The organism is Paenibacillus durus ATCC 35681 (assembly GCF_000993825.1).
Classification (GTDB): domain Bacteria; phylum Bacillota; class Bacilli; order Paenibacillales; family Paenibacillaceae; genus Paenibacillus_AQ; species Paenibacillus_AQ durus_B.
On the sequence record NZ_CP011114.1, the window covers coordinates 1,037,290 to 1,498,662 of the forward strand.

Below are 461,373 nucleotides of genomic sequence, written 5' to 3' on the forward strand. Positions count from 1 at the left end.
TGCTTACCACGCATGAGGAAGGACTCGTGATGCAGCCGATCAGCCAAGTGTTAGAGGAATATCCTGAAATGCATGAGGCTTACAGCAAAGTTCATAGAGAATATGCGAAGGCGGGTGAAACGATCCAGTTCCTGGTGCGCTTAGGCAAACCGACACAAGATACCCCGCTTAGCATGAGGCAGGGGGTTATGGATTTGATCTCGGAATAAGAGAGCTTGAAGCTTGAAGTACAGATAAACGCGGGCAGTGAACAGGGGACAGATACTCCTCTGTTCACTGTTCATTTTAAGGAGTGGAAAGACCAAAATGGTTGAGGTCCTAATGACAAATGTATTTATAGTTAAACAGTGAAACTTACTTCCTTTTTAAGTTCTTCGTTTGCACGCATATTATTGATGGAAAATGGAGTGTGATTTGACATATTCGAGCCTTCTGATCACGATTTGAAATCGAAATTAATTTGTCCTGGTTTTAAAATTTATATAAATTCCATTTAAAGGAACAAAATTAGATATTTATCGAATCAGTGAAGCCTTAAAAATTGCCAAACAAAAAAAACTTATATATCAAGGGTTCTGTCATTTAAGTATGGTCGAGACGACAGGATTTGAGCCTGCGACCTCTTGCTCCCGCATTAAGGGCGGCATTCCTTGTTAATCCGAAATAACCGGGACTTGAACTGTTATTAAATAAAATTTTTCACCTGAGGAAGGGTATACGAATGAGAATCAAGATGGCTCTGATGGTTACCATATTAGCTTTGCTCTCCGCTTGTGTTAATAGCGTTGATAAGGAGAACTTAGCCATTCATGTGAATAATGATACGACTACTTCTTCACCAAATTCATCTTCAATGGCTACGGAAGCAAAGAGAGAGGATAACTCGATTAGGGCAATTGGAACAAATCAAGACGGGCGCCTACTCGTCAAGCCTGCTAGTCAAGCTAACGTAGCTACTTTAGGGGCTTCTAGTTGTCTCGGAGTAGATTCTGACCTCAGATGGTTAGGAGACTATGAAATGTTATGGGAACCCACATCTGGTGGGGCTTCTAGAAAGGTAATGACATTTCCAATCGATTTCGAAATCGTGCAACCAAGCGATGTACCAGTCAAGATGCAGAAGTTTACCTTGGGAACAACAGATTTATTCGCATACGTTCCACGTTATACGGATTGTCACGCTCTCGAAACTTATCTATTTGGAATAAATGGTGGGAAGGCTTTCCCAATAACGTTTGAAATGAAACCTGGACAGATTTGGACGAATATAGGTCAGCTTCCGCATCATCCTTTTCAGGTATCAAATGGTGAACTCACCATTACTGGCGGTTATGCAGCTGGTCAGGATTTCATTGATGTGTATCATTTCTATTATGATTCCAAGAAACATTCAATGATCCTGAAAAAGACAGATCAAGTTAAGCCAAATGATTTAACGGGCAGTTTACCTACTCCTTGATCTTATTAAAATTATGATAGGTTACTGTCAAGTATAATCCCCACTTGTTTTTCCATGACTCAAGGCGGATATGGCATTCCATTAGTTGACCGTTTAAAGAGATAATATGTTGTCAAGACTAATTAGCACTTAAGCGGAGGAGAGGTGCCGACATGTCTGAGCAAATTCATCAATTGCTGGAGAACGTATTGCCTAATCTGAAAGGCATTATCGATGCAGAGTCCGTTATCGGAGAACCGATCCAGACACCGGATGGTACCGTTGTGATCCCCATTTGCCGAACGAACTTTGGATTAGTGGCCGGGGGCACCGAATTCAGAGGCTCTGGTTCTTCAGTGCTGCCGTTTGGAGGAGGTATCGGAGCGGGCGTGTCCGTCACTCCCGTCGCGTTTCTCATTATCGGTCCTTCCGGAGTCCAGACGGTATCGCTTGATTCCCCCAAAGACATATACAGCCGCATTCTTGATCTGAGTCCGCAGCTGCTCGATAAGTTGAAAAGCTTGTTGGACCGGCAACCCTGAAGGATATCGATATACAAAAATTCCAGCAAATAATCAGCGATTCTGCGAAGGGCATCCTCGTCCCGTTGATAATAAGTAAACTTACCCATTCATTTTATCTTGATCAGTCCGGCTCGCTGAAGGATCGAAAGGTACTGGGAAGCCGTCGATTACGTCATGTTCAGCTTATTTGTTATTTGGCTCACGCATACCCCAATTTCTCTCATATCAATCCCTTCATGGGGCGTAAAGTGGAGTTCCGGTTCCATTATCACCCCTTGATCGAACCGACCAAAGCACCTTTGACGAAAAAGCGTTGAAGGAACGGATACACGAACAGCACAGGCACGGTGGCGATGATGATCGTCGCGTATTTGATCGTTTCGCCGATTTTTTGCGCTTCCCCCACGCCGGTGCCGGAGGAGATCGTATCCGTCTGATTGTTAATGAGAATTTCGCGGAGCACGAGCTGGAGCGGATACAGCGTACGATCCTGGATGAACATCGATGGGAAAAACCACATGTTCCATTTGTCGACAGCCGTATAAAGCAGGATGACGGCAATCACAGGCATGGAGAGTGGCACGACAATCCTCGTCAACATCGTAAGGTGGCCGGCACCGTCGATCTGGGCGGATTCCTCCAGGCTGGGAGGCAGTGCTAGAAAGGCCGTTCTCATAATGATGAGGTGGAACGTGTTCACTGCGAACGGAAGAAGAAGCGCCCATAACGTGTTCATCAGGCCAAGCTGCTTTACGACCAGATAGAACGGAATCATGCCTCCGCTGAAGAACATCGTCACGACCACGAAAATCATCAGAACCTTATTCCACAGCACGTTGCGCCTTGACAGGACGTAAGCCCCTAAAATGGTCATCGTCAAATTTAGGACGACCCCGCCGGCGACCAGCCGGATTGTGTTCCAGTAACCCGTCCAGACGGCCGGGTTGGATAAAGCACGCTCGTACGCAAATGTGACGAATCCGAGAGGCTTCCAGAGAAGCCCCCGGTGGGCAAGCAGCCGATCCCCGTCGCTGAGTGAAGCGAAGAGCACATAGAGAAGCGGATATAAGGTGACCGCGATAAGTACCGCCAGCAGCGTATAGACGACAACGTCCAACAAACGATCGGATAAGCGCATAAGTTCCTCCTTACCATAAACTGTTTCGGCTCACTCTGCGGCTCAAGGCATTCGCAAACAGGAGTATGGCCAAATTAATCACGGAATTAAAGAGACCGACCGCGGAGCTGAAGCTCCAGTCGAAATCGATCAGCCCTTTTCGATACACGAAGGTGGAGATCACATCCGCCGTCTCGTAGGTAACGGGGTTGTAGAGCAGGATGATTTTCTCGTAGCCGACCTCGAGCATGTTCCCGAGCCGCAGGATCAGCATGATGATAATCGTCGGTGCAAGACCGGGCAGCGTGATGCTCCACATCTGACGCAGCCGACTTGCGCCGTCGATGCGGGCGGCCTCGTATTGCTTCGGATCAATCGCGGTTAGCGCCGCCATGTAAATAATCGATTCCCACCCTGCCCGCTGCCAAATTTCCGACAGTACATAGACGCCCCGGAAAAGGCCGGGCTGCTGAAGCATATCCTGGCCGTCCGTTCCGCTTATAAACGTGTAGACGAGATTCACGAGCCCGTCGCTTCTGGTCAGATCCTTCACAATGCCGCAGACGACGATCAATGAAACAAAATAGGGCATGTACGCGACTGTCTGGACAACATTCCTGAAGAGGCGGCTGCGCACCTCATTGATGAGCAAGGCGAGTAAGAGAGGTGCCGTAAACTCGAACAAAAGAGAGTAAGCGCTCAGCAGCAGCGTATTACGCAGCAACCGCCAGAAATAATGACCATTGACGAACGCGTAAAAGTGGTCCAGGCCGACCCATTCGCTGCCCCATATGCCTTTCATCGGCGAGAAATTCTGAAAGGCAATGACCGCTCCAACCATCGGCCAATAGAAAAATACGATGTAGTAACCCACGATGGGAAGCGCCATCAGGTAAAGCAGCTTGTTGCGTTGGAAATCCGAGGCGATACCGGGCCACCGTATCCGACCCTGAACTTTCTTTTGACGGGTGTCTGATGCCGATCTTCGTTCCACGGATGAGACCCTACCTTTGCTGGAAGCGGTCATACGCGGCTTGCTGGATTTCGATGGCCCGTTTGATATGAAGCGACTCGAGCTCCTTCACGAAGTCTTCATAGGCATTGATCGGTTCCACTCCGAGAATAATCTTCAGCGTGGTCTCGTCGACCAGCGTATTCACATCGCTCATGATGCGCGCATACTCGCTCGAATTCTCCGCTGTGATCGTCACTGGCGGGAGGACGTGCTTCAGGTTGTCGGTCTTCCAGATGTCATAGTTGTGATCCTCATTCGTCACGGCCAGGTTGTCGATCAACTCCCGGGATTCTACATAGGGACCCGGGTTGACCGTGTGGGTATAGAGAGCGAGCGCTTCGACGTAGGACAGCTTGTCCGGGTTGTTTGTGATCAGATTCGTCAGCTTCGGCTTGCCGTTCTCCAGTGTATAGGTCTCGCCTTCCGTACCATAGTTGAAAAAGCGGTAGCCCTCTTCCCCGTATGCATAATCAAGCACCTGTACAGCGAGTTCAGGGTTTTTGCTCTTGGCGGATATTGCCGCACTGGCTTCCGCCCCGTAAGGCCATGCCAGCTGCCCGAACTTCGGCGTATCGCCTTTCTTCAGAACCGGATAGGGCGCGAAAACGAACTTGGCATTCGGATCCTGACCGGCAAGGGCTTTCTCCCATCGATCGATGCTCGCGCCGGAAGATACCGTGGCCCCGGAACCCGAGGACGTCATATTGGCGTCGAGCGCCTTGCGGTCGGTTTGGGTAAAGTTTCGGTCCAGCAGCCCTTCCTTGTACCACTGGCTGATCGTCGTCAGGAACTGCTTGTATCCTGGCTGAAGCGGACCATACTGCACTTGGCCGGCGTCGTCGACATAGAAATCGCGGATGACGCCGAATGCTCCGATGAACGCGCCGTCGAGAAATCCCTGCAGCGGATTCGTCTGGCTGCCGAGGGAAAGCGGTGCGGCCGATCCTTTTTTCTCCTTGAAGGCTGTCAGCACGGTATGCCATTCATCGATTGTCGCGGGCACGTCCAGCTTCAATTCCGCCAGCCAATCCTTGCGCAGCACGGGTCCCGCCCACTGCTGGGTCATTCCTCCTTCCTTGAGAAAAGGAAACGCATAGTAATCGCCGTTGTCTGTTTTCACCATCTTGTCAAGTTCCGGGTGATCCTTCAGATATTTCTTCAGGTTGGGGGCGTACTGGTCTATCAAGTCGTTCAGTCTCAAAATGTAACCGTCGTTCAGCACTTTCTCCGGACCTCCCGGCGCATTCAGCCAGTTATATTCGATAATGTCGGGCAGGTTGCCGGAAGAGAGCAGCGTGCTGAACGACTCCTTCGCCTGCGCGCTCGATACCTCGGCGAATTGAATCTTCACACCGGTCCGTTTCTGCCATGTCTGATAAAAGGGGACATCCTGGACGCTCGGTTTTAGCGTGGTTGGCGACTGCAGCCAATAGCTTAACGTCTTATCGGTCCGGATCGGATAGATGGCAGCGCCGCTGCTCGCCCCGGTTTCCGTTGGATTGGACGTCGACGGGTTGGAGTCGGAGCGTTCATTGCGCTGAGAACAAGCAGACAAGAACAACAGGATGGATAGAGTCAGCAGCAGCGGGACGGATCGAATTGAATTTCTCATAGCCTGGGGTAGTCTCCTTTATAATAAAAATTAATGTTTTCAGGGTTGAAAAGTCGGAAATAATGCAAACGTTCTTGTTGATTTCGATTCTGTTTTGCTATAATTCAATGTAACACTAGTTTAATAGTCAGTTTAATGAAATGGGGATACACCATGATCAAATTCAGAAACCAGGAGTACGCGTGCACATCTGAAATTACGCTCGGGCTCATCAGCGGGAAATGGAAAATTTTGATCCTGAGTTATTTGTCACACAAGACCTGCCGTTTCAACGAATTGCAGAAGCTGATGCCCGAGACAACGCAAAAAATGCTGACCCTGCAATTGCGGGAGCTTGAGAAAGACGGGCTTATTATCCGAAAAGTGTACGCCGTTGCGCCGCCCAAGGTTGAATACATGCTCTCCGAGCTGGGCCGGCAGCTGATTCCGATTTTGACCCAATTATGCAAATTCGGTGCGGATTACGTTGACAGCTTTCCGTTCGACGATTCCGTTGCTCGCGATCAGCACGCCTGAGAGGGGCCGATGTCAGTCGGTCCCCCGCACCGCCCCGTCAAGCAGAAACTTTGCACCGAATCCTTTGCCCGATTCGCGGGCTGATCCGAGCGCCGATCCCGCAGCACCTTCGCTGGCGACGACATTTTCCGGATACAACTTACCCAACAGAGCCCACTGCACCAGCGGATTTCCATACGCGGCAACCGAATGAACGCCTGCCCCGACCGTTACGAGTCCCGGCAAGACCAGGATCGAATCGGCCTCATAAACAGGCAGGTCCGGTTCTCCGCCTGAAGAATCCGGCTGCTCCGCATCGGGATTCTCCCGCCGCGGCCGGTACAGGTAGCGGTGACCTCTCAGTGCCTGCCCGAGATCCACGGCGTATTGCCTCTCGGGAGTCAGCAATATCAGCTGCAGTTGCACACGGCCGGAATCGGTTGAGACGGGGACGAGTCCGGCTTCGCGAATGGCTGCAAGAGACGGAGGCGAACTTGACGAACCGGTCCGCTCCGAAGGAGCGGATTCCAGCGCACTTCGCTGCGCGGCATAATAATCGTCCAAAGCATAGTCGAATGTCGCCGGCTCCGGAAAATCGGTCATGCCCGCCTTGTACGTCCAGACGGGATGCCAGCGGAGAAGGGCCTTCGAAGCGGTAGCGATCGGCCTCCCGATGGAGGCGGGGAGGATCGTGCCGAGACGATATTGGAACCCGTATCCGGCGGCGGAGAGTTCAGGACTCAGCACTCGCTGGGCATAGCGAACGATCGCCTTATGCGGAATTTTTCGGGTTAATAGCACGGCCAGAAATTCATTGCGAGCTTCTTCCAGCCACCGCAAACCTCTTTCCCGATCGGTTCCCTTGCGCTCTATGGGAACTTCTTCCCAATTTTCGAACGGAAGGAGCGCATCCCTGAGAAGGATGAGCTGATGAAGATACTCATTGAACAATTGCATCACAGCAGGACTACCGGAAGGCCCGGTCAGCAAATGGACGACGTCCGGAGTCCATAAGTGCTGGTCGCATCGGCTCCTCATAGTGAGGCGGCGGAGGGTGCGTTCTCCGTAACGCTTAAGCGCCGACGCTTGTCTTTCTTCTTCCCTTGCCCAATTCGCGATAGTTTCTCCGATGCGTTTGGCCTGGTCAGACAACTCGGAACGGGAATCGTCCTCGTGTTCCGTCTTCAGCTGTTCCAGCGGCAGGACCGCCTCCCTTCCGGCCGTCGCCAAGCTTGACTGAAGATTATCCAACAGTGCTTTTGAGTTGGCTGCGTCGCCGAGTTGGATGCCGATTGCGGCGAGAATGATCCCGGCCTCGTGCACGATGTCCTTTGCCCTGTAAACTCCTTCGGGGAGTTCCCATTCCCACAGGTCCGGCAATTCTTCGACTGCATGCAAGTATTCGTTATTACGATGCGGCAAAGGGTTGCTTATACGCGCTTTAAGATCAAGGGGAGTTCCCCATGCGATACTCCAGTTTCCCGAAGTCAGTCGATATGGAATCATGCTGCACCTCGCTTTCCTTTTGCTCATTATAAAAGCAGAGGCGGGCATTTGAACAGAACGCACATTTTTGTTTCAATGGATCCGTTTGGTGCGTTAGGAACAAAATTGAAACCTCGAAAATTTACATGCATGCTTCTCCTTTTAAAAAAATTTCACAAAGCAAAACACCCTTGCTTCAGTATCACAATCATACTCAAAAGCAAGGGTGTTATTTATCCGCAGCGTGTCACGGAAAACGGATTCTTTTATACGGAATTTCTTACGATTTTCTCACTCACAATAATTCCTCACTAAAATTAAGAGAATTCGGCAATATATTAGATATTTATCAAATTAGCTTGTGCAAAACTAAAAATTCCCAAACAAAAAAACCCTTGTATATCAAGGGTTCTGTCATTTAAGTATGGTCGAGACGACAGGATTTGAACCTGCGACCTCTTGCTCCCGAAGCAAGCGCTCTACCAAGCTGAGCCACGTCTCGTTAACGGAAATGATCGGTGATATTTCGCTCGAACAATTAGTGATTATACGCCTGTTCGCGATTCTTGTAAAGGAGAGTTTTTACGGAAAAAGAGTTGGAAATATGAACATTGACCGCAGTAGGTTTAACGGGCGCCAGTATGTATAATGTCCTTATGAGAATTTTTAACAGGCGGTATCGTCCGCCGCATAAGGGGGAGTTAGCATGGACCTGAGTTTAAAGGGGAAAAAAGCAATAGTGACCGGCGGCAGCAAGGGAATCGGCCTGGCTACGGCGATCGTTCTGGCCGGTGAAGGTGCGGATGTGGCGATCATCGCCCGAACGCTGGAGGCGCTTCAGGCAGCCGCACGCCATATATATGAAGCAACTGGAAAGGAACCGCTGGTCATTCAGGCAGATATCTCGTCGGAGGAGGGCGCCCGGCGGGCGGTTGAGACGGCCGGAGCGCATTTTGGAGGCGTCGACATCCTGATCAATAATGCCGGAACCTCAGCGGCCAAGCCGTTCGAGGAAGTGGACGCCGATTCCTGGGACGCCGACCTTGACCTGAAGCTGCTGGGCGCGGTGCACTGCGCGCGGGCGGCGATACCGTATATGCGGAAGGCTGGAGGCGGAGCTATCGTCAATGTCACCGCCGTTAAAGGCAAGGCTCCATCCGCCGCTTCTCTGCCAACGTCGGTCAGCCGCGCCGCCGGCCTCGCGTTGACCAAAGCGATGAGCAAGGATTTGGCCGGGGCGGGCATTCGCGTCAACGCGGTATGTATCGGCCTCATCCGAAGCGACCAAATCGAGCGGAAATGGAAGCAGGCCGCTCCTAACTTAAGCTGGGAGGAATTCTCGGCCGACCCGCGCCACGGCATTCCTCTTGGGAGAATCGGCGATGCGGAAGAGGCGGCTAAGGTGATCGCGTTCCTGGTATCTGATGCGGCGTCATATGTTACCGGAACGTCCGTCAATATCGACGGAGGCTCTTCAGCGGTGCTGTAAGCTGGATCGGATGAAGCCAAGAAGGAACTATGCTAGCCGCAGATAGAATGAAGAAGAGCGGCTGAGACAGCTGATTAATGCCGATTAATATAGCATATCTTTATAAGATGAACTTGAAAAAACAACATCAGGGGAAGAAGGAGCGAAGGGGAAGTTTGGAACTGTAGGAGCGATAGCGATCGCCTTTGTCTCCGGATTTCAATCCGCGAAGAGCGGTATAAATCAAGAAATCTGGAGATGGGCAGCGGCCGGAAGTCCAAACATTCCTCGTAGTTACGACTAATATCTGATGGAAAATCTTAAGTTCATCTTATATAGTAAGGCAATTGACAGGAACGAAGGGCATGGATATACTTTACCTAATGTTAAAATGCGTTAACCTCATAGCTATGAATACAGTGATGAAATGAAGTACGCCGGAAACTAGGCTTCACCAGAGAACGGATTCCCTTGCGAGTGACGCAGGCGGCTGCGAGAATCCGGAAGACGGGCCGGCGGAAAGCTGATTTCGGAGTGCGGGTATAAGCCCGCCGGATGGCCCCGTTAACGGCCGTAACAAGGCGATCGCTCGGCTGCGGCGTGTCTGAAGCATCTTTACAAGATGCCAAGGACGCTAATGGGCGATAACCAGGGTGGTACCGCGATATCAATCGTCCCTGAATCATTCAGGGGCGTTTTTTTCGTTCTAATTTAAATTGACGGGAGCTGTATTTAGATGAAAGCAAGTGACATCCGTTCCAAATGGCTGGAATTTTTTGCAGGCAAAGGCCATAAAATCGAGCCAAGCGCCTCGCTCGTCCCTCACAACGACCCATCGCTCTTGTGGATCAACGCGGGCATGGCGCCGCTTAAAGCTTATTTCGACGGACGCGTGAAGCCGGAGAATCCGCGGCTCGCCAACTCGCAGAAATGTATCCGAACGAACGACATTGAGAACGTAGGCAAGACTCGCCGCCACCATACTTTTTTTGAAATGCTGGGCAACTTCTCCATCGGCGACTATTTCAAGGAAGAAGCGATTACTTGGGCCTGGGAATTCCTGACGGACAAGGAGTGGATCGGCTTCGACCCGGACCGCCTGGCGGTTACCGTCTATCCCGAAGATGAAGAAGCTTTCAAGTTCTGGAATGAAAAAATCGGGCTGCCCGCAGAACGCATCATCAAGCTGGAGGACAACTTTTGGGATATCGGTGAAGGGCCGTGCGGACCTTGTACGGAAATTTTCTATGATCGCGGCGAAGCCTACGGCAGCGACATGTCCGACCCGGAAATGTATCCGGGCGGCGAGAACGAACGCTATCTGGAAGTGTGGAACCTCGTCTTCTCACAGTTCAACCATAACAAGGACGGCAGCTACACGCCGCTTCCGAATAAGAACATCGATACCGGCGCGGGTCTGGAGCGTTTCGCTTCCATCCTTCAGGACGTGGATTCGAACTTCGACACCGACCTGTTCCAGCCGATCATTCAAGCGACGGCCAAGCTTGCAGGTGTAAACTACAAGGATAATCTGGAGCAGGATATTGCGCTGAAAGTCATCGCTGACCATATCCGTACCGTAACTTTCGCGGTAGGCGACGGCGTACTGCCTTCCAATGAAGGACGCGGCTATATTATCCGCCGTCTGCTGCGCCGTGCGGTGCGCTACGGCAAGACGCTGGGTCTGGACCGTCCGTTCATGTATGAGCTGACGAGCGTTGTGGGCGACATTATGGGCGTCTACTATCCGACTGTGGTGGAGAACCGCGAATATATTGCCAAAATCATCCGTACGGAAGAAGAACGCTTCCATGAAACGCTATCCGACGGCCTGGCGATCCTGGGCGAAATCAGCGACCGGGCGAAGGCGGACGGTGTTGACGTGATCAGCGGAGCAGATGCGTTCAAGCTGTATGACACCTATGGCTTCCCGTTCGACCTGACGGAAGACTACGCTGCCGAGCAGGGGCTGAAGGTCGACCGTGAAGGGTTCGACGCGGCGATGCAGGAGCAGCGCGACCGGGCAAGAGCGGCCCGTCACGACAGCGGCAGCATGAAGGTACAGGGCGGGGCGTTGTCCGAGCTGACGGTTAAAAGCCAGTTTGTTGGATATAATGACCTCGTAGCCGAAACGAAAATCGCTGCCATTCTGGTCGGCGACGAGCTGGTGGACACCGCAGGCGAAGGCGCGGAAGCGCAGGTTATTCTCGAGTCGACGCCGTTCTATGCCGAAAGCGGCGGTCAAGTAAGCGATCATGGCGTGCTGACGGGCAGCTCTGTTACCGCGAAGGTGAACGGACTGTTTAAAGCGCCGCGCGGCCAGCATGTTCATCTGGTGACGGTGGAATCCGGTGAGCTGAAAGTGGGCGATACGATCCGCGCAGAAGTGAACCGTTCGGAGCGCGAGGATGTCGTGAAGAACCACACGGCTACCCACCTGCTGCACAAAGCGCTGAAAGAAGTGCTTGGCAGCCACGTTAACCAGGCGGGTTCGCTTGTGGAGGGGCAGCGGCTTCGCTTCGACTTCTCGCATTTCGGCGCGATTACGCCGGAGGAGCTGACGGAAATCGAGCATAAGGTCAATGAGCAAATTTGGCGCGGACTAGACGTCGTGATCGAAAACAAACCGATCGACGAAGCCAAAGCGATGGGCGCGATGGCGCTCTTCGGCGAGAAATACGGCGACATCGTCCGCGTCGTGCAGGTCGGCGATTACAGCCTTGAGCTGTGCGGCGGCTGTCATGTGAGCAACACATCGCAGATCGGCATTTTCAAGCTGGTCAGCGAGAGCGGCATCGGCTCCGGCGTGCGCCGGATCGAAGCGGTGACCGGCCGTTACGCTTACCAATACACGGAGAGCCAGCTCGACGTGCTGAAGCAGGCGGCGGCGCTGCTGAAATCGTCGCTGCCGGACGTGCCGAAGCGCATCGAGGCGCTGAGCGGCCAAGTTCGCGAGCTTGCGCGCGAGAATGAATCGTTGCAATCGAAGCTCAGCGCAGCAGCCGCAGCCGAGCTGACGAGCAGCGTGAAGACAGTCGGCAGCGGCGTGCAGGTGCTGACGGCTTCCGTGCAGGCCGGCAGCATGGATGCGCTGCGGTCGATGACCGACGAGCTGAAGGTGAAGCTGCCGGAGGCGGTCATCGTGCTGGGCGCCGCCATGGATGACAAAGTGAACTTTGTCGTTGCGGTTCCGCAGGCGCTGGTGAAGCAGGGCTATCATGCCGGCAAGCTGGTGAAGGAAGTCGCAGCGGTATGCGGCGGCGGCGGGGGCGGCCGTCCGGATATGGCGCAGGCCGGCGGCAAGGACGCCTCGAAGCTGGCCGCAGCGCTGGCGAAGGCCGAAGAGCTGGTAGCTGCTCAGGGCTGATTAACCCGTTAAGCAGAACGGGCCCCCAGCGGTTTCAGCCTGCGAATCCGCCGCGAAGAGGAATATCTCTTCGCGAGCGTTTAGCCGGCAGCTGGCTGCCGCTTGCGTTCCGGCAGGCGGCAGCCCAAGGCTCCAGCCATGGGTCAAGGATAGGAGCTTGCCTGCATAGTGGCGCTTCTATCCTTGGCCTAATCGGCTGTGCAAGGGGTTACCCCTGGGACTTTGCGCCCTTAAGCGGACAGGCCCTGCGTTTTTTCGCGTCTTCTCTGCATACAATCCTTTATTTTTGCGTTATTCATGAGCATAAGCTCAAAAAAGCGCTATATTCCGGCAGGATTTTCTTGTTCGACCGTGAATATGTTATGATGGGGTGAGATACAAATATATAGTAATGCAGCAACTTTGCGAAGGCCCCGTCAAGCATTGACTGCGCAGAAGGAAGGTGTCACAAATGGACTCCATGGACAAAACGGTCAAATTCAATGTGAAGGGCGACGAGAAAGAGGCATCTCCCCGCGAGATCCTGCTTACCGTTCACAACGCCCTGGTGGAGAAGGATTATAATCCGATCAACCAGATTGTAGGCTACCTTCTTTCCGGTGATCCGGCTTACATCCCGCGCCACAACAATGCGAGAAGTTTGGTCCGGAGGAAAGAACGTGACGAGCTGATTGAGGAACTGGTCCGGTTCTACCTTGCCAATCAGCCGGCGGATAAGGTCAAATGAGGAAACTTGGTCTGGATTACGGGGATCGCCGGATCGGCGCAGCCGTAAGCGATGCTTTTGGCTGGACCGCTCAAGGACTGGAGACCATCGAGCGCCGCCGGGACGGAAGTGAGATGGAGCGAATCCGTCGCTTGATCGCGGAATACGAAGTATCCGAGATTGTAGTCGGCCTGCCCAAGAATATGAACGGCACAGTGGGCCCCCGCGGCGAGATTTGCATTGAATTTGCGAACCAGCTGCGGGAGACGCTGAGTTTGCCCGTACACCTTTGGGATGAACGCCTGACGACGGTATCTGCTGAGCGGGTGCTGATCGAGGGCGACGTCAGCCGCAAGAAGCGCAAAGGAATTGTGGATAAGATGGCCGCAGTTCTGATTTTGCAAAATTTTTTGGATGCTAACAGTAAAAGGTGAGGGGTGCGCACACATGGCAAACGAGCAGATCGGCATGGATGAGGAACCGGAGATTATTTATATTCCCGATGATGAAGGCAACGAAGAGGAATTCGAGGTTATCATGAAGTTCGAGGTTGACGGCTCCGATTCCAAGTATATGATGGTGGTGCCGCTTGATTCCGAGGACGAAGAAGCCGATGAGGTATACGCATTCCGCTACGAAGAAGACGGAGAAGATCTGCAGCTGTTCATGATTGAAGATGATGAAGAATGGGCGATTGTCGAGGAGACCTTCAACACTCTGGTTGACGAGCTTGATGGAGGAGCCGGGAATGACTGAGTTTTCTACCGACCAAGCGATATGGACCTCCCGGCTGAAAGACGCCTATGGAGAGACCGTGGAACTGGAAGACGAGAACGGTAAGGCTTCCGTGCATCAAATCATCGCCGAATTTGAAGTGCAGGGCCGCAGCTACGCGGTACTGGAAGATTCGGAGAAGGACGGGGAGCGGGAAATCCTGCGCATCGTTGTTTCCCCTGACGGTCCGCCAGAACTCGAGAGTATTGAAGACGACGACGAATGGGAAGATGTCTCGGAGCTGTATGACGAGCTGACCTTTCCAGGCGACGAAGTGTAAGCATATACGGCTAGCCGCTTCGGCCCTCGGGCCGGTTGAACGCAGCCACAAGCAGGGGAGGGCGGAGCATTCCGCGCTCTTTTTGCTTGAAAATAAGCGATTTTTAAAATATCTATTGAATTTAAATGAATACAATTTTATATTTATAGTCGGAAAGTGAGGAGAATGTTTGAAGTCCGTCATCCGCAATTTCTTGATTGTCCTGCTGCTGCTTATCGCTGTGGCGGGTGCAGGAATCTGGTATATATGGAACGGTATGAAACCGGTGAAACCGTCAGGGCCTGCTGTAAACATTACCATTGAAAAAGGCATGGGCAGCTCGGAAATTGCCGATCTTTTGGAGCAGAAAGGGATTATCCGCAGCGCTCTTCTGTTTAAAGGCTATTTGAAGTGGACGAACGAAGGGTCGCAGTTCAAGGCCGGAACTTACAGCGCCGCTCCCGGCGCAACATATGACAATCTGATTACCCGCTTGAACGCGGGAGATGTGGTGAAGAAGGAAACCGTCGTCTTTACCATTCCGGAAGGGTATACGGCGAAGCAGATTGCGGACAGGCTGGCTCAGGCTTGGGGGAAGGACGCCTCTATTTTTTTGTCGCTGATGGATACGGGGGCGGAGCTGAAGGAGACAGACGTCTTAGGCATCCCGCAGGAAAAGGATATTCGTCACCGGCTGGAGGGCTACATGTTCCCGGAGACGTATGAGGTGGTCAAAGACAGCACGCCGCAGCAAATTGTCGAGAAGATGATGGAGGAGCTGCAGAAGAGGCTGGACAGCATCCCCGATTGGCAGACCCGTCTTAACGATCGCGGACTAACCTTGCATGAACTGCTGACCGTCGCTTCCCTAGTGGAACGTGAAGTCGTTGTGGACAGCGAACGTCCGCTTGTGGCCGGAGTCATCTACAACAGGCTCAATAAAGGACAAAAGCTTGAGATAGACGCTACCGTCCAGTATTTGCTTGATCAGCCGAAGGAAAGACTGCTGTATAAGGATCTTGAAGTCGATAGCCCATATAATACGTACCGGAATACCGGCCTACCGCCTGGACCGATCTGCAGCCCGGGTCTAGCCTCCATTAAGGCGGCGCTGGAGCCGGAGGCTTCGGATTATTATTATTACGTCACGAAGAAGGACGGAAGCCATGCCCATTTATTCGCCAAGACGTACAAGGAACATTTAGCGAATATCAGAAAAAGTCAGGAAGCAGCGAAATAAGCTGTCCTTATCTGTTCTTATTTTGAGCAATGACGCGGTGATTCGTTATAATTGAGATGCCGTCCGGTGCCTGATTGTGCCGGATGCGCCCACAGGAGGATACATGATGAAGAGCAAACCGGAGCTGCTGGCGACGGCCGCTTCCCTTGCGGAAGCGGCCGCGCTGCTGGATGCCGGAGCCGACGCGCTGCTCATCGGTGACGACCGGTTCGGCATGCGGCTGGCCGGACATTTCAGTCTGGACGATACGGCGGCGGTAGCGGCAATGGCCCATGAACGCGGCGGCAAAATATATGCCGGGCTCGGAGGGCTGATGCCGAACCGGCTGCTGGATGAGCTTCCGGCCTATATCAAGGCCATTGCGGAGATCGGCGTCGATGCCGCCGAGTTCGGCGATCCGGCCGTACTGGCCACGGCCCGGCGCGAAGCGCCCGGCCTTAAGCTTCACTGGAACGCGGAGATGACGTCCACCAATTTCGCAACAGCCAATTATTGGGGACGCAAGGGCGCTTCCCGCGCAGTTCTGGCCCGGGAATTGAATATGGACGAGATCACGGAAATGGTGCCAAGCCTCGAAGTGGAGGCCCAGGTTCAAGTGCATGGGATGACTAATATTTATCACTCCAAGCGCAAGCTGGTGGAGAGTTATATGGCTCACCAGGGGCGGCCGGTAGATGGAGGAAGCAAGGGCAAAGAACGCGGCCTGTTCTTGGTCGAAGCGGAGCGTCCGGATGAGAAGTTCCCGATCTATGAAGATGTGAACGGCACCCATATTATGAGCTCGGATGATCTTTGCATTCTGGAAGACCTGCATGTACTGATGGAGGCGGGGGTTCACAGCTTCAAAATTGAAGGGCTGCTCAAGCCGACCGCCTATAACGTTGCGGCAGTCAAGGCTTACCGCCGGGCGATCGACGCATATGCCGCAGACCCTGCGGGTTACGAGTTTCAAGAGGAATGGCTGGATACTGTGCGGGCGCTGCAGGACCCGGAGCGGGAGCTGACTTTTGGCTTCTTTTATAAAGAGCAGGTATATTAATTTGGAATAAATTCTTTCTTATATGAAGAGGAGGGGAGAAGAGGTATGAACACTGTGGCCAAGCCGCAATACAAAGGCAAGCGTTACCGCTTGGACAAACCGGAGCTCCTGGCTCCGGCGGGCAATCTGGAAAAATTGAAATTCGCCGTGCATTATGGCGCGGATGCGGTATATATCGGCGGGCAGAAATATGGCCTGCGCTCGAATGCGGACAATTTCAGCTTTGAGGAAATGCGCGAAGGCGTGGAATTCGCCAAGAAATACGGCGCTAAAGTATTTGTGGCGACCAATATTTACGCCCATAATGAAGATATCGCCGGGATCGAGGAGTACCTCCGCAATCTGTACGAGGTCGGCATCGCTGCAATCATTGTGGCGGACCCTGCGATTGTGGATATCGCCCTGCGGACCGTCCCGGGTCTTGAGGTGCACCTCAGCACCCAGCAGTCAACGCTGAACTGGCAGGCCGTAGCCTTCTGGAAGGAGGAGGGGCTGCCGCGCGTCGTCCTGGGCCGCGAAACGAGTCTTCAGGAGATCGCCGAGATCAAGGAGCATGTCGATATCGAGATCGAGGCTTTTATCCATGGAGCGATGTGCTCGTCGTATTCCGGCCGCTGTGTGCTGTCCAACCACTTTACGGACCGTGACTCGAACCGCGGGGGATGCTGCCAGTCATGCCGTTGGAAGTATGATTTGTTCGAGGATGCCCGTCCAGGGGAAGTCTGGGTCTCCGAGGAGCAAAGCGCCGGACAGTCTCCGCAGCGTCTGCAGCCTGGCGTTACGCAGCTGCCGCTGCATCAGCCGGAGGATAATCCGTTCTCCATGGGCGCCAAGGATCTCTGTATGCTGGAGAGTATTCCCGACTTGATCGAGGCCGGCATAGACAGCTTTAAAATCGAGGGACGGATGAAGTCGATCCACTATGTTGCTACTGTGGTTAATGCTTACCGCAAGGCAATTGACGCCTACATGGCCGATCCCGAGCATTACGAGCTGAAGCAGGAATGGCTGGACGAACTGAACAAAGCGGCCAACCGTCCGCTGAACACGGGCTTTTTCTACGACACGCCGGATCATGAGGATCATATTTACGAGCCGGAAGAAAAAGCCGCGCCGTATGATTTTGCCGGCCTCGTGCTGGATTATGATGCGGAGACGGGTATGGCGCTCATTCAGCAGCGCAATCACTTCAAACCCGGCCAAGAGGTGGAGTTCTTCGGACCGGACCGCCTTCCGTTCAAGCAGATCGTGGGCGAGCTTCAGGATGAACAGGGCGTTCCGCTCGATGCGGCCCGCCATCCCTTGCAGCATATTCGGATGAAGGTTGACCAGCCGGTAGCTTATTTTGATATGATGCGGAAAAAGAAGTAAGCTTTGGCCGCGTTGATACGGGTGAATCGGGCGTGTTCCTGGGATCAGGAGCATGGCCCGTTTTTTTTGCCGCAATATAGGTATTAGGACTAAAGACATAAAAAAATTGGAACAGGTATAAGATATTTCCGGCAGTCTGCCGATATAAAAGATATCGCTTACATAACGTTTTGCAAATTCATCAGGCAGGTGATCTGAATGGCAGCTCCTAATCGGGAGAGAAAGAGAAATGGGCGTAAAGAACGGTTAAAATTAGGTCAGACGGGCAGCAGCGAATCCGTACGGCACCGGACGGAGTTAGCGAAGACAGACTTGAAAGAATGGCTGCAGAGAACCTTGCGGCAATTAAAAAAAGTAAATCCCGCCAAATCGGTCGGGGTAAAGCTGTTTCTGATTTTTTTATCGTCCATCGTCGTCGTGGTGCTGGGTCTGGGACTGATGTCTTATACCAAGGCCAGAGAGACCATTAAGGATAACGTATCCGAAGCCAACCGCCAGACGATTATTCAAAATGCCGAGAAGCTTGATATTATTTTGAACCAGTATGAGACGCTCGCGTTGCAGGTGTTCTTCGATCCGCAAATTCAGGAGCGGCTTACCACTATTGAAAACGCTTCATCTAATTATGAGCAGTTTGTGGCCAATGATGATATCGGCAAAAAGCTAAGCAACCAGACGACCTCGGACTCCAATATTGTAAGCTTTTCCCTGATTCCGGAGAATGAAAAACTGCAGATTATCTCAAGCGGAAATCGCGATCTGGTGAAGAACGACATACGGGCAGCGGACTGGTATAAGAAAGCGGTTGCCAATACCGACAGCTATCAACCGTGGTTTGCCAAAGAATCTGCTAGCCAGCAGTTTTACTGGTTCCCGATGAGTGTCGGCGTGAAGGGCAGCACCAATGTCGCTGTCGTCCGAAGAATCAAGGATATGAACGGCCAGGCGGGTTACGTTATTCTGATCGAGCTTAAAAAGGATTTGTTTGAAGACGCTTTCCAAAGCGTCAAGCTGGGAGAAGGCTCGCATGTTCAGCTTGTTTCTCCGGAGGGGACCGTTATTGCTTCCTCGGTCAAAGAGGAGGACGGAAAAGCGTCGCAGTACGCTTTTATCAAGGACAGCAAAGCCAATAACAACAGCATAGAGGCCAGAGACGCTTCCAGTAATGATCTGTTAGCCGTCTTCAGCCCGCTTGCGAAGGCCGACTGGAAGCTTGCAGGCATCATTCCGACCAACGAGCTTATACAGGACGCGAAGCCGATTCTCTTCACTACTTACCTCGCTGCCGGTGCGGCCGCTCTGCTGGCGCTGCTGCTTGGCGTGTGGATGGTACGCATGATTGCCCGCCCGCTCGCGCGGCTTAAGGATCTAATGGGCGTAGGCGCCAAGGGAGACTTGACGGTGCGGACACCCTATACTTCCTCGGATGAGATCGGCCAGTTGTCGGTTTCTTTTAATCTGATGATGGAACGCATTACGGAGTTGGTCTCCCAGACAACGGAAACGGCCCGTGAGGTGCTGGAGACGGCAGGCGAGCTGGGGGAAGCCTCACGCAAGACGGCGGATTCGGCCAAGGATATTGCGGTCGCTACCGAAGAAATCGCGGAAGGCGCCGGCAGCTTGGCTATAGAAGCCGAAAAAGGCAATGATCTCACCGCCGTATTGTCGCGCCAGATGGAGCACGTCATCCTAGCGAACAATGAAATGGATAAAGCGGCCCGGATCGTGGGCGAGTCGAGCGGCAGGGGCGCAGAGCAGCTTGAAGAGCTGATGAAGCAGACCGGCCGCACCGGCGAAATGACCAAAGCGCTCGTAGGGAAAGTGGACAATCTGAAGGAAACCGCCTTGTCCGTGTTGAAGGTGCTCGACGTGATGAAAAATATTACGCAGCAGACGAATATTTTATCGCTCAACGCAACGATTGAAGCGGCGCGGGCGGGAGAGGCCGGACGGGGCTTCATGGTGGTAGCTGACGAGATTCGCGGACTGGCGGATCAGACTCGGGAATCCATCGCTTTGGTAGCGGGCATCACCGACAAAATCATGAACGAAATGAATGAGACGGTGAACGTGCTTTCCGAGGTGACGCCGCTATTCGCCGAGCAGATGAGCTCCGTGAAGAGCACTGGGGAAATCTTTGTATCGGTTCGCGGGCAGATGGACAGCTTTGTGTCCAGTCTGCAATCGGTTACAGAGTCGATCGACAGCCTGAAGGATGCGCAGATTGAGCTGTCGGAGGCGATGGGCAATGTCAGCGCCGTAGCGGAGGAATCGTCTGCGACTTCGGAAGAGGTGGCTTCGCTCAGCAGCGAGCAGCAGAACGTGAGCGATCAGCTCGTAACACTGTCGGCCAACCTGGAAAGCGTTTCCGGAAATCTGAAGGACAAGCTGGCGCTGTTCAAGATATAAATAGTCGATCAGGAGGAGCCTTTCGCCGCCGCGAAGGGCTCTTTTGCGTATATCATCCGCAAATTAAGCATCTTATTTCGCATACTGGGCATAATAGGGAAAATTTCGGTCCGGAGGCAGAAGGATGCAGAAAAAACGTCATCAGCGTAACAAACGAATGATTGCCGCCATCTATTTTCTAGCCGCCGCTTTTACTCTGCTTGCGCTGCGCCTCGCCTGGCTGCAGTTCGTTATGAGCGGGCGTCAGGTTCCGGGAGGGCAGTACCCGCTTGCCAAAATGTCGCAGATTCAGAGCGAACGGGAGATTGTGCTTGATACCGGGCGGGGGCGTCTGTATGACCGCCATGGTCTGCCGCTGGCCGGAGAAACGGTCTGGACGGTGGCTTTTTTTCCGCAGGAGGGCGGAAAGCCTCGGGCGGACGGAGGCGGGGACACCGCTTCCCTTCGCCGGCTGGCGGCGGTCCTCGGCGTACCTTATGAACAGCTTAAGGCAAAAAGAGAGAAGCTGGCACAGCCTTTCCTATGGCCCGTAAAGTCCGACGGGGGGCCGCTTGCGCTTTCGCAGCAGCAGGCGGACGAAATCAGCAGGCTTGGCGTTGACGGCGTGCGGGTTATGCCGTTTGCCCGCAGGCCGGGCGGCAGCCTTACGGGGCGGCAGTGGCTCGGCCATTTGTCCGAAGCTGTACCGAAGAAACCGGAAGGAGAGGAAGGAGTCAAGGGAGCATTCGTTCAAAAGAGTAACCCTTCGGATCTCCGGGTACCGCTGGAAGGAACGACTGGACTTGAGAAGACGCTGGAGCCCCTGCTGCACGGGATCGGACATACCGAGGTATATGCTAGAGTCGATGCGCAGGGGAAGCGTCTTCCAGGCACCGGACTGACGGTGCGGACGCCGTCCAATCCTTATTATCCGCTGTCGATCCGCACGACCATCGACCGCCGTCTTCAGGAAGGCATCGAGAAGCTGGCACAGGGGGACGGGGTGAAGGAAGGCGCGGTCGTCGTGCTGGACGCGGAATCCGCCGATGTAACGGCGATGGTGTCGCTGCCGTTCTACGACCCGGAGGACATTTCTCCGCAGGGCGGAGAATGGAATAACCGGGCGCTTCAGGCTGTGGCCCCCGGTTCGATCTTCAAAATCGTCACCGCCGCTGCCGCGCTGGAGGCCGGCGTGACTTCGCCAGGCGAAGTGTTCCACTGCCACGGAGCCTACGGCAGATACGGACTGTCCTGCCATAAGGAGGACGGGCATGGCGCGCTGACGCTGGAACAGGGCTTCGCCTTGTCCTGCAACACGGTGTTCGCCTCGCTTGCGGAGAGGCTGACCGCCGGTCAGCTTCAGGCGGCGGCGCTCTCGCTGGGGATGGGCAGGGACATCGGCTGGCGGCAGGAGCAGATTCTCGGCCTGCCGCTATTGCAGCCGCTCCAAGGCGAACAGCGCGGAACCGTCTTTCGGACGCTGCTCCCGGGCGACGGGGGAGCCCGGGTGCAGACGGCCATCGGCCAGCGCGACGCCAGAGTGACGCCGCTGCAGGCTGCGAACCTGATCGTCACGCTGCTGCACGGCGGCGAGGTTCGCGCGCCGCGCATTCTGCGTGAGGTCGATTTCGCCAATGGGCAGAAGCTGATGGACCTGCCCCCGCATCTGGCGCCCGCCGCCGAGGGGCGCATCTCGGAGCGCACCGCGAAGCTGCTGCGGTCCTGGATGCGCCGGGTAGTGACGGAAGGCACCGGCCAGTCCCTGCGCGGCGCACGCTGGGCGCTTGCGGGCAAGTCCGGCACGGCGCAGACTATGGTCAAGGGCGCTTTGCGCAACCATCAATGGTTCATCGGCTTCGGTCCGGCCGAGCTGCCCAAATATGCGGTTGCCGTGCTGGTCAAGAACGCGGCTCCTGATAGCCCGCACACCGCGACCCGATTGTTCGGCGAGGTCATGAACCTTCTGGCCGAGTCCCCTCATGCTTGATGCCTGCATCGCCTTCTGTGGCAGAACCGTCTCTCGCAGCCTCGTTCCCGTCGTTATAAGCGAACGGAGACACGATGAATTCCTCCTGCGGGAGGGAAATCCACTGCTGAAGATAGCCCTGCTGCAGCAGCTCTTTGATCAGAATCAGCAGGATCGGCGACAGAATCAGTCCCGCCATGCCGAAGGCCGACGTCGACAGGATGACAAAGGACAGCATGAGGAACGCCGAGGAGACGCCGATGGAGTTGCCGGTAATTTTCGGCTCAAGCAGCTGGCGGACGATCAGGACGACGGCCAGCAGGATGATCAGCCCGACCGCAAGCGGAGTGTTGCCGATGATGAAGAGATAGATGATCCAGGGGATTAGAATCGTCGACACGCCCAGCAGCGGCAGCACGTCGAACACCGCGCAGACGAGTGCCATCGTCAGTTCATTTCCGGACCTCAGGATGAACAGGCCAGCCAGCACAATGACGAATGTAATCGAAATCAGGATCAGCTGTGCTTTCAAATAGGAGCCGATGGCTTTAAAGACGTTGCCCTGCAGGAAACGGTAGGCCGTCTTGAACGTCTTCGGCATTTTGTCATGCGCGATTCGCCGCCAATCCTTGATCTCCATGCTGAGAAAAAATGCGAGAATAATGGCGACCCCGAAATTGGCCATAAATGACGAGAACGTGCCGAGAACGCCGATCATATATCTGAAGAAGATAATAAGCCAGCTTGACAGAAGATCGGTGGCGCTTTTGAAATAACCGTTCAGCTTCTCGGTCATATTGGGCGGGAGATTCTCGATTTTCTGCTGAAGCCAAGTGGTAAGCTCCATAAAATGCTGCTGCACTACATATGTATAATGGGGGAGGGTATCCTGAAACTGCAGCGCCTGCGATGCGATCAGCAGCCCCGCGCCGAACAGCGTCCCAAGCAGCAGGATCAGGAACAGCAGCACGGAGACCGCGGAGGCGAACGACTTGGGCAGCCCCTTGCGGTTCAAGAAACGCGCCAGCGGCTCAATGAGCAAGAACACGAAGAAGGAGAGGAACACGGGAGCGGCCAGCTGGTACAGCTTGCTGAAGGCGAGCATGACCAGGTAGACGGTTAGAACGAGCAGCCCGATATCGAAAAAGGTACGCCAGTATTTTTTATAGAGAGGCAGCATGGATTAACGACTCCTTTACAGTTTGAATTCATTCTTTCACCAGCCTGTATTCCATTGTACACGATTTTACCAAAAAACCGTCTTTTTCTTTGACAGCTGTGGTAATATAGGGGGTGATGTTTTGATTTCACGTCCGCACATAGGCGGAAGATACTCACTTTGGCCGCATTCCGCCTGGCAGCTGGCAGACGTAAGAGCGGCTCTAAAGTCTACTCTGGAGAAAAGCGGGGAAGAAAAATGCAGACTTTGCTGCTCTGGTTGTTCTACATCTCAACATTTTATGCTTTTGTTCCCGGCATTATCAGCCGGATCTTCGGTTACCGCGTCTTCCGAAGAGGGATCGGGGTACAGGAGTTTGCCCTCACATTCGATGATGGGCCTGATCCGAAGTATACGCCAATGCTGCTTGATCTGCTCAGCAAGTACAATGCCAAGGCTACGTTCTTTGTAATCGGTTCTCATGCGGAGCAGCACCCCGAGCTGATTCGGCGCATGCATGCCGAAGGCCATCTCGTCGGTATTCATAACTACGTGCACAAGAGCAACTGGCTGATGCGTCCCAGCACGGTCCGTAAGCAAATTCAGCGCACCAACGATATTATTTACGGAATTACCGGCGAGCGCAGCACGTACTACCGTCCGCCATGGGGTATCGTCAATTTGTTCGACTTCTCGAAGCGCCATCATGTCAAAATTGTACTGTGGTCTGCGATGTTCGGCGATTGGCGTAAGAATCTTGGAGTGGAGCGGCTGACGGAAAAAATGCTGGCCCGCCTGGGTCCCGGTGAAGTCATGCTGCTGCATGACTGCGGCTTGACGCTGGGGGCCGATCCCGAGGCGCCGGAGCAAATGTTGTCTGCACTCGAACGCACTCTGGAAGAAGCCAAGAATCAGGGTCTGCGCAGCATCCGGATCGACGATATGATTAAGGCTGCGGAGAAATCGCCGATCTCCCGGATGTCTTTTGGCAAGCGGCTGCTCGTCGGGATATGGCTAACTTGGGAGCGGTGCTTCCGGCTCATGCTCCGCCTGCGGACCGTAACGCCAAATCTGCCGTTTCTGCATTACCGTCTCCGCGAATACCAGGGCCAGACGATTTCGCTGGACCGCGGGATGACGCTGAGCAAGGGCGACAGCATCATTGAGATTCATGTCGATAACCGGCAACTCTTCGAGCTCGGCATACAGTCCCGTTCCGCAGCCCAACTTGCGATCCGGATGATCCGGCGGATGGATAAGGATCTGCCGGTTCTCGCCGAGATTATCGCCGGTGACGAATCGCTCGCGGAAGCGAAGGCATTGTATGGTGTCACCATGATTAACCGGGGGCCGGAGAAATTCGGTTTTACCGTCAAAGATCTGCCTGAGGGACTGTTTACCAGCCTTACAAAGTTCTATCTCAGCATCCTTCTCAGCGTCATTCACCCGGCTGGCGGAGCCCGGCTGAAAGAACGCAGCGAGGCGCTCGTCCCTAAGATGATCCTGATGCCAGTGTCGCAGCTGCTTGATCATTATGGAAAAAAGTGTACCGGAACGAAGCTGCGCAAGCCGCAGGAGACCGTTACGGTACTTGAGGATGGTATGGCGGCGGAGGAATTTCCTGGCGCTCATGCCCACTAATTCTTCTGACGACTGAGCAGGCTCTTTTTCTTGCAGACGTTGATCCGGTTCGCTGCGGCGGTACCTGGTGCGTCTTGCCGGAAGAAGGGCCTTCTTTTATCCCGAACCAAGCTGCGTCCGCCGTCATTTTATTGCTTTGTACGGCTGATTTATGGACATCTTTCAAAAAACCAATAAATAGCATTCTCATTGAGTCTCCAAAAATGTAATATAGAAGTGTCGGCGTATTATTTGTCAGCCTAATTCCAATAGGAGGTCATACCAATGAGAACCGTACAGTTTCCACAAGATTTTGTCTGGGGTGCGGCAACCGCTGCATATCAAATTGAAGGGGCTTACAATGAAGATGGCAGAGGGATGTCGATTTGGGATACGTTTTCCCGCATTCCGGGCAAGGTAGACAGCATGGACAATGGGGATGTCGCCTGCGACAGCTATCATCGTTATCTTGAGGATATCGCCCTGATGAAGGAACTCGGAATCACATCTTACCGGTTCTCCGTCGCATGGCCGCGTATTTTTCCGGCAGGCACGGGAGAGCTTAACGCCAAAGGACTTGAATTCTATAATACTTTCGTTGACGCTCTGCTTGAGAATGGAATCGAACCTGTGTGCACGCTGTATCATTGGGATCTGCCGCAATCTCTCCAGGATTCGGGAGGATGGGAGAACAGGGATACGGTGGATGCATTTGCCGCCTATGCCGATACGCTGTTCCGCAGCCTGGGTGGCAAAATCAAGAAATGGCTGACGATTAACGAGCCTTGGTGTGTGTCGTTTCTTTCCAACTACCAGGGAACCCACGCACCAGGCAATACGGATTTGCAGACCGCCGTTACCGTCGCCCATCATCTGCTGCTTGCCCACGGCAGCGCGGTACGGAAATTTCGTGAATCGGGCCTAACGGGAGAGATCGGCTATGCGCCCAATGTGACCTGGATGGAGCCTTACAGCAGCCGAAAGAAGGATGTCGAAGCCTGCAAACGGGAGAACGGCTTGTATGTGGAGTGGTTCATGGACCCGGTGTTTAAGGGCGAGTACCCGTCTTTTCTGGTAAAATGGTTCCGTGAGAAGGGGGCGGAGGTGCCGATTCAAAAAGGGGATATGGAGCTTATTCACGAGAAGATCGATATCCTGGGCATCAACTATTATTCCGGATCATTGGCAAGGTACGATGAAAGCGCTGGCCTTACGGCGTGCGAGCCGGTGGAGATGGGCTATGACCGAACGGATATCGGCTGGCCGATTTATCCGGAAGGCTTTTACAAAGTGCTAAGCTATATTCAGAGCCGGTACGGCGACATTCCAATCTATATTACCGAGAATGGGGCCTGCTACAACGACGAGCCGGACAACGGAATCGTAGCGGACACGAAGCGGGTCAATTATCTGCACAAGCATTTGCTCCAGCTTCACCGCTGCATCTCGAATGGCATTCCGGTCAAAGGATATTTTGCCTGGTCGCTGCTTGACAATTTCGAATGGGCCTATGGGTACAGCATGCGGTTCGGTCTCGTTCATACGGATTATGCTACGCTTGCCCGTACGCCGAAAGACAGCTTTTATTGGTACCAGGATATAATCGCAACCGGCGAGGTTGAGAGCTGATCACGTAAATCTGCGAAAAAAAGCCCGGAAGGCATCGTCAGTCGACGAATCACCCTCCGGGCTTATTGTTGTTATTGCACGACCTTTGGTTTCGGCTGTTCGGAACTAGATTTTCAGCACGCCGCCTTTGCTGGCGTTCGTTACAAGCTTGGAGTACCGGGCCAGGTAGCCCGTCTTCACCTTTGGTTCGAACTCTTTCCAGTCTTTGCGGCGTTCTTCCAGCTCCTCATCGCTGACATGCAGCTCGATCTTGCGGTTATTCAGATCCAGCTCGATGATGTCGCCGTCACGGACAAAAGCGATCGGTCCGCCTTCCGCCGCCTCCGGCGAGATATGGCCGATGCTGATGCCGCGGGAAGCGCCCGAGAAGCGGCCGTCGGTGATCAGTCCGACCTTGGCGCCAAGGCCCATGCCGACGATCTGCGAGGTCGGGGCGAGCATTTCCGGCATGCCCGGTCCGCCTTTCGGACCTTCATAGCGGATAACGACGACGTGGCCTTCCTTGACCTTGCCGCCGGCAATGCCTTCCAGCGCCTGCTCCTGGGAGTCGAAGCAGATGGCCGGCCCTTTATGGTAGCCGCCCACGGACGGGTCAACCGCGCCAACCTTGATAATCGAGCCTTCCGGAGCGAGGTTGCCGTACAGGACGGACAATCCGCCGACCTGGGAATACGGATTGTCCAGCTTATGAATAACGCTCGTATCCTGGATTTCATGTCCGCTGACATTCTCGGCCAGCGTCTTTCCGGTAACGGTCATGCACTCACCGAACAGTGTGCCCGGCTTCTTCAGCAGCTCGTTCAGCACGGCGCTGACGCCGCCCGCACGGTCCACATCCTCGATGAAGATGTCCGAAGCGGGGGCCAGCTTGGCCAGGTACGGTACGCGATTGGCCACTTCGTTGATCCGCTCCAGTGGGTATTCGATGCCGGCTTCTTGCGCCAGTGCCAGCGTGTGCAGCACGGTGTTGGTGGAACCGCCCATTGCCATATCGAGTGCGAACGCATTGTCGATCGATTCCTTCGTCACGATGTCGCGCGGTTTCAGATCAAGCTTGATCAGTTCCATGAGCTGCTTGGCGGACTGCCGCACGAATTCCTTGCGTTCTTCCGCCACGGCCAGGATTGTGCCGTTGCCCGGCAGGGCGAGGCCCAGCGCTTCGGCCAGACAGTTCATGGAATTGGCGGTGAACATGCCGGAACAGGAACCGCAGGTCGGACAGCCGTATTGTTCGAGTTCGAGCAGCTCCGCGTCGTTGATTTTGCCGACCTGGTGGGCGCCTACGCCTTCAAATACGGAAGTCAGCGACAGCTTGCGACCTTTGCTGTCCACGCCGGCCTTCATCGGCCCGCCGCTGACGAAGATGGTCGGGATGTTGACGCGCAGCGCGCCCATCATCATGCCCGGCGTAATTTTGTCGCAGTTCGGGATGCAGACCATGCCGTCGAACCAGTGCGCGGATACGACCGTTTCCAGGGAGTCGGCGATAATCTCGCGGCTGGGCAGCGAGTAGCGCATGCCGATATGTCCCATCGCAATGCCGTCGTCCACGCCGATCGTATTGAATTCGAAAGGAACGCCGCCCGCTTCGCGGATTGCTTCCTTGACGATTTTGCCAAATTCCTGGAGATGCACATGACCTGGCACGATATCGATATAGGAATTACAGACCGCGATAAACGGTTTGCCGAAATCCTCATCTTTAACGCCGGCTGCCCGCAGCAGACTGCGGTGCGGAGCCCGGTCGAAGCCTTTTGTGATCATGTCTGAACGCATTTTCTTGGCTGCCATACTTAAAAGTTCCCCCTTATTATTCAATTGCAATTCCAATATTTTGCCGCATTAACGCACTGCTCTCTGAAGAGCCGCGAAGCCGCGGTTTATAGAAAGAACAGGGTCCAGCTCTATGAGAAAGAGGGTGGCCGGCGCCGTTTCTATAATAATAGCGGTTTTTCCTATTAGTAGAGTCTATCACAAAGAGCCGGGTTTTTCTACCGGGCGATGTTAAGTTTATCACCAATAAATGCATGAAAGCACTACCCATAAGACCCTGCTGCGTCAAGGGCTGAAGGTTGTTTGCGTGTATCGATTCCTCTATAATTTTCCTTAAGAATTAAAGGACGTATGCGGTATACCTGGGAGTGGACATCTTGAATAAAAAACGTACGAAGCGCGGTCTCATTATATTGTTGGCATTTGGCGCGGCTGCGGTGGGGGCTCTCTGGTTCTATTTGAAGCCTTACACCCCGGAAGGCCAGGCCGAAGGCGCCCTCGTCTCCGGCAGGGGAATCCTCGTTGAGCGGAATGACAACTGGATTTCTTTCGAGCCTTCCACTGCGAGAATGACAGGCATTATATTCTATCCGGGCGACCTGGTCGAGGCCGAAGCCTATGCGCCGCTGGCCAGACGGCTGGCAGCAGCCGGACATCCGGTCTATATCGCCCGCATGCCGCTCAATCTCGCGGTAACCCGGAGCGACGCGGCCGAGGATATTATCCGCGTGCATCCCAAGCTGTCCTTTATCCTTGGCGGTCATGCGCTGGGGGGCGTTATGGCTTCGCGGTTTGCCGCGAGCCACCCGGACGAATTGGAAGGCGTGTTCTTTCTGGCCTCCTATCCGGATGAGAAAGGGAGCCTGAAGACGACGACATTGGCGGCGCTGTCGGTACTTGGCACCGAGGACAAGGTTCTGGACCGCAAGAAATATCTTGAGGGCAGAGCCTATCTGCCGGACAACACCGTGTACTACTCGCTTGAAGGAGGCAATCACGCCCAGTTCGGCAGCTATGGCTCGCAAAAGGGGGACGGAGAGGCGTCGATTTCCGAGAATCAGCAGCAGGCTGAAACGGTGCGGATGCTGCTTGATTGGATGAGTAATCTGCGTTAGTCCCTAGACGGGTCAAGGCAGCTTCGGCTGCGGCATCCGGGACAGACGCGAGGTTGAACTACATAAGGACAGAAGGGAGAAGCGAAGGTGCCTCTACTGCATGTGAACGGCATTTCGGTGCCCTGCAAAGCCATCCTGTTTGACAAGGACGGCACACTGCTTGATCTGATGGAAATGTGGGGAACATGGGCGGAGTCCGTGCTTCGGGATATGGAGACCCAAATGGCGCTGATTGGCGCGGACTTTACAGGGGATAAGAACCTGCTGCTGGGCACCGTGCAGGATGCGAAAGGCCGGATCACCGGGTACGATCCCGGCGGACCGCTCCCGATGGCCACGGTGGAGCAGACCTACGGGATTCTGGCCTGGCAGCTCTACGCCGCAGGCGTTCCCTGGAATGACGCGATAGTGCGGGTGATGGGCATTGCCAAGGATGCGATGAACGAGCTGCGCGAGCGCCGCGCAGCAAGGCCCCTGCCCGGGCTGCTGCCCTTTCTTGCGCAGTGCGCGCAGGCTTCGCTTCGGCTGGGAGTGGTAACGTCGGATGAATCGCATACGACGGCCGAGCATCTGGAATGGCTCGGCATTTCCGGTTATTTCGGCGCGGTGGTGACAAGGGACAAAGTGGTCAAAGGCAAACCGGCTCCGGAAATGGCCGAAGCCGCCTGCCGGGAGCTAGGGACGCTCCCTGAAGAGACCGTCGTCATTGGCGACAGCAACGCCGATATGCAGATGGGCAGGGGAGCGGGCCTGCGCCTAGCGATCGGGATATCATCGGCGGCGGGAACGGCGGAGCATTTGGCGGACGCCGATACCGTCGTCCGCGACTTTACCGAGCTTACCGTTTCAATGTGACTTAACACCAGAAAGGATGATTACAAGTTATGGATTCATTGCAAACCTTAGCTTCCTGGATACGGGAAAGCAGCCGTATCGTCTTTTTCGGAGGAGCCGGAACATCGACGGAAAGCGGCATTCCTGATTTCCGTTCCGCGGCGGGACTGTATCTGTCGGAGAAATCTTCGCCATATCCGCCCGAGCAAATGCTGAGCCACAGCTTCTTCATATCTAAGCCGGACATTTTTTTTGATTTTTACCGGGGCAAAATGCTTCATCCGGATGCTCAACCGAACGGCGCTCACCAGCTTCTTGCCCGCCTCGAGCAGCAGGGTCGTCTTAGTGCGGTCGTGACGCAGAATATCGACGGGCTTCATCAGAAAGCGGGCAGCCGGCGCGTGCTGGAGCTTCACGGGTCCGTACACCGCAACCACTGTATGAGCTGCTCCCGTTATTACGGGCTGGATGCGATTACCGGCAGTGAAGAGACCGTTCCCCGCTGCCTTGAATGCGGCGGCATCATTAAGCCGGACGTTGTGCTTTACGAGGAAGAGCTGGACCATAAGGTGCTGACCGATTCCGTCCAGGCGATTGCAAATGCCGATCTGCTCATCATCGGAGGCACTTCGCTGACCGTGCAGCCCGCAGCCAGTCTTATTCAATATTTTCAAGGCAATCATACAGCGCTGCTCAACGGCGAACCGACGTCCTATGATACGCGTGCGGACCTGATCATTACCGATCGGATCGGGTGGGCGATGGACCGAATAAGCGAGATGCTGGGCTGACGGCTTCCACGTCTTCGTGTATGCGGTGATTATAATAACCTGCGGCAGTTTAAGAATAAAATATTCGGACTGCTCCGAACATTAAAAGTCATTGAGCAAGGGATACCAGACCGAGAGGCAGGGATACGCATGGTATATGTGGCAAGCGACGAGCGGTATGAGGTGATGCGGTACAACCGCTGCGGGAAGTCGGGATTAAAGCTTCCGGCCATCTCGCTTGGGCTGTGGCACAATTTCGGCGGTATTGACTCCTATGAGAACGGAAGGAAAATGATAACCCGGGCGTTTGATCTAGGGATCACCCATTTCGATTTGGCCAATAATTACGGTCCGCCCCCCGGTTCAGCCGAAGAATTGTTCGGCAGCGTGCTTGCCAAGGATCTGGCGCCGTACCGTGACGAAATGGTAATTTCGACCAAGGCCGGATACTATATGTGGCCGGGGCCGTATGGCGAATGGGGCTCGCGAAAGTATGTACTGTCAAGTCTGGACCAAAGTCTGAAGCGGCTCGGGGTGGATTATGTGGACATTTTTTATTCGCATCGGCCCGATCCCGAGACGCCGCTGGAAGAGACGATGGGGGCGCTGCACCAGGCTGTCCGCTCAGGCAAGGCTCTGTATGCCGGATTATCCAACTACTCCGCCGAACAGACGGAAGCCGCTATTGCCATACTCAGGGATCTCGGCACCCCGCTGCTGATTCACCAGCCAAGGTATTCGCTGCTGGACCGCTGGATAGAGAATGGGCTGCAGGATGTGCTGGAGCGGCATGGAGCCGGAAGCATCGCTTTTACGCCGCTCGCGCAAGGCTTGCTGACGAATAAATATCTGAACGGCATTCCGGGCGATTCCAGAGCGGTCAAGCCTTCGGCCGCGTTTAACGAAAGCCGGATTACGCCGGAGGCGCTGCGGAAGGTCCGGCTGCTGAACCAGATGGCCGCGGCTCGCGGCCAGAGCCTGGCGCAGTTCGCGCTGGCCTGGGTGCTGCGGAGCGGCAGGGTCACTTCCGCGCTGATCGGCGCGAGCCGTGTAAGCCAGATCGAAGAGAACGTGGCGGCGCTGTCCAATCTCGAATTCACGGATGAAGAGCTGGACCGGATCGAGATTATTTTGAAGACCGAGAACGACGGTTAGCAGGTAAGGCTCGGCTAGTGATCCTGCTGCCGCGCCGTGACGGCGCGGTAAGCTGTCGGCGACTGGCCGCAGAAGCGCTTGAACTGGCGGGAGAAGTATAAAGCGTCCGTTAATCCGACCGATGCCGCTACCTGCTCCACCGACAGTTCGGGCCGCTCGCGCAGCAGCTGGCGAGACTTGTCGATCCTCAGCTTGAGCAGATAGGTAACAGGTGACAGCCCCGTTTCCTCTTTGAAAATGCGCGACAGATAAGCCCGGTTATAGCCAAGGCTGGCGCACATCTGTTCAATTGAGACCGGATGAGCGTACTGGGAGGACATATAGTGAATCATCTGCTTGACGGTCCGCTTCACCTGCGAATCTTTTCCCGGCAGGCGCGAATGGTCCTTCAGCATCTCTGACGCTTCCCCCAGTGTCAGATAGAGAAACCCAAGCGAGGTCAAGTGACCGCTCTCCCGCCCTGCGTAGAAAGTCTTCATAATTCCGGCAAGCGCTTCTGGAATGACGCTTCTGTTGCCGCACGCCGCCACCGGCTGTTCGGGCGAGAAGCCGGCTTCGCGTACAAGCCTGCCCGCATCCGTCCCGGAAAAGGCCGCCCATCTATATCTCCACGGCCGCTCAAGGTCGGATACATAGCTGACCAGCTGGCCGGGCTGAATGAGAAAGCAGTCGCCGGGTCCAAGCTCATAGGTGCGCTGCTCCGTGCGGAATGCGCCTGCTCCCGTTTCAATGCAGTGCAGCAGGAAATAATCGTAGATTTTCGGTCCGACTTGGTGCAGCGGCGGCGTCTGGCTTTCTCCGGCGAACAGTACATGAAGGCTCTGCTCCTCGTAATAGACCGGGTTGGAGGCCACGGAATAGGTTTGTTCCATCCGCAAATCCCTTTCTTTCTGATGCTAGGGTAAAGTCACATTTATCCATACATTACACACATGATTGCATTACAGGCAAAGCACCATTTTATTATACTATAAGCATGAAGCATCTGAATATTCAGTCCAGTCAGGATAAGCGGCGAAAGGGTGGAGCGAACCAATGAGTATACAAGAGCTTAATGCAGCATTCATTGAAAAATACGGAACAAGCGGCCTGGAGGAAAAAGTATTCTATGCGCCGGGCAGGGTCAATCTGATCGGAGAGCATCTCGATTATAACGGGGGTTATGTTCTGCCAGCGGCGCTGGAATTTGGCACGACACTGATCGTACGGCCGCGTGCCGACGGTAAAGTAACGTTCGCTTCAACTAATTTTCCATATGAATTATCCATTGATTATACCGAAATCGGCAGAGAAAAGACCGGCGAATGGGTGGACTATCCGATTGGCGTAATGGTCGAGCTGAAGAAAAAAGGACACCCCGTATCGCAGGGGTACGACCTGCTCTTCCATGGAGATATCCCTAACGGTGCGGGCTTGTCGTCTTCGGCTTCCATCGAGGTCGTTACAGCTTTTGCTTTCCTGACGCTGGAGGGCGGCGATACCGATACGGTGGAAATCGCGCTGCTGTCCCAGCGCGCCGAGAATCAATACGTCGGCGTAAACTCCGGCATCATGGATCAGTTCGCTGTCGCCAACGGCAGAAAGGATCATGCCATTCTGCTTATGTGCGATACGCTGGAATATGATCTGGTGCCTTTCCTAACCGGTTCTTATAAACTCGTTATCGGCAATACGAACAAGCGCCGGGGGCTGGTGGATTCCAAATACAATGAACGCCGCCAGCAGTGCGACGAGGCGCTCGCCGCGCTGCGTGAAGAAATCCCTTCCCTGGGATTCCTGGCGCAATTGAAGCCGGACGAATTCGAACGGCATGCAGGGAAAATCGCCGATGAAACAGTCAGACGGCGCGCGCGCCATGTTGTTGAAGAGAACCAGCGCGTGCTTGACTCTGTACAGGTGCTTAAAAATAATGATCTGAAGCAGTTCGGACAGTTCATGAACGACTCTCACGTTTCACTGCGCGATTTGTATGAAGTAAGCTGCACCGAGCTGGACGTTATGGTCGAGGAGGCGCAGCGCATTCCCGGTACGCTCGGCTCGCGGATGACGGGCGCGGGCTTCGGCGGCTGCACCGTTTCGCTGGTGCATGAAGACGATATCGATCGCTTTATTGCCGAAGTGGGCAAAGCCTATAAGGAAAGAACGGGCCTTACGGGCGAATTTTACGTATGCGGCATCGGCAACGGGGTTAGAGAACTGGAAGGAGTGAAGTGATATGGCTATATTGGTGACGGGCGGAGCGGGCTATATTGGCTCCCACACGGTAGCGGAGCTGCTTGACCTCGGTGAAGAGGTTGTGGTGCTGGATAATCTGGTAACAGGGCACCGGGAATCCCTTCTCGGAGGCAAGCTGTACGTAGGTGATCTGCGAGACAAGGAGCTGCTGGCCAAGCTGTTTGCCGAGAACGAGATTGAAGCAGTCATTCATTTTGCCGCAAGCTCGCTCGTAGGCGAGAGCATGAAAGACCCGGTAAAATACTACGATAACAACGTATATGGCACGCAGTGTCTGCTGGAAGGCATGCAAAAGGCGGGCGTGAACAAAATCGTGTTCTCCTCCACCGCGGCAACTTACGGCGAACCGGAGAAGGTACCGATCGAAGAGACGGACCGGACCCAGCCTTCCAATGTCTACGGTGAGACGAAGCTGACGATGGAGCGGATGATGTCGTGGTTCGATAAAGTGCTTGGGATCAAATACGTGGCGCTCCGCTACTTCAATGCCGCCGGGGCGCATGCCAGCGGTAAAATCGGCGAGGATCATCGTCCCGAGAGCCATCTGATTCCGCTCGTTCTCCAGACCGCACTGAAGCAGCGGGAGAGTATCGCGGTCTTCGGCGACGACTATCCGACTGGGGACGGCACCTGCATACGCGACTATATCCATGTCAGCGATCTGGCGGACGCCCATGTCCGGGCTGTAACTTATCTGCGCAGCGGAAGCGAAAGCAGCGTGTTCAACCTCGGCAACGGCCTGGGATTTTCCGTCAAGGAAGTGATCGAGACGGCCAAGGAAGTGACCGGCCTTGACATTCCGGTTGTCATTCAGGAGCGCCGCGCGGGCGACCCCGCCGTGCTTGTGGCCTCCTCCGATAAAGCCCGCAGCGTGCTGGGCTGGAATCCGTCGCGCGCCGATCTGAAGGAAATCATCCGCAGCGCCTGGAATTGGCATTCGTCTCATCCGCAAGGGTACGGAGAAGCCTGATGAAGCCGATGGAGATGACACCTGGTATAAAGGAGAACAACATCATGGTTATCGAAAAAAATACAACGGCTTCCGGGGCCGACCAGGCGCTGCACGCCATTGAACAACTCGTGCTGTTCGCATCGCGCCGGCGTCTAATCGAACCCGCCGATATCGATTACAGCCGCAATCTGCTGCTGGAGCAGTTCAGATTCAGCGAGCCTTATACCGGGAAAGTCGATGATACGGAATTGCAGGGCCCGCAGGCTCCGCTGGATGTTCTGATCGATTACGGCTTTGAAATCGGGCTGATTCCGGAGAACAGCGACACTTACCGGGATCTGCTGGATGCCAAGATCATGGGCCTTCTGCTGGCCCGTCCATCGGAAGTGAACGCGGAGTTTTACCGGCTGAGCGGCGAGCAAGGTGTTGCTGCCGCAACCGGCCGGTTCTATCAGCTCAGCATTGATTCCAACTATATCCGCATGGACCGCATTTCGAAGAACGTCTACTGGCTGCAGCCTACGCCATACGGGAACTTGGAGATGACGATCAATCTGTCCAAGCCGGAGAAAAATCCGAAGGAAATTGCCATGGCGCGGCTGCTTCCGCCGCCCATATACCCGAAATGCCTGCTCTGCCGGGAGAATGTCGGCTATGCCGGACGGCTTAACCATCCGGCCCGCCAGAACCTGCGGGCGATCCCGATTGAACTGAATAGCGAGAAATGGTTCTTTCAATATTCGCCATATGTGTATTACAACGAGCACTGCATCGTATTCCATCACGATCATGTGCCGATGAAGCTGACGAAGGATACGCTGAAGCGGCTGCTGGGATTCGTTAGCGAATTCCCGCATTATTTTATCGGCTCCAATGCGGATCTTCCGATTGTGGGCGGCTCTATTTTGACACATGACCATTTTCAGGGAGGCCGCCATACCTTTGCGCTGCAAAAGGCTCCTATTGAACAAAGCTTTAACCATCCGAAGTATCCGGGGGTTGACCTGGGACTGGTCAAATGGCCGATGTCGGTTATCCGTCTGAATGGGGAGAATCCGGATATCCTGCTGGAATGCGCTGACGATCTTTACGAAGCGTGGAAAAGCTACAGCGACCCTGCGGCCGATATTCTGGCCTTCTCGGAAGCCGGCGGCGAGCGGCAGCCCCATAATACGATCACCCCCATTGTCCGCCGCAGCGAAGACGGCGGCTATGAGATGGATATGGTGCTGCGCAACAACCGAACCAGCGAGGAGCATCCCGAGGGTATTTTCCACCCGCACCGGGAGATGCATCATATCAAGAAAGAAAATATCGGTCTCATCGAAGTCATGGGCTTGGCGATTTTACCGGGGCGGCTGAAGAATGAGCTGGATAGAGTCGCAGATATTCTCGCCGGCAACGCGGCGGAGCTCGAAGCGTTGGGCAGCGGCGCGGATCATCCCCTTGCCCAGCATGCGGACTGGATCGCGGAGCTGACCGGACGATTCGGCACAGTAATGGATCGCGAGGAGGCCGTCCGGACGGTCCGGAACGAGGTCGGCATCAAATTCACGCAAATTCTGGAGCATGCGGGCGTGTTTAAATGCTCGTCTGAAGGCCGGGAAGCTTTCCGGAACTTCATCATTAGCTTTGGCGCGGTCTGAATGCGCGGCAGGCTTTTGAAATAGCCGGTTTCTCTTTAGGGGGAAGCCGGCTTTTTTCTTGGAATCAGGCACGTACTCTCCGCTAATTTGTATGGTAAAAGTTAGGGGCTTATAATATAGAGATGCAGCACTAATCCTAAATTATGGAGGCATAACCAATGCGTAATTTCCAATTTTATAATCCAACCCGGCTGATCTTTGGGAAAGGAACCCTAGAAGCACTGACTACCGAAATCCCTAAATACGGAAAAAATGTACTCCTTATCTATGGAGGAGGCAGCATTAAACGCAGCGGTTTATACGATAAGATAACCGCGCTGCTTCAAGGCATCGGCGCGAATGTAACGGAGCTCCCTGGAGTTGAGCCGAATCCGCGCCTGTCTACCGTACATAGAGGGGTCGATCTATGCCGGAGTCAAGGGATCGAGCTGGTTCTGGCGGTTGGCGGGGGGAGCGTGCTGGATTGCGCCAAGGCAATCGCCGTGGGCGCGAAATACGAAGGCGACATGTGGGATTTCGCAGTGCGTAAGGCGGCTCCGCAGGGGGCGCTGCCGCTCGGCACCGTCCTGACAATGGCGGCGACAGGCTCGGAGATGAACAGCAACTCGGTAATCACGAATGAAGCCACAATGGAAAAAATAGGCTGGAGCAGCCCTTACGCATACCCGGCATTCTCCATTCTCGATCCCGAGCTGACCTTCTCTCTGCCCCGAGATCAGACCGTGTACGGCGTTGTAGATATGATGGTGCATGTCCTGGAGCATTATTTCCACACGGATGGCAACACGCCTGTTCAGGACGGCTTCTGTGAAGCGCTGCTGCGGACCATGATGGATGCCGGCTCTAAACTGGTAAACGACCTTGAGAATTATGAGCTGCGTGAGACGATTCTGTACAGCGGCACAATGGCTCTGAACGGTATGGTGAGCATGGGCTTTGCCGGAGACTGGGCTACACATAATATTGAGCATGCCGTCTCGGCTGTGTACGATATCCCGCATGGCGGCGGCTTGGCGATTCTGTTCCCGCAGTGGATGAAGTACAACCTGGATGCAGGCCCTGAGCGGTTCCGCCAGCTTGCAGTGAACGTGTTCGGCGTCGATCCTTCCGGCAAAAGCGACCGCGAGGTTGGCCTTGAAGGCATCGAAGCCCTGCGGCGCTTCTGGGATTCCATCGGCGCTCCGAGCCGTTTGGCGGATTACGATATTGACGCAAGCCATATCGATGCAATGGCGGACAAGGCGATCCGTTTCGGTCCGTTCGGGAACTTCCGCAAGCTTAAGCGGGAAGATACGGTTGAAATCTACACCATGTCGTTGTAACAGAGTATGAAGCTAAGCAAGACAGCAAGGAAGCAGGCAAAAAGGGCAGCGGCTAAGCCGCTGCCCTTTTTTAGGATGTAAATCTTACCTGGCATACACCAATAGCGCCCCAGCATGCGACAAAGCCAAGAGAATGCGCTGTTAAGATATTTTGAGTAAGCTGCTCCTGAAGCATTGCAATATGGAGGAAAATCCAGATTTTTGAAACTAAACGGCCTTTTATCACGTTTAACCTAATATGGATAGCCTGGGCGGGAGGAGAAGGATATGCACACACTGTACTTAAGCTGTCTGGCGCTGGGAATTTTGTTTGCCATAGTCAGTTTGCTGGCAGGTGATTTGATCGGGCATGCGCTTGGAGGAATGCTGGATTTTCTGTCCTTCGATGTGCTGAGCCCCTCGGTTTTGGCCGGTGGAATAACCGTTTTTGGCGGGGCGGGGATTCTGCTGAGCAGATACAGCGGGCTTGAGGACGGGGCGGTTCTGATCCTGTCTCTTTTGATATCCTTCTTTATGAGCATGCTGCTGTATATGGGCTTCGTGAAGCCGATGGACAAAAGCGAAGTGTCGACCGGCTTCTCCATGAGCGAGCTTCCCGGCAAAATCGGCGAAATCACCGTTCCCGTTCCCGCGCAGGGCTTTGGGGAGGTTATGGTGAAATTCGGCGCCGCGAACACGCTGCATACGGCCTCAAGCTTTGACCGCTGCCCGTTGTCTGTCGGAACCAAAGTGGTTGTCGTAGAGGTCAGCGAAGGCGTCGCGTTCGTATCCGAACTAGAATAACGAAGAGGAGAGGATTTGTATTGTTTGGTTTGCCTGATTTTTTATTAATCCCTGTGGTAGTTATTGCTGTCTTGATTGTTCTTGGCCTGGCCTTTTGGGCGCGCTACAGAACGGTCGGCCCTGACGAGGCGATGATTGTGACCGGCTCCTTTCTGGGCAGCAACCATATTTCCGACGACGGCTCCGGCAGGAAAATTAAGATTGTGCGCGGCGGAGGCGCTTTTATTTTGCCGGTATTCCAAAAGGCCGAATTCATGTCGCTGCTGTCGCATAAGCTCGATGTGACGACCCCGGAGGTCTATACCGAGCAGGGAGTCCCCGTAATCGCAGACGGCGTGGCCATCATAAAAGTGGGGAGTTCGGTGGAGGATGTCGCAACGGCGGCCGAGCAATTTATGGGCAAGCCGATTGAATCGCTGAAGGCGGAGGCTCAGGAGGTGCTGGAAGGCCATCTGCGCGCCATTCTGGGAACGATGACAGTTGAGGAAGTATACCGTAACCGCGACCGCTTTGCTCAAGAGGTGCAGGGTGTGGCGGCGCGCGATCTGAAGAAGATGGGACTCCAGATCGTCTCGTTCACGATCAAGGACGTGCGGGATAAGCACGGCTATCTGGAAGCGCTCGGCAAGCCGCGGATCGCCGCCGTTAAGCGGGATGCGGAGATCGCCGAAGCGGAAGCGCTTCGTGATGCGAGGATTCAAAAGGCCAGCGCCGAGGAGCAGGGACAGAAAGCGGAGCTCTTACGCGATACGAATATAGCAGAGGCTTCCCGCGACAATCAGCTGAAGATCGCTGCTTTCAAGCGGGACCAGGACACGGCCAAGGCGGATGCCGATCAGGCCTATCATATTCAGGAGGCTCGCGCCAAGCAGACGGCGGTGGAGGAGCAGATGAAGGTCGAACTCGTCCGCAAGATGCGGGAAATCGATCTGCAGGAGAAGGAAATTCAGATCCGCGAGAAGCAGTACGATGCGGAAGTGAAAAAGAAAGCCGAAGCGGACCGCTATGCGGTGGAGCAGGCGGCGGAAGCCGAGAAGGCGCGGAAGATGCGGGAAGCCGATGCGGAGCAGTACAGCATCGAGACACAGGCCAGAGCGACCGCGGAACAGAAGCGGCTCGAAGGCCAGGCCATCGCGGACGCGGAGCGAGCCAAAGGTACGGCGGACGCCGAGGTTATCCGTCTGCGGGGTCTGGCCGAAGCGGAAGCGAAGGAGAAGCTGGCCGAGGCCTTCCAGAAATTCGGCGAAGCGGCTGTTCTCGACATTATCGTCAAGATGCTGCCGGAACTGGCGGGCCGTATTGCGGAGCCGCTGTCGTCCATCGATAAGTTGACGGTGGTCGATACGGGAAATGGCGAGGGCGCGGCCCGTGTCAGCAATTATGTGACCGGGCTGATGGCGACGGCGCCGGAAATGCTAAAGAGCGTCTCGGGTATCGATGTGGAAGGGCTGATTAAGGGGCTGACGAAGATCGGCACACAACCCTCTGGAGGAGTGCCGACGGCTGTTCCGGCCCAGGCCACGCCCGCCCCGGTGAAACCGCAAGAGGATTAAGCAGTTATTTAATATCAGAGCTGTTCCGCAAGGTCCGCAATTGGATTTTTCCGGAACAGCTCTTTTTTTACCCCCATGTGCTCCGAATTTAGATCAGCAGCTGGCAAAAGCTTATTTTGAGCATCTAGACAAGCTGTAGACCGGCGTTTTTTAGACGGAGGCAATCGGGGTGCCTGCCGGCGTTTCCGGGTTCGATGATGAATGGACACATCTGCTTCATAATTTGCTCTCTTTAACTATAGATTTCTTGATGTTGGGGGACAGCGCAAGTATAATTTAACCGTGCCGTTTCCATTTTGGCTGCTGTCAGAAATAAGGATATGGATAATAAAGAGGTGTAACACGTGAGCAGCATAACTGTGGCCAAGGTGCTGAATAATAATGTTATCATCGCCGACCATCCCCAATATGCCGAAGTGGTCGTGATTGGCAAGGGAATCGGGTTTAATCGTAAGAGCCGCGATCAGATCAATTTATCTGCCGTGGAAAAGATGTTCATTCTCCGAAACCAACAAGAGCAGGAACAATATAAAGAGCTTGTGCCGCAGGTCGATGAGAAGCTGATTGAAATCATTCAGGAAATCGTGCTATACATTATGCAGCGCAGCCGGCAGCCGGTCAACGAGCATATTCATATTGCGCTTACAGATCATATCTCCTTCGCCATTCGGCGGTACGAGCAGGATGTAGCCCTTCATAATCCTTTTTTATATGAGACCAAAGAGATTTATCCCGAGGAATATGCCATGGCCGAGTACGCTATCGCTAAAATCAACAAGGCTATGGGCGTAACGATGCCTGTCGACGAGATCGGGTTTGTCGCTCTGCACATTCATAGCGCGCTTAGCAACAGCAGTGTAGCGGAGCTCCAGCAGCATTCCCAGCTGATCGGAGATTTGGTCAATCTTGTCGAGATTAGTCTCGAGTACCGTGTTCCCAGAGATTCCTTGGATTACTCCAGGCTTGTTACCCACCTGCGGTTTGTGCTGGAACGGCTGCGCCGAGGCGAGGCAGTCAAGGAGACCTCTTCGCTTGACAGCTTGATGAAACGCGAATATCCGGAAATGTATGCGCTCGCTTGGAAGCTGACGAAGGTGATGGAGCGGCGTATGCACCTGACCGTATATCCGGCGGAAGTCAGTTACCTGACCGTTCATTTACAGCGTCTTGCCCAGAAAAAAGAGGATGAAGCCGGATGAACTAGAGCTGCGCCCGTCCCGGCATCCTTCACACGTTTGGCCGATTGTGGCATTTTTAAGGCATATATTGCAAGATGAAATAATTGGTGCTAGAATAAACATTGTTAATAAGCAAAACAGAATACTAACGTGTAACTGATTCGATCAGGCATGAGTGATTTACAGTATCTTGGTTGTATTCCCCTTAGTTGGGGTAATCTAACTTTAGAGTTAGAGAACAACGGGTGTGCTGTATACGCTCATGCCTTTTTTGTTCTCTGTTTTGCTTGTAGCCATAATCGTCCAAAGGAAGTGAAACTTTATGTTTAAAAAGCTTTTCGGCGTCTTACAAAGAGTCGGTAAAGCGCTAATGCTTCCGGTTGCCATTCTTCCGGCGGCAGGTCTGCTGCTGGGTATCGGCAACATGTTGGTCAACCCGGACTTCCTGCAATACGTTCCCGCTCTGGAGAACCATACGGTTCAAGCCATCGCCAACGTATTGATGAACTCGGGCCAAATCGTGTTCAGCAACTTGTCACTGCTGTTCGCCGTAGGTGTAGCCATCGGGCTTGCCGGAGGCGAGGGCGTTGCGGGCCTTGCGGCCATCATCGGTTTTCTCGTCATGAACGTGACGATGGGAACGGTGCTCGGAATCAACAGCTACGTGCTGAGTAAGGGGGATTTCGCCTACTCCAGCGTGCTCGGGATTCCAACGCTGCAAACCGGGGTGTTCGGCGGTATTCTCGTCGGTATACTGGCATCATCCATGTACAAACGTTTCTTCAAAATCGAGCTTCCTTCCTATCTTGGCTTCTTCGCCGGCAAACGCTTCGTACCGATTATGACAGCCGTAACTTCCCTGATTCTGGGCTTGGCGTTGACTGTGATCTGGCCTCCAATCCAGCACGGACTGAACTACTTGTCCCAGAATATGATCAATACAAACCTGACATTGTCGGCGTTTATCTTCGGTCTGATCGAACGCTCGCTGATTCCGTTCGGCCTGCATCACATCTTCTATTCACCGTTCTGGTACGAGTTCGGAAGCTATGTCGATAAGGCAGGCGACCTGGTCCGGGGCGACCAACGCATCTTTATGCAGCAGCTCCGTGACGGCGTACCCTTTACAGCCGGTACTTTTACAACCGGTAAATATCCATTCATGATGTTCGGTCTCCCTGCCGCGGCTCTGGCTATTTATCATGAGTCCAGACCAGAGAACAGAAAACTCGTGGGCAGCTTGATGGTATCTGCGGCCCTGACTTCGTTCCTTACAGGGATTACCGAGCCGCTGGAATTCTCATTCTTATTCGTTGCTCCGATGCTGTTCGCCGTACATGCCGTGTTCGCCGGTCTGTCCTTCATGACTATGCAGATTCTGGGCGTCAAGATCGGCATGACCTTCTCCGGCGGATTTATCGACTATGTGCTGTTCGGCATCATTCCGAACCGTACCTCTTGGTGGCTCGTTGTTCCGGTCGGTCTTGCCATCGCTGTCATCTACTACTTCGGATTCCGTTTCGTTATCCGTAAGTTCAATCTGAAGACGCCGGGACGCGAAGATGTAGTTGAGGATGACGCCGATGGAGCGGATTCAAATGCGGCGGCGATATCCACCGCAGGGGACGATCTTCCGCGTAATATTCTTGCCGCTCTTGGCGGCCAGCAGAACATCGTTCATCTCGACGCCTGCATTACCCGCTTGCGGGTAGAGGTCAAGGAGAAAACGAATGTCGACAAGAACCGGCTGAAGAAGCTGGGCGCTTCCGGCGTACTGGAAGTGGGGAATAATGTACAGGCCATTTTCGGCACCCGATCCGATACGATCAAATCGCAAATTCAGGATGTTATCGCCGGCAGAACTCCGGCGGCCGCTCCAGTGGATGCAACTCCGCAGCCTGAGTTAGAGCAGCAGGCGGGTGAAGCGGGCGAGGCGATTATTCCCGAAGATATCGTATCACCGGTAAACGGGGATTTGCTGGATATCACAGAGGTTCCGGATGCGGTATTCTCGCAGAAGATGACTGGTGACGGATTCGCGTTCCTATCCTCTGACGGCAAGATCGCTTCTCCAGTCAATGGTAAAGTATTTAATGTATTCCCGAGCAAGCATGCAATCGGCATTATGTCCGACGGCGGCAAGGAAGTACTGGTGCATATCGGCGTCAACACGGTTAAGCTGAAAGGCCAAGGCTTCACCGTATTGGTGGAAGAAGGCGATCTCGTCGCCGCCGGACAGCCGATTATGGAGGTTGACCTGGAGTATGTGAAGGCCCATGCGCCTTCGGTGATTTCGCCGGTTATTTTCTCGAATCTGCCTGAAGGCTCTGCGGTCACCCTGAAGAAGCCGGGAAAGGTATCCATCGGCGACAAAGATATTGTTAGTATTAAGTAAAAGTGCAAACTGGCTACGCTTCCTTTATAATAAATGGGAGCGAAAGCTGTTAAACTAAACCTACAAATTTTAGAAAGCGAGATGGATTAATTATGCAAAAAACATTCAGAATTATCGATGAAGATGGAATTCACGCACGCCCGGCTACGGCCCTGGTAAACACGGCAACTAAATTCAAAGGCACTGAAGCATTTGCAGAAGCTAAAGGTAAAAAAGTAACCTTGAAATCCATCCTCGGCGTTCTGTCCCTGGGACTGGAACCTGGCGACACGCTGACATTGATTACAGACGGCAGCGAAGAAACTGAAGCGCTGAGCGCGCTTCAGGATGTGATGATTAAGGAAGGGCTGGGAGAACTGAATGACTAAAATTTCAGGAATCGCGGCTTCGGCAGGGATTGCGATAGCACGAGCCTTTATCCTGGAACACCCCGACTACACCATCAAGAAGAATGCGGTAACGGATGTAGAAGCGGAAGTTGTTAAGCTGGAAGAAGCGCTCGATAAATCGAAAGCGGAACTGCTGAAGATTAAAGAACGCACTTTGGCGGAACTGGGTGAGAAGAAAGCGGAGATTTTCGAATCCCATTTGCTCATTCTGGACGATCCGGAGCTGATTAATCCTGTTAAGGATAAAATCCGTGAGGATGCCGTAAATGCGGATTATGCATTGAATGAAGTGGCGACACAGTTCATCGCCATGTTTGAGAATATGAAGAGCGCCTATCTTCAAGAGCGCGCAGCCGATATGCGCGACGTAACTAAGCGCGTGCTGAACCATCTGCTCGGCATTCACTATGTGAGCCCTGCTGAAATCAGTGAAGAGGTTGTGGTTATTGCGGAAGACCTGACGCCGTCCGATACGGCTCAGCTCAACCGGCAGTTTGTCAAAGGCTTTACAACCAACATCGGCGGCCGTACGTCCCACTCGGCAATCATGGCCCGCTCTCTGGAAATTCCAGCGGTTGTCGGCACCAAGGATGTGCTCTCCCAAGTCAAATCGGGCGATTTCGTCATTGTCGACGGCTTGAGCGGAGATGTGCTCATTAATCCGAGCGACGCCGAAGTGGCGGAATACAGCGCCAAGCGCGAAGCCTATGCTCTGCAAATTGCAGAGTGGAGAAAGCTTCGTGACGAGCCGACGGTATCCGTGGACGGCAAGCATGTGGAACTGGCAGCCAACATCGGTACGCCTAACGACGTTACGGGCGTAATCGAGAACGGGGGCGAGGGTGTCGGCCTGTACCGCACCGAGTTCCTGTACATGGGCAGAGACAAACTGCCTTCCGAGGAAATCCAGTACAATGCGTACCGGACCGTTTTGGAAAATATGAATGGCAAGCCGGTCGTCGTCCGTACGCTGGACATTGGCGGCGATAAAGAACTGCCTTACCTGGATTTGCCGAAGGAAATGAACCCATTCTTAGGCTTCCGCGCCATTCGCCTCTGTTTGGAGCGCCAGGACATTTTCCGCACGCAGCTGCGCGCTCTGCTGAGAGCAAGCGTTCATGGCAACCTGCGCATCATGTTCCCAATGATCGCGACGCTTACGGAATTCCGCGCTGCCCGCGATCTGCTGCTTGAAGAGAAAGCCAAGCTGCAGGCGGAAGGCCAGGAAGTATCGGACAGTATCCAACTCGGCATTATGGTGGAGATTCCATCCACGGCCGTACTTGCGGATCAGTTCGCCAAAGAAGTTGATTTCTTCAGTATCGGTACGAATGACCTTATTCAATATACAATGGCTGCCGACCGTATGAATGAGCGGGTATCTTATCTGTATCAGCCGTACAATCCCGCTATCCTGCGCCTGATCAAGAACGTTATCGACGCTGCCCATGCGCAGGGTAAATGGACAGGCATGTGCGGTGAGATGGCCGGGGATGCAACAGCCATTCCGCTGCTGCTTGGTCTTGGGCTAGACGAGTTCAGCATGAGCGCAACTTCGATTTTGCCGGCTCGCAGCCAAATCTCCAAGCTGTCGGCTGAAGAAATGAAGACTCTGGCTGCAAAAGCTCTGAATCTAGGCACGGCGGAAGAGGTAGTCGCTTTGGTGCGCGCCATCGGCAACTAAACCTGTTTTTTTGCAGGGAAACTCCTTCGTTTTAACTTCGACCACTTTTCCAAATAATTGCTTAGCCGGTCCTTTTAGGATCGGCTTTTTACTTTAATTCACGAAATTCGTGGCAAAATGGCGACGATATTCATAAAAATCCCATAAAGTAGTGTCATTTGTATATAATTGTTAGTGAAATACGCAGCAATGCGGGTTATAATCTTTAAAATTAAAAGTAATTTGATTATTCATATTTAGGAAAAGCTATCTTCAGCCGATAATAAGTAAGTGGTTTTGTGAAACCGAAAATAACCCAAGCCTGTGAACATATTGTTACATATTATATATTAGCAATGAGCCTTATCCTTGTTCATTGCCAATGTATAAGACATCTAAGAAGAGGGCATATATGGATCTAAAAACTTCCGGCGGAGCTTATGTACGGAAGCGTTAGGATGGTGGATTTTATGAAAAGCAACTATATAAATGCGGAACCCGCATCGGAAATATACAATGGCATGGATTTAGGATTAAGCTACTCTCCAGAACGCAGCATATTTAAGGTTTGGGCGCCAACGGCCTTTGCCGTATCGCTCGTCTTGTATAGTTCTGGAGGGGAAGAGATTGGAAATGCGGAAGGCTCGGAGGACGCCCGCTTGACGTATATGCTTCGCCGGGACGGAGGCGTTTGGCAGGTGAAAGTCGAGGGTGACCTGAAAGGTAAATTTTACATGTACCGGGTCGTTTATGAGGATGGGATGATCCGTGAGTCCGCCGATCCGTATTCGACGGCCGTTTCCGCGAACGGACTTCGTTCGGCCATTATTGATATGCAGGATACCGATCCCGATGGCTGGGACCAGGATGTTTCTCCGCCCTTGCAGCATGCTGTGGATGCAGTGCTCTACGAACTCCATGTTCGCGATTTCTCGATTCACGAAAGCTCGGGCATTAGCGAAAAAGGAAAATATAAAGCGTTCACCGAGGCGGACCTGCGCGATCCTGAAGGCCATACACTCGGAATCGATCATTTAAGCGAGCTGGGTATCACGCATGTCCATTTGCTGCCTGTTTTCGATTTTCAGACGGTGGATGAGCTGCAGGTAAAGGATAGATTCTCGGGAGAAAGCAACTATAACTGGGGGTACGACCCTCAGCATTATAACGCGCCGGAAGGTTCTTACAGTACGAATGCCGCCGATCCCGCAGCACGCATCCGGGAGTTTAAAGAGATGGTTCAGGCGCTGCATCGACGGGGAATTTCTGTCGTGATGGATGTAGTATACAATCATACGTACTCTGTGGACGGGGGGCCCTTTGAAGCCTTTGTCCCCGGGTACTTCTATAGACATGATTATGCCGGCCGCCTCTCCAACGGTTCGGGTGTCGGCAATGAGCTGGCCACAGAACGGCCGATGGTGCGCAAGTTTATCAAGGATTCGCTCCGCCATTGGGCGACAGAGTACCATATCGACGGATTCCGGTTTGATCTGATGGGTCTTATCGATACGGTAACGATGCGCGAAGTTGTCGAGGAATTGCGCCTGGAGGTCAATCGCAACCTGATCTTCTACGGTGAGCCGTGGACCGGCGGCGATTCACCACTGGTTTCCAAGACGCTGAAAGGCGCACAGCGCGGAAAAGGCTATGCCGTCTTCAACGATAACTTCCGAGCCGCCATCAAAGGAGACAGCGACGGATGGGGCAGAGGCTTTGTTACAGGAGAACTCGGCAAGGAAGGGGCGGTCGCGGCCGGCATTATAGGCGCGGTTCACGATTTCACGGACTCTCCGGCGGAGACGGTTAATTATGTGACGGCTCATGACAATCTGAATCTATGGGATAAGCTCCTCGCGACGCAGGGTCTTCGCCGGGATGCGCGGTTTCCGGATCTGGATAATGGAAGGCCGAAACATGGAGGCAGCCTGGAAGAGGCTGTAGCGAACGCCGATCCGTATGTCGGCATTACGGAAGATATCCTTTTGGAAAATGAAACGGTGCGGCGATCACTGCTGGCGGCTGGGATTGTGCTGACCTCTCAGGGCATCCCTTTCATGCATGCGGGAGATGAGCTGCTTCGCAGTAAATATGGTGATCATAACAGCTATCGGAGCGGCGATGCCATCAACGCGATCCGCTGGAGCAACAAGGCCAGATTCCTTCCAGTGTTCCAGTATTATAAGAATTTGATCGCACTGCGCAGAAATCACCCGGCCTTTCGGCTGCGCGGACGTCAGGAAATTGAGCGCTCGCTGGAGATTTACCGTTGTGATGGCGGCGTAGTATCCTATGTGCTGAAAAATCATGCCGGCGGCGACTCCTGGAAGAATATCGTCGTTCTGTTTAACGCTAATCCTTGGGAGGTCACGACAGGCCTGCCTGCCTCTTCCGAACAATGGAATGTGGTTGTCGATCATACCCGGGCGGAAATAGCCCCTTTTCGCAAAGTGGAAGGTACAGAGGTCCAGTTGGAAGGACTGTCGATGATGGTGCTTTACGATGAATGCGGAACCCCGCCTCAGCGGGCCAAGACAGTCGAGGTGCATTATGAGCGCTCCGACAGGGACTACAGAGGCTGGAATTTATGGGTATGGGATACCGGGATACAGGATGGCCAATGTGATTTCCGGTACATGGAAGACGGCAGAGCCGTTGCCACGGTTGAGGTGCTGCCGGAGACCCGTTCCTTCGGTTATATTCTGCGGGTGAACGATTGGGAGGCCAGGGACGGAAGCACAGACCGCTTTATCGATTGTTCGGTAAGTGAAGAAGTGATCAAGGTGTTGATTAGGGACAGTGATGACAACACCGTTGTTGAACAGAAATTCTCGATGACAAGTTAACTGGTTCAATAAAAACCGTACAAAAAAGGCTGCTCCATCCGCTTTATTCCGCGGCGTGAGCAGCCTTTTGTTCGTCCACTTCAATTTCTGGAGTGTTCTTGTTCCGGATATTCCTCATCCATTTCCTCGTCATACAGATTGGATTCATTTCCGCCATGGCTTTTGGAACGGTACATGGCCAAATCGGCTGCGCGTAAAAGTTCATTAATCGTGCTTCCATGCTGGGGATACAGCGCTACTCCAATACTGGCTGAAGTGCAGAAGCTTGATCCGTTGTTTGCCGACCACTGCTTGTTGAACAGCTGAAGCAGCCGGTTCAGAATATCATGGAGTGCTTCGTGAGCAAAGCCAAGGTGAAGGATGACGGCGAATTCATCGCCTCCGATTCGAAATGCCTGTCCATAGCCTTTAACGCTCTGCTGAAGCTCACGGGACAGCAGCTGCAGAAATTCATCACCGGCCAGATGGCCCAATGTGTCGTTAAGTTGCTTGAATCTATCGCAATCCAGCAGGGCGAGTGCAAACTTTTGTCTGCGGTCATCGGGATGGGTGAGGAGGTTTTCCATGTACATTTTAAAATGCGCACGATTGGGTATCGAGGTCAAATGGTCGTAGAACGCCAGTTTATGCAGCCGCTCCTCATACTGCTTACGCTGCGTTATTTCCCGGGAAACAAGCATGAACTGCGCTGGAAAAGACAGGTTGCCTTTTACGGGTGACACCCTTGTCTCAAGCCAAATCCAGTGGCCGTCAGCGCTTCTCATTCTAAGTTCCGCCATTCGCGGCGTCGCTTGGACAACGCTCTTCAGCTTGGCCCAGGCAATTTCTGATTCTCTGATGTAATTCGAGAGAGGCTCGCCTTTCTTGGGGATGTAGCCAAGCGCTGATGAATGTGACGGAGATGCGTATAAAATCTGGCCGTTCGTATCGGTTAACAGAATAAAATCGGACATGGTCTCCCCGATGAGCTGGTATAGCGCCTGATCCTCCTGCATCTCGCTTTGGAGCCGGACAATTCTTTGGATGAGATAAATGATAACCAGAATAAGCATGAACAGTAGAAGAGAATAGAGTGCGAATAACGTGCTTTTCTGGTTTTGAAAATCGGCGGTTACCCGTTCTGCATAGATGCCGATCAATTTCTCCGCCTGATCCAGACTCCGGTGAGCATCGTTCAACTGTTCGCTTGAAATTGCGGGAGAGGAAAGGCCTGGATTTCCGCCACTGTTCAGCGAATCTGCCGAGAGAGCCACTCCCGCAGCTTCCCCCCATTGACCGAAGGGACCGTCAAAATTGGCAAGCTCCTGCCGGATTTTGCCCAACAGCTCCTTGCTGCTGCCGAAGTTTTGATAAGCTTCCATGGCGGCCAGATTTTGCACAATGGTATTAATGCTCTTCTCGGTCTCGGCCAAGCTGTTCCCGAATTCCTGCCGGAAATGAGAGCGCTGCAATCCGGTTAAAGAAGGGTTAAGGGCGTTCTGAAGGAGCAGCGAGGAATGATACAAATTGCGGTCAGCTCTCAAAATAAGATTCGTATTCCGGTAAATGTCCTTGTACAAAGTATCCGAGAACCGGTTGATGGAATGGTTCAAATACAGCAGGGAACCGATACTTACGGTAATCAAGAGAACTGTAATAGCAGCGAATAATACAAGTAATTTGCGAGTCTTTTTCGCTTCGGTAAACCCAGCCACTGTCTTCCTCTCCTCGCCAAAAACATATTGGAAATAACCCTATATATTTGCCAAAAGCCGTGCGGTAGTATGTGTTTAAGTAAAGCTGAATCCGTGGAATCAAGCTATTGATTATGTATTAAGACTATGAGCTTTTACTTATACCGGAACAAACCGTTGAGACTTATTACCCAGCTTATGCCCATTCGATACATTTTTGGCCTAATCCGGCTTTATTCTCAAATACGATCGGGACTTGTCTCGCCAGTGATATTCAGACTGCCCCGACTAAGGCTTAGGGCCGATATCTCAAACTATGTATCTGCGGAAGCTCCATCCTTGCCGTCATCTTACAGCTTGCCAAAGCTGCGCGCATTGCCTATAATAAATAGATGTTACTTTGTTGACTATAAACAACGCGACGATGGAGAAGAGTACGCAGCTTCTGACCCACAGGGAGGAAACGCCGGAGATTGAGAGCGTGACCGGGAAGCAGGGCTGTCGAAGTTCGCTCCGGAGCAGTTCCTTGAACTTTGCCCGCATGGAAGGCGGGACAGTCAGTAGAGGATACCGGCCGCAGACCGTTATTTCTGTATAAAGTGAGGCAGTCTATAGGGCGGTTTCCCCGTTTGGGGAGCAGCTGGATTATAGCGCCTAACAAGGGTGGTACCACGGTCTTTTCGTCCCTTACCGGGAGAAAAGGCTTTTTTTGTGCATTGATACCTGAAGTGAAGGAGGCTGCTTAAGGCGATGAAGGAAAAGTTGGAAGCATTGAAGATTGAAGCGTTGGCGAAGCTGCAGGAGGTGCAGGACGCCCAGACGCTGAATGACCTGCGGGTAAAATATCTCGGTAAAAAAGGTGAGCTTACGGAGGTCCTGCGCGGCATGGGTTCATTAAGCGCGGAGGAGCGTCCGGTCATCGGACAGGTGGCGAACGCGGTGAGAAGCGCGATTGAGGAGATTATTAGCGCGAAGCAGGAAGCTTTTCAAGAGCAGGAAACGCTGCAGCGCCTGCAGGCGGAGAAGGTGGACGTTACGCTGCCGGGACGCCGTCTGCCCCAAGGCGGTATTCATCCGCTGAACAGAGTGATTCAGGAAATTGAGGATATCTTCATTGGTATGGGGTACCGTGTGGCTGAAGGTCCAGAGGTGGAGACGGATTATTTCAATTTCGAGGCGCTGAATTTGCCCAAGAATCATCCGGCCCGCGATATGCAGGACTCTTTCTATCTGACCGAGGAGCTGCTGATGCGCACCCAGACGTCTCCAGTGCAGGTTCGTACTATGCAGTCGATGGAAGGCGAGGTTCCGGTTAAAATCATCTGCCCGGGCAAAGTATTCCGGCGTGACGACGACGACGCGACCCACTCTTTCCAGTTCCATCAAATTGAAGGACTGGTTATCGGGCCGAACATCCGCATGAGCGATTTGAAAGGCACGCTTCAGCAGTTCGTTAAGGAAATGTTCGGACCGAACACACGCATGCGTCTTCGTCCGAGCTTCTTCCCGTTCACCGAACCGAGCGTAGAGGTAGACATAAGCTGCTTCAAATGCGGGGGACATGGCTGCAGATTGTGCAAGCAAACGGGCTGGCTGGAAATTCTGGGCTCCGGTATGGTGCATCCGAAGGTGCTGGAAATGGGCGGTTACGACCCTGAAAAATACAGCGGATTTGCCTTTGGCATGGGCGCTGAGCGGATCGCGATGCTGAAATACGGCATTGATGACATCCGTAATTTCTATTTCAACGATATGGGCTTTGTCAAACAGTTCAGAGGCGTGTAGCCCCCCACAAAGTGAAGCTTGACTTCGAAGTATAATCAGGTACTTTGCGGGGACCCCGAAAGGATGGAAATTCTTCATATCGTAAGAGAAACGGCTTCGCCGTGCGGAAATCAACATTAAATAAGGAAGTGAGCGGACATGAAAGTATCAACCGGCTGGCTGGCTGATTATATATCGCTGGAGGGCGTGACCGCCGAGGAACTGGCGGATAAAATTACGGATGCGGGCATCGAAATCGACGGTGTGGAGCGCCGCAATAAAGGGCTGTCCGGGATCGTCACCGGATTTGTTAAATCCAAGGAAAAGCATCCTGACGCCGACAAGCTGAATGTGTGCATTGTCGACGCCGGTCAGGAGGAGGACCTGCAGATCGTCTGCGGCGCGAAGAACGTGGCCGCCGGCCAAAAGGTTCCTGTGGCGCTTGTTGGCGCGAAGCTTCCGGGTCTTGAGATCAAGAAAGCGAAGCTGCGCGGCGTATTGTCCCAGGGCATGATTTGCTCCGCCAAAGAGCTGGGGCTGAATGACAAGCTGCTGCCGAAAGAGCTTCAGGAAGGCATCCTGGTGCTGCCTGAAGATACGGAAATCGGACAAGACATTACGAAGGTGCTCGGCCTGAACGACGAAATTCTGGAATTCGATCTGACTCCGAACCGGTCCGACTGTCTGAGCATGATCGGCGCGGCTTACGAGACTGGCGCCATTCTGGGACGCGAGCTGTCGCTGCCGAACCCCGGCCGGGATATTATTGAAATCGCCGTTCCCGCATCGGACGCCATATCCGTCAGTATTGAGAACGAAGAGCACTGCAAGCATTACGCGGTCCGCTATATTGCCGGCGTGAAGCCCGCTCCTTCTCCGCTGTGGATGCAGAACCGTCTTATGGCGGCGGGTGTGCGTCCAATCAACAATATTGTGGACATCACCAACTACGTCATGCTGGAGTATGGCCAGCCGCTGCATGCATTTGATGCCGACCGGCTGGAGGGCGGCACACTTGGCGTCCGCCTTGCCCGTGAAGGTGAGATCCTGACCACGCTGGACGGCCAGGAGCGCAAGCTGGAGCCGCACATGCTGGTGATTGCGGACGCCGCAAAAGCGGTGGCGCTCGCCGGAGTGATGGGCGGTCTGAATTCGGAAGTGACCGATCAGACGGTGAATATCGTGCTGGAGTCGGCCAGATTCGACGGCGGAACGATCCGCAAGACGTCACGCCAGCTCGGTCTCCGCTCGGAAGCTTCGCTGCGATTCGAGAAGGAAGTGGACCCGCGTTCCGTCATTCCCGCGCTGAACCGTGCGGCTTCGCTTCTTAGCACCTATGCTGGAGGCTCTGTGCATGAAGGAATTATTCAAGCCGGGACCGCCGAAGTGCAGGAAAGAGTAATTAAGCTGTCGCTCGATAAGCTGAACCGGCGGCTCGGCACGGACCTTTCGATGCTGGAAGTGAAGACGCTGTTTGCACGGCTGCATTTTTCCTGCGGGGATGTGGAACAGGGAATGCTCGAGGTTAGCGTTCCTACCAGACGCGGTGATATCAGCTGGGACGTGGATCTCTTTGAGGAGATCGCCCGCCTGTACGGTTATGACAACATTCCGACTACGCCGATTGAAGGGCCGACTACACCGGGAGGATTGACCGGGCCGCAGGTGCTTCGCCGTGCGCTGCGCAAATTGCTGGCAGATGGCGGCTATCAGGAGGTGCTCGGTTATTCCTTCATTCAGCCCGAGCAAACTACGCTGTTCCCCGCACTGACCGAGGGTGGGCTTGCGGTCAAGCTGGCTCTGCCGATGAGCGAGGAGCGCAGCGTGCTGCGGACAAGTCTCCTGCCGCAGCTGCTGGATATCGCTCAGTACAACACGAACCGCCGGCAGAGCGACCTGGCGCTGTTCGAAATCGGTACCGTGTTCGTAACGGATGAGGAACACTTGACCCGCCAGCCGCGCGAGTTCCAGACGCTGGGTCTGTTGCTGACGGGCAGCAAGGCGGCGAAGCAGTGGAATGTCGCTGCCGAGCCCGTGGACTTCTTCGATCTCAAGGGAGCGCTGGAATCCGTATTTGCCTACCTCGGATTGGAGAACGCCGTTGTCTTCGAAGGCGATTCTCCGCAAGGCTATCATCCCGGCCGCTCGGCTTCCGTGTACCTGAACGGAGAAAGAGGACGGGTAAAGCTCGGCACCATAGGGCAGATTCATCCCGACTTGCAGCGTAAGCAGGATCTGGAGGATACGTATGCCGCTGAGATTTTGCTGTCGCCGCTCTATGAAGCGGCGCGGACATTGCTGCAGTACAGCGAGCTTCCCCGTTTCCCGGGCATGGAACGGGATATTGCGCTCGTCGTGGACTCGGAAGTTCCGGCGAGCCGGCTGTTGGATGCCATTCGTGAGCAGGGAGGAAGCCTGCTGCAATCGGCGCAGGTATTTGACGTATATACCGGAGGCAAGCTGGAGAGCGGCAAGAAGAGTATCGCTATCTCGCTGCTGTACCGCCATACGGAGCATACGCTGACCGACGAGGAAGTCTCGGAGGTTCACGATAAGGTGCTGGCCGCGCTTCAGCAAAGTTTTGGCGCGAACTTAAGAAAATAGCAGGAATTTGTAAAGCCGCAGCGAATCCATTTAGAAACCTGGAATCGCTGCGGCTTTTCCTTTATTGGAGAATGCGGCCTGAGGTTGAAGTTTAGGGAAGAGAGCTTTTTGCCAAACGCTTGTGGGTAAAGTTACAATAGAAAGAGAACAAGAATAGAGAAACAGCTTAGAATCCGCATACACACAAAGGAGGGCACAACTGTGGCAATGGACCGGACCCGTGTCGCCGTGGAGATTTATGGTACTTCCTATAGACTGGTTGGAAGCAGTATTGAATATATGAAGCAGGTCGCCCAATATGTGGACGAGCATATGCACGCGATTTCCAAATCCCATAACCGGCTGGATACACCGCGCATAGCGGTGCTGGCCGCTGTCCATATGGCAGAGCAGGCAATACAGGCACAGGATCTCAAGAATGAATTGAATGTGCTGACCGGAGAGCGCAGCTCGCTGCGCAGCGAAGTCGCCCGGCTGCTGGAAACGCAGCGGCAGCAGCAGGAAGAACTCGAAAGGGTTGCTGCAAGCGCCCGGGAGGAATCGAATCGGCTGATTACCGAGGCTGCGGAGGAGCGCAAGCGGCATCAGGAGGCCGAGGAGCAAGAGCGCAGGAAGCATGAAGAGCTGCTGCAGCAGGCGGAGGAGGCGGCCGAGGCGGTTCGCCAGGGACTTGAGGAGGAGCTGAACCGGCGGGACCTGGAGCAGCAGGAGCTGCGAGACAGTCATGAACGCGAGCTGGCGGAGAGTCGGGAAAGCAAGCTGCGGGAGCTGGGACAGGCCGAGGGGCTTCGCCTGAAGCAGGTGGATGAATTGGCGGCGGCGCACCGTCTGGAGCTTGATGAACTTCGGGCTTCACACTTGGCGGAGTTGACGGAAGTCAAGACCCGTCTGGAACAGGAGCTTGCGGAGACGAAAGCCGCGCTAAAGAGAGAACTCTCGGAAACGAAAAGCATGATGACCGGTGAGCGGGAGGAGGCCGTTTCGGCGCTGAATAAGGAACTTAGCCGGGAACGGGAACAGCTGCAGCGCGAGCTGGCGAAGAACAAGGATCTGCGGCAGACCTTAGGCAACCAGGAGCATCGGCATAAGCAGAGCGCGCATGAGTTCGAGAAGCAGATTGGCGAGCTGCGCGGCACAATCAGCCAGCTGCAGGCCAAGCTGCGCGCCGAGGAGGCGGGCCTGAAGACGGAGCGGGAAGCCCGGTTCGCTCTGCAGAACCAGCATAATGAGGCTCTTATGCGTGAACAGCAGCTTGAAGATGAACTGCAGGCCGCCGGAAGTCTTGGCGATCTGTTGCAGCAGGAGCTTACGGAGCTGCGCGAGGCCCATGAACTGTCGAAGGGCCAGGCAGAAGAGCTTCGGAAGTCTCTTGGCGAGACTGCCAAAGACCTTGCCTGTACCCGGGATGAGCTTGCCCGGATAACGGCTGAGCATGGGGAGTGGAAGGCAGCGGCAGACAAGCGGCAGGAGGAAATCGGCGAGCTGGAGATCAGTTTGCTGGAAGCCGAAGAGAAGCTCGAAGCCGTGAAAGGAGAGCTTCACGGACTTCGAGGCGAAACCGAAGGGCTGTCGGCGTCACTGGAGCGGGAACGGGCTCTCCGGCAGGAAGCCGAAAGCGCCGGAGATGCGCTGAAGGCCAAAGAAACGGAACGGGAGACTGCTCTTGCCGGTTTGCGGGAACGGTATGAGGAATTGATTGTGCAGTACGATGAAGTGCTGCAGGAGGGAGAACGGCAGCAGGAGCGCTGCCGTCTGCTCGAAGAAGAAGCCGAACAGACCTCGCTTCGCCTGGAAGAGTTGTCCGAAGCGGGCAGAGAGGCCGCGGCTTCCGCAGAACTCCAGCGTGAGCAATTGAGCGAAGCGCAGAGTTACGGCGAATCGTGGAGAGCGAGGTATGAAGAGCTGAAGCAGGCGCAGCAGCAGTGGGCCGAGACGGAAGCGAAGCTGCGCGAGGAGATCGACCTGTGGCAGCAGGAGGCCGCGGAGGGCGAGCGGGTGCGCGATTCGCTGAGCCAGGAGCGCAGCGACGCTCTCCAGAAGCTTGGCGAGGTTGGAGACAGCTACGAGCTGGTGCAGGGTCAACTCCGGCTGCTCCAAGCCGAATTCGAACTGCGGCATAGCGAGCTGGAACGCGTTACGCAGGAACACCAGAAGTTGCAGGCGGAATATGCCAAGCTGCAAAATGAATATAATGAATGGATTCAACTTATCGAACAGGATAGTTGAATGGCGGCGCATGATGAAAGGGCAGGCTCACGGAGAAATCCGGAGGCTGCCCTTTTAAACGGGTGAATATGAGAATATCATTCAACGATGATGTCGGCGCTCATTTGGCTGTGGCCAGAGCCGCAAAATATGGCGCAGGTCATTCGGAACGTGCCTGTTTGTTCAGGGACAATGACTTGGGAATTATTTTTTTCGTCCAATTGAAGATTAAGCTCGGGGACCAGTATACCATGATGGCCGCTCTCGTTCTCAAATGTAATTTGAACGGGAACCCCTTTTTTCAAATGGTATTCTTTTTTGTCAAAGCTGAAATTGCTTGCCTTGATGACAACCTTCTCTTCCGCCGCTGCCGGGCTAACCGCACTCTCCTTCCCGCTGTCCGCGGCATTTCCGCCGTTCCCCGAATTGCCGCCGCAAGCGGCAAGCATGAGCAATAAGGCGATGGATAACAACAACAAAGGCATGTTCTTCATTTTTTCCTCCTTAAGTTTAAGGATGCAAAAGCCTTTCAAATTTATTATAATGAAAATCGGTTTATGTGTTCAAATCCGAACGTATGTGCTATCATGAAAGGAAATTTCAGTAATCTGAAATTTCCTGCCTTGCAGGTGCGGTGTGTTCAAAATACATAGGTTAAAAGTAGGGGATTTTCATTAGTAGAGCTGCTGTTTTACTGAATACCGAAGTCTGGCACCGAAGAATATTGAATGTATACTGGACATTGGCCGCCATTGCTCTAATCGGGCAGGCTTTCTTTACGCTGAGCGGCTATAATCCGGAGCCTTATCGCGCCATTTCATCACAGATCGGATATTTATTATTCTTCTGCTATCTGCTCATTTTCCTGAGCGTAATTTTGGCTGAGATCTGGCTGCGCTCCGACTTCAGATTTCAAAAGCAAATGGTGGTCGGCTGCGGGTTCGTCATGTCTTGCCTGCTGTATTTTGTTAGTGTGCCTTATGTCGACGGCGCGCAGATGGCGCTGATGATGCCGGCAATGACTTCACTCGTTTACTTTGACCGCCGCATGCTTTATGTTCTCGGACTGCTCGGTATCTTCGATTACGCCGGTATTTATTTCATGCTGGAGCGGGAACTGCTGAATAAACCGCTGTCTGAGTTTTTAATGATGGAATGTATTTTTATCGTATTTGTGGTCTTGGCGCATGGGGTTATCGTGCGTGCGCATGAAGCGAGCGAATATTTAGAGCAGCTGACCCAATCAGAGCAAGGTCTGCTGGTTGAACGGGCGATTGCCGACAAACTGCTGAAGATTGATGCGCTTACCGGACTTTACAACCACAAGACCTTCCACGAATATTTGGATTCGCTGCTGGAGCAGTGTGAGACGAACGGGCTGCGGCTTCAGCTTGCCTTATTTGATATTGACAATTTTAAGCAGGTGAACGATACATACGGCCATTGGATTGGAGACATTGTACTGAAGGAGGTCGCGGGAAAAATCGGCGGAATGATCGGCCCGAATGATTTTGCCGCAAGGTATGGAGGAGAGGAGTTCGCGATTATTTTTACGGATAAAGATCCGGAGGAAGCGTATGCGCTGGTCGAAGAGCTCCGGTCCGATATAGCCGGAATGGAGCATCCTTATGCGGGAGGAAGACGGATTACTGTTAGCATCGGCTTATGCCGCTACTGCATGGGCGACGGAAAGGAACTGTTGTTCCGTAAAACGGACGAAGCTCTATACCTGGCTAAACACAGCGGTAAAAACCGGGTCGTAACTTCTAGAAATAAGAAGCTCGTGCCGGTCTAATCCGCAAAAGAAGCCGCCCTGTCACTCATCGTGTTAGGGACGGCTTCTTTTTGGGCTTCGAACGTCCGGTTATTTGCCGGCTTCAAACGGGGTAGAGACGGGCAGGAACAGGTCAATGATCCCGATGACCAGAGCTGCGAGGAGGGCGCCAATAATAGACACACTAACGCCCGCGACAATGAACTGTGCTAGCCAGATGACCAGTGCGCTTACCAGAAACCCTACGATACCGCGTCCGAACGGCGTTGTTTTGCGGCCGAAAATGCCTTCGGCGATCCAGCCCAGCAGTGCGATCACCAGAGCAAGCATAAGGGCGCTCCAGAAGCCGCCGATGCTGAAGTTCGGAACAATCCAGCCAACTACAAGAAGGACAAGCGCGGACACGATGAAACGTACAACATGACCCAAAAATCTCACTGTACAAGCCTCCTTTGCTTTTAGCCTTAAGGATACGTGCAAGGGTTATTGTACACAGAAACATTCCCCGTTATGTTGGTAAAACGTACCCAAATAGCGAAAATGAGCCACATTCGGTATAATGATTTTTATATGAAGGGAGCTGTGACCGTAATTGGACGACAAGATTTTGCATACGCTTGAGTATCAAAAAATTATAAATAAATTGAAGCAATATATACAAACTCCAATGGGACTGATGATGGCCGAGAACCTGAAGCCCTCCGGCGATTTCGAAGGCGTCAAGCTGCTGCTGCAGGCGACGGACGAGGCGGCCACGGTTGACCGTCTGAAAGGAATACCGTCCTTCGGCGGGATAACCGACATCAAATCTTCGCTGAAGCGGGCCGCCATCGGCGGAATGCTCGGCCCGCACGAACTGCTGGCCGTAGGCAACACCATTGGCGGCGGGCGCCGGGTCAAACGTTTTTTGGCCGCTATGCATGAAGAAGAACCGATCCAGATGCTCTTCGACTTGAGCGATTTGGTCTCGGAGCAGAAGCCCGTTGAGGACGCCATCCGCTCTGCCATCGACGAGAATGCGGAGGTGCTGGATACCGCCAGCGCCGAGCTGTCCTCCATCCGCAGGGAGCTTAGGAACGGCGAGACAAGAATCCGCGAGAAGCTGGACTCGATGATCCGTTCCTCTTCGGTCGCAAAGATGCTGCAGGATCAGCTGGTAACTATTCGCGGCGACCGGTTTGTGATTCCGGTGAAGGCGGAGTACCGCTCTCACTTCGGCGGCATCGTTCACGACCAGTCAGGTTCGGGAGCAACGCTGTTCATCGAGCCCGAATCGATTGTCGCAATGAACAATAAGCTCCGGGAGACGCGGCTGCGCGAAGAGCGGGAAATTGAGATCATCCTGCGGAAGCTGACCGCGCTTGTCGGTGAAATTGCCGAGGAGACGGGGTATGACGTTGACCTTCTCGGCCAGCTTGATTTTATATTCGCGAAGGCCCGGCTGGCACGGGAAATGAAAGCTGCCCGTCCGCGGATGAACGATCGCGGCTATCTGAAAATTCGCAAGGGACGACATCCGCTGATTGCTGCGGAGTCCGTCGTTCCGCTGGATGTGGAGCTCGGCAACCAGTACAGCTCCATTATCGTGACAGGCCCGAATACGGGGGGAAAGACCGTTACGCTGAAGACCATCGGGCTGCTCAGCCTGATGTCGATGTCCGGTCTTTTTATTCCTGCCGAGGAAGGAAGCCAAATGTGCGTGTTCGACGCCATCTATGCTGATATCGGAGACGAGCAGAGCATCGAGCAGAGCCTGAGCACATTTTCCAGCCATATGACCAATATTATCTCCATTCTGAAGCGGATGACTCCCAAAAGCCTGGTCCTGCTCGACGAAGTTGGAGCGGGAACGGACCCTGCCGAAGGCTCGGCGCTTGCAATCGCCATCCTGGAGCATATTCACCGGACGGGATGCCGGATGGTGGCAACGACGCATTACAGCGAGCTTAAGGCTTATGCCTATGAACGCAAGGGAGTAATCAATGCCAGCATGGAATTCGATGTACAGAGCCTGCGGCCGACATACCGTCTGCTGGTCGGCGTTCCGGGCCGAAGCAACGCCTTCGCGATCGCCGAGCGGCTGGGACTGCCGGCGGCCGTTCTGGAACATGCGCGCGGCGAGGTGAAGGAAGAGGATTTGCGCGTCGAGCATATGATCGCTTCGCTGGAGGAGAACCGTCTCGGCGCGGAGAACGAACGCGAGCGGGCCGAGAATCTGCGGCGCGAGGCGGAGGAACTGCGCGGCAAGCAGCGCCAGGAACTGGAGAAGCTGGAGAGCCAGCGCGACAGATGGCTTGAGAAGGCGGAGAAGGATGCCGCCGCGATTGTCGACAAGGCCCGCAAGGAAGCCGAGCAGATTATCAGCGATCTGCGGCGGCTGGCTCTGGAGGAAGGGGCGTCGGTCAAGGAGCATAAGCTGATCGAGGCCCGCAGGCGGCTCGATGAAGCGCAGCCTTCGCCCCGCAAGAAGGAGCCAACGCGAGGGGCGAAGAACAAGCAGGCCCGCCAAATCGGGCCCGGTGATGAAGTGGCTGTACACAGCCTGAATCAGAAGGGTCATGTCGTCGAGCTGAGCGGAGCCAAGGAAGCCGTCGTACAGCTCGGCATTATGAAGATGAAGGTGCGGCTGGACGATCTGGAGCTGCTGTCGCCTGGCGTACCGGCTGCCCCGCAGCCACTGCGCCAGGCTACCACAGTCAAGCGCACGCGGGACGAGAATATCCGCAGCGAACTGGATTTACGAGGAGCAAATTTGGAAGAGGCGCTGATTGAGACGGACCGTTTTCTTGATGAGGCGTTTCTCGGAAATCTTGGCCAGATTTACATTATCCACGGCAAGGGAACCGGTGTCCTGCGCTCGGGGATTCAGGAATATTTGCGCAAGCATAAGCATGTCAAGAACTACCGTCTGGGCAACTACAACGAAGGCGGCGCGGGCGTAACGGTTGCGGAGCTGAAATAACGGGCTTTCCCGGCGGAAAGAAGGAGAAAACCTATGGAACACGTAATCGATGCTTGGCTGAGCCATCCGCTGGGGAGCCTGCTCGGCTACTTTGCGGTTGCCATTTTGGAGCTGGTTGTTTTTCTGTCCATATTTGAAATGGTAACAAAGTACAACTGCTGGGATGAAATCCGCAGGGGTAACGTGGCGGCTTCAATGGCGACCGGCGGCAAAATATTCGGCATCTGCAACGTGCTGCGCTTCAGTATCCAGGCGGAGGCTTCGATTTACGAAACCATGAAATGGTCCGTAATCGGTTTTGTTCTGCTGCTAATTGCTTACTTTATGTTTGAATTTCTGACGCCCGTCTTTTCGATCGACAAGGAGATTGCGGCGGATAACCGGGCGGTCGGACTGACGGCGATGCTCATTTCCGTATCATTATCCTATGTAATCGGGGCTTCCATTCTGTAGAAAAAATCGAACGGCGCAAAAGGAGACGCTGAAGCCGAATGAAAATTCTGGTGCGTGTGCTGTTTGTTGCGGCGGTCTTGTTTATGGCGGCCGGAATTATCTATCTAATGATGAATTGACGAAGGAGACTGAAAAAATGGATACGACCATCTGCCCTTGGTGCCATACGGAAATTGTATGGGACGAAGAACTCGGACCGGAGGAAGCCTGTCCGCATTGCGGCAACGAACTTAGCGCTTACCGTACGGTAAATATCAGCAAGGAAGATCTGGATGACGACGAATTGGAAGACGATGACGAGCATGAGCATGAACATGGCGGCGATTTATGGGGAGAAGACGAGCAAGAGGGAGTTGTTCCCATATTCAACACACTCGACGCTTACCGGGACACTTACGATCTGGAGCGTTATGACAGCTCTGCAGCCGCCGTTCTTGATGAGCAGACCGAAGTGCCTGAATGTCCACAGTGTCATGAATATATGCTGCTTGCCGGTACGGTAGGGGTGAGTGATTTCAAATCCGCCGTTCCCGCCTTTCTTGGCGTACCGCTGCTGAACGCACCGTTCTCCTTAAATATGTATGTCTGTCCGTCATGCTTTCAGGTTCAGCACAGCCTGGCCGAAGAAGACCGGGAGCAGTGGGTGCGCAATATCGGGGGCCTTCGCAAATAAATAAGTTCCTCCGCTAAGATCCTCCGGTTTGGGGCATGTTATACAGGTGCATGTCTCAAAGGTTAAGGAGGAATACGATGAAGGTCTCGCTGCGGGGACAGGCGGCGCTGCTGCTGGCGGTTAACGGGTTATTCGTGCTTTCGGGCGCGCTCGCGGGAACTTTTCTGAATGTCTACTTGTGGAAAAACCGTCAGGATTACGCCATGATCGGCTGGTTTACTGTAGCCCAGCAGCTTGCTCTGGGTCTCAGCTTTTGGCTGGGCGGCAAGTGGGTGAAGGAACATAATAAAATGAACGCCCTGCGGCTTGGCATCGCCGTTTCGGGCCTTTTTTATCTTCTGGTGCTGTGGCTGGGAAGCAAGGTGGCTCTGTACGTCTGGCCGCTTGGCATTGTGCTTGGTATTGCTTCGGGCCTGTTTTGGCTGGCCTTCAACATCGTTTATTTTGAAATTACGGAACGTGAGAACCGCGATGCATTTAACGGCTGGGTAGGGCTCCTTGGTTCGCTGACCGGCATCGTTGGGCCGTGGCTTTCCGGTTGGCTGATCTCCACGCTGCATGGAAACCGGGGCTACCGGCTTGTTTTTATGATTTCGCTTTGTATTTACGGTGCGGCGGCGGTGCTGAGCTTTTTTCTGAAAAAGCGCAAAACCTCCGGCAGCTACGAATGGCTGGAGCCTTGGCATCAGCTGCGTTCCGGAGACGCGGATTGGCGCGTAACGGGGGCTGCGCTATTTTTTCAGGGCCTGCGTGAAGGCGTATTTTCCTTTCTGATCGGTCTCCTGGTATACATAGCGGCGAAGGAGGAGAGCAAGCTGGGGCAGTTCACGCTGATTACCTCTGCGGTGTCGCTCGTCAGCTACTGGGCGGCCGGCAAATGGCTGAAGCCCAAATTCCGGTCGGCTGGCATGCTCTGCGGAGCGCTCCTGCTGGTAGGGGTGATCGTGCCTATGCTGTGGGCGGTAAGCTACGGCATGCTGCTCGTTATGGGCATCGGGACATCGCTGTTCATCCCGCTGTATATGCTGCCGATGGTTTCCACCAGCTTTGATCTGATGGGGGAAAGCGAGGAGAGCGCCGGCAAGCGCGTCGAATTGGTTGTGCTGCGCGAGCTATGCCTGATGACCGGACGGCTGGCGGGAACCTTTATTTTTATCGCCATTCTGTCGGTCAGCGCCGCACCGCGCACCGTTACTCTGCTGCTGCTGGGGCTTGGAGCCGCGCCGGTTGGAAGCTGGCTGTTTCTGCGCCGGATGCTGCGTAGGGAATCTTTGCCGGAACGTTCATGACGGAAGCCGGCCAGTACCATACCCGATTCATCAGCATGAACGAACAGCCGTCTCCCTGGGCAATGCGGCAGGAGAGACGGCTGTTTGATTTTTCACTTTAGCTTTTCACAGAGTCTTTTTACAGAGTAAGTGCCTATCTGTCCTTCAGAAGATCGCGGATTTCGGTCAGAAGCAGCTCCTCGCGCGTCGGTGCGGGATCTGCTTTAACCTCTTCCTCCCGTTTACGTTGAAACTTTCCGGCAAGCTTGACGATCACAAATAGCGAAAAGGCGATGATAAAAAAGTCGACCACGCTTTGGAGAAAAACACCGTATTTCAGCACCGCATCGCCATATGTATATTGCAGGCTTTTTAAATCAATACCGCCGATCAGCAGTCCAACTACCGGCATGATAACGTCCTCTACCAGCGAAGACACAATTTTACCAAAGGCAGCCCCGATCACAACGGCGAGAGCGAGATCTAGCACATTTCCTTTCAGCGCAAAGCTTTTGAACTCTTTCCACATTGCAGACAATCTCTCCTTCTTGGTTGGATAACTGTTTGCTCCATTATGACAAACATAGGGGGAAGCATCAATACCAAAGGTTCGGGAACCGCTTGCGAAATTTAGCACATAAACTGCAGGCGAAGCGGCATACTAAATTTGGTTAAACTATTCCAAGAAAGGAATGAACATGATGCAATCTACGCAAATGCAACCTTTGAGCAGTAAAGAACTGGAGTACATTTCCGACTCCATTTCCAATGAAGACCTGCTGATCAAGCAGTATGCGGCCACTGCCGGAACTACGCAAAATCAAACGGTCCGCCAAATTTGTCAGCAGCAAATCCAAAACCACAGCCAACATATGGGGGCGCTGATTCAACTGCTTCAGCAGCATCAGCAGTACGCACCCAACCAGCCGCAATAAAGGAACCGCTCCGCACAAGCTTAAGCGCAAGCTTCCAAGGCCGATCATCACAAAACTTTTAGGGTAGGCTTCCGGAGCCAGTTTTACCAAAGTCTATCTGTAAGCGAATCATCACAAAACTTTTAGGAGGTCAATTGACGTGTACGCACAAACTGGAAATGCTTTTATGCAGGACGAGGATTTGCTGAATATTATCCTGGCAGATTTGAAACGGACGGTCGGAGAATATACGACAGCCACGACCGAATCCGCATGTCCGTCCGTTCGCCGCACATTCAGTGATCTGACCATGGATACGCTCCGTCTTCATGGCGAGCTGTTCACGCAGATGTCGCAGATGAATATGTACCAGGCTCCTTCCAAAGCGCTGCGCCAGGAGCTGGATAAAGAAATTCAGAACGCGCAACAGACTCAGCAAAAATCGCAGCAGTTCGTTCAGCAAAAAATCGGCGGTCAAGGCGCATATGCCCAAGCCCCGAATGTATCGCAGCACCAAGCTAACGTGCATAACCCTTACTATATGTAACTCTGCCGCGCACGGTTTGAAGCCGGGCGGCGGCTGTTAGGCATGTCTGTTTTGGCCGCAGACAACGTTTATTCTTTGCGGCTTTCGGCGAGAGAACAATGCGTCCTTGCTATGTGAGAGATAAGAGGCTTTCCGTTTAGCCCATATCCGAATAACCCATTACTCCCCGCTGATTGGCGGGGTTATTTTTGTTTGCAGATATGACCTTTTCATGTCATATTAATAATAAACTCTTTATGAAACCAATTCCTTCGCCGGAGCGCCGGCAGCAGAGGGCGCGTTCCCGGCGAAGATCCCGGAGGGAAGTTATGGAACAAGTGAATGAGCTGAAGAGAAAAGTGCTGGAACTGCTCAAAGAGGATGCCAGAAGAACCCCGGAGCTTTTGGCGACGCTGCTTGGAGCGGAAGAAGAAGAAGTGAAGACTGCGATCGAGCAGATGGAGAAGGAACATGTTATTGTTAAATACGCGACCGTGGTCAATTGGGATAAAGTGGATGACGAGCGGGTTACAGCTCTGATTGAGGTGCAGATTACCCCTGAGCGCGGACGCGGCTTTGAGGGTATCGCCGAAAGGATTTATCTGTATCCCCAGGTGAAGTCTGTCTATCTGATGTCCGGCGCCTATGACCTGCTGGTGGAAGTGGAGGGCCGCAACCTGCGCGAGGTCGCGAACTTCGTCTCCGAGAAGCTGTCGCCGATTGACTCCGTACTGTCGACCAAGACGAATTTCACCCTTAAAAAATATAAACAGGACGGGATTATTTTCGAAGATCACGAAGAAGACAACCGTCTGATGATCTCCCCGTAAAGGAAGAGATGAGAATATATGTTTACGAATAAAAACCAGCCGTCCGGAGAACAGAGCAAATCGATGTCATCCTATCTGTCCCCGCTGGTTCAGCAGATTCAGCCGTCGGGCATTCGCAGATTTTTCGACTTGGCCGCAGGGAGCAAGGATATCATCTCTTTAGGGGTGGGCGAGCCGGATTTTAAGACGCCGTGGCATGTCAGGGAAGCCTGTGTCTATTCGCTGGAACGGGGATTTACCGGATATACCTCCAACGCGGGAATGCCGGAACTGCGCGAGGGAATTGCAAATTACCTGCATGCCCGCTTTAACCTGGACTACGATCCTGCGAACCAGATTATCACGACCGTCGGCGGCAGTGAGGCAATCGATCTGGCGCTTCGGGCGCTGATATCCCCAGGAGACGAAATTCTGATTCCTGAGCCCTGCTATATTTCGTACTCCCCGATTACTGCGATCGGCGGCGGTGTTCCCGTCGGCATCGAGACGTTCGGCAAAGATCGGTTCAAGCTGACGGCCGAAGGGCTGGAAGCCAAAATTACGCCGCGGTCCAAAATTCTGATTCTGTGCTACCCGAGCAATCCGACGGGAGCGATCATGAGCCGGGAAGACTGGGAGCCTATCGCCAAAGTGGTGGAGAAGCATGATCTGATCGTCATTTCCGATGAAATTTACGCCGAGCTGACCTACGGCAGCAATCATGTCAGCTTCGCCTCCCTGCCCGGGATGATGGACCGTACGATTCTCGTCAGCGGCTTTTCCAAGGCGTTCGCGATGACGGGCTGGCGGATGGGCTATGCCTGCGGGCATCCCGAGCTGATCTCGGCCATGCTCAAAATTCACCAGTACACGGTAATGTGCGCGCCTTCCATGGGCCAGGTAGCGGCGCTTGAGGCGTTGACGAACGGCATGGAGGAAAAAGACCGGATGGTCGATTCCTATAACCAGCGGCGCAGACTAATCGTCAAAGGCTTGCGCGAGGCCGGACTGGAATGCCATGAGCCGCAGGGTGCATTCTATGCATTTCCGAGCATCGCCGGAACCGGACTGACTTCAGACGAATTCGCAAAGCGCCTGCTCCGGGAATTCAGGGTGGCGGCCGTGCCGGGAAGCGTATTCGGGCTTGGCGGCGAAGGCTATTTGCGCTGCTCCTACGCCACCTCCGTAAGCCAATTGAACGAAGCGCTCGAGCGGATCGGCGCGTTGGTGGCGCTTTTGAAGAAAGAAAGAGAAAATAAGGCCTGATTAATTGGAAAAAATATGAAAGTATTGTTATTGAATGAAAATATTAATGAAAACACTAATGAATACGATAGCTAATATTTTTGTCATATGGTATAATATTACTCTCAATACAGTTTATTTATATAATTTAGGAGCGATATTGCCAGGGCGGAAATATTAGTGAAGCTGCGCTCCATATAACTTTTTGGGGGGATGATGGTGCTTTGTACCGATTACTATATGTGGTTTGGCGCGAAGCGTTTCCCGGAAAGCGGAAAAGCTTCCGCCAGAGATGATGCTGTCTCGTGCAGCCTCTCCCTCGAAGAGGAGATCCACATACTCCGGAAACGAATGGAGCAGTTGTTTATGCAGGAGAAGTCACTTACCTCGGATAATGTAGTGGAGATCAGCAGCAAGCTGGATTTGAAGATTAACGAATATATGAAGAGACATTCCCGCAATAAATAACGGGAGTCGGCAGCGAGGGTCCTTTGGACCCTCTTTTGTTTTTAGCCGCAGTATGATGAATTCAGGGCATGAAGGAACACACGACCCTTACAAGCCGTACCGAATATGGTAAAGTAGTAATACATGCAATGTTAGAAGCCGGGAGGGACGATAGGTTGAGCGGAGGACGGAAGATGCGAGGTTATACCGTACTGGCGGCGCTGATTGCGCTGGTCATGCTGCTTTCGGGCTGCGGCGGGAAAGACGAGAGTACGGTAACGGTCTTTTTGATGGGGCAGAATGGAGCGCCGGACGGCATGGCCGAACAGCTAAAGGAGAAGCTGGAAGCGAGTTTGGGACAGGACCTGAAGGTGGAATTTAATGTGTCGTCTATCTACAATAATCAGAAACTGCTGCTGGAATATGCGGGGGCAATGAATGATCTTATTATTTTGCCCAAACAGGATATGCTGGATTACGGGAAACAGGGCTCCAATGTTCCGCTCGATGACTATTTTAACAAGAGTGATTACGCTGAAGGAGTGTTTGAGGGCGGCGTGGAGCGCAAATCCGGGGATGAGCAGACAGAGCTGAAGCAGGAGACGCATTTATACGGCATCCCTGTCTCGGACCTGAAGCTGTTCAAGGACGCCGGGTACACGCCGGAGGGCCTGTTCGTTACCATCCCGGCTTCCGCCGGAAATGTGGAGCGGAGCGTCCAAGTTATCCATGCAATGATGAATTAAAGCGGAGGGATGCGATAGTGGCGATTTATACGCGAACGGGCGACCGGGGTGAGACCTCGGTCATCGGCGGGCGGGTCTTCAAGGATGATCTCCGGATCGAAGCTTACGGAACGATTGATGAGCTGAACGGCTTTGTCGGGCAGGCGCGCAGCATGATGGATGACGAACGATTTGCCGATGTGCGGGAGCAGCTGCTGGAGATTCAGCATGAGCTGTTCGATTGCGGCTCCGATCTGGCTTATGTAAAGCAGGACGAAGGAAAATACAAGGTAACAGGCGAAATGGCGGAGCGGCTGGAGCGGTGGATCGATTCTTTGCAGGCGGAGAATCCGCCGATTGAGCGGTTTATTTTGCCGGGCGGCAGCGGTCTTGCCTCTGTATTGCATATCTGCCGGACCGTGTGTCGCCGCGCTGAGCGCCGGACCGTCACGCTTGGACGCAGCACGGATATCAACTGGGAGACGGTGGCTTACTTGAACAGGCTTTCGGATTATTTCTTCGCACTGGCACGCACGGCCAATACGCGGCTTGGGGTAGCCGATGTGGAATATATCCGCGGCGCCAAGGTGTTCAGGGACTGAGATGACAACGTACTATCCGCCCATCGCCTACACGGTTCCTGCTGAAGAAGAGGGCATGCTGCTCAAAACCATTCTGCAAAAGCGGATGGACGTGTCGCGCAAGCTGCTGTCCCGCCTTAAACTGACCGAGCGTGGAATTACCCTGAACGGAGAAAGAGTCTATATCAGCGTGCATGTCCGCGCCGGCGATCTCGTCGAGATTCGGATGGAGACGGAGACCTCGGAGGATATTTTGCCGCAGCCGATTCCGTTCGATATCCTTTATGAAGACGAGCATCTGCTCGTGGTCAATAAGCCGGCAGGGATGATCGTTCATCCCACCCATGGCCACTATACCGGGACGCTGGCTAACGGAGTCGTACATTATTGGGCGCACAAAAAAGAGCGCTACCGCTTCCGGCCCGTCCACCGGTTGGACCAGGAAACGTCCGGCGTGCTCGCAATCGCGAAAAATCCGTACAGCCATCAGCATATTTCAGAGCAGATGCTAAACGGCGCCGTGGACAAGCGTTATATCGCGCTCGTTCACGGCGTGCCCGTGCCGGAGCGCGGAGACATCGACGGCCCGATCGACCGCGATCCGCTTGAGCCGCATCGGCGGATCGTAACGCCGGACGGTTATCCGTCGCTGACCCGGTACGAGGTGAAGGAGCGGTATCCTTCCGCTTCAAAGGTCGAGCTGAAGCTGCTTACCGGCCGCACGCATCAGATCCGCGTGCATATGACGTCCATTGGCTCGCCGTTGATCGGGGACCGGATGTATCGGCATCCGGTATACGATGCGGCAGGGCCCGCCGCGGCAGCGGAGCTTGAGGCCGTATCGGCGCTGGACGCCGCGATCGGCCGCCAGGCGCTGCACGCGGCGCGGTTGATCTTCGCTCATCCGATCCATCGCCGCGAGATGACATTTGAGGCGCCGCTTCCTCCGGATATGGAAGAACTGGAAGCGCGGCTCAGGAAGCCGCAAGAGACGAAGCAAATCCCCAATAATCAGACTTGATCTAAGGAGAATCAATTCATGAGTCAATTGATCGTATATCATTATCCGAAATGCGGCACCTGCCGGAATGCGTTGAAATGGCTGAAAGAGCAGGGACATGACCTGGAGCTTCGCCATATCGTGGAGCAGACTCCGAGTGTTGATGAACTAGGTGAACTGGTCGCCGCAAGCGGACTTCCGCTCAAAAAGTTCTTCAATACGAGCGGCGAGGTCTACAAGCGGGAGAATCTGAAAGAGAAGCTGTCGAACCTCAGCGAGCGCGAACAGCTGGAGCTGCTGGCCGGGAACGGGATGCTGATCAAGCGCCCCATTGTCAAATTGGGAGGTAAGGTATCGGTTGGATTCAAGGAAGAGGATTTCCGCCGGATCTGGGGAACCGAATAAGTTCTTGAAATGGAGGTAAAACGCGCATGAGTACAGAAGCTAGAGACCGCGTGATGATTGTGGATGGCATGGCGCTCTTGTTCCGGGCTTACTACGCCACCGCCTACGGAGGCTATATCCGCAAGACGGCAAGCGGTCTGCCAACCAATGCCGTGTACGGCTTTTTACAGTATTTCTTCGACGCCGTCGCGGCCTTTGAGCCTTCCCACGTCGTATGCTGCTGGGATATGGGCAAGAGCACGTTCCGTACCGAAAAATTTGACGGCTACAAATCGAATCGCGCGGAGCCTCCGCTGGAGCTGATTCCGCAGTTCGATCTCGTTAAAGAGGTAGTCGCGGAGCTGGGCGTACCGAACGTGGGCATTCCGGGCTATGAGGCGGACGACTGCATCGGCACGCTGGCTTCCTGCTTCAGCGAGGAGTCTGAGGTGCGCATATTGACCGGAGACCACGATATGCTTCAATTGGTGAGCGACCGGGTCAGTGTCATTATTATGAAAAAAGGCCGGTCCAACTACATGGTGTACGATCCGGCAACTCTGCTGGAGGAGAAAGGACTGACCTCTTCCCAGGTCATCGACCTGAAAGGATTTATGGGCGATACAAGCGACAACTATCCCGGCGTCCGGGGAATCGGCGAGAAGACGGCGCTAAAGCTGCTGGCCGAATACCGGACCGTGGAGGGCGTAATTGAAAATCTGCACCTTCTGCCCAAGGGAGTGCGGACCAAGATCGAAGCCGATCTCGATATGCTGCACCTGTCTAGGGAGCTGGCGGAGATCCGCTGCGACGTCCCGCTGGACTGTACCCTGGCCGAGTGTCTATGGGAAGTGCGGCGGGAACCGGCGGCGCGAAAGTTCAAGGAACTGGAGTTCGGAAGCCTGATGTATCTCATATCGGCGCCAAAGGAAGAGGAGCGGGAAGACGGAATTGTGGAGATTGAGCTTCCCGAATGGCAGGGCAGCCGATCCGGAGCGGGCTCCATTAAGGCCGATCCGTTTGCATAATCGGATTTATGAGCAAAGAAGACTGTTCCAGACGGCGCAAGCGTCTTAGGAACAGTCTTCTTTTTGGATGGACAGGGGTAATCGTCCTGATCATTTTGTCAGTCAGTCAGACAGGCGGACATGTTGATGCGGCGCCACAACGCTTCATATGTCCGCCCCAGGCCAATCGGCAGAGCATGAGGCCGGTCCCGGTCAGCTCGTCGTCATCATTCCGCCGTTGACGTGGATCGTCTGGCCTGTAATGTAGGAGCCGTCGTCCGAAGCGAGCAGAACATAGACCGGAGCCAGCTCGTAGGGCTGGCCTGCGCGCTTCATCGGCGTATCGGCTCCGAGCGTTTTGACGGCCTCCGGCGGCTGTGTCGCCACATTGAGCGGCGTCCAGAACGGACCGGGAGCAACGGCGTTGACCCGGATGCCCTTATCCGCCAAATTATTGGCAAGGGCGCGGGTGAAGCTGACGATGGCGCCTTTGGTGGAGGAATAGTCGATCAGATTTTTTCTGCCGATATAGGCGTTGACCGAGGCAGTATTCACAATGCTGCTTCCTGTGGGCATATGCGGGAGAGCAGCCGTTGTCATATGAAAAAAAGAGATGATATTCGTATCGAACGTCATGCGAAGCTGCTCTTCTGTAATATCCAAATAATTTTCCCGGACAAACTGGACGCCTAAATTGTTCACCAGAATATCAAGCCGCCCATAGCATTCGAGCGTCAGACTAACGGCTCTTTGGCAGGATTCCTTCCGCCTTAAATCCCCGGGAATCAGCAGACAGCGGCGGTCCAGCCTTTGTACAGCTTCTCTTGTCTCCACGGCATCCTGATGCTCGCAGAGATAAGCGATGGCCACATCAGCGCCCTCTTTGGCGAAGGCTACCGCGACCGCACGGCCGATGCCGCTGTCTCCTCCGCTGATCAGCGCCGCTTTGCCCTGGAGCTTGCCGCTGCCTACGTAGTTCGGATTATCGTAAATGGGCCTTGGCACCATCAAAAATTCGAGTCCTGGCTGCCTGTATTGATGCTGCGGCGGGAACGTCAGGGGAACCTGCTTACACTGCACCTCTGACCCGAAATATGGAATTTGCGGATTCATAATAGTCCTCTCTGAGACAGTTTTGCACCCAGTATATTCCGCCCATGTGCAAGAGGTGCCTAGATACGGCATGTCAGCGGGAGTTTAAGCAGGTCCGAGGGTCCGCCTAATCCTTCGCCATAAAGTGCGTAATGGTAGAATAGAGAAGAAGAATCCATTAATTGGGCGGGATTGGCAGGCTGCTAGCTGACTATTATCTATGCCATTCGCTTGTCATTCATTCGGCGGACAAAGTATAATAGGTAGCGAATATTGTTTACGCCTGTAAGCGTATGCATTAATAAAGGGGGAAACGCGCAAGTGAAATTATTGGGTGCGATTGAAGCGGGAGGAACGAAGTTTGTATGTGGAATCGGGCATGAGGACGGAAGCATTATCGACCGAGTGAGCTTTCCTACGACCCATCCGGAAGAGACGATGGCGCAAGTATTCCAATATTTTGAAGGTAAAAATGTCGAAGCGATCGGCATTGGCTCGTTCGGGCCGATTGATCCGGTGCTTGGAAGTCCGACATACGGTTATGTTACGACCACGCCGAAGCCTTTTTGGAGCCAATATAATCTGGTAGGTGCGGTCCGTGAAAAAATAGATGTGCCGATCGGCTTTGATACCGATGTCAACGGCGCGGCTCTTGGCGAGTATAAATGGGGCGCGGCGCAGGGCTTGGACAGCTGTCTGTACATAACCGTGGGAACGGGAATCGGAGCCGGAGCCGTTGTGGGCGGCACGCTGATTCATGGTCTGTCCCATCCGGAAATGGGGCATATCTATGTCCGCCGCCATGAGCAGGATACCTTCGCGGGAACCTGTCCTTTTCACGGAGATTGCTTAGAAGGACTCGCCGCAGGTCCTGCCATCGGAAGCCGGTGGGGCCGTCCGGCGGTTGAGCTTGCACCGGATCATCTGGCATGGGAGATAGAGGCTCATTATCTAGCTCATGCTCTGATGAGCTATGTTCTGATTCTGTCTCCACAGAAAATTGTCATGGGCGGCGGCGTCATGAAGCAGAGCCATCTCTTCCCGATGATTCGCACGAAGCTGCAGGAGCTGCTTAAGGGCTACGTGCAGCATGCTTCATTGGCTGCTGATATCGACAGCTATATTGTCTCTCCGCAGCTTGGCGATAATGCCGGGCTGGCCGGCTCGATCGCTTTGGCAAGCATGGCCCTTAACAGGGAGTAATCGCTCGGGGTTCAGGCGATAAGCTGCCTTTTGCGCAAAGGGGATTGACTGTTCGTAAAAATATGGTATCGTATGGATTAACAGTATAGCCGTTTGGTAGAGGAAGCGCCTCTTTCACGTTAGCCGTGAGGGAGGCGCTTTTTTGCGTGGAATCTACCGGAAGCTTCTTACTTGGGCCGGCATACTGAACATTACCAAATGTAAAGGCAGGGAAAGAACATGCAAATTGTATTCATGAACCGATTGTCCAAAAATTCCGGCGAGTCCCCGGGGGATTTCGCCCAGCTGTGGATCGGCGAGGAGGAGGGCGTGTGGCACCTGGGCTGGCGCGATTTTGGCGAAAATCCGGAATCTGCCGATTCTACATGGTATGAAGGAAGCTCATGGAATGAGATGCTGGGGGTATATAGGCATGAGCTGGCGGTCAAAATGGGAGAAGGCTACCGCCCGCTGATTGATGGCGTCTTTCATGAAGAGGCGGCTATGACCGGACGAAATCAGGAGCAGATGAAGCTTCAATATTACAGCGAGCAGTACGGGAACGAGGCGGTATATGAAGAGCTGTGCGCATGGAGGCGGAAAAGAGCCTCTTTGGAGCATAAAGCGCCATATCTGCTTGCGAGCAACCGGCTGCTGCGACTCTTGAGCGCCTATCTGCCGCAGTCGTTGGAAGAACTGCTGCAAATTCCAGGCGTGGGGGAAGCCAAGGCTGAACAGTACGGTCCGGAAATATTGGCCGTTACTTCCGCTGCCCCGCGCAGCCATTTCTTCCCGCTAAGCTGGGTTGGCAAGGAGATCGAAGAGGAATCATTCACCTCCTGGCTGTATAAGCAGAAGGAGATCAAATATAAGAAGCAACTGGGCCGCCTTCGTCTGCGGCGGCAGCTTCTAGAGGGGATCGCGGACGGCTGTGGACTGGAGGAGCTTACAGCGCGCAGCCAATACTCCCGCAGGGAGATCCTGGAGGCTGTGGAGGAACTGGAGAAGGACGGCTATACTGTCGATCCGCTGATTCAGCGGGAGCTCATGGAAATGCCGCTCGCCGAGCAGGAAGCGGTCTGGAACGCTTACAGGGAGCTTGGAGACTTATTTCTGAAGCCGGTGCTGCACAAAGTATACGGAGAAGATGCCGCGCCCGAAGGCGGTCTGGAAATGTATTACGAACGGCTGAGGCTGATCCGGATTCGCTTCCGGAGAGAGAATGCGGGAGCGGCCGTAGCAGTAGAGAATTCGTAGAAGCAATTGTAAGCCCAGCAAAATAAATGAAGGTCTCCCTTGCGCAGTAGCCTGCGCGTAAGGAGACCTTCGTTTATGGGAAGCTTGGTCTGCTGTCATAGCCAATCTTTTTTACGGAATAGATACAGCATGCTGCAGCCTAGCGTCACCATGGCGCCAATGACGCCGTAGTAGCCGTATTTCGTGTGAAGTTCAGGAATATTATCAAAGTTCATCCCGTATATGCCGGTAATCACGGTCAGCGGCATGAATATGGTCGTAATCGCCGTAAACACCCGCATGATTTCATTGGCGCGGTTCGCGATACTGGATTGATAAGCTTCTCGCAAGTTGCCCATCAGGTCGCGGTATGTCTCGAATGTCTCGGAGATTTTGACCGCGTTCTCGTAGATGTCGCTGAAATATTTCTGCAGCTGGTCGTCGATCAGCCGTAAATCTTTTTTGTTGAGAGTGTTAACGACTTCCTTCTGCGGACCGAGCATTTTCTTCAGCCACAGAATTTCGCTTCGCAGACCGATAATTTCACTTAAGTGCGATTTCTTGGTATGCATTAGAATATCCTCTTCCAGCTTTTCGATCCGCACCTCGATCCGGTCGCCGACGGCGAAATAATTGTCCACAACAAGGTCGATCAGCAGATAGAGGAACCGGTCGGGCGCGCCGACCTCCTGCTCCCACAACATGGGCTTCAGTACGCGCAATTCGTTAATCTTCTGCTTCGTGACGGTAATGATAAAGTGCCGCCCAAGAAAAATATTAAGGGCGCGCAGGAAAATTTCCTCGTCGTCAAAACGGATGCTGTTTACCACAATAAAATAATGGCTCTCGTAAATTTCGATTTTGGGACGCTGTTCCTCATCGCTGAGGCAGTCTTCCACAGCCAGATCGTGCAGATTGAACAGAGGCTGCAGCAGCTCCAAATCCTCCACGTCGGCGTCAATCCAATAGAACCCTTCTGTCGGAGGGTTAAGGGTCAGTTTAATATCATCCACAGGGGTAAAAATGCCTGCATTAACCAGCCGGATCTTCATCTGATTCACTCCTTCTCTCCCTAGCTTGCCCAGGGATATGCTTATGAAAGCACAGGGAAAAATCAGCTTGACCGGCGGTTGCAACTATGGACCGCTTTATATTCCGAAGGCATGAAGAAGAAGCGCTCCCGCCGCCGGCAAGCTGATATTCATCCTGTACGGTTGTTCCTGATCAGCGCTGTGCTGCGTACTCGGGTCGCCTTCCATTCTTCATCTCACCTCTTTTATTAATAAAATTTATTATTTCAGGGTCTCCGCAAAGTACCGGATAGTCTTCTTAGCCAAGGCTTCACTTTGTGGAGCGATCTCTGAAACCCTTGTCTAGTATAACGCCGGGTAATGCCTCTTTCAAGAAAAATTGTTGTCATCTTAAAGACTCTACGAACAGTGTATGGACTTGACGAAAGCCGGGTTCATGATTTAAAGTGATTTATAAGAATTTTAATTGAATATGTCCAAATCTTATCAAGAGCAGGTGGAGGGACTGGCCCGATGAAACCCGGCAACCGGCGTGAAACGCACGGTGCTAATTCTTGCAGAGACGCAGGCCGATTGTAGGCAGTTTTGTTGCGTTGTCTGACAGATGAGAGAGTATCATATGTGTATACCTATGACCTTTCTCGTCTATTTCGGGAAAGGTTTTTATTTGTTTCTTGATATAACCGCTTCCTGCGGTTTCCAATTAATAGAAGGAGTGAGCTTGCAATGCCGATCAAGATTCCCGACAGTCTACCCGCTAAGGAGATCCTATCCGGGGAAAATATTTTCGTTATGGATGAAAGCCAGGCCTTTCACCAGGATATCCGTCCTCTGCGGATCGCCATCTTAAACCTAATGCCCACTAAAGAAACTACCGAAACGCAGCTGCTGCGTCTGGTCGGCAACTCGCCTCTGCAGGTGGATGTCACGCTGCTTCATCCAAGCTCCCATACCTCGAAAAACACATCGGCGGAGCACTTGGAGAGCTTCTATAAGACGTTTAACGAGATTAAGCACCGCCGTTTTGACGGTCTGATCGTGACGGGCGCCCCTGTGGAGCAGATGGATTTTGAGGATGTGAACTACTGGGAAGAGCTGAAAGAGATTTTCGAATGGAGCAAGGACAACGTGACTTCGACGTTGCATATTTGTTGGGCGGCTCAGGCGGGACTTCACTATCATTATGGCGTCCGTAAGGTCGGTCTGTCTGAGAAATGCTTCGGCGTGTTCCCGCACTGGACCACTGCACCGAATACCAAGCTGCTGCGCGGCTTCGACGAGCTGTTCTATGTGCCCCATTCCCGGCATACGGACATCTCACGCGAGGATGTGTTGAATACGCCGGATTTGCAGATATTGGCGGAGTCGGAGGAGGCCGGCGTTTATATCGTCGCTACCCATGACGGCCGGCAGATTTTTGTGACCGGGCACTCCGAGTACGATCCGTTCTCCCTGAAAGGGGAGTACGATCGCGATATCGCGAAGGGGATGAATATAGCGCTGCCGAAGCATTATTTCCCGAACGATGATCCGGAGCGTACGCCGCCCGCCGTATGGCGCGCCCACGCGAACCTGTTGTTCTCCAACTGGCTTAACTATTACGTCTACCAGGAAACGCCATACGATATCGGGCCTGTAATATGAATGCTGTACCTTTAAGACAAGCCATATTATATTGAAGATAATAGGTACTAATTTTGGGGGGTTAATCATGAACGACAAACTTAGAATTGAAAGCAGACTGGCCCAAATCGGCTCACAGGAAGACCCGGCGACGGGCGCAGTGAATTATCCGATATACCAATCCACCGCATTCCGGCATCCAAGGCTTGGACAAAGCACAGGCTTCGACTACATCCGGACCAAGAATCCGACACGCTCTGTGCTGGAACAAGCGGCTGCTGAACTGGAGTCCGGCGACGCCGGATTCGCGTGCAGCTCCGGCATGGCCGCTCTGCAAACCATTTTCACCTTATTCGGGCAAGGCGACCACCTGATCGTCTCGCTGGATTTGTACGGGGGCACGTACCGGATGCTGGAACGGATTATGTCCAAATTCGGCGTCTTCGCTTCCTATGTGGACACGAATGATTTTGACGCGCTGGAATCGGCCCGCCGGGATAACACGAAAGCGGTCTTCATCGAGACGCCGACCAACCCGCTGATGATGATTACTGATATCGAGGCGGTGTGTACCTGGGCCCGCCGCCACGGAATGCTGACCATCGTGGACAACACGCTGTTGACGCCATATTTCCAGCGGCCGCTTGAGCTGGGCGCGGATATTGTCATCCACAGCGCGACCAAATATTTGGGCGGGCATAACGACGTGCTGGCTGGGCTGATTGTAACAAAGGGCAAAGAGCTGTCGGAGGAGATGGCGATCCTGCATAACTCAATCGGCGCCGTTCTCAGCCCGAGCGACAGCTACCAGCTAATGAAAGGCATGAAGACGCTGGCGCTTCGCATGGAGCGGCATGAGAGCAACTCCCTGGCTATCGCTCGTTTTCTAAAAGAACATCCGGCGATTGCGGAAGTGTTCCATCCGGGTCTTCAAGGGCATCCGGGGTTTGATATTCAACAGCGCCAGTCGAGTGGCAACACCGGCATTTTCTCCTTCAAAGTCAAGGACGCCAGATATGTGGAGCCTATTTTACGCCATATCAAGCTGATTGCGTTCGCCGAAAGTCTCGGCGGAGTCGAGTCGCTGATGACTTACCCCACAATTCAGACACATGCCGATATTCCCGCTGAAATCCGCGATGCGGTGGGCGTGGATGACCGGCTGCTGCGTTTCTCGGTCGGCATCGAGCATGTTGACGATCTTATTGCCGATCTGCGGCAAGCGCTGGAAGCGGCGCGAACGGAGCTTGAGGCGGATAGCGCCCAGGCCGGCCAGTCGGTACATTAATCGGCGGATTCGCTGCAGGAGCAAGAGCATAGTGTCAATTGAACTAGACGGTATCGCCAAACGCTGGCGGCGCCGTCTTTTTGTAAATATAAGCTATAAGCTATACGCTTATAGAGGATCTTATATTTCTACGAGAAACGGTACCGTCCCTAAAAGGACGGCGCAGCCGTTTCTTCTTGATTCGTGCAAATACGCCTTACTATGCTGCAAATTCAACCCGTTTTGCGGGTTTTTTGTGCCTTTTACAGGGCATAGGACGAAAAAGACGGTTTTTAACCGCAGCGGATTGTGATACGATGAATTAACGGACATATTCCTTTGTCATACAAATTTTATGGATTTATTATGCATGGTTGTAAAAGGAGGGTGCAAACGATGGGCGCGATCGATCAAATTTTGAATAAAGCGCTGCAGGGCGAACGCCTTGGAGTTGAAGATACGGTCAGACTGTTTGAGAGCAACGAGATTGAGAAAATGGGCGCTGCGGCGGATATCATAATGAAAAGATGGCATCCCGAGCCGGTGACGACGTTCGTTATCGGCCGCAATATAAACTATACGAATGTATGTGATGTGTACTGCCGATTCTGCGCTTTTTACCGCAGACCTGGCTCAGAGGAAGGCTACGTCCTGCCGGATGAGACGATTTTTGAAAAAATCAGAGAGACCATCGCCGTGGACGGAACGGAGATCCTGATGCAAGGAGGCACGAATCCCGATCTTCCTTTCAGTTATTATACGAATCTGCTGCGCAACATCAAGGAGCGATTCCCCGGCATCACGATGCATTCCTTCTCCCCGGCGGAGATTATGAAAATGAAGGAGATTTCCGGCCTGACGCTGGAAGAGACGCTGCGCCAGATTCATGCGGCGGGTCTGGATTCACTTCCCGGAGGCGGAGCGGAAATCCTGGATAACCGGACACGGAAAAGAATCAGCCGGCTCAAGGGCCCGTGGCGCGACTGGATGGAGGTTATGCAGACGGCGCACCGAATCGGCATGAATACGACGGCAACGATGGTGATCGGACTCGGGGAGAGCATGGAGGAGCGGGCACTGCATCTTCTGCGCATCCGTGAAGCCCAGGACGAATGCATTGCGAAGAACTACAATTCGGAGGGCTTCCTGGCCTTTATCTCTTGGACATTCCAGCCGGATAATACGAATCTGAAGCTGGAGCGTCAGAGTCCGGAAGAATACCTGAAGACGGTGGCAATCAGCCGGCTTGTGCTCGACAATATCGAGAACTTCCAATCCTCTTGGGTAACGATGGGGCCAGAGGTTGGCAAGCTGTCGCTGCAATACGGCTGCAACGATTTCGGCAGCACAATGATTGAGGAGAACGTTGTTTCCTCGGCGGGCGCGACGTACAAGGTTAACATCGAGTCGATTTTGCAAATCATCCGTGAGGCTGGCAAAATCCCGGCGCAGCGCAACACGCAGTACGATATTCTGAAAGTATTCAACGACGCTTCCTCGGGAGTGCGGCGCGATTTTGTGATGCAGAATTAAATGGCTGCGGCTTTAATAAAGAACCTTCAGCTCCACTTTTATAGTGGCTCTGAAGGTTCTTTTGCATATTGATGGGATTCGTTCACTCGGATCTGCCCATTGGGACGGCTATTGAGTCGAGGCATGTCCAGGTAATTGCGCCCCAAGGAGTATCATCGTAAAGGGTATCCGGACGGATTTCCAGCGGATTCCATGATTCTATTCAGCGGCTTCCCATTTGCAGCGGACCGGGGAAACGATCGCGTTTTCTTTTTTAAGCTCGTTAAAGGCCTTGTCGATCTCCTTGCGGTCCAGTCCGGAGAGTTTCTCCACTTCCCCCGCGCTAACGGGTTTGCCGGCGGATTTAATCGTTTCCAACACCTGTTCCTTCACGCTCATTGCTTTATCCACCTCCTCACGTGTAAACGCTTAATTAAAGAATTCTCTATCAAATCTATAGTATAGGAAGATTCGGGAAGACATCTGTGATTTTTTTCGTAACCTTCAGTTGGATGGAATTAAAGATTTACAACGATATCCAATAGTGATATCATTTAAGTATCAAATACATATCTTTTTTGGAGGTGCCTTATGCAAGAAAAAATGCTTCGTCCCATTAACGGCTTCTGGATTATCGCTATAATTGTCATCTGCTTGGGTGGTGGGGTTTACGGAGCAGCCCGTGGCTATGATGTAGTGCCTGTCATTTTATTCGTGGCTGCGGGGGTGCTCGCGACAAGCATTACGGTGGTGCAGCCCAATAAGTCGGTCGTGGTCACTTTTTTCGGCAGATACGTTGGGACGATTTCGGCCAGCGGTATGTGGGCCGTTATTCCGCTCAGCAAGCGTAAGACGGTTTCCCTTAGAGTCCGCAATTTCAACAGCGTTAAGCTGAAGGTAAACGATATAGAGGGCAACCCGATCGAGATCGCCGCTGTCGTCGTGTTTAAGGTCATCAATTCGGCAAAAGCGCTGTTCGATGTTGATAAATACATGGAATTTGTTGAAATTCAGAGTGAGACGGCGCTTCGCCATGTGGCGAGCAAATATCCTTACGACAGCTTCAGCGGAAGCGGCATGTCTCTGCGCGCCAATGCAGAGGAAATCGCCAAGGAACTGGCCTTGGAGCTGCAGGACCGGCTGTCCCTGTCGGGGGTCGAAGTTCTGGAGGCGCGCCTGACGCATCTTGCGTATTCCACTGAAATCGCCAGCACCATGCTTCAGCGCCAGCAGGCTTCGGCCATTCTGTCGGCGCGGCAGATCATTGTGGAGGGTGCGGTCGGCATGGTGGATATGGCGATCAAGCAGCTTAAGGAGAACGGTGTTGTAGAGCTGGACGAAGAACGGAAGGCGGCTATGATCAACAATCTGATGGTGGCCATTGTATCCGAGCGCGGAGCGAACCCGGTTATTAACGCCGGCTCGTTGTATTAAGGCGGTCTTATCATGGCGGCCAAGAAGAACTTTCCGCTGCGCATTGATCCCAGGCTCTATGAAGCGCTGGAGCGTTGGGCGGGGGAGGAGTTCCGCAGTGTAAACGGACACATCGAGTATTTGCTGCGGGAGAGCCTGAAGCGCGCTGGCCGCTTGCCTGATCGAAAGCCGCATGATGAACAGCTCTGAGCAGAGCTGCTGTTGACCCGGCGGCTTGACGGGAACGGCCGTTAGGATTTATAATTACACATTATTCACGCGAATAGCATTGACAAAGACATGAATCGACTTCCAGGTCCGTCCAGAGAGAGGAAAGATCGCTGCAATTTCCTTCGGAATCCGGTGTTCGGTTTACCCCTTTGTAGCTGCGGTTATGAACTTTCTTGGCGAAGCGCCCCGGCTGATCCGGGTTGTCTCTTCCGCATAAGAAACAGTAAGAACCGCCGGTTCATGGCCGTTATTCCCATGCTGAATAAGGATTCCGCTGGCGGAATTGAATTTGGGTGGAACCACGGGTGCAGACGCTCGTCCCTATGCGGGACGGGTGTTTTTTGTATGCGTGGATATATCCGTTCCGTAAAGCTTTGCGCGGCTGACTGCGCTGAGATAGGCTTACCACGATTTCGAGGAGGAAATGACAATGGCAGTAAGCATTAAGTTACCGGACGGCTCGGTCCGGGAATATCCGGAAGGCAGCAGCATCGACGATGTGGCGGCTTCCATCAGCAGCGGGCTGCGCAAGAATGCCGCCGCCGGCAAGCTGAACGGGGCAATCGTTGATTTGTCCGCCAAGCTGAGTGAAGGAGATCTGGTGGAGATCGTGACGCTTGATTCTCCGGATGGACTTGAGGTTATGCGGCACAGCGCCGCCCACCTGATGGCCCAGGCCGTCAAGCGGCTGTTCGGCGCCAAAGAGGTTAAGCTCGGCGTAGGTCCGACAATTGAGGATGGATTTTACTATGACATGGATCTGGAGCATCCGCTCAATCCGGAAGATCTGCAGAAGATCGAGAAGGAAATGGAGCGTATCGTGTCGGAGAATCTGCCGATTGTCCGCAAGGAAGTCAGCCGCAAGGAGGCGCTTGAAATTTTCGGGGAGCTTGGCGACCCGTACAAGCTTGAGCTTATTGAGGCTTTGCCTGAGGATAGTGTGATCACCCTGTACGAGCAGGGCGAATTTTTCGACCTGTGCCGCGGGCCACATGTTCCTTCGACCGGCAAAATCAAAGTCTTCAAGCTCATGAACGTTGCAGGGGCGTACTGGCGCGGCGACAGCAAGAACAAAATGCTGCAGCGCGTATACGGCACCGCCTGGGTCAAGAAAGCGCAGCTTGATGAGCATCTCCGCCTGCTCGAAGAGGCGAAGAAGCGCGATCATCGCAAGCTCGGCAAGGAGCTGGAGATATTTACGTTCAATAACCTGGTAGGTCAGGGCCTGCCGATTTGGCTGCCGAAGGGCGCCAAGCTGCGCAGCATTCTGGAACGCTATATCGTTGATCTGGAAGCGAACCTTGGCTATCAGCATGTCTACACCCCGGTGTTAGGTAATGTCGAGCTGTACAAGACCTCCGGCCACTGGGAGCATTATCAGGAAGATATGTTCCCGAAGATGACGATCGACACCGAGGAATTCGTGCTGCGCCCGATGAACTGCCCGCACCATATGATGGTGTACAAGAGCTCGATGCACAGCTACCGTGACCTGCCGATCCGGATTGCCGAGCTTGGCATTCAGCACCGCTACGAAATGTCCGGCGCGCTGACCGGTCTGCACCGCGTCCGTTCCATGACGTTGAATGACTCGCATATTTTCTGCCGCCTGGATCAGATTAAGAGCGAGTTTACCCGTGTGCTTGAACTGGTGAAACAGGTGTACAGCGACTTTGGCATCAACGATTACCGCTTCCGGCTGTCCTATCGTGATCCGGCAGATACTGAGAAATACTACCCGAACGACCAGATGTGGGAAACCGCTCAGCGGATGCTGCGCGAGGTAGTCGAAGAAGCCGGGCTGCCGTTCTATGAAGCGGAGGGCGAAGCCGCGTTCTACGGTCCGAAGCTGGACGTGCAGATCAAGACGGCGCTCGGCAAGGAAGAGACGCTCTCGACCGTACAGATCGACTTCCTGCTGCCGGAGCGCTTTGAGCTGGAATATGTCGGCGATGACGGACAGAAGCACCGTCCGGTCGTGCTGCATCGCGGCATTCTGGGAACAATGGAACGTTTCGTAGCCTTCCTGCTGGAGAACTTTGCGGGTTCGCTGCCGCTGTGGCTGTCTCCGCAGCAGGTAAAGGTTATTCCGGTGTCGAGCGCTTTTGATGACTATGCGAACGAGGTAATCGACAAGCTGCGCCGCCGCGGCATTAGAGCCGAAGCCGATCTGCGGAATGAAAAGCTTGGTTACAAGATCCGCGAAGCCCAGCTTGAGAAGCTGCCGTACATGTTCATCGTCGGAGAGAACGAGAAGAACAGCGGCGCCGTTTCCGTCCGCAGACGCGGCGAAGGCGATATTGGGGCAAAGCCGCTTGACGAGATGATCGAGAGCCTGGCTTCTGAAGCTTCGACCAAGGCCATTTTTTAACCTAACAAATTAAGACAAATCAAGACAAAACAAGACCTCTGTCAACATCCTGTGAGGCGGCCAATGCCGCTTCATGTATAAATTTTTGGGAAACGGGAAACCTTCGCTAATAAGGGGGAGGTTTCATGATGAACAAAATGGGTGTTTGGCAGAGGTCTTGGTGTATTTTCGTTACCTTTGCGCTTTTGGTTGCACTATCCTTCATATATACGAAGGCGGGACGCGAAGCGGACCGGGGGCCGGCATTACCATCCATTCAGCCAGCGGCTGCGGCTGTGCCTGTCTCGCAGACGTATCCGCGTAACCCTTCCGAAGAACTTAACAACCAGTCTTCCTTTCCCGTAGCCGCTCCGGCACCGGAGCAAATCATCCGCAGCTTCAAGATGACGGCGACCGGGTATACGGCGGGCTTCGAATCGACCGGTAAACGCCCCAGTCACCCGGAATACGGCATCACCTACTCGGGCGTCAAGGTACGAAGAGACAAGCATGCCGTTTCGACCATTGCCGCAGATCCCAAGGTGCTGCCGCTGGGAAGCATTTTATATGTGCCAGGGTACGGCTATGCGATAGTCGCGGACACCGGATCGGCGATCAAAGGGCATAAGATTGATCTTTATTTTTCAACAACTAAACAGGTATACAGGGAATGGGGAAAACAACTGGTGGAGGTCCAGCTGATCAAGCGCGGCAGCGGTAAATGTACGGAAGCTATGCTGGAGAATGTAGGAAAAGTCATTCGGGCTTACGGTACTTTACCGCAGGAAATGCTGGAAGAAATCGTCTGATTTGGGCGGTTCATGAACTTTGTTTCACATGGGCTAGTATAATCTTCAGCCTGCCTTGCCATAATACGAACTGGGGCACAGAAATCAGCCTCTGATTCGTCTCCGATTGGCGCTTTTAACGCCATGGATGAGAGCAAAGGGAGGTGACCAACGTGGCTAAACAACAACCGAAGGTTCAAGAAAACTACAAGACACCGAATGAAAAATACAACACCGAGTTTGCAACTGAGAATGACGCAGCAACGAAGCAAGCTGGCATCGCCAAGCCGGTTCAAAAACCGCAAGCTTAAGCCTCACTCACCTGAAGCATCATGGGCCGCTTAGGCCGAACCGTGTCCCGTCTCGTTAGAGGCGGGGCATTTTTGTTTTTGCCTCGTACCGGGTAATGACTTCTCAGCCCCTCCGTCTGAAGACCGAGAAGGTTTTCATTCCCTCGCCGCTGTTAACCGGGTGGAGCCTGTTGTAAACTAAGGCCATAAGGCAATACAGCTACAATAAGCTAAAGGGGAAATGACAAATGAGAAGACATATAGCCAGCCAGGTGTTCGGCGGCCTGATTCTAATCGGAATCGGTGTGCTGTTTTTGCTCCGGCAGATGGGATATGCGGACATAGATATCGGTTACCTTTTCTCCAATTTCTGGCCGGTTGTGCTGATTATTATAGGCTGTCAGCGGCTGCTGGGAGGCGGCGGCAGAGGGTTTTCATCTATCGGTACGCTGTTTTTTCTAGCCTTGGGCGTGTATTTTTTGGGACGGAATCTGGGCTGGTTCGACCTTTCCGCCGGTGATTTCTTCACCATGCTCGTTCCAGTCGCACTGATCGTCGGCGGACTAATGGTCATCTTTAGACCGCGCCGGTCCGGACCGCCGGAACCGCCGCCAGCCCCTCCGAAGTTTTATCCGGGGGACAAGTCGGGGGAGAACATTGAGCCGCCACGGCCGCTGGAATCGACATTCGATGAAGAATTTGATCGTAAATTCGGCGGACCCAGGGAAGAGAGCGGCTCGATCGGAAGTTCTGCAGGGAAAGCCGGAGCGACCGACTGGGACCGTCATCCGCTCAAGGATGATGAGAGTCGCGAGGCCGACCCGCGCTGGAAAGAACACAGGGATCGTCATGAACGCAGACGCCAGGAGCGGGAGGAACGCCACGAACGCAGAAATAGCGAGCGCTGGGAACGGTTTGAACGCAAACGCGGACATTTTGATGGGCATGAATGGAGCCATAGCGACAGCAAAGAAACGACGAACCGTTCCACTTTTATCGGTGATATCCACATGGGACGCGAGCATTTTCAGCTCAAAAATACAAATATTTCCCAATTTATCGGTGATACGGTGCTTGACCTGACCAATGCGCAAATCCCGTACGGCGAGACGAAGATCAATCTTTCCGCCTTTATAGGTGATCTCAAAGTCTATATACCAGATGACATGGATCTCGGTATTACCGTCAACAGCAGCTCCTTCATCGGCGATATGGAAGTGCTGGACCACTCGCGCAGCGGGTTTATGAGCTCCGTTCACTGCAAGACGCCTTATTATAAGGAAGCGGGCAAAAAAATCCGCATCAATGTCAGCGCTTTTATCGGAGATATCAAGGTTAAGACGGTGGGCTAGCGGATGGGGACGATTTTTAAAAATACAAAATGGGTGCTGCTGCTTTATTTCCTGCTCTGCGGAAGTGTGACGGCCCTGCTGATGTACGCCGGAAGCTGCTTGGGCTATATCGAAGTCGAGGATTACCGGATGTGGGTGTACCTGTGTCTTGGCATCGTGCTGTTTACCGCCGTTATCGGCTATATGGCCGTGCAGCGGATTCAGCGGCGGATTGATCATCTGGATCTCAATATGCTGAAGGTAGCCAAAGGCAATCTTTCCGTTCGGATGCCGGAGAGCGATGATCCTTCTTTTGCCAGAGTTTATCATGAGTTCAATCTTATGATGGATGCGGTCGAGAACAAAATGAAGCTGCTTCAGCGTCTGGGCGAGCAGGAGGTTGTTGAAAAGGAGAAGGCGGCGGAGAGCGCGGTTCTTGAGGAACGGCGGCGGATGGCCCGGGATTTGCATGATACGGTGAGCCAGCAGTTGTTCGCCATTCATATGTCCGCCTCTTCGCTGCCGAAGGTGCTTGAGCGGAATGAAGAACAGGGGCGGACGGTGATGGACCAGCTGATCACCATGTCGCAGATGGCTCAGAAGCAGATGCGTGCGCTGATCGCCCAGCTTCGTCCGGTGGAGCTTGAAGGCAGGGACCTGTTCGAAGCGCTGGAGAAATGGTTCCCGGATTACTGCCGGCAGAATGGACTGAAGGGTATTAAGGAGCTTGAACTGCAGGGCGAGCTGTCCGGGGCGATCGAGCATCAGCTGTTCCTGATTATCCAGGAAGCGATGGCGAACATCGTGAAGCACTCGGGAGCGCGCCTGGTCAGCCTGTCTCTGCGCGAGGGTCCGAGGCAGGTTGCGCTTAGCGTCAGCGACGATGGCCAGGGGTTCGAGCTTGCGCATGGCAAACAGGGATCGTACGGCCTGACGACGATGCGGGAACGCGCGGAGAAGCTTGGCGGCCAGGTTGAAATTATCAGCCGCAGGGGAGCGGGCACGACGATCCGCGTACATATCCCGAAGTTTATTCAGGGGAACGGCGGAGAGATATCCGCTGCAAGCGGTCTTGCGGCCAGTAAAGAAGAAGGGGAAGAGGAGGCAAGCGGCGAATGAGCGCGATTAAAATACTGCTGGTGGATGACCATGATATGGTGCGTATGGGGCTCAAAACCTATCTGATGCTGGAGCCGATGTTTGAGGTGGTGTCTGAGGCGTCAAACGGACAGGAGGCGCTCGAACTGCTGCGTTCCTGGGGCGAGGAAGGGCTGCCCGATCTGATCCTGATGGATCTGATGATGCCGGTCATGAACGGCGTGGAGACGACCCGTGCGGTGCTGTCCGAGTTTCCGGGGCTGAAAATCGTAATATTGACCAGCTTCCTTGAGGATGATCTTGTAGTGGACGCCATTGAGGCGGGCGCGGTCAGCTACGTTCTCAAGACCGTGTCGGCGGAAGAACTGATTTATGCGCTGCAGGGGGCGTACCGCGGCATGCCGGTGATGACCGGCGATGTGTCGCAGGCGCTGACGCGCGGCATCCGCCAGCGTACGGTGCAGGATGATTCATCCGGCCTGACCGAGCGGGAGAGGGAGGTACTGCTGCTGATTGCGGAAGGCAAGAGCAACAAGGATATCGGCGAGGAACTGCATATCAGCATCAAGACGGTCAAGACGCATGTCAGCAATCTGCTGATGAAATGCGAACTGGAGGACCGCACGCAGCTTGCCATCTATGCGCACCGCAAGGGATGGGTTACACAGGGATAGGTCGTCAGTCGATTTCAAACACAGATGGCTTTTGCAATCTTAAACTCTATGATTCCGCAGTTTTGCAAGAATAGGCTTGTCCAATGAAGTCCGGCGCTAAGTTAAAGGCGCGCAGGGCTTTTTTTGTATATCTATCTCGTTAATGTTTTATCTTCGCTTAAATTGTTTTTAATGTCGGTTTAAGGTTTGAAGTACAAAATATACCCAAGAAAGCAAAATGACTCCTTGTCCGTAAGGACAGGGCGCGGGAGGGTAAAACAATGGACGAGAACAAGAACAGATATAACGGCGATGGCGGCGATCGTTTTGAGAAACAATCGCCGGACCGGGAGTGGAACAAGGACGGACAGTCTCCCGAATCGAATTCATCCTACTATTATTCGTACGGCCCTTTTAAATCCCTTAATCATAATGAGCAGAATACGGACGGCGTGGAGCATTATAGCCGGAGGGAGCCGGAACGGGTAGAAGTCACTACTCCCCAACCGGTCAAGCCGGTTCCTTATCATTCGTTTCGCTCCACGGGTCACGGCGGAGGCTATGGAGGAGGCAACGGTAATGGCGGCGGAAGCGGTTCGGACGGAGGAAACGGCTGGCAGTTCAATCAGAAGCCAAAGAAGCCTGTAAGAACCGCAGTCCTTTCCTTCCTTGCAGGCATGCTTGTGCTCTCAGGCTCCATGTTCATGGCTGACCGTGGGAACTGGTTCACAGGAGATCAAGCGGCAACAGTGGCCTTGAGTTCACAGGGCAAGGCGGCCAACGAGAGCGCCTCAGTGGCAGCGTCGGCTTCAACGACGGGGCTTGTGACCGGATCACAAGGCGTCTCCAGTGTCGTAGACGAAGCGGGACCGGCGGTTGTCAAAATTGAGACGCTCGTAAAATCGGCTTCCCGCGGAGGCCAAAGTAATCCGAACTTGAATGATCCATTCTCTCAATTCTTCTTTGGTGACCAATTCGGTGGCAATTCGTCCGGACAGTCCCAGCAGAACAACGGCAGCGGCTCTGGCTCGGATTCGCAGCTGACGCCTTACGGCATCGGCACCGGATTTATATACGATAAAGCGGGTTACATTCTGACCAACCAGCACGTAATTGAGAATGCCGACGTTATCCAGGTTACCGTCGATGGCAACTCCAAGCCGTATGAAGCAAAGCTGCTTGGGTCCAGCGCGGACTTGGACCTCGCGGTGCTGAAGATCGAAGGGGACAACAATTTCCCGACCGTGCCGCTCGGCGACTCGAACGCCATCAAGGTAGGCTCGGAGGTCGTGGCAATCGGCAACCCGCAGGGCTTTGACCATACGGTTACTGCGGGGGTGCTGAGCGCGAAAGGCCGGAGCATTGACATCAACGAAGAACAAGGCAACGGTACGCGCAATTATACGGATCTGCTGCAGACGGACGCTTCCATCAATCCCGGCAACTCCGGCGGACCGCTGCTTAACGCAAGCGGCCAGGTCATCGGCATGAACGTTGCCGTCAGCACGGATTCGCAAGGTATTGGCTTCGCCATACCGGTCAATAAAATTAAGGAAGTTGTCGACAAGCTTGAGGCGAATCAAGCCATCCCTAAAGATCCGGTTCCATTTATCGGCGCTTCGCTGATGACGATTACCGATGAAGTGGCGAAGCAAATGGGCACTAATATCAAGGAAGGCTCCGTTGTAGCCGAGATTATTTACAAATCGCCGGCTTATGCTGCCGACCTGCGTCCGTACGATATTATTACCGGCGCTAATGGAACGAAATATGCGACTAGCCAGGACTTGATCGACTTCATCAAGACCAAAAAGGTCGGAGACAAAATTACGCTTAATGTCGTCAGAGACGGCAAAAGTCTGGATCTGTCGGTAACGATCGGCAACAAGAACGACTTCAATACAGCACAGACCCAGCAGTAATCAGGCGGTACACGAAAAGCGGGAGGGGCGGCCCTTCCGCTTTTGTCGTAGATGTGCGCGGCAAAGCATTCACTGCTAAAATAGAGATATATAGAACATTGACAAAGGGGCGGCTTCATGCGACCGAATATTTTGATTATTGACGATGATGAAAAAATCATTTCCATGCTGCGTAGGGGACTGGCGTTTGAGGGTTATGACGTAAAGACGGCGTCCAACGGGGCGGACGGCCTGCGGGCCGTGCTGAACAGCGATCCGGATGTTGTTGTTCTCGATGTCATGATGCCTCAGGTGGATGGCTTTGAGGTGTGCCGGAGGCTTAGAGAGGGCGGCAGCACCGTTCCCGTACTGATGCTCACGGCCAAGGATGAGGTGGAGCACAGGGTCAAAGGTCTGGACCTCGGAGCGGATGATTATCTGGTGAAGCCGTTCGCGCTGGAAGAACTGCTGGCGCGGGTGAGAGCGCTGCTGCGGCGCAAAAGTGAACAAATTGGGGGCAGCGAGCAGGCGGTTGTCTACGAGGACGTTGTGCTGGATGTCGATTCCCGGGAAGTAACGCGCGGCGGCAAACGGCTGGAGCTGACGGCAAAAGAATTCGAGCTGCTGCATTTGTTTATGCAGAATCCGAAGCGGGTGCTGTCCCGCGACCTGATTATGGACAAGATTTGGGGCTATGATTACAGCGGCGAATCCAATGTGCTGGAGGTTTATATCGCCATGCTGCGCCAAAAGACCGAAGAACACGGGGGCAAACGCCTCATTCAGACGATCCGTGGAGCCGGTTATATCCTAAGAGGTGACAACTAAGATGTCGATCAAGCTGCGGCTGACCGCATGGTATTCGGGCATATTGGCCGTCATGCTGCTGGCCTTTTCAGCATCCATTTTCGGTTTTTTCTATATTAATACGTACGGGGATCTACAAGACAGGCTCCGGGATCAGGCGAAAGGCGAATCGCTGGACGTTGTCTTCGATAAACGCCTGGACGCCCAGAATTTGTACGGGCAAATGTACTTCTATGATAGCGGAGATTTTATCCAGAGTTTGAGTTTGAAAAATATTGATCTGCGGTTCGATATTCCGGCCCGGCAGAACCTCAAGGTTGAAGAATTTAAAGATGCCTATTACAGAGGCTACCATTTTTTGATTTATCAAAAGGCGGTCAATGTCCAGGGCTACGATAACAATCCAGCGGCCGTTCTGCAAATGGCGGCATATACCGGGGAACAGGACAAACTGCTGGACCGGCTGAAGACGATCCTGATCACAGGCTCCTTTGCCACGTTGATTGCAGCCTTTACCTTCGGCTTATTCTTGGCCCGCAAAGCGATGAGCCCGATCGGCAAGGTAATTGAAGCCGCCGAAGGCATTCAGACAGGCAACGACCTCAGTGTACGGATCGAATACAACGGGCCGCCAGATGAAATCGGAAGGCTGATCCGGACGGTGAACAGTATGTTGGGCCGTATGGAAGGGTTTTACAAAAATCTGGAGGATTCGTACGCGGCCCAGCGCCGTTTCGTGTCGGATGCTTCGCATGAGCTTCGCACGCCGCTGACGACTATTCGAGGCAACATCGAACTGCTTCAAAAGGTATGGGAGCTTGAGCCTGGAGAAAATCCTTCGCTGGATGAAGCGGCAATACGACAAATTTCGGTGGAGTCCGTACATGATATCGCGGACGAGGCGAAGCGCATGAGCCGGCTGGTCGCCGATATGCTGTCTTTGGCCAGAGCCGATACGGGCCGTACCTTCGAGAAGGAGCCGATAGCGCTAGAACCGATGATGAACGAGGTGGCTCGCCGCGCCGCTTTCCTCCCCCGGGATGCGGAGTGGATTACGGGAGACCTGTCGGGCCTTAATGGCAAATATGTGCTGGGCAACAAGGATTATTTGCAGCAGATGCTGTTCATTTTCATTGACAATGCCTTCAAATATACGCCGTCCGGAGAAGTGACGTTCGACGCGGTGGTGTATCAGCATCAAGTAGGCATCCGGGTTAAGGATACCGGCATCGGGATGGAAAAAGACGAGGTACCGCATATTTTCGACCGGTTCTACCGGGCGGATGAATCTCGCGGCATTACCGAAGGCATCGGACTCGGGTTGTCCATCGCCAAATGGATCATTGATGAGCACGGAGGATCGGTTGAGGTAGTCACCCGCCAGGGCGAAGGCACAACGTTCGTGATTTGGCTACCCTTGCTCTTTGCCGCTCCGCTTGAGTAGGATATAATGGAACAGAAGGTTGGTGAAGCAATGGAAGTTATCAAAATTTCTCCCCGGGGATACTGCTACGGTGTGGTTGATGCCATGGTCATGGCCCGTCAGGCCGCTAAAAATCTCGATCTCCCCCGGCCGATCTATATCCTGGGCATGATTGTCCATAACAGCCACGTTACCCACGCTTTCGAGGATGAGGGTATAATTACGGTCGACGGCAGCAACCGCCTGGAAATATTGGACAAGATTGACAGCGGAACCGTCATCTTCACCGCGCATGGCGTTTCACCGGAGGTACGCAGGAGAGCGCGTGAGAAAGGGCTGACGACCGTCGACGCCACCTGTCCGGATGTAACCAAGACGTATGATCTTATTCACGAAAAGGTCGCGGAAGGCTGCGAAATTATCTACATCGGCAAGAAAGGCCACCCTGAGCCGGAAGGCGCCATGGGTATCGCTCCCGGGCATGTGCATCTGATCGAAAAGGAAGAGGAGATATCCTCTCTGACCCTGCCGGCTGATTCCCAGATTGTCATTACAAACCAGACGACGATGAGCCAGTGGGATATCAAGCATATTATGAAAAAACTGCTGGAGACTTTCCCCGGCGCCGAGGTGCATAACGAGATTTGTTTGGCAACGCAGATCCGGCAGGAGGCCGTAGCGGAACAGGCTGGTCAGGCCGATCTTGTCATTGTTGTCGGCGACCCGCGCAGCAACAATTCCAACCGGCTGGCCCAGGTGTCCGAGGAGATAGCAGGTGTTCCGGCCCACCGGATTGCTGACGTATCGGAGCTGAAGGCTGAGTGGCTGAAGGGGATCTCGAAAGTGGCTGTCACTTCGGGCGCGTCGACACCGACGCCAATCACGAAGGAAGTCATAGCGTACTTGGAGCAGTATGATCCGGCAAATCCAGACACATGGGAGATTAAGCGTACAGTCAACATGGCAAAGCTGCTGCCGCCGGTCAAAGCCAAAGCCGGTCAGTCCTCCCAATCATAAGTTTTTCGATTTTTCAGTGTCAGCGCCTTATGTCGCTAGCGGCTTAGGGCGTTTACATATTTATTTTTTGTAATTGCCATGATAAACTTCTTGCTATTGGAATAATTATTTTGCAGAAGGGGTTGACGGGAAACAGATTATCGCATAGAATTGCTTTAGTGATTAAAAGCATAAAAGCTTAAAAGCGTCGTAGTAAAATAGCGAATGCAAACAATCAAACATTAAACTATACAGGATTGGAAAGGAAGGAATCAGATGATCGTTATTACATCGAATCAAACTCCGGAGGAACAAATTAACGATATTATCGCAGCGATCGAGAAGGAGGGCCTGCAGGTGCATTTGTCCAAAGGATCGGACCGCACGGTTATCGGTCTGGTGGGCAGCGTGAACCCGAAGCTTGCCGAGCATCTTCGCCAAATGAAGGGCGTGGAGAATGTGGTTAAAATCTCCAAGTCCTACAAGCTGGCGAGCAGAGACTTTCATCCGGACGACACGGTCATCGAGGTTAAGGGAGTCAAGATCGGCGGAGAGCATCTGGCGATCATGGGCGGTCCGTGCGCAGTGGAATCTCCTGAGCAGATCGACGAAATCGCAAAACTGGTAAAAGCGGCGGGAGCGCAGATTCTTCGCGGCGGAGCATTCAAGCCGCGCACCGGACCTTACAGCTTCCAAGGGATCGGCGTGGAAGGTCTGAAGATGATGGCGGAAGCGGGAGAGCGCCACGGCCTGTTGACCATCACCGAGGTCATGACGCCGGAGTATGTTGACGTGTGCGCGGAATACGCCGACATTCTCCAAGTGGGCACGCGGAATATGCAGAACTTTGATCTGCTCCGCGCGCTTGGAACATGCGGCCGTCCCGTGCTGCTGAAACGCGGTTTCAGCGCGACATACGACGAACTGCTGAATGCGGCTGAGTACATCCTGGCTGGCGGCAACCGTGATGTTATGCTCTGCGAGCGCGGTATCCGCACTTTCGAGACTTACACCCGCAATACGCTAGATCTGTCGGCTATTCCGGTGCTTCAGGGCCTCAGCCACCTTCCTGTCATTTCCGACCCGAGCCACGGAACGGGACGCCGCGAACTGGTAGAGCCTATGGCTAAGGCGTCCGTTGCCGCAGGAGCCAACGGCCTGATTATCGAAATGCATACCGATCCGGACAACTCCATGACGGGTGACGGCGTTCAGTCCCTGTTCCCGGATCAGTTCAGCAATCTGCTCAAGGATCTGGAGAAGCTGGCACCGCTTGTCGGCAAGAAATTCTCCACCCAGGAAGCAATTTCCGTTAAATAAACGCCTCTTAATACAGGCAGCCTTTTTTCCAGCTTTAACTAGTGGAAGAAGGGCTGTTTGCTGTATTTTTAAAGTGGAATTTATCGCTTGTGGGTCCTGAATAAATAATTCACGAAAGCGTAAGAATATCTTACATTGGCATAAAAAATACCTTACATAAGCATTGACGATGTAAGGTTTGAGTTTTATAATGACGACAGTTAAAATTAAACCGAGAACATTTGCATGGTGGGTACGGCTTAATGTTCGGAACTTAGGGAGGAAAATTTAATGTCGGTTGAAAAAGTGCTGCAAACGATTAAAGAGAACAACATTGAATGGGTGGATTTCCGCTTTGTTGATTTGGGTGGACGGGCCCATCATATTGCTTTGCCGGCTGCTGCTGTTGACGAGGAGACTTTTGTGAATGGCGTAGCTTTTGACGGTTCTTCCATTACCGGTTTCCGCGGAATTGAAGAGTCTGATATGGTTATGATGCCGGATCCAAGCACTACATATATTGATCCTTTCACCGCGCACCCTACGCTCAACATTATGTGCGACATTTTCACTCCTGACGGCGAGCGTTATGAGCGTGACCCGCGCGGTATCGCTGTTAAAGCGGAAGAATACCTGCAAAAAAGCGGCGTAGGAACCGCGGCATTCTTCGCACCTGAATCCGAGTTCTTCATCTTTGACGACGTTCGTTACGAGAGCGGAATGAACAGCTCCTCTTACTTCGTGGATTCCGAAGAAGCGGCCTGGAACACGAACCGTAAGGATGAAGGCGGCAACCTCGGCTTCAAAGTTGGCATCAAAGGCGGTTATGTACCGGTTGCTCCGGTTGATACTCAGCAAGATATCCGTAGCGAAATGTGTCGTCTGCTTGCTGAAGCCGGTCTGGTAATCGAGCGCCATCACCATGAAGTTGCTACAGCTGGACAAGCTGAGATCAACTTCCGCTTCGATACACTGAAGAAGACAGCCGATAACCTGTTGACTTACAAATACATCGTGCAAAACACTGCCCGTCAATACGGCAAAGTGGCAACTTTCATGCCTAAACCGCTCTTCGGCGATAACGGAAGCGGCATGCACGTTCACCAATCGATCTTTAACGGCGACAGCCCGCTGTTCTATGAAAAAGGCGGATATGCTAACCTGAGCGAAATGGCTCTGAATTATATCGGCGGTATCCTGTATCATGCTCCGGCGCTGATCGCATTGACCAACCCGAGCACGAACTCCTTCAAACGTCTGGTTCCTGGTTACGAAGCACCGGTTAACCTGGTGTTCTCCAAAGGTAACCGTTCCGCAGCTGTTCGTATCCCGGTAGCTGCTGTAACTCCTAAAGGCTGTCGCATCGAGTTCCGTACTCCGGACACCACGGCTAACCCTTACCTTGCCTTCTCCGCAATGCTGCTGGCTGGTCTGGACGGCATCAAGAAGAAGATCAATCCGGTTGAGCTTGGCTATGGCCCGCTCGACAAGAACATTTACGAACTGCCTGATGAGGAAAAAGCAAAAATCCGCAGTGTTCCAGGCAGCCTGAACGAAGCGCTGGACGCTCTGGAAGCTGACTATGAGTTCCTGACAGAAGGCGGAGTCTTCACAAAAGACTTCATCGACAACTACATCGAACTGAAACGCGGCGAAGCTCAACAAGTAGCCATCCGTGTTCATCCGCATGAATACTCCCTGTATTTCGATGTATAAGAATTAATAATAAGCATTCCGTGCAGACGGAACGCTTGCTCTCCACAAGAAGCCATTCTCACAGATAATGTGAGATGGCTTCTTTTTTATGATATTTTTACAACTTGCCGTTTCCGAATTCAAAATAGGACGTCCTAAGTGCGACTAGTGCATAAGTCCCTGCTGTTCTGGCAATAATGCGATTGATTCGTATATCATCTATTGGTGCGTAGTGTTGTGAATCCAACAAATTTGGTTAATTATTTTGTAATTCATGCATTAAAGTGGCAAATTTCGGAGTTCTTGCCCATTTGGGATGTAAATACGCGAATATGTGAATAATTATACTTGCTGCCATGTTAGATTATTGCTATCATAACCATATTGATAGAAGAGAAAGGGTGGGAGTATTTTGAGCAAGAGAGCTTATAATTTTAACGCCGGCCCGGCAGCATTACCTCTTGAGGTGCTGGAGCGCGCACAAGCCGAATTCGTCGATTTCCGGGAGACCGGGATGTCAATTATGGAAATGTCGCACCGTGGAGCCGTATACGAATCCGTACACAATGAGGCGCAGGAACGTCTGCTTTCACTTCTGGGCAATCCGGCAGGATACAAAGTATTGTTCATTCAAGGCGGAGCCACCACTCAGTTCGCGATGATTCCACTGAACTTCCTTTCCGAGGGTAAGGTCGGCAGCTACGTAATGACAGGCAGCTGGGCTGACAAAGCGTTCAAGGAAGCGAAGATCGCAGGCGGAGCTCATGTTGCGGCAACGTCCGAAGACAAGAAGTTCCTGGCTATTCCGGAGCTTGGATCGATCAAGCCTGCCGATAACGCCGCGTACTTGCATCTTACTTCCAACGAGACGATTGAAGGCACCCAATATCAGGAATTCCCGGATACCGGAGCTCTTCCGCTGATCGCGGATATGTCCAGCGATATCTTGAGCCGCAGCTTCGATATTAACAAGTTCGGACTGATTTATGCCGGAGCACAGAAGAATCTTGGACCTTCGGGTGTAACCGTCGTGATCGCTAAGGAGGAGCTGATTGCCGAGTCTCCTTCCAACATTCCGACAATCTTGCGTTACAGCACCCATTATAAGAATAACTCTCTATACAATACACCGCCATCTTATTCGATCTATATGGTTAATCAAGTGCTTAAATGGATTGAAGAGCAGGGAGGCTTGGCCGGAATCGAAGTGAAGAACCGCGATAAGGCCGGACTGTTGTATGACACGATCGACGCCAGCGGCGGATTCTACCGCGGTGTAGCGGAGCAGGGCAGCCGTTCGATCATGAACGTGACCTTCCGGATGGAATCCGAAGAGCTGGAGAAGAAATTCATTAAGGCTTCGGAGCAGGAAGGCTTCGTCGGTCTCAAGGGACACCGCAGCGTTGGCGGATTACGCGCCTCCATCTATAACGCCGTTCCTTATGAGAGCATCAAAGCGCTGACCGATTTCATGAATCACTTCCAGAAGACTCAAGGTTAATCTAACCATTTAGCAGGAATTTAAAGACCTTCCGCCGCCGGCGGGAGGTCTTCTAAACGAATGAACACATCTTTCGAAATCCCCCGCAAAGTAACAGGAGCAATCGCTTATGCGCAGGCTTCGCTTTGGGGGGTTCTTATTGTGCGGAGAACTTGGAACAGGAGGAGATACTTTCATGGCACTTCATATTGTACTAGTAGAGCCGGAGATTCCAGCCAACACGGGGAATATCTCACGCACCTGCGCGGCTACAGGCGTCCATCTGCACTTGGTGCGGCCCCTTGGCTTTCGTACCGATGATGCTACCCTGAAACGGGCAGGGCTGGATTATTGGCATGCCGTTCACATTGAATATCACGATTCCTTCGGAGAAGTACTGGAGATGTACCCGGAGGGCCGTTTCTTTTATGCAACGACCAAGGCGGATAAGCGGTATAGCGACTATACTTTTCAAGACGGCGACTTTTTTGTATTTGGGAAAGAGACGAAAGGTTTGCCTGAGGATATTCTTAAGGCCGGATGGGAAACAACGATGCGTATGCCGATGACCGGAGATGTAAGATCGCTGAACTTGTCTAATTCTGCCGCAATTATTGTATACGAAGCGCTCCGTCAGCTGAACTTTCCGGGTCTGACCTAAAGAAGTTACAGAAATTTATTTATATCAGCAGGATTCGACAATTTTATATCGAAATAGTCATATGGAATGGAAATATCATGGTATTTTCTAAATCAGTTGAATAGGAAAGGTGTGCGTTAGATGAAGCCTGCTGGTGTAGTGCGCAAAGTGGATCAGCTCGGCAGAATTGTTCTGCCTAAATCCCTTCGTAAAAGGTATCAAATGAATGAGGGGGACCCTGTTGAAATTTTGGTTCAGGGCGATCATATTATTTTGGAGCGTTATCGTCCCAAATGCGTATTTTGCGGTTCCATGGACGAGGTTAGCGAATATAAGGAACGTTATATTTGCGGCCAGTGTCTGAGCGAAATGACCCAACTGCAAAGACACGCTTAAGCAAAATATAGAATCTTCCCGGAACGCTTCATGCCGCAAGCGTACTCGCCGGAAGCAGAGCGCCGCATCCTTGCGGCGTTTTTCTTTTGGCTGATGTGGATTTAATGGTGATGAGAATTCCCCCTCTGCTGTTTCCAAAATTAAAAAAGCTCCCTTCGTTATCCGAAGGAAGCTCAGCCTTTAGAGGCCCTTAGTCTTGTCGTCATTATATGAGGCGGTGAGAATACCGGTCAGAAACAGCAGAAATACAAGGAGGATAATCCAAAAGGTCAGTGAGAACGACATGCGCACACCTCCGAATGGAAATATTGTCATTACCATTATTATATCCGGGCTGTGAATAAAAATAAATGATATTGTGATCTGCCGCATAGATATCAATATTGGTTCAGTTATTTGAAAAATAAAAAGCTTGTCGGCACCCGCCGAAGAGTGCCGTCTGACGGCTGGTTTACGACTTTTCCGTCAAATACGAGCGACGAAGAACCTCCGCCATCCAGATTAAACGCATCTGTTACACCCATTTGGTACAGCTTATCTTGAAGCTCCTCCAGTGTGGCTCCGGAACTGCCGCTCTCATTGTAGCCCTCGGCAACGATGATAAGCAGCTGATCGTCTTTGTATCTGCCGATCGCAGTGCGCGGCGCCCGCTTTGGGGACATTTCCCATTTTACGGGTATCTCCGTCTTGAGGCCATCCCGCAGCAGCACAGGCACAAAGGAAGCCCCGAACGCCGGTTCCAGCTTGTCAAGCTGCTCACGGCTGTAAAACTTCCCGCCAATCAACCGTCCTTCTTTGCTCAGCCCTACAAAGCTTAAGTCTTTAAAACTGGATTCAAAGCCGGTTACATACTGACCTTCCACGATCGTGGTACTGAGCGGGTATCTTCTGCCGCCCTTATCGGCAAAGCCCCCTGCGTTAATGCCGGCGACGGCCCCGTACCGGTTGACCGCTTGAAGGGTCGTTTCCGAGCTTCCAAGGCCTTCCTGCCCAAGGCTCATGGTCATCGCCGCCTTGTCCCTGAGCTTGATCTTCATTGCATAGCCTGTATAGTCACCGGGATTCACCCGGTACAACTCGATTCGTATCCGGCTGCTGTTGATGACATCGAATGGGAAGCCGAGTTTGGCCGTAATTCGCCGGTTGTATATCAATGCTGGACGGCTCGCCTGAGTCACAGCTTTATCCACAAGCGCGTTCATTGTAGCAGTCGTTTCCCTATACAGCTTCGCACTGGCGCTCACCGATTTCATCGTGTGGGCGGCGGAGGCCTGCGCGGTGTCGAGCTGGCCTTTGATCCCGGATGTCAGCTGTACTGGACCTGCGGAAGGCAAGAACCGCTGCGTTCCCAGATCCAGTGTAAGCGACGTCCTGTACAGCGACAGGCACAGCAGAAGGCCGATGAACGGCGCGGTAACGAGCATAAAGAAACGGTTCACTCTTTTGACCGGTGTTATCATTTCAACAGATCCATCTCTTTCTGTAAGGCGTCAAGCTGCTTGCGGACTTCGCTTAATTGAGTATACAGCTTATTGCTGTTGTCTGTCTTGGTGCTGGCGTTATCCTTGGTAAAAGTAAGGAGTTCATTAAACGACTGTACTTTGTCCTGCAGCTCGCTGATTTCCTTCGATAATACCGATAGTTTCTTCTCGTAATCCGACTGAAGCAGGGTTAGCTGCTGCTGATTCTGTGCGGACAGCTGCCGCAGCATCTGGTCCTTCAAATGATTCATGTAGCTGTACACGGTGAAGCCGCAGGCTGCAATCACGGCTAGCCAGAACAACAGAAACCATTTAACGGAGGAGCCGTTTCTCGTCGCGGCGCGTCGTTTATACGCGTCTGGCGATTCCATTGACGGCTGCATTCATAATCACCTCGAACCTTTTTGTGAGTCCTTATTCTACCAGAATTATGCTAGTTTCGCAAAACGGAGAGAGGAAGAATCAGGAAAAAAATAATTGCATCCTTAGAAGGGGGGCGTTACAATTTCACTAGATTCGCAATGCATCCATTGTATGTAGCGTATAGGAAAAAAGGCGGAGTACATCACGAGATCGCTTCCCATCTTACATTATCCGGAAAGTGCCGACATACGTATTGTTCTGGGTAAATTACATAGTATCAGGAGGTTTGGGCTTTAATGATGAAGGTTTGGCAGGTAGTGATTATGGGCTGTCATCCCACGAGTATGCTGGGAACGAAATTGATTTTGGAAGAAGCGGGAAATCTGATTGTTCTAGGAACTTACAGTAATTGGACGGAAGGAGCCGCGATAGTGCGGGGAAATCGGCCGGAACTGGTGCTTCTTGACTACTGCATGTCGGATGATCTGATTGAGACGATACTGCCCGAGATGAAAAAGAGTGCTCCTGCTTCCCATTTTGTCGTGATGACCGACAGAGAGGGCAGAGAGCTGTTTCAGCCGCTCTTAAAGCTGGGTGCCAGCGGACTCCTATCCAAAGGGGCGTCGCCGAGCCAACTGCTGCAGCTGATTGCAGGATTACGCGAGGGGTTTCTGTCCATGCCGCTCGGATGGCTGGGGACAATGGTTTCACCGATTTGCCCGCCCGATGAGAGCGGCGCCGTATTGAAGCTGACTGCGACCGAGCGTTTTATTATGGAACAAATTGTTCAAGGGGTCACCTACGATAAAATCGCGCTGGAAATCGATGTAAGCCGCCGATCCATTGACAATTATCTGCGGAAGATTTATGTTAAACTCGAAGTTTCCACCCGGGCGCAGGCGATCGAGAAATATGCGCTGTTTTCACATCAGATGAGACCCATGTATGCATAATATCCGGCGGGACGGCATAATGCGGCGTCTTTCGGAATATTCATTCATGTAAGCATGAAGGGGGGCGCCGCATGAAATACGATTTTTCCGCTCGTACGCATACGCTGATGACTTCGCCGCTGCTGAGCATCCGGACACAGACGCGCAGAGGTTCCATCATTTCGCTGGCTGAAGAGCTGCCTGCGGAGGAATTGTTTCCGCTGTCCCTGCTGGCCGAAGCGGCTTCAACTGTAATTTCGGCCGACGCGCAGGCGCTCCAGTACGGAGATCCTGAAGGGTATGGGCCGCTGCGGGAGTGGCTGGAAAATGACTGGCTGAGAGGCAAGGGAGTACATATTCCACCGGGAGGCGTCCTGCTGACGACAGGCAGCCAGCAGGCGGTAGACCTGCTGTCCCGGGTATATATCGATCCGGGCGACCGCGTGCTTGTGGAGAATCCTACATCCCCCGGCTTCCTGCAGGTGCTGCGGATGCAGGGAGCGGTCATTATACCGGTCGAGAGCGACCGTGACGGACTGCTGCCGGAGCATTTACGGGAGCTCATCGTGGCCCATCGGCCCAAGGCGCTGTTCGCCGCACCGAGCTTCACGAATCCGAGCGGCATTCTCTGGAGCCTGGAAAGACGGAGAGAAGTGCTGGAGCTGTGCATTTCGCATAATGTGCTTATTGTAGAAGACGATTCCTACGGAGACCTTCATTTTCAGCGTCAGAATCGGATCGCGTCCAAATATCCTTCTCTATATGCGCTCGAGAACGCGGGTGAGGGAGGGCATGTGCTCTATATCGGTTCCTTCAGCAAGACGGTTGCGCCTGCCCTTCGGACGGGCTGGGCGGCGGGCAGCCGGGAGCTGATCGGCGTGATGGCGGCAGCCAAGGGAATGGCGGATTGGCAGTCAAGCTCGCTGAATCAGCGTCTGCTGTACCATCTGCTGCATGTATCCGCGTTCGACTTACGGGAGCATATTGCAATGTTGAACCGCGAATACGATACGAGGCTGAAGCTGATGGTGGAGCTGCTCAAGCGTCCCGCCTGGAAGGACTGTACCTATCATCTGCCCTCTGGCGGCATGTTCCTGTGGGTATCGCTGCCGGACGGACTGGATGCTTTAGTCCTGCTGAAGAATGCGCTGCGCAAGGGGGTGGCTTACCTGCCGGGGCCGCTCTGCACGGCGGACGGCAGCGGCAGCCGCTATATCCGCCTAAATTTCAGCCACCCTGGCCGCGATGAGCTGCTGCTCGGAATGAATCTGATGAGTGAAGCCATTTCGGAATTTACAGCCCGCAGTTAAGTAGGGGGACCATGCGCTATAGGCTTAACGGAAGAACCCATTCTCCATTTTGTCACTGGAGAATGGGTTCTTTCAAATTACATGTTGGGTTTCTCCGCTGCCGATCTGCGGTCTGCCACCGATTGCGAGACCGATACGGCGGCGTACTCCAGCAGCGCAGCGTTTCCCGCCGCCGCAAGGATATACCGGCCGCGAGCGATGCGCTGGAACCAGCCGTAGTAGTTGTTCTGCAGGATGGCGGCTGCGCTCGGCACCCCGCTGCGGCGGCGCAGCTCCGCCGGCGTCACGCCCTTTGGAAGCGCGCCCGCAGCAGGCGCGCGGGCAGGCCCGGCGGCCCCGCCTTGGCCGCCGCCATCCGCCGTCGCCGCGCCCTCGGCAGCAGCCAGGGCGGCCTCGCGCTCCGCCGCCTCCAGCGCGGCGGCTACGCGCAGCGCTTTCTCGCGGTAGGCGGTGACGAGCTTCACGCGCGCGCTGCCGCCCGTGTTGTAGTCCCCGCTGCGCTCGCGGAACTCATAGAGCAGCCGCTCCCGCCGCCGCCCGCCGCTCCGGGCTGAACCCGCTGGCGCTTCAGGCTCCGCCAGCACCTCTACAAGCGGCGCCTTCGTCTTGTAGAAGACAACGGTGACAAGACCGAGTCCTAGACGGCGACATAAATGGCTTAAGCTCCCCCAGCGCTGGCTCGCGGAGCCTTTTTTCTCCCGGCATCTCTCAACCGCCAAATACACCGCCGGACTAAGCTTCAGCCGCTCCACCCCTTGCAGCAGCAGGGAGAGGTTGAAGGTCTTCTTCATCTCCACAATGAGCGGCGGTTCTTCATCTCCCCGGACGCCGACGAGGTCGCATGAACGCACTTCACCTTTGATCTCATAGCCTTGCTGTTCAAAAAAATTTTTTAAAGGAGCATACAGCTCTGTTTCGTGTCTTACCGCCATAGTTTGTCTCCTTTGTCACATTTGCAGCTGATTCTCTATTATAGCACACCAAAAAAGAGGTCAGTATTTCAGGCTTCCCGCATAGGTATGTATTACACTTTTCGAATGCAAACTCCGCTGGGCGGCGGAAGCGTCGGAAGGGACGGCGGGAGGCAGGCAGATATTTAGGCGAGGGCAACCGGGCGAAGCCCGGACAGACATCACGCGCGGGTCACAAGAGCGTAAGGTGAGGAGGCAGCGAGCAATGGACATTTTTGAACGTATAGCATCGTACCGGGCAGAGAACGAGCGTATGGCGTGGAGCGGAACCTTCAAAGATTATATAGAACTGCTAAAAAAAGATCCCACTCCCGCCAAAACGGCCCATTCCCGGGTGTATGACATGATTAAATCGCATGGTGTCGAGGAAATTAACGGCCGCAAGCGTTATAAGTTTTTCGAGCAGGAGATTTTCGGACTGGACCGGGCCATCGAAAAGCTGGTGGAGGAGTATTTCCATTCGGCCGCGCGGCGGCTCGATGTGCGCAAACGGATTCTGCTGCTGATGGGTCCCGTAAGCGGCGGCAAATCGACGCTGGTTACGCTGCTGAAGCGCGGGCTGGAACAGTACTCCCGTACGATACAAGGGGCCGTATATGCAATCGAAGGCTGCCCGATGCACGAGGAGCCGCTGCATTTGATTCCGGGTGAGCTTCGTCCGGAGATCGAGAAGGAGCTGAATGTGCGCATCGAGGGCAATCTGTGCCCTTCCTGCCAGATGAGGCTGAAGAATGAATACGGCAGCGATATAGAGAAGGTGCGGGTTGTGCGGGTGCTGTTGTCGGAAGAGGAGCGCGTCGGCATCGGAACCTTCAGTCCATCCGATCCGAAATCGCAGGATATCGCCGATCTGACGGGCAGCATCGACTTCTCAACCATTACCGAATACGGGTCGGAATCCGACCCCCGGGCTTACCGGTTCGACGGCGAGCTGAACAAGGCCAACCGCGGACTGATGGAGTTCCAGGAAATGCTCAAGTGCGACGAGAAGTTTTTGTGGAACCTGCTGTCGCTGACGCAGGAGGGTAATTTCAAGGCCGGGCGGTTCGCCCTGATCAGCGCCGACGAGCTCATTGTGGCCCATACGAATGAAACGGAGTACAAGGCGTTCATTTCCAATAAAAAGAATGAGGCGCTCCAGTCCCGGATGATCGTCATGCCGGTGCCTTATAACCTGAAGGTGGCGGAAGAGGAGAAGATCTACGCCAAGCTGATCGCCCAGAGCGACATGAAGCATGTGCATATTGCCCCCCATGCGCTGCGCGCAGCCGCGATTTTCTCCGTCTTGACCAGGCTCAAGGAGAGCAAGAAGCAGGGCATGGATCTGATCAAGAAGCTGCGGATGTACGACGGCGAAGAAGTCGAGGGCTACAAGGAAGCCGACCTGAAGGAGATGCAGAACGAATATCTGGACGAAGGCATGTCCGGCATCGATCCCCGGTACGTCATTAACCGCATCTCCAGCGCGCTGATCAAGGGCGATCTGGAGTGCATGAATGCGCTTGACGTGCTGCGGGCGATCAAGGACGGCCTGGATCAGCATCCTTCGATTACGAAGGAGGAGCGGGAGCGGTATTTGAACTTTATTTCCATTGCCCGGAAGGAATACGATACTTTAGCCAAGAACGAGGTGCAGAAGGCGTTCGTCTATTCTTTTGAGGAATCGGCCAAGACGCTGTTCGAGAACTATCTCGACAACATCGAGGCGTTCTGCAACTGGACCAAAATCCGCGACCCGCTGACCGATGAAGAAATGGAGCCGGATGAGCGGCTGATGCGGTCCATCGAGGAGCAAATCGGCATCTCGGAGAATGCCAAGAAGGCTTTCCGGGAGGAGATTCTGATCCGGATTTCCGCTTATTCCCGCAAAGGTAAAAAGTTCGAATACAGCAACCACGACCGTCTCCGCGAGGCGATTGAGAAGAAGCTGTTCGCGGATCTCAAGGATATCGTCAAAATCACGACCTCGTCCAAAACCCCGGATGAGAGCCAGCTGAAGCGGATCAACGAGGTGTCCCGCCGTCTGATTGAGGAGCATGACTACTGCCCGATTTGCGCCAATGAACTGCTCCGGTACGTGGGCAGCCTGCTGAACCGCTGAGTGTACCACCCCCCCGTAAAATAGTAAAAAGGGCCGCTGCCGCCAGCGGTCCTTTTTTGGATAAGATAAGCATTTCATTCTATGAAAAATTCCGCTCCGCAGCCGTAATATCATATATAATAGATTCATTGTACTGTTGACAGGGGCGAACACGATGAAAAAGCTGTTTTACGCCATACCCTCCATTCTTTTTTTACTCCTCTATTCTTATGGGCGTATCCTCTTGTATCGGCAGAAGGAAATCGATGTGCAATTTAACGCGCTGTATGCTATAGCTCTGAAAGACATTGGCATCGGGATTTTAATTCTGCTTGTTTTATATGCGCTTTCAAGAGTAAATCTTATCGCTTCGTATCTTGCCGCGCTGGTGCTCGGTATTTTCCACTTGGCTAATGTCGAATATATTTATGCGCTGGATCATGTGCTTAATCTTAACGATATTACGATGGCGTCGGACAAAGAGTTTATTACAGGCACGCTGTTTCACATCAGTTTCCCGGTGTATTCCATCCTCCTGATGGCCTTGCTGACCGCTTCGATTTATTTTCTGCGGAGGCTGCCGCTGCTCCCGTTTAACAGAAGAAGGCACTGTTTGCTGGCCTTTGCCGGACTGTCGATTCTTTATCTTGCCATTGCCATTCATTCGAGCGGGGATTGGAAGAACGGCAATTTTGTATCCGCTTCGATCCGCAATTCAGTTGCTCTGCTGACCTTTAATGAAAAAGCGCTGACGGACTATCCCGCGGATATCGAGCGGCAGATCAATACGTCGCAGCAGCTCAAAGACGGCGAATATTTGCTGAACAGCCATACAGGGGGCAAAAATATTCTGATGGTCGTCATGGAAGGCATTCCGGGGGCTTATTCACCTGGCAATCAGGAGGTTCTGGGCATCCCTAACGATATCAAGCTGACAAGTCTAGACAAAATCAAAGACCACAGCCTCATTCTCCCAAACTACATCACTCACAATAACCAGACGATAAGAGGAATGTATTCGCTCGTCAGCGGCGACTATCCCAAATTGGACGCGTCCACACCCAAGGCATACGAATATTTGCAAAAAGACCCTAGCTACCGGGAAGAGCTCCTTCCGAAGCTGCTGAAGCACCGGGGCTATAATACGGCCTTTATCCAGGCGGCGGAACTGGAGTATATGTCCAAGGGCGATTTCATGACGGCTGCGGGCTTCGATACGGTGATCGGAGGGGAGAGCTTCAAGAATCCATACGTTCCTTTTGGATGGGGGCCGGATGACAAAGCCTTTTTCGAGCAATCGGAGAAGTACATTAACGAACTGAACGGTAAGGGCAAGCCGTGGTTTGCCACGCTGCTGACGGTCGGAACGCATCATCCCTACGCGGTGACGGACGATTACGCCAAGCTGTATCCGAGCCGCAAGGCGGCGGCGGTGGTGTATCTGAATGAGGCGCTGTCCGGGTTCATTGATTATATCGACCATTCCAGCTTCGCCAAAGACACGCTGGTGCTGTTCGTCTCGGACGAATCGCATGGGGTGAACGACCAGCCTTACGGCTCGAATTGGGGGATTTTCGCGGCGTATTCACCCGATATTGACGGTCAAGTCATCAATGACGGCGTTTACGGGCAGAAGGATATTCTGCTCTCGCTGCTGGATTATGCGGACCCTAACCTGGATGCCTATACGACGGGCCGAAGCGTGTTCCGGAAATATACCGAGGATTCGCCGATCCTGTTTGCCTCCCATTATAATGGCGATATCTTTTATTCGACGGTAAAAGGGACCGTGTACCAGGTGGATAACAGCGGACAGCTGTACAGCCTGACCTCCCGGAACGGGGAGCTGTTCAGCAGCAAGTATGAGAGAACTTCTCTGTCGGACAGTACGCTGAAAAAGAAAATACTAACCTATAAAAATTACATCGACAAGTCCACGGCGGGGGATCAAACGATCATGATTGCGAAAAATAAAAAAATCCCGCTTGCGGACGGCCGGGAAACCATCGTTACCGACGGACAGTTCATCACGCTGCCTGAGGAATCGGTTGTCGACATCCAGGTGGACTATGATGCATCATCGATGGCCGCCGCCGATTGGCTTGTTCTTAAATTCGAGGATTACAGCGGCCACCAAAGCGTACGCATGATGGACAAGCAGACCAGCAGCGGAAGAATGACATTCAGGTTCTACAATAAGAAGGTTGCCTACGGCTACGCCTTCAATCTGAAGACCGCCCTACATTCCAATGATTACTCAGGCGCCGAAAAATCGATCAAAATCAGCAATATCAGCGTCGGATTCTCGAAAACCGTGCCGGAGGCCAGCCCATCCCCGGCTGCAAGTCCCGGACCAACGCCGGGAATCACGCCAGGCACAAGCTTCGGGGCGGCAGCCAGTCCGTCACCGGCTGCAAGCTCCGGGCCGAAGCACGTGGAGGTTATTGATATGGATGCTGGAAATGAGTAAAGCAGTGGCCCCGCTTCTATATAGCAAGGAGGGTATCCCAAAATGCCATGTAATGGCTGCTTGGGACACCCCTTGTTTTGGAGTAGTATCAACTTGAGCACTCGGTATGGACGCTGCGCGAACGGATCGTTGTTCCAATCGCTGTTGTGTCCGGATTTTTCGAATCTCTCTTTGCAGTTAAAATCCGGACACAAAGGCGACCGCTGCCGCTTTTCCACAATCGCTCCGTCCTCTCCGCTGCTCGTAACGAAATCTTCTACGATATCAAACGCAAAATTCTTCCCGCCAAATCGCCAAGGCCGTACGGGAAACCATTCCGTTCATGTGGCTGGCCGGACGCCAGCGCCCAGACTTCCGCACCATTAACCGGTTCCGCGCGAGCGAATGAAAGACGTATTGGAATCCCTGTTTACCGCCCTGCTGGAACTCTTAACCCAGGGCGGCTATGTCAAACTGGATCACTATTTGTTGGACGGTACCATTTGGTCTTTTTTTCGCGGCGCATACGCATGATCTTTAGACGAACTTTCGCAGCACCTTTTTGCCGTCATAGGAGAAACACGCCTTTTTATCTTCGATAACGGTCTCCAGATGGACGGTCTTGCCCCACAGGGTGTAAATATGAGGCAGCGTGCGTTCCAGATACTTCAGATCCAGCTCGATGCCCTCATAGCGGTGGACGATGTACAGCTCGCCGTTTCGCTCGAAGTTGCCGTCCTGCACGACCAGATAAGGCGAACCGCCGTTAATGCGCGCCTGTACCAGCTGCTCCCTGACATTTTCCCAGGCCTTGTCGGTGATTTTCCATTCCGGCCCTTTCTTCTCAAAGATGTACAAGTCGAGATCCTCGACCAATTCTTTAGTCAGGTAGCTGCGGATAAAGGAAATGTCGGAATCCAGCTCGCGCACCTCGAATATTTTATCCCGGTCCCAACGCCGCTCGATATCCTCCAAGATCTTCAGGCCCAGATAATACGGATTCAAGCTTTGGCGGGAGGGCTGCACAACTGCGGAATTGAGCTTGGCGTACTCCACCGTCTCCTCCGGCGTCAGGTCCATCTCCCGCATGATGCGCTGATGCCAGTAGGAAGCCCAGCCTTCGTTCATGATCTTCGTCTCCATCTGCGGCCAGAAGTAGAGCATCTCATCGTGAAGCATCGTCATAATGTCGCGCTGCCAATCCTCAAGCGCTGTGGAGTAATGCTGAATGAACCAGACCATATCCTTCTCCGGCTCCGGCGGGAAGGGCTTATACCCGGCTCCGGATTTTTCGGCGGACGCTTCGGTCTTCTCGAGCTGCCAAAGCTCCTCATAAGGACTAGCATTGACCAAGTTCTCTTTCGACTCGCGGCGCTCCCCGGGCCGCTTCTCCGGCTTCTCCAGGTACTGGGCGCTGCCCCGTTTGCTCTGCCGAATCAGGCTCGGATCGATATGCTCCTGGATGGCCAGAACCGCGTCGATGAAGCTCTCGACCGTGTCCGTTCCATATTTGACGGTGTACTCGGCGATCCGGTCGGCAGTGGCCGACATGCTCTCGACCATATTGCGGTTAGACTGGGAGAAGCGCATATTATTTTTGAAAAAATCACAGTGCGCCAGCACATGGGCGACAATCAGCTTGTTCTGGACCAGAGAGTTGCCGTCGAGCAGGAAGGCGTAGCACGGATTGGAGTTGATGACCAATTCGTATATTTTGCTCAGCCCGAAATCGTACTGGGATTTCATCTTGTGAAACGTCTTTCCGAAGCTCCAATGACCGAAACGGGTCGGCATTCCGTAAGCCCCGAACGTGTAGATAATATCAGCGGGGCAAATTTCGTAGCGCATGGGGTAGAAATCCAGGCCGAAACCGGAGGCGATTTCCGTAATCTCGGCTATAGCCTTCTCAAGCGCCTGTATCTCATCGCTGGGCATGTACCCATCTCCTTTCCACCTGTGAATCCTGTTAGCGGCAGAGCCGTTCACAAGATGTATATGGAGAGATCCCCGCAAATATGACCCAGCCTTACCATGAAAGTTAACAAAATATCCGGTAAATATTCTGTAATTTTTGATATAATGTTCTCAACTCTACTCGGATTCTACATTATTAGACGATTCTCGCCTGTCGGATCGGCGGCAGCGCTTACGAATTGGATGATGGGTGTAGTGACGCACAGGGTTCCCTGGCAAAGTGCCCGCCTTAATGCCCTTAGCGGAGGCGTTTTGTTAGTTAAGAGAGGAAGTGGACCGTGCATAAGGATAAGGCTTCTGTCTTAAAGCAATTAATAGCCGAAGAAGGCGTGTATAGAGAATTGTACGAGCAGCATCCGGACTGCATCTACGTTCTGGATCTTCAGGGCCGCTGCATCGGCGCCAATCGCTCCGCTGAACGACTGACCGGCTACACCTTCAGGGAGGTTACGGGGATTCAGAACAAAGCGCTTTTGTTCGGAAGCCGGACCGAAGCCGGGCGCCATTTTTCTCTTGCCTGCGCGGGCGACACGTCTTCATGTCAATTAAAGTTTATCAAAAAATCCGGCGTCGTCGCTTCAGCGGAACTGACTTATATTCCAGTCAGAGCGGAGGGCGAAGTGGTCGGCATATTTGCCGTTATCCGGAATATTACGGACGTGAACGGTTCGGCAGTATATGACGAGGCCGGGGCGGGATCTGCTCATTCAGAGCGGGCTTCCGGGCTCAGGGACTCACGAAGCTTGATTTTGAACTCGGTTACAGAAGGCATCTTCGGAATCGACAGAAGCGGCAAGATCATCTTCATTAATAGAACCGCCATGCTTATGCTCGGATACTCCAGCGAAGAGATCATCGGCATTCACAGCCTTACGCATATTCACCACACCCGGCCCGACGGCTCCAGCTACTACACGAAGGAATGCCCGATTACGATGACGATCGAGGATGGGACTCCCCGTAGTATGAATGAGGAGATTTTTTGGCGTAAGGACGGCACCAGCTTTTGGGTGAATTATAGAGTATCCCCGATCATGGAACATGACCATATTGAAGGTGTGGTGGTGGCCTTCAGCGATATTACGAACGAGCGGGAAATTATCCGGGCAAAAGAATCGGCCGAGCAGGCATCCCGGGCAAAATCGGAGTTTCTGGCCATGATCAGCCATGAAATCCGGACGCCGATGAACGGCATGATCGGGATGGCCGATCTGCTGCTGGAGAGCGAACTGGGGGAAGAGCAGCGGACGTATGCGGAGATTCTGCGCAGCAGCAGCTACAGTCTGCTGAATATTTTGAATGATATTCTCGATTTCAGCAAGATTGAAGCCGGCAAGATGCCGCTGGAGCCCGAACAGTTCGACCTCAGAGAGATGCTCGGCGCCGTCATTGACCTGTTTACTCCGAAGGCGGAGGAGAAGGGGCTGGCGCTTCGCTGGTGGGCGGATACAAGTGTGCCAGAGACGATCAAGGCCGACCCAAGCCGTCTTCGGCAGATTATCGTCAATCTGGTCGGCAATGGGCTGAAGTTCACCGAGAAAGGCAGCGTGACGCTGTCTGTCAAGAACATTCTGCTTCCGGAATCACCGACTTATCTGCTTGAATTCTCCGTCAGGGATACCGGCGTCGGCATTGCCGAGGATAAGCTCGGTCTGCTGTTCCAGTCATTTTCTCAATTACATCCATCGATTAACCGCAAATACGGGGGCACGGGCTTAGGATTGGCAATCTGCAAACAGCTCGTGGAACTGATGGGCGGGACGATCTTTGTGGAGAGCGAGGAAGCGCGCGGTTCCATCTTCAGATTCATGCTGCCCTTCGTGAAAGAAGAGGCGGAAGTACCCGGCTTATTATACAAACAAGAAGAAACGGCTTCGCAGTCCTTTCAGGGACGGTACCGTTTCTCGTAGAAATATAAAGCCATTTATTAGCGTGAAACTTATAAAGTCTTATATTTTGATGAAGAAACCTCCGGTCCTTTGATTAAGGCTGCGGAGGTTTCTGGCATTAGTGCAGGGCATTATTTTGTATCGCGGCTGCCGTTCGTGAGGTACATCATCCCGACGGTATTCGGCCCGCAGTGGCTGCCAATCACGCAGCCCGCCTCGATCACGGCAACTTCCTCTGCTCTGGTAGCCTCCTTAAGGGCGTCAACCAGAAACTTGGCGTCTTTCTCCGCTTGCGTATGCGCGACGATTAGCAGTTCCTTGTCCATCCGGTCAATATCCGACAGGGCGTGAGAGAGCATCTGCTCCACCGCTTTTTCCTTTTTGCCGCGGACTTTGCTCACGGGGATGATGCTGCCGTTAACCAATCGAAGCACCGGACGAATCTTGAGCAGGCTGCCGATAAAGTTCTGCATGCCCGAACAGCGGCCGCCCATATGTAAGTAATCGAGCGTGTCAATAACGAACTCGGTGCTGAGCCGTCCGCGGCTCTGCTCCAGCATGGAGATAATCTCGCCTGAGCTGCGGCCTTTAAGAGCCGCCTTCGCCGCCTTCACGGCCAGCAGGGCGATTCCTCCGCATAATGTGCCGGAATCCACTACCTTAACGCGTCCGGGCGGAAATTCCTCTGCGGCAAGACGAGCATTCTGATAGGTGGAGGACAGGGCTGAAGAAAGGCTAAGATAGACGATATCGCGGCCTTCCTCAACCGCAGGAGCAAAGGCGTTCATAAAGTCGGCAGGCGAAGGGGCCGCCGTCTTGGGCAGCGCGCCTGCTGCCGCCACCTTCCGGTAGACCTCAGCAGGCGTGATATCTACACCATCCCTGTACGTGGCGTCCTCAAACACGACATAAAGCGGAACGACGCCGATATCATAGGATTCTTTCCAGCCTTGCGGCATATCGGATGTGCTGTCTGTAAAAATCTTTACGTTAGGCATGAAACTCTCCTTCACAGGGTGATCGGATAATCTTGAATCTATATACATCCCTTGTTTCTTTTCAATTATAGCAAGGTTAATCGCAATCATAAACCTTAAAGCCTCTGACTGTCTCTATCAGTATTCCGGTAATAATGGTGCAAGCGAAAGAACCGGCCGGACACATAGATGGCTTGTGCCTGGTCGGTTCCTCGTTCATTATATGGTCGAGTCTGTTAAGATTTTGTCATGACCGGAATCCATATCTCGCAGCGGTAATCTTCCGAAGCAGGATCTCCCGGCGGGTACAGCTCGAATTCGGGTCCGCCCGAATGCTCGTAGCCGGTGCCGGGGAACCATTCCTGGAAGATCCGCGCCCATACACTCTGAATCGCACTCGGCATAGGGCCGACGGAGGTGAAGACCGCCCAGGTTGCAGCCGGAATGACGGTGGAGGAGTAACCTTCCGGGGCGGGCGCGCCGCTCTCTACGGCGATCCAATAAGTGAGCGTCTCCTGCTCGTGATTCATTTCGGCGCATATTCCCAGCAGATCATGGACGCCCTCTCCCAGCTCAAGCAGTTTGTCATACGTGCCGTCCTCGTTGCATTCCAGCCAGAATTGCGGGATTCTCCGCAAATTCTCTCCATCGCGGCAGGAGGTCTCCATCGTTTTACCGACCACGGTAAACGCTTCTTTGTTCACGATACGGTAATCCATTTCTTTGTCTCCCTTCAAGGATAGGTGGAAGGAGAGGCGGGGAAAAGCCTTCAGGACGGCCCCGGGCTCGCGCGCCGCCGAGGGCGTAATGCCATGCGCCTTGCGGAACGCCTTGGCGAATGCCTCCGGCGAGTCGTAGCCGTATTTGAGTGCGACATCCAGCACCCTGGCCGGTGTCATCGCCAATTCCTGCGCGGCGAGCGTCAGCCGGCGTTTGCGGATGTACTCGGCGACGGTCACTCCGGTCAGCAGATTGAACATCCGCTGAAAGTGGAATGGCGAAGAGCAGGCCGTTTTGGCGATCTCATCCATATTTATCGGCTCCGTCATATGCTGTTCCATATATTCGAGCGCGTCCTTCATGCGGTTCAGCCATTCCATCGTCTGCCATCTCCTCTGCAACTATCGTATCACGGTGCCAAACAAGGGTCCTGTTCTTCCGTGCTGCCTTTGGACAGTATACATCATTTCCAACCACACAAGTATAGCTCACAGGTGAAAGCCGGGGACAGAAAAAACCGCTCAAGAAGGAGCATGAACTCCTTCCCGAGACGGTTCGGTTCGGTGGTTATGAAGCTGCGGAATTCCGAAGAGGCTTGTGCTTGAACGCAACACTCCTAGATAATTGCAGGTACGCCCTGCGAGGTTACTGTGCCAAGTCCGCCCACGGTGTATTCCTTGTCATAGATCGTGATCGCAGCGGGGATTTCGGTTTCGTTGGCAACCGTAATTTCCTGGTCCGTTACCGTAACCTTGAGACGAGAGCCGCGGAACATGATTTTAAAAGAATACGAGGTCCAATGTCCCGGATTGGACGGTTTCAGCACAAGCCGGCCGTCCAGCACCCGGAGTCCCCCGAAACCATGCACAATCGACATCCAGGTACCCGCCATGCTGGTAGTGTGGCAGCCGTCCTCGGTATCATTGTTATAGTTATCGAGATCGAGCCTCGAGGTCCGCAAGTACATTTCGTAAGCTTTTTCCTTGTATCCCAATTCACATGCGAGAATCGCATGGATGCAGGGAGAGAGGGAGGACTCGTGTACGGTGATTGGCTCGTAAAAGTCGTAGTTCCGTTTTTTCGTCGCCAGGTCGTAGCGGTCGTTCAGGAAGTACAGCCCTTGCAGCACATCGGCCTGCTTGATATAGCAGGAGCGCAAAATGCGGTCCCAGGACCATTTCTGGTTCAGGGGCAGATGCTCAGGCGCAAGCTCCTTGACCGGAATGATCTGCTTGTCGAGGAAGCCGTCCTGCTGCAGGAAGATGCCTTTTTCCTCGTCCAACGGGTAGTGCATTTTAGCGATAATGTCCTGCCATTTATCTGTTTCACTTTCCAGAAGACCCAGCTTGTCGGTTAGCTCGGCATAACGCGTGTCTTCGTGTTCCCGCAAATAAGCGAGCGCTTCCAGCGTATACTCCATGGTCCAAGCGGCGATCCGGTTCGTGTACCAGTTGTTATTCACATTGTTCTCATACTCGTTCGGTCCGGTAACGCCGAGCATGACGTATTTGTCTTTATGCGGCACGTAGTGCACGCGCTCTTCCCAGAAACGGGAGATTTCTACCAGCACCTCCAGGCCGTATTGCCCCAGATACGACTTGTCGCCGGTGTAATTCACATAGTTGTAGATGGCGTGGGCGATAGCCCCGTTCCGGTGGATTTCCTCAAAAGTAATTTCCCATTCATTATGGCATTCCTCGCCGTTCATCGTCACCATCGGATACAGCGCGCCTTTGGCGAAGCCGAGTTTACGGGCATTCTCCTTGGCCTTCTCCAGATGCTTGTAGCGGTAAATCAGCAGGTTGCGGGCAATGGAGGAATCCGCGGTGCTGAGATAGAAAGGCACGCAGTAGGCTTCCGTGTCCCAGTAGGTGCTGCCGCCGTATTTTTCACCGGTGAAGCCTTTGGGCCCGATGTTCAGCCGGTCGTCCTCGCCGGTATAGGTCTGGTTCAATTGAAAAATATTAAAGCGGATCGCCTGCTGGGCAGAGGGGTCGCCCTCAATAATGATGTCGCTTTCTTTCCATTTATCCTTCCATGCTTCCGACTGCTCGGTCAGCAGGGCTACAAAACCAGCTTCTCTGGCAGACTGGAGAGCATTTTGGGCCGCATCCACAAGCTGACCCAGCCCGTAATTGCGGGAAGTTACGCTTGCGGCGTATTTATAGATGACGACCTGCTCGCCTTCCTTGACAGGAACCTGAACGATGTTTCCCACATATTTTTCGTGAAGTACCGGCTCGGCCTCAGCTTCCAGTTGCTTACCGGATACGGCGATATCATAGGCCATGGCGGTAGTCACATGGAAATCTAGCTTTTTCGTCTTCAGCGTCAGATAGCCGCCCCCGGGGAAGTAGTTCTTCTCGACCTCGTTCCAGAACTTCTCGTCATAGTTGGAATCCTTGTTCTTGATATCTCCGTCCAGATAAGGGGCCACGGTAATCGTTCCCGAGAAATTCAGCGGTGTAACGGAATAGCGGATCGCGCCGATCTCCCGCCGGGTCATGCTGACAAAGCGGATGCTCTCCACTTTAACCTCTTTGCCGTCCTCAAGGGCGGCGGTGAAGCTGCGTGACAGCGTGCCTTCCTTCATGTTCAGCACCCGCCGGAATTCCGATACGGTTGAAGCGGCCAGATCCAGCGGTGCTCCGTCAATTTCGATATCGATGCCGATCCAGTTGGTGCTGTTCAATACTTTGGCAAAATATTCAGGGTAGCCGTTCTTCCACCATCCAACCCGGGTCTTGTCGGGATAGTATACGCCGGCCATATAGCTGCCTTGCAGGCTGGGACCACTGTACTTTTCCTCAAAATTCGCGCGTTCGCCCATGTAGCCGTTGCCTAAACTGAATACGCTTTCGGAAATCTCTTGCGTCTGCGGATCGAAGGATTCCTCAATGATTGACCATTCATCAATCTTCAAGTATTGTTTCATGCTTATCGGCTCCTTTTATCTAAATTATTAGGCAAAAGCTTCTTTTAGCCGCGCAACGCTCATCTCCATCAGGGAAGGAACGACAAGGGCTGCTGCACCGAGCGTCTCCGGCGACCCGATGCCTACACTCGCCATGCCAGCGCGGCTGGCCGCCTCGATCCCGGCTTCGGCGTCTTCAAAGACGACACAGTTCACCGGGGGGATGCCGAGCGCTTCGGCTCCAAGCAGAAATACTTCCGGATCGGGCTTGGCGGCGGATGTCTTGGTTCCGTCAATAATCGCATCGAAATATGGTGTGAGTCCGGTGTTATTCAGAATGGTCATCGCGTTCTTGCTTGCGGAGCCCACCGCGATTTTAATACCCTGGTTTCGGCAGTCCTCCAGAAAAGCCAGAGCCCCTGGCAGAATCTCCGAGCTGTTCATCGCCGAGATATATTCCACGTAACGGTTGTTTTTACTCTCGGCCAGCTTGGCTTTTTCGGCATCGTCCAGATTCAGTCCGCCGATCTCCAGCAGAATATTCAGCGATACGGCGCGGCTGACGCCTTTCAGGCGTTCGTTATCCTTCTCTGTAAATTCAAATCCGAGACGATCCGCAAGCTCCTTCCAGGCGATGTAATGATACTTGGCGGTGTCAACCAGCACGCCGTCGAGATCGAACAGACAAGCCTTAATCTCGGTCATGATCATTCTCCTTTAAGTCAATTTGGTATATTCAATGGAGAGTGCAAACGTTTGTACAACGCTTAAAAAATAAATGAAGCTCCGAAGTAATGCTTCATTTACTTATTCACTTCTTGCGGGAGAGAGCATGGAAGACTCGCGTACAATCAAGCGATGGGGAATAATGAACCGTTTGGTTAAGCCCGGCTCCGTATTCTGCTTCTGAATGGCCTGAATCAAGACCTGGGAAGCCGTATACCCCAGATGGTAAATCCCAATATCGATGCTGCTGATCGGCGGGGTGGACAGTTCCGCCAGCGGGATGTTGTTGAAGCTGACCAGCGCCAAATCTGCAGGAACACTGTAATTCAGCTCGTTCAACCCCCGGAGAACCCCGAAGGAAACGATATCGTCTACAACGACAAGCGCCGTGGGGCGGCTCGGCAGATTCATGAAGAAGGACATAGCGCGATAGCCGCTGTCCTGCAGAAACTCTCCTTCCACAATCCATTCGGATTTCAGTTCCAGACCGTTATGCTCCATAGCTTTCCGGTAGCCTTCAAGCCGGTCTCGTGACACAATCAGGTTCGGAGGACCGCTGACGAAGCCGATCCGCTTATGCCCCATGGAGATCAGGTGATTCGTAGCATCATAGGCCGCCAGCAGATTGTCGGTATCTACTGACAGAATATCGTCATACTTGTCGCTGCGTCCCACCAGTACGAAGGGATACCCATTATTTTTCAAAAAATCGATCACAGCGTCGTCCTTCCGCGAGTAGAGCAGAATCGCTCCATCGACGCGCCGTCCCTTGAGCAGCCGGGAGACCGCCTCAAGTTCTTCTTTCTCCGTCGCGCCGGAACTGATCAGGACATCGTAGCCCGAACGGCTTGCCTGTGTGACAATCCCGCGGATTAATTCCATAAAGAACAGATTGGTGAACAATTCTTCAGCCGGTTTTGGCAGGATGATGCAAATGCTGTTCGTCGTTTTCGACACAAGGCTCTTGGCCATGATATTCGGATGGTAGCCCATTTCCTCCATAATGCTCTTGACCTTGCGGGAGGTTTCCACGCTGATCCTCGGATGGCCCGACAATACCCGGGAAACCGTGGAGGGCGAAACGCCCGCTCTTCTGGCCACGTCCTTGATGGTAACTGTCATAGAGAACCTCCTTGTGAAAACGCTTGCTTAGACTTATCATAATCGAAGTGCATGCAATTGTAAATAGGATAACCGAGCCGCTAACGCTGATAAATACAAGCGGTTATCAGTGAGCGGCCGCGCATAAACGCGCATAAATCTGTAGTCCGGGAGCTGAAGACCTGTCCGGTTCGTAATCAGCACGACATCACAAAAGAGCCCCCCTGCGTATGCACGGGAAGCTAATTAGGTGTGAGCGATCTAAAATCGCCGTTATGGTTCATGTCAGAAGAGGACTTGCTTAACGCCCCGCTGCTTCCTTTTTACCGAAAAAGGTCCTTAGCGCCTGATACACTTCCTTTTTATCCTTGATGACATAGTACATGAATTGCGGCTGCTTAATGTGTTTGTACGCGGACATGAGGGTGCTGCTGCGGTTGTACTGGTTGACCTCGCCGTAACCGAAAATGTTGCTCCGTTTCAGCAGCTCCCCAATCAGCTTGACGCAGCGCTCGTTATCGGAGCTTAAGTTGTCACCGTCCGAGAAGTGGAAGGGATAGATATTATATTTGGAAGGCGGATAGCGCTTATCGATGATTTCCAGTGCTTTTTGATATGCCGACGAACAGATCGTGCCGCCGCTCTCGCCGCGGGTGAAGAAATCATGCTCGCTGACCTCTTTCGCCTCTGTGTGGTGGGCCAGAAAGACGATTTCGACCTTCTCATACTGGCGGCGCAGGAAGCGGGTCATCCAGAAAAAGAAGCTGCGGGCGCAGTATTTTTCAAACGTTCCCATACTGCCCGAAGTATCCATCATCGCGATAATGACCGCGTTGGAATGCGGAATCGTCGTTTCATCCCAGGTCTTATAGCGCAGATCGTCGGGGCTGATACCGTGGATTCCCGGCATGCCTCTTCTGCCATTACGGCGCAGGTTCTCAAGCAGTGTGCGTTTTTTGTCGATGTTGGACATCATGCCCTTTTTGCGGATGTCATTAAAGACGATGGACTGGACCTCGATTTCTTCCTTATCCTTGGGCTTCAAATGCGGCAGCTCGAATTCCTGAAACAAAATGTCCTCCAAATCCTCCAAATCGACCTCCGCCTCCACCAAATCCTGGCCGGGCTGGTCGCCCGCTTTATCCCCTTTGCCAGGACCGGTCTGGACCGGCTCCCTGCCAAGCACATCGCCGATTTGACTGTCTCCGTCACCCTGACCGACATGCTTCTGCTTGCGGTAATTATAAATGATCCGGTACTCATCCAGACTGCGGATCGGCACCTTGACGATTTGTTTTCCGTCAGACATGATAATGTTCTCTTCCGTAACGAGATCGGGCAAATTGCCTTTAATCGCTTCCTTGACCTTCTGCTGGTGACGCTCCTGATCCTGATGGCCTTTGCGGTGCAGGGACCAGTCTTCTTTCGAGACAACAAACGAAAAAGGCTGTGACGATTGTGACAAAGATGACCACCTCCTATGGAATGTAAGAAACGAAATTCACTCGCGGGCTGCGGCGGTAACCGATGTTTTACTAGGGTGAGATAACAGCCGGACGACGGTAGCTTAGCAGTTGTACCTAAAGTATATTCACGGACGCAAGGGATATGTGCGCTCAGCTGAGCGGAGATGGAGGCTTAGAAAAATGCAAAATGACAGGCTTGCGGTGAAGTTATGGTTTGCGTTATGTTAGCCTATATTCGAGAAATTGCGAACATTCAGGCAGGTAGAGGGCAATGAGGGGGGGATAACGATGCCAGGCATTTTATTCACGAACGGAAGAGGAATCCAAGACGCTCGTGCCGGAGCCAATTCCATATATACCGAGAACGGAATCATAGCGGCGATCGGGACGAAGCGCGAGTTGCAGCTTCAACTGGCGGGGCGGGATTATAGGACCGTCGATTGGGACGGGGGCTATGTGCTGCCGGGACTTGCAGACTCCCATCTGCATCTTGGAATGCAGGGCATGAAGCTGGATATGCTGGACTTTACGGGCATCACCTCTAAGGAAGAAATGTTGAGATTGATCGCGGAACACGCGAGAACGACTCCACCGGGCGGCTGGATTCTCGGGCTTAACTGGAATGAAAATGAGTTCAGACCGGCGGAAGCTCCGCACAAGCGTGAGCTCGATGAAATTACGGACAGGCATCCGGTATTTCTTACAAGAACCTGCTTTCACGCCTACCTTGGCAACAGCGAGGCGTTCCGTCTGGCCGGCGTGACGGAGTCGACTCCAGATTCCCCTTCCGGCGCATACGGCCGCGGTGCGGACGGCGGCCTGAACGGATGGATCTATGAAGACGCCTCGCTTCCGTTTGCGGCTGTCCAGCCTGCGCCGAGCTATGACGCATTGAAAGGAGCTATGCGCCGGGCCTGTCAGCACGCGCTGTCGCTGGGACTGACCGGAGCGCATACCGAGGACCTGCGCCTGCTCGGCAGCATGGATACGATGCTGCGCATCCACCGGGAGCTGCGCGAAGAGGGAGTATATTTCCGTACACATCAGCTGCTGTACTATCCGTTCCTCCAGGAGGCGGAGGAGCTTGGGCTTCGCCCCGGCGATGGCGATGAATGGCTGCGCATCGGCGCGGTCAAGCTCTTTTCCGACGGCGCGATTGGAGGACGGACGGCGCTGCTTGCCAGGCCCTACAGTGATGCGCCGCATACCTCCGGTATTGCCATTCATACCCAGGCGAGGCTGAATGAGATCGTCGCTGCGGCACGCCGGAGTGCCTTCCCGGTTGCCGTTCACGCTATCGGCGATGCGGCGGCCGATTTGACGCTGACCGCAATGGAAAGCGCGCCGCTGCCGAAGGATGCGCCGCTGCCGGACCGTTTCATCCATGCCCAAGTATTGAACGCGGCGCTCGTGGAACGAATGCGGGCATTGCGGCTGATTGCCGATATTCAGCCCCGGTTTGTCGCCAGCGATTTTCCGTGGGTGCTTGATCGGGTCGGCGAAGAGAGGAAGAAATATTTATACGCTTGGAGGAAGCTGCTGGCCGCAGGCATTACCTGTGCGGGCGGAAGCGACGCGCCGATTGAGCCCTTGAATCCTTTTCTCGGCCTGCATGCGGCTGTGACGCGACGCAAACCGGATGAGACCCATTCCGGCTATTTGCCGGAAGAAAAGCTCACGGCGGCGGAAGCGCTCCGGCTGTTCACCGAAGGAAGCGCCGCTGCCGCCGGAGAAGCGCATGAACGCGGACGCATCGCCGTAGGCATGCGCGCCGACTTCACTGTAATTGACCGGGACATTTCGGCCAGCGCGGAGGAAATGCTTGCTGCTGAAGCCCGGATGACGGTAGTTAACGGCAAAATCGCGTACAGCGCCTCCCGCTAGAAGCGCCGCAGCTCCATAAATTCATTTGCAACCTTGGCGCGGGATGGAACGTTTAGAAGGTAGAATGTGTGCAGTACGAGAATCTTAAGGAGGCATGAGAACATGAAACCTCATTATTCCATATCAGTCGCGGCAGCTATTGCCGCATTCATGCTCGCCCTAACCGGTTGCGGGGGAAATGGGCCGGCCGCTGTTCCAACTGATGCGCCTGCTACGGCCTCACAGGCAACTGCGACAAGTCCGGAGCCGAGCGCGCCTGAACCGTCCCCTTCACCAAGTGAGCCCGCAGGCGGGGAAACGCAACCGATAAAGGGAACCGGCGTCTATAATGGACAAATCGACAACCATTCGATCGAAATTCAGACGGAGGAGGGGCCGGTTGCCTTTGAGCTCGGAGCCGGAATGGAGAATATACCGGAAACGCTGAATGAAGAAGACCAAGTCGTCTTTGAATACGTGGAAAAAGCAGTGAATGGCGACGCTTCCCTCAAGCAGCGGGTGCTCACCAAGCTGGCCGCCTCGGGCGGAGTGACGGGAAAGGGAACCGGACTGCCGCAGACGAAGCAGCTGGAGCTTATGCTTGAAGGCAGCCGTGAAGTAAAGAATGCGACACTCGCATCAGGCAACGGATACTCGCTCTATGTATTCGACATTCTTGCCTTCGACTCGGCAAAGGGAAGACTTTACTTGAAGGCGGACCCCGGCTATTATGCCGACATTGAGAAACTTCCTTCGGACTTTAATCTTGATGCTCTGCTGGCTGAAGGGCGTGAAGAACTGTCCAAGACCGGAGAAGTCAAGGAGCTGAAGGGTCAAGAGCGAGCAAGTCAGCTGCCAGATGCGCGGCTGCTTCTAACCGCTTCCGGCGATGGCGGAACGAGAAAATATATCGTAACCGAAACGGACGGACAGGGATACATCATTAGAATGAATATTCCGTATGGCGATGCTACGGAAGGTTTTCCGCCGCATGCCTTTGCTTCGCTGAGTACGCTTGTGAACCGGTAATCGATTGTGTAAATTCGCCGCTATAGGCACAAAAAAGGTCTCTTCGATCTTGCCGCTGAGCTTCAAGGGCAAGCGAAGGGACCTTGTGTATTCGTTACGTCCCGTATTCCTGCAAGGAGGGCAGCGGCCCTCCCCCTATTGCAGGGAGCCTGCATGAAATAGAACCACCGTGAACAGCAGCAGGAACAGAAGCAGAATTAACCCGTTGATGATCGTGCCGATGATCCCGAATACTTTGCGCCTTCCCCGCAGGGCAAGACCGATGATGCCCACCACTACGCCGATGACATTGAGCGCCGCAAGCGCAAGTATGGCCAGGCCGAGAAACAGGAAGGCTCCGCTTGTTTCGCCTTTCAGCACACCCGTTTCATCTAACACTGGCGCGATTAAGGTTCCGGCGACTATGAAAGAGACGATGTATCCCGCCAGCGCAACCATGGCAATGACAAAAGAAGCGATGCCTGGGCCGGAATGCTTGATGACCCGTGGTTCCTCCTGATAGGGTGCGTAGCCGGAATTGTCGCCGCCGGGAATGGCTGCATTTTGCGGCGCGTGATTAGATCGATAATCTTGTTCATTCATAAATATTGGTGCACTCCTTTTCGATCATTATGTATATATCCAATTGTTCACAAAGCGGCGTTAAATGCAAGCAAAAGGAACAAATATGAGGATACTGGATTTGGAGCCTTCCCATCCGTTATGATGGAAATATACAGTACAAAATAAGGAGTTGTCTTATTTGCAGCGTACATTTATAGGCTTAGGGGCTTTACTCGCCATGCTGGGGGTAGCGGTAGGCGCTTTTGGCGCTCATATCCTGAAATCCTCGCTTGGGGAGAGCGCTATGGCGGTGTATGAAACGGGTGTGCATTATCATCTGGTGCATGCGCTGGGACTTCTGATTGTCGGCATTGCCGCAGGGCAATGGGGGGAGAGTTCACGGCTGAGATGGTCGGGCTGGCTGCTGCTTGCTGGAATCATTCTATTCTCGGGCAGTCTGTACGTGCTGAGTATTTCCGGAATTAAAGTGCTGGGGGCAATAACCCCTCTGGGCGGAGTGTGCTTCATTGCAGGCTGGCTGCTGCTTGCTCTGGAGGCTTTTTCCCGTAACAATAAGTCATAAGACCCAAAGGGCGCCTTTAGACTATTTGGTCTAGGCGCCCTTTGGGATTTTACAAAAACTCGTCGATTTCATTCAGCCTGAACGTGTAAACCTGTTTCTCGTCAACGTGGTAGACGTTAAGCGTGGCGGACGCTTCGTCGAAATTCAGAATACGGCATGGCATGGATATCTGCTTGCCTTGACGGTTGGCTCTTAACCGGACGAGCCGATTGTCCCGGATAAAAGCGCGAATCTGGCCGAGAGGGTCGGCGTGACTTTCAATCGGCTTACCATTACCTGGTTCATTGCCGGGATTTGCCGGCGAAACGGGATTTTGCGGCGGTACGGCAGACTTCGGAAGTACAGCAGGGCGAATGCCAGACTGTGTTCCAGAATGAGTTTGTTCCTGCCCCGATATCGTTTGCAGGGGATCGAGAAGGCTGGCAATGGTTTTTCCCAGGGGCAGTTCCGATTGAATTCTGAAGTCGCCGACAACATCGCTGCTGTTCATTAATTCAAGCAAATATTGCAGTGCAAGCCGGTTGGTACGGGCATTTATCAAGATGTCGACATTAAACAAGTAATGCTCGTCTGCACTCAGCGATTTATTATCCATATATCCCCCAGCTTTATTCATAGGAATGGTTCTTTGTATATAAACTATAACATTAAACATGAAATAGTTATAGAGTAGAGTTTGAAAAAAATAGGTCTTATGTCTCCGGTATCTTTTGAAAATTTGGGACCATCGTCCACACACTGGCTTCCCCTTAGGCATAAACATACAGCGGGGTATGACAACGAGGGAGGTGCCAATAAATGGTGACAATGGTTCCAGTTGCAGTCGGCGGTCACATTATGCTTGGAGTTGAGGTGAAGCTGCCCAAAACGACGCTGCTGACAATCAGCAATGATAGAGGTTATATTATGTGCGGCGCGCTTGATGTCGGGCTGCTTAACGAACGTTTGGCAGACCGGGGCATCATTGCAGGCAGAGCGGTAGGGGTTCGGACGCTGGAGCAGCTGCTTGAAGCTCCTCTGGAGTCGGTTACGGTAGAAGCGGAAAAGCTTGGAATAGTTCCCGGGATGAAAGGGTCCGAAGCTCTGCTTAAGATGATTTAGTTCAATACTGCGGAATGAATGGGGCCAAGCGGGCCCTTTTTTTTATATAGATGTAGAATAAGTTGCATATTTATGAAAGAAGTGAACGGTGTTAAAAAGAGGATGAGGCGGATAAGCAAGGTCTTCTCCGAGCATTCTACATAAGAAAGGAACATATCCTGTGTTTTGACAAAATTTTGGATATTCAATTTTTTAGGGTTTCGCCAAGCCGAGTATCAGGGTAATTGGACAGTAGAACAGCGGTGCAGGGGCCGGATATTAATAACAAGCCGGCTAAAATTTTGGATAAAGGAAGGGATAAGCTATGGCTAAAGCAACGAACAAAGTGAGTTCTACCTCTATCGAGCAAGTACTAAACCGGCAGGTCGCTAACTTGAACGTATTATACGTCAAATTACACAATTTCCACTGGTTTGTAAAAGGCGAGCAATTCTTCACCCTTCATGTTAAGTTCGAAAAGCTATACGATGAAGTTACTGAGAAAATGGACGAGGTAGCCGAACGCCTGCTGAGTATTAAAGGAACCCCTGCGGCGACAATGAAGGAATATCTTGAGATTGCGACGATTCAGGAAGCAACCGGCAAGGAAGACAGCCGCGCCATGCTTCAATCGTTGATTGAAGACTTTACGACTATAGCTGAAGAGTTAACTGAAGGCATTGAGCTTGCAGAGGAAGCTAGCGATCAGCCTACGGCAGACCTGTTCATCAAAATACGCAGTGATTTCGAGAAGCATTCCTGGATGCTGCGCTCTTTCCTCGGCTGAGATCAAGCTTAGCCGGTGTTATTCACTGCGGAAATTCTTTTGCAACTATAGAGAAGCCTCCCTCACGGAGGCTTTTTCTGTTATTTTTCAGACAACTTTCTTGACTTCAGGGCTAGCTTCGGCATATCCAGGATTTGACGGAAGGTTCTTTAACATCAGCCTGTCGAAATGGAGCGAATGACGCTATAATAGATACATAAGCAGCTAGAAATCAAGGATAGGAAGGAGATAAGGGGATGAATCTTAACCCTGTCGCTTTGAAAGAATGGGCCTCAGCTATTGATGTTCTTTCCAGGGGAGAGCAGATTATGCTTCTGCGAAAAGGAGGCATTAAGGAAGAAACCCGGCGATTCGAACTCAAGAGCCATTCCTTTTATTTGTTTCCGACCTACGAGCATCAACGAACCCATCTGGTCAAGGAGCCGTACCGGACTTCAGTGGAACGTTCAATTTCGGAATTTGATGCCAGGGCCACCCATGTGAGGATCACCGCTTATGCCGAGGCCGTCGATGATCTTGAGGTACGCGATTTTGAACAACTTGAACGGCTTAATCCCTATCATATGTGGACCGGGAATTTGGCCGAAGAACGGCTGAAATGGAAGGCGAAGGAACCTTTGCACGTACTGCTGCTCAAAGTATACAAGCTGGAAAAGCCTGCCGAAATCGAGATGCTTCCGGAATACGGCGGGTGCCGTTCCTGGATCGAGCTTGCTGTTCCTCCGGATAATACTTCGCTAAAACCTGTTTTGAGCGATGAAGCCTTTGAAGAAAAGCGAAGAAGTATTAAATTCATATTAGGGCAATAATATGACAATTATCATGAGCAATTCCTGAAAAACCCATGAAAATGAAAATTTCAGTTTGAAAATACGGGTTTATTATAATAAAATGGGTGAAAATCATTGATAATCACTGAGAATCAATTTATAATTATTATAATTTGATAAGCACTATAATACACGGTGTAGGGATCAGGGCAACCTGTTGCAATATTTCTGATTTCGCAAATCGATCAATGGAGGGAATGAACGTTATGGCAGCAGAATTTGTCATTGAGGGTTTGAAAGCGACGATTGAGGGGAAAGAGATCTTGAAGGGATTTAACCTTCAGATGAAGGGCGGCGAGGTTCATGCCATCATGGGCCCGAACGGCACTGGTAAAAGTACTCTGGCGTCTTCGCTGATGGGTCATCCGAAATATGAAGTGACGGAAGGAACCGTAACCCTTGAGGGTGAAGATGTGCTGGAGATGTCCGTTGACGAGCGCGCCCGCGCCGGATTGTTCCTTGCTATGCAGTATCCAAGCGAAATCGCCGGTGTAACGAACTCCGACTTTCTGCGCAGTGCGATCAACGCGCGCCGCGAAGAGGGAAGTGAAATTTCGCTGATCAAGTTTATCCGCCAAATGGAAGGTAAGATGAAAGATTTGGAAATGAATCCGGAGTTCATGCACCGCTATTTGAATGAAGGCTTCTCCGGCGGCGAGAAGAAACGCAACGAAATTTTGCAAATGCTGCTGCTTGAACCGAAAATTGTGATTTTGGATGAAATCGATTCGGGTCTGGATATCGACGCGCTGAGGGTTGTCGCGCAGGGTGTAAACTCCATGCGAAGCGAAGACCGCGGTTTCCTGGTTATCACTCACTACCAACGTCTGCTTAACTACATCAAACCCGACTTTGTTCATATTATGATGCAAGGCAGAATCGTAAAATCCGGAGGCCCTGAGCTTGCCGAGCGATTGGAAGCCGATGGTTATGAATGGGTGAAGGAAGAACTGGGGATCGAAGATGAAACTGTAGGGCAGGAAGCTTAAGAACGCCTGGAAGGAGGAGACCATAATGACTACGCAAACCATTCTTCCGGTGGACGCCGGCCGATTGAGCGAACTGTCGCTGAGAAGCGGCGAGCCGGAATGGCTGAAGGAAAGCCGTCTTAAGGCGCTGGAGCTGGCCGCGGAACTGGAATTGCCGAAGCTGGAGAAGACTCGGATTGACCGCTGGAATATTAACAATTACGGCAGTTATAAAGAAAGCGCGGCGATCGCCGCATTGAACGAAGCGCCCACCGCCATTGCCGCGCTAGTAGGCAGCTCGGAGGAAGGAAGCCTTATTATCCAGCGGAATTCTGGAGCGGTCTATACACGGCTCGCACCGGAGCTGGCGGATCAGGGGGTAATCTTCACGGATCTGCAAACTGCGGTTAAGGAGCACGGAGAGCTGGTGCGGCGGTACCTGCATACTGCGGTCAAACCGGAGGAGCATTCGGTTGCGGCTCTGCACGCGGCGCTATGGAACGGTGGCGTATTCCTGTACATTCCGAAAAATGTAGTGGTCGACACACCGGTTCAGGCTGTATTCCTGACAGATGACGCGGAGGCTTCATTTGCTCCCCATGTTCTGATCGTTGCGGACAGCAACAGTTCGGTAACTTATGTTGACAACTATGTATCGGGCAAGAGCGAAGCAGGACTTCACAACGGCGCGGTGGAAGTGTTCGCCTGCGCCGGAGCGAAGGTTCGCTACGCGACAGTGCATCAATTCGGCGCGGATACTACGGATGTAACGTACCGCCGCGCGATCGTGGAGAATGACGGATCGGTCGAGTGGATTATCGGCGAAATGAACGACGGCGATACCGCCAGCGACACGAAGTCGGTGCTTAAGGGCAACGGGGCAAGCTCCGACGCAAAAGTCATCGCGGTGGGCTCAGGCTCGCAGAAGCTCAACTACACGACGCAGGCGCAGCATTTCGGCAAGAACACGCCAAGCAATATGATTACCCGTGCGGTTATGCGTGAGAACGCCACGTCGATTATCAACGGCATTACCAAAATCGAGAAAGGCGCAACGCGCGCTGACGGCCAGCAAACGGAAAAAGTGCTGATGCTTAGCCCTAAGGCGCGCGGCGACGCCAATCCGATTCTGCTTATAGATGAGGACGATGTGACCGCAGGTCATGCCGCTTCCGTAGGGCAGGTTAATCCGGAACAAATCTATTATCTGATGTCCCGCGGTATTTCGCGTTCGGATGCAGAGAAACTGGTTATTTACGGCTTCCTTGCGCCGGTTGTGTCGCAAATTCCACTTGAGGGACTGCGTAATCAGCTTAAGTCTCTTGTGGAAAGGAAGTTGGGCCAATGAACAGCTCGATCCGGGAACTATTCCCTATCCTAAACCAGAATGTTAACGGCCACCCGCTCGTTTATCTGGACAGTGCGGCGACATCGCAGAAGCCGCGGCAGGTAATTGAAGCGGTCAAGGCTTACTACGAGCATGATAATTCCAACGTTCACCGCGGCGTCCATACGCTGGGCAGCCGCGCAACCGATGCTTATGAAGGAGCCAGAGAGAAGGTTGCCAGATTTATTAACGCCCATAGTACCAAAGAAATCGTATTTACCCGTGGTACGACGACGGCTCTTAATCTGGTAGCTTCCTCTTACGGTCCTTCCGCCGTCGGCGAGGGCGATGAGATCGTGATTACCCTAATGGAGCACCACAGCAACCTGATTCCGTGGCAGCAGCTCGCCAAGAAGACGGGAGCGACTCTTAAGTTCATTCCGCTGCAGAAGGACGGAACTATTCTGCTGGAGGACGCCGAGAAGACAATTACGGACAACACCAAGATCGTCTCCGTTGCCTATGTCTCCAATGTAATGGGCGTCACCAGCCCGGTAAAAGAAATTGCGGCCATCGCTCACCGCCACGGCGCGGTCATGGTCGTTGACGGCGCGCAGAGCACTCCGCATATGAAGGTTGATGTTCAGGATCTGGACTGCGACTTCTATGCTTTGTCCGGCCACAAAATGTGCGGGCCAACCGGCATCGGCGCCCTTTATGGCAAGAGAGCGCTGCTTGAAGCCATGGAACCGATTGAGTTTGGCGGGGAAATGATTGATGATGTCGGACTGTACGATTCGACCTGGAAGGAGCTTCCCTGGAAGTTCGAGGGCGGTACCCCGATCATCGCGGGCGCAGTCGGCCTGGGAGCGGCAATCGACTTCCTTCAAGAGGTCGGTCTGGATGAGATTCACCGGCATGAGATTAAACTCGCAGCCTATGCGGAGCAGCGTCTGGCCGAAATTGAAGGAATATCGATCTACGGACCGCGGGGCCGGGAAGTGGGCGTCATAACCTTCAATTTGGGGGATGTTCATCCGCATGACGTAGCCACTGTGCTTGATGCGGAAGGAATAGCGGTCCGGGCGGGCCACCACTGCTGTCAGCCGCTGATGCGTTGGCTGGAAGTTAGTTCTACTGCAAGGGCTAGCCTATACTTGTATAACACCGAAGAAGATATTGATCGGCTGGCCTCGGCATTAATCCGGACAAAGGAGTATTTCGCCGATGCAATTAGATGATTTGTACAGACGTGTAATCATGGATCATTATAAGAATCCCCGGAACCGCGGCTTGTTCGAAGACGATGCTATGAAGGTGGAGCTGAACAATCCTACCTGCGGCGACCGCATTACACTGCAGCTTAAAGTGGAAGACGGAATTGTAAAGGAAGCCCGGTATATCGGTGAAGGCTGCTCGATCAGCATGTCCTCCGCTTCGATGATGACCGAAGTGGTTAAAGGGAAGACAGTAGAGAAGGCGCTGGATTTAGCCAGCCGATTCTCTGCACTGATGAAAGGCGAGGACGTGACGTTCGACGATTACGAAGATTTAGAGGCCCTTTCCGGCGTTAATAAATTTCCGGCGCGGATCAAGTGTGCGACACTGGCCTGGAACGCGCTGCGCAAAGGCATCGATGAGGAAGAGCGGCAACACCACTAAATAAACTGAAGGAGGCGTACCCCATGGCCAAAAAAGCGCCTGAAATTGAAGAGTACAAATATGGTTTTCGGGACGAGCACAAGGCGGTATTTCAAACGGGTAAAGGGCTGACTCCGGAAATTGTCAAGGAAATCTCGGCGATTAAGAATGAGCCGCAGTGGATGCTGGACTTCCGTCTGAAATCGCTTGAGCAATTCGGTAAAATGCCACTGCCGCGTTGGGGCGGAAACCTTGACGAGCTGGATTTCAACGACATTCAGTACTATGTAAGACCATCCGAGAAGCAGGGCAAGACCTGGGAAGAAGTTCCTTCCGAAATCAAGGAAACATTCGATAAGCTCGGCATTCCCGAAGCGGAACAAAAGTTCCTTGCAGGTGTATCCGCACAGTACGAATCCGAGGTCGTCTACCATAGCATGCAGCATGATCTTGAAGAGCAGGGCGTAATATTTACGGATACGGACACGGCTTTGCGTGAGCATCCCGAGATCTTCAAGCAGTATTTCGGCACTGTAATCCCTCCGACCGACAACAAGTTCGCAGCGCTCAACAGCGCCGTTTGGTCGGGCGGAAGCTTTATCTACGTTCCAAAAGGCGTTAAATGCGAGATACCGCTGCAGGCTTACTTCCGGATCAACTCCGAGAATATGGGACAATTCGAAAGAACGCTGATCATTGCCGATGAGGACAGCTTCGTGCATTACGTGGAAGGCTGCACCGCTCCGGTCTACAGCACGAATTCGCTGCACAGCGCGGTCGTTGAAATCATCTGTAAAAAGAACGCGCGCGTCCGCTATACAACCATTCAGAACTGGGCGCCGAACATCTACAACCTCGTTACCAAACGCGCGGTTGCTGAAGAAAACGCGACGATGGAATGGGTTGACGGCAACATCGGTTCCAAACTGACGATGAAATACCCGGCGGTCGTCCTGAAAGGACGCGGAGCCAAGGGTTCCGTGCTCTCTATCGCGGTTGCCGGTAAAGGCCAGCACCAGGATGCCGGCGCCAAGATGATCCATCTGGCACCGGACACGACGTCTACCATCATTTCCAAGTCGATCAGTAAGCACGGCGGGAAAGTTACTTACCGCGGACTCGCTTCCTTTGGCCGTCAGGCGGAAGGCGCGAAGTCAAATATTAAATGCGATACGCTCATTATGGATAACGAATCTACTTCGGATACGATTCCTTATAATGAGATTATGAACGACAATATTACGCTGGAGCATGAAGCGACCGTCTCCAAGGTATCCGAGGAGCAACTCTTCTACCTGATGAGCCGTGGTCTTACGGAAGCCGAAGCGACCCAGATGATCGTAATGGGCTTCATTGAGCCGTTCACCAAGGAACTGCCGATGGAATACGCCGTCGAGATGAACCGTCTTATCAAGTTCGAAATGGAAGGAAGCATCGGCTAACCTTTAGGTGATCAAGGGTTTCCGGCTTGTGTAACATGCAAATACGTGTCCGCAGTGATCTTGACGCACTTTTGCCCAAGGCGCTCGGACACGTATTTTTTTACATAAATGAATGACTACATATCCAAGATTAGGAGGAATACGATGAGCTTTGTATCTGTTTTGGGCAGAAAGGATTTTTTATGCGTAATGAGCGATGGAACGTTAATAGGGGATAATAAAGAAATCTTGCAAGAAGATTATCAGAGATTTATCAATATCGGGAATCAAGCGTTTATTGCTTTTGCGGGCAGCCAAGGGCCGTGTGAAGAGCTGTCGGTGCAGATGCTGCCGTACTTTGATGTAAAGACGGATTTCTCTGTAATTCATAATGCGCTAGTCGATTTTTTCAATAGCGATGATTTGAATCAACGCGGAGTTAAGGTCATGATTGCTTTTGGCGGTATAAATCTTGACGGCAATATTGAATTTTTTACAGTGGATTCAGAAACGAACAAGAGCGAGAGGTACTTCCCGGAGGGGGAAGACCTTAAATTTTGCTTCTTACGCGGTGGGGATGCTCTAACCGATCTAAACGTTAAGGGAAAAATGATAGAGCTGCTGCAAACAACGGGCGCGAATACACCTACCGAATGTGTTTCCGCTCAAAAATTGCTGAATGATTATATTGCTGATCATGATGCTGAGGTAAATAAGAAAACTTCAAGAATGGTCATCAAAAAATGATAAGTGAATGCCTTACCTTTGCGGTGAGGCTTTTATTTTTGCTTAAACAGCTAGACAGGAACATATGTTCTGTGATAAGCTGTGAGTGGAAATTCAAACTCAGGAAGGAAAGGATGTTGAAGGCATGGCAAAGCTAACCCCCTACATTTTTTCGGAGGATGCAAGATCGCAGGCTGCGTTTTACACCGAGGCGCTTGGCGGAGAGGTTCTGGATGTTATGACATTCGCGGATGGTCCTGATCCGAATCCGGAGTACAAGGATAAGGTTATGCACCTGAGTTTTAAGGCGGCCGATATTCTATTCTATATGTGCGATTCCTTGTGGACGATTGAGCGGGGAAATGGGATGGCTCTTTTGCTGGAATTTTCGACCGAAGAAGAGGCTTATGCGGCTTTTGGCAAGCTGTCCGAAGGCGGCAAAGTAATCGACGCGCTGAAGCAGCAATTTTGGGGAGCGCACTTCGGCCAGCTTGAGGACAAGTATGGGGTGACGTGGCAAGTTATGACGGAGATGAAGGTACCTGAACCATCGTGATTAATCTGAAGCCGTTAAAGCCAGAAAATTTATAGTAGCAGGATAACGATGAGCGTTTCCGACAATGGGGACGCTTTTATTTATTTCTGATTTTTCTTTATACGCCAGTATTTGTGAGAAAAAGGAAGCATTTTATGAATCCGGGGGCGCATTTAGCTGGGTTAAGCGGTGTTTTCGCGTGGTTGGCGTTAAATATGGGCGTTTTTCCACTTTGCTCCATTATATTAGGAGTGATAAACTCCTTAAAGTCTCTAGAAATTGAAAGCGTTAAAGTTCGGAAACTTGTGAAAAAAAGGAGGAGAGACATGGATGTTCTTAGGCAACTGCGGGTTTTCTACCGGGAGAGGCTGCATTTTCTGATTCTATCGATTATTTGCTTGGCTGCCGCTACGGCCGTGGGGCTAATTACCCCTAACCTGTTAAGAAAGCTGATTGACGATGTTATCTTGCCCATGAAATTTAGTGAAGTTCCCCTGCTGGCGCTGACGGTATTAGCTGTTGTATGTTTGAAGGCATGTTTGCAGTTTGCACATGGATTTTTCGGAGGAAGGCTCGGGAATTACTTGGCTTACCGTCTTCGGAACGCGTGTTATGAGAAGCTGCAATTTTTATCGTTCCGTTATTATGACACTGCCAAGACCGGTGATCTCATGTCCCGGCTGACCGGCGATCTGGAAGCAATCCGTCATTTTATCGGCTTCGGATTTGCGCAGCTATTAAATGTCTTCTTCATGGTAGCGTTTGGATCGATGATGATGTTCTCACTGAATTGGCAGCTCACACTGGTTACGCTGGTTACGATGCCGTTCCTGGCCGCGGTTGCTTTTAAATTCGAAGGTCGTATCCACCCTGCTTTTCAGGAGATGCGGCAAGCGCTCAGCGAGCTGACGACAACGGTTCAGGAGAACGTTACCGGTGTGCGGACGGTCAAATCTTTTGCCAGAGAGCCGTATGAGGTCGATAAATTCTCCGGACGCAATGAGCGCTACAAGAATAATCAAATATACGCCGCCGAACTGTGGAGCAAGTTCTTCCCGGCTATGGAGTTTCTGGCCTGCGTTTGTGTAGCGATTCTGCTTGGAGTGGGGGGAACCCTTGTTATTAACAAGCAAATGACGCTCGGCGAGCTTGTCGCTTTTTTCAGTCTAATCTGGTATATTATTGCGCCTGTATGGGGTCTCGGGTTTCATATTAACAACTATACGCAGTCAAAGGCTTCCGGAGAGAGAGTGCTGGAGGTGTTGAATCATTGGATTGATGTACAGGACAAACCGGATGCGGTAGAGCTGAATTCGGCCGAAGTTAAGGGTCATATCGTCTTTGACCATGTTACCTTTGCTTACGGGAATAAGGTGCCGGCGGTTACGGATATTCATTTTGAAGCCAAACCGGGATCGGTCATCGGCTTTCTGGGCGGAACCGGATCGGGCAAATCGACGATTATTCAACTGCTGATGCGTGCTTATGATGTAGATGAGGGAAGCATTAGGCTTGACGGAACTGATATCAGGGAGCTGGGAGTGCGGAGTCTCAGATCGCAGATCGCCGCCGTGTTCCAGGAGACCTTTTTGTTCTCGTCCTCCATTCGGGGAAATATCGCTTACGGGCTGAAAGAGGTAACGATGGAGGAGGTCATCCGGGCGGCAAAATTAGCCAAGGCGCATGATTTTATTATGGAAATGCCGGAAGGCTATGACACCGTTGTAGGTGAGCGCGGCATGGGTCTATCGGGAGGCCAGAAGCAGCGGATCGCCATCGCGAGAGCCCTGCTGATGAACCCGCGGATCTTGATTCTTGACGACGCCACCAGCGCGGTCGATATGGAAACAGAACATGAAATACAAACCGGCTTCCAGGAGGTTATGCGCGGCCGGACGACGCTCATCATTGCTCACCGGATCTCATCTCTCCGCCACGCCGATCAGATTATCATTATGGACGAAGGGCGAATTGTGCAGCAGGGGACCCATGAGGAACTGATTGGCATGCCCGGGGCATACCGGGATGTATACCGGATTCAATACGCCGATTATTTGGCGAAGGCCGCCGGAGGTGAACACCAGTGAATAATGTAACGGCGAGTAGAACGAATAAAGCTCCGGATTCTCTAAAATCAGGAACAAACGTACCGGTACAGGAGAGATTTATTTACAAGGATGACGATGTCATCGATAAAGCTTTTGACTGGAAACAATTTACACGGTTGTTCGGCTACATGAAGCCGTATGCCAGACAAATGCTGCCGCTTGTCATGCTGATGATGGTGCTTGGGACGATCACGAAGCTGATGGTTCCGTTTCTGACCAGTCTGGCGATCGACAAGGCGATTGTCCCTAAGAACGGGAGCCCGAATCCGGCATTGCTATATATGCTGACGGCAGGCGTCATCGTACTATATATCGTGCAGTGGATCGCGGGTGTGTTCCGTATTAAATATACAAATGTGATCGGTCAAAAAGTGATTTATGATCTTCGTTCCGATCTGTTCAAGCATATTCAGAAGCTGTCGTTCAACTTCTTCGACAAGCGTCCGGCCGGTTCGGTACTGGTGAGAGTCACTAATGATATTAACTCTCTTCAGGATCTATTCACGAACGGGGTTGTGAACTCAATTATCGACTGCGTGCAGCTTGCCGGTATTGTCGTTATATTATTGGTGCTGAACTGGAAGCTGGGACTTGCGGTCATGGTCACCGTTCCGATTATGTTCCTTGTCTCGACCAAGTACCGCCGGACGATTCGGATAGCCTGGCAGGCGGTACGGATCAAAAACTCGCGAATCAACTCCCATTTGAACGAGTCGATTCAGGGCATCCGGGTAACCCAGGCGTATACCCAGGAGCTTGAGAACATGAATTACTTCGATACAATGAACAGGGACAGCAAGAAGTCCTGGGATAAGGCGTCGGCAATGAACCAAGGATTCGGGCCGATTATTGAGGTGACAGGCGGGCTCGGAACGCTGGTTCTGTTCTGGTTAGGCGCCTATATGATACAGACAGGCAATCTGACCGTCGGCGTGCTCGTTGCATTCAGCACATACGTGAGCAATTTCTGGGACCCGATCAATCGGCTCGGGCAGACCTACAATCAGCTGCTCGTAGCGATGGCTTCCTCGGAACGGATCTTTGAGTATTTGGATGAAGAGCCGCTTGTTCAGGACAAACCGGAGGCCAAGCCGCTGCCTACCATTCACGGAGATATTTCCTTTGAACGGGTCTATTTCGAATATGAAAAAGGGCGTGCGGCGCTGAAGGGAATTGATCTCGAAGTCTCAGCCGGGCAGTCGATTGCGCTTGTCGGCCATACCGGTTCGGGCAAGAGTACCATTATTAATTTGATTGGACGCTTCTACGATATTACAGGGGGCAGAATTGCAATAGACGGCCAAGACATTCGTGATGTCACGCTAAATAGTCTCCGAAGCCAGATTGGAATCGTGCTTCAGGACACATTCATCTTCTCCGGAACGATCAGGGACAACATCCGGTTTGGAAGACTGGACGCAAGCGACCTGGAAGTAGAGGAAGCGGCCAAAGCGGTAGACGCCCATGATTTTATTATGAAGCTGCCGGACGGCTACGAAACCCAGGTAGAGGAGCGCGGCAGCGCACTGTCGATGGGCCAGCGTCAGCTGTTGTCTTTTGCCCGGGCGCTACTGGCCAATCCGCGCATTCTGATTCTGGATGAAGCGACAGCGAGCATCGATACCGAAACGGAGCTGAAAATCCAGGAGGCGCTGAAGGTGCTGCTCAAAGGCCGTACTTCGTTTATCGTCGCCCACCGATTGTCCACAATCCGCCATGCGGATCAAATCGTCGTCCTCGACCATGGGGAAATCAAAGAAATGGGAAATCATCAAGAATTGACAGAACAACAAGGCATTTATAACGGTCTGATCGAAGCGCAGTTCCGCTTTCTGTAATATCTGGCTTGGCTGCCGCAACTGCCACCTTCGAAAAGTCCCTAGTTTAAAGAAGGAGTTGAAAGCTTTGAAGGAAGTGTTCAAGCAAGTCCCTTTATACAGATTTCTGTACTTTTGCAATGAAGTTAATCTTGATCGGGTGGTACTGGATTGCGGTGCGGGAGGCGAAACTCCGCCTTTAAGTTTATTCTCGGAATTCGGATATTCGACGTTCGGCATTGAGTACGATATCAAACAAATGAAACTGGCCGGGGAATACGCCAAAGCCAAAAATCAAGAATTAAATATAACGCAAGGCGACATGAGGAAATTGCCCTTTGGAGATAAAACGATGAGTTTTGTTTACTCCTACAACTCCGTATTCCATATGACAAAAGCGGAGGTTGAGCTTTCCATAGCCGAAATGAAGCGGGTTCTAAAGCCTGGGGGCCTGCTGTTTGTTAATTTTCTCACAACCCATGATTTTCGATGCGGGCAGGGCGTTAAGGTGGGGGATAATCAATATGAGCAATTCGATGATGATCTTCCCGTTATTCATTCTTATTACAAGGAAGGTGAACCTGACCCATTATTCAGCGAAATGGATACGTTATATAAAGAGGACAGGGTATTGGAGAGGATATATAACGGGGAAAAGATTCGTCAGGGGTTCGTCGATTATATTCTACAAAAGAATTGAAACAGCAAAAGAGACTGCGTCTTTTCTTTTTCGACAGACGCAGTCTCTTAATTAAATTGTGAACAATCGTCACAGCTTTTGAATCTTGAACACAAAGCGCCATGTTGCCGTATTTCCGGAATATCGTCCGCGGTTCTCTACCACGGTAACATTTAAGGTCTTGTTAATAGAGGATTTGATGGAAGCGACTTTGACCGTGGCATTGGCTGTTCCGTCTTCGGGATATTTATCTTGTTCCTGCGCTTCCACGCGAAGCTTGATCGAGCCCGAAGAGCTTACGTTTACCGTTACGGATGATCCTTCCTCAAGCTCCTTGCCGTTTACATAACCGCCCCACCACCACTCGTTGCCTACATGCTCATTGTGAACCAGTTCAGCGCTTACCAAGGTCACTTTTACCTTTACCGTCTTGCCCGCCGCAAAAAGTGACTGGGAGGAGAGGATAAAGGCCAACATCAACAAAAAACCTGCTCTTACCGCCTGCTTAAGCATAATACATCTCCCTTTAGTATCTATTTTCTTCCAATTATACACCCAATATTTACTAGGAACATAGAACTATATGGAAAAAATATGTACAAGCTGTATCCATTTTTTGACTGATCGCAAAGTAACAGCTTGAACAGGACTGATAAATTATAATACATTCGACTAATCTATCCGCCGTAAAATTCGGTTCATTCGAGTTTTCTGGATAGGAGCAGTATGCGCTTTTAATATGTGCGGAAGCAGATGCGCCTTCATTAAAGTAAGTGCATGTCTGCTTGTTATACAACTGCGCCTCCTATCCAGGTTAGCGGACAGGGGGCTTTGTATTTTGGAGAGGAGATAAGATTTTGCCCGAGTATAGGAGTGAGGGACTTATATGACAAGCTATCGATATGAGATTATCGAACGGCTTCCAACGGTTACGGAGCATAACTTCTTATGGCAATCCGTCGGATGGGGAGAAATCGATGCGGAAATGACGAAACGCTCCATTGCAGGCTCCGTGCATGGAGTGGTCGCGGTCTGCAATTGCCCATGGGCGGAGCCTGCCGAAATCCTTAATCCATATAAATCTCAACAATTGCTAAATTCCGTTCACGGGAAAGATCAATGAAGCGTCCTCCGCTTTGTACGAGGGGGCGAAACACGTCGGTTGTATTATTCAAAATAATAACGCCCATATCGCCGGTGCTGAGCAGCACTCTTTTACCAATAAAGTTCGGCATAAGATGCTGGATAAAAGCTTGTACGGACTTGCCGTTCAGCTTGCCGAAGCCGAGATTATGCAGCTCCCGCAATACGCCGATGAGTTCCTGTTTCGATTGATACACCCGGGAAGTCGTCATAGCGCTGTAAACGTCCGCAACCGCGGCGATTTTGGCGTACGGATGAATCTCGTCTTTTACCAGATTGGAGGGATAGCCGGAGCCGTCCTCGCGTTCATGATGCTGAAGAGCAACGAGTGCCGTGCTGTGGTCGCTCATGGAGTTGCGGATGATCTCGTAACCATATGTAGTATGCCGCTGGATTTCCTGAAATTCCTCCGGAGAGAGCTTACCGGGCTTCTTCAGAATGTCTGCCGGAATGCGGCATTTGCCGATATCGAGCAAATAGCCTGCCCGCGAAATTTCGTAGCATTCCTTCTTGGAATAGCCAAGCCATAAAGCAATATAATAAGTTAGCATACCGACCTGAAGAGAATGGATGTAAGTATAATCGTCATCACGATCCAGCAGAAGGAGCAGAGAAACGACATCTTTATTCTGATCGAGCGAATTCAGCAGAGGGTTCAGGATATCGTCAACCATGGTCTGGTTGAAGCTTCCTTTGGTCAGCGCCTCCAGATAGAGGGATTCAAAGCCTTCTATGGTTTGGTCGAATTGCGTAGTTACCGACTGAATAACAGACGGGGCCGAGGGGGTCAACTGTGCGGGACCTTCAATGTCAACATAGTCCACGCCATGCAGCAAAAGCTTATTAATGTCATCTTCCCGGAGCTGAGCTCCTTTGGACAATATAAGAATGCCCCGGTTGCTAAAGGTATCTTCCTTCAGGAGATCACCGGGCTTTAAATCCGTGATGTGCACTTTCAAATCCTATGCCACCTCTACCTGTTATTATTTAAAAATATAAGAATGTATTAGCAGCACGCTTATACATGTTCTTCTATTTCTGCGAGAAACGGATACAGCCTCTAAATGAAGTTGCAGCCGTTCTTTCTTGAGCATAACAAGAAAAGGTGAATTTCACAATGAAAATCATTGGGAAATTATAGGCCAATTGTCACGATAAGCCTTGTCGGCGCCCTTCCATTCCTCAGACGAAGCGCCTATGTCTTTTTTCCATATTGGAACCATACGTTTCAGCTCTTCGATCGCGAAGCGGCTTGCTTCATAGCAGGCGTCGCGATGCGGGGTGGAAACGGCGATGACAACACTGGCTTCCTTCAATCCAACATGTCCGATCCGATGAGAAATGGCGCAGCGCGCCTGCCAGCGTTCCATAACCTCACGGCCGATTTCCTCAAACTTGGAGAGAGCCATCGGAACATAAGCCTCGTAGTGAAGAGCCTCTGTCCGCTCGTCTCCGGTTATTTCCCGTGTTGTCCCGACAAAGACAAGCGAAGCGCCATGATCTTTGTCCAGCACTTTATCCAGGATGTCCTCCGTACGGAGCGGCTGCTCCGTTACGGTATACAATCCATTCTCGCTGCTGCCCTCCTCAGGGGCAGGCTCCCCCCCGGAAACCGGAGGGATAAGCGCCACTTCAGAGGAACCAGAGATAACCGTGTCTTCCGGAGCATATTCGCGATCAATGGCAACCATGGAAACGCTGATCTGACCGGCGGCTTCGGGATAGGAAGCGGACAGCAGCTCCTTGAGTGTACCGGCAGTTACCTGAGGCTCGGCTACGTGGAAATCCAGGACCTGGGAGCCGATCGCTTCGGCCAGCCCCGCGAAAAGACGAATTGAAATTTGCATGTTGGGTTCACCTCGTAAATGATCGTAATGACTACAATATACCATATTGGCATTGAAAATGTTATGCTAGGCTCTAAAGACATACTGCCTGCCGCCTCTTATGAGGGCGGCTATAAAGCCGGAAGGAGCTTGGACGATGAGGCCTGAAACAGAGCGACTTACGATTCTTCATACCAACGATATTCACAGCCACTTCGAAATGATGAGCCCGCTCGCAGCCGCTATCACTAGGCAGAGAACAGAAGCTCAAGACGGCATCGTACTGCTCTTTGATATTGGCGATCATATGGACAGGGCCGACGCGGCAACCGAAGGAACGATGGGCCAGGCGAATATCGATATGATCAACCTTACAGGCTATGACGCCGTTACGATCGGGAACAATGAAGGCCTGACGTTTTCAAAAGAGATTCTGACAGGCGTCTTTGCCGGCATCCAGTGTCCGGTCGTATGCTGCAATTTGGTAGAGACGGCAACCGGCAATCCCCCGCTTTGGATGAAGCGCCACACGATTCTGGAAAGAGAGGGGGTTAGGATCGGAGTTACGGGAGCAACCGCGCCCTTTGCCCCGTTCTATTCGCTGCTCGGTTGGGATGCGCTGGAGCCGGAAGAATGTCTCCGGGAAGAGTGCCGGCTGCTCACGCCTCAGGTGGATGTTCTAATTATCCTTTCCCATCTGGGCCTGCCGGTTGACAAGCTGCTTGCGGAGCGATTGGACGGCGTCCACGCCATTCTGGGCGGACATACCCATCATGTGCTGGAGCAGCCGCTGATCATTGGCGGTACGGCCGTATGCGGCGCAGGTAAATTCGGGCGATACCTGGGACGGCTAGTATTCGAACGCGGCGAAGAGAATGGGCTTTTCCGGTATGTAACGGGTGAGAGCTTCCCCGTCAATCCCTCGCTCTCCGAATCCGCGGTTTCCGATGCGGCCATGCTCCATTTGGAACGCGGAAATGAAGCATTGAGCGAGACGGTCGCCATTACCGACCGGAGCCTCGCGCTTGATATCAGTGGAGAATCGCCCTTTGCCAATCTGCTGGCGCAGTCGGTGAGACGTTTCACGGGGACTGCGTTCTCGCTGGTAAATGCCGGTCAACTGCTCGGACCGCTTCCTAAGGGGGAGATTACGGCAGGTATGCTGCATGCGCTTTGTCCTTCCCCGATTAATCCGTGCGTTATGCGGCTGTCCGGCAGAGATATCCGCATCGCGCTGAAGCAGAGTCTGGCCGCCGAGTTCCGTGAGAAGGTCATTTACGGTTACGGCTTCCGGGGAGAACGGCTCGGCGGTCTGGCGGTGGACGGAATAAAAATACTGTACGATCCCCGAGCGATGCCGTATGATAAAAATATTGCAGTTTTTGTCGACGGACAGCCGCTTGAGGACACCAGGGAGTATTCCGTCGGAACGATCGATATGTTCACTTTTCGTACGGGATATGAGTCAATAGGCAATGGACAGGACGTTCTGTTCCTGCTGCCTCATTTCCTGCGGGACCTGCTGCGGATGGAATTGCAGCGTCCGGGAAGTCTGGACGAGTGCGCGCAAGCCCGCTGGGAACCGATAATTCTCTAGCGGAGCGCCAGGTTTTTTTCAAAATATAAGAAAGTATAAGCTTCGCGCTTATCATTTGCCTTATATTTCTACGAGAAACGATACCTAAAAGCGATACTCGTATCGCTACTTCGGAAGCTTAAGCTGCTAACAGGACGGCGCAGCCGTTTCTTCTTGTTTACTCAAAATCGCAGAACTGTTTAGGAGGCCAATATGGACACGATTACAGCCATTATTCTAGCCATTGTTGAAGGGATTACCGAATTTATTCCTGTTTCCTCTACCGGCCACATGATTCTGACCTCACGGCTGCTTCAATTTAACGAACAGAGTGATTTGATGAAGACGTTTGAAATTGTCATTCAACTGGGGGCGATTCTCGCCATCGCGCTCGTCTACCGTCGCCGCATACTCGATCTGCTGGGAATCGGCCGCAAAAGGGATGGAGGGGGCGTTATGCCCCGCTCGCGGCTTAACCTCATCCATGTCATTTTAGGCATCGTTCCTGCGCTGGCCGTGGCTTTTTTCGCCCGAGATTTTATCAAGAGCCTGTTTGGAGCCAGTACGGTGCTGTGGGCGCTTGTCGCAGGCGGGATTCTGATGATCATTGCCGAATGGGTCAACAAGCGCAAAATTCGGGTCACCGCGGAAGAAATGGACGACATATCCTACGGACAGGCCCTGGCGATCGGACTGTATCAGATTATTTCCGTGCTGTGGCCTGGCTTCTCGCGGTCCGGCTCGACGATCTCTGGCGGTATGCTGACCGGCGTCAGCTATAAGGCTTCGGCCGACTTCTCTTTTTTGATCGCCATTCCAATCATGTGCGCTGCTTCAGGGTATGAACTGCTCGATTCGTATAAGGAGATTACCGGCGATATGATTGGAATCTTTGCGATCGGATTTCTGGTTTCGTTCGTTGTAGCTTACGTCGTCGTTATTTTGTTCATGCGTCTGATTCAAAAAATCCGGCTCACCCATTTTGCCATCTACCGCTTTGTACTGGCCGCCTGTTTCTGGCTGTTCGTAATGCGCTGATATCTACTGCCGCGGCGACGTTATAACAATGGATAATTGACTCGCTTGCTGTATGCAGCAGTAACGGTATAGATATTGGAATGATCATAAATTTATAGCAAGGCACCCAATTACCGTTTAAGGCAGGAGTGAGCCAAGTTGCGTTTGGTACCGATCAACCGGCTTCAAGAGGGGATGAGGCTGGGCAGAAAAATATACAACGATGAAGGACTGGTGCTGCTCTCGGACGGTGTGGTGCTGAACAGTTCGCTCATTAGCCGCTTGTCCAAGATAGATATCGGCTATGTATATATTCATGATGCGCTGACGGAAGATGTGGAAATTCCGAATATGCTTCAGGACGATACTCGTAATCAGGCGCTGAAGACAATACGCACTCAGTTTCAGGAAATGTCGAGCTCTTCCGGCATTACGAAAGGCTTTTATCATCTGGATAAAAAATTCTCGAAAATTATGGATTCCATTCTTGACGATATGTCCGGACAGGAAGATCCGATGATTATGCTGCACGACATGCACACTACCGACAATTACCTGTATACCCACTCACTGAACGTATGCCTTTATACCCTGGTGCTCGGAATTGCTCACGGCTACAGCCGCAGCGAATTAACAATGCTCGGCCTGGGCTCTCTGCTCCATGATATTGGCAAGACGCAGATCCCGGTCAAAATCGTCCAAAAACCGGGCATGCTAAACGATGAGGAATTTCGGCACATGCAGGCGCACACCGAGATCGGATTCAAGATTCTAAAGGACGAGCCGAACATTCCCCTGATTGTCGCCCATTGCGCATTGCAGCATCATGAGCGGATTAACGGGTCCGGCTATCCGCGCGGCCTTCTCGGCCCTGAGATTCACGAATACGCCAAATGGATCGGCGTGGCCGATTCCTATGACGCCATGACCTCCAGCCGTGTCTATAAAAAGGCCATGCTGCCGCACCAGGCGGTAGAGGCGCTTTATGTCGGTTCGGGTACGCTATACGAGCAGCCGCAGCTGGAGATTTTTCGTGACCGTGTGGCGATTTACCCGATTGGCTTGGGTGTCAAACTCAGCACCGGGGAGTCCGGAGTGGTCGTCAAGATCGACCCGAGTCTTCCCCACAGACCCGTTGTAAGGGTCGTTGAAGGCCCGGAGAGAGAGAAGATCGCTCCTTATGAACTCGATCTGCGCCAGACCCTGTCCGTAATCATTTCCAGCGTGGTGGAATAGTGACGGATACTTGAAAAAGCAGTCGCCGAGAGTCTTATGTGGAGCCGGGCCGCCATGCAGCGGGAACGGGGAAGAAGGCGCCTCCAGCCGGAGAGGCTTTCGCTCTCGTCTTTCGCTGCATTCTGTTTTTTGACCGGTCCGGCCTCTGCGAAACGGGCTCAAAGTTGCGGGGAGATGCGGTTTTTTTTAGAGTTCATGGTATGATATAGGGTAAGACGGAATTTCTGAAGGAGTTACTATACATGAATAGGTTTCAACCGCCAGCCTCAATTACCAAGGAATTATCGCCCAGTTACGATCCCTGGGATCCGATCTCCTCTCTGCAAAGGTACGGTAAGCATATGCTCACCAGTGTGGAAATGACGGTGACGAATCTGTGCAATATGCGCTGCGAGCACTGTGCGGTCGGCGACAGTCTGACGACACGGGAAGGCGAGATGCTGCCGCTTGAGAACATGCTGAACCGCCTGGAGCAAGTGGAGCATTTGGAGACGATCAGCATTACCGGCGGAGAACCGATGTTCCGCGCGGATACGGTGGACAATATCATCGTGCCGCTGCTCAAATATGCGAAGGAGCGGGGGCTGCGTTCACAGATTAATTCGAATCTGACGATGCCGTATTTCCGGTATGAGAAGCTGCTTCCTTATCTTGACGTTATGCATATCTCGTTCAACTATGTGAACGGCGACGATTTTCATGAGGTAGGTTTCGCGGGGAGCGACCATTCCGTGGCAAAAGAGACCGCTTATCGCCTATATGACACAATGCTGGAGAATGCGCAGCGGCTTAGCCGGGAGGGCATGTTCATTTCGGCGGAATCCATGATCAACTACCGGACACACGGCAAGCTGCCGGAAATTCACCGGCTGATCGGAGAAATGGGCTGCTGCAGGCATGAAGTTCATCCGATGTACGCCTCCAATTTCGCGTCTTCGCTTCCGGTTCTGCCGCTGAAGGAGACTGGCGCCGCCATCCATTCCCTGCTTGACCGCCGGAATCCTGAGATGTGGATGCTGTTTGGGACACTGCCTTTTTTTGCATGCAGCATCTTGGAGGAGGACCACGAGCTGCTGCGTCGGCTGAAGTCCGAGAAGAACGTAACGGTACGAAATGATCCGGACGGCCGCAATCGAGTCAATGTCAACATGTTTTCCGGTGACGTGTTCGTTACGGATTTTGCCGACATACCCGCATTCGGGAATATCGCCGAGAGTAGACTGGATGATATTTTTGCAAAATGGCAAAATGAGCATCCGCTTAATCAAATGGTTAACTGCCACTGCGCCAATGCCGGCTGCTGCGGCCCCAATCTGTTGGTGAAAGAAATGTACTACCCGGATATTAATTTTAAATCGAGGAAAGCGATCAATTTGTAGAAATGGGGCGTTGTTATCGTGCATACGGAATTTGAGATAGGAAGTTTAGTACTTAACCTTCTGCTAGTTCTGGTGCTCGTCTTTTTTAACGGTGTCTTTGTGGCAGCGGAATTCTCGCTCGTGAAGGTTCGCCAATCCCGGCTGACGCAGCTTCAAACCGAGGGCAACAAACTGGCGGGTTATGCGCTTAAAGTCAACCGTCAGCTTGACGCTTATCTGTCCGCTACCCAGCTTGGCATTACATTGGCCTCGCTTGGTCTTGGCTGGGTAGGGGAGCCGGCCATTTCGGAGCTGCTTGTGGAGCCGCTGATGTTCAAGCTGGGGGTCACGGACCATACCTTTATTTCGACCGTATCGGTTGTCATCGGCTTCTGCATCATCACCTTCTTACATATAGTGCTGGGCGAGCTTGCGCCCAAATCCCTCGCGATCCAGAAGACAGAGGGCTCCGCGCTGCTGCTTTCAGCTCCATTGATTTTCTTTTACAAGCTGTTCTTCCCGGTTATCTGGGTACTGAACGCGTCGGCGAACTGGCTGCTGCGGCTTGTCGGCGTAGAGCCGGTCAGCGAAGCGGAGGCCGCTCACTCCGAGGAGGAGATCCGCATTCTGATGAATCAGAGCGCGAAGAGCGGCGTGATCGATAAAGACGAAATGAAGCTGATGGACAATTTATTTGAGTTCTCCGACCGTCTGGCCCGCGAGGTGATGCTTCCCCGGACAGACATGGACTGCCTATACACGAACCTGTCCGTGGATGATAACATGCGGATCGTCTCGGAGACCAAGCATTCCCGCTATCCCGTGGCATTTGAGGACAAGGACCGGATTATCGGCTTTGTGCATATTACCGATTTTCTGCTTGCTTCCCGGGAGCAGCAGGGCGATCTGGCGACTCTGGTCCGTCCGATCCTGAATGTGCCGGAATCGATCGAAATCAGCCATGCGCTGAGGCTGATGCAGAAGAATCATTCCCAGATGACGCTTGTCGTGGACGAATACGGCGGTACCGCAGGTCTGCTTACTGCGGAGGAAATAATCGAAGAAATCGTCGGCGATCTGCATGACGAGTTCGAAGATGAGCGTCCCGACGTGGAATATAAGGAAGAAGGCTACATCTCGGTCGACGGCCGGATGCTGATAGAGGATGTTAATGACCTCATAGGCATCCAGATCGAGGATGACGAAGTCGATTCGATTGGCGGCTGGCTGTTCAAGGAACTCGAAGGAAACCCGGCCAAAGGAAAACGCAAAGTTGTTGATCATGTTATCTTCGAGGTCGAGGAATCCACCCGGCTCAGGATTACCCGGATCAATATTCACCGGGAGGCTGCGCCTCTTGAAGAAGAGCCGGCCGAAGCTCAGACTGAGAACGAATAATGAAATGAAGCGCATCCTGCATATTCATACTCCCGCAAGACTCGCCCCGCGCTAAAATGGCGCTTTTTACGGGGCGGGTTTTTTAATTTTCCAGAAAAACGTCTTATTGGCGCACGGACCTCATAAATTAGTTACGAAGATATTCCCGTGTGGCTTAGCTTTACAAGCCAGGAAGAAAGCGAAGGAGGAATAACCGTTGAGCACTCAACCGTTGAATTCTCAAGCGTTGAATCCCCAGGCGTTCAATCCCCAGGCATTATATCCCCAAGCGCCGAATCCATTGGTGTCAAATCTCCAAGCGCCGAATCCATTGGTGTCCAATCTCCAGGCGCCGAACCCTCTGGTCTCCAATCTCCAGGCGTCGAATCCCCAGCCGTTAAATGCCCAACCGTTGAATCCCCAGGTATCTCAAGAACGCTTCTATACGCCGTTTAGAGGGCCGTTCGACCCTTGCCCGCCGATTCCTTACAAGACCTATGTTGTTCCGCCTCATCTGTTTCTTGGCTTTCAACCGCCCAATCTGCCGCAGTTCAGTCTTCCGGAGGCGCTGAGATTCGGTACGCTCTGGCCTGCACTGTTTAGTCCGTATTCACCTCAAATCAGAGGGGGGAATTAAGAGATGGATACGAATCCCTACGATCGCCGTTACTATGAGCTGCTGGAGCAGCTGCAGACGCTTGATTTTGCGCTGGTGGAGCTGAATCTGTATCTGGATACTCATCCGACCGATCTGAAGAGCATCCAGCAGTTTAACCAGCTTACCCAGGAGCGCACCCGGTTGGCAAAACAGTTCCAGGAGCTGTACGGTCCGCTGCAAAACTTTGGGCGCGCTTATTCGAAATGCCCTTGGGAATGGAATCAGAGCCCCTGGCCCTGGCAGGTCTAGGCAAGCCTAAACGAAGCGAAAAGGGAGGTTATGCGTGTGTGGATATATGAAAAAAAGCTGCAGTATCCGGTAAGAGTGAGCAAGTGCGACATCCGGATGGCAAAATATCTGACCGAGCAGTATGGGGGCGCGGATGGGGAGCTGGCCGCCGCTCTACGCTATATGAATCAAAGATATTCCATCCCGGATAAGATTATCGGGTTACTTACCGACATTTCAACGGAAGAGCTGGCCCATTTGGAAATGATTGCAACCATGGTCTACAAGCTGACCAAAGACGCGACCGTAGAGCAGCTGAAGGAGGCTGGACTCGGCGCCCATTATGCCAACCATGACTCGGCTCTTTTTTACGAGAATGCTGGAGGCATGCCGTGGACGGCCACCTATATTCAGGCCAAAGGGGACCCGATTGCCGATCTGTACGAAGACATTGCCGCAGAGGAAAAAGCACGGGCTACATACCAGTGGCTGATCAACATGACCGATGATGTGGATCTGCAGGACAGTCTCAAATTCCTTAGGGAGCGGGAAGTTGTACATTCGCAGCGGTTTAGAGAAGCCGTCGAGATTCTCAAGGAAGATCAGGAGTGCAAGAAGATGTTCTGAATCGGAAACAACAGTCTCATATTCCACTTTGATGTGGATTATGGGACTGTTTTTGGGTCCTTTCTTCCAGCACTTTAATAGAATGGTTCGATATAGTAGAATAGGATAGGTGTTGGGATTGTCTGCATGAAGAGCGATAGATAATAGAGAGGGGATCCATTTGCGAAAAATTTCAGCAATCATCATTGTGATAATGCTGGTCCTAAATACGAAGGCAGGGATTGGAGCGGCGGCATCCGCTTCCACTAAAGCAGCAGCTTCGGACGGCGTCAAGCTGGTGTTCGCCGGTGACATTCTGCTTGACGGTTATGTCGGCGATCAGATTGCAAAATACGGGGTAAACTACCCCTTCCTCAAAGTGGCGCCTGTGTTGAAGCAAGCGGATGTAGCCTTCGCCAATCTGGAAACGCCCGTTTCGACAAGAGGCCAGGCGTCGGATAAAACATTCGTGTTCCGGTCCAAGCCGGGTACGCTCGCTGGGTTAAATTATGCCGGAATTGACGGGGTGACCGTGGCGAATAACCATATCCTTGATTACGGGCAGACGGCGATGCTGGACACTTTGTCCTATCTGGACAGTTATGGGATAGGCCGCACGGGAGCGGGCCGGAATATAGAGGAAGCGTTCAAGCCTTACACCAAGACTGTGAACGGCAAGAAGATCGCCGTGCTGGGCGTAAGCCATGTGCTGTCCGGCCCTTCGTGGTATGCGGGCAAGAACAAACCGGGAGCGGCCTCAGCCTACACCGCGGAGCCGCTGCTGAGCATGATCAAGCAAGCGGCCAAAGACAGTGATTTTACAGTCGTATACATTCACTGGAATCAGGAATTCAAGGATTATCCGCTGCAAGAATCCCGTAAGCTTGCCAGACAGATGATCGACAGCGGAGCGGATCTCATTATCGGATCGCACAGCCACTGCTTGATGGGTATTGAGTACTACAAGCACAAGCCCATCTATTATTCGCTGGGAAACTTTGTATTCAACCGCTCCACGCGGGGCGGAGAGAAGACGCTGGATTCAATGCTGGCCAATTTTCAAATTGCCGGGGACAAGCTGTCTGCGAGTATAACGCCGGTCAAAATCACGCGCGGCCAGCCGGTATTTATGGATGCAAATTATAACAAGAAGATTATTCAGACGCTGAACAAGCTGTCATATAACGCTTCCGTTGATTTAAAGGGCAATGTGTCCGAGAAAAATACAAGCGTAAAGTGACAGCTAGGAGTGGTGGCCTCATGGCCGCTGCTCTTTTTTATTTGGGAATTATGCTATAAATATTACTTATTTTAGGTTAAGTTTTAGTAATCTACTGGAAATTTGTCGAATTTGAGCAAAAATATTTTATCCATTTTGTCGATATGTATCAAAAAATGTAGAAATATGATTTGACAGGAAAGATTCAGCACCTTACAATTCAAATTAGAGTGAAAACACTTCTAACTCTTAATGGGACTTAAGCGTTTCCATATGTAAATGATTATAAAAAGTGTTATATCGAGGGGGATACTGGGATGAAGGCAACAGGAATTGTAAGAAAAGTGGATGAGTTGGGACGTATCGTTATTCCGATTGAGCTGCGCCGCACAATGGGGATCGATATCAAGGACCCGCTTGAAATTTTTGTCGATGGTGAGAAGATCATTCTCAGAAAATATGAACCGACTTGCATTTTCTCCGGAAGCTCGGAGAACCTGATTAACTTCAAAGGCAAGATGGTCAGCCGGGACATTCTCGACGAGTTGATTGAGAGCTTTAATCAGGCAAAATGAGAGGAACCGGGAAGATTGGGCGTCTGACGCGCCGGGGAACAATCTTTCATAAGAGGCTGCCCGTGCACCGGGCTAACCGCATAAAGTTAACGAACGGCAGGATGGCAAGCTCCGGATGGAACAGGCCGCCTGCCGTTTTTGATTTGGGAAATCACTTGCGTTTGAAGTGGATGACGCTCTACCGAATAGACCCCAACATGGAACCGTCTACCACGCCCAAGGCGTTGGAGAGGGGTTCGCTTGTTGGGGTCTTGTGCCGCCGGCACTTTCGCTCGGCTGTTACTCCTCGATTTTCTTCGAGGATGAAGGCGTCAGCTTCGTGCGGTACACCCAAAGCGCATATTCCAGCGGCTGCTGAAGCGCTTTGTGGTAGGTGTCCCTTTCGCCGGCTCTTGAGAACACCTCGCGGGCCGGTTTGGGGTTGACCTCCAGCACGAAGACTCTGCCTTCCCGGTCGATGGCAAGATCAAGCGCCAGCTCGCATAAAGTGCCGAAGCTGTCTTCCAGAAATGAAGCGGCATCCAGTCCGAGCTGCTCGGCTGTTTGCAAGGTTTTTGCCGCTTTTTCGCTGCTGCCCAGCCATTCTTTGAGCAGCGTCTCCGCTTTTACAGCGTGCCCGCCGCCGTGCAGGTTGGAGGTCACGCTTTTAGCCGCCCCTACACGGCCCGCTATTCCGGTCAGCTCCCAATTGCCTTCGCTGTTCTTCTGAACGAGCATCCGGTAATCGTGGAATCGGCCGTTCGGAAGGCGCAGTGGAATCCCCTGCTGGATCAGGAAACGACCGCCGATGCACCATTGGCGTACGATGGACTCGAGCCGAGGCAGCGACACCTTGCGCGGCGGGATAATCCGGCGATTCTGGCGGCGGCCCTGGATATCGAACATTCCGCGAGCCTCTTTGAGCCGCTCGATGCGCAGAATGCCTCTTCCGCCGGTGCCGTTTATCGGCTTGATATAAATTACAGGGCTGGCCTTAAGCATTTGATGCAGATCCGAGGAAGAATGGTACAGCAGTGTAACCGGCATATGCGGCCGGAACCGGCCTTTTTGCGAGAATGTCTGATGAATCGTCCATTTGTTGCGCAGCGGACGGTTCAGGAAGGTAAGATGACTGTAACGCGAGCGGAAGCGCAGCAGCTGCTGGAACCGCTCGCTGCGCTGAATGCGACAGCGGTCGTAGATCATGTCGGGAAAGGTCCGCCATTTACGGCTCCATCTGCCCGTTCCGGGATCGAATACCATTGCATTAATCCGCTGCTTTCCGCTATCGACATCCATCGGCGTGAACACGAAGACATCAAGGCCGATCCGTTTGCCCTGGGTGATCATTTTGCTGTATACGCTTTTCTCTTCGAGCTGCTTAGCGTTGTTCAGGTATAGGGTAAGAATACCTAAGACGGGCTCTGGCACAGGAGTTCACCTCCTTGCATGAAAATGGATGCCCGGCTCGGCTCCGCCGCCTGCACTGCTGCTCCGTCATCTCCGAACGGCGGCTCTATAGATTGCAGGCAAAGGGCTGACGCGCCTGAGGGTCCGGGAGTAAGCGCCACGCCGGCGGCAAATATGGGGGATATCCGCATCTGGTTTGTCACGTCCTTTACGGGATGATTGCGGTTTGGCGGGCCAGGTGCTGGCTGTAATAGAAGATTCGTTCCAGCGAGAGCTTCCGGATGTCCGGTTCGTCGAATTTCATCGGCCGGGAATTGGCTTCGAAGAACCACAGTCCGCCTTTGTCGTCGGCTCCAAGGTCCATGGACATTTCGCCCAGCGTATAGCCGGAAGCGCGCTCGATCTGCCGTGCGATCAGCAGGGCGGTGGAAGAGAGATTCTTCAGGATGGATGCGGTCCGTTCGGGGCCGAACGTCGCTTCCAGCATCTTGGACGGGTCTTCGACGCTGCCGCCGCGCGGGACATGGGTCGTAATGCTGCGGGAACCCGCCAGTCTTGCGCCGATGCCCGTTACCGCCCATCCGCCTCTGCCGTTTTTCTGCAGAAGCACGCGCAGGTCGAACGGTCTCCCCTTACAGGTCGCAAGCTCAATCGCCTGCTGGACAATATAAAGGGAGCCGCTGCGTTCCTTTCCGATGCGGGTCCACAGGCGTTCCAACGACGCCGCTTTATACGTTACGTTCTTTTTCCCGGTTTGGATTTGCAGGCGGTACGGCAGAACGCCATCGGCATAGTATTTAAGCCGCATGATCCCTTTTCCGGCTTTGCCGCTCTCCGGCTTGAGATACAGGCTGGTGTGGGTCTTCAGCATCGAAGACAGTGTTCGTGAGCTTCTCAGCCGTCTCGTAGCCGGCACATGACGGGAAGTGGCGTTCGAGCCTTTGAGCCATTCGAATAGACTCCATTTATTAAAAAAGTACGGATTGTACAGCCGAATGCCCGGGTGTTCCAGACATTCGGCGATTTTACGGGCCACCGCGGGCTTGGCTTCATCCTCACGGGTTGGGATGCGGTTGTAAATGATCTGCGGGAAAGGCAGCTGGACGGCGGTCCACGACCTGCCCGGACCCGGAACGTATCCGGTAACAGTGGAGCTCTCCAGCTTCAGGTCGCGAACGGTAACGACATAGGCGAGATAGCCGAGCTCTCTGCCGGTGCGAATGATATCACGAAAATTCTGATGATTGCCTCGGAACAGTCTGGTCTTGTCGCTGGTCGTCAGAATGGCGATGACCGGTTTGTCATCTGTCCGGATGTTCACATATCATCCCTCCTGCGGAACTTGCTGAGGTATAGGCAGTGCTCCAGAATGTGCTCGATGGAGGCCTTGCCTTCAGCGCGCAGGGACGGATGGCGAAAGATAGACCGTCCGGGTTTGGCATTGGCCTCGAACATCCAGATATCTTCATCCTGGTCGATGCCGAGATCGAAGCCGATCTCGCCAATCAGATGACGGTGTTGGATTTCCAGTGATTCCGCCAGCCGGATGGCCGTCTGCTTCGCCCGCTGCAGCACCTCGTCCGCTTTGGCTCCGAATACGCGGCCGAGGGCCTGTTGCGGCGTAAGAAGGGAGCCGCCGTTCTTCAGATGGGTGGTTACGCTGCCTCGCCCGGCTTTTTTCGCTCCGATCCCGACCACGACCCACTGGTTATTGCCGTTCTTATGCATATGGAACCGGAAGTCGATCGGGCAGCCGTCGATTTCGATCAGCCGGATGCCCTGCTGAACGACGTAGCTGTTCAGGCTGCGTCCATTTCGGGACCGCAGCTGCCGCATCAGACTCTCGAAGGTGGAGAAGCGAAGCAGCACATTTTTGCCTCCCTGGCGGTAACGGGCGAAATAGCCTCGTTTGGGCAGATAGGTCAAGCGGTAAATGCCGTGGCCTAGACTGCCGGCCGAGGGCTTGTAGTAGACAAAATGATGGCGCTCAAGCATATCCTTAATCAAGTCGGGTTCCGGGCTGCTGTGCGTTTCGGGGATGTGTTGGCTCGCGAAGCTGTCACCCTCAAGCAGCCGGTAAATATCGGATTTGTCGAAAAAGCTCCAGTTGAAAAAAGGGATTTTCTTGCGGGTAAACCGTTCCCGAAGCTGGTTGATTGCCGTGGAGGTTTCCGCCCGCCTGCTGGGCAGGCGGTTGTAGACGACATCGGGCAGAGGCACCATCTTGCGTTCGAACTTGCCGCTCTCCGTCAGAAAGTAACCATACACGCGCTCCTGCTGCCAATTAATATCACGGGGCATGAACGCGAAGATGTAGCACATATTGCTGCCTTGGCGCAGCAGCTGCTTGATGAAGCCCGTTCGTGAACCGAACGGCTGACCCGGAGCAGCCGGACCGTCAGACAGGACTCCAACGAGCGGGCCGAGCTGAACCTCGTCGTTCTGAAGGTTCCGTAAGTAGACGCTGCCCGATTTAGGCACTTTGATAGCATCTTGAACGCCCGAAGCCAGAAAAAGATGCTTGCCTGCGCGCTTAATCGGTTTAATCACCGCCGGAATGGCGTCTTTGCCGAGCCGCAGCCGGATGTTCTTCTTCCCGGACAACTTCAGGCTTTTCATCAGCGACCCCGAGATGTATACGACCCTTTGGGGCTGCTTGGTGAAATGGACATTGCAAAATGTGAGACCCATTTATGAATCCTCCTTAGGCACCATAGATATCAATTTTCCGGATAATCCGTACCCGCCTGCGGCTGTGCGGAGAGGTCGCCGCCGTGTCAGCAGCAGATACCTTGCGTAAGAAAGCGGGTTTTCGGCCGAGCGCCGTGCTGCGTCTTGATCGCCAGTTAGCGTAAAGGCCGAACGGCCCGGCTTGGAGTTCGCTTCCAGCAGCCAGATTCGGCCGCCGGGATCGATGCCGAAATCAAGCCCAAGCTCGCCGAGCCGCCCGCAGCCAGCTTCCAGCAGCGGCGGAAGGTAAGCGGCCGCAAGCGTAAGCTCTCTTAAAATTTCTTCCGCCGCCCCGCCGTATTGCTTCCGCAAAAAGGAGGAGGGATGCACTGCGGTTCCTCCGCCGTGAAGGTTCGAGGTGAGCGACCCGCGCAGGCCAAGGCGGACCGCCATGCCGGCGAGCGTCCAGCGTCCGCCGCCGTCCTTCTGCATGAGCACGCGGAGATCGAACGGCTGTCCGCCGCTGCCGCTCAATTGCAGGAACGGCTGCATGATAAAGCCTTGGCCGCCGATAAAGCGGTCAATCCATTCGAGCCCCCTGCGGCGCTCCTCAAAGCCTCGGATGATCTCGCGGTTCTGACCGTCCCGGCCTCTTACAAGAAGTCCTCCGGGCGACGCTGCGCAGGGCGCCGCATGCAGGGTACGCCTTCCGTGTGTGCCTGCCCGGGGTTTCAAGAAGACCCCGTCTTCTCTTTCCGCGAGCATATGCTCCAGGCTGCGGCTGCCGTCATACCGTTTAGTCTCGGGCAGCAGTGCGGATGCTCTGCGGTTTCGCTGCAATATTTCATACACCTTCCATTTGTCCGGCAGCCCCCGTGACCATGCCAGGCTGCCCGTCAGCGCATTCAGGGCACGGGAGGTGCTGCGTCTTTCTTCCGGACTTCGGCAGAACATCCGGTTATATACAATGTCTGGCGCCGCCGATGTCGCTGCGCGCCATTCTTGGCCGCTCCGGATGAACCCGCTCACCGTCCGTCCATCCTCCGACACGCCATCCGGCGTGAATAGGATAACGCGCAGACCGTATTTAGGGGCGGCCCGGCAGAGCAGGCTGCAGAAGACGGGTTCGGCCACCGGTGAATCCTTGCTGCCCCCTCCGTTTAGGACGCCGAGACAGCCCAGTTCGCTCACAGGCATAGCGTCCTCCTTTATAAGCCGGCAAGGTAGCGGCAGTATTGGATCATCTGTTTGACGGATGGCCTGATCTTTGTTTCGTGCAGCGGAGTGTTGTCGTTCTTCGATGGTTTGGAATTGACTTCCAGAAGCCAGATTCGGCCCGATTGATCCATTCCGAGATCGATGCCCAGTTCGCCAAAATGGGCGGGGATGTGGGCCTCAACTCCTTTGGCTATAGCCAGCGCCGCCCGGGGCAGCTGAAGATTCGCGCTTTCCTTGGCGCCGGGCGGGATAGTGCTTTTGCCAACCGCCTCGCGGACAGTACTGAGGCTGCCGCCCCGGGCCAGGTTCGAGACGAAGTGGTTGTTCCCGGCGGTGCGGGCGACAATCGAGGTGACATGCCATTTTCCAGCGCCGTTCTTTTGCACAAGCGCGCGGAAATCGACCGGCCTGCGTCCGATTTCCATCAGCGGCAGGCCCTGCTGGATCTGAAAGCGGGTGGTCTTCATCTTTGGGGCGATGGCTTGATACAATTTGGCAAGACTCGGATAGTTCTGCTTACGGGTGCCCAGCGGAGTCGTGGACAGCAGCCTGTAGCCGCCGCTTTCTTCACGGGAAATCCGCAGAATGCCTTTGCCGAGGCTGCCGCGGACCGGTTTGAGGAACACCACGGGATAATGCCCGCACATTTTCTTAAGGATCGCAAATCCGCTGAACGAGTGGGACTCCGGCAAGTACCGCTGAAGGGTGGGGTCATGCCGCAGAGCTTCGAACACCTCGGTCTTGTCGAGAAATTTCTCATTGAAGAAATGGGTGCCGTACCGTGATTTTACTTCCGCCAAAAAATGCTGTACGCTAGGTTTATTCTCCGCTTTACGCGTCGTTAGCCTGTTATTGATGACGTCGGCGATGGGCAGCTTCGATCTTTTCCAGCCCTCGTCATACACCCAGCCTGAAATAGTAGAACCGGCGCCTTCCAGCGCTTCAGGCGTAAAGAAATAGACAAAAGCTCCTTGCGCACGGCAGGCGTTCGTCAATTCACGGCAGAACAGGGTGATCGGACCGAACAGCCTCTCGGGATGCTCGGGATTCTCCCGGCTGACGAGCACACCGATCATCGGCCCGAGCCGGAGCAGCCGGCTTCCGGCAATGTAGGAGACGTTCAGAACATTCCGGGCCCTCCACCCGGTCTTTCGCGCCAAGCCTTCGCTGACGCGCAGGCTGTCGGATTTAGGGGCCGGAATGACAGTAACCTCTTGACGGAAAGAACCGAAGGCCAGATGGACCGGTCCGTGCGCGGGGATTTTTAGTTTTTTGATGAGCCGGTCGCCGAGCATAACAGCGTTCTCCTGCAGAATGCCCGAGTGCACCGTATGGACCGGGATCTTTAGCTTTGACATCGTGGATCTCCTTCCGGTAGCAGCGTGATGCGGGCTGTTTGACAGCTGAGGTCTACATATCATTCATCATATGGAGTCATACGCCCCTTGGTGATTGCCGCATCGTCCGAGAGTCCCCTTATTCACAAGGCAGGCATAGATTTAAGGCGCGAAGCGAAAGGCTTTCGAAGCCGGTTTTGCGAAGATACATGGGAGGTTATGCTGACACAACTTTTAGGAGGGAAAGCCATGAACATCTATGATAAGGCGCATGAATTGGCGCGGGCAATCAAGGAGAGCAGCGAGGTGGCGGACATTACCGCCGCGCTTAAACTGGTGGAGGCCGACCCGGAGAGCAGCAGGATGTTGAACCATTTTCGCAGCAGCCAGCAGGAGCTTCAAGAGCGGATGATGGCCGGGGAAATGCCGGCTCCGGAAGAGATGGAGAAGATGGAGAAGCTGTTCGAGGTGCTGAACCTGAACCTTGGCATCCGCCGTCTGTTCGAAGCGGAACGCCGCCTAAGCGTCGTCATCGAGGACGTGAACAAGATTATTTCCGGAAGCCTGGAGCATTTGTACGGAGCGGACGTCTAGGGCGTCTATTGGGAAAATGGCGGCGGACTTCCGAATTGCGGCATTTTGCTACGACTTGTCTCATAATCTGGACGGTGCGCTCATAGAGTAGAGTATAGATTCTTTACGAAGGAGCTGTCTAAGAAATGAGAAAAAGAAACAAGTTCAAGCATGTGCTCTACCTGATCCTGGCGCTGGTCATGCTGCTGTATGCGCTGCCGAGATTGTCGCCGGACGGGCCGGCGCCGGTGTTCGTGTTTGGGGCGTTGTGGGTCGCTTTTGCCCTGCTCGTGATTGCCGCCCATCTGCATTTTATTATCGGGGTGGACGAGGAGAAGGCGAAGCGTCTGGAAACGGTGCGCAAGGCGAAGCTTGAGATGTGGCAGGGAAAATGGGACGAAGAAGGCAGAGCGGCCCAAAGACTATAGCCCTTTAGGCGCACGGCCTGTCCGGTAATGATCCGGCGGGCCGTTTTGAGTTGATCCGAAGCCGCAGGCGGCAAGAGACTCACGAATCATTTGACGTTCGCACCCGATTGCGACTACAATACAGATACAGTGTAGTACAGTTTTGGGGTCGGGGGTGTAACAGTTGGAAAATCAAGGCGATGCAGTCACAAAGCACGAACAATTGCTGCAGCATATTGAAAACTTAAAGGTGGGCGCTAAAATATCGGTTCGCAAGCTGGCGAGGGAAATGGCTGTCAGCGAGGGAACGGCTTACCGGGCGGTTAAGGAAGCGGAGAACTTGGGGATTGTCATTACCAAGGAGCGTATTGGAACCGTCCGGGTGGAGAAGAAGCCCCGGGGCATCTCAGAACAGCTTACGTTCGGCGATGTGGTTGACATTGTCGAGGGACATGTGCTCGGAGGCGCGAACGGACTGGACAAGCCTCTGCATAAATATGTAATCGGCGCAATGAAGATCGACGCCATGATCCGCTATATTGACGCGGACAGCCTGCTGATCGTCGGCAACCGCGACGATGTGCATTCGCTCGCGCTGGAGCAGGGCGCGGGGGTGCTTGTTACCGGCGGCTTCGGGACGAGCCGCGAGGTGAAGGAATTGGCGGACAAGCTAGATCTTCCGGTAATCTCTTCGCGCCACGATACCTTTACCGTGGCTTATATGATCAACCGCGCGATTTTTGATAGATTGATCAAGAAAAAGATTATGCTTGTCGAGGATATTGTCGACCGCAAGCCGCGAATCAACACGCTCAAGATATCCAGCACAGCCGGTGAGCTGCTCCGTCTCTCCAAAGAGAGCGGGGAACAGCGGTTTCCCGTCACGGATGAATGGAACCGCGTCATCGGGATTATCGGCCGCCGAGATGTGGAGGATGTTCCGGAGGACCAGACCATCGAGAAGGTGATGGTCCGCGGTCCGATTACGGCGGGCCTGCAGACATCGCTGGCCTCGGCGGCCCAAATCATGATGTGGGAGGGCATTGATTTCCTGCCCATTATTGACCGCAACCGCAAGCTGGTCGGCTCGCTTACCCGCAAAGAAGTGCTCCGGAGCCTGAGGGATGTGCGCAATCAGCCGCAGCTCGGGGAGACCTTCGACCATCTCATTTGGAACGGGTTTGCCGAGGAGCGCAGCGAGGAGGGCAAGCTGTTCTTTCATGGCTTTATTACCCCGCAGATGGCGACGGATTTAGGCACGATATCCGAAGGGGTTATTTCCACGCTGATGATGCATTCCGCATTCAAGGCGGCCAAGGATATAACCGGCAGCGATCATGTGCTCGACAATATGTCCACCTATTTTGTGCGGCCGGTCCAGATTGAGGACTCCGTTATCGTGACGCCAAGGCTGCTCGAGAGCAGCCGCCGGACCTGCAAGCTGGAAATCGAGATCACCCACCACGACACTCTGGTCGCCAAATCCGTTCTGATGCTGCAATCGATCGATCATGGATAGCCCTGCTGCGGAATTCCTCCGCCGGACCGGGACATTTAAGGACTTCGTCTTACTTAAGACGGAGTCCTTTTTTTGAAATATAAGACTTGATAAGCTTCGCGCCTATCGTTTGGCCTTATATTTCTGCGAATCCTTCCACAACCCTCCAAAGGATTAGTAGCAAGGTGTCTCTTGGGAGGATACCGTTGCTCCGAAAGTTGTCATTTTCTGCATTATTATTGCCAACGTAAGAAAGTTTATCTTAGAATTGGAACAAGCTAAAACGGTTTTCAGAAATTTTCCGATCAGCTTTCCCTTCTCCATGAGAACAACCTATTCGTTGCCGATTTCGGTTATCCGAAAACGTAAGATATGGAACGGCCCATATTTAATTAACGGAAGGGATGAAGAAATGAAAAGAATCATGATTCACGCTTACACGAAGTTAAATTTGGGCGATGATCTCTTTATCAAGGTGCTCTGCGAGAGATATCCGGATACCCGCTTTATTCTACCCGCCCGGAAGGAGTACAAGCAGTGCCTGGCCTCGCTGCCCAACCTTTCCGTGTACCCGATTGAATCGGTTTGGGTTCGCGGTGTCCGAAAGCTTTTGAAGAAATTGGATGATGTTGATCTTCAAAAAATCCTTCTGAAGAGGCTTGCCGGACGCTGTGACGGAGTCGTCCAGGTTGGCGGTTCCATGTATATGCAGGGGGAAAGCTGGAAAAGAGATTACTCATGGAAGCTGGATGTTTTTGATACGAAAAAACCGTTTTACGTCCTTGGTGCCAATTTTGGCCCCTATAAGGATGACCTGTTCTACGAAAAGTACAGAGAGCTGTTCTCCACATATACCGATATCTGCTTCCGGGACCAATACTCTCACGAACTGTATAAGGATCTGGGCAATGTGAGACTGGCGCCGGATATTATCTTTCAGCATCCGCAAGAGGCTCATCCGGAGAGCGGGAAGCATATCGTCATTTCCGTCATCAAACCCTCGGCCCGCGATAGCCTTAAAGATCTGGACTCAATGTACTACAACAAAATCAAAGATATCGCCGTTGCCTTTATTCAGGAAGGGCATGAGGTGAAGCTAATGTCTTTTTGCAAACATGAAGGGGACGAGGACGCGGCGAGCGCCATCCTTTCCTTAATTCCGCAGCCTTATGCGGATCACGCTTCCCTGTATTTTTACAAGACGAATCTGGAAGAAGCCATTGGCATATTAGCCTCCTCCAGTATGATTATCGCGACACGTTTCCATGCCATGATTCTCGGCTGGGTATTCGGCAAACCGGTGTTTCCAGTCGCCTACAGCGATAAGACCATCAATGTCATGAACGACGCCCATTTTACGGGAGCCTATGCCGATCTCAAAACAATGGAATCGCTGGAGCCTGAATCGGTCGTCCGCAGCTTTGACACGAACCGGCTGAATGTTTCCGTTCTCGCCAGACAGGCAGAGAAGCATTTTGAAAAGTTGGATCACTATTTGGGGAAAAGCAAAAATGCGGAAGAAGCGGCGGCTATTACCCCAGCCGTTTTCGCAAGGAGGGGCCATGAAAGCTAAACGGAGCATTCTTAACCTCGTCTTCGGCTTGGGCAGCCAGCTGATCACCATCGTGCTGAGCATCTTCATTCCCCGGCTGATTATGATCAATTACGGGTCGGAGGCTAACGGTCTTGTGTCATCCGTCGTCCAGATCATTGCCTACCTGGCACTGCTGGAAGCGGGAGTAGGCGCGGCTTCGCTTCAGGCGCTGTACAAGCCGATCGCGCAGAACAACCGGGAAAGCGTCAATTCCATCCTGTCCGCCACCGCGATGTATTACAAAAAAACGGGCTTTTACTATCTGCTCTCCGTCATCGCCATTGCGGCGATTTATCCGTTCGCAGTGAAGTCGGAGCTAGGCATGTGGCAGGTCATGGGCATTGTCCTGTTCAACGGCCTCGGCGGCGCCATCAATTATTACTATCAGGGAAAATTCAGGGTGTACCTGCAGGCTGAAGGCAAAAGCTATGTGGATACCTCCGTCGTCACGATCGGGAATATCATCAACAACCTGGTGCGAATTGTGCTGCTGCTGCAAAGCGTGGATATCGTGCTCGTGCAGGCCTCCTATTTTGCCGTGACGCTGCTTCAGATGGTTGCCTTCCATATCTACAAGAACCGGCATTATAAATGGCTGGATTTTAATAAGGAGCCCGATCTTGCGGCCATTAACCAGAAAAATTTCGTGCTCGTCCATGAGCTGTCCTATATGATATTCCGGAACACCGATGTGCTGGTGCTGACCTTTTTCACCAATCTGAAAATCGTCAGCGTATACGTGATGTACAACATGATCTTTACCATCATCGACAATATCGTCAATACGGTCAATACGAGCGTCCGGTTCGCTCTGGGACACAGCTATCATGAGGGCCGGGCGAAATTCATCAAGCTGTACGACGCGTACGAGCTGTATTTCATGGCCTTTGTCTTTTCGCTGATGACCGTCGCTTATATTCTGATTCTGCCGTTTATCACTCTATACACATCCGGCGTCAACGACGTCGATTATGTGCTCTACTGGATCCCGGTCCTGTTCGTGGTACAAAAGCTGCTGATCAACGCGCGTTCATCCGCGAACAATGTCATCAATATCGCCGGACATTTCAAAAATACGCTGACCCGTACGCTGCTCGAATCCGGGATCAATCTGGCCGCTTCGCTGATTCTGGTGCAGTTCCTGGGCATTTACGGCGTGCTGCTGGGTACGGTGGCCGCGCTGCTGTACCGCTCCACGGATATTATTTTGTATGCCAACCGGAGGCTGCTGGAGCGAAGCCCCTGGATTACGTTCCGCAGATGGCTTACGAATATCGCCGTATTTATAGGAATCATTTATCTGAACAATCTTGTAGGCTATTCATTCGACTCCTATCTTTCGGTTATTTTGGGGGCCTTCGTGCTTGGAATCATCATTTTACCGGTCTATATCGCCGTGGCGTCCATTCTGGAACGCGAGGTATTTATGCATAGTCTCAGCCTGTTTAGAGGTCTCGGTGTAAAAATGAGGGCCAAGTTCGTTCCCGGGAAAGTCAAGGTTAGCGGCTGACACTCGGAAAAGAGAATATAGCGGCATTTCAAGTGCGACTGGAGGGATGGAAATGGAACAAGAAGAATACATGAGGCAGGCCAGCCGCAGGTTAATGGACCGGGTGAGTCTGAAGCTTGAGGGAGGTCCGGTTGCGGAAGAGGACTTGCTTGAGAAATGCGCGGCCTATATTCAGCAGGAGCAGCCGGAAGCGAGGGAAGCCTTGACGTCGCTGTCGCAGGTTATCGCCCGCCAGGCTGCGGGTAAGGATGCCTTGGAGGTTCTGCGATTCTACCTGGACAGCCAGTTCGGACTCGGCGATTCGAAAGAAGCCGTCCTGCTGGAGACCAAGCTCGCGGCATTAAGGGACCGCTCGAAGAGCGAAGCCCAGTCCGGCGTGGTTCCCAAAATCAGCGTCATCATTACAACGTATAACCGCAAGGATTTTCTGCGCCAGGCGGTGGAAAGCATACTGGCCCAGGATTATCCGAACAAAGAGATCGTCGTGATTGACGACGCCTCGACGGACGGCACTGAGGTTCTGATGAAGGAGCACTTCGGAGACGAGCCGCGTGTTATTTACATGCGGAATGAGACTAACCGGGGCCCGGGAGCGAACCGGCTTGCGGCATTCACCGCGCACGGGGACGGAGAATACGTTCTCTTCCTGGACGACGACGATTACTTGATCGACAGCGGATATTTCAGCAGGGCTGCGGCCTTTCACGAAAGCCGTCCCGGTCTTTCCTTCGTCGCCGCCAACGTCTTTCTGGAATATTCCGCCTCGCAGCGGCTGAAGCTTCAGGAAATCGGGCTGTCCGAGGTGACCGACCGGCGAACTTATTTTCTGAATTTCGAACGTCCGGGCTATGGGAAGCCGGCTTCTACGCTCACCACCCTCTTTAGACGCGAAGCTCTGATTAATATGGATATTCTGCAAATGAATATGGTGAACGACGCGTCCATCTATCTTCGCTCCCTGCTGGTCGGCGACGCGGGATTCATTGATGCGGTAGTGGGCGTGTACCGGATTCACGGCAATAACATTACGTTCAATCTATCCCGGGATTTTCTGGTGCGGAATCTGGAAGAGAAGCGCAGCATCCGCAACCTGGCGATCGAGCGGTACAGCTATCAGAAGAACGAGATGAACCGCTGGTTCAACAATACCGCTTACGATACGATCGTGTATTACCTATGGAACTCGGCTAAAACGAAAGATGACTTTATGTACATGTACCAATGGATACGCAGCAACTGCCCGGATATCTACGGCAAAATAAAGCAGGAGTTCCGCGTGCGGCTGATTAAAAAGCAGATTCTGCAGGTTCCCTTTATCCGAAAGCTGATTCGCCGGTAACGGAGGAGTAGGGGGAAATAAACAGCCTTCCCGTCCCGAAAGGGAGGAAGGCTGTTTGAGCGTCTTCAAAGCCGGGTACGCCGCTTCAGCATGACCGCCTCACCGCTGCGGCCGGGACTTGCCCAGACCGCTGTAATAGCCGTAGCTGCGCAGTCCGGAAAAGACGTTGAAGGCGCCGAGCACAAGAAACACCGCTTCGACAATGACGCTGACGGTGGAACCCCGAAACAGAAACATCGACATGAGCGCAAGCAGTACGAGCATCGAACCAAGCAAAATATTCATGACCGCCCGCTTCAGTCCCCGTTCTTCGGAGCTTGCGGCGCGGCGGGAAGCGGCGCTGAAATAAGCGGCGCCAAGAACGGAGAGGGTCAGCAGGAGAAACAGCAGATATTTGATAAACAGAATCATGGACGCCTCCTTGCACTCTTCGTCTGCCGCCGGTATGCAGCTGCCTGAAAGACGGCGGTGAAGCGGTTTCTTAAGTTTATTGTAGCACGGTTTTAGGGGCCTGCCCATTCGGTTTTCGAAGATCAGAGCTGCTTGCCCGGCACGATCTCGATCCAAATCTGCAGGACGCCTTCCATGACAAGCATCGTCCTGATGCGGACCGCATACTCCTTGTCGCGTACGAGGTACACCTTGCCGCTGAGCAGAAGACGGGCCATTTTGCTGTCCTCGTCGATCTCGAAGACGCTGCGGCCCCTCATCGGCGCGAGGTCGCCGCTCATTTTGAGGATTATCTCCTTTACGGTTGCCGGTTCCAGCCCGTTTGCGGTTTCCCTTGATCCGCCGCTTTCGGACCGGATTTTGATTTCCTTGATGACCGTCGAGCTGTTTTTGTATTTTTTCAGGGTCAGAATATCATTCTTATACTGCTCCAGCTGTACGCGCAGATCCTGATTATCCAGCCAGAGCGCGTTGAATCCCATATGAAAAATCGTATTGTACACCACGCTGCCGACGATCATCCCCAGCACAAAAATGGCCGACACCTTGGAGAACCGGCGAAACTGCTGAAAGGGCGGAACTCTCATAGCATTACCCCTCGCCGCATACCCATTTGACAAGCTCGCTGCCCATATGCGCTCCGAGGAAAGCAAAGACCAGATATAAAATCTGCTTAATGGCCGGAGACAGATTGCCGCCCAGCATATTGCTCTCGATGACCCGCATCGGATCGATGGTGCCGCCCACGGCGGCGGCCAGCGCCCAGATTTTGATCCGGTCGGCCACATCCAGCATGGTCATCGTCGGCGGCTGGAGCGATACGACCGCCCCGATGCCCCCCAGCATGGCGCCGCCCAGCACGATGCCGAAGGCGATAAAGAAATCGAGGACGGCCTTGCTTAAAAATACGTTCATATTAGTCCTCCTTTGCCGGGACGCGGCCCATATCATGCGCTGTTCGCCTGTCCCTGTGCTCTCCCTTCATTCTATGGGCCTTTCTCCCTTCAATATGATAAAATAGTTGTATTACCGGACAATTTGTCCGGAAGCGGGAAAGGAAGTGGGATCATGAGTCCTTTCGTGCATCTGCATGTGCACAGCGAATACAGTTTATTGGACGGGGCGGCGCGCATTGCCGATCTGGTGCGCCGGGCCGGCGAACACGGCATGAAGTCGCTGGCGCTGACCGATCACGGAGTGATGTACGGGGCGATCCCTTTTTATAAAGCGTGCAAGGAGAACGGCATCAAGCCGATCATCGGCTGCGAGGCCTACCTGACGGCGGGCTCGCGCCGCGAGCGCGGCAGCCGCAAGGATCCGCCGATTTACCATCTTATCCTGCTCGCGAGGAACGAAGAAGGATACCGCAATCTGATGAGACTCGTCTCCATCGGCCAACTGGAAGGCTATCACTACAAGCCAAGAATTGACATGGAAGCCCTTGCCGCGCACGCGGAGGGCCTTATTTGTCTAAGCTCCTGCCTTGGCGGAGAGGTGCCCCAGCATCTGCTTCACGGACGGGACGGCGAGGCGAAGAAGGCGGCGCTGCGGTACAAGGAGATCTTCGGCGAATATTTCTATCTGGAGCTTCAGGATCACGGAATGCCCGAACAAAAAAGAGTGAATCCTAAGCTGATCGCTCTGGCCGAAGAGACGGGCATCCCCCTGGTCGCCACCAATGACGTGCATTACCTGTCCCGGGAGGATTCCGAGGTGCAGGATGTGCTGATCTGCATCGGTACGGGCAAGACGGTGGACGATGAGGAACGGCTGCAAATCGGAACGGACCAGCTCTATTTAAAAAGCGGCGAGGAAATGGCCGCGCTGTTTCCGCATGTGCCGGAGGCGATAGCCAATACCGCTGTCATCGCTGACAAATGCAATCTGGAGCTGGAATTTGGCAGGCATATTCTTCCAGCCTATTCTCCGCTGCCAGGAGGACTGGACGCCGCCGCCTATTTGCGCCGGCTGTGCGAAGCGGGCCTTCAGGAGCGCTACGGGGACACTCCCCGGTGGAGCTCGGATCAGGAGCGCGGACGCGCGGAGGAGCGGCTGGCCTATGAGCTTGGCGTTATTGAGACGATGGGTTTCTCCGATTATTTTCTGATCGTCTGGGATTTTATCGCCTTCTGCCACAAGCAGGGCATTGCGACAGGACCCGGAAGGGGCTCGTCCGCAGGCAGCCTCACTGCTTACTGCCTGCGCATTACCGATGTTGATCCACTGAAGTACAACCTGCTGTTCGAGCGCTTTCTGAATCCCGAGCGGATCACGATGCCCGATATCGACATTGATTTCAGCGACGAGCGGCGCGACGAGGTCATATCCTATGTAGCGGAGAAATACGGCGAAGAGCATGTCGCCCAGATTATTACGTTCGGAACCTTGGCGGCGCGGGCTGCGGTGCGCGATGTGGGACGGGCGCTGAACCTGCCCTACGGAGAGGTGGACAAAGCGGCGAAGCTGATCCCTGGGACACTCGGCATCAGCATCGCGCGGGCGCTTGAGAGCAGTCCGGATCTCAAGGCGCTGTACCAAGGCAATCCGAAGACCCGGGATCTGCTGGACATGGCGATGAAGGTGGAGGGCATGCCAAGACATGCCTCGACGCATGCCGCCGGGGTCGTCATTTCCCGGGGGCCGCTTACCGATGCCGTCCCGCTGCAGGAGGGCAATGAGGGAACGGCCTTGACCCAATATTCGATGGAGCACTTGGAGAGCATAGGGCTGCTGAAGATGGATTTTCTGGGCCTCAGAACGCTATCGATTATCGAGCGGTGCATGAACTGGATCGGACAGATGACCGGCAGCACGCCGGATTTCCGGGAGATCCCCGATGACGACGAAGCGACGTATGCGATGCTGGGCCACGGTGAGACGACGGGCGTGTTCCAACTGGAGTCGGCGGGCATTCGCCGGGTACTCAAGGATCTGAAGCCGACCGTGTTCGAAGATATCATTTCGGTGCTGGCGCTGTACCGGCCGGGTCCGATGGAATTTATTCCGAAATATATTCAGGGCAAGCACGGGCTTGCCGAAGTGGAATATCCCCACCCCGATCTAATCCCGATCCTGTCCGATACTTACGGCATTATCGTCTATCAGGAGCAGATCATGCAGATCGCATCGGCGATGGCCGGATTTTCGCTTGGCGAAGCGGATTTGCTGCGCAGAGCCGTATCCAAGAAGAAGCGCGAGACGCTGGACCGCGAGCGCGGCCATTTTGTGAAGGGAAGCCTGAAGCATGGCTACGGGGAGGCCGACGCGAACGCGGTCTACGACATGATCGTGCGCTTTGCCGATTACGGCTTCCCCCGCGCCCATGCCGCAGCTTACGGCGTGCTGGCCTTCCAGACGGCGTACCTCAAGGCCCATTATCCGGTGCAGTTCATGGCCTCGATGCTGACGGCGGTGACGGGCGTTCACCGCAAGGTGGCGGAGTATGTGCTGGAATGCTGGCGCATGGGGATTGGCGTACTGCCGCCGGATGTGAACTTGAGCGGCGTGCTGTTCACGCCGGTGGACGGCGGCAGCGGCTCGGGCGGACATATCCGCTTCGGGCTGGCAGCGATTAAGAATGTCGGTACGCTGGCCGTGGAGAGCATACTGGAAGCCCGGAAGGAGCGGCCCTTTGACAGCCTGCTCGATTTCTGCCGCCGCGTTGATCTGAGGGTCTGCAACAAGCGCGTCGTGGAATCGCTGATCCAGGCGGGGGCTTTTGACAGCCTGCCCGGGCACCGGGCGCAGCTGCTGGCGATGCTGGACGAGACGGTGGATGCTGCCGCCAAATGGCGCAAGGAGCGCGAGGAGCTGCAAATCCAGCTGTTCGACGACCTCGTCGAAATGCCGAACTGGGATATCCGGTATCCCGATATTCCGCAGTTTACGGCGGGACAGCAGCTTGAGCTGGAGCGCGAACTGCTCGGCCTGTATCTATCGGGCCACCCGCTCGACGACTTCGCGGAGCTGCTGGAGGAACCGGGGATTTCGCGGTTGATGGATCTCGGCGAAGCTCCCGATGAGAGCGTGACGGTTACGGCGGGAATGGTCGTATCTGTCAAGGAAATTATGACAAAGGCCGGCAAGGCGATGGCCTTTGTCGAATGGGAAGACCAGATCGAGCGCTGTGAGGTCGTGCTCTTCCCCGAGGTGTGGAAGCGCAGCCGAGCGCTTGTCGCCAAGGGCGCGCTGCTTGCTCTGCGCGCCAAGGTGCAGCAGCAGGACGAAGGCTTCAAGCTGCTGGCCGACGAGGTAGCGCAGCTGTCGCCGGAGACGCTGCGCGGCCTGCTGCAGCGGCGCGCGGCCATGGCTGCGCGGCCGCAAGGGCACGGCCGGGCCGCGCCGGGTGGCCCCGGCGCGCCGGGCGCGGCGGCTGCTGCGCCTGCCGCGGCCAATGGCCCGGCCGCAGGCCGCAGCCGCCCCGCCGGGCCGCAGGGCGGCCCGCAGGCTCCCGCGCGGGCTGCGCGCCCGGCGGCGGCGCAGCCGGCGGACAGACCCGCCGGCCAGCGCGCCTACATCAAAATCACGGCCGCCTCGGAGGACGGCGGCCTGCTGCCGCAGCTGAAAGAGCTGCTGCAGCGTCATCCCGGAGCGGTTCCCACGCTCCTGTTCTACGAGCGGGAGCAGAAGCTGATCGCGCTTAGCGACAGCTTCCGGATCAAACCGTCGCCGGAGCTGTTTGCTCTTGTCGAACTGGTCTTAGGACCAGGCACAATAAGAATAAAATAAGAACATTTCGGCCTTTTTTCGCATACATTAGGGAACCACAGGCTTCACTTGCGGAAAGGGGAATGATGATGTCCTATGAGCTGGCGGTGGATTTGTTGGAGCGCAGAGGCGTTTCCATTGATTCGATTGCCGAGATCGTATACACGCTGCAATCGTCCTATTATCCGGGTTTAAGCGGGGAGGAGTGCGTAGCGAGCGTCAAGGCCGTCCTGGGCAAAAGAGAGGTGCAGTACACGCTGATGACGGGCATTACGCTGGATGAGCTGGCGGAGAAGAAGCAGCTGCCGCAGCCGTTTCAGGCGATCATGGAAGCCGATGAGTCGCTTTACGGGGCGGATGAGACATTGGCCCTGGGCATCACCGGCGTATACGGCATGATCGGTCTGACCGGTTTCGGTTATTTGGACAAGATCAAGCTGGGCGTCATCGGGGCCCTGAACGGCCGGAAGGACGGAATTCATGTCTTTCTCGACGATCTGGTCGCCGGCATAGCCGCCGCTGCTTCCGCAAGAATCGCGCATCGCCACGAAGGGGCCAGGGTGTATCCCGCCCGCGTAAATCCGGAGGAAATTGAGCCGTAAAGCATAAATCGGACGCGGTCTTTCCCGCGTTCCTCTCTTCCCTCTTCTGTTGCAGGAAAAAAGAAAACTGTGTTATCATGATTCCAATATACGGGATACGGCTTTGGAATCGAGATGGGGAGGCCTCGTCAGGACATGTGGACGGTAATTTATATTGCGCCTACCGCCAAAGTGGCGGATATGATTAAGAGCAAGTTGACAGATGAAGGATTTCTGGTAAAATGCCGTCCTGTCAATATGTCCAAGCAGCAGTTTGAGATTCTGGTTCCTTCCGGTGAGCTTGATGAAGTGCAGGAAGTGCTTAACCTGATTCTGCATCCCTAGATTGACATCATGAGAGCAGTGATTACAATGTAGATGCTGCCTTACGCAAATAAACGGCTGAAGAGGTGCGACTCTTGTTCAAAGATTTGTTTCAGAAAAAACGGAAATATGCGACGGTTCCTTCGCAGCGTCTGGAGCAAGCGAACATACCGGCGGAAGGGGAACGCCCTAAGCGGGAAATTCCCGAAGGGCTGATGAGCAAGTGTCCCAAATGCGGATCGATCCAGTACAGCAAAGAGCTGGAGAAGAATCTCAAGGTATGTACGGCCTGCGGCCATCATATGCGGCTGAACGCTCCCGAAAGAATTGCCATAACGCTTGATCCGGGGAGTTTTATCGAGTTCGACGCAGGGATGGTATCTGTGGACCCGCTTCAATTCCCGGGATACAGCACGAAGCTCGAGCAGCAGAAGCTGAAATCGGGCCAACTTGACGCCGTCATTACGGGACAGGGAAGCATTGAAGGGCATATGGTTATTGTGGCGGTTATGAATTTTGAATTTTTTACAGGCAGCATGGGCTCGGTGGTCGGGGAGAAAATTACCCGTGCCATCGAGGAAGCGACTGAAAGAAAGCTGCCCATGGTTATATTCTCGACTTCCGGCGGAGCCCGGATGCAGGAGAGCATCCTAAGCCTGATGCAAATGGCGAAGACCAGCGCGGCGCTGGCGCGTTTCGGCGAGTCCGGAGGATTATACATATCCGTAATTACGGACCCGACGACGGGCGGCGTGTCCGCAAGCTTTGCGACGCTGGGGGATATTAACATCGCGGAGCCGGGAGCCGTATTCGGGTTTGCCGGACGAATCGTCATCGAACAGACGATCCGCCAGAAGCTGCCGGATGATTTCCAGACGGCGGAGTTCAATTTACAGCACGGCCAGCTCGATCTGGTGGTGCACCGGAAGGAAATGCGTTCTAAGCTCGGCAAAATTCTGGAGCTTCATGACGTGAAGGGGGGATTCTAGAATGGCGGGGGACTTGCCTTTTGAAAAACCTCTCGTTGATATGCGCAAGAAAATTACGGAGTTAAAACAGTTTGGGGAAGAAAAAGGGATTGATTTCACCGACGAAATCGCCCGGCTGGAAGAACGCTACAAGCTGCTGGAAGAGGAGATCTATTCGAATATCTCCCCCTCGCAGAAAATGCACCTGGCCCGGCACCACGGCCGTCCGACCTCGCTGGATTTGATCGGGCTTATCTTTACCGATTTTATCGAACTGCACGGGGACCGGCTGTTCGGCGACGACCTTGCGGTTGTCGGCGGCATCGCGAAGCTGGAGGGAATACCGGTTACCGTGATTGGACAGCAGCGCGGCAAGGATACGAAGGACAATATCGCCAGATTTTTCGGCAGTGCGCATCCCGAAGGCTTCCGAAAGGCGCTTCGGCTGATGCAGCAGGCGGACAAGTTCCGGCGGCCGATCATTACGTTCATCGATACGAAGGGCGCTTATCCCGGCAACACTGCGGAGGAGCGGGGCCAATCGGAGGCGATTGCCCGCAATCTGCGCGAAATGTCCGGGCTCGGCGTGCCTGTCGTCTGCGTCGTTATCGGTGAAGGCGGCAGCGGCGGTGCGCTGGCGATGGCCGTGGGCAACCGCGTGCTGATGCTGGAGCATGCCATTTACTCCGTCATTTCACCGAATGGCGCCGCGTCGATATTGTGGAAGGACGCCGCGAAGGCCGATCAGGCGGCGGAGGCGATGAAGATTACCGCCGACGATTTGCTAGCGATGGAAGTCATCGAGGAGATGATCCCCGAGCCCAAGGGCGGCGCACACCGCGATTACGGGACTACTGCGGCGTCCATCAAGGATGCCCTCGTCCGGCATTTGCATGATTTAGCCAGTCTGGATGCGGACGAGCTTAGGGAAGACCGTTACCGGAAATTCCGTAAGATCGGGGAGTTCGCGGAATCGCAGGCGGCGGAAGAGGTCTTTACCGAGGAACCGGCGCTCAGTCCGGAGTAACCGCATTTTCTTTGCCCAAGGCCATCTATAAGTTTTTTACGCTTATAGATGGCCTTATATTTCTACGAGAAACGGGTGCCCTCCTCCTGCGAGGACGGCGCAGCCGTTTTCTTCTTGTTTGGCTGCACCGCCGCTAATTTGTACGAAAAAGCCGCAGAAACATTGATTTTAATGTCCGGTTGAAGTAATATTCATAAGGGCGCAGTCAATACTGCATTATGACATAGTTCCTATTCATTTGGACAACTTTGTAGTAGATTTTGTAGTTGGAAAAAGTGTAGACAGAGAAACGAAAAAACGGAGGAAAACTAATGCGGAAAAGTAAAATTGTATGTACGATTGGTCCTGCAAGTGAATCGTTGGAGAACATCAAGAAATTGATCCTGGCCGGAATGAATGTGGCACGTCTGAACTTCTCCCACGGTGATTTTGAAGAGCATGGAGCACGGATTACGAACATCCGTCAAGCATGTAAGGAACTGAACAAGACGGTTGCCATCCTGCTCGATACGAAAGGACCTGAGATTCGTACAGGCAAGCTCGAAGTGGAACCAATTGAACTGGTGCAGGACGAGTATCTGACCCTGACTACGGAAGAGATTCTTGGCGATAAAAATCGTATTTCCATAACTTATTCCGATCTTCCTAAAGATGTTCAAGTAGGCTCCACAATTCTTATTGACGACGGCCTCATCGGGCTCACTGTTGTCGACGTTCAAGGTACAGAAATCAAGACCCGTATTGTCAATGGCGGCACAATCAAGAGCAAGAAGGGCGTTAACGTGCCTGGAGTTGCTATTTCCCTGCCTGGTATTACGGAAAAAGACACCAACGATATCATTTTCGGGATCGAACAGGACATCGATTTTATCGCCGCTTCCTTCGTTCGCAAAGCTAGCGATGTTAAGGAAATTCGCGATCTTCTCGAGAAGCATAACGCGAGCCACATTCAAATCATCTCCAAAATTGAAAATCAGCAAGGTGTCGATAACCTTGATGAAATTCTGGCGGCTTCCGACGGCCTGATGGTTGCCCGCGGCGACCTTGGCGTGGAAATTCCGGCGGAAGAAGTACCGCTAGCACAGAAACTGATGATTCAAAAATGTAACATTGCAGGCAAACCGGTAATCACCGCTACGCAAATGCTCGATTCCATGCAGCGCAACCCGCGTCCAACCCGCGCAGAAGCGAGTGACGTGGCTAACGCTATCTTCGACGGAACCGACGCTATCATGCTGTCCGGTGAAACGGCTGCAGGTAAATATCCGGTAGAATCGGTACTGACAATGTCCCGTATCGCCGAAAAAGCGGAATCCGCACTGAACCACCGTGATATCTTCCTGAAGCAGCAAATTGCCCAGAAGACGACAGTAACGGAAGCGATCAGCCAATCCGTAGCCATCTCGGCGCTGGATCTGAATGCCAAAGCGATCATTTCCTCCACGGTCAGCGGACATACCGCCCGCGTGGTTTCGAAGTACCGTCCGGTATCTCCGATCATCGCGGTAACGACTCAAGATAGAACAATGCGTCAGCTTGCTCTCGTATGGGGCGTAACTCCGGTTAAAGGATCGCCGGCATCGTCCACCGATGAGCTTCTGGAAACGGCTGTTCAAGGCGGCAAAGATTCCGGTCTTGTCCAAGCCGGCGACCTTGTCGTGATTACGGCAGGTATTCCGCTCGGACATTCCGGTTCCACGAACCTGGTAAAAGTTGAGCAAATTGCCGACTAATTTGCCGATAACGCATATTGAAATTTAGCAATATTGCAAGCTATAAGATTCGAAATAAAAGCAATGGCATCTTTTGCCATTGCTTTTTGCTTGGTAATGATTCAATACCATTTCCATCTATGGGAGTATCCGGATGATGCTTGGCTTCGGTGCTCCCGCAGAAAGCAGCCAGCGGCGGCTGAAGGACTTAGCGCGCAACTTGAAATATAAGACTGAATAAGCTATTTTAGATCAAGGGAAAGGAGGAGATCATGCGTGGAAACCCAAGATTTTTTGCCGGGCCTCTGGCATGCCGCCTTCTTGAGGGTTCGTTACCAAGAGAGCGATCAGATGGGCGTAGTATACCATTCCAATTATTTGAACTGGTTTGAAATCGGACGGACCGAAATGCTGCGCGGACTCGGCTTTTCTTATCTTGAACTGGAGAACCGGGGGTTGCTGCTTCCGGTCACCTCGGCAGAACTGCAATTCAAGCGGTCCGCAAAATATGACGATACAATCGCCGTCTATGCCCGCATGTCGTCGTTTACGCCTCTTCGGCTAACTTTCGAATATGAGGTACGGCGGGCATCCGGCCCGGAACTGACCGGCGCAGGCTTGTATGGATCGGATGCCGCTGTTCCGCATAACAATAATGGGCTTTCATTTGCTTCTGGCTTCCAAGCCTCGGCAGCCGGAGAACTGCTCGTTACCGGCTCCACCGGCCATGCCTGGGTAAACCGGGAGCTGAGGCCCGTACGGCTGGACAGAGCATTGCCTGAAGTTTATGGCGCAATCGTGACGGCGCTGCGTACAGAAAAGAGGACGATATGATTAAAAGAAATTGGCTGTGGGCGGCGTTATTCATTATTCCCGCCACAGAACTCTTCGGCTTTATCCTGGTATCGTCCTGGTTTGGAGCGTCCAAGACGCTGCTGCTGCTGATCTCGACTTCTCTTATCGGTCTTCTGATGATGCGTTTTGAGGGCAGCAAGGTGCTGCAGGACAGCAGGCAGCAAATGCAGGAGGGCAGGATTCCGGGCCGGACGATGCTGGACGGGTTATGCATCTTTTTCGGGGGATTGCTGCTGATTATACCGGGATTTATCACGGACATTATCGGCTTTACCTTGGTTTTTCCCCTGACCCGGCCCCTGTACCGCGGATTTCTGCTGAAGTGGATTGAGAAAAAAATGAAGAATGGCACGTTTACCTATTATAAGAGATAACCCGGGCTTAAACCTGTTGCCAAAAGAGCGAAGACCGCCTGATAATGATGCGGCCTTCGCTCTTTTTATCGTTTCATGCGGCGAGTAGGCGGCATCTGCAGATCCGGAGGCGTTATGCCGGCTGTGGCGGCAGCTTTTGCGAAGCCGTCACCTTAGTGCAGTCTGCCGTTAAGGATATAGGAATGGAGACTGCGGAAGACGCCCGCCCGCCAGAAGGCGCCAAGGATTACGAGCGCAACCGGTCCGAGAATCAGGCCGGCTGCGCCGAGCAGCTTCAGGCCGGCGAACATGCCGATCAGCATAGCAAGCGGGTCGAGACCTGTGCTGCTGGCCACGAGCTTCGGCTCCAGCACCTGGCGGGTAATCAAAGTGATGCCATACAACACGGAAAGACCGATGCCAAGCGGCATATCACCTGTCATATAGGAATAGAGAGCCCACGGAATCATTACGATTCCGACGCCAAGATAGGGCATCAGATCGACAAGGCCGATGATCAGTCCAAGAACGAAGGCCGATTTGACGCCCAGAAGAATCAGCCCGGTAATAACAATGGCGCCAGTAATCGAGATTAAGACAAGCTGCGCAAGCAGATAACCGAAGAACGCTCTCCGCAGATCGCTGAAGATTTTCGCCGCTGCGCTGCGAAATCCGTCCGGCAGCCAATCTGACAGCATTCGGCTCCGCCGCTCCCATCCTGTGGCGAGAAAGAAGGCGGCAAGAACGACGACAATGAGCACCGTTCCGAGCGATGGGAGGGAAGCGATTATTTTCAGAATCAGATTGAAGATGCCGGTAACGAGATTGGTCGCCGCAACCCCGATCGATTCCGTCGTTTTGCTGATATGGCTGTCGATAGTGGCGTGATAATCCGGATTGCTGTTGTAGAACTGATTAATTTGGTTAATGATATTTTGAAGGCGGTCGCTGCGGCTCCAGGATTGAAGCAGTTCATGCCACTGCGGCGCGTGCAGATTGAAGGTTTGGGCAAGAACGGCCAGTTCTTTGACCAGCCGGGTAACAAGCGCGGTAAGCACAAGCCCGGCGGAGCCGATATAAAGCGCAAGCGAGAGGATCACCGCAAGCCATGACGGCAGTCGCAGCCGCTTTAGGCTTTCTACCACTGGGCGTATGCTGTAAGCGAGCAGCCAGGCGAGGCACAGCGGATAAAGCAGCGGAAGCAGAACATAAAGGCAGAAGAGAGCAAGAAAGGCGGCTAACACGACCCATAGGCCCCTTAGCAGTCTTTTCAGCGTCAGGCTGTCCATGCGGATTCTCCTTTCCATATGCGGTAATGAACGGCTCATTTAATGCTCGTCCTCGTCCTAATGTATATTCCGGTTAGAGGGAAATCATCCCTTTTTTCAGCCCGTGTAAACTGAAGGCGCTTACATGAAACATTCGCAAGGAAGCAATTTTCTATCTCTCCGATAAAATCATTTGATGCGCCGTAAAGCTTCCACATAGTTCACGTAATCTACAATTTCCGGTATGATAATTAAAGGCTCTATTTTTTAGATTGAATCATTTATTCATCAACCTTCTGGGCAGCAGACTTAATTTATACGCAATCATTTTTTAACTACTTTGAATTGTAAATGTTTTCACGGATTTACACCTCTAATTACCCCAGTTGGCAAAAGGAGAGATATAACATGACAGTGATAAAGGGACTGGAAGGCATTATTGCGGCTGCTTCCTCCATTAGTTCAATTGTTGACGGCGTGCTCACTTACCGTGGATATAATATCGATGATCTTGCCGAAAATGCCAGCTTCGAAGAGACGGCCTTCTTGCTTTGGTTCGGCAGCTTGCCGACCACCGCTGAGCTGGAGAAGCTGAAGCGCGACCTAAGCGATTTTGCGGCGATTCCGGAGCAGGTTATCGCGCAGATGAAGCTGTATCCGAAGGATGCCAATACGATGGCCGCTTTGCGCTCCGCCATATCGAGTCTGGCGCTGTACGATGAGGCTGCCGATGATATGAGCCGCAGCGCCAATGAAATCAAGGCAGTGAAGCTGCAGGCGCAGATTCCGACGATTGTGGCGGCGCTGGCGCGCATCCGCAAAGGGCTGGAGCCTATCGCTCCCAAGCCTGGCGCTTCCATTGCCGAGAACTTTTTGTATATGCTCCGGGGCGAGCAGCCCGATATGGTATCGGTCAAGGCTCTCGACACAGGGCTTGTGCTGCATGCCGACCATGAGCTGAACGCCTCGACCTTTACCGCAAGGGTAACGGTTGCGACGCTGTCTGACATTTATTCCGGAGTCACCTCGGCAATCGGCGCGCTTAAAGGTCCGCTGCACGGCGGAGCGAACGAAGCTGTAATGAAAATGCTGGAGGAAATCGGCAGCTTTGAGAATGTAGAGCCTTATATTCGCGTCAAGCTGGAGCGCAGGGAGAAAATTATGGGCTTCGGGCATCGCGTCTACAAGAACGGCGATCCGCGCGCGAAGCACCTGATGAAAATGTCGCGCGAATTGGGCGTAATCAAGGGCGATACGAGGCTGTACGACATGTCCGTAAAGATCGAAGAGATGGTAACCGGGCAGAAAGGCCTCAAGCCCAATGTCGATTTTTATTCCGCGTCCGTGTATACTCAATTAGGCATAGACCGCGAGCTGTTTACGCCGATCTTCGCCATCAGCCGGGTATCGGGATGGACCGCTCACATTCTCGAACAGTACGAAGATAACCGCATTATCCGTCCGCGTGCGGAATACACGGGTCTTGTGGAGCAGAAATACGTTCCGGTCAACGAAAGATAAGCAGCCTTTTCCTGCATGCCTGTCCTGAGCGGAAGGATGCAGGCTGCAAATGATCAGCCGCTAAAATGGCATACTCTTCTTAAAGCCTTGGTCCACCCTTAAAGCTAAGAGAAGCGTATGCCGCACACCAACTTTTAAGGAGGAATTATACACTAATGCTGAAACTCGAAAAGTATGAACTGCCGACAGAAGGCGAACAAATCACAATTGATAATGGCAAGCTGCAGGTTCCCAATCATCCGATTATCCCTTTCATTGAAGGCGACGGAACGGGCCGCGACATATGGAAAGCCTCCAAGCGGGTGCTGGATGCGGCGGTAGATAAGGCTTACGGCGGAACCAAGAAGATTGCCTGGTATGAAGTGTTTGCCGGAGAAAAGGCGTATAATACATACGGAGAATGGCTTCCGAACGATACGCTCGAAGCGATCCGCGAGTATATCGTTGCGATCAAAGGGCCGCTGACGACGCCGATCGGCGGAGGCATCCGTTCCCTGAATGTGGCGCTGCGCCAGGAGCTGGATCTTTACGTATGTTTGCGTCCGGTGCGGTATTTTGACGGCGTGCCTTCCCCGGTGAAGCATCCGGAGCTGGTCGATATGGTCATTTTCCGGGAGAACACGGAAGATATCTATGCCGGCATTGAATACCAAGAAGGTACAGAGCAGGTTAAGAAAGTGATCGAGTTCCTACAAAAAGAAATGGGCGTGAGCAAGATCCGTTTCCCGGAAACGTCGGGCATCGGCATCAAGCCGGTATCGTCCGAAGGCTCGAAGCGTCTCGTTCGCGCCGCTGTGGAATACGCGGTTAAGCATGGACGGGGGAGCGTTACGCTTGTGCACAAAGGCAATATCATGAAGTTCACCGAGGGCGCGTTCAAGAACTGGGGCTACGAGGTGGCTGAGCAGGAGTTCGGCGACAAGGTGTTCACCTGGAATCAGTACGATGTAATCAAGGAGCGCGAAGGCGTTGACGCGGCAAATGCCGCTCAGAAGCAGGCGGAGCAGGATGGCAAAATCATTATCAAGGACGCTATCGCCGATATCGCGCTGCAGCAGGTGCTGACGCGTCCGACCGATTTCGACGTCATCGCCACGCTGAACCTTAACGGCGACTATCTGTCTGACGCGCTGGCGGCACAAATCGGCGGCATCGGCATCGCTCCGGGTGCGAACATCAACTACGTGACCGGGCATGCCATTTTTGAAGCAACCCACGGTACGGCGCCGAAGTACGCGGACAAGGACGTTGTGAATCCCGGTTCGGTCATTCTGTCCGGCGTCATGATGCTGGAGCATTTGGGCTGGCAGGAAGCCGCCGATCTGATCTACAAAGGCATGGGAACTGCCATCAACAACAAAACAGTAACTTATGATTTCGCAAGGCTGATGGAAGGAGCGACAGAGCTGAAATGCTCCGAATTCGCTGACCAAGTGATCCAACATATGTAGAAGGTTGACATATTGGCCATCCATCGTTACAAGATTACCGGCGCCCGCACGGCTCTGATGCTCGCTCAGAATGAATGAGGTAAGCGGAGCCGGTAATTGACAAAAGTATGAACGAATCCTCATTTTATTTAAGATAAAATGGGGATTTTTCTTTTGAGATTAAGCAATTAGTGTTTATAATATTTATTGATATAACTTATGTCACAGATTTATCGGGAGGGATATGATATGGACTGGAGCGTTTTAATGTTCTTACATATGATTGGCACGCTGACGCTCGGTTTTTACCTGGTGCTGCCTTTCATTCTAGGACGGACAGAGAAGCTTTCTTCTGCAGCCAAGGAGGGTACGCTGAGCGCAATCGGCGCGTTTAATCGCTTTGCCCAATATGGCTTGGTCATTCAACTGCTTACCGGCGGCTACATGATGACCAAAGGCGAGTATTCGGTCCCGTGGATGATTATAGTTACACTGCTGCTGCTCGCCATGTTTGCTTTGGGCGGCATTATGAGCAAGCCGCTGCGGCTTGCGGCCGCAGGCATGAAGCAGAGTAGAGACGTTTCGGGTGAAACGGGCAAAATCCGCACGTTGAGCGCGCTGCTGGCGGTGTGCTTGCTGGTCATGGTCTTCTTTATGGTTTTTAATGAGATTATTTGAACAAAAAGCATAGCCCGGCCCAGGTCGCCCGTCTCCATTTGGAGGCGGTTTTTTTGTCGTTGTGAGCAGGAATGAATAATTGTACATCCCTAAGACATCCTAAGGAAAGTCTGTATTTTACAACTTTTCGAGAGGAGAATGAAAGATGTCTGAGAGCAATCAGCAAACCCAAAAGACGTTGCCGCCGCAGCATCAGGATCGTATGCCCGGTCTGGAATCGGAGATGACACCACGGCCTAAATACGAACCGGCGGCATACAAAGCGGCGGGCAAGCTTCTCGGTAAAGCGGCCTTGATTACAGGTGGAGACAGCGGCATCGGCCGCGCGGTAGCCGTGGCTTTTGCCAAGGAGGGGGCCGATGTAGTCATTTCATATCTCAATGAGCACACTGATGCAGAGGAAACGAAGCGCCAGGTTGAAGAGGAAGGACGCAAATGTGTTCTCATATCCGGCGATATCGGCGTCGAAGTATTCTGTCAGGATCTTATCAACAAAACAGTGGCAGGTCTGGGCAAGCTGGATACTCTTATTAATAATGCGGCGGAGCAGCATCCGCAAGAAAGAATCGAAGATATCAGCTCCGAGCAGCTGGAGAGGACCTTCCGCACTAATATTTTCTCGATGTTCTATTTGACAAAAGCGGCCATGCCCCACTTGAAACAGGGCTCGACCATCGTCAATACGACGTCGATTACCGCTTACAGAGGAAACCCTCAACTGCTGGACTACTCGTCCACCAAAGGCGCGATTCTCAGCTTTACACGCTCACTGGCCATGAATTTGGTGGATAAAGGCATCCGCGTCAACGCGGTCGCGCCAGGTCCAATCTGGACGCCGCTCATTCCTTCCACCTTTGATGAGAAGAAGGTCAGCGAGTTCGGCGGAACACAGCCAATGAAGCGCCCGGGACAACCTGAAGAACTGGCTCCGGCTTTTATCTACCTGGCTTCCGACGATTCATCGTATGTAACCGGCCAAGTCATTCATGTGAATGGCGGCGAAATCGTTAACGGCTGATAACTCTTAACGTAATAAGCGGATTTTCCGCTGAATACGCAAGCCCCGATCCAAATCACGCGGATTGGGGCTTTTTCATGAAAAGGTGGTATGAAAAGGAAATTTATGATACGCTGTGAAAGATCAATAGCTGCATAGCGTGAACACTAGGGGTGCCGCAAGGCTGAGACGAACGCAAGGTTCGGACCCTTTGAACCTGATCTGGTTTATACCAGCGTAGGGAAGTGGAGAGTGAATATCTGCATCCGGGCCTGCCAAGGCTCGATCCATTTGCAGTTTCCAGCCGCCTTCCTTCGGGATGGCGGTTTTTTGTGCTGCTTATGAGAAATGAACACAGGAGGCGAATAGGGCTATGTGTCCGCCAAAGTCAAAGGAACCCGAAATTCATCTGATATCCGGCGGCGGGACGTTAATGGACAGCTTTATTCTTATCGCTGCGGCAGTAAGACCCTTTGTAGACTACATTCATTTGCGGGAAAAAACGCGTACAGCGGAAGAATTGTATAAAGCGGTAGAGAAGATGCGCAGCCTTGGGATTCCGCTGGAACAAATCGTTGTGAACGACCGGCTGGACGTCGCGCTGGCCTCCGGCGCAGGAGGCGTTCAGCTTGCAGGGCACAGCCTCCCGACCCCCGCAGCTCGCAAGCTGTCACAGAGCCTGCGCATCGGCCGTTCCGTCCATTCCCCGGATGAAGCAGCCGCCGCTGCAGGAGAGGGGGCGGATTACTGCTTGTTCGGGCATGTATACGCCTCGGCCAGCAAGCCGGGTCTTCCAGGGCGGGGGCTGGATAGGCTGGCGGAAACCGTGCGTGCCTGCCCGGTTCCGGTCATTGCGATTGGCGGCATTGAACCGGGCAATGCAGGACAGGTGATTTCACGCGGCGCGGCGGGCATTGCCGTGCTCTCGGGCATCTGCGGCGCGTCCGATCCTGTCGCTTCCGCAAAGTCTTACCGTGCTGCCGTCCGGGCTGCCGCTCAAGAAGCTGGATATGAAAGGAGGTGAGGGCAATGAAACTCTATATCAACGGGAACGAGACCGAGCTGGACGAAGCTTGCGCTACGCTTACGGATCTGCTGAGCCGCCCCGAATGGAAGGAACGGCGGATGATCGTTGAACTGAACGGCATGATCGTAGGCAGGGATGATTTCGGAATGGTCCTCCTTGCCGACGGGGACCGTATTGAGCTTGTGCATTTTGTGGGAGGAGGCTGAGGCCGGTGAAATTCGCCGGAGAGGACAGATACAGCAGGCAGGAACGGTTTTACGGAATCGGAGCCGAAGGCCAGAAGAAGCTGGCGCAGGCGAAGGTTCTGATTATTGGCGCAGGGGCGCTTGGCTCCGCATGCGCGGAGACGATGGTGCGCTCGGGTGTGGGCAAGGTGACCCTCGTCGACCGGGATTATGTAGAGTGGAGCAACCTGCAGCGTCAAAATTTGTTCAGCGAGCAGGATGCGGCTGAGCGGATTCCCAAAGCGGCGGCTGCCGCCCGTAGGCTTCGCAGCGTCAACTCCTCTGTGGAGGTGGAAGGTATCGTTGCGGATATTACAGCGGAGGAGATTGGCCTCTATACCCAGGGTATCGACCTAATTCTTGATGCGGCGGACAATTTCGAGGTTCGGATGATCGTGAACGATATTAGCGCGCGGGACGGTATCCCCTGGATCTATGGCGCCTGCACCGGCAGCTACGGTATTTCAATGACGATTGTTCCGGGGCAGAGCGCCTGTCTTCACTGTCTGCTGGACAGTATCCCAGCCGGAGGGGACACCTGCGACACGGCGGGGATAATCGGCCCCGCCGTCCAGATGACGGCTGCCTACCAGACGGCCGAAGCGCTGAAGTGGCTGTCAGGGAACGTTAGCGCGCTGCGCGGGACACTGGTCTCTTTCGATCTGTGGACGAACCGTCACTCGTCGGTGGATACGGCCAAGCTGAAGCGCGCCGATTGCCCGTCCTGCGGCGCCAAACGCACTTATCCGTATTTATCGCCGGGCAGCCATTCCAGAACGGCCGTGCTCTGCGGACGGGATACGGTACAGATTCGCCCGCCAAGCCCTACGAGGCTTGATCTGGAGGAGTGGGAGCGGCGGCTGTCCGCCTATGGCCGGGCGGAGCGAAATCCCTTTATGCTGTCTTTGACACTGGACCGGCACCGCATGGCGATCTTTCCTGACGGCCGGGTGCTCGTTCACGGAACGGGCGATCCCGCCGAAGCCCGGTCGCTGTATCACCGTTATTTTGGCTGACCTATCAAGCTATTCTATAAACCGAAAAGGGGAGGATTAATATTATGCAGGATGCATTACATATCGGGGGCAAGGCTCTGTCCAGCCGCCTGTTCATCGGGACAGGCAAATACAGCCGCAACACGCTGATTCCGGAGGTAATCGCCCGTTCGGGCTCCGAAGTCATTACGGTGGCGCTGCGAAGAGTCGATCCCTCTTCGCAGAAAGAGAACATTTTGAGCCATATTCCGCCGCAGATGACCCTTTTGCCCAATACTTCCGGCGCGCGAACCGCAGAAGAAGCCGTGCGCATCGCCCGCTTGGCCAGAGCGGCAGGGATGGGGAACTGGGTGAAGATCGAAGTCATTAACGACCAGAGATATTTACTGCCGGACAATCTGGAGACGATCCGTGCAACGGAAATTCTGGCTGCCGAAGGCTTCGTCGTTCTTCCCTATATGAGTCCGGACCTGTCTGCGGCGCTCCGGCTGAGAGACGCGGGCGCGGCGGCGGTGATGCCGCTGGGCGCGCCTATCGGAAGCAACCGGGGCCTCCGGACGAAGGAACTGATCGGCATCCTGATTGAAGAGGCCGGTCTGCCGGTCATTGTGGATGCGGGAATCGGCCGTCCGTCGGAGGCGGCGGAAGCGATGGAGATGGGCGCGGCCGCCGTGCTGCTGAACACGGCGATTGCTACAGCCCGCGATCCGCTTGGCATGGCGGAAGCTTTTCGCGGCGCGGTAGCTGCCGGAAGGCAGGCGTATCTGGCCGGGCTGGGTCCGGTTCAGCAGGAGGCGGAAGCTTCTTCGCCTTTGACCGGTTTCTTGAACGTATAGGAAGGGGGACTGAGACTGTTGAGCTTTTATGAGTCGCTGACGATCCTGGAGCGTATTCCCTTTAGGGAATTGTGGCAGAAGTATACGAAGGACGATGTTATGCGGGCGCTGGCCAAGGAGAAGCTGGACAAGGAAGATCTGCTTGCTCTGCTGTCACCTGCGGCCAGCTGGCATCTGGAAGAAATGGCGCAAAAAGCGCAGCGCATCACCCGCTCGCATTTCGGCTATGCCGTTCAGCTGTTCACGCCAATGTATGTGGCGGATTATTGCGTCAACCACTGTACGTACTGCAGCTTTAGCGCCATTCATGATTTTCCGCGCAAGAAGCTGTCGCTGGAACAAGTTGAAGCGGAAGCGGCGGCAATTGCCTCTAGCGGACTTCGCCATATCCTGCTGCTTACGGGGGAATCGCGCAAGGACTCTCCGGTCGGTTATGTTAAAGATTGCGTGAAGGTGCTCCGCAAATATTTCTCCTCCATCAGCATCGAGGTTAATCCGCTGTCCACGGAGGAATACCAGGAATTGGCCGATACGGGCGTGGACGGATTGACTCTATTCCAGGAGGTGTACCACCAGGAGACGTACCGCAAGCTGCATGTCAAAGGGCCGAAGCGGAATTTCCGGGCCCGGCTGGATGCTCCGGAGCGCGGCTGTCAGGCGGGTTTCCGCTCCGTCAACATCGGCGCGCTGCTCGGCTTGTACGATTGGCGGCAGGAAGCGTTCATGACGGCGATGCACGCACGTTATCTTCAGGACCGCTATCCCGGCTGTGAGATCAGCCTGTCTCCGCCGCGTTTCCGTCCCTATCTCGGCAGCTTCAACCCTGAATCGGACGTAACCGACCGCGCGCTGGTACAGATTATACTGGCCTACCGGCTGTTCCTGCCCCGTTCCGGCATTACGTTGTCCACAAGAGAACCCGCTGAATTGCGGGACCGCCTTGTGCATCTGGGGGTAACCAAAATGTCGGCAGGCGTCTCGACCGAGGTGGGCGGGCATACCAGTGACGGGGGGACGCCGCAGTTTGAAATATCCGACAGCCGAAGCGTGCCGGAAATCAGGGATATGCTCTACGGCAGCGGACTTCAGCCGGTATTTAAGGATTGGGATATTCTTGCCGAAGGTTCCGTGCGCTGACGGAGGAGTTCAAAAGTTTAAGAGTTTAAGATTTCAAGCCAGCCTTCCTCTTTGCGGAGGGTTGGTTTTTTTTATTGGATTGCACCGGTATGATATGATAGATACAAAATGAAAGCCATCTAAACCCTGGACTTAAGAGGAGTGTATTGATGATGCGGAAGTTCGAAGACAGTGTGTATGATCTGATCGTTGAGACCTCTACCAACTTGCCCGGTGACGTGCGTCGGGCGATAGCTGCGGGACGGGCGCTCGAAGACAAAGATACACGCTCGGGACTGGCCCTGGCTACAATTGCGCAAAATATCGGCATGGCCGAGCATCAGATCTCGCCCATTTGCCAGGATACGGGCATGCCGACTTTTGTCATACATACGCCTGTAGGCGTGAATCAGCTCGAAATGAAGCGCGATATCCGCAAAGCCGTTGTGCGGGCGACCCGTGACGGCAAGCTGCGGCCCAACTCCGTCGATTCGCTAACAGGCGGGAATAGCGGCGATAATCTGGGCGAAGGCACACCGGTCATTCATTTCGAGCAGTGGGAAGAAGAGTATATTGATGTGCGGCTCATCCTCAAAGGAGGCGGCTGCGAGAACAAGAATATTCAGTACAGTCTTCCCGCCGATCTGGAAGGACTGGGCAGGGCCGGACGCGATCTTGACGGTATCCGCAAGTGCATTCTTCATGCCATCTATCAGGCCCAGGGGCAGGGGTGCAGCGCGGGATTTATCGGAGTAGGCATCGGCGGCGACCGGACTTCAGGCTATGAACTGGCGAAGAAGCAGCTGTTTCGCAAAGTGGATGATATGAATCCGATCCCGGAGCTGCGTGAGCTGGAAAATTATATGATGGAGAATGCCAATAAGCTCGGCATCGGCACCATGGGCTTCGGGGGAGAAGTAACCCTGCTCGGCTGCAAGGTTGGAGTGATGAATCGGCTTCCTGCGAGCTTCTTCGTTTCTGTCGCCTATAACTGCTGGGCGTTCCGCCGCCAAGGCGTGCTGATCGACACGGCTACCGGCGATATCCGGGAGTGGCTGTATGAGCGGGGCTCGGGCATTTCCGTAGGAGCGGTTACAGCGGAAACGCCGCCGGATGTGAATGCTGCGGGAACCGAAGGCTCCGGTGACTCAGCCGTCCGTCCCGCAGCTGCCGAAAGATCCGCTGCGATTAGCGCAGATACGGCAGGCGGTGCAAGGGAGATCCGGCTGACGACGCCGATTAGCGTGGAAGATATACGCCGCCTGCGTGTTGGCGATGTGGTCATCCTGTCGGGCGAAATGCATACGGGACGCGACGCTCTGCATAAGTACTTAATCGACCATGAGTCTCCGGTTGACCTAAGCGGAGCGGTCATTTACCACTGCGGTCCCGTCATGCTTAAAGACGAAGAGGGATGGCATGTGAAGGCGGCCGGTCCGACGACGAGCATCCGCGAGGAGCCGTACCAGGGTGACATCATCAGGAAATTCGGCATCCGGGCCGTCATCGGCAAGGGCGGCATGGGGGCTAAGACGCTTCAGGCGCTCCATGATCATGGCGGCGTCTATCTGAATGCGATAGGCGGAGCGGCGCAGTATTACGCCGAATGTATCAAGAAAGTGAACGGCGTCGATTTTCTCGAATTCGGTATTCCCGAGGCGATGTGGCATCTGACGATAGACGGATTTGCGGCGATTGTGACCATGGATTCCCACGGCAATAGCCTGCATGCCGACGTTGAGAAAGACTCCGCCAGTAAATTGGCGTTATTCCGTGAAGCGGTGTTTAAGTAAAGTGTCATATGGACGATGATCCGTGTCTAGAAGTGCTTTTTCGCGAAAGCTTGGCTATTTTGGTGTGTAGCCTGGACGGCAGCTTTTAGCAATGATAGTGATCATATGAAGCGGATCGGAGCACAGATGTATACGTCTGGAGCTCCGATTTTTGGTTTTGCATGGTATGCTTTTGCACTGGCAATTTCACTGAAATCGGGCTACGATAGAGTAAAGCAGTATAGTAAAGCATAGAAAGAGGCATGTGCCGCATGAAACCATTTCGAGTCCGTCTTTCGTTAATACTAATGACCTTGATCGGAATTTCCATGATTGGAGCGGGCTTCACGATGGCGCATCTGTTCAAGAATTCCCATGTTGCGGCGCTTGAAGATCATATGTCCCGGGAAATAAATCTGCTGTTGGGTACGATGGAATTCCCTGATATGAACGCTCCGGATGCGATTAATTATTATACCGGGCAGGCGAAAAGTATTGGTAAACTCACCAATTCAAGGGTTACCTTTATTACACAAGAGGGAAAAGTAATTGGCGATTCGGAGAGAAATCCGCTTTTAATGGACAACCACTCCAATCGTCAAGAAGAGATTATTGCGGCAAAAGACGGGATTGGCCGGGCAATCCGCTACAGTGACACGTTGAAGAAAAATATGCTTTATGTTGCCCAGAAGGTATCCTCACAGAACGGAAACTTTAACGGATATATCCGCCTGTCCCTGACCCTTGACAATGTCGAACAAGGAGTGAACAGGGCTTGGACGATTATGGCGGGCGGACTTGTGCTGCTGTTCATAGCGGCTGCTGTTGTCAGCTATCGTGTCTCGCTCAGCCTCACTTCACCACTGGAGCAGATTACCCGTGTGGCCCGCCGGATTACCGATCTTGATTACGACGCTCGGGTATCCCTGAACCGAAGGGATGAGATCGGCCAACTCGCGACCGCGATCAATGCGATGGCGGACAGTCTGCAGACCCAGCTTCGCACGATACGCGACAATGAGAACCTGCTGCAGAGCGTGCTTGATAATATGACCGGCGGCATCCTGCTGGTGAATGAGCGGGGAGAAATCGCCCTGCTCAACAAGGCGGCTGAGAAGATGCTGGACGTGAACGCGGAAGACTTGGTCGGCCGTTCCTTCCGTGAACTGAAGCGTCACTACGAGCTGACCCGGATTTTGGAAGATGGATTGTTCCGCCGGGAGCCGGTGCATGAGGAGCGGAGCTTCTACAATTCGGGAGAGCGGATCATGCGCCTGGACGGGGTGCCGATGACGCAGGATGACTCCTACCATGGCATGCTGTTCCTGCTGCAAGAGGTAACGGAAATCCGGAGGCTGGAGAGAATGCGCAGCGAGTTCGTAGCCAATGTCTCGCATGAGCTGAAGACGCCGGTTGCGGCAGTCAAGGGATTCGCGGAGACGCTGCTTGGGGGTGGGGTGAAGGACGAGAAGACGGCTAAATCTTTTTTGCAAATCATTTATGATGAGAACGAAAGGCTGAACCGCTTGATCGGCGATATTCTGGAATTGTCCAAAATCGAGTCCAAACGAGTCCAATTGGAATGCTCTCCGGTCCATCTGGCTGCCTTCTTCGATTCGCTGCTTGAAACGATGAGTAAGGTAGCGGAGAAAAAAAACATCAGCCTAAGTGCGGAGGTGCCGGAAGAACTATTCATTGAAGCCGATGAGGACAAGCTACGGCAGATTTTCCTCAACCTGCTGTCGAATGCGATCAATTACACACATGAGGGCGGCAACGTCAAGGTGAGGGCCATGAACCGGCTGAAAAAAGACGGAACGGAAACGGTTGTATTCACCGTTACGGACACGGGGATAGGAATTCCCCGCAAGGACCTGCCGCGTATTTTTGAACGATTTTACCGGGTGGACAAAGCGAGATCGCGGAGCTCGGGCGGAACCGGACTCGGATTGTCGATTGTCAAGCATCTGATGGACCTGCACCGCGGCGTTATTTCCGTAGAAAGCGATCTCGGTATCGGAACCACATTCACTCTGGAGCTGCCGCTGCTGCAGGAGGATGAAATCTGACTTTTATTTAAGTATTTCCGGTGTTTTGTGAAGCCAGAAGTTAAACTTAGGGTTAGACAGAGCGATTTGCGCAAATGTTTTACACTGGGATAACATTCCGATGATATGATTGGCTTGTCAAAAATTATGAAGACGGGGGAAACTATGGCACAACGATTGCTTGTCATCGAAGACGAACCGACTTTGGCCCGGCTGTTGTCATACAATTTGACGCAGGAAGGGTATGAGGTGGCACATGAGGATCACGGAACGGCGGGCTATGACCGGGCGGTCAGGGAGCATTTTGATTTGATTGTGCTGGATCTCATGCTGCCGGGGATGAACGGGATTGATATTCTGGATAAACTGCGCGGCCAAGGGATTACAACCCCCATTATCGTACTGACGGCAAAGAATACCGAAGAGGATGTCGTTCGCGGGTTGAAATCGGGAGCGGATGATTACATGACGAAGCCTTTCGGCGTATCCGAGCTGCTCGCCAGAGTCAGCGCCGTGCTCCGCCGCATCACGGGCATATCGGAAGAGCCGCAGCCTAGAACCGGAGAGAATGATTCCACCATTATTTTGGGCCAGCTTGAAATTTATCCTGAACGATACGAAGTGACATTGGGCGGGCAGAGCATTAATCTTCGTCCCAAGGAATTTGAGGTTCTGCTGTATTTGGCCCGCAAGCCGGGCGTTGTATTGACAAGAGACGATTTGATGAACGCCGTTTGGGGGTTCGATTACATCGGCGGGCAGCGTACGGTGGATGTTCATGTCAGTTCGCTGCGCAAGAAGCTGGAGCTGGACCCCGAGTCGGTACATATCGACTCCATCCGCGGAGTCGGCTACAAACTGGTCGTCAACAAACAAAGAACTCCGGTCATTTAACTGAGACCCGGGGTTCTTTTTTTATTAGAAGCCGTTTTCTTTTACCCTTGTGATAGACGTGCGTTTTCAGTCACATTTCATTAACGGTAAGAAAATATTCCTATGACATTTGATTGATACGCTATGAACATAATAGTCATGCAGGAGGAATGTGCATTGGGTTCACTCACAACGGTTGAGGAAGAGCGGGGCAAGCTGAGTGGAGGAGGGACGGACAGAAGTACCGATGCGGCGGCAAAAGACAAACTTACATTAAAACGCCAGGAAATCGGACGGAATGAACATCTGCTCAGGCAAAAAAGAATGGCGGCGCAGACGGGTGCCTTGTCATTAGACGCAGTACATCCCGATGCAGCGCGGACGGCTGCTTCACGGACCCAAGCCCTACCGATAGCGGCAACGGCAGAGTTTGTAGGGGAGGCGGGAGATGAAATGGGAATTGAGACTTACGTAATAACGAAAGATCGTGAGACTGTCTTGCCATTGGATACGAACAGCAAGGAGGAGACGTCAGCCCGGCCTTCCGCCATATCGCTGGCGGATTACTGCATCAGTGTTCCGGAGATCGACCTGCAGCTCGAGTGCCTGGAGGCGCTGGCGGTATTTCGTGACAACTTGAACGCTCCATGCCTGGTCGTCAGGGACGAAGAGGAACGACCAGCCGGTCTTCTCATGCGGGATTACTTTCACCGCCAGCTGTCAGGCAGATTCTCGGCGGAGCTGTTCTATTCACGTCCGGCATCCCGTTTTGCCGATAAAGATGCGCTTGTGGTGGAGTCTTCAGCTTCGCCTTCCGAACTGATCGCTAAGGCTTTGCAGCGGAAAGAAGAACAATTCTACGACTGCGTCATCGTCACGGAGAATGGAAAGCTGAAGGGCGTATTGACGGTGAGGGATCTGATGGCGCTCTCCGGAAGGCTTCAGGAGCGGGCGGAGCAGGAACGCCGCCTTGCTGTAGAAGGAAGCTGCGACCATGTCGGCGAGATGGAGTCGGCGCTGCAGGAAGCTGCGGCTGCCGCTGAAACGGCCCGTGCGGAGTGCAGCCGTATGGAGCAGTGGATTGACGCCGGCTCCGGGAAACTGGGTCATGTACATACTTCATATTTACGGGTTGAGGAGCGAATCACCGAGCAGCGCAGCCAAGTTGATGAGCTGCTGAAGAATGTGACGGAGATCGCTTCTTTGACAGGAGAGATTGACGGTATTGCCGCAACCAGCGAATTACTTGCGCTGAACGCCTCCATTGAGGCCGCCCACGCAGGCGAACATGGACGGGGCTTTCAAGTTGTGGCTGATGAGGTGCGAAATCTTGCCCGTCATACCCGGCTGTTGACGGCAAGCATTTCTTCGCTGCTTGGAACCATTGGGGATCAGGCCGCCCGCACCGCAGAGCTTACTGGAGCCGCTGCGGGCGATATCGGCGGCAGTGCGGAAGAAATAGCGGCCGCGAAGCGGCTCTTCGCAAGCCTTCAAACGGCAGTTTCTACCGTTGAGAGGGCGGACGAAGCCGCTTGCCTGCTCGTTCAACAAAGTGCGGACCGGGCTCAGGAGGTCAAGGGACGGCTGCTTGCAATGAGTGATTTTACAGAGCGTTAACATTTATCTGGAGCGGTATTTACAATCATGGCTTATTATTGTACGGAAGATGATGAGAAGGAGACGCGCACATAATGAAGTCCGTCATTGACATAGAGCAGAAGACCATCATTAATATAGAAAAGCTGGATCTCTACTACGAGTCCTTTCATGCGCTTAAAGGCATGGACTTGCAAATTCCGGAGAAGGCGGTTACCGCGTTCATCGGACCGTCCGGCTGCGGTAAATCGACGCTGCTGCGCACCTTGAACCGGATGAACGATATGATTCCGGGAACGCGGATCGAAGGTAAGGTTCTGATCGGCGACAAGGATATTTATGGCGGCGATGTAGAGGTAGAAAGCTTGCGCAAGCAAGTGGGGATGGTTTTTCAGCAGCCGAATCCTTTTCCAAAATCGATATACGATAATGTTGCTTACGGACCGAGACTGCACGGCAAGCCTCCCAAGGCCGAACTCGACGAGCTGGTGGAGCAAAGTCTGCGCCAAGCGGCCCTATGGGACGAAGTTAAGGACTTCCTGAAGAAATCGGCGCTTAGTCTGTCCGGCGGACAGCAGCAGCGGCTCTGTATTGCCAGAGCCCTTGCCGTACAGCCTGATATTCTGCTGATGGACGAAGCGACTTCCGCGCTTGATCCGGTCTCGACACAGAAGATCGAAGAGCTTGTTCAGGAACTGCGGGACCGGTATACGATTGTCATGGTTACGCATAATATGCATCAAGCTGCGCGAGTATCGGGCAGAACGGTGTTCTTCCTGAACGGCGTGATCGTCGAAGCGGCGGACACGGAGCAGCTATTCTCGAATCCTAAAGATTCGCGCACCGAAGATTACATTTCCGGCAGATTCGGTTAAAGTATGGCTTCTCGTAGGGGAAGTACCCGCTTGGCCTACCCGGATTGACCTATTGATTCGAGGAGGATCGCTCTAATTATGATTCGAAGAGTGGAATTGGACAAAAATCTTGACGAACTGCGGAATCTGCTGCGGCAGATGGCTGAGCATGTCATCGACGCGCTCGAAGGAGCCGTCCTTTCCTTGCAGAAGCTTGATACGTCCAGGGCGCAAGAAATTGTGCAGGCAGACGTTCATCTAAATGAATTGGAAGAAAAGATTATGGATATCGGCTCGCGTCTTATCGTCACACAGCAGCCGGTAGCCAAGGATTTACGCAGAATAATCGTTGCTTTTAGAATATCAAGCGATCTTGAGCGGATGGGTGATTTAGCGCTGGACGTGGCTAAGGTGACTCTCCGTATCCAAGGCCAAGATCTGATCAAACCGCTGGTTGACATTCCCCGTATGGCTGAAATTGTTACACTCATGACCAGTGAAGCCATCACCGCCTATCTGGACGAGAATACCGATCTGGCGCATAAAATGGCAATGGACGATGATCAGGTCGATCATTTGTACAGCTCCATGATCAATGATTTGTATAGCTATATGATTGAGAAGCCCGAATCGGTCTCTCAAGCGATGCTGCTTACGCTGGTTGGGCGGTACATTGAGCGGATTGCCGATCATGCGACCAACATCGGGGAAAGCGTCGTTTATTTGGTAACAGGTAAGCGTCCGGACTTAAATATGTAGCAAACTGCCAGGCCGTTTGGCGAATACGCCGAATATGGCTATAAGAGAAAGCGCATCATTGCCGCAGAGCGGCGAGGGCGCTTTCTTCTTTTTTCACAGTATGAGTAAGCTTTGAAGCCGCTGCGGCACTTTGATGGGCTATTTGGGCGGGCCATGTGGTAAAATGTAAAGGATAAGCAATAAAAGACGAGGTGCAAAATGGACAAGCTGATTCTTATAGATGGAAATAATGTCATTTACCGCGCATTCTTCGCCATGCCTCCTTTGACCAATACAGCGGGGCAGCAGACCAATGCCGTGTACGGCTTTACTACAATGCTGCTGCGGCTGATTGAGGAGCATAAACCGACGCATCTGATCGTCGCGTTCGACGCGGGAAAGGTCACCTTCCGGCACGAAGGTTACCAGGAGTACAAGGGCGGACGACAGAAGACGCCGCCCGAGCTGTCGGAGCAGTTCCCGCTCCTCAAAGGTCTTCTGCGGGATCTGGGCGTGCCACAGTTTGAGATTGAGAATTATGAAGCGGACGATATTATCGGCAGTATCTCCCGGCAGGCGGACGAGGTAGGACGCCAGGTGATGATCGTATCGGGGGATAAGGACATGCTGCAGCTGGCGTCGGAGCATACGACCATCGCGCTGATCCGCAAGGGCGTCACCGATATTGAGCTGTACGGTCCGGAGCAAATCCGTGAAAAGTATGATTTGACGCCGCAGCAGATCATCGACCTCAAAGGGCTGATGGGCGATGCGAGCGACAACATTCCCGGCGTACCGGGTGTCGGCGAGAAGACCGCCCTTAAGCTGCTTGCCCAGTTCGGTTCCGTAGAGGGAGTAATCGCGGGAACGGGCGAGCTGAAGGGCAAGATGAAGGAGAAGCTGGAGGCGCATGCCGACGACGCGATCATGAGCAAAAAGCTGGCGACCATTTACCGTGAGGTGCCGCTGACGCATTCTTGGGAGGATATGGCCTTTCAGGGTCTCAAGAAAGACACAGCCGGACCTGCGCTGGCGAAGCTGGAGTTCAAGTCGCTGCTGGAGCGGCTTTCCTTGAGCGGGAACGCCCCAGTGAACGAAGAGACCGCTCCCAAAGCTGACGATTTGGACATCGTCATTGCTGGCGAACCTGAGCTTGAAGAACTGACGGCCGCGCTGACGGATGTGAAGGCGCTGCATGTGGAGACGAACGGCGAGAACCCGCACCGCTCCGAAGTTATCGGTCTGGCGGTGTCGACGCCGCAGCGGCATTATTTTGTACCGTTCAAGCTGCTGAAGAGCGACGCTGCGGCAGGCTTGCGCGATTGGCTGGCTGACGAGCATGCGCCGAAGAACGGCTACGACCTGCACCGCACGGACTTGGCGCTGCATTGGCAGGGCATACCCTTCGCCGGAGCGGCGCATGATGTGCAGCTCGCAGCATACCTGCTTGACCCAACCGAGGCCAATCAGAACCTCAGCGACCTTGTCGCCAAATACGGGCTGCCGCGCCTTGCGCCGGACGAAGAGGTGTTTGGCAAGGGAGCCAAATACAAGGTGCCGGAGCTGGACACGCTCGGCGCGCATGTCGCCGCCAAGAGCGCGGCTGTGCTTGGCCTTGTGCCGAAGCAGGAGAAAGATTTGACCGATACAGCGATGTCAGGGCTGTTTCATGATCTGGAAATGCCGCTTTCGCGCATTTTGGCTGACATGGAGAAGCAGGGGATTGCCGTCAATATGGACGGTCTTAAGGAACTGGGCCGGGAGTTTGAAAGCACGATCTCGGGCCTCGTTGAGCAAATCTACGAAATCGCGGGTACGGAATTCAATTTGAATTCGACGAAGCAGCTCGGGGAGATTTTATTCGATAAGCTGGGCCTGCCCGTCATCAAGAAGACAAAGACCGGCTATTCCACCGATGCCGAAGTGCTGGAGAAGCTGGAGCCTTACCATGAAATCGTGCAGAAGATTTTGCAGTACCGCACGCTTGCGAAGCTGCAGTCCACCTACGTGGAAGGGCTGCTGAAGGAAATTGCCCCGTCAACGGGTAAGGTGCACACCTTCTACCGCCAGACGATTGCGGCGACCGGACGGCTGAGCAGCCAGTTCCCGAACCTGCAGAACATCCCGATCCGGCTGGAGGAAGGCCGCAAAATCCGCAAAGTATTCGTGCCCTCCGAGCCGGGCTGGTCGATTCTGGCGGCCGACTATTCGCAGATTGAGCTGCGGGTGCTTGCGCATATTTCGGACGACGCAAGGCTGAAGGAAGCCTTTTTGCATGATATGGATATTCATACCAAGACGGCCATGGACGTATTTGGCGTTCCTGCCGAAGCGGTCGACGGCAACATGCGGCGTTCCGCTAAAGCGGTCAATTTCGGCATCGTATACGGGATCAGCGATTACGGCCTTTCCCAGAACCTGAATATCACCCGGAAGGAAGCCGCAAGGTTCATCGAGCAGTATTTCGAGGTGTTCCAGGGCGTGCGCCGCTACATGGACGAGATTGTCCGCGAAGCGCGCAAAGCGGGCTACGTCACCACGCTGCTAGAGCGCCGCCGCTATCTGCCGGAGATTAATGCGAGCAACTTCAATCTGCGCTCCTTTGCCGAGCGGACAGCGATGAATACGCCGATTCAAGGAACCGCGGCCGATATTATCAAGCTGGCGATGATCCATATGGACCGGGCTTTGTTCGAGCGTAAGCTGAAGAGCCGCATGCTGCTTCAGGTGCATGACGAATTGGTGTTCGAGGTGCCGGAGGACGAGCTGGAAACGATGAAAAAGCTCGTGCCCGAAGTCATGGAAGGCGCGCTGAAGCTGTCCGTTCCGCTCAAAGCGGAGGTAAGTTATGGCCGCAACTGGTATGAAGCGAAATAAAGGCCCCGCGTGCCAGGCTTATCCGGTATAATGGAGAAGAGGTGAAGACATCATGCCGGAATTACCGGAAGTAGAGACCGTCAAGAGAACATTGAACACCTTGGTACAAGGAAAAAGAATACAGAAAGTCACCGTCCGGCTGCCGCGTATTATCCGGCGTCCGGACGATATTCGAATGTTTGAAACTATGCTGGAAGGCCATACGATCGAGCGTGTGGAGCGCCGCGGCAAATTTTTGCGCTTTCTGCTGGACGGTCTGGTGCTTGTCTCCCATCTGCGGATGGAAGGACGGTACGGATTGTATGCGGCTGGGGAGCCTTTAGATAAGCATACACATGTGATTTTTTATTTTGAGGATGGGACCGAGCTTCGCTATACGGATGTAAGGCAGTTCGGCACCATGGATTTGTTCCTGCCTGGAGAAGATCTCAGCCTTCCTCCGCTGAACAAGCTGGGACTCGAACCGCTGGACCCGAAATTTACACCCGAAGCGTTTAGAGATTTATTGTCCGGGAAAAATACAAAAATCAAGCCTTTGCTGCTCAATCAGGCATATGTGGTCGGCATCGGCAATATTTATGTGGATGAGTCCCTGCACCGGGCCGGTATCCATCCGGAGACGGCTGCCAAATCACTGACTGCAGAGCAATTGGACCGTCTTCATCAGGCGATTGTCGCCACACTGACGGAAGCGGTAAATGCAGGCGGCTCCTCGGTCAAATCGTACGTGAACGGCCAAGGGGTGAGCGGAAGCTACCAACATAAGCTGCTGATCTACGGCCGCAAAGACCAGACCTGCTATTCCTGCGGGTCCGTGGTCGAGAAGAGCGTAGTCGGCGGACGCGGGACGCATTTTTGTCCAAGCTGCCAGCCGCTGCTTTAAACCTGAGAGCCAGTTATTTTTCGCTGAATTACGCCGGTTTTCTTCGTGTTTTGCATTTTTTCATAAAGGTTGACACCCACAGCCCATCCCGCCCATATACTGTGTGAAGAATGCTACATTTGCGACCCGACGGCTTCCGTCTTTATGCATCGGAGGTTTCGGTTCTTCACGGGAGGGATTGCGGGTGATCAGCCCCATTTTTTCACTGCTGCTGTTGGCATTTGCTCTGAGTCTGGACGGTTTCGGTGTAGGTATTACATACGGATTGCGCAAATTGAAAATACCTCTGCCCTCCGTGCTTATTATTTCGCTCTGTTCGGGAGTTGTGATGTGCGTCTCGATGCAGGTCGGCGTGCTGCTGGCCAAAGTCGTCTCGCCTCATATTGCTTCCCTAATCGGGGCGGTCATTATCCTTCTTATGGGTTGCTGGTCGCTAGTGCAGCTGGTTGTGCAGAGGGATGAAGATAAGGCGGAAGAGGAAACTGACGGGATGCCGGGGGACGCAGAGAATCACAGTCCGGATATTCTTGCAGTAACAGATGGTACTCCGGAGAAAGAGCCGGAGAAATCTGCGGTATTTTCCCTGGAGCTGCGGCGGCTGGGGATTGTCATTCAAATTTTGCGTACTCCGTCCTCGGCCGACTTGGATAAATCGGGCAGCATTTCCCCGGCAGAAGCGCTTGTGTTGGGCGTCGCCCTTTCGCTTGACGCTTTTGGAACGGGCCTTGGAGCCGCGCTCCTTGGGTTTAATCCGCTGTGGACGTCGCTAGTTATTGCCCTGTTTAGCGGCAGTATTTTACTTCTGGGGCTCCATACGGGACTGCGTTTTGCCGGAACCTCCTGGATGAAGCACGCTTCGGTGCTGCCTGCGCTGCTCTTGATTGCAATAGGAATATTGAAGCTGTTATGAGGTGAAAACATGATTATGGGCTTAACCGGGGGAATCGCCTCGGGAAAAAGTACCGTGTCCGCCCTTCTCATCAAGAAAGGGGCAAGGCTCGTCGACGCCGACGTCATTGCCCGGGAGCTCATGCTCCCCGGACACGAGGTGCTGGCCGCCGTTACCGAATATTTTGGCAAGGGGATACTTCTCCCTGACGGAACGTTGAACCGCCCGAAATTAGGCGAAATTGTCTTTCACGATCCTGAAGCCCTAAAGGCTCTGAATGGACTGACCCATCCGGTAATCCGGAGGGAAACCAGGGAACGGATGCAGGCAATGGAGCGGGAAACGCCTGAGCGCCTGATCATCGTGGATATCCCGCTGCTCTTCGAGTCGGGGCTTGAGGATATGTTTGAACGGATTTTGGTTGTGTATACTCCGCGTGAGATACAGCTTGAGCGTCTGAAGAGACGGAACGGGTTAACACAGGATCAGGCTGAGGCCCGGCTGAACTCGCAAATGGATATTGAACTCAAGCGATCCAAGGCCGATTATATCATTGATAACAGCGGGGATCTTGCCGATACCGAGCGGCAGATCGTCGTTTTGTGGGACAGGCTGGGTCTTCCATGCTGAGATGGCTCCTGAAAAAAAGAGTGCTGCTGCTGTTATTTCTCGGCTTTACCGCTATATTGTTTCTCAGCACGAACTGGATGTCCTGGTTTTATCCGATTTATTATAAGGAAGAAATTCGCAAGCACAGCTCGACGTATCAGGTGGACCCCTATCTTGTAGCGGCAATCATCCGGGTGGAGACCAACTACAAGATCGGACGCGAGTCGAAAAAGGGAGCACTCGGACTGATGCAGTTGATGCCTGATACCGCCAAGTGGGCGCTTGAACAGGCCAAGCTCCCTGATGTATCCATGAGCCGGCTCAAGAACGAGCCTTCCGCCAACATTGAACTGGGTACCTGGTATTTGCATACCTTATCCGGGAAGTTCGACGGTAACCGTACAGCGGTCATTGCGGCCTATAATGCCGGACCCGGAACGGTTCAACGCTGGCTCACGGATGGTTCATGGAACGGCAGCGAAGGGGATATTAAAAATATTCCGTTCGGCGAGACCCGCCATTATGTACAGCGAGTCATTTATTATTACAATCAATATACGGAGATCTACGGGGGCGTTTTTTAGCTGTGCATCAAAGCATGAATGAGAAAAGAAGTGCCGCCCGGCGCTTGGGCCCTTTGGCACTTCTTCGGCAAGCTTATGTGGACAGGTTATTGGTATTGACCTGCCAGTTGTTGTTCGGCCAGAGTTACAAGACGTTTCGTAATGTATCCTCCGATCGAACCGTTCTCATAAGAAGTTTTATTGCCTTGATATCCGTCCGGAGAAAGAGTGATACCAAGTTCTTGGGCAACTTCAAATTTCAGTTGTTCCAAGGCAGCGTTGGCTCTTGGTACGACAAGATTGTTAGAGCTGGAGTTACCATTGCTTGCTTGTGCCATTTCTTTTCACCTCCTATCGGTTGGTAACTGTATTATGCGCCGGACTTGCCACATTCATTACTCATAAATAGAGGTGTTTTCTGGAAAGGTAAAGTCCATACCCTTTGCAAAGGAAGTGAATAGATCATGAAATGCCCATACTGCGACCATACTAACACTAAAGTACTGGACTCCCGTCCGGCCAACGAAAATAAATCCATACGCCGCAGGCGAGAGTGCGAGCGATGCAGCCGCCGTTTCACCACGTTTGAGATGGTGGAGGAAACCCCGCTGATCGTTATCAAAAAGGATGGCAGCCGCGAGGAGTTCAGCCGGGACAAAATTTTGCGCGGTCTGATCCGGGCCTGCGAAAAACGTCCCGTATCCGTAGAACGGCTTGAGATGATCGTCTCCGAGGTTGAAAAATCGCTGCGCGGCATCGCCGTAGCCGAGGTCGAGAGCCGGCAAATCGGCGAACTTGTGATGGAACAGCTCTACCCGGTGGATGAAGTCGCTTACGTCCGCTTCGCGTCGGTGTACCGCCAGTTCAAAGACATCAACATGTTCATGAAGGAACTGAATGCGCTCCTCTCCAAAAACCCGACGGAGACGGAAGGACTGTAAGCCCAGGCTTAACAGTCCTTTACGTCTTTCGCATATTCCTATTGATACATTAATCTGATTTGGTCCCCAGAGAATTTTAAAAAACTGTTGACATAGGTCTCGTAATTTTATATGATATAGAAGTCGGCTGCGGAACATGATATTGCAGAAGACACCAATAAGCCGATGCATGCATATTGTATTTAGATAACATGGGGCCTTAGCTCAGCTGGGAGAGCGCATCGCTGGCAGCGATGAGGTCAGGGGTTCGATCCCCCTAGGCTCCATAAAAATGAAGAAGAGTCTCACTCCTAGGAGTGGGGCTCTTCTTCATTTTTATGTTTTTTGGGGTCCGAACCCGAAGGGTTCGCCGGGCGCAGGAATCGCAAGACGTATGAGTACAGTTGTCTCATTCCACCATAGCGATCTGCTTCACCCGAGTTCGCATCATCCATTTATACGTATATATTGACAAAGATTCCAGCTTATAATACTATAATTATATTGTATAAAACTCATAAAAATACTATGAATAAATATATTTTGAGAGAATATAATGCTGAAGATTATCGAAAACTTTATACAAAAGTTGACCAGAATACTGGAGGCAAAGCTTTACTATCTATTGTGGATAAGGCTTTGCCTCTTTAATTTTAAGTAATGGAACTAGAAGAGGGAGGAGCATTTGTTGTGAACTTTAAAAAAATAAAAACGGTGATTTTTGAATCAAGACGGCTATTAGGTATAGGGGGGTTTTTGCTGATTTGGGAAATTTCACCCCGGTTGGGATGGGTAGATCAATCTTTTATTCCCCCATTTTCTGAGGTGATAACGACCCTTATTTCACTTATTTTATCCGGCGAGCTTGAGAAACATATCCTGATCAGTCTACAGCGCTCAGTGTTAGGTTTTGGGTTGGGACTGCTAATAGCGATTCCGTTAGGATTGATTATTGGCTGGTTTAAAGGATTCGAATTTTATATGGACCCTTTATTGCAAACTTTCAGGCAGACTTCAACCATCGCTTTGCTGCCGGTATTTATGTTTTTGTTCGGAATCGGCGAGATTTCCAAGGTGGCTATCGTTTTTTGGGGAGTGCAATGGGCAATTCTTTTAAATACAATTTCCGGGGTAAAAAGTGTTGATCCGCTTTTAATCAAATCAGCAAGGTCCATGGGCGCATCACCTCTCACAATGTTTATTAAAGTCATACTGCCATCGGCTTTTCCAACTATTTTTACGGGAATCCGCCTGAGCGCTACAACTTCTATCCTGATATTGATAGCGGCTGAGATGCTTGGCGCGAGCAAAGGTCTGGGATTTCTTTTGTTTGATGCTGAAGTCAAGTATCAAATTCCCAAAATGTTCGCTGTAATCATCACCATGTCAATTTTAGGGCTGATCGTTAATTATTCGCTTCAGGCAATTGAAAAGCGTGTTACCCACTGGAAGGAAGAGCTTACGACGAACGGCGGCTGATTGTAAATAATCAAAAAGACACAAAGGCGATTGCTTACTTGTGTCTTTTTTTTTATATTCTTTGATATTTTCGATCTTCTTTAACGAAATTATTTATTTGCAGGAATAGCCAATTCCTTGGTGTAATATGGATTCAAATCATTGGTAAAGAGGTCTTCTGCTTTGATTTCACCCGGATTTTCGAACCCTGCCAGTTTATTCTTATAAGCGGTATCAATCCACCATTGTACTTGTTCTGGTTTGACCCACCATTGATTCGGATAAATATTACCTGCCATGTCTTTTGGATCAATCTTGAGATACTCGGCCTCCAGTTTTAAAGCTTCTTCGTAGTGGTCGTTAATCCATTGCTGGGCTTTCAGATCGGCAACGATATAAGCCTTTACTACATCCGGATGCTTCTTGATGAAATCTTCACTGAAGGCGCGAACAGCCAAACCGCCGATAGTGCCGTCTCCGGCTTTGGTTCCAATATCAAAACTGGTAGTAAGTACTTTTACTCCTCCGGCATTTTCAGCTTTTACATTATAAGGAGGATGGACAACCGCAACATCGATGATTCCCTGCCTCAATGCCTGCTCCTGCAATTCATCTTTCATAACGACAACTTCGACTTTGTCCTTGGGAATGTTATTCTGCTTGAGAAATTCTGAGTTTAACAGGTCTACACAGCCTCCGAGGTTACCTACAGCGATCTTCTTCCCGACAAGGTCGGCGGGGGAATTGATTTTGCCTCCATCTTTCACAAGCCAAGTCATATGCAGTTTATTATTTTCCGGGCTGTCAACCATACTGTGCAGTACAATTTTTATTTTTGCGCCTGCTTTACGGGCAACGGCGATATTGGTCGGATGCCCGGAGCCAAATAGGTCATTATCTCCTCTAACAACGGATTGAGCCAGATTGGAGCCTTGGGCCAGAACTCCGGTATATACCGGTTTGATATTCACTTCTTTGAAAAAGCCTTTCAGGTCAGCAATGATAAATTCGTTGAATCCGGTAAAAGTCGGTGTTTTGAGCTCGAATTCCTTTGTTAATTTTCCATTCACAAATTTCGGTTCTTCGCTGTCTTTCGATGTGGAAGATGCTGAATTCCCACAGCCCGCAAGAGAGAGAGATAATAATGCGATGGTAAGTGTAAGCAGTAAGCCGGTTGTTTTTTTCATTCCATTACGCTCCTTTATAAAAAAATTTTAAAGAAAAAGACTGGATATATAAATATCCAGCCTCTAGCTTTCTAGTTAGCCAATTTAATTCCTACTAAACATATGTAATTTATGAGTACCGTTAAAGAATATAACATTCAGGTATTTTTTTGTCAATTACTAGATTTTAAATAGGGTTGAGCTCAATTTACTTCATAGAAATTTCATGATAACTAATTTCGGGATGGGTATATCTCCCTTTTTTCTCGGTGCTTTTTCCGTATTGAATGGCTTTGGATGGACAATAGTGGATACACGCCAAGCATTGGGCACAGCGCTTTCCCCACTGCGGCTTTTTATTCACAAGATGAATCGTATTGCAATTACAAACCTTTTCACAAATACCGCAGCCGGTACAATGATCATTGACATGAAATTTTACGGTATTCATCGCGTTTTTATTAAACATTGGATTAACGAACCCGGTTAACAGCCACGCTAACAAGCCTTTGTCTAAACCAAATTCTCCTGATGTTCTTTGTTCAATGGTAGGATTGATCCTTTTCAAAGTTTCATCCGCCGCGAATCGCTTTTCTTTTTCCACCTTTTCTGAATCCACATCACCCATTAAAATATAGTTGTTTGGCATTTTAATGCTAAATTGACCGTTTAAATGCATCCCTTTTTTCTTCAAATAACGGTCCATCACTTTCATCGTATTTCCGATGTTGCCTCCACAAGTTGCAACCGAAAAGATGTAGTTGTCGCGGTAATGATTCAGCTTAAGCTTTCCTATAAATTCAAGCACCATTTTGGGAGGCCCCCATGCATAGATCGGGAATACAAAGCCAATCCTTTCCTTGTCCTTCAGGCTGTATTCAAAGCATTCATTTCCGGTGTTAACAGCCGCGGATATGGAAACTAATTCTTCATTATTGTGCAGAGCAATACTTTTAGCGGCATAAAGCGAGTTACCCGTTCCAGAAAAATAAAAAATCATACATATCATCCTCTCTAATCCAAAGGTCTATTACTATTTTTGCGCTTTGAGCAATGCGTCTTCTACTGCTTTTAGGTAGGCTTTAGAGGTAATGGTAGCCCCGCTAATCGTGTCCACCTGCAAAGACTGTGACCTGATTACTTTATCATACAACTCATTCGTGAATTCAGACGGTTTGCCTTCAGTGTTCTTTAACAATGCAATACGTGCGACTTTGCCGGATGACACGGTAACCTGAACCTCATTGGCTCTCCATTTAAACCGTCCGCCCTCATATGTGCCGGTATAAGTGCCGTCAGCAAGTCGCTTAAAATCCACAACGGTGAGCGGCAGATTTTTTCCTTCCCGAAGTTCCTTGGAAAACAGGGTCCAACATATGATTCCGCCTACAAGAACGATGATAATAATCCCGATCATAATATTTCGCAATACCATGCTATCATCCTCCGTAATTCAAGATATTCACATTTACACCTTCGCCAGCCTGAAAGCAATCCTTTAGCCCTTTCGTAACGAATACCTGTAAATCCCTATCCACGAGAATGGCTTCGGTTCCAGGGAAACTTCCAAGAAGTTCAAGTCCTTTTTTCATCCCGGCTACAAATAATATGGTGGACAACGCGTCGGCTTCTGTAGAATGATCTGAAACGATAGTGACGCTTACCAATCCCGATTCCGATGGATATCCTGTAAACGGGTTTAGAATATGATGATACCGTTTGCCGTTTCGGTCGATGAAGCATCGCTGGTAGTCTCCGGATGTAACCACCGCCTTGTCAACTACAGAGAGGAGACCCAATAAGCTGTTGTCCACTCTGGGGTGCTGAATGCCGATACGCCACGGGGAACCATCTGGCTTAGCTCCTAACGTAACCACATTTCCTCCAATATTCGTAAAAGCGGATGAGACACCGTATTTCTTAAATACCTCCAAAAATTTGTCGCCGGCAAATCCCTTTCCTATCCCTCCCAGGTCAATGAACTGTCCCGTCTTCTGAAGTCCCGCCGCCTTCTCGCAGGGATCCAATACCAGGTCAGCATAGTTAACGAGAGGAAGAGCCTGCCTTATCCTTGACTCATCCGGAGGCTTGGATGTATCGTTGCCGATATTCCATAAGGTTACCAAAGGCCCAATCGTCACATCGAAAATGCCCCGGCAGCAAGTAGAGAATTCAACAGCACGGGACAGCACTTCATAAGCTTCGTCGCTAATTTTTTCACATTTCCTTCCCGCAGACCTGTTGACCCTGCTGATCTCGCTTCCGGGTATGAAGCGGCTCAGCAGTTCTTCCATCCGTACCGTTTCCTCACAGACAGCCCTAATGGATTCTTCAGCCTGCTTGCCGAAAGCTTTATGGGTTATTACTGTACCCATCCCTTGGTTCACGGACTGGGCAACCCTGGTTTCGGTCACTGGCAATCCTCCTTGTTCGATTTTTCAATATGCGGATTGAGGCCGGCAGTCAAGCCTTTCATAGTAAACTCCCCTAAATAATCCAAAATTTGGGGGAAATATTGAATCCCGATTTCATCCTTATGCGTATCGATATTGATGAGCGCCGAAAAAAAAGCCATGATCAGCCCGCTATCGATATCATCCCTCATTTTACCTTCTGCTTGCCATCGTTTGATCAGCTCAACAAAATGGTTGTATAAGAAATCAACATGACCGATTCCGTTGTCTTCACGGTATTGCTGTTCTATCCTGTTAAAAACATCCCTGTTATACCATTCCTTCAATATCGGATTAGAGTTCATGCCGATCAGGTTTAGTGACATGATTTCTTTTATTACCTTGAAGGGATCGTCATCCAGGTTAACAGCTTCCATAATGCTTTTTTTAAGGTTCGCGTTTTCTTGTAAAAAAATCTCCATGAATAGCTTCTCTTTCGAAGCGTAGTAGTTATAAAATGTGCCTACCCCGATTCCCGCCATTTTTGTAATATCCGAAACATTCGTGTCTTTGAATCCTTTGGAGCTGAATAGCTTTTTTCCGCAGTTCAATAAGTCTGTTTTTGTGTCTCTCATTCGTTGAATAGCCTCCACTAACGCTAACATGTTATTGCTCCTCACCAGATGGTGAATGAATAAAAAAATATTCATTCACATTATAACCTGGAACCTTTTGACAATCAAGCCTTTTTACTCGCAGCCTATGCCGGGCCGGATCCGGTAGTGTTCAGCACAGGAAAGTGCTTGACACAAATTAGCCACCTTCATCCACCACGTTATCGCCTGCGCTTGCCCGCTGCCTCGATGTGGAAAAAGTTTATGATTGCCGAATTAGATAAAATGGCTTATGATCAAAATAAATGAATGAACTATTCATTCAATAACTATGAGGAGGTTATTCATATCATGGAGAATTTATATAAAAAATGGACCGTACAAGGCAAATATGTGATAATTACCGGAGCAACCAGCGGAATCGGGCTAGCCGCGGCAAAGGAGCTCGCAAATCGGGGAGCAGTTCTGGGACTTGTCGCCCGTAATCAGACAAAAGCGAATAAAGTAGCCGCTCAAATAAAGTCCAGTACCGGCGACAGAGCCAAGGTAGACGTATTTATGGCGGACATGGCTTCTCAGGAGTCTATTCGCAGCGCTGCTGCGGATATACTGAAAAGATGGCCCCGTGTGGATATTCTGATTAACAATGCCGGGGCGCTGTTTCTCTCGAGGAAGCTGACTGTCGACGGTCTGGAGATGACTTGGGCGGTCAACCATATTGCTCCTTTCCTGCTTACGACACTGCTCCTCGATCGGTTGAAGGAAAGCGGTCATGCCCGCGTAATTACCACCGCTTCCCACGGCCACAAGAAGGCTAGGAGGGGGATTCGATTTGACGATCTCAGCGCGGAACGGCTATATCGTATTCCGCAAAGCCTGTTGGGAGGGGCGAATATACGCTATGGGGAGACAAAGCTCGCCAACATCATGTTCACGGCGGAATTAGGGCGGAGACATGAGGGTAAAGGGGTTACTGCGGCCTGTTTTGACCCTGGCTTAGTATCAACGAACTTTAACCAGGATAACGGATGGTTGGCTCGCTTGACCATGGCCGTCATGAAAATGTTCTCCCGCACTCCCGAGAAAGGTGCAGAAACCTTGGTCTGGCTGGCGGACTCGGACGAGATGAACGTCTCCAGCGGGGGATATTACAAGGATATGCAAATAGCGATTCCTTCCGAGTCAGCTCGGAATATGGATGCTGCCAAGCGCTTATGGACAATAAGCGAGGAACAGATCAGATATTAGATTGAGTGATGGAGGTAAGCAGGTTTGAAGCAAATCAATGATTCGAAATCGGATGCCCTTCAAGATGAACGCAGAGACCAAATCAAGAGAGCGGCTCTTAAAGTGTTTGCAAAACGGGGAATCGACGGAACAAAAATGAGCACAATCGCAGCTGAAGCTGGAATCAGTCAAGGTCTATCCTACCGCTATTTTAGCTCCAAAGAAGAGATATTTACTGTACTTGTACAGGAGGCTATCGAAGAAGCTCAGATTGCAATTCGAAATGCTGGTCATTTACCCGGTACTCCGAAAGAACAATTGAGATTATTCACACAAAGATTGCTTGATGAGAGCCACAAGCATTACTTTTTATTGCTTCAACATGCGCTGACGTCGGAAGAGGTACCTGTACAGGCTAAGCAATTGATGGAGCAATATTCTCCGAATGAAACGATTGACCAACTGGTTCCCATATTCATCAAGGGACAGCAAATGGGCGAATTTTGCGAGGGCGATCCTCATAAGCTGTTGTTCATTTACTTCTCTGTTATAACAGGCCTTATGCTGCAGGAAAGCCTAACTCCCCATGACTATTGGATACAGGAAGTGGACATCTTGATGCGGATTTTAATGAAGCAAGGGAGCGCGTGAAACAGGGGGACGTTCTGGGCACATTCGATTGGTTGAAAGCTAACGAGACATTAGACGTGGTCAGACCTCAATTTCTCGAGTGGCTAGGTTAAACTTGGATAGACTCTTTACCCACAAAACGGCCAATTAATTGTTCAAGTGCCCTTATTGTGGGTAAAGTTTTACACATAGGCGAGCGGCTTATTATTGCTCAATCAGGCTCCTAACAGGAACCGTTTGCTCATTTTCCGGCTGATTCAATGGATAGATTCTGGCCATACCGGTGTTCTCATCCACATGCTGGATATAGATGGGCGTCCCTTCATAGGTTACATTTTCCATAATCGGCGAAGCGGCGATCTCTTGGGCTCTTTGTGTATTCATTGCCTTACCCTCCTCCAGATTTCAGATAACAACGGTTAGTGTCCCGCTGGATGAAGGGATTATGCATAATGTTTCCGCCATGTAAATATTTCCGTTAGAGATCATATTAAGATTCTGCTATTCTAAGGGACGGAATATAGAAATAGTAGGAGGACATCCCAGATGAGACCAAAGTTGTACCGAATGATTATTTTTCTGTTATTACCTTTTTTATTGGTTGCCGCGAGCTTTGTCACATCGAGCCATGCCGCTGAATCCGATCTGCTGAACAAGTACTATCCTTCCGACATTGAAGGCCATTGGGCCTATGACGCGCTTGATAATTTCGTCAATGCAGGCTTGTTAAGCGGTTATGCCGACGCGGATGGAACGATTCATATTAAGCCGAACAATAACGTTACCCGCGCCGAATTCGTAACGATGCTCGTTGGTGCGGCGGGCCTAACCAGCAGTCAGTCAGGTAAAACCTTCACGGACGTCAAAGCTGGAAAATGGTACGCTGACCCGATCCGGATTGCCAGTTCGCTTGGAATCGTCGGCGGCATTACCAATACGGAATTCGGTCCTGGCCGGCCGATCACACGAGGCGAAATCGCCGTTATGGTCGTCAAGGCTTTTTCATCATCCGTAAAGTTCGACGGACAACCCAAAATCTTCACGGATGTCCCGCAATATTACGCGAAGCCTGCCATTCAAAAAGCCAGCCAAGCCGGCATCGTGACCGGGATGACCGAGACCGAATTTAAGCCGTTTGGTCGCGCTACCCGCGCTCAAGCGGTTGTCATGCTGGAACGCTCGCTGAAGCTGCAGCAGGGAAACCTGCCGCTCGAACAGAACTTGATCGACCTTACCGCCAAGGCAGATAAAGAAGAAACACAGTTAATGGTGAACAAGAAGTATGCTGACCTGGAGCGGATTTTTCTTAAATATTACACAGGCTATCAGTTCGCTTACAGCATGTCTTCCTTGGCCGAGATCAATCAAATGGTCGCCGAGGGCGGAACGTTAGACATTGAAGTTGTAAAAGCCCCGACCTTCCGCGTTACGGAGCGTTCTGACCGTCTTGCGGTCTTGGATTCGGTATACGGTGAAATCAAAATGAAAATTTCGAACGGCGTAAATACCTACGAAGACACGATCAAGACGGAGGGCCAATACCTGCTGAAGAAAATGCCGGATAACAGCTGGAAAATCTACGCCATACTCACGAACGAATAATAGGCAAAAACGGAGGTTTCTTAGGAATCTCCGTTTCTTGTTTCTTGGTTATGTGAAAAAAGTAAATTCATAAAAGGCAAATAAAGAGTACAATATAAGAAAACGGTTTACCAGAATAGCATCACGAACCGGCACAGGCAAGCGAATTAACGGTCTGAATGAAATGTAAAACTGGTTACGGGAGTCTAGTTGTATGGAAAAGATCTCTAAGATTCAATTGCCTCAATATTCCTTATACTCCTACCTTGAATACAGTCCTGATGCGATTTATATTTTGGACCTGAATAAAAAAGTGGTGTATGTAAATCCTTCTTTTATTCAATTGTACGGCTGGTCTAAAGACGATTTGAATAATCTGAATTTCCCCCATATACCGTCTGAATTATATAATGAATGGGCCGGCATTTTTCAGTATTTCGACCACAAGAAAGAGGCTGTTACGCTGGATACGGTCAGAAAAAAACGGGATGGTGAACTGATTAGCATCAGCATTACGATCTCCCCGCTCGTGGAGCCGGATGGTCAAATCACCGCTTTCCTTTGCCTTTCGAGGGATGTAACAGAATATAAAATGTCGGAGCAAAAATATTACCGCTTGTTCAACCAGGCAAATGACTCCATATTTATCTTTGAATATAATGATCAAGGAAAAGTCTCTAATTTTATCGATGTGAATGACACAGCTTGCCAAAGACTCGGTTATTCCAGACAGGAGCTTCTCGCGAAGTCACCGCCCGATATTGGGGACCCAAGTCTTGCGGATCAGTTCGATCTAAATTTCCGCTCCATTGTACAAGGACAAACAATTTTTATTGAATGGATTCATGTGGCTAAAGACGGAACAAGAATTCCGGTTGAGATTAATTCTAAAATATTTAAGCTAAATAATAAGAACATGGTCATTGCTATAGTTCGTGACCTTACGGAACGGAAAAGGACGGAGGAGTTATTAAGAAAGAGCGAGAGCTTTTCCCTGATCGGAGAGCTGTCAGCGGGAATTGCTCATGAGATCAGGAATCCGTTAACCAGTATAAGAGGATTCGCTCAGCTATTATTTTCTGAAACCGAATCCATTCAAAGTTATCGTGATTTAGTCATATCCGAGGTGGACCGGATTAATTCCATAATTGGGGAGCTATTGTTTCTTGCTAAACCGCAATGCTCGGATCTAATCGACAAGGACCTCATCCCCCTGCTGAGACAAACGATAACCTTGCTTAACGCTCAAGCGCATTTGACAGAGAATGAGATCGTTATGGAAACCAATCCTGGCAGCCTATACATAAGATGTGCTGAAAACAAGCTTAAACAGGTCTTTATCAATATTCTGAAAAACGCGATTGAGGCGAGCCCAAAAGGAGCCGGAATTAAAGTTAAGGTCATCCGGAGGAAGCAATGTGTATTGGTTCGTTTTTTGGATAAGGGCAAGGGCATTCCCGCCGAGATTCTGAGCCAAATCGGTTCACCCTTTTTTACAACAAAGTCAGGGGGCACGGGACTCGGAATAATGATCAGCCAAAAAATTATACAGGATCATCATGGAACCCTTCATTTTGCCGCCAACAAGCCGAAAGGAACCATTGTTGAAGTTATGCTGCCAATAAAAATATAGAGAGGGCAAGATGGAACCCAGCGGAGTCAAAGTATCAATGGATCAATTGGCTCTAATTTGGGCAAACGGCAAATAGCCCCCGTCTTTAAAAAGTTGGGAGGCTATTTGTAATCCCCGGCGAATTGATTTAGATCAAAACAACTCGCTCATTCCTTAGCGGGATGCCCTTTAGTTACTACGAGTTTGAAACAACGAGCTAACAATCAAAGACAAAGTATTCCTGTATATGGAATAGGCCGATTCTACATCTCCCAAGTGTCCACCCATGTATAGATGGATAACGCCGTGGAGCGAGGCCCAGAATATACGTACAACGGATTCCGCGTCATACGGGCCGGGGATTAGTACTTGCTCTTGCGCATTGTTGATCACGGTCAATAATTGCTGCATGGCTGTTACGGTTCCATGTATGCTTTCCTCATCCGGTTTGAAATCTGCGAAGGCTCCTCCGAACATCAGCTTATAATAGCTGGAGTAACGCTGCCCGAATTCCCAAAAGGTTTCGCCGAAATTCAGCAAATACTGTGCCGGGTCAGCAGCCTGCGGCGTACCTTCGAATTCGTCAGCTAGAATCTTACAACCCTCCAGATACAACTGCTGAGCCAAACCTTCTTTATTAACAAACAAGCTATAAATGATTTTTGTCGAACAATCCATTTTATCCGCTACTCTACGCACAGTAACGGCTTCCGGGCCTTCTTCTTGCAATAGCGTTGCCGCAGCATCAACAACAAGCTTGCGTAGATTTTCTATATTTTGCAAGCGAGCTTCTTGGTAGGTTTTCAACTTTCGTGTGTTCGTATTGGAGGAGGTACCTTGGTCGCTCATAATCATCACCTTCGGTTATTATGTTTTCGTTAGGAAACAAGGTTTCCGACTCTCTTATCAAGAATTTTATATAGTTGTTGGACAGTTGTCAATGTGCGTTGGATGTTCAAAGATCATATTGACTTTCCACAAAAGGGACGTTACAATGAATTCCAATAGAAACACTGTTACCAAAATAATGCGATGATTCTTAACTTTTTTGGGAAGTTGGGAATTATTTTTAACCGCTCGGTAACGATGTTTCTGAATTAAAACGTAGTATCTGAAAGGAGGATAACAATTTGAAAATTAAAGGAAAATGGTCGCTCGTCACGGGAGCTTCTTCCGGTATTGGAGAGCAATTCGCGAGACAACTGGCCAAACAAGGCAGCCATTTGGTACTCGTGGCCCGTTCAGAGAGAAAGCTTGAGGAACTGGCATCGGAGCTTAGAAAGAGGTATGGCATCAAAGCTGAGGTTATCCCTTTGGATCTTGCGAAAGAGGGTGCGCCCAGCGAGTTATATCAGCAATGTCGGCTTTTGAAAGTGGAGATCGAACTGCTGGTCAACAATGCAGGTTTTGCTACACATGGTTTGTTTGAACAAGTGTCAGGTGAGCGTCAGCATGAAGAAGTGATGCTCAATGTCGCGGCTGTTGTAGATATGACCCACTTGTTCTTACCGGACATGTTGCGCAAAAGCTCAGGTGCAGTAATCAATGTTGCTTCAACCGCCGGATTTCAACCGCTTCCCTATATGGCCGTATATGGGGCAACGAAAGCTTTCGTCTTATCGTTTACTCAAGCATTATATTGGGAAAATCGTGACCGCGGCGTCAAATTTTTCGCACTTTGTCCCGGTTCGACGGATACCAGTTTCTTTAATGTCGTAGGAGCGGAAGAAGCCTCCGTCGGAAAGAAAGACACACCGGAAAGAGTTGTAGAGGTTGCGCTTCGCGCGTTGAAGGAAGGGAAACTGTATGTCGTTCCCGGTATCCAGAACTATATGGGGGCGCAGTTAGCGCGATTCATTACACGAAAGCAAGGTCTTCGGCTTGTTGGAAGCATGCTTCGTCCGCGCGAAGGATCCGGCAATTATAAGAATATTGGTAATCAATCTGATCTTGCAGGGAGGACAAATCAATGAAAGCTATACAACTAACAAACGGCTTCGGCTTTGAGGAATTAACCTTGACGGAACTCGACATACCAACGCCGGGCCCTCAGGAGGTGCTGATCCGCATGAGGGCAGCTTCTCTCAACTACCGGGATTTAGTGATCCTGAATGGATTAATGCCGGTCGACATCAAGTTTCCCTTCATTCCAGTATCAGACGGAGCGGGAGAAATTGTAGCTGTAGGCCCAGGAGTAACAAGATTTCAGGTAGGACACCGGGTAGCGGGTAATTTGCAGCAGCGATTCATTGCCGGCAATCCAAGAGCGGAGGTATTAGGAGAAAGTTTGGCAGGTCCGTTGAACGGAGTGGCGGCCGAGTATGTCGTCCTGCATGAAAATGGAATCGTCCGTATTCCCGATCACCTCACTTGGGAGGAGGCCTCCACATTGCCGATCGCCGCATTAACTGCATGGAGCATGCTGATCGAATACGGCGGTTTGCAAGCGGGTAATACCGTGCTGCTGCAAGGAACAGGCGGTGTCTCCATCTTCGGCCTACAATTCGCTGTTATGGCCGGAGCAAGAGCCATCATCACATCAAGCAGCAACGCCAAGCTGGAACGGGCAAAGGCTCTCGGCGCATGGCAAACGATCAACTATTCGGAAGTTCCCGATTGGGATAAGGTGGCGTTAGAGCTGACTGACGGCGGCGTCGACCATGTTCTGGATGTTGGAGGAGCGGCAACGATGGTGAAATCAATCAATGCGCTTCGCATTGGAGGGACAGTGAGTATGGTCGGGTTCTTATCGGGATTGACCATTCCGGAATACGATGTCACAGGCATCTTGCAGAAAGCTGCAACCGTTCGCGGCAGTCAAGTCGGCAACCGGGATCACTTTGAAAAGATGAATCGGGCAATTACCCATCATGGTTTACATCCTGTCATTGACCAAGTATTTCCACTGAACCGAATTGGAGAAGCATTCGCGCTCTTGGCCGAAGGAAAGCAATATTTCGGTAAAATCGTAGTCCAAATTTAAAATTTTACTTCCATGACATAGGAGGCGCTCTAATGCCTAATACAACAGATTTCTCTACTAAAGCTCCTCCAGGCGGAAATCATCCGAAACGCTCAACACTTAAACGGATACGCAGAGTGGGATTATCGCTGCTTGCGGTGATCCTTCTTGGAGTGATCACTTTCCTGCTTGTACCTTCACCTATCGAACCGGCAAAATGGATCGCGCCAACGGCCCCGTCTTTTCAGGAAGCGGGTCCGTGGCAACAGAACAACAAACTCAGCTCGGCTCAGCTAGTTACGGATGCCCCTAAATCCCCGGAATTCATTACCTTTGATAAGGAAGGTAATCTATATACAGGAGATTCTGACGGGAAAATTTATAAGGTTCCTTTCGATGGAGAGGGTAATCCGCAAGAGGCTCAAGTGTTTGCAGACACCAAAGGAACGCCCAACGGACTTAAATTCGATGACAATGGGAATTTGATTGTTGCTGATATCAAGAGGGGACTGCTATCTGTAAACCCATATGGGACCGTAGAGGTATTGGCCGATCAAGTGGACGGCAAGCCGATCTATTTAACCAACGAGCTTGATATTGCCCAGGATGGTACCATTTATTTTTCCGACACCTCGACCTATGGCCGCGTGATGTTCAAAGAAATGGCCGAGAACAAGCCGCATGGACGTTTGCTGAAATATGATCCGGTAACCAAGCAGACGACCGTCCTGTTAGAGGGGCTCTATTTTGCCAACGGAATTGCCTTGTCTAGTAAGGAGGATTTTGTGCTTGTGGCGGAATCGTATCATTATCAGTTGACCAGATACTGGCTGAAGGGCCCGAGGAAGGGGACATCTGATATTTTTTCGGACAATCTTGCGGGCTTTCCAGACAACATTACGCGCGATGAGCAGGGTCATTTCTGGGTCGGGATCTTTACGACTCGCATTTCTTTTGTAGATCAGATGCATCGCAGCCCTTGGTTGGCCGGTACCATGGCCAAAGTGCCGGAGTCGCTGCTTAGCGGAGCAAGCGCACCGGCGAAGCATGGGCTTGTAGTGGAGCTCAGCCCGCAGGGGGAGCTGATCGAAAGCTGGCAAGATCCGGAAGGCTCACTGTATGGCGTAACTACGGCTGTAAGCCATAACGGATATCTATATATAGGGACGGCGCCAGGAGGCAGCCAGGGCGTTCATCGCGTGCCGCTAACCAAATAATTGCCTTCACGGCAAGCCCAGCGGTTCCAAAAAAGCGACGTCAAATGGGTTCTCGGAATCATTCGAGGGCCTTTTTTGTATGAGAAACTCCTAGTTCCTTTGAACTCGATGATAAAATGGGTGCCGGTTTGAGGACGCACACATGAAATCAAAGGAAAACAAAGGATGGACAAGAGCAGTCTAGCACACACGAAGTGGAACTGCAAATACCATATTGTATTTGCGCCGAAGTACAGAAGATCCCCGATTTCATCAAGCCTTTGATAGAGGGAAGGTATGATTGATTGCTAATTAAGACATGATGTATTATATCCGCTCCCGGACGAAGCGAAGAGCCTGATCATGCACACCCGGCTTAATATTTTTGGAAGCAATGTAATGTTTTCCGATACGTTTCCCGGTATGCCTTTTGTGGTAGGCAACAAGATTAGCCTGGCCATTGTGACCGACGACAAGGGACGCCTTGCAATCTGCTTTTGATAAACTTAAAGAGGGCGGTAAAGTTAGCATGGAGCATCAAGAAACCTTCTGGAGCAAAGCTTACGGAAGTCTGTCGGACAAGTTCGGCGTGCTATGGCAGTTCAACCTTGGTATGGAAGAATTGTGACGGGATGTCAAAGGGTTATGACAGTAAAAGCAACGCATTTGCCAGAGCGCATCGCTGACAGCGATTAGGTCAGGGTTCATCCCCCCAGGCCCCATTATAATGATTTAATGACCTTCCGAATGCGGAAGGTCTATTTGTTTTATACAGATTTAAAATTAAAGGATAACACTGATTTTTAAATTTAATACTGTGGCTAAAGTTGTTTATATACCTTGATTGATGTATGTAAAATAACCAATTCATTTTGTAAACTTATCTGGAGTGAGCGATTGCTTGCTCTACAGCGGAATCATGAATCCGCACAAATGAAAGGAGGTGTTTGATATTGAGTCCTAATCTGACTTCAGCAACGCAAAGTGCCGCGAGCGGAGTTTCTTCTGTTCGCCTTCCGTGGGCCGGATTATTAGCCCTTGCCATGGCAGGGTTTATCTGTATCCTCACAGAGACGCTCCCGGCCGGTTTGCTTCCCCAGATCGGCGGGGGACTTGGAGTCTCGGAGGCGGCTGCCGGCCAGCTTGTCACTTCGTATGCTATCGGCTCCCTGCTCGCCGCAATTCCTTTAACAACCGCAACACGAGGGTGGAGACGGCGGCCACTGCTCTTGCTGTGCATTGCCGGTTTTCTCGTGTTCAACAGCGTTACTGCACTATCCTCTAACTATATGCTGACGCTGATTGCCCGTTTCCTGGCTGGAGTTTCTGCAGGTGTCTTGTGGGGAATGACAGCAGGCTATGCCCGGCGTATGGTGCCCGATATCCTCAAAGGTAAAGCCATGGCGGTGGCGATGGTCGGCACGCCTCTCGCTCTGGCGCTTGGTGTTCCAGCCGGAACATTCCTTGGCGTTCTTGTTGGCTGGCGCTCTGTTTTTGCCATCATGTCGCTGCTGGCGGCGCTGCTCATTGCTTGGGTGCTCTGGAAGATGCCGGACTTCTCTGGACAGGCCGCTGAAAAGAGACTCCCTCTTCGTAAAGTCATCCTCTTGCCGGGGGTGCGGCCCGTACTGATTGTTGTGCTGGCATGGGTGTTGTCGCATAACATTTTGTACACATATATTGCGCCTTACCTTGCCCAGGCCGGGTTAGCCCGGCGTGTTGACTTGATGCTGCTTATTTTCGGCGCTACATCGGTTGCTGGAATCTGGATAATCGGACTGTTAATTGATCGTATGCAGCGTTTGTTGGTATTGATCAGCCTTGCGGGTTTCGCACTAGCATCCCTTTTGCTTGGTATAAGCGGCCAGCCCGTTGTGATTTATTTAGCGGTATCGGTCTGGGGCCTCACGTTCGGCGGAGCGGCAACACTGCTGCAGACGGCAATGGCTGACGCCGCTGGCGAGAGTGCGGATGCGGCTCAATCAATGCTGGTGACAGCATGGAATCTGGCCATCGGCGGAGGCGGGATAATCGGCGCTGTTTTACTCGAAACCCTTGGCGTTAGATCCTTCCCGTGGGCCTTGTTAGGGCTGCTGCTCCTTGCACTGCTCGTTGTGTGGCGGGCACAAGAATACGGATTTCCTTATACTTCTTCGAGAGAAGGAATGAGAAATTTATGATCGATCGGTGAAGACATGACAATCAGGATCGTATAGGTTCCATACTTATCGCACTGATTGCCAAATTCTTCGAGAGCGCGTGTAGAGTCGGTCAGTACTTTTAATAAATAATTGTGTTCACCGCTTATGCGGTGGCACTCGGCAACATGGGGAGATGAACGGACGAAATCAAGAAAGGCGTAGCAGTCTCTAGTCCGAAATAACATATAGGCTGCTGTGTTTTTTTCAATTTTTTCAGGATTGATGATTGTGCGATACTCTTCGATCACGCCTTTTTCTTCCATTCGTCTTACTCTTTCCGTTACAGCAGGTTGGGATAACCCCACGCTTTTACCCAGCTCTGTCATCGAAATCCGCGCTTGATTTTGAAGATGGAAGAGGATTTGTTTGTCTACATGATCCACTTTGAATGTCCTCCTTTAAATTTAAGGTGTTACAAATAAAGTTCCTTGTATTACTTTGTGTAATTATCATAATGGATGGATTGCGATATGTAAAATGAATGATTAATCTATATAAGATGAACTTGAAAAATGAGATCAGGGTAAGGAGTAACGAAGGGGAAGTTTGGAACTGTAGGAGCGATAGCGATCGCCTTTGTCTCCGGATTTCATCCGCGAAGAGCGGGTAATTATGAAGAAATCTGGGGACAACAGCGGCCGGAAGTCCAAACATTCCTCGTAGTTACGACTGATATCTGGTGGGAAAATCTTAAGTTCATTTTAAATAGATATGGAGTTAGAGAGGATGGCTAACATTGAGCAAATATGATCCAAATAAGAGAGGTACTGAAGCGCTGCAAGCACATATTGATGAAGTTATTGATCGTACAATTGCCGACAAAAGGTTGGTTGGCGCTGTTGTCCAAGTTACGCTTAACGGAATGGAGTGTTATAACCGCGCTGCCGGATATGCGGACCGTGAACAAAACCGTTTTATGCAAAATAATACTCTATTCCGGCTTGCTTCCGTATCCAAACCGATCGTTTCCACGGCTGCACTGGTGCTTGTATCGCAAGGCCGTCTAGGGTTAGATGACCGTGTGGACAGATGGCTGCCCGAGTTTCGCCCCCGTTTGCTGAGCGGTGAATTTGCCTCCATAACCATCCGGCATTTGTTGACTCACACGGCAGGGCTGACCTACCGCTTCTTTCAGAAGGAGCATGATTCATACGACATCGCCGGAGTATCGGACGGTATGGATCAGGCCGGCATTTCATTGGAAGAAAATTTGCGGCGCATTGCTTCCGCACCGCTGCTCTATACGCCCGGTACCCAGTGGAGATATTCCATTGCAACAGATGTGCTCGGTGGGGTCATTGCCAGATCCGCCGATGCCCCGTTAGACGAAGCGGTGCGTTCTCTAGTAACCGAGCCGCTCGGGATGAAGGATACCGGGTTTATTGCGTTTGATCCCCTAAGGCTGTCCGCGGCCTATGCCAACGATTTTCCTGAGCCGCGCCGGCTGCTTGATTCTGACCACATTCCATTTGTAGAAGGTACTTCGGGTTTCAGACTTGCTCCCGGCCGGGCGCTTGATCATACGGCGTATCCTTCTGGGGGAGCTGGTATGGTTGGCAGTGCGGGCGACTTTATGCGGCTGTTGGAAACGCTGCGAAAAGGCGGAGCGCCTTTATTGCCGGAGAAGCTGGTCCGGGAAATGACCACCAACCAGATTGGCAATCTTCCAATGCCTTACTGGCCAGGGCGCGGGTTCGGGTTAGGTATTACCGTGCTAAAAGATCCGGTGGCCGCTCAAACTTCCGAGTCACCGGGAACTTGGCGTATGGGAGGAACTTACGGGCATTCCTGGTTCGTTGATCCCGTCAAGCAAATAAGCGTCGTCGCGTTCACCAATACCGCGCTGGAAGGCATGTCGGGCCAGTTCACGATAGATCTTTGCGAAGCGGTTTATGAAGGGCTTGGGAAGTCATGAGGGGGGATTTTGAAAGGGAAGCGAAGGGTGTAAGTACTTTAATCGGCGTGAGTTAATGAAAAAGATGGGACAGTGCCCCTGAGCATTGACCTGACCGTATCGCTGGCAGCGATGCGGTCAGGGTTCAATCCCTTCAGCTTGCGATAAATGGTTTGATGCTTTCTTTCAGCGTAGTTACCGGACGGCCCAATAGCTGCTTCAGATCGCCTGAGGTTGAGGAAGTATCGATCTGGCTTAAAAAACCGTAAATCCAATTTTGAATCTGGGAGTCTTGACACAATGAAATCGGTTTGCCTGCAAGATCGGACAGGGCCGCAACCAGCTCGCTGAAGGTCCATGCGGCGGGCGCGGTGAGCTCATAGGTTTTATTTTCATGGCCAGGTTCGGATAGAACTGCTGCAATGGCTGTGGCGAGATCAAGGCGCGTAACGGAGTTGAACTTCCAATCTCCCGGGTAAACGCTGAGTTTACCGTTAGCAATTGCGGCATTAAGATCAAGCGTTCCTACAAAATCCATATACAAGCTATTGCGAAGAAAAGTATAGGGAATTCCGGTTGTGCGTATCCCATGTTCAGTAGCTAAATGCAGATGAGACAGGGGAGATGTACCATTTTCAAGAAAGGCGAAGCTCGTATATAAAAAATGGCCAACTTTCGATCTTTTTGCCGCTTCTATGACCTGGGCATGCTGGCGTAAACGAATGGTATCATCGTGATGCGGGCTTGAAATCAATAGCAACCGAGATGCTCCTGCGAATGCTTTCTCCAGGGAGTCAGGCTGATCGTAGTCGCAAAAACGGATGGCAATTCCCTGTTCCTCAAAGTGTTTTCCGGTCTCAACACGGCGAACACAAGCAACGATTCGATCGGCTGGAACATGTTGAAGAAGCTGCTCTATAATCAAATTTCCCAGCTTTCCGCTAGCCCCTGTAATAACAGTAGACATTGAAATTCATCCTTTCCATATGCAAAATTTTAGTTAAGCACTTAACTAAATAGACAAAAAACGGCATTACGCCCTTTTTAATTTTTGGAGCAAGGCAAGGAGTTGATGCAATTCCTGCTCATTTAGCACTCGCATTGTATTTACAATCTGCTGCCGGTTCTCGGGTAAGTGTTGCAATAACAGACTTTGGCCTTCGCTTGTAATCGTAATAACCGATTTTCGGCCGTCCTTGGGATGGGGATCCCGGCGAATAAATCCTTCATTCTCCAAAGGAATGAGCAGTAGACTAATATTCGATTTGGTTACACCGATCTTTTGTGCGAGCTTTGAGGGGAGCAGGGTTCCTCCTTCCTTCATAAGTTCAACCAAAATCCGTATTCTGGCTCCATTCAACCCTTGAGCTTGCCAGTATTTTTCTGATACATCGACTAGCTTTGCCGTTGCTTCCACCAGTGCGAAGAAAACTTGATTATGCAGTGGTAAATCGAGCACGTAATTTTGCAGATCCTTCATACAGCTCACATCCTTATATAGTTAAGTGCTTAACTAATATTAAATTACTAAATATCATAATATTTGTCAAGGATACAGAAGCCTGGTACGAGAGAATTGACAATATAATTATATTTTCTATATATTTTAATTATTAAATTAAATGGAGTGTTGTCATGGGCATCAAAGACAGGGAAGAAGCCGTCCACAATGTTATGAATCAGATGGCCAGTGTTCAACAAAAGTCACAAGCTTTCATTGAACGGATCATTAAGCCGGGTTCGCTGACCACAAACCAGATTATGCTGCTTATGCAGCTTCGTCTTTCGGGAAGCCTGACGATTACGGATGTAGCCGAATGGTTCGCCGTTACGCCAGGAGCCGCTTCTTCGATGTGCGACAAGCTGGAGGATCTCGGGCTTCTGCAAAGAACGCGGACAAGGGAAGATCGCCGGGTCGTCACGATTGTGCTCACGGAACAAGGCGAACAACGGATCCTTGACCTGTTCAGCGATTTTGAGGCTTCGGAACTTACGAAGATCTCCGAGACACTGGAAAAAATAAATCACCTGATGGCTGAAATCGCACATTAAGATGCACCGCTAATATGAATACCATTTTGAAAGTACTGCACACCAAACTCACCGGTGTCAGTACTTTTTTACTGAGGAAACTAATTTATTTTATTGAATATAATTTATAGTTGGTATATATTTTAATCATTAAAATAAATTATGCTTGAAGGAGAGTGGTATGGTGCAGCATGATCAGGATATTCTGGACGCGTCAAACGGAATGCCCCTGAAAGTAAAAGGTTCGCTAACCAAAAGGGAAGATGTGCGTAGGACCTCCGTGGAGGTCGTCGGTTATTTGCGCGTGCTGGGCAGTATGACCACATCTAAGTTGAAAGTGCTCGGGGATTGTTCGATCCGAAACCAGTGCCAGGCCACGCAGGTGGAGAATTTGGGAAGCTTGCGAGTTCACTGCCTTCAAGCTGGCCGGGTGACTTCATTGGGTTATTTATCCGTTTCTAAAAAAGCTGCAGCGGGATGTTTTCAGGCCGAGGGAGCTGTGCGGATAGAAAGCCTGATTGCCTCGGAGTCGATTGATATTAGGTTGAGCTCTATTTGCAGAGTCGGAACGATGAAGGCCGGCGGGAATATCACAGTCCGGCCTTTTTCCCGGCCGTTCAATTTCTTTATGCGTCCTTTCTTGAGGCTGCGCTGCGAATCGGTGCAGGGGGTTAACGTTACACTGTGCCAGACGGAGGCGAAGCTCGTTTGCGGAGAAGAGATCATAATCGGACCAGGCTGCACGATCCAGGAGGTCCGCTATAGTAAAAGTCTTCAAACCGATCCCGGTTCGTATGTCGAAAACGCTGTACTACTCGAAAAATAGGAGTGAACTCGTTGAAATACATCTATAAAGGGCTGATCGGATTGTTTTGCATCCCTATTCTTAGCGTGTGGTTTGCAGGAAGTCTGATTTGCTCAGTGATTGCTGTCATTGCAGGGGTTCTGCGTACCTTTGGAATTGGGTGGATCGGCATGACCATCTATCCCGGGGTTTCTGTACCGGAATCTCTCAGCCTGCCTTTTGGGCTATGTCTGGCTGCTGTGTTGATGATTTCATTCTATTATACCAGGCGTTTCCTTCGGAGATGTCTCCTTTACTTGCGAACACCATAACGATTTCTTCTGAGGTTAAACATCGACGCAGCCTGGTAAGGGTTGCGTTTTTTTGCGATTCGGATAGTATCCATATCCTTCCGGAAGCGCCCTCGAAAAGAATCATATTTACAAACCGATGGTCGGTTTATATAATGGGATTATGATATAAGATGAAGTTGAAAAATGACATTAGGATAAGGAGTAGCGAAGGGGAAGTTCAAACATTCCTCGTAGTTACGATTTATATCTGATGGGAATTTTTTAAACGATTATGGAGGAATCACCTTGAAGCAAGAGCAACGCCGGGAACAAACCATTGGGCAGCTGCTTAATGCAACTAAAGAGCTATTACGGGACAGAGGCTGTCACAGCATCACATTGAAGGATATCATGGAAAAATCAGAGTTATCTAAGGGAGCTATTTTCCATTATGTCAAAAGTAAAGACGAAATCTTTGCCTGGGTGCTGCAAGAACGGCTTGAAGAAATCAACAAGCATTTCATGAACGAAGTGATACAGGCCCCGACAACCTTTGACGGACCGATGCAAGTTATCTCACGTAATCTGGAGGCATTGGAAGATGCAAATGATGTGACGAACAAGGTTCTGATGTACTTGCTGGGCAAGGAAGATGACCCTGCTGTCGCGGAAGTGCTGAAGAGTTATTATGAGCGGTCGGTATATTTATCTAGGCAATGGATCGTGAGCGGCCAGCGGCACGAGGTTATTCTGGAATCGGTTGATCCGGACAAGACGGCGGAAATGTTCGTTCTGCTCTCGCTGGGTCTGCGCGTCCGTTCTTCTTTTCCCATTAAGAACCCTTCTGCTACTGCCCAAGATTTATCAGCCTACATGGTCAGCATTTTGAAAGACAACTAGATGTAATACGGAGGGATCGATATGGCACCATTGATTGCGCTTGTTGCATCTTTTTTATTGTTCCGATTGCTCGGATTGTTAGGGCTGTCTTTTTTCGATAATTGGCACACATCACTGCAAGGAGCCGTAGCTGTCATGTTTCTGCTCACTGCTTCAGCTCACTGGGGGAAAAGGCGGCCTGACCTCGTTCGGATGGTTCCTCCTGCATTCCCAAGGAGCGAATGGATCGTGACGGCAACGGGACTCCTGGAAATAGCCGGGGCAATCGGTATTATGCTCCCCCGTACTTCCCTTGCTGCTTCGGTTGGCTTGACACTGCTACTGTTAGCGATGTTCCCTGCAAATGTCTATGCGGCTCGAAACAAATTGACGATTGACGGCAAACCTGTACCCAAGCTGCTTGTCCGGACATTACTCCAGCTCCTATTTATCGCGACAGTTCTATTGGCCTCCCCAATCTATGGAGAGTGAAACTAACGATGCGAGAGAGCGCATCGTATTTATGTAATTACTCTGAAGTCCCCGCAGCTATAGGGCCAGCTTGCACTCAACTATGCTTCACAGAAAACTTGGCGATCCCACCGCCAGCTAAGTACCGGCAGCAGATCGCCGCTTAAAATTATTCATTCTTCATTGCCTTAGATTGTTTTGAGCAAATTACCGTCAATGACATAATCCGATCCTGTAATCATGGAAGCCTGCTCAGAGGCAAGGAAAACCGTCAGGCTCGCAATATCTTCCGGTTGGGCAAATCGTCCTAAAGTGATGCCAGCCATGGCGGGAAGCTTTTCCATAATATCTTCTGGAGTCGTTCCTGCTGCTGCGCCAATCGATTTTGCAAGTCCGCTTTCCGAATGATTCCAGAGCGGTGTTGCCACTGGGCCTGGCGAGATCGAATTCACTCTAATTTGGCGCGGACCAAATTCCCCAGCCAGCATTTTGGTTAGATTGTTCAGAGCTGCTTTGGTTGTGCCGTAAATAGGCAGCATTAGTTCTGGCATTTGGGCGTTAACTGAGGAGATGTTGACAATGGAACCGGAATTTTGCTCAAGAATGTGAGGCAGAGCTGCTTGTGTAAGACGAACAACACTGAATAAGTTCAAGTTAAAGAGCTGCTCCCATTCTTCGCTAGGCGTCGCCAGAAAACCTTGGCCTCTTCTCTCATCAATGGCTCCAACATTATTAATCAAAATGTCAATCTTGCCGAATGCCCCAATCAGCTTCTGAGCCAGCTCGTCTGTATCGCGCGAGGTATTAACATCAATCGCTAAATGCTTGACCGGATAATTTTGGACGAACTGCTCCAACTCTTCTGTAAGAGAACGGCTGATTGCGACTACTTTTGCGCCTTCCTCAGCGAACTTTTTGACAATGGCCAGTCCTATTCCTTTGCTTGCCCCGGATACTACGGCTACCTTATCGGTTAATTTCAAATCCATGGTTAATTCCTCCTAATTTTTTATTAATTTTCACATCTCAATTCGCGCTTTGTTCGTGCATGGGAAATTTAATTTAATACCTATGAGAGGGCCTATTAGCATCACTTCCCTTCGAGTGATTTTTAACGATCGTTCAAGAATAACTTAAAATTTTTTAACAATCGTTCAAGAAAATATTAAAAAAAGCCCAGCTATTTTTTATAGATAACTTAGCAGGGTGTCAATAGTCGACACTAGGCTTTCTTTATCCATGTTCGACTTCGATAGAGCTTGCAAACCAACATAATGATTAACAAAAAATGCTGCCATCGCTTCGGCATTCATCTCAGAGCTAAACTCGCCTGTTTGCTTACCCTTTTGCAGGGCTTGAAAAAATAATTTCTGCACGTACTTTAAATCATCCGTTACAATGCTGCGCAGTTGCTCATTATGGGCTGCCATTTCAACCAAGGTGTTAACGACTAAACATCCCTTCTTGGAAGTGGAGTCGTCAATAACAGAAAGCAGAAGTTGGCCCAGCAGTTGTTTAATTGAAGGTACGTTGTCCAGTTGATTCAAGTGATCAGGATGGTTAAGCTCTTGATAATGGGCGAGTACAGTCAGGAAAAGCTTATGCTTCCCCCCGAACGTATTGTAAATGCTGCCTCTTTCTATCCCCATGTATTCCGTTAATTGCTGAATGGAAGTCTTCTCGTAGCCTTGATGCCAAAAAAGTTCCATTGCCTTATCCAACACCGCATTCGTATCAAACTCTTGATTTCTTCCCATATTGTTTGCTCCTTCTGAGGATAACTATACATTTTCTTGAATGATAGGTCAACAATTTTTTTGAACGATAGATCAACAATTTTCTTAAGTGATGAGGTTCGGGGGATCGATTACCTAAGGCTCTATTCGAAAAAGACGCCGTTGGACACATAATGTCCAATGATTTCCTATAGTAAGGAAACGTCAATGGCGTAGGCTGGTATGATTGATTACTAATTAAGACATGATGTATTATAGAAATATCAAATTCAAAATAAAGGAGATTGCTCATGGCTGTCGACGCATATTTGAATTTTAATGGTAATTGTCGTGAAGCGGTAGAGTTTTACGCACAGGTCTTTGGAACGGAAGAACCTAAATTAATGACTTTTGGGGAAGTGCCGCCCAACCCGGAATATCCGCTTCCGGAGGAAGCGAAAAACTTGATCATGCACACCCGGCTTAATATTTTTGGAAGCAATGTGATGTTTTCTGATACTTTTCCCGGCATGCCTTTTACGGTGGGCAACAATATTAGCCTTGCCATTGTGACCGACGACAAGGACGCCTTGCAATCCGCGTTTGACAAACTTAAAGAGGGCGGTAAAGTGGGCATGGAGCTTCAAGAGACCTTTTGGAGCAAAGCTTACGGAAGTTTGTCGGACAAGTTCGGCGTAGAGTGGCAGTTCAACCTTGGAACAGGAGAATTATGACGGGATGTCAATGCAACAGGAGCCGTGCGCTGACACGACGCCTTTGCAGGTAGCCGCATTTAAAGCCGGCGGATTTTGAAATATCAGTCAGGAAATAGACCGTAAACCTTTACGAGAGGGCGGTCTATTTCTGTTTGGAGGCAAGTCATTCAGGTAAGCAGGAGGGGGATTTTCATATGGCTGATTTTGAGTGGTACAGAAGCTTTTGTACGATATATAAGCACAACTCTGTGTCGGAAGCCGCGAAAGCGCGGATCATGACGCAACCGGCAATGAGCCAGCACTTAGCTTCTTTGGAAGCCGAGGTCGGTGAAAGTTTATTCGTCAGGACTTCGAGAAAAATAATTCCAACGGAACGGGGGAAGGCGTTATATTCACAGTTGGCTCCGCTGATCGAGTCTCTGGAGGAGGCCACGATGAGTTTCAAATCGGCTTCTTTACCTACGCTTACGGTCATCAAGATAGGAGCCGCACACGAGTTTTACACCGAAAAAATACTCCCCCGGCTGCATACATACAATATGAGCACCATCACCAATTTGGGAACGGCCGATCAATTGCTGGAACTGCTGAAAGAGGATAAATTGGATCTCATCATTACGTCAAAAAGGTATCAAGCGCCGGGCATTGAGTATCAGAAGCTGATGGATGAAGAATTTGTTATCGTTGCTCCCAGCGATTGTGAAATACCGGTCACAGACGACCTGAAGTCATTGGAACAGTGGCTCTCTTCGCAAAATTGGATAAGCTATGGGCTGGATTTACCGATGATACGGAGAATTTGGAGAGAGCATTTTAAAAAGCGTCCTCAGATCAGACCGATCCATATCATTCCTGATTTACATCTAATTCTGAAGGCTATCGAAAACAGTCCGTGTCTAAGCGTTATCCCTACATATCTATTAAGAAATTCGGCAAATGAAAAAACGAAAGTCATTTATGAGGATTTAAGAGTGAAGAATGAGCTGTTTTTCGCCTATAAGCTGAAGCATAAACATCTGCCGCAAGTCCATGAGATGATGACGCTCATACGTGAAGATGTATAAAAATATTTATGGATAATCTGAAATTTCATAATTTGTTTTATATCTAATTCGGGCTTAATATAAAGAAAGCAACAAAATAATAAATTGGAGGCAATACAAATGGCAAAAAAAGTGTTGATCGTTGTAACTAACCATACGGAAGTTCATGAAGGCAAATCGACCGGGATTTGGCTGTCTGAATTTGCCGAAGCCCATATTGAATTTACGAAAAAAGGCTATGAGCTGTTGGTGGCTAGCCCGCTTGGAGGAAAAGCTCCAGTCGATCCAGGCAGTGTAGATGCCAACACCCCGCAAGAAATTTTGGACGCGGAAAAATATCTGGAAAATACGAAAAAGCTTGATGAAGTATCTGCTGAAGGCTTCGATGCTATTTTCTTGCCGGGCGGTCACGGAACGATGTACGATCTTCCTGATAATGCTACCCTGCAGAAACTGCTGCGTGATTTCTACGAAGGGAACAAGATTGTAGCTGCCGTATGCCACGGCCCGGCAGGGCTGGTTGGCGCTACCTTGTCGAACGGTCAACCGCTTGTGGCTGGCAAACGTGTCAGCGCCTTTACCGACCGGGAAGAGGCGCAAACAACGCTGGATCAACATCTTCCTTTCCTGCTGGAAAGCAAGATTCGCGATTTGGGCGCGATCTATGTAGCCGCCCCGAACTGGACTTCTCATTATGAGGTGGACGGCAACCTGATTACAGGCCAGAATCCGCAGTCAACGCTCGCTGTAACCAAAGCAGTAATTGAAAAATTGGGCTAATCCCTTACAGACGGCATAATAACGCTTTTTACAACCCTGGTTTCGTTTTTAGACGAGCCAGGGTTGTTTTTTATTTGAAAAAAAGAGGGTTGACAAACGATAGACCTGAAACTATTATAGTTACAGGTAATCAAAATTGTTACAGGTTAAATTTATGGAGAAGGAAGGTAAACAAACATGAAAATCGGAATTATTGGAGCAAGCGGAAAAGCGGGGGCGGCGATTGCCAAGGAAGCACTAAGTCGTAAACATGAGGTAACGGCGATTGTCAGAAACGCATCGAAAGTTGAAGGAAACCAAGCAGCTATTTTGGAGAAAGATATTTTTGATATAACCTCCAAGGACCTTCAGGGATTTGATGCCATTGTCAATGCGTTTGGGGCCGCTCCCGGGCAAGAGCATCTGCATGTCGAAGCGGGGAGAGTATTGATAGAAGCGATTAAGGGAGCCCCGGGAACCCGATTAATCGTTGTCGGCGGAGCCGGAAGCTTGTTTGTGGACGAAGCCCAAACGATACGTGCGATGGATACACCTCAATTTCCTAAGGAATACTTCGCAACAGCGTTCAATCAAGGCAAAAACCTTGAGGATCTTCGAAACTCGGACGGAATCCAGTGGACATTTGTCAGTCCAGCCGCGTTTTTCGACCCGGAGGGCAAACGAACCGGCGCTTATCAAAAAGGAAAAGATAACTTCATCGTCAACGCCAAAGGGGACAGCTATGTAAGTTATGCGGATTACGCTGTCGCGATCATCGATGAAATTGAACATCCGCAGCATATTAACGAACGATTCACTTTAGTTTCCGAAGCTGAATGAACCCGTATTTACCGATGCTACTACGGTAGCTCGAATTGCCTTCGACGACTGGAACGGCGTGAAATTCACGGATTATTTTTTCGCGACAGCCTGAGCAAACAAGGCGTGACCGTATATCGGCCACGTCTTTTTGCTGTTTAAAGCCCCAAGGATTGACCTCAAGGAGCACAGCAGCACTGAGTTGAGATCCGCCAATAAAATGAATAAAATCATTTATGAATGGATTCATTTATTTTTCGGAGAATTCGAACGAGATGGAGGGATAGGATTGACGGGTCGCAGAGAACGCAAAAAACAAGTGATTAGAGAACGCATTTTGGAGGAAGCGCGGAAGTTATTTTTCACCAGAAACTTTTCTATGGTATCGATGAGCGATGTTGCGGATGCTGCGGATATTGGCGTCGGAACGATTTACAACTATTTTTCATCCAAAACCGTTCTGCTGCTGACGCTGCTGAGGGAAGATATACAGCCAACAGAACATGGAGAGGAAGCTGTAACTCAGTACCAAAATATGAAGCCGGAAGAGGTTGCGTTGCGCATTGCTGAAGACGTGTTGGTACTCTTTGACCGGTATGGGAAACCTTTTTGGAAGGAAGTGTTTGGGGCGGCGCTTGGTCCGGAGGGGCCTGACCTTCACATTATGGAAAGCTTCATTAACTATAACCCTGCTTTATACGCGGTCTTCATGCAGCTTTTGGAGGAAAGAGGCGAGAAGAGCGAGGACGCGAAAATGCTGGTTGAGTCCGTATATTGCATCATTATTGTTCATACGGTTACCCACTTGTTCAAGGAGGAGTCCAACAGCTCTGATGTACTGTCGACTCTTCGGCGCAATCTCAAATTTATCCTTCGCCGGGTGGAGCCATGAGCATAGATTATCGTATTTTTTCAGACAAACAGGAGATATGGGATTGGCAGCAGAAGCTCAACAGCTTCGGACCTAGATTTACCGGCAATTTGGCACATGAGAACCTTATTAACTACTTTCAGCTGGAACTCGAGAAGCTCGGTCTGGAGGTACATCGGGATCGGCATACATTCAAGAAGTGGGAAGCCAAAAGCTGGGGGTTGTCTGTTGTGCAAGAGAATGGATGCTTCGAGGAAATTCCGGTTACTTTTTACTATCCCTATTCTGGAGAAACTCCGCCGGACGGTATTACGGGCGAATTGGTCTATTGTGGTAAAGGGTCGCGAAATTTGAAAAAAGCTGTGGGCAAGATTGCCGTCGTTGAAGTTTCCGTGCCCAAGCTGCCATCCAGACTGTTTTTTAAACAAAGGTCCCGTTATCCGAAAGGATCGGCTGTATTGCCCAGGACTTTTTATCATCCTTTATTTGGTTCCGTGCTGAATGGGCCAAAGCTTGAAGAGGCGGAGAAAGCAGGAGTGCTGGGAATGATATGTGTATGGAAAAATATTTCGGCTGAGAATGCCATGGGACAATATTTGCCTTTTACAACCGATCATAAACGATGTCCGGCATTGTGGGTGGGACCTGGGGATGGAGAGGCATTAAAGCAATTAGCGATGAGAAAAGCGAAAGTTCGGCTAATCTTGCACGCAGAGGTTGATCATACAGCAAAGAGCGATACGATATACGCTGTCCTGCCTGGCATGAATCCTACCGAGACGATGATTGTAAATACCCATACGGACGGCCCAAACGCTTGTGAGGAAAATGGGGGGATTGCCCTGCTCGCCATGGCGAAATATTTTTCACAAATCCCTGCAGAGCAGCGGGGTCGAAGCATCGTGTTTGTGTTTGTAACCGGTCATTTTCAAATCCCTCAATTTGGAATTCAGGGGCAGGCTACAACCCGATGGCTGAGGGACCATCCTGAGCTGTGGAATGGAGAAGGAACTAATAAGAAAGCAGTTGCTGGAATTACAATAGAACATCTTGGATGTACGGAATGGAAAGATGATGACAAGCATGCTAACTATATGTTTACACATGAGATTGACAATGAGTTAGTCTTTACAGCGAATCAAGCCATGGACCGCATCTACCTGAATGCCGTACAAGGGCGGACAAAAGTCCGAACCATAACCTTGAAGCCCAGGGCAAATTTTATTTAGGAGAAGGCCAGCCCCTATACGAAGCGAACATTCCAACGATATCCCTTGTGCCGGGACCCGATTACCTTTGTGCGGCAGGAGACAACGGACATATGGAGAAAATAGATGCAGACCTGATGTATGAGCAGATTGTAACTTTTACAAAGGTAGTAACCGCGATTGATTATGCAAAAACGGAGGAACTAGGAACAGTAGAGCCGTCAAGTTTCAGTTTATTGGGGTTGTTTGTGAAAGAGGAATGATACGGACGAGTACCCTCGCTATATTGGTAAAACCTATAGCAATTATTCCTCTTATATATTAGACCAATAGTTGTTCTAGCCGTATGATGTATCTATTAAGCCTGAGGAGGAATGATACGGTGTCGATTTATGATTTTCAAGTCAACTCAATTAACGGTAAGCTGGTCGAATTGTCAGCCTATCGCGGAAAAGTTCTCCTTATTGTCAATACTGCAAGCAGATGCAGCTATTCTCGTCAATTCGCCGGTCTACAGAAGCTTTACGAAAGTCACCGCGAGCAGGGATTCGAAATACTCGGTTTTCCTTGCAACCAATTCAACGAGAAAGAGCAGGGGAGCAACTCTGAAGTGCAACAATTTTGCGAGAGTAACTTTGGAGTGACGTTCCCGTTGTTTGAGAAAATAGAGGTTAGAGGGCTATCTGCTCATCCTATATTTCAATATCTGACACAGCAAGCACCATTTTACGGTTTCGATACCCAGACTTCGGACGGCCTATGGATGCACAATTTTCTGCAGGAAAAGCATCCGGAAATATACGCCGGCGACGGGATCAAGTGGAACTTCTCAAAATTTTTGATCGATCGTAACGGATATGTGAAAGCTAGATTCGAAACGACGACGGAACCGGTTGACTTAGAGCCAGTTATCGCATCACTGCTGTAAAAATAAAGGAAATCAAAGTAGTTCCGATTCCCTGAATAGATAATGCCATAAGCAGCCTAACTCATCCCGGTAGGCTGCTCTTTTTATCCCGTGCGTGGGCAGGTTGTCCGGCTTCGAGCGGTGGCTGGAAGTAGTAATAAGCGAAGTATAGCCAAATCCAGTCCGCCGGATCGAAGTATGGAAAAGGGAATTGAACTGCAGCTATTTAGCGCTATATTACAGGCTTGGAAGGACGAGATTAGAAATGCCCCTATATCTGATGCGTCATGGAGAGACAGATTGGAACAAGCAAGGGAGAATACAAGGGGTACAGGATATCGGTCTGAATGAACGCGGACTGGGCCAGATGCAGGAAATCTCCATACGGCTCAGGGAACGGATGAATGTTCATGCCGTTATTTCAAGCCCATTGCGAAGAGCCTATGAATCGGCCAATATGATGGCTTCCGTCTACGGACTTTCTGTTAAGGTTGACAGCCGGTTCGCAGAACGCTGCTTCGGTGAGCTGGAAGGCAAGACCCTGGGTGAGATCAGGTCTATTTTCCAAATAGCAGATCCAGAGCTGGTCCATTCCCCGGTCTATGGGGTCGAATCTATGGAAGCGATGCAAGTGCGGGTGTGCGACGGAATTAGCAGTCTGGAGCCTTTAGCGGAAAGAAATGTACTGCTTGTAACCCACGGCAGCATCATTCGGATGATTACCGGGCGAGCAGAAATCGTAGAGAACGGTGCTGTAATTGAATTCACGGATACACTGAAAAACAGACTTATAGACTTCTCTTTAAAACTCAAGTTATAATAGACGTACTTTAAGCATATTTGTCTACAACAGCATATGAGAGAAAAGGTGAAACGCTGCGGCGTTTCTTAAAAGGGAAGAACGGTGAAAGTCCGTCGCGGTCCCGCCACTGTAAATGGAGAGCGAGCTTTAAGCCACTGTGTCAAATGGGAAGGCTTAAGCAACTTGGTCATCATGATCTCGTTTTGCGTCTGATCCATAAGTCAGGAGACCTGCCTTTTTTCAACAGCACGACTGACCTACGAGGATAGGGAGGGGGAGAACGCTTGTATTCTGGCGATTAACGGCACTTCTACGCTCTTTTGTGTGTAGGAGTGCTTTTTTGTTTCTCAATTCCTGTTACATAAGACTCTAAATAAAAGAGAGGATTGTGATTTTCTTGGAAAAATTATTGCAAGTAATCAATCGGATTGAGCGGCTCAATATTGTATCGATGCATCAAATGAGAAGACGGGTCAATAACCTGACCAAACCCTTGGGGAGTCTCGGCCAACTAGAGGAGATTGCTGTAAGGCTTGCCGGTATCACAGGCAGTGTGCAGCCCCGTGTGGAAAATAAAGCGATTATCGTGATGTGCGGCGATCATGGTGTCGTTCAGGAAGGCGTCAGCGCATTTCCGCAAGAAGTTACCGGGCTGATGATGGCGAATTTTATTCGTCAAAGCGCTGCTGTAAATGTGCTCGCACAGCGGGTGGGGGCGGAGGTTCACGTTGTCGATGTCGGGACGGTGCTGACAGACCTGCCGGAAGGTGTAATTCAGCGGAAAGTCCGCCCGGGAACGGCCAATATGGCCAAAGGACCGGCGATGACCAAGGAAGAAGCGGTTGCCGCGCTCCATGTTGGGATCGATACGGCTTACGAGCTTGCTGATAAAGGGATCGAAGTGATCGGTTTAGGGGAAATGGGTATCGGCAACACGACTCCGAGCAGCGCCATGACGGCAGTGTTCACTAACCATCCGGCGGAACAGATCACCGGAAAGGGATCGGGTATCAACAACGAAGCGTTAGCCGCCAAAACGAAGGTGATTGAACGGGCGATACAGGTCAACCGGCCTAATCCGGGTGATGCTGTCGACGTGCTTGCCAAGGTAGGGGGACTCGAAATCGCCGGTCTGGCTGGTGTGATATTGGGAGCGGCGGCCCGCAGGGTTCCGGTGGTCATTGACGGGGTGATTACAGGGGCTGCGGCGCTGGCCGCCTGCCGGATTGAACCCCGCTGCCGGGATTACTTATTCGCTTCCCATTTGTCCGTTGAACCGGCACACCGCATCGTTCTTGATGAGCTGGGGCTGAAGCCTGTGCTGTATCTGGACATGCGCCTTGGAGAAGGGACAGGAGCCGCCTTGGCTCTGCCTGTAATCGAATCAGCCGTCCAATTGGTTTCGAAGATGGCCACATTTGAAGATCTCGGCATTCCGAGCCCGGCTCCCGAAGAAGATGAATTCGGCCTGGCGGTTCAGTGAACCGGCTCCGGGTGCAGCAGGATACTCAGGTTAAACCGATCCCGGGAAGGTGAGTCTACGAAACGGGCTTCCTCTAAGGAAAGCTGGGAGTTACCGGGATAGGATAGTCGTTTTATATAGAGGAGGCAGCACGAATGGAAAAGAAGCGAGGCAAACTGTTGGTGATCGGGTTTGGCCCGGGCGCTTTTGAACAGATTACGGAACGTGCCCGCAGGGCGATCGAGGAAAGCGAAGTCATTATTGGCTACAACACCTATGTGGATTTGATCCGGGGCCTGCTGACGACCCAGGAGATCGTAAGAACGGGCATGACGGAAGAAGTAAGCCGCGCTCAGGAAGCTGTGCGGCAGGCGGAGATAGGAAGAACGGTTGCAGTAATTTCCAGCGGCGACGCAGGTGTATATGGAATGGCCGGGCTGATTTATGAAGTGTTGATGGAAAAGAATTGGACGGCAGAGACGGGAGTGGAAGTAGAGGTTATTCCCGGAATCTCCTCGATCAACTCCTGTGCCGCCCTCCTTGGGGCGCCAATTATGCATGATGCCTGCACGATCAGCCTGAGCGATCATTTAACCCCTTGGGACACCATCGCCAAACGCGTGGAAGCAGCGGCTGCGGCGGATTTTGTAATCGCTCTGTATAATCCAAGGAGCGGAAGACGTACCCGGCAGATCGCCGAGACTCAGCGGATTTTGCTGGGTCATCGTTCCCCGGAAACGCCGGTGGGCCTGGTGAAGAGCGCATACCGGGACCGGCAGCAGGTCGTCCTTACCACGCTCGCGGACATGCTGGAGCATGAAATAGGAATGCTTACGACGGTTATTATCGGCAACTCCTCGACGGTGGTATATGACGGATTAATGATTACGCCGAGAGGCTACCAGCGGAAATATACGCTGAATTCGGAAGAGCAGAGACTAAGGCCAAGCGAGCGTCTGCAAGTGGCAGCGGAGCCGTGGTCTCTAAGTGCGAAGGAAGAGGCTGGAGCGAGCGGGGAAGCCAAGTCCGTCCAGCCTGATTTCCCGGGACCCGCCTCTTACAGCAGCGCGGGTTCGTCCAGCCCTCTTGAAGCGGCGATGGAGGCGCTGCAAATCCTTGAGGCCAAAGGCATCGTCTCCGGGGGCTGCGCCGGTTCCGCCCCATCTGCCGCCACGAACCTATCCGCCCCATCTATGGCCGCGAATCCGAACGCCCTTTTTGAAGTTGGAGTGGCGCCGGGCATTGCGAATAAGAAATTCACCGCGCGTCAAATGGCGCTGCTTGCGTCAATCGCAGGTGAACAAGGGGAAATGGAATATACCCCGCATCACCAAATCATTCTGCGCATCCCCGGGGGCGACCCCGAGCAGGTCGTCGCGGAACTGAAAGCGGAGAAGCTACTGGTCTTCCCGGTTGGCGATGTCGCGCAGATTAAAGCCTGCGATTTCTGCAATTTGGAGAAAGACGGGTCGATCCCCGTCGCGGAAGAACTGAACCGAGTTATCGGCGGATTGAAGACGCCCAAAGAATTGAAAATCGGCTTTAACGGCTGTGGTATGGCCTGTTACGGTGCTGTGCTGGAGGATATCGGCATTGTATACCGTAAAGGGGCGTATGACCTGTTCCTGGGCGGCAAGACGATCGGGCGGAACGCCCATCCGGCGCAGCCGGCAGCCGAAGGGATTGCAGCGGATCAAATTATAGATACGGTCGAACGGATTTTCCGGGAATATACCGATAAGGCTTTTCCGGGTGAAAGATTTCATAAGTTTTTTAAACGTGTGGGGACGGTTGCCGGGTTCAGACATCAGGAACAGCCTGCCGTTACTTTGGCGGATGCGGTCTGCGGCGATTAACGATCAAGGAGGAAGAAGATGGACGCGATATTGTTGGTGGGGCATGGAAGCCGGGACCCCGAAGGGAACGAGGAGCTGCTGCAATTTGCCGATACGGTGCGTCAGGCTGCGCCTCAGTATAAGATAGAGACCTGCTTTTTGGAGTTTGTGCAGCCGGATATTGCCCGGGGAATAGTCAACTGCGTTGAACAGGGAGCCGCTCGGGTTGTCGTTATTCCGATCATGCTGTTCGCTGCGGGTCATGCCAAAATTCATATCCCTTTTGAGATCGATCGGGCCAAAAAGCAGTATCCCGCCGTGGAATTCGTCTACGGCCGTCCGATTGGCGTTCATCAAAAGGTGGTGGAGATCCTGACCTCCCGTATGGCGTCAGCCGGCTTTAAGACCGGCAGCCCGGAGCTGCCGATAGAGCAAGGACTGCGCGAACCGGAAACGGCCGTTCTACTGATTGGCCGGGGGAGCAGCGACGGCGATGCCAACGGCGATTTTTTTAAGATGACCCGCCTACTGTGGGAGCAGCTTCCGGTCAAATGGGTGGAGAACTGCTTTATTGGCGTTACGGAGCCTACCTTTGAGGATGGCCTGGAAAGAGTCTTACGGCTTGGCGCGAAAAAAATCTTCGTTCTTCCTTACTTCCTGTTTACAGGAATTTTGATTAAGCGCATTGAGGACATGACAGCGGAGTTTGCCGCACTGCACCCGGATATCACAGTGGAGCTTGCAGGGTATTTCGGGTTTCATCCGAAGCTGGTGGAAGCGCTGCTCGACCGGGTTGCCGAAGCGGTGGAAGGGCAGGCTTTTATGAACTGTGATATGTGCCAATACCGGCTGGCGGCCGGACATGAGCATCACCATCACGAGCATGGGCATGATCACGACCATCACCACCACGGGCACAGCCACGATCATCTCCATGATCACCAGCACGATCACGACCATGGGCATGATCATGACGACCATCATCACCACGACCACGATCATCATCATGTGGGGACATAGCCGCGCAGAAGGACATCAAGAATATGTTGAGGAGGAGTCGATTTGATTTTTGCCCTGTGCGGTACAAGCGATGCGAGAGAACTCGCTGCCCGGATTGGGCAGAACGGATTTGAAATATTGACATCGGTAGTTACCGATAATGCGGCAAAAAGCTTGCAGGAAGCCAATCTGCCCGTGCGTGTCGGACGTCTGGCCAAGGATGAAATCGTAACGTTAATACGCCGGGAAGAAGTCAAGGCCATTGTTGACGCGAGCCATCCGTTCGCCGAAGAAGCGCACAGGAATGCGATGGAAGCCGCGAAAGAGGCCGGTATTCCTTATATTCGTTTTGAACGGGCATCTTTAGTCTACGGTGACGATCCGAAGCTTATGGTTGTGTCTTCCTATGAAGAAGCGGCGCTTGAAGCCAAGAAACGTAAGGGCTCTGTGATGCTGACCACCGGCAGCAAGACGCTGCATATTTTTACCAAGCATCTGCTGGGAAATCCGGAAATCCGTCTGGTGGCCCGCATGCTGCCGCGCCGCGATAACATGGAGAAATGCGAAGAGCTCGGCGTGGAGCAGAAGAACATCATTGCCCTGCAAGGGCCGTTTACCCGGGAGCTGAATGAAGCTCTGTACCGGCAGTATGGTACGACGGTGATGGTCACGAAAGAGAGCGGCAAAACCGGGGCCGTCGACGAGAAGATTGAAGCCGCACTGAAGCTGGGCATACAGGTAATATTAATTTCCCGGCCCGAAATAGATTTCGGCGCTGTGTTTACGGATTTCCAGGACGTCATTGAGGAGTTAAATGAAGTTGCCCGCTATATAAAATGAACTTGAAAAAATGACATCAGGGTAAGGAGTAACGGAGGGGAAGTTTGGAACTGTAGTTTATTTTATATCATTCGAATACAAGGGAGAAATGTTATGGATTTTAAGACGGAATTTAAACCGCTGACGGTGCAGCCTCAGGAAATCGAGAGCAAAAGCTTCGAGATCATCACGGAAGAACTGGGCGAACATCACTTTACACCCGAGCAGTATCCGGTCGTCCAGCGAATCATCCATGCCTCGGCGGACTTCGAGCTTGGCAGGAATATTGTGTTTCACCCGGGCGCGGTTGAAGCGGGAATAGAGGCTATTCGCAGCGGAAAAAAGCTTGTCGCCGATGTCCAGATGGTCCAGGTCGGCATCAGCAAGCCGCGTATAGAGAGGTTCGGCGGAAGCGTCGACGTCTACATTTCGGACCCCGATGTGATGGAGGAAGCGAAACGGCTGAACACAACCCGCGCCATTATCTCCATGCGTAAAGCGGTGCGCGAAGCAGAGGGCGGAATTTACGCCATCGGTAACGCCCCTACCGCCCTGCTTGAATTGATCCGCATGGTTAAGGAAGGCGAAGCCAAGCCGGGCCTGATTATCGGCATGCCGGTAGGCTTCGTGTCCGCCGCTGAATCGAAGGATGAGCTCCGCAAGCTCGATATTCCGTTTATTACGAACTTTGGACGCAAGGGCGGCAGTACGGTTGTGGTGGCGGCTGTCAACGCCCTTGCCATTATGGCGGAGAAAAAAGCGTAAATCAGGGAAGGGATCTCATGAGCGATTTTGTAGAACCGAAGAACAATCCGAAGGAGATGCGGCACGGATTTACAACAGGCGCCTGCGCGGCTGCGGCGGCGAAAGCCGCGGTCATGATGCTGGCTACCCATACCCAGGTTAATGAATCAACGATCTGGCTGCCCGCCGGATTTTTCCATACGTTTACCATCATTGACGGTGAATTCGGTGCAGATACGGCGCAGTGTGCCACGATCAAGGACGCTGGCGATGACCCGGACGCTACGCATAAGGCGAAAATTGTCGCTATGGCGGTATGGACGGACGGCAGCGGCATCGAACTTGACGGCGGGCCCGGGGTAGGGCGCGTTACTAAGCCGGGACTGCCCATTCCGGTAGGCCAAGCGGCCATCAATCCGGTTCCCCGCCGGATGATCCGGAAGGAAGTTCAGGAGGTCTTAGAGGAGTACGGCATAGACCGGGGCGTTAAAGTGATGATTTCCGTGCCCGGCGGAGAAGAAATCGCCAAGAAGACCTTGAACGGCCGACTGGGTATTATCGGCGGGATATCGATTTTGGGCACGCGAGGAACGGTAGTGCCATTTTCCACGTCCGCGTATAAGGCGAGCATTATACAAGCCATGCAGGTGGCGAGGGCTTCCGGCTGCACTCAGGTTGTTCTGACCACAGGCGGCAGCAGCGAGAAATTTGCGATGAAGCTAAACCCTGAGCTGAGTGAGGAGTCTTTTATCCAGATGGGCGACTTCGTCGGCTTCTCTCTGAAGCATGCTAAACGCCTCGGAATGAGAACCGTAAGTCTCGTCGGCATGATCGGCAAATTCTCGAAAGTGGCCCAGGGCGTGATGATGGTTCACTCCAAAAGCGCCGCCGTCGATTTCGGCTTTCTAGCCAAGGCCGCTGCCGAGACGGGCGCGTCGCCCGAACTGCAGGAGGCTATTCTGGAGTGCAACACGGCGACTCAAGCCGCCGACCTCGTTCTCGAGGCGGGGCTGCCCGGTTTTTTTGATAAATTATGCGAATACGCCTGCCGTCACTGTCTTGAGCATATCGGGGGAGGAGTTACGGTGGAAGTCGTGCTGGTCACGATGAAAGGCGAGATATTGGGGAGGGAGGAACGGAGTGGATAGGCGCATCAAGATTATCGGTATCGGAGACGAAGGCCCTGCGGGGCTATCCACGGCTTCCCTCGAACGGATTCATCGGGCGGACGTGCTTGCCGGCGGCGAGAGACATTTGTCCTTTTTTCCCGGTCACCGTGGCGAAAGCTTCATATTTAAAGGAGGGCTGGGAAGCACTGTCGAACGGCTGGCTGAACTAAGGGCGGACAAAGATGTCGTCGTGCTGGCTTCCGGTGATCCGCTGTTTTACGGTATCGCAAGTTTCATGGTAAAAAAGCTGGGTGCGGATGCGGTGGAGATCCATCCTCATGTAAGCTCGGTGCAGCTGGCCTTTGCAAAAATGGGCGAAAGCTGGCAGGATGCCGCAATAGAGAGCGTCCACGGCCGAACGATGAAAGGGCTGGCACAGAAAATCAGCGGCAAAGAGAAGATTGCCCTGCTGACTGATCACGAGAACAGTCCGTCTGCAATTGCCCGTTATCTGATCGATTTTGGGATCAATGAATATGACGCTTTTGTTGCGGAAAATCTGGGCGGCGAGCATGAAAGATGCGGGTTCTGGACGTTGGACGAGATGTCCCGGTCGGAATTTTCACCCTTGAATGTCGTCATTCTGCGCCGAAAGCCCGGGGCTATGGCACCGCAGTTCGGGTTTGGCATTGAGGACGAGGAATTTCATCAGCGCAAGCCTGAAAAAGGACTGATTACAAAAAAGGAAGTCCGGGTGCTCAGCCTGGCCGAACTTAGGCTTAAGAAAGACAGTATCGTGTGGGACATTGGAGCCGGATCGGGATCGGTCGCTGTCGAGTGTACGCTGTCTGCTCCGTACGGGCAGGTGTTTGCTATCGAGAAAAACGCCGGAGATATCGAGAACATTGAGCTGAACCGGAAGAAATTCCGCACGGATTTTACGGTGATTCATGACAAAGCCCCCAGTGGCCTTGATCAGCTTCCCGATCCGGATGCGGTGTTTATCGGCGGCAGCGGAGGGGAGCTGCGGGAGCTGATCCGGATCTGCTGCGCCCGGCTGAAAGCGGGAGGGCGTATAGTCGTGAACGCGGCTACAATCGAGACATTGTACGAATCCCGGCAGGCGCTCGCCGATCACGGCTTCGATTCCCGGATTACGCTGGTGCAGATTTCGCGCAGCAAACCGATTTTGAACATGACCCGCTTCGAAGGACTTAATCCCATTTATGTGATCACCGGCTTTGCGAAGCCCGAAAGCGAAAGAGGGGGAACCGAACAACCATGACAACGACAGCAGTAAAAACAGGAACCTTATACGGGATCGGCGTCGGCCCTGGAGATCCGGAGTTAATCACAGTTAAAGCGTTCCGCTTGATGAAAGAATGTCCGGTTATTGCTTATCCCAAGAAGCGGATGGGCGGCAAATCCTACGCGCTTGAAATCGTGGAATTATATATTAATACGGCGGAGAAAAACATGCTGGGGCTAGTGTTCCCCATGACCAAGGATCAGGATACGCTGGACAGGGAGTGGAGCCGGACGGTTGCCCAGTGCTGGGAGCACCTGAAGGAAGGGCGCGATATCGCTTTTGTGACGGAAGGCGATCCCAATCTGTACAGCACCTTTATTCACATGGCACGCCTGGTGCAGGAGCGTCATCCGGAAGTCCCTGTTATTTCCGTTCCTGGCATTTCTTCCGTCCTGGGGGCAGCCGCCCGCCTCGGGCTCCCGCTGGCCGACGGTGACGAGCAGGTGGCGATTGTGCCCGCCCGAAATGACCGCCAGGCAATGAAGAAAGCTCTTGAAGATCATGATGCGGTTGTGTTCATCAAGGTGGCTAAAGTGCTGGATTTGATCATCGATCTATTGGAGGAGATGGAGCTTGTGGACAAAGCTTCGGTGGTCATGAAAGTAACCTCTTCAGATGAGCTGATCTGGCGGAATGTGCGGGAATTAAAGGGTCAGGAGCTTGAATATTTAACATTAATGGCGGTGAAAAAATAGTGAAGCTCGAACCGAAAGTGTATATTGTCGGCGCCGGTCCGGGTGATCCGGATCTTATAACGGTGAAGGGCCTGAACATCCTGATGAAAGCCGATCTTGTCCTATATACCGATTCGCTCGTCAACGAACAGCTGGTCTCCCGTGCGGGCAGTCATGCGGAGGTACTCCAGAGCTCGGGCATGGATCTGGAGCGGATGGTCGAGGTGATGGCAGAGGCCGTCCTGGCTGGAAAAAGCGTGGCCCGCGTGCATACGGGCGACCCGGCCGTATACGGCGCGATCCTGGAGCAGATGGTTCTGCTGAAGCAGCGCGGCATCGCCTACGAGATCGTGCCGGGCGTCAGCTCCGTTTTTGCTGCGGCAGCCGTACTGGGCGCCGAATTGACGGTGCCGGATTTGACTCAGACGGTCATCCTGACCCGGGCCGAAGGGCGGACGCCCGTACCGGAGCGGGAGAAGCTCCGCGACCTCGCCTCCCATCATTGTACGATCGCCTTATTTTTAAGCGCCACGCTGGCAAAGAAGGTGGTCAAAGAGTTTATGGAGGCGGGCTGGTCGGAGGACACGCCGGTCGCCGTCGTTCAGCGGGCCACATGGCCGGATCAGAAAATCGTCCGCACAACGCTCCGGCATCTCGACAGCGATTTGCGGCAGGCCGGAATTCGCATGCACGCCATGATTCTGGCGGGTTGGGCACTTGACCCGGGAATGGTCGACCGCGACGAACACCGCTCCAAGCTATATGACAAGTCGTTTACCCACGGTTACCGGAAAGGGCTGGCCGCCAATGACTAAGCCTTACGCCGCCGTCGCGATCACTAAGCATGGGGTGGAAATGGCCCGGTCCTTGGCCGCCGATTTCCCTGGAACCGACCTTTATTATATGAGCAAATTCGCCCGGGGCGATGAGACGGAACTGGGATATCGACTGTTCGAAGGCTCTGTCAAGCTGATCCTGCCGGACCTGTTCAAAGCGTATAAAGGACTTATTATCTTCATTTCTCTTGGAGCTGTCGTCCGCATGATCGCGCCAATTCTAGAGGATAAGAAAAAGGACCCGGCGGTCATCGTGATCGATGATCGCGGCCAACATGTGATTAGCGTCCTTTCGGGCCATCTGGGCGGCGCCAATGCGCTGACGCTGGAAGTGGCAAAAGCGCTCGGCGCCCGTCCTGTCATCACAACCGCGTCCGATGTGCAGGGGACGATTCCGGTAGATTTGTTCGGACGCGGCTTTGGCTGGGAAATTGAAAGCTTCGACAAGGCGACGCCCGTCAGCGCTGCGGTGGTCAATGAGGAGCGGATCGCCGTTGTGCAGGAAGCGGGCGAGACGCAGTGGTGGACCTATGATAAGCCGCTTCCTTCGCATATTACCGTTTACGGTCACGCTGCGGAAGCGGTGCAAGCGGAGTTTGATGCGGCCCTGGTGATTACGGACCGGCTGCTGGAGCCTGGGGAAGAAGCCGCGCTGCTGAACAACGGGGTGCTGTACAGGCCCAAGACGCTTGTCCTCGGCATCGGCTGCAACCGGGGGACATCGGCGGAGGAGATCGAGCACACGATCATAAGCACATTGTCTGAGCTTAGGCTGTCCGTCAAAAGCGTACGCAATGCCGCCACCATCATGCTGAAAAAGGATGAAGAGGGACTTCTCGAAGTGTGCCGGAAGTATAAATGGAAGCTTGAATTGTATACACCGGACGAGCTGAATGAGGTTCCGCTGAAAAATCCGTCCGAAACGGTGTATAAATATACGGGCGCATACGGGGTCAGCGAGCCTGCGGCGCTCCGCTCATCCGGAGCGGCGGATTGGGTGCTGGAGAAAAGGAAGAGCGGCAACGTCACCCTTTCCATCGCACGCGTTCCATTCCCATCCGGAGGGCAGGTGAGGGTATGAGCGGGAACCGCAACCGGATCGTCATTGCGGGAACGGGCAGCGGCGCCGGTAAAACCACGGTGACGATCGGGTTAATGGCTGCCCTGAAGCGCCGGGGGCTTCGGGTTCAAGGCTTCAAGTGCGGTCCGGATTACATTGATCCGACCTATCATACCGCCGTAACGGGCAGGCCGTCACGCAACCTGGATACCTGGATGCTGTCTCATGATATCATGCGTGAAATATTTCTCAGAGCTTCCGAAGGAGCGGATGTCTCCGTCATTGAGGGCGTCATGGGACTGTACGACGGGAAGGACCCGCTGTCCAATACCGGTTCGACGGCGGAAATTTCCGCCTTGCTGAAGAGTTCGGTCATTCTCGTTGTGAACGCGCAGAGCATGGCCCGCAGCGCGGCCGCTGTCGTGCTGGGGTTCCAGAAGCTGGACGAGAGCATCCGCATTGCCGGAGTCGTTGTCAACAAATGCGGAAGCCGGGGGCATTACCAGCTCGTCAAAGCCGCGATTGAACAGGAATGCGGGATTCCTGTCGTCGGCGGGCTGGGGCGGGACGAGGGGCTGAGCATTCCCGAGCGCCATCTCGGTCTCGTTCCGGCTATTGAACGGGGAGAGCTGGACGGTTTGTTTGATCGGGCGGCCGACCTGGTCGAAGGCGGCGTGGATATTGAGGCGGTGCTATCCCTGGCGGGTACGGCCCCGCCGCTCGCATGGCCAAAGGAACGGCTGTTCAGCGCCGGTCCTCGCCCGAACCCTGGGCCAGCGATTGCCGTCGCCCGGGACGCGGCGTTCAACTTCTACTACCGTGAAAACCTGGAACTGCTAGAGCAGTATGGCGCCACGCTGGTATATTTCAGCCCCTTAGCGGGCGATACCGTACCGGACGATGCGGACGGTCTTTATATCGGGGGCGGCTTCCCCGAGGAGTTTGCTGCCAAGCTGGCGGCGGATGAGCGGGTGAAGCGGAATTTGCGGGCCCGCATTCAGGAAGGGCTGCCGGTCTTCGCCGAGTGCGGAGGGTATATGTACCTTACCCGTTCGATTACGGACCGCGCCGGAGTGACCCATGCCATGGCCGGGCTTATCCCGGCGGACGTTACGATGCAGGATAAGCTCGCCGCTTTAGGCTATCGTGAGGCCACAGCGCTTCGGGACTGCCTGCTTATGGAAGCGGGCGAGGTCATCCGAGGCCATGAGTTCCATTATTCCAAACTGACGGCGGACCAGGAGAATTACCCTTACGTTTATGAAACGAAAGGTCTGCGCGGAACGGGACTGGAAGGCTACCACTCGGAAAATATGATGGCTGGCTACACGCATCTCCATTTTGCATCCAATCCGAAAGTGGCGGAGCGCTTCATCCAGCGCTGCTTACAATACAGCCGGAAAAGAGGCGAAGCCAGTGGAACAGTCTGACCGGAGAGCGAACCGCAAGGGCTATACCCTTGTCTATACAGGCGACGGCAAAGGCAAAACGACAGCCGCGCTGGGGCTCGCGCTGCGGGCTTCAGGACGCGGCTATAACGTGCTGATTTTGCAGTTTATCAAATCGCCCCAGAGGACCTACGGAGAACATATCGCTCTTCGTAAGCTGGGGGTGGAGATCCGGCAGCTTGGCGTTGGATTCACCTGGACGAAGACGCCGGAAGAGCATCGCTCCGCTCTGCGGGAGGCTTGGTCCTCCGCCAGAGCAGAAGTGCTTGGCGGCGATTGGGATGTAGTCGTGCTGGACGAAATCAACAATGCGCTGGCGATCGAAAGATTCCCGGTTGACGATGTTCTTCCCCTTGGCGAAGTGCTGGATTTAATCCGGCAAAAGCCGAAGCACCTGCACCTTGTCCTGACCGGACGTCAGGCGAAGCCGGAAATCCTGGAATTGGCGGACCTGGTATCCGAGGTTCAGGCGGTTAAGCATTATTACAATGACGGAGTGCCCGCGGTTCTCGGAATTGAATATTGACCTTGGGCGCGGCAGGGAGGAAATGATGGTTGAAGCGGAGTCCTATAAAAAAAAGCTGATTCTTGCCACCGGAGGAGCGCGAAGCGGCAAGAGCCGTTTTGCCGAGCAGTATGCCGGGGAACTGGGAATGATCCGGGGGCAGGAGGTCGTGTATATTGCCACATCGCAGTTATACGATGATGAGATGAAGAGGCGGGCGGCATTACACCGGGACCGGCGGCCCCCGGAATGGCGGACGGTCGAAGAGCCGTATGAGCTGGAATCCGTCATCCGGCGGTTGTCGGAAGAACCGGTATCCGTCGTTCTGATCGATTGTATTACTTTATGGATTTCGAACCTGCTGTTACAGCCGGGCGAATCGGGACAAGAGCGCTGGATTCAGCCGGAGCACAGCGAAGCTATTCTTGGGCGGACCCGGGAGCTTGCCCGCCTGCTGAAACAGGCTCCGTTCTCGTCGGTTCTGGTCACCAATGAAGTGGGCGACTCGCTCGTTCCCGAGTATCCGTTGGGCAGAGTTTACCGCGACCTTGCCGGGCAGGTGAATCAGACGCTTGCGGAACACGCGGATGAAGTTTTTCTGGTCGTTTGCGGAATTCCTGTGAATTTGCGGGAAGCGGCCTGGCGGTTCGGCGGAAAGGGGCAGTAATTTTTGCAAGGAATTATGTTTGTGATAACAGCGATTATCATTGACCTGCTGGTCGGCGACCCGCGCAGCATTCCCCATCCGGTGATCGGGATAGGGAAAATCATATCCGCCACGGAAGCGGCCCTGCGCAAGTGCGGAACCGGGCGGACGTTGGAGAAGGCGCTTGGTGTGCTCCTTGTCCTGATCGTGCTGTCCGCCGTTTACGCAGCCGCTATGCTGACATTATGGCTCGCCGGACTCATTCACCCGATTATCCGGTCTTTAGCTGCGGTCTGGCTGATTTCAACCACGATTGCCATCAAAGGCTTGGGTGACGCGGCCATGCAGGTATTCCGTCCCTTAATCAAGGGAGATTTGGATAGCGCCAGAACCTATGTCGGCTACATTGTGGGCAGGGAAACGCATGCTTTATCGGAACGGGAAGTCACGAGAGCCACCGTAGAGACGGTTGCTGAGAATATTGTCGATGCTGTGGTTGCTCCCTTATTTTACGCGCTGATCGGCGGGGCTCCCCTGGCTTTACTGTACCGTGCGGTGAATACTCTCGATTCGATGGTCGGCTACAAGAACGATAAGTACCGGTATTTCGGCTGGGCCTCCGCCCGGCTTGACGATGTGCTGAACTATATCCCCGCCAGAATAACGGGGCTGCTGCTTTGGGCTGCGGCGCTGATGACGAAAGGGCTGAATGCCGCAAGGGCCTGGCAGGCCATGCGGCGCGATGCCGCGAAGCATCCAAGCCCGAACAGCGGTATCCCTGAGGCCGCAGTCGCCGGAGCGCTGGGGATTCAGCTTGGCGGGTTCAACAGCTATGGCGGCATTGTATCGGAGAGAGCCCGAATGGGAACCGCCACCCGGGAGCTGGCAGCGGAGGATATCCGGCAGACGATAAAGATTCTAAAGCTGACCGCGGCAATCATCGTGATCTTGCTGCTGCTCGCGGCGGGAAGCCTTTTTATTGGAGAGATAAGATGAGACAATGGCTGGTTTCTTTGATCGTAGCGTTCCAGTTTCTTACCCGGCTTCCGATTCCCGTTCAAGTGGAATATGACAAGCGCTATGTGAGCCGAAGCGTGCTGTTTTATCCGGTTGTGGGGTTTGTCATCGGCTCAATTCTTTATCTGGCTTTGGTGGTGCTGTCATCCGGCGCGGCTCCACTCGATGCGGCTGTACTGCTGCTCATTTGGACCCTTCTGACCGGAGGGCTGCATCTGGACGGATTGATGGATACGGCGGACGGCCTTGGGAGCCACCGGCCACGTGAACAGATGCTGGCGATTATGAAGGACAGCCGTGTAGGCGCAATGGGCGTTTTAGCGGCGTTCTTCGTGCTGTTAGTGAAGTGGGCTTCCCTGTGGACCCTGCTTGACAGAATGCATCAGGGTTCGATATCCGGAAGCATGCTGCTCTGCGTGCTGCTGACCGTTCCGGCTGTGAGCCGGGGCGCCATGGTGGCTGCCATTGTCCGGCGGCCTTATATTGGAGGAGAGCAAGGCATGGGAGGGCTGTTCCGGGAGGCCCGTGCCGGTTATCTTGCAGGAGCCATTCTGCTGCTGCTATTCCCGGTTATTCTCCGGCCTTCCTACGGCTGGTTCTGGCTTTCCGGCATTCAGGCCGCAGCCGCTTGGCTGCTGGTCCGTCATTTTGTCCGGCGGCTTGGAGGTTTAACCGGGGATACCTATGGAGCTTTGAACGAGCTGGTAGAGACTGCGGGTCTCCTGGCTGCTGTATATATATCGTTCTAAAACAGGGGGGAAAAGCCATGCTTGAGCGAAACGGCCATGGAGGGGACTTGACTACGGCGGTTGAACTGTTCGGAGTTCCTGCACGGGAAATGCTGGATTTCAGCGCGAATATTAATCCGCTGGGACCACCGCCGGGGTTAAAAGATGTCCTTCATGAGGAATGGACGGGGCTGGTTCACTATCCTGACCCTGAATCCCGGGAGCTGCGAAGAGCCATTTCGCAAAAATATAATATCGATCCTGCGTCCATTCTGGTTGGCAACGGGGCCGCCGAAATCATTGATTTGATCGTACGAGGGTTTAAACCAGGGAAAGTAGCGGTGATTAATCCGGCGTTTCTGGAATATGCCGAAGCCGCGTTAAAAGCCGGTGCCGAAGTTCTATCCGTTCCCGCCTCTGCGGACGACGCCTTCGCCATCCCTGAGGAAGCGCTGCTCGCCGCCTGCGAAGAAGCGGACCTGCTGTTTATTGGCCAGCCCAACAATCCTACGGGACAGTGGCTGGACAGGGAAGCCGTGATTCGTCTTGCGGACACAGCCGCAGCGCATAATACCACCCTTGTGCTGGATGAGGCATTTATCGACTTTTTCGAGGACGAGAGAGAGCTGTCTTTCATTCGCGAGGCGGCTGCCTCAAGGCATGTGATCGTTATCCGGTCCATGACCAAATTTTACGGTATTCCCGGATTGCGCCTGGGTTACGCCGCTTCCCATCCGGACAACATCTCGTTCATTCGGAAGCTGCAGGTGCCTTGGAGCGTAAATCATTTGGCGCAAAAAGCCGGGGTGTTCGCATTGAACCAGACCGAATACGAAACGCGCACGAAGCGGCTCGTAGCCGTGGAGCGGGCTTGGCTGGAAGAGGAATTAAAGCGAATGGGCTGCTTGCCTTATCCGGGAAAAGCCAATTTTATTCTGGTTCGCACCGCTGCGTCGGGACCGGATGCTGCGGAGCTGCAGCTAACGTTGGGACGGCAGGGCATTCTGATTCGCGGGTGCGCAGGCTTTGCCGGTCTGGATGCCCGGTACTTTCGGATTGCGGTTAGAACATGCATGGAGAATGAACGCTTGATTGCCGCGCTGCGCGGCGCTCTCTGTAATCGGCGGGAAGCGGAGGGAACAGATTGAACGTCCCGCTAACCAAGATTATTTTAGCCCGGCATGGAGCTACAGAGTGGAATACGCAGCGGCGCTACCTTGGGCAGACGGATCAGCCGCTAAATGAGCTGGGCAGGCAGCAGGCGAAGGAACTTGGCAGCGCCTTGGCCCATTTTCATTTGGATGCCATTTATTGCAGCGATCTGCGGAGAGCCCGCGAGACAGCCAGTGAAGTGCAGCGGGCGGTATGCAGTGCAGGCCGAAGCCGGCCGCCGCTGATTGCGGATGCAAGGCTGAGAGAAACGGATTTCGGCTGGATCGAAGGATTGACTTATGAAGAAGCGATGGCCCGCTTTCCCGAAGAAATGACCCGTTGGTACGAGCAGATAGAGACGCGGACCCCACCCGGCGGGAAAGAATCGCTGTCCGATGTCCGCAGCCGGGTGTGCCATTTTATGAAGGAAGTGAGCGGGCAGGATTACGGTAGGATTCTAATTGTTACCCATGGCGGAGTCATCAATTCATGGCTCGCGCATATCGGGAAGAAGCCATTCTGGGAGAATCCCCTTAGGCATGGGGAATGGACCGAATGCGAGGGTCAAGAGGTGAGGGAAAGTGAGTAAAGCGAGAACGATCATGTTCCAGGGAACGGCGTCCGACGTTGGCAAAAGCATTATTACCACGGCGGTCTGCCGGATTTTTGTTCAGGACGGGTTCAAGACGGCGCCTTATAAATCGCAAAATATGGCGCTGAACTCCTATGTTACTTTATGCGGCAAAGAGATCGGCCGGGCGCAGGGCGTTCAGGCGGAAGCCTGCGGGATTACGGCTACGACGGACATGAACCCCATTCTTATCAAACCGACAAGGGACATGACCGCCCAGGTTGTCGTTCACGGCAAGCCACATGCGGAAATGAGCGCCCGGCGCTACCGTGAGGAGTACTTGCCTATAGCGGGTACGATTGTGCGGGAGGCCCTTGACCGTTTGAAGTCCGAGTATGAGGTGATCGTCATCGAAGGGGCGGGAAGCCCGGCGGAAATCAATCTGAAGGACCGTGATATTGTCAATATGCGTCTGGCTGAATGGGCGGATGCTCCGGTCGTGCTGGTTGCAGATATTGACCGAGGCGGCGTGTTTGCCTCTATCGTCGGTACGCTGGAACTGCTTGAAGAGCATGAACGGAACCGGGTAAAAGGCTTCATTATCAATAAATTCCGGGGGGATATCGCGATCCTGCAGCCTGGGCTGGATTGGCTTGAGCAGCGTACGGGAATACCCGTCCTGGGCGTGGTTCCCCACCTGAACGGGATCGATATCGAGGCCGAGGATTCGGTGGCCCTGGATCACCAGGCGGATAACCTGAATCCAGGTGCCGACATCGATGTCGCTGTCATCCGGTTACCCCGGATTTCCAACTTTACGGATACCGACCCGCTCGCGGCTGAACCGGATGTGCAGGTGCGTTATGTACAGAGCCCTGAGGAACTGGGCCATCCCGACGTCATTCTGCTGCCCGGAACGAAGAATACACTGGCTGACCTAAGCTTTTTGCGGGAAACGGGATTGGCGGAAGCCATAAGGAAAAAGGCGGAGTCCGGTACCCGTCTTGTGGGCATTTGCGGCGGATACCAGATACTGGGGGCGAGGCTGAGCGATCCGCATCAAGTGGAGTCGGAGGAAGGCGAAGCGGCCGGACTGGGATTTTTGCCAGCGGAAACGGTCTTTTATACGGATAAACGAACGGAGAGAGTCCGGGGTAACGTAGCCTGTAATCATCCGGAATGGCTGGAGCTGCAAGGCATTTCCGTAGAGGGTTACGAAATCCATATGGGCAGAACGGAAAAGCTGGAGCCCGCGAAAGGGCTGTTCCAGATCGGGGATCATGAAGACGGCATGCTGTCGGCGGACGGGAGGATATGGGGCACTTATCTGCACGGGATATTCGAAAATGATGAATTCCGGCGTAAATGGCTTAACCTGATCCGGCAGGAAAAAGGGCTTGCCCCTCTTGAAACGGAGATTCATTTCCAGAACCGCAAAACAGCTGCCTTCGACCGATTGGCCGATCATGCCAGAGCGCATCTCGATATCGACAAGATTTACCGGATTGCCGGATTGAAATAAGGCAGGAGCCCGAGCCATTATAAGAGTTGGAATGGCCCGGGTTCTTTATTTTATTAATGTAAGTATTGTCTCAACCGAATTATCTATAAATGATCGATCGGGCCGAGATTTCATCATTACAGTGAGTCCGATTAAAGATACGACGAGTGTCTGGGCCAAAGCTGCCGCATGGGTGTCCTTAGCAATCTCGCCAGATCGTATGCCCCGTTCAATCTCCCCTTGAAATATCGCGGATAGATACATCTGATGTTCCCTTGTCAGAATTTCAAATTTTGGTTCATGGGGCGCAAGCTCAACCATGGTATTGATGCAAAAGCATCCCCGATTGAGATCTTCTCCGTATTCCTTGGCCACAACCCCTTCGAAGAAGGAACGAAATGCTTCTTTAACGGATGGAGTTTTTTGGAGCTGCGAACTAACAAATGAGGCGTGAAACTGAGTATATTTTCGAAGTGCAGCTTCAAAAAGCTGCTTCTTATCTCCGAATGCCGAATAAAGGCTTGGCCGTTGAATGCCCATTCTGGAGGTCAAATCGCTTAACGAGGTTGCCTCGTATCCTTTCTCCCAAAACTGATGCATAGCTGCTTCCAATGCCTTTTGCTCATCAAACTCGCGGAGCCGCACCATAATAACACTCCCTTTTTATAACGAACAGTACAGTATAATTTTACGATTATCTGAATGAATCTGTCAAATCATTGACAGCTACAGCTCATTTATTATATATTCCCATTGTTATTATTTACTGATTGGTATAATATACTGATCGATACATATTGTGCAAATGAAGAGGAGAGTGTACCGTTTGGAAAAGCTTGAAGATTTGAAATCCGCTCCGTCGCTTTCACGTTCAGTCATACTGTTGTTTGCAGCCGCCTGCGGACTGGCGGTCGCCAACATTTATTTTGCGCAGCCGCTGCTTGACGCGATATCGAAGGAATACGGAGTCAGTCATGCGCACATTGGCATAATCATCACAATTACTCAAATTTGTTATGCATTAGGCCTTCTATTGCTGGTACCGCTTGGCGATTTAGTGGATCGGCGCCGCCTGGTTGCCGGTATGATGCTGATCTCTGTATTAGGATTGGTAACGATAGGCGTTGCCCCTAACAGCGCCGTACTGTTGGCGGGAATGGCTGTAGTCGGTATGTTTGCCGTCGTGGTGCAAGTGTTTGTTTCGTTTGCGGCGACTTTGGCTGCACCGTCTGATCGTGGGCGTACCGTTGGTTTGGTAACTAGCGGTGTGGTAATCGGCATTCTGCTGGCCCGTACCGCCGCTGGCATTTTGTCCGACATCGGGGGATGGCGTACGGTCTATTTTGTCTCCGCTGGATTGACACTGTTGATGGCTGTTGTGCTGTTCCGGATTCTGCCGCGTAACCAAAAAATAAAAAGATCAATATCCTACCCGCAACTGTTACGCTCGGTGTTTACCTTATTCATGCAGGAGCCGGTGTTGCGAATTCGTGCTGTTATCTGCTTGCTGATCTTTACTGCGTTTAGCATATTATGGAGTTCACTTGTGCTGCCGCTCAGCGCACCGCCGCTTTCACTTTCCCATACCGCTATCGGGTCATTTGGTCTGGCGGGTGCGGCGGGAGCGTTAGCTGCGGCAAGGGCGGGACATCTGGCGGATCGAGGTTTGGGGCAGCGAACGACCGGCGTAGCTCTGACTGTTTTGGTGGGATCATGGCTGCCTATCGGTTATACCGAGCATGCATTGTGGGCGTTGATTGTAGGAGTAATTGCCCTGGATCTCGCGGTGCAGGCTGTGCATGTTACGAATCAATCCATGATTTTACGTGTACGTCCGGAGGCTCGCAGCCGTCTCACCGCAGGGTACATGATCTTCTATTCTATTGGCAGCGCCATTGGTGCGATTACTTCAACTTCAGTCTTCGCATACTTCGGGTGGACCGGCGTGTGTTTGCTGGGTGCCTCGGTCAGCATTATTGCTTTGCTTTTTTGGCTATTAACTAAGCGTGAATACGTTACTTTTCCAAGCAAAAGCAAGTAAAATAAAGCAAGGCATATGTGCAGCTATATAAGATGAACTTGAAAAATGTAATCAGTGTAAGGAGTAACGAAGGGGAAGTTTGGAACTGTAGGAGCGATAGCGATCGCCTTTGTCTCCGGATTTCAACCGCGAAGAACGGTTAATCGAGAAATCTGGAGACAACAGCGGCCGGAAGTCCAAACGTTCCTCGTAGTTGCGACTGATATCTGATAGGAAAATCTTAAGTTCAGCTTATATAGCATGCTGTTATGATGGGGGCGACAAAAGAATCAATGTTATCGAAAGAAGAAATAAAGGCTTATTTAAAAAGAATAGGGATTACCGAAATTTGATATGCTCCCCATATAGTAGACAGGTGAAATAATAAAACCTGTTACTGTATGGGGAGTATTTTTATGGAACAAAAGAAGTTTACGGCATTCGATAAATTGACGATCCTCCAAGAAATTAAACAGGGATTCCTTGGAGTGAAGGCTGCTGCTCGGAAGTTTGGAGTCACCAAGAACTCTATCGTGAAATGGCGGCGAAGGTATGAGTTGTACGGTTACGAGGGTCTGGAAGTCCGGACCCACAACCGAACGTATTCCGCTGAGCTTAAACTTCAAGCGGTGAAAGATTATTTGGAAGGGGCATTGTCGCAATATCAAATTATTGAGAAGTACCGGATTGCGAGCTGCACCCAACTCGCGAACTGGATTAAGAAGTATAATGGTCATAGCAACAGCTTTACAGCTGACTCAGGAGGAACTAAGGCTATGACCAAAGGACGTGCAACAACATGGCAGGAGAGGATCGACATTGTGCTGTACTGCCTTGCAAACGGACAAGATTACACGAAGGCGGCAAGCCATTTCCAGGTGTCTTACCAGCAAGTATACGGTTGGGTAAAGAAGTACCAAGTCGGTGGAGAGGAAGCCCTGCGGGACGGCAGAGGACGCACCAAGGCGCCGGAAGAGCTCACAGATGCCGATCGCTACAAACTCGCCATGAAGAAGCTAGAATATGAAAATGAACGGCTTCGTGCGGAGAATGCTTTCCTAAAAAAGTTAGAGGAACTCGAAAGGAGGGGACATTAAGTTCCGTTCGTCAGGAGAACCTCTACCTGGCCATTCAGGCTGTACAGCAAGAGGAATCCTGCTCCATCCGGCTTTTATGTGCCATCGCAGGGATAGCACGGTCCAGTTACTACAAATGGCTGAATCGCAAACCCAGTGGCCGAGAGGCTGAAAATGAGAAACTCACACAGTCCATGCTCCACTTGTACGAGAAGGTAGAACGGACTTTTGGGTACCGTCAATTAACCCTGCATTTGCGAAGACAGATGGACAAACCGCTTAACGCAAAGCGAGTGTACCGTCTCATGAGACTCCAAGGCATCCAGTCCGTCATCCGCAGAAAGAGAAAGAAGTATGCAAACTCCACACCTCAGCAGGTCGCAGAGAATGTGCTGAACCGTAACTTCAAGGCAGACGCTCCAAACCAAAAATGGGTCACGGATGTCACAGAATTCAAATACGGGAACGGGAAAAAGGCGTATTTAAGCGCCATATTAGACCTGCACGATAAGTCGATTGTTTCCTACGTGCTGGGCCATTCCAATAATAATCCGCTGGTCTTTGAGACGTTGGAGTCTGCCTTACAGGCCACGCCAGAGAGCCATCCACTACTCCACAGCGACCGTGGGTTTCAGTATACCTCTTTGGACTTTAAGAAGATGCTAGACAAAGCGGAAATGAAACAAAGTATGTCCCGAGTGGGCTGCTGTATCGATAACGGACCGATGGAATCCTTCTGGGGGACATTGAAATGCGAGAAGTACTATCTGCATACCTACCGAACCTTTGAAGAACTCCGAAAGGACATTGATGACTACATTCACTTTTACAATAACGAGCGGTTACAGGCAAAATTAAACGGCCTCAGTCCTATGGAATTCAGGACCAAGGCCGCTTAATACACTTTTATTATTTGTACTGTCTACTTGACGGGGTGCAGTTCAATTCAGCTGCCTACCCGATCCTTTTTGTATGAACTTCATAGAGCTCATGTGAAAAATATTCCATGGGAAACCATCGATATTTTCGCCGGAAAACCGACTTCAATTCATGTCAGAGAATCTGTGCAGCTTATGATAAACGGTAGAAGTGGTTATTGTTTTCACCTTAATGGAGCGTTCAGCGAACTCCTTCGTTCCTTGGGTTATCAAGTTTTTTGGCATAGGGGCGGCGTTCAGCCCGTGGGAGAAGAGCCTCGGATTGACTCTTTTCACCTTGGATTAACCGTGAGTTTGGCCAATGAGCAAGAGGAAGAGAGATGGATCGTTGATGTCGGCCTGGGGGATATGCCCTATGAGCCGCTGCCGCTGCAGGCAGGAGCCTATGAGCAGGGTCCTTTTACTTATGGGGTCAAGGAGTCTGGTATAGTCAAAAATGGTTGGAGATTGGAACATGATTTTCCCGCTCCATTTATAGGGGTGGATTTTGCCCCCGAGGTTGTGCTTAATATGGAAGAATTTGAGGCGAAGCACGATTATTACAGCCGGTCGGAGGATTCGCCTTGGGCGAATTTGTGTCTTGTTCAGCATAGGCATGCTTCAGGAAGCAACGAACTTAGAGGTTGTATCTGGAGCAAACGGAAGAAAACGGGTGTTGAAAAAATGGAGATACTCACAAAATCGCAATGGTTTGAAGTGTTGGGGGATATTTTTGGTGAGCACCTCGTTAACTATTCCAGCCAACAGCGGGATGATCTATGGAAGAAAGTACTGAGGAACCATGAACAGTGGAAAAAATCGAAGGGTTTGTAACCTCATATTAAAAGCCGCGTCCACAAGAACACGGCTTTTTGGATGGATACCAGCGGGATTAAATATGTTTTCTCAACGGCAGATTGGGTGTCGAACTCGTCTCTTTGTGCTGATGACCTTTATTGGTTCTGATGAGTCTGATCAATCTCAAACTGGGCAGATCAATCAGGCTGATCTTCGTTCGTCTGCTTCTTTTAAATGGCAGCTTTCCCAGGAAAACTTTCCGTGTTCTGCGTTTTTTCAAGCTGTTATGGGAAGCTGTGTTATATATGCGTTTCCGATATCTCTTCGCGCTCTTGCGTTTCTTATTTTTCTGAACAACCGTAGGATGGACTTGGGTAGGATGTAATTCCACTGCCTTTTGAGGCTGCTGTACACTCCACGGCGTTAGGTTAAGGTAATTCTGGTACAATTCTGCGCCTATAGAATTAGCATCCCAACACTTTTCCGTTCCGGCGAAATGGACAATTTTATTCGTAAAGTCATGATCAACGGAGGCTAGGCTGAACGAGTTAAAGCGCACATCCAACGGGAGGTAATTGCCCCCGTACACTCCATTTAATGCATCCTGATCAGGCATGGTAGTGTCGGGGAAGTTCCGAAAAAAATTCAGCGTCTCTTCGTACCAGCGAGGATTGGCCCGGATATTGTTCAAAGAAAATAAAAGAACCCCGGAGTTAAAATAAATATCTGGATTTAGACCCTTGGAATTGATATTTTGCGCTACCGCCATAATGCCCTGATCCTGAATTGCACCCAAATAATAACTACCCAGTTCTATTTGCCACAGCTCCGTAATGTCCATGTTTACCAGAACATCGCAGTCCAGATAAATAATTTTGTCCACCGGAATTAATGCAGGAAGAAGTAATCGGTACATACTGGCCTGCGTCCATATGTTAATGGAACCAACGCCCGCCATTGCCTGAAGCATATCCTCAGGTATAATGATGTGATAGAAATTAATCGTGTGGTTAAATCTGGTTGTTAATTCAATGAGTTTTTGCTTGTTATCTTCGTTTAAAGTCTCGTCATGCAAAATATGAACATTAACAGGGGAACTGGTATGGTGGAAAACTGATGCAAGAACGACCCCAGCATGCTCAGCATATTTCCCATCCTTATCCTGAAAAGCCAAGACTAGTTCAATCATCTGATTTATCCTCTCATAACTTTTTGTGTACGAATGTACCACATTATACGTTTGTCACGACCGAGTGATAAGGGCATATTCACCCCGCAATTAACCCAATTTGATGTGCATGATAATCCTTGGGGCAATCAGCTAAAGGAATATTTTCAATGACGACGCCAAACCGCTTCTTTTTTCATTTTGTGTGATATTATTATTAGTCAAGACTAATAGCAGTGCTGTGGACACGCTGTAAGAAATCGACTATAAGGAGATAACATGAATTTTAAAGATTTGAATCTGATTCCTTCCCTTTTGAAAGCTTTGGACAAAGAAAATTATACAACGCCAACACCGATACAGGAGCAGTCTATTCCGTCCGTGTTAGCTGGCAGAGATTTGTTTGGCTGTGCGCAGACCGGAACGGGGAAAACCGCCGCTTTTTCTTTGCCGATTATCCAGCTGCTCCATGAGCAGGCAAGCCGATCGGGCTCAGCGAGACCTATCCGTGCCTTGATTCTGACCCCGACCAGGGAGTTGGCGCTGCAAATCGCGGAAAATATTGGCGCTTACAGTAAGTTCACCTCTTTACGCTGCACAGCGGTCGTTGGCGGCGTATCGCAAAAAGTCCAAGAAAGGGCGCTGGGTCTCGGAACGGATATCCTGATTGCCACACCGGGGAGACTGATCGATCTGATCAATCAGAAGCGGGTGGATCTGCAAAATGTGAAAATTCTGGTACTGGATGAAGCCGATAGAATGCTGGATATGGGCTTTATCAACGATGTGAAGCGGATTATTGCCAAGATGCCCGCCAAAAGACAAACGCTCTTCTTCTCGGCAACGATGCCTCCGGAAATCACCAACATGGTTAAGTCGCTTCTGGTGAATCCGGTGAAGGTTGAAATCACCCCAGTATCGTCTACGGTTGACCGTATCAAGCAGTCGCTCTATCTGCTCGAAAAGGGCACTAAGCAGAAACTGTTAAACCGGCTGCTGCAGGATCAAACGATTGTTTCCGCCTTGGTTTTTACACGGACCAAACGCGGCGCGGACCGTGTCACCCGAGATTTGACCAAAGCGGGCATTACCGCACAGGCCATTCACGGCAACAAATCGCAAACGGACCGTCAGAATTCCCTGCGAAACTTTAAAAACGGGACGACCCGTGTGCTGGTAGCGACGGACATCGCCGCCCGGGGGATTGATATTGACGAGCTCTCCCATGTGATCAACTACAATCTGCCCCAGATACCGGAGACCTATGTTCACCGGATTGGCCGTACCGGCAGAGCGGGACTGAGCGGTACGGCGATTTCTTTTTGCGAAATCGAAGAACTCCCCTTTCTTAAGGATATTGAGAAATTAATCGGCAAAAAGATTCCCGAAGTCAAGGATCATTCCTTTAGGATGGAGCGGACTCCGGACTCCCTCAAAAGGGACAGGTTATCGAAACCGGCAGTCGCCAAACCTGCCAAATCGTCCAAGCCGTCCAAATCGTCAAGTCCGGCCAAACCGTCCTCGCTTGCCAAGTCCAAGGCGAACCACGACCGAAAGCCCAAATCCGAATGGTTTAAGCAAGGCAATCCGGGGAATGGGAAGGCAAACGGCAAGGCTAGGGAAGCGGCCAAAGGAAACGGTAGAACGGCGAGAAGTACAGCAGTTAATAAAACGGGCAGATAAAGAGGTCAGAGTTGAGGTTCTGCAAGCTCCATAACGTAAAATTCCGCTAGTAATTGAATCTCCTGTTCTGTGAACCTTTTCCTCTTTTTTCCCATACACAAAAACCCGCAGGAGGGTCACTTTTTCCAAAGTGTTCATTCTACGGGTTACAGCTTATCAAAGTTGTCAGCGCTTGATATGAAGAGGAGCTTGTTTCTGCGGACGGGAGGAGAAAATGGATGCTCAAACAGTGGCCGGCTGTGTTAGTAATTGCGATATTCCTTGTTATAGTTCCTATATTCTGGATATTTAATTATATCCATGCAGCCTCTCTGCATACTTCGTCGTTAGGAGGGGTGCTGGATTTGCGAAAATGGGACTTTCAGGCGAATGGGGTTGTTCCGCTTAAAGGGGAGTGGGAATTTTACCGCGATCAATTGCTGACGCCCGAAAGCTTTCAAACATCCCATTCGTCTCCTGATAAGACACCCAAGTTTACAGGTCTCGTTCATGTACCAGGCGTCTGGAATAGCTATATGGGTAGCCCCGGCAGCCACAAAGCTACGGGTTACGCAACCTACCGCCTGCGCATTCTGGTACCGGAGCGTGAAAATAAGATTTACGGGATCAAAACGGATAATATCCGGTCTGCGAACCGGATTTTTGTTAACGGGACAGAGGTTGGAGCGAGCGGTGATCCTGCTGCACCTGGTAAGGAAGGCGGCCAGCGCAATATCCCTTATGCCGGGTTTGCTTCTATCAATGGCGGGGAAATTGAAATCCTGGTGCAAATCGCCAACTACAGCTATTCATCGGGAGGGATGGTGTACCCTATCTCGTTCGGTGATTACAAAGCGATAATGAATATTGAGAAAAAGGAATTTTTTGGCGACTCGCTGATCGCCTTCGGCTTCCTGGTCTCAACCGTTTACTTTATGCTAATGTATCGATTGCGCAGACAGGAGACTTCCCTTCTCTATTTAGGGGGGATTTCATTATTCGCCTGCATTTATGTGCTGACTCATGGCGAGAAGGTCATAGGAGACCTATTTCCCGCTCTTCCTTATGATGCGGTATTAAGACTGCAGATGATAGCTTCTGTGGGCGTGTACTTTTGCGTCGTTCATTATGTTGCGTTGTACTCCCGGGCAGCCGTTCACAGACCTGTCCTGCTGCTGTGCAGATGGATTACCGGGGTCGACATCATTGTGGCGTTATGTGTTCCTACGCTCCTGTTCTCCAAGTGGGATGGGGTCTGGCTCGTATGGTCTATGTTCATTTTAGGATATATCATCTATATGATGATAAAAAGCTTGCGTTTGCGCAGCTTGGACAGGCTCTTTATGCTTGTAAATATTTTAAGCCTGCTTATTGTCATTATCGTCAGCCTGCTGAATGTGTACGGGAAGCTTGAGAGTCAACTGTTAAGCTCTTACGGCATACTGATCTTTCTTATCGCACAAGCGCTGCAGTCCGCATTTCGTTCGGCGAATTCTTTTCATGAAGTAGAGCAGCTGTCGCAAAAGCTTCTGACGCTTGACGGGCTGAAGGACGAATTCATGGCCAGCACGTCTCATGAACTGCGGACACCGCTCCATGGAATTGTAAATATGTCGTCTTCTTTGCTGGAAGGGGTGGCGGGTGAACTGAATCCGAAGCAGAAGCAACATCTTTCCATGATTGCAGCGACAGGAAAGCGGCTATCCTTGCTCGTTAATGATATTCTGGATTGGGCCAGGCTGAAAAATGGCGACATTATCCTTGACCAGCGTCCGGTAGATCTTCGGCCCGTCGTTTCGGCGGTTCTCGATATCCTGATCTTTACAACCGGCAGCGGAAAAAGATTGCAGTTTGTGCAAGAGTGGCCTGGAAATCTGCCGCTCCTGAATGGCGATGAAAATCGCATCCAGCAAATTTTATATAATTTATTGGGAAACGCCATTAAATTTACGGCTGAAGGAACGATTACCGTTTCTGCCGAGGATTGTGGCCGTGAAGTGAAGATTGCCGTGGCGGATACCGGAATTGGCATTGCCGCTGAACGGCATGATACGATATTCCTGCCCTTCGGGGAGATTGGGAAGCCGGTAGACCCTGCTTTCCTTGGGATGGGACTTGGACTAAGCATCACCAAGAAACTTGTCGAGCTTGGAGGCGGCCGGATTTGGGTGGAATCCGAACCGGATAAAGGATCGGTATTCTTCTTTACGGTGCCAGTGGCGGACATCCCCCTGTTACCCGAATCGAGGACCGCTTTAAAACAAGTTACCTTTATGGGGCGGGGGCCAACCGCTTTGGCCGAACAAGCTGCCGCAACGGAGAAGAAGCCTGTGGAGGGCACTTTGTTGATAGTGGACGATGACCCTGTAAATTTGCAGGTATTAACAGATATTCTTTCCGTAGATAACTACCGCGTTATTGCTGTCAATGAAGGGACTGCTGCAATGGAGCAGCTCTCTCTGAGCCGAAATATTGATCTGGTTATTACCGACTGGATGATGCCGGGGATGTCGGGGCTGGAACTGTGCAGGGAGATTCGCCTAGTATATCCGTTGTTCAGACTTCCGGTTCTTATGCTAACGGCGCGAAGCCGGGCGGATGATATTGAGCTTGCCTTTCAGTCGGGAATTAATGATTACCTGGACAAACCTGTTGATGCGATAGAGCTAAGGGCGAGAGTCCGCACCTTAATTACGCTTCGCCGATCCGTTCAGAACGCAGTAAGCACAGAGATGGCCTTTTTGCAGGCGCAGATTAAACCGCATTTTTTGTACAATGCTCTGAATACGATTATTTATATGTCCAAAGTGGAATCATCCAAGGCAACCGAGCTGCTCCTGGATTTAAGTAAATATTTACGGGGAAGCTTCGATTTTCAGAACCGCGACAAGCTCATTCCGCTGCATAAAGAATTAGAACTGGTCAAGGCATTCTTGTCTTTGGAAAGCGCGCGTTTCGAGGAGCGCCTGAAGGTATCCTATGACATTCATGCATCGATGAATACCCTCATTCCGCCTCTTACCATTCAACCGATTGTAGAGAATGCGGTCAGGCATGGAATTATGAAAAAAGCGGCAGGCGGCACCATTCAACTGGGCATTCAGGAAACCGACCAGACCATCAAGGTGACGGTAAAGGATGATGGAATCGGGATGCCGAAGGAGCGGCTGGAAATGATTTTGTCGGGGGAATCAGGCTCGGGTGTGGGGCTAATGAATATTGACCGGAGACTTCTGTCGCTGTATGGAAGGGGCTTGCAAGTGGAGACCCGGCCGCATCAGGGAACTGAGGTTTACTTTGAGATTCCTAAAGAATCATCCGGCGGTCACAGCCAAGGAAAGGAGGGAGCTTTATCCTAACATGCATACTGATTGACGATGAGAAGCCTGCCTTAATGTATCTGGAAATGATGCTGCTCACCGATGGACGGTTCCAAGTTGAAGGGAAGTATACCTCTGCCCAAGCAGGGCTTGAGCATCTGGCCAGGTCCAAAGTGGATGTTGTATTTCTCGATATGGACATGCCTGAGATGAACGGGCTGGAAGCGGGGGAGCAAATTCAGCAACTGAACAGTGACATTCGCATCGTCTACATAACAGCATATTCGGAGTATGCGATCGAAGCCTTCGAAATTCATGCGCTTGACTATGTATTAAAGCCGATTGACCCGGATCGTCTGGCTAAGACGCTGAATTATATCGAGCGGAGCATCCCGGTAAGGGAAGTGAACAGCTTTGGCAATTGGAGGGTACGCTGCTTTGGTCATTTGTCTTTTGATGACGGCGCGGGTAATGACAGGCAGTTAAAGTGGAAGACGGCGAAAGCCCAAGAGTTGTTTGCTTATTTGCTCCATCACCGGGAACGGTGGATTGCCAAGGAAATCCTGCTCGAAACACTCTGGCCCGATTATCCCAAGGACAAGGCGCTGACCTATTTACATACCACCGTATCCCAGATTCGAAAGCTGGTCAAAGAGTGGCAGGGCCAGATATCCGTTGAATATGCTTTGGACAGCTACCGTCTTGTTCTGGATGGAATCCTGTACGATGTATCGGAATTTGAACGGGCAACTGATCGGGAGCCGGCTATTACCGGGCAGAACCGGCTTTTTTATGAAAATATCCTTGCACTCTACCGGGGCGATTACCTGGAAGAATATGATTATCCTTGGACGGAGACCCTGAAGAGCAATTTGCTGGAACGTTATTTGAATTTTGTGCTCAGGGTCGCAGCGTATGAGATAGAACACGGTTTTGAACGGAAAGCGCTTGAGCGGCTGCATTTTGCAGAGAAGAAAGCCCCCTACTCGGAAGAGATATGCCGCCTCTTGCTTACCACTTATGCCCGGCAGGGCGAATACGCTTCATTGAACCGTCATTACGAAGCCTTTGTTAAGCTCTTGCATGCAGACCTTGGAATTGAACCCAGCCAGGAAACGATAAGGATATATAATCAGTGTAAAAAAATGACAAGCCCTTAGGCCTTTCTTCACAGGCTCTGGGGCTTTATTCATGTTTAGAATCGATTTAGAGGCCCTTGCTATAATCAATTCTGTGAAAAATATTGAAACAAGTAGAAAAAAGGCGAAAGGAGATTGAGACAAGCACACAGTATGAAATCGGGCAGATTACCGTAATAACAAATGTAGTACATTGGTTGTATTTATAACTTGGAGGGACGGATCGTGAGACTAAAAAAACATGCAATATTTCTGATAATCCTGTCGATTACACTTTACCCTTTTGCGATACCTGCTCAAGTCCAAGCGGCTTCGGGGGCGCGTCATGAAAAAGTAGGAAATGACGTGTTCTTGGGTGGCAACTTTATTGAAGTGGGCATTGCGGGCATCGGTTCATTTGGTACGGCAAGCTCCGCACCGGCCGGATTTCATCCAACGGGAGGAAGACCGGCTATAGGCTTTAACGTGGATAACGACGGCTATGATACGGGAAGCCCTATGAACAGCGGGGACTACTTCCTTCCAGGGGGGCCTTATGAAGCCTTTATCGTCGGTTACCGCAGCGGATCAGAGACGGGTATGATCAACAAATTTATGAATGCTGCCCGAACGGGATCAAGTCAGATTCCGTCAGTAACTACCGATATTTCCAGCGGGGATACATTGGCGGCGAGAACGATCGGTACAACCTCCGACGGAAAAATTCAAGTGGAGCAGACGGTCTCATTTGGAGTTAATGATAAGTATTTCAAGGTGTCCGTTAAATTGAAGAACATCTCTGATGAAACGGTGTACGATGTGCGCTATATGAGAAGCGTCGATCCTGACATTGACATGGATATGAATGGCACTTATAATACGTTAAATTCTGTGCCTCAAAATCCTCCTAATGATTCTAGCGCAATCGTGATTTCAAAAGGACCCATAACCGGCAACGCATTAGTCCTGATGTCTGCCGACCCGAACGTAAGAGCATCGGTAGGGTATGGAAACGACCCTTATGCAGCCGCCGCTTACGATCCCGATGGAAGCCGATTGCTGAAGCCTGAATCATCTGAGGACACATGGATCGGATTAACCGGCGCACTCGGAAGCCTGGCTCCAGATCAAATGAAAACCTTTAATCTTTATGAAAGCTTGGATCCCGATATAGATGAAGCAATTAATAATATCTCTAATGAAGCAGCGCCAGTTCCTGCTGCTCCAACCGGACTTGCGGCAACCGCGGGTGACGGCCAAGCGAGCTTAAGCTGGAACAGCGTGACCGGAGCCACCTATTACGAAATATATCAAGGAACAGCACCCGGCGAATATGGTGAAAGCGCCCTGGCGACTGTGAGTGAATCAACTTATAATTACACAGCAACGGGTCTGGAAAATGGCAAAACATATTATTTCGCGGTCAAGGCGGCAAATGACAGCGGAAGCAGCACATACTCCAATGAAGTTTCCGCGACACCTCAGGTTTCGGCGCCCGTGTCACCCGTTGGACTTACCGCCATTGGAGGCAATAGCCAGGCACAATTAAGCTGGAACAGCGTGACCGGAGCCACCTATTTTGAAATATATCAAGGAACAGCCCCCGGCGAATATGGTGAAAGCGCCTTGACGACCGTAAGCGGATCAACTTATAGCTACACCGCGACAGGTCTAACCAACGGCACAACTTATTATTTTGCGGTCAAGGCTGGAAATGACGGAGGAATAAGCGGATATTCCAATGAAGCAAGCGCAACGCCGCTGACGGTTCCTGCTGCACCGACAGATATTATTGCGACAGCAGGCGATGGCCAAGCGACCGTTACCTTTACGACTCCTACGGATAACGGCGGAAGTGCAATTACTGGTTACGAGGTCACCTCTTCGCCAGGCAATATCATTGCGGCAGGAACAGCCAGTCCCATTACAATAACCGGACTTCAGAATGGAACGACTTACACGTTTACGGTAAAAGCGATTAATAGTGTTGGCAGCAGTGCGGCTTCCGCTGTCTCCAATGCCGTAACACCGCACGGCAGCACACCTGCTGAGCCGACCACTCCAAGCATACCACAGCCAATGAATACAGGAGTCGATGCGCTTGAAAATGGTAAAGTGCAATCTATCGGCACGGCAACAACAACTAAAGTGAATGACCAAACGGTTACGACTGTAGTGATTGATCCGAAGAAGCTTGACGCCATCCTTGCGGCAGAAGATCAGCATGCGGTAATTACGATACCGGTGAATACGAAAGCGGATGTCGTGGTTGGCGAACTGAACGGCCAGATGGTTAAGAACATGGAGCAAAAACAGGCGGTTCTGGTAATCAAAACCGAGAATGCCACCTACACGCTGCCTGCCCAGCAGATCAATATTAATCATTTATCGGATCAGCTTGGAAAGCCTGTAGCGCTTCAGGATATCAAGGTACAGATCGAAATCGCCGCACCAAAGGCAGACACGGTGAAGACCGTAGAGAACGCGGCGTCCAAAGGCCAGTTTACGATTGTCGCTCCGCCGCTTAACTTCACGGTCAGAGGAATTTACGGGGATGCGAAGGTCGAAGTGTCCAAGTTCAATGCCTACGTGGAACGGACGCTTGCCATTCCAGATGGCGCAGATCCCCAAAAAATCACCACAGGAGTTGTGATTGAACCGGATGGAGCCGTCCGCCATGTGCCAACGAAAATCGTTAAGGTTGACGGGAAATACTTCGCAGAAGTGAACAGTTTGACGAACAGTACGTATTCCGTTGTCTGGCATCCCCTTGAGTTCAAGGATGTCGCCAAGCATTGGGCAAAAGATGCGGTGAACGACATGGGTTCACGAATGATTGTGGGCGGCAGCGGCAGCGACATGTTCAATCCAGATCAAGACATTACGCGTGCGGAGTTTGCGGCAATCGTCGTTCGGGGCTTGGGACTGAAGCCGGAGGGGAATGCTGCTCCATTTTCGGATGTACAGCAATCGGATTGGTACAATGATTTTATTCAAACCTCCTATGCCTACCAGCTGATTACCGGTTTTGAAGACGGCACCTTCCGTCCGGACGACAAGATTACGCGAGAACAGGCGATGGCCATCATCGCGAAAGCGATGACGATCACCGACCTGAAAGCAAAGCTCCCGTCTAAAGAAGCAGGAGAAGTTCTGAGACCATTTGCGGATGCGAATAAGACTTCCGGGTGGGCGAAGAATAGTGCGGCCGACTGCTTGCAAGCAGGCATTATTTCCGGCAGAAACCACAGCCAACTTGCACCGAAGGATAACATCACCAGAGCCGAGGTTGCCGCTATTATTCAGAGACTTCTACAAAAGTCTGATTTGATTAACTAACATCATTTTCTTAAGGGTTATCCTTCACGCGGTTGAAGCTGCTTGGGGGATAACTCTTTTTTTTGGCATTATGGTTAGCGGAACAAGCGGATTCGGCTATAATATTTCTTAGTTACTACACTAAGCGAGTGTGGAGGCATCATCATGAACATGAATTCGAAGAGCAGCGTAATAACAAAACTGAATCTCAGTAAATATCCTTCGAAACTGATTCTGAATAAACCGGAGGACATTGATGATTTTAATGAATTGGACTTTGATTCTGCCTTCAAAAAAGAGCAATATGATTTGATTTTTATCTTTATTTTTAATCTTGAGCAATTTAGCAGCCACTTGCAGTACGTCATTGACAACCAGGCATTAAATGATGACGGATATTTATACTTCGCTTATCCCAAGAAAAATAATCCGAAGTACAAAGAATACATAGACCGTGACAGCTTCATGGTTCACATCCCCGTGGACGAGGAAGGATATGTACAGAACAGCCGCTTGAAATTTTCAAGGATGGTCAGTCTGGATGAGGTGTTCACAGTCGTCGGACTAAAGTCGCAGGCTCCAAAATCAAAAAAAACCGCCAGCACCAAGAGCAGTCAATGCGTTGACGATTACATCGAATCCATTTCGGAAATCAAGAATCATTTGGAAAACGATAAGGATGTATTGGATCTGTACAATCAATTAACCTTTGGTTACCAGAAAGATTGGGCCCGTTACATATACAGCGCAAAAAGAAGCGAGACACAGGAGAAACGTTTAACCGAAATGAAGGATATTTTGGCCCAAGGCTATAAGTCGATCGATTTGTATCGAAGAAGAGGGAAGTAGTGTTCACTTCATTAAAAAATTTAAATATTGACAATTGGCTGGCGCATAACTATCATGTGAAATAAGATGAATGCCGAGTGGAATAGTGGATATTATTTAGCTGACCAGACTACTGGAGGTTTGATTTCAAATCAGACCTCTTTTTGCGTTTCGGGAAAGTAAGCCAATTCTCTAGATCCGAAAGGAAGCGATGAAATCATGACTGTGCATTTTACGAATGATAGCGAGGATCTTGCAAAAGCTTATGACGAAATCAGCAATTCACAATTTAAGAATGGAACGCTGCTGGTTGAGAAGCTGGATGTTAAGCCCGGGCAATCAATTCTTGATATCGGAAGCGGCACCGGCCGTTTAGGCCGTCACATTGGCGAAATTATCGGGGATACCGGAAGTTTTCTGGGCATCGACCCTCTGGAAGAACGCGTCAAAATTGCCAATGACAAGAATCGGCAAGCCAATGCCGTATACAAGATCGGTTTGGCCGAGGATCTTAGTTTTATTCCAGACAGCAGTATCGACATCATTTATTTGAACGCCGTGTTTCACTGGGTAATTGACAAAGAAAAAGCGCTGCAGGAAATTTACCGGGTGCTTAAACCCGGCGGGAAGGCCGGTTTTGCCACTGGAGCCAGAGAATTGAACAGCATCACCGGACTTAACCGTATTACCAACAGTGTCCTATCTGGAGGACTGTACAAGCAGGCCGTGAATTTTGCCGACAGCATACAGAATCTTCATGGACTTACAACTACCGGCCTCGTTCAATTGCTCGCGAACAACGGGTTAAAGGTCAAGGACGTGCAAATTAAGGAGAGTGAACGCAAATACCGCTCCGCTGAGGAGATCACCCGCTTTATTGAGGCCAGTTCCTTCGGCAACTACTTGAATCATGTTCCGGATGAGCTTCGTCCGCAGGCCAAGGTTGATATTGAAGCGGAGCTTGAAAAGCAGCGAAATGGTGACGGATTGATCCAATTCAGCAACTATACGATTTTTGCCATTGCCCAAAAAAGCCTGCCATCAGCAGCCTGATGCTTTCATTAACGGCAGAAGTCAGTTTGCCGTTTGCTTACGATTCAGCATTATCGGAATATAAAATATCACAAGGAGTGAATGGAAATGAGCAAAGAGGTAAAGGACCGGATTGTAAAATACTTAAATGATACCCGTTTTGTTGTATTGGCGACGGTTAACAGCGATCAATCGCCTGTCTTAAGAAGTTTGGGTTCCTTTGCGGCCGACGGGTATACAATCTATTTTTCAACGCAGAAGAACAGCAAGAAGGTGGAGCAGATTCAGGAAAATCCGAAGATCGTCCTTTTCTTCCAGCATGAGAATCAGGAGCTGTCCAGCTTTGTGAATGTTTCCGTGCACGGAACAGCCGAGCCGATTACCGAACCGGCCGAGATCGGCCGGGCGATTCAGCAGTTGAGCAGCCGCAATCCTCGCTTTAAAGAAAGAGCGGAGAAGGGCGAGCTGCAGGATACGGTAATTTATAAGGTGGACGCCCGGGAGCTCAAGGTGCTGGATTTCTCTAAGGGAATCGGAGCGGGAGCCGTCGAAGTCATTGCGGTATAACCGGTATTCCTTGAGTCTGGCACTCTCGGTCTTAACCCGTAGTGTCTGCCGAGTCGTATAGCTTAAAATGGCCTGGAGAAGAGCCTGTTCGCGGATATCGCGGATGGGCTTTTTCGTTCAGGAATGGCAGCTATGAGGAGACAGGAAATTTTTTTCACAAAATTCTTTACCGATCGTTCTCAATATGCTATGATGTGTTTGCAAGGAGGTAGAGGTGAGAGAAAATGGCAAGAAGCAAAGAGTTTGATATTGATGCGGTACTGCGAAAGGCAATGTTCTTATTTTGGAGTCAAGGTTATGAGAGAACCTCCATGAAAGATCTGGTTGAAACGATGGGGGTTCATAAACGAAGCATGTATGATACGTTCGGAGACAAGCATGCTTTATTTATGAAAGCGATGGAACGATATAATGAGTCAGTGGAAGCTTCAATCGACGCCCGAATTCAAGATCAAACATCCGCGAAACAGGCGATCCGTTCCATCTTCGAAATGGTAATTAACGTGGATGATGCCCGGCCTCCAGGATGTCTGATCGTCAATACAGCGTGTGAGCTCTCTCTGCTGGATCCGGAAGCAGCGGCTAAGGTCAATGAGTATTTTGCCAAGACGGAGAGCCTGCTTTCCGAGCTGATCACGCACGGTCAAGCTACTGGGGAAATTTCAAGCCAGCATGACGCGGAGAAGCTTTCCCATTATTTACTCAATTCGCTGACAGGTCTTCGGGTATTGGTTAAAACAACAACTGACAGACAGAAGCTGGAAAGCATTATCGACATGACGCTGGCTATATTGGATTAAATTTTTTTTAAGCATTTGAGAATGATTGTTCTCAAAAGATAGAGCGCTGTTGACTATCATATTATGAAGATATTCAACCGTTCAGCCCTGAGGTTCTTGCGAATCTCCAATAAATTATTCCATCAAAAAAGGAGAGATTATCTATGATTAATCAAGAAGCATTAAGCGCGTTGACGGCGGAGACTGTACCAACCTCTTACGTGGAAGCCGGAGGAATCACCTTCGCCTACCGCAAGTTCGGAGCGGAGTCGGAAGTTCCGCTTGTGTTCTGCCACCGTTACCGGGGCACGATGGATGACTGGGACCCGGCTGTCGTTAACGGCATCGCCAAGGAGAGAACCGTTATCCTGTTCGACAGCGCCGGTGTGGGACTGTCTACAGGGGTTACGCCTAATAACGTCCCTGATATGGCCGACTATGCGATCACTTTTATTGAAGCGCTTGGTCTTGAGCAAGTCGATTTAATCGGGTTCTCAATGGGCGGCATGGTGGTGCAGCATGTGACGCTGAAACGGCCGGACCTGGTTCGCCGTCTCATTCTTGCCGGAACAGGACCCGGAGCGGGCGAAGACACCGAAAGATCGAGAGACGGAGTGTTTGAAGTGATGACCACGCCTGTTAATGAGGATAAAGATTTCTTATTCCTGTTCTTCGAGCCGACAGAAACCAGTCAGGCCAAGGGCCGTGAGTATCTGGAGCGTCTTCAATGGAGAAAGACGGATCGCGCGCCGCTGGTTACAGCTGAAACCATAAAGGCGCAGACACAAGCACTGATCGGTTTCGCTGCCGGACCGGATACAGCCTATCCCCGTTTGGCTGAGATTAAACAGCCTGTTCTAGTCGCGAACGGTGATAACGATATCATGGCTCCGACCATCAATTCCTTTATTATGTCGCAGCATATACCGAATGCCCAGTTGATACTCTATCCCGACTCCGGGCACGGATTCCTGTTTCAATATCCTGAACGGTTTGTCCTGCATGTCTCCGCGTTTTTAAGCGAGTAAGGATTTACTCGGACTTTCTTATAAGAGGAATATGGGAGTGGGAGGTTTTTTTATGGAAGCCATATCTGAGATAGAGATACTCAATGCAAGAGAAAAATCATTTAATGAGAAACTGATCGTCCCCTTTTGGAGCTTGGCCGCGATGCTCGTGGTCATGAATACGACGATGTTCAACGTGGCTCTGCCCAGAGTAGCCCATGAGTTTTCGTTAACGCCAACGGTCGCTTCTTGGATTGTAACCGCATATTCCATTATTTTTGGGATAGCAACCATTACTTACAGCCGGCTGACCGATTTTTTACCGATCCGTAAAATGGTTCTGTTCGGCGCCTTTTTATTGGTACTGTCCTCATTACTCGGCTACTTCGCCCATACCTTTATTCTATTAATGACCGCCCGGATTTTTCAGGCAATAGGAGCTGCGGCATTTCCCGGGCTAGGCTATGTGCTGTTCTCTAGATATATCCCAAAGGAGCGAAGAGGCAGCGCCATGTCATTCATTGCTTCAGGAACATCACTTGGATTCGGATTGGGACCGGTGGTCGGGGGAGCCCTGACACAGTATCTCGGATGGAACTTCCTCTTCGTCATGACTGCGGCAGTTCTGTTTATCACTCCAATTTTTAACAGACATGTGCCTATGGAAGAGAAAAGGTCCGTCCAATTTGATATCGCCGGAAGCTTGCTGGTAGCAGCTTCAATTACGGGTCTGCTGCTGTTCGTTACAACTTTTGCGCTTTGGGCGCTTCTCATTAGTCTAATTACGATGGGGCTGCTGTGGTGGCATATCAATCGTATCCGTTCACCGTTTATCCATCCGGAACTGCTTCGCCAGAAAAGGTTTAGACAACTGCTGTCAATCAGCTTCACCGCGTATTTCATCAATTTTGCCACGCTGTTCGCGATGCCGATCCTGCTGGCTCAAGTCTTTCACCGGAGTCCGGTAGAAATCGGATTGATTATATTCCCAGGTGCGATCGTTACTGCGTTTGCCTCAAGACAAATAGGAAAAATCATCGACCGCGTTGGAAACGGCATCGTCTCCAAATGGGGGGCTGGGTTCCTATTGCTTTCCGTCATCCTGTTTGCAACTGTGGCAAGTCTCTCCGCCTACGGTGTTCTCATCAGTTATTTTTTTATGAGTCTAGGATTTTCCAGTTTGACCGCCAGTAATTCCAATGAAATATCACATTATCTCTCTTTAGAACACATGGGGGCGGGTATGGGTATGAACCAACTGGGCGGCTTCTTCGGAGGCGCGTTCGGAGTAGGCATTACGGGGATGCTGATTGTGCTGCAAAAAGGAACGGAGATGGCCAGCGTGTTTCAGAACATTTATCTCGGACTGTGCTTGCTGCCCCTTATTTCCTTGTACTTGCTCCATAAATATGAACAACAAGCTCGCGGGTTAATGAAATCATAATTATAAATAAGGAGTGTTTAAAATGACAGACAAAAAATATGACAGCACGAATACAGGACTTCTGCTGGTGGACCCGTATAACGACTTCCTGGCTTCCGAAGGCAAGCTCTATCCGTATGCCAAAGAAGTGGCGGAATCCGTGAACATGCTGGAGCATCTGAAAGAAATCGTTGCAGCGGTCCGGGAGGCGGGTATTCGAGTGTTTTTCGTGCCGCATCACCGCTTTGAACCGGGAGATTTTTCAACATGGAAATATCCGACACCTTATCAGCTGGCTTCAGCCAAAGCCCAACCATTTGCCAAAGGCACCTGGGGAGGCGAGTTCCATCCCGATTTCCAGCCGCAGGAAGGCGACATTATCATCAAAGAGCATTGGTCTCAAAGCGGCTTTGCGAATACGGACCTGGATCACCAGCTTAAAATGCACGGCGTCAGCAAAATTATTATCATCGGTATGCTGGCGAATACGTGCATTGAATCGACTGCAAGATTTGGAATGGAGCTTGGTTACCATGTCACGCTCGTAAAAGATGCGACAGCGGCCTTTAGCCGGGAGGCGATGCATGCGGCGCATGAGATCAACGGTCCGACCATCGTCCATGAAATTCTTACCACAGAAGAACTGATTAAAGCCTTGGGAGGTAATTAATATGGAATACCGGAATTTGGGACGTACAGGCATGAAAGTAAGCAATTTTACTTTGGGTACAGGAGCGTTTGGATCATGGGGGAACACGAACGAGGAAGAATGCATTCAAATCGTGGATACCGCTATCGGAAATGGCATCAACTTCATTGACACCGCTGACGTCTATGGGGCCGGAGGTTCGGAAGAAATTGTCGGGAAAGCTTTAAAGGGACGGCGAAATGAGGTTGTGCTTGCTACAAAAGTCGGAATGCCAATGGGAAAAGGGCTGAATCAAAGCGGAAGCTCAAGGTTGTGGATCAGACAGGAAGTCGAAAACAGCTTGCGTCGGCTCCAAACGGACCATATCGACCTCTACCAGCTCCACCGTCCGGACCCGCAAACCGATATTGAAGAGATTTAGTGTCGTAGTCCCCCACCACTCCACAGCGAAGGTGGGGGTTAGACACGTCTACTTAACAAACATATGTTCTTGTGTTATGCTAGATCCATCAAACTTGCGAGGGAGGCGTATCTCATGAAGGTGGTCAAAACACTCAAATATCCGATTACGTCTCACCACCGCATGCTAGATGCGACTCTCCATGTGTACCAAGAGGCGCTGTCGTTCTTGATTACGGTCATTCAACAGCAGTTTATGGCCTTGGAATCGTTATCCACCCAAGCGATGGTGACGGCGGTAGAACGGCTGATGCACCGTACCAAGAACAATCCAAATCCGCTCTACGCCGAGTTTGATCAACGCTTTTATAAGTTTCCTTCGTACTTCCGCAGAAGTGCCATTGCCGAAGCATTTGGCATTATGAAAAGTCATCATTCCCGTTTTCAGCTTTGGCAAGCCGAGCGACAACACGCCCAGCAAGATGGGAAACGCTTTTCGAAGAAACCGCCGACACTCCAAGCCCAGCATCAGGCGTTCCCTTGCTTGTACAAAGGCAACATGTTCATTCGAACCTCCGATACGACAGCCAAGATCAAGGTATTTCATCAAGGCGATTGGGTCTGGCTCCCCATTACCTTTAAAAGGCAGGACCTATTTAAACGTAACGTGTGGAGCATGAAAGAATGCAGCCCCACATTGGTTCGGAAAGGAAAACGCTATGCCCTTCATATCGCCTATGAGGGGGATGTGAAGTTGACTCAGGCGGAACGTTCCAAGCAGCGGGTGTGTGCCGTTGATTTAGGGTTAACGAATTCCGCAGTCTGTTCCGTGATGGACGCAAGCGGCACTGTCTTGGCGAAGACCTTTATCAACCAAGCCAAAGAAAAAGACCGGATGCGCCAAATCACAGGCAAACTGAAACAGGCCCAGCGACAGTCCGGTATAGGCGTAAAACCGAATTTCTGGCGGCGGATAAATGGCTTACAGACGCATATCGTCCACGATACCGCGCATCAAATCATCGCCCTTGCCCAAAAGCACAGCGCAGATGTCATCGTCATGGAGTATTTAGGCAAGATACGTCTGCCTAGAGGAACATGGGGAGCCAAGCGGCTTCGCGCCAAACTCCAGTTTTGGGCCAAACGGCGCATCCAAACGAAAGTGACCGAAATGGCGCATTTTCTGGGGATGCGGGTTTCCATGGTCAATCCGGCGAATACAAGTGCGCTCGCTTTTGATGGCAGTGGATTTGTACAACGAAACACGAAGCGTGATGTTGCTGTATTCGCAACAGGCAAAACGTATCACGCGGACCTTAATGCCTCGTATAACATCGGCGCACGATATGTGCTGCACAACCTACAAAAAGCCACATCTGAAAAGATGTGGTTGTCCTTGGAGGCCAAAGACCCTTCATTGGCAAAACGAACGTATTGGACGTTGGCTTCCCTCATTCGGGTGCAACAGGCATTGAGCCTTCAATCATGAAGCTCGCAGCGTGTACAACCCTGTATCGATGCCAACAGAAGCCCCCACTTCTTGTGTAAGCTAAGTGGGGGAGAGTTCAAGAGACGCTTGGCGTATTAACCGATCTTGTTCAGGAAGGGAAGATTCGCTATATCGGCTCCTCCACGTTTCAGGCTTGGCAGATTGCCGAAGCGCAAGGGGTAAGTGAACGCCGTACTCTGGCGCGCTTCGCAAGCGAGCAGCCTCCTTACTCCATCTTGAACCGCAGTATTGAGCTTGACGTTCTTGAAGCTGCGAGAAAATATGGCATGGGCGTGCTTGTATGGAGTCCGCTGTCAGGAGGCTTGCTCACAGGAAAATACGCCAAGGGTCAAGCCGCATCGTCAGATTCCCGAGCTGCCCGTTTTCAAGGAACTTTCCTGGGAAGTATTGTTGACCCGACTCGTGAAGAAAATCGCGTGAAGTTCGAAATCATTAACGAGCTGCAAGGACTTGCCGCCGAGGCTGGAATCTCTCTTGCCCACATGGCTGTCGCTTTTACCCAAGCGCATCCATCCATTACATCGACCATTATTGGACCGCGCACTCTGGAGCAGCTTCAAGGATCGCTCGCTGGTGCTGATGTCCGGTTAAGCACTGAACTGCTGGATGCAATTGATACCATTGTTGCTCCAGGGAAGACACTGGATGATTTGGAGCGGGGCTGGATTCCTGATTGGATGGATGCGGCGAGCAGACGGCGGGGTTAAGGTTTATCTATAACTAAAGCAAAGCCGCCGAACCCTTCCGGGTATCCGGCGGCTTCATTGTATCATCTAGCCCATGCGTATCTAATGGCCGATCCTTTGATATAACTGCTTGATGACGTCGTCGATTTTGGGCTCCTGGACGGTCAGATTGTGGATATCAAGCAGGTCTGAGAGCTGCTTAATCATCGGGGCCACCTGCTTGTCATCTTCAATCCGGAAGAACAGCTGGCTGTCTTCCCTCCGTTCGACGGGCGGACCGTTCCAGGCAGCTTCATCCCAGTTCGGCGCATCCACGACCAGGTAGCGAAAGCCTCCGAACTCGGCGGTCATGACCTCCGTGCTGCCGTCGAACAGGATTTGTCCTTTGTCGATGAAGATGACTCGATGGCATAGTTTTTCGATATCGTCCATGTTATGGGTCGTTAAGATGATCGTGATTTCCTTCTCTTTGTTGATCTCTTGCAGAAAGGACTGGATTTTTTCCTTCGCCATGATGTCAAGGCCAATTGTCGGCTCGTCGAGGAACAGAATTTCCGGCTCATGCAGCAGAGCCGCGGCAATGTCTCCGCGCATTCGCTGCCCCAGGCTCAATTGGCGGACCGGCGTCGAAAGGAAGGAGGACATGTCAAGGATATCGGTGAACATTTCCAGATTGCGCTGAAATCGCTCTTTCGGCACATCGTAGATTTTGCCGAGCAGCTTGAATGACTCAATCAGCGGCAAATCCCACCACAACTGGGTACGCTGCCCGAACACGACCCCGATATGCCCCGCGTGCAGCTTGCGGTTCGTATGCGGCTCTATTCCATTCACATGGACGGTCCCGGACGTAGGCACTAGCACACCGGCCAGCATCTTGATTGTGGTCGATTTTCCCGCCCCATTCGGTCCGATATAACCGACAATTTCCCCTTTGCGTACAGTGAATGACACGTTGTCCACGACGTTCTTCGGCTGCTTTTTGAAGGAAAAGAGAGCTTTGAGCAGCTTGAAAGAGCCAGCCGGCTTCTCTTTGGAGTAAAACTGCCGCACCAGATTGTCCGCTACGATAATGTCCAAGTTATGTCCCCGCTCCTTTATAGGCGTTAAGCCCTTTTGTCCATACATAATAAGTAACCGAGACCAGCAGCAGCGCCACAAGCGGCGTCAGATACATCAGCACGGGCGAGAAAGGAACGCCTGACCGGTCTCCGAAAAAAAAGTAAGAAGGATAGTAGCTGATAAACGCGACAGGCAAAACGAAAGTCAGCAGAGCCTGCAAGACGCCGTTATAGACGGACAACGGAAAGCGGGTAAACTGCGCGAGCAGTTGGTCCAGGATATGCCGCATCGCCCCGCCCTGCAAGGTCCAGAACACCATACAGCCGATCATCATCTGCAGCGACCATTCAATAGCCGCGCCGCTGATGACGATGACTAATAGCACTGCGATTTTTCCCAAGGTCCAATCCGGAATATGTACCATGGCTGCAGCGAGTCCGATGATGCCTGCCAGCATGTCTCCGAACCCGTAGATTTGGATATTGTGCGCAGCGAATGAGAACATCGGGTTGAGCGGCCTGACGAGGAAGCGGTCAAATTCGCCGTTTCGGATCAGTGATTCAAGAAACCAGCTCTGAACGAAGAAGGCGATGAAGATGCCGTGCGTCGTCCGCCAGAGGGAAGTCATGAAGATCAGCTCGTAGGTGGTCCAGCCGTCGATGATGGGAACCTTCTGCGTGATCACCCAGGAGACCAGGATAAAAGATAATCCCAGAAACGTAATGCTCAGCACCCCGATGGCGAAATTTAACGGATAGGCCATGTGAGACCGTAAATTTGCGGACTGCATGGCTAGATACAGCTTGATATGTCTGCCGATCAATTGGACCTTCGCCTCCTTATTTATAGATTAACCGCCCGTGATGACCAGCTTCCGCTCGATCCAGGCGAGGATCACCCGGCTCAGCAGCAGAAGGATGAGACACCAGGCGGCTTGAAAGGCGAGCTGTTCCCAGACAGCGGTTCCTGTTATTTTTCCAATGAACAAGGATAAAGGAATATTGAAAATACCCTGAAACGGAAGCCAGAGAAGGACTCGGCTGACCGCATCCGGGAAGAACCAGAGCGGAACCATTGCGCCGGAGCAAACGTCGGTTATCACGGATTTGAACATGTCGATCCCCCACGTTTCCGTGAACAGGATGGCTGTCATGCCGACGATGAAATTAATCAGAAAGGACAAGAGAAAAGCAAGCAGGACGCTTGCGGCGAAAGCGGCAGCCTGCACACCGGCCGGATAATCGATCGGGAAGAACAGGAACACCCCAACCAGCTGCGGAATAACGGTATAGATCATACTGAACAGGAAGACGCCCGCTGCCTTTGAGAAATGCATCCATTCAAAGTCCCAGGGTTTTTGCATGTCGAATACGATGGAGCCATCCCTGACTTTATCGCTGATTTCATAGGAGATGGAGGGGGGCATGATAGCGTATAGGATAACGGAGAGCATCGCATAGGTTTGCATTCCCTGTGAAGTCACACCCGTGGATATAGCGAGGCTGTGCCCGTTAGCGTAAATGGCCTTCCACACTTCGCGGAAAGCGATGACCAGAATAAACGAATTGATTACCCACAGCAGCAGATCGAACTTGTATACCTGTGTATTTTTTAGTGTGGTTATCGTATAGGCGACGTACTTCCCCACAGCACCACTCTCCTAAAAATGGATTATTATACCAATTAGGCGCGCTTACATCATTTTACTATAAACCGCTGGACACGGCATTTGATTTTTTTGGATAAAAATATATAAGATTTTCGGACCCGCCATATGAGCGAATTATGACTTCTGTAGACCGGTTAATCCCCTTTTCAGCTGGGCTGGCATACTCTAATTCAGACGATGATGCGCAGTGAAATGAGGGAGCTTATGAATAGATACTGGTGTGAATGGCGGGGCCCCGTTGAGAAGAAGAGCGGGCTCGGCATCGCCAGCCGGGCGTATGTGCGGGCGCTGCGGCGGCAGGGTGTAAATGTGCGGGTTGGCTCCAAGACGCTAAAGAACCTGGGAACCCGGCGGTCAGCGGTTAAAAAAGTTCTCATTTGGCACTATCCGCCGCACCAGGTAAGTGTCAAAAAAGAGAGAAAGCGTTACGATCATGTGATCCTGAACACTGTTTGGGAGACGACGCAGATCCCGAACCACTGGAAGCCGCACATGAATAAATTTGATGCGGTCTTTGTGCCCACGCTCCAGAACAAAGAAGCTCTCCTAAGGAGCGGCGTTAAGGTTCCCATCTTCATCGTGCCCCATGGCGTGAATACGATGGAATACCGTCCAGGCAATCCCAAGCTGAACCTGCCGGAGCATAAAAGGAGATTCATCTTTGTATCCGTCTTTGGCTTCCAGCACCGCAAGAATCCGGAAGGGCTGCTCCGGGCGTACTGGGAGGAGTTCTCCGCCAGTGATTCCGTGCTGCTCGTGATCAAGACGAACGGTTATGACTCTCGTGAGACTGAAGCCTGGATTAAGAAAAGAATCAGCCAATACAAGAAAAAGCTGGGTCTTAACAAAAGCACCGCTCCCGTTAAGATCATCGGCAGTCCGATCACACCCGGGCAGCTTAGAGGGATTTATACGCTCGGGGATGCTTTTGTTCTGCCAACGAGAGGGGAAGGCGTGGGCATGCCGTTTCTTGAAGCAATGGCCAGCGGCATTCCGGTTATTGCAACGGGCTGGGGAGGCCATATGGATTTTTTGAACAGCCGAAATTCTTTCCTGGTGAAATATAAACTGCGTAACCCGGCGGTCAGCATGCGAAGCAGGCACGCGATATCCCGTAAATTTAGCCACCTGTTCGCGCAGCAGGGACAGCGCTGGGCGGAGCCTGAGCTTCAAAGCCTCAGAAAGCAGATGAGGACCGCGTACGAGAACCCCCGTCTATGCAAAATGAAAGGCCGGCAGGGGCGTCAGGATACGCTTAAGCTTTCGTGGGATCGGGGGGGCAGATTGATGAAGCGGGCCATCGAACAGGTGATCAAAGGGAAGAAATAGAGGGAACGGACTGCCGCTGAACGCAAGGGTTTCCGGGTGTTTGGCGGCACTAACCTTCTGACGTTTCCCTATGGTATACTTGAGATTGGAATCACAATTTCAGCTTAAAGAAGGCGAGGGAAATCATGAATTACAGAACTCTTGGAAGAACGGGACTGAACGTATCGGAAATCGGCTTCGGAGCCTGGGGGATCGGCAAAACGTCATGGGTTGGCGCGGATGATCAAGAATCGCTTAAGGCGCTGAACCGGTCCGTTGAGCTGGGATTGAATTTTATCGATACCGCGCTTGGATATGGAGACGGGCACAGTGAGAAGCTGGTTGGACAAGTTGTCCGGGAACATGCGGGGAACATCTATGTAGCGACTAAGATCCCGCCGATTAACAGACAGTGGCCCGCCCGCAGCGGTGTGCCGGTAGAAGAGACGTTCACTAAGGAGCATGTGATTTCCTGCACGGAACAGAGCCTGCGGAATTTGGGTCTTGAGACGATTGATGTTCAGCAGTTCCATGTCTGGTCGGATGAGTGGGTCGGCAAAGGGGACTGGCTGGAAGGTGTACAGAAGCTGAAGGAACAGGGGAAAATCCGGTTCTTCGGCGTGTCCATCAATGACTATCAGCCAAGCAATGCGATTAAGCTAATTGAAAGCGGTCTCGTTGACACTGTTCAGGTTATCTATAATATTTTTGAACAGAGTCCGGAGGACGAGCTGTTGCCTGCCTGCGAGAAGCACGACATCGGGGTGATCGTCCGGGTTGCACTGGATGAAGGCGGATTAACAGGAAAAATAACGCCGGAAACCACCTTCGATCAAGGCGATTTCCGCAATCATTATTTCAGGGATGACCGTAAGCGGGAGGTCTTCGAGCGGGTGCAGCAAATTGCCGCCGATTTGAATATCTCTATTGACGACATTGCTGAAACGGCGCTGCGCTATGTGCTCAGCAGCCCAGCCGTTTCGACGGTCATTCCGGGGATGCGCTCTGTTACCAATGTGGAACGCAATATGAAGGTGGGAGATGGATTGGGGCTTCCTGAGGACCAGGTTGCCAAGCTGAAGGCGCACCGCTGGGTCCGCAATTTTTATAACTGACTCGTTGCAGCGAAGCCGTCTGACACTTTCGGGTGTCCGGCGGCTTTTTTTAAATTTCTTTCGCATTATCTCGATATAAGGTAAAATGATTGAAACTGGTTTCAATATTTGCTGTGAGAGGTGAACAAACGGATGACAACCATCATTGATGTGGCGCGCCTGGCGGGAGTGTCGAAGACGACCGTATCCCGGGTGATCAATAACTATCCCCATATTTCGCCGGACAAAAAGGAACAGGTCCTGAAGGCAATGCAGCAGCTTGGGTTCACGCCGAACCCTTCCGCGAGAAGATTAAGAGGACAGCTCGCCACAACCATCGCGGTAGTCGTCCCGAAAATTGTGAATCCGTTCTTTTCCTATTTGGTGGATGCCATCGAGCAGGTCGGTTACCGCAGCGGCTATCAGACTCTGATTTGCCAGACGAATGAGGATAAAGAGAAGGAATTATCCTACTTGAATCTGCTGAAGACCAAGCAGGCGGACGGAATCATTATGACATCCATCGAGAATGATTGGGCGCAGATTAAACCTTATACGGAGTTTGGCCCCATTGTGCTGTGCAACGAATATATCAACAAGACGGATGTTCCGATGATCCGGGTGGATCAATTTCAAGGCACCTATATCGGCGTCAAGCATCTGATTGAAAGAGGGCACCGCAAGATCGCGTATTGCACGGGCGGATTATTCACGGAATTCGGAAAGGACAAGGATCGGAATCAAGGCTATCAAAAAGCGCTGGAGGAAGCCGGTATCCCGGTGAATCCAAGCTGGATTCTGGTCGATAAGCATACGATTGAGGACGGCAAGCGAGTGATGCAGCTCCTGATGGAAATGAAGGACCGTCCGACAGCCGTGTTCGCCGGGAGCGATGAAATTGCCGGAGGACTGATGATGGCCGCGAAAAAAGCCGGCTTACGTATTCCGGATGATCTGGCGATCATCGGCTTTGACGATCAACCGATCGCGGAGGTTCTGGACCCGGGACTTACCACTATCCGGCAGCCGATTGCCCAAATGGGGAAGAAGGCCGGAGAGATTCTGCTGGCGATGCTGAATGAGCCTTGTCCAAGCCCTGCGGTTTATGAGCTTCCGGTTGAGCTGGTTGTCCGGGAATCCACCTAGCATGCGGGAGCAAGCTACGGCGGCTCTGGCACATTTTTTGGGAACGATACCAATTTAGACAATCAATTATTGCCGATCAGAAGCTATGAAACGCCATATATTGGCTATGCCCGGTTATTATTTTAGTGATGAGTTAGAAAAAAAGTTGTTGAAACCGTTACCAAAGAGTGATACATTATATCCATAATCACTTTAAATGATGGAGATGCGAGATTATACCTAAAAATTTGGTATCGTTCCCAAATATTCTGAGGTGATTGGATCAGGTGAAGTTATTACATTTATGGAGGGGTTCTTTTGAAAAAGACATTGGCTTTATTCCTCGTTCTATTGATGGCTGTTGCCTTGACCGCTTGCGGCGGGTCGGGGAATTCGGGCAACACGGCGGCGGATTCAAATGACGGCAAAGTCAACATTGTAATTGTAAACGGCAAAGGTGAAATCGCTTCCCAGTGGGAGCAGGCAGCAAAGGATTTCATGGCGGCAAACCCGGACATTACGGTTGAAGCGGTCTCCGGAGCGGTTGGGGAAACGGTCAATCTGCTGGACAAACTGACGGCTTCCGGCAAAACGGTTACCATTGCCATGATGTCTCCCGATTCCATTGTTAACAAATACAAAGACTTCGGCATTGATCTTACGAATGAAAAATGGAATGCCGATACGGTGTACGGCGTTAAAGACGCTAATGGCAAAATCGCCGGTTTCCCGTTCTCCATTGAAGGCTTCGGGTTGGTATACAACAAGAGCGTCGTGGAAAAAGCGGTAGGCGGCGCATTCGATCCTTATTCCATCAATACCCGCGACAAATTGAAAGCGCTTCTGGACAAAATCCAGGCCTCCGGCGTGAAATATCCGGTCGCTTATCAAACAGAGAACTGGTCGGTTGCGAACCATTACAGCACGCAATTTCTGAATCAGGCTGAGGACCCGAATACGATTGTGGAACAGCTGAAAGCCGGAAAGTTCGATCTGGCAAGCAACGCGGTATGGAACGGCTACTACGATACGATGGATCTGCTCGTCTCCAAAGCGTACAACAAATACGGCGAACGTCCGCTGGGCAAGTATTATGACGATGCGCACCTGAGCGTGGGCAAAGGCGAATCCGCCATTCTGTTCAACGGAAACTGGGCGTTTGATTCACTGAAAGCGGTCTCCGGCGAATCCTTCGGCTTTATCCCGGTTCCGGTGGACAACAATCCGGATAATCCGCTGAACAACAAAATTGCCGCAGGCCCAACCAATATTCTGGTAATCAACAAATCGGCTACGGCAGCCCAGCAGGAAGCGGGCAAGAAGTTTCTAAACTGGCTCGTATATGATCAAAAAGGCCAAGATTTTCTCGTCAATCAAGCCCAAGTCATTTCCGCTTTCAAGAACAATCTGAATAAAGTGACGAATCCGCTGGGAGTAGCGATTGCGGAAGCCGTGCAAGCAGGCAAAACGCTGCCGTTCAGCTCCAATTATGTAAAAGTTGAAGATTGGGGCAACATCCTTGCGCCGGATATTCAAAAATATATTGCGCAGAAAGAATCCCGCGCCGATCTGGCCAAAGCCATCGAAACCTATTACAAGAACCAGCACTAATCAATTAATCGTTATGAAACGGGAAAAGGGCGGGGCAGCCCCGTTCTTTTCCGCAACTTCAAGCACTTAGGGGTGAGCTAAACCTATGATAACGGAAAAAAGCCGGCTGAAGTCGCTCGGCAACCAGTTGTTTTTTACCGGTCCCACGATTATTTTCTTCGCCATAGCGGTACTGATTCCATTTGCCTACGGCCTTTATCTTACACTGACAGATATGACCTCTCCCGTGAATCCGATCAAGTTCTCGGGCTTCGGCAACTATAAAACCGCATTTACCGATACCGCGTTCTGGGAATCCATGTGGCTTACGGTCGAATTCGTCGTGGCGACGGTCATCATCATTAATATCCTTGGCTTTATTCTGGCATTTCTGGTCACTTCCGGCGTGAAAATGCAAAATTTCTTTCGGACGGCGCTGTTCACTCCGAATCTGATCGGCGGATTGATCCTCGGCTACATCTGGCAGTTCATCTTCGTGCAGACGCTTCCGTCCATCGGAGACAAGCTTGGCATCGAATGGCTGCGGCTGGGCTGGCTGGGGGATGAGCATCTGGCTTTCTGGGCCATCGTGATTGTAACGATCTGGCAGTCGGCGGGCTATATGATGATTATCTTTGTCGCAGGTCTGGTCAATGTTCCGAAAGACGTGATGGAGGCGGCCACAATCGACGGGGCGAACGCATGGCAACGTTTAAGAAATGTCATTCTCCCGCTGATGGTTCCATCCTTTGTCGTTACAGTCTTTTTGACTTTGAAAAATGCCTTCATGGTGTATGACGTGAACTACTCCCTGACCGCGGGCGGGCCATACGGCAGTACAACCATGGTATCCATGCATGTCGTCCAAAAAGCTTTTACGGAAAATATTTACGGCGTCGGCCAGGCCGAAGCGATCGTGCTGTTCATCATTGTGGCGGTTATTACAGGCTTGCAAGTTTATTTCAGTAAGAGAATGGAGGTTGCCGCCTAATGGAAGCCAGAAAAAGAGCCGCCTCTATCCTCACTTATACTTTGCTGATCGTGTCCTTTGCCGTCTTTGTCTTTCCGTTCTTCCTCATGGTCGTCAACTCGTTCAAGAACAATGGAGAGATACTCGAAAGTCCCTTTTCCCTGCCGACCAGTCTGAATTTCGGGCATTTTGCCGAAGTCGTTGATAAGATGAATTTCTTTGTATCGTTCAGAAACACGGTTGTGATTACCTTACTAAGCGTTCTACTTATCGGCATATTCGCGGCAATGACCGCTTATTACATGGTCAGACGTCCGACCAAATTCAATAACGGGCTCTTTGCGCTAATGGTTGCTTCGATGATTATTCCTTTTCAATCCATCATGATCCCGCTGATTTATATTTACGGAGCCAAGCTTCATTGGATCGACGCGGCGCCGATTCCGCTGCTCATTATTCTCTATATCGGGTTCGGCAGCGCACTCTCGATATTTATGTATCACGGATTCGTAAAGTCGATACCTTATGAGCTTGAAGAAGCTTCACTGCTGGATGGCTGCACGCGGCCGCAGACTTTTTTCAAAATTGTGCTGCCCATGCTCGCTCCAACCTCGGTGACGATCGCCATTCTGAACGTGCTCTGGATCTGGAACGACTACTTGCTGCCGTCTCTTGTGCTTACGAAAGACCAGGATTTCACCATGCCGATCAAAATGAAGGTCTTTAACGGAACGTATATGAACAACTGGGAACTGCTGATTCCCGCGCTGCTGCTCACCATCCTGCCCATCCTTGTCGCTTACCTGTTCGGGCAGCGTTATATTATCCGGGGCGTCAGCCAGGGCGCGATCAAATAAGTTGCTGGAGGAAGAGTGGAGATATGGAGACTAGAGACCGCAATTGGTGGAAGGAAAGTGTCGTCTATCAGATTTATCCCCGGAGCTTTCAGGATTCGGGCGGAGACGGAGTCGGGGATCTGCGCGGAATTATTAACCGGCTCGGCTACTTGAGCGACCTGGGCATCGACGTCATTTGGATATGTCCCGTTTACGATTCGCCCAACGACGATAACGGGTACGACATTCGGGATTTCTATAAAATGCAGGCTGAATACGGAACGATGGAAGATATGCTGGAACTGATCACCACAGCGGAGGCCCTTGGCATCCGCATTATCATGGACCTGGTTGCAAACCATACCTCGGACGAACATGCCTGGTTCGTGGAATCCCGCAGCTCCAAAGACAATCCGAAGCGCGACTGGTATATATGGAAGCCGGGCTCGGGCGGGGAGGAACCGACCAACTGGGAATCGAATTTCGGGGGTTCCGCCTGGGAGTATGACGAGCACACTCAGGAATATTATCTGCACTGCTTTTCCAGAAAGCAGCCGGATCTGAACTGGGAGAATCCCGAGGTTCGCCGGAATATTTTCTCCATGATGGAATGGTGGATCGACAAGGGGGTTGCCGGATTTCGCATCGACGCGATTACCTTTATCAAAAAGGATCAGCGGTTCCCGCAGCTTAAGACAGAAGAGGGCCGCCGTTATGCTCCGCTTGCGGAAGCCTGCCTGAATCAACCCGGCATCCTGGATTTTCTGCACGAAATGAAACGGGAGGTGCTGAAGCCACGCAATGTGATGACCGTCGCGGAGGCGCCCGGCGTGCCGATTGAGCAGATTCATGATTATGTGGATGAGCAGAGCGGCGTTTTCAATATGATTTTTCAATTTGATCATGTGGATCTGGACGTCAAACCGACGGCTAAAGGAATCTACCATTCCTGGAAGCTGACCGACTTCAAGCATGCGCTGTCCAAATGGCAGACGGAGACGGCGGGTAGGGGATGGATGGCGCTGTTCCTGGAGAATCACGACCATGTCAGGTCAGTTTCCAAATTCGGCAGCGACGGGCGTTACCGTGAGGAATCGGCTAAAATGCTGGCCGCCTACTATTTTCTGATGCGGGGCACTCCTTTTATCTACCAAGGGCAAGAGATCGGGATGACCAATCATTATTTTGCTTCGATAGAGGAGTACCGGGATATTGAAAGCATTAATTTCCACGCTTACGGAACGGCCTTGGGTAGGCCCGAGGGTGACATCCTGAAACATCTGGCAAAAAGGAGCCGGGATCAGGGGCGCACGCCGATGCAGTGGAGTCCGGAGCCGATGGCCGGATTTACGTCCGGGGAGCCGTGGCTGCGGGTGAATCCGAATTATACGTCGATCAATGTGGAGCAGTCGCTGCATGACGGGAATTCGATCCTGCATTTCTACCGGAAGCTGATCAGGCTGCGCCGGGAGAATAAAGCGCTGATTTACGGCGATTACCGGGAGATTTACAAGGATTCCGAGGAGCTTGGCGGCTACGTCCGGACCTTGGGCAGCGAGCAGTGGACGGTATTATGCAATTTTACGGACCGAAATGTTGCGATACCTGCGCCGCTTGCGGGCGATATCGTACTGTCCAATCTGAATGCTCATGAAGAAGGCGTCATGAAACCGTATGAGACGGTAATATGCAAAGCGGAATACGAAGCGGGTTAAGAAGAAACGGCATCGCCGTCCTGTTAGGGACGGTTTAAAAAAGAATCGCCCTGATCCTTTTTCTAAAAAGGAGGGCGATTCTTTTTTGAAATATAAGACTTTATAAGCTTCGCGCCTATCGTTTGGTCTTATATTTTTTCGAGAAACGTACCTGCGTCTTATAAGACGCCGTCAGGCGTTTCTTCTTACTTAAGATGTATAATGTCTTCCGAGTCCAAGCTCCGTAAGCAGCTGCCGGTAGGCGATGGAAGTGCGGTCAGCCGGAATATGAGCCTCCGCCGTCAGATCCAGCGGGAGGTCTTCCGGAGTCTGAGCCTCGACCATGTCGCGGTCCTCCTGGAACACCTGAAGGTTAAAATCAATAGTAGGCTGAAGCGGAGCGTCTTTATCGAAATTGCGTGAAATCGGGCAGAACAGACGGGTGTAGCGGGCCGAGACCGGGGAAGCGCAGTTCAGGATCATCAGCTTCCCGTCGTCTGGAAAATGCACGGTAAGCGACGCGGCGAACGGCGGGAATACGCGGAACGCGCGCAGCCACATAAAGCCTTCCGGAACGGGTGCGTTCTGGCCTTTTCCGTAGTTGCTGACCGTGCTCCAATAGTCGGCAAATAACTCAGTGCCTTCGCGTCTCACCTTGTACTGCGGGACCTCCGGATTATTGCGGTCGCCGAAGCTGTCCGTATGCACATAAGCGAAATGGGATACGTCCAGGAAGCCCTCCATTTGGCGTCCGGCGGAACCCGCGATGTCAAAGCTCGGAGGCAAAATATTGATGAAATCCGGATCATCCCAGCCCGGGAAGTCGGGAATTTGTTCCTCGGCACCCGAGAGACAAGTCCAGATCAAGCCGTAGCGCTCAACTGCAGGATACATAATCAGCTTCAGCTTGGGTGAAATTTTGCTGCTCGGGTGTGCGGGAACCGCGGTACATGCTCCTTCGCAGTTATACCGAAAGCCGTGATAAGGGCATACGATCTCATCGTTTTCAACCCATCCCATGCTGAGAGGGGCGCCCCGGTGGAAGCAAAGATCGCGGGCAATAACGACTTTGCCCTTGCTGCGGTAACAGACGAGCTTCACATCCAGCAGCTTCACACCCACCGGCTTGTCCGCAATCTCGCTTGCGATGGCTACCGGATACCAGTATTTAGAGAGGACATGCCAGTCATTTTCCGTAAATGTACAGTCGCGGGGAAGCTGCGTCTGAGCGGCTTCGGCGGGGGAATTAGCTTTAACATTCATCATCTTTCACCTCACGAATTATTGAATATTCCTCTAATGCAGAAAACCCCGGGCGCCAAGAGGCGCATAGTTAAATCGGCCTTTCGCTGCGCAGCCTAAAGAGGGCCGGACAGAAAGGGAAATAACTGATACACCTCTTGTAGCCTGGGGCAATTCACGGTTGCCTGTAGAGACGCTCACCCAGATTGTGAGCTTATACAAGAAGCAGCAATATAATAGTGTCAGGTTATATGACGCAATTATTGGCTTAATGATAAACTCGGTCCAGGTGGTTGTCAATATCATTTTAAATTTTAATGGTTTCGGTAACAAAATTTACGGCAATCTGCACAATGATTAGCGGGAACGCCGCCGGCGCTGCAGAAACCTTACATTAATCTCACCTCTTCCGGCAGTGTTGGTGTTGAATTTGAGGCGGAAGGTATTCTTTTTCAGTATCGTTTTGACCTGTGATGGAGACAGAGCGGGATTGCTCTGCAATAGCTGGGCGGCTGTGCCGGAGACGATGGGCGTAGACATGCTCGTGCCGGACAATACGAAATAGCTGCGGCCGATTCTCTGAGAAGGAAACTCGCGGTCCAGCTTGGAGCGGGGAGAGCGCAGCGAAATAATCGTCTCGCCCGGTGCAACCAGATCCGGTTTGTTCCCTCCAAAGCGTGCCGGTCCCCGGCTGGAGAACCAGGCTATGCGGTCGTCGGCTTGCGGGAGGGTACGGCGGTCGTTCACCGCTCCGATCGTAATAGCCGAAGGGCTGTTACCGGGCGACTCAATCGTACCGTACCCAGGCCCGCCGTTTCCGGCCGCAATCACGACGGTCAGTCCGGCCTTGACCGCCTGCTCCACGGCTTGGCAGAGAGGATCGTCTTTATATGAAGAATTTATCGGACCTCCAAGTGACAGGGATAGAATGCGCAGCTTCAGCCGCTTCCGGTGGGCGATGCACCACTCGATTCCCTTAATAATCGTGGAGTCGTATCCGCTGCCATTCCTATCTAATACTTTAACACCCACAATGCCCGCTTCCGGCGCAGGCCCTTTGTATTTCCCGCTGCTTGACCAGCCGTTGCCCGCCGCATCTCCGGCGACATGCGTTCCGTGGCCGTTATCGTCGTAAGGCCGCTGTCTACGGTTGATGAAGTCTTTAAAGGCGATAATCCGGTTGGCGGGACGGGTCAGGTCCGGGTGCGGAAAGACCCCGGTGTCGAGAACAGCAATGTTAACCCCTTTTCCGGTAAGACCTTTCTCTCTTTGAACAGCAGCAGAACCGATGGAAGGCGTCGCTATAGAGAGCGACGTTGTTTTAATTCCGTCCAGATATATTTTGTGGACTGCGCCGCATCGGCACATCCGCTTCAGACAGTCCACTGAAATCCTGGACGATACCGAATTAACCAGCGGAAGCTGCCGCAGGACCGGAAGAGCATGCCGGCCTGCGTGCTGCTTCAGGGAATGCAACCGTGCCGGGGTTATTTTATGCTTCAGTTGAATGATGACCCGAATGTCTGTAGGTTTAGCGCTGGGCGCATAAGATTGCCCAATCTTTTGTCTTAAAGAACGATGGAGCTTCGCAGCATATTGCTGCGGCCATATCTGTCCGTCCATAGTTTAGGCTCACCTCACCAGTGCAGTGTATGCACCGCCAATTTCATAGGTGATAAACTATGAATCCGGGAGGCAGCTCTTTTCCGCCCGAAATGCAGAGCGGGAGGAACGGGTTAATCGCATCAACCGATGACCTTTCGTCCGGCGTAGATTTCCGGGTGCGCGGCGTAATGATAATGGAGCATAAGACCCTCGAACACGGCGTCCCAGCTTCGGGATTTGGCCGTTTCGAGCGCTTTTTCGCTAAGAACCTGCCGATTATGCGGGTTGAGCATTTTGACGATCGCCTTGGTTAGCTCCGGGACGCTGCCGTACTTGCATACAAGCGCGTTCCTGTGGTTCTCCGTAAAATCGGTCACGCCGCCGGAATCGGTGCAGATGACAGGCAGCCCGCTCGCCATCGCCTCAAGCAGCACATTGCCGAACGTCTCGGTGCCGGAAGGAAATACGAAGACATCTGCGCTTGCATAGATTGCAGCCAGTTCTTCGCCCCGGCGGCTTCCCGTAAAAATGGCGTTCGGTATCCTTTTGGCGATCAGCTCCGGCAAATAAGGCCCCTCCCCGGTGAAGACCCATTTTACCCGCTCTCCGTATCGCTGATTAACTTGCATAATGCTGTCAGCCAGCGTTGGCAGCCCTTTCTCCGCCGCGATGCGGCCGACGTAGAGAAATACAACTTCCTCCGTTCCGGCCAGCTTTTCCCTAAGCTCTGGGGAGTAATTCCCGGGATTAAACCGCTCCAGATCGATTCCACGGGGCCAAAGGGCCAAGTTTTGAATGCCATGCTGTGTCAAATCGTGCAGCGCACTCCGGGAAGGGGCGAGGTTGACGAGTGCGAAGCTGTGAAACCAGCGCATGTATGCCCACAAAGCTTTATTTAAATACTGCATATGGTAAAATTGGAGGTACTTGTCGAAGCTCGTATGGTAGGACATGATGATCGGTATATTCAGCGCTCTCGCTGCCCGCAGGCCGCTCCAGCCGACGCCGAGCTCAGTGACAATGTGCACGACATCGGGCCCAAAGTCCGAGAGCTGCTCAAGAATTTTGGGATAAGGAGGGAAAGCGAGACGGCAATCCGGATAGATATGAGGCGTGAAGCCTTTGAACCGTACGACAGGGACCCCGTCTGCTTCGGGTTCATCGGACTCATAATCGGGGGCGAAGAATAGATGTTCAATGCCGCTGCGCGTCAAATATTGGCTCAAATACATCAACGTATTGGACACACCATTGATTTGCGGGTAAAACGTATCTGTGAAGAAGGCTATCCTCAAAATCATCAAATCCTTTACCGTTGAATGGATTTAGTGTCGCAGTCCCCCACCTCTAAGCCAACAGCGAAGGTGGGGGTTGGACACGTCTACTTAACAAACATATGTTCTTGTGTTATGCTAGATCCATCAAACTTACGATGGAGGCGCATCCCATGAAGGTGGTCAAAACACTCAAACATCCGATTACGTCTCACCACCGCATGCTAGATGCGACTCTCCATGTATATCAAGAGGCGCTGTCGTTCTTTATTACGGTCATTCAAGAGCAGTTTATGGCCTTGGAATCGTTATCCACCCAAGCGGTGGTGACGGCAGTAGAACGGCTGACTCACCGTACCAGGCACAATCCGAATCCGTTTTACACCGAATTCGATCAACGCTTTTATAAGTTTCCTTCTTACTTCCGCAGGAGTGCCATTGCCGAAGCGTTTGGCATTGTGAAAAGTCATAACTCCCGTTTTCAGCTTTGGCAAGCCGAGCGGCAACACGCCCAGCAAGAAGGGAAACGCTTTTCGAAGAAACCGCCGACACTCCAAGCTCAGCATCAGGCGTTCCCTTGCTTCTACAAAGGCAATATGTTCATTCGAACCTCCGAAAGGGCAGCCAACATCAAGGTATTTCATCGAGGCGATTGGGTCTGGCTCCCCATTACCTTTAAAGGGCAGGACCTATTCAAACGTAACGTGTGGAGCATGAAAGAATGCAGCCCCACATTGGTTCGGAAAGGAAAACGCTATGCCCTTCATATCGCCTATGAGGGAGATGTGAAGTTGACTCAGACGGAACATTCCAAGCAGCGGGTGTGTGCTGTTGATTTGGGGTTAACGAATTCCGCAGTCTGTTCCGTGATGGAAGCTAACGGCACTGTCTTGGCGAGGACATTTATTAACCAAGCCAAAGAAAAAGACCGGATGCGCCAAATCACAGGTAAACTAAAACAAGCCCAGCGTCAATCCGGTATAGGGGCAAAACCGAATTTCTGGCGGCGGATGAACGGCTTACAGACGCATATCGTCCACGATACCGCGCATCAAATCCTTGCCTTTGCCCAAAAGCACCGCGCAGATGTCATCGTCATGGAGTATTTAGGGAAGATGCGTCTGCCTAGAGGAACGTGGGGAGCCAAGCGGCTTCGAGCCAAACTCCAGTTTTGGGCCAAACGACGCATCCAAACGAAAGTGACCGAAATGGCGTATTTTCTAGGGATGCGGGTTTCCATGGTCAACCCTGCGAATACAAGTGCGCTTGCTTTTGACGGCAGTGGATTTGTACAACGCAACACGAAGCGTGATATTGCTGTATTCGCAACAGGCAAAACGTATCACGCGGACCTTAATGCCTCGTATAACATCAGCGCACGGTACGTGCTACGTAATATACAAAAATCCACGTCTGAAAAGATGTGGTTGTCCTTGGAGGCAAAAGACCCTTCATTGGCAAAACGAACATATTGGACGTTGGCTTCCCTCATTCGGGTGCAACAGGCATTGAGTCTTCAGACATGAAGCTCGCAAGCGTGTGCAACCCTGTATGGATGCCAACAGAAGCCCCCCACTTCATGCGTAAGCTAAGTAGGGGAGAGTTCACTGGAACCACTTTATTTAACTATATTATTCATTTGCAAATCCCAAACTGCCGAAAGGTAAAATGGTTATTAAATTTGGATTTAGGGTGGTTGATTATCATGCTGACTAATAAAAAGTTGATCATAACCGGCGCGGCATCCGGGATCGGAAAAGAAATCGTGAAACTCGGTTTACGAGAAGGCGCTTCGGTGATCGCGTGTGACATTAACGGCCGGCTGCTCGAGGAGTTGAAGGAGTGGGCGGATGCTTATCAGAATCTGTACACCTATCAAGTGGATGTAAGCGATTATGATCTGGTTCGTGAGTTTTTTGCCTATATTGAACAGGAGCACCCGGACGCGGACAGCTTGGTGAATAACGCGGGGATTTATTTGGCGCAAAGCATTCTGGATTATCAAGAGGACGATATCGCCAGAGTCATGGATATTAACATCAAGGGAGCCGTCTATTTCTCGCAGCTGTTCGGAAGGCGGATGCTTCGCAATCAGCGCCAGGGAACAATCGTCAATATGTCCTCCGTGTCGGGGATGGAGGGAAGCTCGGATGCGATTTATGGCATGTCCAAAGCAGCCTTGCTCGGGCTAACCAAGAGCTGCGCCATGAATTTTTCGCCCTACATACGCGTTAACGCTGTCGCGCCCACGATGGTGGACACTTCAATGATGGAGACCATTCCCGAATGGAGAAAACAGGAGTATCTCAGTCACCAGCTAATTCCTGAGCCGGTATTGCCGGAGGATGTGGCTGAAACAGTCGTTTTTCTACTGTCCGATAAATCGAGGCACTATACGGGCGCTACCTTTGATATTAATAACGGCGGCTATTTAAGATAATGGGATGGGCTGCTTGACTTCGAGTAAACTCTAAGAAATATAATACGGGCATCCATAATTCATCTTTGAAGGAGAGATGTCCTGTGTTCAACTCAAGAGTTATCGTAACGGCGTACGGTGGGCCGGAAGTGCTGAAAGTGGTTCAGGAGCCTCTGCGGATCCCTGATCGGGATGAGGTTCGCGTCAAAGTTCAAAGCTCCGGCGTGGCGCTAGCGGATATCATGAGAAGGGAAGGCAAGTTTCCGAATCCGCCTACGCCGCCGTTTACGCCGGGATACGATGCGGTCGGTGTGATCGACGAGCTCGGGGAGGATGTGCAGCAGTTTCGTAAAGGGGACAAAGTGGCGGTTTTCTATAACGGAACGGGGGGCTATGCGGCTTATGTGTATGCGAAGAATGACGAACTGGTCGCTGTTCCGCCGCAGGTGGATTCATCGCTCGCCGTTGCCGCTGTCTTAAACTATGTTACCGCCTATCAGATGCTTCACCGAATCGCCAAGGTATCTGAGGGAGAGAGTGTTCTGATCCACGGAGCAAGCGGCGGAACTGGAACGGCCCTGCTGGAACTGGGCAGATTGGCGAAGCTGAAAATGTATGGCACGGCTTCGCTGATGAAGCACTCCACTGTTGCCGGGTACGGCGCCGAACCGATCGATTACCGGAACGAAGATTTCGTCGATTTTCTGGGGCTTCATGCTCCTGAAGGAATTGACGCCGTATTCGATCCGATTGGAGGCGAGAACTACGAACGCTCGCTGCGGACTTTAAGCCGGAACGGCCGGTTTGTCAGCTACGGGTATACCTCAGTGCTTCAGGAGCAGGACTCCGGAAATTGGGAGAAGGAATGGAGCCATCTGGCGGCAACCCAAACGACGGAGCAGGGCCATCCTATGCATCTTTACAGCATCACCCTTCTGAAAAAAGAACAGCCGGACTGGTTCCGGGAAGACGCAAGCGCCGTACTATCTCTGCTGGAGGGAGGCTTGATCCATCCGCTGGTATCGCACCGCATTCCGCTTCAAGAAGCGGCCAAGGCGCAGGAGCTGCTTGAACGGTCTTTGGCCGTCGGCAAAGTGGTGCTGATCAGCTAAAATATTTGGTTTAAGGCTGAATGAAGGAAGTGAGGACAGTCGCATGTACTCAATCAGTGAAGTATCCAAATTAACGGGGATTACGGCGTATACCCTCCGTTTCTATGAAAAGATAGGTATACTGCCGAACCCATCCCGTAAGGATGGAAAGGAGAATGGACGCCGGCGTTACGACGACGGGGACATCCGGTTTATCCGCTTCATCCACGGCTTAAAGCAAACGGGAATGAAGCTGGAGGATATCGCTTCTTTTGCCAAGGACGGGTGTTTATTGGACCTGGACGGCAGAGAAATACCTGACATCCGGGATTCTCTGCACATACGAATGGACATCCTGGATAGGCATATTGACTGGCTGGAGCGGCAGATGGAGCATCTGGAGCAGGTCAAGACCGTCGCCCTGGAGAAAAAAGCGTACTATTCGGCTATGCTGAATGACCATTTATCGTAATTTCCTGTCGGATGAGAAGACCTTCTTGAGAGATCAAGAGGGTCTTTTTGCAAATATCAGAAAGTATAAGCTTCGCGCTTATCCTTGACCTGATATTTTTACGAGAAACGGATGCCTTCCTCTTCCAGAGGACGGCGAAGCCGTTTCTTCTTAGTAGTGACAGAAATGATTTCCGAAATAAGAGCCCCTTAATATTATTGATATGAATGGATAATTAGCGAGAATTGGTAGGAAGCGGATTTCGTCATACCAAATATGCATGAAGTACGCTCTTTGTAAGAATAACTATGAAAGAAGAGAGACTATGACTATCCTAGATACCGATCGTTTAATCATTAGAAGATTCAAGGCGGAGGATTGGCGGGATCTGCATGAATATCTATCCAGGGAGAACGTGGTAAAGTATGAACCCTATGGCGTGTTAACGGAGAAAGAATCAAGAGAAGAAGCGCTGAGGCGTTCCTCGGATTCTGCTTTTTGGGCAGTGTGTCTTAAAGAAACGGGTAAAATGATCGGTAATTTATATTTTCAGGAGCAGGAGCCGAAGAGATTTCAAACTTGGGTATTGGGATACGTATTTCATTCCGATTATCAGGGAAATGGTTATGCCGGCGAGGCTTGCCGCAGGCTGCTGAAATACGGTTATGAAACTTTGGAGATCCGGCGTGTGATCGCGATGTGCAATCCCGAGAACCAGCGGTCATGGAAATTGCTTGAACGGCTGAATTTTCGGAGAGAAGGGCACTCCCTGCAGACGGGTTACTTCAAATACGATAAAGATGGAAATCCAATCTGGCATGATACTTTTTTATATGCGCTGCTCCGAACCGAATGGGGCGAATAAAAGATGAAATTAAAAAATCTACTGCCATACATCTTCTTTACATCACGGTTAATTCAAGACGGACATTCCTGCGAAAATACATGTCTTCCCTGCTTAAACTCTCGTTATGGCGGAAATTCCTTGAAATTCCTGCAGGGTCGCAGCTTTTTCCAAATTGATCAATAGAATCAACGAAAAAAACTGCACTGGAGCAGGCTTGCAATTTATTCAAAAGCCAGCCCCAAAAATCAACTGGTGAGCGGAAGTTAACTACCTCGTCCGGAATAATGGATGCGGCGGCCATTAAGGGTGCGGCGGTCAATAAGTTTGCATCAACGCCCAGCGTCGATTGACAAATCGTGAGGTCGCGCAGTAATCTCATGTCATATTATCTCTCATAAAACGCTGATTATTAGTTGCTATGCACAATTAATAATGAGAATTTTAGATATTATGACAATATACATGCCATCAACATTTAAACGGCTGATGACTCAAGATATAATATGACTATTAGCACATATGCTGGCTTAAGCCACTGAAAGGTATGAGGAGTCATGAGTCTGGAAGCATTGAACGAACGAGTGAAAACCGATCTTTCCTACCTTGCCTTTGGAGGCGCGGCTTGGGTACAGCCGAAGAATCATTCTGAAGGGCATGTCTATGACGTTGTAATTATCGGGGGAGGTCAAAGCGGCTTGGCTGCGGCTTTTGGCCTGCTGCGTGAACGGATATCGAATATTCTAGTCATTGATGAGAACCGTGAAGGTCTGGAAGGGCCGTGGGAAACTTATGCGCGCATGGTTACGCTGCGTACGCCCAAGCATCTGACTTCCATCGACCTCGGAATACCTTCTCTGACCTTCCGCTCCTGGTGGGAAGCGCAGTTCGGATCGCAGGGCTGGGAAGAGGTTGTGAAAATTCCGCGGGGCGACTGGATGAATTATTTGCGCTGGTACCGGCAGGTTCTTGGTCTTCCGGTCATTAATGAGGTCAAGCTGAAGCTGATTGAGCCTGCCGAGGAAGGGATTCACCGCTTGCATATTGACGGTGTGGGGGCGCCTTCGGAACAATTATTGGCGCGAAAGGTCGTTCTGGCCACAGGTATCCAGGGGGGCGGCGAATGGCATGTGCCTTCACTCATCGCCGATAATTTGCCGAACCACCTGTATGCCCACACCTCGGAGATGATTGATTTTGACACGCTGAAGGGCAAAAAAATCGGGATTCTGGGCGGCGGCGCATCGGCCTTTGACAATGCCAATTTCGCCTTGTCCCAAGGCGTGGCCGAAGCTCATGTCTTTGTACGCCGGGAGAAGCTGCCGAACGTCAATCCGATCCGCCAGATGGAATCGTCGGGGATGATTGAGCGCTTCCACGTTCTGACGGATGCCGAGAAGTATGCGGCGATTTCTCATTTCTTCAAATACAATCAGCCGCCGACCAACGATACCTTTGAACGGGCGGCTGCATGGCCCGGATTTAAGCTGCACCTTGGCGCTCCATGGCTTGATGTAGAGAGCGAGGGCGAAGGAGTGACGGTGACCACGCCTCAAGGCAGGTTCACGTTTGATTTCCTGATCGTCAGTACGGGTCTGCTCAGCGATCCCGGCTTACGTCCGGAACTCCGGCTGATCGAGAGCCACATTGCCCGCTGGAGCGATGTCTACAAGGCTCCGGAAGAGACAGCTAATCCGCTGCTCGATGCGCATCCTTATCTCAGCCCCGGCTTTGCGCTCACAAGCCGCGACGCGGAGGGAGAGCCTCTCCTGCATGGACTGTTCGTCTTTAACTACTCGGCGCTTGCGAGCTGCGGACTTTCGGCTTCCGCCATTTCGGGAACGAAGAACGCGGTGCCGAGGCTAGTCTCGGGAGTGGCGGACCAATTGTTCCTTGACGACCGCGACGCGATTCTGCAATCCTTCTTTGATTATGATGAGGCCGAATTTATCGGCGAATGGTCAATAAGCAGCGCCAAGCGATGAGCTTGAACCCAAAATATAATCGTCTCGCATCAAGGGCGCCCGGGAAACCGGGCGTTTTTTGGAAATATAAGAAAGTATAAGCTTCGCGCTTATCATTTGCCTTATATTTCTACGAGAAACGATACCTAAAAGCGATACTCGTATCGCTACTTCGGAAGCTTAAGCTGCTAACAGGACGGCGCAGCCGTTTCTTCTTGGTTTGCGCGGCGGTGTGGAAGGTGAAGAAAAAGCAGAATTAAACAGATTTGCATCGCATAAAATTTTAAGTTCCGGCGAAACCGCTCCGGCTTAACGGACGTATTAACGCTCAAACGGCTTGAAGAAACCTTGAACAAATCATTGAGGAGGATTCGATAGTTATGGGAGCGCATGAAATTGATTATGTGATTATGGGCGAAGAAATGCAGTGTGTGGAGGTTCAGCTTGATCCCGGCGAAAGCGTGATTGCGGAAGCGGGGAGCTTCATGATGATGGACCCGGAAATCCGCATGGAGACCATTTTCGGCGACGGGAGCAGCTCGGGTCAGGGCGGCGGCGGTCTGATGGGCAAACTGATGGGCGCGGGAAAAAGGGTGCTGACCGGCGAGAGCCTGTTCATGACCGTATTCACGCATGGCGGCGGCTATGACCGGAAGTCTGTAACGTTCGCCGCTCCGTATCCGGGAAAGATCATTCCCCTTGACCTGCTTCAGTATGGCGGGAAAATTGTCTGTCAAAAGGACGCTTTTCTCTGCGCGGCGAAGGGCGTTTCCGTAGGGATTGAATTTCAGCGCAAGCTGGGCGCCGGATTCTTCGGCGGTGAAGGATTTATTATGCAGAAGCTGGAAGGCGACGGTTTAGCCTTTGTCCATTCCGGAGGATACGTCATGGAGAAGACGCTGCAGCCCGGAGAAGTCATTCGCCTGGATACCGGCTGTCTAGTCGCCATGACTTCATCGGTGGACTATGATATCGAGATGGTCAAAGGCATCAAAACCGCCCTGTTCGGAGGGGAGGGCCTGTTCTTCGCGACGCTGCGCGGACCGGGCAAAATATGGGTTCAGTCGCTACCGTTCAACCGGATGGCCGACCGTATTCTGTCCGCAGCCCGCGGCACGGGACGCAGAGAAGAGGGCAGCATTCTCGGAGGACTCGGCAATCTGCTGGACGGCAGATAGGATTTAGGCTTTAATTTCGGGGCCGTTGAACACATGGGTTTATCGTGTGTTTGACGGCTTTTTTGTGCTGAAAATTATAACGTAACTCTGGAAGCCAGACATTATTTTTGTCAACCAAATAATTTCTTGGAATTGTATAACAAATGACCGGTTTTTTGTCGATAATCACCGAAACATATCTACTCTGACTTTTTGTCGGGGGGCCTAAAAATTAGGGGGTTATGCCTATGAAAACAAAGAGAAAGTTTATCCGTTCCTTGTGTGTGATGCTATGCGTGGCGGCAGTATTGGCGTGGACGACGTCATGCTCAACCGGCAGCGTCTCGCCGGAAGCGGGAGAAGCGTCAAAAGCCGCCAGCGCCGGCTCGCCCGGAACACAAAGCACCGAGAGCGGAGCAGCCGCGCAGGGCACAAAGGCGGCCGAGAATCCGGGGAAGAAAAGCGAGGTAGCTATCGGCGTCGTATTGCTCGATCAGAGAGACCGGTTTCTCACCTATTTGGCGCAGAACATGAAGCGGGAGGCTCAGGCTGAGCCGGGAACGTCGCTGGAAATCAAATATTCCGGCGAAGATGCGAAACTCCAAGCCGAACAGGTGGAGGAACTGCTTGCGGCGGGGGTAAACGCTATCGTGTTTATTCCGGTGAACGCGGAGCAATCGGTAAAGTTGACGAAAAGAATTCAGGACGCTGGGATACCGGCAATTGTTCTTTCCCGCGCTTATGAAGGCGCGGAAGAGGCGACGGCATATGTGGGCTCCGAATTGCCGCCGTCCGCTGAATCGTCGCCGGATGCCGCCGGTATTCTGGAGATGAACGAGATCGCCAAATTGCTGGGTGGAAAAGGGAATATTGCACTCATTGACGGCGGCAAAGATGAGAAGCGGGCAGAAGATATCAAGCATGTCATAGCCCAGCATCCGGGATTGAATTTGGTGTTCGAAGGAAGCGCCGCACATGACCGGTATCAAGCGCTGCTGCTCATGTCGGATTGGCTGACTACCGGCAAATCCATCGATGCCGTTGTGGCCACTAATGATGAAATGGCCATCGGAGCCATTCTGGCCGCGCGGCTGCAGGGCAAAGAGAAGGGAATGCGGTTTGCGGGAGTCGACGGTACGATGCAGGCTCTGGAGCTGATGAAGGTGGGCAAGCTTGACGCAACTGTCTTTCAGGATGCGGCTGAACAGGGGAAACAGGCGGTAAAAGTCGCGGTTAAAGCCGCACAAGGCTTAAGCTTTACCCAAAATACATATGTCCCATACGAGCTGGTCACCGCGAATCAAGCGGATCGGTACATTGCAAAATGGAATCATTGAGATTAGGAGGAAAATCGGTGCGTCTATCAATTGCACATAAATTATTGGCCGGATTTTTGACGGTTGCAATCATTTCTGGGTGTGCGGGTGTGAGCTACATCCAGTCTATGCGAAAGGTACAGGGGACTATGGCAAAGATTCTGGAGCATCACGTGATGCTGAAAGGCAAGGCGGATAATCTAAAGTTCTATGCCATATCGCAGAACAGCAGCCTGCAATCCTATTTGCTCAATCAGGATACGTTCTATCATACGAATCTGCAGACGGACAACAGCCAGACGGATCAGCTCCTGGACGAAATGTCTTCCATGATGGGGGATCAGCCGGAGAGCCGGAAAATGGTTGATCTGATGAAGAGTATGAACCGCTATTACAGCGAGAAAGCCGATGTTCTGTTCGGGCTGCCGCAGGAGTCTTTGGAGGGCGCCTTTTTGGAGGCCAAGACCGACCTCATGCTGATGGGTGACGCCATTGTTCATTATGCCCAGCAGCTCTCCGATGAGCAAAATCGGGAAATGCTGGCGGTCAAGGCAGAAATGGAGAAGACAAACGCGGATGCCATACGTCTTACCATGGTGATCGGCATTGCCGTCTTTGTTCTTGCGGTCGGAATCGGTTTGTACATGGCCCGGATGATATCCCGGCCAATCCGGTTGCTGTCTTCCGCGGCGCGATCCATTTCCGAAGGGAACTTGGACGGAGATCCCCTAGTCCTGAAGCAGAAAGATGAATTGGCGATGCTGGCGGAAGCATTTAACCGGATGCAGGACAACCTGAGGGTTATTGTGACGGAAATCAACGAAAGCACCGAGCATCTGATTAATATATCCGGGGAGGTCGCGGCAGGTACGGAAGAAACGAGCCGGGCGGCGGAACATATGGCTTCCGTAATGGGCGAGCTGGCTTCGACCAGCAGCAGCCGGGTGGAGGCGACGAAGAACGGGCAGGAGGCCGTAATGGCCGTTCATGACGACATCCAAGGCATCGACCGGAACAGCCGGACTGCGATGAATGTCGCCAGACAAGCGCAGGAAATGGCCGTATCTGGAGAAAAAGGGCTCGCCGAAGCGGTTCGTCAGATGAACACGATCCGGCAGCGGATGGAAGCGATTGAACGGACGATGTCATCCTTGGAGAAGCGTTCCGGCGAAATTGAGGAGATGAACAACGTCATTTCTTCGATCGGGGTACAGACCAATCTCTTGTCGTTAAATGCGGCGATTGAAGCCGCCCGGGCAGGCGAGCATGGAAGGGGATTCGCAGTTGTTACCACGGAAATCCGCAAGCTTGCCAATGAAACGAACGCTTCGGCGGAGAAGGTGAAAGCGCTGGTTCAGGCGATCCAGAGCGATACGCGGCAGGTTGGACTATCGGTCAGGGAAATGAATGACGAGGTGGCTCAAGGCGTACAGACCACAAGCTCCGTAAGCGAATTATTCGACCAGATCAAGCGGCTTACCGACAGCACAACGAGCGAAATTCAGGAAGTAACCGCAGCGCTGCATAATCTGTCCGGACACTCCGAGAAGATTGTCCATACGATGGACCAGATATCGGAGATGACGAAGACGCTGGCGGAAAGTACGGAAAGTGTGGGTGCCGCCACCGAGCAGCAGCTGGCTTGCATGGAGCAAAATTCGGCGCATACGACGACACTGCATGAAATGTCAGCCAAGCTCCGTCAGACGGTGCTGCACTTTAAACTCTAGACTTCTGAAGATATAGAACAGAAAAGACCTATTATGAGAGCCGGCCAATCTATCGTGTTTGGACCGGCTTTTTTAGTGCTAAAAATCTTGCGAATTCTATACTTCTGGATGTACTTACACATCATTTGACAGGTATAATTAGAGAAAAAGGAGCTGAATCCTATGCAGAAGATTGCCCCTTTTCTATGGTTTGACGATCAGGCTGAAGAAGCGATGAATTTCTATACCTCAATCTTTAAGAACTCCACAATCAAGGACATCAGACGCAGCGGTGGAGAAGGACCTTGGCCCAAGGGGACGGTCATGTCCGGGACGTTCGAGCTTGACGGCCAAGAGTTTATGGCGCTTAACGGCGGACCGCAGTTTACTTTTTCCCCGGCTGTATCGTTCTTCGTAAACTGTGAAACGCAGCAGGAAATCGACGAGCTGTGGGAGAAGCTCTCCGAAGGCGGGGAGAAGCAGAGATGCGGCTGGCTTAAGGATAAATTCGGACTTTCTTGGCAAATCGTACCTGCTGTTTTGGGAGAGCTGCTGCAGGATGAGGACGCCGGGAAATCGGCAAGAGTCATGAACGCGATGCTTCAAATGGACAAGCTGGAAATCGATATTTTGCGGCAGGCCTATGAGGGCGCCCGCTCTGAATAATTTTTCTCCCGGACTGTTCTGGTTTGTTCTATCCCTCTAACCGGTAATAAGGAATGCGAACCGTCGGTATAAATCCGAGCTTTTGCGCCAGATAATAAGAGCCTTCGTTCCCTTGGCGGCAGGACCAGACCGGCTCTAGGCCAGCTTCCAGACAATAATCGATCAAGGCCGAGCATACATGGAAGGCATAGCCTTGTCCCCTAAATTTCTCTGGAGTCTCGATTCCAATCTCCAACTGATGATCTTCAATAAATGCCGCAAAGGCAGTTGAAGCCGCTTCGCCGCCTTCCATCAGCGTATATCCAATCCCCCGCTTGGCGAACTGCTCCGAATCACTCCAGAAGTGCTTCGGAGTAACACTGCCCTCCATCTCCCGGAATATCTCCCGAGTCGTCGGCACAATTACGTAATCGCTCTTCCCGTACTTCTTGACAGCCTGCTCATAACGGCTGCGGTCAAACGCAAAATTGACTCTCGTATCCTCCTTCTCCTGCACCGCAGAGTCCGGGCCCTTCATTGAACGGATAAGAGGGTCCCAGGAACGGGGATATACCTGCAGCCATCCAGATTTTTGTCTTGTGCTATTAGTGTTCGATAAATGCTCAACCAGCTTATGTCTGAAAGACTCGCGATCCGTTTCTCCAAACAGCAGCGCCATTCCGTAAGGATGGACGATGTAAAAGACAGCCGGGTTGTGCTGGTCATCGGCATATACCTCGCCGGGAATATGTTCGCGTATTACGGCCTGGGCAAACAGCGTATTGATGGTCACCCCTCGCAGCGGTTCCTCCGCCTTAGCGTATTCGTGAGCGTCTAATCTGATCATGAGCCTTTTACGTCCTTTCTTTGATATGGGATAAATACTAATTTATGTATTATACAAGAGTTAAGCGGTAGAAGCGATAAGAAATAGCAGCTTCAAGGCGCAATCCGGGTGTGCTTTATTTCTGGCCAAGGTGTTCCTCAAAAAAGGCGACCGTCGCCTTGTTAATCGTCCTATGGGTACGGTGGGGGTCCTCCGTTTGTCCGTTAGTCCAGACCATCATGGGGAACCAGAGATAAAAGTCGCAGAAGCTCAGATGGGTCGCGTGAGGAATGATCAATTCCTTCCCTCCGTTCCGCAGCGCTTCTTGTTTACGCAAAGGGATTTGGCGCAGCTGCTTGTCAAAGAGCTCGCGAGTCAGGCCGGCGGCAGCCAGCTGGCTGTCCGTCGGTTCGGCTGAGGCACCCGCAGGCTGGGGCGGCAGGTCTGAACTCATTAACAGGAAGGGCCGCGGCAATCCCCGGCTCAAATCCCCTTTGCCGAAAAAGGTGCCGTCCATATTGATCGCCGCTTTGACCCGCTGGTCCAGCAGCAGCGCCTGGGCGGCGTTAGCGCCCCCGAAGGAATGGCCCAGCATGCCGATGCGGCTTAAGTCGAGAGCGCCCGTCAAAAGCTTTTTGTCGTCCCGGCGGTTCAGATCCTCCAGCCGATCCAGTACGAAACGGATATCATTTAGCCAGACTTTGTCGATGATATCGTCCCAAGCGGGGATGTCCGAGGGCTTCGGCTGGTTGGGGGACAGGCCGATATAGTGTCCTCCAGGAAATACGGTTGTGAACGAGCTAAGGGTATGTTCAACGGCAACGACGATAAAGCCGTGGCTGGCCAATTCTACAGTTTGGAAGGTGTTGGTATAGCGCCCTCCGGGAAAACCGTGGGAGAACACAATAACCGGATAGGCCGTCTCCCTCTTCGATACGGGCGGCTCCTGATAAGCGTAGGTCTTAGCCAGATTGAAGTAGCTGAACAGCTGCTTCGGTATGCCGTATTGTTTGCCCAGCGCTTCGGCAATGACCGGCAAATCCGCCACATAAGGTGCTGCCGGTACGCCTTCGGTGTGATCGGCGGGATACCAAATTTGAACGTTTAAGGCCCGATTGTTCCCGGGCACGTTCTCATAGGTTTCCTTTCGGCTAGGATCGATCCAGTGGTACTGGACGGTCCCGACATTATAGGAGCCGGTAGGCTTCTCGAAAGAAGGAACGGGCAGGGCGAAAGGCGGCAGCGCCGTCAGCAGGCTGTACACCAAAAGAAAAGCAGTGATTCCCGTGCGCCGCAGCTTACTCCGCTTGACAGGAGGCTGCACGGAGGAACTCCCACGGCTGAAGCGGACGGCGGCGTGAATAGCTAGGACGGCTGAGATCACGTATGCCGGCCACATTTGAAACCGATAGCCTTCAAGTGCCAGATGCAGACTAATAGCGGTTAGGGAGACGGCGGCCGCCAAGGCTGCGCTGCGTTTGCTCCGCAATCTTCCAAATGCCAGCAGGGTCAGAAAGAACAGGTTCAGCACAATCAGCAATATTTCGAACAAACGCATGGAATCGCTCCTTTATATGTGGAAACGGCTTTGTCGTCTCCTTAACTGCATAACTCAACTCTTGTATTATACTAGATCATAGTAATGCATATCGATAAGGGGATGTAAAAGCTTGTTAAATACGGAGATTATCGATTTCATATGTACTCATTATTTATCTAAAGGCTCGGAGCTTGAGCAAGCGACTCTCAGTGAATCAGGCAGGCGTTTCGAAATTGATATTTTCAAGGCAGGCTCAAGAACACGCAGGCGCATAGGAAAAATCACCGGCGGGCATACGGATACCGATCTTGCTCATGAAAATAGTGTCCCTGAAGTGCTGGAACGGCTGTTTCATAGCCCAAGGGTCCGGAAGAGCGAGCGTGAGCTGCTGCGTGAAATCCGGGATGCTTCGCTGTGTAATGGCGGATTGGCGGAGGGATGGATTATGCGGAAAGACCGGTACGAGTCCGATGGGAAAACCGTAGCACGGACGGAGTATGTTATGGGGTATACACTTTATATTCATCTGGAGCGGAAAAGAAGACGAGCACAGGAACGGGAGAAGCAGACCATTGCGAACTGGAACGCGAGGCTTGGAACCATACTGGAAGAGCGGAATAAAGTCCCGGATGGCCGGATCGGGAAGGAAAACCGGCATTTATTGTGGAATTTTATAGAGGATATGGCAGCGAAGCTCGAACACTGTTCCGATTATAAAGCTGTCTTCAAGGTCATTTGGAACAAAGAGCAGCCATGGCAGGGCAGAAAGCTGGAGTTCTATGTTGATTTTATTATCGCATTGGCCGAAATCGCAACCGCCCGCGCTCATTTTGACTGGAAGGAGATAGGGGCGCGTTACTACCGGGAAATCGGCGGTTCGAAGCGCTTTGATCCCTATAAGGCGGATTTTCTGGAGGCGGCGGAGGAACAAATCGGCTGTCCTCTCCCGCTGATTGGGCTGTGCAGCGCCGGAACGGTTACCCCGATTTACTTTGCTGGAGAACTGAGCGGCAGGGGCGGATTCGCTTATCCGCAAGGCTTTTTGCATGCGGTTACGGATGTGACCGTTTGGAAGACCGAATTCAGAACCGGCTGCCATACATTATGGCTAACTGAGAATCGGGCCGTGCTCACCCGGATGAGCGCTGAACCGGACTTTCTGCTGAACTCGGGCAGTTTGATTATCGGGCTGGACGGACAGCTTAGAAGCGGACACCGTAAGCTGATCAAGGATGTATTAACCGGCTCGAAGTCGATTGGGCAGGTCATTGTATGGTGCGACGGCGACAAGTCCGGGCTGGACATCGCAAGAAACGTGCATGCCTTGCTGGATTCGGCGTCTCCGGAGGCGGTGAAATGGATTTTGCCGGCTGCCGGAGACCCTAAGGGCAACGATCCGCGCTCCTGTCTTTTCCGTACATGGGAGGCTTATGAGGCAGCGGCGCTTGCCGGACTGGACCGGAACGAAGCAGATGAGCAGGAAGCGGAAATGGGGGATACGGACATTTGGAACATGTGGATGGATCTTTGATTTCTATCTTTGGCGGCGAGGTGCCCGAACATCTTCGCAAGGAATCGCTACGCGATCTCGTCAAGCTTGCGGGGGTGCTGACCGAACTGCGGGAATACTTCGAAGAACCGCTGAAAGTGCTGGAGATTTTAAAAATGCTGAACCTGATCCAGCAGGAGGCGCTTGGGCTGGATGAACCGCTGGAGGATGCGGACGCGCTCTTTTACCGGTTCAGGAACCGCTATGGATACGAGCCCGGAATTCCGATGGAGCGTCTCTTGAATGTGCTGCAAAAATACAACTGGATCATCCGCAGCAAGCGGAGACTTACGATGATGGATGTCGGCAAACGGATGATGGATATGCTGATTCGTCTGGCGAATGATTCGTTGGCTTACTATATGCAGGATGACGTAGCCCGCTCGCTGTTTCAGGCAAGAAGGGATGCGGATCTCAGCGAGGCCTACGACGACAAGGGGATTTCGGGCGGAAACCGGCTGGCCAGCATGATCCGCAATGCCACCGATGCCGTGGACAAGCTGAAAGAGCGGCAGCTCGAACTGCTCGCCGACCGGAATGCCCTGCCGCAAATCCGGATTATTGTAGATCTGATGGATGAGCTCAAGGTGCGGATGAATGAAAGGCTGGATAAATTCGCTACTTTTGAGGAAGGAATCTCTTTTTCACCTTTGCTCAAAAAAGGAACGGAAATCATGCTTGAAGGAACGCAGGTGTCTTTGGGAACCCTGAATAAGTTTCTGGGCTTCGCCCACTTGCAGCAAACCGAGATCCGGTCCGAGATTTCCCCGCAAGCCATCCGCCAGTTTATTATCCGTTCCTTCTATAAAACCGCCGATTCCGAACTGCCGAACGCTCATGAGATCTTGAGCTTTCTGGAGCAGGACCGCTCTCCCGGAGAGCGTCTCGACGGCATGTGGGTGCCCGTTCAGTTCGCCTCTCCCGTATCCAATCTTCAACTTGCCGGTACCGTAAGCTATCTGGAAAGCTATGTGCCTTCCACAGGGCCGATCCGGGAGCGTCTGGAGCCGGAATATGCGGAAGCGGAAGAATGGACCGAGGAGGAGCTCGGCACTCATTTGGCGCAGATCGAATGGCAGTTGACCAAGGCCCGCATTCGGACCGACGAAGCGGAGCGGATTCTGCTGAAGCGGGATTGCGTCGGTCTGGAGCAGCTTGTGCTGGAGGCGGGCTCGGAGCGCTGGAGCGATGCCTTGAACGCGCTGCTGGCCGTTTCCGCTCTGGTGGGCGGGCAGCGGGCGGCGATTGAACCGGGAGAAGACCCCACCCCGGATTTTCAGGCACTCGGCGCGCATACAGAATGGCAGCTTGTGAGCGAAGGAGGAGATCAGCATGTCGTTAGAAGAACCGGAGAGCTTACACAGCAATCTGCCGCTGGGGGCGATGGAACGGCTGTCCGCGGTGCTCAGTCCCGATGAGGAATATGCATTTGTGCAGATTATGTTCTCGTCGTCGGCTGCGGTCCGCAGCGGCAGCTTCGGCCTGTCCCGGCGCGAGGTGATGAAGATTCTGAAGCTGGAGCCAGGGGATGAGCAGGGATTTGCTTCTTTTGTGAAAAGGGTGAATCAATCGGTAGCCCGCTATTACAGGCTTATCTATGATGAGCGCAGAGACCGGGCGGTCGTGCTGATTCATGTGCCCGCCAGACAGGCGAGAGAGCTGTTGTCCTCCGAGAGTCTGGCTCTACTGATGTTTATTTTTTATCACCAGGAAGTGCTGCAAAATGATTACACCCTGTTTACCCAATTGCTGGAGGCGTTCGGGCATGAATCGCTGGATGTAAGGCGGAAAATCCTGGCGAATCTCGATACGCTTATCAAGCTGGGCGCCGTGTCCCGCTATGAGAATCCGTCCAATGAGGAAGCCTATGCCCTAACCGCGATCGGGGCGCGGCTGTTCTCGGATTCCTATCTGAAGCGGTTCGCGGAATTCAGTCATTCCCAGCAATTGAATATGGACGATGTGCTGAAGTTTTTTAAACGCTACAATCTGGAGGCAGGTGAGGGATATTGAACCCCTGGGCGCTGGAATTTAGCGGCATCCGCGATTTCTCGGATACGAGGCTAGAGTGGGGCGGACCGGAAGACCATGTGCTGATCGGCGGACCGAACGGCTCGGGCAAATCAACGATTACGTTCTGCCTGGGAGCAGTGCTGGCTTCCACCAAAGTAGATTTAGAGGGACTGCGTTCCCGCAATCTGCCGCCGGACCGTGTGTGGCGGGCGACGATTCAGCTTATTTTTGCCAACATCGGAACAAGTCCCGTCGACGCGGCCGCGTACATCGGCTTTCGGCTGAATCTGGAGCAGAAACCCGGCGATCCCTTGCGGAAGGAATACTTTATTTGCGAGGGCAATGAGCCGTGGAAATGGAATAAAGAGACCCGCTATACGCCGGGAGACAGCACGAACCATCTTCATGAGTACCGGCATCAGCTCCAGCATAAATACAAAGTGGACCCGGATGCCTTTTACCTGATCTGGTATCAGCAGGATGTGAACCAATTCGCTGTGATGCGGCCGGAGGAGCGTTTCCGTATTTTCAGCGAGATGACCGGTATAGAGCGGATGCAGCACAACTGGGAAAAGGTGAAGGAGGAACGCAAAGACGCGCAGTCGGCGCTTCAGACCGCTGAAAGCAACCAACATTCGCATAGGCTGAACCTGGGCAACTGGCAGCAGGAGCGGGACCGGCTGATCAGCCGGAACGAACGGCGCAGGCTTGGTCTGAAGAGCGTACTAACCGCTTCAGCTGCCCTTGAGCGGCTGTACGGCAGGGAGCAGGAGCTTCTGAAGGAGCAGACGGATGAGCTTGAAGAGCGCCATACGGATGAACTGGACCGCCGGATGAAGCTGGAGGAAGAGCATCAAGCTTACCTTAAGGAGCTGGAAGAAAGAACACGGCGCATGGAAGAACTAACCCGGCAGCTTGAGGAAGTGGAAGGCGAAGCGTCGAAAGAGCGGGCCCTGCGCGGGCAATTGAATGACGAGTACCGTCAGCTTGAAGATATTCTCAGGGAGCTGGACAAACAGATGCGGGCGATTCCCTACTCCAGAGCCGAGGTGGAAGAACGGCTTGCGCAGGACCGGGCAAAGATGGGGGATACGGAAGCCAAAGGCCGGGAGACGGAGGAGGCTTACAAGGAGGCGCAGACGCATCTGGACTGGCTGGCCGCTGAAATCGGCAAGTTGGAGTATGCCCTGGAGGAAGACTTCCGGAGGCTCGGCGATGCCAAGAAAATGCTGGCCCAATACGGGGGAAGCGCCGCTCTCGAACGGGAAGCGGAAAGTCTGGAAAGCAAGCGTTCTTCCCTGCGTGACAGCGGGCGCGAGTTGGAGCTGAGCATCCGGTCGCTTGCGGACGAGCTTGAGGCGTTGACCAAGGGAACCGGGATGTACAGCTTGAGGCAGGAAGCGTCTATCCGCCGTCTGCGCGGCAAAGGTATGACCGTCTATGCTCTTCGCGATCTGCTGGAGATGGATGAGCATATTCCGCTGGAGCGGGAGGATCAGCTCGAAGCTGTTAAATATACGCTGTTCGTGGATGCAAGGGGCTTCGCGGCTCCGACGGATGTCTACCATGTGGAGCTGCCTTCAGTGGTACCGGAACGAACGGCGGACGAGCTGGCTCTACTTGGACTTCGGGTGAAAAAGGATCTCGACGACCAGACCTACGCTGCGGCCCAGAAAGCGTTGTGGTGGGTCGGGGAGCTGGTATCCGGCTCCGATTCTTCCAGGCCCCGGCTGAAGAATGGCCAGCTTGTCGATTCCCTGGGTCGGAGAGGCCCGCAGGAAGACAAGCGGTGGATTCTTAACCCGCGCGGAATCAAGCTGCGGGCGGAGCGCGCCCGGCAAGAGCTGGGGAAGCTGGAGCTTCAGCTTGAAGCCGTCCGCCGCAATCTCGCGGAATGCGAGGAACGGCTGAATCTTATCCGTTCGGTACTTCAGCTTATTAAAGAGGCGGAGACGGTTGTGGGCGCCGTCGCCGAGCGGGATTTGCGCGGGCGCGAACTGGACCGGAAGGCCGGAGAGCAGAGGAAATGGATGGACATCCGGAACCGTTCTGCCGAAGAGCGGCAGAGATTGAATCTGGCGTCGGCCGAGCTTGCGGTCCGGCTTGAAGCTCTGGAAGGCTACCGGCAAGTCTACGACCGCGCCGATCAGGAAAGCTCGAAGATCGAGCGGTTCGGGCAGCTTGGCAGAGAGCTGGAAGCCTCCGGAGAACGGCTGCAAGGACTGGAGAGAGAGCTTCAGGACCTGCTCGCGGAAAGCGACCGGCTGGACCGCTCGTTGGAATCGACGAAGAGGCGGATCAGGGAGAAGCACCAGTACATTGAAGAGTCGAAAAAAGCGCTGGAGGCGCTGGGCAGGGAGAAGCAGGAGCAGTTTGAGCGCCTGGAAGTTATCCAGGAGAACCGCGCTGCGGAGCGGCAGTTCTACAGCGATTGGACCGATCGCCTGCGAGTGGTATATGCCGGGCTTCTTGAGGAGTCCCCGGATTTTCCCGACGTACCGGACTGGAATCCGGCGCAGGCCAAGTCGCATAAGGAAGACGCCCTTGTTCAGCTAAACCTGGCGCTGGGCGAAACCGTCGACGAGAACGCGCTTGAAAATTACGAGAAGGTAAAGCAAGAGTTTGAACGGGGCGAGCAGGAGGTGCAGGACGCCCGCATGCTGCTTCGCCAGCTTGAGGAAAGTCTTGCCGAACTGGAGGAGAAGCTGGTCAGCACGACCAATTATGAGATCAAGCGGGTGGGCAGCCGGTTTGTCCGCTACATGGACCAGTTCTCGTTCGACGGCGAAGTGAGCTGGGACATGCAGGAGATGAAGCAGGGGAATATCAAGTATTACCTGAACATCAAAGCCAGAAAGCAGGGTCACCGCGGCCCGCTGGAGGAAGTCGGCATGAAAGGCCGGGGCGGACGGGTCGGCAAAGGGGTGTCGGGCGGCGAGGAATCGCTCAGCTCGCTTCTGTTCGCTCTCGCGCTGCTGAAGACGATTCAGGCGGAGCCGGGATACATCGTGCTGGACGAATTCGACAGCGCCCTGGACGAAGGCAGAAAATCCAAAGTATTCGCGCTGTATGAGCAGGAACTGTCTAGAAAAATGATTATCCTGTCTCCGAAATCCCATGAATCGGATTATTTGCGGCATTTTAACGAAGCGTTTGTCGTGTATCATGACGCAAGAATCCCGAAAAGCGCTGTAATTAGAATTAAGAAAAAAGCTGAAAATAAGGTCTAAAAAGACTTGAAGTTAACGTCTGGGATGCGGAAACCCAGGCGTTTTTTGTTGACTTCAGCTGCAAATTGGGCTACTATAACCCTTGTTACTGACTTAGTAATTTAGTAAATTAGTAAATGTGGAACATTTAAAAAGGGACAGGTGAACAAAAAAATGAAAATTCCGACAACGCTAAAGCATAAACCGGTTATCGTATCCGAGAATTACGAGAATGTGGATGGCAGATATGCGAATCAATCGGACGCGAAGGGATTATCGCTCGGATTGGCTCAGTGGAACGACCGGGGGAAGGTCGATATTTCCGCCAAGGTGTGGCGGCATACGGGAGAGAAGTGGTCCAGACAATCGGAGGAACTGCCGCTTCACCGGGTGCTTGACCTTGCCATTCTGGTAACCAGAAGCATGGTCCATTTCCGGGAGGCTTACCGGTATCAGAATCTGTATGATCCCGAGAATCCGGTGATTGACCGCGTGGGTCTGCAAGGGGATGCGATGACTGTATCCGTATGCACGGACAACGACAGAATCAACGAAGATATCAAGCTGTTCAGCCAGGCGCTGAGCGATGACAGCGAACTGATCGGCGAGCGTCTAAGTACGCTGTCCCGGATTTTGAAGGAAATGAGCTACTAAAGTTGTCCTCCAAGATACCCGATTTAAGAACGAGGGAGGAAATACAATGTCTCTGGATAAGCAAAAGAAGAAAGAGCTTGCCTCGGCATACGCGCAGTCGTTTCGGCCGATGGGCGTTTACCAGATACGAAATGTGAAGAACGGTAAAATCTTGGTGCTCGGCAGCATGGATCTGACCGGGGCCAAGAACCGGCTTGAGTTTTTACAGCAGACGAATATTAACAACATCAATGAACTGAAGCAGGACTGGAAGGAATACGGCGGCGACAGCTTCGTATTTGAAGAACTGGATCAAATCAAGCCGCGTGAGGAAATCTTGAACGACATTTCGGAGTTAAATGAGTATCAGGAAGAAGTGGATGCGCTGCTTGAGCTGTGGATTGAGAAGCTGCAGCCCTTTGGGGACAAAGGGTATAATAAGCCGAAGCGGAAATAATATAACATCTGCCGAAGCCGCCTGGCCCGGGCGACAGATTACGCGCACTGCATGAAGGCTGCTCCAGTTCATCTCATGACTTGTGGGCAGCCCTTAGCAGTTTACAGGAAGCGAATGTCTAAACCGGTAAGAAGTACGAGACGAGATTAGAAGTCAGGTCATGTTTCTTACTGCTGCGGAGCGGCGGGTAGTATATGCGTATACTTAACGATTTCATGTCCCGTATTATACGTAAAAGTCAGTGTATCTCCGCTCCGTCCGGCAAACCGGAGAAAATCCCCCAAAAACCACGGATCGCCTTCCTCGATTTCCCGCTGCCGATCCGCATCGAAAAATTCCCGGTACAGCAGCGTGCTTGCTCCGGTCGAGCGGTCGACAAGTGTCAGCAATCCGGTATTGGAAGGACGGATCAGCGCGACATCTGAATAGAAGGCTTCTACGTGATAGAGCGTATCGGCGTTTTGGGTGGCGTCTGCATTCATTAGCTTGGCCAAATCGACCGTCTCCGCCACATTGCCTGTGCCATCCTCCACAAGCCGCAGCGTTCTGCCGTCGCTCAGCAGCAGCTTCCCGTCAATCCGGGCGGCAGGCTCCCCAAAGGAAGCGCGGCCAGCAATTTGTCCTTTTCGTATGACGGCGCCATTTCTTAGCACAAAGGTAAAGTAGGCTGTATTGACATGCGGCTCGCCGTAAATATTGCTGATGCGCAGAAGAAGCAGACCGCCCGATGTACGCTCAAATGTAAAGTCGACGACATCAAGATTGGTGCCGAGATCGGCGATTTTAACCTTTTCGCCTTGCCGGGATGATTCATACAATTCCCCGGTATCAAGCGAAACGGAATATACGGTACCCTCGAACGTCTCCGAATAACTGCGGTATAAATGTAGTCCGTTAGCTAGAAACGTGCGCTTCTTGTCATCCCAGCGGACGGTGCCCCCTTCGAGCGCTTTTACCATAAACTTCACTGGAATATAAAGCTCCTTGTTATAAATAAAAGGAACACCTCCGATGCTGACAGCCTTGCCGTCAAGCACACCGGTTCGGCTCCCGACCCGAACTGTGAAGCTTTTCTCCCAACCGGTAAATTCGGCGCGCTTATGCGTCTGATCCCACGTGATCTTAAGCCCGGCTATCAGGGCTGTGGAAGCGGCCAAATAGGCGACGCCATCCTTGATGATGGCATTGCCGGATGATCCCATCGTCAGCGTGCCGCCGTTTGTGAACGTAAGCTGAACGTATGCGGGTACCGCCTCCGCTTGCGCCGTTGAGGGAGGAAGAATGCCGCCGGAAAGCAGCAGCGATGAGACTATGGCACTGATGAATAGCAATCTTTTTTTCATGAAGATCAATCCTCCTTTCTGTTGTTGATTGACTGCCCTTTAACGCAATGAGGCCACTTTTTTGAGAATGATGAATAGGGTCTATTCCTTAATTTTCGGGAAACTGAAAATGTATTCAATATCTCCAATGCTTTGATTACTAATGGTGAAGTTATGTGTAAAAAATCCCCCTTTCTCCAAAGTCTGATTATCCGTTATATCGGGATTAATTTTTTGGATCTCATTTTTTAATACCAGCCACATCCCCAAATCAATATTTGAAAATTCGACCTTTTGACCCAATGTATTTCTTGATTCAATTCTCATATTGACTTCATATTGTGCCTCTTCCATTTTTAAAAATCTGGGGAAAATACCATAATATTTATCAGTTGCAGATTGTTCAGTTATTCTCATTTCCCTTATTTGTTGCAGAGGACCTTGGGTCAGAAAACGATCATCCTTTAAAACAATGAGTGCCCCTCCTCCATTCATGGATTGCTGTTCTGAACGAATTCGAAAAGTATCAATAATCGATTTTAATGGGATAAAGACGCTGTTTGCCTTCATAACAGGATTAGTATCCATTTCTTTTCTTTCACCATTTATGTAGACGGTTTTAGAGTTCAATTTTAATTTTAACGATTGCTCTCCCGATTGAATCACTGCTGTTTTATTTAAAGCATCATATGTTGCTTTTGCTCCAAGCAATTTTGTAAATGAGCGTAAAGGCACCATCGTTCGATTATCGTCATCAATGTAAGGAGCTTGAGGCGTAGTATACAGCAAATAAAAACCATTAATATTAAGTAAAATCTGCTGTTCATAACTTATATCCCTAGTATAACTTTCTGCATGAACGGGGTTGTTAATCGTAAGCAAAGACGTAATAAAAACGATCAGCAAAAACGTATTTCTTATTTTCATTTTAAAATTCTCCATTATATGAGATTGTTTTACAATTTACTCCATCCATAATTAGACGTATGCTTATATAAAAAGTTTCTATTTTTGGCGGGGAGCTGAAGAAAATAGACCGTGTCCCCTTGCCGGGACGACGGTCTAATGCTTTTTAATACGGATGTTACCCCTCCGTCTCAAGAGTCCGGCCGTCAAGCGGCTGAACCGGACGGTTATCATGCGGGAAAATGCTTCGGAAAGCGCCAATCTGCGCCTCGGACCATTCGACCGGCTGCTGAAGCAAGATCCACTGCACCCCTTCGGTGCATGGCGGCGTCGTTAGCGATCCGTGATAGCGGTAAGAGTGAAGATCTCCCGGCAGGAGAGCCTTAAGATCGAATTTACCGTCAATTGCTACTGCTTCTTCGCTCTCTTTCTGGGGAAGCCGGGACCACAGTTTATTCAGTTCCGCGTTCTCCGCGCCGCCGTTAATCAGGACGCCGAGCACCGCAGTATCTCCATCAGCGGTCTTGTGAACGAAATGCAATTCCATCTCATCATGCTTGCCGCCTACTTCATGCTCGCTTGGCAAATGAAAGTGGAACTGCTTCAGCGTATAGGTCTTTCCCTCCAGAACAATGTGGTTGTTCTCCCCCGACACATTTACCTGTATCGTATGGCCGTTGTTGACGAGAGACACTTCCGTAGGCGAATAATCGACTTCCACTGGAGAGAGGCTGGTATCCTTTTTCACATCGGCAGCCTCAATATCGATGGGCGATTGTTCCTTTCCCACCTTACAGGTCCCGAAATCTTCTTCAAGTTCGCCCCAATGTTCAGGTGATGTCTCTCCCTCATACGACCAGTGAACCTTAGCGGCCTGGGCCGCTTGCGTGGGCGGATGGCTCTCCGTGTTCTGTAAGGTTTGCTCCTTCTCCGCGCAGCTTGCCAGCAGTCCCATCATCAATCCGCAGAGCAGAAGCCGGGAATACGGTTTCATTAAATTCATTCTCATTTCTCCCCCCCAAAAAATTGTGTATTTATTCAAAATCCATATCATTCTATGTTATGGGAAAAACAGGAACAAGGGTATGCGGGCCCATTTCGAGCGGTAGTCGACTCCGGCAGCGGATGAAGCCATAGCTTGCGGTCTATTTTAAGTTCCATAAGATAGAAAAGCCTTTCATATTTATGCACAAAAAAGCTGCCTTAAGTCCTTTCATAGACTTTAGAGGCAGCTCTTTTATGATAGCATAGACAAGCTGGCAGCTTGCTTTTTGTTAGTTTCCGGCTGTTCCCGCGCTTGCCGCGACCGCTTCTTCCGTATCGGCATTCAGGGAGTCATAGATGGCTTCCACCAGCAGGTCAAGTTCCGGCAGCTGCTCCGGCTTTAAGGCGGAGTTGATTTCAAAAGGCTCGCCGATGAACTCGATTTTTTTCATACTCTCCAGGATTTCGGTCATTTCCCTTACGGCGGCGTTGGCCCAAGTATAGTTGCCCACAAGGGAAACTTTGCGGTTCTGCAGGTTCAGGGACGCCATTTCATGCAGCAGAGCCTGCATGCCGTGATACAGACCCAGGTTATAGGTAGGCGAGCCGAAGACCAGATGGCTGAATTTCCAGGCGTCCGAGATGATATAAGATGGGTGGGTCTTGGACACATCGTACATGCGGATATCCTGAACCCCCTTGGCCGAAAGCTTGGATGCGATCAGGTTCATCACGTTCTCCGTATTGCCGTACATGGACGCATACACCAGCACCACGCCGGTCTTCTCCGGCTGATAGGTACTCCACTTCTGATATCTGTCCAGAATGTACGACAGGTTCTCGCGCCACACCGGACCATGCAGCGGACAGATCATTTCGATGTCCTGCTTGGCTACTTTTTTCAGCACCGTCTGCACTTGAGGTCCGTATTTGCCTACAATATTGGAGTAATAGCGGCGGGACTCCTCCAGGTACACTCCGTCAAAATCGGTCTGGTCGGAGAAAATATTCCCCGAAAGCGAACCGAAGCAGCCAAAGGCGTCGGCGGAGAACAGGATTTTCTTCGAGACTTCATAGGTGAACATAACTTCAGGCCAATGGACAAACGGAGCCATCATGAAGCGCAGCGTATGCTCTCCGAGCGACAGCTCCTCGCCTTCTTTGACGATGAGGTAATTGTCCGGCTTGCTGAAGTTATAGAACTGCTCCATGAACTGGAACGTCTTCTTATTGCCGACAATTTTCAATTCCGGATAACGGCGGACGAGCTCCTCGATATTGGCGCAATGGTCGGGCTCCATATGGCCCACAACGAGATAATCCAGCGTCCGGCCACCCAGCACATGCTCGATATTCTCCAGAAATTGTGCGCTGATTGCGGAATCCACCGTGTCCATAAGCGCGGTCTTTTCGTCCATGATTAAATAGGAATTATAGGCAACTCCTTGAGGCAGCGGGAACATATTCTCGAAACGTTCCAGTCTTTTGTCGGTGCCACCCACCCAGTAGATCGCGGGCGCGATTTCTTGAACATTGTACATTGGTATTCCCTCCACATGCTTAAAAATTTTTCTATTACTATAACAACAAATACTGACAAAATAATTGATATATATCATGTTGACGGAAAAATCAGGCAGACAGCTGCGGAAAAAGCGGGGCGGAGACTGGAAACCGCGCAAATTTAAACTAAATATTACAATATGGAAAACTTTCGGCGCCGGGCAGCTAAAAATGGATGGAAACGCAAAAAGAACCCTGACCAGGGCTGTATTTAAAATAAAGTTCAGCTCTGGCAGGGTTTTTGCAATTTTGAAAAGAAGAGCTAAAAACGCTTTCGCTTGGCGGATGACAGGATGCGCATTTCCTCCCGGTACTTGGCCACGGTCCGGCGCGACACCTCAAGCCCTTCCTGCGTCAGCAGCTCTGTAATCGCCTGATCGGACAGCGGTTTCCGTTTGTCCTCTCCGTCGATCAATGCCTTAATACGCAGTTTCACACTTTCCGAGGATGCGGCGTCCCCGTCCGCCGACGCGAGGGAAGAGGTGAAAAAGTATTTCAGCTCGAATAATCCCCGGGGGGTCTGCATGTATTTATTGCCGACGGCCCGGCTGATTGTGGATTCATGAAGGCCCGTTTGCTCCGCAATCTCTTTCTGAGTCAGCGGCTTCAGTCCTTGAATGCCCTGCTCGAAGAAATCCCGCTGCATTTCCACGATGGCCCGCGACACGCGCAGCAGTGTTGTGCGGCGCTGCTCCAGGCTTTTGATCAGCCAGGAAGCCGCTGCCATCCGGTCGTGAATATACTGACAGGCTTCGTCCCGGTTCCGCTGTTCTCTCAGCAGCCGGTTATAGTATGCATTGATCGAGACGCGCGGCGCGCCGGTCTCATTGACGGATACCGTGTACTCGCCGCCGGTTTTTTCCACGATAATATCGGCAATAACCGTCTGTCGCTCCTGGCCGGCAAACGGCGCACCTGGACGCGGATTCAGCCTGCGGATGGAATCGGCTATCTCCTGCACCTCCAGAATGTCCGTTCCGAGCGCATCCGCGATCTTTTGCAGCCGGTTAGCCGCCAGGTCTTCCAGATGCCGCTCCACGACCCGGACGATAGGGCCATCCCCGGTACCGTCTCTCCGAAGCTGGAGAAGGAGACACTCCTCCAGACTGCGGGCCGCAATTCCCGCCGGATCGAAGCGCTGAATCAGCGCCAGCATCTTTTCCGCCTCATCCGCAGAAGCTCCCGATAAGCGGACATCCGATTTCATGTCAAGTTCCAAGTAACCTTTTTCATCCAGATTGCCGATTAGATACAACGCCGTTCTGTATTCACTTTCGGTGAGTCCGCGAATCAGCCCCAGCTGCTTTTTCAAATGCTCATAGAGCGTATCGGCCGGATTGGCCATCACAGCCAGCAGATCGAAAGTCTGTGTACTTGAGGAATGCGCATATCCATCTCCGGCGCGGCTGCCGTCATCATCTTTCCGAGTTGCGGACGGCTCGGCGCCGATACCTACGGTTAAATCGGTTTCTTGCAGATCGATCACCGGATTGTCGTTGGCCTGCTCGCGCAGATAGGATAGCAGCTCGGCCGACGAGTACTGCAGCATTTGAATCGCCTGCCGAAGTTCGGGTGTCATGGCCAGTTTTAGCGCTTGCTCTTGTTTGAGTCCGAATTGTATCATGTAAGTGCTTTCAACCCCTTCTGGAATGAAACCGCAGCAGTTTGAGAGGAAGCTCAGCCTTCTCATGCCGGCTATCCATAACTTTATATCTCCATTTTTGTGAATTTAGAACCGTGATCACAGTACATTTATCACAGTTTCCAGAAAATTTTTGTGGCCTGCCAAAAAGATTTATAATAGAGATTCGTCCTTGGCTCCTATATACTTGAAACGAACGGAAGCGCTTTAGTTAGGAATGCTTAGTCCGGAGGTGCAAAGGTGAGAAGAATAGATAAGATTTTGGAGTATATTGCCGAAAAAACGAAGGGATTTCCGGAGGAGGCTTTGCTTCAATGCGAAGGAATTACGGCTGCGGAAATTGCGGCGAACCAGGACATGCTCAGAAACAATGTAAGCAAGGAATTGAATGAGCTCCTCCGCGCAGACCGGATTATTAAAATTAAGGGAAGACCGGTCAAATTTCTTCATAAACAGACCATTGAGGAGATATTTCGCGTTCACCTGAAAGAGAAGCAAATCGAAGTGAACAGCCTTGGGGAAATACTGCAGACGGGAGAGCGGGAGGACCCTTTTTATTCTCTGATCGGTTTCAAAGGCAGCATGCGCAATCAGGTGGAGCAGGGCAAAGCGGCCATTCTGTACCCGCCAAGGGGACTGCATACGCTCATTGTTGGCCAGACGGGCGTTGGGAAGACGATGTTTGCCAAATTGATGTACAACTACGGCAAGCACATGAAGCGGTTTACCGAGCAGGCGCCTTTTATCGTGTTCAACTGCGCCGACTATTATAATAATCCCCAGCTGCTGCTGTCCCATATTTTCGGTCATGTAAAAGGAGCTTTTACCGGAGCGGATCAGGAGAAGCAGGGGCTTGTGGAAAAAGCCGACGGCGGAATCCTGTTCCTGGATGAGATTCACCGTCTGCCGCCGGAAGGCCAGGAAATGATTTTCTATTTTATGGATACCCATACGTACAATAAATTGGGCGAATCGGAGCGCAAACGGAGCGCGAATGTGCTGCTTGTCGCGGCAACGACGGAAGATCCGGGATCGTCCATGCTGAAGACCTTTATCAGACGTATCCCGATTACCATCAACATCCCTCCTTTTCAGGAACGGATGCCCTTGGAACAGCTGCAAATCCTGAAGCATCTGCTGGAGAGTGAGGCCCTTCGCGTCAACAAGCCGATCCGGGTTGATCAGGAAGTCGCCAAAGCGCTGATCGGCAGCGTCACCTATGGCAACATCGGGCAGCTCAAGTCGAATATCCAGCTCGTCTGCGCCAAGGGCTTTCTGGACAGCATTCGCGAGAATAAGGACGAAATCGGATTGGATTTCAAGGTGCTGCCGGGCAACATCAGGGAGGGGCTGTTTAACATTGGCAAAAGCCGCAGGGAAAGCGAAGAACTGGGGTCCATCTCCTCCCAGCTATACATTACTCCCGAAGGCAGCCATGCCACGGAAGAAGATGTGCTTGAGCCGCCGTTCAACCTCTACAAGCTGATTGAAGACAAAATTAGCCTGCTGAAGGATGAGGGCCTTGACGACAGCTACATTAATAAATTTATCACTACAGACGTTAACATCCATATTAAAAGCTTTTATAACCGTTTTTATAATCAGAAAGGCAGCAGGGAACGGATTCTCAAAATTGTCGACAAGGAAATTCTCGAATTTGCCGATCAGGTCAAAATGCTGGTTGAGCAGGAGCTGAACCGCAGGTACAGCGACCGGTTCGTCTATGCCTTCAGTCTGCATCTGAGCGCTTTCCTCAAGCGGATCCGGGAGAAGAAGTACGGAGGCAAGCCCGTCTATGATCCCATTGACCAGGATGATGAAGAATACAAAATGGCGCTGACCATCAAGGACATGATTGAATCCGGCTTCGGGATAAGCGTGCCGGAGGCTGAAATTACGTATGTAGCGATTCTGCTCAAATCGGTGGAGGAAGAGCGGAAGGGCAATGTGGGAATTATCATAGCAGCGCACGGCAACAGTACGGCAACCAGTATTGCCGGCGTTGTCGACAGCCTGCTCGGAAGCTCCAACATTTGCGCGGTGGACATGCCGCTCGATGTCAGCCCAAGAGAGATTCTGGAGATTATTGTCGACAAGGTAAAGAGTATTGACAACGGCAGAGGCGTGTTGCTGCTGGTGGACATGGGCTCCCTGCTCAATTTCGAAAGGACGATTGTGGAACGGCTCGGGATCAAGGTGAAGACCATTGATATGGTGTCCACGCCGCTTGCACTTGAGGCCGTCCGGAAGGCTAATCTGCTTGATATGGAGCTTGAGGAGATTTACCGTTCGCTTAAAGATTTCAGAGGCTACAACAATCTGGAAGCAGCGGAAGGCGCGATTTTGGACAATAAGGTCATCATTACGGTCTGTTCATCCGGCAAAGGCGCCGCGGTCAAGGTTAAGGAATTTGTCGAGAAGATCGTTTACGACCTTACGCAGAGAAAAATAACGGTTATCCCTGCAAAGATCAGGGAATTGGATAAAGTGGTCAAAGAGCAGCAGGCCAAGCAGAGTGTTCTGGCCGTGATTGGAGTCAAGCGGCCGGGCGACCGCAATGTACCATTCATTCCCCTTGAGCAATTGATCGACGCAAGCGGTGAGGAGCTGCTGAGAGAGCTGCTGCTGAACCATGAGCTGCCCGTAGTACAGGAGAGCCAGAGTGTGGTTATCAAGGATCTGTGCGAAGACAGCCTGAAGGAATTCCTGACCTATCTGAATCCCCACAAAATACTGGGCTCCCTGATGAGCTTTGTTCAGGAGCTTGAACGCGGGCTGAATACGGATTTCGAATATGCGATGAAGGTCCAGATTGCGATCCATACGGCTCACGCGCTGGAGCGGATGGTCATTCGCGACGGGCTGGTGTACCGGGGCGAGGCGGAGCTGCTCGATCCTCATATTATGAATGCGGTGAATCAGGCCTGTGCGATATTTTCTTCCGGTATTAACCTGTCTCTAACGGACGATGAAAAATATTATATTTGCGAAATGCTGAGCGATGTATATAAAACAGCCCGTCTATAATGACGAAGTGTATGAAGCGTTTACATTTGTGTATGAAGAACGCATGTCCTAAATGAATTTACGTTTTTTTCCAGACTAAAATCCCTGGCGATGCCGGGGATTTTTATGTTTTGCCTAAAGATTTTCTCTTCATACAGAAGTTTGGCACGGGTCTTGCATATCTAATATAGGCGTAAGGAACTTAGGGGGTGAGACAAATGATAGGAGTTATTGTAGGCACTCACGGAAAATTTTCCGAGGAACTGCTGAGGTCGACATCTATGGTCTTCGGTGAGCTGGAGAATGTGGCCGGTGTGACGTTTGAACCTGGTGAAAGCGTTAACGGGCTCGTTGATAAGTTCAAAGCGGCGCTGGATACGATTGATTGGAGCGACGGTCTTATTTTTCTTGTTGATCTGTTCGGGGGCAGCCCCTACAACGCAGCCAGCCGGATTGCCGCAAACTATGAGAACATGGACATTGTGTCCGGAGTTAATCTGCCCATGATCGTTGACGTTATGGTGAACAGATCGACGGAACAATTAGGAGATTTGGCCGATCTGGCGATCCGCGCCGGGCAGGATTCAATGAAATCGTTCCGCAGCATAAAAAACAGCCAAACAGAGGAGGAATTGTAAATGGAAATTTCATTTGTTCGTATCGATGACCGTTTGATTCACGGCCAGGTGGCGACCGTATGGGTAAAGGAAACAAAATGCAACAAGATTATCGCGGTCAGCGATGAAGTGGCAGCGGATACATTGCGGAAGACACTGCTCCTTCAAGTGTCTCCTCCAGGAATAAAAGCCTATGTCGTGACCATCGACAAAGCGATCGAGGCGTATAACAATCCGAAATATGCGGATTTCAAGACCTTATTTCTTTTTACGAATCCGACAGATGTGCTTCGTGTAGTGGAAGGCGGAGTGCCGTTCAAGTCGGTGAATGTCGGCGGAATGTGCTACAAGGAAGGCAAGACACAGATTACGGGGGCGGTATCCGTCGACAAGCAGGACGTCGATGCTTTCCGCAAGCTTCATGAAAAGGGAATCGAATTGGAGATCAGAAAAGTCGCCAGCGATCCAAAGGTGAATCTGATATCCAAGATTCAGGATTTATAGCCAAAAGGAAATAAGAGAGGGGTTATGACATGAGTACTTTTGAAATCGTAATGGTAGCGCTGGTTGCGGCCATATGCGGCATGGGCAGCGTACTCGACGAAGGACAGACCCACCGGCCTCTGATTGCATGTACGCTAATCGGCCTGGTTCTGGGCGATGTTAAGACAGGGATCATTCTTGGCGGGACTTTGGAGCTGATGGCTCTGGGCTGGATGAACGTCGGCGCTTCAATGGCTCCCGACGCCGCGCTCGCAAGTGTGGTATCGACGATCCTTGTTATCGTAGGGCATCAATCGATAGGCGCGGGGATTGCCGTTGCCATCCCGATTGCCGCCGCCGGTCAGGTACTTACAATTTTTGTCCGGACGATCACCGTATTCTTTCAGCATTTGGCGGATAAGTATGCGGAGTCCTCGAATTTCAAGGGAATTGAGCTGTGTCACTTTATAGCGCTGCTGCTTCAGGGTCTGCGCGTCGCATTGCCTGCAGTTCTGGTAGCGGTTGCAGCTGAAACGGGGCTGGTGACGAGCCTGCTGAATTCAATCCCGGAAGTTGTGACGAGAGGCCTGCAGATTGCGGGCGGATTCATCGTCGTCGTCGGTTACGCCATGGTTATTAATATGATGTCCGCCAAATACCTGATGCCGTTCTTCTTCCTTGGCTTCGTCGTCGCCGCCTTTACGGGCATTAACCTGGTTGGCTTCGGTATCGTCGGCGCGGTTCTGGCCATTCTGTACATCCAATTGAATCCGAAATATAGCGCCCAGAGCGCGGCGGTAGAAGAAATTGATGAGCTCTAGCAAGCTTCTGAGGAAAGAGGGGATTATACAATGGAAGAGAAGAAATTAACGAAAAAAGATTTAAACAGCATGTTTGTTCGCTCTTGGTTTCTGCTTGGATCGTTCAACTTTGAACGGATGCAGTCCATTGGCTTCTGCGTTTCACTGATTCCGGCAATCAAACGGCTGTACAGCAAGAAAGAAGATCAAAAAGAAGCCTTGAAGAGACATCTGGAGTTCTTCAATACGCAGCCGTTCATCTCGGCCCCGATTATGGGGGTAACGGCCGCGATGGAAGAGCAGAAGGCCAACGGCCAGCCGATTGACGACGCTACGATCAGCGGGGTGAAAGTCGGCTTGATGGGCCCGCTTGCCGGTGTGGGCGACCCGATTTACTGGGGAACCCTGCGGCCGGTTCTGGCGGCGCTCGGTGCATCCATTGCTTTGACCGGCAGTATCGTCGGACCGCTGCTGTTCTTCATTCTCTTTAACGTGTGCCGGCTGGCGACCAAGTGGTACGGCTTGAAGTACGGCTATGAAAAAGGAACGGAGATTGTGTCCGACATGTCGGGCAACCGGCTGCGCAAGCTTACCGAATCGGCTTCCATACTCGGACTCTTTGTCATGGGGGCGCTGGTTTCCAAGTGGACCAGTCTCAACGTGCCGCTGGTTGTTTCCAAATATACGGGCGCTGACGGCAAAGAAGTCATCACTACGGTTCAAATGATTCTGGACCAGCTGATGCCGGGACTGCTTCCTCTTCTTCTGACTTTCCTGTGCATGAAGCTGCTGAAAAAGAAAGTGAACGCCATTGCACTTATCTTTGCTTTATTTGCGGTAGGCATTATCGGATATTGGCTTGGCGTATTGGCATAACGCGGGTATACTAGCCGCCGGGTTCCATGTGGAACCGTTCATAATGGAGGTGTCCCATAAGCCATGGAAATTGGCCATGGGACACCCTTTGCTTTGGAGTAAGATACAAGTGGGTACTCAGGTGGACGCTCCGCGAACGGACCGTTGTTCCAATCGCTGTGCTCTCCAGATTTTATTTATTTTCCTTTGTGGTAAAAATCCGGAGACCAAGGCGACCGCTGCCGCTTTTCCACAATCGTTCCGTCCTCTCCGCTGCTTTCAGTGGGGATTGTTACTACAATTCTTCAACCGACAGTATAATAAAAACATGAGGCTGTCCCAAAAGCAGGATTTTAAAGCTTGGGGGACAACCGAATGTTGAAAAAACACCAAACCGGCCGGTTAAGGGGTTCATCCTTGGCCGGCTGGTTTGGCATTTTGGTCCACCGCATGTTTCTTCAGCAGATTGTGGGCGAGCGAAAGCCACCCGACCTCTAGGCTTACTTTCCCAAGCCCTCGAAGCAGGAACCGCCGGAATCCCCGGTTGTTCTTCAATTGCCCAAATACACTTTCCACTTCCGCCATTCGCCGGGCGGAAAGAGTCCGGCCTTCCCGCACAAAACCCAGCTTTCGCCTATTTCAGCAAATCCACTGGTCGTTCTCTTCGTCATATGTCCAGTTTTCCAGCTTCCCTGGATCAGTTTTCCAGGACTTACTCGTTTCCCGGTTCAAAAGAAGCCCTCCTTGTAATGGTTGCTCGTCACTTCCATTTACCAAGGAAAGGCTTCTTTTGTGTTTGATATCGTAGAAGATTTCGTTACGAGCAGCGGAGAGGACGGAGCGATTGTGGAAAAGCGGCAGCAGTCGCCTTTGTGTCCGGATTTTAACTGCAAAGAGAGATTCAAAAAATCCGGACACAACAGCGATTGGAACAACGATCCGTTCGCGCAGCGTCCATACCGAGTGCTCAAGTTGATACTACTCCAAGACAAGGGGTGTCCCAAGCATGGAACAGCCCCAATTTTCTTTTTGCAACTCTGCTACGGCATTATTTAGCCGCATTTAGGATGTGTTTTTTCACGAAATGCCTTAAACTGAAGTCATAAATACTAAACGGGTTAGAAATTATTACCGGAATGAAAGCTGCCTTAGAAGCTGCAGGGAGGAAGTATGGAGAAGCTGCTGAAAATGATTACGGAGGAGTTGCTGAAGCAATTGGTCTTGGAGAGCGTTCATTCGGAGGACCCGATCGAGGTTCGGAATGTCCCCAAGCCATGGATGCTGCTGGGATCGGGGAATTATGCGGCGGTGCTCTATCATCCCGAATACGATAAATATGCGGTGAAGATTTATGCGCCCGGAAGACCCGGCCTCGCGGAAGAAGTGGAGGTTTACCGGCGTCTTGGCACTCATCCCGCCTATGCGGAGCTGTATCATGTCGGCCCTGATTTTCTGGTGCTGAAGCGGCTTCGGGGAGTTACGTTCTACGACTGCATGAAGCGGGGCATTCCCATCACCGATCAGGCCATCCGCGATATTGATGAGGCCTTGAAATATGCGATTTCACGGGGGCTTCATCCCCACGATGTTCACGCCAAAAATGTAATGACCCAGGATGGACGTGGCCTGATTGTAGACGTCTCGGATTTTCTGAAGCAGGAAGACTGCACGATGTGGGACGATTTTAAGAAAGCTTATACCCGCCTGTACAGGCCTATAGCTTCTCTTTGGCTGTTCCCGGTGCCCCGTCCTGTCCTGGAAATAGTGAGGAAAGGTTACCGGCTGTGGAGGCGCAGACAGAGCTGAAGCGACTGTAGGGAAGACTGATTTTTTGGATAATAGGAGCAGCCGGGTAATGACGGGCCGTTTAATAGACGCACTTTTTTGTGATGTACTGTTTATATAGTAAACTGTTCCGGCAACCAGGCCGATAGCCGCGTAGAGCCAGGTGAAGGCAAGGATGAACAAGGCGATCAGGCCTGCCGCCGCAATCCAGTCCAGAACTGTTGCCGATGGGCGGAATCCGACAAGCAGCGCTACCCCAATCACTATGCCGGTAGCAATCAGATTGTGTACGAGGCTTGCCGCCACATGTCCGGTGATGACGCCAAGACTCTGGATCGGCATCGCCTGGAACCGGTCGATAATCCCGTTTGTCATATCTCCCGCAACATCAACGGCGGTGTTGGCCGATCCGAAGCCGGCACAGAGGAGTATGATGCCTGGCACGACATAATTGACATAATGGCCGCCCGGGTCGATGGCACCGCCAAAGACGTAGGTAAACAGCAGCATCAGCATTATCGGGAGCACAACAGCCATAATCAACGCTTCGGTATTGCGAAGATTGTGGCGAATACTTCGGCCGATAAAAACGGTGCTGGTTACGCCAATGCGCGCGAGCTGGAAGAGTTAACCGGAATGACGCTTTCGGGCGACGATGATGTGAAGGCTGCGGCGGAGAAGCTCATCGCGGAAGGCCGGACCGAAGCGGTTATCGTTTCGCTGGGAGCGAAGGGAGCCTTCATGATCTCTAAGGAAGGAGCCGAGCATATCTCTGCTCCCCAGGTACCCGTTGTCAGCGTTGTGGGCGCGGGCGACAGTCTGGTGGCCGGAGTTGTCTACCGGTTGGAGCAGGGGGGGCCGCTGGCGGAATCCGTCCGCTTCGGCATCGCCGCCGGAGCGGCCGCCGTCATGAATCCCGAGCGGGAGCTGTGCAAGCGGGAGGATACCGAAAGGCTGTTTGAGAGCATGATGCAGGATTAGGTGAATTTCCCGGGAGAATGAGAGCCGCAGGCTATGGACGGGCTTTACTATAATCTGCAGGTAGGAGTAAGCATGAGCAGGAAAAGCTCCCTTTTATTTTAAGAAAAAAGAGTGTCGCAGTAGTATAAACGGGAAAAGCTCCGGCTTATACTCTGCGATTTCTTTGTTTTCGGCAAAAAAACCAGATTTATAGGGAGGAACTCCCTTTCAGGCTTGGCATTGGTTCTTTTCGACAAAATTAAGATGGAGGAATTCCGTTTCATTTGAAGACCGGGCCCGCTGGCCGCGCACCCTATAACCGGAGCTGTCCCTGAGTATGCAAATTTACGGGACAGCTTTTTTGTGTTTTTCATTCAGTTAACAGTTTTACTAAAGTTTTACCTCAGCCAGAATTTCCCGGCGTTTTCGTTTTACATTCAAGTCTTACACTTGCAGAGGATTGTACAAGAGCAGATTTCAACAAAAAGGAGGCATTCGCCATGAGCGAGCTTGATAATCGTTGGAGCCTTCCTGCCGGAACAAGCAGAACTTCAGCGGGAAGAAGGCTGCGTACAGTTTCGTTAAAGAGGCTGAAAGTACGGGAAAATATGCTTGCGTATGCTTTTCTCGCGCCTTCGCTGCTGCTGTTCGGGGTGTTTATGTTCTATCCGCTGCTGCGGTCGGTGTACCTTAGTCTGTACAGCACGGACCCGGCTGGAAGAGTGGCCTCATTTGTCGGACTCCAGAATTTCACGGCATTGTTTTCCTCCGGCCTGTTCTTGGATGGCATTCGCGTTACCGCGCTGTTCGCGCTCCTCACGGTTCCGGCAGGGATGCTGCTCGCTCTTGTGCTTGCGGCGCTTACTCATAATCTTCTAAGGGGGAAGCGGCTGTTTCAATTTGCATTTTCGCTTCCGATGGTGCTTTCCGTCGGCTCCGCGGCGGTCATTTGGAAGTTTCTGTTTCATCCGTCGCTTGGCATGCTGAATTACGGACTGGAAATGGCCGGTCTTGCACCGGTTCCTTGGCTGACCAGTCCGAAGTGGGCGCTCTTCTCCATCTCGCTCATGACCGTCTGGATGAATCTTGGTTTTAATTACATTGTCATTTCCAGCGGAATGCAGGGTATTCCCGATGACATGTACGAGAGCGCCAAGATCGATGGTGCGGGCCCGGTGGCGATGTTCCGCCAAATTACGATTCCGCTTCTGTCTCCGACGCTGTTCTTCGTTATGGTCGTATCGATCATCGGCGCCTTTCAATCGTTCGGACAGATTAATATTTTGACCCAGGGCGGTCCGATGGACAGCACCAATGTGTTCGTCTACTCCATTTACCGGGAGGCCTTTGTGAATTTCCGATTCGGAACCGGCAGCGCGCAGGCGTTGTTGCTGTTCGTGGTCATCATGCTCCTTACCCTTGTTCAGTTCAAATGGGTGGAAAAGAAGGTGCATTATCAATGAAAAAGCATGTTGCTAGACAAGCCGCCGTCTATCTCATCCTTATCGCGGCTGCCATATTTGCGCTGTATCCGGTCGTGTACAGCTTCTTTTTGTCCGTGATGAAGCCGGAGGAAGCGAGCGCCTTTCCGCCGTCCATTGTTCCGCATTCGTTCAATCCGGCAAATTTCATCGACGTGTTCGGAATCGTGCCGATCGCGGCCTTCATCGGAAATACGTTTCTTGTATCTGGCATTGTTATGATCGGCCAACTCATTACGGCAAGCCTTGCGGCCTACGCATTTGCCAAAATGGACTTCAAGGGCAAGGGCTTTATTTTCAGCTTGTTTGTGGCTTCGATGATGGTGCCCTGGGAAGTCACGATGATCCCGAATTATTTGACGGTCCGCAGCCTGAACTGGCTCGATACCTATCAGGGCCTGACGGTTCCCTTTCTGGCGACGGCGTTCGGCACCTTCCTGCTGCGCCAGTTCTTCCTCCAGCTGCCGAAGGAGCTGTTCGAAGCGGCGAGGATGGACGGCTGCGGGCATATCCGCTATTTTCTGCTGCATGTGCTGCCGTTGTCCCGGCCTGCGATCGGCACTTTGGCCGTCTATTCCTTTTTAAATACGTATAACTCCTATTTGTGGCCGCTGCTGATTACGAACAGTGAAATGATGCGGACGGTGCAGATCGGCATTTCCATGCTGGAATTTCAAGAATCGACCTCGTGGAATCTGGTGTTTGCCGGAATTACGCTCGTTATTTTGCCTTCACTGCTGCTGCTTGTATTCGGGCTGAAGCAGCTGGTGCGGGGCATGTCGGCGGGAGCGCTGAAGGGCTAGAAGATACGGGCCAATGCAAGAAATCAGCTGCTTGATGCAGATGATCCATAGATTCACAAAGAGGGATAACTTCAAAAAAGGAGAGGTTAAGACAATGAAAAGGTTTGGCTTTAGAAGACTGCGTTTCAGACGGGGCATGATTCTAGTGCTCGCCATGTTTATGGTGGTTTTGGCAGGCTGCGGAGGGAACACAAGCGCGAATACTGAAGCAACCAATACATCGTCTAACAACGAGACCAGCAGTGATAAAGGTTCGGCTAACGCCGCAGCGGCACCGGTAAAAATCACCTGGTGGCACTCCATGTCCGGCACCGGCGAGAAAGCAATCAACAAGATTGTAACTGACTTTAACGCAAGCCATCAAGGCATTCAGGTTGAAGCGGTTTACCAGGGCAAGTACGACGAGAGCCTGAACAAGCTGAAGGCGTCTCTCGGGTCGAACAGCGGCCCGGATTTGATTCAGGTGTATGAGATTGGCAGCAAATTTATGATCGACTCCAAGATGATTACTCCTGTACAAAAGTTTATCGACGAGGATAAATTTGACTTGTCTTCCCTGGAACCGAACATTATCCGTTACTATACGATTGGCGGACAGCTGAATGCGATGCCGTTCAATACGTCCAATCCAATCCTGTACTACAACAAGGACGCCTTCAAAGCGGCCGGACTCGATCCCGAGAATCCGCCCAAGACCTTTGAGGAATATGAGGCGGCAGCCAAAGCGCTCAGCAAGAACGGCAAGCCGGGGGCCGCGATCGCGATTTACGGATGGTTCATGGAGCAGCTGTTCGCCAATCAGAATGCCGAGTATGTGAACGGTGGCAATGGCCGCGATCAGGCGGCGACGGAATCGCTGCTTGCTTCGGACGCCGGTGTGAAGACACTGGAATGGTGGAAAAAGATGGTGGATGAAAAAGCCGTTGCCAATCTTGGACGCGATACGGACGATACGGACAGCGCATTTGCCGCCGGACAGGTAGCGATGACCTTGGATTCGACCGCTTCCCTGCGGAAGATCGTGGATGCGGTAGGAGGCAAGTTCGAGGTGGGAACCGGCTTTCTGCCGAGACCGGAAAGCGTCAAAGAAGGCGGCGTTGTTGTCGGCGGAGCCAGTCTGTACATTATGAACAACAAGCCGGAGGAGGAGCAGAAAGCAGCTTGGGAATTAATCAAGTACGTGGCTTCCCCGGAAGTTCAGGCGGAATGGAGCGTAAGCACCGGCTACTTCCCGATTACGAAGGCCGCATACGATCAACAGGTCTTGAAAGACAACATGGTCAAATTCCCGCAGTTCCAGACAGCCGTTGATCAGCTTCATGCTTCAAGCGCCTCGAATGCCACATCAGGAGCGGTAATGGGGATTTTCCCGGAAGCGCGCCAGATCGTAGAAGGCGCAATCGAGGAGGCGCTGAACGGGCAGAAGGAGCCGAAGAAGGCGCTTGAGGATGCTGCGGCGCAGATCACCGACAAGCTGAAGCAGTATAACGCGACGGTAAAATAATATTGGGTTTATATGATTTGGCCGCCAGGCTGCCTGATGAAGGCACTGGGCGGCCATTTGCTTTTTTCGGCAGGTATTTATATTTTGTGTAAGCGCATCCATTTGGCGGTTGGTCTAATTTTTTTGTTGGATTATGTCGAAGAAAGATTAGAGAGAGTCTGCCTACATCAAGATGGCTCTGAAGGGAGGTATACCGTGCGTGGCTTCCATACATAGTATTGTTTACGTAGTGCTTATCATAATGGCTTATTTTATTGTGCGCCTGTATGTAAAACAGGTCAGAGACGCCAAAAAGATGCTGGAGACCGAACAGAAGTACAATGAGAAATTGCGCCTGTATCTGAATGTCATCGAGCAATCGCCGCTCTCCATCATCATAACCGATACGCACAGCCGGATTGAATACATCAATCCTTATTTTACGGAGATAACCGGCTACAGCATGGAAGAGGCGGTCGGTCAAACGCCAAGTATTCTTAAGTCGGAGGAAACGGCGCCGGAAACCTATTGGGAGATGTGGAGGACAATCAGCAAGGGCGACAATTGGCAGGGGGAATTTATCAACAAGAAAAAGAACGGCGAGAAGTACTCGGAAGCCGTCGTCATCTCTTCAATCAAGGATGACAACCAGAAGATCACTCACTATGTAGGCATCAAAGAGAATGTCTCCGAGTATAAGCGTATAAAAAAAGAGCTTTTGGACCAGCTACACTTCACGTCCCAACTTATCGACACATTGCCCCATCCGTTATTTTATCTGGATGTTGAGGGTTATTTCCTTGGCTGCAATGCCGCCTACGAGCAGGCGTTCAACGTGAAGCGGCTGGAACTGACCGGTCTGCATACAAAAGATTTAGCGCATTTGCCCCGGACAAGCTATGAAGAGATGGACGATATGAGGAAAGAAGTGACCCGAAACGGCAAACCCGCTCAAAGGCAGCTTAAAAGGCATCTTGCCGACGGCAAAGAGCATGATATTCTTTATTCCTTGTCGGCCTATCATTTGTCAGATGGCACCGAGGGCGGGTATTTAGGCATCATGATGGATATCACCGATCTGAAGATTAAGGAAAAGGAGCTGCTGGAGAGCCGTAATTTTCTGGATGTTATCATTAATCATATCCCTGTGATGGTCTATGTTAAAGATGCGGAAGACTTGAAGATCTATAAAGCGAATCAGGCCTGTGCCGATTTCCTTGAACGTTCCCCCGAGGAAATAAATGGTTTGAGCAATGCCGACCTGTTCCCCCCGGAGGTAGCCAGGAAGCAGAGCGCTTCGGACCGAAAAGCCTTGGAAAGCGGACATACCGTAAGCGAGATTGAAATTTTACCGGGTGACAGCGAGCGGGGCACGCTCCGCTATGTCCAGACCTCCAAGCTGCCCATTATGGATGCCGATGGCAATGCCCTCTTTCTTCTGAGCGTTTCCGAGGACATTACCGAACTCAAGCAAAAGGAAAGCGAGCTTACTCAAGCTCTGTACATGGCTGAAGAGGCGACAGCCGCCAAATCCGAGTTTCTTGCCAATATGAGCCATGAAATTCGCACCCCGATGAATGCCATTATCGGACTGGCCCATCTGGCGCTCAAGACCGAACTCAGTCCGAAGCAGAGAGACTATCTGTCCAAAATACATAATGCCGGAACCTCTTTGCTTGGCATTGTTAACGAGATTCTTGATTTCTCCAAGGTGGAATCCGGAAAGCTTGAACTGGAGGTTGCGGAATTTGGACTCCCGGAAGTTATGACGGACGCCGTTGCCATGTCGAGCCAGTCCGCATCTGACAAAGGCCTGGAGCTGATGTATTACACACCGGCCGATGTCCCGGTGCATCTGACCGGCGATCCGCTTCGCCTTCAGCAGGTTCTGACCAATCTGGTAAGCAATGCGGTGAAATTTACAGAGAAGGGCGAAGTTGTTGTCCGGGTCGAGCAGGTCCACCGTGTACACCACCGGGTTAAGCTGAAATTCAGCGTGCGGGATACAGGGATCGGCCTTAGTAAAGAAGCGGAAGCAAGACTCTTTCAGGCGTTCACGCAGGCGGACAGTTCCACCACACGCAAATTCGGTGGGACCGGTCTCGGACTGGCTATCAGCCGCAAGCTGGTCGAGATGATGGGAGGAAACCTGTGGGCGGAGAGCAAGGCGGGCGAGGGGAGCACCTTTGCGTTTACAGCATGGTTCGGTGTCAGCAAGGCAAACCGTTCCTCAGCCCGAGAGATGCCCAAGGAGATGAGATCGCTTCGGATGCTTGTCGTTGACGATAATCAGGCCGCAAGGGAGCTTCTGGTTAAAAATCTGCAGGATTTCAATTGCAACGCGTCCGCCGTATCGTCCGGAGAAGAAGCGATTCTTGCTCTTGAAGCAGCGGATGAGAATGAACCTTTTGATCTCGTATTTTTGGATTGGGAGATTGAAGGCGAATATGGGCTTGATACCGCTAGAAGGATAAAAAAACACGCCACCCTTAAATCCATTCCTGCGGTTATTCTCGTTACGGCTTTTGGGAAGGACGTTTATTTAAAACAGGCCGATGCCGCGGATTTGGACGATGTGCTGGTCAAGCCCGTTAATCAGTCCCTGCTTTACGACACCATTATCAACTTGTTCGCGCCGCACAGCGGGGAACTGCCTGTGCCCTCAAGTGTGAATGAGAAGGATTATAAGCTTGCGGGTCTAAGGGTTCTGCTGGCCGAGGATAATGAGATCAATCAGCAAATCGCCGTTGAGCTGCTGAAAAGCCAGGGAGTTGAGACGGAGATCGCTTCAAACGGAGCGGAGGCTGTCCGGATGATCAGGGAACGGCCGGAACCATATTTCCAACTGGTGCTGATGGATATGCAAATGCCGGTAATGGACGGTTTCGAAGCCGCGCGAAGAATTCGGGAGAAGGGTTCGGAGCTGCCGATCATCGCCATGACGGCCCGCACGATGCCGGAAGAAAGAGAGAAATGTCTGGCGGCCGGCATGAACGATCATGTATCCAAGCCGATCGACCCCGATATTCTGTTCAGCATCATCGACAAATGGACTCCAAACGATGTGAGAAGCAAGCTTTCACAGGCGGTCGGCGGAGGGGCCGGGCAAGAGGAAAATATCGCGGCGCCGTCCTTACCGCAGATTGGTGGAATCGATACGGTTAACAGTCACAAGCGTACCGGAAACAACGAGGTTTTATATATTAGTCTGCTGCGGAAATATGCGGACAATCACGGCAATACCGTAAGGCAGATCAAAGAGGCCGTAGACGGGCGGGATTTCGGTGAAGCGCATAGGCTTGTTCATAACTTAAAAGGGGTATCCGGCAATATCGGCGCTGTGGAGGTAGAGACCTTATCGGGCGAAATCAGCGCATTGCTGTCCGCAGGGCCTGTCGGGAAGGAGATGATGCCGCTTATTGAGAGACTTGAGACTGCCGTCCTTGGCATATCCGAAGAAATCCGTTCCGTATTAGGGGGAATTCCCAGTTCCATGGCCGAAGCAGAAGGAAATACGCCTCCTCGCCGGCCGGTAAAGCAGGAGATAGGCCGGTTGCTGGGTCTGCTGAAGGATAGCGACAGCGAGGCGGTAGACTATTTCAATGCGGTGAAGAATCAATTAAAGGCATGGATGGAGCCGGAAGACTGGCGCGAGATGGAACGATCGATCGGGATATTCGATTTTGAAGACGCGATTGACCGGATTGAAAGGGTGGCAAGGAGCAGCAATCAGTATATTGAGGGTGATGAAAATGCTTGACCTGAGACCCGTTGTATTAGTAGTGGATGATACACCTGATAACATTGCTTTACTTAGCGGCCTCCTGAAAGAATGGTATAGAGTAAAAATCGCCACGAACGGCGAAAAAGCGCTCGCGGTAGCCAAGTCCGCACCGCCAGATTTAATTCTGCTGGATATCATGATGCCGGTTATGGACGGTTATGAAACATGCCGGCAATTGAAAATGGATAAGGAACTGGAGGATATTCCGGTCATCTTTCTAACCGCCAAAGAAGAAGCGGAGGATGAGAACAAAGGCTTCGAGCTGGGGGCGGTAGACTATATTACGAAACCGATCAGCGCTCCAGTTCTGCTGTCGCGGGTGAAGACGCATTTGACTCTCAAGCAGTCCAATGATTTCCTCAAAGACAAGAACCATTTTCTTGAAAAGGAGATATCTAGGCGGATCAAGGAAATTTCTCTCGTGCAGGAGGTGACCATCATGTCGATGGCTGCCCTTGCTGAGATTAGGGATGTTGACACCGGAAACCATATCCAGCGAACGAAGCTGTATATAGAAGAACTGGCCACTCACCTCGCCCGGACTCCCCAATACAGCGGGATCTTAAACCGGGAGACGGTTGACCTGATCGTCACCTCGGCTCCGCTTCATGACATCGGGAAGGTGGGCATACCGGATCATATTCTGCTTAAGCCAGGGAGCCTGACCCGGGAAGAGTTCGAAATCATGAAGACCCACACAACTTTGGGTAAAGAAGCGATTTTGCGGGCAGAGCAGCTGATGAACAAGAAAGAGACATTTTTCCGGTACGCGAAGGAAATCGTCTATTCCCATCATGAAAAATGGGACGGTACGGGCTATCCGGAAGGACTCGCGGGGGAGCGGATTCCGCTCTCGGCAAGGCTGATGGCTGTCGCCGACGTGTATGACGCGCTTACAAGCAAAAGGGTGTACAAGGAAGCCATGTCCCATGAACAGGCGGTTGAGATAATCGAGGGGAACGCGGGAAAGCATTTCGATCCGGATATCGTTCGGATATTTCTTGGCTGCCAGCGTAAATTCCAGGAGATTTCCGCCCTGTACCAAAACGAGGAAGTCCACTGAAGCAAAGAGGACAGTGACGAGCGGAAGTTCCGGTAGGGCTGTTTCATAAGTAGATTCTTCTACGAATGAAATAGCCCTTCTCATTTTTAAAGCCGTAAAAAGGCAGCAAAGCAGCAATTCTCGGGTCATTGGAGAATCGCTGCTTTGTTTTTTAATCTACGGCGGCGCTGCGGCCACGGCGGACTGTTTTTGCTGAGTGCCGCAGGGGAACTGGCTGCGTCGTCTTTTTAAAGTCGGCATTCGTTTCTTGTTGGCGCGAAACTTATTCATCATTTGAATGTCTAAATTCATGGATTTATTTTTCATAATAGGATATATTTTGTGCCCTAAAGACGAAAAGGAGCGTGTAAAAATAATGAAGAAAATTGGATTAGCGTTACTGATTGGATGTATAACAATCCTTTTGTCGGGAATCTGCTTCGCAGCGTCATCCGCAGCACAGATCAAGTTATCACAAACGCCGATAAATTACAGTCCTGTCCGGCCTGCAAGCGACGGGCAGTTCCATGACGGCTTACTATTCTCCAAACAATCGGATGGAACTCTTGTCTACTACAATGCGAAAGGACAAGAAGCCTTTACCCTTCCCGCATGGATCAAACCGTTAAGCGATTTTTCCGAACAGCGGGCGATGGTAATGAACACGAAAACCAAGCTTGTGGGATATATCAACACCAAAGGCGCGCTGGCAATTCCCTGCAAGTATGCGGATGGAGAAAGGTTCTCGGAGGAAGTTGCTCATGTGTTCATTCCGGATTCAACGGAACAGGCGATTATTGACCGCTCTGGGAAAATAGTTCATACCTTTAACCAAACGTACGATTCGGATTATGCATTCAGCGGTGGCTTAGCGGCGGCTTATGCGCTGAAAGGCGGCAAGCTTGGGTTTATCAATACCTCCGGGGAATTGGTCATTCCGTACCAATACACGTATGCGCGCAGATTCAGCGAAGGAGTGTCCCTTGTTCAAAACGGCAAAGGAAAATACGGGTTCATTGATGCAGCGGGTAAAACGATCATCCCCTTCCAATTTAAAGCAGGAGGCGATTTTTCCGGAGGGTTAGCGGCTGTTGAAAATGCCAAGGGAAAATGGGGCTATATTAATAAAAATGGAAAGACGGTTATTCCTTTTAAATATTACGGCGCCGGTAATTTTAGCGAGGGCTTGGCTTACGTGTACAATTCAAAAGGAAAACTCGGTTATATCAATAAGAACGGAACTCAGATTATTGCTTATCAGCAATATAATAGAGCATTTGACTTTGAAGAAGGAGTCGCTTTGGTAGGAGTTGAATCAAAATCCGGAGCAGACAGCAGATTCGGTTATATAGACCGCCAGGGCAAGTTGCTCACCAAGCTTGAGTATAAAGTGGAATCTTCTTCATTTAACGGCGGGTCCGCTGCGGCGCTTAAGACTTTAGGCAAGGGAGTTATCCTCACAAAAGTTTCACTCACGCAACAAAAAACAAATTGAAGAAGAAAAACGTAACATTCGGTTCGCCAAGCCGCAGACAGGGCCGGGTCGTGGCCTCGGCCTGGCGGGCATGTTTCAGGGAAACACTCTATTTTATGGGGCTATTTTACGCGGATATCCGTTATAATATGGCTTAGCAAGTAACCATAAGGAGGATATTCATTTGAACGAAGTGCTTTCAACGTTGGCCAATCACCGCTCCTACCGGGAGTATTCGCAGCGGGATGTGGAGCAGGAAGTATTGGAGAAGATCATCGGGGCCGCGCAGGCGGCTCCCTCATGGATCAACGGGCAGCATGTGACGGTTATTTCCGTACGGGACGAGGAGCGCAAACGGCAGCTGTCCGTTCTCAGCGGAAACCAGAAGCATGTAGCCGGGGCTCCGGTGTTTCTTGTATTCTGCATGGACTTTTACCGCGCCAAGCTGGCCGGTGAGATTGAGAATATTTCATTTGAAGCGGAACGCGATGTGGATGTGCTGCTGACCGGCGCGACCGATGTGGGGATTGCGCTGGAAGCCGCGATTGTCGCTGCGGAATCTCTCGGCCTGGGCATCATTCCGATCGGCGGAGTCCGGCGGAATACGCGCGGTGTTATCGATCTGCTTAAGCTGCCGAAATATGTATTCCCCATAGTCGGGCTCTGTGTAGGCTATCCCGAAGCGGAGGTGCCGAAGCAGCCCCGGCTTCCCCTTCCTGCGGTATGGCATGAAGAGAGCTATAACTCGGATCTGGCCGGTTATCTGAGGGAGATTAACGAAACCCAGCGCCAACTGCTGAAAGCCCAGGGCTTCGAGGAAAAAAGCTGGACCGGACGGGTCGCGGCCTTCTTCGCCGCCAATCCGGAATACAGCGATGCGAAGCGGACGCTGAAAGAGCAGGGCTTTACCTGCGACAACCTCAAGGATGAGTAGAGCCTAAGCCAAGAAGAGAGGAACGCGCCCATTGACTTTACAACAACTGAAATATGTGATCGAGGTTGCGGGCCGCGGTTCGATGAACGAGGCGGCGAAGCGGCTGTTTATTTCCCAGCCCAGCCTGTCCAACGCGATCCGGGATCTGGAAGATGAGATCGGGATCACGATCTTTGAACGGACCAACAAAGGCATCTCCCTCTCGAAGGAAGGCGCGGAATTCCTAAGCTATGCCCGGCAGGTGGTCGAGCAGGCCGAACTGCTGGAGAACCGGTATCTTGGGGCCAAGCCGTCGCCGCAGCATTTTTCCGTGTCGACCCAGCATTACGCATTTGCGGTGAATGCCTTCGTGAACCTGGTGCGGGAGTACGGGCAGGAGGAGTATGAATTCGCGCTCCGCGAGACAAAGACCTACGAAATTATCCAGGATGTCAAAACCCTTCGCAGCGAAATCGGCATCCTGTATCTGAACGAATTTAACGCCAAAGTGATGGGCAGGCTGCTGAAAGACGCGGGACTAGCGTTTAACAGTCTGTTTACGGCGAAGCCGCATATTTTTATCAGCATCCACAACCCGCTCGCCAAGCAGTCCATCGTCACCATAGACCAGCTGCATGAATATCCCTATCTGTCCTTTGAACAGGGGGAGTATAACTCCTTTCACTTCTCCGAGGAAATTTTAAGCACGCTCTCGCATCCCAAAAGCATACGGGTCAACGACAGAGCGACGCTGTTCAATCTCCTCATCGGGCTGAACGGATATACGATTTCTACCGGCGTGCTGAGCGCGGACCTGAACGGCAATGAGATTATTCCCGTTCCGCTGGACTGCGGCGAGAGCATCAACGTCGGCTGGATCTGCCATAAGGACGCGGTGCTTTCCAAGCTGGCTCTTGCATATGTGGAGGAGCTGAAAAGGGCAACAACGGAGTAATGATTATAGGGAGGAATTCCGCCGAAAATGGCCGGGTTCCTCCCTTTTTATAATAGAAATGAAAATTTTGGGCGATTTCTTACTTCTTGCCAAATCCCCGTTCCCCGGTAGAATAACCATGGTGACATTGGATTCCGGCTCCCCCTCTTCAAGCGTACATCCGTCTACTACGTTAGAGCCATTTTTTCCGTGTTTTCTGAAAGTGCATTGACCTTTTTCCAAGCGATAAATATATTGGGTTTAAGTGAATCGTAATTTGCCGAACGTGAGCTTTCCGCTTGATTTTTTTATTTTTAACGAAAAGGGGTGCCTGCTTCGATGAAACCGGAAATCAGCATCATAGTGCCTGTGTATAAGGTGGAGAATTATATCCATAAATGTGTGGATTCGATTCTCGCACAGAGCTTTGAGAACTTTGAACTGATTCTAGTCGATGACGGCTCTCCCGACAACTGCCCTGCTATTTGCGACAGCTACGCGGCCATGGACACGAGGGTCAAGGTTGTGCATAAACCGAACGGCGGACTGTCCGATGCCAGAAACTGGGGGATCAATGCCGCTGAGGGCAAATATATCGGATTTGTCGATTCGGATGACTGGATTGCCGAAGACATGTATGAATCGCTGTACAACGCCATGATCGAGCATGAAGCGGATATCGCCGTATGCTGCCATTATTGGGTGGTGGACGGTGAACTGTCCCAGATTAATAACTTTGACGGCTATCCCCCTGTGCTGGGTCATGTGGAGGGATTGAGCGAGCTGCTGACGGACGTTCGGATCAAGAATCTGGCCTGGGACAAGCTTTACAAAAGAGAGCTGTTCCGCAGCGTTAACTATCCTGTCGGCGCTTATTACGAGGATACTCCGACCACCTATAAATTGTTCATGCAGGCCTCAAAGGTCGCATTGGTCAACATGCCCAAATATTATTACATCAGCAGAAAAGAGAGCATCACGGGCAGCAAAAATCTAAAAAAGCTGCAGGATAAATTCTCCGGCGCTTATGAGAAATACGAAAAGGTCAGAAGCCAGTACCGGGACAAAATTGATGTGAATACCTGGGGCTGGGCCGTCAATATCGTAGTCAATGAAGCGATGGAGCTGTACAACTTTCTGCTTCGGAAAAAAGACGGAGCCGATCACAGCCAGGATGTCGATAAGGTGAAAAAGTTCCTGCGGGAGAATCTCTCCGTAATCATGAGCGCAAAGCCGGTCGGACCCAAACTAAAGATGGCCGCCCTGATCTTGTCGACGAGCGAAGCGTTTTACAGCTTGCTGTACAGCACCCTGATCTTTCCATTCCGTAAAGAGAAGAACCAGAGCCTGATGTAGCTGTACCCGTGCCGCAGTTCGGCAACGTATTCTTATCTACCGAGGAGGAACGTGTGATGCATATCGGAATTTTCATGCATACCAACTGCTTCGAGGATTTTTTCGTGAAAGGACTCGGCATTAGCGAGCGGGAGTATGTCGAATCCTATCATAATGATTTCTCGTTCGATTATGCCCGTCTGCTGCGTGAGCACGGTATTACAACGACGATCTACAATTTCACGAAGACAGGCAGCAAAGCCCGCACCTATCGGCATAAAGTCGTCGATTGTACCGTGAAGTTCATACCGGTCAACGCTGCATACCGTCTGTATGACCGGATTCCGTTCTCTAAGCGGACTCCTGTCTTCAAATTTGTCTCCCAGTATATCTCCACCATTCAGCCGGACCTTGCGCAAATACTGAAGGGCGACGGCATCGATGTTATCTACGCTCAGGAATATGCGTCCGGACGGTTTGAACGGCTGGCCGGCGTCGCCAAACACTTAAGTCTCCCCATTATTGCCGCATATCACGGCGGAAGCATACCGGGGTTCCTGATGCCGATCAAGAGACGGACCTTGCGGCAGGCCGCCTATCTGACGACGCTTAACGAGGATGAGCATCGCAGCATGCAGTCGTCTTTGCCCGAAATGAAGGACCGTATCCGCATCATTCCGAATTTCGTCAACCGCTCCATCTTCCACCGGGAGGACCGGGAAGAAGCGCGCCGGGCGCTGGGCCTTGACGCGAACTCGCGGTATATCATCACGGTCGGACGGCTGGACGAGCATCAAAAAGCGCATTCCTTGCTCGTCGAGGCGGTCAAGACGCTGGGGGATTTTCCAGATCTGAAGGTGCTGATCGCCGGAAGCGGACCGGACGAGCAGGAGCTGCGGCAACGGATATCGGCTGCCGGGCTTGAGGACAAAATCATCCTGCTTGGGTCGGTGCGCGACAAAAATGAATTGAGACATTACTACAATGCCTCCGAGCTGTTTGTGCTTCCCTCGCGCTACGAGGGGCTTCCTCTCGTCCTTCTGGAAGCGGGCGCCTGCGGATTGCCTGCCGTGGCCTTCAATGTTATGGGCGTCAGGGGGCTGATCCGGGATGGGGAGAACGGCCTTCTTGCGGAGAATCTCGACCCGCTCCAGCTGGCCGACGCGCTGCGCAAGCTGCTGTCGGACCCTGAAATCCGCTCGGAAATGGGCGGCCGGGCGCTGAACATTGTAGAGAGCCAATATTCCGAGGAGATTATCGGCGCCAAGCTGAATGCGCTGTTCATGGACAGTGTGGGCGGCGATAGCGGCGTAAAGTTCAAACCGGCCGTTCTGGCCGGTAATAAATAAGCGGATACCGGATAACCGCCAAGAGGAGGAGAGCCAATTGAAGCTGAGCGTAATTATTCCGGCGTATAATGTCGAGGCGCATATCGGCTATACGCTTGAGTCGCTGGCAGGACAGACGAACAAGGAATTTGAGACGATTGTTGTTGATGACGGCTCCACGGACGGAACCGGACAGGCGGTTCAGGATTTTATCGATGCGGGAAAGCTGGCCAACTGCCGGCTGATCCGCACGGAGAACGGCGGCGTCAGCGCCGCCCGAAACAGGGGTGTAGAGGAAGCGCTTGGAGATTACGTCATGTTCCTGGACGGCGACGATCATGTGGATAAGGCGCTTATAGAATCTTTTGTCAAAGCCGTGGAAGACGGAGCTCCCGATGTTGTATGCTGGAAATGGCTGCTGGTGGACGAGAACGGGAAGCAGATCTTTGATTTTTACCGGGATATTCGCGGCCTTCCGGCGAAAATGTCAGGCGCAGATGCGCTGAGACGGATACTCGTAGAGCGGACTATGCGGATTTGGACAGCCAGCGCTGCTTACAGCAAGGCGATGCTGGAAGAGGGCGGAGTTACTTATGAAGCCGGATGTATTAACGGCGAGGACCAGGAGTATACGTTCAAAGCTTTGGCGCTGGCGGCCGACGTTGTCTTTATCGATAAAGTGCTGTCTTTCTATCTCCAGCGGAGCACGTCCATCTCCAGTGTCTATAATGTCAAAAAATTTGATTATGCGGATGCCTTTAAGCGGGCGGGAGAGTATATGACAGGGCGTCCGGAGCTGAAGGATGTCCGGGATACTTTGCTTACCCGTCATATGCTGGAGAACTATTTTTACAATCTGAAGACCTGTCTTGGAAACTCCGGCAATGTCTCGATCCGTGCGCTGCTGCGGGACATCGACAAGCATTATCCCCGTTTGAACGATGAGATGCGACTTGTCATGAAGCACCAAATGAAAAATCACGGCAGAGTAAATGTGCAAATCCGTTCGTTTCTGATCGCTCCGGAGCTGTATCTGCTGCTGCTCGGATGCCGTCAGGCGGCTATACGGCTAAAGGCGGGCCTTCGCTCCAGATTCCGCCATGCGGCGGCGTAACGTAAAGCTGCGGGCAACCATTAATTTCATAAGCGCGATTATATCATTCTGTTAACGCGGCAACTTGTTAGTCAGTCAAAAGGAGGAACGATATGATAGCCAAACGCAGCATTCTTAATGTTTCTATCGGTTTACTCAGCCAGCTCGTTACGATTGCGCTCAGTTTCTTTATTCCCAGGCTGATTATGCTGAATTACGGTTCGGAAGCCAATGGCCTCGTCGCCTCCATTACGCAGATCATCGCTTATCTGTCTCTGCTGGAAGCCGGCGTAGGCGCTGCCTCGATCCAGGCCCTGTACCGTCCGATCGGGCAGAACGACCGTTCCAAGATCAATGACATTTTGGCTGCAACCTCCATTTATTACAAGAAGACAGGTCTCTATTATTTTGCCGCAGTTGTATTGATTGCCTTTGTTTATCCGTTTGTGATTGAATCCGGGTTTGACGCGCTTACGGTAATGGCTGTGGTTGCGCTCAGCGGACTGGGCGGTGCGGTCAATTATTATTTTCAAGGGAAGTTTAGAGTGCTGCTGATTGCCGAAGGGAAGAGCTATATCGAATCCTCGGTTGTCATGGTTGCCAATATCGTCAACAGTCTAGTGCGTATCCTGCTGCTGCTGCAAGGCTTTGACATCATCGCGGTGCAAGCGGTTTATTTTATCGTCATGCTGCTGCAAATTGTTGTGTACCGGCTGTATATCCGTAAGTACTATAATTGGATCGATTTGAACCGGAAGCCCGATTATGCGGCGATCAGCCAGAAGAACTCGGCGCTTGTTCACGAGCTTTCGTACCTGATTTTTAGAAATACGGACATTCTAGTGCTGACCGTCTTCACCAATCTGAAAATCGTCAGTATCTACGTTCTGTATAATATGGTATTCAACTTCGTGGACAATCTCGTGCAAATGCTTAGCGGCAGCTTGAAATTCGCGCTGGGGCAGAGCTATTTCGACAATCGAGCGAAGTTTATGAAAATGTACAATATGTACGAGACGTATTATATCGGCTTTATCTTTGCGGTGATCAGCATGGTCACGATTCTGATTCTGCCGTTCATGCATCTGTACACGGTCGGGATCAAAGATATTAATTACATCGATTACCTGCTTCCACTGCTGTTCGCCGCGGCCAAGCTGCTGATCAACGCCCGGACGCCGGCGGATGCTGTAATCGAAATTGCCGGTCATTTCCGCAGCACGCAGGGAAGGTCGATTCTGGAGTCGGTGATCAATCTCGTCTGTTCCATAGGATTTGTCTTATTGTTCGGCATCTACGGCGTATTGATGGGCACAATTGCGGCGCTTCTTTACCGGTCGCTGGATATGATTATTTATTCCAACCGGAGGCTCCTGGAACGCAGTCCCTGGGTCACGCTGCGAAAATGGGGGGCAAATATTGCGCTGTTCGTCTCCATTGAACTGATTATCCAGAGCGTCAATCTTCCTATACACTCTTTCTTTTCCCTGATCATATGGGGACTCGTGCTGTCGGCACTGATCTTCCCGCTGTACTTTACGGTCAATTCCCTGTTTGAAAAAGACGGGTTTGCGATTCTGCCCGGACTTGCCAGGAAATTTACTTCACGGTTTAAGCTGGGGAAGAAGGCGGCTGCGCAGGGAGGTTCACAGTGAGCGCGGGAAGCCGGACTCATCAAGCTGGCGGGGAAGCCGAACAAGCTCGAATGAGGTGAATTGCAGGCGGCGAATTCAGATGCTGCAAAAAGAACAGAAAGAAGCGCCAGGCCTTGCGGCTGTGGCGCTTCTTTCGCTGCTGTTCGGGGCTATTTTAGCTCAGTGCGTTATGCCGCCATACGCATTTCAAGATTTCCCAGACCTGCATTTACGCTGTAAGGTTGGACGCTCTGCATCTGGAGGCTGACTGCGCTAACGGCGCTAGGCTCTTTATCGCCTTGTCTTGTGAGTTCAATAAGCTCCGCGATTTGCCCCTGTTTATATGCAGCCGCCATTTGTTCCAGGAAGGCGCGGAAGCTCTGTTCCCCTGGAAGCATCGGACCGTCTGCCGACAATTCCTTTCTGACGGCGGGAATAGCCAGCCGCGCCCGGTGCAGCGCCGCTTTGACGGCGCCTTCTGTGGCGTCCAGCAGCTCCGCCGTCTCCGCCGTGGTGTACTCCAGCACGTCTCTCATAAGGAATACACTCCTCTGCAGGGGAGACAGATGCTTCATTAATGCCTGAAAGGCCATCTCAGCCTCAAACTCCCCATTCTCCTGCTCCATATATTTTGCTTCGTTAGATTGCTCCAATATCCGCTGCAGCACGGCTTTTCTCCGTCCGGCGTCGATCCACGCATTTTTGGCGATCCGCAGCAGGAATGCTTCCGGATTATTGTGCCCGGCTCTTAAAGGTTCTAATGCTTTCAGCCATGTATCCTGCGCCAGATCTTCGGCATCCCAGCTTGATCCGGTTAATGACAGGCAATACCGCTTCAGGGCAGCCTGCAGGTGAACAATACCGTCCTGATCCGGAAGGGTTCCGGTATTTGTGCTTTTTGACGCAGCCATAGGACCGCCTCCTTATCGTTAAGTCAGTCACTCTTTCTTCCAGTGTAAACGAATAACGGAGCTTAAACGATACGGGGTGCAAAAATATTTTTTTGTCCGAACCGGTGGGCATGTGGATGGGATGTTTTCTTGGCTGCTAGCGTATCTTTTCAGAGCCTAAAGCCGTTTACGGTTTAGATAAGACCCACTAAATATATGGAGGTAACGGAAAATGAGCTATATTCCTTATGTGCTGGAGCAGACGAGCCGGGGTGAGCGGTCATACGATATTTATTCCAGGCTGCTGAAAGACCGGATTGTATTCGTAGGTGCGGCAATCGACGACCAGTTGGCCAACAGCGTCATCGCCCAGCTGCTGTTCCTGGCGGCGGAGGACCCGGAGAAGGATATTCATATGTATATCAACAGTCCGGGAGGCTCCACTTCCGCTGGTTTTGGGATTTATGATACGATGCAATTGATCAAGCCGCAGGTGAATACGATCTGTACGGGCTTTGCGGCTTCATTCGGCGCTTTTCTGCTGCTGTCGGGAACCAAAGGGAAGCGCTGCTCGCTGCCTAACGGCGAAATCATGATCCACCAGCCGCACGGCGGCGCTCAGGGGCAGGCCAGCGATATTGCCATTACCGCCAAGCGGATTTTGCAGACAAGGGAGAAGCTCGTCCGCATCACCTCGGAGCGCACCGGCCAGCCGGAGGCCAAGGTGGAGAAGGATATGGACCGGGATTACTTCATGTCCGCGGAAGAAGCGCTGGAGTACGGCATTATCGACACCATCATTACCCATTTGTGAGGGAAAGGGAGGAGTACAACATGTTATCTGCATTGCAGGGCGAAAAAGTAACGATCTATTTTCTGGACGGTTCTTGTCTTAGCGACGGCGTATTGGAGAAGGCGGACGAAAAATTCATCAGGTACAAGACCGAATATCAGATACACTATGTTCCGGTATCATCCGTCCGTTCGGTGGCCCTGGATACGAAGGAGCGCCAGCGTCCGCGTATGGGCTTCGGGCAGTAAGAGCCCGGCTTCGTTCCATCAATCATGTCAAAAAGGCCCCTGCCTCTTGGCTGCGAGGGGAAGGGGCCATCTTTCGGTTAGCGAAGGCGGCAAATCCTCTGCAAGAATTGAAGAGGTTGCGTTCTGTGGCCGGAGCGATGTTTGAATCTGCCGTATGATCCGATCTTTAATGAGGTGCGGGTGGCGGAATGGGGCAAAAACCTGAAATGGTACATCTTTTTGTCCACTTGAGAAAGTCACGGGGGAACACGCCTGCCAACATGCAGTTTTTGGGCCAGTGCTGCTTCACATTCAGTATGCATAACCGTAAATTCCTGCACAATCTTAGGATTTTCTTTCTAATCCGGCGCTTTCGATAGAAAAAAACTGCACTTTAGATGTTTTGCCAGCGGGACGGACGGTCCCCAATCCAACGCACATGGCCCAGACGCACATGGCCAGACGCGTAAGGTTGAACATAGAAATGTATTTCCCGCGCAGAATCTCTGTAGGAATAATCCGAAAGCGTTTCCCCTGGCGGCATATGCACGCGGCTGTGATCTTGAATTCTACTGTGGTACAATAGTTAAATTGCTTCGTTTGTATGGCGGTCCGGTTAAAGGGCCGTTTATTTCTGTGTAAAAAGGGTATAGCTAACTGTAAGCATCTTCCGATTTTATCGTTTTAAAGCAGTGAAAAACGGAGGATTTTTATGCATTTTTGAGGATTTTCAAGCATTATTATTATTTGTGTAAATTCTTCACGGTATTCGTCGATTTTTATTGATTATTTACGGTAGGTTATGTATAATCAGCGTTGTTGATTTTTCATAAGCGTATGCTTTCGAAGCGAGTTTTGCTGAGGATAATCAAAGAAGCTGTTTCACCACAAAACTTTAAGGAGGTCATTCATTTTGGGAAAAGCGTTAATTATCGGCGCTGGCGGCGTCGCAAGCGTTGTTGTTCATAAATGCTGCCAGAACCCGGATGTTTTTGAGGAGATCTGTATTGCGAGCAGAACAGTCGAGAAATGTGAAGCTTTGAAAAATAAATTGGACGGAGGCCGCACGAAAATTCAGACGGCCCAGGTTGACGCAGACAATACCGACGAGGTTATCCAGCTCATCAAAAGCTTTGGTCCGGACGTCGTTATTAACGTCGCGCTTCCTTATCAGGATCTGACCATTATGGATGCCTGCCTTGCAACGGGCGTGCATTATCTGGACACCGCGAACTACGAACCGCCGGAAACGGCGAAATTCGAATACAGCTGGCAGTGGGCGTACAAGAAGAAGTTCGAAGAAGCCGGCATTATGGCTGTGCTGGGCTGCGGCTTTGACCCGGGCGTAACCGGCGTATTCTCGGCCTATGCGCTGAAGCACTATTTTGACGAAATTCACACGATCGATATTGTTGACGCCAACGCGGGCGATCACGGCTATCCTTTCGCGACCAACTTCAACCCGGAGATCAATATCCGCGAAATCACCGCCAACGGACGCTACTACGAGAACGGCGAATGGATCGAGACGCCGCCGCTTTCCGAGAAGAAGGTATACGACCTGCCGGAAATCGGACCGAAGGACATTTACCTGCTGTATCATGAAGAGCTGGAATCCCTGGCCAAAAATATTCCGGGAATCAAGAAAATCCGCTTCTGGATGACCTTCTCCCAAAACTACCTGACGCACCTGAAGGTGCTTGAGAACGTCGGCATGACTTCCATCGAGCCGATCCTGTTCGAAGGCAAAGAGATCATTCCGCTTCAGTTCCTGAAGGCGGTTCTGCCGGACCCGGCATCGCTCGGACCGAGAACGAAAGGCAAGACGAACATCGGCATCATCGCCCAAGGCACGAAAGACGGCCAGCCGAAGAATTACTATGTCTACAACGTGTGCGACCATCAGGAGTGCTACCGTGAAGTCGGTTCCCAGGCCATTTCCTACACGACGGGCGTACCGGCCATGATCGGCGCTATGCTGATGATCAAGGGTACTTGGATGAAACCGGGCGTATATAACGTGGAAGAGCTTGACCCGGACCCGTTCATGGAGTTGCTTAACACTAAAGGATTGCCGTGGCAGGAAGATTTCTCGCCGACGCTGCTGGATTAGGAAGAACCGATGAAAGAGATTAATTACAGCGCGGTTCCTTCACCAAGTTATGTTGTAGACGAAAGACTTCTTGTCAAAAATCTTGAGCTGCTGAACTCCGTTCAGGAGCGCACGGGCGCGCATATTCTGCTGGCCCAAAAAGGCTTCTCCATGCACGCTCTCTACCCGCTCGTAGGGAAATATCTGAAAGGCGTCACATCCAGTTCCTTATTCGAAGCCCGTCTTGGCTATGAGAAAATGGGCAAAGAAGTTCACGCCTACGCTCCGGCGTATGTGGACTCGGAATTCGACGAGCTGATGAAGTACAGCGATCATCTTGTTTTTAATTCCTTCGACCAGTGGCAACGGTACAAGGATAAGGTGCAAAGCGCTCCGAAGCACATCAGCTGCGGCATCCGCGTCAATCCGGAGTATTCCGAAATCGAGATTCCGCTGTATGATCCTTGCTATAACAACTCCCGGTTGGGCGTGACGCTGGATAACTTCCGGCCGGAGGAGCTGGACGGCATCGAGGGCCTGCATTTCCATACGATGTGCGAGCAGAACTCCGATACGCTGGAGCGGACGATCAAGGTCGTGGATGAGAAATTCGGGCCTTATCTGAAGGGCATGAAGTGGCTCAACTTCGGCGGAGGGCATCATATTACACGCCCGGATTACGATGTGGAGACGCTCATCCGCTGCATTCTGTATATGAAGGAAAAATACAACGTCCAAATCTACCTGGAGCCGGGCGAAGCGATCGCCCTGAATACCGGGTACCTGGTGGCGACGGTGCTGGACGTAGTCAAGAACGGCATGGAAATCGCCATTCTCGATACCTCGGCGGAATGCCACATGCCCGATGTGCTGGCCATGCCTTACCGGCCGAACATCATCGGTGCGGGGCAGCCGGGCGAGTATGAGCATACGTACCGCCTTGGCGGACTGACCTGCCTCGCAGGCGACGTCATTGGTGACTATTCGTTCAAACAGCCGCTTAAGGCCGGTGACCGTCTCGTATTCCTCGACATGGCGCATTACACGATGGTCAAGAACCATATGTTCAACGGCGTTAACCTGCCATCTATCGTGTCCTACAACGAAGAAGAAGGCATTAAGGTGATCCGGACCTTCGGCTATGAGGATTACAGCGGCCGGTTGTCGTAAGTCTCGCGAAGAAATATAGCACGCTAATTCAATATCTTTGTTAGTGAAAAAGGCAGCCTGGCGGCTGTCTTTTTTCATGTGGGAATAAAGATTGATTTACGAACGCACGTTTGGTATGATGGCTGTAAGTAATTATTTTCCACCGGAAAGGGATGTTTTGGATGATTATCAGAACGTCATCGCATTATGGAGATGATACTTGCTCATCTTACGTATCGGCAGGGGGCTTTATTTATCTTTCGCATCACGCTGGCGGGCATGAATCAGATGATATTGTATACCAAATGCAAGCCAGCTTTGACAGTCTGGCGGCTACCTTGGAATCGGCCGGAGCGGCATTTGATGATATTGTGCAGATCAATCTGTACCTCAAAAATATTAAGGATTTCAGCGCGGCGAAGGATGTATTTTATAAATATTTTAAGAAGGATCATTTTCCTGCACGAATGACGACGACTACGGATTTCGTGAATCCGACCTGTTTATGCATGCTCGATGCCGTTGCTTATAGAAGCAGCTGATTTTACATACAAAAAGGCATCCGAAACCGGTGATGGTTTCGAATGCCGCAGACAAGAAGGCTATCGATAGAGGGGCTATTTCATCGTAATGGCGATCCGCTCTTCCGCAGGAAGCCACTCTACCGTCGCGCCCAGCTTCTCGCTGATGAAGCGGAGCGGAAGATAGACCGTGCCGCTGACATTGAAGGGATTATTCGCCAGCTTTACCTCGGCACCGTTAACGGAGGTCGCTCCGGTCTTGGCGTTTACCTGGATGACTGTCTTTTGATCGCCATTCTGGCGGGTGATGGTCACCATCTTTTGCCCCGAGGTTTCCTTATAGGCGACAACGGCGCCCAATTTTTCGAATACGGAGCGAAGCGGGACGAAGTTCTGGCCGTCTTTGGTGATGACCCCATTGTTCATGGCGACAGCCTCGCCGTTCAACGAGACGCTAATCGGTTTTTGCATCGCAACCGGCTTAGGATGCATGAATTCGTAATCACCGGTGCCCTGATCGGCGTTTTTGTTCACGCCCCAGCCCCACAGACTGCCGTCCGTCTTCTGCATGATGATATGGCGGCCGCCGTTTCTGATGGTCTTGACACCGGAGTCTAGCAGAGCAAACTCCGCGTTCGCGGGCATAGCTTCCCGGTCGATGGACGCCGCGTACAGCTTGCCGGAAAGGGTCAACGCAATCAGGGACCGCTCTGTTATACAAGCTTCCTTAACATCGCTGATCCCGGTCAGCAATACGGGCTTATCCTGCTGGTGCAGCGTTGTTCCGTCGGAAAACCCGGTAACGGTCGAGCCCCAGAACCAGAGACGGGATTGGCTGTCGATAGCTAAATTAGTCATCCAGCCGATCTCAATCGACCGGATACCGGCAAGTTCCGGGATCGCCGACGCAGTGGGCGGACTTACAGGCAGCTGATCGCTGTCAAACTCGGTCGGCCAGGTCCAGACCGTTCCGTCCTGCTTGAGCGCTGTGCTTCCCTCGATTTCGGCAACGCCGCTGAGGTTCGGCATTTGTTCAAAGGAGGAAAGGTCTTTATCAGCCCTCCATACCGTTCCGTCGCTCTTCAAGAAAGTATAGTACTGTCTGTCTTCTCTTCTTGCGCGTTCATCGTATCCATCTGCATCTGTTACTTGACTGATGCCGGAGACGGGAGAGAAGCTAGTCAGATCAGGATACCCGTTATCGTCCTTGGCCGCGTGGTATACGGACCCGTCCGCATTCACGGCGAAGGCTTCATTTCCGCTGCTTTTTACGATTTTAACCGGATGGTTCAGGCCCTCAATCTGCCGGGTTTCGAGCGCCATAGTTCGGGTATTTCTGCTAAATAGCCAAAAATGAACCGTCCGTCTTCTGTACGATGCCGCTGCCCAAATCAGCTTTAATCTTGCCCAGTCCGACCAGCGGGGTGGGAACGGATTGTTTATACCCCCACACCCAGTAGCTGCCATCGCTTTTGATCAGCGAGCTTGGCCCAAATTCGGCGATGCTTATCCCTGCATCTTCCGCCAGGGCGGCTCCTTGTACGGATAGTACGATGCCAAGAACCAGTCCGAGACCGGCCAGCCATTTTTTCATGAATAATCTCCTCCCTGTACGCGAAAATGGAAAATAGTTGAAAATAGTCGATGGTTAGACGCGGGTAAGGGCAAAAGGTTTCGAACCAATTAAATTTTTATGCGCCGATCCGGCGGGCGTGATACAATGGTCTGGTTGTTTTTCCACCCAAGTAAAGGAGCTTGTGCAATGAATCCATATCATATCCCGGAAAATGCGCTGATTACGGTGGCGGGCACCGTCGGCGTCGGCAAATCCACCCTGACATCCGCCCTGGCCGAGCGTCTCGGCTTTCGGACGTCGCTGGAGCAGGTCGAACACAACCCGTATCTTGAGAAATTTTACGACGATTTTGAACGATGGAGCTTTCATCTGCAAATTTACTTTCTCGGCGAGCGCTTCAAGGAGCAGAAGAGGATGTTCGAGCTGGGCGGAGGCTTTGTTCAGGACCGTTCCATCTACGAGGACACCGGTATTTTTGCCAAAATGCATGCGGATCAGGGGACGATGTCGTCCACGGATTATGCCACGTACACTAGTCTTTATGAAGCGATGGTGATGACGCCGTACTTCCCCCATCCGAACGTGTTGATTTATCTAGAGGGCAAGCTTCCGTCTATTCTGGCGCGAATTAAGGAGCGGGGACGCGAAATGGAAGTTCAGACCGACCGCTCGTATTGGGAGAAAATGTACAGCCGGTATTCGGCTTGGATCGACGAATTTGACGCTTGTCCGGTGCTACGGCTCAATATTGATGAGTATGATGTGAATGATCACTCTTCCATGGAAAGCATTTTGGAGCAGGTGGGTGAAGTGGTCCGGGGTGTGGAGCCTGCCATGGGAAGGTGACGAAGAGCAATGATCGTCTGCAGCAGTTCATTTAAAATGGCGTATTTCCGGAATACAAGCCTGCATAATCAGGTTTCAAGCCAAGCGGTATCCAGCTGCCGTTTGGTTTTTTGCGTTGTCTCGGCTGAATCTATGATTACTGGAACAATCTATCAATTATTGGTAAAATTAATAGAGTTGCCGCTGATTAGAGCAACCTATGGCCTGCCGGCAGCGTTAAAAGAGATGGGCATTCATAGACATGAATCATATTTTTGAGAGAACAGGAGACATAGTAAATGAAGCATTGGGGAAGACTTCTGCTCTGCGGGGCGCTGCTGCTGGGAAGCGTGCCTGCTGCTGCGCCTCAGACCGTATCGGCCGCAGGCGGCGTAAGCATTATACTGGACGGTTATCCGCTGCCTTTTCCGGTGGAGCCGGTGGTAATGAACGGTACGACGATGGTACCCTTCCGGGCCATTTCGGAAGCGCTTGGCATTACGGTGAAGTGGAATCAGAGCGCTAAGAAAATCACTGCTGTGGGCGATGAAGAATCAGGCAGCAAGCAGGTGATTCTGACGCTCGGCAGCAAGACCGCGCTGGTAAACGGATCGGCTGTGAAACTGGCGGTAGCGCCGCAGACGGTGCGCGGAACGACGATGATTCCGCTGAGTTTCTTCAGCCAGCAGTTTGGCGCGGCGGTGTCGTGGACCCAGTCTGCGAAGACGGTAGCGATCACTTCGCCGAAGAAGAAGATGTATACGCTCGGTTTCTATGCGATTTCTTCCTACAGCGAATATGCGCTGCTGCCGGGATTTGATGATGTCGCTTTTGGCTGGAGCCGGATTGACAAGGATGGGCAATTTACCACTGCGGGCGCGGACTTTTATTTGCCGCAGGCTGCCGGGAACGTAACGCCTGAATCCATCGTGCAGAATGCCGCCGCTGACGGGAAGACGCCATACCTCATGGTTTATTCGGGCGATGATAAGCTGGAGCTGACGAAGAACCTGGAGGATAAGAGCCTTCAAGATCAGACAGTAGGGAAGATTGTCGATACCGCCGTTCAGACAGGCTTCAAAGGCATTATGCTGGATCTGGAAGGTCTCGGATTGACCGGCGACAAAGCAAAGGCGCGCACGGATTACAACGCATTCGTCAAAAATGTATCGGGCAAAGCCCGCGCCCAGGGACTTAAAGTAGGCATTGCCCTGCATCCAATTAATAGCTCCTTTGCGGGCTATGACTACAAGACGCTGGCGTCTTTGGCCGATGAGCTTGTCATTATGGCTTACGCATACGAGGATCAGAAGCGTCCCGAGCCGACGGATAAAGTGGATGAAGCGATCCGGCTGGCCCTGAAGCAGACGACGAAGGACAAGCTGGTGCTTGGCATTTCGCTGGCAAGCGAGAATGAAAGCTCCGTTAACACGAAGATTGGCCTTGCGAAGCGCTACGACCTGAAGGGCATCGCTATTTGGCGGCTCGGACTGATCGGCCAGGCGGCATGGAGCGAAATGAACAAGTCGGTGGAATTGGGCGGATAGGTTAGATAAAGTAACAAGGAGCTGTTCCAAGTCCGCTTAAAGGGACTTAGGGATAGCTCCTTGCTTTTGCCGCTTGTTGTATACGATTATGCATATAGCTTAGGGAGGGGAGAGTTCAATCCAAATACTTCTCCAGGCCAGCCGGATCTTTCAGGACCATCCGCTTGTTGCCGATCAGCTTAATCAGCTTCAGATCCTCGAACCGGGCGAATTTCCTGCTGATCGTCTCCCGGGTTACGCCGACATAATTGGCCATTTCTTCCCGGGATAGGGGAAGCTGAATATCCAGGCTCCCCTCCCGGGGCTTGCCGTATTTGACGCCAAGCTCCAGAATCATATGGGCAATCCGAATTTCTGGATCTTTGGTTGCGAGGCTCTGCGCCAAATTTTCCGTATGGGCGAGACGCTGGGTAACGGCTTTCAGCAGCCGGAGCGATATATCCGGATTCGCGGTAATGATCGTCTCCATATCGGCCCGGGTCAGCCTGCAGATGTCGGTGTCCTGCAGCGCGTAAGCGCTGAAGTTGCTGAGCTCTCCGCCGCCAAAAATGCTAAGCTCGCCGAAAAATTCGCCTGCCGTCAGAATGCGCAGAATCTGCTCCTTGCCCTGGGGAGTCATCTTGGACAATTTTACATGTCCCCGGCGAATAATAAAGAGCGTATCCGAAGCTTCCTCCTCCAGAACCAGCGGCTGTCCCTTAGCATATTTACGGTGCTTGATCATGGCGCTGATTCGGGACAAATCTTCATCGGTCAGCGAAGCAAAGATCGGTACCTTTCGGGTGCAGGGCTCAGCGGCGTATTGGCATGAATACTCGGTCATCGGTCATCTCTCCCTGTAATACGATTTGGCGGCCGGTCTCCGCTTCCTATTGAAACCTTCCTACAATTCTTACACTCCGTCGACCGGGGCGAAGTGGTCTTTATCCTCACCGCAGACGGGGCAGACCCAGTCGTCCGGAAGATCTTCAAAAGCAGTTCCCGGAGCGACATCCTCGTCGGGATCGCCAATTGCCGGATCGTAGACGTAGCCGCAGGGCTCGCAGATATATTTTTTCATCATGCTCATCTCCTCAAGGTTCATTTGATGTATGCCGGATTTACCGGTCAGACTTCCCATGCTGCTCTCGCATATCCGGTCAGGCGTCGGATGCCGTTCCGCGCAGCCGTGACTTCACTTCGTTCATGACAGTGACGATGTCCGTACCGTCAGGACTGATGCTTTCAAGCCCGATTTTTCGCTCGATGGCTTCTTTATAAATGAGTGAAGCGGCTGCGCCATCCCAGGACACGGCGCCGATTATTGTGTTTCCTTTCACATAGATTACCGTGTAAACCCCGTTATCTTCGCCGGATAGCGTGAGGTCGCACTGGCCTTCATCAACCGTGCCGATGGAGAACAGCGAGACGCCGAAGGCGTTAAATAATGTGACTGGCACCGCTTTGCTGTAGACTTCGGAGTCTTCAGCCGCCATATTGTTTCCCGCCGTGCGGCCCTGTTCGAGTGCTCCGCCCCATAGCCCCTCCACATGACCGTCCAGCTCCGCTACGTCTCCGGCGGCATATATGCCGGGTACGCTGGTCTCCAAGCGATCGTTAACAACGATGCCGGACCGGACCTGAATGGCTGTATCTTTGACGAGGGCTGTGTTTGGCTGGATTCCGATCGAATAGACGACATGATCGCAGGGAATCCGGGAACCGTCGTCCAGCCTAATTCCCTGAACTAGTTCCGTTCCCTCGATAGCGGTAACACCAGCTTGCAGTCGGACTGCCACGCCGGAACGCTCCAGATGCGACTGGAGGAGTTCCGAGGAATGACGGTCCAGTTGGCGGCCCATCAGACGGGGAGCGGCTTCGACGATGGTTACGGTATAACCGGCTTCATGCAGCGCCCATGCCGTTTCCAGGCCTTGAACGCCTCCGCCGACCACGGCGACGCGGTTGCCGCTTGCGAGGGCGGACTTGAGCGCATCGGCATCCTTCATGTCTCGGATTGTACGAACCCCGCGGAGTTCGGCTCCCGGAACCGGAAGCGCGCGGTTCCGCGCTCCCATGCACAGAAGCAGCTTGTGGTATTCCCATGTTCTGCCGTCTTCGGTCTCGATTTGACGGAGCTCCGGACGAAGAGTCACGGCGCGCGCGGAAGTATATAGAGTGATCCGGTTTGCGAGATACCATTTTTCCTTTTTGATTAGCACCTTTTCACTGTGCAGATCGGTGAACAGGCCTTTGGTCAGCTTGATCCGGTTGTAAGGAAGATGATTCTCTTCGCCGAGAATGATGATTTCTGCTTCATCGTCGCGGTCCCGGATCGCTTTTGCCGCTTGGACGGCAGCTGCTCCGCCGCCGATAATGAGATATGGCTTCGCCATGTGTGCTCCTCCTCTCTATAGTGCGCTCAGCAGCAGGTCCGAGACGAATTCCGCCGCATGTCTAATTTTCTGCTCTTTCTCGGGCTCTTTGGGAGAAAAGCGGACTCTAACCGGGAATTCTACATGCGTCATACCAGTCGTCTTGATTACCTTCGAGGTGCTCTGCACGCTCATGTTCGTCCCGTCCAGATAGTCTTGGATGACCTCGATCGCTTCTCCGCTCCATCCGTATGAGCCGAAGGCGGCTGCCAGCTTGCCTTCAAGGTTCATCGTTTGCATCTGCTGCAAAATCGGCTCCAGATTTCCGATCATATCCGCATACCGGGTTGAGCTTCCGATAAAGACGGCATCGGCAGCCGAGATGCTGTCCAGAATATCCGCCGCATCCGCTTTGTCGGCATCCCAGACCGTAGTCTCGATTCCATTTTCCAAGAGGGAATCCTGAATGATTTTAGCCATTTTCCGGGTATTGTTCTTGATCGTCGTGTAGACGATGGCGGCCTTTTTCCCTTGAGTCGTTTCCCGGCTCAGTTCGGCGTACAGACCGATATATTTCCGCACATCCTGACGGATGACGAATCCGTGGGAAGGGGCGATCATTTCAATCTCAAGGTCTTTGACCGCTTCGATCAGCGTTCTTACATATCTGCGATGCGGATGAATAATGGCGCTGTAATACCCCTTGAAATCTTCGGTAATGTCAAAGCCGGCTTCGTCGGCGAACAGCCGCTTCGCCGCGACATGTGTGCTGAAAATATCGCATGGGAACAATATTTTGTCCTCGGCGCAGTAGGTGATCATTGTTTCGGCTGTATGCAGGTACGGCGTTTCTTTGAACAGCAGCGTCTTGCCGCCGATGTCCAGCGTGTCTCCGTCTTTAACGACAAGGAAGTTCCGGTTGTGAAGCTTGTACATTTCCTGCAGCTCCGGCACGGCGATTTCTGTGCAGACGATGACGGCATTGACGGCTTTTCCCGCCAGCGCGGCCAGTCCGCCGGAGTGGTCGGGTTCGGTATGGTTGATCACAATATAATGAATGTCGAGCGGATCGATTATTTCGGCGAGATGTTCCGCGTATTCGCGTCCGAACTCCATATCGACGGTGTCGATGACAGTCGGCTTGCCCGTTTTTAACAAATAGGAATTGTAAGTTGTACCCTTTGCCAGCACGAGACGGTGGAACGGAACTTCACGGTCGTCTATTTTTCCGACCCAGTACGTGTTATCCGCGATCTTGAGATTTGCAATCATATGATATGACCTCCTGTGGATTGATTGGTTGACCAGCAAATTCATTGTATACGGGCAGCCGTTCAAAAAAGAGGATTAGAATCAAATTTTGAAAAGTTTCAGGATACGCGGTGGCTTTTCATAGTTTTACTATACATGACACGCATCGGAAGATTGTGCGTCTGATCACGAATCGCTCAAAAACATGCGGAAGCTACAAAAATCACATATTCCGGGGGTGTAAACCGCTATAATCACTAGGTTCAAAGTATCGGGCACAGCCCGCAATTACTTCTCGGGAGGACATAAGAGCATGACTTACAAATCACTGGAGCTTACCAAACCGCTAACCTGGGAGCTGGAGGGGCTGGAAATTGGCGTTACCTCGAACTGCAATTTTCGCTGCGACTACTGCTGCGCATACAACCGGAATGACGGGCAGAGCCTTGAGGGGAAAGAGATTATCCGCATTCTTGAAGAGCTTCCTTCTTTAAAAAGAGTCCGCCTGTCCGGCGGCGAGGTCACGCTGAAATTTGACGATTGTCTGGAGGTTGTCGCTTACTGCGCATCGAGAGGCATCCAGACGCAGCTTAATTCCAACGCCAGCCTGCTGAGCGGAACGCGGATCGACAAGCTGGCCCTTGCGGGACTTACGACGATACATATCTCGTTTAATTTTACTTCGGCAGACGAGTTCTCACGGTATTACAACATCCATCCTGATGTGTACAAGAAAATTCGCGAGAATATCGCTCTGTTCGCGAAGACGGAAGTGGATACGGTGCTGGAAACGCTGCTGTTCAGCGAGACCGAGCACCATATGCGGGAAATCAGCGAGCATGTCTATTCCCTTGGCGTCCGCACGCATGAAATTCAGAACAGCATCATTATGGATCACAGCGGCTGGAAAGCGATTGCGGCCCGGGAGGCGCTGAAACAGGCGGTCAACGATTTGATTGCCAATAAAAAGGAAGATACCGTGCTGTACTTCACCTGTATGGATCGTTTTATGGAGGAACTCGGCTTCCGGGAGCAGCCGGGCGTTTATTTTTCCCACTGCATTGAAGGCAAGAAGCAGCTGCACCTGCACGGCAACGGCGATATTTTGATTTCCGAGCTGTGCCATCCGGTCATTATCGGCAATATATACAATGGGACTTCGCTGAAGGATATTTATCATCCGATGCCTGCACAGCTGGAGCAGTTTCTGGAACGCCAGCCTTGTCCCGCACGGGACGCGCTGTTCCCGGAGGGAGTTTAGCGCGCAAGCCGATAGTTGCCGCTTAAGGCGATTCATTCACTGCAAGGCGGACGCCGCTGCAGGTCTCTCATCGGTCAGAGCCGCTAGGAGCATCAGCAGAAGTTTGCGCCAAGAACTGAGCGGGCAAAGTAAAAGGGATGTTACCCACTTAGGCCGAGATAACGGTCCGGGCAGCATCCCTTTTGTAATCTATAAGCTCCCGGGTTCATATCGCTTAGAAAATCAAAGTGTTCTCTCAGCCATTCATATTTTGCGGTAAACGAGCTTGGGAACTCCATCGCAGCAGTGGTAATATAGATTTCGAACCGTTCACTGAGCGACCGGATGACTTCCTGACTGTCTTTCATATATAGCAACAAGACAATAACGGGGCACCCAGGTTTACGGCTCCTTCCTGAACATTTTAGAAACACGTAACAGAAAATAATGAATTTTATGCCGAAAAGGGTCTGCTATGATTGCAATGTAAGGGTATTCAATAACAGAAAGGGGAGGACAGAATTGAAAAAGAAAACAAAATTGGCTTTAAGCACACTGCTTATCGCCGGCCTGCTGGCCGGATGCGGAAATAGCGGAGGGGGCAACAGCTCGGCGGAGGGGGATTCTTCCGGGACAAAGAGCGAGAAGGTAACGCTCACCTTCTGGAGAAACTCAGGTAACGATGCCGAGAACTCGGCGTACGATAAATTGGTGGCTTCCTTCAATGAGAGCCATCCCGACATCAAAGTGGAGATGAGCCCGATCCCGTACGCGGATTACGATACGAAGCTCAGAACGTCCATCGCTTCGGGGAACCCGCCGGATATTCTGGCCATCGACGCGCCGAACATGGCTTCCTACGCGCAGGCTGGCGCTCTGCAACCGCTGACGGAATACTTTAAAAAGGACGGCAATCTGGAAGATATTCCAGAGTCCACCATCAAAACTTATACTTACAAGAACGAGATTTACATGGCGCCGCTGACCGAATCATCGATCGCCTTGTTCTACAACAAGAAGATGTTTGAAGCCAAGGGCATTCCGCTTCCATCCAAAAATCCGGATGAGCCGATTACCTGGGATCAGGTGCTTGACGCTGCCAAGAAGCTGAACGATCCGGCAGGCGGCGTGTACGGTATCGACCCTGCCATGGGCTTCGGCAACGCGGGCGGAACGGCATACTTCAAATACCCGATCATCTGGCAATTCGGGGGAGATATCATGAGCCCGGACGGAACGACCGCCAAAGGCTATCTGGATAAACCGGAAACGAAGAAGGCGCTGCAATTCTTCTCGGATCTGTATAACAAGTCCAAGGTATCCTCGCTGGAATACCCGCCAGACCCGTTCCCTAACAATCAGCTGGCAATGACCATCGACGGCTCGTGGTCGCTGGGCAATTATGCCGAGAAGTTCCCGAACTTCAAGCTGGGCGTCGATTATGACATCGCTCCGCTGCCTAAAGAAACGCAGCAGGCCGTTGCGAACGGAAGCTGGGCGCTGGCCGTCTCCGCGAAGAGCAAGAACCCTGAGGCCGCTTGGCAGTTCGTCAACTACGTAACAGGAGCGGAGGGCTCGAAGACTTACTGCTCGATTACCAAAGATATTCCGGCCCGCTACTCGGTAGCCAAGCAATTCCCGGAACTCAATGAATATCCGAAGAACATCTTTGTTGTACAGAACCAAAAATACGGCAGACCGCGTCCGATTACGCCGATCTTCCCGCAAATGTCCGAAGCGGTTAACAAGATGATTGAAGAAGTGACGATCAGCGGACGGAACGTTGATGCTGCCGTCGCCGATACCATCACTAAAATCGACAAGGCTTATGCCGATCTGCCGCAAAAATAAGCTTTGCCATCGGTGCTAGATAAGAATAGTTACGGAAAGAGGCGGCCGAGCAATCGGCCGTCTCTTTGGCGGAATGGAGAATGTAAGAAGTCCGCATTCCTTTTTCATCAATAAAAGAATATACTGATTAATGTTTATCGGCTAGAAAGCGATGATGGGGTCTTCGGGAGGAGCTGGAATGTATGTTGTACTCGCTGCGCAGCCGATTAATGCTGTCCTTTTCCATTTTGCTGATCATTCCTTTTACTGCGGTAGTGTTCATTTTTAGCAGGGAGTCCGCCAATGTGATCCAATCTTCTATCGAGACCTCTACGCTGCAGACGATCGGCCAGTTTGCCTCTCATGCCGATACGCTGCTCATGCAGATTGAGGATACCGGGAAACAGGTGCTCAGCAGTCCGTTTACCCAGCAGTGGATTACGACCACTTTGAACGGTGGAAGCTCCATCGGAGAGAGATACCTGGCGACGCAGCAATTGAGGAATTTCTTCTCATCCTACACCGTCAACAACTCCAATATCATCTCCGTCTCGGCCTTTAAGGAAGTCGGAGGGGGAATCTGGACACAGGATAAAAGCTATCTGGAAAGTGATTGGTACAAGCAGTATAGACGCTACAATATCCGATGGACCGGAGCCCACAGAGATCGCGACCAGATTGATGAGAGCATGCGGCAGAGCGAGGTGAACAGCCTTGTCGTTCCCCTCGTTCAGCTTCAGTCGTTGAATAATATCGGGGTTCTCAAGATCAACTTTCCGACCAGCCTGCTGCGGGACGATATTGACAAAATCCGGTTCGGCAGCAGCGGAAGAGCCTTTTTGCTGACCGAGGAGGGAACCGGCGTGCTTAATCAGGACCTCGGCGGCAGCAGGCAGGTGCTCAGCGAGGGATTGGCTTATGTGAAGGCGCATTCCGCCGGACAAATCAGCGGAATCATTCCACTGCGGAAGAAGGATACGGATTATCTGCTGTTCTACCGCAAGCTTCCTGCACAGAACTGGATTATTATCGGTGAAGTGCCCAAAGCCGAGCTGTACGCGAAGATCACTCAAATCAAGCAGACGCTTCTGCTGGGAAGCCTGGGTCTGCTGGTGCTTGTCATCGCCGTCGCCCTATGGCTGTCGATCGGGATTACGAAGCCGCTGAGCGCCATGGCGCAGGCGATGAGGCACGTCAAGCACGGGCGGTTCGACCTTGCCTTAGAGCATATGCCCAAAGTCCGCACACGGCGGAGTGAAGTGCATTATGTAGCCAGCGTCTTTGAGCAGATGACCCATCGGCTGAAATATTTGATCGAGACGGAATTCGAGACGGATTTGAGGCGCAAGAATGCCGAATACAAAGCGCTGCTGCTGCAGATCAATCCGCATTTTTTTAACAATACGCTGGAAATTATCGGCGGTCTGGCAGCGATGAAACGGGAAGACCTGGTCATGGATGCGACGGAAGCTCTGGCCAAAATGATGAGATATTCGCTTGATCTGGACAGCGATTTGGTGAAGGTGAGCGAAGAAATAGGCTATATCCGCGACTATTTGCTCATTCAGAAGCTTCGGCACCAGGATAAATTGATATTCTCCATCCACAGCGATCCTGAGGCGGAATCCCTTCATATCGCGAAATTTATTCTTCAGCCGATTGTTGAGAATGCGGTGAAATACAGTCTCGAAAAAGGTGAAGCCGCCGAAGTGGCCGTGTCCTCGGAACTGCGTGACAACCGCCTGTGGCTGACGGTCAAGGATAACGGAATCGGCATGCCGCAGGATATGATCTCAGGCATACTTGCGGATACGGAGCTGCGGAGCGGAGTTGGAATATTAAACGATAAAGGAAATAGCATTGGCCTCAGGAACACGCTATCACGCTGCCGTCTTTATTACGGAGACTTGTTCGAGATTTCGATTGAATCGGAGGAAGGCGGGGGCACGGCCATTACACTCAAGCTGCCGCCGGTGAGGAGTTGAAAGCTTATGTATACCATTATGCTGGTCGATGACGAGAAGGGCATCCGTGACAGCATCAAAGCGAAGATTAACTGGGAAGAAGCCGGTTTTCAAATTATGTATGAAGCATCCAGCGGCGGCGAAGCGCTTGAACTGCTGGAAAAGGGGCCGCTTCCCCAGGTCCTGCTCTCCGATATTCGTATGCCGAAGATGAACGGCATTGAGCTAATTTCGATATGTAAGGAACGCTATCCAGGACTGCGAGCGGCTGTACTGTCGGGCTATTCGGATTTCGAATATTTAAAAGCGGCCATTCAGCTTGGCGTCAAAGACTACCTGCTGAAGCCCGTCGCCCGGGGAGAGCTGACCGAGATGCTCCGCAGACTCGCCGAGGACATTCGCTCGGAGCAGGAGCGGCTCCGCGTTTCGGAACGGGAGCGGCATCAGAAGAATGAACAATTGCTTATGCTGCAGGAGCACTATTTGCTGCAGCTCGTTAAAGACGAATGGTATAGTCTTTCGGCCGTTAAGGAACGGCTGCAGCAGCTTCAGCTTGCTCCTTTGGCTGCGGACGGCTTTAAAGCCCGTTTTGCCGCAGTGGAGATGCGGGTTCCTCCGGACAGACTCGGTGTGAGCCGGGAACGCAGGGACCTGATGAACCTCGCCTTCCAGATGCTGTGCAGGGAGACGGCTTCGCGGCGGGAAGGTATCTATCCTTTTCCGGAGATTGCGCATTCCTCGATGATGTATTTTCTGATCGTGGTGGAGGACGGCCGGCCAGAGAACAGCGCGGAGAAATTCGTCGCCGAGCTGAAGCGGAATATCTCCGAATATCTGAATGTGGATAGTGTGGCGGGAATCGGAGAGAAGGCGGAGGGATGGGAAGCCCTAAAGAACGGCTACGCCTCCTGTATGCTGGCTTGGAGCCGGAGCACTGTGCATGAGCACAAGGAGAGCGGGCAGACCGGGCTGCTGGAGCTGACGAATGCTTTTACGCCCGAAATGGAGCGCAGGCTGGTTCAGGCCATCGAAAATCTCGATATGCCGGCGTTCCGCCGTCAGCTGCAAACCGTTTTTTCCACGGAACGGGATACGCCGGTCTTTGCTTTTACATTCCTGGCCCTTCGGATGCTGCTGCTGTTCAGCTCGGTGGCTAAGAAGTTCGAGCTTGGCGACTCCTCGCTGCAAAAATATTTATGGAACTGCCAAATGACCATATCGGATTACCAATCCAGGGAAGGCATTATGGGGCAGATTGACGAACTGGCTGGGCTTGTTATGGAAGAGGTTAAGAAGACGCGCTTCTCCAGCGGCCAGCATATCGTGGAGGCCGTCCGCCAATATGTGGAGGAGAACTTCTGCTACGAGCTGAATCTGTCCTCCCTGGCGGATATGTTCCACTTGAACGAAACGTATTTGTCGGGCCTGTTCAAGCAGCATGTGGGAGTCACCTTCAGCGACTATGTCACGGGACTGCGCATCGCAAAAGCCCAGCAGCTCCTGAAGGAGAACGAACTGAAGCTGACCGATATCGCGATGCTTGTCGGCTATTCCAGCTCCAGTTATTTCAGCACAGTCTTCAAGAAGGCATGCGGCAAAAGCCCGAAGGAATACCGAGAAGAATATTTATTAAGCAGTCGGTGAGCCGTTATTCAACACTTCTATAAGACCGCTGCTTTGCTATAATCAATAGAGCCGTACCCTATGCGGATGAACCGCCGGGGTGCGGTTTTTGTGTTGCCTGAAACGGCTTTTTGCCGTCTGTTCAGGGCTTGGCGCAAGCTGGACAACCGTCCGGACAGCGGGTCAAAAAATTGCAAGTCAATATCCGATGATATTGAAATTTTTAAGTCCGCCGGTCGTCTACAATGAAATCGTAGAAGGAGAAGCTTATATTTTGAACCCAAGATTGGAGAAGACGGCATGAGCGGAAAAACAAATAAGCTGTTATGCCTGATGGCTCTGGCTCTGGTTATGGCGGTGTCGGGGTGCGAAAAGGGAGGATCATCCAAGGGCGGAGAGGCGGAACGTGAAAGCACGCCAAATGAAGTGACGCCGGCGCCTTTCAAATTCAGCCAGGACCCGAAGTATTACACCGAGCTGTATCGGCCGCAGTATCATTTGTCCCCGGAAACGGGCAATTTGAGCGATCCGAACGGAATGGTCTTTTTCGAGGGGGAGTATCACCAGTTCTATCAGAACACTGGACAGTGGGGGCATGCGGTCAGCACGGATCTCATTCATTGGCAGCATCTGCCGGCAGCGTTGCTGCGCGATTCGCTTGGAGAGATTTGGTCGGGCAGCGCGGTGGTGGATTGGAAGGATACGAGCGGTTTTTTTAACGGCAAGCCGGGCCTGGTTGCAATATTCACCCATTTCAAGGGCGGATTGCAGTCGCAGAGTATCGCCTACAGCTCCGACAAAGGCCGGACATGGACCAAGTATGAAGGGAATCCCGTCATCCCGAACCCCGGCCTCAAGGATTTCAGAGACCCGAAGGTGTTCTGGTATGAACCTTCCAAATCATGGACGATGGTCGTCTCTGTGGATAACAAAGTCAGGTTCTATTCCTCGCCTGATCTGAAAAAATGGGAGATGACCGGCGAGTTCGGAGCGGATCAGGGTTCGCATGCCGCGGTATGGGAATGCCCGGACCTGTTCGAGCTTCCGGTTGAAGGCACGAAGGAGAAGAAGTGGGTGCTGGCCGTGAGCATCGGCAACAACGCAGCGACCAAAGGCTCCACCGCCCAGTATTTCGTCGGTTCATTTGACGGCAAGAACTTCACGAATGAGAACGATCCTTCTAAAGTACTCTGGACCGATTACGGGAAGGATTTCTACGCCGCCGTCTCTTACTCCGACATTCCCGAAAGCGATGGCCGGAGGATTTATACAGGCTGGATGTCCAACTGGCGCTATCCCTTCAATATGCCGACAGATCGCTGGAAAGGCAATATGTCCGTGCCGCGCGTCCTGACGCTCAAGGAAGTTCCGGGAGAAGGCTTAAGGCTTGCGCAGCAGCCGGCCAAGGAACTGGACGCTCTTCGCGGCAAGCCTGTGGAGATACCGGCGCAGGAGCTGGCCAAGGGAACCAACCCTTTCTCTTCGCTGCTCGGTACATCGTATGAGCTGGACACGGCCTTTAGTGTCGGAACCGATGCGGAATTTGGCATCAAGGTAAGAAAGGGAGGGAGACAGGAGACGGTCATTTCCTATAGCGCCGCTTCCTCCACCTTGACGGTCGACCGAAGCAAATCGGGAGACAGCTCGTTTGAGCCGGGCTTTGCCGAGAAGGTGAAAGCTCCGCTGAAGCTGGAGAACGGGACCGTCAAGCTGCGCCTCTATGTGGACGAATCCACGCTGGAAGTGTTCTCGGGAGACGGCACCACGGTAATCTCCAGCATTATCTTCCCGAGCGCCACGAGCAGCGGCCTGGAGCTGTATCTCTCCAAAGGCAGCGCCAAACTGGAAAGCGCAACGCTGTATCCGATGAAGTCCGTATGGCGGGACGAAGCGCCGGATGGAACGGCTCCGCTGAGGGTGGTGCTGGACAAGAGCAGCCTGGATATTCCGGCCGGCGGCAGCGCGCAGGCAATCGCGGCGGTGCTGCCGTATACCGCGACGCAGAAGCTGGTCTGGGAATCGTCCGACGAGACGGTCGCGAAGGTTCTGAGCGACGGAGGAACGGCAGCCGTCGTCAAGGGAGTCAAGGAAGGGCAAGCGGAGATCAAGGCGCGGACTCCGGACGGCAAAGTCTTTTCCGTGCTCAGCGTATTCGTTTACAAGCCGTAGCCATTATAAAAATAATCCGCCGCACGGGAATGCTTCCCTGCAAGCCGCGGACAGCGGACCCGAAGCGGCGGAAGGATTGGAGATGAGGTAACATATGTCAAGCACCACAACAGCCACTAAACCTCCTGGGGCAAATACTTTACCGAAGAAACGCTGGAGTTCCTTTTTGAATGGCGAAGAGATGACCGCATGGTGGTTCGTGCTTCCTTCATTCGCCCTGCTGATGATCTTCGTGTTCTACCCTATGCTGCAGGCATTCATTATCAGCTTTCAAAATTATAATCTGGTCGGCGGTACCCGAAGCTTTGTCGGTCTGGACAATTACCGGATGCTGATGACGGATCAATCATTCCTCGCCAGCCTTAGACATTCGTTCTATTTTGCAGTTATCGTCATTCCGATTCAGACCAGTATTTCGCTTGGGATGGCGCTGCTGATCCAGAAAAAGGTGGCCACAACCGGCCTGTTCCGAACGATCTACTTTATTCCGGTTGTTGTCTCGACGGCGGTGGCCGCGACGGTCTTTAAACTGATCTACAACAAGGAATACGGCCTTTTGAACAATTTCCTGGAGCTTGTGCATTTGCCGACGACGAATTTTCTGTCCAATCCGGACACGGCGATGAACGGTGTTATCATGCTCGGCATGTGGAAAGCCGTCGGGTTCTTCATGATCATTTTCCTGGCGGGACTGAATAATATTCCCACGGATTTATACGAAGCGGCTAGAGTTGACGGCGCAAGCAAGCTTCAGCAGTTCTTCCGGATTACGCTTCCGCTGCTTAACCGCACGACGGCTTTTGTAGTCATCATTACGACCATTGACGCGATCAAGATTTCCGGTCTGGTATTCGTTCTTACCAACGGCGGGCCGAACGGAGCGACCGAAACCGCAGTCTTCTATATTTATCAAATGGCATTTAAGCAAATGCAAATGGGATATGGAACGGCGGCGGCGTTCATTCTGTTCGCGATTGTACTCGTCATTTCGCTGGTGCAAATGAGACTGTTCCGGAATCAGGATTACTAGGAGGGAAAGAGATGAGCCGTATTGCAAGCTTCTTCAAATATACCATAATGATCATCCTTGCCATTGTGTCGATCATTCCGATCTTCTGGATGATATCGGGGGCGTCCCGCCCCTATGCGGAATTGTTCAAATACTCCAACAGCTTCAATATCCATTTGTTCGTTCCGGTGCATCCTACGCTGCAGAACTTTAAAGATGTTATTTTCAATGAACGCAATCCGTTCCTAACCTACATCGGCAACACGCTATTTGTGGCTTCCATCGTTACGGTGCTGGTGCTGCTGATCAATGCCATGTCGGCTTTCGCTTTTGCCAAGCTGCGTTTCCGGGGCAAGGGAGTGGTGTTCGCTCTGTTCATGTCAGCCATGATTATTCCCGGGGAAGTAACGCTCGTGCCTAACTATCTGCTTATGCATAACTTCGGCTGGCTTGATTCCTACAAAGCATTGATAATTCCTTCGATGCTGTCCGTATTCGGCATTTTCCTGCTGCGGCAGTTCTTCGCGGAGGTTCCGGACGAAATTCTGGAGGCTGCAAAAATCGACGGAGCGTCCATGCCGCGTACCTTTCTCCGAATTGTTCTGCCTGCGGCTGTACCGCCTATGATCACGCTGGGACTGATGACGTTCCTCGGCAACTGGGATTCCTATTTGTGGCCGCTGATCGTCATCAATGACGACAAGAAGCAGATGATTCAGGTCGCGATAGCCGCGTTCTCCTCGTCGCAGGGAACGGACTGGTCAAAGATTCTCGCGGCGAGCACAATTTCCACCGTGCCGATTCTGATTATTTTCTTGTTCCTTCAACGTTATTACATCCAGGGCATTACGATGTCGGGTGTGAAGGGTTAAAGAAGTCCATAAATTAACTCATAGACAGGAGCGTTAGATGATGACTTACGATGCGGTAGCGATTGGCGAATTTTTGATCGATTTCACACCTGGAGGCATCTCTCCGGCGGGTAATCCGCTGTTCGAGCGCAATGCGGGAGGAGCGCCGGTGAATGTGCTGGCCGCGCTTGCCCGGCTGGGGAAGAGAACGGCGTTTATCGGCAAGGTGGGCAATGATCCTTTCGGACATTTTCTGCAGGAAACGCTGAAGCAAGAAGGCATCGGCGACAAAGGCCTCGTGTTCACGGACCAAGCTCATACGACGATGGCTTTCGTTCATCTTGGCGAAGGCGGGGAGCGGTCGTTTCACTTCTGCCGGCAGCCCGGAGCGGACGAAGGTCTTGCCTTCGATGAAATCGACCCTTCGCTTCTCGGAAGCGCCAAGGTGTTCCATTTCGGTTCGGTTTCCATGACCTCCGAGCCGTCCCGCAGCGCCACATTGTCCGCTGTCAGGGAGGCCAAAGCACGGGGCGCCTGGATCACGTTTGACCCGAATTGGCGCCCGGCGTTGTGGCAGGATAACCTTCATGCCAAGAAGGCGATGGAAGAAGGTCTTGAGGAGGCGGATGTCGTCAAGGTGTCGGAGGAGGAACTGGTCTTTCTCACCGGAAAAAGCGAGCTGGAGGCCGGGGTGGAGGAACTGCTGGAGCGGTTCCCGGTGAAGCTTCTGCTTGTGACGCTCGGTGCGGAAGGTTCCTATTACCGGACCCGGAAAGCTGGGGGTAGAGCAGCCTCCTATCCGGTTGTCGCGGTAGACACGACCGCAGCCGGAGACGGCTTCATGGGCGCGTTCATCGGCACTATGCTGGAGAACGGCCGGCCAGCCTGGGAGTGGAGCGACGGGGAGCTGCGGAAGGCATTGGCCTATGCGAATGCGGGGGGCGCTCTAGCGACGACGCGCCTTGGAGCCATCGCTTCACTGGCCGCTCACGAGGAAATTGAGGAACTGGTAAAGGGAGCGCTAATCCCGGAGTAATCCATCGTTACGGCCCGCTCTGGCGGCTGCATACGAAAGGTATGCTGTCCAAGTTTAGAATAAGGCAACAATGCAAGGCCGAGGCGGCGAACGTCCGGTCTTGCTCATTTCATATTAAAGGAGCGAATGTATGAAAAGAGCAAGATTTAAATTAACAGCATTTTTGTTAGCGCTTGCATTGGGAGTATCGGTTCTGTGTTCTCCGGGGTCCGCTCTGGCGGCGGGATGGGCGGGCAATACGCCCGGCTATTTGCCTGTGTCGGGAACGTGGACGCAGGATGGGACGAACGGTCTGCGCGGGGTCAGTGCGGGGTCAGACAACGCGTTTAATATGTCAACGGCGGCGGTGGGAGCGAACTTCGTATACGAAGCTGACGTGAAAGTGGATGCTTCTTCACCGGATGGCGTGGCCTCGCTGGTCTTCCGGGCGAGCGCGGACGGTTCGAAAGGTTATGTGCTCAGCCTGGACCCGAACCTGGACCGCATCCGTCTGTTCGATTATGCTACGGGAACCGACTTGGATACGCCTTTTTCCAAGACGATGAGCACTGGCACTTCCTATCATCTGAAGATCGCGGCTGACGGAAGCTCGCTGAAGGTATATGCAGACAGTGTGCAGGCATTTAATGTAAGCGATACCAAATACAGCTCGGGGCTTACCGGCTTTCATGTATATAACGGTACCGCTTATTTTCAGAACGTCTACGTTAACGTGCTCAATACGAATGTGACGGGCTGGAACACCTCGGGTACATGGAATCTGACTTCGCAGGGCTGGAAGGGTACGGCCGCTTCCAATCAGAACATTGGGGCCATCTCTTCCACAAGCTCGGATAATTTCACTTATGAATCGGATGTGCTGATCACCGATCCGTACGCCCTGGGAACGCTGCTATTCCGTTCGAATGCGGACGGGACGCAGGCTTACGGACTGCAAATCGATCCGAACCTGGACCGCTTAAGGCTGTATAAGACGGATGGAAATGTCACACTGGCGCAGGCGGATACGCAGGTGGATACCGGCAAAGTCTATCGTGTCCGGATCAAGGCCCAGGGTTCCTCCATCAAGATATACTGGCAGTATGATTTTTTGAATCCCACCGGATATAATCCGCTGCTCACGGTCACGGACGCTTCTTATACGCAGGGCTTTACGGGAATAGGCGTATACAACGGTTCGGCGGTATTTCAAAATATTCTAATCAGCACCTTGAAGACGAATCTGGAGGGCTGGACGGTTTCAGGCGGCGGCAGCTGGGTTCCGCAGCTTGGCGGGTTCAAGGGGACAAGTTCGGGAAGCTCGGATACCTATAATATAGCGGCGGCGGGGATGTCCGACTTTGTCCTGGAAGGCGATCTTTCGGTCGATAACGGAGCATCGCACGGCACAGCGGGCCTTGTGTTCCGCGCAGCATCCGCATCAAGCGGGGGATATGTGCTGAACATCGACCCGAATCTGGACCGTGTCCGTCTGTTCAACCGCAGCGGGGGAAGCACGATTGCCACGGCCAACATGAGCATTGATACCGGGCGGGTCTATCATGTGGAAATTATTGCAAGCGGTTCCAGCATCAAGGTCTATGTGGACGGCGGGGTGACGCCGGTTATTTCCGCGACCGATTCGGCCTATACGTCCGGCGTCATCGGGCTGAACGCATTCAATGGCACGGCTTATTTTCAAAATGTGTATGCTGCGGATTTAAGCCAATATTACAACGAAACCTACCGGCCGCAGTACCATTTTACAGAAACAAGAAACCGGTCGAGCGACCCGAACGGCTTGGTCTACTACCAAGGAGAATATCATATGTTTCATCAGCAGGACGGGGAGTGGGCTCATGCGGTGAGTACCGATTTGGTCCACTGGAAGCGTCTGCCGCTCGCCATTCCAAGAAATGACGCCGGCGATGCATGGTCGGGCGGGGCTGTGGTGGATTTGAATAATGTCTCCGGTCTGTTCCCCGGCGGCTCCGGCATAATCGCTTATTACACCTCATTTAATCCGGAAAAGCCTAACGGCAACCAAAAGATTCACATCGCGTACAGCAGCGACAAAGGACGCACTTGGACGGATTACGCGAACAATCCCGTGGTGGAAAATCCCGGAGGAAGCAACGGGAATTGGGATTTCCGCGATCCGAAGGTTGTCTGGGATGCCGATCACTCGAAGTGGGTAATGGTGGTATCAGGAAACGACAATGTCCGTTTCTATACATCGACCAATCTTCTAAATTGGACGTACGCCAGTACGTTCGGGTATGGCCCTTATCTGCATGGAGGCATCATGGAATGCCCTGACCTGTTCCAGCTGCCCGTTGACGGCAACTCAGCGAACAAGAAATGGGTGCTGGTACTGAGCACCGGGGCAGTCCCGGCTACGCAGGGTTCGGCGTCGGAGTATTTCGTCGGCAGCTTTGATGGCACAACCTTTACCAGCGACAATCCGGCGGCAACCGTGCTGCGGACTGAGCAGGGGAAGGATATGTATGCGGCGATGACCTTCGACGGAATCCCTGCGGCCGACGGGCGCCGAATCTCCATCGGCTGGATGTCGAACTGGGATTATCCTTTCAGCTTCCCGACCTCTCCATGGAACGGGCAGATGTCCGTACCACGGGAGCTGAAGCTGACCGACATTGCCGGAACCGGCATCCGGCTGACGGAGACGCCTGTCGCCGAAATGGATGCACTCCGGGGCGCGGCCGCCTCGATTAACAATGTCACTGTGACGCCGGCGAGCGCCAATCCGCTTGCGACGGTCACAGGCACGGCCTATGAAATCGACGCGGTGCTGGAGCTGCCGGCAGGCAGCACGGCTACCGAATTTGGCTTCCATCTGCGGGAAGGCGGAGGCCAGAAGACGGTCGTAGGCTATAAGACGGGTTCGTCGGAAATGTTCGTGGATCGCTCATCCGCAGGTGCAAGCGAATTCACGGCCAATTTCCATCCCGTACAGAGTACGGTTCTCCCGTTGGAGAACGGCAGAGTCAAGATGCGCATTTACGTCGATCAATCCTCTGTCGAGGCATTCGGCAACGACGGCAAAGCGGTCTTCTCGGATATGATTTTTCCCGGGTCGGCCCGTAACGGTCTGAGCTTCTATGCCACCGGCGGCGATGTGAAAATTGTCTCGCTGAACGCTTATCCGCTGGACAATGTCTGGCGGTCCGAACCCGCCTCCGGCTCAACGCCGCAGAAGGTCGTCATGGACCAGACCCGCGTTCAACTGGCGGCAGGCTCTGTCTACCGGTTGTATGCGGATGTGCTTCCGCGCTCGGCAACCGATAAGACGCTCGTGTGGAGCTCCAGCAATCCGGCGGTAGCGTCGGTAGCCCAGGCCGATTCGGTCAGCGCGGACGTCACGGCGGTGGCGCAGGGCAGGACCGTCATCACCGCCACCACGCAGACAGGCGGAATTGCCTCGTCGACGGTCGTCGAGGTGGGCTCTTTTACGACAAATTTGACCGGATGGAACAGTACGCCCGCGGACTCCTGGAGGGTCACGGGGGACGGCGTCTCCGGCACGTTCGATAAAGATAGCAATTACATTTCCGGTGTAAGCGGCGCCAACTTTACTTATGAAGCGGATGTGAAGCTGGATCGGGCCGGAGGTGCGGGTTCGATGATTTTCCGGGCCAACGCTGACGGCTCAAGCGGTTATTATTTTAACATCGATCCTAATATCAAGGCGCTGCGGCTGTTCTACAAGCTGAATGGCGGCTTTTCCTCCAGTCAGATGCTCGCGGGCGTTCCGGCGACGATTATTTCCGGTACGGCCTACCATGTTAAAATCGTGACCTCCGGGACGAATATTAAGGTGTATTTCGACGGCGCTTCAACACCGATCATAGATGTAAACGACGCCACGTTCACTAGCGGTTATTTCGGCCTCAACGTGTTTGGGGGAACAGCCAGCTACCAGAATGTGAATAAAAATTAAGTTCTGTAAGCGTATGAATAATTAATAAATCCGCCAGGCGAGTTTATCTTCGTCTCGGCGGATTTTTGCTGTTTTATGTATTGATAAATTGATTCGAGCTTGAATAATAAAATTTTTCGGTTAAATTTGCGGAATTTGTCGAAAACTCTTTTCATTTTCGAAATAAATACCGATAAGAGCAGTAGTAATCTCTGTTCTAAGAGCGGCGGTTACCGACATAAGTACCGAATGTGCCGAAAGGGTGTAAAAAATGAAAATCCGTACAAAGCTTTCTCTGATGATTCTCGCTGTCAGCTTGTTCTCCACCATTGTAATGGGAATTTTCAGCTACTCCAAATCATCCAGTACTTTGGCATCCATGACCAGTGCATCGATGCTGCATCTGAATTCGAGCAAATCGGATACGATTGCCGCTATGATCGAGAAAGAGCAAAGAAATCTGGCCCTGATTGCCGGTGAACATGACATAGCCCAGCTGCTTGTTCAGACGCAAAGCGGAACGGCCGATAACGGTCTTCGAGACTCCATTATTGCCAGGCTGCAGGGTGTAGTTAAGGATGCGGGCAACCTTGAGCACTTGCTTATCGCCGATATGAACGGCACCGCTATTGCCGACAGTGATCCTTCACTGCTGGGCAAAAGTTTCGCCGACCGGGCCTACGCGAAGAAGGTGCTCGCGACTGGAGAGCCCGTGATTAGCGAGACGCTGAAGTCCAAGGCGACCGGCGCGTTTGTCCTCGCATTTGTCAACCCGATTAAAGCTAATGGAGTGATGGTAGGATTTGCGGTATCCGCCGTCTATGCGGACAGCCTGACCACCTATTTGGGCGACGCGAAAGTGATGAACAGCAAATCAAGCTATGCATACTTGGTTGATGATAAAGGGATGATGCTCTTTCACCCGACTAAGGAAAAGATCGGTAAACCAGTGGAGAACGAAGCGGTTAAAGCCATAGTAACCCGCGTGCAGCAAGGGGAACGGCCGGCTGACGATATCATTGATTATGACTTCAATGACCAGGCCAAGAAGGCGGCTTATACCGTTCTGCCTGGGGTTAAATGGACACTGGTGCTGACAGGAGACGTCGGCGAGATTATGCAGCCGGTCAATGAAATGACGACTTTCATCGTGGTGCTCGGTCTGATCAGTCTGGTGTTGACCCTGATAATTGGTCTGTTCACTTCTCACAGAATAGCTGTTCCATTAACCAAGCTTACCGAACTGATTAATAAGACGGCCGAACTGGACCTGAGATACGACAACTCATACGAATATCTATCGAAAAATAAAGACGAGACCGGCACCATCGCCAAAGCGACGATTCGCACCCGCAGTGTGCTGCGGGATATGGCTGGCAGTATGATGAACATCTCCAGCCAAGTCCTGAACAGTGCGGAGATGCTCGAACGGTTGGCTGTTGAAGTCAGAGAGAACGCCCATGACAACGGAGCGACAACACAGCAACTGTCCGCAGGTATGGAAGAAACCGCCGCATCCTCTGAGGAGATGACTGCCGCGATTCATGAGATCGACAGTAATGTCAGCGAAATGGCCCAAAAGGCCAAGGAAGGCGGCAGAGTTTCTGCCGATATTACTGATCGTGCCTTGGCCCTGAGGCAGGGTATGAACGAGTCCACAGTATATGCCAAGGGGATTTACGATTCAGTTCGCGTTAAGATGGAGAAGGCGATTGAAGAGTCCAGCACGATTACCCAGATCAACGAACTGGCGAAGACGATTATGGACATAACGAGCCAGACGAATCTGCTCGCGCTTAATGCGGCGATTGAAGCGGCCCGGGCGGGAGAAGCGGGAAGAGGCTTTGCCGTTGTGGCCGGGGAAATTCGCAAGCTGGCGGAGAAGTCGTCAGAGACCGCGTCGGGCATTCAGAATATTGTGAAAGGAGTCCATACTTCCGTCGGTCAGTTGAAGGACAGTTCGGAGGATTTGCTGTCCTTCATCGACGGGACGGTGCTGAGCGACTACGATAAGCTGAAAGAGGTCGGCGAGCAGTACAAGCAGGATGCCGAGCTGGTCAGCAATCTGATGCATGATTTTGAGAATTCCGCCAGTCATTTGAGCGAGACGGTTTCCGCAATTACGATTGCAATTAACGAGGTCGCCGCGACAATCTCGGAAAGCGCAGCGGGTGTTCAAGACATAGCCGAGAAGACCTCCGATATCGTGGAGAAGACGTATAAGGAAGCTGATATGGCGGACGAGAATACGAAGAGCGCGCGTGAGCTGCAGGAATTGATGGAGAAATTTAAAATCTAAGATGGGCAAAGGATTGTCCCCTGGTCATTTTCGGTGACTTAGGGGACAGTCCTTCGTTGTATACCCTAAATGCCCGGCGGCTGTCAATAACGAGCGACAAAAGTGTTGCTTTTCATCAGGGGAAAGTGTATATTCTTTAATACAGCGATTACAGCTGTGTCTACATATTACGCGGTCGTGGCGGAATTGGCAGACGCGCACGGTTCAGGTCCGTGTGGGCTAACCCCCCGTGGAGGTTCGAGTCCTCTCGACCGCACCATATCATCAATGACAGGTTTCTGATCTGCCTCTCTGCAGAGCAGAAACCTTTTTGTTATTTTAAATATTTAGGCTGCTATTCATTAGCGTTGATACAATTACTTGTTGTGTCCGTATAGTTGACCGCATGCTGCATTAATGTCCGTTCCGAATTGTGTTCGCACAGTGACTTGGATTCCCTTTGACTTTAAAATACCGACAAACCTTCGAACCCGGTCTTTGTCCGATTGTCGAAAGCTTTCAGGCGTTACGTCGGTTGAATTGTAGGGGATCAAATTGACGTGATATTAATGTTCCCAAGGCCCTCTGTCCTTTAACAATGCAGCAATAGCTTCCGCATGTTCATTTGAATCGTTTTCTCCTCGAAGTAATATATACGCAATATATACTTTTCTGCCTGTATCACGAATATGCTGATCCAACTTGTTCAACACATCATAAAGCGGAAATCGATTGTTAATTGGCATTAGCACGCTCCGCTGTTCGTCGAACGGAGAGTGCAGTGAGAAGGTCAGGTTAACCTGTGGAAATTCCTTTGTCAGACGATCGATACCCGGCAAAATTCCAATGGTGGAGACTGTAATTCGTCGATGCCCCAAGCCAAAGGTTCGTGAATCTGTTAGAATCTTAAGCGTGTCAAAGATATTAGGATTGGCTAACGCCTCGCCCATGCCCATAAACGAGACACTATCCAAGGCTGCACCATTTAAATGAAAATATAACAATTGATTCCATTACTACAGGATACTTTAACAGAATCGATGGAAATGTTAAAGTACTATCCTTTTCCGTACTCAGTATGGTTTACCGTACTGAGTACGATAAAACTGCGTACTTTTCAAAAATGATTTTCTCGATAATAATGGGGAGCATTCCACCAAACCTGACACGGAAGGATGATGGTCATGAACATCATGGTTATCGTTGCTCACCCCGATTTAAATCATTCTAAATTGAATAAAGCAATGGCGGCGGAACTAGAACAGCATTCGAACATTCATGTGCGCGACCTGTATAAGGAATATCCAAACTGGCAGATCGACGTTGATAGAGAACAGCGGCTGCTGCTGGAATACGACCGCATTGTGTTTTAGTTCCCTCTGTACTGGTACAGCTGTCCGCCACTTTTGAAAAAATGGTTCGACGATGTGCTGACCTTCGGATGGGCGTTTGGGCCCGGCGGCGACCATTTAAGGGGGAAAGAGTTTGTCGTGGCGACAACGACAGGCGGGGAGGAGAAGGGATACCGCGCTGGCGGACACAATTGGTTTACGCTCAGCGAATATTTGCGACCGAATTTATAGCAAAATTTAGGATGTTATGAGAATTAGGTTCTACCGCCCCGGCAATACATCGAGAATTGTATCCACGACCAGTTCCGGCTGGTCATGAATGACCATATGGCCGCTTTTTTCCGCGACGATTAAGCGGCTGTCCGTGGAGATATCCAGCATTTTCCGCTGTCCGGACTGCCAGATCGCCTCAAGCTTCTGACCAGCGGTTTCCGAAATGCCCACTTGGGCGTAATTCTGCGGGAGACCGCGGGCAATAATTCGCACCGGTAAAGCGCCTAAACGTTGTCCCCGAATGGCATCTTCGGTGGTATAGGCAAGCTTCGCTTCTTCTTCCTTCGCTTCAAAATAGCTTGGGGTCGCAATCACATTGATAAATTGTCCCCGGTCTTCCTCCGCCACCAAGCCTCCCAGCAAAGCGTCTTGAAACAGGCGCAGAATGCCCGACTGCTTGAGCAGCTTAAGGGTGGAAGCCGGCGGGTTTCCGGTAAAATTCTCCGCTTCCAGGATCGCTTGGGTATCCCGGGCATCATCCTCGGGTCTGGCGTCAACAAGGACCAAGCCCATGACCTCGTCCGGGTAGGTTTGGGCGAACAGCCGGGCATACATCCCGCCCAATGAGTGTCCGACCATGAGGTAAGGTCCTGAGATATTTTCCTGCTTTAATGCGCTGTAAAGCTCGCGGACGATCTGATCCCCGGTGCGTTCGCGCGTGGCCTTCTCGCTCCATGCATACCCCGCCCGGTCATAGGTGACGACCGTCGCATAAGGGGCGAGCTTGTCCGGGATATCACGCCAGGACAAACTTGTTTCCCCGCTTCCCGCCTCGAGCACAATCGTCGGGGATCTGCTGCCCGATTTCACCAAATGAAGATCATATCCGCCCACATCGACCATTTGGCCGGGAGGAGGATAGTCTTTGGCGGCTTGTTTCGAAGCGATGGCTTCATAAGTGAAACCAGCGCTGATCAGGATGATCCCAACGGCTAATGTAACCCCAAAACCGAATATCAACTTTCTCCATGCCGATGTTTTCTTTTTTTCACTTTTGCCCATGTAAAGGTTCCTCTCTCATATCTGTTATTTAGTACAGTGTACTAAAAAAGATTTTAGCACGTTGTACTAAAAAGGGGAAGAGGGTATAATAGGACTATGCCAAAAATCGTGAACCATGAAACGCAAAGACGTTTAGTCGCAGAAGCCGCATTAAGAGTGATCCGGCAATCCGGCCTGGAACAGGCTACCGTGCGCAAAATCGCGGAAGAGGCGGGGCTGTCGGTCGGGTCTATGCGCCATTATTTCTCATCGCAGGTTGAACTGTTTGCCTTTTGCATGAATATATTCGTCGAACGGGTCGAGAAAAGATTGGAGGCTTTTGAGCTAACAGGACCTCTGCTGACGGATTTAAAAAGATTGCTGCTGCAGTTTTTGCCTGTCGATGAGGAGAGAACGCTGGAAATGGAGGTATGGTTTGCTTTTCATTCGAAGGCCTTGGTTTATCCCGAATTGAGGAGGTTAAGCGCGAATATTCAGGATGGGTTACATAAAGCCTCCCGTTTCGTGCTGGAAGAGATCATACGAAACCGGTTGGCCCGGCCCGATCTGAATATCGAACTGGAGACGGAGAAATTGTATGCGCTCATCGACGGATTAGCCATGCATAAAATCATGCAACCGGACCGGCTGCCGGCGGAAAGGCTGGAAAGCCTCCTGGAATCTTATCTGGCGGCTTTATGTTCCGGATGAACCGCAGGTTCACATTGTGCTGCTAACGCCAATATGAATCTGCGGTTGTTTTTTAGGAGTAATGTATCGAAAGCATGTTCCAATAGTACAAAAAGATCGTATAAAACAGGCATATCAAACACGTTACTGCAGAGAAGCAGGTTTGAAGCCGCCGCTTTTGTCCCGTGCTGGATTTCCGAGCACTGAAGGTACGGACACCCAGGACGATTGCCCCGGCCAGTGCAAGCAAAGGAAGAGAAGAGAATCCCCAGGCATACCACATCGGGTAACCACGGGTGAAAACCTCCGAATTGCCATACAGCAATTGTCCGATCAAAAACACGGTGAACAGGGTTGCCATCCACGCCACGGGTCCGGGAAGGGCTTGTTTTTTTCTCAGGATAAAACGCAGCAAGCAACGAAAGATGCCGATGATGAACAGGAAAATCCATAACAGGCCTACTGCGGCATAGACGGCAAAGGCGGTAGCAGGATGCCTCCACCATGCAGGTTTCTCATCAATGCTTACCCCTTGTGTAAAGGCTAATTTCCAGCTGCCGTTCTCCTGCTGGAACGAAAGGGTATCCCCGCTGCTTTGATCCTGGAACAAGCCATGGCTTAGAGGAATGTAGGTTCTGCTCTCGGTCTCCCCGGAGCCTTCGGGAAATATCCCCTTAATGACCAGCGCCTCGCCGGAGCTTTGGACTTGATAATCTTTTGCCCCAAGCCATCTGAACCATTTTCCCCAACCGTGCTTCGGGCCAAGATTCATCGTATACGTTCGCTCATATTGCTGCAATTGGTCTGCGGAAGTACCGGCGGACCACGCGGCTTGGTTGCCCGCTTCAGGCAACAGGCCGGCTGTAATCCAGGTGAACGTAAATGTTGGCCGATGACTGTGGCGAAGTTACTCCCGAATCTCCTTCATGCCCACACCATAGCCAGAAGCAGGCTGGCGCAACTATGCCGAAGATTCGTGAAACCGAATCCACCGCAGTCTTTGAACCATAAAACCGAGGCGTGCCTGCAATTTCCTGAGCTGTGACTTGTACTCAATGAAAAGGCAACTAAACGAAGATTTAAAATAACTGGGTCTAACATGAAACAAGCTGGCGCCTATCGAGTAGACGCCAGCTTCAATAAAACTAAGATATTAATGGATTAGAACGTTACGTCTTCTCCTCTAAACGCCGCTACGTATAGTTTTTTCATTTCTTCTACAGATGTTTCGCGCGGGTTAGTGCTTGTGCATGGATCTTTCACCGCGTTTGCAGCCATGCTATCCACATGCGCGTCAAACAGCTCTTCGGATACGCCGTAGTCGCGGAGTGTACTTGGGATACCCATGTTACGATTCAGCTCACGGATCCACGCCACCAGCGCGTCTACCAGTTCGTCCGTTGATTGACCGGTAAGACCGATCCGTTTGGCGATGGCTGCAAAGCGGTCGGAGACGACCGTACGGTTAAACTGGATGACGTACGGCAGATAAATCGCGTTAGCGCAGCCGTGCGGAATATCGAAGGTCGGACCGCTTTTGTGCGCAAGACTATGAACGTTACCCAGCACCGCGTTGGCAAAAGCCATACCGGCCATGCCTTGGGCGATATGCATCGCTTTACGCGATTCTTGGCTCCCTTCGTACGAATGAAGAAGGTGCTGTTTCACCAGCTCGACCGATTCAATTGCCAGGGCATCCGTCAGTAGAGTGCGGGGCTTGGCAACATACGACTCGATGCCGTGAGTCAGTGCATCCATGCCGGTATATGCCGTTATATGTTTAGGCATCGATTCAACCAACACCGGATCGATGACCGCCAGATCTGGCGTCAGTTCGAAATCGGCAAGGGGGTACTTGATGCCTGTTTTCTCATCGGTCACAACCGACAGGTTTGAAATTTCCGAGGCGGTGCCGCTTGTCGTCGGAATGCCGATGAATTTGGCTTTGGTCCGCAGTTTAGGCAACGTGAACGGCCGGCTTGCTTCTTCGAAAGTAAGCTGCGGATGCTCATAGAATACCCACATCGCTTTCGCAGCATCCATCGGCGAACCGCCGCCAATACCGATCACCCAGTCCGGTTGGAATTCGTTTAGGGTTTTGACTCCTTCCATCACCATGCCAACGGTGGGTTCGGATACAATACCCTCGATCACCCGTGTTTCCAGGCCAGCTTCCGTAAGCAAACCTTCAATTTGGGCGAGGGCGCCGCTTGACTTGACGGAACCGCCGCCGATGACGAGTGCAGCTTTTTTCCCCTCAATTGTTTTGAGGATGTCCAAAGCGCCTTCCCCATAATAAATATCGCGTGGAATTGTAAAACGATTCATATATACGCTCCTCTCCATAATTTCGTTCAGTAGTATTGAACGTTGCTTTCACTGTGCTCATCAGGCACAGGCTTTATTCTAAACACAAAGTTTCTAACAAGGAAGTACGCACTTTAATGTGGTGTAGTGACCTGTAGTATACTATTAGGAGGAGGATGATGATTATGGCCAATGAGGTAAAAGATCGAATCAATCTGAAGGAGATCAACTGCGAAAATGATGTATGATTGGGGAAAAATTATGGGGAGAAAATAATATGGAAAGAAGAACGGAATGAGTTGATGCACCCCCTCAAACCAAACTCTTCTGAATAGAAGGGTTTTTCTTTTTGTATTTTTCTAATGAGCAGGACTTTTGGTATACTGGAAACAAACCAACCAGAAGTGGGAGTCAAGAATGAATAACGAAGATATACTTGCAGTGTTGAAGGCTCTGTCTAATGAAACCCGTCTCAATATCCTTTGCTGGCTGCGGGAGCCTGAACAGATGAATGAGAATCTGCCGAACGTCATTAAAGAAGAGTTCCCGGGCGGTGTCTGCGTGGGAAGCATTCAGGAAAAATCCGGTCTGGCGCAGTCGGTCATCTCCTCGTACCTGTCCTCTATGCAGAAGGCCGGACTGCTGGAGTCCCGACGCTATGGCCAATGGACTTATTACAGACGCAATGAGGAGGCGATCGCGGCCTTTTTGGAGGAATTTGCGGCCGGGCTGCAGGCCAAGAAGAAGTAGTCCCAAAATGTTTTCTTCAAAGGGCTTGCATTTTTGTTTGTTAATCCATATATTTATATTTATAGATGAACAAACAACCCTACAGGAGGAGAGAATAAAATGACCATATCCAAATCAGCAGAGGCTCTATTCAAGCCTTTTGAAGGCGGACGACTGAAGCTTGAAAATCGTATTGTCATGGCCCCAATGACCCGTGGCTTTTCGCCGTTAGGCGCTCCAGGTCCCGACGTGGCCGGATATTACCGGCGGAGAGCGGAAAACGGCGTCGGCCTCATCATCACGGAAGGAACCGTCATTAACCATCCGGCTGCGGCTGCTGATCTCGGTGTGCCGCATTTTTACGGGGAGGAAGCTCTGCAAGGATGGGCGCGTGTCGTCCGCGAAGTGCATGAAGCCGGCGGGAAAATCGCTCCGCAGATTTGGCATACCGGTACGGCCCGCGAGAGGGAGAAATTCCCGGAATCGAATGCCAACCCGATCGGGCCGTCTGGCCTCAGCCTGACTGGCGATCCGGTATCAGAGCCGCTGACGGTTGAGGAGATTCACGGTCTCGTGCAGGCATATGCCCAAGCCGCTGCCGACGCGAAGCGCATCGGCTTTGACGCGGTAGAGATACATGGTGCGCACGGCTACCTCATTGACCAGTTCTTCTGGGACTTGACCAACAAGCGCACAGATGAGTATGGTGGCGACCTGGTAGGCCGCACCCGATTCGCGGTGGAGGTTATCGAGGCGGTGCGAGCCGCAGTCGGCCCCGACTTCCCGATCATCTTCCGCTTCTCCCAATGGAAGCCGGTTGATTACAACGTCAAACTGGCAGTGAATCCAGAGGAACTGGAGCGCTTCCTCACACCGCTGTCTGAGGCAGGCGTTGATATCTTCCATGCCTCCACGCGCCGGTTCTGGGAGCCCGAGTTCGAGGGGTCAGACCTCAATCTGGCGGGCTGGACGCGGAAGCTGACAGGCAAGCCGGCTATTACCGTCGGTTCGGTTGGCCTGGACTCGGACTTCACCAGCCTGTTCGAGGAAGGCAAGGGCGGGCAGGCTGCCAGCCTCGACAATCTGATCGAGCGTCTGGACCGCGGGGAGTTCGACCTCGTCGCCGTCGGTCGCGCGCTGCTGAGCGATCCGGCCTGGGCGGCCAAGATCCGCGACGACCGCACCGAAGAGCTGGAGCCGTTCACGCGGGAGGCTCTTGCCACGCTGATTTGATTCAATGGCGAGTGCCGGGCAGCAGGAACCGGCTTTAGCTCCAGGGCCATTTCGGGTCCAGTCCGAAATGACCCTGCGTGCGCTTGACAGCGCATCATGCTAACGGGTTGAAGTCCTTTCGACCGTATCGCCTTTACTACATCAGGTTTCTGATTTGCTTATGCAGATTGGAAGCCTGTTTTCATTGCAGCAACCCCGCCACTTCTTCACTTGTCCGAATCCGGCCAATCCTTGGAAAGATGTTTTTGCAAACATATTCATGCTCCTCTTGGGCTGAAGCTGTCATGGCATCTTCGGCAAAGATTTGATTAAACCCGCGTTGGTAAGCTTCTCTCGCAGTAGTATCCACCCCGATGGCGGTAGAAACACCGCATAATACGATCGTATCAATTCCGCGGCGGCGCAATTGCAATTCCAGGTCGGTGCCGTAAAAAGCGCCCCATTGCCGTTTGGTAATCAAGTGTGCATTATTCGTATCTGCCAATTCAGGCACGATGTTATCCCAGCCTTCAGGGAATTGTACCTGATTCGTTGGTAAATCTGTAACTGGTTTTAACATATCTTGTCCATCTACGGTTGAAACTCTGACCAGGACCACAAAAGCACCTTTTTCCGTGAACGCCTTTACTAACTTGCTTGCATTCTGAACCACCTGCGCACCCGTATAAGGAGCTTGTGGACGGCCGCTGTTAATAATTCCATTTTGCAAATCGATAACAACCAGCGCCGTTTTTTCTGCATTAATCCTTTCAGCTTCCGTTGATTTTAAATGTTCCATGTTCTTCTCTCCCAATCATTCATTTATACACCTTGAAATAAACCCACACCGCATTGACCAGCAACAAGGTACTTGTAATCATAAATACATAGCGGATGCCTAACCAGGCTGCCACTTGCCCGCCCAGCACGGACCCTCCAAATACGCCTAGATAACCTGCCGACATGTTAAATCCAAACACTCTGCCTGTAAGAGCAGGCGGTGTAATTTTTTTGACCAGGATATTAACGGAAGGAATCAATCCGGCCGCGGCTAATCCGAGCAGGAAACTCAGACCCATTAATTGCCAAGGATTCTGTACAAAGGCTTGCGGGATAAAAAGGAGGCCTGCCGCTATTAGAGCGGCTAATATAACTTTCTGCGCTCCTATTTTGTCAGAAAGTTTGCCGAGTCTTGGAGCGGCCACTATGTTGGCGAGCCCCGAGGCTGAGAATACTAATCCGGCGATCAACGCGACATGACCGGTATTGCGGGATAACTGGGTAATATATACGGTGATGACGGGTTCAACCGAATACAAGGCCACAGTGAGAACAAGAAATGTCACAAACAAGGTAATCGTCAAGCTTTTTTCAGGAACGGCAATCCATACTTCCTTAATCCCAAGCGTCTTGCTGTCCTCGCGGATAAAGGATTCCTTTTCCACATCAGCATAAAATAAAGACCTTCCTTCGGCTAAATGCAAAGTTATTGAACACAAACAATGAACAATAACATCCTCATTTTAGTCTGCGGAAAGGTCTTATACCATGCACTATTTTAAACTCCATGGACATTTTTGCTGTAATATTCCGATGGGCTTACCCCTTCGATCTTTTTAACAGCATTCCGAGAGAAGTCCCCTTCCTCTGCAGGGAGGGGATGAATATCGGCCAGGCAACTCTGGAAAATTATTGATCTATGTTAGATCATTTGGTACAATCAGTCTTAGTTAGAGATAAGGCTGGTGTATCAATGAAATTAGACTCAAATAATCACTCGGTATTTTCCCTGAACTATCATCTCATCCTTTGCATTAAATACCGCAAAAAAGTACTTACCGACGAGATCTCAGACTATGCGAAGGCCATTTTTGAACGCATTGGAGAAAACTATCATATTACGCTGAGTGAATGGAACCACGACAACGATCACATCCATGTACTGTTCAAGGCGCATCCCAACACCGAACTATCTAAATTTATCAATGCCTATAAAAGTGCCAGCTCTCGCCTTATAAAAAAAGACTTTCCCGAAGTCAAAACGAAGTTGTGGAGAGAGTATTTTTGGTCGCAAAGCTTCTGCCTGGTTACTGTAGGCGGCGCTCCTTTGGAGGTACTAAAGGCGTACATCGAGAATCAAGGGAAGGAGGCGAAAACCAGGTGATCCGATGTGTCAAAACAGCGTTTCACACCTCAAAATGGGATTTGGAACGGCTGTATACGTGTAACCGAATTTCAGCGGAAGTTTGGAATCAGTGTCTACTCATTGCCAAGCACCATGCCCTACAGGACGATGGAAAATGGATCGGAAAAACCGAACTTCAAGCGGCGCTTAAAAATCAGTTTCCTTTGCATTCCCAATCGGTACAGGCGGTCTGCCATAAATATCTTTTTGCTAGAGACAGCGCAAAACAAGCCAGAAAGCAAGGCCTGCGCACCAAATACCCTTACAAAAAGAAGAAACACTTCAATACCAAATGGGTGGACCAAGCGTTCAAAATCAAGGCTAACACGATCTACTTAAGTCTGGGTATCCAAAACGGAAAACGCCAGCAGCCGATTAAAATCACCGTCCCGCGTTTACCGAATCCGGACATCAAGGAAATCGAGCTGGTATTTGACCGAAAACTGGTGATTTCCATGAGTTACGATGACGGACAAGCGGCTGCAGAAAACCAAGGCAGCCAGACCGCAGCAATTGACCTGGGAGAAATTCATTCCATCACGGCAACGACAACAGAGAACAAATCAATCATCATCACCGGAAGAAAAGTAAGAAGTATTCACAGGCTGAGAAACAAGAAGCTGGCCGAGATCCAGAAGCTCATGAGCAAATGCCAAAAAGGCAGCCGACAATGGAAAAAATACAACCGGGCCAAAAAATACATACTCAGCAAAAGTGAACGCCAACTGAATGACGCCATCCACAAAACCACCAAACAATTCGTAGAATGGTGCAGAGAAAATGAGGTCAAAGCGGCGGTTGTTGGAAAAGTGGAAGGTGTGCAGCGGAACACGAAAAAGAAGAAAAGAAAGACCGTAACCCAAAAGCTGTCCAACTGGAGCTTTGGCAAGATTCAAAAACAGCTCGCATATAAACTGGAAGCTCAGGGAGCGAGCATGAAAATGATAGATGAGAGCTATACTAGCCAACAATGTCCTTGTTGCGGAAGAAGAAAAAAGATATCTAGCCGAAACTACAACTGTTCCTGCGGCTATACCGAACACCGGGATGTACACGGGAGCAAAGGGATATTATCCAAGTATCTGCATGGAGATATCCGTTATTTGGGCGAAACGAAAGAAATCAAGTATCTACGGATCGCGTAAGTGCGAGAAGTAGTAGAAGGTGAGTTCCCACCCACTTGTACCAATAACAAGTGTTGCTTACTGAACCCCACCGTTAGATTTCCGCATTCAGCGAAAGCAGATAGCCAACCTATGTGCTTATCGAAAGTAACGGTATGGGCTGGTAAGAAACCCCTGCTTCTTAACGAAGTGTAAGCAGGGGAGGTTCATATATCCTGCTGAAATAAAATTCATCCGTAAACCCGAATGCTTGTGCCACCTCTTTTATTTTTTTGCCGCCTTCAAGAATCATTGCTTTGGCTTCATCAATTTTCATTTTGTTAAAAAACTCAATGATGGAATATCCCGTGAATTCTTTGAACGTTCTTGATAAATAAGTAGGCGCCAATTGCACCATCTCCGATAATTCAGCCAAAGTCACTTTTTGATTTACATTTTGATGCATGTATTGAATGGTTTTTTCCACTTTTAAGGAAATGGAGTAGTTCTGGTTTTGCTTACTTATATTTTGATAAACGGCAATCAATAACTGTTGAAGCAACGTTTTGGCCATAAATTCATATCCTGGAAGTTTGGCGTACCAGCTGTCCACCAATTTGTTGAATATATCCTCAACCGGATAGAAATCCTTTAGTTGTTGTGCAGGGTGCAGGGAGAGCATTTGCGCCTCGTCTTTAATATCCCATTTACCGTCATTCACATTCACACGCGCATAACTGAAGTGTACAGTCAGGAAACCTGCGGATTCTTCGGTGTCCGGCTCAAAAGAATGCAATACTCCAGGTCCAATGTAGAATAACATTCCTTCCTTGACCGGATATCTTTTTCCCCGAATCATAAAACTCCCCGTTCCTCCGGTAACAAACACAAGTTCATGATGTTGAAGAGTTCTGGTGAATTTGCCCACACGTCTTCCGGGTCCCTTGAATTTTCTGCTGTTGCAGTAATGAATGTGGAAAAAAAGATTATGGATATTCATGATTTCCTCCACAAGATAAATTTGCTTATGCGAATCTGCACCCCATTAATTATACTTGTTTTAACCTGTAAGTTTTAAGCTCTTTTTTCCGTAAAAAAGTATAGTAAAGCTAGAATTGGCAGGATTATTCCTACCAGGGATGTTAAGCTCCAGCCGCCGTGAGCATAAGTCCAGCCGCCTAAAGACGAGCCAATCGCTCCGCCAACAAAGAAGATGGACATGAACAGTCCGTTTAGACGTCCTCTCGCTTCACTCCCCAATGTGTAAATCGCACGTTGTCCAAGCACAAGATTTCCCGATACGGCCATGTCCAGCGTGATAGCGGAAACAAGGAGCATGGCTAGAGCAAATGTTGAATTGCCTTGAACAAGGTATGCCAGCAAAAAGGACAGGGCAGCGATGATCATCGCTAGTCCGCTTAAAAATCGGGTCCAGCCTTTGTCCGCCAGTCTTCCGGCGATCGGTGCTGCGACTGCGCCGCCAACACCGGCTAAAGCAAACAATGCAATGCCTTGCTGAGACAATCCGAAATCATCCGCAAGCCGTAAAGGAGCCGTAGTCCAAAAGAGGCTAAAGACACCAAATAGGCAGGCTTGATAAATGCCCCGGCGGCGTAATACAGGTGTTTGTTTTAATAGAGCACCCAATGAAACGATTAATTCGCCATAATTCATCGTAGGTGAAGGCTTGCGCTCAGGAAGAATACGCGACAACAGAAGCGATAAAAGAGCTGTAATAACTGCCGACAATGCAAATACTGCATGCCATCCCCAAAGGCTGGCTATAAAGCTTGCTACCGGCCGGGCCAACATGATTCCGAGCAAGAGTCCGCTCATTACGTTCCCCACCACACGTCCGCGCTGCTCTTCAGACGATAAATAGGTAGCATAAGGTACCAGTATTTGGGCCACCACAGATCCGAGTCCAATGAATAGGGAAGCAGTGAGGAACAATATCGCATTAGGTGTGAATGTTGCCGCAATCAAAGCACATACAACAACAAGCAGCGATAAGACCGCAAGACGCCGATTTTCAATAATGTCACTAAGCGGTACGATAAACAGCAGCCCTACGACATAACCAATCTGAGTTAAAGTGACAATTAACCCTGCTGCGTCGGAAGAAAGACCCGTAGCGGCGCTGATTGGTCCTACCAGTGTTTGGGCATAATACAGATTGGCGACGATAAGGCCGCATGCAGTTGCTAACAGCAACGTGATCCAACTCGAAATACTTTTACCCTCCATTACTTGTTCTGTTTGCATAGTAATCCTCCTCGTAAAATAAATACTGAACGTATAGTTCACTAATCCATGTCTTTATAATATACTGAACGTACAGTTTTGTAAATAGTCAGTTTTTATTTTTCTTTTGCCGGATATTATGTATAATGAACGTATAGTTTTTATTTGGAGGGGATTTCTGTGAATGCCAAAAGAGGGCGCCCGCGTAACATTGAAACTGAAAAGTCCATCCTTGCCGCTTCCTATGACTTGTTGTTGGAGAATGGCTTTGGAGCGGTCACTGTTGAGAAAATTGCTGAGCGTGCCGGGGTGAGTAAAGCTACCATTTATAAATGGTGGCCCAACAAGGCTGCTGTTGTTATGGATGGCTTCCTTTCTGCTGCCGCAGCAAGACTGCCGCTCCCCGATACAGGCTCAGCATTCAATAATGTACTGATGCACGCCACTAATTTAGCCCGGTTCTTGACAAGCCGGGAAGGTAAAATCATTACGGAGCTAATAGGTGAAGGGCAGTTCGATTCGGGGCTGGCAGAGGCATACCGGATCAGATATTTCTATCCGCGCCGGCTTGAGGCGAGACAACTATTGGAACAGGGAGTTCAGCGGGGGGAATTAAAGGAAAACCTTGATATTGAGTTAAGCATTGACCTGATTTATGGGCCGATTTTCTATAGATTGTTAGTAATCGGTGAGAAGCTGGACGATACTTATGTGCAAAATATAGTAACCTCCGCGTTTGAAGGGATTAAAATAGATTGAATAGGAGGGGCTGCACAGCTGCGGTGCCGAACCTGATCGACGCCGCAGCTGCGGGTATTAGGCCAATCATTCCTGCCATACCTCTTAAGCGTAAGCGCTTGTCGAAGAAGTTCTATCAACCGGGTGGGACTTGGATTTCATCCACGGCAGCCGGACGTATGCGAATGGCTTGCCCGCCTCCCGGCGCGAGCCTCAATTGCAGGGTCGTGCTTCTGTCAACAGGTACCTTGGAAATGGTCAGGGGATAGGGATTGGTCCTCCAGTCGGCAGACGGGCCGTCGGCGTAGATTTCAGCTACATACGCTTTGTCTGGATCAAGAAAAGCGAGCGGCGCCGCAAGCGTCCGTCCGTGCTCATCGGTAATGCTACCCAGGTACCATTCTTCGCTGTTTCTGTCTTTGCGGACAATCGTAACATAATCTCCGATCTCTCCGCCCAGCACCTTGGTATCCTGCCAATCGGTAGGGACATCCAGAATAAATTGAAAAGCTGCGCGCTGCTGTTCGTAATTTTCCGGCAGGTCGGCTGCCATTTGCAGCGGGCTATACAGAACCACATAAAGCGCGAGCTGTTTAGCTAACGTCCCCCGCACCCGGTTGCCCGGTCTGAATTCCCTATAAATCAGCCTTACAATCCCCGGCGTATAGTCGATGGGACCGGCAAGCATCCGGGTGAAAGGCAGGATGGTGGTGTGGTCCGGAGGGTTTCCGGCATATTCGGCGGAGGCATCGAACTCCTGTCCCCGCGCGCCTTCGCGGGTCATCATATTCGGATAGGTGCGCCGTTCTCCCGTATCTTTCACCGGCTCATGGGCGATCAGACTAATCTGATACCTAGCTGCGGTTTCGATTACTTTTCGATGATGATCGACGTTGTATTGACCGCCAAGCCACTCCATGCTGATCAGATTCCCTTGGTCATCAAAGCGCTTGAGTGCAGGGTCGGGGGAGACATAGCCTGTTTTCACAACGTCTATCCCGAGTTTTTTAAACAAAGTAAACGCCGCTTCCAACTGACGCTCCAGATTCTGAATCGCTCCGGCTGTTTCCATGTGCCCGATAATTTTCACGCCCTTGCTGGCGGCATACGAGGTGACCTCCACAATGTCATAATCCGGATAAGGGGTTGTAAAACTGAAGTTCTCGCCATGCTTGGTCCAATCGTTCTCCCACCCGATATTCCACCCCTCGATCACCACCATCGGAATGCCGTATTTGGCGGCAAAATCAATGTACCGCTTAGCATTCTCGGTCGTCGCGCCATGTCTGGGGCCGTAGCTCCAGGTGTAAATCCCCAGATGCATGCCCCACCAAATGCCAATGTACTTGCCCGGTTGTACCCATGACACATCTCCCAGCCTGTTCGGTTCATTCAGATTAAGAATCAAATAGGAGGTAATCAAATCGCCTGGCGTTTCCGCGATCTGAATCGTTCGCCACGGCGTTTTTAGCGGAGTGGAGCCTTTGACTTTAACACCGTCGGACCAGGGAATAAGGTCGGCTGCAAGCGTATTATTTTCCAGGGGCATCAGGGTCAAGGTGGAATAGCGGGACAGTTCCGCTTCGTGAATGCTCAGGTATAATCCATCCGCCATTTTCATCGTTAAAGGGGTATGGACGGCGCGGTAGGGAATGGAACGAAGGGGAGTCACATGGTACAGGAGTTCAGTATACAGCTTCTGATAGGCGGGTATCCACCAGGCCACTTCCACATCGGTCAGGGCAAATTCGGTTTCTTCGCGCTTGATTTCAAAATGGGAGAGATGGTCCTGCTCAGGCAGCTCATAGCGAAAGCCCAGGCCGTCATTGTATACACGAAAAATGATGAACATTCGGCGCGGAGACGGGGTTGTCTCTTCAAGGGCCACGCGGAGTTCATTGTAATGATTGCGTATTTCCCTGACTTCTCCCCAAGGCTGTGTCCAAGTCTCATTGAAGCTGTCATACCTGGCGGCGGAGACCCTGAAGTTCCGGTTAAGCGGCTCGGCATGTTCAAAGGTAAAGCCCAGCTTCGAAGGCCGGATCACGGGCCGGTGACGATAGCGCACACTATAATAAGGAATGCCGTTATTTAGGATAAATTCCGCCTGGATGCCGCCATCGGGTGAAAAAACAACCCACCTGCTTGTCACTTTATGCTCCGCCTCCTCACATCGATTCCACTACATCATCTTATGAGGGCTTGAGCTTGGCATATCCCTGGAAATATGCTGTGAGCAAAGCTGCTGCGAAAACCTCTACCATTGATCCAGATTAAGCCATAGCCGTTCTACTTCAGTCATACGTATATCCAGCGCTGCGAAGCTGGAGATTAATTCATCGACGCACTCAGGCCCAATGACCGCACATACAGGATAGGGCTGGTTTAACACATAAGCTAACGCAATATGATTTGCTGTAATCCCCTTTCCCTTGTGCGCGGCCAAGCTGCTCGCACGGCCTAACCGTTCCCAGTTGTCGTCGCTGTAGTAGACCCGGACCATGTCCTCGCTCACGCGCACGCCGGGGGAGTAGCGCCCCGAGAAGAAACCGCCGGCTTGAGACGACCACGCGAATAGTGGAAGCTGGGTTTGCTTATGCCATTCATGATAAGCTTGATCTACATACACCGTTCCAGGCCAGCGCGGCTCATTGATTGCGGCCAGGCTTAATGAGGGACTATTGACCGCCAGACGTTTATAGCCCTTTTTGTCCGCATACCGATTCGCCTCTTCAATTCTTTGAACCGACCAATTGGAGGCTCCAACCGCTTTAATCAGACCGGAGTCCATGTGTTCCTGAAGAAAATCCATAATTTCGTCCACCGGAACCGAAGGGTCATCGCGGTGAAGCAAGTAAATATCAATATAATCCGTCTGAAGTCTCTCTAAACTGCGCCCCAGATCCTCCGCAACATCTTGGCGAGTCAGCCTGTTTACAATGGCTTGATTGGCATTCACATGATAGTGGCCGCCCTTGTCGATGATTACGACATTTTGCCGAAGCTGTCTCGATTTTAGCCACTGCCCGATTACCAGCTCGCTTTCGCCATCCCCGTAAACATTCGCCGTATCGATGGCGTTTCCGCCGTGCAGGATATAGGCATCAAGCATTTCAAATGCAGCATCCAGACGCTTTCGGGAAAAATCGGCTGTCCCTATGACCAATTGCGAACAGGACTTGTCAAGACCTTGAACGGGTATATATTTTATTGTGATCACCCCGCGTTTTCATTCCCACTTCTGCAGCTGATTATTATACCGAAACAGGCCGTCCCGGTTCAGGCGCTTCTTTACCTTTCCGTCTCCCATCCAGATCAACCGGTCAAATTGAAGGGTAATAAATTCCTTTATTCCGGGTTTGGTCCCAATGGAACGCATTTCGGCGAAATACGCTTCAAGGTTCTCGGAAAGCTGGCCCTTGTGAGACCGGAAACCTCCCAAATAAGCATCGACGATTTTCAGCTCGGCGACCTCCGAGAATCGCCGCCACAAATAATAATCTCCGGCATACTTGAACGTCGGCCAAAAATCATAATCAATGAACTCATTCAGTTCTCTGCTCCAAAACGTAGATTCCTGCTGCAGAAAGGGGAGCTTCATGCCATAATACCCGCAGCAAAGCAAGTTTTTTCTGTATTTAAAAGGCAGAAAGGACGAAACAAACTGTGAACGGTCATTGTAGCTGACATTCAGTCCTGTAAGCCACTTTACCGGTTTCGTTTCGAACAGATCCAGAACAACATCGAAGGCGTGCCTGGAGTAATAATCCCCGGCATTTATATAAGCGCAAATGTCTCCAGTCGCGAGCTGGAAGCCCTTGGATAAAGCGTGATACATCCCCGCATCAGGCTCGGATATGATCGTTATGAACCCGCTGTTTACACTACTGATTAGTTCAATCGTACGATCCGTTGAACCGCCGTCACAGATGATATATTCCAATTCAACCCGTCCCGATTCCACGGCACTCTGCGTAATTACCGATTGAACGGTCTCCATTATATATTTCTCCGCATTATAGCAAGGCGTTACAATAGATATTTTGTCCAATGTTCTCCCCCCGCTTCTTGGAGTCAAATTGATATTTTAGGTTATGAAAAGTATGAAAAATGTGTGCAACCTAACAAACAACAGCACAGAAAAGCAGGTTGGAAAAGTTAGGCGTAAAACACATTAAATTGAACCATACTAAGGTGCATGAGATTATGCTTCGGCAAGTGCAAATCGTAAGGGGGGTTAAGCGAAATGCTGGATGCAGGAATGATCGTGCTGTTTGTTCTGCTAACTGCGTGTATGGCTGGACTCTTATTCTGGGCCGGACGGGTTGTGGAGGAAGGAAGTGTGCGGGAATGATTTGGGTTCTGGGAGTGATTGTGCTTTTCATGTTCGGGTATTTAACTTACGTCTTGCTGAACCCGGAAAAATTTTAATTTGCTGTTTCCAGGAGGGATAGAAATTACTATGATAGCCATCGTTTCCATCATGGTTACCTTGCTGCTCGTTTTGCTGTTGGCACGTCCAGCAGGCTTATATATCGCCAAAGTGTTCGATTATGACAACACACAATTAGACCGATTTTTCGGACCTATTGAAAAAGTGATTTTTGCCATTGGGGGAATCAGGCAGGAAAATCAGTCGTGGAAAAAATACGCTGCCGCACTGCTCGTCAGCAACACCGTGATGATCGCTTTGGTCTACGTGATTTTTCGGACACAAGGTTATCTGCCGCTGAATCCGGCTCATGTACCCAATATGGAGCCAAGGCTTGCGTTTAATACAGCCATTAGTTTTATGACCACAACGAATCTGCAGCATTATAGCGGTGAAAGCGGCATGTCCTACTTGTCGCAAATGATCGCCGTCGTCTTTATGATGTTTGTGGCTCCGTCGTCCGGGCTGGCGGTATGCATCGCATTCATCCGTGGACTTGCCGGGAAACCGTTCGGGAACTTTTTTGTTGATTTGATCCGCTCGATTACACGCATTTTGCTGCCGATTGCTTTTGTGATGGCGTTTGTTTTTATCGCCCTTGGTGTGCCCCAGACGCTGGAACCGAACGCGATTGCCCAGACGCCATCTGGTACGGAGCAGTCCATAGCTCGGGGGCCGATCGGCTCATTTCTGTCGATTAAGCAGCTTGGCAATAACGGCGGCGGATTCGTAGGGGCGAACTCCGCGCACCCATTCGAGAATCCTGACGCCATTAGCAATTTACTGCAGATTTTGCTGATGCTGCTGATTCCGACCGCAATGCCCTTTGCTTACAGCAAGGTCGTCGGGAATGCCAAGCAGGGCCGCGTTTTGTTCGTATCTATGGCTTTACTCTTCATCATTCTGCTTAGCGCATCGCTAGTTGCAGAATATGCGGGCAACCCGGCTCTGAATGCTCTGGGCATCAACCACAGCCAGGGGAGCATGGAAGGTAAGGAAGTGCGGTTCGGTGCGGCGCAATCTTCCTTGTATTCCGTTGTAACTACCGCTACGGAGACGGGGGCCGTTAATACGATGCATGATACCCTGACTCCAATTGCCGGATTGGCTGCCATTGCCAATATGATGCTGAACACCGTGTTTGGCGGCGCTGGCGCGGGACTCTTGCATGTACTGATGTATGCCATCATTGGGGTGTTTTTATCGGGCTTGATGGTCGGACGGACACCGGAGTTCCTGGGCAAAAAAATAGAAGGCAAGGAAATGAAGCTCATTGCGGTGACGATGCTCATCACCCCTTTTCTTGTATTAGGGCCTACTGCCCTGGCTGTATTTAGCCATGCGGATACCATCTCCAATCCGGGATTCCACGGACTGACACAGGCCATGTATGAATTCACTTCAGCAGCGGCGAACAACGGCTCCGGGTTTGAAGGATTGGGAGACAATACTGCCTTTTGGAATATTTCTACAGGGATGGTCATGTATATCGGAAGATTCTTCCCGTTCATTACAATGCTGGCTGTTGCAGGGTCCTTGGCCGCTAAAAAACCGGTAGCGGAAACGACAGGGACCTTTCGAACGGATACGGCATTATTTGCGGTGGTGTTTCTCGCCGCTGTGCTTATCGTTGGAGCATTGACGTTTTTCCCGGGTCTTGTACTCGGTCCCATTGCAGAGCAATTAACCTTGAAGCCTTAAACTAGGAAGGAAGGGAGGAAGTAGACCATGAATCAGAAAAAATCCGCTTTGAGCAGAGAAATTATGCAAAATGCGATTAAGGAATCCTTCTTGAAGCTTGATCCGAGAGTCATGATCCGCAATCCGATTATGTTCGTGGTTGAAGCGGGTTTTATCATCACCTTGATTTTGATCGTTGTGCCGGGTGCATTTGGAGGGGGTACACCTAGATGGTTTAATTTGGTGGTATCGGTCATCCTTCTGTTTACTGTGCTTTTTGCGAACTTTGCCGAGGCTCTTGCGGAAGGACGAGGCAAAGCGCAAGCCGATTCCTTGAAAAGAACGAAAAAAGAGATTACAGCCAATAAAATCACGGGAAATGGAGTCAAGACGGTTTCCTCTACAGATTTGCGCAAAGAGGATGTTGTCCTTGTTGGGCAAGGAGAAACGATCCCAGGTGACGGCGAAGTGATCGAGGGGCTGGCTTCAGTCGATGAATCCGCCATTACTGGCGAATCCGCGCCGGTTATCAAAGAAGCGGGCGGCGATTTCAGTTCGGTTACCGGCGGTACCCGTGTCATCAGCGATCAGATCAAGGTGCGTATAACAAGCGATCCCGGTGAATCGTTTCTTGACCGGATGATCTCTTTGGTTGAAGGAGCCAAAAGACAAAAGACGCCGAACGAAATCGCCCTAACGACGGTTCTCACCAGTTTGACGCTGATTTTTCTGATTGTGGTGGTCACGCTTCCGTTTTTTGGCGCTTATTTGAATATAGAAATCGAGGTTCCTGTACTTGTCGCTTTGCTGGTATGTCTCATTCCGACTACCATCGGCGGACTGCTGTCGGCGATCGGTATTGCCGGAATGGACCGGGTAACCCAATTTAATGTACTTGCCATGTCCGGTAAAGCTGTGGAAGCGGCGGGAGATATCAATACGATCATTTTGGATAAAACAGGCACGATAACGTACGGGAACCGGATGGCCAGCGAATTTCTTCCGGTTGGTACCGAGACTGTGGCTGATGTTGCGAGGTGGGCCGCTATTAGTTCTGTGAAGGACGAGACACCGGAAGGCCGGTCTGTTCTGGAACTGATTAAGCAGCAGAACCTTTCTTATGATGCGGGGCTTGCAGATGGAGGCGAGTTTGTGGAATTTAAAGCGGAAACCCGAATGAGCGGGATCGACTTGAAGGATGGCCGCCATGTACGCAAGGGTGCGGTTGATGCCATCAAAAAATGGGTAGCCGGGCAAGGGGGAGCCGTTCCGGCAAACCTCGATAAGAATAGTGACAGTGTGGCTTCCGCGGGCGGAACCCCCCTTGCCGTCGCAGTGGATAACCGCATCTATGGGATTATTTATTTAAAGGATACGGTTAAGCCTGGTATGCGTGAGCGTTTCGAGCAGATGCGTCAAATGGGCATCAAGACGATTATGTGTACGGGCGACAACCCGCTGACGGCTGCCACGATTGCGCGGGAAGCGGGTGTGGATGATTTTATCGCGGAAAGCAAACCGGAAGACAAGATCGCCGTTATCCGCCGGGAGCAGGATGAAGGAAAGCTGGTGGCCATGACCGGAGACGGGACGAACGATGCTCCGGCTCTGGCCCAGGCGGATGTAGGCATTGCCATGAACAGCGGCACGGTAGCAGCCAAGGAAGCGGCCAACATGGTGGATCTGGATTCCGACCCTTCCAAGATCATTGAAGTTGTGGCGATTGGCAAGCAATTGCTGATGACCAGAGGCGCGTTGACCACCTTCAGCATTGCCAACGATATTGCGAAATATTTCGCTATTATTCCCGCCATGTTTATGATAGCCATTCCGGAGATGGATGTGCTGAATGTCATGAAGCTGGGTTCCCCGATGTCGGCGATAATATCCGCGCTTATTTTTAACGCGATCATTATTCCGCTGCTGATCCCGCTGTCCATGAAAGGTGTGGCATACAAGCCGGTTAGTTCGGCGCGATTGTTAAGCCGCAATTTGTTTGTGTATGGTTTGGGTGGAGTAATTGTGCCTTTTGCCGGAATCAAAATCATTGACCTCTTGGTGCATTTGTGGGTATAAATTAGGAAAGGAATGAACTTGGATGAGGTTAATAGCTGCAAGTCTTCGTACAAGTTTAATGCTCATGGTATTATGCGGGCTTCTCTATAATTGGAGTGTGACCGGGATTGCGCAGCTTGTGTGGCCGAAGCAAGCCGGCGGCAGTCTGGTCTTTAATGACAATGGAGATGTGATTGGTTCAGAGTTGATCGGTCAATCTTTTACGGATTTAAAGTTTTTTCAGGGGCGTGTATCAAGCATTGATTATCATGCGGAAAGTTCAGGATCTCCCAATTATGCGCCTTCGAACCCCGATTTGTTGAATCGTGTAATGCTTTCGGTGGAGGATTGGCGGAAAAATAATCCAGATGTTCCTGTCAGTCAGCTTCCTGTTGACCTGATTACGAATTCGGGTTCCGGATTAGACCCTGATATCAGTCCTAAAGCGGCTAAAGTTCAAATTCCGCGAATCAGCAAGCTGACCGGGATTACTCCCCAAGCGCTGGAATCGCTTGTAAATGAATACTCCGAGGGAAGGAAGCTGAGTTTTCTGGGCGAACCGGTTGTGAACGTATTGAAGCTGAATATCGCTTTGGAAAAATTGATTGCCCATTAAGCAAACTTGAAACGAATCCCTGTTCAAATTAATTGGGCAGGGTGCTTCCATTTTCAACGATAGAAATGATTTCACATGAGAAGGGCAGGTACAGCCGGGGGAGGATTTCTTTGGAAAATTTTAAACGAAAATCGCCGGAAGAAATTTTATATTCGATTAATCAGATTCACCGCGGCAGGCTGAAGGTTTACATTGGACCGGTTAGCGGTTCGGGGAAAACGTACCACATGCTGCGGGAAGGGCAATCGCTAAAGCAGCAGGGAATAGATGTTGTCATTTGCGCGGTTTCGACGATGCAGCGGCCAGAGACCATTGAACAAGTCGGAGATTTGGAAAGAATACCAAGCATTCATTGGATGAAAGATGGCGTTGAACAGAAAGATTTGAATATGGATGCGTTATTGAAGCGCAACCCGGAGGTTGTTTTGGTCGATGAGCTGGCGCACCGGAACCGGAAGGAAGCGGAGTACCCGACAAGGCTTGAAGATATAAAAATTTTGCTCGATCAAGGCATCAGTGTCATCACGACCATTAATGTCTACGAACTGGAAGGGGTGACGGAGCTTGCCCGGAAACTGACCGGCATTAAAGTGACAGAGACGGTCCCCGCCGATACATTGGAGCTTGCTGATGAAGTGCGGCTGATCGATGTAACGCCTGAAACCCTTCTGGAGCGCTTGTCGGCTGGACATATGGGGAATCAGCATCCCGGGTTATTCAAGCGGGGGAATTTAGGTATCCTTCGTGAATTGGCGCTGCGCCAGATGGCCGGAGATGTGAATGATTCACTGGAAAAGTACCGGGAAGAAGAGGGCTTGCTTGGACCATCGGGAGCGACAGAACGGATTCTGGTGTCTGTGCAATACCATTGGAATGGTTCTATTTATGTGCGCAGAGGTCAGCAGATTGCCAAACGGCTAAACGGGGATTTGATGATTGTCTCGTTCGTCAACCCGAACAAGCCCTTATCCAAAGAAGCGGCAGCGTTTAAGCACTCCATCATCCAACTGGTTAAAAAAGTGGAAGGCGTGTTCGAAGAAATTCCTCTCGTTTCCCGCAGGGCCTTGCCTCGGAAATTGGTGAATTATGCCGTAGAGCATAATGTGACGAGAATCGTGATGGGGCATTCCAAACAAAGTGTCTGGCAGGAAATTTGGAAGGGCTCTGTTGTGAACGGGCTGCTCAAAAGAATCCGAAATGTGGATCTTTTTTTCGTTGCCGACCGGGCGGAACAAGATGGAGAACGAATTCTTCCAACAAGGAGCAACAAGCAAAAAGACTATGGTCCTTATCACAGACTAACCAGTCAAGAAGTACAAAAACAGATTCAGAAGATCAAAAGAGGCAAATTTAAAGTTTACATCGGCGCCGCGCCGGGAGTAGGCAAAACGTATACGATGCTGCGGGAAGGAAATGATTTGCTTAAAAAAGGAATTGATGTGGTCCTTGGTCTTCTGGAAACTCACGGCCGCGAAGAAACGAAGGCACAGATCGGGTCTTTATCTATAATCCCGCGCTCGCAAATAGCGTATCGTGGAGCTTCATTGGAAGAAATGGATCTTGAAGCCATCTTGCAGCGCAACCCGGAAGTCGTATTGATTGATGAGCTGGCTCATACCAATGTACCAGGCAGCAAAAATAAAAAGAGGTATGAGGATGTTATAGAAGTTCTGAACGCTGGCATCTCCGTCATTTCCACCATGAACGTCCAGCATTTGGAGAGCTTGAACGATGCAGTGGAGCAAATTACCGGAATCCGTGTCAGGGAAACGGTTCCTGACCACATGCTGCGGCTTGCGGATGAAGTGCAATTGATTGATGTTGCGCCAAAGTCGTTGCAGCAGCGCATGAAAGAAGGAAAAATATATGCAATGGACAAGGTCGATCAAGCGCTCAATTCTTTTTTTAAGACTGGCAATCTGATCGCCCTTCGGGAACTGGCGTTAAGAGAACTTGCGGATGATGTAGATGAACGGCTGGAGTCCCTGGACAGAAAGGATTCATTTAGGGGACCCTGGCGCAGGAAGGAAACGATATTTGTCGGTGTAACCACAAGCTGCAATGCGGAAAGGCTGATCCGCAGAGGGTTTCGCATCGCCTATCGGCTAAAGGCCGCCTGGTATGTGATGTATGTCCAGAAAGGGACGGATGTGCCGGAAAATGTGAGCAAAAGAATCGAAACGCTGAAGGAACTGACAACCCGTTTGGGAGGAACGTTTGAGCTGCAATATACAGAACACGACAAGCAGGCAGCTTCTATTTTACTGGATAAAGCCAATGAATATGCCAGCACTCAAATGATTGTCGGACACTCCCAAAAGAGCTTTTGGGATAAATTGCGGAAAGGTTCCATTGTGAAAATGATCCTTCGCCATGCGAGACACATGGATGTATTGATTGTTGCTGATTTTGATCCGAATGTTCGAATGATAAAAAGTTGATTAGGATGGAGTGAACAGGCTTGCATGTTGGAACTCAAATCATTGAAACCGCCAGGCTTACGTTAAGGCCGTTTGTTTTGCAGGATGCCGGGAGCATGCATAAGAACTGGATTAGCGATCGGGAAGTTCAGTGGAACTACGGCGAACCTGCTTATGAAGATCTTGGCTCGGTTATAGAATTGCTGGAGAAATGGATTGCATCTTACGTTCGAAGCGAATTTTACAGGTGGGCGATTATCCTTATAGACAATGAGGAGTGCATTGGACAAATTGCCTTTTGCAGCGTTGATGAACAGCATCATTTTGCGGATATTGAGTATTGCATCGGGAGGTCATACCAGAACCAAGGATACGCCAGTGAGGCGTTGGCAGCGGTAATCCGATTTACATTTAAGCAAACCGGGTTAAACCGGCTTCAAGCTTTTCATCGCGGCAGAAATATGCCTTCGGCAAAGGTTTTGCAAAAAGCCCAAATGAGGTATGAAGGAACTTTAAGGCAGAGCTACTACTATAGCGATACGGATGAATACGATGACCGAGTGTATTATGGTATTACAAAAAAATCTGGTTATATAAGCCGACCCCCTTTTCTGTCAGATTAAAATACAGGATGCTCCAGATAATATTTAAAAGCCCCTCATGTTGTTCTGTTTCCCCCAGTGAAGTTTGTTGTACCCACGACATCATCAATAATACAATTCCTTTTGCCAAACACGCCTGAAGCTCTTTATTTGGGGATGCCCTGAATATTTCTTTTTTTTCAAAATTCTCAATAATTCTGAGGAAATGCAGTGTAAGCTCTTCTCTTACTTTTAATTGGAATTCCAATATTTCATGATAGGTTTTGCGCAATTCAATCATATTGCTAAAGTAGAAATAGTATTTCTTTTGAAAGTCCAGCATCATTTTCAACTGCTCATTTAAACCTTCTATGTCAACGTCCGTTTTCAAATCCAAGGATTGTAAATCTTCATACTGGAGCTCAACGATAGCAAAGATTAAATCGGATTTTTTTTTGTAATGGTAGGTTATGTTCCCCACACTCTTATTGGTTGCATCGGCAATATCACGCATCGAGACGGTGGCATATCCATTTTTATTAAATAACTCTATGGCCTTATCCAAAATCACTTTTTTGGTAGTCATGAGACCCCTCCGAAAATAAAATTTCCATAGCAGCATACCATACTTGACGGATTAGTACAATCGTGCTAATATCAAAATGCAATTTAGTACAAACGTACTAACATTGATGTGGGGAGGTCAAAATGATGAACCCGGATAAACAGGAAATGAATGCAATCGTTCGGACTGTACCTATTGACAGAGCCATTCCTAATGGTCTTGACGTAAATGATTTCGTTGTACTCATGCGGGAATATGAAAAGGGAGGCGACTATGCCGATATTTGTGACAGTTTGGGTGACCGTTCTAGGGCATCAGCCGATCATGCAATGCGGCAGGGCCACCTAATGACTGCAACAACTTTTTATCTCAATGCTGTTGCTGCTTACAGAGTTGGACAATACACAATTATCCCGGATACGGACAAAAAGCTGGGTATGTACCGAAAGCTGATAGATTGCTATAGTGAAGCTGCAAAACTGTATACTCCGGAAATTGAAAGGATCGAAGTACCATACAAAAACAGCAAAATGGCCGGATGGTTAAGAATGCCTCAGAATACGGCGGGAAAAGTTCCAGTCGTTATTTCTATCGGAGGAGCTGACGGCTGGCGCGAAGAACATCATAATTACAGCAGCTATTATGCAGAGAGAGGTCTCGCGTATCTGATGATAGACGGACCGGGGCAGGGTGAAACAAGGCTGTTTAACAAGATGTACATGGAACTGAATAACGAAGAAGCCTTAAATGAAATTGTTGAATATGTATCAATAGATAATAGATTTGGCAAAATAGGCATGGTAGGCTACAGTTTTGGCGGATATTTGGTTGCAAGGACTGCAGGAATCAGTAAGAAGCTGGATGCTTGTGTCATCAATGGGGGCTCCTATTTTCCAAAAGAGATCATCAAATTTATTCCTCATTTCAGCAAAGTATTTTCAGCGCTGTCAAACAAGAAGGGCACCGAGTTGGAGAAGTTCATTGACAATATGACGATGGAAGGGCATGCCTCCAATATTACCTGTTCACTTTTAGTAAACCATGGGATACCTGATCCCCTGTTCAGCGCTGAAGGGGTTGAAAAAATATACAATGAAGCCCGATCGACGGATAAAACATTAAAGCTCTGGAAAGACGGCAATCATTGTGTCACAAATCATGCATCTGAAACGATAACCATGTTTGCAGATTTCTTCATGGACAGACTGAAATAGATTGTCTATATCTGGCCTGCGGGAGGGAGAGCAATGGTTCATTTAACTTTAAAGGAAAAATTTGCATTTAAGTTTATTTTTAGTGAGGGCAGGGTTTATCACCGGTGGTATGGAAGATTTTTATCCTTCGGATTAGATTATGGGAGATTGAGAAGAGTAGTGGCAAGGGTGCCCAACTGGCTGAATTGGTGCGAGCAATGGAATATAGAAGGCGATGCGCTTGTTAAAATGGCTGAGGAAGCATTAGATAAAGGAAACAGGGTAAAGGCACGGGCATTGTTCCATGAAGCCGTCGGCTGCTATCATGCCGGTCAGCATGTGTTTTTTATTGACAGCAATCAAAAAGAAAGAACACAAGAAAAAGCCAGAAAAAGCTATCAAAGAGCAATAAGCCTATACGATGAAAAGGAAAGGCCCATACGCATTGATGTGCCCTTTAACGGTGTGAAAATCCCGGGATATTTGAGGCTTTCGACAGTGCCTGACAGCCCGCTTATCATATTTGTAAACGGGATGGATAACATCAAAGAGGCTGAGGGCAACTCACATGGAAATTTATTTAGACAGAATGGGTTTAACTATTTTACATTCGACGGGCCGGGTCAAGGCGAACTGTGGAAAGATATGAAATTCGATGTAAAAGAATATCATAAAGCAGTAACGGCGATCATCGACTGGTTCGAACAGCATCAGATCTATGGAATGGACATGGGAAGAGTCGGCCTTATAGGATTCAGCTTGGGTGGATATCTGGCGCCGATGTGTGCGGCATATGATAAGCGGGTAAAATGTGTGGTTGGGAATAGCGGACTTGTATTTACCGGCGGATTAGAAGGGCTGAAGAAGCTTAATCCATTATGGCAGCGGGGCGTCACATATATGACCGGATGTGAGACGCTTGAACAGGCGACAACTCAATTTGACTGGGATATTGAGCGTGATCCCGGCTTAAATGTACCTTTGCTGTTCTATCATGCAGGGAAGGATGAGGTTATGCCTTCACCCAAGCTCCACGCGGATAAGATGATGAGATGGGCGAGGGGAGAAAAGACGCTGCAATACTATGAAAAGGCTGAACACTGTACAATGGACTACCTGGATGAGGTTTTTCCGGAAATTATAGATTGGTTTAAGAAAAAACTTAAAGAGAGACAGGGATGAGACCGGGCCTCATTTCCACGAAAAATGTGGAGTGAGGCCTTTGTTCTTTAAAATATGGGTGAACGTAAATCATAGCCTGTGACCTGGGAGAGTCATGAATATTTTGCGGCATGCGCTTAGATTATTTTGTCGGAACCCGCTATACTTAAACATATAGTGTTCTAATAAATTGTCACATGCTTGCTGAGGAGGGCTCCCTTGTGTCCGATTTAATATTTGAGCAGGTCTATCTTCGTTCATCCAGTGGAATCGCCATGATTTCTCTGCAGGATGGGATGATGACGCGCTGCAATCCGGCTCTCTGCCGAATGTTCGGCTATACTGAGCAAGAACTGAGGGGACTTCGTTACGGTGAGCTTGTGATGCCGGATGAGAATTACGCCTCCGTCCCCTACTCTATTCTTACATTTATGCTGGCCCAGCCCGGCGAGGAATGTTATAAAGAAAAGCGGTTTACCCGAAAAGACGGCGGGCTGCTGTGGGCGAAGCTTCATCTGATATTGATTCGGGAGCAGCCGGAAGGCGAACCTCACTGTCTGGTTGTCGAAGTGACAGACATCACTATTCGCAAGCAGGCCGAAGAGAAGCTGCGGGCCAGCGAGCGGAACTATCGCCTGATCTCCGAGAATTCACTGGACTTCATCTCGCGGAACGCGGTCGACGGATTTGCCACTTATCTGTACGCCTCGTCGATCTGCCTGCAGATGTACGGCTATACTCCGGAAGAGATGACCGGCACCCGGGCGCTTGATTATATCCATCCCGATGATTTGGGTATGGTAAAGAATTACCTGCAAGACTGCATGAGGGGCAAGGAGAATCTTCCGATTCTGTTCCGTTTTCGGTGTAAGGACGGAAGCTATATGTGGACTGAGACAACGCTCCGCCGCGTGTATTCCGAAGATAAGCAGAACTATGAGATTATCGCGGTCTCGCGGGATGCCGGGGGCCGCAAACAGTATGAAATGAAGCTGGAGGAGAGCCAGAACCGGTACAAATCCCTATTCGAGTATAATCCTTCCGCCATCAGCGTCATGGATTTGCTCGGCCGGACCCTGTCTGTGAATTCCAGTATGGAATATATGACCGGCTATGTCCGCTCCGATCTTCTGATGTCCCATTTCACCGAGGTCGTTGATTCGGATGAACTGAACTACGTGAGCGAACGATATCGGCGCGCTGTGGGAGGCATTGCCCAGACTTTTGAGAGCCGAATCGTTCACCGGGACGGTCATATTGTGGAGGCCAGTATGATTTTTGTGCCCATACTGGTGGATGGCGATGTGGTTGGCGTGTTCAGCATTACAAGCGACATTACGGAACATAAGCGCCATCTCAATCAAATTGAAAAGCTAAGCTACGAGCATGCGCTGATCCTGAACTCGGTATCCGAGGGGATATTCGGCATCGACATGGAAGGCCGGACGATGTTTATTAATCCGGCGGCAGCCGGTCTGCTCGGATACGGGCCAGGGGAGTGGACGGGCCGCAGCCAGGATGACCCGATTCAACTGATGAGGCTGAGCGGCGAATATGCGGGCGAGCAAATGAGCCTGCTTCGGATGTTCTCGGAGAGCGGAATGCACGACGAGCGGGAAGGCGTCTTCTGGCGGCAGGACGGCTCAAGCTTCTTGGTCAATTACCGTATGTCTCCGCTGTATGACAAGGGGATAAGAAAGGGAACCGTTGTCGTATTCCGGGACATTACGGAAGAGAAGGAGATCCGGCGGGCCAAAGAATCAGCCGAGCAGGCGGACCGCGCCAAATCGGAGTTTCTGGCGATTATTAGCCATGAGCTGCGCACGCCGATGAACGGGATTATCGGTATGACGGATCTGCTCAAGGATACGGAGCTGGACGAGGAGCAGCGCGGTTATGCCGAGATCATCAGCCAGAGCGGAGAATCGCTGCTGCACATTCTGAACGAGGTGCTTGATTTCAGCAAAATCGAAGCGGGCATGATGACGCTGGAGCTTAAAGAGGTAGACTTGCGAGGTGTGCTGCAGGGCGTAAGCGATCTGTTCTATCCAAAGGTGTCGGATAAAAGGCTGAATCTTAGCTACGATATGGATCCGGAGCTTCCGGAAACGCTGATTACCGACGAGGCCAGACTGCGGCAGATTCTTGTGAATCTGGTGGGCAATGCCGTTAAATTCACGAATAGCGGCAGCATTGACATTGAAGTGAAGCTGGGCGCGGTCCGGAATCCTTCCCGGATCATCGTGCTGTTTACGGTAAAAGATACCGGTATTGGCATTCCCGAGGACAGACAGGGACAGCTGTTCCAGTCCTTCACGCAGCTTCATCCATCCATTAACCGGAAATACGGCGGAACGGGCCTTGGGCTTGCGATCAGCAAGAAGCTGGCCGAGCTTCTCGGAGGCACGATCGGCGTGGACAGCCGGGAGGGCGAGGGTTCTTCGTTCTACTTTACGGTGGAAGCCGTAATTCCGGGCGGAGCGGTCCCCTCCGAAGAGGAGGCGGAGGAGGAGACGGGTGAACCGCATGGACCGGAATCACCTGACGAAGGCCGGTACGGTCCTTTATCCATCTTGATTGCGGAAGATCATCCGGTTAACCGGTATTTGATGAAGACCTTTTTGCAGAAACGGGGGTATTCTCCGGATATCGCGGAGGACGGGGAACAGGCTGTGAGGGCCGCTAACTCAAAAGACTATGATCTGATCCTCATGGATATCCAGATGCCGTTAATGGACGGCCTTGAAGCGACCGCTCTGATCAGGGAAAAATACGGCCCCCACCCGATCATTATTGCGGTAACGGCTTTCGCCAGAAAAGAAGACAGGGAGATGTGCATCAAAGCGGGAATGCAGGATTTCATTTCCAAGCCGATCCATGGCGATGATCTGGACAGGGTGCTGAAGCAGTGGGGGCCAGCGAGTGCGTTAACCGGCAAAATAATGGTAAGCGAGAGCGATTGATATAGATGAATCGGCCGGAATGCAAGCTATTTCGCCGAACCCAGCAGCTGGTCCCATTCTTCTTCGGAATCTGGGCTGGTATACACATACGGAGTGGAAGATTGCTCAACCTTTGTAACGGATTCGGCATCGATTTGCAGCGTTTCCTTGCCCTTGTAAACAACAACTTGAAGCTTGCCCCGAACCTTGATCCAGGTATCCACGGGCAGGCTTTTTTGCTGCTTGGCATATACTAGAATACCGAGCGGCGTTGCATCGGCAGTGCAGCACTGCACAAGAAAGCGGCTTACCGCGAAGCGGCCGCCCATGGAGCCGGTATTCTCGCGGTACAAAAAGCCGCTGACCACAATCTCTTTTCCCTCGAAATCATGCTTGAACCTTTCGAGCGTTCCCAAGGTTTCCGTAAAGATTTGCGGAAATACGGGAATAACCGGCTGGCTGTACAGCTTTTTAGCTAAGGCGGCGAATTCTGCGGCGAATGGATCGCTCGTCTGAAACCGGGCGGATTCCTTAGGAACGAGCGATGAATAGTTTAACGAAATACCTTTGCGGGTTGCGGCGGCGCTCCCGAGCGCGCGGTCCGGCAGAGCGAATCCGAGCAACAGGGGAAGCAGGAAGACACCGTACATTGCGGCGCTGCCGGCCCGTGAACGCGGAAGCTGGCGGCCGCAGCCGCAGATGGCGCTCGGTCCGCCGAACAGGGCCTGGACAGCCAGACTGAGCGCCATGAATGAGAGCGGAACCGGGCAGAGCCTGACCCAGACCGCGAGCTTTGGCGTGACATAATAGTGGAGCGCATCATGCCGCGCCAGGTGTTCGATGTAGACGGCGAAGGCCAGCAGAACGGCCGCCCGGAATAAGTAATGGCGTTTGACGCTGCCGGAACTATACATCATACGTCTCCTCCTAAAAGTTTTGCGGAGCATAGGCGAAAATCACAGCCATCCCGACAGCAGAATCGCGCCGGTGAAGACAGTGGAGGCAATCAGAAAGAACAAGTAGAGCGCAAACCTTGTCTTGAAAAGCGACATCAGCATCATCGCATTCTTGAAGTCGAGCATCGGACCGAGCACCATAAAGGCCAACAGCGAACCGGAAGGGAATGAATGTGCAAATGACGAGGCCACGAAGGCGTCGGAGGTGGAACAGAGTGACAGGATGAAGGCGAAGCCCATCATAAAGAGATAGGAGCCAAGCGGTCTGCCGCCGATAGAAGCTAGGCTGCTCTGAACGACGAAGGTCTGGATGAGGGACGTGAGCAGACAGCCGAGTATCAAATATTTTCCCATTTCAAAAAAATCATCCGCAGCATGCGTGAACACGGCCGCGAGCCTGCCTCCGTTCAAGGCTTCATGGTGCAGTTCTTCATCACCGCGCTGCATGGAGAGACGGAGCGGCGAGCGCTTGACGGTGGCGTAAACGATAAACCCAATGATAAGCGAAACGGCGAAGGCTAGGCCCATCCGGGCGTAAGCCAGGCCGGGGTGACTGCGGAAGGCGGTCAGCGTGGCGCTGAAGACGATCGGATTAAGGATGGGGCCTGATAGGATGAACGCAATCCCGACATAGAGCGGCATCCCCTTGCGGAGCAGCCGCCGGACGAGCGGAATCATTCCGCATTCGCAGATAGGGAAGATAACGCCCAGAAGACAGGCGAACAGCAGCGCCGGAAGCGCCTGCCGCGGAACCCAGCGGGTAATTGCCTCATCAGGGATGAAGACGCCGATCACCGAGGACAGCAGCGCACCCGTTAGAACAAAAGGAAGAGCCTCCAGCAAAATGCCGATAAAGCCTGTCTTGAACGTATAGAGATAAGGACTGTCCAGCAGCTCGCGGTGCTGCGGAAGCCACAGAACGGCGGGGATGATCAGAAAAGCCGCGGGCAGGAGCAACGGCAGCATTTTGAGCGGCGAAAAAGAGGTCATGCGGCTTCCCCTTTCTGTCAGCGGAACAGGGCGGCCCAGCGCTCAGCCAGCTGTTCCCCGTTGAGATTTGTGCCGATAAATACGAGATAAGGTGCACCGGGATACCGGGAATCTTCCCATGTCGTCCGTGAGCCGGCATGCTGAACCAACTGCACCGGCTTTCCGCCGGGAAGCTGCACATGCCCTTTGGCCCGTAGCAGCCTGTCCGCCCATTCCCCGAAGAACGCTTCAAGCACCGCCTTCGGCAGCGTCTTGCCTTGCGGAAAAGCCAGCGTTACCGCGCCAACTTGCGAGAACGAGGCAGCGTGTTCCCCGGGCGCGTTGTCCGGTACGGCTTCACTACGCCCGGCTGCCGTCTTCCGGAGCGGGCTTCCCTGGAAGCCCAACGGTGCCCGCTTGGGCAGCGGTTTCGTCTCTTTCGGGACAATTCCGGCCAGCAGGGAGTGCAACGGAATCCGGCTGTAGGCTGTGAATTCAATCTCCGCATTGGGGTTCCGTTTGCGGATCGCTTTTTCAATCTTGGTCAGAATTTCCGGGGTTACGAGATCGCTTTTGTTCACAATAATGAGATTCGCCAAAGCCAGTTGGCTGCGGAGCGTGCGTACAAGCTGTTTGTCCGAGGACAGACGGCTGTTATAGTCGAGCATGTTTTCAGCGTCAACGAGCGTCACCACAGCATGCGCCGACAGGCGGGTTGCTAAGTACGGCTCATGAAGAGACCGTGAAATCTCATCGGGGTCGGCTACGCCCGTAAGCTCTATGAATATCACGTCGGGACGCCGCTTGATCAGCAGCTCCAGACTGTCTCCGAGTTCTTCCCTGCGGCTGCAGCACACGCAGCCGTCCAGCAGCTTCTCAACCGCAGCGCCGGTCTGCTCCTCCAAGATGTACCCGTCCACATCCTGCTTGCCAAGCTCGTTCATCAGGACGCCCGGCTGAAGGCCGCGCGCATAGCTCTCTTTTAGCAGGGACAGCAGCAGGGTTGTTTTGCCGCTTCCCAGAAATCCACTCAAGGTAATTACCGGTATTCTCATTCCCACTCCTCCGATTCTCCGACTCTCCGTAAAGATTGCTATATTCTTAGTTCCATCTATACGTGTCCGGCCCCGTATAAAGACCGATTTTCTTGCATCTGTCCCAATAGAGGCGTCGGCATTTTTGCCGCGTCATGGTTGACATAGGTGAACTAAAATGATTTAATCGTAAATATTACGATTATAGTGCGCCGTGAAACCTGATAAGCGCCGCGCTAATCGGATGAATGATAATAAGGAGTGAAATCTTAGTCCATGAAAAAAATACCCGTCACCGTGCTTAGCGGATATCTCGGTTCAGGCAAGACGACGCTGCTGAATCATATTTTGAACAATCGGGATGGCCTGAAGGTGGCCGTTATCGTCAACGATATGAGCGAAGTGAATGTGGATGCCAATCTGGTCAAGTCGGGCAATACGCTGTCCCGGACAGAGGAGAAGCTGGTGGAAATGTCCAACGGCTGTATCTGCTGCACGCTGCGCAACGATCTGCTGCTCGAAGTGAAGAAGCTTGCGCAAGAGGACCGGTTCGACTATATCCTGATCGAATCCTCGGGAATCAGCGAGCCGGTTCCGGTCGCGCAGACATTCACGTATGCGAGCCCCGATCTGGATGTCGATCTGACGGAATTGGCCCGCCTGGATACTATGGTAACCGTTGTAGACGCGAACCGTTTCTGGCATGACTTTGGCTCGGGCGACAGCCTGCTTGACCGCAATCAAGGAACGGACGAGAGCGATTTCCGGGATATTGTCGATCTGTTGATCGACCAGATTGAGACTTGCGACGTGCTGCTGCTGAATAAATGCGATCTGGTGGCGGAAGAGGAGCTGAACAAGCTGGAAGCGGTTCTCCGCAAGCTTCAGCCGGAGGCCAAGATCATCCGGACGGTTAATGGCGCCGTCGATCCGAAGGAAATCCTGAATACCGGTCTATTTGATTTTGAAAGAACGAGTCTGTCCTCGGGATGGATCGCCGAGCTGAACAAGGACAGCCATACGCCGGAGACGGAGGAATACGGCATCTCTTCTTTCGTGTACCGCCGCAGAAGACCTTTGCATCCCGAGCGGCTGAGTTTCTTTTTCAACAATTGGCCGGTTGAAGTGGTGCGAGCCAAGGGCTTCGTCTGGATGGGTACGCGCGGCGACATTGCCGCTTCGCTGAGCCAAGCGGGACCTTCTATCCAGTTCGGACCTGCCGGTTACTGGCTGGCATCGCTGCCACAGCAACAGCAGCTTGAGGTATTGGAAAGCGAGCCGGAGATCAAGGAGAAATGGGACGAGCAGTGGGGCGACCGGATGACGGAGATTGTGTTCATCGGAATGGATATGGACCGCGCCGACATCGAAGCGAGGCTGGATCGCTGTCTGTTGACCGACGAGGAGATGAAGCAGGATTGGAGCAAATTCAACAATCCGCTTCCTTGGCCGTCCGAGGAGGAGTTAATGCCTGCTGGTAATTAACTTGGACCGTCGCTGAAAGGACCGATCCCGGCGCAGCGCAACCAAGCCGGCACCTGGCGCTAAATTAAAATATTGAAAGGCTTCGAGGCCGACTCTCTTACCGGAAGGTGGAGACCGGCCTTTTCGTCATATTCGATAGGAGCATGTTTTTTTGCGATAAGGAAGGATTTGGAATATATTGGAGCGAATAGTAGTGAAGAGTAAAAAAAACGAATGGGGGACAGCATGCAAAGCCACGAACAATATTGGAACCAACGGTTTGGGAAGGAAGGCATGATTTGGGGGACGGAGCCGAGTCCGACCGCCTATATGGCAAAGGATCTGTTTCTGTCCCACGGTGTCCGGACGGTATTCGTGCCCGGGGCCGGGTATGGGCGCAATACGAAAGCTTTCTCACAAACATTCGAGGTGGAAGGGGCGGAATTAAGCGAGGCCGCCGTGAAGATAGCGGAGAAGTGGGACCCGGACAGCCGGATCACTTGCGGCTCCGCGCTGGATGACCCGGAGCAGGGCGAATGCTATGACGCGGTATACTGTTATGATGTGCTGCATTTGTTCCTGGAGCCGGAACGCCTAAGGCTGGTGGCCGCCTGCTTGAAGCAGCTGCGGCCCGGGGGCCTCGTCTATTTTACCTGCTTCTCCGACGAAGATCTGAGTAACGGCCGCGGAGAGCGGCTTGAACCGGGAACCTACCGTTATAAAGAGGGGAAGTTCGCCCACTTTTTCAGCGAGGACGATCTAAAGGCGCATTTCTCAGAAATGGAAATATTGGAGACCGGCACCTTGAAGGAGATGTTTGGCGGGCCGAGCGAGGGGCAGCATGAGTATATTTTGAGAACAATCGCCGCCAGGAAAAAAGGCTCAGGCGGAATCGCCGAAGAAGATCCCCGCGACTCCACCTGACAAGGCGGGCAGCACTAATTATTACTGCCCTTGGGGACGCAATCGGCGAACAAAATGGCCCGGGGTATCCGGAAGAACGCTTCCGCCTTTTCCTGCAGGGAAGGAGACGGGAGCTGGCTATTGTGCAGCCATTTGCGAAAGGTCCCGGGATGAACCCCAATCCAATACCCGGCGTCGGTGACGGAAAGATCATGCACCATGCACAGTCCGGTCAGAATGTCGCTGCGGCGTGGATACACCTTGCTCCGCTTCATGTACCTGGAAGGAGCAGGCTGGCACAGAATCGGACTCTGGCGAAGCAGCGCTTCATTAAACAAGACATGCTGGGGATAACCGAGATAGCGGCAGGCTTTTTCCATATTGGTCCTGGACGGAATGCGGCTTTCATACACCCAGGCGCTAACGCTCCTTGAGGATACGGAAAGCTCTTCCGCAAACTTGGACAGCTTGATATCGCGGGACATCAGCACGGCTAGCAGCACGCGGTTGCGGATCTGGCTTCTCTGGGGACGGCGGAATCTCTTAATCCGGACGCCCTTTCCCAGATATTTGCGGTTAACCAGAGACCACGCCTGTATTTTATAAGGCTCTGACTGATTTGTAGGCATACTACCTCCGATTTCTTGAAATATAAGAAAGAATAAGCTTTATGCTTATCCTTGACCAAATATTTCAACGAGAAACGCTTCCGTCTTTAAGCGGGACGGTGCAGCCGTTTCTTTTTGAAAATATACTACAATACTTGTCCGTTTCAAGGCAATGGATATTCCTTACACATCCCCTGCCGCCGCAGCTTCCTTTCGGAAAACGGGGGGTTATGATATATTTTTAATAAACTTATAAACACATTACAATCCAATAACGGGGAGCGAAAAGAAATGATAAAGCATGTTGTGTTTTTTAAACTGAAGGATGGTTCGGAGGAAAGTGTGGCCAAGACCGTCGCCGTGCTTCGCAACATGGAAGGAAAAATCCCTCAGCTGATCTCGCTGGAAATCGGAGCCGACATTCTGCGCACCGAGCGTTCATTCGATATCGTCTTGACCGCAGCTTTTGCCAATCTCGAAGATCTCGACGCTTACCAGGTACATCCCGCGCACAAGGAAGTTATCGCTTATATTAGTGAGGTTAAAGAGCTTTCCTTCGCTGTGGATTACGAGCTTTAAAAGGTATTTATCTGTCATAAACACGGCTATCTGATGACGGAAAGCGGTGAGCGGAATGCGTGAGCTGGAATACCCGATGGAAGCGTTAACCTATCTTGTGGTATTTTTTGCGGCCTGCTTTATTATGCTGTTTTGGCTGAAGCGCCGCGGCAAACGCCGCAAATAGCAAAGGAGTGCCTGAAATGTACTATGTAAACCGCGAGCAAATTGAACACATTTTAGGACAAATTCCCGATATTGCGGACGGGCTGCGAATGGCGGCGGCTTCCTGGGACGGGGGGAAGATCTGGGGGCTGGTGCAGGAACGCTGCCTTCATCTCTCGATCGAGATCGTCACCGATGTCGGCAGCTGTCTTATTGACGGTTTTATTATGCGCGATGCCGGCAGCTACGAGGATATCGTCACCGTCATTTATGAGGAGTCGGTATTTCGCGATAAAGAGATGTATGACCGGCTTATCGAGCTGGTGTCGATGCGGGGCTCTCTTGTACAGGAATATTACGCCTGGGAGCGGGGGCGGCTGCATCCGCTGACGGCCGTCCTTCCGGAGCTGCTGACCTGCTTTGCCGCCGAAGTCAGAAGCTATCTGAATCAGGAACTGGGCACCGCCCTGCCGGTGAGCTAAGATCCGCCGCGCCTGTGAAATCTGTGAGCAGAAGGGGGGACCGAGATGAAGAGAGGGCAGGAGAACGGTTCGACCAGACACATCATTATGACGCTTCTAAAAATGAGAGGACCGTTGACTATCGGAGCACTGGCCGAGGAACTCGGCATTACGGAAATGGGAGTAAGGCGCCATGTGCTGCAGCTTGAGCGGGAAGGCCTGGCCAGAAACAAGATTGTGCGGCAGGCGATGGGCCGGCCTATGCATATGTATTCGCTGACGGAAAGAGCCGAAGACTATTTTCCCAAAAATTATCACAACCTTACGCTGGAGCTGCTTCGCGAATTGGAACACACCAGCGGGACCGAGGCCGTGAACGTCCTGTTCGAGGGGCGGAGGCGCAGGCTGCTCGCGCAGTACAGCCCCATGATGGAGCGGAGAGACCTCGAAGAGAGAGTGGCGGAACTGTCCGCCATCCAGAATTCCGGCGGCTACATGGCGGAATGGGACCGGGAAGAGGACGGATCTTTCGTGCTCCGGGAGTACAACTGCCCCATCCGCCAGGTTGCCATCCAGTACCGCAAGGCCTGCGAGTGTGAGAACAATCTGTTCGAGGAATTGCTGAATGCGAGAGTTTCGCGCAGTGACTGCATGGCCGAGGGCGGGCAGTGCTGCAGATACTCGATTAAACCGATGCACCTTTCGTAAGGAAACGGCAATCACCAGATAGCAAAAAAACTTCCTCATCAGTCACGGGACGGCCTCTCTCTGCTTATGATATAAGCAGGATCTAGGCATTCGCCCGTAAAGGAGAGATGAAGGATGAAGAAGAACACGAAAAGCTTGCTGTGGGGAATAGTTGCCGGGGGCGCCGTCGGTTCGGTGACCGCTCTGCTGCTGGCGCCCAAATCCGGAAAAGAGCTGCGCAAGGATATCTCGGACGGCGCTGCGGCAACAGTGGATAAAGCCCAGGAACTTGTTCATCAGACCTCAGACAAGACCGTGGAATGGTACAGCAAAGCCAAGGACTCGGTGGAGCAGGTGATTCAAGAGGTAACGGACTGGAGCAAACAGTTCACTAAGGCAGAGGATGAAGCCACGGTCATTACTGCCCAGGAGATTGAACCGGCGCCGGACGGCTCCGGCCCCGGGGATGAAATTGGCTCATCAGCCGCGGATGACACCGGGGAAAAGGCGTGACGGCTGTCACGCCGGCAGCCGTATAGCCGGCGGTCGCCCGGTCAGATCGCGATGCCTGACAAAACCTGTAAGCTATTGCTTTCACAGCTATACGGTATGCCCTTGAACGGCCCCCGCTTCGCTTGTTGCGAAAAGGCGTTCCGTTCAAGGGCATTTATCTTTTTCGTATCTATGTAAGGTTCCTGGCGGACTAGGGGCGAGAAGCTGCGCAGTCCAGGATTAAGGCGGGGGGGAGTTTCTCCTCTTGAACTAGGAAGATAATTGGAGTATTATCTGCAATTGGGACAGGAAGCCTGGTACACTTTGCTTCCGCCTTACATAAGCTATTTAAAACAAGATGAAGGAAGCGTGTGTTCGTGCAGCAAGCTATCGCTATACTAGACTCGGGCGTAGGCGGATTGACGGTTGCCAAGGAAGTAATGAGGCAGCTGCCGAGGGAGAAAATCATTTATTTCGGAGACACCGCCCGCTCCCCGTACGGACCCCGTTCGTCCGAGGAAGTAACACTTTTTACCGAGCAAATTGTCGATTATCTTATTCAATTCAATCCTAAAATGATCGTGATCGCTTGCAACACGGCGACTGCTGCCGCGCTCGATTATATATCGGCGAAAGTGGAGATTCCGGTCATCGGCGTTATTCATCCCGGCGCCCGCGCCGCCATCAGCGCGACAAAGACCGGACGGGTAGGCGTAATCGGTACCGTCGGAACGATCGGCAGCGGAGCTTACACGGCAGCGCTGAAACAGCTGTCCCCGTATGTTGAGGTCGTCAGCCAGGCATGTCCGGCGCTTGCCCCGCTGGTCGAACAGGGGATGTTCCGTACGGAGGAATGCGACCTTGCGGTGCGTGATTCGCTGAACGGGATTAAGCATGAACCGATTGATACCCTTATCCTCGGGTGTACGCATTACCCGTTTCTCGTAGAGCCGATCGGCCGGGCAATGGGGCCCGGAGTCAAGCTGATCAGTTCTGCGGACGAGACGGCGCGCGAGATCAGCACCATTTTGTACGACAAGGGAAAGCTGGCGAGTGGAGACGACAGTCCGGTGCATCAGTTCTTCTGCAGCGGAGATGCCGGCATATTTCAGAGGATCGCCATGGACTGGCTTGGAGAGCAGATCAGACGCACGCCGGTGGTCTGGCAGGTGTCATCGCTTGAACCTGCGGACGTCTGAATGTAACCAGGGACAACTCTTTCATTCAGGTTAAAATCATATTCGGATTCAGAACGGCCGGGCGGCGCAAGCCCGGCCGTTCTTTGCGCATGTAGGACAAGAGGATTCGCATACAATCAAGAAGAAATGGCTTTGCCGTCCATTTAAGCAGTCACAGCTACAGAAGGAAACGCAGCGGAGAGGATGAGAGGTATGCTTCAATATATTGTCCGCAAGGGAGATACCGTGAGACGGATAGCCGCGGCGCATGGACTTACTCCAGGGCATGTAATACAGGGGAATCCCTGGGCGGCCGAGCAGCCGTACCTTTTTCCGGGGCAGGTGCTGTTCCTGCCTACCGTCCAGCGCAGGCGATATATTGCCCAGGGAGGGGAACGCATAAGGGAGGTGGCGGCACTGTACGGCGTCAGCCTGGAAGGGCTGGAACAGCTTAATCCCGGTATATCTCCGGACGGGTTCTGCCCGTCTGGAAAAACCTTGGTGATCCCGGTGTCCGAGCCGGCGGCGGTTGTGCGCCTGCGTGGCGAGTACGGGCCTTCGGAACTTGCGGCGGATATCGGCCTTCTGACCAATAAATATCCTTTTATCTCAGCAGATATGATAGGCTTCAGTGTCCTTGGAAAACCGCTGCATTTGCTGCGGATCGGCAGCGGGCGCTGCAGACTGCATGTGAATGCGGCGCTGCATGCCAATGAGTGGCTGACCTCGCCCTGTCTTCTAGCCTTTCTGGAGCAGTATGCCGAGGCTTATGAGAAAGGCCGGAAATGGAACGGTCACAGCCCGGAAGACTGGTTCTACAACTGGACGGTCTGGGCCGTCCCGATGGCGAACCCCGACGGCGTAGAGCTCGTGCAGGAAGGAGCCGGTCCATGGCATCCTTACAGGCGGGAGCTTACGGAATGGAACGGTGGACGACGCAGCTTCCGCCACTGGAAAGCCAATATCCGGGGCGTGGACCTTGGGGACCAATTCCCGGCCTTTTGGGAAGAAGAGCGGTTGCGCCGGGGCATGAGCGGGCCTGCTCCCAGGGATTATGGCGGCCCGTCGCCGCTCAGCGAGCCGGAGGCTGCTGCACTGGCTTCGCTGTGCGAGGAGGAGCCAGCGGATATAGCAGTGTCGCTGCACAGTCAAGGCCAGGAGATCTACTGGAACTATCGCGGATATGAGCCGCCGGAGAGCCAGGAAATCGCGGAACGCATGGCGCTGGCCGGCGGCTACCGAGCGGTTGCTTTGACGGAAAGTGACGCGGGATTTAAGGACTGGTTCATTATGAAATTCAGAAAACCGGGGTTCACCGTGGAACTGGGTCTGGGCAGAAATCCGCTCCCGCTTGAGGATTTTGAAGATCTGACGCTGGAAACGGGGCAGATATTGGCTGCTATTCTATCCCATTGAAAGTAAGTGAAACATTTTCAGCATAGCTGCGTAATCTATATAGAGGGTATGGCCGTATACATCGCTAGAGACTGCTGCACGGCCGTACCTTTTTACTGAATCGATCTGGTTAAAGGCAGGAAGGAGACCGAAGATGAAACTAAGGAAGCTGCTGTCGCTTAAAGGATGGTCTCACGTGCTGCGAAGCACATGGCAATACGTCGTCTCTCCGCATGTCGCGCTAGGGGACAAGCTGCTGTTCGTGATTCCGGTGGCGCTGTATTGGGTGCTGCCCGATGTTATGCCTTTTATGCCGATTGACGATATCGGTGTATCGATGATGCTGATGGCCTGGTTCGTCTCCAGAATGGACCGCAAATACCCGGCGCTGAATGGCCCGAAAAGATTGAGGCTAAATGACGGGAGCAGATAAAATTTAAAGTTTGGTTGCATTATCCGGCGGTTTTCCTTTAAAATATATCTCTAGAGTATAGAAATCCAGTTGTCAGGAGATGGACGGACTATGAAAGTCAAAATTACCCGCAACGCGGCTAAAGTTATAAAGCAACAAATGGATCTGGAAGAAAATAAGGATCTGAAGCTGCGCGTTCTGATTACCCATTCGCATGGCGACCACGCCCACTACGGTCTTGATTTGGACACGCCCAAGGAGAACGACGAGGTCATTCCGACGGATAAGGACATCGACGTTATTCTGGAGAAGGGGCAGCCGCTCCTTGACGGCGTAAAGGTCGACTATCTGTATTTTCCGCAAGAAGGTTTTGTTATTACGAACCCGTCCCAAGGCAACCACGGAGACCACTAAGCTATAGGGTTTGACAGGCTGAAGCTGTCTGGACGGCAAAGAAGGGAACAGCAATGGCTAACGATATACGCATTTGCGATAAATGCAATCATATGAGCATCAAGAGCGTTCTGCCGAAGCTCCGCAAAATGGCGCCTGACGCCGAGATCAAAATCGGCTGCAAGTCCTACTGCGGCCCATGCGGCAAGCGCGCTTTCGTCTACATTAACGGCCGCTATGTCAGTGCTCCGACCGAGGACGAGGTTTTGAAGAAAGTGGAGCCTTTCATTAAGCAGCCCGCAGTAAAGAAGTAGATAGGTTCAAAAATGGATCTGTGCTTTGCCGGAATTCGGAGAGTGCTCTTTTGGCCGTTTTTGCAGGTCGACTGCAAGAATGGCCTTTTCTGTTTAGGCGCATGACCCGGGACTAATTTAGCAGAATAGGGTAACGTGATATAATAGATTGAAATTGAGCGAGTACATAGAGGAGCGGGTGATCGAATGAGACAACTATCGGATACCATTTTGCTGAATAACGGAGTTGCCATGCCGTGCTTCGGGCTGGGAACGTATAAAGCCGAGGGCAATGAGGTGGAAAATGCGGTGACGGCGGCGCTTGAGCTGGGCTACCGGAGCATCGATACGGCGTCCCTGTACGGGAATGAACATGAAGTGGGACGGGCCATTCGGGCCAGCGGTCTGCATAGGGAAGAGCTGTTCGTCACGACGAAGGTATGGAATGACGATCAGGGCTATGACCGGGCGTTGGCCGCTTTTGAGAAGAGCCGCGAGGCGCTGGGTCTTGAAGTGATCGACTTGTACCTGATTCATTGGCCGGGACTGAACAAATACAAGGAGACGTGGCGTGCGCTGGAGCGTCTGTACGAGGAAGGCAGCGTCCGCGCAATCGGCGTCAGCAATTTCCAGATTCACCATCTGGAGTCGCTGATGAATGACAGCAACATCGTTCCGGTAGTGAACCAGGTAGAACTGCATCCCCGTCTAAGACAGCGGCCGCTGCATGACTTCTGCTTGCTGAACAATATCCAGATCGAAGCCTGGGCGCCGCTTATGAAGGGGCAGCTGCAGGATAACGGAACGCTGACCTCCATTGCGCGCTTGCACGGCAAATCGGTCTCCCAGGTCATTCTTCGCTGGGAATTACAGCATGACATCGTCATTATTCCGAAATCCGTAACGCCTTCCCGTATTAAGGAGAACAGCGAAATCTTCGATTTCGAGTTATCCCAGGAGGAAATGGACGCTATCGATACGCTGGATACCGGGGAACGCATCGGCAGGCATCCGGACGATTTGATGTTCTAAGGAGCCGGAGGAACTGAGGGCATTTGTGGAAGATTAAAGGCTAATTATATAAAGGGAACAGGCAGGCCGCGGGGTACCGCAGCCTGCCTGTATTTCGTATAGCGCTCGCTGCCGGAGATCATAGGCCGACCCGATCTTAGGCGCGTACGCGTTCAACTACTGCGCACCGGTCTCCTTCTTCGGCGTTCTTGGCGGCAGAGGACCCAGGTACTGATAATACTGGCACTCGATCCGTCCATTGTACAGCTTGCGCCGCTTGTCCGCCTTTCTGCCGAAATAATGCTCGAACTGCTTGGCCGGACTAAGGGAGAAGAAGGACCAGGTCGGAAGATGAGCCATCATAACCCCGAACTGGCGGATCAGCTTCTCCGCCTCCTCCTTGTCGCTCAGCCGCTCCCCGTAAGGGGGATTGGTGATGATGCAGCCGTATTCGCCTTCCGGCTGCGCTTTGGAAGCGGGCAGGACGGAGAAGGTGATCTCACCGGACAGGCCCGCGCTCTTGGCGGCGGCCTGCGCGATATCGATCGCCTTCGGGTCGATGTCGCTGCCGGTTAGCTGCAGCGGATCGTCGTCGCGGACGGCGTCGAACGCTTCTTCGCGGGCGGTCTGCCACGCTTCCGGCGGGATCGCCGGCCAATGCTCGGACGGGAAAGAGCGCCGGAGCCCCGGAGCGATATTCCAGGCCATCATGGCCGCCTCGATCAGAAACGTGCCCGAGCCGCAGCACGGGTCGTACAAAGGGCGGCTGCCGTTCCAGCGGCTGAGCTTTAATAGCGCGGCGGCCATGGTCTCTTTGAGGGGCGCTTCCGTAACCAGCTTGCGGTAGCCCCGCTTATGCAGCGCAGGACCGGTTGTGTCCAGCGTAATTAGCGCGATATCATTGAGCAGCGTAACCTCAATAACGTATCGCGGACCATTCTCGGGGAACCAGTCGGTGCGGTAATATTGCTTCAGCTTATCGACAACCGCTTTTTTGACAATGCCCTGTGCGGCCGGGACGCTGGTAAGCTGCGACTTATGCGAGCGTCCCTCGACGGGGAATTCGCCATGCTCGGGAATCCAATCCTGCCACGGCAGCGCCTTGACGCCTTCGAACAGCTCGTCAAAGGTTTTAGCCGGAAATCGCCCCATATTGATCAGGACCCGATCCGAGGTGCGCAGCCACAGATTGCAGCGGCAAATATCGATAAAATCCCCGCTGAAGAGAACGCGGCCGTTCTCGGTAGCCGTTTCATAACCCAATTCGTTTAATTCGCGTGCGACGACGGCCTCCAGTCCCATGGGGGCGGTGGCAATCAGCTGCAATTTGCTCAAGAATCTCAACTCCGTTGCTTGTAGGTATGTGAGTAAAGCCAGTACAATCAAGTAGAAGCGTTAAGCAGCCGCCTTATAGGGGCAGACCCGCATCTCGTAGACCAGTATACTTTTTTTAGTATAGGCGAAGGAAGGGCGTATCACAACGTCCCGATTGGCCGGGGAACGGAAGTGCTTGCCTACATATGTAAAATGTGAACAAAAAGGAGATCAGTTATGCTTAATCAGGAGCAGTACTTTAATCAAGAGATGTACAGTGAGCAGTTATATACGGAAGATGAACTTCTGCTGTCGGTAAAAGAGGCCATCCGCGTGAGTGGCATGCCCGAAGTGTCGATTGCGCCGGGTTACGGAAGGCTGCTGAGCATGCTCGTTTCGCTTTCCCGCGCATCCAGCGTGCTGGAGATCGGAGCGCTCGGCGGATACAGCGGCATTTGCCTGGCCAGGGGACTGGCTTCCGGAGGAACATTAACCTCTCTGGAGCTAAAGCCGGAGTATGCCGAGATGGCGCGCCGCCATCTGGAACAAGCCGGATTCGGCGGCATTGTCGAATACCGGACAGGCCCCGCGCTGGACAGTCTTGCCCTGCTGGCGGAGGAAGGGAGAACGTTCGATTTCTTTTTTATCGATGCCGACAAGGAGAACTATCCGAACTATCTGGAATACGCCATACGGCTGGCGAAGCCGGGAGCGGTCATCGCGGGCGATAATATCTTCCTGCGCGGACGCACCCTGAATACGGACAAGAACGGGCCTGCCGTGCAGGCGATGCGCCGTTTCAACGAGATGATTGCAGGTGACAACCGGCTAACCAGCACGCTGCTGCCCGCGTATGACGGACTCGCTCTTGCAATTGTGAAATAAAGGCGGGAGGTTAACGAAACAGCCTGATCGGGGCAGCCTTGTACAGCATGATTCGGACCCATACCGTATTGATCAGCAGCATAGCGCCGGAGACGATGAATATGCCTTCGATGCCAATATAACCCGCCAGAAAGCCGCCGATCAGCGATCCCAGCATATTGCCGAGGGCCAGCGTGCTGCTGTTGAAGCCGAAGGCTCGGCTCTCCTTGCCGTCGGGTGTATAAGAACGGATCAGGGCGTTTACGCTCGGAAGAAGTCCGCCCATGAAGACGCCCATCAGAAAGCGGACGAATATGAGCTGCCAGACGCTGCCGACGAACGCCTGCGGAATAACAAACAGGGCAGCGCCGATCAGAGCGTAGGTCAGAATCCGGTGAGCGCCGACCTTATCGCTGAGTTTGCCGAGTACCGGCGAGGCGATCATGTTCGAGACCCCGGTTACTGCGCTGACCACTCCTGCCCAGAACGCGATATTGACAGCGGTCCCGTGCAGCCTCTCGACATATATGGGCAGCAAGGCCATCGGGCTTAGCATGGCGAACTGAATCAGGAACGTGACGGCGAACAGCGCCGGAAGCTGCGGAACCTTGATAAGATCTTTTAATCCTTCCAAAGTGGATACCTGCGGCTTGTGGGCGGCTTCCTCGCGGTTGAAATTCTCTTTAACCAGGAACATGGCGAGCAGCGTGGCGATGGACAGCAGCAGGCCAATCACGTAAAAGATCGGACGGAATCCGATCCAGTCCGCAAGCAGTCCGCCGATCAGCGGTCCGAGAATCGTTCCGGCTACGGAGCCGGACTGCATGAGGCCCATGGCGAATCCCATCCGGTGCTTCGGCGTCGTCCCCGAGACGAGTGAGATGGAAGCAGGATTGAATCCGGAGATGGTGCCGTTGAGCAGCCGGAGAAGGAGCAGCTGCCAGGGCGTCTGCGCAAAGCCCATCATCGTGATGACGATTGCCATGCCAAAGCCGGATCGCAGCAGCATGATTTTACGGCCGTATTTATCGGAAAGCGAGCCCCACAGCGGCTGAAACAGAAACGAAGTCATAAAATTGGCGGAAAAAATAATACCGGCCCATATCCCGACGGCATCCCCGCGAACGCCAAGGTCCTTGGCCAGATAGAGCGACAGAAACGGGGTGATCATCGTCATCCCGGCATTCACCAGAAATTGTCCAAACCAAAGCACATAGAGATTGATCTGCCAGGTCTCCCAAGTTTTCCACTTTTTCAATGTGCTTTTCACATCCTTTTTAAAATTCAAACCGTTCACAAAGATGACATTCTAATAGTATACCATATTTTTCTTAGGAACCGGAGGCGCATTCCATCCGTTGTCAAATAATTGTCATGCCTTGTAAGGTGTGACGGTTGTTACATTCTTTTAAAAAGGGCATAATATAATTTAAGAAAATTTTATCTAAATCTATGGAGATCTTATCATGACCTATAACGATACTTTTATCCGCGCCTGCAGAAAGCAGGAGACGGAGCATATTCCCGTATGGTACATGCGGCAGGCCGGCCGCTACGATCCCGAATACCGGAAGATCAAAGAGAAGTACTCACTGCTGGAAATCAGCAGGCAGCCTGAATTGGCGGCGGAAATTACGATGATGCCGGTGCGTAAACTGGGCGTCGATGCGGCCATTCTTTACTCCGACATCATGAATCCGGTGGCCTCCATCGGGGTGGAGTTCGACATTGTGCAAAATATCGGGCCCGTCATCGAGCGTCCAATTCGCAGCAGCGCAGACGTAGAGCGGCTGAAGCCGGTGGATGTGGAAGGCGACCTCGGCCATATTTTGGAAACGATCGCAATATTGGATAAAGAGCTGAAGGTGCCGCTGATTACCTTCGCCGGCGCGCCCTTCACGATTGCCAGCTATCTGATCGAAGGCCGTCCGTCCAAGAGCTATATTCGCACCAAAGAGCTGATGTACACGCAGCCCAAAGTCTGGGAAATGCTGATGGACAAGCTCGGAGACATGGTTATCGCTTACCTAAGGGCGCATGTCCGCAGCGGAGGCAAGGCGTTTCAACTGTTCGACAGCTGGGTGGGAGCCTTGTCGCCGCAGGATTTTGAAGTATTCGTTCTGCCGACCGTCTCCCGTATTTTTGCCGAATTATCTGATTTAGATGTGCCCAAAATCTATTTTCCCGGAGTGAGCTCCGGCGAATTGCTGTCCACCCTTACGGGACTTCAAGCGGATGTGATTGGTCTGGACTGGCGGGTGCCGCTGGACGAAGGCCGGCGCAGAACCGGCGGGAATTTCGCGATCCAGGGAAATCTTGATCCATATATTCTGACCGCGCCGATGAAGCTTATCAAAGATCGCGCCAAAGCGCTGATTGATGAAGGCATTCGCGAGCCCGGCTATGTGTTCAACCTGGGACACGGACTGTTCCCCGAAGCATCGCTCGACAAGCTGCGTGAATTGACGGAGTACGTCCACAGCTATTCCAAGGAAGCGCTGGCGCTCAAAGAAGCAGCTAGGCTGCGCTCCTGAATATCCGCTTATAATTATTCGTTAAGAGGTGATCTGCAAATTGACAACACAAATCGGCGTTCTGGTTATGTCCTACGGTACTCCTGAAAGCCTGGAGGACGTTGAGTCTTATTATACGCATATCCGGCGCGGCAATCCGCCATCGGCGGAACAGCTGAAAGAACTGAAGGACCGCTATGAAGCCATCGCCTGCGGAATATTCCCGCTGCGGGAAAATACGGACCGTCAGGTACAGGCGCTGCAGGACGCGCTAGGCCGAGATAATAAGGACAAGGATATCGAATATATTTGCTTCCAGGGTCTTAAGCACGCCCGTCCTTTCATCGAGGATGGAGTGGAGCGGATGGCGGAGAGCGGCATAAGGCAGGCAATAGGCATCGTGCTCGCTCCGCATTATTCCGTCATGAGTGTCGGAGGCTATATTAAACGGGCCCAAGAAAAAGCGGAAAGCTGCGGCATTCAAATGGCATTTGTAGAAAGCTACCATCTTCATCCCAAGCTTATCGAAGCGCTTAGCCGCCGCGTATCCGCAAAGCTGGACCAGTACGAGGAGGCGGGAGCGAACCGGGAAGACGTTCGAGTGCTCTTCAGCGCCCACAGCTTGCCGGAGCGGATTCTCTCCATGGGCGATCCATACCGGGACCAACTGCTGGAGACTTCCAAGGCGGTTGCGGAGCAAACCGGAGTTACCTCGTGGCAGTTTACCTGGCAGAGCGCCGGGAGAACGGCGGAGCCCTGGCTTGGGCCGGATATTCTGGATACGCTCCACGAGCTGAGCAAAGAGCAGGTGGAATACGTGCTGTCCGCCCCGATCGGATTTGTATCCGACCATCTTGAGGTGCTGTACGATCTGGATATTGAAGCAGAGGCTGTTGCGTCCGAGCTGGATATGCGTCTGATGCGGATTGAATCGCTGAACAGCGACCCGGCTTTCATGGCGGTGCTGAGCGATGTGGTGCGGGACCGGGCCGGAGAACTGAAGGCGGGACGCCCATGAGCGGAGCTTCACGCAAAGTCGTCATTATCGGTGGAGGTCTGAGCGGACTAAGCGCCGCTTTTTACGTGCGCAAATATTATAAAGAAGCCGGCATCCAGCCGGAAATAGTCATTCTCGAAAAAGAGCGCAGCCTTGGCGGGAAAATTGAGACCTTACATAAGGATGGCTTCGTGATCGAAAAAGGGCCGGATTCCTTCCTGGCCCGCAAGAAGGAAATGAGCGACCTGGCGGGAGAATTGGAGATCGACCATGAGCTGGTAACGACCAATCCGAACGCCAAGAAGACTTATATCTTGCAGCGCGGTAAGCTGCTGCCGATGCCCGCCGGCCTTATGCTGGGCATTCCGACGGATCTTAAGCCCTTTATAGGCACCAGGCTGCTCTCCTTTCCCGGCAAACTGCGCGCGCTTATGGATTTCGTTATTCCGCCCCGGCGCGGGGAGGAGGACGAGCCGCTTGGAGAGCTGATTGAGCGGCGCTTCGGAACAGAGGTGCTGGAGAACTTGACGGAGCCCCTCCTGGCCGGGATTTATGCGGCGGATATGCGGAAGATCAGCCTGCAGGCGACCTTTCCGCAGTTCGGTGAGATCGAGCGGCAGCACGGCAGTCTGATTCGCGGCATGATAATGGGGAAAAAGCCTCAAGAGACGCATACCGGCACGAAAAAGAGCATGTTCCTGACCTTCCGTCAGGGACTGCAAAGTCTCGTGCATGCGCTTATACATGAGCTGTATGATGTGGAGCAGCGCACGGAAACCGCCGCGATTGCTATCTATGACCGGATCGCCGAAACGAATAGCGGCACGGCCGGGGCTGAGGGAGCTGCGGCCTCGGCTGCTTTGGAACCAGCTGTTTCACCGCAAGCGCGCTACGCGGTAGAACTCGGAAACGGCGAATTACTGCCTGCGGACGACATCTATATCACGATTCCCAATTTCGCGGCGGCCGAGCTGCTGCGCCCGCATATCGATGTATCGGCACTGGACGCGGTGAACTATGTATCGGTTGCCAATGTGGTTATGGCCTTTTCCGGCAAAGAAATGGACGGTAATTTCGACGGCTCGGGCTTTCTCGTTCCCCGGAAGGAAGGGCGGAATATTACGGCCTGCACCTGGACTTCGGCCAAATGGCTGCATACGAGTCCCGAGGACAAGGTGCTGCTGCGCTGTTATGTGGGACGTTCGGGCGACGAGCAGAATGTGCAACTGCCGGACGAAGCGCTGGAAGAGCTGGTGCGCAAGGATCTGCGCGAGATTATGGGCGTAACGGCCCGGCCGTTGTTCACGGAAATTACGCGGCTGCCGAACTCGATGCCGCAGTATCCTGTTGGGCATCCGGCCGCAATTGCAGCGCTCCGCAGCGATCTGGCCGCCGTCCTTCCAGGCGTGCACGTATTCGGAGCCGGATATGACGGGATCGGCATGCCGGACTGCATTAAATTTGCGAAGCTTACGGCGAAGGCGGCTGCCGAAGGACTGCAAGCGAACTGATTTCTTCATACGTTATCTATCACATGATCGCAATATTAGCTGACGGCGAAGCGCGGGTTCTGCCCGCTCTTCGCCGTTTTTTTTACAGCATGGTTGTTCGGAAGACAAGGGGCCTCTTTCCGTCTTCGTTCTTGCTTGTTCGGGAGAGATTGATAGATATGATATAATAGAACGAGTTTAGCGGGCAAAGGAGTCAGAATACATATGTATCCCCCTAGATCCAGCAAAAAAAGAAGCAATAACACCAGAAAGAAGAGAAAAAACCGGATTTGGTCTTGGATCAACTTCAGTTTGCTGGCGCTGATCACGGTTCTGCTGTTCTATTTATTCTACAGCGGAGGGGGCCGCGATAGCATTCCTCTCCCCGAGACGGGAACGGCTTCGCCTTCACCGGAGAGATCAGCGGCGGCGGGAACCGCTGGAGCGGCTGAGCCCGGGGCATTAGGCGGAGCTTCAGCCGCTCCGTCAGACGTGCTTCAGCCGTCCGCTTCGGCCGCACCGTCTGCGGAAGCCATGCCGACGCCGTCTCCCGCAGCTAGTACAGGCAGCGGGCCGGAGCAGTCCGGCGCTTCACAGCAGGCGCCGGGAGCCGAAGCTGACGGGCAGTCGGCAGGACTGCCGGACGGCGAGGATGGCAGCGGAAAGACGGTAACGCTGAATTTTGCGGGTGATGTTATTTTTGCCAGCAAAGTCGGTGAGCTGTTGAAGCAGAAGGGCTATGACTATCCGTACGCCCGTCTGGGCGGGATGTTCCTACAGGATGACCTTTCCGTCATCAATCTGGAAACGCCTGTCACCGACCGAGGCACGGAGGCGAACAAGACCTTTGTGTTCAAGTCGCCTCCGGAGGCGCTGAATGCGCTGAAGGCTGCGGGAGTGGATGCCGTTAATCTGGCGAATAACCATACACTGGACATGGGCGAGCAGGGGCTGCGGGATACGCTTACCAATCTGAGTCAACAAGGCATTCCGTTCGTCGGAGCCGGAGCAGACTCCACCCAGGCTTATTCGGCGCAATATTTTAATCGCAAAGGAATGACCATTGCTCTGCTCGGCTTTACGCGGGTCATCCCCGAAGCCGGATGGGTAGCCGGAAAGGGCAAGCCCGGCGTAGCCTCCGCATATGACAGTGGCCCGGCGCTTAAGGCGATAGCCGAAGCCAGAAAAAAAGCGGATATTGTCGCCGTGATCGTCCATTGGGGGAAGGAACGGGAAAATGAGCCGAATGCGGTACAGCAGTCGCTGGGCAGGAGCTTTATCGACGCCGGCGCGGATCTCGTAATCGGGGGGCATCCCCATGTCCTTCAGGGACTTGAGCCGTATAAAGGGAAGTGGATCGCGTATAGTACGGGCAACTTTATTTTTACGCGTTCTTCTGCGAAGACCACCTGGGAGACGGCGGTGTTTCAGGCCGAATGCAGCGTCCAGGGACAATGCTCGATGAAGCTTACGCCTTTTGAAGCCGAATTGGGTCAGCCGGTGCCAATGAGCGCTGCTGACGGGCAGAAGCTGCTGCGGCGGGTAGAATCGCTCTCTTCCGGCAAAGTGGAGATCGACGAAGCGGGCAGAGTGACGGAGGCCGGACGTTAGCTTCCTGGTAATCCGCAGCCTGTACACTTCGGAGGATGCTTACATTTTTTTCGGGAGGGCTTGCTGTATGATGAACAACTTGTGCGTCGCTCATCGGGGATTTTCCGGCAAGGCTCCGGAGAACACGCTGGCCGCCATCCGTATGGCGATGGAACTCCCGTATGTGACCTGGATGGAAATCGACGTTCAACTGACGAGGGATGGAGTGCCTGTTCTGATTCACGATTACAGCCTGGACCGGACGACCAATGGCCGCGGCAAAGTGAAGAATATGGATTGGAGCCATATGCGGCTTCTCGATGCCGGGGGCTGGAAGGGCCGCGCCTTTCGGGGCGAAGGAGTTCCTTCGCTGGAAGAGGTGCTCGATCTGTGCAAAGGGCGGCTGCGGCTGAATATCGAGCTTAAGAACGCCGGCAACCTGTATCCCGGCATTGAAAAGACGGTTACGGAGCTGATCGCCTCCAAAGGGATGCAGGGCGAGACCGTGCTGACATCATTCGACTCCGGCACGCTGCTAAGGTGCGAAGAAGCCGATCCCGGCATCCGCCGGGGACTGATCTTGGACTCCAGGTGGGGCGATCCGGCCGGGCGCGTGCGGGAATTGGGCTGTTCTTTTTTATCTATAGGCTTCTCCCGCCTTACTCCCGGGCTGGCCAGATTTTTGTCGGGGCGCGGGGTCGGCATCATGGCCTGGACGGTGAATAAAGCTAAAGAGATGCGTCGCCTGGCGGACATGCATTCTGATATAATGATATGTACGAATCGCCCGGATATTTGGGGGGAGACGTTTTTAGGAAGCAAGTGACTAAACAAACTGACAGGAAAGAGAGCTGAATGCCAATGTGCGCTGCTGTAAACAACTTGTACTGTGTGGGACGGAACTACAAACTTCATGCGGAGGAGCTCGGCAATAAAGTGCCAACCGAACCGTTGATTTTCTTGAAGCCCTCTCATGCGGCTGTTCGTCTTGACAAAGAAACCATTCAGCTGCCGAAGGATTCCGGTCAGGTTCATTATGAAGGCGAGCTTGTGCTGCGCATCGCGCGTGACTACGTTCCCGGCATGAGCGTGGAAGAACTGGTGGATTCCATGGCTCTTGGACTGGATTTCACATTGCGGGACATTCATAACGATCTGCAAAAAAAGGGGCTTTCCTGGACGCCAGCCAAGGGCTTTAAAAATGCCGCGCCTCTGACCCCATTCATCGCATTTCCTTCCAAGGAAGAGCTGGAAGCGACCGATTTCACGGTTCGCAAGAACGGTGAAGAAGTGCAGCGGGGCAATGTGAAGAACATGATTTTTTCGCTGCAGACGATTGTGGATTTTATCGGCAGCCGCTACGGGCTAGGTAAGGATGACGTGATCTTCACCGGCACGCCCGCAGGCGTCGGTCCTACCGTCTCGGGCGATTCGTTCGAGCTGTATTGGGGCGACCGGCTGATGGGCACCTGCCTCATCGGATAACTTACTCAAGGATCATATACTGGAGTTGAAATCATGCAGTGGGTAATCGGCGCCTTGGGCGCCTTGTTCGTTGCCGGAGCGGCTTATCATAAGGGTTCGTTGAGTTTATCCGGGATGCTTGCCGCCATGCTCATGGGCACTGTCTATTTCGGAGCGGGCAACGCCTTTTGGTTCGGAATATTGCTGCTGTTCTTCATCTCCTCCAGCCTGCTGTCGAAGCTCAGGGCGGAGCATAAGGAGGAATTGGAACGTTCCTATGCCAAGACAGGAAGGCGGGATGCCGGCCAAGTGTTCGCCAACGGCGGTCTCGGCATGCTGTTCGTTCTGCTGAATGCCGTGTACCCGCTGCCCGCATGGGAGCTGCTCTTCGTCGGTGTGATGGCGACGGTGACTGCGGATACGTGGGCGACGGAAATCGGCACCTTGAACAAAAAGCCGCCACGATCAATACTGAACGGCAAAAAACTTCCAACAGGCGCTTCCGGCGGCGTTTCGCTCCCGGGTACGCTTGCGGCTGCGGCGGGCGGTCTCCTAATCGGCATCGCATCATGGGTTTTGCAGCATTTGACAGGAATGACTGGACAGTCGTTTGTGGCTTTAGCGGCTGCGGGCCTCCTTGGAGGACTCGTTGGCGCTTTTGCCGATTCCCTCCTTGGCGCTACGGTGCAGAAGATGAACCGCTGCGCCGTATGCGGCCGAGAGGTGGAGAGCGGGGTCCATTGCGGCATGCCCACGGCGCATGCGAGAGGGTGGCATTGGATGAGCAATGATGCGGTGAATGCCCTAAGCTCGATTGCCGGAGGAGCCGTGGCGCTGCTGATCGGCGGGCTGATGTGATTGTTTAGTTCCAAATCTACAGGGAAGGCGAATAACGACTATGAATATTATGACCGTAGAGCATCTTGTCAAAAGCTACGGAGAAAAAGTACTGTTCCAGGACGCGTCCTTCGGAATGGACGAGCGTGACAAGATCGGCGTCATCGGTGTGAACGGGACGGGCAAATCGACGCTTCTGCGGATTATTGCTGGACTTGAAAGTCCGGACGAGGGGCAAGTTGCTATCGGCAATGATGTGCGCGTACAGTTTTTGGCGCAGAATCCGCCCTATAATCCGGAGTATACCGTGCTTCAGCAGGTATTTGCCGGAGACAATCCGGAGCTGGCCGTCATGCGGCGGTACATGGAGACGACGGCACTGCTTGAAGCCGATCCGGGGAATACGAAATTGGAAGCAGAGCTAGTCCGCCAAGGTCAGGACATCGACGCCGCAGGGGTCTGGCATTTGGAGAGCGAAGCGAAAAGCGTGCTATCCAAGCTCGGGATTCAGCAGTTCGACGCGCGTATGGGGTCGCTCTCCGGCGGACAGCGCAAACGGGTCGCGCTGGCGGCGGCCCTGATTACACCTTCGGAGCTGCTCATTCTAGACGAACCTACCAACCATATCGACACGTCTTCGGTCGCCTGGCTGGAGCAGTATTTACAGAAGCGGCGCGGCGCGCTGCTGATGGTCACTCATGATCGCTACTTTCTTGAGCGGGTGGCGGGCGTTATGCTGGAGGTGGATCAGGGACGGTTGTTCCGCTATGAAGCGAATTATTCCCGCTTCTTGGAGCTGAAGGCCGAGCGCGAAGAGCGGGAGGCTGCTTCCGAGCAGAAGCGGCAGAACCTACTGCGCAGCGAGCTGGCCTGGATCAGGCGCGGCGCCAAGGCGCGGTCGACGAAGCAGAAGGCGAGGATCGAGCGCTTCGAGAAGCTGAGAGACCAGCAGGGCGTATCCTCCGGCAGCCAGTTGGAGATTTCCGCTGCCTCGACAAGGCTGGGGCGCAAGATCCTTGAAATTGAGGATCTGGTGATGTCCAGGGGCGGCCGGACGCTCATTAAGGATTTGAGCTACATCGCTGTCCCGCAGGACCGCGTTGGTATCGTCGGGCCGAACGGCAGCGGCAAATCGACGCTGCTGAACCTGATTGCCGGCAAGCTGCAGCCGGACAGCGGCGAGGTCGTGCTTGGACCGACGGTGAAGCTGGGCTATTTCACCCAGGAACATCAGGATATGGACGACACGCTGCGGGTGATTGAATACATCAAGGAAGAAGCGGAAGTCGTCCGTACGGCGGACGGCTCCTCGATTACGGCGGCTCAGATGCTGGAACGCTTCCTGTTCCCGCCGGCGATGCAGTGGACGCCGATCTCGAAGCTGTCCGGCGGAGAGAAAAGGAGACTGTATCTTCTGCGCGTACTGATGAGCGCTCCCAATGTGCTGCTGCTGGACGAACCGACCAATGACCTGGATATCGGCACACTTGCGATCTTGGAAGACTATCTGGATGAGTTTCCCGGAGTCGTCTTTACCGTCTCGCATGACCGGTTCTTCCTGGACCGGACGGTGGACAAGATCATCGCGTTCGAGGACGGAATGATCCGGGTTCATGTCGGTGATTACAGCGAGTACGAAGAGTGGCTGGCCAAGAATGGGCCGGTTCGCAGCACCGCAGGCGATGGGAAAGAGGATGCGGCAGCCAAACATGGCTCAGGCAGCCAGTCTCCGCAAGGACAAACTGCTCCTGCTCCGGCTCCGGCCCGGGAAAAGCTGAAATTTTCATTCAAGGAACAGCGGGAGTATGAAGAGATTGACAGCCTCGTTGAGCAGGCCGAGCAGCGTCTAAGTTCCATTGCCGCGCAGATGGAAGCGGCCTTTGCCGATTCCGGGAAGCTCCAGCAATTGGTGGAGGAGCAGCGCGCGGCCGAGGCGGAGCTGGAGCGGCTGATGGATCGCTGGACTTATCTGAACGAACTGGCGGAGAAAATCGCGAACAAATCGTAACGGGCCGTTCGCAGCAATAATCGAGGAGGCGGATTTATGCGATCGACGCTTGAGGACGCGGTCCGGTTGCGCGAAGAGGGGCGGGCTGAAGCGGCGAAGGATAAGCTTCTCCTGCTGCTTCAGCAATATGAGAGCAGCATGTCAGCCGGTCACAATCGGTTCATTCGGCAAGCTACTTCCGAAGCCGAACCCGAAGCGAAGAGCACAAGCTCCGGGCAGGACCCGTTCTACGCTGAGCTGCTCTATCAAATCGCCTGGACACATGATGTTATGGGTCTGGAGAGCGCCGCCGTTCCCTTTTATGAACAAAGCTTGTCAGCCGGGTTGGCCAAAAAATGGAGACCTGGCGCTCTTTTGGGATTAGGCAGTACATATCGAACGCTGGGCCAATACGAACAATCGGAAAATGTGCTGCGGCGGGCGATCGAAGACTATCCCCAGCACAGAGAATTTCAAGTGTTCTATGCGATGACCTTGTACAATTTACGGCAAAATGACAAGGCTATGGGAGTTCTGCTGCATTTGCTTGCTGATACGTCCGGCGATCCCGGTATTTCCGAATATGCCCGGGCTATTAGTTTCTATGCCGACAAACTCGATCAGGTATGGTAATAGATAAGATAAACTTAAAGATGGGGTGAGTGCATTGACAAAGTATGATTTTGACCGTGTTGTCAACCGGAGCAATACGCATTCCTACAAGTGGGACCAAGTGGAAAAACTGTTCGGAAACAAGGATATTTTACCGCTATGGGTGGCGGATATGGACTTCGAAAGTCCACCGGCTGTAAAAGAGGCGCTGGTTCGGCGCGCAGAGCAGGGCATTTATGGATATTGCATCCAAAGCGACTCGTACATTGACTCGATCACCGGATGGTTCCGCCGCCGCCACGATTGGGAAATTTCCAAGGAATGGATTTCGCAATCGCCCGGTATCGTAACTACATTAAGCTTGGCGGTCGAGCTGTTCAGCGAACCGGGAGCCGAGGTTATTTTACAGTCGCCGGTCTACTATCCTTTCTACGATGTCATCAAAATGAACGGCCGCCAAGTGGCCGACAATCCGCTCGTGCACCGGAACGGACGCTATGAAATGGACTATGAGCAGCTGGAAGGGCTGATGAAGGGCGGCGCCAAGCTGCTGCTGCTGTGCAGCCCGCATAACCCCGGCGGACGGGTGTGGGAGCGCGAGGAACTGCTGCGGCTCGGAGAGTTGTGCCTGCAATACGGCGTTACTGTGGTTTCTGACGAAATCCACTGTGATTTGGCGCTTCCCGGACACAAGCATATTCCGTTCGCCTCGCTGTCCAAGGAACTGTCGGACATTACACTGATGGCGCTGGCTCCGACCAAAACTTTCAATCTGCCGGGCATTCAATCCTCTTTTATCGTGGCATCGAACCCGGAAATGAAACGCAAATTCGAGACGCGGATTAAGACATTTAGTCTGCATATGGCCAGCTTTTTCGCACAGGATGCGGTAGAAGCAGCCTATACCGAAGGGGCTGAGTGGCTTGACGAACTGATCTCCTACATCAGCGGCAACATCGAGCACACGGTCTCTTATCTGGCTGAGCACTTGCCGCAAGTCAAGGTAATGAAGCCAGAGGCTACCTACCTGTTGTGGGTGGATTGCCGGGCGCTGGGCTTAAACGGGGCAGGGCTGAAAAAGCTGATGTATCAAGAGGCAGGCGTTGCCTTTAATGAGGGTTCGGTGTTCGGAAGTGAAGGGGAAGGGTTTCTGCGGATCAACATGGCCTGCCCAAGATCGATTTTGCAGGCAGCCTTGGAGCGGTTCAGCGCGGCTGCGGCGAAGGTTGTTGTGAAGTAAATAGAGCATAAAAAGCTGGCCCCGGGAAACCTCGAGGCCAGCTTTTTTACGGACATAATGATAAGACGCGGCAGTGTGTCTGTCCCGTTAGCATAAAAGGGAGGCCGGAGAGCCTCCCTTGTTCATTTTCAGCAGCCAGCCGCAGGCACAAGCTTCTGTCAATTCGCTCCCACATAAGCGGCCAGCAGCTTGGCCGTATTGAATACGGCCTGCTTATGCGTGCGCTCCATGGAGTGGGAAGCGTGAACGCCCGGGCCGATCAGCGCGGCCCGGATATTGGCGCCGCCATGAAGCGCCGCAGAGGCGTCAGAGCCGTAATGCGGATAAATATCAACCGCATGGGGGATACCCAGGCCCTGAGCCAGCTCGATGAGCCGTCCGGTCATCGTATAATCGTAAGGGCCGGTGGAGTCTTTGGCGCAGATGGAGACGTCGGTCTCCTTGCAGCTCAAATCGTCGCCCAGGACGCCCATATCGACGGCGATCAATTCGCTGATGCCGCCGGGAATCCAGGAGGCGCCGTGTCCGACCTCTTCATAATTGGAGATCAGCAGCGACAGATTATGCAGCGGTTTCCAGCCTTCACGCTTGATGCTTTCCAGCAGGCCGAGCAGGGCGGCGACGCTTGCTTTATCGTCCAGATGGCGCGACTTGATATAACCGCTTGGCGTAATAACGGGACGGGCGTCAAACGAAATAAAATCGCCGACGGCGATGCCCAGCTTCAGTACATCGTCCTTGCTTGAGACGACCTCATCGATGCGGACCTCCATATTTTCTTCGATCCGCTTAATATCACGGGCATCGGCGGGGTAGGCATGGGCGGAAGGCCGCGTCGACAAAATCGTTCCGGTATAAGTCTTTCCGCTGCGTGTATGAATGACGCAGTATTCATTCTCGATGCTGTACATCGTGAAGCCCCCGACGGAGGTCAGGCGCAGAGTGCCGTCCGGACGGATGGAGCGGACCATCGCACCGAGCGTATCGACATGGGCGCTCAGTCCGACGGTGCGGGAGGGATCAAGGCCGTCGACACTTAGGATTAACCCGCCTTTTTCGTTCCAGGATAGGCTTGCTCCAAGAGCGGCGCCTTCTTCAGCAACAAGCTTCATGACGGCATGGGTGAAGCCGCTAGGGCTTGGTGTATCGAGCAGTTTCTTGAGGATATTCAGAATGTATTCTTCATTGGGCTGGATTGAAAGGATCGGCATGGAAATCCTCCTGTCTTTTTAACTATAAGATGAACTTAAGATTCTACCATCAAATATCAGTCGTAACTACGAGGAACGTTTGGACTTCCGGCCGCTGTTGTCTCCAGATTTCTTGATTTAACCGCTCTTCGCGGATGAAATCCGGAGACAAAGGCGGTCGCTATCGCTCCTACAGTTCCAAACTTCCCCTTCGTTACTCCTTATCCTGATGTCATTTTTCAAGTTCATCTTATATAGTAAGCAATCAACCGTACATTAATTAAATGTTGTCGTTCCGCCGGGAATGGTGCTCTCTGCCATCGTACTCACCGCATTTGCCGTTTCCAGTTCCGCGATTTTTTCATTGGCTTTCACGAGCTCGGCAGTAAGGGATTTGATCTTTCTTTGCTGCTTGTACTGACGGAATATTCCGTACGAGCCTACGATTACTCCGCCGATCAGCGCGCAGCTGAGAATGACCAGGATCAGCGGGAGCGACACGATGCTGAAACCGAAGTTCACTTGAACCGGATCGACGTTGATAACGGCAAAAAAAGCGATAAACAGCGCAAAAATCAGGCCGAAAATTAAAGACCATTGCATTTTCATAACAAACTTCCTCCTTGGGAAAATTCCGAATCGGCAGTTAGACGGCCGCTTTACATTATAAAGTCCCTTACCCGAAAAGGGCAAGGGACGATATGAACTTGCAACCGAGATCGCCAAAGGGCTCATACTTTACTTCGTCAACTGTTCCATTTGCCCAATCACATCTTCAAAGACGCTCATCGCTTCGCGGATCGGCTGAGGCGAGGACATATCGACGCCCGCTTTTTTCAAAATATTGATGGAATAGTCGCTGCCGCCGCTCTTCAGGAACCCGAGATACCGGTCAACCGCCGGCTTGCCTTCTTCCAAAATCTGCTTGGAGAAGCTGGTGGCCGCCGAGAAGCCTGTCGCATATTTGTAGACATAGAAGCTGTTATAGAAATGCGGAATCCGTGCCCATTCCATCTCGATATCCTTGTCCACGACCATGTCCTTGCCGTAATACTTGACGTTCAGATCATAGTAAATGGCCGACAGATCCTGCGGTGTGAGCGATTCGCCTTTCTCGGCGCGCTCGTGCACGATTTTCTCGAATTCGGCAAACATCGTCTGACGGAACACCGTGGTGCGGAATTGGTCCGCATAGTAGGTGAGCAGATACATTTTTTCCTTCTTGTCCGTCGATTTTTCCAGCAAATAATGCATCAGCAGCGCTTCGTTCGTCGTCGAGGCTACCTCGGCCAGAAAAATAGTATATTGCGCGTCGCGATATTTCAGCGCATTATCCGAATAGTACGAGTGGAGGGCGTGGCCCATTTCATGCGCCAGCGTGAACATACTGTTCAGGTTGTCGTTATGGTTCAGCAGCACGTACGGGTGAGTGCCGTAGGCTCCCCAGCTGTACGCTCCGGTGCGCTTGTTCTCGTTCTCGTAAATGTCGATCCAGCCGTTGTCGTAGCCTTCCTGGAGCGTCTTCAGATAATCCTCGCCCAGCGGCTTTAGGCCTTCCTTCGTAATTTTTTTGGCTTCCTCAAAAGGGATATCCAACTTGTATTCGTCCACCAGCGGCGCGAACAGATCGTACATATGGAGTTCATCAACGCCCAGCAGCTTCTGGCGCAGCTTCATGTAACGGTGCATCAGCGGCAGGCTCTCATGGATCGTGTCGACGAGGTTCGTGTAGACTTCCTGGGAAATGTTGTCGCCGAACAGCGACATCTCCAGGACGGAAGGATATTTGCGCACGCGCGAATAAAAGACGTTCTTGTTCACATTAGCACTCAGGGTTGCGGCGATCGTGTTCTTCTGCTTGGCGTAGGTGTCGTACACCGCCGTAAAGGCGTTCTTACGGACTTCCCGGTTCGGGCTTTCAAGGAATTTAATGTAGCTTCCGTGGGTCAGCTCAACTTCTTTCCCGGACTCGTCCTTGATTTTCGGGAATTTAAGATCGGCGTTGTTCAGCATGCCGAAAATATTTTGCGGTGCCTGGGACAGCGTACCAACCTGCGCGAGCAGCGCCTCTTCCTGTTTCGAGAGAACATGGGCTTTTTGACGCTTCATTTCGGTCAACGTAAATGTATAATCCGAAAGCGCCGGATCGGCGATGAATTCGTCCAGCTTCTCCACGGGCAGCGCAAGAATCTCCGGAGTTATATAGGAGAGGGCTTCGCCCGCATCCACGCTAAGCTTCTTTGCTTTCTGCGAAAGCGCCTGATAGACCGGGTTCGCGGTGTCTTCATCCTGGCGCATGTGGGCGTATACATATAGACGCTCGGTCTTGAGCGACAGTTCGTCGTCCAACTCGAAGCACTCTTTCAGTGCGGAAGCGGTGCTGAGCTTGCCTTGGAATTTGGAGGCTTCCTCAATCAGGTTCTTGGCTTGGTCATAAGTTTTATCCCATTCCTGCTGTGAAGCAAACATATCTTCAAGCTTCCAACGGTTCTCGGCGGGCACTTCGCTTCTCTTCAATAGTTGTTCCATAGGAATCCTCCTTAATAAATGGGATGAGATCTGCGCGGGCTGCGGTTTGGCCGCAGCGGAGGAGAAGCTCCCCTGCAGCAGACCGAGCGCAAGCAGCGCTGAAAGGGATCTGGCTGCAAAAGACATGACGGCGACCTCCTTGAATGTAAAGGTGCGCCTAGTATTCCCTCGAGATCTGTGATTATGAATCTATTTATGGATCTATTCTTGCGCCGAATGCCATTTTGTCTCGCTTAACATCATGTCAGCAAGTCATAGATGACAAAGACAAAAGCCAGCGCAATCATTGCAACCGTAATTAACGCCATGACTCTTCTCAATCTGGGATCAAGGCGGTCCTTGCTCATAATCAGTACGGCGCCCAAGCATAGAACAGCGACAACATATATGGCTAGACTTTCATTGTTCATGTCTTATACCTGCTTAAACGCCGCCATGATGCGATTGTATTCTTCCTCGTTATCTTTATAGGATTCCTTATTAAACCGGTTATTAACCCATTGCATCAACGCGGGACGGCTTAGAAAGGTATGCGTTTCTTCGCCCCACTGGTCGGATATTTCCCTCAGTACAATATAGCGGCCCTGGACCTCTACAGTCATCATATTCCATTTATCCGTCTTGTAGATTTCGTGTTTTTTGATCATTGTTGTCCCACCCTGGCGATATTTGGCTTTTGATAAATGATAACGCACCGGAGAAGGGAAAAGCAAATTAATTCCGGGTCAATTAAAAGATGGATTGCTTTGCCTGGAAGATTGAAGTATAATGTAGACATTCGCCATATATGGCGGCATTTTTAGGAGGTTGTTCACTTGAAAGGTACAGTAAAATGGTTTAACGCAGAAAAAGGCTACGGCTTCATCCAAGTTGATGGCGGCGAAGACGTATTCGTTCATTTCTCCGCAATCCAAGGAGATGGCTTCAAAACTTTGGAAGAAGGTCAATCCGTTGAGTTCGAAATCACTGAAGGCAACCGTGGACCGCAAGCAGCTAACGTAATCAAACTGTAAGACAAGGCGGAAGGGAACAGCCCTTCGCTCTGAATATACTTGATATGGTAAGCTTTTATTAAGGCGTAACCCAAGCAATGTATAACTCAAGACACAGTTCTCTTTATGGGAGCTGTGTTTTTTATTTTGGTGCGGGGATTATTTCAACAGCATCTTTTCCAAAAAATCAGGGCTCTGCCGCTCTTTTGAAGGAGACAGCAGGCCCTTTTCTGTCATGTATAGATTACTTCACAATTGTCAGAATCTCATCGATCTCTTTACGGGCAATCATTTTTGGCTGAACGGCGGGGTGTCCAAGCGCAACCGCCATATTGATCTGCCGGTCCCCAGAAATATTTAAATATTCCCGAAGATCCTGTTCGGCAAGCAGCACGGGGCCGGTCATCGGACATGTGCCAAGCCCTTTGGCATGTGCGGCGAGCATCAAATTCTGAATGGACAGGCTGCTGCTCTTGATTCCTTCTTCAGCCCAGATCTCCGGACTGCCGAACTCAAGCGGGTCGAAAATGCGCTCACGGAATTTAGAAGTATATGGGGTCGCCAGGCAAATAATCATCACAGGAGCGCTGCCGAAGGCGGTCGCGTAAGGGCCGAACGACTTCACCATCATCTTGGCTTCCCGCGCTAGTCCGCGTTGTTCCGCCGAAGCCGCGATTTCCTTCAGCCTTTCCCAAGTAAAGGCTTCAATCTCTTTGATTTTGTCACGGTTCATTACGGCGATAAATTCCCAGGTCTGCGAGTTGGTATCGCTGGGAGCAAACCGGGCGCAGTCGATAATATCCCTAATGTCTTCCGGGAGCACATCTTCTTCGCTGAAATCCCTGATGCTGCGGCGGGACTGTGCCAATTGCTTGAATTCGTCAAAAATCATTGCAGTTATGCCCCTTCCAATATTGTTACCAAGTACTAATACCTGGTGCTGATTCTATTATAGCGCAAGTTCTTCCAGGTGAGAAGTATCGCAGGCCGTATAGAGTGCTGGCTGCAATAGGAAGCTTGCCATGGCAGAGCTATATAGATATAAAATTCCGTCCATACCGATCTGTGAATTTGAGCGTCATGTATCTGACAGTAGACGAACAGAGTAATATGAGACGTGAAGTGCCGCTATTTTGCACTGCAAATGGGGATTCCGGAGTGATATTGTTGTTTGTACAAACGTTTGGATCATATTATAATAATTATGATTTGGATAAGGAGACAACAATGTGGAGGCACCGTCATTGAGTGAATTTGAGCAAGGCCGTTCCCTGAGTCCGCGTGGCCCGGTTGGATTGATGAGCAGGGTCTACAAGTACGTGCTGCCTGAGGTGAGAAACTGCCTTAATCAGTGGCGCAAAGATGCGGAAGGGATTCCCGATCCCGAGCTCCGGAAGCAAGCGCTCGCAAGCATTGAAACGAAACAGTTTCATTGTGAAGGCGGAGGTGTTTATGCCGCCGGAAATTTACCGATGAGGCACATTCTCATTCCGCTGATAGTCGCGTACCAGACGATAAGCGATTACTTGGACAACTTGTGCGACCGCAGCACTTCTATGGACCCTGACGACTTCAGGTTGCTGCACCAATCGATGCTGGATGCGATTACACCAGGTGCTGAACCGGTTAATTATTATGCGCTCCGCAGTGAACAGAATGACGGCGGATATCTGCATCGGCTGGTCCGCACTTGTCAGGAAATGATCTCAAGGCTTCCCGGGTACACGGCGGCGGCTTCTGAGATCTATGATCTGGCTGCATTGTATACGGACCTTCAGGTATACAAGCATATCCGTCCGGAAATGAGAGAAGCTGCGCTTAAGGAATGGTGGGAGGAGAACAGAAGCAGGGCGCCGCAATTATATTGGAATGAATTTGCGGCGGCAACTGGATCGACATTAGGTGTCTTTATGCTTTTTCTGGCTTCCTGCGATTCAAGGCTGACCAAGCCGGACGTTTCATTAATCCGATCGGGGTATTTCCCGCATTTGTGCTGCTTGCATATTATGCTGGACTATCTGATCGACCAGGATGAAGACCGTGCCGGCGGCGATCTCAATTTCTGCAATTACTATGACAATACGGATATCATGCTGAATCGGATCGCTTCAATCGTGGAGTGGGCACGAAGAGATGTTCGGAACATACCTGAGACTCCCTTGCACCGCATGATCATCGAGGGGCTGCTGGCATTGTATTTATCCGATCCGAAAGTAAGCGAACAGCGGGAGGTTCGCTCAGTGTCGAGACGGCTGATGAAGAGAAGTCCGCTTACCAGACTATTCTTCTTTGTCAACAGCCGATGGATACGCAAGCATTTGTATTAGCATTCTAAGGAGGAAACCATTCGTATGGCAGATGTAAAAAAAATTGCAGTATTGACAAGCGGCGGGGATTCGCAAGGGATGAACGCCGCCGTGCGCGCCGTCGTGCGCAGCGCCATTTATTACGGTGTTGATGTATTCGGTATTCAGCGCGGATATCATGGGCTATTAAACCGGGATATCTTCCCGATGACGATTCGCAGCGTCGGCGACATTATTCAGCGCGGGGGCACAATTCTTCAATCCGCCCGCTGTCTGGAATTCCTGCAGCCGGAAGGCCAGCAAAAAGGCGCCGATATCTTGCGTGAGTACGGCATCGACGGACTTGTCGTCATCGGCGGTGACGGATCTTACAACGGGGCGAACAAATTGAGCAAGCTCGGCATTAAGACGATGGGGCTTCCAGGAACGATTGACAATGATATTTCCTTTACCGATTACACTATCGGTTTCGATACCGCTGTCAGCGTTGTTGTGGATGCCATTAACAAGCTGCGGGATACGATGTCTTCCCATGAACGTTCTTCCGTCGTTGAAGTTATGGGGCGGCACTGCGGCGACATCGCCTTGCATGCTGGACTGGCTTCCGGTGCAGAAACGATCCTCGTCCCCGAAATACCTTTCGATCTGGACGAAGTTGCAGACCGGATGAAGGAAAACTTCGCCAGAGGCAAGCAGCATAGTATTATTATCGTAGCTGAAGGCGTAGGCAAAGGCGAAGACATCGCTCATGCGCTTAAGGACCGGCATGCTTCGATCGATGCGCGCGTAACGGTACTGGGACATATCCAGCGCGGCGGCAGCCCGACTCCGGCAGACCGTAACCTGGCAAGCCGTTTGGGTGACTTTGCCGTGCGCAAATTGATCGAGGGTGAATCGGGCAAAGCCTGCGGCATCATTAATGGCGAGCTTACTCTTACCGATATCGATCTTGTCGTCAACACCAAGAAAGAATTCGATCTGGACACGTATAATCTGGCTTTGCGTCTGTCCCAGTAAGATTGCAGCTCGTATATATCAGTACAGGCCCTGCGCAAATCAGCGTGGGGTTTTTTGTTGCGCGAAATATCGTTTCCGGGCTAACCGTAATCTGTCTAACCGTAATCTGTACCGCCATTGACCGGACGCCCGAGCCAGCGATCAGATCCGAAGCTAATATGCAAAAAGCCGCACCTCTCAGCAGATTGATCTACCGAAGGAGCGGCCTTTCTGAATGCTTAATTAGGAGTGCTGCTGTTTCTTTCGCCGCTGATTTCCTTAGTTTTCCGTCTGCGTTCCGGAATATTGCGCCGCAAATCGGTGCTGGACCTTAAAGAGCCGGCTAAGCAGCAGCACCGCCCCGATAGCCAGACCCGTGATGAGCCCGATCCAGTAGCCGTACGCACCTAAATCTGTATGTTCGGCAAGAACATAGCCGGTGGGGAGTCCGATAATCCAGTAGGCGACGAAGCAGATGATAAAGGCTGGGTTTACGTCTTTATATCCGCGTAGAACGCCTTGGGTCGGCGTCGCAATGGCATCGGAGATCTGGAAAAAGATCGCATAGATTAGAAAATGCTTGATCAACGCGATAACTTTCGGATCGGTAGAATATAAGCCAGCCACATGGCTGCCGGCAAAGAGCAGCACGAGAGCGGTGACCAGCGACATAGAGGCGGCCGAGCCAATGCCGAGCAGGCTGTACTGGCGGGCATCCTTCAACCTTCCCGAACCGGCCTCGAAGCCGACGAGAATGGTAAGACTCATGCAGATGCTGAGCGGAATCATGTACAGCATAGAGGCAAAGTTGATCGCCGCCTGATGAGCGGCAATCGTCATCGTGTCGAACCGGCTCATCAGCAGTGTAACCGTGGAGAAGACCGCTGTCTCAAAAAAGATGGAGAAGCCAATCGGCACGCCAATCAAGAGCTGCTCCTTAATGGCCGCTGGCGAGAGTGCGTGAAATTTACGGAGTATCCCTAGATTTTTAAAAGGCTCTGCCAGAAATATAAACAGAAGCGCCACACCAAAAATGACCCAGTACGTGATGGCGGAAGCAACACCTGCACCGACCCCGCCCATACGGGGAAAGCCCCAGTGGCCAAAGATTAACAGATAATTTAATCCGACATTTACAGGCAGGGCGATTAGAGTAATGAACATTGACACCCGGGTTTGTCCGGTTGCATCAATACAGCTGCGCAGCACGGTGTACCCGAACAGAGGAATGACTCCGAAGGATAGGGCGCCCAGAAAGCGAAAAGCGATGCTCCGTACGGAAGGCTCAAGGTCCATAAAACTCAGAACCGGTCCCAAAGCGAGCGCTCCAAGCACCAGTACGAGAAGTGATACGATAAGCGACAGCCAGATGCCCTGCATGACTTTGTAAGCGACTTCGCCATCGCGCCGTTTTCCTAACAGCTGCGAAACGATAGGGGTAAGGCCGATTAAGATACCGCTCAGTCCAGTTTGGATGGGAATCCACAGGCTGGTTCCGATCGCGACCCCGGCGAGATCGGCGGTACCAAATCTGCCCGACATGTTCGTATCGAAAAAAGCGATTGCGGACAAGGCGATTTGAGTAATGAGGATGGGGAAAAGAATATGGAAAAACTGGATTATTTTTTGGCCGAATGATGTTGTTGGTTTCATGAAAATATGCCTCGTTATCTTTAAGTTTGCAAATCTGGAGAAAAACAAGCACAGGCCGCTGTAAGGCCGGCTCCAGCAAAGAACCCGGCACCTGCGCCGGGTCTCTGATCAAAAATATAAGAATAATTTAGATGGTTTAATCATTGCAGTATTCGTTATTTTTCGTAGTCGACGTCCGGTGAATACCGATTGCTCGCATTCCATAACAGGAATTCGTTAACATTCTGTTCTTTCATTGCGCGGATCTGATCTTCCACCTGCTGCTTGCCGTATTTGATATAATGACCGCTGCCAAGCCAACTGGCTGTGAAGTCTTGAATCCAGGGCCTTATAATCGGCTTGTAGCTGCCTAGCGGATTCAATTTCTTGTGGGTATCCACCATTGAGCCTTTGATGGTCGCGTAAGGGTTCTTATCCGGGTCCTTGACGTTGAACCAGCCGACCGAATAATGGCTTGGGTAAACCATGGGACTAATGACATCCACGTTCTTGGAAATTTTCACAAAATCCTGACCAATTCCTTCTGCGGCCGGAACCGAGGCGGCATAACCGAAAATATCAACGGATACCCTTACGCCGAGCGGATTTAGCTCCTGCTTCGCATACTTGACGAAGTCCGAAACGATTTGAACCCGGCTTTTTCCTGCGACCTTGGTGTATTTCAGCGAGTCCGCCCGTTTTTCAAATCCTTCGGGGAAGCGGACGTAATCGAACTGGATCTCTTTGAAGCCGAGCTTAACCGCTTCTTTGGCGATTTCTACATTGTATTTCCATACATTTTCGTTGTAGGGATTGACGAAGCTGTCTCCGCCTTTGTTGTGCCATACGGAACCGTTACTCTTCACGAACGACAATTGCGGGTTCTTCTTGGCAAGCACGGAATCCTTGAAGACAACGATCCGGGCGATCGGATAGACATTATGCTTCTTAAGCCGTTCCATCAATTTGTTGATATCGCCGATAAAAGGCTGGGGTTTGCCCATCTGCTGCAGCTCGGCGTTATCCGTCTTGTAGGTGATGTAACCGGCGTCGTCCTTGATGTCGATAACCATCGCGTTCAGTTCCGTCTTGTCGATCAAATTTAGCAGCGTATCCATCCGCGAGCCGCCAGCACTGTACGCAGTGACGTATATTCCTTTGACTTTGGGAGCGTCCGGCTGAGGATCGGGCAGGGGGGCGCCATCAAGGGCTCTGGTTGCATCCGGCGAGGCGGAAGGTGCAGGAGTTGAAGCAGCGCCTCCTGGTTTCGAATCCGCCCAGCCTCCAGGTGCACTTGGCGGGGCTGTTTGATTTACGGCAACTGTATAAGTGACGGATTGAAGTACGGAAGTAGCGTCAGCTTGCGATTGCCCATGCTGAACGCCCACGCTTCCCAGGGCCATCATCAATATAGCCCAAGTGATGTTCATTTTTCTCTCTCCTCTTTTATGTACGTTGGTATAAATTATAATAAGAATGGTAACGAATAAAAAGAACAGGTTTGTAACAATAATGAATGATTTGTCAATCTTCTGCCGATCGTAAGATTATAAAAAAAGTAAATGCCGCCTGAACCGGATATTAAGCTGGTCCAAGCGGCAACCTTAAAACTCGTGTTTCCTTCATTGAAGATACGCAGAATCCTGATGCTCGCAAATGCTGTACTGAATGATGTCCATCGCATCAGCAGAGTCCAGAATGCTCAGCCCGTCCCGCAGAACGATCATGGAATCGAGTTCGTCCTGCTTGAGAAACGGCATCATATCTGGATACCACTTCATGACGATTTCTGACAATTTCACCGTTTCCATTTCCACAGTAATCACCCTTTCCTTTTTCGAATGTTGCTGAACTTAAATTCAGGTTTCACCCAGAAAAACGACAAGTGCCTGGAAAAGAGGGCAGAGCAGAATCATCAAGAGCATGTATTGACTTCTAACGCATCATTAATATATCACAATTTTTAAGCATGTGCACCATTTAACAAGTTACCTTTTGCGGAACGATCCCATAATACCAACCGTTTCCAAAATATTGACAAAAGCTTGCGGATCGCTCTGTTTGATGATTCGCTTGAGCTCCGCCAACTCGTAACGGGTCGTCACTGTCATTAGCATGTCCTTTTCCGTATGGGAGTAAGCGCCCTCGGTCTTGATCTTGGTTACGCCTCTCTGGAGTTCAAGCAGGTGCTGCAGCATTTCGTCCGTGCGGTTCGTAATAATTAATACGGTAACTTTAATATGGCTAACGTGGATCAGATCAACCACCCGGCCGGTTACGTACATGGAGGCCATTGAAGCCAGAGTAATGTTCCAGTTATTCTCTAGATAACCTGCGGCCAGAATAACTAGCGCATTCAGGGAAACGAGTACGTTGCCAATGGGAAAGTCCCTATGGCGGCTGATGATTGAGCCCAGAATATCGAAGCCTCCGGACGAACCGCCGACGCGGAACGAAATTCCGCTGCCGACCCCGACGAGCACTCCGCCGAATACGGAGGCCAACAGCATATCGGAGACAAGCGGCTTTACGGGAATGATTTCAATCAACCAGGCTGCTGCGGCAACCGACGCAATGCTAAGCACGATAAAACGCCGGCCAAGCTGAAACCATCCGGCAACCAGCAGAGGAATGTTGAAGAGAAGATACAGCAAACTGACATTGAGCGGAGTAAAATAGCTTGCCAGCATGGACAGACCGGACACGCCGCCGCTCAGCAGCCGATGAGGTATAAGGAACAGATTGAAGCCGGCGGCAATCAGTCCGGAGCCGAAGATTACGGCCAGAAGGCTGAAGCAATATCTAAGCAAGCAAAAATCACCTTCCGAAATAATGGGATGTAAGTAAGAATGCAAACGATGTAAGTACAAATGAAAGGAATACGCTGGTATTCCTCTTTGGATTTGTGATATAATGTATAGGATATTCTTGAGTAGAGCGTTACAATGAACTTTTTGCATTGTTTCGAATGTGAAGCTACTGTTGTTCGGGCCTATTAGAGCACCTGATGAAAGGACGGCCCGCCGTCCCCTTACGCGAAACCATGCAGAGTTTCCGGCATGATTGGACAGCCTATAAATGTTTGCCGCTACTTAAGAATACAGACAAGCATGTGGAATGTCCACTGTATAGAAGGAGCATGAATAATTTGAAGACATTTGCAGAATTTGACTTGGACCCGAAAGTGTTGCAAGCCATCACAGAACTGGGATTCGAGGAAGCAACTCCGATTCAATCCCAGTCCATCCCGATCGCTATGACAGGAAGTGACTTGATCGGACAAGCCCAGACCGGTACCGGGAAGACGGCAGCATTCGGTATTCCGCTTATCACCAAGATTCCACGCGAGGAAGAAAAAATCGTAGCGCTGATCATGACGCCGACCCGTGAACTTGCCATTCAGGTAGCGGAAGAAATCGGCAAGCTTAGCCGCTTCAAGGGAATCCGATCCCTGCCAATCTATGGCGGTCAGGACATCGGCCGCCAAATCCGCGGTCTGAAGAAGAAACCGCAGATCATTATCGGTACGCCGGGACGTCTGCTTGACCACATTAACCGCAAGACGATCCGTCTGGACGACGTGCAGACCGTCGTACTGGATGAAGCGGACGAAATGCTGGATATGGGCTTCATGGACGATATCCAGTCCATCCTGAAGCTCGTTCCTGAAGAACGGCAGACTATGCTGTTCTCGGCAACGATGCCTCCGAACATCCAGCGTCTTGCCCAGCAGTTCCTTAAGAACCCAGAGCATGTCTCCGTCATTCCGAAGCAGGTTAGCGCGCCGCTGATCGATCAGGCGTACATTGAAGTCCCGGAACGCCAGAAGTTCGAAGCGCTGAGCCGTTTGATCGATATGGAATCTCCGGAACTTGCGATCGTATTCGGACGGACGAAGCGCCGGGTTGATGAGTTGTCCGAAGCGCTCCAAAAGCGCGGCTACTCCGCAGATGGTCTGCACGGCGACCTGTCTCAGAACCAGCGCGATGCTGTAATGCGTAAATTCCGCGACGGAAGCATCGATGTACTGGTTGCGACCGACGTGGCGGCTCGCGGACTCGACGTTTCCGGGGTAACGCATGTCATTAACTTTGACCTGCCGCAGGACCCGGAAAGCTATGTTCACCGAATTGGACGTACCGGACGCGCAGGCAAGGAAGGCGCTGCCGTATCGTTTGTGACTCCTCGCGAAATCGACCATCTGCGTCTTATTGAGCGTGTGACTCGTCACCGGATTGCCCGCAAGCCGCTGCCTACGATGGCTGAGGCGATTGAAGGCAAACAGCGCGTTACCGCCGAGCGGCTGATGGATACGATGGAGAATGGAGAACTGAACGAGTACAAGGGTATTGCGATCCAACTGCTTGAGCAGTATGATTCCGTTCGTCTGCTGTCCGCAGCGATGCAGCTGCTTACCGGGGAGAAGAAGGATTCCGAAATCCAACTGACACCGGAAGAACCGATCCGCGTGAAACGCCGTGGCGGTAAGAATGATATCCGCAGCGGGCGTAAGCCTAGCGGCTATAGCGGCAACCGCGGCGGCTATGGCGGCGGAGGAGGATACCGGGGCAACCGCGAAGGCGGCAGCCGTGGCGGTTATAACAGCGGCGGCAGCGGCGGCAGCGGCGGCGGATACAAAGGCAGCCGTGAAGGTTCGAGCTATCGCGGCGGAGAACGCAAATTCCAGCGTCCGGCCGACGGTGAGCGCCGCACGCCGAAGCGTGAGGACTCTTTCGATATTTAAGCTCGGCGGGCGGTTGACAAGCCCAGAGCAGCATAGAAGACGGTGCGCATCATGTGCGCGCCGTCTTCTTTTTTTACCTCTACATAACCAAGGGTAGAGCGCCGCCCAAACTTACATGACTTAAGCTATGGAAATGCCGTGGTGAAATAAGGTATAGTTAAGCTATGCAGTAGCGAAGAGACAGGAGGAAGGAAAGTGGAGTTTAAAGGCGCAATGGGCGGTTTATACCGTATCACGGAGTGGATTTCACGCATAGCGTTCAGCAATGTGCTGTGGACCTTATGCTCATCTCCGTTTTTGTTTTTTATCGTAATGAAATTCATGCTGATGGCGACGGGCCAGGGGGGAGCCAACGAGCAGGTCGTCTTGAACTGGGGCCTTGCCATCACGGCTCCGTTTACCGTTTTTCCGGCAACGTCGGCGCTGTTCACGGTGGTTCGCAAGTGGGTAATGGGCAATACAGATGTAAGCACATTCAAGACTTTTTTTCTAGGGTATAAGGAAAATTACCTGAAGAGCATGCTTGGTGGCCTGATCTATACGCTCTTGTTCGTCGTGATGTACTTTGATGTGACGATTTATATGACACAAATGGCCGATTTTAAGATTGTCGGTATTTTGATGCTTGTTCTGATGATTGTCCTTATGGTGTCGATGTTCAACTTTTTTTCGGCGGTCGTTCACTATCAGATGACTTTCAAGCAAGTGATGACCAACTCCATACTGCTGACCATTGCCCGTCCAATCCGGGTGTTTACAACTCTCGTGGCCGGTCTTGTGCTCGCTTACATCGGTTTGAGATATCCTGCACTCTATTTTGTGTGTATTCCAACGCTGATCGCCATGGTTGCTTTCTTTAATTTCTACGCTACCTATAACAAATTGCAGCTTCAGGCGGAAACGAGAAAGCGTCAGGAAGAAGAAGCTCTAGAGGCTGAGCGCAGCGTGGGCAACAAAGGATCGGAAGAAATTTCAGAGAAAGTCAACCTTTCCAAAGAGACGCCGGACGAGGAGCAGCCCCGCCTTTAATTCAGCGTTTCCTGCTGGAGACTGTTAACCATATATAAAAAGAAAAACCGTCTCATGTAAAATAAAGCGCATACAAGGTTTACTTTTTCGCTAGAACGCAATATAATAAGGCTAAATCCTGCGATGTACGTTATCGGCTGCTCGTTGTTTTGAACCAATGATAATGTCTTGGGAGATCTACATGAAGCGCAGCTGAAAGGCCCTGTCTATATGACAAGGGGACTTCAAAACCGCAACTGCGATCACCCACCTGCTATTGCAGGTTCAGAAGACACTGTAGCCGGACGGCATAGGCGGGTTTTCTTTTATCGCGTACGAAGGCGCCCAAGTATCCTTAGCGGGAGACTGGGCGCCTTCTTGTGTGCCGAAATGCAGACTGCAGCGGGATTAATAAGCATTTTACTTTTGTTCCTGGGACAAGAGTGATACACTTAAATAAGTGAACTTGGGATATGAGGGGGAAGTCAGTTGTCTTTAAAAAGAACCTTGGTCGGCTTGTTTCGCAGCCATGAAGGAACGAGCGACCGCGCCAAAGAACCCGCTTTAAAAACGCGCTATTACAACCTCACCAAAGAAAAGGGATGGGAGGAAGTGTCCTCCACATTAAAGAAAATTCCAGGCTTTAGAGTACTTCATGAAGTTCAATCCGTAGGAGAGATTACGCTGGAGAAAAAGACGGCATTCGGCCGAACGCTGGATATTACCGTTTCCGTGCTTAATACGTCACCAACGCGGTGTGCGGTCGACGTCTATTCGGCATCCCGGGGCTCGCTTGGCGATTTGGGCTCGAACTACCGGGTTATTCAACGCCTCTACGAGACGCTGGACAAGAAGATCGGTAAATATAAGCTCGATTAAATCCTGCTGCGCCGCTTAGCGAAGGAAAGCGAGTATTGTATGCGCTTATATTATGGAAGAAACAAATTTACCCATCTGGGCCAAGATGGAAAATGGCTTGTTTTGGCTTGCAAAAAAGCGGGAGAAGGTGTGCCTTCTTCCGCTTTTTAAACATAAAAGTGTAAGTACGCTGTTACAACAAGCTCTTGACTGCGCTAATAGCGGCTTCGTAGTTCGGATGCTCCGCCATTTCGCCTAGATATTCCACGTACGTGATCTTGTCATCTTTATCAATGACAAAGATAGAGCGCATATCCAGCTTGAATTCCTTGATCAGCACGCCGTAGGCCTCGCCGAAGGCATTCGTTTTGTAGTCCGAGAGTGTAATGACACGGTCGATTCCTGCGGCGCCGCACCAGCGGGCCTGAGCGAACGGAAGATCGGCACTGACGGTCAGAATAACGACCTCATCGCCAAGCTCGGCAGCTTCACTGTTGAATCGGCGGGTTTGCGCGTCGCAGACGCCGGTATCAAGCGAAGGAACTACGCTGATGAGCTTTACTTTTCCGCTGAAATCTTTCAAGGTAGCTTCTTCGAGCAGATTTTTGCTGAGAATAAAATCGGGAGCCGGGTCGCCGGCGTTCAGCTTCGGTCCTATAAGAGTGATCGGATTTCCCTTAAAAGTGGCTGCGCCTGTTCTTTCTTGCGTCACTGATTATTCCTCCTTGGACTAACAAAATTGGCTTGTTGCTGCCATAATAAATTATAATCTTTTTAATGAGACCCTGTCCAACCTGGGACGTATATAGAACAAGAAAGGGAGAGAAGGGTGGCGCCATGATATTCATCCGTTATGAAAACTGGAAAAGTTATCTTAAATTTTATCCTGTTACAAGCCTCATCATTTTAGCAAATATCGTTATGTTTATGGTGCTGACGCTGAACGGGGGCTCGACGAATCCGGAGACTCTGCTGCGCTTTGGCGCACTCGCGGACGCCGGACCGGAAAGAACAGAGTTGTGGCGGTATGTTGCATCGATCTTTCTGCATAACGGGTTTACGCACCTGTTGTTCAACTGCTTTGCGCTGCTTGTATTTGCCCCGCCGCTGGAACGGCTTATGGGCTGGTGGCGTTATGTGCTGCTGTATGTGTTAGGCGGGGTGGTCGGCAATATTTTGTCCAATGGAGCATGGGGAGGCGGCACGGAGGAAGTGATAACGGTCTCGGTTGGCGCCTCAGGGGCGATATTTGCCGTCTATGGCGCGTTCTTGTATATCGCCCTGTTCCAGCGCACTGTGATGGATGAAGGTTCGCGCAGGACGCTCTATGGCCTGCTGACGATGGGGATTATTATGTCCTTCGTTACGCCAAATGTGAACTGGACCGCCCATATTGGCGGTTTAATCGGCGGCTTCTTCCTATATGGCCTCATTATTCGGGTGCTGCCCCGCAGGCGGCCGCGAGGATGAGAACGATCCGGTTAGAAAGAAGCGCAGGACGGAGGCGATTGTGACGTGGAGCTTAGACAACTGCAGTATTTCTTGAAGGTTGCCCAGAAAGAGCATGTCACCAAAGCGGCTGAGGAGCTGCATGTGGCGCAGTCGGCGGTCAGCCGGCAAATCCACCTGCTGGAGCAGGAACTGGGCCTTGATTTATTTATGCAAAAAGGCAGGAATTTGCACCTTACACCGGTAGGCCAGCTGTTCTGTAAGCGAGTGGAAACGATCTTAAAGGATCTGGACCGGTCCGTGGCCGAAATACACGAATTTCTGGACCCTGAACGGGGGGAAATCCGGATCGGTTTTCCGAACAGCGTCGGGACGCATTTGATCCCTACCATCGTGGCCGAATTCCGCAGGCATTATCCGCACGTCAAATTCCGCTTTAAGCAAGGGATGTACCCCTCTTTGATCAAGGATGTGCTTTCCGGTGAAGTGGATTTGGCTTTCATATCCCCCTGCCCGGACAGTGACGAGCAATTGATCGGGGATGTGGTCATGACGGAAGAGCTGTTCGCGATCCTTCCTCAGAATCATCCGCTTGCCCAGGAGAAGATTATACGTCTTGAACAGCTGAAGGATGAACAATTCGTGCTGTTCAGTCCGGGTTACTCGCTGCGTCCGATCGTCTGGCAGGCCTGCTTGAAAGCGGGATTTACGCCGCAAATCGCGTTTGAGGGAGGAGAGACGGACACGATACGCGGCCTTGTTGCTGCGGGAATGGGGGTCAGTCTGCTGCCGGAAATGGCGCTGTACCCGACGAACTCGCTTCAACCGGCTCAGGTGAGAGTGGAAGAGCCAGCGGTTACCCGAACAATCGGACTCATACACCGCTCAGACGGCAGGCTCCCGTTGGTCGCGCGTTCGTTCAGGGCTTTTCTGCTGACTTATTTCAGAACACGGCAAAATAATACCCCGGTCGGCTCCTAGAGCCTTCCGGGGTTTGTTATGATACAAGAGCTATCTGTACAGCAGCCGGTTAGTCGCGATTGCTGGTATAGACCAAAATCAGGCGAAGCAGCTCAAGTACGGAGACTAGAGCGGCGGCAACGTAGGTCAGCGCTGCGGCGTTAAGCACTTTGGCGACTCCGCGTTCTTCATCGTTTCGGATAAAGCCCTGCTCCACCATGACTTGGCGGGCCCGGTTGCTGGCATTGAATTCCACCGGCAATGTTACAAGCTGAAAGGCTACAGCCGCCGAGAAGAAGATTATGCCAAGGCCGATCAAATTCAAGGAGCTGAACAGGAAGCCGGCGAGCAGCATGAAAGGAGCGACGCCCGAAGCGAAGTTAACGACCGGGAACATCCGGTGGCGAAGCACCAGCATCGGGTAGTGAACTTTGTGCTGAATGGCATGCCCTACCTCGTGGCAGGCCACGGAGACTGCTGAAATGGAGCGTTCATAATATACAGGCTCCGACAAACGGACAACCCGGTGAATCGGGTCATAGTGGTCGGTGAGGGCGCCGTGAACAGGCTCAATCGGAACATCGCTAAGACCATTGGAATCCAGCATGCGTCTTGCGGCCTCGTAGCCGGTCATCCCGTTCAGGTTGGCAACCTGAGCCCATTTGTTAAAGGTTCCCTTTACCCTGAACTGAGCCCATAACGAGAATATAAAAGCTACTATTACTAATAGATACATCATTTACTCATTCCTCCACTTTCTGGTCGATTGAATTAGATTGGCGGCACTTGCGTCAATAGAAGACGTATGGCTTCAATGCAGGCCGCTCCCTGCGGAATCAGATGCGCCAAGGCCAGCTTGGCCTGTCCCGGCTTCATCCGGCTCAGCGCCGGTTCAAGCGCCTTAACTTCACGCCGTAGCTGCTGCATATGAGCCTCAAGCTCCGCCAGCTTACTGGATACATCGGGATCGGGCGCTGCCGCGTTCCATCTCGCTATGATGGACTTGATTTCTTCCAATGTATATTTTTCTTGTTTCAAGTGATTAATACGTTCCAGAGTATCCAAGGTTTCATCGCTGTATAGCCGGTAATTTTTCATACTTCTTGTCTCGGGATGAATCAGTCCAAGCTTAGTATAATAATCAATGGTACGCTCGCTGATATTAGCCGCTTTGGCCAGTTCGCCGATCCGGTATAGGTTCATATCCCCATGCTGCTCACCTCGCAGAAGGAAATGTTGAGGCTCCGGGTGGAATGGATGCCGTATTTCCTTGATTTGTCTATTTAATGATATCAGACTAAAAACCGTACAGTCAAACGTCACGCTTTCAAAAGTATATTCATCTATTTCCCGATTGATGCTGCTAATTATTTACTAAAAATTTATTTCCCGTTTCGTGAAAAATAGTCTTGTCAATTTTGCTTCGTTTTGCTTATAATGACATTAAGAGTTTCATGATTTGTTAGAATATATTACATAGGGGAGTGGGGAGTAATGAAGAGAAAGTGGTTATGTTTTGTGTTAGCGATGCTAACGCTGACGATTTACCCTGTCAGCGCTTTTGCCGCTGACGGACCTACTGCTCCGGACCTGCAGATCGGTCTGGACACAGCTTTTACTTATTTGGCATTTATTCTAGTATTCTTTATGCAAGCTGGCTTTGCCATGCTTGAAGCCGGTTCGGTCCGGATGAAGAATGCGGGCCACGTTGCAGGTAAGACGGTGCTGACGCTTGCAATTGCAAGCATTTGCTTCTGGGCGGTGGGCTTTGGCCTGGGCTTCGGGAACGGCAACGGCTTCTTTGGCACTACGGGCTTTGGATTCGGCGGAGATTCAATGGCTGCTTCTTTTAAATCTCTGGAACTTTCTGATGTAACCTTGAACGTGAAATTCCTGTTCCAAATGGCGTTTGCGGCTGTATCGCTTGCCATCGTCTCCGGCGGTATGGCGGAACGCGCGAAGCTGAGCGTATATATTATCTTCGGCATTTTGTTCTCCATCTTTATTTATCCGGTTGTCGCTCACTGGGTATGGGGCGGCGGCTGGCTGGCAACGATGGGCATGCAGGACTACGCAGGTTCGACAGTTGTCCATCTGACGGGTGCAACGGCGGCGGTAGTCGCTACAATCCTGCTCAAACCTCGCCTTGGCAAATTCAATAAAGAAGGCAAGCCGGTTATTATTCCGGGACATAACCAAGTATTTACGGTTCTCGGCGTTATCATTCTGTGGTTCGGCTGGTTCGGATTCAACCCAGGCAGCGCACTGAGCCCAATGGGCGGATTCTTCGGTTATGTGGCCCTGACCACGAACATTGCTGCAGCAGCGGGTGGTCTGGCAGCTCTGGTAGCCTCCTGGCTGTACTTCGGCAAGTCTGATATTCCGGCGATGCTGAACGGCGTTCTGGCCGCTCTCGTAGCCATTACAGGCGCCTGCGCCTTCGTTGAACCTTGGGCAGCTTTTATTATCGGTCTTGTTGCCGGCGCATTTACGTTCATGACTTCGCAATGGCTGGAACGCGCGGGTCTTGACGATCCGATCTACGCTTTCTCCGTACACGGTATCGCCGGTATGTGGGGTGCGGTATCCACTGGTTTATTCGCAACTCCTGAACTCGCTAAAACTGTAAATGTCGGTCAAGCCGGTCTGTTCTATGGCGGTGGCTTCCACCAGCTTGGTGTTCAAGTTCTCGGTGTAATTGGAACTTTTGCCTTCGTGGCAATCCTGTCCTTCATCTTCCTGTATATCATGAAGCTGGTAAGCGGCATTCGCGTTACGGAAGAAGAAGAATTGATGGGTCTGGATATCAGTGAACACGGTACTTATGGTTATCCTGAGCAAATGAAGCTGATTTCGGAATCCGAATCCCGGAAGAAATAATTATAATATAACATCAGGGAGGCGGGCCGAGTGACCCAGACGGAGTCCGACGATTGGGACTATAAGGCAGTTCATGAGTCCATCGTAACATCCGGTTCGCCCCAGGAGCTGAAGACAAGGCGCATAGCCTGTCAAAGCATTCTCCTGGAACAGTTAAATGTTATCCCAATTGAGGAATGGATGCTGCGTGTCAATGCGATGCATGATGCTATCGCAGAAGCGGCGGTTGTTTTATCCGAGGCGCAGATGATTGAGGCGGGCCATGGCCCGCCTCCCTGCGCTTATTCCTTTATTGTGTTCGGCAGCGCAGGCAGAAAAGAAACGACGCTGTGGAGCGACCAAGATAACGGGCTGATTATCGAAGGAGAACCGGAGGAAGCGAAGGAGAAGTATTTTGAAGAATTCGGGATTAGGCTTTCCTTACTGTTGGCTAATAGCGGATATGAGAAATGCGAAGGCAAGGTCATGGTTTCCGAGCCGATGTGGCGGAAGACTCTGACTGAATGGAAGGAGCAGATTACGGGCTGGAGAACCCAGTTTGAATGGGAACCCATTCGATATTTGATAATCTGTTCCGATATGCGCCATGTTGCGGGAGACCGCAGCCTCTCCGAGCAGTGGCTGGATTTTTATCATGAAGGGTTTATCGATAACCCTAAGCTATGGGCGGCTGTTCTGCGAAATACCGTCCGTCATAAAGCGACGCTTAATCTGCTCGGGCAGGTGCTCACCGAACGGTTCGGGGATCATGCCGGCGGATTTGACGTCAAATATGGGCTATACATTCCGTTAGTTAACGGTGTGAGATATTTTGCTTTGCAGCATGGAATTCGTAAGACCTCGACATTAGAAAGGCTGGAAATATTGAGCAAGGAGTACCAGCATCTGCCGGAAGGTGTGCGAAGTGCGTTCCTGACGGCGCTAAAGATGAGGGTTAACACTCCCTATTCCGTTCATGACGGTCTCTTGTCGGGCAGTGATTTTGCATCAGAAAATGAACTGAGGAACAGGCAGCTGATGTCCGAACTGCGAGACAGCTTACTGCTTGTCAGACGCATCCATCGGGTTCTGCAGCGCCAGCTCCGGTCAGCGGAAAGGAGACAGCTATGAAGGAGCCGAACAAAGGCGGCGGGTTCTGGAACAACTTAAGACACGGCGGCATGCCGTCTGCGATCGCTTCGATTCGTGGCGGTGAATCCGCACAGCAGACCGCTCAGCAAATGGCTTTTATCAGGTCTTTGATGCGGGAGAAACGTCGGCCGGAGGTGCTCCATACGCCGCTGTCCGAGCTGGAGACCATTGTTTTTGATTTGGAAACAACTGGGTTTTCTAGTCAACATGGGGATGAGATTCTGTCATTCGGGGCGATTAAGGTCGTCGGGGAGGAGGTCATTGAGGACGAGTGCTTTTACACGCTTGTCAATTGTCAGACCTCCATTCCGGCGAATATAACCGAATTGACGGGAATTACCGAAGAAATGAGTAAAGCTGCGCCTTCGCTTATTGACGGACTTCATAATTTTATGTCATTTGTAGGTAAAAGAATATTGGTCGCCCATGCCAGCGCTCATGACAAATCGTTTCTGAATGCGGCGCTGTGGAAAACGTCGAAGGTACAGCTTACCCACCGTGTGCTGGATACGATGATGCTTGCGCGCTGGCTGGAGCCAACCCGGGGCAACTACACGCTTGATGAATTGTTGACGGTGCACGGTATCCCGATCTGCGGAAGACATAACGCGCTGGAAGACGCCAAAATGACGGCTAAGCTCTGGGTGTCTTACCTGCGTGAGATTTCCGAGCATAAGCAGGTGGAGACGCTGGGCGATCTGTATGCTTACTTGAGCAGAACTTGAAGCTGCGCTTCAATCAGCGAGACCGATCGTTCTCCGCCTTCGGTTCGGGCGCGTTGAATGCTATACCCGTTCAGAAGAATGGGATTCGCCGGCTCTATACCGGGAGCGCCAATCAAATATACCGAGAAATGGTCACCCAGACCGGTTAACCCGTCAAGGTCGGCGGAAGAGGGCTGGGGGACCGCAAGCGGATGGGAGTGGAACAGGCCGATCGGAGGAGGCGCGTGATACAGCGCCGAGATCCAGTCTGCCGGATGTGGGACAAAAGCATGCAGCGGGTCAGGCGCTACGTTGCGCATGGGCACATAGGTGTCGATGCGCATGCCGCCCGCTGCGGCAGCACCCAGCAGGACGCCGCATGCTTCATGCGGAAGAGCGGATGCCAAATGCTTCCCCAGCGCTTGGTATACGGAAGGTTGTAGCCATATAGGCGGAACTTTTCCCTGGAATGCTGTCATTGTTCACCCCTCTCTCTTCATTGGGTTTCGTCCTGGACGAAATCCCCTTTTTTTGTCCAAAAAATACTATTCCGCTCGGGAAACGCTCAGATTGGCTGGGAAACTGACGATATAAACGCGGTATTTCCAATACTCCCGTTTGAAACTTGCCTAGACGGGGGTACAATAGGAGTGAACAACTCCATTTATAAAGGAAAATCTACGATGAAGATGGCAAACCGCAGAAACTTGGTAATCGTTATTTTGGCGCTAGTTGCGGTATCCGTTATTTTGCTGCTGCATCCCGGAGGCAAGACGGAAACCGTTCAGCATGTTAAGAATGCGCCGCCGGCTGAACAGGCCATTCTTCCAGCTAACGGCAAGACCCTGCCGACCGAGAGCGGACCCAAGACTGGACTTTTGGCGCCCTCTTTCACGATCCAGGGTGAGAACGGGACCACTTATGCAGTCGGCGGAGTAAGGGATAAGGTCGTACTGCTCAATTTTTGGGCTTCCTGGTGTGATCCTTGCCGGGCAGAAGCGCCGGAATTAAACAAAATAGCCGAAAAGTACAAAGATACGCTTGATATTTATGGGATCAATGTGACAAGCTACGATTACAAGGCCAATGCGGACCGTTTTGTGAACAAGTATAAGCTAATCTTTCCCGTAATGTTCGATCTTAAGGGAGAGATTTATGCCAAATACAATGGCGCCGTGTTTCCTACCAATGTTCTGATCGACCGCAGCGGCGTTATTTCCGAGATTGTTCTCGGGGGATTGACCGCAGAGCAGCTTGACGAGAAGCTGGTGAAACTTAAGCAGCAGCAGCGTCTGTAAGGATAACATAACGAGCAGAGGCCAGCTGCAATTTTTATTGAGCTGTCCTGAGTGACCCGATTTGGATGCTGACGCATGGTGGCGAAATCGAACTTATGTTGTGAAAAAAGAGCCGTTTCCGCGCGGATGCGCAAGGGAAGCGGCTCTTCGGCATTCTCTAACTGATTGTTACTGTTGAGCGGTAAAATTAATGATTGACCAGGCCGCGCTGCCCCAAATCCAGAAGATCGGTCACTTCCGGCGATATTTGACCGAGCAAGGCGTAGCGCATACTGTCAACCAGCGCTTCCCAGCTTGCCTCGATAACGTTGGCGGATACGCCGACAGTACTCCAGGTATCGCTATAATTTTTGGATTCGATTAGCACGCGGACCTTCGCGGCAGTCTGATCCTTCTCGT

The 461,373-nt window shown here is 51.9% G+C and carries 415 protein-coding genes, 3 tRNA genes, 1 other RNA gene, 10 pseudogenes and 4 riboswitches (2 of these 433 cut by a window edge); of the genes and pseudogenes, 317 read left to right on the top strand and 112 right to left on the bottom strand.

Annotation, left to right across the window (positions count from 1 at the left end):
- The 3 genes from VK70_RS04635 to ytfJ all read left to right on the top strand — a co-directional run.
- Positions 1–209 carry the 3' portion of an Acg family FMN-binding oxidoreductase gene (locus VK70_RS04635; protein ID WP_025698015.1) on the top strand. The gene continues 982 nt to the left of window position 1, outside the view, so only the last 209 of its 1,191 coding nucleotides appear in the window; its start codon lies off the left edge, out of view; it ends in the stop codon at positions 207–209.
- Between the two features lie 512 nt (positions 210–721).
- Positions 722–1,459 (top strand): hypothetical protein, encoded by a 738-nt coding sequence (locus tag VK70_RS04640; RefSeq protein ID WP_025698009.1) that lies wholly within the window; start codon positions 722–724, stop codon positions 1,457–1,459.
- Positions 1,460–1,611: 152 nt separating this feature from the next.
- Entirely contained in the window at positions 1,612–1,980 is a 369-nt protein-coding gene (ytfJ, locus tag VK70_RS04645) for a GerW family sporulation protein (RefSeq protein ID WP_025698007.1), read from the top strand.
- Positions 1,981–2,009: 29 nt separating this feature from the next.
- Here ytfJ and VK70_RS28845 read toward each other — a convergent pair.
- From VK70_RS28845 to VK70_RS04660, 4 genes and pseudogenes are all read right to left on the bottom strand, one after another.
- Positions 2,010–2,231 (bottom strand): annotated as a pseudogene (locus VK70_RS28845) (ArsR/SmtB family transcription factor); the annotation flags it as partial.
- Positions 2,231–3,100 (bottom strand): carbohydrate ABC transporter permease, encoded by an 870-nt coding sequence (locus tag VK70_RS04650; RefSeq protein ID WP_025698005.1) that lies wholly within the window; start codon positions 3,098–3,100, stop codon positions 2,231–2,233. The gene VK70_RS04650 and the pseudogene VK70_RS28845, both read right to left, overlap by 1 nt.
- A 10-nt stretch (positions 3,101–3,110) precedes the next feature.
- Entirely contained in the window at positions 3,111–3,968 is an 858-nt protein-coding gene (locus VK70_RS04655; RefSeq protein ID WP_233277826.1) for an ABC transporter permease, read from the bottom strand.
- Positions 3,969–4,083: 115 nt separating this feature from the next.
- The gene (locus tag VK70_RS04660) at positions 4,084–5,706 is read right to left on the bottom strand and encodes an extracellular solute-binding protein (RefSeq protein WP_025698001.1); all 1,623 of its coding nucleotides are present in this window, start codon (positions 5,704–5,706) and stop codon (positions 4,084–4,086) included.
- 153 nt (positions 5,707–5,859) lie between these two features.
- Between VK70_RS04660 and VK70_RS04665 the strand changes: the two genes are divergently transcribed.
- Positions 5,860–6,222: a winged helix-turn-helix transcriptional regulator gene (locus tag VK70_RS04665; protein WP_036641849.1), complete on the top strand. Its 363-nt coding sequence runs from the start codon at positions 5,860–5,862 to the stop codon at positions 6,220–6,222.
- Positions 6,223–6,234: 12 nt separating this feature from the next.
- On the opposite strand, the gene VK70_RS04670 is transcribed toward VK70_RS04665, so the two are convergent.
- Positions 6,235–7,707: a hypothetical protein gene (locus VK70_RS04670; protein ID WP_025697999.1), complete on the bottom strand. Its 1,473-nt coding sequence runs from the start codon at positions 7,705–7,707 to the stop codon at positions 6,235–6,237.
- A gap of 404 nt (positions 7,708–8,111) precedes the next feature.
- Positions 8,112–8,188: transfer RNA gene (locus VK70_RS04675), tRNA-Pro, on the bottom strand.
- A 204-nt stretch (positions 8,189–8,392) separates the two neighbouring features.
- On the opposite strand from VK70_RS04675, the gene VK70_RS04680 reads away from it, so the two are divergent.
- The 11 genes from VK70_RS04680 to VK70_RS04730 all read left to right on the top strand — a co-directional run bounded on the left by VK70_RS04680 (position 8,393) and on the right by VK70_RS04730 (position 22,285).
- Complete coding sequence (locus VK70_RS04680; protein ID WP_025697997.1) at positions 8,393–9,175, top strand: SDR family NAD(P)-dependent oxidoreductase; 783 nt, start codon at positions 8,393–8,395, stop codon at positions 9,173–9,175.
- Positions 9,176–9,890: 715 nt separating this feature from the next.
- Entirely contained in the window at positions 9,891–12,521 is a 2,631-nt protein-coding gene (alaS, locus tag VK70_RS04685; RefSeq protein WP_046722921.1) for an alanine--tRNA ligase, read from the top strand.
- Between the two features lie 451 nt (positions 12,522–12,972).
- Positions 12,973–13,248, top strand: a complete 276-nt coding sequence (locus tag VK70_RS04690; protein ID WP_025688687.1) for an IreB family regulatory phosphoprotein — start codon at positions 12,973–12,975, stop codon at positions 13,246–13,248.
- Complete coding sequence (ruvX, locus tag VK70_RS04695; protein ID WP_025700699.1) at positions 13,245–13,661, top strand: Holliday junction resolvase RuvX; 417 nt, start codon at positions 13,245–13,247, stop codon at positions 13,659–13,661. Before VK70_RS04690 ends, ruvX begins: the two co-directional genes overlap by 4 nt.
- Before the next feature lie 13 nt (positions 13,662–13,674).
- Entirely contained in the window at positions 13,675–13,983 is a 309-nt protein-coding gene (locus VK70_RS04700) for a DUF1292 domain-containing protein (protein ID WP_025700697.1), read from the top strand.
- Positions 13,976–14,281: a DUF1292 domain-containing protein gene (locus VK70_RS04705; protein ID WP_025700695.1), complete on the top strand. Its 306-nt coding sequence runs from the start codon at positions 13,976–13,978 to the stop codon at positions 14,279–14,281. The genes VK70_RS04700 and VK70_RS04705 overlap by 8 nt, the downstream gene beginning before the upstream one ends.
- 169 nt (positions 14,282–14,450) lie before the next feature.
- On the top strand, positions 14,451–15,500 hold the full coding sequence (gene mltG, locus VK70_RS04710) for an endolytic transglycosylase MltG (RefSeq protein ID WP_025700693.1): 1,050 nt from the start codon (positions 14,451–14,453) through the stop codon (positions 15,498–15,500).
- A gap of 106 nt (positions 15,501–15,606) precedes the next feature.
- On the top strand, positions 15,607–16,539 hold the full coding sequence (locus VK70_RS04715) for a peptidase U32 family protein (protein WP_046722923.1): 933 nt from the start codon (positions 15,607–15,609) through the stop codon (positions 16,537–16,539).
- 45 nt (positions 16,540–16,584) lie between these two features.
- A complete protein-coding gene (locus VK70_RS04720) occupies positions 16,585–17,910 on the top strand; it encodes a peptidase U32 family protein (RefSeq protein WP_025694945.1) in 1,326 nt (441 codons plus the stop codon).
- Between the two features lie 198 nt (positions 17,911–18,108).
- Entirely contained in the window at positions 18,109–20,319 is a 2,211-nt protein-coding gene (locus VK70_RS04725) for a methyl-accepting chemotaxis protein (protein WP_025694944.1), read from the top strand.
- A gap of 124 nt (positions 20,320–20,443) precedes the next feature.
- On the top strand, positions 20,444–22,285 hold the full coding sequence (locus VK70_RS04730; protein WP_052755979.1) for a peptidoglycan D,D-transpeptidase FtsI family protein: 1,842 nt from the start codon (positions 20,444–20,446) through the stop codon (positions 22,283–22,285).
- Here the strand turns inward: VK70_RS04730 and VK70_RS04735 are convergent.
- On the bottom strand, positions 22,251–23,444 hold the full coding sequence (locus VK70_RS04735) for an AI-2E family transporter (RefSeq protein WP_025696469.1): 1,194 nt from the start codon (positions 23,442–23,444) through the stop codon (positions 22,251–22,253). The two genes, VK70_RS04730 and VK70_RS04735, sit on opposite strands and share 35 nt — an antisense overlap.
- Before the next feature lie 237 nt (positions 23,445–23,681).
- On the opposite strand from VK70_RS04735, the gene VK70_RS04740 reads away from it, so the two are divergent.
- Positions 23,682–25,064 carry a polysaccharide deacetylase family protein gene (locus VK70_RS04740; RefSeq protein WP_025696467.1) on the top strand — a complete coding sequence of 461 codons (1,383 nt, stop codon included), beginning with the start codon at positions 23,682–23,684 and terminating at the stop codon, positions 25,062–25,064.
- Positions 25,065–25,328: 264 nt separating this feature from the next.
- The gene (locus VK70_RS04745; protein ID WP_025696465.1) at positions 25,329–26,672 is read left to right on the top strand and encodes a GH1 family beta-glucosidase; all 1,344 of its coding nucleotides are present in this window, start codon (positions 25,329–25,331) and stop codon (positions 26,670–26,672) included.
- A 105-nt stretch (positions 26,673–26,777) separates the two neighbouring features.
- Here the strand turns inward: VK70_RS04745 and ilvD are convergent, their stop codons facing one another.
- Complete coding sequence (gene ilvD / locus VK70_RS04750) at positions 26,778–28,463, bottom strand: dihydroxy-acid dehydratase (RefSeq protein ID WP_025696463.1); 1,686 nt, start codon at positions 28,461–28,463, stop codon at positions 26,778–26,780.
- A 350-nt stretch (positions 28,464–28,813) separates the two neighbouring features.
- Between ilvD and VK70_RS04755 the strand changes: the two genes are divergently transcribed.
- From VK70_RS04755 to mgrA, 4 genes are all read left to right on the top strand, one after another.
- Positions 28,814–29,560 carry an alpha/beta hydrolase gene (locus VK70_RS04755; RefSeq protein WP_233277770.1) on the top strand — a complete coding sequence of 249 codons (747 nt, stop codon included), beginning with the start codon at positions 28,814–28,816 and terminating at the stop codon, positions 29,558–29,560.
- 87 nt (positions 29,561–29,647) lie between these two features.
- Positions 29,648–30,415, top strand: a complete 768-nt coding sequence (locus VK70_RS04760; protein ID WP_025696458.1) for an HAD family hydrolase — start codon at positions 29,648–29,650, stop codon at positions 30,413–30,415.
- 29 nt (positions 30,416–30,444) lie between these two features.
- Positions 30,445–31,185, top strand: coding sequence for an NAD-dependent protein deacylase (locus tag VK70_RS04765; RefSeq protein WP_025696456.1), 741 nt, complete (start codon positions 30,445–30,447; stop codon positions 31,183–31,185).
- A gap of 129 nt (positions 31,186–31,314) precedes the next feature.
- Positions 31,315–32,319 carry an L-glyceraldehyde 3-phosphate reductase gene (mgrA, locus tag VK70_RS04770; protein ID WP_025696455.1) on the top strand — a complete coding sequence of 335 codons (1,005 nt, stop codon included), beginning with the start codon at positions 31,315–31,317 and terminating at the stop codon, positions 32,317–32,319.
- A 14-nt stretch (positions 32,320–32,333) separates the two neighbouring features.
- Here mgrA and VK70_RS04775 read toward each other — a convergent pair whose 3' ends face one another.
- On the bottom strand, positions 32,334–33,191 hold the full coding sequence (locus VK70_RS04775; protein ID WP_025696454.1) for an AraC family transcriptional regulator: 858 nt from the start codon (positions 33,189–33,191) through the stop codon (positions 32,334–32,336).
- A 163-nt stretch (positions 33,192–33,354) separates the two neighbouring features.
- Between VK70_RS04775 and VK70_RS04780 the strand changes: the two genes are divergently transcribed.
- The 11 genes from VK70_RS04780 (at position 33,355) to pulA (ending at position 49,281) form a co-directional block, all read left to right on the top strand.
- Positions 33,355–34,533, top strand: coding sequence for a galactokinase (locus VK70_RS04780; RefSeq protein ID WP_025696452.1), 1,179 nt, complete (start codon positions 33,355–33,357; stop codon positions 34,531–34,533).
- A gap of 1 nt (position 34,534) precedes the next feature.
- Complete coding sequence (gene galE / locus VK70_RS04785) at positions 34,535–35,524, top strand: UDP-glucose 4-epimerase GalE (protein ID WP_025696450.1); 990 nt, start codon at positions 34,535–34,537, stop codon at positions 35,522–35,524.
- A gap of 44 nt (positions 35,525–35,568) precedes the next feature.
- A complete protein-coding gene (locus tag VK70_RS04790; RefSeq protein WP_025696448.1) occupies positions 35,569–37,152 on the top strand; it encodes a UDP-glucose--hexose-1-phosphate uridylyltransferase in 1,584 nt (527 codons plus the stop codon).
- 158 nt (positions 37,153–37,310) lie between these two features.
- Positions 37,311–38,474 carry an iron-containing alcohol dehydrogenase gene (locus VK70_RS04795; RefSeq protein WP_025696446.1) on the top strand — a complete coding sequence of 388 codons (1,164 nt, stop codon included), beginning with the start codon at positions 37,311–37,313 and terminating at the stop codon, positions 38,472–38,474.
- Between the two features lie 267 nt (positions 38,475–38,741).
- Complete coding sequence (locus VK70_RS04800) at positions 38,742–39,257, top strand: NfeD family membrane protein (RefSeq protein WP_025700798.1); 516 nt, start codon at positions 38,742–38,744, stop codon at positions 39,255–39,257.
- Positions 39,258–39,286: 29 nt separating this feature from the next.
- Entirely contained in the window at positions 39,287–40,810 is a 1,524-nt protein-coding gene (locus VK70_RS04805; protein WP_046724084.1) for a flotillin lipid rafts scaffold protein FloT, read from the top strand.
- Between the two features lie 344 nt (positions 40,811–41,154).
- Positions 41,155–42,009: a glucose PTS transporter transcription antiterminator GlcT gene (gene glcT, locus VK70_RS04810; RefSeq protein WP_025699765.1), complete on the top strand. Its 855-nt coding sequence runs from the start codon at positions 41,155–41,157 to the stop codon at positions 42,007–42,009.
- Between the two features lie 301 nt (positions 42,010–42,310).
- The gene (gene ptsG / locus VK70_RS04815) at positions 42,311–44,383 is read left to right on the top strand and encodes a glucose-specific PTS transporter subunit IIBC (RefSeq protein WP_025699763.1); all 2,073 of its coding nucleotides are present in this window, start codon (positions 42,311–42,313) and stop codon (positions 44,381–44,383) included.
- Positions 44,384–44,475: 92 nt separating this feature from the next.
- The gene (locus tag VK70_RS04820) at positions 44,476–44,751 is read left to right on the top strand and encodes an HPr family phosphocarrier protein (protein WP_025690601.1); all 276 of its coding nucleotides are present in this window, start codon (positions 44,476–44,478) and stop codon (positions 44,749–44,751) included.
- Positions 44,744–46,456, top strand: a complete 1,713-nt coding sequence (gene ptsP / locus VK70_RS04825) for a phosphoenolpyruvate--protein phosphotransferase (protein WP_025699761.1) — start codon at positions 44,744–44,746, stop codon at positions 46,454–46,456. The genes VK70_RS04820 and ptsP overlap by 8 nt, the downstream gene beginning before the upstream one ends.
- Before the next feature lie 449 nt (positions 46,457–46,905).
- Complete coding sequence (pulA, locus tag VK70_RS04830; protein ID WP_144415180.1) at positions 46,906–49,281, top strand: type I pullulanase; 2,376 nt, start codon at positions 46,906–46,908, stop codon at positions 49,279–49,281.
- 80 nt (positions 49,282–49,361) lie between these two features.
- Here the strand turns inward: pulA and VK70_RS26300 are convergent, their stop codons facing one another.
- The gene (locus tag VK70_RS26300; RefSeq protein WP_025699758.1) at positions 49,362–50,975 is read right to left on the bottom strand and encodes a sensor domain-containing diguanylate cyclase; all 1,614 of its coding nucleotides are present in this window, start codon (positions 50,973–50,975) and stop codon (positions 49,362–49,364) included.
- Between the two features lie 382 nt (positions 50,976–51,357).
- Here VK70_RS26300 and VK70_RS27750 point away from each other — a divergent pair, with 382 nt between their 5' ends.
- The 4 genes from VK70_RS27750 to zapA all read left to right on the top strand — a co-directional run bounded on the left by VK70_RS27750 (position 51,358) and on the right by zapA (position 57,548).
- Positions 51,358–51,552 (top strand): hypothetical protein, encoded by a 195-nt coding sequence (locus VK70_RS27750; RefSeq protein ID WP_144415181.1) that lies wholly within the window; start codon positions 51,358–51,360, stop codon positions 51,550–51,552.
- A 152-nt stretch (positions 51,553–51,704) separates the two neighbouring features.
- Positions 51,705–52,739 carry a phenylalanine--tRNA ligase subunit alpha gene (gene pheS, locus VK70_RS04840; protein ID WP_025699757.1) on the top strand — a complete coding sequence of 345 codons (1,035 nt, stop codon included), beginning with the start codon at positions 51,705–51,707 and terminating at the stop codon, positions 52,737–52,739.
- Positions 52,740–52,877: 138 nt separating this feature from the next.
- Entirely contained in the window at positions 52,878–55,322 is a 2,445-nt protein-coding gene (pheT, locus tag VK70_RS04845; protein ID WP_025699756.1) for a phenylalanine--tRNA ligase subunit beta, read from the top strand.
- Between the two features lie 201 nt (positions 55,323–55,523).
- A complete protein-coding gene (gene zapA / locus VK70_RS04850; protein ID WP_046722929.1) occupies positions 55,524–57,548 on the top strand; it encodes a cell division protein ZapA in 2,025 nt (674 codons plus the stop codon).
- A 77-nt stretch (positions 57,549–57,625) separates the two neighbouring features.
- On the opposite strand, the gene VK70_RS04855 is transcribed toward zapA, so the two are convergent.
- Entirely contained in the window at positions 57,626–58,021 is a 396-nt protein-coding gene (locus tag VK70_RS04855; RefSeq protein WP_025699754.1) for a cytochrome c oxidase subunit II, read from the bottom strand.
- 230 nt (positions 58,022–58,251) lie between these two features.
- On the opposite strand from VK70_RS04855, the gene VK70_RS26305 reads away from it, so the two are divergent.
- A complete protein-coding gene (locus VK70_RS26305; RefSeq protein WP_144415182.1) occupies positions 58,252–59,322 on the top strand; it encodes a GGDEF domain-containing protein in 1,071 nt (356 codons plus the stop codon).
- Positions 59,323–59,391: 69 nt separating this feature from the next.
- Here the strand turns inward: VK70_RS26305 and VK70_RS04865 are convergent, their stop codons facing one another.
- A complete protein-coding gene (locus tag VK70_RS04865; RefSeq protein WP_025699751.1) occupies positions 59,392–59,739 on the bottom strand; it encodes a phage holin family protein in 348 nt (115 codons plus the stop codon).
- A gap of 154 nt (positions 59,740–59,893) precedes the next feature.
- On the opposite strand from VK70_RS04865, the gene VK70_RS04870 reads away from it, so the two are divergent.
- From VK70_RS04870 to VK70_RS04885, 4 genes are all read left to right on the top strand, one after another.
- On the top strand, positions 59,894–62,263 hold the full coding sequence (locus VK70_RS04870; RefSeq protein WP_046722930.1) for an endonuclease MutS2: 2,370 nt from the start codon (positions 59,894–59,896) through the stop codon (positions 62,261–62,263).
- A gap of 33 nt (positions 62,264–62,296) precedes the next feature.
- A complete protein-coding gene (locus tag VK70_RS04875) occupies positions 62,297–62,716 on the top strand; it encodes a DUF350 domain-containing protein (protein WP_025692771.1) in 420 nt (139 codons plus the stop codon).
- 136 nt (positions 62,717–62,852) lie between these two features.
- Positions 62,853–63,389, top strand: coding sequence for a hypothetical protein (locus VK70_RS04880; RefSeq protein ID WP_025694957.1), 537 nt, complete (start codon positions 62,853–62,855; stop codon positions 63,387–63,389).
- A 77-nt stretch (positions 63,390–63,466) separates the two neighbouring features.
- Positions 63,467–64,678, top strand: coding sequence for an MFS transporter (locus VK70_RS04885; RefSeq protein ID WP_025694956.1), 1,212 nt, complete (start codon positions 63,467–63,469; stop codon positions 64,676–64,678).
- 133 nt (positions 64,679–64,811) lie between these two features.
- Here VK70_RS04885 and mscL read toward each other — a convergent pair whose 3' ends face one another.
- Positions 64,812–65,186 carry a large conductance mechanosensitive channel protein MscL gene (gene mscL / locus VK70_RS04890; protein ID WP_036639590.1) on the bottom strand — a complete coding sequence of 125 codons (375 nt, stop codon included), beginning with the start codon at positions 65,184–65,186 and terminating at the stop codon, positions 64,812–64,814.
- 172 nt (positions 65,187–65,358) lie between these two features.
- On the opposite strand from mscL, the gene VK70_RS04895 reads away from it, so the two are divergent.
- From VK70_RS04895 to VK70_RS04940, 10 genes are all read left to right on the top strand, one after another.
- The gene (locus VK70_RS04895) at positions 65,359–65,592 is read left to right on the top strand and encodes a spore coat protein (RefSeq protein ID WP_025694955.1); all 234 of its coding nucleotides are present in this window, start codon (positions 65,359–65,361) and stop codon (positions 65,590–65,592) included.
- A gap of 139 nt (positions 65,593–65,731) precedes the next feature.
- Positions 65,732–66,118, top strand: a complete 387-nt coding sequence (locus tag VK70_RS04900) for a spore coat protein (protein ID WP_025694954.1) — start codon at positions 65,732–65,734, stop codon at positions 66,116–66,118.
- A gap of 308 nt (positions 66,119–66,426) precedes the next feature.
- A complete protein-coding gene (locus VK70_RS04905; protein WP_025694953.1) occupies positions 66,427–66,927 on the top strand; it encodes an Lrp/AsnC family transcriptional regulator in 501 nt (166 codons plus the stop codon).
- A gap of 18 nt (positions 66,928–66,945) precedes the next feature.
- A complete protein-coding gene (locus tag VK70_RS04910) occupies positions 66,946–68,172 on the top strand; it encodes an aminotransferase class I/II-fold pyridoxal phosphate-dependent enzyme (RefSeq protein ID WP_025694952.1) in 1,227 nt (408 codons plus the stop codon).
- A gap of 192 nt (positions 68,173–68,364) precedes the next feature.
- The gene (locus VK70_RS04915) at positions 68,365–68,619 is read left to right on the top strand and encodes an aspartyl-phosphate phosphatase Spo0E family protein (protein WP_081754786.1); all 255 of its coding nucleotides are present in this window, start codon (positions 68,365–68,367) and stop codon (positions 68,617–68,619) included.
- 155 nt (positions 68,620–68,774) lie between these two features.
- Positions 68,775–69,344 (top strand): hypothetical protein, encoded by a 570-nt coding sequence (locus VK70_RS04920; RefSeq protein ID WP_025694950.1) that lies wholly within the window; start codon positions 68,775–68,777, stop codon positions 69,342–69,344.
- Between the two features lie 17 nt (positions 69,345–69,361).
- Positions 69,362–69,925 (top strand): cob(I)yrinic acid a,c-diamide adenosyltransferase, encoded by a 564-nt coding sequence (locus tag VK70_RS04925; RefSeq protein WP_025694949.1) that lies wholly within the window; start codon positions 69,362–69,364, stop codon positions 69,923–69,925.
- A 1-nt stretch (position 69,926) separates the two neighbouring features.
- Positions 69,927–70,925, top strand: coding sequence for an RluA family pseudouridine synthase (locus tag VK70_RS04930; RefSeq protein ID WP_046722931.1), 999 nt, complete (start codon positions 69,927–69,929; stop codon positions 70,923–70,925).
- A gap of 18 nt (positions 70,926–70,943) precedes the next feature.
- On the top strand, positions 70,944–71,309 hold the full coding sequence (locus VK70_RS04935) for an arsenate reductase family protein (protein ID WP_025697117.1): 366 nt from the start codon (positions 70,944–70,946) through the stop codon (positions 71,307–71,309).
- A 26-nt stretch (positions 71,310–71,335) separates the two neighbouring features.
- The gene (locus tag VK70_RS04940; RefSeq protein WP_025697116.1) at positions 71,336–72,316 is read left to right on the top strand and encodes a 5'-3' exonuclease; all 981 of its coding nucleotides are present in this window, start codon (positions 71,336–71,338) and stop codon (positions 72,314–72,316) included.
- A gap of 192 nt (positions 72,317–72,508) precedes the next feature.
- Here VK70_RS04940 and VK70_RS04945 read toward each other — a convergent pair whose 3' ends face one another.
- Entirely contained in the window at positions 72,509–73,408 is a 900-nt protein-coding gene (locus tag VK70_RS04945) for an SDR family oxidoreductase (protein ID WP_025697114.1), read from the bottom strand.
- 300 nt (positions 73,409–73,708) lie between these two features.
- Here VK70_RS04945 and VK70_RS04950 point away from each other — a divergent pair, with 300 nt between their 5' ends.
- Positions 73,709–74,590 carry an ROK family protein gene (locus VK70_RS04950; protein ID WP_025697113.1) on the top strand — a complete coding sequence of 294 codons (882 nt, stop codon included), beginning with the start codon at positions 73,709–73,711 and terminating at the stop codon, positions 74,588–74,590.
- A gap of 219 nt (positions 74,591–74,809) precedes the next feature.
- Entirely contained in the window at positions 74,810–75,826 is a 1,017-nt protein-coding gene (locus tag VK70_RS04955) for an HRDC domain-containing protein (protein WP_025697111.1), read from the top strand.
- A 95-nt stretch (positions 75,827–75,921) separates the two neighbouring features.
- Here the strand turns inward: VK70_RS04955 and corA are convergent, their stop codons facing one another.
- Positions 75,922–76,857, bottom strand: coding sequence for a magnesium/cobalt transporter CorA (gene corA, locus VK70_RS04960; RefSeq protein ID WP_025697109.1), 936 nt, complete (start codon positions 76,855–76,857; stop codon positions 75,922–75,924).
- 459 nt (positions 76,858–77,316) lie between these two features.
- Positions 77,317–77,447, top strand: a riboswitch (SAM riboswitch).
- Positions 77,448–77,562: 115 nt separating this feature from the next.
- Between corA and metA the strand changes: the two genes are divergently transcribed.
- From metA to mqnC, 3 genes are all read left to right on the top strand, one after another.
- Positions 77,563–78,480 carry a homoserine O-acetyltransferase MetA gene (gene metA, locus VK70_RS04965; protein WP_025697107.1) on the top strand — a complete coding sequence of 306 codons (918 nt, stop codon included), beginning with the start codon at positions 77,563–77,565 and terminating at the stop codon, positions 78,478–78,480.
- A gap of 67 nt (positions 78,481–78,547) precedes the next feature.
- Positions 78,548–79,747 carry an aminotransferase class I/II-fold pyridoxal phosphate-dependent enzyme gene (locus VK70_RS04970; RefSeq protein WP_025697105.1) on the top strand — a complete coding sequence of 400 codons (1,200 nt, stop codon included), beginning with the start codon at positions 78,548–78,550 and terminating at the stop codon, positions 79,745–79,747.
- 375 nt (positions 79,748–80,122) lie between these two features.
- On the top strand, positions 80,123–81,259 hold the full coding sequence (gene mqnC, locus VK70_RS04975; protein WP_025697103.1) for a cyclic dehypoxanthinyl futalosine synthase: 1,137 nt from the start codon (positions 80,123–80,125) through the stop codon (positions 81,257–81,259).
- Positions 81,260–81,457: 198 nt separating this feature from the next.
- Here the strand turns inward: mqnC and VK70_RS04980 are convergent, their stop codons facing one another.
- Positions 81,458–81,637: a transcriptional regulator gene (locus VK70_RS04980; protein ID WP_025697102.1), complete on the bottom strand. Its 180-nt coding sequence runs from the start codon at positions 81,635–81,637 to the stop codon at positions 81,458–81,460.
- A gap of 192 nt (positions 81,638–81,829) precedes the next feature.
- Here VK70_RS04980 and VK70_RS04985 point away from each other — a divergent pair, with 192 nt between their 5' ends.
- The 17 genes from VK70_RS04985 (at position 81,830) to VK70_RS27030 (ending at position 100,029) form a co-directional block, all read left to right on the top strand.
- Entirely contained in the window at positions 81,830–82,672 is an 843-nt protein-coding gene (locus VK70_RS04985) for an SPFH domain-containing protein (protein WP_025697100.1), read from the top strand.
- A gap of 12 nt (positions 82,673–82,684) precedes the next feature.
- Positions 82,685–82,861 (top strand): type II toxin-antitoxin system antitoxin, encoded by a 177-nt coding sequence (locus VK70_RS27025; protein WP_036590522.1) that lies wholly within the window; start codon positions 82,685–82,687, stop codon positions 82,859–82,861.
- A 451-nt stretch (positions 82,862–83,312) separates the two neighbouring features.
- On the top strand, positions 83,313–85,253 hold the full coding sequence (thrS, locus tag VK70_RS04995; protein ID WP_025697099.1) for a threonine--tRNA ligase: 1,941 nt from the start codon (positions 83,313–83,315) through the stop codon (positions 85,251–85,253).
- A 125-nt stretch (positions 85,254–85,378) separates the two neighbouring features.
- Entirely contained in the window at positions 85,379–86,041 is a 663-nt protein-coding gene (locus VK70_RS29320) for a 3D domain-containing protein (RefSeq protein ID WP_052755980.1), read from the top strand.
- Between the two features lie 152 nt (positions 86,042–86,193).
- Entirely contained in the window at positions 86,194–86,331 is a 138-nt protein-coding gene (locus VK70_RS28220) for a hypothetical protein (RefSeq protein WP_155986865.1), read from the top strand.
- A 227-nt stretch (positions 86,332–86,558) separates the two neighbouring features.
- On the top strand, positions 86,559–87,662 hold the full coding sequence (gene liaF / locus VK70_RS05005) for a cell wall-active antibiotics response protein LiaF (RefSeq protein WP_025694292.1): 1,104 nt from the start codon (positions 86,559–86,561) through the stop codon (positions 87,660–87,662).
- A 3-nt stretch (positions 87,663–87,665) separates the two neighbouring features.
- Entirely contained in the window at positions 87,666–88,760 is a 1,095-nt protein-coding gene (locus VK70_RS05010; protein WP_025694291.1) for a sensor histidine kinase, read from the top strand.
- A complete protein-coding gene (locus VK70_RS05015; RefSeq protein ID WP_025694290.1) occupies positions 88,757–89,413 on the top strand; it encodes a response regulator in 657 nt (218 codons plus the stop codon). Before VK70_RS05010 ends, VK70_RS05015 begins: the two co-directional genes overlap by 4 nt.
- A 260-nt stretch (positions 89,414–89,673) precedes the next feature.
- Positions 89,674–91,314: a S1C family serine protease gene (locus VK70_RS05020; RefSeq protein ID WP_025694289.1), complete on the top strand. Its 1,641-nt coding sequence runs from the start codon at positions 89,674–89,676 to the stop codon at positions 91,312–91,314.
- Positions 91,315–91,431: 117 nt separating this feature from the next.
- On the top strand, positions 91,432–92,121 hold the full coding sequence (locus VK70_RS05025) for a response regulator transcription factor (protein WP_025694288.1): 690 nt from the start codon (positions 91,432–91,434) through the stop codon (positions 92,119–92,121).
- A 1-nt stretch (position 92,122) separates the two neighbouring features.
- A complete protein-coding gene (locus VK70_RS05030; protein ID WP_025694287.1) occupies positions 92,123–93,544 on the top strand; it encodes a sensor histidine kinase in 1,422 nt (473 codons plus the stop codon).
- 30 nt (positions 93,545–93,574) lie between these two features.
- The gene (locus VK70_RS05035) at positions 93,575–94,540 is read left to right on the top strand and encodes a 4-hydroxy-3-methylbut-2-enyl diphosphate reductase (RefSeq protein WP_025694286.1); all 966 of its coding nucleotides are present in this window, start codon (positions 93,575–93,577) and stop codon (positions 94,538–94,540) included.
- Positions 94,541–94,795: 255 nt separating this feature from the next.
- A complete protein-coding gene (gene aroF / locus VK70_RS05040; RefSeq protein ID WP_025694285.1) occupies positions 94,796–95,839 on the top strand; it encodes a 3-deoxy-7-phosphoheptulonate synthase in 1,044 nt (347 codons plus the stop codon).
- 270 nt (positions 95,840–96,109) lie between these two features.
- Positions 96,110–97,534, top strand: a complete 1,425-nt coding sequence (gene glnA / locus VK70_RS05045; protein ID WP_025694284.1) for a type I glutamate--ammonia ligase — start codon at positions 96,110–96,112, stop codon at positions 97,532–97,534.
- A gap of 388 nt (positions 97,535–97,922) precedes the next feature.
- Positions 97,923–99,014: a 3-phosphoserine/phosphohydroxythreonine transaminase gene (gene serC / locus VK70_RS05050; RefSeq protein ID WP_179945333.1), complete on the top strand. Its 1,092-nt coding sequence runs from the start codon at positions 97,923–97,925 to the stop codon at positions 99,012–99,014.
- 175 nt (positions 99,015–99,189) lie between these two features.
- Positions 99,190–99,654: a tRNA (uridine(34)/cytosine(34)/5-carboxymethylaminomethyluridine(34)-2'-O)-methyltransferase TrmL gene (trmL, locus tag VK70_RS05055; RefSeq protein WP_025694282.1), complete on the top strand. Its 465-nt coding sequence runs from the start codon at positions 99,190–99,192 to the stop codon at positions 99,652–99,654.
- 120 nt (positions 99,655–99,774) lie between these two features.
- Positions 99,775–100,029 carry an AbrB/MazE/SpoVT family DNA-binding domain-containing protein gene (locus VK70_RS27030; protein WP_081754729.1) on the top strand — a complete coding sequence of 85 codons (255 nt, stop codon included), beginning with the start codon at positions 99,775–99,777 and terminating at the stop codon, positions 100,027–100,029.
- A 392-nt stretch (positions 100,030–100,421) separates the two neighbouring features.
- On the opposite strand, the gene VK70_RS05065 is transcribed toward VK70_RS27030, so the two are convergent.
- Both VK70_RS05065 and VK70_RS05070 read right to left on the bottom strand, forming a co-directional pair.
- Entirely contained in the window at positions 100,422–101,489 is a 1,068-nt protein-coding gene (locus VK70_RS05065; protein WP_046722932.1) for a phosphodiester glycosidase family protein, read from the bottom strand.
- A complete protein-coding gene (locus tag VK70_RS05070) occupies positions 101,486–101,893 on the bottom strand; it encodes a hypothetical protein (protein ID WP_025694279.1) in 408 nt (135 codons plus the stop codon). The genes VK70_RS05065 and VK70_RS05070 overlap by 4 nt, the downstream gene beginning before the upstream one ends.
- A gap of 276 nt (positions 101,894–102,169) precedes the next feature.
- On the opposite strand from VK70_RS05070, the gene VK70_RS05075 reads away from it, so the two are divergent.
- Complete coding sequence (locus VK70_RS05075; protein ID WP_025694278.1) at positions 102,170–102,826, top strand: response regulator transcription factor; 657 nt, start codon at positions 102,170–102,172, stop codon at positions 102,824–102,826.
- A 71-nt stretch (positions 102,827–102,897) separates the two neighbouring features.
- Positions 102,898–104,115 carry an aminotransferase-like domain-containing protein gene (locus VK70_RS05080; protein ID WP_046722933.1) on the top strand — a complete coding sequence of 406 codons (1,218 nt, stop codon included), beginning with the start codon at positions 102,898–102,900 and terminating at the stop codon, positions 104,113–104,115.
- Between the two features lie 77 nt (positions 104,116–104,192).
- On the opposite strand, the gene VK70_RS05085 is transcribed toward VK70_RS05080, so the two are convergent.
- Entirely contained in the window at positions 104,193–105,047 is an 855-nt protein-coding gene (locus VK70_RS05085) for a DUF2161 family putative PD-(D/E)XK-type phosphodiesterase (protein WP_046722934.1), read from the bottom strand.
- A 244-nt stretch (positions 105,048–105,291) separates the two neighbouring features.
- Here VK70_RS05085 and VK70_RS05090 point away from each other — a divergent pair, with 244 nt between their 5' ends.
- The 3 genes and pseudogenes from VK70_RS05090 to VK70_RS27755 all read left to right on the top strand — a co-directional run.
- Positions 105,292–107,187 carry a PrkA family serine protein kinase gene (locus VK70_RS05090; protein ID WP_025700664.1) on the top strand — a complete coding sequence of 632 codons (1,896 nt, stop codon included), beginning with the start codon at positions 105,292–105,294 and terminating at the stop codon, positions 107,185–107,187.
- Positions 107,188–107,341: 154 nt separating this feature from the next.
- Positions 107,342–109,636, top strand: coding sequence for an LTA synthase family protein (locus VK70_RS05095; protein WP_025700666.1), 2,295 nt, complete (start codon positions 107,342–107,344; stop codon positions 109,634–109,636).
- 277 nt (positions 109,637–109,913) lie between these two features.
- Positions 109,914–110,116 (top strand): annotated as a pseudogene (locus VK70_RS27755) (transposase); the annotation flags it as partial.
- Positions 110,117–110,152: 36 nt separating this feature from the next.
- Here VK70_RS27755 and VK70_RS05100 read toward each other — a convergent pair.
- Positions 110,153–111,550, bottom strand: coding sequence for a SpoVR family protein (locus VK70_RS05100; RefSeq protein WP_025696391.1), 1,398 nt, complete (start codon positions 111,548–111,550; stop codon positions 110,153–110,155).
- Between the two features lie 317 nt (positions 111,551–111,867).
- On the opposite strand from VK70_RS05100, the gene VK70_RS05105 reads away from it, so the two are divergent.
- Positions 111,868–113,499 carry a PAS domain-containing hybrid sensor histidine kinase/response regulator gene (locus VK70_RS05105; protein WP_025696393.1) on the top strand — a complete coding sequence of 544 codons (1,632 nt, stop codon included), beginning with the start codon at positions 111,868–111,870 and terminating at the stop codon, positions 113,497–113,499.
- A 110-nt stretch (positions 113,500–113,609) separates the two neighbouring features.
- Here the strand turns inward: VK70_RS05105 and VK70_RS05110 are convergent, their stop codons facing one another.
- From VK70_RS05110 to yhbH, 6 genes are all read right to left on the bottom strand, one after another.
- Positions 113,610–114,476 carry a DegV family protein gene (locus VK70_RS05110; RefSeq protein ID WP_025696395.1) on the bottom strand — a complete coding sequence of 289 codons (867 nt, stop codon included), beginning with the start codon at positions 114,474–114,476 and terminating at the stop codon, positions 113,610–113,612.
- A 215-nt stretch (positions 114,477–114,691) separates the two neighbouring features.
- Entirely contained in the window at positions 114,692–115,555 is an 864-nt protein-coding gene (locus VK70_RS05115; protein WP_025696397.1) for an AraC family transcriptional regulator, read from the bottom strand.
- 236 nt (positions 115,556–115,791) lie between these two features.
- Entirely contained in the window at positions 115,792–118,110 is a 2,319-nt protein-coding gene (locus VK70_RS05120; RefSeq protein ID WP_046722938.1) for a glycoside hydrolase family 65 protein, read from the bottom strand.
- Positions 118,111–118,137: 27 nt separating this feature from the next.
- Positions 118,138–118,794 (bottom strand): beta-phosphoglucomutase, encoded by a 657-nt coding sequence (gene pgmB, locus VK70_RS05125; protein WP_025698062.1) that lies wholly within the window; start codon positions 118,792–118,794, stop codon positions 118,138–118,140.
- Between the two features lie 102 nt (positions 118,795–118,896).
- Positions 118,897–119,937 (bottom strand): LacI family DNA-binding transcriptional regulator, encoded by a 1,041-nt coding sequence (locus VK70_RS05130; protein WP_025698063.1) that lies wholly within the window; start codon positions 119,935–119,937, stop codon positions 118,897–118,899.
- Between the two features lie 280 nt (positions 119,938–120,217).
- The gene (gene yhbH / locus VK70_RS05135; protein ID WP_025698064.1) at positions 120,218–121,381 is read right to left on the bottom strand and encodes a sporulation protein YhbH; all 1,164 of its coding nucleotides are present in this window, start codon (positions 121,379–121,381) and stop codon (positions 120,218–120,220) included.
- A gap of 289 nt (positions 121,382–121,670) precedes the next feature.
- On the opposite strand from yhbH, the gene VK70_RS05140 reads away from it, so the two are divergent.
- Both VK70_RS05140 and VK70_RS05145 read left to right on the top strand, forming a co-directional pair.
- Positions 121,671–123,266: an amidohydrolase gene (locus tag VK70_RS05140; protein WP_025698065.1), complete on the top strand. Its 1,596-nt coding sequence runs from the start codon at positions 121,671–121,673 to the stop codon at positions 123,264–123,266.
- Between the two features lie 102 nt (positions 123,267–123,368).
- Positions 123,369–124,274: a hypothetical protein gene (locus VK70_RS05145; protein ID WP_025698067.1), complete on the top strand. Its 906-nt coding sequence runs from the start codon at positions 123,369–123,371 to the stop codon at positions 124,272–124,274.
- Between the two features lie 135 nt (positions 124,275–124,409).
- Here the strand turns inward: VK70_RS05145 and VK70_RS05150 are convergent, their stop codons facing one another.
- Positions 124,410–124,856 carry a hypothetical protein gene (locus tag VK70_RS05150; protein ID WP_025698068.1) on the bottom strand — a complete coding sequence of 149 codons (447 nt, stop codon included), beginning with the start codon at positions 124,854–124,856 and terminating at the stop codon, positions 124,410–124,412.
- Between the two features lie 160 nt (positions 124,857–125,016).
- Between VK70_RS05150 and VK70_RS05155 the strand changes: the two genes are divergently transcribed.
- Entirely contained in the window at positions 125,017–125,400 is a 384-nt protein-coding gene (locus VK70_RS05155; protein ID WP_025698070.1) for a DUF423 domain-containing protein, read from the top strand.
- Positions 125,401–125,449: 49 nt separating this feature from the next.
- Here the strand turns inward: VK70_RS05155 and VK70_RS05160 are convergent, their stop codons facing one another.
- A complete protein-coding gene (locus tag VK70_RS05160; protein ID WP_051505169.1) occupies positions 125,450–125,995 on the bottom strand; it encodes a hypothetical protein in 546 nt (181 codons plus the stop codon).
- Between the two features lie 203 nt (positions 125,996–126,198).
- On the opposite strand from VK70_RS05160, the gene VK70_RS05165 reads away from it, so the two are divergent.
- The 13 genes from VK70_RS05165 (at position 126,199) to VK70_RS05225 (ending at position 139,340) form a co-directional block, all read left to right on the top strand.
- Complete coding sequence (locus VK70_RS05165; protein WP_025689971.1) at positions 126,199–126,501, top strand: YunC family protein; 303 nt, start codon at positions 126,199–126,201, stop codon at positions 126,499–126,501.
- A 304-nt stretch (positions 126,502–126,805) separates the two neighbouring features.
- Positions 126,806–127,267, top strand: a complete 462-nt coding sequence (locus tag VK70_RS05170) for a Dps family protein (RefSeq protein ID WP_025698073.1) — start codon at positions 126,806–126,808, stop codon at positions 127,265–127,267.
- 236 nt (positions 127,268–127,503) lie between these two features.
- The gene (locus tag VK70_RS05175) at positions 127,504–128,076 is read left to right on the top strand and encodes a DUF1802 family protein (protein WP_025698075.1); all 573 of its coding nucleotides are present in this window, start codon (positions 127,504–127,506) and stop codon (positions 128,074–128,076) included.
- 227 nt (positions 128,077–128,303) lie between these two features.
- Positions 128,304–129,086 carry a Fe-S cluster assembly ATPase SufC gene (gene sufC / locus VK70_RS05180; protein ID WP_025689975.1) on the top strand — a complete coding sequence of 261 codons (783 nt, stop codon included), beginning with the start codon at positions 128,304–128,306 and terminating at the stop codon, positions 129,084–129,086.
- Between the two features lie 25 nt (positions 129,087–129,111).
- Complete coding sequence (gene sufD, locus VK70_RS05185; protein WP_025698077.1) at positions 129,112–130,413, top strand: Fe-S cluster assembly protein SufD; 1,302 nt, start codon at positions 129,112–129,114, stop codon at positions 130,411–130,413.
- Positions 130,410–131,633: a cysteine desulfurase gene (locus VK70_RS05190; RefSeq protein ID WP_025698079.1), complete on the top strand. Its 1,224-nt coding sequence runs from the start codon at positions 130,410–130,412 to the stop codon at positions 131,631–131,633. Before sufD ends, VK70_RS05190 begins: the two co-directional genes overlap by 4 nt.
- Complete coding sequence (gene sufU / locus VK70_RS05195) at positions 131,620–132,054, top strand: Fe-S cluster assembly sulfur transfer protein SufU (protein WP_025698081.1); 435 nt, start codon at positions 131,620–131,622, stop codon at positions 132,052–132,054. The genes VK70_RS05190 and sufU overlap by 14 nt, the downstream gene beginning before the upstream one ends.
- Positions 132,055–132,077: 23 nt before the next feature.
- Complete coding sequence (gene sufB, locus VK70_RS05200; RefSeq protein ID WP_025690805.1) at positions 132,078–133,475, top strand: Fe-S cluster assembly protein SufB; 1,398 nt, start codon at positions 132,078–132,080, stop codon at positions 133,473–133,475.
- A gap of 144 nt (positions 133,476–133,619) precedes the next feature.
- Positions 133,620–134,201, top strand: a complete 582-nt coding sequence (locus VK70_RS05205; protein WP_025698082.1) for a hypothetical protein — start codon at positions 133,620–133,622, stop codon at positions 134,199–134,201.
- A gap of 124 nt (positions 134,202–134,325) precedes the next feature.
- A complete protein-coding gene (locus tag VK70_RS05210; protein ID WP_025698084.1) occupies positions 134,326–134,736 on the top strand; it encodes a VOC family protein in 411 nt (136 codons plus the stop codon).
- A gap of 305 nt (positions 134,737–135,041) precedes the next feature.
- A complete protein-coding gene (locus tag VK70_RS05215; RefSeq protein WP_025698086.1) occupies positions 135,042–136,802 on the top strand; it encodes an ABC transporter ATP-binding protein in 1,761 nt (586 codons plus the stop codon).
- Positions 136,803–136,882: 80 nt separating this feature from the next.
- Positions 136,883–138,661, top strand: a complete 1,779-nt coding sequence (locus tag VK70_RS05220; RefSeq protein WP_046724095.1) for an ABC transporter ATP-binding protein — start codon at positions 136,883–136,885, stop codon at positions 138,659–138,661.
- A gap of 76 nt (positions 138,662–138,737) precedes the next feature.
- Positions 138,738–139,340, top strand: a complete 603-nt coding sequence (locus VK70_RS05225; RefSeq protein ID WP_233277828.1) for a class I SAM-dependent methyltransferase — start codon at positions 138,738–138,740, stop codon at positions 139,338–139,340.
- A 69-nt stretch (positions 139,341–139,409) separates the two neighbouring features.
- On the opposite strand, the gene VK70_RS05230 is transcribed toward VK70_RS05225, so the two are convergent.
- A complete protein-coding gene (locus tag VK70_RS05230; RefSeq protein WP_025698091.1) occupies positions 139,410–139,832 on the bottom strand; it encodes a hypothetical protein in 423 nt (140 codons plus the stop codon).
- 373 nt (positions 139,833–140,205) lie between these two features.
- On the opposite strand from VK70_RS05230, the gene VK70_RS28225 reads away from it, so the two are divergent.
- Complete coding sequence (locus VK70_RS28225; protein ID WP_158454049.1) at positions 140,206–140,442, top strand: hypothetical protein; 237 nt, start codon at positions 140,206–140,208, stop codon at positions 140,440–140,442.
- Here the strand turns inward: VK70_RS28225 and VK70_RS05235 are convergent.
- Together VK70_RS05235 and VK70_RS05240 are read right to left on the bottom strand one after the other, a co-directional pair.
- Complete coding sequence (locus tag VK70_RS05235) at positions 140,387–141,421, bottom strand: HD-GYP domain-containing protein (RefSeq protein WP_025698092.1); 1,035 nt, start codon at positions 141,419–141,421, stop codon at positions 140,387–140,389. The two genes, VK70_RS28225 and VK70_RS05235, sit on opposite strands and share 56 nt — an antisense overlap.
- Before the next feature lie 165 nt (positions 141,422–141,586).
- The gene (locus tag VK70_RS05240; RefSeq protein ID WP_025698093.1) at positions 141,587–142,309 is read right to left on the bottom strand and encodes a molybdenum cofactor biosynthesis protein; all 723 of its coding nucleotides are present in this window, start codon (positions 142,307–142,309) and stop codon (positions 141,587–141,589) included.
- Positions 142,310–142,445: 136 nt separating this feature from the next.
- Between VK70_RS05240 and VK70_RS05245 the strand changes: the two genes are divergently transcribed.
- From VK70_RS05245 to VK70_RS05290, 10 genes are all read left to right on the top strand, one after another.
- On the top strand, positions 142,446–143,885 hold the full coding sequence (locus tag VK70_RS05245; protein WP_025698094.1) for a bifunctional metallophosphatase/5'-nucleotidase: 1,440 nt from the start codon (positions 142,446–142,448) through the stop codon (positions 143,883–143,885).
- Positions 143,886–144,077: 192 nt separating this feature from the next.
- Positions 144,078–144,902: an undecaprenyl-diphosphate phosphatase gene (locus VK70_RS05250; protein ID WP_025698096.1), complete on the top strand. Its 825-nt coding sequence runs from the start codon at positions 144,078–144,080 to the stop codon at positions 144,900–144,902.
- Between the two features lie 138 nt (positions 144,903–145,040).
- Positions 145,041–146,117 carry an HD-GYP domain-containing protein gene (locus VK70_RS05255; RefSeq protein ID WP_025698097.1) on the top strand — a complete coding sequence of 359 codons (1,077 nt, stop codon included), beginning with the start codon at positions 145,041–145,043 and terminating at the stop codon, positions 146,115–146,117.
- Between the two features lie 242 nt (positions 146,118–146,359).
- Complete coding sequence (gene yfkAB, locus VK70_RS05260) at positions 146,360–147,496, top strand: radical SAM/CxCxxxxC motif protein YfkAB (RefSeq protein ID WP_025698098.1); 1,137 nt, start codon at positions 146,360–146,362, stop codon at positions 147,494–147,496.
- A gap of 18 nt (positions 147,497–147,514) precedes the next feature.
- On the top strand, positions 147,515–148,873 hold the full coding sequence (locus VK70_RS05265) for a hemolysin family protein (protein ID WP_025698099.1): 1,359 nt from the start codon (positions 147,515–147,517) through the stop codon (positions 148,871–148,873).
- Positions 148,874–149,264: 391 nt separating this feature from the next.
- A complete protein-coding gene (locus VK70_RS29445) occupies positions 149,265–149,489 on the top strand; it encodes a spore coat associated protein CotJA (RefSeq protein ID WP_036641889.1) in 225 nt (74 codons plus the stop codon).
- Positions 149,490–149,492: 3 nt separating this feature from the next.
- Positions 149,493–149,759, top strand: coding sequence for a spore coat protein CotJB (locus VK70_RS05275; RefSeq protein WP_025698101.1), 267 nt, complete (start codon positions 149,493–149,495; stop codon positions 149,757–149,759).
- Positions 149,760–149,795: 36 nt separating this feature from the next.
- Complete coding sequence (locus tag VK70_RS05280) at positions 149,796–150,365, top strand: manganese catalase family protein (protein ID WP_025698103.1); 570 nt, start codon at positions 149,796–149,798, stop codon at positions 150,363–150,365.
- Positions 150,366–150,525: 160 nt separating this feature from the next.
- The gene (locus VK70_RS05285) at positions 150,526–151,584 is read left to right on the top strand and encodes a CapA family protein (RefSeq protein ID WP_025698105.1); all 1,059 of its coding nucleotides are present in this window, start codon (positions 150,526–150,528) and stop codon (positions 151,582–151,584) included.
- 296 nt (positions 151,585–151,880) lie between these two features.
- Positions 151,881–152,138, top strand: a complete 258-nt coding sequence (locus tag VK70_RS05290; RefSeq protein WP_025698107.1) for an AbrB/MazE/SpoVT family DNA-binding domain-containing protein — start codon at positions 151,881–151,883, stop codon at positions 152,136–152,138.
- 279 nt (positions 152,139–152,417) lie between these two features.
- Here the strand turns inward: VK70_RS05290 and VK70_RS05295 are convergent, their stop codons facing one another.
- Positions 152,418–153,548 carry a YheC/YheD family endospore coat-associated protein gene (locus VK70_RS05295; protein ID WP_025698108.1) on the bottom strand — a complete coding sequence of 377 codons (1,131 nt, stop codon included), beginning with the start codon at positions 153,546–153,548 and terminating at the stop codon, positions 152,418–152,420.
- Positions 153,549–153,566: 18 nt separating this feature from the next.
- Here VK70_RS05295 and VK70_RS05300 point away from each other — a divergent pair, with 18 nt between their 5' ends.
- On the top strand, positions 153,567–153,746 hold the full coding sequence (locus VK70_RS05300) for a hypothetical protein (protein WP_025698109.1): 180 nt from the start codon (positions 153,567–153,569) through the stop codon (positions 153,744–153,746).
- Here the strand turns inward: VK70_RS05300 and VK70_RS05305 are convergent.
- Genes VK70_RS05305 through VK70_RS05320 form a run of 4 tightly spaced genes read right to left on the bottom strand, consistent with a single transcriptional unit; the run spans position 153,736 to position 158,773 of the window.
- Entirely contained in the window at positions 153,736–154,848 is a 1,113-nt protein-coding gene (locus VK70_RS05305) for a YheC/YheD family endospore coat-associated protein (RefSeq protein ID WP_025698110.1), read from the bottom strand. The genes VK70_RS05300 and VK70_RS05305 overlap by 11 nt on opposite strands.
- Entirely contained in the window at positions 154,845–156,218 is a 1,374-nt protein-coding gene (locus VK70_RS05310; RefSeq protein ID WP_025698113.1) for a YheC/YheD family endospore coat-associated protein, read from the bottom strand. The genes VK70_RS05305 and VK70_RS05310 overlap by 4 nt, the downstream gene beginning before the upstream one ends.
- Entirely contained in the window at positions 156,219–157,394 is a 1,176-nt protein-coding gene (locus VK70_RS05315) for a YheC/YheD family endospore coat-associated protein (RefSeq protein WP_052755981.1), read from the bottom strand.
- Between the two features lie 11 nt (positions 157,395–157,405).
- Entirely contained in the window at positions 157,406–158,773 is a 1,368-nt protein-coding gene (locus VK70_RS05320) for a YheC/YheD family endospore coat-associated protein (protein WP_025700304.1), read from the bottom strand.
- 228 nt (positions 158,774–159,001) lie between these two features.
- Between VK70_RS05320 and VK70_RS05325 the strand changes: the two genes are divergently transcribed.
- From VK70_RS05325 to VK70_RS26310, 6 genes are all read left to right on the top strand, one after another.
- Positions 159,002–159,346 carry a YlbF/YmcA family competence regulator gene (locus tag VK70_RS05325; protein ID WP_025700305.1) on the top strand — a complete coding sequence of 115 codons (345 nt, stop codon included), beginning with the start codon at positions 159,002–159,004 and terminating at the stop codon, positions 159,344–159,346.
- Positions 159,347–159,471: 125 nt separating this feature from the next.
- Complete coding sequence (locus tag VK70_RS05330; protein ID WP_025700306.1) at positions 159,472–159,753, top strand: hypothetical protein; 282 nt, start codon at positions 159,472–159,474, stop codon at positions 159,751–159,753.
- Between the two features lie 163 nt (positions 159,754–159,916).
- Positions 159,917–161,251 carry a DRTGG domain-containing protein gene (locus tag VK70_RS05335; RefSeq protein ID WP_046722940.1) on the top strand — a complete coding sequence of 445 codons (1,335 nt, stop codon included), beginning with the start codon at positions 159,917–159,919 and terminating at the stop codon, positions 161,249–161,251.
- Positions 161,252–161,642: 391 nt separating this feature from the next.
- A complete protein-coding gene (locus tag VK70_RS05340) occupies positions 161,643–162,803 on the top strand; it encodes a polysaccharide pyruvyl transferase family protein (protein WP_158454050.1) in 1,161 nt (386 codons plus the stop codon).
- Entirely contained in the window at positions 162,793–164,334 is a 1,542-nt protein-coding gene (locus VK70_RS05345) for a lipopolysaccharide biosynthesis protein (RefSeq protein WP_025693794.1), read from the top strand. The genes VK70_RS05340 and VK70_RS05345 overlap by 11 nt, the downstream gene beginning before the upstream one ends.
- Positions 164,335–164,386: 52 nt before the next feature.
- The gene (locus VK70_RS26310) at positions 164,387–165,673 is read left to right on the top strand and encodes a glycosyltransferase family 2 protein (protein ID WP_025693795.1); all 1,287 of its coding nucleotides are present in this window, start codon (positions 164,387–164,389) and stop codon (positions 165,671–165,673) included.
- Positions 165,674–165,772: 99 nt separating this feature from the next.
- Here VK70_RS26310 and VK70_RS05355 read toward each other — a convergent pair whose 3' ends face one another.
- The 3 genes from VK70_RS05355 to VK70_RS05365 form a co-directional block, all read right to left on the bottom strand.
- Positions 165,773–166,084, bottom strand: a complete 312-nt coding sequence (locus VK70_RS05355) for a YtpI family protein (RefSeq protein WP_025693796.1) — start codon at positions 166,082–166,084, stop codon at positions 165,773–165,775.
- 122 nt (positions 166,085–166,206) lie between these two features.
- A complete protein-coding gene (locus tag VK70_RS05360; RefSeq protein ID WP_025693797.1) occupies positions 166,207–166,710 on the bottom strand; it encodes a sporulation membrane protein YtrI in 504 nt (167 codons plus the stop codon).
- A 4-nt stretch (positions 166,711–166,714) separates the two neighbouring features.
- Complete coding sequence (locus VK70_RS05365; protein ID WP_025693798.1) at positions 166,715–167,038, bottom strand: YtrH family sporulation protein; 324 nt, start codon at positions 167,036–167,038, stop codon at positions 166,715–166,717.
- A gap of 153 nt (positions 167,039–167,191) precedes the next feature.
- Between VK70_RS05365 and VK70_RS05370 the strand changes: the two genes are divergently transcribed.
- The 8 genes from VK70_RS05370 (at position 167,192) to VK70_RS05405 (ending at position 176,671) form a co-directional block, all read left to right on the top strand.
- The gene (locus VK70_RS05370) at positions 167,192–170,851 is read left to right on the top strand and encodes a DNA polymerase III subunit alpha (RefSeq protein ID WP_046722942.1); all 3,660 of its coding nucleotides are present in this window, start codon (positions 167,192–167,194) and stop codon (positions 170,849–170,851) included.
- A 68-nt stretch (positions 170,852–170,919) separates the two neighbouring features.
- On the top strand, positions 170,920–171,432 hold the full coding sequence (locus VK70_RS05375; RefSeq protein WP_025695108.1) for a phosphatidylglycerophosphatase A family protein: 513 nt from the start codon (positions 170,920–170,922) through the stop codon (positions 171,430–171,432).
- A 135-nt stretch (positions 171,433–171,567) separates the two neighbouring features.
- Positions 171,568–171,756, top strand: a complete 189-nt coding sequence (locus tag VK70_RS05380; protein WP_025695107.1) for a hypothetical protein — start codon at positions 171,568–171,570, stop codon at positions 171,754–171,756.
- Between the two features lie 74 nt (positions 171,757–171,830).
- Entirely contained in the window at positions 171,831–172,724 is an 894-nt protein-coding gene (gene accD / locus VK70_RS05385; RefSeq protein WP_025695106.1) for an acetyl-CoA carboxylase, carboxyltransferase subunit beta, read from the top strand.
- Between the two features lies 1 nt (position 172,725).
- A complete protein-coding gene (locus tag VK70_RS05390; protein WP_025695105.1) occupies positions 172,726–173,730 on the top strand; it encodes an acetyl-CoA carboxylase carboxyltransferase subunit alpha in 1,005 nt (334 codons plus the stop codon).
- A gap of 311 nt (positions 173,731–174,041) precedes the next feature.
- Positions 174,042–175,463: a pyruvate kinase gene (gene pyk, locus VK70_RS05395; RefSeq protein WP_025695104.1), complete on the top strand. Its 1,422-nt coding sequence runs from the start codon at positions 174,042–174,044 to the stop codon at positions 175,461–175,463.
- A 255-nt stretch (positions 175,464–175,718) separates the two neighbouring features.
- Entirely contained in the window at positions 175,719–176,276 is a 558-nt protein-coding gene (locus tag VK70_RS05400) for an acyl-CoA thioesterase (protein ID WP_025695103.1), read from the top strand.
- On the top strand, positions 176,273–176,671 hold the full coding sequence (locus VK70_RS05405) for an FxsA family protein (protein WP_025693338.1): 399 nt from the start codon (positions 176,273–176,275) through the stop codon (positions 176,669–176,671). Before VK70_RS05400 ends, VK70_RS05405 begins: the two co-directional genes overlap by 4 nt.
- A gap of 152 nt (positions 176,672–176,823) precedes the next feature.
- Here the strand turns inward: VK70_RS05405 and ytvI are convergent, their stop codons facing one another.
- Complete coding sequence (ytvI, locus tag VK70_RS05410) at positions 176,824–177,939, bottom strand: sporulation integral membrane protein YtvI (protein ID WP_025695102.1); 1,116 nt, start codon at positions 177,937–177,939, stop codon at positions 176,824–176,826.
- Between the two features lie 387 nt (positions 177,940–178,326).
- Here ytvI and citZ point away from each other — a divergent pair, with 387 nt between their 5' ends.
- The 20 genes from citZ to VK70_RS05510 all read left to right on the top strand — a co-directional run bounded on the left by citZ (position 178,327) and on the right by VK70_RS05510 (position 200,465).
- Positions 178,327–179,439 carry a citrate synthase gene (gene citZ, locus VK70_RS05415; RefSeq protein WP_025695101.1) on the top strand — a complete coding sequence of 371 codons (1,113 nt, stop codon included), beginning with the start codon at positions 178,327–178,329 and terminating at the stop codon, positions 179,437–179,439.
- 155 nt (positions 179,440–179,594) lie between these two features.
- Positions 179,595–180,890 carry an NADP-dependent isocitrate dehydrogenase gene (gene icd, locus VK70_RS05420; protein ID WP_025695100.1) on the top strand — a complete coding sequence of 432 codons (1,296 nt, stop codon included), beginning with the start codon at positions 179,595–179,597 and terminating at the stop codon, positions 180,888–180,890.
- 228 nt (positions 180,891–181,118) lie between these two features.
- On the top strand, positions 181,119–181,547 hold the full coding sequence (locus VK70_RS05425; RefSeq protein WP_046722943.1) for a hypothetical protein: 429 nt from the start codon (positions 181,119–181,121) through the stop codon (positions 181,545–181,547).
- Positions 181,548–181,692: 145 nt separating this feature from the next.
- Positions 181,693–182,565, top strand: a complete 873-nt coding sequence (locus tag VK70_RS05430; protein WP_046722944.1) for an SDR family oxidoreductase — start codon at positions 181,693–181,695, stop codon at positions 182,563–182,565.
- Positions 182,566–182,703: 138 nt separating this feature from the next.
- A riboswitch (TPP riboswitch) is annotated at positions 182,704–182,805 on the top strand.
- 112 nt (positions 182,806–182,917) lie between these two features.
- Positions 182,918–183,568 (top strand): thiamine phosphate synthase, encoded by a 651-nt coding sequence (locus VK70_RS05435; RefSeq protein WP_025699378.1) that lies wholly within the window; start codon positions 182,918–182,920, stop codon positions 183,566–183,568.
- A gap of 5 nt (positions 183,569–183,573) precedes the next feature.
- Positions 183,574–183,777 (top strand): sulfur carrier protein ThiS, encoded by a 204-nt coding sequence (gene thiS, locus VK70_RS05440; protein ID WP_025699376.1) that lies wholly within the window; start codon positions 183,574–183,576, stop codon positions 183,775–183,777.
- Between the two features lie 5 nt (positions 183,778–183,782).
- A complete protein-coding gene (locus tag VK70_RS05445) occupies positions 183,783–184,811 on the top strand; it encodes a ThiF family adenylyltransferase (protein ID WP_046722945.1) in 1,029 nt (342 codons plus the stop codon).
- Positions 184,812–184,855: 44 nt separating this feature from the next.
- On the top strand, positions 184,856–185,626 hold the full coding sequence (locus VK70_RS05450; RefSeq protein WP_025698556.1) for a thiazole synthase: 771 nt from the start codon (positions 184,856–184,858) through the stop codon (positions 185,624–185,626).
- Positions 185,627–185,644: 18 nt separating this feature from the next.
- Entirely contained in the window at positions 185,645–186,763 is a 1,119-nt protein-coding gene (thiH, locus tag VK70_RS05455; protein ID WP_025698554.1) for a 2-iminoacetate synthase ThiH, read from the top strand.
- 152 nt (positions 186,764–186,915) lie between these two features.
- Entirely contained in the window at positions 186,916–188,535 is a 1,620-nt protein-coding gene (locus tag VK70_RS05460; RefSeq protein WP_025698552.1) for a fumarate hydratase, read from the top strand.
- Positions 188,536–188,786: 251 nt separating this feature from the next.
- Positions 188,787–190,583: a two-component system histidine kinase PnpS gene (gene pnpS, locus VK70_RS05465; RefSeq protein WP_025698551.1), complete on the top strand. Its 1,797-nt coding sequence runs from the start codon at positions 188,787–188,789 to the stop codon at positions 190,581–190,583.
- Positions 190,584–190,727: 144 nt separating this feature from the next.
- Positions 190,728–191,456 carry a response regulator transcription factor gene (locus VK70_RS05470; RefSeq protein WP_025698548.1) on the top strand — a complete coding sequence of 243 codons (729 nt, stop codon included), beginning with the start codon at positions 190,728–190,730 and terminating at the stop codon, positions 191,454–191,456.
- A 156-nt stretch (positions 191,457–191,612) separates the two neighbouring features.
- Positions 191,613–193,052 carry a methyl-accepting chemotaxis protein gene (locus VK70_RS05475; protein ID WP_052755982.1) on the top strand — a complete coding sequence of 480 codons (1,440 nt, stop codon included), beginning with the start codon at positions 191,613–191,615 and terminating at the stop codon, positions 193,050–193,052.
- A gap of 74 nt (positions 193,053–193,126) precedes the next feature.
- Complete coding sequence (pstB, locus tag VK70_RS05480; protein ID WP_025695827.1) at positions 193,127–193,906, top strand: phosphate ABC transporter ATP-binding protein PstB; 780 nt, start codon at positions 193,127–193,129, stop codon at positions 193,904–193,906.
- 78 nt (positions 193,907–193,984) lie between these two features.
- A complete protein-coding gene (gene phoU, locus VK70_RS05485) occupies positions 193,985–194,644 on the top strand; it encodes a phosphate signaling complex protein PhoU (protein ID WP_046722949.1) in 660 nt (219 codons plus the stop codon).
- Between the two features lie 198 nt (positions 194,645–194,842).
- A complete protein-coding gene (polA, locus tag VK70_RS05490) occupies positions 194,843–197,500 on the top strand; it encodes a DNA polymerase I (protein WP_025695172.1) in 2,658 nt (885 codons plus the stop codon).
- 52 nt (positions 197,501–197,552) lie between these two features.
- Complete coding sequence (mutM, locus tag VK70_RS05495) at positions 197,553–198,383, top strand: DNA-formamidopyrimidine glycosylase (protein WP_025695171.1); 831 nt, start codon at positions 197,553–197,555, stop codon at positions 198,381–198,383.
- A gap of 184 nt (positions 198,384–198,567) precedes the next feature.
- Positions 198,568–199,293: an MntP/YtaF family protein gene (locus VK70_RS05500; RefSeq protein WP_025695170.1), complete on the top strand. Its 726-nt coding sequence runs from the start codon at positions 198,568–198,570 to the stop codon at positions 199,291–199,293.
- Between the two features lie 9 nt (positions 199,294–199,302).
- A complete protein-coding gene (gene coaE / locus VK70_RS05505; protein ID WP_025695169.1) occupies positions 199,303–199,902 on the top strand; it encodes a dephospho-CoA kinase in 600 nt (199 codons plus the stop codon).
- Complete coding sequence (locus VK70_RS05510; RefSeq protein ID WP_411431692.1) at positions 199,896–200,465, top strand: lytic transglycosylase domain-containing protein; 570 nt, start codon at positions 199,896–199,898, stop codon at positions 200,463–200,465. Before coaE ends, VK70_RS05510 begins: the two co-directional genes overlap by 7 nt.
- A gap of 86 nt (positions 200,466–200,551) precedes the next feature.
- Here the strand turns inward: VK70_RS05510 and VK70_RS05515 are convergent, their stop codons facing one another.
- The gene (locus VK70_RS05515) at positions 200,552–200,782 is read right to left on the bottom strand and encodes an alpha/beta-type small acid-soluble spore protein (protein ID WP_025695167.1); all 231 of its coding nucleotides are present in this window, start codon (positions 200,780–200,782) and stop codon (positions 200,552–200,554) included.
- Positions 200,783–200,908: 126 nt separating this feature from the next.
- On the opposite strand from VK70_RS05515, the gene nrdR reads away from it, so the two are divergent.
- From nrdR to VK70_RS05530, 3 genes are all read left to right on the top strand, one after another.
- Entirely contained in the window at positions 200,909–201,385 is a 477-nt protein-coding gene (gene nrdR / locus VK70_RS05520; RefSeq protein WP_025695166.1) for a transcriptional regulator NrdR, read from the top strand.
- 193 nt (positions 201,386–201,578) lie between these two features.
- A tRNA-Ala gene (locus VK70_RS05525) sits at positions 201,579–201,651 on the top strand.
- A gap of 403 nt (positions 201,652–202,054) precedes the next feature.
- Positions 202,055–202,843 (top strand): ABC transporter permease, encoded by a 789-nt coding sequence (locus VK70_RS05530; RefSeq protein ID WP_025695165.1) that lies wholly within the window; start codon positions 202,055–202,057, stop codon positions 202,841–202,843.
- An 89-nt stretch (positions 202,844–202,932) separates the two neighbouring features.
- Here the strand turns inward: VK70_RS05530 and VK70_RS05535 are convergent, their stop codons facing one another.
- The 5 genes from VK70_RS05535 to VK70_RS05555 all read right to left on the bottom strand — a co-directional run bounded on the left by VK70_RS05535 (position 202,933) and on the right by VK70_RS05555 (position 207,046).
- On the bottom strand, positions 202,933–204,009 hold the full coding sequence (locus VK70_RS05535) for an ABC transporter substrate-binding protein (RefSeq protein ID WP_025695164.1): 1,077 nt from the start codon (positions 204,007–204,009) through the stop codon (positions 202,933–202,935).
- 187 nt (positions 204,010–204,196) lie between these two features.
- Positions 204,197–204,988 (bottom strand): EFR1 family ferrodoxin, encoded by a 792-nt coding sequence (locus VK70_RS05540; RefSeq protein WP_025695163.1) that lies wholly within the window; start codon positions 204,986–204,988, stop codon positions 204,197–204,199.
- 33 nt (positions 204,989–205,021) lie between these two features.
- Positions 205,022–205,423 (bottom strand): FMN-binding protein, encoded by a 402-nt coding sequence (locus tag VK70_RS05545; protein WP_025695162.1) that lies wholly within the window; start codon positions 205,421–205,423, stop codon positions 205,022–205,024.
- A gap of 4 nt (positions 205,424–205,427) precedes the next feature.
- Positions 205,428–206,402 carry an FAD:protein FMN transferase gene (locus VK70_RS05550; protein ID WP_025695161.1) on the bottom strand — a complete coding sequence of 325 codons (975 nt, stop codon included), beginning with the start codon at positions 206,400–206,402 and terminating at the stop codon, positions 205,428–205,430.
- Positions 206,399–207,046: a TetR/AcrR family transcriptional regulator gene (locus VK70_RS05555; RefSeq protein WP_233277771.1), complete on the bottom strand. Its 648-nt coding sequence runs from the start codon at positions 207,044–207,046 to the stop codon at positions 206,399–206,401. Before VK70_RS05555 ends, VK70_RS05550 begins: the two co-directional genes overlap by 4 nt.
- A gap of 300 nt (positions 207,047–207,346) precedes the next feature.
- Between VK70_RS05555 and VK70_RS05560 the strand changes: the two genes are divergently transcribed.
- Together VK70_RS05560 and VK70_RS05565 are read left to right on the top strand one after the other, a co-directional pair.
- Positions 207,347–208,243, top strand: coding sequence for an SDR family NAD(P)-dependent oxidoreductase (locus VK70_RS05560; RefSeq protein WP_025695159.1), 897 nt, complete (start codon positions 207,347–207,349; stop codon positions 208,241–208,243).
- A 24-nt stretch (positions 208,244–208,267) separates the two neighbouring features.
- On the top strand, positions 208,268–208,873 hold the full coding sequence (locus tag VK70_RS05565; RefSeq protein ID WP_025695158.1) for a TetR/AcrR family transcriptional regulator: 606 nt from the start codon (positions 208,268–208,270) through the stop codon (positions 208,871–208,873).
- A gap of 183 nt (positions 208,874–209,056) precedes the next feature.
- Here the strand turns inward: VK70_RS05565 and VK70_RS05570 are convergent, their stop codons facing one another.
- Positions 209,057–209,236, bottom strand: coding sequence for a small acid-soluble spore protein H (locus VK70_RS05570; RefSeq protein ID WP_025695157.1), 180 nt, complete (start codon positions 209,234–209,236; stop codon positions 209,057–209,059).
- Between the two features lie 162 nt (positions 209,237–209,398).
- Between VK70_RS05570 and VK70_RS05575 the strand changes: the two genes are divergently transcribed.
- A complete protein-coding gene (locus tag VK70_RS05575) occupies positions 209,399–210,454 on the top strand; it encodes an S-layer homology domain-containing protein (protein ID WP_025695156.1) in 1,056 nt (351 codons plus the stop codon).
- A 193-nt stretch (positions 210,455–210,647) separates the two neighbouring features.
- Complete coding sequence (locus tag VK70_RS05580; protein WP_025695155.1) at positions 210,648–212,066, top strand: PAS domain S-box protein; 1,419 nt, start codon at positions 210,648–210,650, stop codon at positions 212,064–212,066.
- Between the two features lie 168 nt (positions 212,067–212,234).
- Here VK70_RS05580 and VK70_RS05585 read toward each other — a convergent pair whose 3' ends face one another.
- Positions 212,235–212,894 carry a TetR/AcrR family transcriptional regulator gene (locus VK70_RS05585; protein WP_025695154.1) on the bottom strand — a complete coding sequence of 220 codons (660 nt, stop codon included), beginning with the start codon at positions 212,892–212,894 and terminating at the stop codon, positions 212,235–212,237.
- A gap of 281 nt (positions 212,895–213,175) precedes the next feature.
- Here VK70_RS05585 and VK70_RS05590 point away from each other — a divergent pair, with 281 nt between their 5' ends.
- The 6 genes and pseudogenes from VK70_RS05590 to VK70_RS05610 all read left to right on the top strand — a co-directional run bounded on the left by VK70_RS05590 (position 213,176) and on the right by VK70_RS05610 (position 218,383).
- Positions 213,176–214,018: an SDR family NAD(P)-dependent oxidoreductase gene (locus tag VK70_RS05590; RefSeq protein WP_025695153.1), complete on the top strand. Its 843-nt coding sequence runs from the start codon at positions 213,176–213,178 to the stop codon at positions 214,016–214,018.
- The gene (locus tag VK70_RS05595) at positions 214,015–215,028 is read left to right on the top strand and encodes a zinc-dependent alcohol dehydrogenase family protein (RefSeq protein WP_025695152.1); all 1,014 of its coding nucleotides are present in this window, start codon (positions 214,015–214,017) and stop codon (positions 215,026–215,028) included. Before VK70_RS05590 ends, VK70_RS05595 begins: the two co-directional genes overlap by 4 nt.
- A gap of 32 nt (positions 215,029–215,060) precedes the next feature.
- On the top strand, positions 215,061–216,224 hold the full coding sequence (locus VK70_RS05600; protein WP_025695151.1) for an SMP-30/gluconolactonase/LRE family protein: 1,164 nt from the start codon (positions 215,061–215,063) through the stop codon (positions 216,222–216,224).
- Positions 216,225–216,389: 165 nt separating this feature from the next.
- Positions 216,390–216,473: pseudogene (locus VK70_RS27760) on the top strand (IS200/IS605 family transposase); the annotation flags it as partial.
- Positions 216,474–216,533: 60 nt separating this feature from the next.
- Positions 216,534–216,831, top strand: a pseudogene (locus VK70_RS05605) (VOC family protein); the annotation flags it as partial.
- Positions 216,832–217,156: 325 nt separating this feature from the next.
- Positions 217,157–218,383, top strand: a complete 1,227-nt coding sequence (locus VK70_RS05610) for an MFS transporter (RefSeq protein ID WP_025695150.1) — start codon at positions 217,157–217,159, stop codon at positions 218,381–218,383.
- On the opposite strand, the gene VK70_RS05615 is transcribed toward VK70_RS05610, so the two are convergent.
- Positions 218,347–218,787, bottom strand: coding sequence for an Lrp/AsnC family transcriptional regulator (locus VK70_RS05615; protein WP_025695149.1), 441 nt, complete (start codon positions 218,785–218,787; stop codon positions 218,347–218,349). The genes VK70_RS05610 and VK70_RS05615 overlap by 37 nt on opposite strands.
- 353 nt (positions 218,788–219,140) lie before the next feature.
- Here VK70_RS05615 and VK70_RS05620 point away from each other — a divergent pair, with 353 nt between their 5' ends.
- Positions 219,141–220,319 (top strand): serine hydrolase domain-containing protein, encoded by a 1,179-nt coding sequence (locus tag VK70_RS05620; protein WP_025695148.1) that lies wholly within the window; start codon positions 219,141–219,143, stop codon positions 220,317–220,319.
- 133 nt (positions 220,320–220,452) lie between these two features.
- Here the strand turns inward: VK70_RS05620 and VK70_RS05625 are convergent, their stop codons facing one another.
- Together VK70_RS05625 and VK70_RS05630 are read right to left on the bottom strand one after the other, a co-directional pair.
- Positions 220,453–221,265, bottom strand: a complete 813-nt coding sequence (locus VK70_RS05625) for an SDR family oxidoreductase (RefSeq protein WP_025695147.1) — start codon at positions 221,263–221,265, stop codon at positions 220,453–220,455.
- Positions 221,266–221,331: 66 nt separating this feature from the next.
- Positions 221,332–221,778 (bottom strand): MarR family winged helix-turn-helix transcriptional regulator, encoded by a 447-nt coding sequence (locus VK70_RS05630; RefSeq protein WP_025695146.1) that lies wholly within the window; start codon positions 221,776–221,778, stop codon positions 221,332–221,334.
- Between the two features lie 155 nt (positions 221,779–221,933).
- Here VK70_RS05630 and VK70_RS05635 point away from each other — a divergent pair, with 155 nt between their 5' ends.
- The 4 genes from VK70_RS05635 (at position 221,934) to VK70_RS05650 (ending at position 224,777) form a co-directional block, all read left to right on the top strand.
- Positions 221,934–222,350: a MarR family winged helix-turn-helix transcriptional regulator gene (locus VK70_RS05635; RefSeq protein ID WP_046722953.1), complete on the top strand. Its 417-nt coding sequence runs from the start codon at positions 221,934–221,936 to the stop codon at positions 222,348–222,350.
- A gap of 160 nt (positions 222,351–222,510) precedes the next feature.
- Positions 222,511–223,155 carry a hypothetical protein gene (locus VK70_RS05640; RefSeq protein ID WP_025695144.1) on the top strand — a complete coding sequence of 215 codons (645 nt, stop codon included), beginning with the start codon at positions 222,511–222,513 and terminating at the stop codon, positions 223,153–223,155.
- 557 nt (positions 223,156–223,712) lie between these two features.
- Positions 223,713–224,306 carry a TetR/AcrR family transcriptional regulator gene (locus VK70_RS05645; protein ID WP_025695143.1) on the top strand — a complete coding sequence of 198 codons (594 nt, stop codon included), beginning with the start codon at positions 223,713–223,715 and terminating at the stop codon, positions 224,304–224,306.
- A gap of 21 nt (positions 224,307–224,327) precedes the next feature.
- Positions 224,328–224,777, top strand: a complete 450-nt coding sequence (locus VK70_RS05650; protein ID WP_025695142.1) for a DoxX family protein — start codon at positions 224,328–224,330, stop codon at positions 224,775–224,777.
- 167 nt (positions 224,778–224,944) lie between these two features.
- On the opposite strand, the gene VK70_RS05655 is transcribed toward VK70_RS05650, so the two are convergent.
- Positions 224,945–225,745, bottom strand: a complete 801-nt coding sequence (locus VK70_RS05655) for an SDR family NAD(P)-dependent oxidoreductase (RefSeq protein ID WP_025695141.1) — start codon at positions 225,743–225,745, stop codon at positions 224,945–224,947.
- A gap of 198 nt (positions 225,746–225,943) precedes the next feature.
- On the bottom strand, positions 225,944–226,513 hold the full coding sequence (locus VK70_RS05660) for a TetR/AcrR family transcriptional regulator (RefSeq protein ID WP_025695140.1): 570 nt from the start codon (positions 226,511–226,513) through the stop codon (positions 225,944–225,946).
- Positions 226,514–226,782: 269 nt separating this feature from the next.
- On the opposite strand from VK70_RS05660, the gene VK70_RS05665 reads away from it, so the two are divergent.
- The 27 genes from VK70_RS05665 (at position 226,783) to VK70_RS05790 (ending at position 252,032) form a co-directional block, all read left to right on the top strand.
- Positions 226,783–227,205: a VOC family protein gene (locus tag VK70_RS05665; protein WP_025695139.1), complete on the top strand. Its 423-nt coding sequence runs from the start codon at positions 226,783–226,785 to the stop codon at positions 227,203–227,205.
- 176 nt (positions 227,206–227,381) lie between these two features.
- The gene (locus VK70_RS05670) at positions 227,382–228,251 is read left to right on the top strand and encodes a LysR family transcriptional regulator (protein ID WP_025695138.1); all 870 of its coding nucleotides are present in this window, start codon (positions 227,382–227,384) and stop codon (positions 228,249–228,251) included.
- A 99-nt stretch (positions 228,252–228,350) separates the two neighbouring features.
- The gene (locus VK70_RS05675; RefSeq protein WP_025695137.1) at positions 228,351–229,010 is read left to right on the top strand and encodes a type 1 glutamine amidotransferase domain-containing protein; all 660 of its coding nucleotides are present in this window, start codon (positions 228,351–228,353) and stop codon (positions 229,008–229,010) included.
- Between the two features lie 177 nt (positions 229,011–229,187).
- Positions 229,188–229,829, top strand: a complete 642-nt coding sequence (locus tag VK70_RS05680; RefSeq protein ID WP_025695136.1) for an NAD(P)-dependent oxidoreductase — start codon at positions 229,188–229,190, stop codon at positions 229,827–229,829.
- Between the two features lie 268 nt (positions 229,830–230,097).
- A complete protein-coding gene (locus tag VK70_RS26315; protein WP_158454052.1) occupies positions 230,098–230,700 on the top strand; it encodes a TetR/AcrR family transcriptional regulator in 603 nt (200 codons plus the stop codon).
- Positions 230,701–230,909: 209 nt separating this feature from the next.
- Positions 230,910–231,908 carry a Zn-dependent exopeptidase M28 gene (locus VK70_RS05690; protein WP_144415184.1) on the top strand — a complete coding sequence of 333 codons (999 nt, stop codon included), beginning with the start codon at positions 230,910–230,912 and terminating at the stop codon, positions 231,906–231,908.
- Positions 231,909–232,000: 92 nt separating this feature from the next.
- Positions 232,001–232,150: a hypothetical protein gene (locus tag VK70_RS28230; RefSeq protein ID WP_155986890.1), complete on the top strand. Its 150-nt coding sequence runs from the start codon at positions 232,001–232,003 to the stop codon at positions 232,148–232,150.
- Positions 232,151–232,269: 119 nt separating this feature from the next.
- Positions 232,270–232,815 (top strand): glutathione peroxidase, encoded by a 546-nt coding sequence (locus VK70_RS05695; RefSeq protein WP_025695134.1) that lies wholly within the window; start codon positions 232,270–232,272, stop codon positions 232,813–232,815.
- Between the two features lie 244 nt (positions 232,816–233,059).
- Positions 233,060–233,614 (top strand): histidine phosphatase family protein, encoded by a 555-nt coding sequence (locus VK70_RS05700; RefSeq protein WP_025695133.1) that lies wholly within the window; start codon positions 233,060–233,062, stop codon positions 233,612–233,614.
- Positions 233,615–233,643: 29 nt separating this feature from the next.
- A riboswitch (cobalamin riboswitch) is annotated at positions 233,644–233,848 on the top strand.
- Between the two features lie 136 nt (positions 233,849–233,984).
- Positions 233,985–235,079, top strand: coding sequence for a nicotinate-nucleotide--dimethylbenzimidazole phosphoribosyltransferase (gene cobT / locus VK70_RS05705; protein ID WP_036639830.1), 1,095 nt, complete (start codon positions 233,985–233,987; stop codon positions 235,077–235,079).
- Positions 235,080–235,213: 134 nt separating this feature from the next.
- Complete coding sequence (cobJ, locus tag VK70_RS05710) at positions 235,214–236,914, top strand: precorrin-3B C(17)-methyltransferase (RefSeq protein WP_025695131.1); 1,701 nt, start codon at positions 235,214–235,216, stop codon at positions 236,912–236,914.
- 18 nt (positions 236,915–236,932) lie between these two features.
- Positions 236,933–237,913 (top strand): sirohydrochlorin chelatase, encoded by a 981-nt coding sequence (locus VK70_RS05715; protein ID WP_025695130.1) that lies wholly within the window; start codon positions 236,933–236,935, stop codon positions 237,911–237,913.
- Positions 237,914–237,955: 42 nt separating this feature from the next.
- Positions 237,956–238,732 carry a precorrin-6A reductase gene (gene cobK / locus VK70_RS05720; protein ID WP_025695129.1) on the top strand — a complete coding sequence of 259 codons (777 nt, stop codon included), beginning with the start codon at positions 237,956–237,958 and terminating at the stop codon, positions 238,730–238,732.
- A 93-nt stretch (positions 238,733–238,825) separates the two neighbouring features.
- The gene (locus VK70_RS05725) at positions 238,826–239,476 is read left to right on the top strand and encodes a precorrin-8X methylmutase (RefSeq protein WP_025695128.1); all 651 of its coding nucleotides are present in this window, start codon (positions 238,826–238,828) and stop codon (positions 239,474–239,476) included.
- A 17-nt stretch (positions 239,477–239,493) separates the two neighbouring features.
- A complete protein-coding gene (locus VK70_RS05730) occupies positions 239,494–240,603 on the top strand; it encodes a cobalt-precorrin-5B (C(1))-methyltransferase (protein ID WP_025695127.1) in 1,110 nt (369 codons plus the stop codon).
- Positions 240,596–241,849: a bifunctional cobalt-precorrin-7 (C(5))-methyltransferase/cobalt-precorrin-6B (C(15))-methyltransferase gene (locus tag VK70_RS05735; protein ID WP_025695126.1), complete on the top strand. Its 1,254-nt coding sequence runs from the start codon at positions 240,596–240,598 to the stop codon at positions 241,847–241,849. The genes VK70_RS05730 and VK70_RS05735 overlap by 8 nt, the downstream gene beginning before the upstream one ends.
- A complete protein-coding gene (gene cobI / locus VK70_RS05740) occupies positions 241,846–242,568 on the top strand; it encodes a precorrin-2 C(20)-methyltransferase (protein WP_025695125.1) in 723 nt (240 codons plus the stop codon). The genes VK70_RS05735 and cobI overlap by 4 nt, the downstream gene beginning before the upstream one ends.
- Positions 242,568–243,362: a precorrin-4 C(11)-methyltransferase gene (gene cobM / locus VK70_RS05745; protein WP_046722955.1), complete on the top strand. Its 795-nt coding sequence runs from the start codon at positions 242,568–242,570 to the stop codon at positions 243,360–243,362. Before cobI ends, cobM begins: the two co-directional genes overlap by 1 nt.
- Positions 243,355–244,464 carry a cobalt-precorrin 5A hydrolase gene (locus VK70_RS05750; protein ID WP_025693827.1) on the top strand — a complete coding sequence of 370 codons (1,110 nt, stop codon included), beginning with the start codon at positions 243,355–243,357 and terminating at the stop codon, positions 244,462–244,464. Before cobM ends, VK70_RS05750 begins: the two co-directional genes overlap by 8 nt.
- The gene (locus VK70_RS05755; protein WP_046722957.1) at positions 244,461–245,873 is read left to right on the top strand and encodes a cobyrinic acid a,c-diamide synthase CobB; all 1,413 of its coding nucleotides are present in this window, start codon (positions 244,461–244,463) and stop codon (positions 245,871–245,873) included. Before VK70_RS05750 ends, VK70_RS05755 begins: the two co-directional genes overlap by 4 nt.
- Positions 245,860–246,417 carry a cob(I)yrinic acid a,c-diamide adenosyltransferase gene (gene cobO / locus VK70_RS05760; protein WP_025693825.1) on the top strand — a complete coding sequence of 186 codons (558 nt, stop codon included), beginning with the start codon at positions 245,860–245,862 and terminating at the stop codon, positions 246,415–246,417. Before VK70_RS05755 ends, cobO begins: the two co-directional genes overlap by 14 nt.
- A gap of 22 nt (positions 246,418–246,439) precedes the next feature.
- On the top strand, positions 246,440–247,063 hold the full coding sequence (gene cobU / locus VK70_RS05765; RefSeq protein WP_036638086.1) for a bifunctional adenosylcobinamide kinase/adenosylcobinamide-phosphate guanylyltransferase: 624 nt from the start codon (positions 246,440–246,442) through the stop codon (positions 247,061–247,063).
- A gap of 15 nt (positions 247,064–247,078) precedes the next feature.
- Positions 247,079–248,038, top strand: a complete 960-nt coding sequence (gene cbiB, locus VK70_RS05770; RefSeq protein ID WP_046724105.1) for an adenosylcobinamide-phosphate synthase CbiB — start codon at positions 247,079–247,081, stop codon at positions 248,036–248,038.
- Positions 248,035–248,808: an adenosylcobinamide-GDP ribazoletransferase gene (gene cobS, locus VK70_RS05775; RefSeq protein WP_046722959.1), complete on the top strand. Its 774-nt coding sequence runs from the start codon at positions 248,035–248,037 to the stop codon at positions 248,806–248,808. Before cbiB ends, cobS begins: the two co-directional genes overlap by 4 nt.
- Before the next feature lie 17 nt (positions 248,809–248,825).
- Entirely contained in the window at positions 248,826–249,935 is a 1,110-nt protein-coding gene (gene cobD / locus VK70_RS05780; protein WP_025700728.1) for a threonine-phosphate decarboxylase CobD, read from the top strand.
- The gene (locus tag VK70_RS05785; protein ID WP_025700726.1) at positions 249,932–250,528 is read left to right on the top strand and encodes a histidine phosphatase family protein; all 597 of its coding nucleotides are present in this window, start codon (positions 249,932–249,934) and stop codon (positions 250,526–250,528) included. Before cobD ends, VK70_RS05785 begins: the two co-directional genes overlap by 4 nt.
- Before the next feature lie 13 nt (positions 250,529–250,541).
- Positions 250,542–252,032 (top strand): cobyric acid synthase, encoded by a 1,491-nt coding sequence (locus tag VK70_RS05790; RefSeq protein ID WP_036643262.1) that lies wholly within the window; start codon positions 250,542–250,544, stop codon positions 252,030–252,032.
- 45 nt (positions 252,033–252,077) lie between these two features.
- Here the strand turns inward: VK70_RS05790 and VK70_RS05795 are convergent, their stop codons facing one another.
- Positions 252,078–252,659, bottom strand: a complete 582-nt coding sequence (locus tag VK70_RS05795) for a TetR/AcrR family transcriptional regulator (protein ID WP_025700723.1) — start codon at positions 252,657–252,659, stop codon at positions 252,078–252,080.
- A 157-nt stretch (positions 252,660–252,816) separates the two neighbouring features.
- On the opposite strand from VK70_RS05795, the gene VK70_RS05800 reads away from it, so the two are divergent.
- The 3 genes from VK70_RS05800 (at position 252,817) to VK70_RS05815 (ending at position 256,858) form a co-directional block, all read left to right on the top strand.
- On the top strand, positions 252,817–254,052 hold the full coding sequence (locus VK70_RS05800) for an MFS transporter (protein WP_046722964.1): 1,236 nt from the start codon (positions 252,817–252,819) through the stop codon (positions 254,050–254,052).
- 395 nt (positions 254,053–254,447) lie between these two features.
- Positions 254,448–256,006, top strand: a protein-coding gene (locus tag VK70_RS29450; RefSeq protein WP_411431684.1) for an IS3 family transposase whose coding sequence is annotated in 2 segments (ribosomal slippage) — positions 254,448–255,081 and positions 255,081–256,006 — 1,560 coding nt in all. Because the reading frame shifts where the segments join, the coding sequence is not laid out codon by codon here.
- Between the two features lie 9 nt (positions 256,007–256,015).
- Positions 256,016–256,858, top strand: coding sequence for an arylamine N-acetyltransferase family protein (locus VK70_RS05815; protein ID WP_046722970.1), 843 nt, complete (start codon positions 256,016–256,018; stop codon positions 256,856–256,858).
- A gap of 58 nt (positions 256,859–256,916) precedes the next feature.
- On the opposite strand, the gene VK70_RS05820 is transcribed toward VK70_RS05815, so the two are convergent.
- Positions 256,917–258,011 carry a glycosyltransferase family 8 protein gene (locus VK70_RS05820; protein ID WP_025699510.1) on the bottom strand — a complete coding sequence of 365 codons (1,095 nt, stop codon included), beginning with the start codon at positions 258,009–258,011 and terminating at the stop codon, positions 256,917–256,919.
- A 258-nt stretch (positions 258,012–258,269) separates the two neighbouring features.
- Between VK70_RS05820 and VK70_RS05825 the strand changes: the two genes are divergently transcribed.
- The 14 genes and pseudogenes from VK70_RS05825 to VK70_RS05890 all read left to right on the top strand — a co-directional run.
- Positions 258,270–259,673 carry a DEAD/DEAH box helicase gene (locus VK70_RS05825; protein ID WP_025699508.1) on the top strand — a complete coding sequence of 468 codons (1,404 nt, stop codon included), beginning with the start codon at positions 258,270–258,272 and terminating at the stop codon, positions 259,671–259,673.
- A 335-nt stretch (positions 259,674–260,008) separates the two neighbouring features.
- Positions 260,009–263,011 (top strand): hybrid sensor histidine kinase/response regulator, encoded by a 3,003-nt coding sequence (locus VK70_RS05830; RefSeq protein WP_233277772.1) that lies wholly within the window; start codon positions 260,009–260,011, stop codon positions 263,009–263,011.
- 11 nt (positions 263,012–263,022) lie between these two features.
- The gene (locus VK70_RS05835) at positions 263,023–264,132 is read left to right on the top strand and encodes a response regulator (RefSeq protein ID WP_267885658.1); all 1,110 of its coding nucleotides are present in this window, start codon (positions 263,023–263,025) and stop codon (positions 264,130–264,132) included.
- A gap of 204 nt (positions 264,133–264,336) precedes the next feature.
- On the top strand, positions 264,337–267,429 hold the full coding sequence (locus VK70_RS26320) for an S-layer homology domain-containing protein (protein WP_052755983.1): 3,093 nt from the start codon (positions 264,337–264,339) through the stop codon (positions 267,427–267,429).
- Positions 267,430–267,573: 144 nt separating this feature from the next.
- Complete coding sequence (locus tag VK70_RS05845) at positions 267,574–268,257, top strand: YdeI/OmpD-associated family protein (RefSeq protein ID WP_324607988.1); 684 nt, start codon at positions 267,574–267,576, stop codon at positions 268,255–268,257.
- Positions 268,258–268,455: 198 nt separating this feature from the next.
- Positions 268,456–269,289, top strand: a complete 834-nt coding sequence (locus VK70_RS05850) for a class I SAM-dependent methyltransferase (protein WP_036639513.1) — start codon at positions 268,456–268,458, stop codon at positions 269,287–269,289.
- Positions 269,290–269,376: 87 nt separating this feature from the next.
- Positions 269,377–269,835: a pyridoxamine 5'-phosphate oxidase family protein gene (locus tag VK70_RS05855; protein ID WP_201778747.1), complete on the top strand. Its 459-nt coding sequence runs from the start codon at positions 269,377–269,379 to the stop codon at positions 269,833–269,835.
- A gap of 224 nt (positions 269,836–270,059) precedes the next feature.
- Positions 270,060–270,635 carry a TetR/AcrR family transcriptional regulator gene (locus VK70_RS05860; RefSeq protein ID WP_025694913.1) on the top strand — a complete coding sequence of 192 codons (576 nt, stop codon included), beginning with the start codon at positions 270,060–270,062 and terminating at the stop codon, positions 270,633–270,635.
- Positions 270,636–270,778: 143 nt separating this feature from the next.
- The gene (locus VK70_RS05865; protein ID WP_025694912.1) at positions 270,779–271,642 is read left to right on the top strand and encodes an alpha/beta fold hydrolase; all 864 of its coding nucleotides are present in this window, start codon (positions 270,779–270,781) and stop codon (positions 271,640–271,642) included.
- Positions 271,643–271,694: 52 nt separating this feature from the next.
- Positions 271,695–273,065, top strand: a complete 1,371-nt coding sequence (locus VK70_RS05870; protein WP_025694911.1) for an MFS transporter — start codon at positions 271,695–271,697, stop codon at positions 273,063–273,065.
- A 22-nt stretch (positions 273,066–273,087) separates the two neighbouring features.
- Positions 273,088–273,714, top strand: a complete 627-nt coding sequence (locus tag VK70_RS05875) for a cysteine hydrolase family protein (RefSeq protein ID WP_025694910.1) — start codon at positions 273,088–273,090, stop codon at positions 273,712–273,714.
- A 1-nt stretch (position 273,715) separates the two neighbouring features.
- The gene (locus VK70_RS05880; RefSeq protein WP_025694909.1) at positions 273,716–274,114 is read left to right on the top strand and encodes an aldo/keto reductase; all 399 of its coding nucleotides are present in this window, start codon (positions 273,716–273,718) and stop codon (positions 274,112–274,114) included.
- 114 nt (positions 274,115–274,228) lie between these two features.
- Positions 274,229–275,581, top strand: a complete 1,353-nt coding sequence (locus tag VK70_RS05885; protein ID WP_046722973.1) for an RNA-guided endonuclease TnpB family protein — start codon at positions 274,229–274,231, stop codon at positions 275,579–275,581.
- A gap of 86 nt (positions 275,582–275,667) precedes the next feature.
- Positions 275,668–276,309: pseudogene (locus VK70_RS05890) on the top strand (aldo/keto reductase); the annotation flags it as partial.
- Between the two features lie 81 nt (positions 276,310–276,390).
- On the opposite strand, the gene VK70_RS05895 reads toward VK70_RS05890, so the two are convergent.
- From VK70_RS05895 to VK70_RS05905, 3 genes are read right to left on the bottom strand one after another with little or no spacing between them, the layout of a single operon-like run.
- Positions 276,391–277,368: an ABC transporter ATP-binding protein gene (locus VK70_RS05895; RefSeq protein WP_025693996.1), complete on the bottom strand. Its 978-nt coding sequence runs from the start codon at positions 277,366–277,368 to the stop codon at positions 276,391–276,393.
- Position 277,369: 1 nt separating this feature from the next.
- A complete protein-coding gene (locus tag VK70_RS05900) occupies positions 277,370–278,173 on the bottom strand; it encodes an ABC transporter permease (protein WP_025693995.1) in 804 nt (267 codons plus the stop codon).
- A 27-nt stretch (positions 278,174–278,200) separates the two neighbouring features.
- On the bottom strand, positions 278,201–278,998 hold the full coding sequence (locus VK70_RS05905; protein ID WP_025693994.1) for an ABC transporter permease: 798 nt from the start codon (positions 278,996–278,998) through the stop codon (positions 278,201–278,203).
- A 225-nt stretch (positions 278,999–279,223) separates the two neighbouring features.
- On the opposite strand from VK70_RS05905, the gene VK70_RS05910 reads away from it, so the two are divergent.
- The 7 genes from VK70_RS05910 to VK70_RS05940 all read left to right on the top strand — a co-directional run bounded on the left by VK70_RS05910 (position 279,224) and on the right by VK70_RS05940 (position 287,657).
- Positions 279,224–280,348 carry a glycosyltransferase family 4 protein gene (locus tag VK70_RS05910; RefSeq protein WP_025693993.1) on the top strand — a complete coding sequence of 375 codons (1,125 nt, stop codon included), beginning with the start codon at positions 279,224–279,226 and terminating at the stop codon, positions 280,346–280,348.
- A 125-nt stretch (positions 280,349–280,473) separates the two neighbouring features.
- Positions 280,474–281,442 carry an aldo/keto reductase gene (locus tag VK70_RS05915; RefSeq protein ID WP_025693992.1) on the top strand — a complete coding sequence of 323 codons (969 nt, stop codon included), beginning with the start codon at positions 280,474–280,476 and terminating at the stop codon, positions 281,440–281,442.
- Positions 281,443–281,574: 132 nt separating this feature from the next.
- Positions 281,575–282,567 carry a LacI family DNA-binding transcriptional regulator gene (locus tag VK70_RS05920; RefSeq protein WP_025693991.1) on the top strand — a complete coding sequence of 331 codons (993 nt, stop codon included), beginning with the start codon at positions 281,575–281,577 and terminating at the stop codon, positions 282,565–282,567.
- A 297-nt stretch (positions 282,568–282,864) separates the two neighbouring features.
- On the top strand, positions 282,865–284,157 hold the full coding sequence (locus VK70_RS05925) for an ABC transporter substrate-binding protein (RefSeq protein WP_025693990.1): 1,293 nt from the start codon (positions 282,865–282,867) through the stop codon (positions 284,155–284,157).
- 85 nt (positions 284,158–284,242) lie between these two features.
- Positions 284,243–285,127: a carbohydrate ABC transporter permease gene (locus tag VK70_RS05930; RefSeq protein WP_025693989.1), complete on the top strand. Its 885-nt coding sequence runs from the start codon at positions 284,243–284,245 to the stop codon at positions 285,125–285,127.
- Entirely contained in the window at positions 285,127–285,963 is an 837-nt protein-coding gene (locus VK70_RS05935; protein ID WP_025693988.1) for a carbohydrate ABC transporter permease, read from the top strand. Before VK70_RS05930 ends, VK70_RS05935 begins: the two co-directional genes overlap by 1 nt.
- Positions 285,964–285,986: 23 nt before the next feature.
- Positions 285,987–287,657 (top strand): alpha-glucosidase, encoded by a 1,671-nt coding sequence (locus tag VK70_RS05940; RefSeq protein WP_025693987.1) that lies wholly within the window; start codon positions 285,987–285,989, stop codon positions 287,655–287,657.
- 189 nt (positions 287,658–287,846) lie between these two features.
- Here VK70_RS05940 and VK70_RS05945 read toward each other — a convergent pair whose 3' ends face one another.
- From VK70_RS05945 to VK70_RS05960, 3 genes are all read right to left on the bottom strand, one after another.
- Complete coding sequence (locus tag VK70_RS05945; protein WP_046724111.1) at positions 287,847–288,899, bottom strand: aromatic ring-hydroxylating oxygenase subunit alpha; 1,053 nt, start codon at positions 288,897–288,899, stop codon at positions 287,847–287,849.
- Positions 288,900–289,019: 120 nt separating this feature from the next.
- A riboswitch (purine riboswitch) is annotated at positions 289,020–289,120 on the bottom strand.
- A gap of 115 nt (positions 289,121–289,235) precedes the next feature.
- On the bottom strand, positions 289,236–290,501 hold the full coding sequence (locus VK70_RS05955) for a S8 family peptidase (RefSeq protein WP_025695933.1): 1,266 nt from the start codon (positions 290,499–290,501) through the stop codon (positions 289,236–289,238).
- 122 nt (positions 290,502–290,623) lie between these two features.
- Positions 290,624–291,778 carry a glycosyltransferase family 4 protein gene (locus tag VK70_RS05960; RefSeq protein ID WP_025695932.1) on the bottom strand — a complete coding sequence of 385 codons (1,155 nt, stop codon included), beginning with the start codon at positions 291,776–291,778 and terminating at the stop codon, positions 290,624–290,626.
- Between the two features lie 152 nt (positions 291,779–291,930).
- Between VK70_RS05960 and VK70_RS05965 the strand changes: the two genes are divergently transcribed.
- The 5 genes from VK70_RS05965 to VK70_RS05985 all read left to right on the top strand — a co-directional run bounded on the left by VK70_RS05965 (position 291,931) and on the right by VK70_RS05985 (position 296,583).
- On the top strand, positions 291,931–293,283 hold the full coding sequence (locus tag VK70_RS05965; protein WP_046722980.1) for an RNA-guided endonuclease TnpB family protein: 1,353 nt from the start codon (positions 291,931–291,933) through the stop codon (positions 293,281–293,283).
- Between the two features lie 179 nt (positions 293,284–293,462).
- Entirely contained in the window at positions 293,463–294,197 is a 735-nt protein-coding gene (locus tag VK70_RS05970; protein ID WP_025698175.1) for an SDR family oxidoreductase, read from the top strand.
- A gap of 83 nt (positions 294,198–294,280) precedes the next feature.
- Positions 294,281–295,288 (top strand): medium chain dehydrogenase/reductase family protein, encoded by a 1,008-nt coding sequence (locus VK70_RS05975; RefSeq protein ID WP_025698174.1) that lies wholly within the window; start codon positions 294,281–294,283, stop codon positions 295,286–295,288.
- 43 nt (positions 295,289–295,331) lie between these two features.
- Entirely contained in the window at positions 295,332–295,739 is a 408-nt protein-coding gene (locus tag VK70_RS05980; protein WP_025698173.1) for a MerR family transcriptional regulator, read from the top strand.
- A gap of 304 nt (positions 295,740–296,043) precedes the next feature.
- Entirely contained in the window at positions 296,044–296,583 is a 540-nt protein-coding gene (locus VK70_RS05985) for a GNAT family N-acetyltransferase (RefSeq protein WP_025698171.1), read from the top strand.
- 37 nt (positions 296,584–296,620) lie between these two features.
- On the opposite strand, the gene VK70_RS05990 is transcribed toward VK70_RS05985, so the two are convergent.
- Complete coding sequence (locus VK70_RS05990) at positions 296,621–296,944, bottom strand: hypothetical protein (RefSeq protein ID WP_025698170.1); 324 nt, start codon at positions 296,942–296,944, stop codon at positions 296,621–296,623.
- Between the two features lie 175 nt (positions 296,945–297,119).
- Here VK70_RS05990 and VK70_RS05995 point away from each other — a divergent pair, with 175 nt between their 5' ends.
- The 5 genes from VK70_RS05995 to VK70_RS06015 all read left to right on the top strand — a co-directional run bounded on the left by VK70_RS05995 (position 297,120) and on the right by VK70_RS06015 (position 303,374).
- On the top strand, positions 297,120–298,547 hold the full coding sequence (locus VK70_RS05995; protein ID WP_025698168.1) for an NAD(P)-binding domain-containing protein: 1,428 nt from the start codon (positions 297,120–297,122) through the stop codon (positions 298,545–298,547).
- Positions 298,548–298,906: 359 nt separating this feature from the next.
- Positions 298,907–299,704 carry a TIGR00266 family protein gene (locus tag VK70_RS06000; RefSeq protein WP_025698166.1) on the top strand — a complete coding sequence of 266 codons (798 nt, stop codon included), beginning with the start codon at positions 298,907–298,909 and terminating at the stop codon, positions 299,702–299,704.
- Positions 299,705–299,931: 227 nt separating this feature from the next.
- Positions 299,932–301,020, top strand: coding sequence for a sugar ABC transporter substrate-binding protein (locus VK70_RS06005; RefSeq protein WP_046722982.1), 1,089 nt, complete (start codon positions 299,932–299,934; stop codon positions 301,018–301,020).
- Positions 301,021–301,037: 17 nt separating this feature from the next.
- The gene (locus VK70_RS06010) at positions 301,038–302,729 is read left to right on the top strand and encodes a methyl-accepting chemotaxis protein (RefSeq protein ID WP_158454053.1); all 1,692 of its coding nucleotides are present in this window, start codon (positions 301,038–301,040) and stop codon (positions 302,727–302,729) included.
- A gap of 162 nt (positions 302,730–302,891) precedes the next feature.
- Positions 302,892–303,374 (top strand): VOC family protein, encoded by a 483-nt coding sequence (locus VK70_RS06015; protein WP_025695738.1) that lies wholly within the window; start codon positions 302,892–302,894, stop codon positions 303,372–303,374.
- Positions 303,375–303,402: 28 nt separating this feature from the next.
- Here VK70_RS06015 and VK70_RS06020 read toward each other — a convergent pair whose 3' ends face one another.
- Positions 303,403–304,200, bottom strand: coding sequence for a GNAT family N-acetyltransferase (locus VK70_RS06020; RefSeq protein WP_025695737.1), 798 nt, complete (start codon positions 304,198–304,200; stop codon positions 303,403–303,405).
- 115 nt (positions 304,201–304,315) lie between these two features.
- Positions 304,316–305,737 carry an alpha/beta hydrolase family protein gene (locus VK70_RS06025; RefSeq protein WP_025695736.1) on the bottom strand — a complete coding sequence of 474 codons (1,422 nt, stop codon included), beginning with the start codon at positions 305,735–305,737 and terminating at the stop codon, positions 304,316–304,318.
- Between the two features lie 112 nt (positions 305,738–305,849).
- Here VK70_RS06025 and VK70_RS06030 point away from each other — a divergent pair, with 112 nt between their 5' ends.
- From VK70_RS06030 to VK70_RS06055, 6 genes are all read left to right on the top strand, one after another.
- Entirely contained in the window at positions 305,850–307,250 is a 1,401-nt protein-coding gene (locus tag VK70_RS06030; RefSeq protein ID WP_025695735.1) for a hypothetical protein, read from the top strand.
- Positions 307,235–308,686, top strand: a complete 1,452-nt coding sequence (locus tag VK70_RS06035) for a hypothetical protein (RefSeq protein WP_233277831.1) — start codon at positions 307,235–307,237, stop codon at positions 308,684–308,686. Before VK70_RS06030 ends, VK70_RS06035 begins: the two co-directional genes overlap by 16 nt.
- Complete coding sequence (locus VK70_RS06040; protein WP_036640653.1) at positions 308,601–309,281, top strand: hypothetical protein; 681 nt, start codon at positions 308,601–308,603, stop codon at positions 309,279–309,281. The genes VK70_RS06035 and VK70_RS06040 overlap by 86 nt, the downstream gene beginning before the upstream one ends.
- Entirely contained in the window at positions 309,278–312,511 is a 3,234-nt protein-coding gene (locus VK70_RS06045) for a coiled-coil domain-containing protein (RefSeq protein ID WP_025695732.1), read from the top strand. The genes VK70_RS06040 and VK70_RS06045 overlap by 4 nt, the downstream gene beginning before the upstream one ends.
- Before the next feature lie 153 nt (positions 312,512–312,664).
- Complete coding sequence (locus tag VK70_RS06050; protein WP_025695731.1) at positions 312,665–313,144, top strand: DUF6530 family protein; 480 nt, start codon at positions 312,665–312,667, stop codon at positions 313,142–313,144.
- A gap of 46 nt (positions 313,145–313,190) precedes the next feature.
- Entirely contained in the window at positions 313,191–313,580 is a 390-nt protein-coding gene (locus tag VK70_RS06055) for a GIY-YIG nuclease family protein (RefSeq protein ID WP_036640652.1), read from the top strand.
- Positions 313,581–313,747: 167 nt separating this feature from the next.
- On the opposite strand, the gene VK70_RS06060 is transcribed toward VK70_RS06055, so the two are convergent.
- The 5 genes from VK70_RS06060 to rpoN form a co-directional block, all read right to left on the bottom strand.
- Positions 313,748–314,923 (bottom strand): copper amine oxidase N-terminal domain-containing protein, encoded by a 1,176-nt coding sequence (locus VK70_RS06060; RefSeq protein WP_025695729.1) that lies wholly within the window; start codon positions 314,921–314,923, stop codon positions 313,748–313,750.
- Positions 314,924–315,004: 81 nt separating this feature from the next.
- On the bottom strand, positions 315,005–315,829 hold the full coding sequence (locus VK70_RS26325) for a copper amine oxidase N-terminal domain-containing protein (protein ID WP_025695728.1): 825 nt from the start codon (positions 315,827–315,829) through the stop codon (positions 315,005–315,007).
- 157 nt (positions 315,830–315,986) lie between these two features.
- Positions 315,987–316,811, bottom strand: a complete 825-nt coding sequence (locus tag VK70_RS06070) for a carbonic anhydrase (protein WP_025695727.1) — start codon at positions 316,809–316,811, stop codon at positions 315,987–315,989.
- Between the two features lie 271 nt (positions 316,812–317,082).
- Complete coding sequence (locus tag VK70_RS06075; protein ID WP_025695726.1) at positions 317,083–318,333, bottom strand: FprA family A-type flavoprotein; 1,251 nt, start codon at positions 318,331–318,333, stop codon at positions 317,083–317,085.
- Between the two features lie 284 nt (positions 318,334–318,617).
- Positions 318,618–319,979, bottom strand: coding sequence for an RNA polymerase factor sigma-54 (rpoN, locus tag VK70_RS06080; protein ID WP_025695725.1), 1,362 nt, complete (start codon positions 319,977–319,979; stop codon positions 318,618–318,620).
- A 258-nt stretch (positions 319,980–320,237) separates the two neighbouring features.
- On the opposite strand from rpoN, the gene VK70_RS06085 reads away from it, so the two are divergent.
- The 5 genes from VK70_RS06085 (at position 320,238) to manZ (ending at position 325,779) form a co-directional block, all read left to right on the top strand.
- Positions 320,238–323,024 (top strand): sigma-54-dependent transcriptional regulator, encoded by a 2,787-nt coding sequence (locus tag VK70_RS06085; RefSeq protein ID WP_025695724.1) that lies wholly within the window; start codon positions 320,238–320,240, stop codon positions 323,022–323,024.
- Between the two features lie 197 nt (positions 323,025–323,221).
- Entirely contained in the window at positions 323,222–323,641 is a 420-nt protein-coding gene (locus VK70_RS06090; protein WP_025695723.1) for a PTS sugar transporter subunit IIA, read from the top strand.
- The gene (locus VK70_RS06095) at positions 323,642–324,124 is read left to right on the top strand and encodes a mannose/fructose/sorbose PTS transporter subunit IIB (protein ID WP_025692747.1); all 483 of its coding nucleotides are present in this window, start codon (positions 323,642–323,644) and stop codon (positions 324,122–324,124) included. It begins immediately after the preceding gene.
- Between the two features lie 29 nt (positions 324,125–324,153).
- A complete protein-coding gene (locus tag VK70_RS06100; protein WP_025695722.1) occupies positions 324,154–324,924 on the top strand; it encodes a PTS mannose/fructose/sorbose transporter subunit IIC in 771 nt (256 codons plus the stop codon).
- Between the two features lie 30 nt (positions 324,925–324,954).
- A complete protein-coding gene (gene manZ, locus VK70_RS06105; protein WP_025692749.1) occupies positions 324,955–325,779 on the top strand; it encodes a PTS mannose transporter subunit IID in 825 nt (274 codons plus the stop codon).
- 390 nt (positions 325,780–326,169) lie between these two features.
- On the opposite strand, the pseudogene VK70_RS29645 reads toward manZ, so the two are convergent.
- Positions 326,170–326,487, bottom strand: a pseudogene (locus VK70_RS29645) (transposase); the annotation flags it as partial.
- 63 nt (positions 326,488–326,550) lie between these two features.
- On the opposite strand from VK70_RS29645, the gene VK70_RS06120 reads away from it, so the two are divergent.
- A complete protein-coding gene (locus VK70_RS06120; RefSeq protein ID WP_046722986.1) occupies positions 326,551–326,814 on the top strand; it encodes a hypothetical protein in 264 nt (87 codons plus the stop codon).
- 114 nt (positions 326,815–326,928) lie between these two features.
- A complete protein-coding gene (locus tag VK70_RS06125; RefSeq protein WP_036639861.1) occupies positions 326,929–327,564 on the top strand; it encodes a serine/threonine-protein kinase in 636 nt (211 codons plus the stop codon).
- A gap of 150 nt (positions 327,565–327,714) precedes the next feature.
- Here the strand turns inward: VK70_RS06125 and VK70_RS28680 are convergent.
- A pseudogene (locus VK70_RS28680) lies at positions 327,715–328,080 on the bottom strand (ABC transporter permease); the annotation flags it as partial.
- 99 nt (positions 328,081–328,179) lie between these two features.
- Here VK70_RS28680 and VK70_RS28685 point away from each other — a divergent pair.
- The 13 genes from VK70_RS28685 to VK70_RS06190 all read left to right on the top strand — a co-directional run bounded on the left by VK70_RS28685 (position 328,180) and on the right by VK70_RS06190 (position 345,828).
- Positions 328,180–328,524, top strand: a complete 345-nt coding sequence (locus VK70_RS28685) for a PfkB family carbohydrate kinase (RefSeq protein ID WP_081754808.1) — start codon at positions 328,180–328,182, stop codon at positions 328,522–328,524.
- Between the two features lie 479 nt (positions 328,525–329,003).
- Positions 329,004–329,966 carry a carbohydrate ABC transporter permease gene (locus tag VK70_RS06135; protein ID WP_025695192.1) on the top strand — a complete coding sequence of 321 codons (963 nt, stop codon included), beginning with the start codon at positions 329,004–329,006 and terminating at the stop codon, positions 329,964–329,966.
- The gene (locus VK70_RS06140; RefSeq protein ID WP_025695191.1) at positions 329,963–330,787 is read left to right on the top strand and encodes a carbohydrate ABC transporter permease; all 825 of its coding nucleotides are present in this window, start codon (positions 329,963–329,965) and stop codon (positions 330,785–330,787) included. Before VK70_RS06135 ends, VK70_RS06140 begins: the two co-directional genes overlap by 4 nt.
- Positions 330,788–330,923: 136 nt before the next feature.
- The gene (locus tag VK70_RS06145; RefSeq protein WP_144415325.1) at positions 330,924–332,291 is read left to right on the top strand and encodes an ABC transporter substrate-binding protein; all 1,368 of its coding nucleotides are present in this window, start codon (positions 330,924–330,926) and stop codon (positions 332,289–332,291) included.
- A 199-nt stretch (positions 332,292–332,490) separates the two neighbouring features.
- Positions 332,491–336,030, top strand: coding sequence for a response regulator (locus VK70_RS26335; RefSeq protein ID WP_025695189.1), 3,540 nt, complete (start codon positions 332,491–332,493; stop codon positions 336,028–336,030).
- Positions 336,023–337,117 carry a response regulator gene (locus VK70_RS06155; RefSeq protein WP_201778748.1) on the top strand — a complete coding sequence of 365 codons (1,095 nt, stop codon included), beginning with the start codon at positions 336,023–336,025 and terminating at the stop codon, positions 337,115–337,117. Before VK70_RS26335 ends, VK70_RS06155 begins: the two co-directional genes overlap by 8 nt.
- 355 nt (positions 337,118–337,472) lie before the next feature.
- Complete coding sequence (locus VK70_RS06160) at positions 337,473–338,591, top strand: WG repeat-containing protein (RefSeq protein ID WP_233277773.1); 1,119 nt, start codon at positions 337,473–337,475, stop codon at positions 338,589–338,591.
- A 172-nt stretch (positions 338,592–338,763) separates the two neighbouring features.
- The gene (locus VK70_RS06165; RefSeq protein WP_233277832.1) at positions 338,764–339,504 is read left to right on the top strand and encodes an NADPH-dependent oxidoreductase; all 741 of its coding nucleotides are present in this window, start codon (positions 338,764–338,766) and stop codon (positions 339,502–339,504) included.
- A 31-nt stretch (positions 339,505–339,535) separates the two neighbouring features.
- Positions 339,536–340,438, top strand: a complete 903-nt coding sequence (locus tag VK70_RS06170; protein ID WP_025695185.1) for a LysR family transcriptional regulator — start codon at positions 339,536–339,538, stop codon at positions 340,436–340,438.
- A gap of 318 nt (positions 340,439–340,756) precedes the next feature.
- On the top strand, positions 340,757–341,773 hold the full coding sequence (locus VK70_RS06175; RefSeq protein WP_025695184.1) for a glycosyltransferase family 2 protein: 1,017 nt from the start codon (positions 340,757–340,759) through the stop codon (positions 341,771–341,773).
- Positions 341,774–341,829: 56 nt separating this feature from the next.
- Positions 341,830–343,101: a glycosyltransferase family 4 protein gene (locus VK70_RS06180; RefSeq protein WP_025695183.1), complete on the top strand. Its 1,272-nt coding sequence runs from the start codon at positions 341,830–341,832 to the stop codon at positions 343,099–343,101.
- Between the two features lie 37 nt (positions 343,102–343,138).
- A complete protein-coding gene (locus VK70_RS06185) occupies positions 343,139–344,194 on the top strand; it encodes a glycosyltransferase family 2 protein (protein ID WP_025695182.1) in 1,056 nt (351 codons plus the stop codon).
- Positions 344,195–344,286: 92 nt separating this feature from the next.
- Positions 344,287–345,828, top strand: a complete 1,542-nt coding sequence (locus VK70_RS06190) for a lipopolysaccharide biosynthesis protein (protein WP_025695181.1) — start codon at positions 344,287–344,289, stop codon at positions 345,826–345,828.
- Positions 345,829–345,995: 167 nt separating this feature from the next.
- On the opposite strand, the gene VK70_RS06195 is transcribed toward VK70_RS06190, so the two are convergent.
- A complete protein-coding gene (locus VK70_RS06195) occupies positions 345,996–346,718 on the bottom strand; it encodes an RNA polymerase sigma factor (RefSeq protein ID WP_025695180.1) in 723 nt (240 codons plus the stop codon).
- Positions 346,719–346,929: 211 nt separating this feature from the next.
- Between VK70_RS06195 and clpP the strand changes: the two genes are divergently transcribed.
- The 5 genes from clpP to VK70_RS06220 all read left to right on the top strand — a co-directional run bounded on the left by clpP (position 346,930) and on the right by VK70_RS06220 (position 351,500).
- Positions 346,930–347,511, top strand: a complete 582-nt coding sequence (gene clpP, locus VK70_RS06200) for an ATP-dependent Clp endopeptidase proteolytic subunit ClpP (protein WP_025693204.1) — start codon at positions 346,930–346,932, stop codon at positions 347,509–347,511.
- A 20-nt stretch (positions 347,512–347,531) separates the two neighbouring features.
- Positions 347,532–347,738, top strand: a complete 207-nt coding sequence (locus tag VK70_RS06205) for a hypothetical protein (RefSeq protein WP_025695179.1) — start codon at positions 347,532–347,534, stop codon at positions 347,736–347,738.
- A gap of 892 nt (positions 347,739–348,630) precedes the next feature.
- Positions 348,631–349,830, top strand: a complete 1,200-nt coding sequence (locus VK70_RS06210; protein ID WP_025695178.1) for a saccharopine dehydrogenase family protein — start codon at positions 348,631–348,633, stop codon at positions 349,828–349,830.
- 9 nt (positions 349,831–349,839) lie between these two features.
- Positions 349,840–350,979, top strand: a complete 1,140-nt coding sequence (nspC, locus tag VK70_RS06215) for a carboxynorspermidine decarboxylase (RefSeq protein WP_025695177.1) — start codon at positions 349,840–349,842, stop codon at positions 350,977–350,979.
- Positions 350,980–351,140: 161 nt separating this feature from the next.
- Positions 351,141–351,500, top strand: a complete 360-nt coding sequence (locus VK70_RS06220; RefSeq protein ID WP_025695176.1) for a RidA family protein — start codon at positions 351,141–351,143, stop codon at positions 351,498–351,500.
- Positions 351,501–351,575: 75 nt separating this feature from the next.
- Here the strand turns inward: VK70_RS06220 and VK70_RS06225 are convergent, their stop codons facing one another.
- Together VK70_RS06225 and VK70_RS28235 are read right to left on the bottom strand one after the other, a co-directional pair.
- Entirely contained in the window at positions 351,576–352,802 is a 1,227-nt protein-coding gene (locus VK70_RS06225; RefSeq protein ID WP_052755984.1) for a stalk domain-containing protein, read from the bottom strand.
- Positions 352,803–352,818: 16 nt separating this feature from the next.
- Positions 352,819–353,073 (bottom strand): hypothetical protein, encoded by a 255-nt coding sequence (locus VK70_RS28235; RefSeq protein WP_025695548.1) that lies wholly within the window; start codon positions 353,071–353,073, stop codon positions 352,819–352,821.
- A gap of 168 nt (positions 353,074–353,241) precedes the next feature.
- On the opposite strand from VK70_RS28235, the gene VK70_RS06230 reads away from it, so the two are divergent.
- Genes VK70_RS06230 through VK70_RS06240 form a run of 3 tightly spaced genes read left to right on the top strand, consistent with a single transcriptional unit; the run spans position 353,242 to position 355,427 of the window.
- Entirely contained in the window at positions 353,242–353,901 is a 660-nt protein-coding gene (locus tag VK70_RS06230; protein ID WP_025695547.1) for a deoxynucleoside kinase, read from the top strand.
- 9 nt (positions 353,902–353,910) lie between these two features.
- Positions 353,911–354,159, top strand: coding sequence for a hypothetical protein (locus VK70_RS06235; protein WP_025695546.1), 249 nt, complete (start codon positions 353,911–353,913; stop codon positions 354,157–354,159).
- Between the two features lie 20 nt (positions 354,160–354,179).
- Complete coding sequence (locus VK70_RS06240) at positions 354,180–355,427, top strand: stalk domain-containing protein (protein WP_025695545.1); 1,248 nt, start codon at positions 354,180–354,182, stop codon at positions 355,425–355,427.
- 115 nt (positions 355,428–355,542) lie between these two features.
- Here the strand turns inward: VK70_RS06240 and VK70_RS06245 are convergent, their stop codons facing one another.
- The 4 genes from VK70_RS06245 to VK70_RS06260 form a co-directional block, all read right to left on the bottom strand.
- The gene (locus VK70_RS06245; RefSeq protein ID WP_025695544.1) at positions 355,543–356,250 is read right to left on the bottom strand and encodes a Crp/Fnr family transcriptional regulator; all 708 of its coding nucleotides are present in this window, start codon (positions 356,248–356,250) and stop codon (positions 355,543–355,545) included.
- Positions 356,251–356,319: 69 nt separating this feature from the next.
- Positions 356,320–356,487, bottom strand: a complete 168-nt coding sequence (gene rd, locus VK70_RS06250; protein ID WP_025695543.1) for a rubredoxin — start codon at positions 356,485–356,487, stop codon at positions 356,320–356,322.
- A gap of 79 nt (positions 356,488–356,566) precedes the next feature.
- Positions 356,567–357,802, bottom strand: coding sequence for an NAD(P)/FAD-dependent oxidoreductase (locus VK70_RS06255; RefSeq protein ID WP_046722989.1), 1,236 nt, complete (start codon positions 357,800–357,802; stop codon positions 356,567–356,569).
- 15 nt (positions 357,803–357,817) lie between these two features.
- The gene (locus VK70_RS06260; RefSeq protein WP_046722992.1) at positions 357,818–359,053 is read right to left on the bottom strand and encodes an FprA family A-type flavoprotein; all 1,236 of its coding nucleotides are present in this window, start codon (positions 359,051–359,053) and stop codon (positions 357,818–357,820) included.
- Between the two features lie 292 nt (positions 359,054–359,345).
- Here VK70_RS06260 and VK70_RS06265 point away from each other — a divergent pair, with 292 nt between their 5' ends.
- Complete coding sequence (locus tag VK70_RS06265) at positions 359,346–360,293, top strand: radical SAM protein (RefSeq protein ID WP_025695378.1); 948 nt, start codon at positions 359,346–359,348, stop codon at positions 360,291–360,293.
- A 140-nt stretch (positions 360,294–360,433) separates the two neighbouring features.
- Here VK70_RS06265 and VK70_RS27055 read toward each other — a convergent pair whose 3' ends face one another.
- Positions 360,434–360,640 (bottom strand): 5' nucleotidase, NT5C type, encoded by a 207-nt coding sequence (locus VK70_RS27055; RefSeq protein ID WP_144415189.1) that lies wholly within the window; start codon positions 360,638–360,640, stop codon positions 360,434–360,436.
- A 154-nt stretch (positions 360,641–360,794) separates the two neighbouring features.
- Between VK70_RS27055 and VK70_RS06270 the strand changes: the two genes are divergently transcribed.
- The 10 genes from VK70_RS06270 (at position 360,795) to VK70_RS06315 (ending at position 377,231) form a co-directional block, all read left to right on the top strand.
- Positions 360,795–362,123, top strand: coding sequence for an ABC transporter substrate-binding protein (locus VK70_RS06270; protein WP_025695377.1), 1,329 nt, complete (start codon positions 360,795–360,797; stop codon positions 362,121–362,123).
- A 182-nt stretch (positions 362,124–362,305) separates the two neighbouring features.
- On the top strand, positions 362,306–364,087 hold the full coding sequence (locus VK70_RS06275) for a sensor histidine kinase (RefSeq protein WP_025695376.1): 1,782 nt from the start codon (positions 362,306–362,308) through the stop codon (positions 364,085–364,087).
- 6 nt (positions 364,088–364,093) lie between these two features.
- Positions 364,094–365,710 carry a response regulator transcription factor gene (locus VK70_RS06280; protein WP_025695375.1) on the top strand — a complete coding sequence of 539 codons (1,617 nt, stop codon included), beginning with the start codon at positions 364,094–364,096 and terminating at the stop codon, positions 365,708–365,710.
- A gap of 279 nt (positions 365,711–365,989) precedes the next feature.
- Complete coding sequence (locus tag VK70_RS06285) at positions 365,990–367,858, top strand: GH32 C-terminal domain-containing protein (protein ID WP_046722995.1); 1,869 nt, start codon at positions 365,990–365,992, stop codon at positions 367,856–367,858.
- Positions 367,859–368,024: 166 nt separating this feature from the next.
- A complete protein-coding gene (locus tag VK70_RS06290) occupies positions 368,025–368,888 on the top strand; it encodes a carbohydrate ABC transporter permease (RefSeq protein ID WP_025697773.1) in 864 nt (287 codons plus the stop codon).
- An 11-nt stretch (positions 368,889–368,899) separates the two neighbouring features.
- Positions 368,900–369,739 (top strand): carbohydrate ABC transporter permease, encoded by an 840-nt coding sequence (locus tag VK70_RS06295; RefSeq protein WP_025697770.1) that lies wholly within the window; start codon positions 368,900–368,902, stop codon positions 369,737–369,739.
- 37 nt (positions 369,740–369,776) lie between these two features.
- On the top strand, positions 369,777–370,754 hold the full coding sequence (locus VK70_RS06300; protein ID WP_233277774.1) for a carbohydrate kinase family protein: 978 nt from the start codon (positions 369,777–369,779) through the stop codon (positions 370,752–370,754).
- Between the two features lie 130 nt (positions 370,755–370,884).
- Complete coding sequence (locus VK70_RS06305; RefSeq protein ID WP_025697766.1) at positions 370,885–374,694, top strand: GH32 C-terminal domain-containing protein; 3,810 nt, start codon at positions 370,885–370,887, stop codon at positions 374,692–374,694.
- Positions 374,695–374,944: 250 nt separating this feature from the next.
- Entirely contained in the window at positions 374,945–376,972 is a 2,028-nt protein-coding gene (locus VK70_RS06310; protein ID WP_025697764.1) for a methyl-accepting chemotaxis protein, read from the top strand.
- 171 nt (positions 376,973–377,143) lie between these two features.
- Positions 377,144–377,231: transfer RNA gene (locus VK70_RS06315), tRNA-Leu, on the top strand.
- Positions 377,232–377,328: 97 nt separating this feature from the next.
- On the opposite strand, the pseudogene VK70_RS06320 reads toward VK70_RS06315, so the two are convergent.
- A pseudogene (locus tag VK70_RS06320) lies at positions 377,329–377,961 on the bottom strand (radical SAM protein); the annotation flags it as partial.
- A gap of 174 nt (positions 377,962–378,135) precedes the next feature.
- Here VK70_RS06320 and VK70_RS06325 point away from each other — a divergent pair.
- Positions 378,136–378,525 (top strand): annotated as a pseudogene (locus VK70_RS06325) (NAD(P)H-dependent oxidoreductase); the annotation flags it as partial.
- A gap of 39 nt (positions 378,526–378,564) precedes the next feature.
- On the opposite strand, the gene VK70_RS06330 reads toward VK70_RS06325, so the two are convergent.
- Positions 378,565–379,578 (bottom strand): alpha/beta fold hydrolase, encoded by a 1,014-nt coding sequence (locus tag VK70_RS06330; protein ID WP_025697762.1) that lies wholly within the window; start codon positions 379,576–379,578, stop codon positions 378,565–378,567.
- A gap of 96 nt (positions 379,579–379,674) precedes the next feature.
- Between VK70_RS06330 and VK70_RS06335 the strand changes: the two genes are divergently transcribed.
- Entirely contained in the window at positions 379,675–380,268 is a 594-nt protein-coding gene (locus VK70_RS06335) for a TetR/AcrR family transcriptional regulator (protein WP_025697760.1), read from the top strand.
- 52 nt (positions 380,269–380,320) lie between these two features.
- Here VK70_RS06335 and VK70_RS06340 read toward each other — a convergent pair whose 3' ends face one another.
- Both VK70_RS06340 and VK70_RS06345 read right to left on the bottom strand, forming a co-directional pair.
- Positions 380,321–381,100 carry a hypothetical protein gene (locus VK70_RS06340; protein ID WP_025697758.1) on the bottom strand — a complete coding sequence of 260 codons (780 nt, stop codon included), beginning with the start codon at positions 381,098–381,100 and terminating at the stop codon, positions 380,321–380,323.
- A gap of 308 nt (positions 381,101–381,408) precedes the next feature.
- On the bottom strand, positions 381,409–382,575 hold the full coding sequence (locus VK70_RS06345; RefSeq protein WP_025697757.1) for an iron-containing alcohol dehydrogenase: 1,167 nt from the start codon (positions 382,573–382,575) through the stop codon (positions 381,409–381,411).
- A 396-nt stretch (positions 382,576–382,971) separates the two neighbouring features.
- Between VK70_RS06345 and VK70_RS06350 the strand changes: the two genes are divergently transcribed.
- Entirely contained in the window at positions 382,972–383,304 is a 333-nt protein-coding gene (locus tag VK70_RS06350) for an ArsR/SmtB family transcription factor (RefSeq protein ID WP_036641737.1), read from the top strand.
- Positions 383,305–383,403: 99 nt separating this feature from the next.
- Positions 383,404–384,516: an NADH:flavin oxidoreductase gene (locus VK70_RS06355; protein WP_046722999.1), complete on the top strand. Its 1,113-nt coding sequence runs from the start codon at positions 383,404–383,406 to the stop codon at positions 384,514–384,516.
- A gap of 181 nt (positions 384,517–384,697) precedes the next feature.
- Here VK70_RS06355 and VK70_RS06360 read toward each other — a convergent pair whose 3' ends face one another.
- The gene (locus tag VK70_RS06360; RefSeq protein ID WP_025696133.1) at positions 384,698–385,294 is read right to left on the bottom strand and encodes a hydrolase; all 597 of its coding nucleotides are present in this window, start codon (positions 385,292–385,294) and stop codon (positions 384,698–384,700) included.
- A 19-nt stretch (positions 385,295–385,313) separates the two neighbouring features.
- On the bottom strand, positions 385,314–385,994 hold the full coding sequence (locus VK70_RS06365) for an MFS transporter (protein WP_233277775.1): 681 nt from the start codon (positions 385,992–385,994) through the stop codon (positions 385,314–385,316).
- Between the two features lie 254 nt (positions 385,995–386,248).
- Here VK70_RS06365 and tnpA point away from each other — a divergent pair, with 254 nt between their 5' ends.
- Both tnpA and VK70_RS06375 read left to right on the top strand, forming a co-directional pair.
- A complete protein-coding gene (gene tnpA / locus VK70_RS06370; protein ID WP_025696131.1) occupies positions 386,249–386,659 on the top strand; it encodes an IS200/IS605 family transposase in 411 nt (136 codons plus the stop codon).
- Positions 386,656–387,825, top strand: a complete 1,170-nt coding sequence (locus tag VK70_RS06375) for an RNA-guided endonuclease InsQ/TnpB family protein (RefSeq protein WP_025696129.1) — start codon at positions 386,656–386,658, stop codon at positions 387,823–387,825. Before tnpA ends, VK70_RS06375 begins: the two co-directional genes overlap by 4 nt.
- A 160-nt stretch (positions 387,826–387,985) precedes the next feature.
- Here the strand turns inward: VK70_RS06375 and VK70_RS06380 are convergent, their stop codons facing one another.
- Both VK70_RS06380 and VK70_RS06385 read right to left on the bottom strand, forming a co-directional pair.
- Positions 387,986–388,783, bottom strand: a complete 798-nt coding sequence (locus VK70_RS06380) for a helix-turn-helix domain-containing protein (RefSeq protein ID WP_025696127.1) — start codon at positions 388,781–388,783, stop codon at positions 387,986–387,988.
- Between the two features lie 74 nt (positions 388,784–388,857).
- Entirely contained in the window at positions 388,858–390,048 is a 1,191-nt protein-coding gene (locus tag VK70_RS06385) for an MFS transporter (RefSeq protein WP_025696125.1), read from the bottom strand.
- A 159-nt stretch (positions 390,049–390,207) separates the two neighbouring features.
- Between VK70_RS06385 and VK70_RS06390 the strand changes: the two genes are divergently transcribed.
- Positions 390,208–390,786 carry a TetR/AcrR family transcriptional regulator gene (locus tag VK70_RS06390; protein WP_025696123.1) on the top strand — a complete coding sequence of 193 codons (579 nt, stop codon included), beginning with the start codon at positions 390,208–390,210 and terminating at the stop codon, positions 390,784–390,786.
- Positions 390,787–390,901: 115 nt separating this feature from the next.
- Here the strand turns inward: VK70_RS06390 and VK70_RS06395 are convergent, their stop codons facing one another.
- The 3 genes from VK70_RS06395 to VK70_RS26345 all read right to left on the bottom strand — a co-directional run bounded on the left by VK70_RS06395 (position 390,902) and on the right by VK70_RS26345 (position 394,816).
- Complete coding sequence (locus VK70_RS06395) at positions 390,902–392,917, bottom strand: glycoside hydrolase family 97 protein (protein ID WP_025696120.1); 2,016 nt, start codon at positions 392,915–392,917, stop codon at positions 390,902–390,904.
- A gap of 105 nt (positions 392,918–393,022) precedes the next feature.
- The gene (locus VK70_RS06400) at positions 393,023–393,985 is read right to left on the bottom strand and encodes an aldo/keto reductase (protein WP_233277776.1); all 963 of its coding nucleotides are present in this window, start codon (positions 393,983–393,985) and stop codon (positions 393,023–393,025) included.
- A gap of 9 nt (positions 393,986–393,994) precedes the next feature.
- Complete coding sequence (locus tag VK70_RS26345; protein ID WP_144415191.1) at positions 393,995–394,816, bottom strand: glycosyltransferase; 822 nt, start codon at positions 394,814–394,816, stop codon at positions 393,995–393,997.
- A 299-nt stretch (positions 394,817–395,115) separates the two neighbouring features.
- Between VK70_RS26345 and kdpF the strand changes: the two genes are divergently transcribed.
- From kdpF to VK70_RS06430, 6 genes are all read left to right on the top strand, one after another.
- On the top strand, positions 395,116–395,196 hold the full coding sequence (gene kdpF, locus VK70_RS29455; RefSeq protein WP_411431699.1) for a K(+)-transporting ATPase subunit F: 81 nt from the start codon (positions 395,116–395,118) through the stop codon (positions 395,194–395,196).
- 34 nt (positions 395,197–395,230) lie between these two features.
- A complete protein-coding gene (gene kdpA, locus VK70_RS06410) occupies positions 395,231–396,898 on the top strand; it encodes a potassium-transporting ATPase subunit KdpA (protein ID WP_025696115.1) in 1,668 nt (555 codons plus the stop codon).
- A 27-nt stretch (positions 396,899–396,925) separates the two neighbouring features.
- Positions 396,926–398,953 (top strand): potassium-transporting ATPase subunit KdpB, encoded by a 2,028-nt coding sequence (kdpB, locus tag VK70_RS06415; protein ID WP_025696113.1) that lies wholly within the window; start codon positions 396,926–396,928, stop codon positions 398,951–398,953.
- A 22-nt stretch (positions 398,954–398,975) separates the two neighbouring features.
- Positions 398,976–399,548 carry a potassium-transporting ATPase subunit KdpC gene (gene kdpC / locus VK70_RS06420; protein WP_025696111.1) on the top strand — a complete coding sequence of 191 codons (573 nt, stop codon included), beginning with the start codon at positions 398,976–398,978 and terminating at the stop codon, positions 399,546–399,548.
- Between the two features lie 110 nt (positions 399,549–399,658).
- Positions 399,659–401,989, top strand: coding sequence for a histidine kinase (locus VK70_RS06425; RefSeq protein ID WP_025696110.1), 2,331 nt, complete (start codon positions 399,659–399,661; stop codon positions 401,987–401,989).
- A 20-nt stretch (positions 401,990–402,009) separates the two neighbouring features.
- Positions 402,010–402,591: a GNAT family N-acetyltransferase gene (locus tag VK70_RS06430; protein ID WP_025696108.1), complete on the top strand. Its 582-nt coding sequence runs from the start codon at positions 402,010–402,012 to the stop codon at positions 402,589–402,591.
- On the opposite strand, the gene VK70_RS06435 is transcribed toward VK70_RS06430, so the two are convergent.
- A complete protein-coding gene (locus tag VK70_RS06435) occupies positions 402,542–403,135 on the bottom strand; it encodes a TetR/AcrR family transcriptional regulator (protein ID WP_025696106.1) in 594 nt (197 codons plus the stop codon). The genes VK70_RS06430 and VK70_RS06435 overlap by 50 nt on opposite strands.
- Positions 403,136–403,257: 122 nt before the next feature.
- Here VK70_RS06435 and VK70_RS06440 point away from each other — a divergent pair, with 122 nt between their 5' ends.
- The 3 genes from VK70_RS06440 to VK70_RS06450 all read left to right on the top strand — a co-directional run bounded on the left by VK70_RS06440 (position 403,258) and on the right by VK70_RS06450 (position 408,431).
- On the top strand, positions 403,258–404,328 hold the full coding sequence (locus VK70_RS06440; protein ID WP_081754887.1) for an alpha/beta hydrolase family protein: 1,071 nt from the start codon (positions 403,258–403,260) through the stop codon (positions 404,326–404,328).
- Between the two features lie 33 nt (positions 404,329–404,361).
- Positions 404,362–405,489, top strand: coding sequence for an alpha/beta hydrolase family protein (locus VK70_RS06445; protein WP_025696102.1), 1,128 nt, complete (start codon positions 404,362–404,364; stop codon positions 405,487–405,489).
- Between the two features lie 200 nt (positions 405,490–405,689).
- Positions 405,690–408,431, top strand: coding sequence for a PAS domain-containing hybrid sensor histidine kinase/response regulator (locus VK70_RS06450; RefSeq protein ID WP_025696100.1), 2,742 nt, complete (start codon positions 405,690–405,692; stop codon positions 408,429–408,431).
- 26 nt (positions 408,432–408,457) lie between these two features.
- On the opposite strand, the gene VK70_RS06455 is transcribed toward VK70_RS06450, so the two are convergent.
- Genes VK70_RS06455 through VK70_RS06465 form a run of 3 tightly spaced genes read right to left on the bottom strand, consistent with a single transcriptional unit; the run spans position 408,458 to position 411,390 of the window.
- Positions 408,458–409,327 (bottom strand): TIGR03943 family putative permease subunit, encoded by an 870-nt coding sequence (locus VK70_RS06455; RefSeq protein ID WP_158454055.1) that lies wholly within the window; start codon positions 409,325–409,327, stop codon positions 408,458–408,460.
- Positions 409,328–409,366: 39 nt separating this feature from the next.
- Complete coding sequence (locus tag VK70_RS06460) at positions 409,367–410,356, bottom strand: permease (RefSeq protein WP_046723006.1); 990 nt, start codon at positions 410,354–410,356, stop codon at positions 409,367–409,369.
- 17 nt (positions 410,357–410,373) lie between these two features.
- A complete protein-coding gene (locus tag VK70_RS06465; protein ID WP_046723008.1) occupies positions 410,374–411,390 on the bottom strand; it encodes a CobW family GTP-binding protein in 1,017 nt (338 codons plus the stop codon).
- Positions 411,391–411,645: 255 nt separating this feature from the next.
- Between VK70_RS06465 and VK70_RS06470 the strand changes: the two genes are divergently transcribed.
- Complete coding sequence (locus VK70_RS06470) at positions 411,646–412,854, top strand: GTP-binding protein (RefSeq protein WP_046723009.1); 1,209 nt, start codon at positions 411,646–411,648, stop codon at positions 412,852–412,854.
- A gap of 225 nt (positions 412,855–413,079) precedes the next feature.
- Positions 413,080–413,757: a class I SAM-dependent methyltransferase gene (locus tag VK70_RS06475; protein WP_046724126.1), complete on the top strand. Its 678-nt coding sequence runs from the start codon at positions 413,080–413,082 to the stop codon at positions 413,755–413,757.
- A gap of 14 nt (positions 413,758–413,771) precedes the next feature.
- On the opposite strand, the gene VK70_RS06480 is transcribed toward VK70_RS06475, so the two are convergent.
- Positions 413,772–414,365, bottom strand: a complete 594-nt coding sequence (locus VK70_RS06480; protein WP_025696440.1) for a helix-turn-helix domain-containing protein — start codon at positions 414,363–414,365, stop codon at positions 413,772–413,774.
- A 270-nt stretch (positions 414,366–414,635) separates the two neighbouring features.
- Between VK70_RS06480 and VK70_RS06485 the strand changes: the two genes are divergently transcribed.
- The 10 genes from VK70_RS06485 (at position 414,636) to VK70_RS06530 (ending at position 421,410) form a co-directional block, all read left to right on the top strand.
- Entirely contained in the window at positions 414,636–414,923 is a 288-nt protein-coding gene (locus VK70_RS06485; RefSeq protein ID WP_025696438.1) for a Dabb family protein, read from the top strand.
- 182 nt (positions 414,924–415,105) lie between these two features.
- Entirely contained in the window at positions 415,106–415,549 is a 444-nt protein-coding gene (locus VK70_RS06490) for a DUF86 domain-containing protein (protein WP_025696435.1), read from the top strand.
- 45 nt (positions 415,550–415,594) lie between these two features.
- Complete coding sequence (locus VK70_RS06495; protein WP_025696434.1) at positions 415,595–416,236, top strand: helix-turn-helix transcriptional regulator; 642 nt, start codon at positions 415,595–415,597, stop codon at positions 416,234–416,236.
- Positions 416,237–416,350: 114 nt separating this feature from the next.
- The gene (locus tag VK70_RS06500; protein WP_025696432.1) at positions 416,351–416,728 is read left to right on the top strand and encodes a YtxH domain-containing protein; all 378 of its coding nucleotides are present in this window, start codon (positions 416,351–416,353) and stop codon (positions 416,726–416,728) included.
- Between the two features lie 356 nt (positions 416,729–417,084).
- Positions 417,085–417,906 carry a glutamate racemase gene (gene racE / locus VK70_RS06505; protein WP_025696430.1) on the top strand — a complete coding sequence of 274 codons (822 nt, stop codon included), beginning with the start codon at positions 417,085–417,087 and terminating at the stop codon, positions 417,904–417,906.
- 192 nt (positions 417,907–418,098) lie between these two features.
- Positions 418,099–419,301 (top strand): M14 family metallopeptidase, encoded by a 1,203-nt coding sequence (locus tag VK70_RS06510; RefSeq protein ID WP_046723011.1) that lies wholly within the window; start codon positions 418,099–418,101, stop codon positions 419,299–419,301.
- Positions 419,302–419,434: 133 nt separating this feature from the next.
- The gene (locus tag VK70_RS06515) at positions 419,435–419,713 is read left to right on the top strand and encodes a hypothetical protein (RefSeq protein ID WP_025695809.1); all 279 of its coding nucleotides are present in this window, start codon (positions 419,435–419,437) and stop codon (positions 419,711–419,713) included.
- A 90-nt stretch (positions 419,714–419,803) separates the two neighbouring features.
- A complete protein-coding gene (locus tag VK70_RS06520) occupies positions 419,804–420,106 on the top strand; it encodes a HesB/IscA family protein (RefSeq protein ID WP_025695808.1) in 303 nt (100 codons plus the stop codon).
- A 53-nt stretch (positions 420,107–420,159) separates the two neighbouring features.
- On the top strand, positions 420,160–420,399 hold the full coding sequence (locus tag VK70_RS06525; protein ID WP_025695807.1) for a YuzB family protein: 240 nt from the start codon (positions 420,160–420,162) through the stop codon (positions 420,397–420,399).
- A gap of 186 nt (positions 420,400–420,585) precedes the next feature.
- Positions 420,586–421,410 (top strand): aldo/keto reductase, encoded by an 825-nt coding sequence (locus VK70_RS06530; RefSeq protein ID WP_025695806.1) that lies wholly within the window; start codon positions 420,586–420,588, stop codon positions 421,408–421,410.
- A 156-nt stretch (positions 421,411–421,566) separates the two neighbouring features.
- Here the strand turns inward: VK70_RS06530 and VK70_RS06535 are convergent, their stop codons facing one another.
- Positions 421,567–422,724, bottom strand: coding sequence for a THUMP domain-containing class I SAM-dependent RNA methyltransferase (locus VK70_RS06535; RefSeq protein WP_046723017.1), 1,158 nt, complete (start codon positions 422,722–422,724; stop codon positions 421,567–421,569).
- Positions 422,725–422,940: 216 nt separating this feature from the next.
- Between VK70_RS06535 and VK70_RS06540 the strand changes: the two genes are divergently transcribed.
- Positions 422,941–423,588, top strand: coding sequence for an O-methyltransferase (locus VK70_RS06540; RefSeq protein WP_025694609.1), 648 nt, complete (start codon positions 422,941–422,943; stop codon positions 423,586–423,588).
- 10 nt (positions 423,589–423,598) lie between these two features.
- Here the strand turns inward: VK70_RS06540 and VK70_RS06545 are convergent, their stop codons facing one another.
- On the bottom strand, positions 423,599–424,825 hold the full coding sequence (locus VK70_RS06545; protein ID WP_036639080.1) for an MFS transporter: 1,227 nt from the start codon (positions 424,823–424,825) through the stop codon (positions 423,599–423,601).
- Between the two features lie 208 nt (positions 424,826–425,033).
- Between VK70_RS06545 and hemE the strand changes: the two genes are divergently transcribed.
- The 10 genes from hemE (at position 425,034) to VK70_RS06595 (ending at position 436,297) form a co-directional block, all read left to right on the top strand.
- Positions 425,034–426,101, top strand: coding sequence for a uroporphyrinogen decarboxylase (gene hemE / locus VK70_RS06550; RefSeq protein WP_025694607.1), 1,068 nt, complete (start codon positions 425,034–425,036; stop codon positions 426,099–426,101).
- Positions 426,102–426,141: 40 nt separating this feature from the next.
- Positions 426,142–427,098, top strand: a complete 957-nt coding sequence (gene hemH / locus VK70_RS06555) for a ferrochelatase (RefSeq protein WP_025694606.1) — start codon at positions 426,142–426,144, stop codon at positions 427,096–427,098.
- The gene (gene hemG / locus VK70_RS06560) at positions 427,095–428,588 is read left to right on the top strand and encodes a protoporphyrinogen oxidase (RefSeq protein WP_025694605.1); all 1,494 of its coding nucleotides are present in this window, start codon (positions 427,095–427,097) and stop codon (positions 428,586–428,588) included. Before hemH ends, hemG begins: the two co-directional genes overlap by 4 nt.
- Before the next feature lie 204 nt (positions 428,589–428,792).
- The gene (locus tag VK70_RS06565; protein ID WP_046723018.1) at positions 428,793–430,178 is read left to right on the top strand and encodes a CapA family protein; all 1,386 of its coding nucleotides are present in this window, start codon (positions 428,793–428,795) and stop codon (positions 430,176–430,178) included.
- 70 nt (positions 430,179–430,248) lie between these two features.
- Complete coding sequence (locus VK70_RS06570) at positions 430,249–430,983, top strand: glycerophosphodiester phosphodiesterase (protein WP_025698284.1); 735 nt, start codon at positions 430,249–430,251, stop codon at positions 430,981–430,983.
- 35 nt (positions 430,984–431,018) lie between these two features.
- Positions 431,019–431,642, top strand: a complete 624-nt coding sequence (locus VK70_RS06575; protein ID WP_025698282.1) for a fumarylacetoacetate hydrolase family protein — start codon at positions 431,019–431,021, stop codon at positions 431,640–431,642.
- Between the two features lie 33 nt (positions 431,643–431,675).
- The gene (locus VK70_RS06580; protein ID WP_025698280.1) at positions 431,676–432,479 is read left to right on the top strand and encodes a DUF92 domain-containing protein; all 804 of its coding nucleotides are present in this window, start codon (positions 431,676–431,678) and stop codon (positions 432,477–432,479) included.
- A gap of 40 nt (positions 432,480–432,519) precedes the next feature.
- Positions 432,520–434,466, top strand: a complete 1,947-nt coding sequence (locus VK70_RS06585) for an ABC-F family ATP-binding cassette domain-containing protein (RefSeq protein WP_046723020.1) — start codon at positions 432,520–432,522, stop codon at positions 434,464–434,466.
- A gap of 36 nt (positions 434,467–434,502) precedes the next feature.
- The gene (locus VK70_RS06590) at positions 434,503–435,078 is read left to right on the top strand and encodes a tetratricopeptide repeat protein (RefSeq protein WP_025697328.1); all 576 of its coding nucleotides are present in this window, start codon (positions 434,503–434,505) and stop codon (positions 435,076–435,078) included.
- Positions 435,079–435,112: 34 nt separating this feature from the next.
- Entirely contained in the window at positions 435,113–436,297 is a 1,185-nt protein-coding gene (locus tag VK70_RS06595) for a MalY/PatB family protein (protein WP_046723022.1), read from the top strand.
- Positions 436,298–436,455: 158 nt separating this feature from the next.
- Here the strand turns inward: VK70_RS06595 and VK70_RS06600 are convergent, their stop codons facing one another.
- The 5 genes from VK70_RS06600 to VK70_RS06620 form a co-directional block, all read right to left on the bottom strand.
- Positions 436,456–437,508, bottom strand: a complete 1,053-nt coding sequence (locus VK70_RS06600) for a M42 family metallopeptidase (protein WP_036641939.1) — start codon at positions 437,506–437,508, stop codon at positions 436,456–436,458.
- Positions 437,509–437,763: 255 nt separating this feature from the next.
- Positions 437,764–438,096: a LapA family protein gene (locus VK70_RS06605; protein ID WP_025698207.1), complete on the bottom strand. Its 333-nt coding sequence runs from the start codon at positions 438,094–438,096 to the stop codon at positions 437,764–437,766.
- Positions 438,097–438,225: 129 nt separating this feature from the next.
- A complete protein-coding gene (gene pepF / locus VK70_RS06610) occupies positions 438,226–440,016 on the bottom strand; it encodes an oligoendopeptidase F (protein WP_025698205.1) in 1,791 nt (596 codons plus the stop codon).
- Positions 440,017–440,255: 239 nt separating this feature from the next.
- Positions 440,256–440,426: a hypothetical protein gene (locus tag VK70_RS28500; RefSeq protein WP_036641936.1), complete on the bottom strand. Its 171-nt coding sequence runs from the start codon at positions 440,424–440,426 to the stop codon at positions 440,256–440,258.
- Between the two features lie 3 nt (positions 440,427–440,429).
- Positions 440,430–440,663, bottom strand: a complete 234-nt coding sequence (locus VK70_RS06620; protein ID WP_025689191.1) for a hypothetical protein — start codon at positions 440,661–440,663, stop codon at positions 440,430–440,432.
- Positions 440,664–440,831: 168 nt separating this feature from the next.
- Here VK70_RS06620 and VK70_RS06625 point away from each other — a divergent pair, with 168 nt between their 5' ends.
- Positions 440,832–441,029: a cold shock domain-containing protein gene (locus tag VK70_RS06625; RefSeq protein ID WP_025334410.1), complete on the top strand. Its 198-nt coding sequence runs from the start codon at positions 440,832–440,834 to the stop codon at positions 441,027–441,029.
- 223 nt (positions 441,030–441,252) lie between these two features.
- Here the strand turns inward: VK70_RS06625 and VK70_RS06630 are convergent.
- A pseudogene (locus tag VK70_RS06630) lies at positions 441,253–441,933 on the bottom strand (nitroreductase family protein); the annotation flags it as partial.
- A gap of 319 nt (positions 441,934–442,252) precedes the next feature.
- Between VK70_RS06630 and VK70_RS06635 the strand changes: the two are divergent.
- Both VK70_RS06635 and pfkA read left to right on the top strand, forming a co-directional pair.
- Entirely contained in the window at positions 442,253–443,335 is a 1,083-nt protein-coding gene (locus VK70_RS06635) for a tetraprenyl-beta-curcumene synthase family protein (protein WP_025698201.1), read from the top strand.
- A gap of 24 nt (positions 443,336–443,359) precedes the next feature.
- Positions 443,360–444,331: a 6-phosphofructokinase gene (gene pfkA / locus VK70_RS06640; RefSeq protein WP_025698199.1), complete on the top strand. Its 972-nt coding sequence runs from the start codon at positions 443,360–443,362 to the stop codon at positions 444,329–444,331.
- Between the two features lie 258 nt (positions 444,332–444,589).
- Here the strand turns inward: pfkA and VK70_RS06645 are convergent, their stop codons facing one another.
- From VK70_RS06645 to VK70_RS06660, 4 genes are all read right to left on the bottom strand, one after another.
- Entirely contained in the window at positions 444,590–445,963 is a 1,374-nt protein-coding gene (locus tag VK70_RS06645; RefSeq protein ID WP_046723026.1) for an MATE family efflux transporter, read from the bottom strand.
- 155 nt (positions 445,964–446,118) lie between these two features.
- The gene (locus tag VK70_RS06650; protein ID WP_025696898.1) at positions 446,119–447,372 is read right to left on the bottom strand and encodes a putative glycoside hydrolase; all 1,254 of its coding nucleotides are present in this window, start codon (positions 447,370–447,372) and stop codon (positions 446,119–446,121) included.
- Positions 447,373–447,564: 192 nt separating this feature from the next.
- Entirely contained in the window at positions 447,565–447,753 is a 189-nt protein-coding gene (locus VK70_RS06655) for a hypothetical protein (protein WP_175491940.1), read from the bottom strand.
- Positions 447,754–447,930: 177 nt separating this feature from the next.
- Positions 447,931–448,752 carry a YitT family protein gene (locus VK70_RS06660; RefSeq protein ID WP_025696896.1) on the bottom strand — a complete coding sequence of 274 codons (822 nt, stop codon included), beginning with the start codon at positions 448,750–448,752 and terminating at the stop codon, positions 447,931–447,933.
- 338 nt (positions 448,753–449,090) lie between these two features.
- Between VK70_RS06660 and VK70_RS06665 the strand changes: the two genes are divergently transcribed.
- From VK70_RS06665 to VK70_RS06675, 4 genes are all read left to right on the top strand, one after another.
- Positions 449,091–450,686, top strand: a complete 1,596-nt coding sequence (locus tag VK70_RS06665; RefSeq protein WP_046723028.1) for a degradosome RNA helicase CshA — start codon at positions 449,091–449,093, stop codon at positions 450,684–450,686.
- 195 nt (positions 450,687–450,881) lie between these two features.
- Positions 450,882–451,715, top strand: a complete 834-nt coding sequence (locus tag VK70_RS06670; RefSeq protein ID WP_025700173.1) for a YesL family protein — start codon at positions 450,882–450,884, stop codon at positions 451,713–451,715.
- A gap of 112 nt (positions 451,716–451,827) precedes the next feature.
- Positions 451,828–452,019: non-coding RNA, 6S RNA (gene ssrS / locus VK70_RS27065), on the top strand.
- A gap of 164 nt (positions 452,020–452,183) precedes the next feature.
- Positions 452,184–452,573 carry a DUF1499 domain-containing protein gene (locus VK70_RS06675; protein WP_025691737.1) on the top strand — a complete coding sequence of 130 codons (390 nt, stop codon included), beginning with the start codon at positions 452,184–452,186 and terminating at the stop codon, positions 452,571–452,573.
- A 172-nt stretch (positions 452,574–452,745) separates the two neighbouring features.
- Here the strand turns inward: VK70_RS06675 and tpx are convergent, their stop codons facing one another.
- The gene (gene tpx, locus VK70_RS06680) at positions 452,746–453,264 is read right to left on the bottom strand and encodes a thiol peroxidase (protein WP_025700171.1); all 519 of its coding nucleotides are present in this window, start codon (positions 453,262–453,264) and stop codon (positions 452,746–452,748) included.
- Between the two features lie 125 nt (positions 453,265–453,389).
- Here tpx and VK70_RS06685 point away from each other — a divergent pair, with 125 nt between their 5' ends.
- Complete coding sequence (locus VK70_RS06685) at positions 453,390–454,022, top strand: rhomboid family intramembrane serine protease (protein ID WP_025700169.1); 633 nt, start codon at positions 453,390–453,392, stop codon at positions 454,020–454,022.
- A gap of 45 nt (positions 454,023–454,067) precedes the next feature.
- Positions 454,068–454,982 (top strand): glutamate biosynthesis transcriptional regulator GltC, encoded by a 915-nt coding sequence (locus VK70_RS06690; RefSeq protein WP_025700167.1) that lies wholly within the window; start codon positions 454,068–454,070, stop codon positions 454,980–454,982.
- A 49-nt stretch (positions 454,983–455,031) separates the two neighbouring features.
- Here the strand turns inward: VK70_RS06690 and VK70_RS06695 are convergent, their stop codons facing one another.
- The gene (locus tag VK70_RS06695) at positions 455,032–455,700 is read right to left on the bottom strand and encodes a zinc metallopeptidase (protein WP_025700165.1); all 669 of its coding nucleotides are present in this window, start codon (positions 455,698–455,700) and stop codon (positions 455,032–455,034) included.
- Positions 455,701–455,732: 32 nt separating this feature from the next.
- A complete protein-coding gene (locus VK70_RS06700) occupies positions 455,733–456,164 on the bottom strand; it encodes a MerR family transcriptional regulator (RefSeq protein WP_025700158.1) in 432 nt (143 codons plus the stop codon).
- Positions 456,165–456,455: 291 nt separating this feature from the next.
- Here VK70_RS06700 and VK70_RS06705 point away from each other — a divergent pair, with 291 nt between their 5' ends.
- From VK70_RS06705 to VK70_RS06715, 3 genes are read left to right on the top strand one after another with little or no spacing between them, the layout of a single operon-like run.
- A complete protein-coding gene (locus tag VK70_RS06705; protein ID WP_025700157.1) occupies positions 456,456–457,841 on the top strand; it encodes an ammonium transporter in 1,386 nt (461 codons plus the stop codon).
- A gap of 30 nt (positions 457,842–457,871) precedes the next feature.
- Positions 457,872–458,951, top strand: a complete 1,080-nt coding sequence (locus VK70_RS06710) for a DUF294 nucleotidyltransferase-like domain-containing protein (protein ID WP_046723030.1) — start codon at positions 457,872–457,874, stop codon at positions 458,949–458,951.
- Complete coding sequence (locus VK70_RS06715) at positions 458,948–459,697, top strand: exonuclease domain-containing protein (RefSeq protein WP_025700153.1); 750 nt, start codon at positions 458,948–458,950, stop codon at positions 459,695–459,697. The genes VK70_RS06710 and VK70_RS06715 overlap by 4 nt, the downstream gene beginning before the upstream one ends.
- On the opposite strand, the gene VK70_RS26350 is transcribed toward VK70_RS06715, so the two are convergent.
- On the bottom strand, positions 459,679–460,155 hold the full coding sequence (locus VK70_RS26350; RefSeq protein ID WP_025700152.1) for a M67 family metallopeptidase: 477 nt from the start codon (positions 460,153–460,155) through the stop codon (positions 459,679–459,681). The two genes, VK70_RS06715 and VK70_RS26350, sit on opposite strands and share 19 nt — an antisense overlap.
- Before the next feature lie 204 nt (positions 460,156–460,359).
- Between VK70_RS26350 and VK70_RS06725 the strand changes: the two genes are divergently transcribed.
- On the top strand, positions 460,360–460,974 hold the full coding sequence (locus tag VK70_RS06725; protein ID WP_025700150.1) for a TlpA family protein disulfide reductase: 615 nt from the start codon (positions 460,360–460,362) through the stop codon (positions 460,972–460,974).
- A gap of 187 nt (positions 460,975–461,161) precedes the next feature.
- Here the strand turns inward: VK70_RS06725 and cimA are convergent, their stop codons facing one another.
- On the bottom strand, positions 461,162–461,373 hold the end of the coding sequence (cimA, locus tag VK70_RS06730) for a citramalate synthase (RefSeq protein ID WP_046723032.1). It continues 1,408 nt past the right edge of the window; 212 of the gene's 1,620 nt are visible here — the last part of the coding sequence; the start codon falls outside the window, past its right edge — the gene reads right to left on this strand; the stop codon is at positions 461,162–461,164.

Bases quoted from the DNA above. Each gene is read 5' to 3' on its own strand.
- VK70_RS04795 (WP_025696446.1), top strand. From the start codon at position 37,311: ATGCGTAATTTCCAATTTTATAATCCAACCCGGCTGATCTTTGGGAAA.
- VK70_RS06480 (WP_025696440.1), bottom strand. From the start codon at position 414,365: ATGCCTACAAATCAGTCAGAGCCTTATAAAATACAGGCGTGGTCTCTG.
- VK70_RS04935 (WP_025697117.1), top strand. From the start codon at position 70,944: ATGAGTCAATTGATCGTATATCATTATCCGAAATGCGGCACCTGCCGG.
- VK70_RS05320 (WP_025700304.1), bottom strand. From the start codon at position 158,773: ATGTCAAAGCTAAAGATCCCGGTCCATACGGTGCACTCGGGCATTCTG.
- rd (WP_025695543.1), bottom strand. From the start codon at position 356,487: ATGAAAAAATATATCTGCGAGCCCTGCGGCTACGTCTACGATCCGGCA.
- VK70_RS05885 (WP_046722973.1), top strand. From the start codon at position 274,229: ATGAAGGTGGTCAAAACACTCAAATATCCGATTACGTCTCACCACCGC.
- VK70_RS04955 (WP_025697111.1), top strand. From the start codon at position 74,810: ATGCAAATTGTATTCATGAACCGATTGTCCAAAAATTCCGGCGAGTCC.
- VK70_RS04745 (WP_025696465.1), top strand. From the start codon at position 25,329: ATGAGAACCGTACAGTTTCCACAAGATTTTGTCTGGGGTGCGGCAACC.
- VK70_RS05460 (WP_025698552.1), top strand. From the start codon at position 186,916: ATGCGGAAGTTCGAAGACAGTGTGTATGATCTGATCGTTGAGACCTCT.
- VK70_RS05945 (WP_046724111.1), bottom strand. From the start codon at position 288,899: ATGAATGTTAAAGCTAATTCCCCCGCCGAAGCCGCTCAGACGCAGCTT.
- VK70_RS06235 (WP_025695546.1), top strand. From the start codon at position 353,911: ATGATCGTCTGCAGCAGTTCATTTAAAATGGCGTATTTCCGGAATACA.
- VK70_RS06155 (WP_201778748.1), top strand. From the start codon at position 336,023: ATGCTTGACCTGAGACCCGTTGTATTAGTAGTGGATGATACACCTGAT.
- clpP (WP_025693204.1), top strand. From the start codon at position 346,930: ATGAGCTATATTCCTTATGTGCTGGAGCAGACGAGCCGGGGTGAGCGG.
- VK70_RS04790 (WP_025696448.1), top strand. From the start codon at position 35,569: ATGGTTATCGAAAAAAATACAACGGCTTCCGGGGCCGACCAGGCGCTG.
- VK70_RS05660 (WP_025695140.1), bottom strand. From the start codon at position 226,513: ATGGGAAGAAATCAAGAGTTTGATACGAATGCGGTGTTGGATAAGGCA.
- VK70_RS06385 (WP_025696125.1), bottom strand. From the start codon at position 390,048: ATGCAAACAGAACAAGTAATGGAGGGTAAAAGTATTTCGAGTTGGATC.
- VK70_RS05910 (WP_025693993.1), top strand. From the start codon at position 279,224: ATGAATAGATACTGGTGTGAATGGCGGGGCCCCGTTGAGAAGAAGAGC.
- VK70_RS06125 (WP_036639861.1), top strand. From the start codon at position 326,929: ATGGAGAAGCTGCTGAAAATGATTACGGAGGAGTTGCTGAAGCAATTG.
- VK70_RS06605 (WP_025698207.1), bottom strand. From the start codon at position 438,096: ATGAAAATGCAATGGTCTTTAATTTTCGGCCTGATTTTTGCGCTGTTT.
- tnpA (WP_025696131.1), top strand. From the start codon at position 386,249: ATGAAATTAGACTCAAATAATCACTCGGTATTTTCCCTGAACTATCAT.
- VK70_RS05090 (WP_025700664.1), top strand. From the start codon at position 105,292: ATGGACATTTTTGAACGTATAGCATCGTACCGGGCAGAGAACGAGCGT.
- VK70_RS05700 (WP_025695133.1), top strand. From the start codon at position 233,060: ATGCCCCTATATCTGATGCGTCATGGAGAGACAGATTGGAACAAGCAA.
- VK70_RS05140 (WP_025698065.1), top strand. From the start codon at position 121,671: ATGCCAGGCATTTTATTCACGAACGGAAGAGGAATCCAAGACGCTCGT.
- pulA (WP_144415180.1), top strand. From the start codon at position 46,906: ATGAAAAGCAACTATATAAATGCGGAACCCGCATCGGAAATATACAAT.
- VK70_RS05850 (WP_036639513.1), top strand. From the start codon at position 268,456: ATGACTGTGCATTTTACGAATGATAGCGAGGATCTTGCAAAAGCTTAT.
- VK70_RS05210 (WP_025698084.1), top strand. From the start codon at position 134,326: ATGGCAAAGCTAACCCCCTACATTTTTTCGGAGGATGCAAGATCGCAG.
- VK70_RS06100 (WP_025695722.1), top strand. From the start codon at position 324,154: ATGAGTACTTTTGAAATCGTAATGGTAGCGCTGGTTGCGGCCATATGC.
- VK70_RS05430 (WP_046722944.1), top strand. From the start codon at position 181,693: ATGTCTGAGAGCAATCAGCAAACCCAAAAGACGTTGCCGCCGCAGCAT.
- VK70_RS06500 (WP_025696432.1), top strand. From the start codon at position 416,351: ATGAAGAAGAACACGAAAAGCTTGCTGTGGGGAATAGTTGCCGGGGGC.
- VK70_RS05985 (WP_025698171.1), top strand. From the start codon at position 296,044: ATGACTATCCTAGATACCGATCGTTTAATCATTAGAAGATTCAAGGCG.
- VK70_RS05015 (WP_025694290.1), top strand. From the start codon at position 88,757: ATGAGCGCGATTAAAATACTGCTGGTGGATGACCATGATATGGTGCGT.
- VK70_RS05405 (WP_025693338.1), top strand. From the start codon at position 176,273: ATGATTAAAAGAAATTGGCTGTGGGCGGCGTTATTCATTATTCCCGCC.
- VK70_RS06650 (WP_025696898.1), bottom strand. From the start codon at position 447,372: ATGAACATCACTTGGGCTATATTGATGATGGCCCTGGGAAGCGTGGGC.
- hemG (WP_025694605.1), top strand. From the start codon at position 427,095: ATGAGCGGAGCTTCACGCAAAGTCGTCATTATCGGTGGAGGTCTGAGC.
- VK70_RS05110 (WP_025696395.1), bottom strand. From the start codon at position 114,476: ATGCCTAACGTAAAGATTTTTACAGACAGCACATCCGATATGCCGCAA.
- VK70_RS28230 (WP_155986890.1), top strand. From the start codon at position 232,001: ATGGAGAAAATAGATGCAGACCTGATGTATGAGCAGATTGTAACTTTT.
- VK70_RS06075 (WP_025695726.1), bottom strand. From the start codon at position 318,333: ATGTACAATGTTCAAGAAATCGCGCCCGCGATCTACTGGGTGGGTGGC.
- pheT (WP_025699756.1), top strand. From the start codon at position 52,878: ATGAAAGTATCAACCGGCTGGCTGGCTGATTATATATCGCTGGAGGGC.
- sufU (WP_025698081.1), top strand. From the start codon at position 131,620: ATGCAATTAGATGATTTGTACAGACGTGTAATCATGGATCATTATAAG.
- phoU (WP_046722949.1), top strand. From the start codon at position 193,985: ATGATTCGAAGAGTGGAATTGGACAAAAATCTTGACGAACTGCGGAAT.
- VK70_RS04735 (WP_025696469.1), bottom strand. From the start codon at position 23,444: ATGCTGCCTCTCTATAAAAAATACTGGCGTACCTTTTTCGATATCGGG.
- VK70_RS04680 (WP_025697997.1), top strand. From the start codon at position 8,393: ATGGACCTGAGTTTAAAGGGGAAAAAAGCAATAGTGACCGGCGGCAGC.
- VK70_RS04910 (WP_025694952.1), top strand. From the start codon at position 66,946: ATGTTTACGAATAAAAACCAGCCGTCCGGAGAACAGAGCAAATCGATG.
- VK70_RS06160 (WP_233277773.1), top strand. From the start codon at position 337,473: ATGAAGAAAATTGGATTAGCGTTACTGATTGGATGTATAACAATCCTT.
- VK70_RS05855 (WP_201778747.1), top strand. From the start codon at position 269,377: ATGAGCAAAGAGGTAAAGGACCGGATTGTAAAATACTTAAATGATACC.
- VK70_RS05030 (WP_025694287.1), top strand. From the start codon at position 92,123: ATGTCGATCAAGCTGCGGCTGACCGCATGGTATTCGGGCATATTGGCC.
- VK70_RS05580 (WP_025695155.1), top strand. From the start codon at position 210,648: ATGGAAAAGATCTCTAAGATTCAATTGCCTCAATATTCCTTATACTCC.
- VK70_RS06305 (WP_025697766.1), top strand. From the start codon at position 370,885: ATGAAAAGAGCAAGATTTAAATTAACAGCATTTTTGTTAGCGCTTGCA.
- VK70_RS05330 (WP_025700306.1), top strand. From the start codon at position 159,472: ATGAGAAAAAGAAACAAGTTCAAGCATGTGCTCTACCTGATCCTGGCG.
- VK70_RS05360 (WP_025693797.1), bottom strand. From the start codon at position 166,710: ATGAGAGTTCCGCCCTTTCAGCAGTTTCGCCGGTTCTCCAAGGTGTCG.
- galE (WP_025696450.1), top strand. From the start codon at position 34,535: ATGGCTATATTGGTGACGGGCGGAGCGGGCTATATTGGCTCCCACACG.
- VK70_RS05680 (WP_025695136.1), top strand. From the start codon at position 229,188: ATGAAAATCGGAATTATTGGAGCAAGCGGAAAAGCGGGGGCGGCGATT.
- VK70_RS05070 (WP_025694279.1), bottom strand. From the start codon at position 101,893: ATGCAGCCGTCAATGGAATCGCCAGACGCGTATAAACGACGCGCCGCG.
- VK70_RS26310 (WP_025693795.1), top strand. From the start codon at position 164,387: ATGGAACAAGAAGAATACATGAGGCAGGCCAGCCGCAGGTTAATGGAC.
- VK70_RS06265 (WP_025695378.1), top strand. From the start codon at position 359,346: ATGACTTACAAATCACTGGAGCTTACCAAACCGCTAACCTGGGAGCTG.
- VK70_RS06005 (WP_046722982.1), top strand. From the start codon at position 299,932: ATGAAAACAAAGAGAAAGTTTATCCGTTCCTTGTGTGTGATGCTATGC.
- VK70_RS04800 (WP_025700798.1), top strand. From the start codon at position 38,742: ATGCACACACTGTACTTAAGCTGTCTGGCGCTGGGAATTTTGTTTGCC.
- VK70_RS06685 (WP_025700169.1), top strand. From the start codon at position 453,390: ATGATATTCATCCGTTATGAAAACTGGAAAAGTTATCTTAAATTTTAT.
- VK70_RS05825 (WP_025699508.1), top strand. From the start codon at position 258,270: ATGAATTTTAAAGATTTGAATCTGATTCCTTCCCTTTTGAAAGCTTTG.
- VK70_RS04640 (WP_025698009.1), top strand. From the start codon at position 722: ATGAGAATCAAGATGGCTCTGATGGTTACCATATTAGCTTTGCTCTCC.
- VK70_RS05435 (WP_025699378.1), top strand. From the start codon at position 182,918: ATGTGTCCGCCAAAGTCAAAGGAACCCGAAATTCATCTGATATCCGGC.
- VK70_RS06230 (WP_025695547.1), top strand. From the start codon at position 353,242: ATGAATCCATATCATATCCCGGAAAATGCGCTGATTACGGTGGCGGGC.
- VK70_RS04980 (WP_025697102.1), bottom strand. From the start codon at position 81,637: ATGAGCGTGAAGGAACAGGTGTTGGAAACGATTAAATCCGCCGGCAAA.
- polA (WP_025695172.1), top strand. From the start codon at position 194,843: ATGGACAAGCTGATTCTTATAGATGGAAATAATGTCATTTACCGCGCA.
- VK70_RS04855 (WP_025699754.1), bottom strand. From the start codon at position 58,021: ATGAAGAACATGCCTTTGTTGTTGTTATCCATCGCCTTATTGCTCATG.
- VK70_RS06095 (WP_025692747.1), top strand. From the start codon at position 323,642: ATGGAAATTTCATTTGTTCGTATCGATGACCGTTTGATTCACGGCCAG.
- VK70_RS05650 (WP_025695142.1), top strand. From the start codon at position 224,328: ATGGCACCATTGATTGCGCTTGTTGCATCTTTTTTATTGTTCCGATTG.
- VK70_RS05035 (WP_025694286.1), top strand. From the start codon at position 93,575: ATGGAAGTTATCAAAATTTCTCCCCGGGGATACTGCTACGGTGTGGTT.
- sufB (WP_025690805.1), top strand. From the start codon at position 132,078: ATGGCCAAAAAAGCGCCTGAAATTGAAGAGTACAAATATGGTTTTCGG.
- VK70_RS05555 (WP_233277771.1), bottom strand. From the start codon at position 207,046: ATGTTAGCGTTAGTGGAGGCTATTCAACGAATGAGAGACACAAAAACA.
- VK70_RS06705 (WP_025700157.1), top strand. From the start codon at position 456,456: ATGAAGAGAAAGTGGTTATGTTTTGTGTTAGCGATGCTAACGCTGACG.
- VK70_RS04915 (WP_081754786.1), top strand. From the start codon at position 68,365: ATGATGGTGCTTTGTACCGATTACTATATGTGGTTTGGCGCGAAGCGT.
- VK70_RS06515 (WP_025695809.1), top strand. From the start codon at position 419,435: ATGAAACTAAGGAAGCTGCTGTCGCTTAAAGGATGGTCTCACGTGCTG.
- VK70_RS06460 (WP_046723006.1), bottom strand. From the start codon at position 410,356: ATGACCTCTTTTTCGCCGCTCAAAATGCTGCCGTTGCTCCTGCCCGCG.
- VK70_RS06440 (WP_081754887.1), top strand. From the start codon at position 403,258: ATGATGAACCCGGATAAACAGGAAATGAATGCAATCGTTCGGACTGTA.
- sufC (WP_025689975.1), top strand. From the start codon at position 128,304: ATGGCAGCAGAATTTGTCATTGAGGGTTTGAAAGCGACGATTGAGGGG.
- ytfJ (WP_025698007.1), top strand. From the start codon at position 1,612: ATGTCTGAGCAAATTCATCAATTGCTGGAGAACGTATTGCCTAATCTG.
- VK70_RS04775 (WP_025696454.1), bottom strand. From the start codon at position 33,191: ATGGAACAAACCTATTCCGTGGCCTCCAACCCGGTCTATTACGAGGAG.
- VK70_RS05085 (WP_046722934.1), bottom strand. From the start codon at position 105,047: ATGGCGGTAAGACACGAAACAGAGCTGTATGCTCCTTTAAAAAATTTT.
- VK70_RS06540 (WP_025694609.1), top strand. From the start codon at position 422,941: ATGCTTAATCAGGAGCAGTACTTTAATCAAGAGATGTACAGTGAGCAG.
- VK70_RS05755 (WP_046722957.1), top strand. From the start codon at position 244,461: ATGAGCGGGAACCGCAACCGGATCGTCATTGCGGGAACGGGCAGCGGC.
- VK70_RS04650 (WP_025698005.1), bottom strand. From the start codon at position 3,100: ATGCGCTTATCCGATCGTTTGTTGGACGTTGTCGTCTATACGCTGCTG.
- VK70_RS05640 (WP_025695144.1), top strand. From the start codon at position 222,511: ATGGTGCAGCATGATCAGGATATTCTGGACGCGTCAAACGGAATGCCC.
- cobD (WP_025700728.1), top strand. From the start codon at position 248,826: ATGCTTGAGCGAAACGGCCATGGAGGGGACTTGACTACGGCGGTTGAA.
- VK70_RS05115 (WP_025696397.1), bottom strand. From the start codon at position 115,555: ATGGAATGGCTGAACCGCATGAAGGACGCGCTCGAATATATGGAACAG.
- VK70_RS05990 (WP_025698170.1), bottom strand. From the start codon at position 296,944: ATGAGATTACTGCGCGACCTCACGATTTGTCAATCGACGCTGGGCGTT.
- cobU (WP_036638086.1), top strand. From the start codon at position 246,440: ATGATGGTTGAAGCGGAGTCCTATAAAAAAAAGCTGATTCTTGCCACC.
- VK70_RS05315 (WP_052755981.1), bottom strand. From the start codon at position 157,394: ATGCCTGTGAGCGAACTGGGCTGTCTCGGCGTCCTAAACGGAGGGGGC.
- cobS (WP_046722959.1), top strand. From the start codon at position 248,035: ATGAGACAATGGCTGGTTTCTTTGATCGTAGCGTTCCAGTTTCTTACC.
- VK70_RS05635 (WP_046722953.1), top strand. From the start codon at position 221,934: ATGGGCATCAAAGACAGGGAAGAAGCCGTCCACAATGTTATGAATCAG.
- VK70_RS04725 (WP_025694944.1), top strand. From the start codon at position 18,109: ATGGCAGCTCCTAATCGGGAGAGAAAGAGAAATGGGCGTAAAGAACGG.
- VK70_RS04670 (WP_025697999.1), bottom strand. From the start codon at position 7,707: ATGATTCCATATCGACTGACTTCGGGAAACTGGAGTATCGCATGGGGA.
- VK70_RS05245 (WP_025698094.1), top strand. From the start codon at position 142,446: ATGAGGCCTGAAACAGAGCGACTTACGATTCTTCATACCAACGATATT.
- VK70_RS26350 (WP_025700152.1), bottom strand. From the start codon at position 460,155: ATGACAGCATTCCAGGGAAAAGTTCCGCCTATATGGCTACAACCTTCC.
- VK70_RS05930 (WP_025693989.1), top strand. From the start codon at position 284,243: ATGATAACGGAAAAAAGCCGGCTGAAGTCGCTCGGCAACCAGTTGTTT.
- VK70_RS05340 (WP_158454050.1), top strand. From the start codon at position 161,643: ATGAAAAGAATCATGATTCACGCTTACACGAAGTTAAATTTGGGCGAT.
- VK70_RS06580 (WP_025698280.1), top strand. From the start codon at position 431,676: ATGCAGTGGGTAATCGGCGCCTTGGGCGCCTTGTTCGTTGCCGGAGCG.
- VK70_RS06140 (WP_025695191.1), top strand. From the start codon at position 329,963: ATGAAAAAGCATGTTGCTAGACAAGCCGCCGTCTATCTCATCCTTATC.
- VK70_RS05365 (WP_025693798.1), bottom strand. From the start codon at position 167,038: ATGAACGTATTTTTAAGCAAGGCCGTCCTCGATTTCTTTATCGCCTTC.
- VK70_RS06260 (WP_046722992.1), bottom strand. From the start codon at position 359,053: ATGATTGCAAATCTCAAGATCGCGGATAACACGTACTGGGTCGGAAAA.
- VK70_RS05795 (WP_025700723.1), bottom strand. From the start codon at position 252,659: ATGGTGCGGCTCCGCGAGTTTGATGAGCAAAAGGCATTGGAAGCAGCT.
- VK70_RS05095 (WP_025700666.1), top strand. From the start codon at position 107,342: ATGAAAAAGCTGTTTTACGCCATACCCTCCATTCTTTTTTTACTCCTC.
- cobI (WP_025695125.1), top strand. From the start codon at position 241,846: ATGACAACGACAGCAGTAAAAACAGGAACCTTATACGGGATCGGCGTC.
- VK70_RS28235 (WP_025695548.1), bottom strand. From the start codon at position 353,073: ATGAAAAAATGGCTGGCCGGTCTCGGACTGGTTCTTGGCATCGTACTA.
- kdpC (WP_025696111.1), top strand. From the start codon at position 398,976: ATGAGGTTAATAGCTGCAAGTCTTCGTACAAGTTTAATGCTCATGGTA.
- VK70_RS05275 (WP_025698101.1), top strand. From the start codon at position 149,493: ATGGATACGAATCCCTACGATCGCCGTTACTATGAGCTGCTGGAGCAG.
- VK70_RS05675 (WP_025695137.1), top strand. From the start codon at position 228,351: ATGGCAAAAAAAGTGTTGATCGTTGTAACTAACCATACGGAAGTTCAT.
- VK70_RS05190 (WP_025698079.1), top strand. From the start codon at position 130,410: ATGAACAGCTCGATCCGGGAACTATTCCCTATCCTAAACCAGAATGTT.
- VK70_RS05655 (WP_025695141.1), bottom strand. From the start codon at position 225,745: ATGGATTTGAAATTAACCGATAAGGTAGCCGTAGTATCCGGGGCAAGC.
- VK70_RS05820 (WP_025699510.1), bottom strand. From the start codon at position 258,011: ATGATTGAACTAGTCTTGGCTTTTCAGGATAAGGATGGGAAATATGCT.
- VK70_RS05170 (WP_025698073.1), top strand. From the start codon at position 126,806: ATGGCTAAAGCAACGAACAAAGTGAGTTCTACCTCTATCGAGCAAGTA.
- icd (WP_025695100.1), top strand. From the start codon at position 179,595: ATGCTGAAACTCGAAAAGTATGAACTGCCGACAGAAGGCGAACAAATC.
- VK70_RS06465 (WP_046723008.1), bottom strand. From the start codon at position 411,390: ATGAGAATACCGGTAATTACCTTGAGTGGATTTCTGGGAAGCGGCAAA.
- VK70_RS28225 (WP_158454049.1), top strand. From the start codon at position 140,206: ATGACAAGCTATCGATATGAGATTATCGAACGGCTTCCAACGGTTACG.
- VK70_RS06255 (WP_046722989.1), bottom strand. From the start codon at position 357,802: ATGGCGAAGCCATATCTCATTATCGGCGGCGGAGCAGCTGCCGTCCAA.
- VK70_RS28500 (WP_036641936.1), bottom strand. From the start codon at position 440,426: ATGAACAATGAAAGTCTAGCCATATATGTTGTCGCTGTTCTATGCTTG.
- cobJ (WP_025695131.1), top strand. From the start codon at position 235,214: ATGGAAAAGAAGCGAGGCAAACTGTTGGTGATCGGGTTTGGCCCGGGC.
- VK70_RS04820 (WP_025690601.1), top strand. From the start codon at position 44,476: ATGCAAAAAACATTCAGAATTATCGATGAAGATGGAATTCACGCACGC.
- VK70_RS06020 (WP_025695737.1), bottom strand. From the start codon at position 304,200: ATGATCAGATTAGACGCTCACGAATACGCTAAGGCGGAGGAACCGCTG.
- VK70_RS04885 (WP_025694956.1), top strand. From the start codon at position 63,467: ATGAAGGTCTCGCTGCGGGGACAGGCGGCGCTGCTGCTGGCGGTTAAC.
- nrdR (WP_025695166.1), top strand. From the start codon at position 200,909: ATGAAATGCCCATACTGCGACCATACTAACACTAAAGTACTGGACTCC.
- VK70_RS04905 (WP_025694953.1), top strand. From the start codon at position 66,427: ATGGAACAAGTGAATGAGCTGAAGAGAAAAGTGCTGGAACTGCTCAAA.
- VK70_RS05670 (WP_025695138.1), top strand. From the start codon at position 227,382: ATGGCTGATTTTGAGTGGTACAGAAGCTTTTGTACGATATATAAGCAC.
- nspC (WP_025695177.1), top strand. From the start codon at position 349,840: ATGAAAGAGATTAATTACAGCGCGGTTCCTTCACCAAGTTATGTTGTA.
- coaE (WP_025695169.1), top strand. From the start codon at position 199,303: ATGATTATGGGCTTAACCGGGGGAATCGCCTCGGGAAAAAGTACCGTG.
- VK70_RS04690 (WP_025688687.1), top strand. From the start codon at position 12,973: ATGGACTCCATGGACAAAACGGTCAAATTCAATGTGAAGGGCGACGAG.
- ptsG (WP_025699763.1), top strand. From the start codon at position 42,311: ATGTTTAAAAAGCTTTTCGGCGTCTTACAAAGAGTCGGTAAAGCGCTA.
- mutM (WP_025695171.1), top strand. From the start codon at position 197,553: ATGCCGGAATTACCGGAAGTAGAGACCGTCAAGAGAACATTGAACACC.
- VK70_RS05120 (WP_046722938.1), bottom strand. From the start codon at position 118,110: ATGAAACAATACTTGAAGATTGATGAATGGTCAATCATTGAGGAATCC.
- VK70_RS05290 (WP_025698107.1), top strand. From the start codon at position 151,881: ATGAAGGCAACAGGAATTGTAAGAAAAGTGGATGAGTTGGGACGTATC.
- VK70_RS06435 (WP_025696106.1), bottom strand. From the start codon at position 403,135: ATGACTACCAAAAAAGTGATTTTGGATAAGGCCATAGAGTTATTTAAT.
- VK70_RS06700 (WP_025700158.1), bottom strand. From the start codon at position 456,164: ATGAACCTATACCGGATCGGCGAACTGGCCAAAGCGGCTAATATCAGC.
- VK70_RS05100 (WP_025696391.1), bottom strand. From the start codon at position 111,550: ATGCCCAGCGATGAGATACAGGCGCTTGAGAAGGCTATAGCCGAGATT.
- VK70_RS06565 (WP_046723018.1), top strand. From the start codon at position 428,793: ATGTATCCCCCTAGATCCAGCAAAAAAAGAAGCAATAACACCAGAAAG.
- VK70_RS06000 (WP_025698166.1), top strand. From the start codon at position 298,907: ATGGGAGCGCATGAAATTGATTATGTGATTATGGGCGAAGAAATGCAG.
- VK70_RS05875 (WP_025694910.1), top strand. From the start codon at position 273,088: ATGACAGACAAAAAATATGACAGCACGAATACAGGACTTCTGCTGGTG.
- VK70_RS04660 (WP_025698001.1), bottom strand. From the start codon at position 5,706: ATGAGAAATTCAATTCGATCCGTCCCGCTGCTGCTGACTCTATCCATC.
- VK70_RS06145 (WP_144415325.1), top strand. From the start codon at position 330,924: ATGATTCTAGTGCTCGCCATGTTTATGGTGGTTTTGGCAGGCTGCGGA.
- thrS (WP_025697099.1), top strand. From the start codon at position 83,313: ATGGCAGTAAGCATTAAGTTACCGGACGGCTCGGTCCGGGAATATCCG.
- VK70_RS05150 (WP_025698068.1), bottom strand. From the start codon at position 124,856: ATGAATGAACAAGATTATCGATCTAATCACGCGCCGCAAAATGCAGCC.
- liaF (WP_025694292.1), top strand. From the start codon at position 86,559: ATGAGAAGACATATAGCCAGCCAGGTGTTCGGCGGCCTGATTCTAATC.
- VK70_RS05665 (WP_025695139.1), top strand. From the start codon at position 226,783: ATGGCTGTCGACGCATATTTGAATTTTAATGGTAATTGTCGTGAAGCG.
- sufD (WP_025698077.1), top strand. From the start codon at position 129,112: ATGACTACGCAAACCATTCTTCCGGTGGACGCCGGCCGATTGAGCGAA.
- VK70_RS06520 (WP_025695808.1), top strand. From the start codon at position 419,804: ATGAAAGTCAAAATTACCCGCAACGCGGCTAAAGTTATAAAGCAACAA.
- VK70_RS05865 (WP_025694912.1), top strand. From the start codon at position 270,779: ATGATTAATCAAGAAGCATTAAGCGCGTTGACGGCGGAGACTGTACCA.
- yfkAB (WP_025698098.1), top strand. From the start codon at position 146,360: ATGAATAGGTTTCAACCGCCAGCCTCAATTACCAAGGAATTATCGCCC.
- VK70_RS06070 (WP_025695727.1), bottom strand. From the start codon at position 316,811: ATGAATTTAATGAAACCGTATTCCCGGCTTCTGCTCTGCGGATTGATG.
- VK70_RS05020 (WP_025694289.1), top strand. From the start codon at position 89,674: ATGGACGAGAACAAGAACAGATATAACGGCGATGGCGGCGATCGTTTT.
- VK70_RS27025 (WP_036590522.1), top strand. From the start codon at position 82,685: ATGGCGGCCAAGAAGAACTTTCCGCTGCGCATTGATCCCAGGCTCTAT.
- ytvI (WP_025695102.1), bottom strand. From the start codon at position 177,939: ATGGACAGCCTGACGCTGAAAAGACTGCTAAGGGGCCTATGGGTCGTG.
- VK70_RS04945 (WP_025697114.1), bottom strand. From the start codon at position 73,408: ATGAATCCGCAAATTCCATATTTCGGGTCAGAGGTGCAGTGTAAGCAG.
- VK70_RS06525 (WP_025695807.1), top strand. From the start codon at position 420,160: ATGGCTAACGATATACGCATTTGCGATAAATGCAATCATATGAGCATC.
- VK70_RS06725 (WP_025700150.1), top strand. From the start codon at position 460,360: ATGAAGATGGCAAACCGCAGAAACTTGGTAATCGTTATTTTGGCGCTA.
- VK70_RS04880 (WP_025694957.1), top strand. From the start codon at position 62,853: ATGGATACGACCATCTGCCCTTGGTGCCATACGGAAATTGTATGGGAC.
- kdpF (WP_411431699.1), top strand. From the start codon at position 395,116: ATGATTTGGGTTCTGGGAGTGATTGTGCTTTTCATGTTCGGGTATTTA.
- VK70_RS06530 (WP_025695806.1), top strand. From the start codon at position 420,586: ATGAGACAACTATCGGATACCATTTTGCTGAATAACGGAGTTGCCATG.
- VK70_RS06655 (WP_175491940.1), bottom strand. From the start codon at position 447,753: ATGGAAACGGTGAAATTGTCAGAAATCGTCATGAAGTGGTATCCAGAT.
- alaS (WP_046722921.1), top strand. From the start codon at position 9,891: ATGAAAGCAAGTGACATCCGTTCCAAATGGCTGGAATTTTTTGCAGGC.
- VK70_RS05375 (WP_025695108.1), top strand. From the start codon at position 170,920: ATGTCCTATGAGCTGGCGGTGGATTTGTTGGAGCGCAGAGGCGTTTCC.
- VK70_RS05300 (WP_025698109.1), top strand. From the start codon at position 153,567: ATGAAAATGGATGCCCGGCTCGGCTCCGCCGCCTGCACTGCTGCTCCG.
- VK70_RS06195 (WP_025695180.1), bottom strand. From the start codon at position 346,718: ATGGCTGCGTCAAAAAGCACAAATACCGGAACCCTTCCGGATCAGGAC.
- VK70_RS04895 (WP_025694955.1), top strand. From the start codon at position 65,359: ATGCAATCTACGCAAATGCAACCTTTGAGCAGTAAAGAACTGGAGTAC.
- VK70_RS06570 (WP_025698284.1), top strand. From the start codon at position 430,249: ATGAACAACTTGTGCGTCGCTCATCGGGGATTTTCCGGCAAGGCTCCG.
- VK70_RS06600 (WP_036641939.1), bottom strand. From the start codon at position 437,508: ATGCCGATCCTTTCAATCCAGCCCAATGAAGAATACATTCTGAATATC.
- cbiB (WP_046724105.1), top strand. From the start codon at position 247,079: ATGTTTGTGATAACAGCGATTATCATTGACCTGCTGGTCGGCGACCCG.
- VK70_RS04780 (WP_025696452.1), top strand. From the start codon at position 33,355: ATGAGTATACAAGAGCTTAATGCAGCATTCATTGAAAAATACGGAACA.
- thiS (WP_025699376.1), top strand. From the start codon at position 183,574: ATGAAACTCTATATCAACGGGAACGAGACCGAGCTGGACGAAGCTTGC.
- VK70_RS05790 (WP_036643262.1), top strand. From the start codon at position 250,542: ATGTTCCAGGGAACGGCGTCCGACGTTGGCAAAAGCATTATTACCACG.
- VK70_RS04705 (WP_025700695.1), top strand. From the start codon at position 13,976: ATGACTGAGTTTTCTACCGACCAAGCGATATGGACCTCCCGGCTGAAA.
- trmL (WP_025694282.1), top strand. From the start codon at position 99,190: ATGGCACTTCATATTGTACTAGTAGAGCCGGAGATTCCAGCCAACACG.
- VK70_RS04740 (WP_025696467.1), top strand. From the start codon at position 23,682: ATGCAGACTTTGCTGCTCTGGTTGTTCTACATCTCAACATTTTATGCT.
- glnA (WP_025694284.1), top strand. From the start codon at position 96,110: ATGTCGGTTGAAAAAGTGCTGCAAACGATTAAAGAGAACAACATTGAA.
- VK70_RS05080 (WP_046722933.1), top strand. From the start codon at position 102,898: ATGAAATACGATTTTTCCGCTCGTACGCATACGCTGATGACTTCGCCG.
- VK70_RS06490 (WP_025696435.1), top strand. From the start codon at position 415,106: ATGTACTATGTAAACCGCGAGCAAATTGAACACATTTTAGGACAAATT.
- VK70_RS05515 (WP_025695167.1), bottom strand. From the start codon at position 200,782: ATGGCACAAGCAAGCAATGGTAACTCCAGCTCTAACAATCTTGTCGTA.
- VK70_RS06245 (WP_025695544.1), bottom strand. From the start codon at position 356,250: ATGACCGAGTATTCATGCCAATACGCCGCTGAGCCCTGCACCCGAAAG.
- VK70_RS06495 (WP_025696434.1), top strand. From the start codon at position 415,595: ATGAAGAGAGGGCAGGAGAACGGTTCGACCAGACACATCATTATGACG.
- rpoN (WP_025695725.1), bottom strand. From the start codon at position 319,979: ATGATACAATTCGGACTCAAACAAGAGCAAGCGCTAAAACTGGCCATG.
- VK70_RS05715 (WP_025695130.1), top strand. From the start codon at position 236,933: ATGGACGCGATATTGTTGGTGGGGCATGGAAGCCGGGACCCCGAAGGG.
- pheS (WP_025699757.1), top strand. From the start codon at position 51,705: ATGAAGGAAAAGTTGGAAGCATTGAAGATTGAAGCGTTGGCGAAGCTG.
- VK70_RS06350 (WP_036641737.1), top strand. From the start codon at position 382,972: ATGAATAACGAAGATATACTTGCAGTGTTGAAGGCTCTGTCTAATGAA.
- VK70_RS05915 (WP_025693992.1), top strand. From the start codon at position 280,474: ATGAATTACAGAACTCTTGGAAGAACGGGACTGAACGTATCGGAAATC.
- ptsP (WP_025699761.1), top strand. From the start codon at position 44,744: ATGACTAAAATTTCAGGAATCGCGGCTTCGGCAGGGATTGCGATAGCA.
- VK70_RS04715 (WP_046722923.1), top strand. From the start codon at position 15,607: ATGAAGAGCAAACCGGAGCTGCTGGCGACGGCCGCTTCCCTTGCGGAA.
- corA (WP_025697109.1), bottom strand. From the start codon at position 76,857: ATGAAGATCCGGCTGGTTAATGCAGGCATTTTTACCCCTGTGGATGAT.
- VK70_RS05355 (WP_025693796.1), bottom strand. From the start codon at position 166,084: ATGATTCTGTTTATCAAATATCTGCTGTTTCTCCTGCTGACCCTCTCC.
- pyk (WP_025695104.1), top strand. From the start codon at position 174,042: ATGCGGAAAAGTAAAATTGTATGTACGATTGGTCCTGCAAGTGAATCG.
- VK70_RS06475 (WP_046724126.1), top strand. From the start codon at position 413,080: ATGCAAAGCCACGAACAATATTGGAACCAACGGTTTGGGAAGGAAGGC.
- VK70_RS06295 (WP_025697770.1), top strand. From the start codon at position 368,900: ATGAGCCGTATTGCAAGCTTCTTCAAATATACCATAATGATCATCCTT.
- VK70_RS06205 (WP_025695179.1), top strand. From the start codon at position 347,532: ATGTTATCTGCATTGCAGGGCGAAAAAGTAACGATCTATTTTCTGGAC.
- VK70_RS06330 (WP_025697762.1), bottom strand. From the start codon at position 379,578: ATGGGCAAAAGTGAAAAAAAGAAAACATCGGCATGGAGAAAGTTGATA.
- VK70_RS05205 (WP_025698082.1), top strand. From the start codon at position 133,620: ATGAGCTTTGTATCTGTTTTGGGCAGAAAGGATTTTTTATGCGTAATG.
- VK70_RS06355 (WP_046722999.1), top strand. From the start codon at position 383,404: ATGACCATATCCAAATCAGCAGAGGCTCTATTCAAGCCTTTTGAAGGC.
- VK70_RS05370 (WP_046722942.1), top strand. From the start codon at position 167,192: ATGAGTCCTTTCGTGCATCTGCATGTGCACAGCGAATACAGTTTATTG.
- VK70_RS04985 (WP_025697100.1), top strand. From the start codon at position 81,830: ATGCAAGAAAAAATGCTTCGTCCCATTAACGGCTTCTGGATTATCGCT.
- VK70_RS05560 (WP_025695159.1), top strand. From the start codon at position 207,347: ATGGAGAATTTATATAAAAAATGGACCGTACAAGGCAAATATGTGATA.
- VK70_RS27055 (WP_144415189.1), bottom strand. From the start codon at position 360,640: ATGAAAGACAGTCAGGAAGTCATCCGGTCGCTCAGTGAACGGTTCGAA.
- VK70_RS05540 (WP_025695163.1), bottom strand. From the start codon at position 204,988: ATGATTTTTTATTTTTCTGGAACGGGTAACTCGCTTTATGCCGCTAAA.
- VK70_RS05160 (WP_051505169.1), bottom strand. From the start codon at position 125,995: ATGGATAATAAATCGCTGAGTGCAGACGAGCATTACTTGTTTAATGTC.
- VK70_RS06240 (WP_025695545.1), top strand. From the start codon at position 354,180: ATGAAGCATTGGGGAAGACTTCTGCTCTGCGGGGCGCTGCTGCTGGGA.
- VK70_RS05595 (WP_025695152.1), top strand. From the start codon at position 214,015: ATGAAAGCTATACAACTAACAAACGGCTTCGGCTTTGAGGAATTAACC.
- VK70_RS06225 (WP_052755984.1), bottom strand. From the start codon at position 352,802: ATGGCGCTCGAAACCCGGCAGATTGAGGGCCTGAACCATCCGGTTAAA.
- mscL (WP_036639590.1), bottom strand. From the start codon at position 65,186: ATGTGGAAAGAGTTCAAAAGCTTTGCGCTGAAAGGAAATGTGCTAGAT.
- VK70_RS04730 (WP_052755979.1), top strand. From the start codon at position 20,444: ATGCAGAAAAAACGTCATCAGCGTAACAAACGAATGATTGCCGCCATC.
- VK70_RS05010 (WP_025694291.1), top strand. From the start codon at position 87,666: ATGGGGACGATTTTTAAAAATACAAAATGGGTGCTGCTGCTTTATTTC.
- VK70_RS06335 (WP_025697760.1), top strand. From the start codon at position 379,675: ATGCCAAAAATCGTGAACCATGAAACGCAAAGACGTTTAGTCGCAGAA.
- VK70_RS05750 (WP_025693827.1), top strand. From the start codon at position 243,355: ATGACTAAGCCTTACGCCGCCGTCGCGATCACTAAGCATGGGGTGGAA.
- VK70_RS06620 (WP_025689191.1), bottom strand. From the start codon at position 440,663: ATGATCAAAAAACACGAAATCTACAAGACGGATAAATGGAATATGATG.
- citZ (WP_025695101.1), top strand. From the start codon at position 178,327: ATGACAGTGATAAAGGGACTGGAAGGCATTATTGCGGCTGCTTCCTCC.
- VK70_RS05145 (WP_025698067.1), top strand. From the start codon at position 123,369: ATGAAACCTCATTATTCCATATCAGTCGCGGCAGCTATTGCCGCATTC.
- VK70_RS05345 (WP_025693794.1), top strand. From the start codon at position 162,793: ATGAAAGCTAAACGGAGCATTCTTAACCTCGTCTTCGGCTTGGGCAGC.
- pfkA (WP_025698199.1), top strand. From the start codon at position 443,360: ATGGCAGATGTAAAAAAAATTGCAGTATTGACAAGCGGCGGGGATTCG.
- VK70_RS05470 (WP_025698548.1), top strand. From the start codon at position 190,728: ATGGCACAACGATTGCTTGTCATCGAAGACGAACCGACTTTGGCCCGG.
- VK70_RS06190 (WP_025695181.1), top strand. From the start codon at position 344,287: ATGATAGCCAAACGCAGCATTCTTAATGTTTCTATCGGTTTACTCAGC.
- VK70_RS05995 (WP_025698168.1), top strand. From the start codon at position 297,120: ATGAGTCTGGAAGCATTGAACGAACGAGTGAAAACCGATCTTTCCTAC.
- VK70_RS06715 (WP_025700153.1), top strand. From the start codon at position 458,948: ATGAAGGAGCCGAACAAAGGCGGCGGGTTCTGGAACAACTTAAGACAC.
- VK70_RS05725 (WP_025695128.1), top strand. From the start codon at position 238,826: ATGGATTTTAAGACGGAATTTAAACCGCTGACGGTGCAGCCTCAGGAA.
- pstB (WP_025695827.1), top strand. From the start codon at position 193,127: ATGAAGTCCGTCATTGACATAGAGCAGAAGACCATCATTAATATAGAA.
- VK70_RS05165 (WP_025689971.1), top strand. From the start codon at position 126,199: ATGGTGACAATGGTTCCAGTTGCAGTCGGCGGTCACATTATGCTTGGA.
- VK70_RS05130 (WP_025698063.1), bottom strand. From the start codon at position 119,937: ATGACAGTTACCATCAAGGACGTGGCCAGAAGAGCGGGCGTTTCGCCC.
- VK70_RS05570 (WP_025695157.1), bottom strand. From the start codon at position 209,236: ATGAATACACAAAGAGCCCAAGAGATCGCCGCTTCGCCGATTATGGAA.
- VK70_RS05025 (WP_025694288.1), top strand. From the start codon at position 91,432: ATGCGACCGAATATTTTGATTATTGACGATGATGAAAAAATCATTTCC.
- VK70_RS06060 (WP_025695729.1), bottom strand. From the start codon at position 314,923: ATGAAAAAAAGATTGCTATTCATCAGTGCCATAGTCTCATCGCTGCTG.
- VK70_RS06135 (WP_025695192.1), top strand. From the start codon at position 329,004: ATGAGCGAGCTTGATAATCGTTGGAGCCTTCCTGCCGGAACAAGCAGA.
- VK70_RS05845 (WP_324607988.1), top strand. From the start codon at position 267,574: ATGAACATGAATTCGAAGAGCAGCGTAATAACAAAACTGAATCTCAGT.
- VK70_RS06345 (WP_025697757.1), bottom strand. From the start codon at position 382,575: ATGAATCGTTTTACAATTCCACGCGATATTTATTATGGGGAAGGCGCT.
- VK70_RS06360 (WP_025696133.1), bottom strand. From the start codon at position 385,294: ATGGAACATTTAAAATCAACGGAAGCTGAAAGGATTAATGCAGAAAAA.
- VK70_RS26325 (WP_025695728.1), bottom strand. From the start codon at position 315,829: ATGAAAATAAGAAATACGTTTTTGCTGATCGTTTTTATTACGTCTTTG.
- VK70_RS05940 (WP_025693987.1), top strand. From the start codon at position 285,987: ATGGAGACTAGAGACCGCAATTGGTGGAAGGAAAGTGTCGTCTATCAG.
- VK70_RS06510 (WP_046723011.1), top strand. From the start codon at position 418,099: ATGCTTCAATATATTGTCCGCAAGGGAGATACCGTGAGACGGATAGCC.
- VK70_RS05955 (WP_025695933.1), bottom strand. From the start codon at position 290,501: ATGGACGGACAGATATGGCCGCAGCAATATGCTGCGAAGCTCCATCGT.
- VK70_RS06285 (WP_046722995.1), top strand. From the start codon at position 365,990: ATGAGCGGAAAAACAAATAAGCTGTTATGCCTGATGGCTCTGGCTCTG.
- VK70_RS28685 (WP_081754808.1), top strand. From the start codon at position 328,180: ATGACGCTTTCGGGCGACGATGATGTGAAGGCTGCGGCGGAGAAGCTC.
- VK70_RS05175 (WP_025698075.1), top strand. From the start codon at position 127,504: ATGAATCTTAACCCTGTCGCTTTGAAAGAATGGGCCTCAGCTATTGAT.
- VK70_RS06695 (WP_025700165.1), bottom strand. From the start codon at position 455,700: ATGATGTATCTATTAGTAATAGTAGCTTTTATATTCTCGTTATGGGCT.
- VK70_RS05935 (WP_025693988.1), top strand. From the start codon at position 285,127: ATGGAAGCCAGAAAAAGAGCCGCCTCTATCCTCACTTATACTTTGCTG.
- VK70_RS05250 (WP_025698096.1), top strand. From the start codon at position 144,078: ATGGACACGATTACAGCCATTATTCTAGCCATTGTTGAAGGGATTACC.
- VK70_RS05585 (WP_025695154.1), bottom strand. From the start codon at position 212,894: ATGAGCGACCAAGGTACCTCCTCCAATACGAACACACGAAAGTTGAAA.
- VK70_RS06585 (WP_046723020.1), top strand. From the start codon at position 432,520: ATGAATATTATGACCGTAGAGCATCTTGTCAAAAGCTACGGAGAAAAA.
- pgmB (WP_025698062.1), bottom strand. From the start codon at position 118,794: ATGACCGAGATTAAGGCTTGTCTGTTCGATCTCGACGGCGTGCTGGTT.
- manZ (WP_025692749.1), top strand. From the start codon at position 324,955: ATGGAAGAGAAGAAATTAACGAAAAAAGATTTAAACAGCATGTTTGTT.
- mqnC (WP_025697103.1), top strand. From the start codon at position 80,123: ATGGGCGCGATCGATCAAATTTTGAATAAAGCGCTGCAGGGCGAACGC.
- VK70_RS06175 (WP_025695184.1), top strand. From the start codon at position 340,757: ATGAAACCGGAAATCAGCATCATAGTGCCTGTGTATAAGGTGGAGAAT.
- VK70_RS05535 (WP_025695164.1), bottom strand. From the start codon at position 204,009: ATGAAAAAAACAACCGGCTTACTGCTTACACTTACCATCGCATTATTA.
- VK70_RS06445 (WP_025696102.1), top strand. From the start codon at position 404,362: ATGGTTCATTTAACTTTAAAGGAAAAATTTGCATTTAAGTTTATTTTT.
- metA (WP_025697107.1), top strand. From the start codon at position 77,563: ATGCCGATCAAGATTCCCGACAGTCTACCCGCTAAGGAGATCCTATCC.
- VK70_RS06645 (WP_046723026.1), bottom strand. From the start codon at position 445,963: ATGAAACCAACAACATCATTCGGCCAAAAAATAATCCAGTTTTTCCAT.
- VK70_RS04970 (WP_025697105.1), top strand. From the start codon at position 78,548: ATGAACGACAAACTTAGAATTGAAAGCAGACTGGCCCAAATCGGCTCA.
- VK70_RS05730 (WP_025695127.1), top strand. From the start codon at position 239,494: ATGAGCGATTTTGTAGAACCGAAGAACAATCCGAAGGAGATGCGGCAC.
- VK70_RS05215 (WP_025698086.1), top strand. From the start codon at position 135,042: ATGGATGTTCTTAGGCAACTGCGGGTTTTCTACCGGGAGAGGCTGCAT.
- VK70_RS06575 (WP_025698282.1), top strand. From the start codon at position 431,019: ATGTGCGCTGCTGTAAACAACTTGTACTGTGTGGGACGGAACTACAAA.
- VK70_RS05630 (WP_025695146.1), bottom strand. From the start codon at position 221,778: ATGAAGGATCTGCAAAATTACGTGCTCGATTTACCACTGCATAATCAA.
- VK70_RS27030 (WP_081754729.1), top strand. From the start codon at position 99,775: ATGAAGCCTGCTGGTGTAGTGCGCAAAGTGGATCAGCTCGGCAGAATT.
- hemE (WP_025694607.1), top strand. From the start codon at position 425,034: ATGACCTATAACGATACTTTTATCCGCGCCTGCAGAAAGCAGGAGACG.
- VK70_RS06455 (WP_158454055.1), bottom strand. From the start codon at position 409,327: ATGATGTATAGTTCCGGCAGCGTCAAACGCCATTACTTATTCCGGGCG.
- VK70_RS05970 (WP_025698175.1), top strand. From the start codon at position 293,463: ATGCTGACTAATAAAAAGTTGATCATAACCGGCGCGGCATCCGGGATC.
- VK70_RS05870 (WP_025694911.1), top strand. From the start codon at position 271,695: ATGGAAGCCATATCTGAGATAGAGATACTCAATGCAAGAGAAAAATCA.
- VK70_RS05450 (WP_025698556.1), top strand. From the start codon at position 184,856: ATGCAGGATGCATTACATATCGGGGGCAAGGCTCTGTCCAGCCGCCTG.
- VK70_RS05575 (WP_025695156.1), top strand. From the start codon at position 209,399: ATGAGACCAAAGTTGTACCGAATGATTATTTTTCTGTTATTACCTTTT.
- VK70_RS05425 (WP_046722943.1), top strand. From the start codon at position 181,119: ATGGACTGGAGCGTTTTAATGTTCTTACATATGATTGGCACGCTGACG.
- VK70_RS06380 (WP_025696127.1), bottom strand. From the start codon at position 388,783: ATGAATATCCATAATCTTTTTTTCCACATTCATTACTGCAACAGCAGA.
- VK70_RS06050 (WP_025695731.1), top strand. From the start codon at position 312,665: ATGAAAATTCCGACAACGCTAAAGCATAAACCGGTTATCGTATCCGAG.
- VK70_RS05390 (WP_025695105.1), top strand. From the start codon at position 172,726: ATGGCGGGGGACTTGCCTTTTGAAAAACCTCTCGTTGATATGCGCAAG.
- kdpB (WP_025696113.1), top strand. From the start codon at position 396,926: ATGAATCAGAAAAAATCCGCTTTGAGCAGAGAAATTATGCAAAATGCG.
- VK70_RS04655 (WP_233277826.1), bottom strand. From the start codon at position 3,968: ATGGCGCTTCCCATCGTGGGTTACTACATCGTATTTTTCTATTGGCCG.
- VK70_RS05510 (WP_411431692.1), top strand. From the start codon at position 199,896: ATGCTGAGATGGCTCCTGAAAAAAAGAGTGCTGCTGCTGTTATTTCTC.
- VK70_RS06090 (WP_025695723.1), top strand. From the start codon at position 323,222: ATGATAGGAGTTATTGTAGGCACTCACGGAAAATTTTCCGAGGAACTG.
- VK70_RS06055 (WP_036640652.1), top strand. From the start codon at position 313,191: ATGTCTCTGGATAAGCAAAAGAAGAAAGAGCTTGCCTCGGCATACGCG.
- pnpS (WP_025698551.1), top strand. From the start codon at position 188,787: ATGAAACCATTTCGAGTCCGTCTTTCGTTAATACTAATGACCTTGATC.
- VK70_RS06470 (WP_046723009.1), top strand. From the start codon at position 411,646: ATGAAAAAAATACCCGTCACCGTGCTTAGCGGATATCTCGGTTCAGGC.
- VK70_RS04665 (WP_036641849.1), top strand. From the start codon at position 5,860: ATGATCAAATTCAGAAACCAGGAGTACGCGTGCACATCTGAAATTACG.
- mgrA (WP_025696455.1), top strand. From the start codon at position 31,315: ATGGTATATGTGGCAAGCGACGAGCGGTATGAGGTGATGCGGTACAAC.
- VK70_RS04720 (WP_025694945.1), top strand. From the start codon at position 16,585: ATGAACACTGTGGCCAAGCCGCAATACAAAGGCAAGCGTTACCGCTTG.
- VK70_RS06275 (WP_025695376.1), top strand. From the start codon at position 362,306: ATGTTGTACTCGCTGCGCAGCCGATTAATGCTGTCCTTTTCCATTTTG.
- aroF (WP_025694285.1), top strand. From the start codon at position 94,796: ATGATCGTTATTACATCGAATCAAACTCCGGAGGAACAAATTAACGAT.
- ruvX (WP_025700699.1), top strand. From the start codon at position 13,245: ATGAGGAAACTTGGTCTGGATTACGGGGATCGCCGGATCGGCGCAGCC.
- VK70_RS06590 (WP_025697328.1), top strand. From the start codon at position 434,503: ATGCGATCGACGCTTGAGGACGCGGTCCGGTTGCGCGAAGAGGGGCGG.
- ilvD (WP_025696463.1), bottom strand. From the start codon at position 28,463: ATGGCAGCCAAGAAAATGCGTTCAGACATGATCACAAAAGGCTTCGAC.
- VK70_RS06310 (WP_025697764.1), top strand. From the start codon at position 374,945: ATGAAAATCCGTACAAAGCTTTCTCTGATGATTCTCGCTGTCAGCTTG.
- VK70_RS05310 (WP_025698113.1), bottom strand. From the start codon at position 156,218: ATGGGTCTCACATTTTGCAATGTCCATTTCACCAAGCAGCCCCAAAGG.
- VK70_RS06015 (WP_025695738.1), top strand. From the start codon at position 302,892: ATGCAGAAGATTGCCCCTTTTCTATGGTTTGACGATCAGGCTGAAGAA.
- VK70_RS05325 (WP_025700305.1), top strand. From the start codon at position 159,002: ATGAACATCTATGATAAGGCGCATGAATTGGCGCGGGCAATCAAGGAG.
- VK70_RS06180 (WP_025695183.1), top strand. From the start codon at position 341,830: ATGCATATCGGAATTTTCATGCATACCAACTGCTTCGAGGATTTTTTC.
- VK70_RS06040 (WP_036640653.1), top strand. From the start codon at position 308,601: ATGTCGTTAGAAGAACCGGAGAGCTTACACAGCAATCTGCCGCTGGGG.
- VK70_RS29320 (WP_052755980.1), top strand. From the start codon at position 85,379: ATGATGAACAAAATGGGTGTTTGGCAGAGGTCTTGGTGTATTTTCGTT.
- VK70_RS05965 (WP_046722980.1), top strand. From the start codon at position 291,931: ATGAAGGTGGTCAAAACACTCAAACATCCGATTACGTCTCACCACCGC.
- VK70_RS06300 (WP_233277774.1), top strand. From the start codon at position 369,777: ATGATGACTTACGATGCGGTAGCGATTGGCGAATTTTTGATCGATTTC.
- VK70_RS05980 (WP_025698173.1), top strand. From the start codon at position 295,332: ATGTACTCAATCAGTGAAGTATCCAAATTAACGGGGATTACGGCGTAT.
- VK70_RS04875 (WP_025692771.1), top strand. From the start codon at position 62,297: ATGGAACACGTAATCGATGCTTGGCTGAGCCATCCGCTGGGGAGCCTG.
- VK70_RS05920 (WP_025693991.1), top strand. From the start codon at position 281,575: ATGACAACCATCATTGATGTGGCGCGCCTGGCGGGAGTGTCGAAGACG.
- VK70_RS05380 (WP_025695107.1), top strand. From the start codon at position 171,568: ATGTGGACGGTAATTTATATTGCGCCTACCGCCAAAGTGGCGGATATG.
- VK70_RS05230 (WP_025698091.1), bottom strand. From the start codon at position 139,832: ATGCTTAAGCAGGCGGTAAGAGCAGGTTTTTTGTTGATGTTGGCCTTT.
- VK70_RS05880 (WP_025694909.1), top strand. From the start codon at position 273,716: ATGGAATACCGGAATTTGGGACGTACAGGCATGAAAGTAAGCAATTTT.
- VK70_RS05800 (WP_046722964.1), top strand. From the start codon at position 252,817: ATGAAGAGGAGAGTGTACCGTTTGGAAAAGCTTGAAGATTTGAAATCC.
- VK70_RS04930 (WP_046722931.1), top strand. From the start codon at position 69,927: ATGACAACGTACTATCCGCCCATCGCCTACACGGTTCCTGCTGAAGAA.
- VK70_RS06025 (WP_025695736.1), bottom strand. From the start codon at position 305,737: ATGCGTTTGTTCGAAATATTGCTGATTGTGCTGAACCTGTTCTTTCTG.
- VK70_RS06280 (WP_025695375.1), top strand. From the start codon at position 364,094: ATGTATACCATTATGCTGGTCGATGACGAGAAGGGCATCCGTGACAGC.
- VK70_RS05625 (WP_025695147.1), bottom strand. From the start codon at position 221,265: ATGTCTACTGTTATTACAGGGGCTAGCGGAAAGCTGGGAAATTTGATT.
- pepF (WP_025698205.1), bottom strand. From the start codon at position 440,016: ATGGAACAACTATTGAAGAGAAGCGAAGTGCCCGCCGAGAACCGTTGG.
- VK70_RS04700 (WP_025700697.1), top strand. From the start codon at position 13,675: ATGGCAAACGAGCAGATCGGCATGGATGAGGAACCGGAGATTATTTAT.
- VK70_RS06220 (WP_025695176.1), top strand. From the start codon at position 351,141: ATGATTATCAGAACGTCATCGCATTATGGAGATGATACTTGCTCATCT.
- VK70_RS05075 (WP_025694278.1), top strand. From the start codon at position 102,170: ATGATGAAGGTTTGGCAGGTAGTGATTATGGGCTGTCATCCCACGAGT.
- VK70_RS05240 (WP_025698093.1), bottom strand. From the start codon at position 142,309: ATGCAAATTTCAATTCGTCTTTTCGCGGGGCTGGCCGAAGCGATCGGC.
- VK70_RS05065 (WP_046722932.1), bottom strand. From the start codon at position 101,489: ATGATAACACCGGTCAAAAGAGTGAACCGTTTCTTTATGCTCGTTACC.
- VK70_RS05545 (WP_025695162.1), bottom strand. From the start codon at position 205,423: ATGGTATTGCGAAATATTATGATCGGGATTATTATCATCGTTCTTGTA.
- VK70_RS04765 (WP_025696456.1), top strand. From the start codon at position 30,445: ATGGATTCATTGCAAACCTTAGCTTCCTGGATACGGGAAAGCAGCCGT.
- VK70_RS05860 (WP_025694913.1), top strand. From the start codon at position 270,060: ATGGCAAGAAGCAAAGAGTTTGATATTGATGCGGTACTGCGAAAGGCA.
- VK70_RS05600 (WP_025695151.1), top strand. From the start codon at position 215,061: ATGCCTAATACAACAGATTTCTCTACTAAAGCTCCTCCAGGCGGAAAT.
- VK70_RS06485 (WP_025696438.1), top strand. From the start codon at position 414,636: ATGATAAAGCATGTTGTGTTTTTTAAACTGAAGGATGGTTCGGAGGAA.
- VK70_RS04940 (WP_025697116.1), top strand. From the start codon at position 71,336: ATGAGTACAGAAGCTAGAGACCGCGTGATGATTGTGGATGGCATGGCG.